This window comes from Sulfurimonas lacustris (genome assembly GCF_059705355.1).
In genome coordinates, this window is the sequence record NZ_AP046125.1 from 284430 (window position 1) to 745802 (window position 461373).

A 461373-nucleotide genomic window follows, 5' to 3' on the forward strand; every position below is an offset into this window, starting at 1 on the left:
TAAAAAAGAGCGTATTGGTCGTATCGTGAAGATGCATGCTATCAAACGTGAAGAGATTAAAGAAGTTTACGCTGGCGAAATCGCTGCGGTTGTTGGTCTAAAATACACTACTACAGGAGATACTCTTTGTTCAGAAGATGACAAAGTTATCCTAGAGCGTATGGTATTTCCTGAGCCGGTTATCTCTGTTGCAGTTGAGCCAAAAACAAAAGCTGACCAAGAAAAAATGGGTCTAGCACTTGCTAAACTTGCTGCTGAAGATCCATCTTTTAGAGTTCATACAGATGAAGAGACAGGACAGACAATTATCTCAGGAATGGGCGAATTGCACCTTGAAATCCTTGTTGACCGTATGAAAAGAGAGTTTAAAGTAGAAGCTGAAGTTGGCGCGCCACAAGTTTCTTACCGTGAAACTATCAGAAAAGAAGTTGAGCAAGAGTACAAGTATGCAAAACAGTCTGGTGGACGTGGTGCATTTGGTCACGTATATCTTAGAATTAAGCCAGGTGAAGCTGGTACAGGTTTTGTGTTCCACAATGAAATCAAGGGTGGGGTTGTTCCAAAAGAGTATATTCCTGCAGTTGAAAAAGGGTGTGCTGAAACTATGAGCAACGGTGTTCTTGCGGGTTACCCAATGGAAGATATGGACATCACTCTTTATGATGGTTCTTACCACGAAGTTGACTCAAACGAGATGGCATTTAAACTTGCTGCTTCAATGGGCTTTAAAGAGGGTTGTAGAAAAGCAAATCCTGCGATTTTAGAACCAATCATGAAAGTAGAAGTTGAAGTTCCTGAGGACTATATGGGTGACGTTATCGGTGACTTAAATCGTCGTCGCGGACAAATCAGTGCAATGGGTGATAGAGCTGGAAACAAAATTGTTGACGCTTTCGTTCCACTTGCTGAGATGTTTGGTTACTCAACTGACCTTCGTTCTGCAACACAAGGTAGAGCTACATACGCTATGGAATTTGATCACTATGAAGAAGTTCCAAGAAATGTCTCTGAAGAGATTATCAAAAAGAGAAATGGCTAAATTAGCTAGATAATACTTCATTTTTGAAGTATTATCTCCTCCCTCAAAATCAAAATTCCTTTCTAATTTTTCTTTCTATTTTTGAGATAAAGTGCATATTTTACTATCAATCGTACCAGACCAACTACCAAATAAACAGCAGATGTCCATAAAAATGGATGGATAAAATTCCCTTTTTCTGCCATCAGACTTACTCTCTCAAGAGGAGATGATAGTAAATCAGGATGTTGCATAAATGCGAGAATCAACAAGAGAACCATAAAGTAGAGTATTTCAGTTGCTATTTTTTTCATCATGGCGCAATTATACCAAATGCTAAAATTAAAACCAAATCGCCTCTTCATCCAAATTTGGTCGCCCATTAAGAGTGAGGTAGGGAGTATAAGAAGATTTATAGGAGAGTGAAGGACAATCTTGTACGTAGTAACCGAGGTAAATCCACCTCTTGTGCCAACGCTGTGCAAAAAGTATCTGGTTGTAGAGGGAGAGCCTTCCTAGCGAGTAGCTTGAGTAGTCTGGGTCATAGTAGAAGTAGATAGAGGAGATACCATCTTCTAAAATATCTATAAGATCTACTCCGATAAGTTTTTCATCCAAATAGTACAAAACTTCATATCCAAAGTCATAGTGAGCATCCACAAAAGAGCTATAGTAGGTTTGTGGACTTTTTGGTGTGGACTCCCACCCTTTTTTCTCTTGCATAAAAAGATGGTATTTGTCAAAGAGTTCCAGATGCTCTTTGCTAAGAGTTGGCTTGCGGATGTAGCTTTTGATGGAGGAGGCTTTGCGCAATACTCTTCTAGCAGATGCAGAGAAGTGAAAGTTTTGTACATCTATCTTGATGCTTTGACACTCACTACAAGCACTGCACTCAGGACGAAAAAAGATTTTGCCAAACCTTCTGTAGCCACGTTCGATAAGCTCTTGACAAAAAGAGGCAGAGCACTCTTCAATGGCTTTGTAGTGGGTTGTCTGATGTTTACCCTCAAGATAGGAGCATTTGTCCTCTAGTTGAAACTCTTTAAGTATATTCATAATAAAATTATAGGAAAAAAAGCAGAAGAATGAAAGAGATATTTCAGAAATATAAGTTACTTATCTTTAGGTCGTTGGGTGCATTGATGCTCATTGTAGGTGTAGTGGCATTTTTTTGGAGTGCGCCAAAAGAGGGCATCAGTGAAAATGAGATTGCCGCTGCAAATGTAGCGCGAATGGAAGCGAGTGTTCGTGGCGGCACATCAACGACAAAACAAGAACCATCAGCTTCTAAATTTGTAGAGGAGCTTAAAAATGCCCAAGAAGCGCAGATTCAATATTTTACAATTCTTACTATCGCATTTGGAGTTATTTTTTTAGGTTATAGCTTTTTATCTAAGAACGATTCTGAGATATAAGCACATCCTCTATCATCTTGTCGATATCTCCATCAAGAATAGCGGCGATGTTTGAGTAAGCGATGTTACTTCTGGTATCTTTTATCTGCTGATATGGCTGCATAACGTAGCTTCTGATTTGATGCCCCCAGCCTATCTCGCTCTTTGGCACGCCATCTGCTAACGCCTTTTGAGCCTCTAGCTCTAACTCATAAAGACGAGATTTGAGCATCTTCATAGCAGTTGCCTTGTTTTTGTGTTGGCTTCTGTCGTTTTGGCACTGCACAACCACGTTTGTCTTTATGTGCGTTATGCGGATTGCGGACTCTGTTTTGTTGACATGCTGCCCGCCTGCACCGCTTGAACGGTAGGTGTCGATGCGGATATCTTTATCTTCAATCTCTATGTTGATATCATCATCAACCTCAGGAGAGACCATAACAGAGGTAAAAGAGGTGTGTCTTTTGGCGTTGGAATCAAAAGGGGAGATACGCACAAGTCTGTGGATACCATTTTCTGTTTTGAGATAGCCATAGGCATTATCACCACTGATAAGCAAAGAGACATCTTTTATGCCCGCCTCATCGCCTGCTTGGTAGTCAAGCACCTCTACACTCCATCCACGTCTCTCTGCAAAGCGTTTGTACATACGAAGAAGCATCGAAGCCCAGTCTTGCGACTCAGTTCCGCCTGCTCCAGGGTGGATGGAAAGTATGGCATTGTTCCCATCTGTCTCGTTGCTTAAAAGTACCTCAATCTCCATGGTGCGAATCAAATCTTCAAGATGCGTAGCGCCATCATACGCTTCCTTGATAAGCTCCTCATCATTTTCCGCCTTTGCCATCTCGTAAAGCTCTTTTGCGTCATCTATGGCATTTTTGGCAAGGTTGTACTTTTTGAGTTTGCGCTCGCATTGGGTTTTCTCTTTTTGGATGATGGCAGCTTGTTCAGCATCATTCCAAAAATCTTGAGAGTTCTCAAGCGCATCTATCTCACTTAGTCTTGCTTCAAGTTTGCTAGGTTCAACAACACCCGTAATATTGCTCATTTTATTGGAAAGATTTTTTAAAAGTTCGGTGTATTCGTAGTTGTCCATAAATGTAATTCCATTGTTGTATAATTCCGCGATTATATTAAAATGAGGCTTAAAATGAAGATTATTTCTACTCCCTTTGAGTTAAAAGAGTACCTTAAAAACGAGAAGCGCACTGTTGGTTTCATCCCGACAATGGGCGCTTTGCATGAGGGACATAGAGCACTTATCTTAAGGGCAAAAGAGGAGAATGAAGTCGTCGTAGTCTCTATCTTTTTAAATCCTACCCAGTTTTTAAAGGGAGAGGATTTGGAGAAATATCCTAAAAAAGATGAAGCAGATAAGCTCATATGCAAACTCAGTGGAGTGGATGTGCTTTTTTTCCCGCAGGAAAGCGATATATACGGCGAGGATGAAGTCTCTCTTCTTGCGCCAAAAGTGCGAGGCTACATCTTAGAGGGAGAGAGCCGCCCTGGGCATTTTAACGGCGTTTTAACGGTGGTTATGAAACTCCTTAACATTGTCAACCCGACAAGAGCCTATTTTGGCAAAAAAGATGCACAGCAGCTCAATCTCATTATGCTCATGGTAAAGCAACTCTTTATGAACGTAACTATCGTTGCAGTCGATACGGTAAGAGAAAAAGATGGTTTAGCACTTAGTAGCCGCAACGCTTACTTGAGTACACAAGAGAGGCAAGAGTCGCTCAAAATCGCCACATCGCTGCGTAGTGCCACTGCAATGGTGATGCGCGGAGTTTTGGACGCAAACACCATAGTAGAAAATATGAGAGAGATTTTAGCGCCGCTTGAGATTTCCTATGTCGCTATTGTCAACCGTGAGTTTGTTCAAATCTCGCACGTAGAACTTGGCAATAGCATTATTTTAGTGGAGGTTGTTGTCGGCGGGACTCGGTTGCTCGACAATATTTGGCTTTAAGTACTCCTCTTCGACAAGCAAATCAATGATTTTTTTATAGACAGGCACTGCCGTTTGTGCGGCAAACTGGCTCTTTTTAGGTCGGATAACAATAACGCCGATAGTATATTTGCTTTGCGTGTCATTTGCAAAGCCTATGAAAGCAGTGTTGTACTCATTGACATATCTGCCACCCTCGACGATATGGGCTGTTCCCGTTTTACCGCCAACTTCAAGCCCCTCTGTTTTTGCCTTTGTCCCTGTTCCCTCATTGACCGTTTTGATAAGGATATCTTTTATGCGCTGCGCCGTTGCGGTGCTAATGACTTGAACTTGCTCTTCATAAGGCGTAGCTATCTCTTTTTTGCGCTTGTCTATAAAAGAGTCAACGAGTTTTGGTGTAACGATTCTTCCATTGTTGTTAAAGGCGCTATACGCACGGATAAGCTGCATCAGATTTGCACGCATACCATACCCATAAGAGCATGTCGCTTTATAGATTTCGTTGTTAAGCTGCATCGTACTTGGCACAGAACCCACTCTCTCATAAACCAAATCAGGCGTAGAAGCTTTGGAAAAACCAAAATCCATAAGACCTTGGTTAAACTCCCCGCCTGAGAGTTTTTGAGCAATCTGCGCGATACCTACGTTTGAGGAGTGGATGATAATCTCCTCTGCACTAAGTCTATCAAACCTATGCTCATCGGTAATCGTCTTCTTGCCTATAGTATAGCGTCCACCGTGCCCATTGACCATGTCATAAGGATTGATAAGCCCTTTGTCAAGCAATAGCGCAAAAGTAACCACTTTGATAACACTCCCCGGTTCAAAACTATACTCTATCATGGAGCTGTTAAGTGATTTATAGTCCTCGGTCTCGATATTTTTTGGCAAAAATCTATTGGAACTTGCCATTGCGAGCACTTTTCCAGTAGATGCTTCCATAACGCTTATCATAATCTCTTTGGCACGCAAATCCTCTTTCATGATATCAAGCATATTTTCCACACGCATCTGCAAAGAGATAGGGATGGTTAGTTTGACATCAAGCCCGTTTACCTCTTGCTTGGTAAAGCTGTTTTTGTTGAGGATAATGTAGCTGTTGACGTCTCTTAGTCCTTGGCTTAACTCATCTTCTTTTGCTTGAAGTTCATTTTCAAACCTTCTCTCTATCCCTTTTACCCCTTTGACATAGGTGTATCCATCCTCTTCTATTTTGTGGGGATAACCCAAAATTGGGGTGAGGAGTTTGCCATAAGCGTACTCTCGGCTCTCCCCACTCTCGATGATGCTTAGTCCATGGAGTGAGGTTCTCCCAGTTGAGGGGCTTTTAATCTCCATAAAAACTTTTAAGCGTCGCAACTCATACGCGAGTTGCTTGAGGTACTGTGCCTGTTTTTGCGGGATATTGTAGCTAAGAACCACTACTCCTTTTTGAGTGTTTAGCTTCTTCTCTATCTCTTTGGCATCTATCTCGGAGTAGATACTAAAGAGTTTTACAAAAAGATCTTTTTTAAGCGGGTCGATGTAGTGTGTGTTGACGATGGCTTTGTAGAGCTTTACGGTAGTTGCGATGTGGTAACCATCCGCACTGATGATAGAACCGCGTGTTGCTTTGGAGCTGTTTTTTGTGTAGAGAGACGGAAGATCACGTGATTTGAGCACGGTTGCGAGCATCGCTGCTAAAAAAAGCAAAAAACCAACAACGAGTAAGGCGTAAAGAATAGCTATTTTTTTGCTTTTATTTTGGTTAATCATACTTCTTACGCTATATCAATTTTTTTAAAACAGATTATAGCTGAGTTCTGCCCAATTCTTTATAAGCACTGAGTGCTTTGTTTCTTATCTCAAGCATAAGTTTCATGCTCGTCTCCGCTTTTCCTATGGCAAGGGCTGCTTGATGCAGGTCTTTTACCTGTCCGGTTGCCATGTCGCCAAGCGCTTTCTCGCTCTTTTTCTGCAAATCATTGACATCGTTGATAGCAGATTTGAGATGCTGTGCAAAATCTTCTCCGCCACCGCTGCTACTCTCAACCGCACTTTTTTGTTTTAACAGTTCGGCAGATGAAATACCCGAAATACCATCAATCACACTCATACTCTTCCTCTTTTACTTACTGCAACAGCGAAATTGCGCTGTTTGCTATGTTTTTTGAACTCTCAAAAGCCGCTACGTTTGCCTGATAGCTGCGTGTTGCTTCTACCAAATCGGCCATTTCGATAACGGGGTTAATGTTTGGGTAGGCAACATACCCGTTTGCGTCTGCATCAGGATGGTTTGGCTCAAACTTCATTTGAGGCTCTTTGTCATCTCTGGAGATTTTGTCAACTATAACGCTCATTATAGCAGGATTGACCTTCGCACCGTAAGCCCCTTCGTTTAGGGGGTCTTCATACTTTGCACTCTCACTTATGGCATCAAGAGCCTTGTTAAACTGCTCATTAAAGTCGATAGCTTTAAAAACTACCTCTTTGCGTCTGTAAGGTCCGCCCTCATCCGTTCTTGTTGTCTGTGCATTGGCGATGTTTTGTGAAATGGTGTTGACACGCACACGCTGTGCAGAGAGCCCATAACCGCTGATATCAAAGCTGTTTAAAAAATTTGACATATTTTAACCTTTAACTAACTTTTGAAGAGGCGTCGATAACGCTCTTGTAGATACCGCTATCTTTTCGCATCGCATTGACAAGAGCGTTGAACATAAGAGAGTTTTTGCTCATCTCTGTCGTCTCCACATCCAAATCAACACTGTTGCCATCATTACGAGCCATATGTCCATCACGAAAAAAAGTCTTTGCCTTAGATGCACTCTGCTCATCTTGAAGCGCAAAATGCGCCCCACTGGTCTGCGCTATCTCAAGTTTTGGACTACTCTGCCCAAGCACCTTCGCCTTTTCCTGTGCAAGCATATCTTCAAAACGGATGTCACGCGGTCTATAAAAAGGAGTATCTGCATTTGCGATGTTAGAAGATATCATATCTTGACGAATAGCTCTATAATCAAGCGCTTTAGCAGCAAGTGCATGGGTTGCTGAAACTTCTATACTCATAAATACTCCTCTTTTTTGGTTGTTATAAGCAAATAGAGTTCCAAATCAAATCTTTTTTATTTAATTTCTCTAAGAAGCTCTATTATTTCTAAATCGGTTATATTTTCTTGGTCTGATTTTGAGTAAATTGCAAGTAAGTAAATGTTTGAGTGTTCATCTATGAAGTACGTTATCACTCTAAATCCTTTACTTTTACCAGTAGGAACGCTTGAGTTTGCAAGCCTGATTTTATAACAGTTGTTAAAAAGATATGTGCCTGACTTTGGGTTGTTTTTGAGTTCTGAAGCTAGAGATGACAAATCATTTTTGATATTTTTGTATCTCTTTGCAAGTTTTTTAACATTTTTATCAAATTCTGGAAGTGTGACGATGCTATAAGGCATTGAGCAAATCTTCTATGGGCTTGGCGTTTAGTTTGCCATCTTTAGCCATGTTGAGTTCATTTACAGCTCGCTTTATGCTTGATTTGGCATCTTCTTGTGTGGGGTAAACATCCTCTTTTATGATTAAACCATCATTTTTAAAATGTTGCAACATCCAGATAACCTTTTCAAAGATTGTTTCATCTCTTATCTCAAGGGTAAGTGTTTTCATCTGCAGCCTCTCTTTATATTTTTTTTATTGTACCACAAAATCTTCTCACCTTAAATATATTTCTGCGTATGCATTCCACCTCGAAAGAGGTGGAACGAAAAGAAATATCACATTAAGCAACAATTAATCTTCTATGCTTCATAATGGTAGCTAAGGTTATGAGTGTAACCCAAATTTTTCTACAAAAGGAGTTCTTATGAAAAGAGCTGGTTTTACTATGATAGAGTTGATTTTCGTAATCGTTATTTTAGGTATTTTGGCTGCTGTTGCGCTTCCGAAATTTATTGGTGTTTCTGAGCAAGCACATGAGGGTAAGATGAAGGCGTTTGTTGGGACGTTAAACAGAACTGTTGGTCCTGCACTTTGGTCTAAGTCGTTAACACAAGGTGATAATGGTAGTATAAAAGGTACAAACTATGGTACAACTAACTATATAAAAGACCTTGTAACTCAGCTACCAATACCAGAAGAGTTTACTGGTTCGTATGTGGTCACTGCGTGCGGTGATACAAATGCGACTACTAATGCATTTCTAGCAGGTGCTACCAATTTCGCAACTTATAAAGTAACTTGTACTGATGGAAACTCAACTTCTTCACCTAGTTTTAATCTTTATAATGGTACTGATTTAATACAGTAGTTTTTTCTCGTTCCACCTCTCCCGAGGTGGAATGCATACTCTAAAGTAGTTATTTTCAAGTTATCTCTGGATAATTTTAAAATTATTATGCAAGGTTTTTTATGAAACGCTCTCATGCTTTTACTGTCATAGAACTTATCTTTGTTATCGTAGTGCTTGGCATACTCGCTTCCGTGGCACTTCCAAAGTTTGCAGGTGTGAGAGAACAAGCAGATATAGCCAAAGGCAAAGGCGATGTCGCAACCATAAGAGCGGCGATAGTCAATGAGCGTCAGACAAGGCTTATAAAAGGGGATGCAAGTTGGATAACTTCTGCGAATTTAAGTGGTGGTGGTAAACTTTTTGATGGTGTTCTTACGCAAGGTTTTACAAGTAGCTCTGCTTCAGGCAAATGGGATGACGGAGGAGACGGGACAAATAACGGCACATACCGCTATTATGTAGGCTCAACTCCAACATCGTTTGTGTACGAAGATACCAACGGCACATTCAAATGTACAACAGGAACTTACTGCAGCCAACTTATCGAATAATTGATAGTTCTCTCTCGTTCCCACGGTTTCTGTGGGAATGCAAACTATGACATCAGCCCACAAGAGACACTCCCACGCAGGAGCATGGGAGCGAGAAAAATCCATTTTGACATCCCAAACAAAATTGAATATAATGGTTCTTTGATATTGTGAGATAAAGAGAAGGAGATGTAGGTGCATACAATCAAGCTCAATGTAGGCGACAGCGCTTATGCACATTTGATGTTTTTGTTGAAAAATCTAAACACAAGTGAAATTCAAGTTGTAGAGGATAGAGCAGAAGAGAAAGAGTACTCTTTTATCGATATGTCTGCTTATAAAATCGAAGCATTTCAAGCTATCCAAGACCCTCTCAAATGGCAACAAGAGATACGAGCTGAGTGGAACTAGGTGTGAGTAAATATCTGCTTGACACAAACACTATCGTCTATGCCTTAAATCAGGGTTTAAAACTAAAAGACGGTAGATATTTGGTATCTGTTATTACAGAGATTGAGTTACTATCTTATGCCAATCTCACAAAGAGTGATGCAGAGGTTTTAAAAAGATTGCTAAGCCAATTTGAGTCCGTAGAGCTTACAAAAAGTGTCAAAGAAAAAACCATACAAATCAGAAAAGAGTCAAAACTTAAACTCCCCGATAGTATCATTGTAGCGAGTGCGTTGGATAATAATGCTATTTTGGTGACATCAGATAAGCAGCTTCTTAATGCTCAAATCGTTAAAACTATAGAGTTACATCAAATATGAAAAAATTTGGTAAATTTTGATTGATAGCTAGTGAACCACTATAACATCACACTTCTTAACTCACCACTAGAACCATTGACCTATAAAAGTCGGCATACCATCTCTGTTGGCACAAAAGTAACCGTTCCTATGCGCAGCAAAGAGGTTGAGGGCGTGGTTTTGGGGGTGTGTGATAAGCCTTCTTTTGAGTGTTTGGAGATTTTAGAGAGTGGTGGATGTTGCTATTCGTCTAAACAGCTTGAAATAGCGACTTTTATGGCTTCTTACTACTTTTGTTCGCTTGGCGAGGCGCTGGGGGCTATGACCCCTTTTGGAAGTGAGGCTTTAGCCTCGTCCTCTCTTAGTGCGGGACTAAAGTCCCACTTCCGTGTTGATGAGAGAGGTTTTGGAAGTGAGGCTTTAGCCTCGTCTTCTCTTGATGCGGGACTGAAGTCCCACTTCCGTGTTGATGAGGGAGGTTTTGGAAGTGAGGCTTTAGCCTCGCTCTCTTTTGCCCATATCACTCTCTCAGACAAACAAAACGAAGCGTTTGAATTTTTGCAAAAACATCCCGTCTCACTACTTTTTGGCGATACGGGGAGCGGTAAGACAGAGATTTATATGCGTTACTTTGAAGAGATGCTTTTACAAAAAAAGCGCTCTATCTTTCTTATGCCTGAAATCTCGCTGACACCTCAGATGAGTAAGCGACTAAAGCTTCATTTTGGAGAGAGTGTTGTTTTTTGGCACTCTAAACTCTCGCCGTCTCAGAAGAAAAAAGCACTCGCAGCTATCTATGACGGAAGTGCGATGATAGTAGCAGGTCCTCGTTCGGCTCTCTTTTTGCCAATAGAGGATTTGGGGCTTGTGGTGGTGGATGAGGAGCATGACGATAGCTACAAATCCTCCTCCCGCCCACGCTACAATGCACGAGACATCGCCATCTATATGGGAAAGGTACATAATGTGCCTGTTGTGCTTGGGAGTGCTACGCCGAGTTTGACTAGCTATGTTAAGTTTCCGCATTTTAGACTTAAAGGTGGCTATTTTAACGCTAAAAAAGAGTTTGTCTATGAGCGGAGTGTCGAGACGCTCTCACCGCTTGTAGTGCAGTATCTGCAAAAAAGTGTGGGGCAAAAAGAGCAGTCTATCCTTTTTCTTCCTACTCGTGCGAACTTTAAGTATCTTATTTGCGGGGATTGTGGCTATACATACAAGTGTGTTTTTTGCAGCGTTGGGATGAGCGTGCATCAAAAAACCCGCTCCCTAAAGTGCCACTACTGCAACTTTGCGCAAGCCATACCGCAAAAATGTTCAGAGTGCGGCAGTGAGCATCTGGTAAGTTCTAGGCTAGGAACGGCGGAAGCGCTTAAAGAGGTGCGAGAGCAGATAGGTGAAGCCAGAGTAGAGCAGTTTGACAGAGATACTATCACCACGGCAAAAAAGCTTGAGCAGATGCTGGAGCGGTTTAATGCCAAAGAGATAGATATCCTCATCGGTACGCAGATGCTTAGTAAGGGGCATGACTACCACGGTGTAGCGCTGGCAGTAGTACTAGGGATGGATAACATGCTGGGTATGCCAGACTATAGAGCCAGAGAAAAAGCGCTCTCCACGCTTATACAAGTAGCAGGGAGAAGCGGGCGTAAAGAGAGTGCAAAAGTGCTTGTGCAGAGTTTTAATGAGGAGTTTTTCAAAACTTTTGTGCAAGATTATAAGGCATTTTTAGAAGAAGAAAAAGAGTATCGCAAAGAGCTTTATCCGCCCTATAAAAAGCTTTGCAGGGTTCTTTTTTCTCATAAAAACGGAGTGAAGGCGCAAGAGGCGATGCACGAGATGGTGGAGCGCTTACGCTCGTTTGAGACTGTTGAAATTGTAGGTTTTGGGAAGTGTGGGATTGAAAGAGTGGCGGATAAGTACCGCTTTGAGATACTTTTGCGCTCAGACAAGAGCACGGATATCATCAAAGCGGTGAGTGCGTGTAAAAATGCTCTTGCTGAGATAGATATGGACCCAGTGGAATTTGGTTAGATAACTGGCATCGCACTCTTTTGCAAAAAATGAGGCTTTAGCCTCGTTTATGTGAATGAAACTTTTGGCGGGGCTAAAGCCCTACTTCCGATACAAAACGTACGTCTTGAAAGTTTAACTCGCTGGAGCAGACTGCTCATGTTTGGTTTCGTCTTTGTCAAAAAAGTAGCAGACGTTTTCTGGCATGGAGGCTCTTACAAATTTGGTCTCATTAGTGATATGGGAATCTATATCTTTGTTGTAGTTTTCTTTAAGTTTGAAAAAAGCTTCTTTCTCTTTAGCTGAGATCTTTTTGGTAGCGACTTGCACAACACGCAACGGGTCGATAGCTTCTCCATCTTTGTAGAGACCAAAGTGAAGATGCGGTCCCGTGGAGAGCCCTGTGCTTCCCACATAACCAATAACTTCTCCTTTTTTGACATTTGAGCCATTCCTTAGTCCCTTTTTGAAAGAGTTTTGGTGTGCATAGAGAGTGAGATATCCATCGCTATGTTGAATCTTGGTTACCTTTCCGTATCCTGCCGAATCTCCTATAAACGAAATTCTTCCATCTCCGGCTGAGTAGATAGGAGTGCCACGTCCTGCCGCATAGTCCACGCCTAGATGCGCACGGTACTTTTTAAGGATTGGGTGAAACCTTTTTTTTGTAAAGTGTGAGGAGATTCTTGCGTTTTTTACTGGAGTACCTAGAAAATAGCCTTGAAGGGAACTTCCATCTTGGTTGTAGTATTTCTCATCAGCACCTAAATAGACGTAATGTCTTTTGCCATGCACCTCTATCATGGAAGCTTTGAGTGTGGGCATGGAGAAGGGTTGTCCTAAACGGTACTTCTGCTCATAAAGCATCGCAAGAGTATCCCCTTTTTTAAGGTCTCTTTTGAAGTTCAGAGAGTTCTGAAACCCCTCGAGAAAAATGGTAGCGAGTTTTTTGGAGCCTGTCTCATCAAGGATGTCTTGGTAAGGGGAGTTTTGGATTTTGATGATAAAAGCTTCTGTTTTTGTTTCGCTTATGATGGGAATCGTCTCGAAAAAATAGTCCTCTTTGTGTTTGTAGATGTGGATTTGTAGCTCTTCGTTGAGGGGGATAAAGACTTGTAGAAGAGAGCCATCTTTCTCACGTGTCTCTTTGCAGCCAACACCCGATATGATCTCTTCTGTGAGCTGTTTTTCATCTTCATCTAGGTTGTAAAAAAGGGGTTTGAGGGGAAGTTTGTTTCTCTCTAAAAAAGAGAGATAGGTCTCGCCATTGCTCCATCGAAAGGTCTCAACGCGCGCCCCAAAGAGGGATGTTGCTAAAAATAAAAAGAGGAATAATCGTATCATACTAAAAAACCATAACATAAGAATTTTGAAAAATAATTTTAAAACTTTAACAAAATTTGCCTTAGTGTGAGGTTTGTTTGCTATAATCGCAGCATATTATTTGTAAAGTGGACAAAAATGAAGCATGTATTTTTATGGGTTCTTGCGGTGTTACAACTCTTTGGGGCTGTCGTACAATCTCCTGTAATTGGGGTGAATGAAGATGCAACCCAAGTAACGATTCAGGTAGATAAGATTGATGTGGGTGTGAGTGGGTTTGTAGTGCATACCATTGCGGATGGCAAAAGAAGCATCGTTGCAAGCGCACTAGTTGAGAGTTTTGACGCAAGTACAAAAAAAGCGAAACTCTCCATAAGTGAGTATGATGCACTAAGTAGCGGTGCATTGCCAAAAGGAAAGTGGGGTGTCAAGGTCGGCGATGAGGTTGTTTTGGCATTTGGCTACACCAGAGGGCTTTTAATAGCTCCAAGTGAGGAGATTTACTACAGAATCACAAAGAGTTCTGCTCTTCAGTGGGTTCATCCAGATCTTTTTGCAACACTGCTCTCTTTCAATGGTCACCCGACGCCGCTAAGAAGCGACTTTGCGCAAATGAGCATCGATAGCTCCGTAGGACTTGTTTTCCTCTTTTTGCAAAACAAAGTCTTTACGCTTGATGCAAAGAGTTTTAAGATTTTAGCTATTACAGATGCAAAAGTAGAGCAAAAAGAGACGAAACTGCCGTTTTACACGAGAGTTGAAGAGATTGAGGATAATTGGTGGGGAGAGGGAAGTGATGCGCTTGAGGAGTATGAGCCACACTACTACGAGTTGATGATAGAGGCGAATCCAAGCCATAAAGAGCTTTATGAGATAGTAAAGAGCGGTGGCGAGAAGTTTGAAGATTTGCTTGAAGAGTTTGATTTTGAAGGGAAAAAAGATGATAGAAAAAAGACATTTGGACTATTTTAGTCAAGTAGTAGGAAGCGAAAATATCTATAGCGACAAAGCACATCTTATCGCTTACTCGTATGATGCGACACGTGAGCGTTTTGAGCCTGATGCGGTCATCTTTCCTAGAAATGAAGAGGATGTCAGCCAGATTTTAAAATACTGTAACGAGCATCGTATCGTTATAGTTCCTCGTGGTGCGGGGAGTGGTTTTACGGGCGGCGCACTTCCAAGTAGCGGAGGCATCGTCCTTGCTATGGAAAAACATATGAACAAAATCCTAGAGATTGATATGAAAAACATGGTTGCGGTGGTTCAACCGGGGGTTATCAACATGGATTTGCAGCGTGCAGTTGAAGAGGTAGGACTTTTCTATCCGCCTGACCCTGCAAGTCAAGAGTACTCTAGTATCGGCGGCAATGTAAGCGAAAATGCGGGCGGTATGCGTGCGGCGAAATACGGCATCACAAAAGATTATGTGATGGCAACACGTGCAGTACTTCCAAACGGCGATATCATCAAAGCGGGCAAACGTACCATCAAAGATGTGGCTGGGTACAACATCAGCGGGATTTTGATAGCGTCTGAGGGGACTTTGGCGGTTTTGACCGAGATAACTTTGAAGCTTATCCCAAAACCAAAGATGACAAAAACAGCGATGGGAATCTTTGGAAGTGTTGGCGAGGCGATGAATGCGGTCTATAAAACGATGGCAAGCGGTATTACCCCTGTTGCTATGGAGTTTTTGGACAACCTTACCATACGAGCGGTGGAACAGACCTACAAAAAAGGACTGCCTGTGGATGCGGGCGCGCTTTTGGTAACGGATGTGGATGGGAACTTAGAAGAGGATTTGGACTTTCAGTTAGCACAAATCGAGAAGGTGTTTAAAGAGAATGGATGCAGTGAGTTTAAAATCGCAAAAGATAAGCAAGAGGCCTCTGACCTCTGGTTCGCAAGACGTAATGCTTCTCCTTCTCTGAGTGTTTATGGAAGTAAAAAACTTAACGAGGATGTCACAGTCCCACGCTCTGCACTTCCTGAACTTTTAGAGAAGTTTTATGCCATAGCCGACAAGTACAATGTCAAAATTCCATGTTTTGGACATACGGGCGATGGTAATGTGCATACAAACGTCATGGTGGATGGCAAAGACCCAGAGCAGGTAAAAATCGCATATCAAGCCATAGAAGAGGTGTTTCAGGCAACCATAGATTTGGGCGGAACGCTGAGCGGAGAACACGGCATAGGACTTGCAAAAGCACCTTACATGAAAATGGCATTTACCCCAGAAGAGATGGCACTTTTCAAATCCATCAAAATGGCATTTGACCCTAACAATATCTTGAATCCTTTTAAGATGGGATTGTCTTAAGGGCTAGCGATGTTAAGTAGAGAAAATATCCTAAAAACTTTAAAAAATTTCAATGAAGTGCATGAAGATGAGGGTTTTAGAGTAGTAAGTCTCTTTGGCTCTTATGCTCGTGGAAATGCGGATGATTTTAGTGATATCGACTTGACATACAAGATAGACCACGAGAGATTTTTTAAAGATAACGCTTTTGCAAAACTTCTAAAAATAGATGAATTTAAAGAAGAACTGCAAAAAGAGTTGAAAAAAAAGATAGATTTTATACCATCAAACGCTAAAAACACTCTGATGCAACAAAGCCTAAAGAATGAGGAGGTTTTGGTGTGAAAGAGAGAATAAAAGCAATTTTAAATAAAATCGACGATATAGAGTTTTTCATAGCACAAAAAGATGGAAAGATTGTTCAAGCGCTTGAAGATAGGATTCTCAAACCTGCTATAAGAATGCAAATCATAACGATAGCAGAGCAGTTCAATAAACTTAAAGATGAGAATGAGTTTGAACTCCTCTCACAAATAGACAAAAATGATCTCAAGGGTTTGAATGCCGTTCGAAATTTTATAGCACATGATTATGATAGCGTAGATGATGAAATTTTAGAGATAGTGCTTAGAGTTCATATGCCAAAGCTAAAAGAACAACTCTTAAAATTATGATGATAGAGAGTAGAAAACTCTACGAGAGGGCAAAGTTACTTTTTGCTCTTTTTTTAGACAAAGACCTAGCTTTTTATGCGGCGAGCCTTAGTTTTTATACTATCTTTACGCTTGTACCGCTTCTTTTGATTACGCTTACTCTTTTTACTTCTATGCCAAATTTTTCGCAGCAGTATGAGAGGCTTCAAGAGTTTATTTTCTCAAACATTATGCCCGTTAACTCTGAGGCGGTGATGGAGCATATCAATGGTTTTTTACAAAACTCTGTTGAGATGAGTACGGTAAGTTTTGCAGCGGTTGTTGTCTCATCGCTTCTCTTTTTTCAAAACTTTGAGTACATTGCAAACAAGATTTTTCATGCAAAGGTGCGTGGGATTTGGGAGAGTGTGACGACATTTTGGACGCTTCTGACGCTCACACCCATCGGGCTTGGAGTCTCTTTTTACATAACTGGGTATGTCGCAAATCTTATGGCACATAGCGAATATGTGGCTGATATAAACATCCTCCCATATGTACCATATCTCATTCTTTGGGCGCTCTTTTTTCTTGTATTTCAGATAGCACCAAATGTGAAAGTCAACGTAAAAGCTTCACTTATAAGCTCTTTTGTAGCTTCTGTTGTTTTTAGTGTCGCCAAAAACCTCTTTATCTACTATGTTTTTTATAACAAAGCGTACGAGACTATGTACGGCTCTTTTTCTATCCTTATGTTTCTTTTTTTATGGATTTATGCGTCGTGGATAATTTTTATCTATGGGTTAAAACTCTGCCACTTGATACATAGCGTATATAAAAATAAGGGCGCTAAAGAGGGTTAATCCCCACATCGCCTTTTTGTTGTAGATGGCGGCGAAAGAGAGTGCTATGTGGAGTAAAAAGAGCCAAAGATGCAACTCAACTTTTGCGCCATCTTCCCCTAATGCCATCAGCCAAAGTAAAAAAGGGTCGCAAAAATCGCCAAATCCTATAAAATGTGCCAATATGCTAAGCGGGTAAAATGGCGTAAAGAGCATGGAGAGGATGATGGAAAATGGGTGGTAGATGCTAAAGTTTTGAAAAATGTATAGTGCCACGGGAATCATATAGAGATACACGAGGACTGAAACTCCTACCATCTGCCAAAAAAGGTTAAGATTTTTAAAGTGAATCAAAAATAAAAAGATATAAAAGACCCCGCCAGCGGAGAGCCAAAAACCAAGAGAAAATGCAAGGCGTGGGAAAAATGCAAGCAGAAGTATGATGGTAACAAAAAGCGTCTGCATGGAAACTATCTTGATACCTCTATCGTAAAGAAAAAATCCTACCAAAAACATACCAAAAGAGCGCACAAGCGATGGTGGTGCATCCAAAAATAGCGTATAGGCAAAAAGAACAATCGCAACAATCACAAAAATGTCCAGTTTTGAGTTTCTGTATGGAAAAAACCGCCCTTGCGCAAAACCATAAAGAGGCTTAATTAAAAAGTAGAGTAATGCACTTAAGATGCTAAGGTGAAAGCCGCTGATAGCGACGATATGTGACACTCCAAGATTTGAAAAAGCGGTTTGTGTCTTTTGATCTACCTCTTCGGCTGTGTAGAGTGCTTGATATATATTGCCCATCAAGGCATTTTCATGTGCGGAGGCGATAAAGGCGTTTACCCTCTCTTTTGTAGTGTTGTTCTCCTCTGTGGAGAGGATTTTGCTAAAGGCATAAAAGGAGTTAAGGTAGCCAAAAAAGGTAAGATCCTTTGCCCAAATCTCCATTTTAAGGCGGCTGTTTTTCATATCCGGCAGTGATTTTTTAGCGGTAGTGTAAAATGTAATGCCCTCACTGCTTTTGAGCTTAAGTACCTGATATTTTCGTTTGCCCTTTTGTTTTTCGTACTGCTTGAGTACGGTTGCTTCAACGAGTGCCGAGTCAAAACGGATAAACTCTTTGTAGTTTTGGTACTCAAAAAGAAGCGATAGACTGAGGATTAAAAAGGAGGAAAAAAGAAAAAAGAAGAAATCCCGCCATGAGTTAAAAAGCGAGACTCTCTCTAGCATCTACAGAGGAGGCATTGAGATGGTGTCGTTGCCAAAGCCGATATTGGCGGAGCGGGTATCCACATTTTCAAAGACGGTTTCAACAGAGCGGAAGTGTGGTGTTGCATCGACAAAACGGGTGAGTTTTTTGTGGAAGATGAGTTTCACATGCCCAGTAGGACCGTTTCTCTGCTTGCCGATAATAATCTCTGCATCCTCTTCATCACGCTCAATGTAGGTCGGAGTAAACTCTTTGCCCTCTGATTTTGCCGCTTTTTCACGCTCTTTTTCCTCTTTGTAGAGGTAAACATCGTCACGGTAAACAAAAAGGATGATGTCTGCATCCTGCTCGATAGAGCCTGATTCACGGATATCGCTGAGCATCGGGCGTTTGTCGTTTCTGCTCTCAAGTCCACGGTTAAGCTGGGAGAGTGCTACGATAGGCATATTTAGCTCACGTGCTAACATCTTAAGCCCACGAGAGATATCTGATACTTGCAGGTGTCGCTCTTGGCTTCCAATCCCCTGCATAATCTGCAAATAGTCGATAACGGCTATCTCGATTTCAGGATGTTGGTTTTTGAGTTTGCGAAGTTTGGAGCGGAGCTGGTTGATGTTGATGCTTCCCGTATCATCGACATAGAGTTTCGCGCCGTTCATCCTGTCAATCGCCCCGTTTAGCGAACTCCACTGCTCATCGTTCATATCTCCCACACGCAATTTTTGAAGCGGTATGGAAGTTTGGATAGACAAAAGCCTAAGCATCAACTGCTCTGCCGGCATCTCAAGCGAGAAAAACGCCACTCCTTTGCCCTGAACGATGAGGTTGTTTACTGTGTTGAGGATAAAAGAGGTTTTACCCATAGCAGGACGTGCTGCTACAATAACCAAATCCCCTTTTCCAAAACCCGTCGTCATCTTGTTGAGTTCATGAAAACCTGTGTCCACGCCGACTAAGACGCTGTTGCCACGGGCTTTCATCTCTTTGATGTACTCCATGGTGTCAAACGTCATCTTTGGAGAGTCTTTGAAGTCGCTAGTTTGGCTGTTTTGAGTTATCTCATAGAGTTTTTTCTCAACGATGTCGATAACTTCCGCACTTGAGAGTTCTTCTTCGACCGTCACTCTTTTTATCTCTGTGGTGAGGGTTAGGAGGTGGCGTTTGAGGGATTTGTCTTTTATCTCATCGACATAGGCTTTTGTGTTGGAGATAGGGTTTGCAGAGAGGATTTCAAGCATCACGCTCTCATCAAACTTCTTTAAGCGGATAAGCTCTTTTTTGATAAACTCTTCATCTATAGGCTGATCTTTTTGCAAAAGAAGTGTCATAGCGTGGAAGATATCTTGATGGGCAGGGAGGTAAAAATCATCTTTTTTGAGTTGTGAACTTAGCTCGTCAAACTGACTTGGCTCAAAGATGATAGAGCTTAAGATGCTTCGCTCAAAGGCGAGGTTATAAAGATTTTCTTGCATTAGTTCAGCTCTCTCGCCATTTTTTCGACCTCTGCTACAAATCTATCGACAAGTTTGTCCTCATCAAGATTTGCGACCACTTCGCCTTTGACCATCACAAGCCCTTTTCCTTTGCCATAGGCAATAGCCACATCCGCATGTGCCGCCTCGCCGATGGCGTTTACGACACACCCCATCACCGAGACATTGAGCGGTGCTTTGATGTGTGCAGTTCTCTCTTCTATCTCGCCCACGGCACTTACCAAATCCGCCTCGATGCGTCCGCATGTGGGACATGAGATGATGTTAAGCCCGTCTTTTGCCGCACCGCTGTCTTTGAGGATGGCACGGGCAACTTTTATCTCCTCTTCAAGCTCTCCAGTGATGCTCACTCGCATCGTATCGCCGATGCCATCAAGCAGAAGTGTGCCAAGACCGATAGCACTTTTTACGGTTGCATGAAAGCGTGTTCCCGCCTCTGTAACGCCTAGATGAAACGGGTAGCTGTTTTTTGGACGTAACATTCGGTAAGCATCAACCGTTCTTTGAACGTCACTTGCTTTGAGGGAGATTTTGATGTCATCAAACCCCAAATCCTCTAAAAATTTGATGTTGTACTCAGCTGAAGCCACCATCCCCTCTGAAGTCTGTCCATATTTGTTTAAAAACTCTTTTTCCAAACTTCCTGCATTTACCCCGATACGGATGGGGATGTTGCGTGCTTGACACGCTTTGACTACCTCTTTGACACGCTCTTTTGAACCGATATTGCCGGGGTTTATGCGGATGCAGTCAACCACTTCCGCCGCCACAAGTGCTAAACGGTGGTTAAAGTGGATATCTGCTACAAGAGGAAGGGAGATTTGCTCTTTGATGGATTTAAGGGCTAGCGCATCTTCCATCTCAGGAACGGCAACACGCACAATGTCGCACCCTGCAAAGTGAAGGCGTTTTATCTGCTCTACCGTACTTGCCACATCAGCAGTTTTTGAAAATGTCATAGACTGCACACTGATAGGCGCATCACCGCCAACTGCAACACTGCCGACAAATATTTTTTTGGTTGGGTATCTTTTTATCATAGGGAGATTTTAGCCAGATTGGACTAAAAAAATGCTTTTATGGGGGCAAGGGGCAAAGACCCCTTGGCGTTACCTAAGTAACGGTGCGAAGATGCACATAAGCAAAATGGCGATTATCAGCTTATCCATAAAGAACCCCCTTATTAAGACTTTGGAGGGCAAAAAAAAAGGCCAGAGGCTCATGACTTCCTCTGACCTTATTTTTACCGCTCCATTGTCTTAATAGAAAAGTGATAATCGCACAAAAATTATAATCTTTTTCAATCAAAAAGTCAACCTGACACAAAGTCAGGCTGAAGCGTTTTTAAAACTTGAAAGTTAAGTTTGTGTAGAAATATCTTCCTGGTTCATTGAGAAGCATTGTTGCGCCACTTGAATTTAGTAAAATTAAGTCAACATAAGAGTTGCTCTCAATGTACGTTGTGTCAAAAATATTGTTAACCCCTACTGTAAGCGTTGTTGTTTTGTCGATAGCATGTTTGATTTTTGCATTGTAAATACTCCAACCACTTAGCTCTTGCTCTCCGCTATCACTATCGATATCATCCCATTTGTCGGATGCTTGCATCTCGAGTGTTGCCTGAGAATCTTTTTTGTACTCATAGTTTACTCCTACCTTACCTCTTAATGGAGCCATATCTGCGAGGTCTCTGTCTGGCTGTGTAGCAGTAGAAGCTTTTTTGCCTCGTTTGTAAGATGCACTTGCGTCAAGTGTGATATCGTCTGTCGCAAAGTAAGAGCCGCTTAGTTCTACACCATAGACTGTACCGTCGATATTTTCAAATGTGTAAGCCGTCGGTGATGTGTGTTTGAGATAGATGTAGTCCTCAAGCATCGAGTAGAATGTTTTTGCTTTAAATGTAAAACTCTCATACGCTGCTTCATACCCCAAGTCAAGCTCTCTGTTTTTTGTCTGTTTGAGGTTTTGATTTCCTGTAATATTGTCAACTGTTGGATAGAGTTCTCTAGCATCTGGAACACGTGCAGAAGAACCAAAACCTACAAAAACGCTATTTTTTGCATCAAGTTTATAAGTAGCTATGATATTTGCACTTAAGGCTGTGTACTCATTTTCATTTTTTGAGACATCGTCAGGATCTATCTCAGTGGCATCAAATCTTGAACCTGCTTCGATTTTTAGGTCTCCAAAGCTCTTCTCTGCTTTTGCGAAAATGGCTTTGTTTTCTGTTTTGGTTGGAGTAAGGCTCACACCCATTGGTGTTACAACACCTGTTGCCACGCTTGTAGCGTATTTTTCACCTTCCCAAGTTCTTCTACTTCCGTCAAGTCCAAGTAAAAATTTATAGCTCTCTAGTTCAAAACTATTTTTAAGTTTCACACCCTGCATAGAAGTTTTAAGATGGTTTGTGCTGTAGCTTGTAGCACCTGACATTCTATACATTGTATCCATCGGATGGTCAACATCAGAGTAGTAGTACTGAAGATTGATATTTTTGTACTCTTTGGTGATATCGTCGATGTTGTACTCCATGCTGTAGATGTTGGAGTCATCATACGCCGCGTCCATTTTGGAGTTTGCATAAATGACACCGTCGCTTCTGTTGCCTGTGTAGCTGAGGCGAAGCTCTTGATCTTCAAGCGTTTTAACAAAAAGTTTTGTCATGACACTCTTTTTTGTGTATGCCTCGATATTTTTGTATTGAGATTGAAATTTTGAGCCAGCAGGTGCTGAACCGTTGGCAACTGCTCTATCAATCTGCTCTGCTAGCGTGTCACCATCTCCATCTTCATACTGATCACCCGTCTCATACGATGCGCTGATAAGTGCGCGGATGCGCTCTGTACCGCCACTTGCACTTGCTCCTATCTTTTTATATCCCCAGCTTCCGATGCCAAAGTTAACCTCTGCTTGAGGTTTCATTGTCGGTTTTTTTGTAGTGATTTTAAGACCACCGCTGAGTGTACCAAAATTTTCAACATCGTAAGGTCCTTCAACTACCTCTACCGTCTCAATCTGGTTTGTGAGGATATGTGATGTAGGCGGATCCATTCTGTTGACACATGCGCCGCACACTTTTGTACCGTCGATATCAACAGAGATGTTGTCTCTTTTTTGTCCACGGATATAGATATCGTTTGCGATTCCGCTACGGCGGCTCATATCGATACTAGGCACGCTTGAACTGAGTGCTTGAGCCAAATCTGCTGACACTTGCGCATTTTGGCTTACCTCTGTAATCATGGTTGATTCAACATTGACATTTGGAAGCGTTACTTCGTTTGCCCCCAAAACAGCTACCGCTACTAACGATAATGGAATGATTTTTTTGCTTATCATATAACTAACCTTAATTTTTAAAATTAGTTAATTATATAAACATAGTGTTACAAATATGTTAATTTTTTGTTGTTTTCATGTTAAAATTGCGCTATGAGCAAAATAGAAAAAATAAAACGAATCATTTTAATACTTTTAGGTTTAAGCCTCTCGGCTTATTTGATGTACAGCGGATTTGAGATTTTAAATCAAGAAGAAAAAAAAGAGGTAGAGGCTAAATAAGCTATAAATTCTCTACCCAAAGTTCTAAACTTCTATCGGGTATAAAGTATTTGTCACCCTCTTTGTCAATAAACTCTTTTTTAAATAGAGCATCGATAGCTGACTGAAGCGTCTGCTTTTTTATGTTGTATTCGTTTAAAATAGGTGCTGCAAAAAAACCTCGTTTATATTTACCTACTATTTTTAGAGCTATTTTTTGATTATTATTTAGTGTGTCAAAGATGATTTTATAGCTTGAATCTTTTGAGCCTAGTATCTCATTTATGGCTTCATCGATAAGCTCTTTGGAGACTTTTTTTTCTCTGTTTATGTAAAGTAAGTGCAAGATGTTTTGCACCATCTTTGTCTCGCCGTCACTTTTTTCATAGATATAATCAACCATATCGGTATCTAAATCTAAAAACCTTTTTGCATAGTTGTAGATGTCATCAACTTTTAAAGGTTGGAGTTCATAGTGTGTTGCAAGTTCGTATAGCGGTGCTTTGTACTCAAAAAGCGATGTCAGCATATGCCTTTTTGAACCCAAAAATATATAGGAGATATTTTCTCTGTTTTGTATATATTTTCTAAGCAGTGCATCTAGTTTTACATCCGTGATGTTTGCAATCTGCTGAAACTCATCTATGGCTAAGACTATCTGCTTGCTTTTACTAAGCGTGGTCATGGAGTCAAAAAAATCATCCATCATCTCTTCAAAACTAAGTGTTGCCACTATTGGTTTTATGGAGTACTCAAGCGTGGCAGGGTCTATTGAGGGTTCTATGCGTACTCTTTTAAAGAGTGCGGTGAGATTTTTAATGGTTGTTTTTATATCTGATTTATGTGAGTTTGAAAATGCCCTAAGTAGCGAATGCGCAAAATGTTCTTTTGAAGTTATGTCAAAAATATCTACATAGATGCATAAATAATCCTCTTTGTGCTGCTCAAAAAAGTAGTTTATAAGCGAACTTTTTCCCATTCTTCTTTTGGAGTGGATAAGAAGATTGTTGGAGTACTTTACAGTATTTGCGAGCTTTTCAAGCTCCTCTTCCCTTCCAAAAAACTCTTCTAGAGTGCTTAGTCTGTCGTAGGGAAAAGGTGAGTGCATAAAATCCTCTTAGTATTTGTATTTAGATACCAAAAGTATAGTGTAAAGTGTTTGCCAAAGTCAAGACTAAAAGTATTTAATTTTAAATACTTATTTAAATAAGCTCTACTCCCTTTGCAAAGTTCATAGTAACGCAGTGAAGTGAGCCGTGCTGTTTAATGAGTGCAAAGCAGTTGATGCCCACTATCTCTCTCTCCGGGAAAGTTTCTCTAAAAATCTCTAACGCCTCTTCATCCTGTTTTACACCATAAGTCGGAACTAAAACCGCACCGTTTACAAACAAAAAGTTTGCATAGGTTGCAGGTAGTCTCTCATCCTCAAAGTAACATGCGTCACTCATCGGAAGTGCTATAAGTCTAAAGTCGTACTCTTTTGCAAAAGTCTGCAACTCCTCTTCCATCAGCTTCAACTCTTTGTAATGTTCGTCATTCTCATCATCGCATTTGACATACATGATGCTTTTCTCATCGACAAATCGTGCTAGCGTGTCGATGTGCGAGTCGGTGTCATCTCCTGCAAGATAGCCGTGGTCGAGGTAGAGGATGCGGCTCATGCCAAACTCCTCTTGGAGGATTTTTGTCATCTCCTCTTTTTCAAGGTGCGCATTTCTGTTTTTGTTGAGCATGCACTCCGAAGTGGTTAAGATAGTCTCCACGCCGTTGCTCTCCACGCCGCCACCCTCTAAAATGAGGTCGATTGTAGTGAGTTTTTTGCCGTAACGATGTGATATTGCTTGGCTCATGGCGTTGTCTTTGGATGCTTCAAACTTCCCGCCCCAGCCAGTAAAAGTAAAATCAAGCAACTTTATGTCGCTTCCATCTTCTACACACAAAACAGAGCAGTCTCTCGCCCATGTGTCGTTTGTCTCGTACTCTACAAAAAAGAGGTTTTCATGCGGTGTAAAGCGGCTTTTGACACTCTCGATATTATCGCAAACAACTAGACACTTTTGGTAGCGGATGATGGCGTTTATAATGTTGACAAATGTCTCCTCCGCCTCTTCTAGGTACGCCGCCCAGTCGCTCCTTGCGTGTGGAAAGATAATCTGCGTAAAACTCTGCTCTTGGAACTCTGCGATAAATCTTTTCATTTGGTATAATTCCCCTATGGCTTACATAATTTTAAATAAAAACAATTTTTTTAATAACCTCGACATTATTGCAAAACGTACCAAAAGCGTAGATAAAATCGCCCTTGTTCTAAAAGACAATGCGTATGGACACGGGCTTTTGGAGATGGCGTCAATGGCACGGGAATACGGTATCAAAAAAGCAGTGGTGCGCACGATGGATGAGGCGCAAAAGGTAGAAGGGTACTTTGAGTATATTTTGGTTTTGGGTGAGATACCTACAAGTGTTAGCCAAAAAGTACGCTACACCATTAACGACATCAAAAGTATAGAAAAATTCCCAAAAGAGACAAAAGTAGAGCTAAAAGTCGATACGGGGATGCACCGCAACGGCGTAGATATGCGTGAAATGGAAGAGGCATTTTTACGTATAAAAAAAGCAGAGCTGATTTTGGAGGGGCTTTTTACGCACCATAGAAGTGCCGATGAACTTACAAGTGAGTGGTTTTGGCAGAAAGAGAACTTTCAAAAGGCAAAAGCAGAGGCGCAAAGACTTGCACAAAAGTTTGGTTTTGGAGCGCTTCGATTTCACTCCTCAAACTCTGCTTCTCTCTTTAGATATGTAGATTTTGATGAAGATATGGCACGGGTGGGGATTGCAGCGTATGGCTGTTTGGAGCTTCCAGAGGCTTTTGGAACAGAGCATTTTAAGCCTGTTTTGTCTCTCTATGCAAAAAAACTCTCTCAAAGAGTACTTCAAGATGGGAGTAGAGTAGGGTACGGCGGTGATGGTGTGCTTACACAAGAGAGTGTTGTGGGCAACTATGATTTTGGATATGGAGATGGGTTTTTACGTATTTGTGCGCAAAATGGCTACAAAACTCCACACGGAGTAGAACTTGTCGGTCGTATCTCTATGGACAACAGCTCGTTTTTAAGCACACAAGAGAAGTTGCTGATTTTTGACGATGCGAGAGTTGCGGCATCTTATGCAAAAACTATCAGTTATGAGGTTTTGACATCGCTCAAAGCGCACCTCAAAAGAGAGGTTATCTAAAATCTTCACAAAGTGCGTTGCTTGGTTTTCCTATGTAGTACCCCTGCACAAAGTCCACGCCCATCTTCTCAAGCATCTCTAGTGCATCTTTGTCCTCTACAAACTCAGCGATAGTTTTAAGTCCTAAGTTGGAGGCAAAGTTAACGATGGTTTTGACGATAATCCTTGAGCTTTCATTGATTGTGATGAACTTTACGAGTGAACCATCGATTTTGAGGTAGTCAACATTGAGTTCAAAGATGTGTGAGAAGTTGGAGTAACCGCTTCCAAAATCATCGATAGCGATTTTACATCCATGTTTTTTTACCTCTTTGATAAAACTCTTCATCTCTTGATAGTTCTCTATCTTGTGGCTCTCAAGAATCTCAAAAACTATGTGCTGTGGCACATGAAATGCTTGGATTTGCGTTAGGATGAACTTGAGTATCTCTTGGTTTTGTATATCAAGGATAGAGAGATTGATAGAGAACTCATACTCTTTATCTTTGAAAAACGCAAAAGTTTTTACAATCATCGCTTTGGTAATCTCAGGATAGAGTTTTGACTTGATAGCGATATCTAAAAATGCAAACGGCATGATGATACTTCCATCCTCTTTGATGATGCGCGCAAGAGATTCGTACTTCTCTATACGTCTGTTTCGTGTGCTATAAATCGGCTGAAAAAATGGAGTGATACGGTTATGTGTAATCGCCTCTTTAAGCGTTAAAAGAGCATCCGCATTTTTAGTAATCTGCTCTTTTGCATCGAGTGAATCTTTGTAAACAACGATATTTTTCGCATTGTTTTTTGCGATTTGCAGTGCTGTGTTTGCTTTGATAAGGAGTGCCTCTTTATTTGAAGCGATACCACAACTAAAAGAGATAAAAATAGAGTGATTTTCTACTTCAAATTTTTTCTCGCTTATGGTGTCAAGCAGAAGCTTCATTCCAGAGAAAAACTCCTCTTCAGAGATGCCCATTCTTGTGTAAACGGCAAATTCATCATTTGGGAGTTTATAAACGGTGTTTTTGTTTGTGCAAAACTCTCGGATACGTTTGGAGACCTGCACTAAAATCGCATCACCTATATCATACCCGTAGAGGTCATTGATATCTTTAAATGCATCGATATTGATCAGCGCTAAGTGTGAAGCATCCTTAGATGTGCTGGTTTCTATATCTTCTATAAGTTTAAGTCTGTTTGGCAGGTTGGTTAGTCTGTCTTGAAAAAAGGAGTCTCGAAGCTCATCTGTTTTTGCTTTTATCTTACTTTCTAAGATGTCATTTATCTTTTTTGAGTACTTCAGAAGGTAAGTTATTCCCAAAAAGAGAAGCAAAAAGAGGACAAAATCATAAAAAGCAGATTTGAAAAAGTCTTTGAAAAAATAGCCGCTCAATGCACTTTTTGGGATTTGTATGCTGATGATACCGCGTACATCACCAAGTTTGTAGTCATAAGCAGCGTCATAGCGCTCTTGTATGTAAAGAGGCGCTTTCTCTTTTGCTCCGTGGCACTCAAGACAAACAGGTGTAACTCGAAGAGCACTTGCGTACTGGTAGAGGTTGTTGTTTTGCGCGTTGAAGTAAAACTCCTCTTTTGGGTTTTGCTTGAAAAAGGCTATCGCTTTTTGTTCCTCCGCATCTGCGAGATTTTTTGGATTTCTTGCTCTGTCTGAAACAGTCGCAAGGATGATTTGAAGCGGATTGTTTTGTGAAAATCTCTGAGATATAGGATGTGAACTGTAGGCTGGAAGAGCAGGAAGAGATTTTTCATCTAAGCGAATCGTTCCATCTAAGAAAAGTTGTTGGTAGTAGTTTCTGTTTTCAACGGCGTAACTGTTGAGAACCTCCGCCTCTTTTTTTGCAAAATCAGCTTCACGTTCTTTGGTCTCAAAATAGATGTAAGTGATTTTCGTTGCTCCAATAAGCAAGAAAAGCAGAGGGATAATTTTTAAAAAATTTCTATTTAAAGTACGCATTGTATGAAACCATTTTTAAAATCTTGTCTCCATTATAGCCTAAAACATTTGTAAAAGTACCTAAAATGTCTCTTGAAATCTCTTAAGAGTTGATTTTTACGATTGCATTGGGAAAGAGCACGCCATCAATCCCAAGAAGTGCAAGCTCTTCTATATCTTCCTCTTCTAAAATGAAAGCTAGGATTTTTGCATCCATAAGATACTCTTGTGCGATGTTTTGAGCAGTTTTTGCCAAATTTTTCTCTACAATGATGTAAGAAGCACCTAAAGCCGATGCGTAGAGAAGCTCCGTGATGTTTTGGATAGAGAGTGCAAAGGGGAGTTGATTGCGCTTCATATACTCTATAACATCAAGGTTGTTTTCGCTAAATTCAGCGTAGAGTGTGCAGGATGGAGGTGTGTTTTCTATCGCCTCTATACAGCAGATATGGTAAAAACTCTCACTCTCTATAAATCTATGTCCAAAAAATATCATTTTATCTTCTCCAAACACTCTTTGGAGCAGTAGTATTTGCCGTTACTGACGATGGTGTCATCAAGAGCGCAGTAGATACCGCATGTAGCACACTCAACCATATCACTGCTTTTTGGAGCATCTTTTTTTGTATCACTCTGCACTTGGGGTCTTTTTTTAATAAACATAAAATAGACAAGAGCAATCACACCTACAACAAGTAAAATTTTCCATATCATATCTCTTCTCCGATTAGCAGATAGTGTCTCTTTTGTGTTTTTATGATTTTGTAGTTTAGCTCATTTGGAGCTTCATCATAAACCCGCTCCCCTTTGTAAAAAAGAAGTTTTGAGTGTTCATCACGGAAGTTTTTGCTAAGTTCCAGAAGCATTTTTGTCTCTATAACGGCTCTTGAAGTAACAAGCTCAAAGATTTCGCTTGGCATCTCTTCTACTCTTTTTTGCATCACGGTGACGTTGCCAAGCCCCAAATCAGCCTTTATAAACTGTAAAAAACTCGCACGTTTTGCCAGAGGTTCTACAAGTGTTACTTTGGTATCGGGCAGACCCATAGCAAGGATAAGCCCTGGAAAACCTGCACCCGTTCCGATGTCTAAGAGGTTTTTGACTTTTGGCAAAAAAGTGATGGGATAGATGGAGTCGTAAATGAACGCATCAATGGTTTTTTCATCTCTTGCACCGGTGAGATTGTGGATTTTGTTCCACTGAGAGAGGCGTTCTTTGTACTTTTGGATATTGTAAAAAAAGTTTTCCGGCAGTGTGGCATCTAACTCTAAAAGTGCGGCTTTGAGGCTTGAGAAATTTTCCATCATATTAAAGCAGATGCCCCATACTATCTTTTTTTACAGCCAGATAGCCCTCGTTGTGCGGGTTTGACTTCATGATGATAGGAACTCTCTCTACTATCTCGATACCGCTGAGCGAATCAATCTTTTTTGGGTTGTTTGTAAGCAGTTTAATCTTTTTGATGCCAAAATGCGCAAGGATAAAAGGGACGATTTCGTAAGTTCGCTCATCCGCATCAAATCCTAATTGATGATTTGCTTCAATGGTGTTGAGACCTTTGTCTTGAAGTGCGTAAGCGTTTATCTTGTTTAAAAGCCCGATATTTCGCCCCTCTTGTCTGAGGTAGATGACCATGCCGTTAGTTTTTGACGCAAGTTTGAGTGCGTGTTCGAGTTGGTCTCTACAGTCGCACTTCAAACTTCCCATCGCATCGCCTGTTAAGCATTCAGAGTGAACTCTTACGATAGGAACTTCGTCTAGCGGCTCTTTGTAGAGTACCAAATGCTCTTTGCAACCCTCTTTAAAGACTTTGACTTTAAAGTCGCCAAATCTTGAGGGTAAATTTGCTATCTCTGAAATTTCAATATTCAATTACAATGCCTTGTTTTTTACTTTTAAAAGGGTAAAATTTTCAAAAATTATAGCTTAAAAGGTTTAATAATGTTTCAAAGATTTCGCAGAACACGCCTCAACAACCATCTTCGTTCACTTGTGCGTGAAACAAGTGTCGGCGTAAACGATTTTATCTATCCGCTTTTTGTAAGAGGCGGAGAGGGGATAAAAACAGAAGTTGCATCTATGCCAGGGGTGTTTCAAATGAGCATTGATGAGGTTTTAAAAGAGTGCGAGGAGCTTAAAAAACTTGGACTTTACGCCATCATACTCTTTGGGATACCCGATGTAAAAGACTCCATCGGTTCAGACTCTCTATGTGAACACGGTATCATCGCAAAAGCCATCCGCTCCATCAAAGAGGCGCATCCGGAGATGTTTGTCGTGACTGACTTATGTTTTTGCGAATACACAGACCATGGTCATTGCGGCATCATTGATGAAAAACACCAAACAGTAAACAACGACGCAACGCTTAGTATCTCCGCACAGCAGGCTATCGTTCATGCAAAAGCGGGGGCTGACATGATAGCACCTTCGGGCATGATGGACGGGATTATCCAGACTTTGCGTGAGGCACTGGACAAAGCGGGGTATGAAAATCTCCCTATCATGAGCTACTCCACAAAATTTGCATCAGGATACTACGGACCGTTTCGTGATGTGGCAGAATCCGCTCCGTCATTTGGCGATAGAGCGTCATACCAGATGGACCCTGCAAACAGAAGAGAGGCGATTGCGGAGAGTATAGCCGATGAGGCGCAAGGTGCGGACATCCTTATGGTAAAACCTGCTTTGGCGTACCTAGATATCGTGCGTGAGATAAAAGATGCAACCTCCCGTCCGATGGCAGTTTACAATGTAAGCGGCGAATATGCGATGATAAAGTTTGCAGGCATGAACGGCTTGATTGATTATGATAGAGTTGTCATGGAGACGATGGTTGCTTTTAAGAGAGCGGGAGCGGATATCATTATCTCTTACCACGCAAAAGAGGTCGCAAAGATGTTACAAAAGTAATCTTTTGCACTCTTTGTAATAAAAGCGTAACCACTTTAGTAGCAAGATTAAAGAAAATTGTTATAAACTAAACGCTTATTTTTTTTCAAAAGGGATGGCTTTGAGACATTTTTTAACACTTAGAAATTTTACAAAAGAGGAGATTTTAGAAATCATTGATTTGGGTCTGCAAATCAAGCAAAATCTCAAATCGGGTATCTACAACGGTGAGTTAAAAAACAAAACGCTTGCCATGATTTTTGAAAAAAGCTCCACAAGAACCCGCGTGAGTTTTGAAACGGGGATGTTTCAACTCGGCGGTCATGCACTCTTTTTGTCCAACCGTGACATCCACTTAGGACGAGGCGAACCTGTCAAAGACACTGCAAGAGTGATTTCAAGCATGTGTGACATGGTTATGATACGAACATTTGAACACTCCATGATAGAGGAGTTTGCCTCTTACTCAAAAGTCCCCGTTATCAACGGCTTAACCGACTCCTACCATCCCGTACAACTTTTAGCCGACTATATGACTTTGGTAGAACATGGCGCACATGAAAACATCGTTGCGGCGTATGTGGGCGATGGAAACAACATGACACACTCATGGATGATGCTTGCCGCAAAACTAGGTTTTGAGCTTAGAATTGCCACGCCAAAGGGCTATGAAGTAGATGCAAAGATACTTCAAGATGCGTTAGAGATTGCCAAGACAAGCGGTGCGGTTATAAAAACCATGAATGACCCAAAAGAGGCGATAAAAGGCGCAACGGTCGTCACAACAGATACATGGGTCTCCATGGGACAAGAGGACGAAAAAGAGCAGCGCATTCAAGCATTTAAAGGCTTTATGGTTGATGATGAGATGATGTCTTTGGCGCAAGAGAACGCAAAGTTCCTCCACTGTTTACCTGCCTACAGAGGCTATGAAGTAAGCGAGAGTGTTTTTGAAAAACACTCAAAAATCGTCTTTGATGAGGCAGAGAATAGGCTTCACGCCCAAAAAGGGTTGATGGTTTGGTTGGCTAATAGATAACTGAACGCATCTGTCTGATGATATAGTCTGCGTCCTCTGCGAGGTGCTGCTGTGCTAGTGTGTAGAGAAGTTGTTCCTCTTTCATATTGTGCTGTTGCATAAGTATCATTAGGGTTTCGGAGAGTGAAAAAAAGTTCTCTTTGTCCATCTCCTCTACTGCTTTGCGCATCTTTGAGAGAAGTGAGCGCATCTGTTCATGCTCCATTTCCATCGCTTTTGTTGCGCTGCTTGCCTCGCTGCTCACCTGCCCAAGCATAGGAAAAAGAACTATCTCTTCCATGCTAAAGTGATTTGCGAGGTCGTTGGAGAAGTTCTCATACAATTTCTCTGAATCACTGCTTTTTGCCGCAACGGCATCTTCCATCGCCGCAAATGCCTCATCGCATGCTCTGTGGTCGTTTGTCAAAAACTCTTTTATATCGGACATTAGTACTTTATCCCCGTTACACTTCTAATCTTTTCAATCGTAGGGAGTGCGGCTTCTCTTGCTTTTGCGGCTCCCGCTTGTAAAATTTCTCTGACTTCGTCTTGGTGGGTTTCGAAGTACTCTCTTTTTTGTCTGAAATCTTTAAAATACTCCCACATGACTTCCGCAAGATAGACTTTAAAGTGACCATGTCCTTCTCCGCCTCTTTTGTATCGCTCTTGAAGTGCTATGAGGTTTTCGCCCTCCAAAAAGAGTTTTGCCATGTTGTAAACATTGCATGTTTCAAACTCTTTTGGCTCTTCCATCGCTACATTTTGAGTTACGATTTTTTTGATGGTTTTGAGTTGTGATTTCTCTTCTCCAAAGATATTGACGATGTTGCCATAACTTTTAGACATCTTTTGTCCATCAATCCCAGGTACGGTTTGAACCTCTTCTTGAACTTTGAACTGCGGGATAGTTAGGATGTCTCCATACTGGTTGTTAAACTTTATGGCGATATCTCTTGCTATCTCGACATGCTGAATCTGGTCTTTTCCGACTGGAACGACTTCTGAACCAAAGAGCAGAATGTCCGCCGCCATCAAAACAGGGTAGGAGAAGAGCGAGTGGTTTGCGGCGATGCCTTTTGCCATTTTGTCTTTGTAGCTGTGCGCCCGCTCTAAAAGCCCCATAGGTGTAAAAGATGACAAAACCCAGTAGAGTTCAAGTACCTCTTTTACATCGGACTGCACCCAAAAAACAGACTTTTGCGGGTCGATACCAAGGGCTAAAAAGTCGGTTGCGCACTGCATGGTAAGCTCTGCTAGCCTTTTGCCATCGCTCACACTTGTTTGTGCGTGGTAGTTTGCTATGAATGCAAAAGTTTGGTTTTGTGCTTGTGCCTCTACCATCTGTTTGATAGAACCAAAATAGTTTCCAATATGCAAATCTCCAGATGGCTGAATCCCTGTTAAAACTCTCATACAATTACTCCAATAAAAAACTTCCTACAAAACTAAAAACTAAGCGAACGATTCTGCAACAAAGTGAAGCCTTAGTGAGCGTGTTTTTAGTTTTGTAGGAAGTTCATTCTCAATATTTAAGGCGGTATTATACTTTTTTTTAACTTTATTTCGCTACCATAAGGCTATCTTAGAGATACAAAGGATAGAAGATGAATGTACAGATTCACGCAAAAGATATTACACTTCATGCCAATACAAGGGCGCATATAGAGGCGGCGGTTGCGGCTTTTAAAAAATACTCACTAGATATAACGACGGTAAATGTCAATCTCAACAAAGAGAAAAAAGGGATTTTGGTGGAGTTTGATATCCATATAGCACATGCACAACCGGTGGTTATTAATCAGGCGGATGACAATTTGGATAGTGCGATTGATTTGGCGATAGACAGAGCATCAAAAGCACTCCGCAGACTTCATGACAAAGTGATTTCACATCATGCTACCTCTATAAAAGAGATAGAAGTGGTGAGCGAGTAGTATGTACGACTGGATTTTATGGTTTCATATACTTTCGTTTATCTCGTGGTACGCAGTACTTTTTTATATGCCGCGCCTCTTTGTCTATCATGCAGAAAATGCCGATAATGAGGGGTTTGTCAAGGTCGTAAAAGTGATGGAGATGAAAATTTATAAGTATATCGGGATGCCTGCTATGTGGGCAACTTTGCTTAGCGGTTTTTATCTCGCATTTGAGCTCGGGTTTAAAGGTAACGGCTGGTTGCATACAAAGATTTTGTTTGTTGCGATTTTGATGGCATACTTCTTCTCGCTTGGTCACTTTCGCATGAAGTTTTTAGAGGACAAATGCACAAAAAGCGGCAAATTTTTCAGAGCTTACAATGAAGTTCCGACGATTTTACTGCTAATAATTGTGGCAATGGTCATTATGAAACCGTTTTGATTGATGTTAAGCACCATTTGGAAGTGAGGCTTTAGCCTCGCTTAGAATTAGTATGAAATAGTGCTTTTTTTGGCGGGACTAAAGTCCCGCTTCCGATGAAGTATATACTATCATGATGCTCTTGAAGTTATGATAATCCCTGCAACGATAAGCGATAATCCTAAGAGTTTGTAAAAACTAAAACTCTCTCCCAAAAAAAATACCGAATATAAAAACACGATAACAAAAGTAAGCCCCATAAACGGATAGGCATAACTTAACTCAAACTTTGTCATAGCTGCCATCCAACACATGGAAGCCAAAAATGCGCTGATAAAGCCGCTAAAGATAAACGGGTCTAAAAAAAGCTTGAGTAAAAAAAATAACTTCTCCATCGTCTCGGCAGGCAGTGAGCCGTAGTTGCCGATGCGCATCTTGATGATAAGCTGTCCGTAAACCGTAAAAAAGATTGTTCCAAAAATATAGAAATATCCCATGATTATTTACCGTAAAAAGATTTTATGACATCGCATACTGCATCTCTCTCATCACTGCTTAACCCAAAGTACATCGGAAGTCGTACAAGTCTCTCGCTCTCTTTTGTCGTAAACGCATCAACGCCGTTAAATCTGCCGTATTTGATTCCAGCCGGTGCGGAGTGTAGAGGGACATAGTGGAAAACCGCTCCGATATCCTCTTTTTTAAACGCATCCAAAAGAGCTGTTCGCTCTTCTAAATCTTTTACTTTGAGGTAGAACATATGGGCGTTTTGAACACAACTATCAGGTACTATCGGCAACTCGATAAAGCCATTATTTTGTAAAAAACTTAGTTTTTCATAGTAGCTCTTCCATGAGTTAAGGCGGTTTTCGTTTATGGTGTCTGCCATCTCAAGTTCGCCCCAGAGGTAAGCGGCACTTATGTCATTTGGAAGATAGCTGCTGCCCACATCAACCCATGAGTATTTATCAACCATGCCACGGAAGAAGAGGCTTCTGTTTGTCCCTTTTTCTCGTATGATTTCGGCTCTTTGGACAAAACTTTCATCATTGATGATAAGAAGTCCTCCCTCTCCCGCACTTGTGTAGTTTTTTGTCTCATGAAAGCTAAATGCGCCAAAATGTCCGATAGTTCCGAGTGCTTTGCCCTTGTAACTGCTCATCATCCCTTGCGCCGCATCTTCAACAACAAACAGGTTATGTCGTGATGCGATATCCATGATAGTATCCATCTCGCACGCAACACCTGCATAATGAACAGGTACGATAACTTTTGTTTTTGCCGTTATGGCGTCTTCTATCTTTGTCTCATCTATATTGAGCGTGTCCGGGCGGATATCGACAAATACGATAGTCGCACCTCTTAACACAAAAGCGTTTGCGGTACTCACAAAAGTATAGGATGGCATGATAACCTCGTCGCCCTCTTTGATGTCAAGCAGAAGTGCCGCCATCTCAAGTGCATGGGTGCAACTAGTCGTGAGAAGTGCTTTTTTGCATCCAAGTCTCTCTTCGAACCATTTATGACATCTCTTCGTAAATGCGCCATCGCCTGAGATTTTGCTGCTTTTCATCGCTTCTAAAATATATCGCTCTTCATTGCCTGTAAGCGGTGGTTTATTAAAGTGTATCATCTGTTTTCCTTAAAACTATTCATATATTTTGGTGCATTGCTGCCCTCATTAAAAATCAAATCGATTATGCTTACGCCGTGAACAAAGGGTGCGAAGAGTTGTTCATATTCACCATAACCGCCATAACTCATCCACTCTACTTTTATGCCTGCATCTTCAAACAAGCTCTCATCGAGATAATCTTTGGCGGCAGGACCGCTTAGATAGTGTGTCGCACCCGCATCTTTGCAGATTTGAACCAACCTTGAAGTTTGCCCCTCTATAAGCGTAAAATCTTCACATTTTGAGATTTTTGTTTTGATGCCTAAAATCTCATTGATAGCTGCTAGAAACTTGTAATTTATGACGCTTAAAAGCTCTTCATCGGCTACCTCTTTGTAAAGATTTTCAATAAGTTCTTTGTACTCTTTAAAGTGTTTTGCTTTTGAGTAGTTTTGAACGATTGTCTTAAAATGTTTGCTCGCCCAGAGTTTGTTGCTTACTTTTGTTTCGTTTATCTTTTGGTTCATGGACTCAAAACGGCATGGGATGGTTAGCCACTGCACACCGTTAGGTGTTTTTATCTGATTTCTGTTGCGCCAGTCGTTTTTTGTGTATTGGACGCAGTCGTAAAGAACAAACTCATCCACCATATTTATCATGTCAAAATACCCTTTCCAAGGTATATAGTTTGATTGTAAAATCGCGACTTTTTTCAATTGATTATCTCATCTATAATGTAGAGCGGGCGGTCTTTTACCTGATCAAATATCTTGCCGATATAAAGCCCAACAATCCCCAGTATGCCAAAAAGCAATCCAAAGAGAAAAAACATGGAGACCATTAAACTTGTCCATCCCTCGACGCTAAAACCGTATGTAAAATGGGCAACACTAAGCCCAATAGCGATAAATAAAGAGAGCATAGAGACGAAAAGCCCCAACTGGATGATAAGTTTTAGCGGTTTGTTTGAGTGCGATACGATGGAGTCGATGGCAAGATTTATCATTTTTGAGAGTGTGTATGACGATGTTCCGTAAACTCTCTCGTCATGCTCTACATCAATCTCTATCTTTTTAAATCCTACTATCTTGACAAGCAGTAAAAAATCTCTGCTCTTCTCTTTAAACCCTCTTGCGGCTTCTACTACTTTTTTTGAGTAAACCCCAAAGTTTCCAATGGTATGGTCATGCTCCGTGTCTGTAAAATACTCCAAAGTTTTATAAAAAAGCTTTGATGTAAATGTTTTAAAGAAGCTGTCTTGTCTCTGGACTCTTCTTCCATGAACGACATCATAACCCTCTAGGGCTTTTTTGTAGAGTTTTTCTATCTCATAAGGTCTGTCTTGCAAGTCACAGTCCATAACGACGACATGCGCTCCATTGCAGTGGTCCAGTCCTGCCGTGATGGCATAGTGCTGTCCAAAATTTCTTGAGAGTTTGATGGCTTTTACATTTTTATCATTTTTTGCGATTTCTGAGACTACTTCCCAAGAGTTTTGAGGGCAATTGTCATTTACAAAGATGATTTCATAGCTGTTGCAGATTTTTTGTAGCACAGAAGTGAGTTGTTCATAGAGTTCTTGAATGGATTCTCTGCATCCATAAATAGGCGATATTACGCTTATTTGCATAATGTTTAAGTCCTTAGTTGGTAATAGGATCTGTATCAAAGAGATAGATTTTATATCTCTCAAGTGTAATTGTTTTGGTCGGCTCGCTTAGGTTGTACTCTTTTGTTGCTCTCTCAAATGGTTCTATCTTCTCGCTAGGCATAAGGATAAAAGAGCCGCCTTCGCCTGTTTTGTGATACCAAGAGGAGCTTGAGAGCCAAGTTCCTGCTTCTCTTTTATAGTTTTGGTCTTCAAGAGGTCTTATCTCTACTTTGTTATCGCTCAAAACCGTAAAAATATGAGAATGCCAGTATGGCGCATACCCTTTTGTAGCACCGTTATCAAGCAGTGTTTGTATAACCTCTTCTCTCTCATGGACTATCTTAGCCGCAACATCTCTTTGAAGTGTGTTTTGGATAGAGAGATAGGATAAAAGTATCGAAAACAGAAGTAAAAATTTCACTCTTTTTGAAAAAAACTTCCAAAGTATGCCGTTGGTTACGGAGATTAGCAACATAAATGGAATTATATATCTAATATTTTCTTTTGCGGCATAAAGTCCATCGACGTGCAAAGAAGTAAGAGAGTAAATCCCAAAAATGATAAAAAAACCGCTATATCCAAACGCGATGGTGTAGCGCTCAAACGGCGCAAGAGCGTCTCTGTTTTTGAGACCATAGAAAATTGGAGCAAAAAAGATGACAACCGCACAAAGAAGTTTAAGTAACGTAACTACGCCCTCAAAGGAGATAAAAGGGGTTTTGTCTTCCCATAGAGCTCCATAAAAATGAAGGAGTCCGCCAAAAGATCTCCAGATATGTTGCGGCAGCTCTTCAAATGGGATAAGAAAAGTTTTTTCAGCCCCCGTATGTATCTGAATATGCTGAAGTATAAAATATCTGTAAACAACCCCAAGTGCCAAACCTGCAAGAAGATAGAGCAGAAATTTTTTATATTTTATCTCTATATGCTCATAAAAAAGAACAAACGGTGCAAAGAGCGGTGCGAGAAAGTAGATAGCAAATCTGTTCGGGTTTTCCGCAACAAAAAAGAGGCTGATGGAGAGAATCAAAAAAGCAGCTAGAAGAGTTTTTTCTTTTTTTTGTAACAGAGCAAATGCATAAAGATATCCTAGCATAGCGCTAAAGTACCATATGTAGGCACTCTCTCCAAGTACTTCACGTAGATACATGGGGGAGGAGAGTGTTGAGATGCCAAGGAGTGCTATAAGGATACCCTCTGTAGCTACGCCGATTTTTGTGAGATAAACAGAGGTGAACCAGAGCGAAAAAAGGAAAAAGGAGATGACAGTAAACGTATGGACATCGTAGGCGTGTAATCCCAAAAGAGTGAAAATGATGGCGAGGGTATGTTTGAAAAAAGTCCAAATATCGCCGTTGACATACCACCAACTTTGTGGATAGTAGGAACCTTGCTCGATAATCTCTTGTGCTAAGATATTTGCGATGGCTGCATCGGAGTTGAAAAAAGCTCTATAAATAAAAGCTTGATAGTAAAAGAGAAACAGAAAGTTCAGAGCAAGAAACAGAAACAAAAGAGGCTTGAGTCTGCTCCCCATAAGCTTTTACTTCTCTCCGCGTTTTTTGGCTTTAAATAAAACAGGCGTTCCGCTAAAGTTGAAGGCTTCTCTTAGTTTGTTGGTGAGGTATCGTCTATAGGTAAAGTGAAGACCTCTTGGTTTGTTCATGATGATAGCGATTTTTGGCGGTCTGATATCGTACTGTGTTGCATAGTAGATACGGATAACCTGCCCACGCATACTTGGGAGCTGATGGCGGATAAGCGCACGCTCTAGCACAACATTGAGTTCGGATGTTTTGATATGCTGTGAGTAGTTGTCGTTAATCTCCAAAATCATATCAAAGAGCTTGTCAACACGTCTGTGCGACTTTGCAGAGAGGGTAATGATGGGTGCATAAGCTAAAAACTTAAATCTGTCACGCACCTCTTTGATGATGTTGTCATACTCTTCTCTTTTTGCGATATCCCATTTGTTGAGTACGATAATGCACGCAAGACGGTTGCTGTCAACCAAACCTGCGATTTTCTCGTCAAGGTCTAAAAAAGGCTCGCTTGCATCTAAAACAACAAGCGCCATGTTGGAGTTTTCAAGCATCTCTTTTGTACGCATAAGCGCAAATTTCTCGATTCCTACAATCTTGCCACGGCGTCTAAGACCTGCCGTGTCAACAAAAGTAAGCTGTTTGTCTTTGTACTCGATACTCTCGTCAATCGGGTCTATCGTCGTTCCTGCAACACTGCTTACAACAGAGCGTTCTTCGCCTAAAAGTGCGTTGAGAAGTGAGCTTTTGCCAACATTGGTACGCCCGATGATGGAGATTTTGATATGGTTGATATCTTCAGGGTTGTACTCTTTGATTTTGTCGTTTTGTGCAAAGATGGAGTCGTCTGTAAACTCCTCTTCCTCTTCATCCTCGTCTGTATAGAAAAAGTTGTCATCCTCTTCCTCTTCGTCAAACTCCGCTTCATCGTCAAAATCATACTCACTCACATCCTCTTGGATGATGTTGATATCGTCGTCCTCACTCTCTTCTTCTGCTTCTTCTTTGATGATATCTTCATCCGGCAATCTGTCGTAAATCCACTCTAAAAGAGCATTGACGCTTCTGTTGTGCGAGACGGAGATGCCAAAAATAGCATCAGTTCCAAACTCGTAAAAATCCCAAAGGTTCTCTTTCATCTTGTCGTTGTCGATTTTGTTGACGACAAGAGCAACCTCTTTGCCTAGTGTTTGGAGTTCATAAAAAAGTTTTTTATCTTCATCTTCGGGAATGCTTTTTCCATCAACCATGTAGAGAATGATGTCAGCTTTATGTGCGGCTTCAAGCGATTTTTCTTTGATTTTGTCGAAAAGTTCACACCCTTTGTCAAGACCGCCCGTATCTAAAAGAAGAGCCTCTTTGTCAACGATAACTACATGGCGTCTCTTGACATCCCTTGTTGTTCCGGCAATATCGGAGGTGATGGCATCTCTTTTTTTCATAAGCCTGTTAAAAAGTGAGCTTTTTCCGACATTTGGACGACCGATGATGGCGATTTTTTTCATGTATTACCTTAAATTATTTTAAATGGAGAAGTTTGTTATGTAATTGTATCTAAAAGTAAGCTAGTTTTGGCTTAGCGTTATGAGCTGGTTGAAGAGCGGTGTTGCAAAGGCACTAAAATAGTAGGCGCTTAAACACTTGTGCTTTGGCGTACTAGAGTCACATCTCTTAAGATAGCTGTTGACATTTTTCCCAGAGATAATAGGATGCTGAGAAAAGCGCATATTGAGCTGATCAACTCTGTTTTTTCCTTGGATGTTATGAATAAAATGGATGGTTCCATCCTCATCAAGTTGCGTCACAATCCCAATATGCGTGATATTATAAGAGCCAACTTTGCGTTTAGATTTTTGCAAAGTATCCTCGAAAAAAACCAAATCGCCGATTTTTGGGGCATCTTTGTCAAAAACTCTCTCTTGCGCCATCATAATGTTAAATATGGCTTTGGAGCGTCTAGCATTGTCATAGTGCTGTGAGAGATGGCTTGCTTTATAGTAAGGTTCATTGTTTTGAAAATTAACGAGCTCCACAAATCCTGAACAATCTTTGCCGCTTTTCCTCTCAAGATGCTGCAGTGCACTCGCAACTAAAGCTGTGCGTAAAACTGCCTCTTCATCGATTTTTTCAGTGGGAAGTATCTCTACTTTTACTTCTTGTTCGACTGGCTGCACATCGATGACAACAACCTCTTTTTGCGAGCATCCGCTAAGGAGGAAAAGAGCTACAAAGAAAAGAGAAAAGAGAGGGTACACGACCTGGTCTCTACTTATCTTCAAACTCTTTTTCAAGCTCTTCTAAGGCATTTTTTGCTTTGAACTGCTGCCAAAGAGCTTGGTCGTTGTTGAAACTCGTGCGGATATTGTTCTTAATCTGTTTATTTGTCTCGCTTTTAGAGACTGTAACAAGCATAAAGATAGCACCTGAGGGAGCAGTCCACATGTCAACCGCTTTTGAGTCTTTTAGATTTACTTTTGCTACCTGTTTTGTGACGCTCTCGGTAGTTTTGTCAACTGTCTCTGTAGCACTAACGCCTGTTGTGCCTGTGTAGAGGCTGACTTTGTCTTTTACCACAGTCTCTATCTGCTGTGCAAGATCAGAGCGCCCATTCGCCATCGCTACTCTTCTCATATGATCCATTCCGGCGGCACTCTTTTCGGCAATACCCACGCCGGCGTAGTACTCTTGCGATTGCGGTATGCATGTCCACTGTGGTGCTTTTACACCCTCTTGCTTGCATCCAAACTCTTCCACGCTTTTTGCTACTTCTACATCTTTGGAACAGCCACTCATTGCAAGCCCAAATAGACCGGCAAATACAATAGATAAAATAGTTTTAGTCATCATCTTGTTTCCTTTGTTTTTCTTGAGTGATTGTAGCAATTTTCGTCTTAATATTTATGTATAATACCTGCATGAAATACTACAGTTATGAATCTTTTAGAAATGATACAAACAAACTTCTTGTTAAGTTGAGAGAAGAGCACTTTGATGCCATAGTTGCCATAGCGCGTGGCGGGCTAACACTCTCTCACGTGGTTGCCGAGGGTTTACAGATAAGAGCGGTGCAGAGCATAAGAACAGAGCTTTACGATAAGAGCCAAAAAAGAGAGAAAATCGCACTCTTTGGCAGTTGTGCTTTTGAAAATGCAAAGCGTGTTTTGGTGCTTGATGATATCTCTGACAGCGGAGAGACGCTAAGAGCCGTGATGGAGCATTTTACAACTCAATTTACAGATATAGAGTTCAAATCAGCAACACTCTTTTATAAAAAAACCTCTATTTACGAACCCGATTTTTGGATTAATGAAGCGGATGACTGGATAGACTTTTTTTGGGAGAGAGACTATCTGCTCCAGTAGTCAAGTTCTCCCTTTTTTGTAAAGTCTGTATCGTAGATATAAGCAGCTATTTCTCTAAGCGTCTCCTCGTCAAATCCAAGCTCTGGCATAAGTCCATGTTTTTGGATAGCGTCATGCATAAGTGAGCCTCCTTCGGTGGGTTTTAAAACCCACTGTGACATATAAGTTACAAACTCTTTTTTGTCCGCAAATGCATTTTTGTAGCTCTTTTTAAACTCTACAACCGAGGGAGCGGAGATGGTTTTTGTGGGGTGGTGGCAAGTGATACAGTTACCGCTAAAGTAGAGTTCTCCTGCACTGCTGGCATGAAGAGAAGCAAGAGTAAAAAAGAGAAGCCAAAAGTATTTCACGACTCTCTCCTATGTGCTTTAATCATCTCATACGCTTGGTTAATCTCTTGTGTTTTTGCAGTTGCTTCTTGCATATAAACTTCATCTCTGCCCTGTGATTTGACGATATCTGGATGGTACTCTCTGATGAGTTTTCTATAAGCCTTTTTGATAGTCTCCATATCGTCACTCTCTTTAACTCCTAAAAGATTATAGGCATCGTTTATATTTGCTTTTGGTGTGATGTTGTGCATCATCTTCTCAAACTGATCAAACATAGCATGATAGATTTTTGGGTCAAGCGCAAAAGCCTCTGCAATGGCTGAGAGCATCTTCTCTTCGCTTTTGCTCACCGTACCGTCCACAAAGGCAAGCTGAATCAAAAATCCCATAAAATGGTGTTGTTGTGCTTGGTTTCTTTTTGTAAGTTGTGCAAGTGTTTGTGCGACCGCTTCAAGATTGTCGCTTCTCTCTTTCTCTTCGCTAAAAATCTCTTTTAAAAGCTCTTTAGTTTTTTGCGGTTCGGGAAAGAGTGCTGAGATATCATCAAACATAATCCCAACAAGCTGTGCTTCAAGCGCATCGACTCTTCCATCAGCCTTTGCAACCTTTGCCACGAGTGCTACAAAAAGCCCAAGCTCACTTTTTTGAAGAGACTCTTTGGAGAGAGAGAAGTTTTCAAACGCCTTTTTTGAGTAGGCGTCATACTTGGAGTAACTTTTAAAAATCCAGTAAAAAAAGAACCCTAAAAGCGCAAATAAAATAATGTTTCCCATGTTTTTCCTTTGATTAATTTACTATTTTATGACTGACTCGCACAGCCCGCATGCTGCCAACCCAGAAGATTTCATCCATCAACCCCTCTTGCAAAAGACCGTCTTTATCATAGACAAAAAGAGTATCAACCACTTTGTCGTCTTTGTCTAATGGCTCTACATGCAGGTTGTAAATGATGTGTGCATCACTTCCAAACTTCTGTTGTGCGGTTGCTTTTGTCTTGTCTGTAAGACACTCGTAGTAAATTTTGTTTTTGTCATTGTGCGCCCCGATGGCAAAAATCTCATGTTTCTTTTGTGCGCCATCGCATCCATATCTGCTGTTGAGGTAGATGCTAAGCGTGTCATCAGCCAAAAATGGGTCAAGAAGCTCCTCTTTACGGGATTTTTCTTCCACTTCTCTTGTAACAAACTTGAAATCTTGAGAGTCAAAACGTGTTTTGTTGACAATCTTTACCTTCTCTTCTACAAGCAAAACCTCTTTTTTTTCATGGTTAAATGTATAGGTTTGTACTCTCGTTCTTCTGGTTGTTTTTTTTGTTTTTATAAAAATATTTGGGATGTACTTGCCATTTTTGATGCTACCTCTGCTCTCAAACGTCTCCACTCTCTCTTTGAGAAGAAGTGCCGCAACATCTATGGTTTGTGCAGTGACTTTAACTTCATAGGTGCTACCATCCTCTTTGATAAGAACGTCACAATAGCCTACTTTCCCAAAGAGCGTTGCAAAAACATCATAACGCGTTATGCTCTCGCGCGCAAAAAAGGAGCTAGTCAAGAGAAAAAAAAGCAACACTGTTTTCATGTAGTCTCCATATGACACCATATCTACGAATTATATCAAAAATTTACTATAAATATAATATGGAATTATAACGAATCAATATTTCCAAAGTAAAAATCTACATAAAAATGCACGGCATAGTTTGGCTCATAGTCGTACTGTCTATGAAAACTAACCCCCGGTTGCACCTCATACGTTATCCATTTACGAAAGATATTTTGACGCCAAGAGAAAAATCCAGAGTAGTTGCTTATGCCATTATAGGGCTGGAGATGTTCTTCGCAAGAGTATTTTGAGTTTCCCCAAAATTGCTGTGTATAACTAAAACCTTTTCTTTTTGAGAGTGTAAGATAGTAGGAGAGTGCGAGGGCGTAGTCAAAACCATCAACATGGGACTGAGTTTTACGATGCAAGGTTGTACGAAAAAGAGCGTTTTTTTCGAGCTCTTTATCGAAATAGACATTTGTCTCCTCGCTCCAATCTGACTTTAGAGAGTATTTGAACTGCTGCGTAGGCTCAACGCGCCATGAACCAAGAGCAAAATCTGTTGCGTATCTTGCTCTTGCGTAGCCTGTTAGACTGCTCATTCCTATGGAGTAGTGAGATTTTATATCCTTATAAACAGGAGCAAAGTAACGCACACCAGCCTCATTTTTGCTCTTCTCTTTTGTGCGAAGGTCACCATCGTCAAAGTAGCTCTGCTCAACATCATCAATGTAGAGCTGAAAATCTCTTTTTGTTCTACTTAGCGGTATATGCGCTCTGATTTTGTAGTTAAAGTCAGCAGACTCTTTTGTTTGAAAAAGTGAGCCAAGGCGAATACGAAGAAAACCTCTCTGTGTTTCATCCATATACTTTTCATTTTTAAAGAAGAGATCTACTGATTCGCCTGCATTTAAAAAATCTTCATTGAGTTTTTTTTCAAGTGCATCAGATGAGAGAGGCTCTCTGGGCTCGTTTATCCAATCGCTGAGAGTTTCATCCACATCGCCAAAAAAATCAATAACGCTGTTTGAAAAAATCTCCTGTTTTTTATCTATATAATCGACAAAACCACCTTTAGATTCCTCATCTTGCGCATATAACGAAGCACAAAAGAGAAGAAGAGAACAGATAAATGCAGTGCGTAGCAACATGAAACCCTCCTGCTAGATAAGCTATTATAACAAATTTAAAAAGGTTGCTATACTTTTAGGGATGAAACAGATAAAAGAATTGAACAAAGGTGTGAAGTATATGCTTCTTGCCTCCTTTATTTTTGCCATAATGGGTGCATTTGCAAAACTTGCTTCAGAGCATATGAGTTCTCTTGAAGTGGTTTTTTTTAGAAATGTTTTCGGTGTCGTTTTTATAGGCTACGCACTTTATAAAACGCCTATGACAAGCAAGGGCGGCAAGCCTTTTTTGCTCTTTTTTAGAGGGCTGATGGGCTTTTTGGCACTTTTGGCATACTTTTACAATATTGCACACATCCCGCTTGGGGACGCTGTAACCTACTCAAAAACCGCTCCCATTTTTACCGCCGTTTTTGCATGGTTTTTTCTTCATGAAAAACTCTCTCCTAGCTCTTGGATTGCCATATTTATAGGTTTTTTAGGAATTATACTTATCGCCAAACCCACAGGAATCGGTTTTAGTAAATATGATATTTTAGGTGTTTTAAGCGGTATTGGTGCAGCACTCGCCTACACCTCCATCCGTGAACTTAAAAACTACTATGACACAAACATGATAGTTCTCTCTTTTACCCTTGTCGGCACGCTTGGACCGATTTTGCTCTTTATTTTTTCACACTATTTTTATGTAGAAGAGCTTGATTTTATGCTCGGCAAGTTTGTTATGCCTAGCGGAATCGTCTGGTTTTATGTTGTCTCTCTTGGGGTTTTGGGTACACTCTCCCAATACTATATGACAAAAGCATACGGCGAGACAAAAGCCGGAATCGTGGGAGCGGTAAGCTACTCAAACATCGTTTTTGCCATAGTTGTAGGTCTGTTTCTTGGCGATGCGCTTCCTAGTTTTATAACAACATGCGGTATAGTTTTGATAGTTGCGGCAGGGATTATGGTGGCAAAAGCGAAATGATTTTAGATTAAATTCATTATGCTATAATCACTTTCTATTTTTTATAAGGTAAACAGATGAAACTACTTGCAGGTCCTTGCGTTATTGAGAGTGAAGAGAACATTTTTAAAATCGCTAAAGCTTTAGAGGTTTATCAAAATGACCCCACGATCGATTTTTACTTTAAATCCTCTTTTGACAAAGCCAACCGTACATCACTTGATAGTTTTCGTGGTTTGGGCATGGAAGAGGGGCTTAGGATTTTAGAAAAAGTCAAAAATGATTTCGGCTACAAAGTAGTTACGGATGTGCATGAATCGCATCAAGTTTCTGCTGTTGCTGAAGTTGTCGATATGCTCCAAATCCCCGCATTTTTATGCCGTCAAACCGACCTGCTTGTAGCATGTGCAAAGACTACAAAAGAGGTAAATATTAAAAAAGGGCAGTTTATCAACCCGCCTGACATGAAGTATTCGGTAGCAAAAGTGCTTAAAACAAGAGGCTGTGATGAGGTAAGCTATGAGGCTTCTAAAAAACACGGAGTTTATCTCTGTGAGCGAGGAAGTTCTTTTGGGTATGGAAACATAGTCGTCGATATGCGTTCTCTCGTTATCATGAGAGAGTTTGCCCCGACTATCTTTGATGCAACCCACTCCGTTCAAATGCCCGGAGCATTAGGCGGAAAAACAGGCGGAGACAGAAGAATGGTGCCTTACCTTGCAAGTGCGGCGGCGGCAGTCGGTGTGGACGGCTTCTTTTTTGAGACCCATTTTGACCCAACTATCGCTCTAAGTGACGGTCCAAATATGATAAAGCTAGATGAGTTAGAAGCTCTTGTTGCTAAGATACAAAAAATAAGGGAGATTTAAAGATGATTACTTTGACTATCGAAGATAAGCAGATTGAACATATCTTTTTAGACGAGTTTCATAGCAACAAAGAGAAGTTTTTTGAGTTTATCAAGCTTAGTTTTGACGGCTTTAGAAGCCAGAGTGCGGACGAGGATTGGTCTTGTTTTGAGGCTGATTTTGATGAAGGAGTTGCCTCGGGAATGTGCGAACAGTCTCATGATGAAATCTGGGAAGAGCTTTTTAAAAAATATGCTTCAAGTTAGATACACTCAAAAAGCTAAAGGTGATTTGGATGCTATTTTTGCAAATATATTCCAAGATAAACAGAGTGTTGCTGTTGCATATATCTATAAAATAAAAGAGTTTATTACTCTTTTGCAAAGTAACCCATTTATCGGGATTGAATGCAGATACAAAGGGTTTAATAGAGATTGCAGAGTGCTAATTTTTGAAAACTATTTGATACAATATAAAGTTTTTGATGATTATGTTAGCATTATTAGAATTAGAAATTCAAAACAAAACTTAAGGAGAAAATAGATGAATTTAATCGAAGGCAAATTAAAAGTAGTAAACGGTAAGAGAGTTGCCATAGTTAGTACGAGATGGAATCACTTTATTGTTGATAGACTTGTCGAGGGTGCAAAAGATGCGTTTGCAAGACACGGCGGGGATGATGCGGATTTGACGCATGTTTTGGCTCCAGGAGCATTTGAACTTCCGATGGTAATTGATCAGCTTTTAAATAGCGGTAAATATGACGCAGTATGTGCTTTGGGTGCAGTTATCCGTGGCTCAACCCCACATTTTGACTATGTTAGCGCAGAGGCAACAAAGGGAATCGCAACTGTGAGTTTAAAACATAAAAAGCCTGTCTCTTTTGGACTTTTAACGACCGATACGATTGAACAAGCTATCGAGAGAGCAGGCACAAAAGCGGGCAACAAAGGGTTTGAAGCAATGACTGTCGTAATCGAACTTTTAGATCTTTACGAGAATTTATAATGGCAACAAGACATCAAGCCAGAATGGCAGTTGTAAGCTTATTGTACGCATTTGATTTGGGCAACGGAAACATAGCACAACATACAGATGAGATACTAGAAGAGAAAAAGATTCGCAACAAGCAAAAAGATTTCGCACTCACTCTTTATGAAGGCGTGATGCAAAATATCACTCCTGTCGATGAGGCTATCGTCAAACACTTAAAAGAGTGGGATTTTGAGAGATTAGGAGCTATCGAGAGAGCAACTCTTAGACTTGCAACTTATGAGATACTTTTTGGCGAACTTGACTCGGCAGTGGTTATCAACGAAGCGGTTGAAATCACAAAAGCGTTTGGAACTGAACAGTCTCCAAAGTTTATAAACGGTGTGTTAGACGCAATCTCTAAAGATAAGTAAAAAATGAAAAGATTAACAAAAGAAGAGGCTCTTTATCTCATAAAACATGCGGATTTAAAAGAGCTTGGACGGATGGCGACGGCTCGCAAAAAAGAGCTTCATCCTGATGGTATTACGACTTTTGTGGTGGACAGAAATATCAACTACACCAACATCTGTTGGGTTGATTGCAAATTTTGCGCATTTTATAGACATGAAAAAGATGCAGATGCTTATGTGCTTACATTTGATGAGATTGACGCAAAGATAGACGAATTGCTAGAAATCGGCGGAACGCAGATACTTTTTCAAGGCGGAGTGCATCCAAAACTAAAGATAGAGTGGTATGAGGAGTTGGTGGAGCATATCCATACGAAATATCCGACCATCACTATCCACGGATTCTCTTCCATTGAGATAGATTTTATCGCCAAAGTCTCCCATATAAGGGTGGAAGAGGTTTTGGAGAGGCTTCACGCAAAAGGTCTGGCTTCCATACCAGGGGCAGGGGCTGAGATACTCTCCGATAAAGTTCGTGATATCATCGCACCACGCAAGATAGATAGTGAAGTGTGGATTGATGTGCATCGCAAAGCGCATAAACTAGGCATCATGTCAACGGCTACCATGATGTACGGGACTATCGAGAGCGATGAAGATATCGTGGATCATTTTGAGATGATACGCAAACTTCAAGATGAAACACACGGTTTTAGAGCGTTCATTATGTGGAGTTTTCAGAGCGAAAATACCGAACTTTTACGCCTCTTTCCAGACATGGAAAAACCATCATCTAACCGCTACCTAAGACTTCTTGCCGTTGCGAGACTTTACTTAGATAATGTCCCAAATATCCAAAGTTCATGGGTAACGCAAGGTCCTTACATCGGGCAGATGGCTTTGATGTTCGGTGCAAACGATTTGGGTTCAACCATGATGGAAGAGAATGTCGTAAGTTCTGCCGGAGCGGCATACAAGATGGCAAAAGAGGAGATGGTACACCTCATACGAGATATAGGCGAGACTCCTGCCGTTCGCAATACCGCTTATGAGATTTTAGAGAAATTTGCATAGATGAAAAAAATAATTCTAACATTACTATTTTTAGGAAATATACTTATGGCAGCAACGATAGATGAGATACAAACAAAAAATGTGAGCGTTCCGCTTATTTTTGAACAAGACAAAAGATTGCCGCTTGTAACTATGCAGTTTATCTTTAAAAACAGCGGCAGTGTTACAGATACGACGAAAGCCGGCTTGGCAAAACTAAGCGCAAAAGTACTCAATGAAGGTACAAAAACATTAGGCTCAAGCGTATTTGCAGAGGCACTCGAGAGCAAAGCGATTCACATCTCCGCTTCTATAGGCAAAGAGACATTGGTTTTGGAGCTTGGGTGTCTTAAAGAGGAGTTGGATGAAGGACTTGGCTATTTTGAGATGCTCTTAAAAGAGCCAAACCTTACAAAAGATGTTATAGAAAAGGTAAAAACGACAACGCTTGGCTCGTTGGCAAACAAAGAGAGTGATTTTGACTATATCGCTTCAAATGAATTAAATGCTATTTTGTTTGAGGGCAGTGTGCTTGCAAATCCATCTTCGGGAACGACCCAGAGCGTAAAGAGCATAGAACTTAAGGATGTGGAAGCGTTTATAAAAGCAAATCTTGTCTCTTCAAAACTTATCGTTGCTTTTGGCGGTGATGCCGAGGTTGATGAGATAAAGCCAAAAGTAGCAAAAATCCTCAAGTCTATTCCACTCGGAGAAGACGGCGAAGTAAAACGCTATGAAGTTACTCGTGAGCCAAAAGAAAAAACTATCCAAAAAGAGACGCAACAAGCCTATGTTTACTTTGGTTCGCCATACAATGTAACCATCGGTTCTGATGATTACTACAAGGCAAAAGTTGCTACTTTTATCTTAGGAGCGGGCGGTTTTGGTTCAAGACTGATGGAAGAGGTGCGTGTCAAAAAAGGACTTGCTTACTCTGCATATGCAAGAATGGATGTCACAAAATCAAGCAGTTATCTTAGCGGACATCTGCAAACCAAACTCGAATCGCTTGAAGATGCGAAAAAAACAGTCAAAGAGGTTATGGCAGAGTTTGTAAAAAAGGGCGTAAAAAAAGAGGAGCTTGAGCAGACTAAAAAGTTTTTGCTTGGAAGCGAACCTTTAAGAGTAGAGACCATGAGCCAACGCCTTAACAGAACTTTTATGGAGTACTATAACGGACATAAGCTCGGCTATGCACAAGAGGAGTTAGAACGCATCAAAAACCTCAAGCTTGAGGAACTCAACGAGTTTATAAAAGCGCACAAAGAGATTTTAGAGATGAGTTTCGCGATAGTCACAAAGTAAATTATATGACAATTTGTCATATTTTTAAAGAAGTTTTTGGATTTTTTCTATAATGTTGTTGTCGCCACCCAAAAGGTGGGACAAATACCAAAAGGAGGTTAAGATGCAGTATCTTAACTACGTCCTGAGAGTTTTAACTATCATTTACATCATAGTAAAACTCATCAAGGAGTTGAGTTAGAGGTTCGCCCCTCTAGCTCTCCTTTGGTAATTATAACAAAAAAAGGAAAAAATGATGGAAAATTTAGCAGATATTTTACTTACTCTTATTATTGTTATACTGGTTTTTATGGTTGGCGGTCTGCATACAAGAGTAAAAAAACTAGAAGATAGTTCGGGCAAATAGCTATGAAACTCTCAAAAGAGCAAGAGCAAAAGTTTCAAAAGTTAGGCATCGGCAGTTGTGGCGAACTTGCTCTTTTTACACCATCATCCTATGAAGATTTGAGACTTTTCGACAAACTTCATCCGCACACCATGCAACTCATAGATGCGACGGTAGAGTCTGTTTATAAAGCTTCAAATTCGCTTCAAGTTACATTTTTCGCCCATAACTTTGGTCATAGCATCACAGGTGTGCTGTTTCGCCCAAAACCCTACATGTTGCATCAGTTTAGAGTTGGAGAGCGAGACTGTTACTATGGCATGATAGAGTGTAAAAGCGGTCAATGCACCATCAACATGCCCAAAAAAGTAACCAACATCGGAGCGATTACGCCAAAGTACAAATCGCCTCTTAGAAGCGATGTGATGCTCCGTCTTATCCAAACACTGCTCACCAAAGAAAATCTGCTTGAAGAGGGGCTAAAAGAGGAGGTGGCGGAGGCACTTTTAGCTCTTCATTTTCCAACATTAAAAGCTCCGGAACTCAAAAATCTAGACCCAAAAACTCTTCATGCACTCAAATATACAGAACTTTTTCTCTATATGAAACAGCTTGCAAAAACAAGAAGATATTTTCAAACACACTCATCCCCCACTCGTTGCTACAAAGAGTGGGCGCAGAGTTTGCCCTTTGTGTTGAGTGATGAACAGTCTAAATCCATAGACGATATAAAAGCAGATTTTGCCAAAGATGTTGCCGCAAGGCGCATGATAGTCGGCGATGTGGGAAGCGGCAAGACTATGGTTATCCTTGCATCGGCTTTTATGATGCACCAAGAACGCTCCATCCTTATGGCTCCCACTACCATTTTGGCAAACCAGCTCTTTGAAGAGGCGAAAAAATACCTGCCATCACTTAAAATCGCACTTGTGACCAATAAAACAAAAGCGATAGATTTGAGTGCGTATGATTTTCTCATCGGGACACATGCTCTGCTTTACAGAGAACTACCAAAAGCCTCTCTTGTGATGGTGGATGAACAGCATAGATTTGGAACAGCACAGAGAAATTTGCTGGAAAAGTTGGTAAGCAGCGGCGAAAAGAAGCCCCATTTTTTACAGTTCTCCGCTACCCCCATCCCACGAACACAGGCGATGATAGAGACAGCACACATAGATGTTTCGCTCATCACAACCACCCCTTTTAAAAAAGACATCACAAGCCAAGTGATACGCAAAAATGATTTTAAAGAGCTTTTAGAACACATAAAAAATGAAATAACGCAAGGCAATCAAGTTTTGCTTGTATATCCGCTAGTGGAGCAGAGTGAGGTTTTGGAGTATCAAAGCATAGAAGAGGCAAGAGGATTTTGGGAGAAGCGGTTTGAGCGTGTCTATGTGACACATGGCAAGGACAAAGAAAAAGAGGAGATTTTACAAGAGTTCAGCCACAAAGGCGACATCCTTATAGCAACCACAGTGGTAGAGGTCGGCATTTCACTCCCACGTCTTAGCACTGTTGTCATAGTCGGAGCCGAGAGGCTAGGTCTCTCCACCCTGCATCAGCTCCGTGGACGTGTCAGCCGCACAGGACTAAAAGGCTACTGTTTTTTATACACCAACCAAAATGCTTCACAGCGACTAGATATGTTTATCCAAACTAAGAGCGGATTTGACATCGCAAATCTTGACCTAAAGTTTAGAAAAAGCGGCGATTTGCTCAAAGGACACAACCAAAGCGGAAGCGAGTTTGAGTGGGTGGATTTGGCGGAAGATGAGGAGATAGTTAAAGAGGTGAAGATGGATTTGAAATAATAAGCATTTTTTTATTGTTCTATGATATACTTCTTTTGTCGATGTACGTATGACTTTCAGGTTCTCTTAATCACGGAACGAGGAAGCGAAATCAGGCTAAGGCTTTTTGGTCTTAGCCTTTTTTTTTGTCTTTTTTTTGGCAAGGTTGGGGTGGGCGGGAGCTTCCTTTTAAAGGAAAGTTATATGCTACATCGTGTAATAGTGATTTTACTCATACTTTGGTTTTGGTTTCCAACTCCATTGTGTTGAGCGTCAGGGGCTGATTACCCCTGATGAGTCACTATTACTTTTAAAATCCAAACTTCAAGTTTAGAAAAAGTGCGGAAGCAAATTTGCGTTTGTGGACTTGGCGGAAAATTAGGAGATAGTTAAAGAGGGATTTGTGCTATTAAAAATAATCAGCAATTTTCCAATGGTTTTTGTGTGCCAAATACCCAACTACAATTGCCGTAATAACTGTAAAGACAAAAATAGATACATTATCCATTTTTACACTCCTTTATCTCATTTTTTAATTTATTTAACTCAAAATAGTTTATTGCAATACCCAGTAAAAAAAAGCCAAAAATACCAAAGAGTGCAAAAGAAAAAAGTCCGCTTTGAGTGATGGCATAGCCACCAACTCCACCACTTGCCGCAAGTAGCAGAAATGACTTTTTATATACTAAATCTGCCTCTTTTGCAATGATGTCAGCTTTATCTTTGCGCTCTTGTAATGTCATGGGGTGATTATACCATAGTACATTTTAGTAAAGCCCAAACTTCCCGTCGTTTCTCTTGTAAAGAACCCTTGTTTTACCGTCGTTGTCTATGAAGATTTCAAAGAGTTTTTTGTTCTCTTTTAGGTCGTTTAGGACGTCTTCTACTTCTCGTGGTTTGTAGAGTTCTAGTGCTACTGGGACGATTTCATCTTCCATCGCTTCGCTTAGTTCGTGGAGGTCGATGCTCTCACTCGCTTGGATTTTTGCTTCGTTGATACCATCCTTATGGTGTTCGCTCTCTTTGTCGTGCATACGGCGCATCGCTTTTTGCGCTCTTGAAGTTGCTAGGTCTATGGCAGCATAGAGGTCTTGATCGCTTTGCTCTATGACGATAGAGTTTTTGTGTGCAAGGTTGATAACAAACTCTACTCTTGAGCTCTCTTTGCCCTTTTTGGTCTGTGCCGAAGCGATGATGCTCACCGAGATGATGTCCATATGGTATTTGCTAAGTGTTTCGATAGAGGCGTGCATATGTGCTTTGATAGCATCTGAAAGTTCTATATGACGTCCGGTTAATGATATATTCATGGGAAATCCTTTAGTTGTAGGTAGAAAATGATTATACCATTAAAAACTCAATAGTTAATATCTTGACAGAGAGCTCTTTTTGTAATACAATAGTATTATATAAAGGAGCATTTTATGAAACAAACTACAAGTATAAAACTAGATAAAGATATAAAACAAGAGGCACAAGAGATATTTGCTAGGCTGGGTCTTACTTTGGGTGAAGCTGTAAATCTTTTTTTAAATCAAGTTAAGCTCAACAAAGGACTACCTTTTGAGGTGAAGATACCAAATGATGAAACTTTAAAAGCTATGGATGAAGTAGAAAAGAAGCAGACTGAGCCTCTATCTGTAGAAGAGCATCTCTTGGAAATGAAACAATGTATAAAAAACTAGAGAGAAGTAAGGTATTTATAAAAGATTTACAAAAAATTAGTTTTTCAAATGAACACTACTCAAAATATGTAGTATATTTGGGGAAAATCCTCTCAAACCAATCGTTACCACCTGAAGCACTAGATCACGCTTTAAAGGGAGAGTATAGCAACTATAGGGAGTTTCACGTAAGTGGAGACTTGCTTGTTATTTATAAAACAACAGAGGAAATCATCTATCTAGTAAGGATAGGAACTCACTCTCAGTTGTTTAAGTAGCTCTTCACTTTTCTCTCGTTCCCATGGTTTCCGTGGGAATACAGACTATAGTAGCGGCACAAAGTACACACTCCCACGCAGGAGCATGGGAGCGAGAAAATGGTTTATATTTTTACAATTTAGAGTTTTTGGATACTTCTTCTAAAGTAACGGATTGGTTCTGTTGTTATGTCTGTTTTTGTGCTAACAACTACATCCATTAAAACTGAACCGTTTTGTTCAGGAGTGGCAATGTTGTTTATGTACATATCGCATCCAACCACAGCGTTGGTAAAAACATACTTGACAGTAACATTCACATTAAAAATATTAGTGATATTTGTGTCAAAAGGTGGTTGATATGGAGTTGTGCTTGTGTCTAAACAATTTGTTGTTGGGTTTTTTTGTGCAATTTCTAGCATAGTTAACTCTACCGCACTCTTGGCTACTAGTTCTGCTTGTTCATACAAGTATATATCTGTAGTTCTCTTGCTTGTTTCTGATGTTAGAGAGAGCGAAAGCGCCATAATGGTGGAGATAACTATGATAACTATTATCGCCATAATCATAGCAAACGCACCTCTGTTTTTATGAGGATTTATTTTTAAAATACTGTTTTTTCTTTGCATAGTGAGTACTCATCCATTAAATCTGTTTTGACACATACTTGTATCTTTACTATCGAGCCGATTCCTTTAAAGCGAAAGGTTTCTACATTATTCATAATAAGCTGATTTTTAACTCCGTTATCACTATATTTTTCTCCTAGCCACGGTTGGTAGTCATAGTAAAGCCTTAATTCTCCGTTGTTAGGGTTATGTACAACAGCATACGCAGTCCAAGCAAGTTGATAGTACTCGTAAATATCGGCACCGATAAAATTGCCTCCTACTCCCGATTGGAATTGAGTAGGTTCCCCTACAACTGAGTTGATACGGTGTATAGCTCCGCTTTGGTTCGCCAAAGCTCCACTCCAGCCATAACTTGCGTATATATCACTGTCCGAGCCTACAGAGTAGAGCGCTGCATCACTTATACCGTTTCCGCCTAATGCTGTAATCATTGCACCTATTTTTGTTGTATCTGTTGCAGGAGAAACTAGTGAAGTTGTATTTGTATCGGCGTGTTTAAGATCGATGATTCCACTCCAAAGTGGTGCAGTTTGCGTTCCATTGCCCCTTTGTCCATCTATATCGTAACCTATCCACTCTAAAACGGTAGCGGTATCCCCATAGGTAGAACTTGCCAATGCTTTAAAATCAGTATCAGTTTTTTTAGCGATAACAGAGTCTTTTATACGATACTGCAATCTTGCCGCTATAGTTTCTACAGCCGCTTCACTCTCTGACTGTAGGGCATTGTTTGTTTTAGAAAATATAAAATTATTGTATGCTTGAAAGAGCAATTCAATCCCATATTTACTGAGTATCCCCATGATAACGATAACAAATATAAGCTCTATAAGAGTAAAGGCTCTTTTACGCATTTAAAATCCCCTCTTATAGTATTCAACTTCACCTATGTTGGCACTATAAATTTTTAAAGAAGTTAGAAGAGTTGTTCCATCATCTTCATAGATGTTGGCAGTTAATATTTTTATATCGTTATCAGTTCCTTGAGCTATGCTCATAGCACTTGTATAGATTTGTTTGTATCCCGCAGCTTCGGCAGCAGGATTGTCAAACATTGCATCGCCAGTACCATGAGCACTTCTATTAAGACTTTCCCCAGTTGTTTCTGCTGTAGTATAGTTAACACCACCTGTTGCGGTACTATCTAAACATCTTCTATGATAAGGTTGCGCTATATGTCCAGGTCTTAGCCTATCGGCATTGCAGTTACCATCCACATCTATAACTCTTTCTCCGCCGCTTACATTGATATCTTCTATAGATCTTGTGTCCCAGTAATAGGCACTAGCCCCCATCAATTCAGCCGAAGCGGCAAATATAGCTTCTTGTACTATGTTGTCCTCTATAGCTTTTGATGTTGTCTGCATCATGATGGGCAGAGACATAACCACTATAGACATAACAACAATAGCAAAGATAAGCTCTATAAGAGTAAAAGCATGTTTTTTCAATCCTCTTACCACATTATTCTCCTATTTGTTCTTATGGCGTTATCACTTTTTGTCGTAGTGCTTGTGTTGTGTTCGCCCGTCCAAATTCCCTGTGAGTTGAACTCCACTTGAAACTCGTTTCTTGTGGCTGTTGGGTCACTTTCATTGTAAATCAACCAAGGGGATGCACCATTTTCCATTGTTGTTTTGTATGGATAGCCTTTAGTTCCATTGTAGTCGAGAATAGTAATTGATGGGTTACCTATAGGGTTGTCGGTAGCTGTTACTATATCTGCACCGTTTGTCCCGCCTCTTTGTAATACTATAGTCACATTCCCGTCGTTAGTTATGTCGTGATTTTGATTCCAGAACCATCTTGTGTCATCAACTCTTCTTGAGGCAAGACCGTTGGGTAAAAAGCTTTTATTGCAAGCATTACCACCTACTGTTCCAAAACAAAAAGATTCAAAATATATATTTGCAGGATTATTGTTACAAGCACCACCACCAGGGCAATTATATCTCTGTTTTGAAGCGTGAGTACGTCCATAAAGATGGGTTACGTTTAAATCTAGATTTCTTACGCCTTGCGTTGTTTTGGTTGTTAGGTCTGCTTTAAATGTACAATCTACTGTTGGATTACTACAGTTAGAATCATAGGTAGAAAATGTTAATCTTTCAGGGTTAACTGAAGCATTTACTTCTCTATCAAAATTAAGATTTAAAACAGTATTTACACTTCCGTTATTTGATTGGTTGAAGTCGTTTACTCCAAGAGTTAGAGTGCTTGCAGGATTATTCATTGTTCCATTTTGGTCATTTGCAGGCAAATCTGTATTGTGAAATCTATAGAGATAATCAACCGCACCAGAAATAGCAGATTTATTTACTGTTAAATTCACATCCTTTGCATAGCAGTTATCGACAAAGTTGCTTAATGCTAAGTTGTCATAACCGACAGCGCTAATTGGACCTGTTAGGTGAAATGACATGTTCTCATCCTGATTTATAATATCAGACATATAAATAAATGGGTTTGCCCCATTATTTAAACCATAAGAAGCTACTATACCACCCATTTCAAATTTGTATGGATGAAACTCAAAAGTGTAATCTCGATATAAAAGAGTATTTTCAATATTATTATGCGCACTGCTAATGTCACAACCTACTTTGTTATTAATGGTGGTTCCACTTAGTGATATAACCGTATTTTGAAGAGGCACATCAGTTGTGTTTAGAGCACATTCGCTTCCCGAGAGAAAATGAGAACCAGTTTGATGTGTTTGTTTTGATGCATCCCAATCTACAGCAGTCCATGTTTTATCAATAATATTAAGTCGATACTCTCCAACCTGTTCAAGGCTGTCTTCTGCAGCTACAGTTCCATTGATAAGGTTAATCGAGAGAGGCTTGTCTGCAGTGTCATTACATCCTGTTTTTGCTACGCTTGGCTCCCAAACAAGGGTAATGTTATAGTCACTTCCACCAGTTGCAAAGTAGCGCGTATAGCCTGGAGAAGCTTGGTTGTCTATGTGATTCGTTGCGTTAATATCAAAACGGTAATCATACCCACTTGCCATATTGACTCTATCTGTTTGAAGTGCTGCTGCGGATACTCCTGTATGATTAGGAGCAAAAAGCTGCACTTGTGTGTGGTTTGTTTGATTTACATCTCTTAACTCTACAGTGTAGCTTTCAGGACGAATGGCAAAATTGTCTCTCGAACAAAGCACTTGTGTTCTTGTCCCATACAAACATTCCATACATATTGCTACATCACGATATGTACTATTGTTTCCGTTGTCAGAACATGCAACCGATGTTATATTAGTCATATTGTTGTTATTTGGATTTGTTACATATTGACGACAATGTGGATACACCTGATGAATATCTGAGAAATTGTCAATTCTAATTCCATGAGCAGTTTGTTCAATATGAATTAATGAATCATTTTGATCTGCTAATGTATTGAAAGATACCCTAAAAGCGGCATTAGGCGTGGCAGTTTTGAAGAATTCAGCTGGTGAAGTAATGTTAGATGGATTGCCAGTAATTACATCAGAGACCATTCCTCCATCTATCGCATCTTGAATTGTTGTGGCATTAAAATTAATTTGAGAAACGTTATTTTCAAATGCCATCCATACTCTTGGGCTAACTGCACTTGATGGTTCGCGACATGCTGCATCAACATCGTGAAACTGACTTGCATCGATGAGTTCAACTGCTACAATGGTTGTAACTGGTTTGGGAGTATCAAGTGCTATTGGATCAAAAGAAGCTATACTGAGATTTGCTGGACGTTTTGTAACCTGAGTTGTTAAATCATAATATTTATTTGTACCACCTGCATCATAAAGGCCTGCATCTACGACACTGAAGATACCCCACTCTGGCGTATAGCTAAAATTATCAGAAGAACACATTTGAAGTCCTGTTCCACCAATTGTCGATGAATAAGGAAGAGTAAGTGTTGTGTTGTCAGGTAGTGGAATAACTAAATCATAAGAAAAAGTACCTTTTATGGGGATATGTATATCACCAATATTTTGTGGTGCTAAAGCATAGTAGATATAGGCATGCTGCTTTCCATCTATATCTCCAAGCGGAATATTGTGAATATAGCTATCGCTTACACTGAGCGGCCATCCACCATCCGTGTTGCTTGTTGGGGTAAAGTCAAGAGGATATGTTACTGCAGTACTATTGCGAATATAGATAGCTTCAGAAGTGTTAATATCTTCAATATTTAGCATCACATTATCAGCTCTAACGTCTGAATTTTCTTGATTTCTTATGTATAAACTAACATTTATATCTGCAGTATTTGGAAGAGTTCCTGTGATATACGGCATGGCAGTTCCATTGTTTTCTTCTGTAAAAGGAAGACCGTTTTGCTCATACCCATAATCGTAACAAAATTGAGGAGTGTATAAATCAGTAGAAAAAGCTATTACTCCTGGGGTTGACTGATCTCCGTTGCTATTGCTAAATACTGCCTCTAGTTTAAGTGAGGTAGAAGTTTGACTGTTTGCCATATAACTTGATACATCAAATATATCTAAATCCATTCCTGGATAATAACTCACTGAAGCATCTACGGCAACACCCTTATCGGAAACTGAACCGTTAAAAGGATTGTTTATAGGATTTAAAGCATTTGAAACCTTTTGATACAAATAACCTGCATTCGCGTTTTGAATATAAAAAGCATCACGTTCAATTTTTTTTTCACCACCTGAAGCATAAAACAGCATCTTTGCATTTACAGCATTTGATTTTGGAGTTAAAAATCCACTCATTGGTATCTCTACATCAAAAGTCCTATATCCATCAATAGGAAGTGGAAACATTGCGTCAAAGCCGTTAAATACATTAATGTTTTTAATTTTTGTTCCTGCAGGCATTGTGGCAGGATTGTGTTTATAAACAACGATTAATGACCAGTTGCCCCAAAATCCAACTCTTAACCCGTCATATTCAGCACCTTCACCTAAATAAAAATATGAATACCAATCTGCTCCGTTGTTCGCTTTAATATTGCCGACTGAAAATGTTTGTGCTGTTCCTCCTACTAAATGTGACTTAACAAGTGATGTTACATCTTTAAACCCTTGATAAAAAGATCTAAATCCACCGTCATTTCCGCCTCCATCTCCCCAAAAATCATGATACCATACATCATCGGCAGTAATATTTTGTGTAGTTCCATCTGGTAATCTAAAAGTTACATTTCCACGATTTTGCACCATTGAAGAAGTCGCATAGTTAGTTGCGTCAGGATTTGCTATATGACCTTGCCAATATAATCCAGCCCACTCAATTTCATCAATCCCAACATTTGCTGGTAGTGTTAAAATTGAAGACGCAGAGTTTAGAGTCATGCCTGCCTCGTTTTTATAAATAAGATTTGTATCATATAAATACCCAGCATAGGTGTTGTTACACCCACCCGCACCGTTATTTTGACAAAGAACTGAATCCCCTGTTGCAACAAAATCACCAAATAGCTTAAGTCCACCATTTGGGAAAACGGGTGTAAATGGGTTTTCATGAAGTACAGAATGCCCTTTTATAGGTTTATTGGCGCTCAAAGAGTATCTTGTATCTCCATTGGATTTGCTTCCAAGTAAATAAAGATAATAGGTAGTACCAGCCGTTACATTTGCTGTAGCAGAGACAGTTTGCAAATCTCCTATTTGACCAGATGCCCATACTTGCGTTGTACATGCGCTATCACTATATAAGGTGGCAAATAAATCATTATTAGTATCTGGAGTATTTTGAATGGTTAAATTAATTTGCCCACCAACTGGATTGGTAATTATATAATAATCAGCATCATCGCTTTGTACATAGCCAGTATGATTATTGTACGATGACCCAGCAGAAGCATTCCAGGTCCCAGCATTTGTTCCTGGTGTTGGGCATGCCCCCCAACTAAAAATGGCAAAACTACTTAAAAGCAGTAGAGATATAAAAATTTTTGAAAGTAAATTGAACGATTTCATAGAGTCCCCTTTTTCTGTGGTCTATTTTTTAGAGGTCCTGAATCAAGTTCAGGATGACAATATTTGTAATGACAAACCTTATGATAACAAAAAAAACTTGAAAGAGTTTCGTGACTTGCTTTTTTCATCTTAGGTTCCTTTAGGATTTTTTATAACTTCCACTCATTTTCGCTAAAAATACCGAGTACGACTATGCTCTCTTTTGCGTTATCTACAAGATAAGGGATGACATATCCCTCAAATATCAGTTCTCTGATAGCCACATCATCTGATTTTTGAGACTGTCGGCATTTATAGGGAAAATGAGGTAAATTATTGATTTTGGCTTCTAGTTTTCTTGCAAAATTCAAAGCATTTCTTGGATTGTTTTTACCGATAAAATCAAGAATTGTATTTAACTCCATTTCATAGCGACGAGATGTATTTATATACATTTCTCTTCCCATTTTGCATATACTCTACGCATAACCTCGGCGTGAGGTATAAGCTCAACTGTACCATCATCTATCTCTTGAATGCGTCTTTGAAGCTCTTGTGCCAAAGGGTCGTTTGTTAAGTCGCAACGGCTCTCTTTTTTTTGTACTTCAAAATTTTTCACCAAATCACTCTTGAGCGAATTTAAAATCGTCATAAACTGCTCAAACTTGCTATCTTCTATCTCTAATGTTACTGTTTTCATCTTAGGCTCCTAGGGGGTTTTAGTAAACTTCATCATGTGTTCCAATATCGACAAGAATCACTTGTTCATCAACAATTATCAAAACCAAAACTATGCGATACTCGTAAGTCAAACGAACCGCATGAAACTTCTCTAAACTTCCTTGGAGTTTATGCAGTTTCAGTGAAGGCTCAAACGGGTCGTTTTCGAGTTTTTGCACTGTTTGTTTAAACTTCTCAACTAAATCAGGATGTTTTTTTAAAAATTTTTTAGAAATTTTGAGAAATCTATCTTCTCGTACAATTTTAAACATAATTAAATACCCAACTCTTTAAATAATTCATCAGAGGAGAGTGTTTTCATCCCCGAAAAATCCCCTCTATTTACCTTGTCCAAAACTTCAAGACAATGCTTTTCGTCTATTTGAAATTCATCATCCGTTTTTTGTACTTGAAATCTTTTGACAACATCGCTTTTAAGCAAATCTAGCATCATCATAAACTGCTCAAACTTGTTATCTTCTATCTCTAATGTTACTGTTTTCATCTTAGGCTCCTTTGGGTTTTATGCTGCACTCTCATCATTTTGTGATGAGGAGATATTTTTGTTTTCATACAAATCAATGATGGGAAAACATAGGTCATAGTCATTCCACTCCAAATCGCCATCTGTAATCGAAAAAGCCTCAAAGAGTGTCAAATCTTTGTATTTTGCGATACTTGGGTTTTTAGATGAACAAAGAAACGGTTCAAAATCGATGGTATGAATTTTCCCGTCGTTGAACTCCAAAGAAATTTTATACTCTTTAAGATATTTGGCTTTTACTACTTTTAACACAGAGTTACGGCTCATCACTTAACCCTCCCTTCGATTTTGATACAGTGAATCTCTTTGTGAAGCACAAAATAATCAATCCATTTTTGAACAATCTCACTAATGCAACAAAACAAACCAACACTTTATTACATTATACACGCAGATGTGCTTAAAAGAAGATAAAAAGAAAAATCAGCATCAATAAAAATTATATTTGAAAGAGTGAAGAAGGCTTGCACACCCATTTTAAAAGGGCGTGGAGAGTGAGAAAAAAACTATTTTTTCAAATAATCAGAAATCTTCTCTGCAACAGCGTATTTTGTTGACTCTGAGAGGATGATTTGCGCGGCTTTTTGGTTGTCGGTGTTGAAAACCATTGGTCCTATGAAGTTGATGAGAGACTCTTCAACAGGGTTTTGGATAAGGAGGATGTTTAGGATGAGGATATTTGATTTTTCATCTACGCCAAGGAGTGCTTGTGTTGCGTCTGGAATCTCAAAATCGTACTCTCTAAGAGCAAAAGGGTTGATAAGTGTGAAAGAGATGTTTGCATCCTCTGCTGCAACCATTCTCATAAAGTTGTCGTCAATCTTCTCTAGTGTTACTTGCTTGACGTTCTCAAAGCCTAAGATCGGTACGCAGATGTCAAATTTCATAAATAATCCTTTTGTTCATTTTGTCAATTGTAACACTTTAAGCATAAAATGTACCTAGTTTAATGCGCGTTATATATCTTTTGGATAGAATAACACCTTATCTATGAATTAGGATTATGGGAAATGGCATTGAAAAACTACGCACTTATGGCTCTTGCAGGGCTTGTACTGCTTTTTACAGGTTGTTCTAAAGACACCATCGAAGAGTACAACAAGCCGGCGATGTACTGGTACACAAAAATAGTAGAGCAGGTCTCAAATGGGGATTTGGAAAAAGCGGATGGTTACTACAGCTCGCTTCAAGGGGAGCATATCGGCTCACCTTTGCTTCCTGAGGCGACGATGATTCTCGCACTAGCACACATGCAACATGAAGAGTATCTTTTAAGTGAGCACTTTTTGGATGAGTATATCAAGCGTTATGCAACGCCAAACGAGAAAGAGGATGCGGAGTTTTTAAAAATCAAAGCAAAATACAAAGCGCTTCCACATCCAAGACGCGATCAGGTGCTCATCGATGACGCCATAGCGCAAGGTGAGGCGTTTAAGCAGAACTATCCGAACTCTATGTACTATGAAGTTGTCAACACGATGTTAGTGCGTCTTTATCTCGCGCAGTTTGTTCTCAATAAGGAGATATCGGACCTCTACGACAGGCTTGATAAGCCAAAAAGTGCGCAGTTTTACAGAGAAGTGAACCCTCAGCCTTGGATTGCGCTTGATGAACTCGATAGAGCTGAAGCACCTTGGTACAGAGCGTGGTTTGAGGGAGATGGTACGCAGAGTTGGTATGGCTTCATAGTGCCAGATACGCAAAGTGTTGTTTCAAGAAACTCTATCAAGGAGGAAGATGCAAACGAGACGGTTGCGCCAAAAGTAGAGGCTGTTCAAGAAGAGGTAAAAGTGGATGAGAACGCTAGTTGGTACGATTTTTTAAATCCATTTTCAGAGACTCAAGAGATACAAGAGGAGCAAAAAGAAGAGGATGATGGCTCAAGCTGGTACGACATCCTCAATCCATTTGCGACAAAAGGGGAAAAATAGCTATGAAACTAAGCGATTATAGTAATTTTCCTGCTGATATACCTGTTATCGCAGAAGATGAAATTTTCTTATACCCTTTTATGATTGCGCCGCTTTTTTTAAGCGATGAGAGCAACATAAAAGCAGCCGCAAAAGCCATAGAAGAGGGTTCTTTGGTTATCGTATGTCCTACAAAACCATCGCATGAGGGTGAGAGAAGCTTTGAAGCACTCTATGATGCCGGTGTCGTAGGCTCTATCATGCGAAAAGTAGCACTTCCTGATGGAAGAGTGAAGGTTCTTTTTCAAGGTCTTGCACGCGCAAAGACTTTTGCAAAAGTGAGTGAAAATCCGCTTATTGCACGAGTTGATGTCATAGAAGCGACAAGTGTAAACTCTCTCAAAATTGATGCAATACTAGAAATATTGCGTGAAAAGGTGAGAAAACTCGCCGCAGTTAGTAACTACTTTCCTCCTGATTTGCTCCGCACCATAGAAGAAAATCATGACTATAACCGTATCATCGACCTTATCTGCTCTACCGTCAAGCTAAAAAAAGAGCAGGCATATGCACTTTTTGTCGAGTCAAACACAGAGAAGAGATTTTTAGAGCTTATTGAGCATATTATCGATGAGATAGAGGCAAACAAACTCCAAAAAGAGATTCGCTCCAAAGTACACACGCACATAGAAAAAGTCAACAAAGAGTATTTTTTAAAAGAGCAGCTCAAGCAGATACAAAAAGAGCTTGGAAGCGACACGTCAAGAGATGAAGAGCTTGAAGAGTATAGAAAAAAACTTGAAGCAAAAAAAGCAAAGATGAGTGCTGAAGCATACAAGGAGGTAGCAAAGCAGATAGAACGCTACTCACGTATGCATCCTGACTCATCTGACGCTTCTATGACGCAGACATATCTTGACTGGGCGCTTGAAGTTCCTTTTGGAGATGAGAGCAAAAAAGAGCTCAAAATCAGTGAAGTTGAAGCACAACTTGACAAAGACCACTACTCACTGGAGAAGCCAAAAGAGAGAATTGCAGAGTTTTTTGCGGTCAAAGAGCTGATGGAGTTAAGAGGTATAAAAAATAGCTCTGGGGCGATTTTGTGTTTTTGGGGACCTCCCGGAGTGGGTAAAACGTCTCTTGCTAACTCCATCGCTGAAGCGCTTAAACGCCCACTTGTGCGCATCGCACTTGGAGGGCTAGAGGATGTTAACGAACTAAGAGGACATAGAAGAACCTATGTCGGTGCGATGCCCGGGCGCATAGTGCAGGGGCTTATCAGTGCCAAAAAGATGAATCCAGTAGTTGTGCTCGATGAGATTGACAAGGTAGCAAAAAGCGGAAGAGGCGACCCGACTGCGGCTCTTTTAGAGATACTAGACCCTGAGCAAAACAGTGAGTTTAGAGACTACTATCTCAACTTCAACATTGACCTCTCAAAAGTTATCTTTATAGCAACGGCAAATGATGTAGGCAATATCCCTGCACCGTTGCGTGATAGGATGGAGTTCATAGGTATCAGCTCCTACACGCCGCAAGAGAAGTATGAGATAGCTTCAAGATATCTTCTGCCGCAAGAGCTTAAAAAACATGGTCTTAAAAAATCAGAAGTTACCATCTCCAAAGTGGCACTCAAAGAGCTTATCCATAGCTATACACGTGAGGCGGGTGTGCGTAACCTTCGCCGCCGTATCGCTAACATGGCAAGAAAAGTGGCACGGGAGATTTTAGAGCATCCGGAGGTGTCAAAGGTTTCTCTGACTGTAAAAAATCTCAAAGATTACTTTGATAAAACAGTTTTTGAGATAGAAAAAACAACAAAAATTCCTGTGGTTGGAGTTGTAAATGGTCTTGCGTGGACTGCTGTCGGGGGCGATGTGCTCAAAATCGAGAGTATCCGCATCAAAGGCAAAGGAAGTATGCAACTTACGGGAAGTTTGGGCGATGTGATGAAAGAGTCGGCACATATAGCATACAGTGTCGTCAAAACGCTTATCGATACCAAAAAACTCAAAATAGATGCCAAAAATATCCCGCTCTCGCCAAAAGAGATAGAAGAGAAGACAAAGATAGATGCCAGTGAAGTATATAAGCGTTATGACCTACACATCCACGTTCCCGATGGTGCAACGCCAAAAGATGGTCCAAGTGCCGGAATCGCTCTTGTAAGTGTTATCGCCTCTATACTAAGTGGCAGAAAAGTGCGTTCAGAAATCGCTATGACGGGAGAAGTTTCTCTTAGCGGTGATGTACTTCCAATCGGTGGTTTAAGAGAAAAGCTTATAGCGGCTCACAAAGCTGATATGAGCAAGGTGCTTATCCCGATAAAAAATTATGAGAGAGATTTGGAAGATATTCCAGATGAAGTCAAAGAGTCTTTAGAGATTATTGCAGTGAGTCGAATCGAAGAGGTTATAAGTCACATTCTTGTTTAAACAAGAAGTGACTCGATTTTTTCAGTAAGCTCTACACTTCTGATAGGTTTCATTAAGAAGCTGTTTGCCCCAAGTTCCAGAGCTTCTGTCTTTTTTGTCTCATCAGTTGTAAGTACGATGATAGGCGTTTGCTTGATGTTGTCATCCAAACGCACAACCCGAAGAACTTCCAAACCATTCATGATGGGCATAATGATGTCTAAGAGAACAAGATCGATATCGTTTCTTGATTTGATGAAGCCAATAGCATCGGCTCCATTTTTTGCTTCAATCACCTCTTTTACGTTTGGGTTTTTTGTAAGCATCGATTTTAAAAGTTTTAAGTTTATCAAATCATCATCGACGGCGAGTATAGTAAGTTCTTTTGACATTTAGTTTCCTTCTTGAACATGTTTTACGAAGAGAGATTTTAGCACATCTCTAGTAACAACATTGTTGATAATCTCATCTACCTCTGCGCTGTGTGCTTGGCTGTTTTTTTGCATTGAATCATCCACTAAAACAACATACGATTCAAGACCATTGGAGGCACTGAGTTTTCTGATACTCGTAGCAATAGCGACAACATCCAAGTCCGCATACTCTTTGTCAAAGAGAACCACTTTGTAGGAGTAGTTACTGATAAGCTCTTGAAAATCAACGAGTGAAGAGGCTACTTCATAGGTTAACCCCTCCATAGACTCTATCACTTTTGTGTAGAGTTTTGCCTCAAAGCTGCTTTTCTTTGCAATGAGGATATCTGCTCTATACTCTGTTGCTGTTGTGTGATGCTGCGCTGCTTCATCAATCTTTTCGATGAGAACCTCTTGCATATCTGGCTCATGAGGCGTTTGAGTGCTAGAGGGACGCTCTAAATCATCCTCTTCAACGATAAAGTCAAAAAGGAAAGTGTTAAGTACAGAGATAATCTCTGTTCTTACAAGAGGTTTTGTTGTATATTCATCAAGTCCTGCTGCTAAAAATCTCTCTCTGTCTCCTTTGAGCGCATTTGCTGTGAGTGCAACGATAGGGATATGTGGCTGGTTATAGTCTCTCTCCCACTCCAAAATCTCTGCAGTAGCCTCTACGCCATCTAAAAATGGCATCTGGATATCCATAAAGACGAGATCAAATTTTCCATCTTTTCTCTTCTGGAATGCATCAAGACCATTGTTTGCGATGGTTACGGTAAGACCCAAATCTTCGAGTGTTCTTTGGATAAGTTTCTGGTTGATGACATTGTCCTCAGCAACTAAAACATGCGCAATAAATTTTGATTTGTTAAGGTCAAACTTCTTACGAGATCTCTTTTTAGCAACTTGTACTACTGCATGTGATGCGACGTAATTTTCTAAAGTTTGTTTGATTTTAGAAGAGTGAATAGGCTCATAGAGTATTTTGAAGATATCTAGTCCAAGAGAGTCTATGCGCTTCATAAGATTTGATTTTGTTAGAACAATGAGATTTTGTGGAAGTTTTGCGAACTCGCGCAATGTCTCTTCATTTGTGTAGTCATAATCAACAAAGAGAAGATTATACGAAGTATCTTGTGAAAGTAGCTCTACTTTTGAGATATCAGTAAATGTTGTGTGCGCCACTCCATAGTAATCAAGGTACTCTCTTAAGTACTTGTCTTGCTTTTTGATCTTATACGAATCGCTAAGAATCAATGCTTTGAGTGTGTTAAAGTTACCCTGTGAACTCTCGCTAAGTGTCTCTACTTCATCAAAGTCAAGCGTAAAGAAGAAAGTTGTACCCTCTCCAACCTTGCTATCGAGATCGAGTTTGCCGCCCATAAGCTCAACAAAGTTGCTCGATATGGTAAGTCCAAGACCGGTTCCACCGTATTTACGTGTGATGGAAGTATCAGCCTGAGAAAATGCTTCAAATATTTTAGATTTTTGCTCACTCGTAACACCGATACCGCTATCTTGAATCTCAAACTTGACTCTTGTTTTTCCAACTTCTTGCGCTTCGAGTTTTCTGATGTTGACGTTGATAGAACCAGCGTTGTTTGTAAACTTGACGGCATTGGAGAGAAGGTTGATAATAACCTCTTTGAGTTTGGTCGGATCACCTTTGAGCGGAAACTCAAGACTAGGATCGATAAAACATCCAAGATTGATATGCTTCTCACTCGCGCGAACTGCATAAACTTCCACCGCGCTCTCAAACTCTAAGATAGGGTTAAATGCGATGTTTTCAATCTCAAGTTTGTTGCTCTCAATCTTAGAGAGGTCAAGAATGTTGTTGATAATCTCAAGAAGATTTTCTGAACTTTTTTCGATGATATCGACAAATTCACTCTGTTCTTCTTGAAGCCCTGAATCTTTAAGAAGTTCAGTAAATCCGACAATTCCATTAAGAGGTGTTCGAATCTCATGTGACATATTAGCCAAGAACATGGATTTTGCCTCACTCGCTTCTTGTGCAGAAATTTTATCTTTTTTGGTCTGCTCGATGATATCTTCAAGAAGTTGGTAAGCTAAGTTTGTACCTTCTGCCGTATGAAGGTTGATTTTTCTCTCTTTTGAGTCGTAGTCACCCGTAACTTTTTCTAAAACGTTTTCAAGGTTTTTGATGTTTTTTGCAATCTCATTGGATAAGATATAGCCCAAAATACCAAGAATAATCGCAATAAACCAAACGGTGAATGTTAAAATAAGAACACGAAGGGACTCATCTTGTACTGTCTGCGCTCTTGCGTTCATCGCATCTAAGAGGAGCTCTTCTGCTTGGGCTATAATGTTGATTTTTTCAGAGAGCATAGTAAACCAGATACCTGAAGTAATATCATACTCACCGCTCTCTGCAACGGAGATAATCGCTGTTCTCTCGCTGTTTATCTCTTCAAAGAGCTCTTTTGCATCTTCATTTTTAAAGAGTGTGTCTAAGCTCTTTACAAGTTCTTTGTTTTGAATCCCCTCATAGTTGAGTGCATCGGCTTTACCGATAAGAGAAATCCATTTGTTTAAGTCTTCACTTGTTAGTTCTGTAGAACGAGAGATGATATATGCCATATACCCTCTCTCAATACCCGATGCCTCTTTTGCGTTGACCATTGAGATATAAAGAGAGTAAAGTTGATTAATCTCTTTATCTATCTGGTTTTCGGTAATTTGTTCAAGCTGTTTGATAAAAGTTGCCTGTGCTGCAACATAGACATCCATAAACATCTCTTCAAACTCTATGGTGTGTGCATCAACAAGAGGCCTTACCGACTTGATTTTAGCAATAACCGCAATGACGTTATCTATGTTGCCACATGCGAGGCAATCACTTTTTTCACCGTTGTTTGCATCTGTATGGAGTCTTTTACTCTCTTGTGCAAATTGAAGGTAGCTCTCCACCTTTTGGTCAACAACTTTTCTTTGTTCATGAAGTGATTTGAGGATATTTTCTGTCTTGTTTCCAAGATACATCGCACTCATACCACGCTCACGCGCAACGTTACTGACTACTTCATTGAGTTTTCTGTTTTGCTCTAGTCTGTTTTGGAGCTGTTGCGCAGCATTGAACCCCAAAAATGAGTTGTAAACATAGTAACTCGTCATCGCAAAAAGTACGACAATCGGAAGAAGACTGATAAGTCTTAATCTATTTTTTAATCCAAACTGCATTATTTACCCTCTGTTTTTGATATAAGAGCCAAGATTGAAATGGTCTGTGCTACAAAATCTTTGATTTGCGCGTTTTGCGTTGCGTTGATAATACTCTCTAAAGATGCGTCAAACTCATGAATTCGCATGTTTTCACTCATCCCTTTAAGCTTGATAGCGAAGCTCTTGCAAGTAGCTAAATCGCTATTTTGCATCGCGCTATTCATATTTTGTGTAATCTCTTTAGCTTCTGCGAGGTAGTCTTCAAAGAGTTCGTTAAAGCTCTCTAAATCTAAGCCTATATCGTGTGCTATTTTCTTTTTGTCATAATGAAGGAGAACAAGAGGACTCTCCTGCTCTGGCAGAGACTCTTCATTCAGGAATAACTCTGCGCTCAAATCTTCTGCCACATGAGGAGTTGGGGTTGGTTTGAAAAAATCATCATCAGCAAGTTGAGGAACTTCTATGGTATCGGGAACATCTGCATCGCTTATCTCATTTTGTTTGATAGTAAGCGGCTCCTCTTTAAAAGATAAAACCAAATCATCTGTCTCTTTTGTCTCACTAGGAGTTTCTTTAGAAGCGATGCTAGGGGCTTCTTCTTTTGAGAGTTTAGTGATGATTTTGTAAAATCTATCAAGATTTATTTTTATCTCATAATCATCATGCGAGGTGTTGATGATTTTAAGTGCATCGAGTGCATCTTCGATTCTTAGGTTTGCTGCAACGCCTTTGAGTTTATGGGATTGAATCCTGAGATTGTCCATATTTCCGTTGGCAAGAGAGTTGTAGAGGTCGCCTTTAAAACTATTTGCTTGAGCTATAAAGTCTTGAACAAACTCTTCTACTAAATCAATAGGCAGCCCCAAATCATCTGATGCGACATGTGGATCAAAAACATAACTATCAAAAGGGGTCTCCTCCTCAAGAAGTGGCTGTTTTAATTCAGCTATAGGTTCCTTTTTGCTCTCTTGTTTTGCAATCTCTGGTTTTGGTGCAACAGGCTCTTCCGCGAGTAAATCATGTATCTCAATGTTGATTTCACGAGGTTTGCTTGGGACTTGAGGGACAAGCTCATGCGACTCCTCTTCATAAGGGTCTTTAATGACATTAGTACTGAGGTTCTCATAGCTAGGCTCTTTTTTGAGTGGAGCTACATCTTTGGGTGCTACTGTTTGCTCTGTTTTTTGTGTGGATGGTGCAGCAATGATTTGTGCTTCTTGTGCTCCAGAGAGTGTCCTAAGGTTTAAAAGCTCTACGATAAAGGCTTTTTGCGCAGGATTGTCAACAAGATAAATTGTCTTAATGGCAAGGTTTGTCGTGAATTTTTTATCTTTTACATTGAGAATCGCTTTTGCGTCCGTTCCGCTATCGTTACATGCTATATAGTCAATCCAATGAACATGCTTAAAGTTATGGATATAACCTGGTGTTTTGATGAAAAGATCTGCGAAATCTGGAGCCTCCGCACGCATATTTGCTATACTTAAAAACCCTAAAGCCTTCAAATCGGCTTCGTCTATCCCCACAAACTCTTTTTTATAGTTATAAATTAACATAGATACCCTTTGCTATTGGTTATTGCTATTGTGTTGCAATTTTTCATTTTCTTGAATGTTTTTTCTTGGAGAAGGTTTACTAACAGAGATATAGCCCGTCATTTGACCTTGTTTATTGAAAATAGGAGCAATTTCAATATCAATCCAGTAGTAGAGCCCATCTTTACGCAAGTTTTTGAGCATACTGTTATAAACCTGTCCACTCTTTAAAGTGTTCCACATCTTCTCAAAAGTAGATTCATGGGTTTGTGGGTGTTTAGTTATGCTGATGTTACTGCCTAGAAGTTCATCAAGTGTATAACCAGAGACTTCACAAAACTTTCTGTTGGCAAAAGTAATAGTTCCATTTAAATCAGTCTGAACAATGGCTACTTTTCCTTCAAAAAGATACTCTTCATTTTTTGGTACAACTTTATTCATAAAAACCTCTATTTATCGTAAAAAATCACAAAAGTCGCTAAATATAGCATTAATAGTTTAAAAAAAAACTTATATATAACTGTTTTTTATTATATTGGCATCTTTTATGTTTAAAACGCAACTTATCTCTTCAACAGTTGCTTTGCGGAGTGCTTCAAATGTCCCAAAATGGTTAAGTAGCTTGATGATTTTTGCTTGCGAAATCCCTTTGAGAGTTAAAAGATTGCTCTCTTGGTCGAGTTTTAGTTTTGTTTTTTTATGAAAGTTGATGGCACATCTATGCGCCTCATCTCTGAGTTTTTGTACAAAGTGAAGTCTTTTGTCGCTCTCTTGGAGTTTAAAGATGTTCTCTTTGGAGTGCATGATATCTTTAGCTTTGCCTTTTGCACGGTGTGCTTTGGCATCTACTTTCTCTTTTGAAATGGCGATAACGTCTAAAAAAACACCATTAGACTCTAGGATTTCAAGCGCAAGATGAAGCAGTGTTGCTCCTCCATCTAAAACCCACAAATCTGGAGGCGGATTTTTTTCAAAACTCTCACATCTTCTTGTGAGCATCTCCCGCATTTGTCCATACTCATCTCTGGCATGAAGGTGGTAGATGCGGTAGCTCTTTTTCTCAAATGCACCCTCTGCATAAACTGCCATAGCGCCCACCGTTGCCACGCCAGACATGTGAGAGTTGTCAAAAACCTCTATGCGCTGCGGTGCTCTTTGAAGTCCAAAAAGCTCCTGTATCTCATGGGTGATGTCGCTGTTTTTGGATGCACTCTCTTTTTTGAGCAGTTCGGCTGCATTGAGCAGTGCTAGGTCAACTAGCTGTTTTTTCTTGCCCACTTTGGGAACGTGAATGGCAGCTTTTTTCTCAAAAAGAGTAGTAAGATACTCCTCTAAAACCTCTCTACCCTCAAAATCTGCAGCTACTAAGATGGGTGCTATGATGGGCGGCTTGCCATGTGTGTAAAACTCCATCAAAACTCTTTGGTAGAGCTCGTCTGCATCGTACCCCTCATGCAGTGCGATGGTGTCGTGGGAGGAGGAGATGATTTTGCCATCACGCATAAAGATACGTACAACGGCGGCTTTTGTCTCGGTGTGTTCGATGGCGAAGATGTCGTAGTTCTCATTGGTGGCAAAGTCTATCTCGCTTTTTATTTCGGAGCGGCTTATGCGCTCGCATCTGTCACGAATCTCTTTCGCCTCTTCAAAGCGGAGGTTTTCGGCATAAAAATGCATCTTCTCTTCAAGTTTTTTGAGGAGTATTTTTTTGTTTTGGATGAGTTCTGTGGCGGTATCAAGCTCTTTTTTATAGCGTTCTTGCGGTATGTCAAGTTCGCAAGGACCGAGGCATTTGCCTATCTGGTAGTAGAGGCAGAGCTTTTTGGACGCCAGAGACCCTTTTTTTTGTACAAGAGCGCAGAGTTCGTAGATGGAGTCTAAGATGTCACGTGCGCCGACAGAGTATGGACCATAATACTTGATAGTGGATGATTTGATGATTTTTCTTGTAATCTCAAAGCGAGGATATTTTTGTCCATAATCGATGTAAATGTAGGGGTAGGTTTTATCGTCACGAAGCAAAATATTGTACTTTGGCATCAGCTGTTTGATAAGAGAGTTCTCAAGGATAAGCGCATCGTGTTCGGAGTTGACAACGATATAGTTAAGCGAGACGGTTTGCTCTATCATTTTAGTGATTCTGCTTGAGAGATTTGGATTTGCCCTGAGCTCTGGGGTGAAGTAAAAGTAGCTTTTTACCCTTTTTGCTAGACTTTTTGCTTTTCCCACATAAAGAAGTCGCCCCTCTATGTCAAAGTATTGGTAAATTCCTGCAGAATCAGGAAGCTGTTTGATGGTCTCTTCAAGCGTCATTTTTATGCATCTCTTTGATGATTTTTTGGATGCTAAGAACAAGCGAATGAAGTTTTTTATCTTGTATGGGTATTTCAAAGTCGCCACTAGCGCGCTCTGGATAGACCTCTTTTTGTTTTTCTTCCTCTTTGGCGATGTTTTTTGGTGTGTATGTTACAAAAGCTCTGATGTCATCAAAAAGAGGCACATCTTCCTCCATGCACTCTGGGGGCATATAGAATTTTAAAGCGCTTTTAATAGTTTGTATATTATTATCAAACTCTTGTTTCCCAACGGGATGATTAAATACAAAAAATAGTGTTCTGTTTTTAATGTAAGTAAAGTTGATCATTTTGCGCACTGGCGGTGTAAACATAGATTTGACTCTTTGCATGCATTTGTGCGAAGATAGTCTAGAAAATTGAGGTTTACTTTGAATAGAATCTATAATCTGAGCAGCGTTTTTCATGGAGTAATTATAGCAATCTTTTTGCTTAATCTAAGTGGATGCGGATATAAAGCTGATCCATACTATCAAGAGAGCGCACCAAAGGGTGATGATAATGTCAAGTTTATTATCAAACAGCCAAAGAGTGACAATAGCGAGAGCGGAACCGCACAAAAATGAAATATGATGTCATTATAGTAGGAGCAGGTGTAGCGGGGCTTTACGCTGCTATGCATCTTCCTCGTGATAAAAAAGTCCTTATCATTAACAAAAGAGAGACTTTTAAGTGCAACAGTTTTTATGCACAGGGTGGTATCGCTTTGGCAATCGATGCCGAAGATATTCCTCTGCATGTTCAAGATACACTTGATGCCGGAGCTGGGCTTTGTGATGAAGAGGCGGTTAGGGTTTTAAGTGAGAGTTCCAAGGGAATTATCGATGATTTGATAGCACGCGGTTTTGAGTTTGACAGAGATAAAGAGGGCAAACTTCTCTACACCAAAGAGGCAGCCCACTCCAAAGAGAGGATTCTTCATGCAGGAGGCGATGCAACGGGTCGCTATATGCACTACTTTTTGTTGCAGCAAAATCCTCATCCGATGTTAACTGATGCGAGAGTGGTTGATTTGCTTATCAAAGATGGCGAGTGTTATGGGGTGACTGTGCTTGACCATCGTGAGAGTAGAAATATCTATGCGGATAATGTCATCATCGCAAGTGGGGGCGTGGGCTCTTTGTATGCCTACCACACAAATGCACCGTGCATCAGTGCCGATATGCAGGGGCTTTGCGTCATGAAAAAGATAGAGCTTGCAGATATGGAGATGATGCAGTTTCATCCGACTGTTTTTGTAGATAACAACTCCGCACAAAAACTGCTTCTTACTGAGGCGCTTAGAGGTGAGGGCGCTACGGTTGAAGATGAGAATGGGAGAAGATTTCTTTTTGATTATGACGAACGGGGAGAGCTTGCTTCACGCGATATCGTAAGTAAAGCGATTTACGATCATCATAAAAAAACAGGGATGCAAACCTACCTCTCATTTCAAAACTTCGAGCATGTTTACTTTACAAAACGCTTTCCAAATCTCTATAAAAATCTCCAAGATTTAGGTTTTGATGTGCCAAAACAGCGTGTACCGATATCTCCGGCGTTTCACTACGCTATCGGCGGGATTAAGACAGATGTCAATGGCGCGGTCTCTGGCGTCAAATCTCTTTATGCTGTAGGAGAGGTTGCTTCGACAAAAGTGCATGGAGCAAACAGGCTTGCCTCGAACTCGCTCTTAGAGGGTCTTGTCTTTGGCAAAAGAGCGGTTGCGCATCTTTTGGGCAAAAAAGAGCACAAAAAGAGTGTTACGTTTGAAGTTGCCGATGAGGTAATGAGCTACAAAGAGGATAAAGAGAAAAAAAATCTTCTTCGCCGCATTATGTGGGAGAATGTCTCCATCGTTAGGACAAAAAGCGGTTTAAAGAGTGCGTTGGAGCAGATTAATGCTCTTTTGAATGAAAAAATTGGTAAACTTCTCAAATTTCGTTTGCTCAGTGCAAGAGAGATTGTTCTTGCTGCATTGGCGAGAGACGAGTCTATCGGGGTACATTTTATACAAAAGGATGAAAATGATTAGGTTGTTGATGCTCTTGTTTTTAGGGTTTGGTTTTGCGTACGGAAGTGCAGGTGGTGCAGAGGGGGGCTCTATACCGGATTTGACATTTACGTGGGTAGGTTTTGCCTCTCTTATTATCTTTGTTATCGGTTACTATTTTGTTGCCGCTGAGGAGAAGTACCATATAGACAAGGCTAAACCGGCACTCTTTACGGGTACTTTTTTGTTTATGCTTGTTGCTCTTTACTATGCCATCAACGGCATGGACATGAATATGGTGCATACGCAGGTTGAACATATCATCCTAGAGATTGCAGAGATTTTCTTCTTCTTGTTTGTTGCTATGACATTTATCGAGTCGATGATTCACATGGGCGTTTTTGACAGACTCAAATACAACCTTGTCTCCAAAGGGTACAGCTACAAAAAGCTCTTTTGGGCAACGGGAATCTTGGCGTTTTTCATCTCTCCGGTTGCAGACAACCTAACGACTGCTCTTATCCTCTCAACAGTTCTTATAACCATTGAGCGCAACAAGGTTTCGTTTTTGGTTCCAGGGGCGATAAACATCGTTGTTGCGGCAAATGCCGGCGGTGCGTGGAGTCCCTTTGGAGATATCACAACCCTTATGGCATGGGCGGCAGGAAAAGGAGAGTTTGTGGACTTCTTGTTCCTCTTCCCAGCTTCTATCGGAGGGTTTTTTGTAACGGGATATCTCTTAAGCAGATTTGTACCCGATGAGACACCGTTTTTTGATGCAACGACTGAGAAAAAACCTGAGATGATGCATGGCGCTCAAGTGGTTATCGGGCTTGGCGTATTTACCATCGTTTGTGCCGTACTTTCGCATCAAGTGCTGCATCTTCCAGCTATGTGGGGTATGCTCTTTGGTCTCTCTCTTCTTAAGCTTTATGCTTACAGACTTAAAAAAGTGCATAACTCTGAGTTTAACATCTTCCACTCTATCGCAAAGATTGAGAACAATACGCTTCTCTTTTTCTTCGGTATCTTAGCGGCGGTTGGAGCTCTCTACTTTGTCGGTTGGCTTGGACTTGCGGCGGTTGTTTATGACCCATCGGTTCTTGGACCTACATGGTCAAATATCGGTGTCGGTTTCCTCTCTGCTATCGTGGATAATGTTCCTGTTATGTCGGCAATCCTAAAAGCAAATCCAGAGATGGGCGTTGATCAGTGGTTGCTTGTTACTTTAACAGCGGGAATCGGCGGTTCGCTTATCTCGTTTGGCTCTGCGGCGGGTGTCGGTGTTATGGGTAAACTTCCGGGAATCTATACATTTGGCTCACATATGAAGTACTCTTGGACTATTTTTATAGGTTATGTCGTCTCAATCGCTATCTGGTATGTTCAGTTCGAAGTGCTAGGGCTCTACATCAAACATTAAACAAACTTTGTGTATCCTTTTGCTATCAAAAGGGTACATAACCCTCTTCAAACACTCTTTTCAAAGGTATTTATATGACAAATGTCAGCATTATAGTTTTAGATTTTGGGTCTCAATATACCCAGCTTATAGCTCGTCGCTTACGTGAAGATAAAATCTACTGTGAGATTCTTCCTTACCATACAAAAGTAGAAGATATCAAAGCAAAAAACCCACAAGGCGTTATCTTAAGCGGAGGTCCATCTTCTGTTTACAACAAAGATGCCTACGTTGTGGATCAAGGTGTTTATAGCATGGGGATTCCTGTGCTTGGTATCTGCTACGGTATGCAGAGAATTGCGGTTGACTTTGGCGGTAGCGTTATTCGCTCAAATCACCATGAGTATGGCAAAGCTGAACTAACGATTAACAACTATGAGAACAACTGTTCACCACTTTTAAAAGATTGTGATGATGGGCGCATTGTTTGGATGAGCCATAGCGATAAGGTAGATGTGCTTCCTGAAGGATTTACTCCTATTGCCACATCTGCAAACTCTCCTTATGCAGCTATCGCCGATGAGAAAAGACGTATCTATGCGATGCAGTATCACCCTGAAGTTCAGCACTCTGAAGAGGGCTATTTGATGCTTCGCAACTTCGCAAGAACTATCTGTGGCGTTACAGAGAAGTGGAAGATGGAACACTTCTTAAAAGAGCAGATAAAGAGTATCCGCCAAAAAGTAGGAACAGGCAAAGTTCTTTGCGGACTAAGCGGTGGAGTGGATAGCTCTGTTGTTGCTGCGATGCTTTATGAAGCTATCGGAGAGCAGTTAGTTCCTGTATTTGTTGACAATGGACTTTTACGCAAAGGCGAGAGAGAGCAGGTTGAAGAGGTTTTTAAGATTAACCTCAAAGTGCCTTTGGTCGTTGTGGATGCAAGAGAGAGTTTTTTAAGCAAACTTGCAGGCGTGAGTGACCCAGAGAAAAAACGCAAAATTATCGGACATACATTTATAGAAGAGTTTGAAAAAGAGGCTAAAAAACATGACGGTATCAAGTTTTTAGCGCAAGGCACGCTTTATCCTGACGTTATAGAGTCTATCTCTGTAAATGGTCCATCCGAGGTTATCAAGTCACACCATAATGTTGGTGGATTGCCTGATTGGATGGATTTTGAACTTATCGAGCCGCTAAGAGAGCTTTTTAAAGATGAAGTGCGCAAAATCGGTCTGGAGCTTGGACTTCCAGAGTCGATGATAAACCGCCATCCATTCCCTGGACCAGGACTTGCGATTCGTATCATGGGTGATGTCAATGAGGCAGATTTGACGCTGCTTCGAGAAGCGGATGTTATCTTACTTGATGAGCTAAAAGCAAGCGGCTACTATGCAAAAACTTGGCAAGCTTTTGCAGTACTGCTCAATGTAAAATCAGTCGGCGTTATGGGTGATAACCGTACGTATGACAACACGGTATGTGTGAGAGTTGTTGAAGCAGTAGATGGTATGACGGCAACATTTGCGCATCTTCCGCATGACCTCTTAGAGCGTATCAGCAGACGTATCATCAATGAAGTGGATGGTATCAACCGTGTTGTTTACGACATAAGCTCAAAGCCACCAGCAACAATCGAGTGGGAATAAATTATTCAAAATTTCAGCACACTTTGAAATGATTAGACTTCGACATAGTTCACTATGTCTGCAGTTTAAAACATTCCAAATTACACTAAATTTTTGATAATTTAAGAAGGAATAATTGTATGCCAAAAAAAATCTACCTCTTTGCCACTTCCAAAAGTGAGCATGCCATCAATGTTAAGTCTTTAGATGTCAGGTTTTTAAAGCCTGACATCAACTTTTCTCATTATGACTATCTTATCATTACATCCAAACAGACCGTAAAAGCACTAGAACAGTACGAGCGGGAGGATTTTATAGAGATACCCTCTTTGTGTGTCTCCATCAAAACAGCCAATGCGTACAGTGAGTTCGGTGGTAAAATTTTAGCTACCGGTGATGGATATGGCGATAGTCTTGCAAAATATATACAAGAGTACCCAAAAGAGACAAGATGGCTCTACCTCCGTGCAGAGCTTGTCGCATCTGATTTTGTGCAAAGAAGCAGAGATGAGGGCTATAGCATAGAGGAAGAGATTTTGTATGTGAGCGAGTGTTCACAAGAGATTTTAGATGTAAGAGTGAATGATGACTCCACGCTCATCTTTACCTCTCCCTCATCCATAGAGTGCTTTTTAAAAAACAACACTATCCACCCAAATGCCAAAGTAATCGTCATCGGCACGACAACAGCTAACTGTCTGCCAGAGGGAGTTGAGCATATAGTAAGTCAAAATACCTCCATAGAGAGCTGTATTGAGCTTGCTCTTAAGTAGTTTTGAACTCTCTTTAAAATGGGGCTTTAGCCCCGTTAAACATAACTGGGGCGGGGTTGAAACCTCATTTCTAAGAATATTTTGCAAAAGTGCGTAAAGAGAGTTTTATGAATAGTTTTGTATAATGTTTCTAGTAGTCTGGGGAGTTCGCCTTATCGCATTATGAGGGTTCTACATTTTCACATAGCGAACTAGTAGCGCTCTTGTGTGTTGGTGCTATCGTTTGAGATACGTTTACTCTGTCGAGATAATGCCGCCGTTAGAGAGCCTCGCTTCGCCCAAATACGGCTTTTTAGAACTAAGCCAAACGCGAAACGGCTGCTCGGGCTATTGATTGAAAAAATTTGTTGAAGATATTGAGAGGCGCTCTTTAGATATTTTGAACAGATTTTTGAACTAATTTTGGAGTTTTTATGAAGATTTTGATTATCGGCAATGGTGGCAGAGAGTACTCTATAGCACGCGCAATTTTAAATGAACAAGAGGCGCATGAACTCTTTTTTATGCCTGGAAATGGCGCGACTTCCTCTTTGGGGACAAATCTTAACATCAAAGATTATAACGCTTTGGCGGAGTTTGTCAAAGAAAACGGTGTTGGGCTTACTATCGTAGGACCAGAAGCTCCGCTTGTGGATGGCGTGGTAGATATCTTTAAAGCGCACGGACTTGTCATCTTTGGACCAAGCAAAGAGGCGGCACAACTTGAGGGCTCAAAAGTTTATATGAAAAACTTTTTGGCAAAGTACAACATCCCAACAGCACGTTACATTGAGACTGATTCTATCGAAAAAGCATTTAAGTTTACTGAGACGCTAAGCGCTCCTATCGTTGTAAAAGCGGATGGACTTTGCGGTGGCAAGGGCGTTATCATCGCACTCACACATGATGAGGCAAAAATCGCTATCTCCGAGATGCTAAGCGGGAAGAGTTTTGGAGATGCAGGGCGCAAGGTAATCGTGGAAGAGTATCTTGATGGGTACGAGCTCTCTATGTTTGCAGTTTGTGATGGTAAAGACTATATCCTTCTTCCAGCGGCACAAGACCACAAAAGGCTCAAAGACAACGATGAGGGACCAAACACGGGCGGTATGGGTGCTTATGCGCCAACGCCTTTGGTTGATGAGGAACTTTACCAAAAAGTAAGAGAGCGCATTATCCGCCCGACACTTGATGGGATGCAGCAAGAGGGTGCGCCATTTGAGGGCGTGCTTTTTATCGGAATTATGGTTGTTAAAGGTGAGCCGATTACTTTAGAATTTAATGTCCGTTTTGGCGATCCTGAGTGTGAGATACTTATGCCGCTTATGACTTCAAGCGTGAGCGATATGTTCTATAAAGCCGCTACAAAAAGACTAGGCGAGATAAAAGTAGAGTTTTCAAAGCAGTATGCAGTTGGCGTCGTTATGGCAAGTGCAAACTACCCTTATGGCAACTCAACTCCTGCTGAGATTATCGTGGATGATGTCTGCCATGAGGAGATTGAGGCATATACACACATCTCTTACGCGGGTGTGAGCAGAGTAGATGATAAGCTTTATGCAGATGGCGGAAGAGTGCTTGTGTGTGTAGGACTTGGCGATACCATCAAAGAGGCAAGAGACAGAGCCTATATGCGATGCGGACAGGTTCATTTTGCAGGTAAGAAACTGCGAACCGATATAGCGTACCAAGCACTCTAAAATGAACGAAGAGATTCAAGATAGAATGCACCGCGAGGGGATGCATCTCGCATCGATTAAAAAACGCTCTTTTGCTTTTTTTATCGATGAGATGCTACTCTCTCTTTTGCTTATTCTCTCACTCGGGGACTCCTTTTTTGAGGCAAAAACAGTCGAAGAGATGATTCTTCTCACCAACCAGTTTGTTTTAGAGTATATGGCGATAAAAGTTGTCTATCAAGCCTATTTTGTGATGCAGTATGGTGCGACGGTGGGAAAACTTCTTGTAAAAATTAGAGTTGTGGAGATGAAAACATTGCAAAAGCCAAATGTTGTTGTAGCGCTCAATCGCGGGGTTGTTCGAGTGTTGAGCGAGATGCTCTTCTATTTGGGATTTTTATGGGGAGTGCTAGACCCACTCAGACAAGCTTGGCATGACAAAAGTGCTAAAACAGTGGTTGTCGATGTCTAGGGTTGCTCTTTTTCTGCTCTTTTTTGCAGCAAGCGTATGGGCAGAGGATGCTAAGGTAGAGGTGTTTGCCACTACGATGGATACAAAAGAGAACATCGTTACAGCAGACGGTGATGTAGTAGTTATCTATCAAGATTATCAGCTAAGTGCAAAAAAAGCGCGCTATGACAGAAATAGCGGCGATTTAGAGCTTTTTGGAAATATTGCGGCAAGCCAAGGGGAGAACATCAAGCTTCTAGGCGAATACGCTAAGTTAAACATAGCAAACAAAGAGCGTACATTTCAGCCATTTTTTATGCTCGAAAAGACATCAGATGTTTGGCTCAGCGGTGATGAGGGGTATGCAAAAGATACGGATGTAGAAGTGACATCCGGAGTTATGAGCGGGTGTGACCCAAACAACCCTCTTTGGAAGATGGAGTTTACCTCCTCTGAGTATAACACCGACACGATGTGGCTAAATCTCTACAATACAAGAATCTATCTCTACGATATCCCTGTTTTTTACACCCCTTATTTTGGTTACTCGCTTGACACAACACGAAGAACGGGTGTGTTGCCTCCGATGGTTGGTTACTCAACAAAAGAGGGTCTTTACTATGAACAAGCGCTCTTTATAGCAGAACAGAACTGGTGGGATTTGGAACTAAAACCTCAAATCAGAACAAACAGAGGAGAGGGACTCTACTCAACCTTTCGCTTTGTCGATAGTAAAACATCCAAAGGCTCTCTGACTGCGGGTTACTTTAAAGAGAAACAGAGCTATTTTAGCGATAGCCAACTTGCCAACGATAAGCACTATGGTTTTAACTTCTTGTACCAAAACGATGATTTTATCAACCAATGGTTTGGGACAACGCTTGAGGGGCAGTCTGGCATCTATGCTGATATAGTAAACATGAACGACGTTGACTACATCAACCTCTCGACAAACGACACAACCCAAAATGCAACAACAACGCAACTTCTCTCAAGAATCAACGCTTTTTATAACAGAGATGATGACTATATGGGTGCTTACTTCAAGCACTACAAGGATTTGACGCTTGATAGTAATGAAAAGACTATCCAAAATCTTCCAGCACTCCACTACCATACCTATCTTGACACATGGTTAGAAAATCATCTCAGCTATAGTATGGATATCCAGAGCAACAACTACTACAGACAAGCAGGTGTTGGCGCGGTGCAAACAGATATGAACATCCCTGTAACACTTCAAGCATCACTTTTTGATGAGTTTTTAAATGTGGCATATACTTCTCATTTTTATGCACAGCATACTGACTTTAATGGTGAAAATAGCGTGCAAAACAACTCTTTAGAGTATGATAGCGGTCTTTTTGGCAGAAACTACCACCAGTTGAGCGCATCAACACAACTTACCCGTGCATTTGAGACTTTTACGCACGTTATTGAGGTTGGAACACAGTACCAAATGGATGGGTTAGAGTCGCAAAATGGGTACTATGATGAGCAAATGGAGCTTTTTACGCCGCAACAAAGAGATGACTACTGCTCTTACGCTAGCAACGCTACAGACCCAGAGTATGCGGCACGATGTGAGTTTTATAATATAGCTAGTGTAGAGAAAAGATTGCAACTCTATTTTGCGCACTATCTTTATGATGTTTTAGGAGAGCAGATTCTCTACCATAGAGTGAGCCAAAATATCTCTTATAATAGCAACGTCGCAGATGAGATAGAGAATGAACTTGACTATCAGATAACGGATAATTTGAATTTTTATAACAACATGGTTTATAACTATGATGAGAGTGATTTTTCTAAAAACTTCAATCAGGTCTCTTATAGAACTTCGAGTTTTGATTTGGGGCTTTCACATATGTACAAAGATAGCTTTTTGCCTGATACGCCAACTACAACACCCATCACAAGTTACTTGACTTCAAGTATTAACTATAGATACGACAAGCACTACTCTTATAGCTATAGACATAGTTATGATTTACAGAGAAGCCAAAAGAGAGGCTTTGAGATAGGATTTTTATATCAAAAAAGATGTTGGGATTTTGGACTTAGATATGTTGAAAACAACAGACCTATCTTAAACTTAAGCGGTATCTCCGACTCTGTTTATGATAGATATATCTACTTAACCCTACGACTTAAACCTATTATGTCGCCAAACAGCAATGCATCAGGATTTGCATATAGACTTCCTGATAAATCAGAGAACAATTAAGCGTATGGGAAAGTATAAAAATATCTTAAAAAATCGTGAGGACGCAGCAAAAAAGCTCTATGATGTTATCCCGATGCAAAAGCTCAAAGATGAGAACTGGAAGCTCATCGCGGTATCCAAGGGAGGTTTGGATCTTGCTTATCATGTCCGTGGCAAATACAAAAACAGTATAGATTTTCTCTTCTCAGAGGCGATTTTAGCTCCAAATAACCATGAGTGCGAGATAGCAAGGGTTTGCGAGGGAGAAGAGATAGTTATCAATGAAAACCTCGTTACCGCTTTTGGTATCAAGTACGACTATATCTACGGTGAAGCGCATAGAAAACATGAAGAGAAGATTTTAAGCTACATCTATCAGTATAGAAAAGGGCGCCCTTTTACATCGATGCAAAATCAGATAGTTATGCTCATCGATGAGGGAAGTGAAACTGGGCTTAAGTTTCTCACCGCATTAAAAGCCATTCTTGCCATGAAGCCAAAAGCCATCTACATAACAGCTCCTGTCATACCTACAGATGTGCTTGAGTTTTTGGAACCCTTTGCGGATAATGTGTTTTATCTGCACAAGATAGATGATTATGTTGAAACAGCTCTTTATTATGAAGAGTTAGAGAAGATAGATGAAGAACGAATAGAAAAAATATTAGGAGAAAAAAGTGAAATATGATGTAAAAGTAGATTTGAAAAATAGAGAAGAAGAGTACTCTTTTAGTGAAGTAGCAAAACAAGCAAATGGTGCAGCGTGGCTTAGAAGTGGCGATACAGTGCTCCTTGCAACGGTTGTTATCGATGAGACTGAGGTTGTCAAAGATGATTTTCTCCCACTTACTGTGCAGTACATCGAAAAAACATATGCAGCGGGCAAAATCCCTGGTGGATTTTTTAAACGCGAAACAAAACCGAGTGATTTTGAAACACTTACTTCACGCATCGTGGACAGATCTTTGCGCCCTCTTTTTCCAAAAGGGTTTGGGCATCCGACACAGATAACTATTTTAGCGCTTAGTGTTGACAAAGAGGCAGACCTTCAAGTGCTAGCTCTTAACGCGGCATCAGCGGCACTCTTTGTGAGTGATATCGCTATCAACACCTCTGTATCGGCTATCAGAGCAGTAAAAATAGATGGTGCGCTAGTTTTAAACCCAACACTCTCCCAGCTTGGAGACGCAACACTTGACCTCTTCCTCTCAGGTTCAAAAGAGGATCTTTTGATGATAGAGATGCGAAGTATCGGTTCAAATCAGGTAGATACTGATTTTATCATCGACCCACTCCTATACCCGACACTCAGCGCGCCGCTTATGACAAAACACGTCTCTAACGCTGTTGCAGAGGATGAGTTGGTCTCTATCTTGGAAAAAGCACAAGAGCTTCTTTTTGAGAACAACACAAAGTATGAGAGCTCTTTTGCCCCGTTTCAAAAAGAGGCAAATGAGATAGAGTATAAGGTGCATGTTGTCAATGAAGATATGGTAGCGTATGTGCGCACACACCATTTTGAAGATATCAAAGCCGCGATGAACCAGATGGCAAAGTCTGAACGCTCCACAGCGCTTAGAGCTCTTAGAAAAAAAATTCTGCTTAAGCAAGAGCATTGGGATGAGGTGACGCTCAAAGATGCGATAGAAAAAGTAAAGCGCATTCAGGTACGAAGCCAGATACTAAACGAAAGAGTTCGTGCTGATGGCAGAGCGCTCAATGAAATCAGACCGATTTCTATAAGCACAAATGTACTTCCAAAAGCACACGCGTCGTGCCTCTTTACCCGTGGGCAGACGCAAGCGCTCGTAGTTCTTACACTCGGTGGACCAAAAGATGCACAGATGTTTGAGATGCTTACAGACGATGGTGTGCAAAATGAGAACTTTATGGTTCACTACAACTTCCCTGGATTTAGCGTTGGTGAAGCATCGCCTATAACGGGGGTAAAGAGAAGAGAGCTAGGGCATGGAAATCTTGCAAAAAGAGCGCTAGAGCCAATAGTTGATTTTGAGGGAAGAACTATCCGATTGGTTTCAGAGATTTTAGAGTCTAACGGCTCTTCTTCTATGGCAACGGTTTGTGGCGGTTACATGGCACTACGCGCTGCGGAGATAGAGACTTGCGACGTGGTTGCGGGCATTGCTATGGGGATGGTAAGCGAGGGTGATAAATACGCTATCCTCTCTGACATCATGGGACTTGAAGACCATGATGGAGATTTGGACTTTAAAGTGACAGGTTCCAAAGAGGGCATTACTGCTATGCAGATGGATATCAAGCTCGGCGGTATCAGCCTTGCAGTTTTAAAAGAGGCACTTTATCAGGCAAAAGAGGGTAGAGCGCATATCATAGATATCATGATAGAAGCTGAAAAATCTATAGAGCTTAATGACGGTGTTTTACCAAGCAGTGACTTTTTCCACATCAACCCAAGTTTTATCGGCGACATCATAGGACAAGCTGGAAAGACTATCCGTGAGATAATCGAGAAGTTTGAAGTGGCTATCGATATAGATAAAAAAGATGGAAAAGTAAAAGTAACAGGCAAGAGCAAAAGCGGTGTCAAAGCTGCAAGAGAGCATATAGAGGGCATCGTCAACACGCCAAAAACTCCTAAAATAGAGTATAAAGTAGGCGATATCCATAAAGGAACTGTTAAAAAGATAGTTGACTTTGGAGCATTTATAGAGCTTCCAGATGGAACAGACGGACTTGCGCATATCTCTAAGATATCTGAGCAAAGAGTTGAGAAGGTAAGTGATGTCCTCAAAGAGGGGCAAGAGGTAAAAGTAGAGGTTTTAGAGTTCAAAGGGAACAAAATCTCTTTAGGAATCGTGTAAATTAAACTTACTTTTAGAAGTTTATGTGTATCATTCGCTATCAAATTTCAGTAGGGAAATCCTTGCATTTATGTATGGGTTGCTACACCAAAAGTGTGGTTACGTGAGCCGAGAAGATTTGTAAAACTTTATAACGGAGAAACTTATGAAAAAAATTATTTTCTTAATGGTTGCACTTGCTACTGCTGCTTTAGCAAACGATGGTGATGTTGCAAACCAAACACTTAAAGCGTACTCAATGATCGCTGCAGGTCTTGGTCTTGGTCTTGCTGCACTTGGTGGAGCTATCGGTATGGGTCATACTGCTGCTGCAACAATCGCTGGTACTGCTAGAAACCCAGGTTTAGGTGCAAAACTTATGACTACGATGTTTATCGCTCTTGCGATGATCGAAGCTCAGGTTATTTACGCACTTGTAATTGCTCTTATAGCACTTTACGCTAACCCATACTTAGGTTAATCAACTCTAAGTAACCCATAAAGCACCTCTTTGGTGCTTTAACCTCTAAATGCGACCGTGGTGGAACGGTAGACACACTACCTTGAGGTGGTAGCGCCCTACGGGTGTGGGAGTTCAAATCTCCCCGGTCGCACCATATATCTTTTTTCCCATTTTCTTTTTCACAATCAACCAACTGCGACACTTCCGCGACACTTTTTTTCTATAATTTTTCAAATCAACTATTTGGAGATACTATGAATGCTTTTGAAAAAGTTTTAAATTCCATCAAAAAACCCTCTACCTATGGACATAATGCGTGCAATACGCAAAATGTAAAAAATCTTAAAAAAGCAAAAGAGGAGATTGAGGGGATGTTGCTCAAGCAACTCAGCGAGGCTAAAGCCTCACTTCCAAAATAGCATTATGCTTTATGAAAACAAAAGAGTTTACGGTGCAAGTCTTGAGATTTCCCATTGGTTCTCTTCTTTCGTATAAAGAACTCTATCGTGGAGGCGGCTTTCTCTGCCTTGCCAGAACTCTATTTTGTTTGGAATGATTCTGTAGCCACCCCAGAAGTCAGGAAGAGGCACTTCGCCGTTTTTAAACTTCTCTTTCATCTTCTCTAGCGCCATGGAGAGGAGTTTTCTTGAGCTTATGATTTTGCTCTGCTCACTTACCCATGCGCCTATCTGACTGCCACGGGAGCGTTTCATAAAGTAGGCTAGAGACTCTGCACTGGAGATCTTCTCACATGTGCCGATGATACGGACTTGACGCTCTAGGTCTAGCCACAAAAACTCTACTGCTACATTTGGGTTCTCTTCTATCTCTTTTGCTTTGTCTGAGGTGTAGTTTGTAAAAAAAACAAAACCTCTCTCGTCAAATATCTTGAGTAAAACAGCGCGGATATTGGGGATGTTTTGCGCACTACTTGTCGCTAGGAGCATACTGTTTGGCTCTAAAACTTGTGCATTTTTGGCTTCAACAAACCACTTTTCAAACTGCACAAACGGGTTGGCATCTACACTGTGTTCATCAAGCTCGCTCTGTTTGTACTCTCTTCGCATATCATGTAGGTTTAACACTTTGTCTCCTTTGGCTAGTTAATGGCATTTGGTATTACTCTATTTCTGCCACTCTTTTTGGATATATAGAGTAGGTCATCAGCCTCTTTGTATATCTCGTCCATATCTTTTATACTCAAGACATTTTTACATACTAAACCCATTGAGGCAGTGATATATGGGCTTGCACTGTTGTGTGCATGTGGGATTTTCATAGCCTCAATGTTTTCTTTGACTCTATGAGCAAACTCAAGCGCTTTTGTGGTGTCGTCTGCTTTGTAGATAACACCAAACTCCTCTCCACCCAAACGAAAGACTGTGTCGCCTGCTCTTTTAAACGTCTCTTTAAGACAAGTAGCGAACGCTACAAGAACATTGTCTCCTTCTTGATGACCGTAGTTGTCGTTGTATTGTTTGAAGTGGTCTATATCCATAAGCAAGAAACAGATAAGAGAATTATCTCTTTTTGCACCATTGATAATCTTTGGAAAAAGTTCGTTGAAATGACGTCGGTTGTAGATGTGTGTAAGTCCATCGGTAATGCTTATCTCTTCTATAATTTTTTTATCCGTTATGTCTTGCCTGATAGCCGTGTATCCAATTTTTTTGTTTGTTTTTGCATCATAAATCGGATAAATTTTATTTTCAACCCAGTAAAAACCGCCTGATTTGGTTTTGTTTTTTATCTCACCTTCCCAAAATCCTCCATTTACTATCTTCTCCCACATAGTTTCAAGAATCTCTTTAGGGGTCTCTGGATGCCGTACTATCCTATGATTTTGTCCTATGAGTTCCTCTTTAGTGTACTCACTTATCTTACAAAAAGCTTCTGAAGCGTAGGTAATATTGCCCTGAAGGTCTGTTGTGGAAGTGATGATATTTTTGTTGATAAGTGCTATGTATTGGGCTATTTGCTTCTCTTTGATTTTGGATGCACTTAGGTCTTGCATGATTCCCAAATAACCACGCACCGTGCCCTCCAAATCGAGCAAAGAGGTGATATGCAACGCTACGACCAACTCTTGGTTTGCTTTGTTTACAACAATCCACTCATCATCATTTTGAAGCCCCAAATCTGTTTTTGCTACGAGGACTTCAAACGGTTTTTTCAGTGTGATGCCAAAGAGCTTTTGAAACTCTTTTTCCTTTCTTAAGAGCTCCTCTTTTTGGTGAAAAATATCTGGCGTATGTTTTGCGACTACTTCATCGCTTGCATAAAGGAGTATCGACTCAGCTTTTTTGTTAAAAAGAGTAATCACTCCATTTTTGTCAGTCGCTATAATACCATGTGCGCTATTTTGAACGATAGAATCCATAAAAAGTTTATTGTTCTCTAGCTCATAAACGCTCTTTACGAGTTTATCGTTGATGTTTTGAATCGTTTGGATAATCTTTGAAAACCCTTTGTGAATGACAAAGATGAGCACTGTCATAAGCCCTAAAAGCAAAAAGAGCAGCTTTTGTACAGTCTCTTTAAAGATATTTTTCATTTGTGTTATATCATGGAAATAGAGTGCTTTTGCGCTCACTTTGCCCTCATAATCAGAAATATCAAAAGGGTAGAGCACATACGTTTTGTCCTGAAAATAAACTTCTATCTTTGAGCTAAAATCATACTCTTTTGGGATTATTTGAAGAAGTGCTTCACTTTGAAGTGTGTTGTACTGAAGTCTATAATCCCCGATTTTTAGATTGCTCTTCTCTGCGTACTCAATGATTTTGTTCTCTTTGACAAAAAGCGCTCCTTTTAGATCAAAAAGGTAGTCCATCTGGGCTAAAATCTGATCGGGTCTGCTTCCAATCTCCAAAGAGCCTATATAGTTTTCTTGGTAAAACAGAGGCATAAACTCTCTGTATGCTAGCATATAGATACCAGACTCAAAGCCATTAAGTGGCTTTTTATGTTCATGCATCGCTTTTGCCATGGCTCTTTTTTGCGCTATGTTGTCTCCAAACTTCTCTTTCTCGTGAAGTCTTAAAAAGGAGTCTCCATTTGGCAAATGAAAATGCATGATTTTTAGATAGCTGTTTTCTTCTTTAAACATCTCAAAATGGGGTGTTACAAGTGTATAAAGAGCCTCTCTGTCTTGGTTATAAAAAGCCTCTCGAACACCTTTGATGTTGATAACATTGAGCAATCTAAATTTATAAAAATTTTGATGTTGTTCAAGAATTTTTTCATAGGTGCTTTTGATGTTTTCATGGTACTCACCTTCGAGATTTTGGAGCTTCTCTTTTTGGTTGAAATAGACAAAGATGAGGAGCACCGTTGAAAAAAGAAGCACACTTGCGATGACGAGAAAAAGCGTTTTGTTTTTTTGCAGAAATCGTTTGAAACATTTTTATCCTTATTTGTATAAAATTCTTGCCATGCCAAAGGCGAGGAGTGTTGCGGCGAGAACCTTGAGCTCTTTGTCGTAGAGAAGGGCAAAAATGCCCAAAAGCATGAGCGAAAAAGAGATGGCGGTTGCTTTTTGGCTCTCTTTGAAGTCGCGTTTTATCCACTCTAGCTGATCTAGGGAGAGCTCTACTTGGAGCTCATTTTGGCTTATTTTTTTGACTGCCGACTTGAGGTCTTTTGCAAGAAAAGGAATCTCTTTTATCTCCTCTATGAGTGTTTCTAGAATGCTCTCTTTTGCGCCTAAGGCTCGGGGGATGTTTTTTTGTAAGATGGGCAAGATATCTTTGATGCCATTAAAATTTTCTATGTAGGTTGTCCCTAAGCCCTCCACGATGGCACTGACACGTAGGATGTAGATGGCGTCGCTTGGGAGTTTAAAAGGGAGTCCTCTTGTGGACTCTAGTACTTCAAAGGCGAGTTGCTGCATGGATTCGCTGCTGAGATTTTCGTTGGAAAATATCTCAAACATTTTGGAGGTAAACTCGGCTAGTTCAGAGATGGGCGCTTCATAGGCGACTGTTCCTAGTTTTTTAGATGCAGCGATATAGCGTTCATAATCCTGCTCATTTGCAGCTTTGATGAGCTCTATGATGGCAACTCTGGAGTTGTTTGGTACTGTTTTGACCATGCCAAAGTCAAGTAAGATGAGTTCGCCCTCTTTGCTCACAAGGAGATTTCCTGGGTGTGGGTCGGCGTGGAAATAGCCATTTATGAGCATTTGCGTGGTGTAAAAATCGACAAGTTTGGCGATGATGGAGCGAAAATCTATCTTGTGTTTGAAGATACTCTCTTTGTCATCAAAACGAAAACCCTCTTCGTAACTCATCACAAGCGCATCATCGCTGCAAAGTTCTACAAATGGCGTGGGAAATCTAACGCCCACATCTTTATAGACAGATGCAAATTTTTGGAGATTTCTGAGCTCTTGAGTGAGGCTTACCTCTTGGAGTATCATCTTTGCAAACTCACTCACAACCGCCTCGATGGAGTTTTTGGTTGTGTTTGAAAAAAGCGGACGAAAGAGGGCGTTAAAGAGGGAGATGATAATGATATCGGCTCTAACTCTCCTCTCAATCCCCTCGCGTCGGAGTTTTACTGCCACTTTTTGCCCTGTATGTGTATGGGCGATATGTACCTGCCCGATGGACGCTGAGGCGATAGCCTCTTTTTCAAAATTTAAAAAAGCTCCTTCTCTAAAGGCTCTTGCATAGACTTTTTCAAACTCCGCCGCACTCATTGGCGGGAGTTGGTCGTGAAGCTCTTTTAACTCATGAAGGTACTCTTTGTCAAAAAAATCAGCTCTTGTTGCAAGGACTTGTGAGAGTTTTACAAAGCTCGCTCCAAGCGTAGTGATGGTCTCTTTGAGCTCTTTTGCGCCCATGGGTTTGAGAAGTAAAAAACTCTTTTTTTTCTTTATCACCAGATAGATGGTGAGTAAAAAAGAGAAGACTTTTACCACCCGCATGGGGGAGTAGAGCGCTGCATTTTTGAGCAAAGTTTCTATTTGAGACTCTCTTTGAGTTGTTCCAAATCTGCTTTTGTCGCAATGCCTAGCTCATCGATAACTTCTTTGAGCGCATTTTTGAACTGCTCTTTGATGCGCTGCTCTTCGTCTCTTCCTTTGGATTCGATGGAGTCTAAAAAGCTCTTTGCGTCATCTGTTTTTATCTTGCCCTCATCTTGAAGTTTTTTTACTTCAGCTTCTACTTTTTCTTTCAAAACAACTGCGGCACCGATACCTGTGTAGAGTAAATCTTTGAACATCACTTTTTCCTTATATGTTTTGTTTGAAGTTGTAGAGGAGTTCTACGACTTCGCTTGGGTTGGCAGCAAACTCATGAGGCTGCATCTTTTTATCTAAAAACTCGCTAAAACCTTCTAGCGACTTTTTGTCTTCTAGGGTGAGGTACTTAAATCCCATCGACCACTCGCCAAAAGTGCGCTCCTCTATCTCGCTTTGGTCTATCTCAAAACAGTTGCGATGTCGCTCGTCTTTGATGATTTTGTTGTAAAGCGCGATAACATCGCTCTGCTCCCCCTCTAAGACTTGAAAAAAGTTTCCATTGGCATAGAGCAACATTCCTGTGAGATTTTTCTCTTTGTTCTTCTCGCGGCTCTGTTTTAAGAGCTCAAGAAGCTCCTCTTGGTGCATCTCTTTGGTTGCACTACTTACATAAACTAAACGTATCATTGTTTTACCTCCTTTTTTTAAGATGGGATTTTGCACCCTAAAAGTATCTCTTTTGCTGTTTCAAACTCATACGCATTTATCGCTTCTAAAAGCGCTTGCGCCTCTTTGGCAAAGCCCAAATCTTCTAGAAGCGGTGCGATTTTCTCGATGCCACCTAGTGCCTCAGCGTCGTACTCATCTAAAAGCGTTACGACGTTTTTGATGTCATGTTTGAGCTCTTCTCTTTGGGCACCTACAAGCGTGTGGTGTTCTTGTTTTTCCTCTATGGTATCTGCAAAAAAATCAGTTATGTTTTTGATGACGCTGCTAAGCTCCTCTTTTGCCAGCGGGATGAGAAGCTTTGCGCTTTGTTCGTCTGCACTTTTGAGCTTCTCTTCTATCTCTTTGGTGAGGTTAAAGAGGGTCATTGCGCCGATATTTCCTGCCAATCCTTTGAGTGTGTGCGTCTCTCTGCGGGCATCTTCACGCTGCTCTTGTGCGAGGAGTTTGTCTATCTCCTCTATCCAGATGCCTTGTGTTTGGGCAAAACGCTTGAGCATCTTTTGTAAAAAAGCAACATCTCCGCCTGCACGCTCAAGAGCATTTTTAAGGTCTAAACCATTTATCTTAAAGTCGAGTTCATTTTCGACTTTTGCGCTACTCTCATACGTATCTTGTTGTGATGGTTTATGCTGTGGAGTGATCCATTTTGCCATCGTCTCAAAGAGAACTCTTACATCGATAGGTTTGGAGACATGGTCGTTCATACCACTCTCAAGGGAGAGTTTTCTGTCTGACTCCATCGCATTGGCGCTGAGTGCAAGGATGGGAACATCGGGGTAGCTAGAGCTTTGACGTATGAGTTTTGTCGCTTCGTAACCATCCATGATAGGCATTTGGCAATCCATCAAGATACCGTCATAGTTGATGTTTTTTGCCATCTCGTATGCCTCTTTGCCGTTGCTTGCAACATCGACTAAGATACCGATTTTCTCTAGTACCTCCATGGCAAACTCTTGGTTGAGCGCGTTATCCTCTACAAGAAGCACATACGCCCCCTTGAGAAGTGTTTGGGCGTCAGTGTGTGAGACGTTTTTGTACTCCTCTTGTTTTGGTGGCACTACGATTTGCGAGGTGTTAATGATGGTGTCAAAGAGAGAAGATGGGGTGACTGGTTTTGTGATGAAGCCTTCGATTTGGAGCCCTTTTGCTTTTTGCATCATCTCATCTTTGTCGTACGCCGTAACCATGATGAAAGTTGGGAGCGGGGTTAGGAGTGCATCCTCTTTTATCATTTTGATGGTATCGACGCCATCGAGTTTTGGCATCATCCAGTCGATAAGTACGAGCTCATACGGGCTTGCTTCTCTTTGTGCCACTTGGAGCATCTCTATCGCCTCTTCGCCTCCGCTTGCTGTTGCAACTTCAAACTTAAGAGAGCGAAGCATACTCTCCAAAATCTCACGTGCTGCATCGTTGTCATCTACTATCAACACTTTTGGAAGATGGTTGTTTTTGATGTGAAGAAACTCTTTTTGCTTCTCTTGGAGTTTGAGTCTTATCTTAAAGCCAAAGGTACTTCCTTTGCCATAAACACTCTTTACCCAGATATTTCCATCCATCTGCTCTACAAGATACTTCGAGATAGTAAGCCCCAGTCCTGTGCCGCCATACTGTCTTGTGGTAGAGGAGTCTGCTTGAGAGAAGGCTTGGAAGAGTTTTTGTTGCTGCTCTTGGCTAAGCCCGATACCCGTGTCGCTAACATCAAACTCTAAGACGCACTCCGTTGCATTTTTGGCGATAAGCTTAATCTGTATCTTAATCTCCCCTTTTTCAGTAAACTTAACAGCGTTGGAGACGAGGTTTGTCAAAATCTGCTCGATTCTAAGCGGGTCGCCAAGAAGAAGTGTCGGCAGTGCGGCGTCCATGTCAAAGAGAAGTTCAAGCCCTTTGTTTTGAATCTTTAAGATGTTGAGGCTAGAGACATTTTCAAGGACATCTTCAAGGTTAAAGGGTATCTCTTCAAAGTTCATCTTTCCTGATTCGATTTTAGAAAAATCCAAAATATCGTTGATGATGCCTAGAAGATTTTTAGCTGCCGTGTCTATCTTGTTGAGGTAGTTTTTCTGTTTAGCATCAATCGCATTGGAGAGGGCGAGGTGGGTCATACCGATGATGGCATTCATGGGTGTGCGTATCTCGTGGCTCATGTTTGCCAAAAAGGCACTCTTTGTTTTGGTTGCCTCTTCAGCTGCTCTTTTTGCTGCTTCAATCTGTAAAAAGCGCTCTTTTTCTAGTGAGATATCCTCGATGGTTGCGACGATACCCTCATCGACATTCTTTGGATTGATAAGCTTCATATGGGATTTGACCCAAAAAACTTCACCATTTTTTCTCTTAAACTCTACCTCCCATGTCGCTATATCTCCATTTGCAACAAGCGAGTACATAGAGCCTACATACGCATAGTCCTCATCACTGAGATACCAGTTTCTAGTTGCGTTGCCTAAAATCTCTGAGCGTGTGTAGCCAAGCATCGCACAAACGACATCGTTTGCTTTGATGACTTTTCTCTCTTTGAACAGGAGAATGCCGATGGTTGCCGCTTGAAAAATAGCTTCGTTTTGCGCGCTTAGAAGCGAGAGCTCATGTGTCCTTTTCTCTACGATGTTTTCGAGATTTCGCATCAGTTTTTGGAGCTCCACTTCAGCTGTTACATCATTACGGATAGAGATATAACCTACTTTGTTCCCTTTGTAGTCATACTCAGGTTCTATAGTGCTATCAACCCAGTAGTAGCCGCCATCGCGTTTTTTGTTGATAACTCTTCCTCTCCAGACTTTGCCAGATGCGATGGTTTTCCACATATCTTCATAGACTTTTGGGTCGTTGTCTGGGTGTTTGGAGATACGGTGGTTTTTGCCCATCAAGTACTCTTTGGTATTGCCGCTGATACGGCAAAATGCGTTACTCGCATCGGTGATGTTTCCATCCAAATCTGTTCGTGAACTGATAACGTGTTCATCAAAAAATCTCAAAATTTTCGAGAGTTCAAAAGTCTTTTTTTCAACCTCTTTTTTGAGTTGTTTGTTCCAGTAGAAAAACAGAAGCGGCAGAACAATCGCTAAAAAAAGAAGTGAAAAAAGAAGCAGATAGTTAGTAGGGGTTTTTTCTATCCTCAAATCAACCCACTCTTTGAGCATCTGCGAGTGTTCTAAGGGTGTCATAGAGGCGAGAACTTTGTTTATGATGCCAACAAAGGGTGCAAACTCCTCTTTAAGCTCAAAACCAAGCTCCATATAGTAGTGGGTTTCACCCACGATTTGAAGGTGGTGGTACCCATGTGTCGCTATCTCATACGAAGCGATGGTGATGGAGGCGAGTGCCGCATCGATTTTACCAGAGGAGAGAGCTTCAAAAAGCTCATGAAGATCTTTGTGGTAAACAAAGTTGAGATGTTTGTATCTTTTTATCAGCGGGTCAACAAAAGTGTAGCCTCGTACAACACCTATTTTCTCACCTACAAGCTCTCCTAAATCTGGAATATAGCTTGTTTTATTTTTTGTTTTTACGATGACAACAAGGCTTCTGTAAAACGGCTCACTCATGAGGTATCTGCTTTTTTCTCTGCCATCGTTGATGTAGTTGGTTATCATATCTACTTCGCCGCGATGGAGTTTCATAGTGGTGTCTTGCCATGAAGAAGCCATGGTTTTTTGAAACTTTACACCAGTTTTTTGTTCGATAAAAGCAAGATAGTTTGCTGCGATACCTGTGTAGTTGCCACTCGTATCATAGCCTTCATAGGGGAGATAGTCTGGGTCGCCTGCAAAACGGATGGTTGGATGTTTGGCAAGCCACTCCTTCTCCTCTTGCGTGAAAAAGAGCTCTTTTGGCTCTTGCGCGGCAGAGCAAGAGAGTGCAAAAAAGATGAGAAAAAGAAGCAAAAAAGAGATCTTTTTCATGGACTACTCCCTTGCAAAGAGACTGAGATGCTCTTTTTTCTTTTGGAGTTCATCTTCAGCATCGGCATATCTGAGTGCGACTTCTAAAAAGGTGTCTTGTATCTCTAAAAAGGCATCAAATATATCTGGATCAAAGTGCGTACCTCTGCCCTCTCGCATGATGGCAACGCCTTTTTCATGGCTTACGGGCTCTTTATAGACTCTTTTGCTAATGAGCGCATCATAAACATCTGCAACTGCCATGATTCTGGCACTAAAAGGAATCTGCTCCCCCTTTAGCCCCTTAGGATAACCGCTGCCATCGAACTTTTCTTGATGATAGAGTGCTATCTCTTTGGCGATTTTGAGAAACTTCACCTCAAAGCCCAAATCCTCTTCGGCACGCGCGATAGCCTCTGCGCCGAGTGTTGTATGTGTTTTCATAATCTCAAACTCTTCAGGAGTAAAACGCCCCGGTTTGAGGAGGATGCTATCGGGAATGCCTACTTTGCCGATGTCGTGGAGTGGTGCAGACATAAAGAGTGTTTTTATCATGGCATCATCAAGAAAGGGTGCAAATTTTGGATTTTTTTGGAGGTGTTGTGCTAGAAGTTTGACATAGTGCTGGGTACGTTTGATGTGGTTGCCCGTGTCGGAGTCGCGCGTCTCTGCCAAAGAAGCAAGTGCTGAGATGGTGACCTCTTGGATAGCGCTAATCTCCTCGGTTCTCTTTTGTACCTCTGCATCAAGAAAGCTGTTTTGGTTTTTCAAAAAATCCGCCGCCGCTTTGTTTTCAAGCTGTGTTTTGATGCGCGCCATCATGATGGCAGGAGAGATGGGTTTGGTGACATAGTCGGACGCACCTAACTCTAACCCGTGCTTTTCATCCTCTGCATCGCTGAGTGCTGTGAGAAAAATAATAGGGATATCTCTTGTCGCCTCATCTTCTTTGATACGGCGTAGTGTTTCGTAGCCATCCATGTGAGGCATCAAGATGTCAAGGAGGATAAGGTCTGGGCGTTGGTCACTTGAGATGACTTTGAGCGCTTTTTCGCCGCTGTTTGCCACTTTTACTTTGTACTTCTGCTTTAAGAGATTGGAGAGAAGCATAAGATTGTCAGGCGCGTCATCAACTACTAAAATCGTTTTTTGGTTCATTTTTTACCTCTTGTTTTACATAGCAACATTTTAAGCAAATCTTATAACAAAAGTGTCGCAGAAGTGTCGCACTTGAGAAGATTTTTTATATTTTTTTTGGAAGTGTGATTTCAAAACATGCTCCTTGCTCTTTGTTTGTGGCAACAATCGTACCTTTGAGACGTTTTGTGGCTAGGATGCGGCACATATACAGACCGATTCCAGACCCTTTTTTCTCCTCTTTGGTGGTGAAGTATTTGTCAAAAATCTTCTCTAAAAGCTCCTCTTTGATACCCCCTGCATTGTCGCAAAGAAGGAGTTTGACCTGTTCTTGTTCTTCTACAAAACGGATGGTTATCTCTTTTTTGCCCTCCTGCTTTGCAAGTGCATCGATGCTGTTGCTTAAGATATTTATCACTATTTGGATAAGGTCGTTTTTAAAGAGCGGCATCTCAAAGTCTGCAACATCCACATCAAGCGCAATATCAAAAAGATGCAACTTAGAGCCGATAAGCTCGATAGTTTGCTCTATGATTGTTTTGATGTTTTGTGGATGCGCTTGGCTCTCTTCGTGTAAAAAATCTCTAAAATCATCCATTGTTTGGGAGAGGTGCTCTACGGAAGACTCTATCCCCTCAAGTGCGCTATCAAGCTCTTTGAGGTTGAGATTGTCCAGCATCATATCTATGCGGATGTTCGCACTTGACATAGAGATCATAGAGATGGGCTGTTTCCACTGATGGACGATGTTTTCAAGCATTTCGCCCAAAATCGCCATTTTGGACTGTTGGAGTAAAAGCGTCTCTTTCTCATCGATAATCTCTTTGAGTGAATCTTGAAACTGTTTGAGTTTGACATGCGTACCCACGCGCGCTTTGAGTACGGGAGGGGAGACGGGCTTGATGACATAGTCCACCGCGCCGAGTTCAAGACCTTTGAGCATATCATCCTCTTGTTGGAGTGCTGTGAGGAAGATAACGGGTATCTCTTTGAGTGTATCCTCGGCTTTGAGAAGTGTGCAGAGTTCATACCCATCCATCTGCGGCATCAAGATATCAAGCAAGATAAGGTCTGGCTTTTTGCCGCTTTGTAGGTAAGAGAGTGCTTTATGTCCGCTGTTTGCTACTTTGACGCTGTACTCATTTTTGAGTATTTGTGCGATGATATCAAGGTTTTGAGCAGAGTCATCTACAAGAAGAATCGTTGGTTTCATAGGAGTTCCTTTTAGGTTGCGGGGAGGTCTATGTAGAAACAGACACCACCGTTTTTGTTCTCAAACCAGATTTTGCCTCTGAGATGTTTTTGAACAATAATCTTAGAGACATAAAGCCCCAGTCCCGTTCCTATAAGCGTCTCTTTGCTTGAGATGTAGGGGTCAAAGAGGCGCGTATGCATCTCTGCTGGAATCCCTCCTGCATTGTCGCAGATGGAGAGTAAAACAGAGCTCTCTTTGTCCTGTGCCATAAGGGTTATCTCTTTTTTTGAGCGCTCTTGCTTGTTAAAAGCCTCATCGGAATTGGTGAGAATGTTGAGTACGACTTGAAGAAGCTCTTTGGCATGAAGCGTGAGGTGCTTTTGGGAGTGGTCGATGATGTGTACCTCTATGCCATTTTTTTGCAAATCTGTCGCGAGGATACCGTGCGCTTCTTGCATGATTTGAACTACTTTTATCTTCTGTTTCTCTTTTTGGGGTTTAAAAAAATTGCTAAAGTCGTTGATGGTGTTGGAGAGATACTCAGACTGCTCTAAAATCTCTTGAAGGTGGGTTTGCGTGCTCTCTTTGTCAAAATCCCCCAACTCCAAATCAACAAGCATGTTGTTGACACCCATAGATATGACGCCAAGAGGCTGTCTCCAGTGGTGCGCAATCATGGCAATCATCTCACCGATGGCGGCATGGCGTGACTGGGCTATCATAACCTCTTGCGCATCTTTGTACTTCTCTTTTGCAAGCTCTATCTCAGAGATGTCGTTAAGCAAGATGACATAACCAAAAAGCTCTTTTTGCAAATCTTTGAGCGTTTTGATTTTGATGTTAAAGAGAAGCTCTTTGTGCTCCTGCGCGATGAGGTGCGTGAACTCATAGGGTGCATCATCTGTGGTATTTTGGATTTCATGCTCTATCCATGCGAGTTCAAATGGGAGGAGTTTGTTTGCATTTTTTCCAAAACTCATGCCATCAAAAAAGAGGTTTGCCGCACTCTGGTTATAGTCAACAAGCATGAGCTCTTTGGAGATGATGAGTGCCGCACATGTAAAGTGCTCAAATGCGACGAGGTAGGCGCTGCACTCATTGTAAATCTTCTCTTTGTGTTCTGCTCTCATGCTATGCTCCTCTGAGCTTTTTAAACTCTCGGATAAGCTCTAGTTGCCTTCTGGAGATATATTCAACGATTTTTTGCTCCTCCTCTTTTGTGGGCGAAAGTAAAAAAACGACATCATATGCATCCTCTCTCTCCTCAAACCTGAGCGGTTTTGCACTCCCTTTTATCTCAAAACTCTGCTCAGAAGCGGTAAGGCTGGTAGTAAGCGCAAACTCTGCAGCGCTTTTGGTGGGAGGCAAAGCGGGCATAGAGAGTTTTATGGAGTTGATGGAGATATCTAACACCTCACCGCTAAACTCTCTTTGATGCAAAGTAAGCGTTGCGTGCGTGCCACTGGCTGGGGAGAGTCTAGGAAACTTTCTTTGTGAGGGAGAACGCTCTATCTGCTCAAAGGTGTCAAGGACTAAAAGGTGCTCCTCTTCAAGAGAGTTGATGACTTTGCAGTTCAAATCTTTACTAAAAAGCGGGCTTCTTAGAACAACGTTTCTTTGCAATGAGGCTGCTTTTACTTGTGTGGCTTCGGTTTTGACAACAATGCTTTTGTCGTATATCTCATGGATGGTAGCGGGGTTGACGATGTTAAGACCCTTGTAAAAACTCAGAAGTTTGATCTCCTCGTTGTTCTCTTTGATGACTTTGAGAATCTGCATGATGCTCTTGAGGTCATGCTGTGGGTACTTAGGCTCACTGCTCTCTTGGATATCAAAACTAGCAAGTGAGAGCCCCGTAATGTCGCTCAGTGAGACGATAATCTCATCATGCGTGTCTGGAACTGCATTTGCACTGACTAAAAAGTGGTGTTTTTGGTCTGATACAGACAAAAGAGCGTTAAAAAACTTCGTCATCTCAGCAGTGATTTTGTCAAACCACGCACCCTTGGCATCGTCACACAAATACCCCTCTTTTTGCTCCATCAAAGAGCCTAACGAAGCGTACTTTTGAGTAAACTCTGCGATATCTTTTACCTTGAAAAACTCCAAAAAGAGGTGGTTGGCGATTTTGAGCTCCCCTTTTTTGAAGAAGAGTAAAAGAGAGTTTTGGGAGTGAAAAATCTTTTGCACATACTCTTCAAAACCCTCTTGTTTGTCCTCTACTTGGATGGAGGTAACACACTCGATGAGCGCATCGGTAAGCACTTGGATAGTGATGGGCTTTTTGAGATACTTAAAAACCCCAATCTCGATGGCTTGCATCAACTTCTCTTTGTCATCATAAGCGCTTGTGATGATAATCTTTACATCAGGGTTTATCGCTTTGATTTTGCGTGCCATCTCAAGCCCATTTAAGATAGGCATGGAGATGTCGGTGACGACGATATCGGGTTTGTGTTTTTCAAACATCTCTACTCCCTCACCGCCATCTTGCGCAGTGAGGGTATTTTCGAAAAACTTTCTAAAGAGTGTAGAAGCCTGCTCGCGCATCTTGTCGCTATCTTCTACATATAAAAGGGTGAGATTTTTTGCTAACTCTTTTAAAATATGTAACTTTTCCATCTTCAATGAACCTCTAAAATCTTTTTTGTGACGCTATGTCTAAACGCAAACATTTTAGCAAGTTCAAGCTGAATAATAAAATCAAACAGCGAACCAAAAATACCAAAAGGGAGTTCGTACTCGACTCTGTCTGTGAGTTCGCATACCCCATCTTCTAGTTGCGTGAAAATATGGGAATGCCTCCACACTTTAAAAGGGGATTTGAGCGCTACGTCAAAGAGTAGATTTGGTTTTTGGATGGTTCGTATCTCGACCTCCCATGTGGTTGTTATGAAGTTTTTTACCGTTTTGAGCCTCAAGATGTCCCCCTCTTTTGGGGTAAACATCGCACCTTGCATGGTTACTTTTGTATCTTTTGGCGTGATGGCTTTGAGGTTGTTGAAATCCAAATGAAAATCAAAAAGCTCCTCAAGACCACAAAATATCAGAGAAGTTTTTTCATATGTTTTCATCTTGTCTCATTTTCAGTGATTTGGTGTTTGCCAAATTGTAGCGTACTCTTGTTCACTTAGTTTCACGAGTTCAAGCGCTTCGAGCATCTCATAAAGCGCGCGCCACTTACTTGCATCGGCTTTGATATCTGTTTTGAGATGGACAAGTGTCTGCACGATGATGTTGTCCAAAAGTGTCGTTCTTGTCACACCTGAGTAGTCGTAAAAGATGTTTTGTGCCTCACGCGGATGGGTTTTGAGGTAAGACGCCATCTCTGAAGTCACCTCGATAAATGTGCAAAGCGCCTCTCCTTTTGCATCTATGGTTTTTTGCGTTGTCATAAACTCAAGCGCAGAGAAGTTAGGGTAGGGAGAGGCAAACTGGTCGATAAAGAGATGTTCAAACCCCTCCATACGCGCCTCAACCCCCTCAAAGTTCTCAAAACAGAGCCACGCGCCATCAAAAGAGGGGTCGTTTTTCATATTTTGAAGATGCCAAAAGTCAGTCTCGACAAACTCTACATTTTCTCTCTCGATAACAAAACCATTTTTTTGTGCGTAGCGCTTTAGGATCTCAAAACCAACTTTGTTAGTCACAGGATTTGCCGCGGGAGTTGTCAGCTTTATCTTTTGGTTGCTTCTAAGTTTCTCTACTCTATCTGCACGAATCATCACCCCTCCGCGTGTCTCAAAGAACCAACCCAAAGATTTAAGCCCATCAAAATAGTGCTCAAAAAGATGGATAGGCTCATTACAGTGAATGTCGATGTTGCCCGCGATGAGATCCTCAAACCCGTCATAATGCTCCCGTGGCTCGATAATCTCGACATCAAGCCCTTTTTCTTTGTACTTCCCAAGCACCACTCCCGCAACCATAGGCAAATGGTCAGGATTTAAAAACCACTCTAAAGAAATTTTGATAGTCACGTTTTGCTCCTTGTTGTTTTGTAAGCGTAGTTTAGTTTTTTTGAGCGTTCGTTTGTAGTGCAAATTTGTTCGTTGGTAGATTTGGCAGGAAAATCAAAGAGCTATCATCAAACGGAAATGGGACTTTAGTCCCGTTGTCTTTTTGGTTTTTAATATTGACAGATTTCTATTTTTGTACTACAATCTAAAAAATCAGACAAAGAGTTAAATATGACAACAAGATTTGGTGTGAGAGAGATTACAAGAAATTTTAATATTTTAGAAAACTATGATTATGTAGAGATTGAAGACAAAAAAACACATACGCTCAAAGGGCTGTTTGTATCTGCCGAACTCCTAGAAGATGTCAAAACTTTTCTCGACAAAAAGATAAAAGCCAAAAAGAGGCAAGAGCTAGATGAGATGATGCAGTTTGTCGGTATGGTAAATGGGGATTTTGGCGAACAAAAAGCACAAGATATAAAATCTGAAAAAATAGTATGAATAAGAGAATATTTCTAGATATAAACATCGTCATAGACATCATCGACGAAGCAAGAGCATCACACCAAAAAGCAAAACTTATGCTTATCAAAATAATCGAACAAGATTATGAAGTCTATATCAGCGAGGATGTAATCACTACGATTTACTATGTTTTAAAGGGAAATGTAAAAGTTTTGTATTTTTTCAAAAACATTATGAGCAGATGGAATGTCGTACCTTTTGGAAAAGATGTAATCGAAGATTCCATAGATTTTTCCATAAAATATAACAGTGATTTGGAAGATACTTTGCAGTGCATGTGTGCTAAAAAAAATGGCTGCAAGACATTTATAACAAGCGATAAAAAGTTTATTGACTGTGGAATTGAAGTTTTGGATTATGAGCAGTTTTTGAGGTAAAACTTAAAAGCACATAACGGAAATGGGACTTTAGTCCCGTAATGAGTTACCAACGCGATACATACGGGACTAAAGTCCCATTTCCATTTATGGTTATTCGTTCATAAACTCAGTCATGTAAGTGCGGTAAAGTAGCGGCACGGTGCGCTTTTGGAGTTTTTTGTTCTCTCTGCTTTTGATGGCGACACTCTCAAAAAAAGTCTTCCAAAGTTTGCTAAATTTTTGCTCTGCATCGGAGAGTTTTGGTGCTTCAAACTTCGCTACTTTTTGCACCCCTTTGAACTCTTGTGTATGCACAAACGCCAAAGATCTTTGGATATCATGGATGATGTAGTTTTGGTTGTTGAGACGTTTGGAGAAGTGGATGCCTAAAAAGTAGAGTACGCTGTATTTGGTCTCTAACTTGGCATAGAGCGTGCCCTCTTCAAGCTCCTCAAATCGCAAAAATCCGCTCATTTTATGACTGATGTGAAAAAGCTCTTTTTGCAGGGCGTGAAGCCTAAAAACGTAGGGAAGCGTGATGTTCTCTAGCTCCCTTTGACTCTTAAAGCCCGTGATGATGTAGCAGAGCAAATCCATCTCAAAATCGACCCCATCGCACATAAAAATATGCAAAATCCGCTCAAAATGCTCTTTGGCAAACCTCTTTTGCAGTGCTTCAAAAACGGCTAAGCTCTTGGTTTCATCGTAGCGCACTTCATGGAGTGCATCAAAGAGCAGCGTGTCGGGGGCTTTTTTCAAAATGGCATCGGGGTTGAGTTTTTCGTAGTACATCTTATGCACAAGTGTCAAAAATGTCTCAAACGATCCATCATAAAGAAGCGTCATCAAAGTTCTCCAAAGAGTGCGCTGCCATCAAAAAGGGTAGGTTGCTCTTTTTTTTCTTTAGGAGGGGCGAGAAGTGCGTGTCTGATATGCTCGGCGTAGTGCGGCAGCTCCTTTTGCATCCGTCCATCGCAGAGGATAAAGTAGCGCGCTCTTTTGGTAGAGATGCGAAGAGCCGCCAAATCTTCAAGTTTGAGTTTTTTAAAGCGTCTTGCTTTGAGAATCTTTTTTGCGCCGCGTATCCCGATGCCGGGGATGCGTAGAAGCTCTTCGTAGCTCGCTTTGTTGATCTCGATGGGAAAGAGGTGGAGATTGTTCAGTGCCCAAAAAGTCTTTGGGTCAAGCTCTTCATCAAGATTTGGCGTCCTTTCACTCACTATCTCATCATATCCAAAGCCATAAAAGCGCAGCAGCCAGTCGGCTTGGTAGAGTCTATGTTCACGCAAAAGCGGGGGTTTGGTGATGATGGAGGGGAGTTTTTTGTCATCATTGATGGGAATGTAGGCGCTGTAGTAAACCCGCTTCAAGAGCGCTTTGTCATAGAGTGCGCTACTGAGTCTTAAAATCTCCAAATCACTCTCAGGCGTTGCCCCGATGATGAGTTGCGTGCTCATGCTGATGGGCTTGTTGGTGCGCTCAAGTGAGAAGTTACGGGCAAGTTTGAGCGGTGCGAGTACTTTTTCTTTGGTTTTGTTGGGCGCTAAAAGGCGCAGCGATGCGTCGCTTGGCAGTTCGATATTGGAGCTGACACGCGAAGCTAGACGCACCACCTCTTCTATAAGTAAAGCATCACTTCCAGGGATAAGCTTGACATGGATATAGCCGTTGAACTTGTACTCATGGCGCAAAATCCGCAGTGTGCGTAGTATCAACTCCATCGTGTGGTCTTCACTCTCAATGATGCCCGAACTCAAAAAAAGCCCTTCGATGTAGTTGCGCTTGTAGAAGTTGATGGTGATGTCGGCAAGCTCTCTAGGACTAAATGCCGCACGCGCTATATCGTTGCTCACACGGTTGATACAGTAGCTGCAATCATAGATGCAAAAGTTGGTAAGAAGCACTTTGAGCAGCGAAACACACCGTCCATCGGCTGTAAAAGTGTGGCAAATCCCGCTGTTGTTTGTGGCTCCGAGCTCTCCTGTTTTGTAGTTGTTCTCACTTCCACTAGAGCTGCAACTCACATCGTACTTTGCGCTGTCGCTTAAAATTTGCATTTTGGTAAAGATATCTTTTTTCATGCGACTATTGTACTTCCTAATGGTTTAGAATGGTAAAAATATGACAAATTGCCATATTTTTACCACATGGATGGAATACTTTTTTCTCAATCTCCATAATTGCACGGTATAAACAATCCTTTTGATTTATCGCTTTATGCTACAATGGAGTGATAAAGTAAAACAAAGAGGTTGCATGGTACTTTCTATTTTAGGCATGATTGCCGGATTTGTGTTGTTGGTGTGGAGTGCGGATAAGTTTGTGGATGGGGCGGCTGCGACGGCGAAACATCTTGGTATGCCTGCACTTTTGATTGGTATTTTGGTTGTGGGTTTTGGGACGAGTGCGCCTGAGATGGTCGTCTCTGCCATTGCAGCCTATGAGGGCAACCCCTCTCTTGCCCTTGGAAATGCGCTTGGCTCCAACATAACCAATATTGCACTGATTTTAGGGGCGACTGCTCTTATTGCGCCCATTGCCGTGCACTCAAAAATCATCAAAAAAGAGCTCCCTCTTTTAATCGTCATCGTTCTTCTAAGCGGCTTTTTGCTTTTTGACAATAGTTTGACTTTTGTGGAGGGAGTTGTGCTCTTGGGCGGTTTTTTCGCCCTTGTGGGATGGTCTGTCTATGCAGCGCTACAGAGTAAAAGAGATACATTTGCCACGGAAGTAAACGCTGAGATCAAAGAAGAGGGTATGAGCCTCAAACAGGGAATCTTTTGGCTTGTGCTCGGGCTTGTTTTGCTCATTGTTAGCTCAAGAATCCTCGTGTGGGGCGCTGTAAATATCGCTGTGGAGTTTGGAGTGAGTGATCTTATCATCGGTCTTACCATCGTTGCTCTTGGAACCTCGCTGCCTGAACTTGCAGCTTCGACGATGGCGGCTAGAAAAGGGGAACACGATATAGCTATAGGCAATATCGTGGGATCCAATATGTTCAATATCCTCGCTGTCATTGGAATCGCAACAGTTATCCATCCCGTGGGGACACTAGCGCCCGAAATTTTGCAAAGAGATTGGAGCATCATGTTTCTTGTGACGCTGATGCTTTTTGCTATGGTGTATAGTTTTAGAGCAGAAGCAGGAAAAATTTCCAGAATCAAAGGGGCTATTTTGGTGCTTTGTTATGTTGCGTACAACACCTATTTGGGGATGAGCCTCGTTGCATAATAACACCAAACTCAATAATTAGACCTCTTTCACAAATAGAAGTTATGAAAGAGGTCTATTGAGTTTGGTATAAACCGACATAAAAAAGATACAAAAAGAGAGCGCGATGCACTAAAATGGTAAAAACCAAAAGGAGTTTTGGATGGTTTATACTAAAAATATAGAAGAGGCAGCTCTTTGGGCAAAGAGGGGTGAAGAGGTCTCTTTTGTGCTTACCAAAGAGAACAAATGGAGTCTCTTTACTTTTTGTTACTACCAGCTAAAGCACAAAACGCTCAAAGAATTTGACTGTATCATCTACAACAAACCAAAAGATCTGCTCTACTATCTTTTGCGCTTTGTCACTCTCATCAACTCCAAAAAATACACGCTTCGCTATGAGCCCGATGGGGAGTTTTAAACTCCCGCTTTGTGGTTGATGGGTCCTGCGCCGTGACCAATATTTGGGGCATGTGTGATGGCGTTAGCGATAAAGTTTTTCGAGATCTCTATGGACTCTTCAAGTGTGTGCCCAAGAGCGAGATTTGCGGCTATGGCGCTGGAGTAGGAACATCCCGTTCCGTGGGTGTTTGTACTCTTTATAAAAGGGGTTTGAAAAACTCTCTTTTGGTGTCTGAAAAAGAGTTGGTCGATGCTCACCATACCGCTTGGAAGCTCTAGGAGATGGTTTTTGACAAGCACGGGGCACTTTTGCTCTTGTATGGTTTTGAGCGAGGGTGTATCGCCAAATCTGTACCCAAAGAGCGCCTCTGCTTCGTGCGTGTTTGGTGTGAGAAGCGTTGCGTACTCAAAGAGTGTTTTCATCTCTTCTATGGCATCGTCTTTGAGAAGTTTGGAAGATGCTTTGGAGATAAAAACGGGGTCAAGCACCACGGGAATATCCAGCGTAGCGATGAACTCTCGTACCACTTGGATAATCTCTTTGGAGTAGAACATCCCGACCTTCACCGCCGCGACATCGAAGTCTTTTACTATCGCATCGATTTGTGCTTTGACAAAATCAGCCGAGAGCTCAAAAACCTCACTCACTCCCATTGTGTTTTGTGCCGTCATTACCGTCACAGCAGTTGTTCCAAAAACGCCAAACGCCTCAAATGTCTTCAAATCCGCCTGAATCCCAGCCCCACCGCTACTATCAGACCCCGCTATACTCATAACTACTTTCATAATCGCTCCTATTTCTAGTTTTGAAATTGTATGAAAAAAAGAGATGTATTCGTAGGTGCTTTATGTCGTTTGGTACTCTCCATTTCAACAGACAAAAAAACAATACAAAAATTTTTTTAAAAACGTTAAAGTTACACAATTTCAAAATGCAGGGACAAAAAATGAGAGAGAAACTACACGGTCTTTATGTGATTACGGATGATGTTTTGACACCGCCTCAAACGCTTCTGTTGCAAGTGGAGGAGGCTTTGCGCGGCGGGGCACAAATCGTGCAGTTGCGTGACAAAGTAAGTACGCAAGAGGTGGTGCGTAAAAACGCCCTCGCACTTCAAGAGCTTTGCCGTGCGCATGATGCGCTTTTTGTGCTCAATGATGATGTGGAGCTAGCGGTGGAGCTTGGCGTGGATGGTCTGCATGTGGGTAAGAGTGACTACCACCGCATAGAGCAGATACGAGAAAACTTTAGAGGTGTGCTTGGCGTCTCGTGCTATGGCGATGTGGAGTTCGCCTCTGAAATGGAGGAGTTAGGCGTGGAGTATGTCGCGTTTGGCTCTTTTTTTGCTTCGCCTACAAAACCATCCTCAAGCATCGTTGCACTCCAGACTTTGCGCCTTGCTAAAGAGAGGTTACGCATCCCCATTTGTGCTATTGGCGGGTTGCATACACAAAACATAGCAGAGGTTTTATGCCATAAACCTGATATGATTGCACTCGTTAGTGATATTTGGAAAAGTGATTTTATAGAAGAGAAGTGTCGTTGGTATAAAAAAGCATTGGAGTTTTAGATGAAGATAATCGTCGTCGATGATGAAGAACTGGCGCAAAAGAGGCTTGTAAGGATGCTCAAAGAGCTCGATTTGAAGCATGTCACAGTCGCAAAAGATGCTTACGAAGCGCTTGAGCTTATCAAAACCACGCACTTTGACCTTATCTTTTTAGATATCAACATGCCTCAGATGGATGGGTTGGAGCTAGGGCGCAAGATAAAGGCGCTCTTTAAAGATAAAGCGCTTATCTACCAAAGCGCGTATAGCCACTACGCACTCGAGGCTTTTGATGTCGGGGCGGTTGGCTACCTTGTCAAACCCTATAGCATGGAACAGCTCAAGCAGAGCGTGGAGCGTGTGGAGACTAAAGAGCAGGAGTATCTGGCAAAAGAGAAGATGGAGGCGGGTATCATCAACGATTTGCACCCCGATGCATGTGTGGTTTTTCATAAGGCAGCAGATGTTTTGAGTGGGGATTTTTACTCCATTTACAAACTTCAAAGTGGCGCGATATTTCTCTGTCTCATCGATGCGCAAGGGCATGGCATCTCCCCAGCACTTACCGTCTTTGCCGTCTCTTCTATGCTAAACAAATTTGTCTATGAAGTCTCCTCACTCGAGGAGCTCATCACAAAAGCCGCCCCAATGCTTCAAACCTTTTTAGCAGAAGAAGAGCAGCTCTCCTACACGATGATAATGCTTTGTGCCGATGGAAAAACTCTGGAGTATGCCTCAGGAGGAATGTACCCCTTGTTGGTGAAGGTGGGAGAGGAGATACGCAAAGTCAAAGCGAACAATCCCCCCTTTATGAACTTCTCCCAAGCCCCAAACATAGAGCGATTAGAGATAGTGGGATGGGAGAGTTTGCTGCTTTATAGCGATGGTATCGTAGAGCATGCAAACAGCGCTTTAGAGGAGTTTGCGCCCCATGTTTTGCTTCAAAACGTTAGCACACTCAGTGAAGCTTTCAAAACACTTCAAAAACAGGACTTCAAAGATGATGTCACGCTTCTTTATCTGCAAAATCTAAGTTGAGTTGACAAAAAAGAGCTACAAAACTTCTGCACTTTGCTATAAAATTTGACAAAATTAGGAGAGAGAGTATGCCACACATTGTTTTAGAAAATTCTAACCAAACACAAGACGCCTTTAACGTCATCACCCCTTTTGCAAAGGAGATAGAGGGTGGGATGCTCAAAGTGCTAGACAAGTACATCAACGCCAGCCTACAAACAGCACTTATCGAATCTTTGGCAATAGAAAATGGCAAAAATCAGAGCTTTTTTGTGCAAGTAACCCAAAAACCATCAAGCCTCACGGTGCGGCTTTTGCCACTCACCGACCCGCAGAAGACAGATGGTGTCAAAACCATTATGGCGCTTATCGCAAAACAGATTAAAGATGCAAATCCCGCTATAACTTACGGCAAAAATAATCTCGCTGATTTTTTGATAGATTAAAACGCACATGATGTCAGACTTTGCAGTAGTTGGTTCGGGTATAGGGGGCAGCGCTATCGCGGCACTTTTGAGTGCTAAAGGGTACGATGTCGTTTTGTTTGAAAAAGAGTCCTATCTTGGTGGGTGCAGCTCCTCGTTTCAAAGGGGTGATTACACCTACAATACGGGTGCTACGACTTTGGCGGGGTACGAAGAGGGGCATATCGTCAAAGAGGTTTTTGACACTTTGGGCATTGTGCCAAATCTCATAGAGACCGACCCCTCCATCGTCGTGCTTCATGGCGACAAAACAACCCCGCGTTATAGAGATTTTGAGCGTTTTTTTGACACACTGGATGCAAACTATCCCCATGCAAAAAACAGAGCTTTTTGGGAACTGATACATAAAATAAACGACGAATTTTACCGATTTGACGGACACTACTACGCTAACGCAAACCTCTTTGCAAAAACCAAATCACTCTTTAGTTTTGCACCACTTTTTTGGAAGTTCAAGAAGTATCTTCTTGCCAATGCACAGACGTTTATAGAGGATTTTTTTGGCACTCTTGAGCAGAAGTATAGGCAGTTTTTGGAGTCGCAAGTGCTTATCGTTGCGCAAGCACCGCTTAGAGAGATAAACTTTTTTACCGCAGCACTCGCACTTGCCTATACGTTTAACAAAAACTACTACGTGATGGGTGGATTTAGTACGCTTTTTGATACACTTGTCTCAGGTGTAAAAAATGTACGCAGATGCAGTGAGATTCGCTCTATCACGCGTCACGAAAACCACTTTGAACTCTTTACCAAAACGCAAATCCATAGCGCAAAAAAGGTTATCTTAAACTCCACCGTCTATGACAGCGGCAAACTTTTTCACGATGGCAATGTGCTTAGATACTACAAAAAACACGAGAAACTCGACAACCACCAAAGCTCTTTTATGCTCTATATGACCATCAAAAGCGAGAAAAGTTTTCATCACCATTACCAAATCATCCACGATGCGCCATTTCCTCATACGCTCTCACAGGCCCTTTTTGTCTCCTTCTCAGACAAAGAGGATATCCAAATCGCACCAAAGGGACACTACAGCATTACAGCATCCATCCATACCGATAGCAGATTTTGGGAGGATAAAGAGGGTTATAAAGCAAGAAAAAAAGAGCTAGAAGATATACTACGAAAAGTAATCATGGCTAATTTGGATATCAAAGAGGAGGAGATAGTGCAGTGTTTTGGGGCGACGTCAAGAACTTTTAACCGTTATATCAAAAGAGCGCAACTAGGCGGCAATGCGATGACATTTAAAAACTTCCTTCCTTTTTTACCAGGCAATGACACGCCCATCAAAAACCTCTACAATGTCGGTGATAGCGTCTATGCCGCGCAAGGTTGGCCAGGTGTGATGCTGGGTGTCAAAAACCTACAAAGGCTGCTTGATGCATGATATAGCACTCAATATAAAAAAACAAGATTGGTTTTACATCCTTATCATCGGTCTTTTTTTTGGGATGTTTCTCTCCTCTTTGGGTTACATGTTACTAGAATATCCATGGGTGGATGGGGCGCTATTTGGGGCGTTGCTTGGTTTTAGCATCACACTTTTTTCGCTCATCTTTATCTCACATCTCAACAAAAACATCTTGCCAAAAGTAGCGGAGATTTACTGGATACCCCTCTCTATGTTTTTCTCCTTTTTGTCGGGATTTTTAGGCACTTTTGCGGGTGTTTTTATGGCAAAGGTGCTTCATGTAGGGCTAATCCCCGCATTTGAGGGGCAGATAACGGCTGTCTCGCTCTCTATTGGAGTTTTAACCTATATCGTTGGGGCGTTGCTCTACCGATTTGTTAAGATGCGTAACCAAAAAGACCATCTCGACTATGAGTACGTTCAGAGTCGTTTGCGCTCTCTTGAAACCCAGCTCAACCCGCATTTTTTGTTCAACGCGCTCAACTCCATCGCCGAACTTATCCATCAAGACAAAGACAAAGCTGAAGAGGCGATTTTGAAAGTCTCCTCTTTTTTGCGCAACTCTATGAACGAAAAAGCGCTTCTTAGCCTCGAAGATGAGGTGCGCAATGTCAAAGATTATGTTGCACTTGAAAATATCCGCTTTAGCCAAAAGATACAACTCCACACTGCACCCCTGCCGCATCTGTGGGAAGTACCTAAATTTTCCATCCAGCTTCTTGTTGAAAATGCCATCAAACACGGCTTTACGCAAAACCACGAGGCGCTTCATATCTATCTTAGCTTTGATGAGGCACAAAAAAGCATCAGTGTAAGAAACGATGGCGAAAGCCTGAAGAGTGTGAAGTTTGGCGTGGGGCTCTCCAACCTCAAACAGCGCCTTGAACTGCTCTGCAACGGCTCATTAGAGGTAGAAGAGCAAAAAGAGCCGACATTTACCATTTACCTTGGGAGTTGTTATGAACATAGTCGTAGTTGATGATGAAGCGTTGGCGCGTGCGCGTCTTGTGCGGATGCTGCACACACTTGGGTATGATGCCATCACTGAGGCGCAAAACGCCGATGAAGCGATAACGGCGGTAAGAAAAGAGAGTGCCGACATCATCTTTTTAGATATCAATATGCCAAAAGTGAGTGGTTTAGAACTAGGGTATGAGCTCAAATATCTAAGCCCACAAAGCAGTATCATCTTTCAAACAGCCTATGAAGAACATGCGTTAAAAGCCTTTGATATCGGAGCAGTCGGCTACCTTGTAAAGCCCTATAGTTTGGAACAGGTCAAACAAACGCTAGAGCGTTTGGCTCCAACAAAACAAAAAGAGCAAGATGTCCGCATTCTTAGCAAAAGCGGCGATACCTATTTGCTTCTAAAACCAGAGGAGATTTACTACGTCAAAGCTGATTTAAGTGAGGTGATGCTTAGAAGTGCCAAAGGATTTTCCTACTATGCACAGAAGATTTCAGATTTGCAAAAGAAGCTAGAAGCGCACAACTTTGTGCGCATCCACCGTTCCTACCTTCTCAACCTCGATGCCATCAAAGAGATTGAGACCATAGAGCAGAGCAAACTACGTTTTCGTTTTAAAGCCATCTCTGAGAGCATCGAATCAAGCAAAGATGGCGCAAAAGCGTTTCGCGAAAGGTACGCGCTTTAGTTGATAAGCGTGATGCAATCCTCTTTTTTAGGCACTAAACATAAAAAGCTATACGCCTCATCGCCAAGGGTTTTGTAGCTATGTGCCACACCTGCGGGAATGAGAAAAACATCTCCCTCTTTTGCTTCAACCATCTTATCGCCGATTTGCACCGTTGCGCGTCCTGAGAGGACGTACTGTTCATGCTCCACGCTGTTTGTGTGTAGTGGCATATGCCCGCCCGCTTCTATGATAAAGTTGCGCATCGCAAAGTTTGGAGACTCTTCAGGAGAGAGAAGCATCTTCATCGAGACTCCTTTTCCCGCTTTTTGTGCCACTGCTTCTACAGAGTCGATCTCTTTGTGTAAGTACATCTTATACCCTTTTTCTTATAAATTTTTGGGTAGCATAACATAAAATTCTTTGGAGATTATTTATGAAAATTGCAAAAAACATTACTGAACTTATCGGAAATACTCCTTTAGTTAGACTTAACAAAGCTTCAGAGGCAACAGAGGCAAACATCATCGCCAAATGTGAGTTTATGAACCCGACAAGCTCTGTCAAAGATAGAATCGGTTTTAACATGATACGAAGAGCGATGGAAGCGGGAAAAATCACAAAAGAGACCACTATCATCGAGCCAACAAGTGGCAACACGGGCATAGCTTTAGCAGCGAATTGTGCGGCGCTTGATCTCAAACTCATTCTCACTATGCCAGAATCGATGAGCATCGAGAGAAGAAAACTCCTCAAAGCTTTTGGTGCCGAGCTAGTACTCACTCCTGCCGCACTTGGCATGAGCGGTGCGATAGAGAGAGCGGTGGAGCTAGAGAGCCAAATCCCAAACTCCATCGTTTTACAGCAGTTTAAAAACCCTCACAATCCTGAGATTCACGAACTCACAACCGCACAAGAGATACTCCGTGATACGGATGGGAAGATTGATGCATTTGTAGCAGCTGTTGGAACGGGTGGGACACTGAGCGGTACTGCAAAAGTGCTCAAAGAGTACATCCCACATATCGCCATCTTTGCGGTTGAGCCCGCAAGTTCGGCTGTTTTATCTGGTGGGAGCGCGGGTGCACATGCCATTCAAGGCATTGGTGCGGGGTTTGTCCCAGAGACGCTTGATGTCAGCATCTATGGCGAGGTCATAAAAGTGAGCAATGAAGATGCCATAGAGAGTGCAAAAAAGTTGGCACGTGAGGAGGGGCTACTTGTGGGTATATCTGCTGGAGCAAATGTCTATGCAGCGATGCAAATCGCCTCACGCGAGGAGTTTAGAGGCAAAACAATTTTGACTATCCTTTGCGACACGGGAGAGCGCTACCTTAGCACGGAACTCTTTAGTGAATAACACTTTTTTAGAGACTATAAAAGTACTTGAAGGCGAGATTTTTCATCTCTCTTACCATCAAGCAAGATATGAGAGCGTTTTAAAGCACTTTAACGTAGAGGCTGTGCAAGATTTGGGCGATTTTATCACGCCACCAGAAAATGGACTTTACAGATGCCGCTTTGTTTACGATACAAAAGGTTGTACCCAGACTACTTACCACCCTTACCAAAAAAGAGAGATAAATGCACTCAAAATGCTTCATGATGACACCATAGAGTATGCTATGAAGTACGCCAACCGAGAGAGGCTTGATGCGCTTTTTGCACAAAGAGGTGATGCGGATGATGTGCTTATCATCAAAAATGGTTTTGTAACAGACACAACCATCGCAAATATAGCTTTTTTTGATGGCAAACGATGGCTCACTCCCGCATCTCCGCTGCTTGAGGGAACAACAAGGCAGAGACTTTTAGATGAGGCAAAAATAGTTGAAGAGGAGATACGCATCCAAGACGTAGCACGATTTAAACAAGTTGCCCTGATGAATGCGATGGTAGATTTTGCTATAATTCCAAAAAATCCAAAGGAGCTCTTTTGCTAGACAGTATCATCGAAGATAAAAAATTTGCAGATGTTATGCAGAAAAATATAGAAAATTTGTTGCTCTATCTCTTTGAAAGAGAGCACTATTTTGGGATTCTTTGCAAGATAGAGCATGTTGTATTTGAACCCCCGCTTCCAAAAGAGATAAGCGCAGAGTTTCGCTCGATGACACTCTTTTTTTTAGCAGGATACACATTTGAGACGGCGAGTATTGTAGAGGATGATTTGGTTTTTGAAGCTGGATTTGGGGCTGAAAACTTCGGCAGCATCGTAACTGTTCCACTCAAAGCTATCGTGCAGATTATTGCCGATGAGACACCGCTGCTTATCAATTTGGCAAATTATAAAAAAGAGAAAAAAGTGGCAAAGTCGCTTGACAATGGAGGCGTGGAAAACTCCATGGCATCTTTTTTGTCAAACCCAGAAAACTCCAAGTTTTTCAAAAAATAGCCAAAAGCTACTTCTAAACTTTGGAGAGGGAGAGCAGATAGTTCACGACGTTATCAACAAACGCGTCATGCTTTCTATCTTTGAGATACGCTATGTAAAAATGGCGCTCTATTTTGTAGTTTTTGAGTCTTGCTTCAAAAAGTCTTCCCTGTGCAAGCTCAGCCGCGATAACGTGTCTTGACATAACAGAAACAACAGGTCTCTCTGAGTTTGGATCTGCATGCATAATCGACTCTTTAATCGCTGTCGGACTGCTTAAAATCCCCAAAACATTGAAACCAGTGCAGTGTACACCCATTTCATCAAAAGCCTCACTTGTAAGCCTGCGTGTGTGTGAGTGCTCATCACGACAAATCCAGTCAAATCCCATCAAATCTTCTGCACCAAGATGCTTTTTAAGCGGTTGGTTGGAAAAAACGACAAGCTCATCCAAAACCCACTCTCTATAGACGATACCATCTCTAAAAACAGGAGACTCTATAAGCGCAACGTCGATTTTTTTATCTTCAAGCTGATCGATGATTTCGCACGATAAGCCAACATTCATATAGACATTGTTGTTGATTCTGCTTTTGATATCGCCAAGGTAGTTTGGCAGGATGTAGTTTCCGATGGCATTGGAAGAACCCATAACAAACGTGAAATCTTTGTTGATAATCTTTAAAACCTCTTTTTCACTGTTAGCTATGGCTTTTTCAAGTCTTACCGCGATTCTAAAGAGCTCTTCTCCCTCTTTGGTAAGCAAGATGCCATTCTTTTTTCTATCTACTATTTTTGTATCAAGGTAGTCTTCGATAAATTTTATCTGTTGCGTAACAGCTGGTTGAGAGATGCCCAATTTTGCCGATGCTTTGGAAAAACTCTTCTCTTTGATGACCATGAGAAAAGTTTGTAATTTTGCAAAATCTTTTAACATAATAATTCCTATAAGTTTAGATAATAAGCGAAAGTATAACCCATTATTATAATTAAAGCAATAGTTTTGTAATAATTTATAAGTTTTTAGCTACAATATATAAAATCAACAAGAATAGCGATGAAGCATGGAAAAAATATTTGAAAAACTAAACGAATCTCAGGCAAGCGCAGTGAAGCAGAGCGAGGGTCCTGTTTTGATTTTGGCGGGTGCGGGGAGCGGAAAAACTACGACAATTGTCTCGCGCTTAGCCTATCTTGTCGGGGTTTTGGGTATTCCTGCTTCAAACACGCTCACACTTACCTTTACCAACAAAGCAGCAAAAGAGATGCGCGAGCGTGCTTTTCATCTTATGCAAAATCCCTCTTCTCCTCCACTTTTATGTACATTCCATAAGTTCGGACTTCTTTTTTTAAAGTTTAACATCCATCTTTTAAAGAGACAAAACAACTTTGTCGTTATCGACACTGATGACAAGAAACGCATCATCAAAAAGATAAACAGTGAGATTGCTACGCCACTTATCGCGAGTGAGATATCACGCTACAAAAACTCGCTTCTCTCTCCGGATGATGCCTACAAGCAAGCGGAGTTTTTCAACTATCAGCAGATTGCAAAGATTTATGAGGAGTATGAAACCTACCTTTTAGAGAACAATCTTGTCGATTTTGATGATTTGATTGCTTTAACTTTTAAACTCTTAGATGAAAACCCAGAACTTGCGCGCGCTACATCCCAAAAGTACCAGTATATTATGGTGGACGAGTATCAAGATACCAACGAGTTGCAGCTCAAACTTCTTCAAAAGCTCTGTACAACGCACAACAACATCTGTGTCGTGGGCGATGATGACCAGAGTATTTATGGGTGGCGTGGGGCGCACATAAGAAACATCATGGAGTTTGATCAGGATTTTAAAGATACTGCTGTTTTCAAGCTTGAAGAGAACTACCGCTCACGCGAACCCATCTTAAAAGTGGCAAATGCGCTTATCGAGCATAACCGTTCACGTCTTGGCAAAAAACTTATCTCTACTCGCGGCGGCGGAGAGGATATAACGATTTTAAACTCCAGTGACGAAAATGAAGAAGCAAGAAAAATAGCTCAAAAAATCACAAAACTTTTAGACTCTGGCATCAAGGCGCAAGATATCGCGGTGCTTTACCGTGTCAATGTTCTAAGCCGCTCCATCGAAGAGGGGCTCAACCGTGCCAAAATTGCCTATAAACTTGTCGGTGGACTTCGCTTTTACGACAGAGCAGAGGTCAAAGACCTCATAAGCTACATAAGAGTAATCACGAACTTTCATGATGATTTTTCCCTCAAACGTATTCTCAACAAACCAAAAAGAGGGCTTGGAAAAGCGAGTGTGGACAAACTCGAACTTGCCGCACACGCAGCCCAACTCTCTGTTTTTGAGTATATCAACAGCGCGCCACTCTCTGATTTGGAGGCTTTGGTCAAGGGCAAAAATGCCAAAACATTGAAAAAGTTTATACAAGATGTCCAAGATGTTGCAAAATCCGCTGAGCACTCCACATACAGCTTTATCGATACTCTTGAAGAGACCTTCCATCTCAAAGAGATTTACGCAGGGATGCCCGATGAGGCGGAGAGAGTTTTAAACATGGATGAGTTTTATGGACTCTTTCGAGAGTTTGTAAAAAATACACCCGAAGCCTCTTTGGATGAATTTTTAAACGAACTTACTCTGCAGAGCGAACAAGATCAAGTTGAGGGGGAGAGCATCTACATGATGAGTATCCACGCCTCAAAAGGGCTGGAGTTTAACCATATCTTTATCATCGGACTTGAAGAGGGATTTTTACCGCTCATCGGCGATGGAAGCGACCTTGAAGAGGAGCGACGTTTGGGGTACGTCTCCTTTACAAGAGCCAAAGAAACGCTCACGCTCTCGCATGTCGATAGCAGATTTTACAAAGGAAGAAGAAGCGATTTGCAAAAAAGCAGATTTTTCAATGAAGCAGGACTTTGTGAGGGTTCTTTGATAGTAGAGAAAAACACTGCTTTTAAAAAGGGCGATTTGGTACGTCATAAGGTTTTTGGAACAGGGCGTGTCAACGGTGTAAGCAAATCGGGGCAGGAGTTTAAGCTCAGTATCAATTTTGCGGGAACAAAAAAAGATATTTTGGCATCCTTTGTTGAGCGTCTATGAATCGGCTCTTTGTTGCTTATAAGCCCTCGGGCATAGGTTCAAATCTCTTTTTATCAAAACTCAAAAGAAAGTACCAAACGAAAAAAGCCGGTTTTTCAGGGACGCTTGACCCTTTTGCAAAAGGTGTTTTGATAGTGGGCATGGGAAGTTATACAAAACTATTTCGTTTTTTAGACAAAACACCAAAGCGTTACCGTGCAACACTTTGGCTGGGTGCTAAGTCAGATACGCTTGATAGCGAGATGATAGAAGAGGTCGTCATAGTTCCGGAGTTTGAAGAGATTGAGATTGCCAAAGTTGTCAAGTCGCTTGAGGGAGAGCTTGAGTATGAGCCGCCAATCTTCAGCGCAAAGCAGATAAACGGACAAAGAGCTTATGATTTGGCACGTGCGGGCAAAGAGTTTACCCTAGAGAAGATATACTCAACCATTTATGAGACCAAACTTATCCACTATGCACACCCTTTTGTAACTTTTGAAGCGACCGTCTCAGAGGGGACATATATCCGCTCTTTGGGGCTTATGGTGGCGAAAAAACTTGGTTTGTCCTATGGAAGCCTCAGTGCTTTGGAGAGGCTTAACGAGGGGCAATTTTTCTACGAAGATGAAAAAGCGCTTGATATAAGAACATCTTTAGCTATCCCGCAAAACTTTTATCATGGCGAGAGTGACAACCTAAAATATGGAAGAGTTCTTGCTTTGGAGGATTTAGAGATACACTCAGATGGGTACTACTGGCTTGATAATGGCACTTTTTTGTCGGTTATCCATATAGAAAATGAACAAGTAAATTATGAATTAGGCAGGGTTGAATGTTAGTTTTATCAAGAAAATTGGATGAGTCGATTGTAATCGGAGATGGCATAGTTGTCAAAGTGATATCAGTGGATAAAGGTGTCGTAAAACTCGGTATTGATGCGCCAAAAAACCTCTCCATCGTTAGAAGTGAACTCTTAGAAGATGTCAAAGAGTCAAACAGAGCAGCCTCAAAAGAGATAGAACTCTCAGACCTAACCTCTCTTGGCGCTATTTTTAAAAAATAGGCAACACCATGAAGCGCTACAAAGCCTATGCAAAGGTCAATATTTTTTTAAAAATCACGGGCAAGAGGGATGGTTATCATGAGATTATCTCCCGTTTTATGCATGTAAATTCGCTTTATGACGAACTCTCTTTTGTGCCAAAACAGAGCAACGATGCTTTTGAAATCATAGGCTCTTTCTCATGCGAGACAAAACAAAACACCATCTATAAAGCGTATGCGGCACTTTTGGCATCTTTAAAACCAGAACAAGCCCACTCCTTAGAACAGCTGATGCAAAAGTATGGCGTTGAGGTGGTAAAAAACATACCGGCTTTTGCAGGTCTTGGCGGCGGAAGCAGCGATGCAGCGACATTTCTAAAAATTTGCAACGAGGTTTTGCATCTGGGATTAAGCCAAAATGAACTCGCCATTATAGGCTTAAAAGTGGGAGCGGATGTTCCGTTTTTTGTTTATGGCTACAAAAGTGCTAATGTAAGCGGCATAGGTGAGATAGTAGAAAAATTTGAAGAAGAGATGCTTGATATTGAGACTTTTACACCAAAAATAGAGATAAGTACACCAAAAGTGTATGGAGTTTACAGAGAGAATTTTTACAATCCCATAGATGGCTTCGAGGTTGAACGCCTCAAAAAAACCCCATCCAAAGAGATACTAAAAACCATGAGCGCAGAGGAAGCCAACGACCTCTTCAAGCCCGCACTTTATGAGTATAAAGAGCTAAAAAACCACTACAAACATGGATACTACTTTAGCGGGAGCGGAAGTAGTTTTTTTAGAGTAAAGAAGGAAGAAACAGATAATGGGTGAAACAATAGCAAAAAATAAAAAAGCCTATTTTGATTACTTTTTGGAAGAGAAGTTTGAAGCAGGAATCGTTCTTAAAGGAAGCGAGATTAAAGCCATAAGAGCGGGGCGGGTGAACTTGAAAGATAGTTTTATCCGTTTTGTGCAGGGTGAAGCGTTTTTGTTCAACGCTCATATAGGGCGACTTGAGACGACGCATCACTTTTATGCGCATGAAGAGCGAGGTAGCAGAAAACTTCTTTTGCATAAAAAGCAGATAGTAAAAATGGTCAGAGCAGTGGAGAGAGATGGATATACGGTTGTGCCATTAGAGCTTTATTTTAATGACAGAAATATCGTGAAAATTCAGATTGCCATAGCAAAAGGCAAGCAGCTTCATGACAAGAGAAACGACCTCAAAGAGAAAGATATGAAACGCGATATGGAGCGTTCTATTAAGGATTATTGATGCGTTTTTTACTGCTTTTTAGCTTTTTACTCACGTACGTTTTCGCATTTGATGTTGTTACAATTGAGAAGACGATTGCCAATGGAAAAACAGCTCTTTTGGAGTTTGAAGAGCAAAAAGGGATAATATACGAGAGTGCGGCACTGGAGCAGAAAAAATATACCATCTTTAAGCACCCAAGCAAAAACGAGCGCTATTATGTTTTGATTCCCATAAGCTACGAAACAAAGCCGCAAAAAAAAGAGGTAGAGATTTTTTACAGAGAAAACGGTGTACAAAAAACCAAAACAGTTGTGTTGGATGTCCAAGATGGAAAATATGAAAAAGAGACGCTCCAAGTAGATGGCTCCAAAGTGACTTTAAGTCCAGAGGACAAAGCAAGAACCGAGAAAGAGTATGTCGAGGCGATGAAAATTTACAAAAAAGCGACCCCAAAAATTATGGTCTCTTCTGATTTTATTGTCCCATTAGAGAGTAAAATTACAAGTGATTTTGGAAAAGCACGGGTCTATAACGGTTCGCTAAAGAGTTATCATGGCGGGACAGACTTTCGAGCGGCAGTGGGTGTTCCCGTTATCGCCGCAAATGATGGAAAAGTTGTTTTGGTGCAAGATAGATTTTACTCAGGGCAAAGCGTCATCATAGACCATGGACATGGGGTTTACACATGTTATTTTCACATGAGCAAATTTCATGTTCAAGAGTTGCAAGATGTTAAAAAAGGCGATGTTATAGGACTTTCAGGGTCAAGCGGAAGAGTGAGCGGACCGCATCTGCACTTTGGTGTGCGCATCGGCGGTGAGCAGGTTGACCCGCTTCATTTTATAGCACTCGCAAATGAAAATTTAGTAAAAGGCAAACAATGACACTATTTCAAATACTTATGCTAGGAGCTTCGGCATTTTTTGCGTTTAAGGTGTATGAACATATCCAAACCCTAAAAGATGCAACGGCATCACCGCAGGGAGACTCTTCTTCATCACAGTTTGACCCTGAGGCTTTAGTGCAAAGAGCCGATGAAGAGTTTGAAGCGGGCAATATGCAAAAAGCCTTTGATCTCCTCAAAGAGGCAAATGCAAAGAGAGCGCAAGACGCTGACGTGCTTTTTAAAATGGGCTACATTTTACAGCAGCTTGATCAAAATGAAGAGGCGCTTGGTTACTACAAAGAGGCTCTTGAGAAAGATAAAGAGAATGAGTATATCCACAATGCTATTGCAAGTGTCTATAGAGCTAAAGGCGAATTTGTCTCCGCCAGAATGCATCTAAGCGCATCTTTGGCGATTGACAACCAAAATGCCGTTACTTACTATAATTACGGAAATCTTTTGGTTGATATGAAACACCTTGATGAGGCAAAAGAGATGTATAAAACAGCCTTAGAGATAAATCCGGACTTTAAAGAGGCTCAAGAGGAACTGGAGAAACTAGGCTGATGAAACTCTCTGAAATATATACATTTTTAGATAGTTTGTCGCCCTTTGAACTTCAAGAAAAATGGGACAATTCAGGTCTGCTGCTTGGCGACTTTAACCAAGATATCCAAAAAATTGTTCTTAGCATCGATGTAGATGAAGCACTTATCGACTCTATGGAGCCAAACTCACTTCTTATAACCCACCATCCGCTTATATTTGGCGGACTAAGACAACTCCAATTTAACCAATATCCGGCAAACTTGATTCAAAAAATGATACAAAAAAATATCTCAAATATCTCCATGCACACAAATTTTGACCAAACACATCTGAACGACTATGTTGCGACTCAAATTTTGGGGTATGAGATTGTACAAAAAGAGGGATTTGTAGCGTATTTGGATGTTGAGGAAGATTTTGATACTTTTGCCGCCAAAGTAGCATCCGCATTTTCGCTTCCCCATGCAAAATGTGTCAAGAGTGCCCAGTGGGTACATAGAGCAGCACTCACCACAGGTTCAGGAGGTTCTCTTTTAAAATCCATCAAGGCAGACTGTTTTTTAACAGGAGATATAAAATATCACGATGCCATGGAGGCAAAAAGCATAAATCTCTCCATGATTGATATAGGGCATTTTGAGAGTGAGAGGTATTTTGCAGAGATTTTGCTTAAACATTTGAAAAATTTAGGTTTAGAAGCTATAATTTCATCATCAAAAAACCCTTTTACTTATATTTAAGCAAATCGGTACAACTATTTAATCCAAAGGAGATTAATGAACTTACATCTAAAACAGCTAATTGACCTATCCCGTATAGATAAAGCTATCGATGCTTTTGAGCCACAGATTGAGGAAGCCAACTACAAACTTGAAGCGGCATTGGCAAAGAAAAAGAGTATCGACTCAGATATTGAAAACTTAACAAACGAAATCAGAGATGAAGAGATTAAAAAGAAAAAAAATGAAATTCATCTTGCAGAACTCTCTCAAAAACTTGTAGATAACTCAAAAAAGAGCGGTGATGTCAAAACTGAACGTGAGATGAAATCGCTTCAGCTTGAAGAAGAAATTGCAAAAGAGCAGGTTACTTTTGCAAATGAAGAGATTGAGAGACTTGAGAGAATTGTTGAGTTGAAAACTGCTCAAGTTCAAGCAGCAAAAAAAGTACTTGAAGAACTTGATGCAAACTTGGCATCCATCAAAGCTGAAGTAGATGAGAAACTTGAAGTGATTAACCAGTCACGCCAAGATGTTTTTCAAAAAAAAGAGAAACTTATCTCTGAAATGAACCAAAAAGGATTGGCGTTTTATCAAAAGATTCGCAGATGGGCTAAAAATTCAACGGTAGTACCTGTTGAAGACCAAGCTTGTATGGGTTGCCATATGCTTATCAGCGATAAGATTTACGCAGACGTTATCAAAGCTGAAGAGATTACGACTTGTCCTCACTGCGGGCGTATTCTCTATGTGGAAACTGACAAAGAATAGGCTTGAAGCCATTTACTCTTCTCTATTTTATCTTAAGCGCACTGCTCTATCTTGTAGCTTTGCCGCTTTTGGTTTTTCTCTCGTTTAAGCAAAAATACAAAGAGTCCATTCCCTCTCGTTTTTTTTTCTTCAACAATCCAAGATTTAAAAGTGATGGCGGTATTTGGTTTCATGTCTGCTCTTTGGGAGAAGCAAGAGCCTTAAAGCCGATTTCGGAACTCTTAAAAGACAAAGAGATAAAAATAACGACCATAACGCATACGGGACAAACAGAAGCGAAAAAGTACAGTGCTGAAGTCAGATATCTGCCTTATGAGATGTTTTTGCCGTTTTGGGCTAAAGAGCATGATGTTTTGGTTGTTTTAGAGGCGGAGTTTTGGTATATGTTGTTTTTGGTTGCAAAAGCAAAAGGGGCAAGAGTTATACTTTTAAACGCTCGCATCTCTGAGAGAAGTGTAAAAAAGTATCTTCAGTTTGCATGGTTTTATCAAAAAATCCTCTCCAATGTTGAGATAGTGTATGCACAAAGCGAAGCAGATAAGAACCGTTTTTTGGCACTCGGAGCTAAAAATATAGAGGTAATCGGAAATATAAAGCTTGCAGGCAAGATTTCCAAAACAAAAGAGTACCAAAAACCTCATGAAGAGCTTATCGTCGCAGGCTCTACGCATGAGGGCGAAGAAGAGAGCGTTTTAAAATCATTCGTAGAGTATAAAAAGCAGAGCGACGCAAAGTTAGCGGTTGTCCCAAGACATCCAGAGCGGTTTGAAGCCGTATATGAGCTTATGAAAAAGTATGCCCAGACAAACTCTTTATCACTAAGTCGCTTTTCTCAAGATAAAGAGTTTAATACGGATATGATTTTGGTCGATGTCATGGGAGAGCTAAACAACATCTATGCCATCAGCGACATAGCGATTTTGGGCGGTGCTTTTAGAGAAGATGTAGGCGGACACAACCCGCTTGAACCAGCCCATTTTGGGTGTAAAATCATTACGGGAAAGCACTTTTTTCATCAAAAAGAGCTTTTTCGTTATGTGCATCATGTCCAGTACGTTGAACCATCAGAGATTCATAAAGCGTTGATGAAATGTAAAGAGCTGCCGCCAAGCATGGTCGAAGAAAAAATCAACCTAGAACCTGTGATAGAGAGAATAAAAAATCCAAATCTACCCCTTTAGGGGTTAGCTTTAGTGCCAAAGCGGCTAGCGTAAATGTCGGAATTACTTCCGACATTGTTCAAAATAAATGGAGGGTTTCCTTCATTTTTTATAAAAAAATTAAGGAAATAAATATTATGGCACTAGAAAAAGCATATAAACTTTTAGCAGCACAAGAGGGAATCTCAAATTCGGAAGCAAAATCAATGATTGACCGTGGGTTAGTCTATGCTGCAAATAAAAAAGTGATGATTGCCCGCGGCGATATCGACACAAAGACAATTTTTAAAGTGGAGAAGATAGAAAAGATTAAGCCTCTTTTTGAAAATGATGATTTGATTGTTGTGGACAAACCAGCACACGTCAACTCTGATGAGATTGAGAGACAGTTCAAACCTGCCGTACTTTTGCACAGACTTGACCGTGAAACAAGCGGCGTTTTGATGCTTGTAAAAAATGAAGAGTTTAGAGAAAAAGCGATACAAGAGTTCAAAAGAGACAGGGTTTACAAAGAGTATATCGCATGGATAGAGGGGATTTTAAGTGAGCCAGTCGATATTGACAGACCGATACTCACTACAAAGAAAAACAACCGCGCATCTTCAAATGTATCTTCAAAAGGAAAACCAGCAAGAACAGAGGTTTTTCCAGATTTAGTGAGCGCAAACAAGACGAAAGTAAAGTGTATCATCCATCATGGAAGAACACACCAGATAAGAACGCATCTAAGATATATAGAACACCCGATTGTAGGTGATGAACAGTACGGCGGCAGACGAGCAAAACGTGTCATGCTTCACGCATATAAAGTCAGACTTTTTGATATGGAGTTTGTAGCACCTGAACCAAAAACTTTTATCCATTTTGAGTAGTAAAAAGCTATGTGGCACATCTACATGCTAAAATGCAGTGATGACACACTCTATACTGGAATCACAACAGATTTATCCAGAAGAGTTGGCGAACACAACAACTCTTCCAAAGGGGCAAAATACACACGCGTAAGAAGACCAGTAGAACTCATCTACTCTGAGTCTTGCCACGATAAGAGCAGTGCTTCAAAACGAGAGTACCAGATAAAGCAGCTCTCAAAAATCCAAAAACTCTCTCTTTTAAAATAATGCGTATGTTTGTTGATGGAGATGCTTTTCCAAATCTGCTCAAGCCGATTCTATTTCGCCAAATCGAGAGATTGCATATAGAAACATTCGTTATTTCAAACAAGCATATAACTATCGGCAAATCTAAACTTATCTCTTATATCGTGGTAGAACAGGGTGCAGACGAGGCAGACAACCGTATTGTTGCGCTAGTAAAAGAGGGTGATTTGGTCATAACAGCAGATATACCACTCGCAGATAGAGTGATTAGCAAAAATGCACATGCGATTGATCACAGGGGCGAGCTTTATAGCACTGATAACATTAAGCAGTATCTGGCTATGAGAAATCTAATGGAAAAGATAAGAGAGAGCGGAGAGATGACAAGAGGTCCAAAACCGTTTGACCAAAAAAATGCACACCAGTTTGCAAATCAGCTCCATAAGTTTTTGACGAAATATTGCAAAATTTAAAGCAAACTTAAAGTAACTTTCAGCTAAAATTCACAACTTTTTACATCCAATAGATAATTTAAAAGAGGAGGGCTCATGTTTGATATATTAACAGATTCGTTTACCAATGCTATTAAAAAGATTCGTTTTCATGATGATGACAAGGCTCTGACAAAAGCCCTTGACGAGCTAAAAAAATCTCTTTTAAAAGCGGATGTGAACCATAAAGTCGTAAGAGACTTGATAGCAAAAGTTCAGATAGAGACGAGAAAAAATGGCATCGGGAAAGACCAATTCCTGGCTGCTCTAAGAGATGCATTACACGAACTCTTAGAGATAGGCGGAAGCAGAGGCTTTGTTTTTTCTTCAAAACCTCCGACCGTTATCCTTATGACAGGACTTCAGGGTTCTGGAAAAACAACGACAACCGGTAAGTTGGCAAACTACCTAAAAAACAGACAAAAAAAGGTCATGGTTGTAGCAGCAGACCTTCAGCGTTTGGCAGCAGTAGAGCAGCTTCGTCAAATTACTGCTCAAGTTGGAGTTGAACTTTATGAGGATGAGAGCAGTAAAAATCCTGTAGAGGTTGTAAAAGCCGCACTTCAAAAAGCGCATAACGGCATTTATGATGTAGTCCTTATCGACACTGCAGGACGTTTGGCGATAGATAACGCACTTATGGATGAGCTTGAAGCAGTCAAAAAAGCGGCAAATCCAAGCGAAATCTTTTATGTCGCGGACTCTTTGACAGGACAAGATGCGATTAAGACAGCAACTACTTTTAAAGAGAAAATCGGAATTGACGGCGTTATTTTAAGCAAATACGACGGTGATTCCAAAGGCGGTGTTGCGCTAGGTCTCTCATCACAAGTACAAGTTCCATTACGCTTTATTGGTAGCGGTGAAAAGATGGAGGATTTGGAAGTTTTCCTTCCAGATCGCGTTGTCAACCGTCTTATGGGCTTTGGAGACATTGAGGGACTTGCAGAAAAAACAGCTTCTGCGATTGATGAAAAACAGGCTAAAAAGCTTACCTCAAAAATCAAAAAAGGTGAGTTTAACTTCAATGACTTCTTAGAGCAGATGGAGAGCATGAAGAAGATGGGAAGCATGAAATCCCTTCTTGGTATGATTCCGGGTATGGGTAATATGTCCAAAGCACTCAAAGACTTTGACCTTGAAAACTCAAGCGAGCTAAAAAACATCAAAGCGATGGTCTCTTCTATGACGATGAAAGAGAGAGAGAACCCTGATTTACTCAACAACTCTCGCAAGTTAAGAATTGCAAAAGGGTGCGGACTTACTCAGGTTGAGATTAACCGTATGATTAAGCAGTTCAAAAATGCCGGTAAAATGGCGAAGAGGTTTTCTGGAAAAAGCGGCATGAAAGAGCTTCAGTCGATGATGGGACAAATGGGTGGAGCAGGGGCGCTCAAAAGATAGCGCTTCTGTTGCCTTGAGCGTAAATCTATGAATTTTTAGAAGTTTATAGATTTGCATTCAAAATGCAAAATTTAACATATACAGCAAGTTGAAATATGACTTGTGCAGAGAAGGACAAAAACATGGCAACAGTAATTCGCCTCACTAGAATGGGAAGAAAAAAACAACCTTTTTACCGTATCGCGGTAACAGATTCACGCAAAAGAAGAGATGGTGGTTGGATTGAGTTAATTGGACATTATAATCCAATGGTAGCAGAGAAGACAATGGTTGTTGATAGCGAAAGATTAGATTACTGGTTAAGCGTTGGAGCTAAAATGAGTGATCGCGTTAAAAAGATAACAGGTCGTTAATATGATAGCTGATTTTGTCGCACAATTTGCAAGACTTATAGCATCCTACCCTGATGATGTAAGAGTTGAGGTAAAAGAGGGCGATGAAACGACTGAAATTTTGCTCTATGCCAATCAAGCCGATATCGGAAAATTGATTGGTAAAGAGGGCAAGATGATTGGTGCGATTAAAACCGTCATTTCTGGCTGTAAAGCAAAAGACGGCATGAGTTACCGCATAAATGTCGAAGCAACAAAATAAACTACTTCATATCGCCACAATCGGAAAGACTGTCGGTTTAAAGGGCGATACGAAGCTCCACATTAACAGTGATTTTCCCGAACAATTTAAAAAAGGCGCATCTTTTTTTCTCAATGAAAATCAGAGTCTGACTATCGGCGATATCAACCATGAGAGAGGCATTGTCAGATTTGTAGGTTACGCTTCACCTGAAGATGCTAAAAAACTTACAAACAAACACCTTTACACAACTATTGAAAGAACAAGAGCAGAGTGCCATTTAAAAGATGGCGAATATTTTTGGTTTGATATTGAGGGGTGCAAGGTAGTTGAAGAGGGCAAAGTTTTAGGTATTGTTGATGAAGTTGATAGAATCGGAATCACAAATTATCTTTGTGTTGTAACTGATGAAGAGTTGGTAAACAAAGGTTTTGCAAAAAGTTTTCTTCTGCCTTTCAACAAGCCTTTTACACTAATTACCGACATTCAAGCAAAAATCATAACCGTTAGCGGTGGTATGGATATTTTAGAAGCTTCCTAATGAAATTTACATTTGTGACGCTGTTTCAAAATATAGTTGAGGGATATTTTAAAGACTCTATTTTAAAAAGAGCAATCCAAAAAGAGATACTCCATATAGAGTATTTAAATCCCAGAGATTTTAGCAGTTCAAAACACAACAAAGTGGATGATACCGCCGTTGGTGGCGGTGCTGGGATGGTTATGAACCCACAATCGTTATTTGAATCACTGCGTAAATTAAAAAATACAGATGCGAATGTTCATATAGTTTTTTTAACTCCGGTTGCAAAGCCATTTAGACAAAATGATGCCAAAAGATTGGCGAAAAAATCCCATATAGCTTTTGTGAGTGGAAGATATGAGGGTATTGATGAGAGAGTTGTTGAAATGTATGCCGATGAAGTTTTTAGTATCGGAGACTATATTTTAACAGGAGGAGAGCTTGCCTCTTTGGTTCTTTGTGACGCAATTGCAAGAAACGTAGAAGGTGTTTTAGGAAATAGTGACTCCCTGAGTGTTGAGAGCTTTGAGACGAACCTTTTAGAAGCACCAGCTTTCTCGAAACCGGAAAATTATGAAAACATTTGTGTTCCATCAGAATACTTAAAGGGAAATCATAGTAAAATTCGCTCACTAAAATTAGCTCTATCTGAATGCAAGACTAAATTCTTCAGACCTGAGCAGCTTTTAAAGCATAGAACAAGGAAATCTTATGAGAAATAAGTACATAGAAAACTTTGAAAAAGCACAGACTGCTGGAAAAACTATTCCTGACTTTCGTGCTGGTGATACTGTTCGTTTAGCAGTAACAATTAAAGAAGGTGACAAAACCCGTGTACAAAATTACGAGGGTATTTGTATAGCAAAAAGAGGTCAAGGCACTGCTCAAACTATTACAGTTCGCAAAATAGGTGCTAATAGCATTGGTATTGAGAGAATCTTCCCAATGTACAGTGACTCTATTAATGAAATCACAGTAGTTCGTCGTGGTCGTGTACGTCGCGCAAAACTATTCTATCTACGTGATCTTGCTGGTAAAGCAGCTCGTATTAAAGAACTTAGAAGAAAATAATCTTCTAAGTCTCCCTCTTATCTCTTCCTTTTAAAACAACCACTTTTTTTAAAGCTAATCCATATAAGTACAAAATCTTCTCTTTGTCTAGTTGATAAAATTTTATGCGTTAACGATTCATTACTTTTCAAATTGTTCCATTTGAGATTATTGAAAAATGCTTGCAGGGCAATAATTGAGGATTGTCTCCATAAATTGAATTTCTTTTTGAAATCCCCAAATATTTAAGCCCCACCTAAGTCTCATTTCCCTATAATTCCCATCCACAAACACAAAGACCTAAAGTTTAGGTTTTAAGAGGCTTTGTAACGAAGTTTCAGGTAGTTTGAGATCATTGAAAACTAAGCAAGTAGATAGACTTTAATAACTAGAAATAGTTATCTTAGTCAAATAAGTTTACTTATAAAAACTAAATAACAATAACCGTCTATTCTATTTATACCCAACTGGGTATCTATAGCAATAGATACTTTACAAGTCTTTCTATATGTAACAGTATAGAGAGCAAACAAAGCCAATGAATTTTAATTCTTGGGCAAAGATTAAACTAACCTCAATTATGGAGAGTTTGATCCTGGCTCAGAGTGAACGCTGGCGGCGTGCTTAACACATGCAAGTCGAACGGTAACAGGAAATAGCTTGCTATTTTGCTGACGAGTGGCGCACGGGTGAGTAAACTATAGTTAATGTACCCCAAAGACTGGGATAGCCACTGGAAACGGTGATTAATACTAGATACACCTTCATATCATAAGGTATGAAGGGAAATGTCTTTTCGCTTTGGGATCAGACTATATCCTATCAGCTAGTTGGTGAGGTAATGGCTCACCAAGGCAATGACGGGTAGCGGTTCTGAGAGGATGATCCGCCACACTGGTACTGAGACACGGACCAGACTCCTACGGGAGGCAGCAGTGAGGAATATTGCACAATGGGGGGAACCCTGATGCAGCAACGCCGCGTGGAGGATGACGCATTTCGGTGTGTAAACTCCTTTTATATGTCAAGAAAATGACGGTAGCATATGAATAAGCACCGGCTAACTCCGTGCCAGCAGCCGCGGTAATACGGAGGGTGCAAGCGTTACTCGGAATCACTGGGCGTAAAGGACGCGTAGGCTGTTTAGCAAGTCAGATGTGAAATCCAATGGCTCAACCATTGAACTGCATTTGAAACTGCTAGACTAGAGTATGGGAGGGGGAGATGGAATTAGTGGTGTAGGGGTAAAATCCGTAGATATCACTAGGAATACCTAAAGCGAAGGCGATCTCCTGGAACATTACTGACGCTAAGGCGTGAAAGCGTGGGGAGCAAACAGGATTAGATACCCTGGTAGTCCACGCCCTAAACGATGAACACTAGTCGTCGCGATGCTTGTCATTGCGGTGATGCACTTAACAGATTAAGTGTTCCGCCTGGGGAGTACGGTCGCAAGATTAAAACTCAAAGGAATAGACGGGGACCCGCACAAGTGGTGGAGCATGTGGTTTAATTCGAAGATACGCGAAAAACCTTACCTAGCCTTGACATTGATAGAATACTGTAGAGATACGGTAGTGCCCTTCGGGGAGCTTGAAAACAGGTGCTGCACGGCTGTCGTCAGCTCGTGTCGTGAGATGTTGGGTTAAGTCCCGCAACGAGCGCAACCCTCGTCCTTAGTTGCCAGCAGTTCGGCTGGGCACTCTAGGGAGACTGCCTTCGCAAGGAGGAGGAAGGTGAGGACGACGTCAAGTCATCATGGCCCTTATGGCTAGGGCTACACACGTGCTACAATGGGGCGTACAGAGTGTTGCAATACCGCGAGGTGGAGCCAATCACTTAAAGCGTCTCTCAGTTCGGATTGTTCTCTGCAACTCGAGAACATGAAGCTGGAATCACTAGTAATCGTAGATCAGCATTGCTACGGTGAATACGTTCCCGGGTCTTGTACTCACCGCCCGTCACACCATGGGAGTTGATTTCACCCGAAATTGGGAAGCTAACCTTCGGGGGGCTACCACTTACGGTGGAATTAGCGACTGGGGTGAAGTCGTAACAAGGTAACCGTAGGAGAACCTGCGGTTGGATCACCTCCTTTCTAGAGTAAAGTCAATCATTCGTTTGAATTGACATACAAAGAAAATCTCACAAGGCTTAAAAGCCAGTACACGCGAGGCACTAAATGCCGAGTCGTACAAGAGAAAAATAGCTATTTTAGTCTTTTACTTGCTTAGTACTCAGTGATCTGGGTTATAAAAAAATGGGTTTGTAGCTCAGGTGGTTAGAGCACACCCCTGATAAGGGTGAGGTCGATGGTTCGAGTCCATTCAAACCCACCATTTTTTGCACTATTCGCACTTAAAAAAGAAACTCACATACTACAGTATGCTTCGCTTCTTTTTTAAGCACGACTAGCACAAAAAACCAAGCTTAAAAACTAAATATAAGTCTTTAAAAAAAGATTTATATTTGGTTTTATACCAAAATGTTCATTCAATTATCATTGTTAAAGTCAACATATAGTTATAAAGAGATAACTAGAGGTTAAAAAGAGAAATCTTATATACTTGCTAGAATCAAATTATAAATATATCAACTAAATAACTACAATTATTTACAAATACTGCCCTACATTAAGTAAGGTAGTGAACGCAAATTAGAATAGTTTGTATAGTTAGATGCTAAGTTACTTTTTATGCCAAAGCCGAAAGCTTTGGTGTACTTTAGTGACACAGCGTCTAGCGTAGGAGAGAGGAATTACTTCCTCTCGCCGTGCAAACCAAATAAAAAAGATATTAAGGGCCATAGGTGGATGCCTTGGCTAGTAGAGGCGATGAAAGACGTACTAGGCTGCGATAAGCCTCGGGGAGCTGCCAAGAAGCTTTGATCCGGGGATTTCTGAATGGGGCAACCCAGTATGGTGAGAATCATACTACTCCTACGGGAGAGCGAACTTGGGGAAGTGAAACATCTCAGTACCCAAAGGAAAAGAAATCAAACGAGATTCCCAAAGTAGCGGCGAGCGAAATGGGATTAGGGCACTTAGTGATACTATATTTGTTAGCCGAACACTTTGGAAAGAGTGAACACAGAGGGTGATATTCCCGTAAGCGAAAACATTTATAGAGTACTAGACTAAGGAAAGAGTAGGTCGGGACACGTGTTATCTTGACTGAATATGGGGGGACCACCCTCCAACCCTAAATACTACTACTAGACCGATAGCGAACAAGTACCGTGAGGGAAAGGTGAAAAGAACTGCGGTGAGCAGAGTGAAATAGAACCTGAAACCTATGGCTTACAATCATTCGGAGCACTATTATTTATAAGTGTGACGGACTGCCTTTTGCATAATGAGCCTGCGAGTTGTGGTGTCTGGCAAGGTTAATCGAACGAGAAGCCGTAGCGAAAGCGAGTCTTAATAGGGCGACATAGTCAGATGCTGCAGACCCGAAACTGAGTGATCTATCCATGAGCAGGTTGAAGCTGGTGTAAGAGCCAGTGGAGGACCGAACCCGCTGACGTTGAAAAGTCTTGGGATGACTTGTGGATAGGGGTGAAAGGCCAATCAAACTCAGTGATAGCTGGTTCTCTCCGAAATATATTTAGGTATAGCCTCGAGCAGTAGCATGAAGGGGTAGAGCACTGACAGGGCTAGGGCTGCTTACCGCGGTACCAAACCCTATCAAACTCCGAATACTTCATGTGTAACCTCGGGAGTCAGGCGGTGGGTGATAAAATCAATCGTCAAAAGGGGAACAACCCAGACTAGCAGCTAAGGTCCCAAAGTCTTGTCTAAGTGGAAAAGGATGTGGAGTTGCTGTGACAACCAGGAGGTTGGCTTAGAAGCAGCCATCTTTTAAAGAAAGCGTAACAGCTCACTGGTCTAGCGATTCTGCGCCGAAAATATAACGGGGCTAAGACAAGCACCGAAGCTCTAGATTCACATTTATGTGAGTGGTAGGAGAGCGTTCCAGTCAGCGTAGAAGCCATACCGGCAAGGAGTGGTGGAGCGGCTGGAAGTGAGCATGCAGGCATGAGTAGCGATAAAAGGGATGAGAATTCCCTTCGCCGTAAACCCAAGGTTTCCTACGCGATGCTCGTCATCGTAGGGTTAGTCGGGACCTAAGTCGAGTCCGAGAGGGGTAGACGATGGCAAATTGGTTAATATTCCAATACCGACTGTTGTTCGCTTGAGTGATGGGGGGACGCATAGAGTTAATTGAGCTCACTGATGGAATAGTGGGTCGAAGGACGTAGGTTGTTAAGCAGGCAAATCCGCTTAACATTAGACCGAGATCTTACAGGCAGAGCAATCTCTTCGGAGAGCGCTTTGAATCAATGATACTGTCGTGCCGAGAAAAGCCTCTAAACGAGAACAACGGTCGCCCGTACCGTAAACCGACACAGGTGGGTGAGATGAGTATTCTAAGGCGCGTGGATGAACCCTGGTTAAGGAACTCTGCAAACTAGCACCGTATCTTCGGTATAAGGTGTGCCCTATTTGTGAGTGGACTTGCTCCATAAAGCATTGACGGGTCGCAGCAAAGTGTCCCTCCCGACTGTTTACCAAAAACACAGCACTCTGCTAACTCGTAAGAGGATGTATAGGGTGTGACGCCTGCCCGGTGCTTGAATGTTAAATGGATTACTTAGCTCTGCGAAGGTTTGAAATGAAGCACAAGTAAACGGCGGCCGTAACTATAACGGTCCTAAGGTAGCGAAATTCCTTGTCGGTTAAATACCGACCTGCATGAATGGCGTAACGAGATGGGAGCTGTCTCAACCAGGGATCCAGTGAAATTGTAGTGGAGGTGAAAATTCCTCCTACCCGCGGAAAGACGGAAAGACCCCGTGCACCTTTACTATAGCTTGACATTGCTATTGGGATATTCATGTGCAGGATAGGTGGGAGCCATTGATTCTATGACGCCAGTTGTAGATGAGGCATCCTTGAGATACCACCCTTGAATATTCTGATAGCTAACTCGCAAGTGTGAACCACTTGGAGGACAATGTCTGGTGGGTAGTTTGACTGGGGCGGTCGCCTCCTAAAAAGTAACGGAGGCTTACAAAGGTTCGTTCAGATGGGTTGGAAATCCATCGTAGAGTATAATGGCATAAACGAGCCTGACTGTAAGAGATACAACTCAAACAGAGTCGAAAGACGGTCATAGTGATCCGGTGGTTCTGTGTGGAAGGGCCATCGCTCAAAGGATAAAAGGTACGCCGGGGATAACAGGCTGATCTCCCCCAAGAGCTCACATCGACGGGGAGGTTTGGCACCTCGATGTCGGCTCATCGCATCCTGGGGCTGGAGCAGGTCCCAAGGGTATGGCTGTTCGCCATTTAAAGCGGTACGCGAGCTGGGTTCAGAACGTCGTGAGACAGTTCGGTCCCTATCTTCCGTGGGCGTAGGAGAGTTGAGGAGAGCTGACCCTAGTACGAGAGGACCGGGTTGGACATGCCACTGGTGCACCAGTTGTTCTGCCAAGAGCATCGCTGGGTAGCTACGCATGGATGAGATAACCGCTGAAAGCATCTAAGCGGGAAGCCAACTCCAAGATGAACTCTCCCTGAAGTACGCTTGAAGACTACAAGCTTGATAGGCTGGATGTGTACGCAGAGTAATCTGTTTAGCTGACCAGTACTAATAGTACGTTCGTCTTTTTTTACAGTTCTTTTAATAGAACAAATTCGTTCACTACCTTACTTAGTGTATAGGTATCTTGTAGTAATAGTTATTTAGTAATTGATGTTGACTTTAACAATGGAAATCTTCTCTAACTTAAGAACAATCATCTTTAAGTACACACACAATAAAGTGTATTTAAATGTGATTGTCTAGGTGGCTATAGAGAGAGGGAAACGCCTGGCTCCATTCCGAACCCAGAAGCTAAGCCTCTCATCGCTGATAATACTGATCCTTACAGGGTTGGGAACGTAGGTCGCTGCCTAGTTGATCATTTTTACTCTTACTTCTTACAAATACAATCATTTAATCTATTTATAAATCAATCAAATTTTTTTATTTCCCATATATGTTCTAAGCGTAACATATTTGTTTTATGTAATCTACTTAAAAAATAGTCCCTGCTTACCTCTTTTGCTCCTAAGCTTTTGAGATGCTCTGTTGGTACTTGGCAATCTATAAAATCATATCCCCAGTATTTGAGATGTTTAACAAGTATGGCGTAAGCAGATTTTGAGGCATCGTTTACGTGTGCGAACATGGATTCTCCGCAAAATACTCCACCGACAACTACTCCGTAAAGTCCGCCAACAAGTTTGTCATCCAAATAGGTCTCTACGCTATGTGCGATTCCCATATCATAAAGTTCACAATAGGCTTCTATGACTTCGTCTTGTATCCATGTTCCGTTTTGATTTTCTCTTTTGACGCTACTGCATTGTTTGATGACATCTCTAAAGTTTGTATCGAACTTGTAAGAGAATTTTTTTATATTTTTTTTAAGAGAGCGACTGAGTTTGAAATCATCTAGTTCCATTATAAGCCTTGGATTTGTTGACCACCAGATAATGGGGTCTCCTTTTGAATACCATGGAAAAATGCCATTTTGATAGGCGCGAAGAACTCTTGATGGAGTTAAATCTCCTCCCCATGCAACGATGCCATCTTCGTTGGCATCGTTTGGATGGGGAAATGTAAGGCTGTATTTGCTCAGTTTAGGTATATTCAAACTAACTCTTTGCAGTTTAAAAGAAGCTCTTTTTTGTAGGAGACCTCCACGCTGCCGCCGTTTTTTAGTTTTCCAAAAAGTATCTCATCGCTAAGTTTGGTGCTGATGTTATCCTCAATATACCTCTTGATAGGTCTTGCTCCCATCTCAATGGAGTAGGCACTTTTTGCGATAAACTCCAAGGCTTCTTTGGAGAGGGTAAGCGTGATTTTTTTCTTCTTAAGGTCGCTGTTGAGTTCTTGGATAAATTTGTTAACTATGCCTTTGATAACATCAAAATCGAGTTGATTGAACGCTACAATGGCACTGAGTCTGTTTCTAAACTCAGGTGTAAAAAAGAGTTTTAACTCCTCATTTTTAGAGAGTGAACTGTCTTTGTTAAATCCCATGACACTTCTCGCATTTGCGCCAATGTTGGATGTCATGATAAGGATTACATTTTGAAAATTTGCTTTGTAGCCGTTGTTGTCTGTAAGAGTTGCATTGTCCATAATCTGAAGTAAAATATTTACCAAATCAGGGTGTGCCTTTTCTATCTCGTCTAGTAGTAAAACAGTGTAAGGGTGTTTTTTTATCGCTTCTGTGAGCAAACCGCCCTGCTCATACCCCACATACCCTGGAGGTGCGCCAACTAAGCGGCTAAGGGTGTGTTTTTCCATATATTCACTCATATCAAATCGCTCAAAATGGATACCTAAAATTTGGCTAAGCGAAGACGCAAGTTCTGTTTTTCCAACACCAGTTGGTCCCATAAATAAAAATGAGGCGATAGGCTTATTTGGAGGTGTGAGACCTGCTTTGGAGATTTTAATCGCTTTGACAACCTCTGCAACTGCACCCTCCTGCCCAATAACTTTTTTTTCTAACTTCTCTTGGAGGGTAAAGAGCAAATCAGTTTCATTTTTTGCTGCACTCGGAGTTGTAATGCCTACTATTTTTGCGATGGTCTCTTCGATGTCGTGCGCTCCAACTACTCTTTTTCTCTTGGTTTTGAGATGAAAAGAGGCAGCGGTCTCATCAAGAAGATCGATAGCTTTGTCTGGTAAAAATTTGTCAGTGATGTATCTATTAGAGAGTTCAATGGCACTTTTGAGCGCTTTGTCGCTAAAACTTACTCCGTGGTGCTCCTCGTATTTACCCTTGAGTCCTTTGAGAATCTTGTATGTTGTCTGGGGGGAGGGCTCATTGATATCTACTTTTGAAAATCTTCTGCTGAGTGCTTTGTCTTTTTCAAAACTGTTTCTATACTCTGCAAAGGTTGTGGCTCCCATGCATTTGAGTTCACCCGAAGCAAGTGCTGGTTTGAGCTGATTTGCCGCGTCCATGCTTCCGCTTGTAGAACCCGCACCGATAAGAGTATGAATCTCATCTATGAAAAATATGGCGTGAGGCATCGATTTGAGCTCATCCATAACGCCTTTTAGCCGCTTTTCAAAATCTCCTCTATATTTGGTTCCCGCAAGCATCGCACCTAAATCCAGAGCAAAAAGCTCACTTTTTTGAAGAATAGGAGGGATTTTCCCTGCAACGATATTAAGCGCCAATCCTTCTGCAATTGCGGTCTTTCCAACCCCTGCTTCTCCCACTAAGATAGGATTGTTTTTCTTTCTGCGGCATAAAATTTGTGTTACGCGCTCTATCTCATTTCCACGTCCGATGACAGGGTCAATTTTTCCCTCTTTTGCTTTTTGAAGAAGATTGATAGCATATTTTTGCAGATAAGACTCTCTTTCTTGCGTTGACGGGTTTGCTTCTTGATGGGAGATAGTCTCTAAAATATCAAGCTTTGAGATATGATACTCGTTTAAAAGCATGGAGGCAAAAGAGTTGACTTCATCATACATGGCTACAAGCAAATCCCCGATGTCGGCGCTTGGTTGTCCAGAGACTTGGGTGTGTTTTATCATTCTATCAATCATTCTTGAGAGTGCTACGCTCTCAAAAGGCTCTTCATGGACATCTTGTGGCAAAAGAGCAGAATTTGCATATATATGGCTTTTGACAAATTCTTTCATTTTTGTAATATCGCCGCCACATGAAGAGATGATTTTTGCCCCCTCTGTGGAGCTCAGAATCTGATAAAAAACATGCTCGATGGTTATGTACTCATGTCGGAGCTCTTTTGCGTAGAGGATGGATTTTTGAAAAACTTCATTAAGTGCATAGCTAATCATCACTCCTCCTCCATTTGTGCTCTTAGCGGGAAGCCGTTATCTCTTGCTCTTTGGTGGACTTGTGCTACTTTGGTTTCAGCAATTTCGTGTGTGTAGATGCCACACACTCCTTTGCCGCTCTCGTGTACTTGAAGCATAATTGCCTCCGCTTCTTCAAAATTTTTGTGAAAGATGCGCACTAACACATCAATAACAAATTCCATAGAGGTATAGTCGTCATTTAAAAGAAGCACTTTGTATTTTTTTGGGGATTTCAGCGATATCTCGCAGATAGCCTCTAATTCTGTATTCGTTGCCATAAATTTCCTATAATATTTATCTCTTATTGAAAAAAATTATAACGAAATAGAGATAATTATGACAAAACGAATTTTTGTGACTGCTACAAATACAAATATCGGTAAGACCTATGTAACAAAGCTATTATTGAGGGAGTTTGCCGCTCGTGGGTTGAGTATTGGGGTTATAAAGCCTATTGAAACTGGGGTTTTGGATGGGTATGCGGAGGATGGGGAGGAGCTTTTAGGGACTATAAAAGAGCTCAATCCAAAGCTGTGGCACTTGGAGGTTGAGGATATAGTCCCTATAATGTACGAGATGGCGGCGGCTCCGTTTGTGGCATCTAGTAATACTCCTTTTGATAGAAAAATTGTCCAAAAGAAGATAGAGGAGCTTGAGGCTTTTTGCGATATCATCATCATTGAGGGGGCAGGTGGGCTTTATGTGCCTATCGATGCAGACACTATGATGATAGATTTGATACAAAAGTTTGATGCGGTTGCACTTTTGGTTACGCACTGCTCTCTTGGTTGCATTAATGATACACTGCTTAGTAAAAAGGCTCTTGAAGACAGGAAGATAGCACACACTGTTGCGTTTAACTGCAAGGAGGATAGCGGTAGTTTTGCTACTCTCTCTAAGCCTTACTTTATGCAAACGGGTTTTGAGGTGCTTGAAGTGGAGCGTGATATTGAAAAAATATGTGATGTCTTGTATAATTTATAAAATATTTAAAAAAAGAGCATTATGAGACATTTAATTCGTACAGATGATTTTACGACCGAAGAGATAGAGTCGATTTTAGGGGATGCAAAGCTTTTTAGTGATGGCAGATTTGATAGGATTTTAAGGGATAAAATCATAATTACGCTCTTTTTTGAAAACTCGACAAGAACGAGAAGCTCTTTTGAGATAGCGGCTAAGAGGCTTGGGGCGGAGATAGTTCATCTTGATGTGGCAAACAGCTCTACAAAAAAGGGAGAGACGCTTGTCGATACGGCTATGAACCTTGATGCTATGGGTCCTCATGCCATCATCGTGCGACATCAAAACTCAGGTGTGCCAAAAATCCTCTCAAACCACACTAAAGCTTCCATCATAAATGCGGGGGACGGCGCACATGCGCACCCGACACAGGCACTTTTAGACCTTTTTACTCTTAAAAAACATTTCGGAGATGTTAAAGGAAAAAAGATAGCGATAGTCGGAGATATAAAAAACTCAAGGGTTGCAAACTCAAATATCGAACTGCTTACACGCTTTGGCATGGAGGTGGTTTTGGTCGCACCGCCGCAGTTTTTGCCAAAAACTAACCTAAGAACGACGCACTATATAAATGAGATTATTGATGAAGTGGATGCCATCATGAGCCTTAGAACTCAAACAGAGAGACACTCTTCACAAACTTACGCATCGCTTAAAGATTATGCGAGTGATTTTTGCATAACCTCAGAAGTTGTGGGAGAAAGAGATATTATCCTGCTTCACCCTGGACCTGTTCATAGAAATATAGATATTTGCGATGCGCTTTTGGCAGATAAAAGATGCAAGGTTTTAGAGCAGGTCTCAAACGGTGTGGCGATTAGAATGGCTGTGCTTAAAAAACTCATTAATGACATTTGATGATTTAAACTCTCTTGGTGCAAAAAGAGAGCCTTTTTTGTTTATAGTCGATTTTAAGGCTCAAAATATCATAGCTTCTGCTTTGTGTGAGTTAGAGGCAAACGATATCGAATTTTGCATAGATGAAAATTATGAAGTAAAAGAGCATGCGGATTTTTTGGAGAAAAAGCGTGCAGACTTTAGAGACTATAAAAAAAAGTTTGATTTTGTCATTGAGAAGATAAAAGCAGGCGAAACATACCTTTTAAATCTAACGCAACCCTCATTTATAAAAACTCCGCTCTCTCTCAAAGAGATATTTGGGTGTGCCAATGCCCACTATAAGCTCAGATATAAAGATGAGTTCGTCTGTTTCTCTCCTGAAAAATTTATCCAGATAGAGGGTTCTAAAATCTCCACTTTTCCCATGAAAGGGACGATTGACGCATCACTGCCAAATGCCAAAGAGAGCATCTTAGCCAACCAAAAAGAGATGGCAGAACATGTTATGGTTGTTGACCTCTTAAGAAACGACCTCTCCATCGTGGCAAAAGAGGTGAGAGTCGAGAAGTTTAGATATGTTCATGAGATAGAAGCGGGGGCGAAAAAACTTTTGCATGTAAGCTCTCACATAAGCGGAGATGTCGGGGATGGCTGGCATGAGAGAATCGGCGATATTTTGCGTTTGCTTTTGCCAGCAGGAAGTATCAGCGGTGCGCCAAAGAGGAGTACTTTGGAGATTATCGATGCGGTTGAGGGGTATGAGAGAGGGTTTTTTAGCGGTGTGTTTGGCGTGTATGACGGCAAAACACTTGATAGTGCGGTTATGATACGGTTTGTGCAGAAAGTAAAAGATGGCTATCTCTATAAAAGCGGCGGCGGCATAACTTTGGATAGTGATGCGCAAAGTGAGTATAATGAACTTTTAGATAAAGTTTATCTGCCATAAAAAGGGGAGCTATATGCTACTAAAAATAAAAGATTTTTTTACAAGCGGCTGGGCATTTGATGCATCAGAGCATGAGCTAAAAAATAGATACCAGATGGTAAATATCGGTATTTTACTCTCAACGGCAGGGCTTGTTTTTGGGATTATTGGCAACTATATACGGGATTTGCATGATTTTATTCCTCTGGAAATCACTCTGCTTTGTATAAACTTTGTAATGTTTTTTGCTCTTCGCAAATATCGCAATTTTTTCGAATTTTTTGCTATGGGCATGACGCTGCAATATACTTTTTTATTTCTTTTCCTTATTTATCTTAGCCATCCTTATGATTTAAAACATCTTTGGATATTTACGTATCCGATTATTTTACTCTATTTTCAAAAGACCATCCATTCCATCTACTGGCTTCTTTTTATTCTTGTAATGCTCTTGATTGCACCGTTGCAGAGTTTTATAGATGTTAAATACTCTTTGTATCAGATATTTTATATCTCCTTTGTTCTGGTTATCGTGAGCATTATTATCTACTTTTACAAGAAAAAGATTGACGAGGCAAAAACGACGATCTTGCAACAACAAGAGATGCTGAAAAATTTTAACTCTGAACTTGAAAAACAGGTCAAAGATAAAACCATGGAACTCATCAAGCTCAATGAGTCGCTTGAGGTGGTAGTAGAGCAAAAACTAGAGGAGCTTAGGAGAAAAGACCAAATCCTTGAGGTGCAGTCCAAACAGGCGGTAATGGGGGAGATGATAAGCATGATAGCGCATCAGTGGAGGCAGCCACTCTCGACCATAACACTACAAATCGCCAATTTGCAGCTTAAGCATATGCTCAATAATGAACGACGATGTAAGGATGTAGATGAAGCGCTGAGCAATATTAGTAACACTATCATCTATCTCTCCGAAACCGTGGATGATTTTCAAACTTACTTCCGCCCAAATAAAGAAGTCGTGAGTATTGAACTTCATGAATTGCTTCAAAGAGCGCTCAACTTTGCGATAACAAGAGTGCAAGACAGAGGTATAAAAATAAGCGTTAGTAAACATGCTGATTTGGTTTTAAGGACTTATGTCAACGAGTTTGTTCAGGTGATTCTCAATATTTTAAATAATGCGATTGATGCACACAATGAAGTAAAATCTCCAAACCCTTTTATTGCTATTGATACCGTGGTGGAAGGAGAATATATAGTAGTCTCCATAGCAGACAATGCTGGAGGAATCGTAAAAGAGCATCTTCCTCGTCTCTTTGAACCCTATTTTAGCACTAAGGGCAAAAATGGTACGGGGCTTGGGCTTTACATGAGTAAAATGATTATAGAAAAACAGTTCGGCGGTACCATAGAGGTGCAAACTACTTCCAATGAGACAACATTTACTATAAAAATACCAATGCATATGGGCTAAAAAAGTCGAAATAAGATATAATTTATCCAAGAAGAAAAGGGGTTTTGCGTGTATATAGAAGATTTAAAGTTCTCTTTGTGGGCTGATTTTATAGAGAGAGAGTATCTGGATAAAGAGTTTAGAGAGTTGATTGCACAGGGGATTGTCAATGGAGCGACCTCTAATCCGGCAATTTTTAAAAATGCGATACTAAGTTCAAGTGCTTATAAGGAGCAGCTAGCTACTTTAAGTGCTTTGGCTCCTAAGGAGAAGTATGAAGCGGTTGCTATTTATGATATTCAAAAAGCCGCAGATATCTTAGCACCGCTTTATGAAGCAGGTGATGATGGGTATGTGAGTATCGAAGTAGATCCTTATCTTTGTGATGATGCAGAGGCAACCATAGAAGAGGGCAAAAGGCTTTTCGCTCAAATAGGTCGCAAAAATGTGATGATAAAAATTCCCGCTACCCATGCAGGATATGTTGCTATGCGTACGCTTGTAGGTAGCGGCATTCCTGTGAATGCAACGCTTATTTTTCAAAAAGAACAAGCTCTCGCTTGTGCAAAAGCGTTTAAAGAAGGGATGCAAGAGCATGGCTCTAAGGTTGACACGGTTATCAGCGTTTTTGTAAGCCGTATCGATAGAGCGCTCGATGCACTCCTTGCAAAAAACGGTGTAGCAACAGGTTTAAGCGGTATCTACAACAGTGCAGCCATCTATGCAGAAGTTGAAAAGTTGGATGTTAATGGATGCAGAGTTCTTTTTGCAAGTACGGGTGTCAAGGATGATTCACTTCCTGCACACTACTATATAGAGAAACTTTTAGCGTATAATAGTGTCAACACGGCTCCAATTGAGACTATAAAGGCGTTTCATACAGATGGGCTTCGAGTAAAAGCGTTGCCGATTGAGCCAAAAATCATAGAAGAACACTTTGAAAAAATCAGGAGTTTAGGTGTCGATTTTGATGCTGTTTTAGCAAAACAGATAGCAGAGGGATTACAATCTTTTAAAGATGCATTTAAAGATATATTGGAGTCATTATGAGTGAAAATAGAAATGAAGTAGATATAAATCAGTTAACATTTGAGCAGATAAAAAAGGTAAGAGAGTATCTTAAAAAGCTCATCGAAAATGGCGGTAGTGACTTGCACGTCAAATCAAATGGGGTGATACGCGCTAGAATAAACGGAACAATAGTTCCCTTCTCTGGAAGCATATTGTCCTATGATGATGCTATGACTTTGGCAAAAGAGATGCTGCGAGGCAGATACGCTGAATTTGTTGAGAACAAAGAGATAGACTTTGTGTATCAGTTTGATGAGCGCAACCGTTTTCGTGTCAATATCTTTTTTCAAACCGATGGTCCCTCTTTTGTCTTTCGTGTAATCCCTATGAAAATCCCAACTATCGATGAGATGAAATATCCTGAAGCAGTACGAATGTTTACAAGAGAGTCTCGTGGTCTTGTACTTGTCACCGGAACAACAGGAAGTGGTAAATCAACAACACTTGCCGCGATGGTGCATGAGATTAACTTAGTGGATAAAAAGCATATTATAACGATTGAAGACCCTATTGAGTTCGTTCATAAAGATAGAGGTTGCATTATCAACCAGCGTTCACTGGGGCAAGATACCCTCTCTTTTGATAGAGCGCTAAGAGCTGCTTTACGTGAAGATCCAGACATCATTCTTGTCGGTGAGATGAGGGATAGGGAGACCATAGAGTTGGCACTTCATGCCGCAGACACAGGGCACCTTGTATTCTCAACACTCCACACAATTGATGCAAAAGAGACCATTAACCGTATTATAGCGATGTTCCCGTATGAGGAACAAAATCGTATTCGTCTCTCACTTGCAGGCGTACTTAAGGGCATTATTTCACAGCGCCTTATCCCTACCATCGAAAATAAGCGTGTTGCGGCGATGGAGATTCTTGTGAAAACGCCTATGATTGAAAAGTTAATTTTAGAAAATCGCGATATTGAGATTCGTGAAGCGATAGAAAAAGGGCGCGACCACTACAAATCACAAAGCTTTGATCAGCACATCTTTGATATCTATAACACTGGGGTTATTACAAGGGAGAGGGCAAAAGAGTATGCAACAAGCGCTTCAGACTTAGAGCTCAAAATAAATGGTTTCAACAGTGGTAAAGCTGCTGATGCTGCAAAAAAAGCAGAAACAGCAGACAAAACAGATAAAAATGGATTTGTCGAGGAAGATGTTTTTGATTTGAAGTAACCTTATTTAAGCTTCAGAGGGTATAATTCCAAACATTTTTTATGAAGGATTTACATATGTTAGAAGGAATTGTTAGAGAGAGTATTGGCAAAAAAAGCACGAAAGCGCTTCGCCGTGATGGTTATCTAATTGCAAATATTTACGGAAAAGGGCTTGAAAATATTCATGCTGCATTCAAAGATAATGAATATGTCCGTACTGTTCGCAATAAAGAGAACTTAGCATTCCCAGTAAAAATTGCTGGAAAAGAGATGCAAGTTGTTGTTCAAGCGTATGAAGCGCATCCTGTGACAGGTAAACTACTTCACGTGGACTTGATGGTTGCACAAACAGGTGTTGTAACACACTATCATCTTCCAGTACAAACAGTAGGTGATGCAATCGGTCTTAAAAACAAAGGTCTTGTGCATATTTCTAAACCACGTCTAAGAGTAAAAGCAGCTATTGAGAACGTTCCAAACAGCGTTATCGTTGATGTTGCTAAGATGGACGTAGGTGACGCTAAAATGGTGCGTGACTTAGATAGAATTCCAAACGTAACATTTACAGATGCTGATCGTGTATCAGTTTTAAGTGTTATCAAAGCTAAGTAATCATGTTAATAGTCGGACTGGGAAATCCTGGCCCGAACTATGAACATACCCGCCATAACATAGGTTTTATGGTAATTGATGAGCTTGTCAAAAGACAAAATGCTCAAAAACTCTCCTCCTCATCTTTCCAAGGCGAACTTTTCAAATTTTCAAATCATTTTTTATTAAAACCGCTTACTTTTATGAATCTCTCTGGCATCTCTATCGCAGCTGTGAAGAAATTTTATAAAATCGATGAGGTCGTTGTTATACATGATGATTTAGATTTGCCTTTTGGTACGCTTCGTTTTAAAAAAGGAGGCGGTCATGGCGGACATAATGGGCTTAAATCTGCCGATGAGCATATCTCTAAAGAGTATGTCCGTGTGCGTATGGGCATTGGCAAACCTGAGCATAAGGGAGAAGTTGCTTCTTATGTTTTAAGCGACTTCTCCAAAGAGGAGCAAGGATATCTCAAAGAGTGGATTGCTACTGCTTCAGAAGCGGTTATCGAGCTGCTTACAAAGAGTCTTGAAGATGTAAGTTCAAAATATACGATTAAGGACACCTCTAAAAACATTAAGCTACAATAGCGGCTTACTTTTTATCTGGATTGGTATGATGCTGGCTTTTAAATATATCTCTTTTCACTATACAAGATATTTTATTGTTATTTTATTGGCGCTTATCCTCTTTATGGTCGGATTTGACTATATGGGAAGCTCTGAAAAGCTTGATATCTCCGCAAACTTACTGCTTATCTATCTTGTTTACAAAACTTTTTACGCTATTGATATGCTTCTGCCACTCTCTCTTGTTTTTGCTATGATTGCAACAAAATTATTTTTGATTCGCTCCAATGCACTTGTCTCCTTTTACTCTTTGGGCTACTCAAGAATCGATATCTTAAAACCATTTGTCGTTGTCTCTACTTTGGTGATACTTCTTTTTATCTCTCTGCACTCCATATCCAACTTTGCACGTGCAGATGAGTTTGCAAAAAATATTCGTAAAAATGCCCAATATCTCAGCCCGACACGAGACCTTTTTTTTTCTTACAAAGAGAAGTTTGTCTATTTTTCAAAACTCCTTCCCCTGCAAGAGAGTGCCCAAAATATACGTGTTTTTAGTTTTGTTGACAACTCGCTCAAAGAGGTGTTGGTCGCCTCAAAGGCGGCTTATAGAAATGACGCATGGCTTATCAATGAAGCTGACATCATCACCAAACCAGACCATGCTGATTTTGAGTCATTGGGCATAAAAGTAACACAACAGAAAAATCTGGAGATACTTCAAGGGTTTCGTCCAAAAATGCTAGATCAGGTCTATGAGGGAAAGGTCAACTTCTCTATAGTCGATGCCATTGATGCTTACGTGCTTTTAAAGGCACAAAATATAAATACAAGTGCACTTAAAAGCGCTCTTTATAAGATATTTGTCTATCCATTTTTTGTGCCGAGCTTGATTGTAATAATCTTCTTTTTTGTTCCTGTGAGTGCAAGATTTTTGAATGTCTCTCTCTTTAGTTTTGGTGCAATTTTAGCTTCGCTTATGGTGTGGGCGTTTCTTTTTGCACTTGTTGAGCTCTCAAACCATAAAACGCTTCCAAGCGAGGTTGGTATTATTCTTCCAAATCTGCTACTCTTTTTGGTTGCGCTAAGACAATGGCGGAAATATCGCACAAATAACAAAAATATAAGTACTTTTTAGATAAAATCCATCAAAAAATATTTAGGATTTTTATGATAAATTTTAAAGAACTTGCATCTACCTACAAAACACCACTTTACATTTATGATTTAGACGCTATGAGAGCACAATACGAGGAACTAAAGAGCGCATTTAAGGGCAGAAAATCACTTTTGGCGTTTGCCATAAAATCAAACTCAAACCTTAGTGTTATCAAAAACTTTGCAGACCTTGGAAGCGGTGCTGATTGTGTCTCCATAGGCGAGGTGCGCCGTGCATTTTTGGCTGGAGTTCCAAACTATAAGATTATCTTCTCAGGGGTTGGAAAAAGTGATGATGAGATACGTGAAGCGATAGAGCGTGACATCCTCTACATCAACGTAGAGAGTGAAGCAGAGCTTGGACGTGTAGATCTTATCGCAAAAGAGCTTGGCGTGCAGTGCAGAATCAGCATCAGAGTTAACCCCAACATCGACCCAAAAACACACCCATATATCTCAACAGGGCTTCATGATAACAAATTTGGCGTTGAGATAGATGCGGCAAAGAGGATGTATATCCGTGCCAACAACTCCGAAAATCTTGACCCCGTTGGGATTCATTTTCATATCGGTTCACAACTTACAGAGCTAGACCCTATCTATGAGTCTGCCGTTATCGTTGCTGATTTGGTGCGTTCGCTTCAAAGTATCAAAATAGAGCTAAAATTCTTTGATATCGGCGGCGGTCTGGGTGTGTGCTACAGGGATGAGGAGACTATCAAACCTTATGATTATGCGCAGGCTATTTTGGCTGCACTTAAAGGGCTTGATTTGACTATCGTTTGTGAACCAGGGAGATTTCTAACGGCAAATGCGGGCTACTTTTTGACAAAAGTCCTTTACGAGAAGAAAAACGGCTCAAAGAGATTTGTTGTGGTTGATGGTGCTATGAATGACCTTTTACGTCCAAGCCTCTACAAAGCATACCATAGAATCGAAGCACTTACTCAGAGCCAAACAGAGCTAAGTGAAGCAGACGTAGTGGGTCCAGTTTGTGAGAGTGGGGACTTTTTTGCGAAAAACTATCCGCTTCCGATTTTAGAGCATAACGATTTGCTCTTGATTCACAGCGCCGGGGCATATGGGTTTGGAATGGGAAGCAACTATAACACAAGGGGCAGAAGTGCAGAGGTTGCCATAAGTGATGGCAAAGCAAAGCTTATCCGCAGACGAGAAGAGTTTGAGGATTTGATTGCTTTAGAAAAAGAGTATTTGGATAACTAAGATGTATTTTATTGATGTTCAAGGTACACTTATCAGCGATAGCGACAAATCTCCTATCCGTGGAAGCATAGAGTTTATCAATGCACTAAATGCCAAAAAAATCCCCTATATGGTTTTGACAAACAGCACAAAAAAAGCCTCTAGCGAGTTTTATAATTTTCTCTGCTCTTTGGGATTTGATTTTGATTTTTCGCACTATCTTGACCCTTTGATGCTGCTAGAATCTCGTGTCTCAAAAGAGGCGGTTGCTGCTTACGGGGCAGATGAATTTTTGGAAGTTTTGAGAAAAATGGGCTATGTGCTTGACTATAAAAACCCAAAAACAGTGCTTATCTCCATCAAGGAGAACTTTACATCAGATGAATTTGCGCAAATCATCGATTTTTTACTCGGCGGTGCTTCGCTTGTCGGGATGCATGAGACCTCCATCTATGCAAAAAACTCTAAGCGTTACCCAGGGGTTGGAGCGATTTTGAAGATGCTCTCTTTTGCAACGTCTTGCTCTTATGAGGTTGTAGGCAAGCCGAGTGTGGCTTTTTATGATGAGGCACTTCTTATGCTTCAAAAACAAAATCCTGATGCAAAATTTAGTGACATTACCATTATAAGCGACGATGTCAAAGGTGACCTTGGCGGCGCAAAAGAGATGGGGATGAAAACTGTTTTTGTCACAAGCGGCAAATATAAAAGTGCAGATGAGATAGTCCCTTTTTTAGAGCCGCATCTTAGACCTGATTATGTTTTTGCGGATATGCAAGAGATTTTGGAGCAGTTATGAATACATTAGAAGAGTGTCGCACTGCGATAGATTTGATTGATGATGAAGTTTTAGAACTTCTCAATAAGAGAATGCAGGTAGTCAAGCGTGTCGGAGAGATTAAAAAAAGCAGTGATACTGCCATTTACAGACCTGAGAGGGAAAAGGCAATTATTCAGCGTTTGACTCAAAAGAGCAGTAGTGAAGAGGGGCTTTTAAATGGGGGTGCTATTGAAGCGATATTTTTGGAGGTTTTTGCAGTTTCAAGAAACCTCGAACTCCCTGAGCGCATAGCCTATCTTGGACCTGAGGGAAGTTTTACACATCAAGCTGCAGAGAGCCGTTTTGGAGCGATGAGTGACTATCTTGCTATGCACTCCATTCCTGCTGTTTTTAAAGAGCTTGAAGCTAAAAGAGCAAAATTCGGTGTAGTGCCGATTGAAAACTCAAGAGACGGTATCGTTGGCGAAACGCTAGATTTGCTTGCAAACAGCTCTGTAAAAATCGTAGCGGAACTCTATATGCCTATCCATATGTCTTTTGTCAGCAAGGCAAGAAAGATAGCTGATATCACAAAGATTTATTCAAGAGACAAGGGTTTTGGGCAGTGCAGAGAGTTTTTGCAAGAACATAATCTCTCCGGCGTTGAACTTATCCCCGTAGAGTCCACGGCAAAAGCGGCAATTCTTGCCTCTAAAGACCCGAGTGCCGCAGCGATTTGCAGTCACATCGCAGCAAAGCTTTACGGTGTGCCGACTATGTTTGACCATGTAGAGGACAACATTGGTTCGCAGACAAGGTTTGTCATCTTAAGCGACTTCAAAAATGCACCGAGCGAGGATGACAAAACTTCTATTTTGGTACGTCTCAAAGACGCTGTCAAAGCAGGCTCACTTGTTCACTTTTTGCAAGATTTTGATAAAGAGAGCATAAATCTATCAAAAATAGAGTCTCGCCCATCCAAAGATAAAGGCGGATTTGACTACTGGTTCTTTATAGATTTTTATGGGCATGTCGATGATGAGAGGTTTCAAAAAGTGTTACAAAAACATACAGGAGAGGTAACTTGGCTAGGAAGTTACGTAAAAGGAGACGAGATTGAAGTTCAATAAACATTTAGAAGATATAAAAACGTATGAGGCTGGAAAGCCCATAGAGCTGGTAGTGCGAGAGTATGGCATAGAGCCAAAAGATATCATAAAGCTTGCGTCCAATGAAAATCCTTGCGGATGTTCGCCAAAAGTGGTTGATGCAGTGGGGGCTATTTTGTCCAAAATGGCACTCTATCCTGATGATTCGATGATTAACCTCAAAGCTTCACTTGCCGCAAGATATAGCGTTGAGAGCCAAAATGTCATCATCGGTTCGGGGAGCGATCAGGTTATAGAATTTTTGATTCATGCAAAAGCACATGCCGGCTCAAAGATACTCATGAACTCCATCACGTTTGCGATGTATGAGATTTACTCCAAACATGTAGGTGCGCAGGTGATTCGCACCTCTTCGCAAGAGCATAACATGGATGAGTTTTACAAACTCTACTTAGAAGAAAAACCTGAAATCATCTTTATCTGTACTCCAAACAACCCGACGGGAGATGCACTGGATGCTCAAAAGATTTATGACTTTTTGGCAAAGATAGATAACGACACCCTTGTGGTTGTGGATGCGGCGTACATGGAGTATGCGCTTTACAAAGATGCTAAAAAAGGCATAAACGTCAAAGAACTTATCCAAAAACATAGCAATGTCATCTATCTTGGCACATTCTCAAAAGCGTACGGACTTGGCGGTATGAGAGTAGGTTATGGCGTGGCAGATGCAAAAGTCATCAAAGAACTCTCTAAGCTTAGACCTCCGTTTAACATCACGACACTCTCACTTGAAGCCGCAACGGTAGCACTCAGTGATGAAGAGTTTGTGCAAAAGAGTGTTGCGCTTAATTTAGAGCAGATGAAACGCTATGAAGAGTTTGCAAAAGAGCAAAAAATCGATATAATAAACAGTTATACAAATTTTGTCACTTTTTGCTTTGATTCTAGGTTCAATTCCTCAAAAATAGCAACAGCGCTACTACAAAAAGGGATGATAGTGAGAGATTTGAGCAGCTATCAGAAAAATGCCATCAGAGTAACGGTTGGCACACATGAGCAAAATAGCCGCTTTTTTGAACTGTTTAAAATATTGTTACAATCATAAAATGGAACGTTGATGGATTTTAAGGTACTTTTTTCGCAACTCGTTGTTCTCTATGATAAGCTCACAAAGCAACAAAAATTTATCATAGGTTCTGCGGTTGTTGGTATTGTTGCATTTATCCTTTTTTTAGTTGTTTTTACAGCAAAAAATGAAAGTGCAAGCAAATATGAAGTGCTTTTTGACTCTCTTAGCGCAGAAGATGCTGCAAAAGTTGTTGAGCAGTTAGAAAAAGATAAAATTCCTTATGAAATCCATGATAACAATATCATCAAAGTTCCTAAAAATGTGGTCTATAAAGAGCGTATTGCCATTGCATCGCTTGGGATTCCAAAAAACAGCGGCGTTGGGTTTGAGCTTTTTGATAAGCAAGAGTTTGGCGCAACAAGTTTTGACCAAAATGTAAAATATCTCCGCGCGCTTGAAGGGGAACTCTCAAGAACTATCAATGCTCTTGCTCCTATCGAGAGCGCGAGTGTCAGCCTAGCACTCCCAAAAGAGACCCTTTTTGTTGAAAAACAGAGTCCGCCTACGGCTTCTGTTATGGTCAGGCTTGTGGATAGCGCAAAACTGACATCTAAGCAGATTCGGGGAATTAAAAATCTTGTTGCTGCTGCAGTACCAAATCTCACGCCACCCAATGTGATGCTTATCGATAGTGATGGTGAAACGCTCGGTGATGATGATGAGATGGCGCAAATGAGTGAACTCTCCGTAGTGCAGCAAAACTACAAAACAAAAGAGGAAAAAAAGAGACAAAAAAAGATTGTTGAAGTTGTCTCTCCTTTTGTTGGTGGCGAACAAAAAGTCGTTGCACAGGTGAGTGTAGAGTATGATTTTTCTATCCAAAGCTCTACTTCGGAGACGTTTGACCCAGAAAATGTAGTCAGAAGCGAGCAGATTAGTGAAGAAAAAAGAGATGGCTCTGCACCTCAAGAGGTAGGCGGTGTTCCCGGAACTGTAAGCAATATCGGACCGGTAGAGGGACTTGCAAATAACAAGAGTACGGAAAAGTATGAAAAAAACACGGGCACAACGAATTACGAGGTAGGTAAAACCGTCTCTACGACAAAGAGTGAGTTTGCACGTATTAAAAGAATTACGGCTGCAGTTGTAGTTGATGGAAAGTACAAATACAAAACAGATGCGGATGGAAAACCAACAAGCGAGATGGAGTATGAACCGCTCTCCGAGAGTGATTTGGAAGCACTTAACGCTTTGGTAAGTCGCTCTATTGGTATCAGTGAAGCAAGGGGAGATCAGATTAGTGTGCAAAACTTGCAGTTTAAAAGAGCTGATGTTGACCCTTCAAAAGCCAAAGTCAATGAGGTTATCGCATTTTCTCAAACATATCTGGCGCCATTTTCTGAACTCTTTAAGTATCTGTTTGTACTTATTTTACTCTTTGTCCTTTACAAAAAAGCTATTGCTCCATTTGCACAGAGAATGCTTGAGATATCCAAAGACGAGGATGATCTTGGGAAACCGATTTTATCTATCGAGAATGATGAAGATGAAGACTTGGTAGAAAAAGTTCAGTCAATGCGCAAGAAGGTGGAAGAGCAACTGGGCGTTGGAGATGCATATAGCGAAGATGAGCTCAAATATGAAGTGTTGCTTGAGAAAATAAAAGGGATGGCGGATGAGTCTCCAGAGGCAATGGCGCTTGTCCTTCAAGCACTCCTTACAGAAGAGCAGACACAACAGTAGAAAAAGGAGAAGCATATGAATTTAACTCCCACGCAGCAGGCTAAATTTGATGAGATGAGCATGGGGCAAAAAGTTGCTATTTTGCTTATGCAATTAGGTGAAGATGTAACAGCCGCTGTATTTACCAATATGAATGTTGAAGCAATTACTGAGGTTTCAAAGCACATTGCTACAAACAAAAGTGTTGAAAAAGCTGTTGCAACTGCAATCCTAGAGGAGTTCTATGCTATTTTTCAATCTGGTCAGTTTATTACGGCCGGTGGTTTGGAGTATGCACGAGAGCTTCTTTATAGAACTTTAGGACCCGAAGAGGCGAAAAAGATTTTAGAAAAACTCTCAAAGAGCATGCAAGAGACACAAAACTTCTCTTATCTCTCAAAAATCAAACCGCAGCAGCTCTCTGACTTTATCATTAACGAACATCCTCAGACGATTGCACTTATTTTGGCGCATATGGATCCTTCAGAAGCTGCAGATACGCTCCAGTATTTTCCGGATGATTTGCGAAGCGAGGTCTCTATGAGAATGGCAAAACTTGGCGATATCTCGCCGTCTGTTATCAAAAGAGTCTCAGCAGTCCTAGAGTCTAAACTTGAATCTCTTGCTTCGTATAAAGTCGAAGTGGGTGGACCGCGCGCTGTTGCAGATATCTTCAACCGCCTTGGTGCAAAAGCTTCTAAAGAGACGCTTGCGAAGATTGAAGAGAGAGATGAGGAGATGTCTAACCTCATCAAAGAGATGATGTTTACTTTTGAAGATATTGCAAAACTTGACAAAACTGCAATTACTGAGATACTTAAAGCTATTGAGAAGCCAGACTTGATGCTAGCGCTCAAAAGTGCACCTGAGGATCTCAAGCAGAAGTTCTTTGGTGCTATGAGTGAGAGAGCTAAAGAGGCATTTGAGGAAGAGATGCAGTTTATGGGTGCTGTGAAGATGAAAGAAGTTGAGGGCGCACAAAGAAAAATTGTTGAAGTTGTCAACTCTCTAGCAGAAGTAGGAACGATTCAGCTTGGAAGCTCCTCTGAAGAGATGGTAGGATAGTATGGCAAATATTATCAGCAATGAGGGGAGAAGTCAGCATAAAGTTGACAGATACAATTTTAAAGTATTGAACCTTGGAGAAGAGACAGATGATGCATTTGTTGCAACTTCATTTGCTCCAAAAGAAGATTTTACAGAAACAAAACCACCTTTTAAAGAGCGTGAGGTGGACTCAAGCGCGATGAGTCAAAGTTCTAAAGACTCTCTCATTGAGTCACTACTCAACAAAACAGACGAGATGTCATCTAACTTTATCAAGCTCCAGATGAAACTTGAGAGTATGAGTGAAGAGCATAAAGAGGAACTCAAAAAAGTTAAAGAGGAGTCCTTTGCAGCTGGGGCGGAGAGTGGCAAAGAGAGGGCTCTTAAGGAAGAGGAGAAAAAAATATCTGAAGCAATTCTCCAATACAGTGCGTCGATTGGGAAGCTTGATAAGAGTGCAGCCCTCTTTGAAGCAGCGCTAGAGCGTATCAAAGAGGAGCTTGTAGGTGCAGCGCTGGATATCTCTAAAGAGGTCATCAAAGTGGAGCTTAGTGAAAATTCTCATAAAGTTGCCACACTCTTAGCGCAAGAGCTTATCAAAGAGCTTCAAAGTGCTTCAAAAATTGTTCTTAGGGTAAGTCCAAATGATCACGGCGCTATCTCTCAAGCACTTGGTACATTAGCGCATGTGGAGATTGTCTCTGATGGTGCTGTAAGTTTAGGAGGCGTTATAGCCATGAGCGAAGCAGGAAATATAGATGCGCAGATAGCAAAAAGATTTGAACGTGTCAAAAGAGCAGCATTAAGTGAGTAGATAGAATTTATGAACATAAAACAAAACAGAATAAAAGAGTTAGAAAAAATTTGTAAAGAGATACGAGAAGAGATACTAAGAGTTGTAAGTAAAAATGGCGGACATCTTAGCTCTACGCTTGGGGCAACAGAGATTATCGTTGCGATGCATGAGGTTTTTAACTCAAAAAAAGACCCTTTTATCTTTGATGTTTCCCATCAAGCCTACGCGCATAAGCTCTTAACTGGTAGATGGGACGCTTTTGATACACTCAGACAATTTGGTGGTATGTCAGGTTACACAAAACCAAGCGAGAGCGAAGATGACTACTTTGTGGCAGGGCATAGTTCTACTTCGATTTCTTTAGGTGTTGGTGCTGCAAAGGCTATCGCACTCAAAGGAGAGCAGAGCGAGAGGGTGCCTGTTGTGATGATTGGGGATGGCTCCATGACGGCGGGGATGGTGTATGAAGCACTCAATGAGTTGGGTGAGAGAAAATACCCGATGGTTATCATCCTTAACGATAATGAGATGAGCATCGCCAAGCCTATCGGGGCGATAAGCAGAATGCTTAGTTCTGCTATGGCGTCTCCTTTTTATCAGAGTTTTAAAAAACATACTGAAAATTTTGTAGATAACTTTGGAGAGAGCGCACGCTATATCGCAAAAAGGATGGAGGAGTCTATCAAGCTCATTACACCTGGAATCATGTTTGAAGAGATGGGGATCGACTATATCGGTCCTGTTGATGGGCATAATCTCGCCTCTTTGATAGAGATTTTGCAAAAGGCAAAGGAGCTGGGCAAACCTGTTTTAGTTCATGTCCAAACACTTAAGGGTAAGGGCTATGAGATAGCAGAGGGCAAAGAGGAGAAGTGGCACGGGGTTGGACCATTTGATCTTAACAGTGGCGCATCTTCTAAAAAAAGTGAACAAAAGAGCGCAACGCAAATCTATACTGAAGCGCTTTTGCATTTGGCAAAACACAACGACAAAATTGTCGGAGTAACGGCTGCTATGCCAAGCGGAACGGGGCTTAGCGAACTTATGGAGCTTTATCCGACAAGATTTTGGGACGTGGCGATTGCAGAGCAGCATGCGGTCACTTCTATGGCAGCACTTGCCAAAGAGGGTTTTAAGCCGTTTTGTACCATCTACTCCACATTTTTACAGCGGGGTTATGACCAAATCATTCACGATACCTGTCTTATGAACCTTCCTGTTGTTTTTGCGCTTGACCGTGCGGGAATAGTCGGAGAGGACGGAGAGACACATCAAGGTGTTTTTGATATCAGTTTTTTAAGAGCCATCCCAAATATGACGCTTTTTGCTCCACGTGATGAGAAGAGTTTTCATCAGGCGATGGCATTTGCGGCGGGGTATGCTTACCCTTGTTCGTTGCGCTATCCACGAGGGTCATTTACGCATACCGATTTGCCAGAATCGCTCCCTTTTGCACTCGCTAAGTCACAGCTTTTGCGCTCAAATAGTAGCGATATCCTCTTTATCGGGTATGGAAATGGTGTTGGACGAGCGTATGAGACGGCAAAGTGCCTTGATTTTGAGGTTAGTATCTTAGATTTGCGTTTTGTCAAACCGCTTGACAAAGAGATGCTAAGAGAGATGGCACAAAAACATAAAAAGTGGTTTGTTTTTAGCGATAGTTCAAAAATGGGCGGTGTTGGAAGCGCACTTTTGGAGTTTTTATCGGATGAGAAAATTTTTGGTGTAGATGTTACAAGCTTTGAGTATGGCGATGCATTTATAACACATGGAAAAACAAAAGATGTAGAAGAGTCACTCGGACTTTTACCACAGCAACTTGCACTCAAAATGAATGCGAGTTTGTTATAATGAGAATAATTTTATAAAAGTGAGGCGAAAATGAAGAGAGTGATTGGCGCTATGTTATTGTTTTTTATGACATCTGCATATGCATTTGATTTTGATATTGGTGTTTCAGGCAGAGACGATGATGTGGATGGATTTTACTTTTCCATAGGAAATCACTACAACGCTCCAAGAGAGGAGATTTATGTAGTCGAGAGACGTATTCCGCGAGATGAGGTAAATATCGCATACTTTTTGGCAAGAGAATCAAGAAGAGATATAAAGTTTATCACTGATTTGCGTCTCAGGGGAAAGAGTTGGTGGGACATCAGTTTGGGTCTTGGGTTAAATCCTCGTAATCTTTATGTTGTGGAGACGTATAACCATTATGGTCCTCCGTATGGAAGAGCTTACGGGTACACTAGCAATAAACATAGACTAAGTGATAGAGAGATTAAAGAGCTAGTCAATGTCCGTTTTCTCTCACGTTATCACGGTATCAGCCCTGATGAGGTCATCGAGCGCAGACAAAGAGGAAGTCACTATTATCGCGACAGAGATGAACGCCGGGATAGAAGACACGAGATAGAGAGAGAACGAGAAAAAGTGGTAGAAAAAAGGTTTGAAAAAGAGAAAGAGAGAAGAAAAGAGAGAGAAAAATTTCAAGAAAAAATGGATAGACAACACTTTAAAGAAGAGAGAGGTAACGGCAGAGACCGAGGCGGCGATAGAAAAGGGGATGATAGAGGTAGAGAGTAGCCTCTACCCCAACATAATAATCCCTGCAAATCTCCCTGTTTTTTGCTCTGCTCTATAGGAGTAGAGCTTATGAGTATTACAACAGCTGCATTCATCTAAAAACTCTATATTTTTTTCATCAAGTCCACACGCAAGAAGCTGATTTTTTACTATTTTATTGATATCGAGATAAAATCTTGAGCCTTTTTTTGCAACCGCATACTCTAAGCCCAGCTCTTTTGCCTCTTGAAAAATCTCTTCGCCCACCTCATAGCAGCACACACCTATATTTGCACCGACAACCGCAACTATATCTCTTGGATTGCTTTGAAAATTTCTAAATGAATCAATAACATTTTTAACTATGTTTTTAAACGCCCCCGCTCTTCCTGCATGAGCTACAGCAATCACTTTGTGTACAGTGTCGTAAAAGAGTATAGGGGAGCAATCCGCTACCATAACCATAAGAGGAGTTCCTGTTTTGTTGGTTATAAGTGCATCACAAGTCGGCGGTCTGCTAAAATCTTCATCGGCAACAACATAAACCAAATCGGAGTGAATCTGCTTCATATAAACAAGTTTTTCTTTGTCATAACCGAGGTCATTGCTGAGGAGTTCATGATTTTTTTCGACTATTTGAGGGTCATCCCCGACATGAAAAGCCAAATTGCCGCTCTCTTTTGTGCTAAAAGCATGCAAAAGGTTAGGAAAGTGAGATAATTTTTGACTATAATAAAATTTCATAGAAAAATTATATCCAGATTTACCAGAGATTTTAATTTCTACTTAACTCACTAAGGCCCCGCGGGGGTACCCCACAACCGCTTCGCTTGTTGTGACCCTTCCGCTGCAGAATCGTTCGCTAAGTAGAAATTAAAATCTCTGGTAAAATCAAAATTTAAAAGGATTCATTTTGAGTAGATTGAGTTTTTACCCGCCGACACTTGATGGCACAGACATTGAGGCAAAACGTAAAGAGATTAGAGCCTATTTTCATAATACTTTTTCGCTTTTTGAGAAGATTTTTGAGATGTTAAAGGGTGAAGAGGTTTTTTACAAAAAGTCAGAGCCGACACGCCATCCGATGATATTTTATTTTGGACATACCGCTACTTTTTTTATCAATAAACTTGTGCTTATGAAGATTATCTCACAGCGAATCAACCCCGATTTTGAGTCTATTTTTGCCGTGGGTGTGGATGAGATGGAGTGGGACGATATGGAGGGCGCACACTATCAGTGGCCAAGAGTGCAGGAGGTTAGAGAGTATAGAGCAAAGGTAAGAGAGTTGGTCGATAGCCTTATCATGGAGCTTCCTTTGACACTGCCAATCACGCAGGATTCGCCTATGTGGATAGTTTTGATGGGAATCGAGCATGAGCGCATTCACATAGAGACTTCGCTTGTACTGCACCGCCAAATGCCACTGGAGTTCGTGCAAGAGGTGGCAGAGTTTACGCTTTGTCCCCACAGCACCATCGCACCAAAAAATGAGATGGTAGAGATGCAGGGCGGCAGGGTTGTTTTGGGTAAAGAGAGGTCACACCATCTTTATGGCTGGGATAATGAGTACGGCAGATACGAAGAGGATGTAGAGAACTTTTTGGTTGCAAAATATCTTGTAAGCAACGCTGAGTTTATGGAGTTTGTCAAAGATGGAGGGTATGAAAACAGAGCGTTTTGGGATGATGAGGGGCAGAAATTTTTAGCCATCAGCGGTGCAAAACATCCGCCGTTTTGGGTCTATGAAGATGGTACGTACAGATACAGAACGCTTTGCAAAGTTATTGATATGCCACTTGACTGGGCAGTTGATGTAAATGCACTTGAAGCGGAGGCGTTTTGCCGCTACAAAAGCCAAAAAGATGGTGTGACTTACACACTGCCAAGCGAAGCGGAGTATAGAGTTGTTTATGAATATGCGGGTTTGCAGGACATTCCGGAGTTTCATGAGAGCAGAGCAAACTTGAACTTTTACCACTATTTTAGCTCATGCCCCGTCAATGAATTCGGGTTTAACGGCATCTATGATGTCGTGGGAAATGTCTGGCAGTGGAGCAGAACGCCGATTTTTGGTTTTGAGGGCTTTGAGGTTCATGAAGCGTATGATGATTTTTCTACACCTACATTCGACGACAAACATGCGCTTATTTTAGGCTCTTCATGGGCAAGCAGCGGCAACCTTATCATGAAACACTCCCGTTACGCATTTCGCAGACACTTCTACCAAAACGCAGGGTTTCGCTATGTCATCTCCTCAGGCAAAACGCAAGAGCAAAAAGATTTTTACGAAGATGATGCGACAGTTGCGCAGTACTGTGCATTTCAATACGGCGATACTCATTTTGGAGTGAAAAACTTTGCCATAGAGTGCGCAAATATAGCCTCAAAATTTGCCAAAAACCATACAAAAGCCCTTGATTTAGGATGTGCAACAGGAAGAGCGAGTTTTGAACTTGCAAAGAGTTTTGAGAAAGTAGAGGGAGTTGACTTTTCGGCAAGATTTATCGGGGTGGGCGTAAAACTCAAAAATGAGGGCTATGTTGCCTATGCTTCAAAAACAGAGGGCGATTTGGCAGAGAAGAAAAAGGTAACCATAAAGGAGCTTGGCTATGAAGGCGTGAGAGAGAGGGTCTCATTTTGGCAAGGCGACGCATGCAACCTCAAACCAAATTTTACCTCTTACGATTTGGTAATGGCAACAAACCTCATAGACAGACTCTACAACCCAAAGCTATTTTTAGAGAGCATTCATGAGAGACTCAATCATGATGGCGTTTTGATACTAACTTCTCCATATACATGGCAAGAGAGTTCAACCAAAAAAGAGTTTTGGCTTGGCGGATATAAAGATAAGAGCGGCAAAGAGGTAAAAACGATTGATACACTAAAAGAGATTTTGGGCGATGAGTTTGAGCTTATACATCTACAGGATTTAGAGTTTGTCATAAAAGAGACGGCTAGAAAGTTTCAGCATAGCGTAGCAGAGGTAAGCGTGTGGAGAAAAAGGTGAGTTACGACTTCTCAACCTCTGCTAGTCGTGAAAACACAAACGCAGAGAAATATACCATGAGAAAAAAGCTCTTTGGAAGCGATGCCGTTATGCCTCTTTGGGTGGCAGATATGGATATCGACACTCCCGATTTTGTGCTAGAGGCGGTAAAAAAACGCTTAGAGCATCCCGTTATGGGTTATGAGGAGATGCCAAAGAGTGCATTTGAAGCTCAGTGTGAATGGATGAAAAAGATGCACAGTATAGAGTTTGAAGTGGGCGATATGTTTTACTCTCACTCCGTTGTGGCAAGTATGAGCGTTGCCATAGAGGCATTTAGCGAGATAGGCGATAAAATTATCGTCCAAACACCTGTTTATCCGCCGTTTTTTCATAGTATATTAGACCACGGCAGAGAGCTTTTAAAAAATCCCCTTAGACAAAAAGAGGATGGAAGCTACACTTTTGATATAGAAGACCTAAAATCAAAGATAGACGCTAAAACAAAACTTCTGCTTCTTTGCTCCCCTCATAATCCCGTCGGGCGAGTTTGGCTAAGAGAGGAGCTAGAAGAGATTTTAGAGCTATGTTTAGCGTACAATATCGTAGTTTTTAGTGATGAAATTCACTCCGATTTGGTTTATGCTCCAAATATACATATTCCCTTTGCATCGCTAAATGACAAAGCAAGAGATATAACCATAACCGCCATAGGAGTGGGAAAAACATTCAATATGGCTGGATTTGCCATAAGCAGTGTTGCCGTGCAAAATGGAGAGTTAAGAGAGAGGTTTAAAAAAGTGTATGACCTTAGCCATTTTGCCTTTGGCAGCTCTCTTTCTCACGTGGCATTTGAGGCAGCTTATAGGAATGGAGAAGAGTGGCTAGGTGAGCTAAAAAAACATCTCTATAACAACTATGAGATGTTAAGAGGGCTTTGTGATGGATTTGGTAAACTTATAAAACTCACTCCCATAGAGGGAACTTACCTCTGCTGGCTTGATTGCCGTGGTATGGGCTTAAAGGATAGAGAGCTTAGAGAGTTTTTCGTACATGAAGCGGGGCTTGGACTTAGTGCGGGAGTGAGTTTTGGCAGAGAGGGGAGCGGATTTATGAGGTTGAATTTTGCAGTGTCGTCTGCTAAAATGTCGCAAGTTATAGAAAAACTGCATAACGCATTGCAAAATTATAGGAAAAAAAGTGATAGAGATTAACTGGAATGATTTTAAATTTTTTAAGCAGTATAGTGAGAAAAAGGGCGACAATTTTGAAGTCCTGCTTGATTTTTTAAAAAGCCATTATAAGATGACATCACCAAAAGAGATGTTTGAAACAATGCAAAATGACGATACTGCACTGCTTATGCTTGACAAAAGAGAGATGCATAGTGTAGAGGATTTGGAAAAACATCTTTTTAAAGGTTTCAATGCAAAGTAATCTTCAAAAAATAGATACTTTTTTGCAAAAGCATCATGTCTTGACACTTGCCACGACAGATAAAGAGGGGTTGAGTGCTTGCAATCTTTTTTATGTGTTTGATGCCCAAAAAATCTCGTTTGTTGTAGCGAGCAGCGACGATACGACGCATATAAAGCATATCTTGCAAAACAAAAAAGTTGCAGGAACAGTTGTTTTGGAGACAAAAATAGTCGGTAAGATAGAGGGAGTTCAGTTTAGAGGTGAATTTTTCCCTTTAGAGGATGGTGAGTTAAAAAAGCTCTACCTTAAAAAGTTTCCCTATGCGCTTGCTATGAACCCAAAACTTTGGCAGATAAAAGTGGAGTACTTCAAGCTAACGGACAATACTTTGGGTTTTGGCAAAAAGATTATTTGGACGAATGCTTCTCTTTAAAAAGAGTACATTCGCTCCCGCTACTTTGAAACACTACCATTGATGGAATCTGCGGCGACTTAAACCCATACGCCTTGCACCCATGAGGTCGAGTGGCTTCCCATGTAACAAAATAGTATTCACATTTTCTACAGTTAATTCTTTTCATACGGCTCTCAATTTAAGTGCGCTATTTTAGCATATTCGGTACAATAGAGAAAAATTTTAATAGGTAAAAAATGGAAAAAATAGCACTTATGTTGCAACTACAAGCCGACTTGAACGAGGCTACAAACGGCGAAAAATGGACAAGTGGGATTACAAAAAATAATAAAGTTATCAACTGGAAGCGTTGCATATATATGGAATGCGCTGAGATGATAGACAGCTTTTCTTGGAAACACTGGAAAAATATCGATAAAGAGGCAGATTGGGCAAACCTGCAGATAGAAGTTGTCGATGTTTGGCACTTTATCATGAGTTTGGCTATAGAACAAGATGCGCAAAATGCACAAGGCGGCATCGGTGCAATCGCGTCTGCCATTGCTGCTGTTGAGAGTTTTGAGAAGATTCTTGCCAAAAATGGTCTCTTTGCAAATGAAAATGAGATTATGGAAAAAATCGAAGCTATCATGCTAGAGTCGCTCCTAAAAAAAGAGTTTCATTTAGAAAAATTGGTTAATGATTTCTTTGATTTGGTTGTAATGAGCGGACTTGACCTTGAGACACTTTATAAGCTCTATGTAGGCAAAAACATCCTCAACCAGTTCAGACAAGACCATGGATACAAAGACGGCTCTTACATAAAGGTTTGGGGTGGCGAAGAGGATAATGTGGTCATGCAAAGAGTTTTGGAGCAAAACAGCGATATCGCACCGGCAAAACTTTATGAAGAACTTGAAAAGTTTTATCCGGCACAAAAGAACTAAATAGTTATGGTTTTAGAGGTAAAAAATCTCTCCTTTGGGTATAAAAAAGAGTCTCTGCTTTTTGAAAATCTCTCTTTTTTACTCAAAAAAGGGGAGATAAAAGCGATAGTAGGCGAGAGCGGAGCAGGGAAGAGCACTATTTTTGAGCTCATCCTCGGCAACTTAAAACCTTTAAATGGAGAGATTAAACACTCTGGTTGCTCTGAGGTTTTTCAAGACCCATACAGCTCTTTTCATCCAAGCTACACACTTTTAAATCAGATAAGAGATGTAGCAAATCTTGATGATTTAGAGTTTTATCTCACAAGCGTCAAACTTGAGCGTGAGCTGCTATTGAAACTCCCCCATGAACTCTCAGGCGGACAGCTCCAGCGTGCCTCCATCTTGCGTGCTATGCTTATGAAGCCAGAACTTCTACTGCTTGATGAACCAACCTCTGCACTTGACAATGTTATTCAACTTGATGTAATGCAGATGCTTGTGCGCCATTTGGGCGACATAGGGATGCTACTTATCACGCACGATTTGGATTTGGCAAAGTGGTGTGCGGATGAGATTATTATGATTTGAAAAAGAGTTTTACTAAGTAAAAACCGCTTCCTGCCATCAAAACAGAGCCAAAAGCGTTTAGAGAGATGTTCGCAAGAGCTAGAGCAATTTGTCCGCTGTTGAGGAGTAAAAAACTCTCAATTGCAAAGGTAGAGTAGGTGGTGAGTCCGCCCAAGATGCCGGTTGTGAGAAAAGATTTTACATGGAGCGAAAAAAAGGTTGTGTGCATAAAGTAGGCTATAAGTACGCCCATCACAAAACTGCCGCCAAGGTTGACACTGAGTGTTCCAAAAGGGATGTCATGGGGCATTCTGTGAGAGATGATACCATTTAGATAGGCACGAAGCACCGCTCCGATAAAACCGCCGCTACCTATGGCTAGGATGGTTTGCCAACTCATCATTATATACCTTTTGCATTTTAATTCTTAAGTTACTCAACCACTGGCTATCGTTTTTGTCTGCTACAAATGAGTCCAGAAAGATAACTTTGATTTTTCCTGGTTTATAGAGAAATTTTTTGGTATTGTAGTGTTTTGCAGTCTCTATCAAAACGACAGGCTGCACACGAAGAGCATTCGCATCAGCTACCATTTTCGCACCTGATTTAAAAGGCAGCATCACTCCTGAGGTAGAACGTGTCCCCTCCGGAAACATTGCAATTGTTCTGTGCGAGGCGAGAACCTTTTTGGTATCTTTAAGCAGTTTGATAAGGGATGTTTTGCTCTCTCTCTCCACGGCGATATCTTTTGGAAGCTTAAGTGCCAAACCAAAAAAAGGGATATCAAAAAGCTCTTTTTTTGCAACCCATGCGATGTCTCTTTTAGAGAGCGTCTCCATGACAACAATATCCAAATCGCTTTGATGGTTCATCAAAAAGATTTGCGCTTCTGGATCCTCTTTGCCAACTACCTCTGTAGAGAAAAAAGTGCTAAGTCGGATAAGCCAAGCGGCTAGTTTTCTACTGTATGGTTTTGGGAGAATATAAAATGTAACAATCATCAAGCCAAGTGACGCTAGGATAATTATAGTCGCGTAGAGCCAACTAATTTGAGCAAAGATCTTCATTTTTTACCCAGCCTATCTTTTGGTCTTGTAGTTGGACTTTTGTCCATCCTTTGACCTCCGCCTCTTTTTGGAGATGGTACTCTTGTGGAGCTTGTTCAAAAATCGTTCCATTGGACATAGGAAGCAGATAGATAGCCGAGCCTTCTTTGATGCAGACCTCTTTTGATGGAAGAGCGATAGAGAGAATATAAGCAAGCGGAAGCAGTATAAAAACAAGGTAAATATACTTTCTTCTCCATAAAATAATAATAAATGCTATGAATGCAACTACTGCAGAAGCACCCATCTTGATAATCTCATTGGATTGGTCTTTTGGTTTGAGATCACTTTGTGTTGTAACACTATCATCATTGACAATAATTGGGATATTACTAAAAAGAAATTTATTTTTTACAAGATTAAAATAGGAGAAAGAGAGCGTTTGGATTTTTTTATCAATAATTGCATAATAGGTAATTTTTGCATCTGTAAAGGAGTTTGTGATAGACTCTATGCCTTGCTTATAAACGCCGTTAAGCTTAAGCACTGAAATGTCACAATTTTGTGCAGTTGCAACAAAAACGACAATATTGTGTGTTGCATCGTAGCTTGTTGTTTTGTACTCTACTATCTCAAAAGAGTTTGCAATGATATTGGAGAAATCATTTTTTGGGTTGAGCGAGATAACGTTTAATGCCTCTCCACTTAGTTGGGTGCTTTGGTAGCTTTTCTTATGTGTATGAATCAGTGTAGCTTCAAAATCTGGTATTTTAGCATTTTGTGAGGTTGCTATAAAATAAAAAGTATCGTAGTAGTATTTTGCATCTTTTACTCTTGTGGGAGTATCGCTGAGCATCTTAAGCCCTTGCATATTTGAGAGCTTGTATTGGATATCTTTGAAATCTTTAATAACACAAAGTGTTTTGATGGTAATGGGAAAAACTTCCCCTTTGAGCACCCTTTGAGGGATGTTTTCAAAGTTGAGATAGAGAACTTTAGATACCTCTTCGATGGGCTCTTCATAAGGCACATCAGCATCAGTTGCATCTCCTAAAGCATTAGGATTTGCGAATGCTAAGATAGAGAAAAAAAGCCATATAAAGAGGAGTTTAATCACGCTTGTAAAAATCCTTGAAGCATCTTTACGCCGTCATTGCTTCCAAGTAGTCTCTCCATTGCTCGCTCTGGGTGCGGCATAAGTCCAAAAACATTTTTCTCTTTATTGCAAACGCCCGCAATGGCATCAACGCTTCCATTTGGATTTTTCTCTTCGCCCTGTGCACCGCAATACTTCAGAAGAACTTGGTTATTTGCATAGAGCTCTTTTAACCCCTCTGCATCGATGTAGTAGTTTCCGTCATGGTGCGCGATAGGAACATTGAGTATGTCACCGTTATTTAACTCTTTTAGAAAAACGTTGTCGTTACTTACTACTTGAAGGTGGTGGTGCTTGGAGAGAAAATGCAGACTCTCATTTCTCTTAAGTGCGCCAGGGAGAAGTCCAGCTTCTGTAAGGACTTGAAAACCATTACAGATACCTAAAACTTTTCCACCATCGTTTGCATACTTTGTCACTGCTTGCATAACAGGACTAAACTTTGCAATAGCACCGCTTCTTAGGTAGTCGCCATAGCTAAAACCGCCTGCAACAACAAGTAAATCCGTGTCAGCTGGTACAGTCTCGGACTTATGCCATAAAATCTCTGTTTTTGCACCTAGCGATTTAAAAGCATGCTCTGTATCGTACTCGCAGTTCGTGCCCGGAAACTGTAAAATTGTTACTTTCATTTGACAAGCTCTATTTTGTAGTCTTCAATAACTGTATTTGCAAGAAGCTCTTCACACATTTTTGTAACATCTTCCATCGCTTTTTGCTCATTGTTCTCATCAAGATTAAATATAATCTGCTTTCCGACACGAACATTGCTAACATTGTTAAAGTGTAAAGACTCAAGTGCATGATGCACCGCTTTTCCTTGAGAGTCCAAAACGCCCGCTTTTAAAAATACATTTACAACTGCTTTCATATTACTATATCCTTATCTTTATTTATTGAGTATTCTGTTTAACACTTCTTCATAAGCCATCTTCAAGCCGCCTAAACCTTGACGAAATCTGTCTTTATCCATTTTTTCGCCGCTGACCATATCCCAAAAACGGCAGTTGTCAGGACTGATTTCATCGATAAGGATAATATTTCCGCTGCTATCTTTACCAAATTCAAGTTTAAAGTCAACAAGATTGAGACCTTTTGTTGCAAAGTATGGTTTTAAGATATCATTTATCTCTCTTGCCATGCGGCGAAGTTTATCAAGCTCATCTTGGTATTTTACAAGTCCTAAGATAAGTGCGTGTTGGTCGTTGAGTTTTGGATCGCCGAGTGCATCATTTTTGTAGTCAAACTCAACAAGCGTGAAAGGAAGAACTGTTCCATCTTGAATTCCCAGATTTTTGCTTAAGCTTCCTGTTGCGATGTTGCGAACGATAACCTCGATAAGGATAACATTTGTTCTTTTATGGAGCATGTGGTTGTCATCAAGCATCTTGATGAAATGCGATTGTATGCCATTGTCTGCTAAAAGTTTAAAAAGCTCTGTAGAGATTTTATTGTTGAGCGCGCCTTTTCCGGCTTCACTTGATTTTTTTTCTCCGTTAAACGCAGTTAAATCATCTTTAAACTCCGAGATTAGCAAATCTGCATCATCTGTCGTGAAAAGTCTTTTTGCTTTTCCTTCGTATATCAACTCTCTTTTTTCCATACTATACTCCTTTTGTAATGATTAATGCTTTGATAATATCAGTCGCGACTTTAAGTTGGATATCTTTGTTGAGTGTCTCGTTTGAGATAACATGCTTAGAATCAACCTTCTCTTCCTTCTCCTCTTTTGTACCATCAACTTTTTGGAGCTCCTCTTCTAGGTGCTTTTTAAGGTCCGCTTCTTTGAGTGCAAACTCATTTTTATTTGTCTTGACTTCACCTGGAAAGACTTCAATATCAGGCTTAACGCCTACGGCTTGAATCGTTCTTCCGCTTGGAAGATAGTATCTTGCCACGGTCAACTTTATCGCCTCTTCTTCTGTGATGGGTAGAACAACTTGAACACTCCCTTTTCCAAAAGTGTTTTGTCCAACAACGACAGCTCTTTTATGGTCTTGAAGTGCGCCACTAACGATTTCACTCGCACTTGCACTTCCGCCATTGACGAGAACTACAAGTGGTATATCGGTGAGTGTGTTGCTTGCTTTTGCGCTATAGACTTCATCATCTGCCTTGTTTTTGCCTTTTTGTGAGACGATATCCCCCTTATCGACAAATATATCTACAAGTCCAACAGCTTGATCAAGAAGTCCTCCCGGATTGTTTCGCAAATCAAGAACGATTCCCTTTGTTGTCGCCTTTTTTTGCTTGATTGCTTTAGAGACGTCACTTACGACTTTTTTATCAAAACTTGTAACACGGATATACTGGATGTTGTCTCCAATGGTTTTTGCATACACTGATTCGATAGTGATGATAGCTCTTGTAATGGAGATAGTAAGAGGTTTTGTCTCTCCCTCACGAACGATTGTCAGCTCAATCTTTGTGCCAACTTTTCCTCTCATGATAGAGACAGCCTCATCAATTGTCATGCTAAGTGTAGATTTTTCATTGATTTTTAGGATGATATCACCAGCTTTTATGCCAGCTTTGTCAGCAGGAGTTCCCTCGATGGGAGCAATAACCGTGAGCGCACCATCTTTGACACCAACTGTAATCCCAAGTCCGCCAAACTCACCATTTGTTTGGACTTTTAAATCTTTATAATCTTTTTGTGAAAGATAGTTGGAGTGCGCATCAAGGTTACTCATCATACCCTCCAGCGCCTTATCCATAAGCTCTTCAATGGTTACATTATCAACATTATACTGCTCAACAATACTGATAACTTTTGTGAATTTTGCCAATGCTTCAAGTCTTGATGCCTCTTTAGTTTGCTCTTTTTTTTCAGTAGCAGCAAAAAGATTTGTCGAAAAAAGAAGCGCAAGAGCGACAGCAACAGAGGCAAAACCAAGCGTGATGAGTTTTTTGTTTTTCATTATATATCCTACAAGAATTAAAGCGCGCATTATAGTAAAAAGCTCTTTAAATTAAGATAACGGCAATTATAATACCCAAATTTAAATAATTGAGGTAATTGGAAAAATGAGCACAATAAAAGGGTTTTTAACAGAGGATCATGGTCGTTGCGATGAGCTTTTTGCAAAGATGGAGGATGCTGTTACGCAATCAATAGAAAACGCAAAAGAGGCGTATGATGCTTTTGCTGAGGCAACAGAGAGGCATTTTCAGATGGAAGAGCGTGTTATGTTTTTGGAATTTGAGCAAAAAACAGGTATGACGCAAGGTCCTACTGCCATCATGAGGCATGAGCATGCACAAATGAGAAATCTTTTGGCAGAGATGGGTAAGGCGATAGAGGCAAAAGATAAAGATAAATTTTTTGGCAACAGTGAAACGCTTATGATTTTGATGCAGCAACACAATATGAAAGAGGAACAGATGCTCTATACTATGGCGCAACAACACCTAAGTGCCGAAGCAGACCGCATTGTAGATATGATGCGCTCAATGATAGTCGAGTAGGACAGAGGAGGCGGATATGGATTTTGACGGACTATCGGTTGACCAAGCACCGCCCATAACTGCACCGCTGAGGTTTTTTGCAACAGCACCACTTTTTGCACTTCTAGCAGGCTTTTTCATCCTCTTTAGCGATGCGGCTACACTTTCAAGCCGTTTTGCACCTCAAACAGTCGCTATCACTCACGCCATTACCATAGGTTTTTTTAGCTTCGTTATGTTTGGCGCACTTGTGCAGATGTTGCCAGTGTTAGCAGGGGTGAAAATTGCAAGAGTAGATAAAGTCTCTAAAATCTCCTACGCGCTTCTCGTTATGGGTACGCTTGGAATGATTTTTGGATTATGGTTTGAGCTCTCAAAGCTTCTTCTTGTGGCATCACTGCTTTTAGGAGGAGGATTTTTACTTCTTATCACTGCTATGCTTTTTGCATTCAGAACAGTTGTTCATGTTAATGCAAGTATAAGAGCGATGATTACAAGCCTTGTTTTTGCCCTTTTGATTACGCTTTTAGGTGCGCATCTTTTGGCATCGCATGGGATTGGAAAGTTTGGTGCATTACACCCTCTTTTTGCCAATATCCATAGCGTTTGGGCTATTTTTGGATTTGCTGGTATTTTGATTATTGGTGTCGCTTTTCACATCTTGCCTATGTTTTATGTCGCTCCAAGATTTGAACCCTCATTTCAGAGATTTGTCACACCTATGATTGGGGCTGCTTTGGCACTTTGGTTAGTTTTGAACCTCTTTGCTCCCTCGTACACGGTAGTTGCAAAATCCTTAATCGCACTTTTGTTTATAATATTCGCCCTAGCGGCTTTGTCAAAGCTCAATGCAAGACGTAGAAAAGTAAGTGATATTACGATTTGGTATTGGAAGAGTGCAACGCTTTTTATGGTGTTTGGTGCACTCACATGGGTGGCAAATGATTTTTTTGATGAGAAATATAGTGTAGTGGTTTCCGTTTTGATAGGCGGTGGTTTCATCTTCTCTGTTATGTCGGGTATGCTGTACAAAATAGTCCCGTTTTTAGTCTGGTTTCATCTCAATGCAAAAGGGTATATGTCCATTCCGACGATGAATGATATGATAAACAAAAAGGCGGCAAAATGGCAATTTGCTCTTTTTAGTATCTCTCTTGTTGGGTTTACTCTCTCGTTTTTCATGGTAGAGCTCTTGGGATTTTTTGCGCTTATCTTTATTATCAGTATGGTACTATTAGAGTTCAATATTATCTCAGCTGTTTTGATTTACTTTAAGACCATAAAGACAAAACCTGATTTTGATATGAGCATGTTTACAACGAAAGCGGAACAGTAAAAATGAAAAATATAATTTTGATAGGTTTTATGGGTGTTGGAAAAGGGAGTGTAGCGCGTGAGGTGATTAAAATCTCTGAGTATCTCTCCTTAGATACGGATGATTTGATTGAGAGTATGGAAAACAGAACCATAAAAAAGATATTTGAAGAAGAGGGTGAAGCGTACTTTAGAGCACTTGAAAAAAAAGTTGCGATGTGGCTTCAAGCAAGCGTTACAAACACCCTTATATCTACAGGAGGCGGTTTTTACAGACAGGAAAATCTTAAAGAGATTGGAACAGTTGTTTTTTTAGACTCTCCGTTTGATAAAATTATCAAGCGTATAAAAAACCATCCTAACGCAGAGAAAAAACTCAAAAAACGTCCGCTTTTAAACAATCTCAAAAAAGCAAAAGAGCTCTACAATGAGCGCTTACCACAATATATGGCAGTTGCAGATATTATCATAGATGTAACAGACAAAAGCGCACTTGAGTGCGCAAAAGAACTTCTACTAAAGGTAAAACAGGATGCGTAAATTTTTTCTTTTTCTTCTTTTTGGGATTTTAACAAATCTCATGGCTGCCGACATTAAGTGGGCAAAGGATTATCATGAGGGGATTAAGAGTGCGCAAGCAGTCTCAAAACCTGTACTCTTTGTCTCATCAAGACATTCATGCAAATATTGTGTTATTTTGGACGAAACGACTTTTAAAGATAAAAGAGTAGTTGAAGAACTCAACAAAAACTTTGTCACCATCATTTCCTACAGTGATGAAAATGACTATATGCCTAAAGAGTTGTGGCAACCGGGGACGCCTGCTATCTGGTTTTTATATCCAAGCGAAGAACCAATGTTTCAGCCGCTTATGGGAGCTATCGATGCGGAGAATTTTCTCAAAGCATTGGAAATAGTTAAAGAAGAGTTTAAGAAAGGGAAAAAATAGCGAATGATTTTTACAAATTCAAAAAGCAGTGGTTTTAAAGCCGAGTTTGAGGAGCTTTTAGGTCGTGGAAAAATGGATATGGCACATGTAAGTGCTATCGTTGGAAACATAATAAGCCAAATCAGAGAAAACAAAAATCAGGCTCTCAAAGAGCATATAGCAAAATTTGACAAGTGGGCTCCAGAGAGTGATGATGACCTTAAAATCACAACGGAGTCTATGCGTGAGGCTTACAACAATCTTGATGAAAAACTAAAAGCCGCTTTGCACTTGTCGTATGAGAGAATCAAAGTCTATCATGAAAAACAGAAGCCTAGATCTTGGTTTGATGACGAGCCAAACGGAACGATTTTAGGGCAAAGGGTAACTCCAGTTGATAGTGCAGGGCTCTATATCCCAGGCGGAAAGGCCGCTTACCCATCATCGCTTCTTATGAATGTCATCCCTGCTCAAGTTGCAGGGGTTGAGAAGATAGTTGTTTGTACTCCGACACCGGAGAATGAACCCAACGAGCTTCTTCTTGCGGCATGTCACTTGTGCGGTGTGAGCGAGGTTTATAAAGTCGGAGGAGCAAGTGCAATTGCGGCTATGGCATACGGTACACAGACTATCCCCAAAGTTGACGTGATTACCGGTCCGGGAAATATCTTTGTTGCAACTGCAAAAAAGATGGTTTTTGGCGATGTGAACATCGACATGATTGCAGGACCAAGCGAGATAGGCATCCTTGCAGACGAGAGCGCAAACCCATCACACATGGCGATAGATATGCTCTCTCAAGCAGAGCATGACGAGATGGCAAGTTCTATTTTGATAACTCCATCACAGGCATTGGCGGATGCAGTAAAAATGGAGCTTGAGGTTTGGCTTCAAAAACTTCCTCGCCAAGAGATAGCAAGAAAATCCATAGAAGAGCGTGGAGCAATAATCGTCACTGACACGATGCAAGAAGCGATTGATTTGATGAACCAAATCGCACCGGAGCATTTGGAAGTGGCAACGCTTTCGCCTTTTGAACTGCTTCCTTTTATCAAGCATGCCGGAGCTATTTTTCTAGGACATAACACACCTGAAGCCATAGGAGACTATATGGCAGGTCCAAACCACACACTTCCAACAGGTGGAACTGCCAAATTTTACTCGCCATTGGGAGTTGAAAATTTTATGAAAAAATCTTCTATCATCTCTTTTAGTAAAAAAGCTATTAATGAGATAGGTGAAGAGTGCGCACTGATTGCAAATATTGAGGGCTTAACCGCCCATGAACAGTCAGTCAGAGTAAGACTAGAGACATAAAAATTTCAAATATTCACACTATGGAAAATATTGCGAAATTATTATCAAAATGTGATAATTTTATAACTATTTTAAGGTTTATGTAGGTAGTATTGTCGCAGTAGAAGCCCCTATTTAGCACTATAATAAGGGCTTCTTTTCAAAAAGATTAACTGTTGTTATAAATCTTAACATTTGTCTAAAACAAAGGCTAAAACAAAGAAGGAGAGTATATGCAATTAGGCTTCCTAGTTGACTTACATTTATGTATGGGATGTAAGGGGTGTGAAATCGCATGTAAAGTGGAAAATGAAGTTCCACTAAGTACATGGAGACTTCGTGTAAAATATGTAGATGTGGGGACGTTTCCTGAAACAAAAAGAACGTTTACTCCACTAAGATGTAACCACTGTGAAAATGCACCGTGTGAGAGAATCTGTCCAGTGAGTGCACTTCACTATCTGGAAAACGGCATTGTTAACATTGACAAAGAGCGCTGTATTGGGTGTGCAGGATGTGTTATGGCATGTCCATACGGAGCGATTTATATCGACCCTCAAACGCAGACTGCAGATAAATGTACATATTGTGCGCATAGGGTTGCATCTTCTATGATGCCAGCGTGTGTTGTTGCATGTCCAGTTCAGGCAAATATTTTTGGAGACTTAGAAGATCCAACTTCCAATATTTCCAAATATATTCAAGTGCACCAAGGCGGTGTTCAAGTTCGTAAGCCAGAAAAAGGAACAAATCCTCACCATTACTATGTTGGAGGAGGAAATGTTACACTTAACCCTCTTGCTTCAGAGAGAGTAGATGGACACTCACTTTTTAACAATATCACAACACTTCCAGTAGGAGGGCACCACTAATGGCACATGAAATTTTAGCAGCAACACATGCTGTAGTTACTTTAGACGCAGCATTGCCGGGGATAGTGTGGCCTTGGTTGGTAACAGTTAATATGTGGGCAAAAAGTATTGGTACGGGTGTTATTTTTATGCTCTTTTTACTGCTTAGAATGTATCCGCAACAAGTTGAGAAGTTAAGACTTCCCGCAACAATAGCAGCTTTTGTATTTATCAATATTTTCTTGCTCTTTACATTGGCTGATTTACATCAACCATTTAGAATGTGGCATATATTTGTCTATTCACATTGGAACTCTGCTATTGCAGTAGGTTCTTTTATGGCTTCTGGCTTTTTGGGTCTTTTGACACTCCTTGGATATTTGGCATTTAAAAAGAACAATGAGACTTTTGACAAAGTTCTTCTTTGGACAACGATACTTGCTATACCAGTAACACTCTATACAGCTTCTTTGATGGCGCAGTGTACGGCACGTGAACTATGGCAAATGCCAGCTGAATCGGCACAAATGATTCTTGCGGCACTTCTTGCGGGTTCTGCATTTATGCTTTTGCTTGGCGGCAACAAGCTAAGTGATGAAGCTAAGAACACTTTAGGCGTTGTTTTAGGCTTAAGTGCTCTTATGGCATTTATTATCTATATGTCAGAGTATATTTTTGGACCGATGAAAGCAGAAGAGATTGCAGCAACTATTGGGTATATCAAAGGTGATGGACCGTATGCTGTTATGTTTTGGTTGGGTCAGTGGATGACATATATTTTACCAATGTTATTTGTAGTTCTAAGCAGAGTGAGCAAGTCGGATGCTATTTTAAAATTAGCAGCAATTCTGGCATTAGTTGGTTTAGCGATTGTTAAACATGTATGGCTAATGATTCCACAGTTATTACCAATGAGTTAGGGAGAATATTGAATGTATTTAGAAAGTAGAAGAACATTTTTAAAAGGCGCTGCATTTACTGTAGCGGGCGCAACAATAGCAAAGGGTGTATTTACAACTGATGTTCTTGCTGAATCAGTAAGCAACAGTAAGTTTACAAATACTCCAGATACTCTATCATTTTATCCACCGATGAGTGAATGGAATGATTTTAAAGAGTTAGATGGTGATGACTGGAAAAGAGGCGGTATTGATCGTCATGGTGTAAGAAGTGAATCAAACCCAGAGGGTATCGAAGTAAATGACTACATGATAGTGCCAACGGCATGTTCAAACTGTGAAGCTTCTTGTGGTTTGACTGCATGGATTGATAAAAAGACATTTACTGTTAAAAAGTATATGGGAAATCCGCTTCATCCAGCTTCTCGTGGTAGAAATTGTGCAAAAGGGTATGCTACTCAATCTCAAATGTACGATCCAGATCGTATTGCATTTCCATTAAAGCGTGCTCCAGGCTCTGCTCGTGGTGAGGGCAAATGGATTCGTACTACTTGGGACGAAGCAATGACTACTATCGGTAAAAAAATGAGTGATACTATCAAGATAGGCGATGAAGTATCTAAAAAATCTGTAATGTACCATGTTGGTCGTCCAAATGAGAATGGATTTGTTCCAGCTATTTGGCATACACTTGGTTTAGATTCTTACAACTCACATACAAATATATGTTCAGCAAATGGTCGTACACCAACTATTCAATGGGCTAATGATGATAGAACATCGCCAGATTGGGCAAATGCTAAGTTAATTTTTCTAAACTCTTCACATGCTGCTGATGCAGGACACTATTTTCAGCAATCTGCATCTTTTATAGCAGATGCAAGACAAAAGGGAGCTAAGCTTGTAGTTATGGATCCTCGTATGTCAAACTCTGCTGGTATGGCAGATCTTTGGATTGCTGCATGGCCAGGAACAGAACCAGCTGTTTATCTATACCTTACACAGAGAATTCTAAATGAAAATAAAGTCGATAAAGAATTTGTAAAGAAATGGATTAACTGGGAAGTATTTTTAGATAATAAAAAATATTTAGACTTTATGGTTAGTAAAGGATATATCTCTAAGCTTCCAAAAGGCGATCAATTTGAAGACTTTATTGAGGTGTTAAAAGAGTTATACTCTCCATATACACTTGATTTTGCAGTTAAAGAGACGCATGTCCCTGGATATAAACTTGAAGCACTTTACGATATGTTTATATGGGCTGGTACAGCAATATCTTCATATTTCTGGAGAGCTGCTGCTGCTGGAAATCGTGGAGGATGGATGAGTGGTCGTACAGGTTATTTACCACTTGCTCTTCGTGGTGCTATTGGACCAGAGGGTGGAACATTCTTCCATCACTGGCATGTTATTTCTGTTGCAGGTAAAGGCGGAAGCTCAACTATTGGACAAGGAAAGCGTGGGGCAGATGTTCCTATGGTAGATGTGTATAATGAACTCACATACCCACCAGAGTGGCCAATCTCTTCGTATGAGTTGTCATTCTTGCTACCGCATCTTTTAACAGATACTGAGTGGCAGAAAAAATGGATAGACAGAGGCTTTAGTGTTCCACAAAAATTATCTGTATATATTCCTCGTATGTATAATCCTGTCTGGATTAATCCAGATGGATTTAGATGGATAGAAGTACTCAAAAATGAGTCAATAATGGAACTTACTATGAATCTATCTCCTGTATGGAGTGAGACAAACTGGTATATGGATTATGTGCTTCCTGTGGGACTTGCAGGAGAGAGACATGACCAGCACTCAGAGGCTACTATGCCAGCTCGTTGGACATCTTTCCGTCAACCTGTTATGAGAGTTGCACTAGAGAAAATGGGATGGAAACCTAAAAATCCAGCTCGTGGCACATTAGAAGCTCATATTAAAGCAGGTCTTGGAGAAGTTTGGGAAGAGAATGAGTTCTGGTTTGAATTATGTGTAAATTATATAGATCCAACTGGTGAACTTGGTATTAAAAAGATGTGGGAATCAAAGAAAAATCCTGGTAAACCTGTAACTATCGCAGAGTGGTATGATGCAGCATTTGGAGATAACCTGCCAAATCTTAAAGCAGCAGCTACAACAGATGAAAGATATAAAAATTCTGAATTCCCAGTATATGAGTACATGAGAGATTATGGTGCTTGGATGGAAGAGAACCATATCTACTCTCCACAAGAGAGAGAGATAAAGGATGATGGAGAAAATTACATCTCACATGGTCATAAATATGATAAAAAACATGTTCATATAGACAAGAGAACAGGCGTAATGAGTGCTGAACACGATGGTAAAAAAACACCAATGGGCATTGAAATTGGCGGTAAAAAAATGGAAGGTTTTGCGACGTTAGACAAGAAACTTGACTTCTTCTGTGAATGGCTTGCTGATGATTGGAAATGGCCAGAATATGCTATTCCATTCTATCCAAGAAATGACCAAGAGAAAAAAGAGATGGTTCATATTGTATCACATGTAAATCACTCTTTTATGACAGAAAAAAACTCGTATGCGCTCAATACAGTTTTCCGTCTGCCATACAATATCCATACACGCTCTGCAAACTCTAAGCACTTGATGGAAATTTCACAAAATCATGACCCGATTTGGATATCAACTCCAGATGCTGCGCGTCAAGGCTTTAAACGTGGCGATGCAATACGTGTCAATATCGTAGATAGTTTAACAGGCTTAGCGTCAGGATACTTTGTTGCTATGGCAGTGCCTACTGAAGGGGTTCTTCCTGGCACACTTGCATGTTCACACCATGGTGGACGCTGGAAACTTGTTAATTCAGTCGCAGTTCCAAATGGTGTAACAGATGGTAAAGTTGATGCTCAACCAGTACTAAGAAATATGAATGACCCTAAATTTATAGCACACTCTCCTGAGAATGTAGGTAATGAAGGTGCGCAAATTAAGATTGAAGACTATAGCGGGAAAGCTGGCATAAATAGCTTTGGCGTACCAACTGCTGAAATCCAAATGGATGGAAAAGTAGGGAAATTAAAGTATGTAGAAGGAATTAAACCGTTTAAAGCTGAGAGATTTGCTGAATATAATAGAGACAGCGGAAATATCTGGTGGGATGGACTTAGTGGTTCATGGCAAAATGCTGTCGCTGCTCCGCATCCAGACCCTATTTCAGGGATGCATTGCTGGCATCAAAAAGTTATCTTAGAGCCTGCACAACCAGGAGATAAGATAGGTGATATTCAAGTTAATTATGATAATAACTTTAAAGTATATCAAGGCTGGAGAGATCAGTTGACACGTGGATTAGATAAAGATTCTACACTACGTCGTCCTGAGCATATTAAACGCCCTTGGGTACCGCTTTCTCACAAAGCGTACGTTGTTAAAATCAAAGACTAACTTCCTCTTCTCAATGCAAGGCGTATAAATTCGCTTTGTATTGAATCTTTTTTAATTTATCCACCACATTCTAAGCCATAATCCAATTGTACTTGTATAACCTACATCGCTATAGAAAAATTCTCTGTCCTTGTCATAGAGAAGAGTTGTGGGAAATACAGAGATACCAAACTTGTTTGCGATAGAACCATCATAGTCATTTATCACTTTAAAGTCTAAATTATGGCTTTTGAGATACTCTTGAATCTCTCTATCGCTTCCTGATTTGACTGCAACTGTTAGAACATTATAGTTCTTGGCAATCGTTTGAATATTTGGAGATTGCGCTTTGCAGATAGGACACCATGTCGCCCAAAAATAGAGTAGGGTTGGTTTGTCTTGCGAAAGTGCATATGTCTCTTGGTTGAGCAAAACTACGCTCTTAAATGGTAAAGGTTCGTTTACAAGATGACCGCTTCTATAGAAACTTAAAATATTTGCAAAGAGGATAAGAAGTATAAAAAAGTAGAAAATTTCTTTTATATATTTCATAATTTTATTTTTCATCTTAATTCCAGTTTTATAGTTTTTTAACACTATAGTAATCATTTCTAGCTAATATTTTACAAACAAAGGAGATTCTATGTATCAAAAAACTATTTTATCTTTAGTTGCCGCTTTTTTAGTTGGTTGTGGCGTTCAAACTGATGTTGCAACAAAATCAACAATGTTTCAAAGTGTTACTCAAAAAGAGGCAGTTTTGTTGCAAGAGGGCAAAGATAAAGAGTCTTGTCCTCGTTGTGGTATGAATTTGCCAAAATATTACAAGACAAACCATAGTGCATCATTAGATGGTAAAACATACCAGTACTGCTCCTTGCACTGTCTGCAAGAGCATCTCTATGATGGAGTTTCGTTGAAAAATCCTCAAGTCGTAGATGTGCAGACGCTTCAATTTATTGATGTAACAAAGGCGTATTATGTTGTAGGAAGCAGTGTGAGAGGAACCATGAGCAGAACTAGTAAGTATGCCTTTTCTACCAAAGAGGGTGCAGAGGCATTTCAAAAGCAAAATGGTGGAGAAATTGTAGATTTTTATAAAGCGCTAGAAGTTGCAAAAAAAGATTTTTAAGGCTAGACTAGATTAGGCATTTGATATGCTTAATCTATATCATAATACCTTTGATTGTAAAGTAGAGAACTCCAGCAAGAACCGCAGCTACAGGAACTGTAATGAGCCAAGCGGCAACAATTTTTTTGATAGCATCCCTACGAACATACTGAACTTTTTTTGCTTTTTTGATATTTTTTCTTGTTGATTTAATAATCTTTTTCTCATTTTCAATCATCTTATAAAGGGTAACAATTCTTACATAATCAGTTTGTGTCTTATCACTTTTCTCTTGCAGTGTTTTCAACTCAGATTTGTATGCATTTTTTGTAAGCTCTTCATCTTGAATTATGAGTATATCTTCCTCAACGCTATGATTGTTCTCATCTTTGATATGCAGCCACTCTCTTAAAAAACCTACACCAAATACACCACCGATAGCTATGTGTGTTGAGCTCACAGGAAGACCCATTTGTGATGCGATGATAACTGTAACAGAAGCTGACATTGCGATGGAAAAAGCTCGTATCTGGTCTAGTTCCGTGATTTCACTTCCAACTGTTTTTATCAGTTGAGGACCATAGAGCGCAAGTCCAAGAGCGATACCAAATGCGCCGACACCCATAACCCATAGGGGGATAGAAGCACTCGAAGCAACACCTTTGTTCACAATAGCGTCATTGATTGCAGCGAGTGGTCCAATGGCATTTGCAACATCATTAGCCCCATGTGCAAAACTAAGAAGGGCAGCCGCAAAAATGAGTGGGATGGTAAAGAGTGTATTGACAGATGCTTTCGTGTTTTCTAAAGTAGTTGTGTTGGAGCTAATTCTTTTCTTGACGAAAAAATAGACAAGAGCAGCAACTACTAAAGCGATAATAAAAGCAGTTAAAAAAGAAGGCTTTTTTGTAACCTCAAGTGAAACCAGAGGGAGAATGTTAAGCAATTCTATGGTCTTTGACCATATTTGCTTCATTCCTTTAAGAATAATATATGTAACAAACGCCAGTGCCATTAATGCAACAAAAATAGGAACATACTTTTTTGCGGCTTCAACTTTGTCTTTTTTAAATATAATGGATTTTTTGATGGCATAAAGAAAAGCAGCGGCGATAACACCGCCTAACACTGGTGAAATAACCCAAGAAGCGACAATTTCGCCCATTGTCCCCCAGTTGACGATGTTAAAACCGGCAGCGGCGATACCAGCTCCCATAACAGCCCCTACAATAGAGTGTGTTGTCGAAACTGGAGCCTTCATCATAGTTGCAAAATTAAGCCATAAAGCTGCTGCCAAAAGTGCTGCCATCATTGCCCAGATAAATTGGTCAGGATTTCCACCAAAAGCAGAGATGTCAATGATGCCGTTTTTGATGGTTTTAACAACCTCTCCGCCAGCAATAAGCGCCCCAGCAGCCTCAAATGTAGCGGCAATAATAATGGCAGCAGTAAGAGTAAGCGCCTTTGAACCAACAGCAGGACCAACGTTGTTAGCAACATCGTTTGCGCCGATGTTCATCGCCATATATGCGCCAATAAGAGCAGCGATAGCAAGGAACATATTGTTGGAAATACCACCATTACTTAAAAATGTGAAGGTTAAAACCCCAATCATAAAAAAGAGAGCAAACCCAAGCCTTGTAAAATCTGTCGAGCTTTTTTTTAAAGCTTTTTTTTGAAGTTTGTCAATCGTTTGAAATTCCATAAGATACCCTTATCTTGTTAATGATACTGCATGTAAAAAATATTTAAAAACTAATCAGAAATCTAATTTTTAGAACTGTTTTTTACAAAAGCATTGATAATTTTTTGTGTCTCAAGTGGTCTGTCTCCACCTCTTTGACCAGATGTAGCGACATTTTCAAGTTTTTTGACGATATGAAGTGTTTGGGGCGTGACTTGCCCGAAGATAGTATGTCTTCCATTGAGCCAAGGAGTAGGTGCTGTCGTGATGAAAAACTGGCTTCCATTGCTGTGTGGTCCAGCATTTGCCATAGCAAGAATGCCTGCGCGCTCAAAAAGCTTATCTGTAAACTCATCTTTAAATGGTTTATTCCAGATGCTCTCTCCCCCTCGTCCTGTTCCTGTTGGGTCTCCGCCTTGAATCATAAAATTTTTAATGATTCGGTGAAATGTAAGACCATTATAATACCCATTTTTGACATGTGTTAAAAAGTTTTCAACAGCAAGTGGCGCAGTTTGAGGAAAGAGCTCAACTTCAATCACTCCTTGATTGGTCTCTAAAACAACATGAGGATTGTTTTCACTTGCATGTATATTTATGAATAGCAACATTAAAAATGCAATAAACAGTTTTTTCATTTTTTCTCCAAGAAATGATTTGTAACCATATTGTAACTTTATTTTGCAAAATTTAAAATGTAAAAAGAGGAGAAAAGGTGCTTTTAAGTGGGATTTGTCGCAAAAAATGCGACAAATTTAGAGAGAATTACTTACCAGCTGCAACGCGGTCTTTTAGACCTTTGCCAGCTTTAAATTTTGGAACCATTTTATCTTTTGTAGTATAGTTCTTGCTTGTACCCGGAACTTTACCACTTTTGCCTTTTTGTAATGAAGCACCAAAGCTTCCAAATCCTACAAGAGAAACATCCTCTTTTTTTACTAGAGCAGTTGCAACCGCTTCTGTAAAAGCCTTGATAGCTGCCTCAGCCTCAACCTTAGTTTTGTAATTGCCACTTGCTTGTACTAGTTCAACGAATTGAGCTTTATTCATAAATCTACCCTTGAATTTATAAAGATTTTCCGAAACTACTAAAACTTCAAAAACAGAATTTTTTAGTCAAGTAATTCAGCTACAGACACTTTATAGTTTATTTGCTTAAAGATTTCTTCTTTTTGTTAAAAAATGAGAAAAAATATAAGTTTTTTCTCTTTTTAAGTCCGATTTTTGCACGTTTGAGCACTTTTGAAGCCACACTGCTTATGTTTGTAGCTATAAATAAAGACGATAATTCTTTTGCTTTTTTATATCTTTTTTCACCTGTAGTTTGTATAGATAAAAATACATCCTCTAAGCCATCTCTCTCTTGTTGTGTTAGTGCGCTCATCCGTCTAATCCTTCAACTTGTTGATTTTTCTAACCGCTCTAATAATCTCTTCATCCTCAAGCCTGCCAAGCATTTGCATAACAGTAATAGCGGCTTGTGGTTTTGCACGCCCAAGCTTCCAATCTTGATATGTTCTCATGGGAATCCCTAGTGAATCAGCCATCTCTTTAAGAGAAATTTTTTTTCCATTGTTACGAGACTCAATAGAGTTGTGAAGAATGTTAAAGAGATCATTAATTTGCATAACAAAAATAATACAGAATAAATACTTAAATATACATTTTATTTATTAATAAACACGTAATAAATTTTGATATATAAATAATAATTGGTATATTATAAATAAAAACGATTTATAAATAATTATAAATGTATATAAAATACGATAAACCGTATGTTATTCATATAAAAAAATACTTACAAGCAGGAAAAGAAAAAAAGAAATTGTAAAAAAGTAGATTTGTAAAAAGGAAAAAAAAGAGGTTATTCTATGGAGATTTTTTTGTTTGTCGGATGGAGTGTTACAGTGCTTTCTGAAGCGATAAGATAAAAAGGTTCATAAGCTATAGCTTCTGTTTTAAAGAGAAGCTCTTCATCGTTGTTGAGAGTAAAAACAATGGTGTTCATACCTCTAAAAGGCTCTCGTACTGCTATTTTTGCATGCATCGCACTGTTTAGAATGTTATCTTGTGCTGCTTTGAGTGTATCGATTTTCTCTTTGAAGAGTGGAATTTTTGCAGGCGAATGCTTTTTTGCGCCTTCGAGTTTGTATTTAAAATCTTCTATTTCTTGGGTGATAAAGTTGTATTTGCTATTGAGTGTAGGAATCTCTTTGTAGTTAATCTTAAAGAGGTTGTCCTCTCCACTTACAAGCCTGATGGTGATGGAATGAGATGCATATATTTTCAGGTTGTTTTTAACAAGCCCGATGGTGACATTTTCAGCATAGATAGTTCCGCCGAGAGAGTTTTCAATCTCTACGTTTGTGGCATGAACCTCTCCACCTTCAAGCAGTGAGATTTTGGCGCTGTGACATCGAAGTTTGCCTTTGTGTCTGTTGATAGAGGCAAATTTCGCCTCTTGCAGTGAGTCTTTGTGTGTTGCGCCATCTATGGTAAGGTTAAGCGCTTTTAAGCTTGATTTTGCACCTACATGCCCGTGAATATGGATAGTCTCAGAGGTAAGCTCTACTCCCTCTCCAAGAGAGTCAAGTGAAGTGTCATGCTGCGCGATTATGACCTCTATGTTGTTTGCTTCATCTTTTGCAACACGCTCTTGAACGCGCGAGAGTGACTGCATCTTTATCTTATTGTCAATATAAAAATGCTTTGTATCAAAATGAACGTAACCTTTTATTTTGCTTTTATAAATTTTTCGATCACTATTTTCGAGAATTTCTATACTTTTTGTATCTATCTGGCATTTGAGATCATCAACATTTTTTAAAGATGCATTGTCAATAATATCACCAAAGGCATTGAGTCCATTTTTTCCAAAAGCAGGTTTTATATACTCAACAAGTATTTCCTCTTCTAGAACTTCGATTACCTGAAGGTTGGACTCTTTTTCTAAAAAGCGCATGAGCAGTTTACTGCTTCTTCTTATCTCTGGTTCTATGCCATTAAAAAGTGGGATTTTTATTTTTTTGACAAATTTGCCGGCGTAGAGATATTTGACAAATGCTTTTAGTTTCTCTTTCATCTCGCTATCAAAAAGATTGATTAAAATCCCGTTTGCAGCTTTGATGTTGTTGAATTCTTTAAAAAGAAGAAGAAAAATCTCCTTTGGCTGGTACTTGGTGTATGGAATTTGAGATTCAGGATGCAAAATAAGAGCAGGATGCGCATTATTTGGCGAAAAATCGATAGAGTAGTTAAGTTTTATGATGCGTTTAGGCTCTTGTTTTAGGGTGATTGTATATATCTGCTTGATTCTTAGATGCTCATTTATCATCTTTTGTGGATCATCATAGTATCCAAGAGAGTCTTCGTTGTAAAGTTTAAAAGTATCATCAGATGTGGTTTTGATATAAGTTTCAACCTCATTGATAGCAAAAGAGAACTCCAACGGCGAACAGTTGTTTTCTAGCGCAAATTTTTCGATAGTAGCGACAATATTTTTTGTTTTAAATTTTTTAGTAAGCAAGCAAATCACTATAGTCGTATTTTGAAAAGTCAAGGTAGAGCTGTCCGTTTTTGTGGATAACCCTTGCGTCGTTGTCGTAGGCAGCTAAGAAGCGTTTTTTTATCGTTTTTCTTTGAGATGATCTAATGGGGAGTGTGCGAAGATACTCTTTGAGCTCAACAAAATCTGCATTACGATTTGCATCACAAACAACCTCTGCTTCACCTTGATGCTCATAACTCTCTATCGTATGTGTTTCATGCAACAGATCTTTTTCTTGCTCAAAGCGCATCTTTTTGTTGACAAGTGTTAGTATATTTTTGAGTTGTTCATCTTTGGAGCTGTATATCTGCTCTATCTTATCTCTCTCGTCACGCAGCATCTGCTCTTTGTCATCGATAAGCTTGTCGATTTTGCTCTCAAGTTGCACAATTCTATTTTTAAGGTAGTTGTTCTCTTTCTGAAAAAGCGCCAAAACAGTTGCAACTGTTGTTTTTGGTTTTACCGTCGGAGCGTTTTGTAGTTGAGTTTTTTCTGATATATCTGCTTTTTTCTCTTCTTGGGGATGTGTAGGGAGTATAATATAAGTTTGGGACTCTTCAACAATGCAGTCCAGTTTTTTCGCTTTTATCTTAGCGTGAACCATCTCTTTGGACATTTTAAAACGTTTGCAATACTCATCCACAGTTAGTCTCATAAAAAGCCCCAAATTTTTTGCGTTATTCTAGCATAAATAATTTTTCAAAAGGTCAGTTAAATAAACCCTGTACTATAATTTGAGACAAATTTTATAAAAAGAGTTTAAAAAATGGGCATTTTAGATATTGTAAAAGCAGGTGTGTTATTTGGTGATGATGTGCAAAAAGTTTATCAGTATGCAAAAGAGAACGGTTTTGCTCTTCCTGCCATAAATGTTGTCGGGACAGACTCTGTAAATGGTGTTTTAGAAGCTGCTGCAAAGGTAAAATCTCCCGTGATTATCCAGTTTAGCAACGGCGGAGCGGCGTACTATGCAGGAAAGGGACTTAGCAACGAGGGCGAGAGAGCTGCTGTTGCAGGTGCTATCTCCGGTTCTATCCATGTTCATATGATGGCAGAAGCGTATGGTATCCCTGTTATTTTGCATACAGATCATGCCGCTAAAAAGCTTCTTCCATGGATAGATGCACTGCTTGATGCAGGTGAGGCTCACTACAAAACGCATGGCAAGCCTCTTTTTTCTTCTCACATGCTAGATTTGTCAGAAGAGCCACTAGAAGAGAATGTGGCGATTTGTAAAAAATATTTAGAGAGAATGAGCAAAATCGGCATGAGCATAGAGATAGAGCTTGGTGTTACGGGCGGAGAAGAGGATGGCGTGGATAACTCAAGCGTTGACAACTCTCTTCTTTATACTCAGCCAGAGGATGTTGCATACGCATACAAAGAGTTAAGCGAAGTCTCTCCAAACTTTACTATTGCTGCATCTTTTGGAAATGTTCATGGGGTCTATAAACCTGGGAATGTTGTTCTTACTCCAAAGATACTCGACAACTCTCAAAAATATATTCAAGAAAAGTTCTCTACTGCAGATAAGCCTGTAAACTTTGTTTTCCACGGCGGTTCAGGTTCAACTCTTGAAGAGATTCGTGAGGCAATCAGTTACGGCGTAATCAAGATGAATATCGATACAGACACACAGTGGGCGACTTGGGTTGGCGTTAAGGACTATTATGAGAAAAACAGAGCTTATCTTCAAGGGCAAATCGGAAATCCAGAGGGCGAAGACAAACCTAATAAAAACTATTACGACCCTAGAAAATGGCTAAGAGATGGTCAAAAAACACTTGTAAAGAGAGTGGAAGAGGCGTTTAGCGATTTAAACGCAATCGGTAAAAACTAACCATCTATGAATGACAAGGTCTTTGCAAAACCTATAAAAAAACAGTTTGAATTTGATGCAGAAGTTGCGGCTGTTTTTGATGACATGCTGCAACGAAGCGTGCCGTTTTACAAAGAGTCGCAAAAGATTACACAGTTTTTTGCGCTCAAAGCACTCCAAAATGGTGGTATTGCCTATGATTTGGGTTGTTCAACCGCAACAATGCTTATAAGCATCAGCAAAAAGCTGCAATGCAAAGCAGAGCTTATAGGGCTAGACAACTCCGAAGCGATGTTAGAGCAAGCCAGAAAAAAGTGTGAAGCGTTTAATGCGGATATTTTGTTAGAATGCGCAGATATCCTTGAGTATGACTATAAAGAAGCAGAACTTTTTATAAGCAACTATACCTTGCAGTTTGTCCGCCCCCTTATCCGTGAAGAGCTTGTAAAAAAGATAGCAACTTCTTTGAAAAAAGAGGGGATTTTTATCTTTAGCGAAAAGGTTATAAGCCACCATCCCAAACTCAACAAAGATTTGATTGAATGTTACTATGATTTTAAAAAAGAACAGGGTTACTCGGAGTATGAGATAATGCAAAAAAGGGAAGCTTTGGAGAATGTTTTGGTGCCTTACAGTGAGGATGAAAACATAAAAATGGTCAAAAACTGCGGTTTTTCACACTCTGAAGTACTTTTTCGTTGGGCAAATTTCGCAACTTTCATAGCTATAAAATAAAATTACTTCATATTTCGTCGTTAATTTATCTCAATGTACTAGAGTACATTTTCGATAAATCGCCTAGAACTATTTTGTAATTTTAATTTATAGTGCCTTTTTTGAAAGAATTACTTTCTATTTCTTTACCAAACATTCCCTTTTGGTTTCTCTTCTTCTTTGCCGACAACAGTGTCAACAAGTTCTCCTGTTTTTGTGCGTATCTCTTCGTAGGTTACAATGTCATCTTTGCCGCACTCTTTGTGGTAGTAGCCTTGAAGGTCATAGTACTCTTTGCAATCGCTGTAATACTGGAGTGAAATGCCATGTTTGTTGAAGCATCCGGAGAGTAGAAAAAGTGCTGAGGAGATAAGTATATATTTTGTCATAAACTGCTTCAAGCAAAAATCAATCCAATTTTTATCAAAAGACTTCTTTAAATAATCTCTGTTTGTGAACGATTCTGCAACGGAAGGGTCAAATCTAGCTTGCTAGATTTGGGGTGCCCACCGTGAAGCCTTAGTGAACAAACAGAGGTTTTTTAAAGAAGTCTAAACTTTAAAACTCTCTTTTGTTTTGCAGTATGAAGTTAAAAAGCACTCGTCGCATTTTGGATTTTTTGCTTTGCAGATGTAGCGTCCAAAAAGAACCATACCCTGATGAAGTGTTCTGAGATTGTTTTTAAACTTCTTGACAAGTGTTGCCTCCGTAGCAATCGCTGTTTTGTCATCACTTAGTCCAAGTCTGTGTGAGACACGAAAAACATGTGTATCAACTGCCATGAGGTTGGCTCCGGTGTATTCTATCATCACCACATTTGCTGTTTTTTGTCCAACTCCTGCGAGAGTGACGAGCTCTTTTTCATCCATGGGTATCTCACCGCCATAAACTGTGACGACTCTTTTTGCCATTTCAATGATATTTTTTGCTTTATTGTTAAAAAAAGAGCAGCTGTTTATAAGAGATTTTACATCTTCGATATCTGCATCTGCCAGTGCTTTTGGGCTGGGGTATTTTTCAAAAAGTGCGGGGGTGATAAGATTGACTCTTTTGTCGGTGCACTGGGCAGAGAGGGTAACTGCAATGACTAGTTCGTAGGCATCTTTATATGAGAGTTCAGTGACTGCATCACTATAATTTTGGATAAAAAGTTGATGGATTTGTTTGATTTCTTCTTTGGTTGCTTTTTTCATAGGACAAATTATACAAAGAAAACTGTTTTGTTTAATAACCATTAGTATTAACTAACTAGAATTTTTTTAATTAATCAAGGAAGTGGAATGAAATCAGTAACAAAAATAGCAATGTCTTTAGCTCTTTTATCGACAATGTCAATGGCGCAAACACTAGTAACAGTCAATGGAACGGCTATCACACAGCAAGATGTAGATAAAGAACTTATGGCAGCAACGCAAGGCAGATTAAACCAAGTTCCAGCTGAAAAGCAGGCAGAATTTAGAAAGCAAGTGTTAGAGCAGTTAGTTGCTAAAGAGTTAGTGTATGATGATGCAAAAAAAAGTGGTGTTTTGAACTCAGCTGAGTATAAAGATAAATATAAAGAAGTAACACAAAGAATCGAAAAAGAGATAGCGATTCAAGTATGGCAAAAAAGAGAGATAGATAAAATTGCTATCTCTAATGAAGATTTGAAAAAATACTACGATACAAACAAAGAAGAGTTTGTTGAAAACGAAAGTGTAAATGCACGCCATATCCTTGTAGCAAAAGAGGAAGATGCAAAGAGTATTATCTCAGAGCTCAAACCACTTAAAGGTGATGCGCTTAAAAACAAGTTTGTAGAAATTGCAAAAGCAAAATCAACATGTGCGAGTGCTTCAGGTGGCGGTGATTTAGGCTACTTTATGGCTGGTCAAATGGTTCCAGAGTTTAACAACAAAGCCTTTGCAATGAAACCAAAAGAGATGACAATGGAGCCTGTAAAGACAGAGTTTGGATACCATGTTATCTATATAGAGGATAAAAAAGCAAAAACAACAAAAACTTTTGCTGAAGTAAAGCCATTTATCGAGCAGAGACTAAAGATGGAAAAAGCAAAAACTGTAATGCTTGCAAAAATGAAAGAACTAGAGCAAAAAGCACAAATCAAGTAATTTTCTATGTATAACACTCCCACCACTCAAATCTCTGTGGATGGGAGGGTTTTTTATGTCAAAAGGGATGATTTAGCAGACCCTTTTTTAGCAGGAAATAAATTCCGCAAACTACATGCACTTTTACAAACCCCACCTCAAAAACTAGATAAAATTATCTCTTACGGCGGTACACAATCCAATGCAATGCTTGCTATTGCAGCGATGTGTAGGAAGAAAAACTGGCACTTTGCTTACTACACAAAACCGCTTAGCAATACACAAAAAAATGAAAATTATGGAAACTTCTTCCATTCGAAAAAGCTAGGGATGGAGCATGTAGAGATAGAAGAGCCTTACTACAAAGATTTTGTTGCTTCTGTGCGTTTGCGTATGGATGAGAGAACATTTGTAGTCGATCAAGGCGGAGCGGTGGAAGAGGCAAGGTTAGGGCTTGAAGTTTTGGCTGAGGAGATAAAAGAGAGTGCTTTGGATGTGCCATCACTAGCTACACCATCGGGAACAGGAACAACTGCTCTTTTTTTGGCACTTAGCTTGCCAGAATGTAAAGTCTATACAACGCCATGTGTGGGCAATAGTGAATATCTTAAAAAACAGATGAGCGCCCTACATCCGCTTCCTCAAAATCTCATCATATTAGAGCCAAAAAAGAAGTACCACTTTGCAAAGCCTTATAAAGAATTTTTGCAGATACAGCAAAAACTTTTCTCCTCTGGGATAGAGTTTGACTTGATTTATGCGCCATCAATGTGGATGGCACTGCTAGAGCAGACACAAGAAGAGATTTTGTATATTCATAGCGGGGGTGTAAGCGGCAATGAGAGTATGCTTGCACGCTATAGGCAAAAAGGGTTTCTTTAGAGAAAAACTACACTCTCGCTTAGCGGGACTCTCTGGGGTCTGTAGGTGTTGACTTTGGCATCTTTGTCTTCATATCCGAGGACAATGCTATAAAGCAGGGCTAAGTTTTCCGGTACATCCAATACCTCTGCTATAACCTTTCCAAATTCCGTTGTTGAGCCTTGTGGACAGCTCTCTATGCCAAAGGCTCTTGCTGCGAGCATGATGTTTTGCATATATGCGCCACAGTCGATAAGTGCTCCTTGCGCTCCATCTATCATTGCTTTGTCGGTGAAGACGAAAAAAACATTCTGCGCTCCGAACCATCGAAAGTTCTCATGCCACATTTTTGTTCTTTTTTCTACATCTTTTCTCTCTACGCCCATAAGTTCATAAAGACCCACGCCTGTTTCTAATCTTCTTTTTTTATAGACAGGCTTCCAATTTAGTGGATAGTATTGGATAAACTGCTCATGCGCTACGCCGCTTTGCATCTTTGCAATTATGGCATCACCGATTTTTTTTAAAATCTCTTGATTACTTACCGCATAAGTTATCCAAGGCTGCATATTTGCTCCGCTTGGTGTCATGGCAGCGGCTTCTAAGATTTTTTCTTGAATCTCCAGCGGTATAGATTTCGTCAGAAAAGCTCTTTTTGATGAGCGGTTTATGATGGCATCAAGGATGTTTGACATAGAGATATCTCCTTGTTAAATTTTTTTGGAATTATAGTACAAATCAAATTAAAAGTAAGTTTAACACATAAAGACTAAAAAGACTTGACAAGAAGTCACTCAACTTGCTATAATTTTTTCATAAATAAACAAAAAAGGTAGAGAAGATGAATGGAATTTTTGAAAAATTAACAAACAATATGAGTGAATCTATAGAGTCGGCGGTATCGCTTGCACTTCATAACAAAAATCAAGAGGTTGAGCCGATACATTTTTTATGGGCGCAGCTTACAAACTCTAACTCTGTACTCAACCAGATATTTAACAAGATGAATATCAACAAGGTTGCGATTGAGCTTGATGTGAAAAGCCTAAGCGAGAAGCTTCCAAAGGCATCTTCTCTCTCAAAAGAGAACATCAGAATATCAAGAAACTTTGTTCAGACACTTGAAAATGGTATAGGTTTGATGACGAAAAATGGAGACTCTTTTTTGGCTGTAGATACCTACATGCTTGCAAATATCAAAAATGAGCCATTTGCGAGCCTCTTTAAAAAGTATCTTGATGTTTCAGAGTTTGCTAAAAATATCGAAGCAGCGCGCGGTGGAGCAAAGATAGAATCGCAAAGTTCTGATGAGACTTTAGAGTCTTTGAAAAAGTATGGGATTGATTTGACGGCAGAAGCAAGGGAGGGTAAGCTTGCTCCTGTAATAGGGCGTGATGAAGAGATAACACGCATGATGCAGATTTTGATTCGTAAAACTAAAAATAACCCGATGTTGCTCGGTGAACCGGGGGTTGGAAAAACAGCACTTGTTGAGGGACTTGCACAAAGAATCAGTGATGGCAAAGTACCGACATCGCTTCAAAACAAAAAAGTTATTGCGCTTGACATGAGCGCACTCATAGCGGGGGCAAAGTACAGAGGCGAGTTTGAAGACAGACTAAAATCTGTTGTGGATGAGGTCAAAAAGAGTGGTAATATCATCCTCTTTATCGACGAGATTCATACCATCGTCGGAGCGGGAGCGAGTGAGGGAAGTATGGATGCGGCAAATATCCTAAAGCCTGCACTTGCTCGTGGGGAGCTTCATACTATCGGGGCAACAACGCTTAAAGAGTATAGAAAGTATTTTGAAAAAGATATGGCATTGCAGAGACGTTTTTTGCCGATTAATCTTGATGAGCCGACAGTCAATCAGTCGCTACAGATTTTGCGTGGGATAAAAGAGAGACTTGAGACACACCATAATGTGACCATTACAGACAGTGCGCTTGTTGCGGCGGCAAAACTCTCGGATAGATACATTGCAGACAGATTTTTGCCGGACAAAGCTATCGACCTTATAGACGAGGCGGCGGCAGAACTCAAGATGCAGATAGAGTCAGAGCCTAATGCTCTAAGCGGTGCAAAGATTAAGCGCTCAGAGCTTCGTGTGGAACAAGAGGCACTAAAGATGGAAGAGTCTGCCGCTAACACAAAACGTCTTGGAGAGATAGTAAAAGAGCTTGCCGATGTTGAGGAGAAAGTTAGAAGCTTAGAGATGCAGTTTGCTCATGAAAAAGAGGTGTTTGAGCGAATATCTAATATCAAAAATGAGATTGAAGCAAAGAGAAGAGAGGCAAGTATCGCAAAAAATGCTTCTGAGTTCAACAAAGCCGCAGAGATAGAGTATGGACAAATCCCACAACTTCAAGCTGAAGAGAAGAGGGTGGCAGAAGATTGGGCAAGAATGCAAAAAGAGGGAACACTGCTTAAAAATAGTGTGGATGAGGAGTCTATCGCCTCTATCATCTCAAGATGGACGGGGATTCCTGTTAAAAAGATGCTTCAAGCGGATAAAGATAAGATTTTAAATGTCGAAGAGGAGCTTAACAAAGAGGTTGTGGGGCAGAGCAAGGCGACGCATGCGGTTGCCCGTGCCATAAAGAGAAACAAAGCAGGGCTCTCTAGCGGCAACTCTCCGATAGGAAGTTTTCTCTTTTTAGGTCCAACGGGAGTTGGAAAAACGCAGACCGCAAAAACTTTGGCGAAATTTTTGTTTGACAGCCCTGATGCGATGGTGCGAATAGATATGAGCGAGTATATGGAGAAACACTCTGTTTCACGCCTTGTCGGTGCGGCACCCGGATATGTTGGGTATGAAGAGGGCGGACAGCTCACGGAAGCGGTAAGAAGAAAGCCTTATAGTGTTATCTTGTTTGATGAGGTAGAAAAGGCACATCCTGATGTTTTCAATATCCTTTTGCAGGTGCTTGATGATGGAAGATTGACGGATAACAAAGGGGTGACGGTTGATTTTACAAATACTATCATCATTTTAACGTCAAATATCGCAAGCCAGAAGATTATAGAAAATCCAAATTCAGACGCTCTTCAAGAGATGGTGTTGGGGGAACTTAGAAAATCATTTAAGCCTGAATTTTTGAACCGTTTGGATGATATCGTTATCTTTAATGCTCTGGGACGTGAGCAGATAGTCGGAATCGTTGATATTTTCTTTGGTGAAATCGCTAAAAAAGTGGCAGGAAGAGATATTCATATAGCACTCAGTCCAAATGCAAAAGCTTATATTGCAGAGGCAGGGTTTGACCCTATCTATGGGGCAAGACCGCTTAAACGCGCTCTTTATGAGATTGTTGAAGATAGACTTGCAGAGCTTATTTTAGAGGGCAGAGTTGTTGAGGGTTCTTATGTAGAATTTGATTTTAAAGATGGTGAGATAGAGGTAAAAATCTCTTAAATTATGTGGTATTTGTTACGAAAAGGTGTTTTGGTTAAGCAGAAAAATTAATCTTAACCACGCTTTAAGTAACTTTCCTATATAGTTTCGGACTTAATTTTAAAGAAGGATATGTCATGAAAAGAACATACCAACCTCATGGTAAGCCGAGAAAATCAACTCACGGTTTCAGAGCAAGAATGGCAACGAAAAACGGTCGTCGTGTACTTAACCGCCGTCGTGCAAAAGGTCGTAAAAAATTGTCAGTTTAGGAAATTTCTATACGCTGAAGCTACATCGTGAGTTTCAGTATATCTATAGAAAAGGGAAAGATGCACATACAAGCAGTGTAGTACTGTTTTTTCTTCCTGCAACCAACACTAAAAAAGTTGGATTTACAGCTACCAAAAAAATTGGTAATGCTGTACAAAGAAACAGAGCAAAACGAAGACTTCGCGCTCTGTTTATCACTTACGCTTCAGCACTTCAAGAGGGCACATATATCTTCGTAGCCAAACAAGCAATTAACGAAACAACTCATGAAAAACTTACATCAGATTTTGAAAAAGTGTTAAACCGCTTGCAGACTTTTAAAAAGAGTTCGGATGGTTAGAACATTTTTACTAAAATTGTTATGGCTTTATCAGAAGTTTTTTACGCTCATTGGGTATGGCAGTTGCAGATATTACCCATCTTGTAGCCAATATGCAAGAATTCATTTCGAAAATAACTCCATTTCAAGTGCTTTTTACCACACTTTTACTAGAATAGCGCGTTGCAATCAACTCTTTGAGGGCGGCATTGAGTATCCATTGCTTGATAAACTCAAAGAAAAGCCCACAAAACTGAGGGTTGAAGCTATAAAATATTGGTTGGTTCCAAATAAAAAAAACCGTTTTTATATCATAAAAAATTTTTCATATAAAGGGTGACCGTGTTCGACAAAATGACACCAAATCAAAGATTAATAGTAGCCGTATTGCTATCGTTTGTGTTTTTCATAGCATATACAGCAATTTTTCCAGCAGAGCAGCCAGAAGTGGCACAAACAACGACTCAAAACGTAAAGAGTGCGCAAGCATCAACGCAAACGCCAACCCTTAAAACAGAAGATGCTGCAGGTCATGCAATCTCTACTAATGAAAAGATGGCGGCAAATGACTTAAGTACATTAGTAACGCTTAGTAACAGCAAGTTTGTTGTAAAGATGGATACACTTGGAAGAGTATCATCAAAAATATTGCTTCAAGATAAGTACAATGACAAAGATGATAAGCATGCTGAACTTATTCCAGCTAATGGAACAAAGCCTCTTTTTATCAGATTTTTGGATGAAACTCTCAATGAAGAAGCTCTTAAAACACCTTATACTGCGGATGTATCTGCAATAACTTTGGAAGGTCAACCTCAAAAGGTGACTCTTACACAAAAGCTCTCAACGCTTAGCGTGACAAAAGAGGTTACTTTTTATGAAGATGGGCATTATGATGTAAAAGTTGCACTCTCTGAGGATAAAAAATACTTTATCTATCTAGGGCAAAGACCGCAAATTACTGAGCAGATGATGACGGTTTCGGGTGCAATGGTTTATACGGATGATCAGATAGTTACTATCATTGAAGACGGTGATGCACAGGGACGTAAGACGTTTTCAGGCGTAGAGCTCATCTCTGCTTTTGATCAGTACTCTGCAAGCATCATGTATGGATTTGCAAAAGATACAAACATAATCGTTGAGAGAGACAAAGAGAGCAATCCGGTTCTTTACTTTGAAGCACTGCAAAATATGAGTTTTAGCGGCTACATAGGGCAAAAAGAGTATAAAACTCTCCATGCAATCAACCCTGTTTTAACAAATGCGATTGAGTACGGGTGGTTTACATTTGCTTCTAAGCCGTTGTTTCAGCTTCTTATGTGGCTGCACGGTATCTTTGGAAACTGGGGTTGGTCGATTATCGGGCTTACTATCATCATCAGAGTGATTCTTTACCCTTTGACTTACAAAGGGATGGTTTCGATGCAGAAGATGAAGGATATCGCACCGCAAATCAAAGCACTTCAAGCAAAATACAAAGGCGACCCTCAGCGAATGAACGCTGCTGTTATGGATATGTACAAAAAGCATGGAGCAAACCCTCTTGGCGGATGTCTCCCGATGCTTCTGCAGATTCCTGTCTTTTTTGCGATTTACCGCGTTCTTTTAAATGCAGTTGAGCTTCAGGGTGCGCCATGGATGTTCTGGGTAGATGACCTCTCAAGAATGGATGGAACTTTCATCTTGCCTATTTTGATGGGTGCTTCGATGTACTATCAGCAAAAACTCACGCCGAGCAACTTTACAGACCCTCTGCAAGAGAAGATTTTTAAATATTTACCAATAATTTTCACTTTCTTCTTTATAACTTTCCCGTCAGGTTTGGTTCTTTACTGGTTTGTGAACAACCTTTTCTCTATCGCGCAGCAGTTTATTGTCAATCAACAGTTTAAAAACGCGAAAGATGCTCAGATAGCGGCACACAAGCATGTAGAGAAAAATGCGGAGAAAGAGAATGATTAAAATAGAATCAACCACTCTGGAGCAGGCATGTAAAGATGCCGCTTTAGCTCTTGGATGTTCTGCAAGCGAGTTGGCGATAGAGATTGTTCAAGTTCCAAGCAAGGGAATTATGGGGCTTTTCAAAAAGAACGCTATCATCGTTGCGGCAAAAAAGAGCAAAGAGACTCTCCCCCCACAAACAGTTACGCCACCACAAAAAATTGAAGAAACAAAAATCCCATCAACTCCTCCGCCAGAAAAAACAAAAGAGCCTGAAGCGCCAGTCAAAAAAGAGTTTAAGCCTCAACCAAAAAGTGAGTATAAACCTAAAAAAGAGTTCACAGCGCCAAAACACAACATAGTCAACGATACGATTATGCCGCAGTCTTTTGTGAGTACACAGGAGGATGATGACTATGATATGGCAGGCATCAACTATACCGCTGATTATGAAGAAGAGGATGCGCTTTACGAGGAGGAACAAGATGGAAAAATCAGCGCTTATGATGTCGCTTCTGCTGTTTCTAAAGAGATAAATGAACTCTTTGCCCTAACATGCTTTAAGATTGATAAGATAGAGGTAAGTGCGTATGATGCAAACACGCTTCTTGTGGAGTTTAAAGGTGATGATGCAGCGCTTCTTATCGGAAAAGAAGGATATCGTTACAAGGCACTCTCTTATATGATTTTCAACTGGATTAACACCAAGTACCAACTGCAACTTCGCTTAGAGATTGCAGAGTTTTTGAAAAACCAAGAGGAGTCTATCACAAGATATCTTGTCACTGTTTGCGAAAATGTTGATAGGGATGGGCGTGCACAGACAAAGATTCTTGATGGCGTTTTAATCCAAATCGCACTCAAAGAGCTTCGCGAGAAGTATCCAAACAAATACGTGGCAGTCCGCTCTACGCGTGATGGACTCAAATTTATCATCATTAATGATTACCATAACTAAGAGATGAATGAAGATACCATCAGTGCCGTTGCAACCGCAAACGGCATAGGCTCTATCGCCATCATTCGCATCAGCGGTGATAGGGCTTTGGAAATCGCTAAAAAACTTACCCGCAAACAAACTTTTTCTCCAAGATATGCAACTTTAACAAATATATACAATCGTGACGATGAGCTTATAGATGAAGCCATCGTTATCTACTTTCAAGCACCCCTCTCTTTTACCGCCGAAGATGTAGTGGAAATCCAGTGCCACGGTGGGTTTATCGTTGCGCAGAGCATCTTGAAGGCAACACTTTTTTATGGCGCAAGGCTTGCAGAGGCAGGGGAGTTTTCCAAAAGAGCTTTTTTTAATGGTCGTATTGATTTGAGTGAAGCAGAGGCGATTGCGGGGCTTATCGAAGCAAAGAGCGAAGATGCGGCAAAAATCCTTGCAAAGCAGATGAAAGGCGAGCTTAAAGAGTTTGTAGAGGGTATTCGTGATGCGCTTATCCATATCCTTGCTTACTCGGAGGTAAGCATCGACTATGCGGAAGAGGATTTGCCAGAGGATTTGGTTTTGCAAATCAAGGCAAAACTAAGCGAGCTTCAAAGTTCACTTCAAAAAACACTTCTAGCAAGTAGAGCGAGAGAGGGATTGATGCAGGGGTTTCGCGTGGCAATCGTGGGCAAACCCAATGTCGGGAAAAGTTCGCTCTTAAACGCACTGCTCAACTATAATCGTGCGATTGTCAGTGATATTGCAGGAACAACGCGAGATACGATAGAAGAGCAGGTGAAAATCGGCACGCACCTTATCCGCATAGTCGATACAGCAGGCATACGAGAGGCAAACGATGAAATAGAACGTATCGGGATTGAGCGCTCACTTGAAGCTATCAAAGAGAGTGACATCGTCGTAGCGCTATTTGATGGCTCAAGAGTTGCAGATGCCGAAGATGAGCAGATAGTATCGCTTATCAAATCGGAGGCTGTCGATAAGCATGTTTTGTATGTAAAAAACAAGATAGATTTAGAGCCTAAGTTTTCGCATAGAGATATAAGATTTGATATGGAGCTCAACTCAAAAGAGAGTGTCGATATGCTCATCAAAGCCTTAGAAAGTATCATGAATGAGGCAAACAGCTCTGAAGAGACGATGCTTATCTCACAAAGACAAGTATCGGCAGTTGAAAATGCTCTAAAAAGCATAGAAGAGGCATTTGTGCCGCTGCAAGATCAGGAGCTGGAGATATTTTCATTTTGCTTAAACGAGGCGCTAAAAGAGGTGGCTTCCATCACAAGACCTTTTGAAAATGATGAGATGCTTGATAAGATGTTTGGCTCTTTTTGTTTGGGGAAATAGTGAAGTATATCGCTATTGATTTGGGGCTTAAACGAATAGGTTTGGCGTACAGTGCGCATAAAGATATGGCAACTCCTCTAAAAGCAGTAGAGAGAAAAAACAGAGACCAAGCCGCAAGAGATGTAAAAAAAGTTCTTGATGAGTGGGAAGTTGACGCCGTTGTTGTCGGCATACCTATGGGCGGGAGCTCTGAAGATGAGATGAGACGCCGTGTGGCGCATTTTATGAATCTTGTTGCTTTTGAGGGCGAGATTTTTTATCAGGATGAGAGTAACTCGTCTATAGAGGCAGAGTGCATGATGAAGGGCGAGATAAAATATATCCGTGATGGACGTATCGACTCTATTGCGGCTATGATTATCTTGCAGAGGTTTTTAGCAAAAACAAACTTCTAAAACTTGTTGATATTTAAGAGAACTTTTTTTAAAAGAGTTGCAAAGAGTTCTCTCTCCTCTTGCGTGAATGCTTCAAAATATTTGCTACACTCTTTGGAAATTGCGAAGAGTGACTCTTTTACTATCTCTTCTCCGCTCTTACTTAGGCAGACAAGCATACAGCGTTTGTCGTTTGCATCCTCTTTTCTATAGATAAAACCTCGCTCTTGAAGCCTCTTTAACACCTTGGTCATGCCGCCTGAGGAGAAGATGGTTAGGTCGTAAAGCTGGGTTGGGGAGAGGACTTTGTTGTTGGTGTAGAGCGAAGCCAAAACATCTACCTCGGAGTTTAAGAGGTCAAAACGCTCTTTTAAGAAGCTCTCCGCATGGGTGAAGACGGTTTTTTGGATAAGTGCGATGGGGAGGGTCATCGTAAAGACCTCTGGAAGCTCGCCATCCTCGATTTTACCGTAAAAATTTGCTATAAGATTGTTATTGACTCTATTTTTTTTCATAGTCGTATTATACCAAAAAAATATATCTTTCTAGCAAGATATATTTAAGAGTTGTTTAGATATTATTTTGAATCAATTGATTTTAAAGGAGTACTATTGAGAGTTGTTTTGTCCATACTTTGTTTAGAACTTTTTCTTCACGCATCATCGCTTCAAGAGCTTATTGATGTTTCGCAAAAAAACAGAGTAGTTGCTTCTGCTTCACATGTAGTAGCATCCAAAGAGAAGGCGTACGAGAGCAGTAAAAGCGGCTATTTGCCAACTCTTGACCTACTTGGAACGTACCAAAATGCTTATGATGAAACGCCTACACTTGCGCAAAACTCTTTGAGGGCTCAAGCGAGTTTAAAGTATGTTATCTATGACGGCGGTAAAAAAGAGAGTGTTTACGGGCAGCTTGAGTCCACTGTTGCTTCAAGCAAAAAAAGTGTTGAAGCTATCAAAAACAGTATCTCTTTGGATGTTGCAAGGCTCTATTTTGGGTATCTCTCGCTAGAAGCCGACAAAACTGCAACGCTTCAAGAGATTGAACAGCTCAAAGCAGAACTCAAAAGAGTGCAGTTTTTTTATGAGGCGGGAACTGTAACCAAAGATGAGGTTGCAAAGATTGATTCTCGCACAAAGAGCGCACTTGTCGCACTTCAAGAGATAGAGCTTGAGAGCCAAAAAATCCTCCACACATTAGAGTACTACACGACACAACAAGTCTCTTCTGTCCAAAAAGGTTCTCTCGTTCATCTGCCACAAGAGGAGACAACTCTTTTGCGTGCCGAGATTCAGGCACTTGAAGATGAAGCCTCATCCGTGCTTTTTAGCGCAAAAGCCCTTAAGAGCCAAAACAACCCAACACTCTATTTTGAGGATACTTTGAGCTACACTGACTACTATTTTGACCAAAAACCGACAAACTCTTTAGTAGATACGCAAAACATTGCCACGCTCAATGTCGCGTGGAATATTTTTGATTTTGGTTCACGCACACAGGCGTATGAGTCAAAGTTTCAGGAGTATTTGAGCAAGAAATCATCGATTGAACATGAAAAACACAAGGCAGATGTTGACTACAGACTTGCAAAAAAGTCGCTAGAGATTGCAACGGCAAAAGTTGAAGCGGCAAAAGCGACGCTGGAAGCGGCTTCTACGACTTACGAACTTATCAAGTTTAAGTACCAAAACGGAACAATCGACAATGTCGCTTACCTTTTAGCTCTTAGTGAAAAGTACGATGCAAAGAGGGGTTATGAGAGAGCGATAAATGATTTGGAGATTAAAAAAGCGGAGCTGATTTACTACAGCGGAAAAGATATAAAGGAGTTTTTATAGATGAAAAATTTAACATTACTGGTGGTTGTTTCTCTGCTTTTTATGGGTTGTAATGAACAAAAAAAAGAGCCTCAGGCGCAACAAGCGGCGCAAATGCCAGCTCTGCCTGTAAAAGCACATGATGTAAAGTTTGAGAGAGCGGATTTTTCTAAGAACTATTCGGCGGTACTAAAACCATTTGCCGAGGTTGCGGTGGTTGCTCGTGTGAGCGGCGTGCTTGAGAGAGAAAACTTCAAAGAGGGTGCGTTTGTCAAAAAGGGCGATGTACTTTACGAGATACAAAAAGGGGAGTATAAAGCCGCACTTGATGAGGCAAAAGCAACACTTCTAAAAGCAGAAGCGGATTTTAACAAAGCAGCCAGAGATTGGAAGAGGGCGGAGTATCTTTTTACAAACAATGCCATTAGCGAGCAGCAGCGAGATGGGCTTTTTTATGCGCATGACAACGCAAAAGCAGAGGTGCAAAAAGCAAAAGCCGCTCTTGCAAACAAAGAGTTGGATTACGGCTACGCAACTATCAAAGCCCCTTTTAACGGAGTTGTTGGTATGAGTAGCAGCGATGAGGGGACATACATAAATGCGGAATCGCAAAACGCACAACTTACCACCGTTACGGCATTGCACAAGGTTTATGCAGAGTTTTCGCTCCCAAGCAGCGATGCCATGAAGTACGCTTCAGAGATAAAGGGCGGTAAAAAAGTTTCACTTCAAATCGGGGCAAAAAAGTATGAGGGAGTTGTTGATTTTGTAGCACCGAAACTTGATTTGCAGACAGATACGCTCTTAGTAAGAGCAGTTTTTGACAACCAAGATAGAGGACTCTCTGTCGGGGCTTATGTGGAGGTAACACTGGGTGGCTTTAGCTATGAGAGCGTGGCAAAAATCCCGCAAAATGCACTTATAAAAACACCTGATGCTACTGTTGCTTATGTTGTCCAAGACGGTGTTGCCATGATGCGTCCGCTAAAAATCGCAACCGTTCAAGACGGCGTGGCGATGGTGGAGAGCGGCATCAAAGAGGGCGAAAAAGTCGTTATCGGCAACATAGCAAAACTGAGACCAAACAGCAAAGTTACCATCGTAGAGGGTAAGTAAAATGTTTAGCGCATTTTTTATAAAACGACCCGTTTTTGCTTCCGTTATCGCCATTATCATCGTTTTGGCGGGCGTTATCTCTATGCGTTCTTTGCCTATCAGCGAGTATCCAAGGGTTATCCCGCCGCAAATCGTCGTCTCAACCTCCTATCAAGGAGCAAGTGCCGAGACTATCTCAAAAACTGTAGCCGCTCCGCTTGAAGAGCAGATAAACGGCGCAAAAGATATGCTCTACATGAACTCCCTTGCCGCAGATAACGGCTCGCTGAGTATAAGCATCTTTTTTAAAGTCGGAACAAACCCAGACGATGCAAAGATAGATGTCAACAACCGTGTCCAAGCCGCACTTGCAAGACTTCCCGAACAGGTAAAACGTCAAGGCGTGCGGGTAAATGAAAAGTCGCCCGATATGCTTCAAGTCATCATCTTAAACTCGCCAAAACAGACAAGAGATGTCACATTTCTTTCCAACTATGCGCTTATGAATGTCGTGGATAGTCTAAAAAGGGTCAAAGGTATTGGCGATGTTGTGATATTTGGTGCAAAAGATTACTCCATGCGCATCTGGATAGACCCGCTAAAGCTAAAAAAATATTCGCTCACGGTAAGCGACCTTATAGATGCCGTGCGCAAACAAAATGAGCAATACGCCGCAGGAAAACTCGCTTCAGAGCCAGTTGCAGGCAATGAGATGTTTACCTACACCATAGAGACACCTGAGCGGTTTGCCGAACCTTCACAGTTCTCAAACATTATCATAAAAGCAAACGAGGACGGAAGCTCGCTCAAGCTTAAAGATGTAGCGACGGTGGAGCTAGGTTCACAGAGCTATGAGATGAAAAACAAGCTTAACAACGCTCCTGCCGTGCCTGTCGCACTCTTTTTGCAAAGCGGTGCAAATGCGCTTGAGACGGCAAAAGAGGTAAAAAAGGTTATCGCAACTATCAGTGAGAGTTTTGTGGATGATGTGAAGTATGTGATTCCTTATGATATTACCGATTTTGTCGAGATTTCAATCAATGAGGTTGTCAAAACTTTTGTCGAAGCTATCATTTTGGTTATCCTTATCATATTTCTATTTTTGCAAAACTGGCGTGCGACGCTTATCCCTGTTTTAGCCGTTCCCGTCTCCATCGTCGGAGCATTTGCGGGGATGTACATGCTCGGGTTTAGTATCAACCTGCTTACCCTTTTCGGGCTTGTTCTTGCCATCGGAATCGTGGTTGACGATGCGATTATCGTTATAGAAAATGTCGAGAGACACATCAAAGAGGGGCTTTCTCCGCTTGATGCTTCCCTTAAAGCAATGCAAGAGGTCTCGGGTGCGCTTGTGGCTATCGTTTTGGTACTCTCTGCCGTCTTTATCCCAGTTGCGTTTTTGGGCGGACTAAGCGGCGAGATGTACAGACAGTTTGCCGTAACCATCGTTATCTCTTTGGCTATTTCTGGGTTTGTGGCACTCACTCTCACACCATCTTTATGTGCCATGATGTTAAAACCGACGCACAATGAGCCAAAGTACTTTTTCAAATGGTTCAACAGCGCATTTGATTTTATGACCAAAGGCTACACGGGGGCGGTAAAACTTACCATCAGATACGCATTTTTGAGCCTCCTTCTTTTTGGCGGACTTATCTATGTCACTTACGATATGTTTATCCACCTCAAAACGGGACTTGTGCCATCAGAGGACAAAGGAACTGTTTTTGTCTTTAGCTACAATCCACCCGGATCGGCACTTAGCAGAACAGACGCTCTAACAGAGGAGATTTACAACATCGCTTCAAAAGATAAAGAGAGCATAAAAAACATTGTTCAGTTTGCGGGACTTGATTTTGTAACTTTTGCGCAGAGAACAAATGCGGCGGCTACCATCTTAAAACTCCAACCGTGGGATGAGCGAACAAAACCTGAGCAGCATGCGGGACAAATAGCCGCACAGATGAGCAAAAAACTCTTCTCTACAAGCGAGGGCTTCTCTTTTGGCGTTGTTCCTCCGCCTATCATGGGGATGGGAGTTGCAGGCGGATTTGAGCTTTATGTGCAGAATAAAAACGGCACAGACATGAAAGAGCTTCAAAAATATGTCAATGAAATCATCCAAAAAGCAAGCACAAGACCTGAACTTGCAGGCGTGAGAACGACGCTAAACACAAGCGTTCCAAAGTATAAGATGAGTGTCGATACCGCAAAAGCAAAAGCAAAAGGGATAGACATCGACCAGATTTACCAAACGCTCAACGCAACTTTTGGAAGCTTTTATGTCAATGACTTTAACCTCATGGGCAGAACTTATATGGTGAACATGCAAGCGGATACCTCTTTTAGAAAAACACCTGAGGATTTGGAGAAGATTTATGTCAGAAGCAACAAAGGCGAGATGCTCCCTCTTAGCTCTTTTGTCACGCTCAAGCAGATTGTAGGAGCGGATTTGGTAGAGAGATTTAACCTCTATAGTGCCGCAAAAGTGGCAGGAGCGGCAAATATGGGCTACAGCTCAGGCGATGCGCTAAGAGCCATGGAAGAGGTTGCCGCCGAGGTTTTACCGCAGGGATACGCTATCAGCTGGATTGGTACGGCGTTTCAGGAGAAGCAGATAAGCAGTGCAGGAAATATGGCGTTTCTCTTTGGAATTATCTTTTTGTATCTCATCTTGGCGGCACAATACGAGAGATGGTTGATGCCTATATCGGTCATCTTAGCCGTTCCGTTTGGCGTTTTTGGGGCAGTTGTGGCAAACAGCATGCGAGGACTTGAAAACGATATCTACTTTCAGGTAGGTATCCTTGTTTTAGCAGGGCTTAGTGCCAAAAATGCGATTCTTATCGTCGAGTTTGCTATGCAAAAAAGGGCTCAGGGCATGGAACTGGTCGAGGCGGTTTTAGAAGCCGCAAAGATTCGTTTGCGCCCTATCATCATGACCTCTCTTGCCTTTACGCTAGGAGTTATCCCTCTGGCTATCAGCAGCGGAGCAGGAGCGGCAAGCAGACACTCCATCGGCACGGGAGTTGTAGGCGGAATGCTCTCAGCCACCTTTTTGGCGATAGTTTTTATACCGCTTTTTTATATATTGGTTTCAAAACTGACGAAAGAGAAAAGGGTGTAGCACTTTATGGAAGTGGGGCTTCAGCCCCGTAAAAATCACATTTCCACGCTAACTAAGCGGGGTTAAAACCCCACCTCCAAGGGGTGTACAGAGCTAAAGAAGAACGCCAAAAAACTCCGCCGCCTCTTTTTCATCATCACTTAAACTCTCTTTTTGAAAGTCATCATCAGTTTCGATAAGCCTCTGGATCTCTTTTTTACAAAATGCAAACAACACATCTCTCGCCTCATCCAAATCATCCACAAACCCAAGCCCGCTAAATCTGTAAGGCTCTTCATACTCGATGCACAAAAGCGTACCGCTACACTCCTTTTCTAAAACCTCTACAAGCGTTCTGTAGCTGATGTTAAACTCCGTCGCATGCCAACCTATGACTTCCATCTCTTGGGTTCCAAGCTCATCCACGCCATCAGCGGTTGTGTCATCGTAGGTTGCTCTTGCTTTGTTAAACCCGATAATCTCCTGCCAGTTTGAAGCCGCTTTTATAAGCACACGCTCCTCATCTTCTACAATTTGGTAGTTTTTTCCAAGCGCCTCTTCAAGAGAGCTTTTTATCTCGGTAGAACCACTAAAGATAAGAACGTCATGCGCACCAAAAGGCTCATAGCAAATAGCGCCATCCACACGGATACCAAAGATTTTATCACTCTTAAGAGCTTCAAAAAGCTCCTCTTTGTCCGCAACGATAATTTCTTTAAAAAGATTAAATTTTTTCACAAATCCGCCTCTGTTTTTTAGCGGTATTATAAAAGTTTTTGCTTTATTTGAGTATAATGCCGAAAATTTTTTAAGCGTTTAAGGGTACTTTTAAGCTTAAAACCCAAGGAAAAAACAATGGCATTAACTGTTTACTACGATAAAGATTGTGATATCAATATAATTAAAAGCAAAAAAGTTGCGATGATTGGCTTTGGCTCTCAAGGTCACGCACATGCTGAAAACCTAAGAGACAGCGGTGTTGAAGTTGTTGTTGGTTTGAGACAAGGCGGCTCTAGCTGGGCAAAAGCTGAAGCAAAAGGATTTAAAGTTATGACAGTTGGCGAAGCTTCTGCTTACGCTGATGTTGTTATGATCCTTTTACCGGATGAAAATCAAGCTGAAATTTACAAAAACGAGATTGAACCAAACCTCAAAAACGGTGCAACTATTGCATTTGGACACGGCTTTAACATCCACTACGGAAGAATCCACCCAAGAGCTGACATCAATGTTACTATGATTGCTCCAAAAGCTCCGGGACACACTGTTCGTTCTGAGTTCGTTCGTGGCGGTGGTATTCCAGACCTTATCGCTGTTGGACAAAATCCAAGCGGAAAAACTAGAGAACTAGCACTCTCTTACGCATCAGCTATTGGCGGCGGAAGAACTGCAATCATCGAGACAACTTTCAAAGATGAGACAGAAACTGACCTTTTTGGAGAGCAAGCTGTTCTTTGTGGCGGTGCTGCATCTTTGGTTCAAGCTGGTTTTGAGACACTAACAGAAGCTGGATACGCTCCTGAACTTGCATACTTTGAATGTTTACATGAGCTAAAACTCATTGTTGACTTGATGTTCCAAGGCGGAATCGCAGATATGAGATACTCTATCTCTAACACAGCAGAGTACGGCGACTATGTTTCTGGCAAGCGCGTTATCAATGCAGAGAGTAAAGCTGCAATGAAAGAGATTTTAAAAGAGATTCAAGATGGAAGATTTGCAAAAGACTTCATCCTTGAAGGTCAAGCAGGCTACCCACGCATGAACGCTGAGAGAGCAAATGCAAGAGCATCTCTTATCGAGCAAACAGGCGTAAAACTAAGATCTATGATGCCATGGATTTCAGCAAACAAGATTATCGATACTTCTAAAAACTAAAATAGTGACGCATTTTTTGCGTTGCTAACCCATTTTCTCAAATATTTTAAGACTCTCTCATACTTTTAAAACACACTTACTAAAAGTTTACAATACCTGCTGCACCCTCAAAAGTGTAGAGAGCAAAATCGCATTTTTATCCACATGGGAGCTTTTCATCTTTAGTTCGGCTTCTAAAAGAAGCTCATGGAGTTTGTAGTAGAGTGGGGGTTTTATCTTGATGGAGGCGGCGGCTTTTTCATCGACTACAAACTTTGGGGCGTTGTAGCCTAGTATCTCTATGGCGTTTGGTGCGCCGTTTAGGCGGATGTAGATGTTAAACATGTAGAGTTGTGTTAGGTAGGATGTGAGTGCCGTGAGGATGCGAATCTCATCTTCTCCATGTCCCAAAAGGCTCTCCAAGTCATTTTTAAAATCTTTTTTACCCAAAACTTTTTTTATAAAATCATCAATGCTCACCTCTGCAAGTCCAAAGATAATGGCGTCGATATCTTTTGTGGTGATGGGTTTATCGTATATGCGCAACTTCTCTATCTCGTTGCATGAGAGGGCTATGTCGCCGCTGTGGATGTTTAAGAGGTGGTTGATACCCTCTTTGTCGATAGCTACATTTTTTTCACGGGCAATTTGTGCGACGGTTGCGAGAGCTTCTGTATGGTTTGGGTGAAAAAATCTTACACACATTGTTTTTGTATTGGCAGATGGCTTTGCATAGGAGGTGTAATCGCTTCCGTAGTAGGCATAGATAAAAGTGTTGTCAGAGTTTTTTTCGCATTGCTCAAAAAGTATGTCTAGCTCTTTTTTTGGGACTTTTTTCTCGCTTTTTATGATAAGTACGTTTTGGTCTCCAAAGAGTGAAGCTTGTGAGAGATGTGCTTTTGCCACGCTAAAGTCATACTCGTCAAAGTAGAGTTTGAGCATGGAAGCACCCTCATGGTTTGAGAGTATCTCGGTGTATCTGTCGATGAGAAAATTGCTCTCGCCAAAGAGGATAAAACTGTTGGAGAGCTTTTTATTTTGGATAAATTTGTCTAACTCGTTTTTATACACATCTAATCTTTTTCTATAATAGCAACGATGGAGCCGTAAATCTTAGCTTTTGCAATATCTACTTTGTCGATTCTAACTTTTACATCATCAAAAAGAGCGGCATCCATGGAGTGGGTAATAAGAAATCTTGCTCCTTGAAGCGTGTCATGAAGTTCTGCTTTGAAAAACGGGTCGGTTGCAGTCACTCTTGCTTTGAAAACCTCGTCTATGTGCTCATTTGCCCAGCGTGCAAATTTGCGTGCCATAAACTCCACCTCTACTGTTGCGGCTTCTCTCTCTTTTTCACTTACACTCATACAGAGGGATTCTATGTTTCTAAGTACATATGAACCCTGCTCAGTGTCATTGTTGGTGATGGCTTTTAAAAGTCTATGCACTATAAGGTCAGAGTAGCGTCTGATGGGTGACGTGAAGTGTGTGTACTCCTCAAATCCCAAACCAAAATGCCCTGCATTGAGCGGTGCATAGCGTGCCTGCATCTGAGATTGGATGATGAGCGTGTCCACTTCACTGGAGATTCCCATCTCGGTCGCCTGTTTTTGCATCTGTTCAATCGTCTCTTTGAGCGATTTTTTGATATCTATAAACATACCGATTCCTGCCAGCTCTTGATAGAGATTTTGCAGTTTCATTTGGCTCGGCGGTTCGTGGATACGAAAAATCCCTCTCTTAAATCTCTTTGCCGCCTCTTTGTTTGCCAGTAGCATACAATCCTCTATAAGCGCATGAGATGGGGTCTCCTCTGCATAGGTTGTGCTTACAATGTTGGTCTGCTCATCTATGAACATCTCAAGTTCGTGTGAGCGGAAGTTGTAGCCGACTTTAAGTCTCTTCTCTCTCAGTGCATCCGTGATAACTCTAAGTTTGTCTATGGAGGCAAATATAAGCTCTTCTGAGGAGTTTTTTGCCTCAAGTGTGCCTTCAAAATGGGCATCTATCTCTTCATAGTTAAATCTTCTTTGCGAATGGATAATGGCTTCATACACTTTTGAACTGCTTACTTCAAGCGTGCCAAGGTCGAGTTTCATCTCAAAAACATAAGCAAGTCTGTCTTTGTGCGGTTGCAGAGAGCAGAGCGTTTCGCTGAGTTCTCGTGGCAGCATCGGGATAGAACGGTGTGGAAGATAGATGGAAAAGCTTCTATAAATCGCTTCATTGTCGATAGCCCCAAAAGGTGTAACATACTCGCTTACATCGGCTATGGCGACATAAAGTGTTGTTGTCTCTTCAACATAACAGATAGCATCGTCAAAATCTTTTGCGGTAACGGGGTCGATGGTGCAAAACGGGAGTTCTCTTAAGTCAACTCTCTTTGGATAGAGTGAAGCATCAACCTCTTTAAATGAGCGTGAGAGTTCAAGCACCTCCTCGCTAAAAGCATCATGTTTGTTAAATTGTGCAAGAACAATCTTCTCATCCACTAGAGGGTCTTTTATGTTTCCCAAACACTCCATGATAGTGAAGTCTTGATTGTTAATCTTAAAAACATCGCCTTCGTTGTAGGAGTTTAGCTCTTGCGGGCTTATCTCAATGCCGATTGGAAAATCAGTTTTTATGTCAACTAAAGATTTTCGCCCCTCTTTTACCACTATGTAAGCGACACTGTAAGTTTGCGCACGTCCTACTACTTCGACAATTTTTCCACTCGGAGTACCACGTTTGCCAAGAAGCCTCTGCACGATAACAAGGTCACCCTCTATCGCTTTGGTACTCTCGACATCATCTATGAAGATATCATGAACATACTCGCCGATAACATTGAGGTACGCTGTGCCATTTTGGATAAGCCCAAGTGTTCCAGCACGGTACTTGGAGTTGAACTTGTAAACGCTCTCTTTTTTTGTAATGTACTCTTTTGCTAAAAAGTCCTTGACATACACCAGTTCATCTGCAGCGATATCCTGCTCATCTAGTCCGTGGGTAAGTCTAATAAGAAGAGATTTCATCACTACGCTTACATATTTTCGAGAGCTTTTTCAAAACTTTCCATATCAAGGTCGTATTTGAGAATAAGCTCTTTTGCCGCAGCCGCACTCTGCTCTGTTATGACGCCATTGATAGGCACTGCAGTGCGAACGACTTGCAAGATTTTTGCTGCTTTTTGTACATCTGCTTTGGCATTTTCTGGAGCGCCACAGTGACGGATGGTCTCCACAAGTCCTGATTCAAATCTCCAGTGTTCAAAGATGGTTCCGCTTACTTCAGGTGTGTCAACACCCACAACTTCTCTCTCTGCTGCTTCTACATCTTTAGTAGTTGCAAGTGCCTCTTTAAATTTCTCTTGTGTTTTGTCTGCCATAATCTGTTGCGCTATCAAAACCTTACCAATCTCAACTAAAAATGCAGCCGGAGAGAGGATGCCCAAAAGTTTCGCTTCTTTTCTTAGGCACCATGAAGTAACAAGTGCATGCTGCTTTTTTGAGAGTGCCGAGAACATATCATTGGTAATGCCATACGCAGAAAAATCAAGTATAAAGCTCTTCTTTACAATGCTGGCAAGTGCAAAACCGCGCACTGTTCCCATCCCAAAGAGACCAACTGCTTGGTTGATAGTGTTGATTTCACGGCTAAAACCATAAAGCGGGGAGTTAGCAGCTTTTAAGATATCGGCTGTTAAAAGAGGGTCTTTTTCTAAAATCTTTACCATATCGTTAAATGTGCTGTCTGGGTCTTGATAAACTGACTCTATCTGCATTGCAGACTCTGGAAGCGGGGGGAGTTGTTTGATTTTTTTGAGTATCTCTTCAGTCATATAATGCTCTCTTTTGTAGCTAAAAATTTGATTTGATGATACATCTATGTTTATAAAAAAGCACTGAATATTTACAAAACATCGTTACCATATGCCCACAAAATTGTAAAAAAGGAAAAATTTATGCAAAAAGAAGCAGTGCTTACGCAGTTGGGATACGCGCCAAACGAAGCGTTACTCAAACAGCTTGAAAAAATCGAAGAAAATACACAAGGGTATGAAAAGATACGCAAGCATATTATGGATTTGCATAACCACTTAAGAGTAGATGATGCCTATGTTGCCATGTCCAATTCAAACGACTACTTCAAAATAAAAATAGACACTCCATCCCCTGAAATGGCGCAAGAAGCGCATGAAAAAGTGAAACATTTTAGTGAAAAATATAAGGTAAAAGTTGAAAAACTAGACAATAAAAACACCTACTACATAGTAGGGTTTAGCGCATAGGTGGTAGGGTTTTGCAAGAACCTATGAGTGTTGAGGGGTATGATGTTTTAGTCAAAGAGTTCAAGTTTTTGCTTGAGGTTGAAAAGCCAAAAGTTGCGCATGAAAAACTTGTTGCGGCGGCTTTGGGAGATAGAAGCGAAAATGCGGACTATCAAGCGGCAAAAGAGAAACTCCGTCACATAGACAAGAGGCTTTTTTATCTCAACTCCATGATGCAAAAAGCCCAAATCATAGACCCATCACGCCTCTCTCATGAACGGGTTAGTTTTGGAAGCAGTGTACGCATCGTTAATCTTGAGACGGACGAGGAGGAGTGTTTTACAATTTGCGGTGTTTTAGAGTCTGAGCCTGAAAATGCTCTTATAAGCGTACACTCCCCGCTTGCCCGTGCGCTTCTTGGAAAAAAGGTCGATGAGCAGTTTAAGCTTCAGCTTCCAAACGGAAGAAAAGAGTATGAAATTTTAGAGATTTTCTACAAAAACATCTTCTCTCTCAAAAAAAACATTCGCACAAAAGAGCAGTTCGCTTTTCATTAAAATCAAACTCTTTGGAAATGGGACTTTAGTCCCGTTAAAAGTTATAATCTTCACTATAACGCATGGCGAGGCTAAAGCCTCACTTCCAAAAAAAATAACATTTCGCACGTAAGTTTTACAAAAATGCTTTGCATCAGTTACTCGTTGGTTAAAACTCTTTTTACCTCACATTAGATATAATCACCGCTTAAAAATCAAATTTTTAGGATTTCCCCGTGAGCCAACAACTAGAAAATATAGAAAAAGTACTCTCTTCACACAAGTTGTCAAATGAAGACTACACGCATATCAAGCAGATTTTGGGACGTGAGCCTAATCTTGTCGAAATCGGGATTTTTTCCGCAATGTGGAGCGAACACTGTAGCTATAAATCTTCAAAGGTTCACTTAAGCGGGTTTCCTACAAAAGCTCCATGGGTTATCCAAGGTCCTGGAGAAAATGCAGGTGTTATCGACATCGGGGATGGTTATGCGGCTGTTTTTAAGATGGAGTCACACAACCACCCAAGCTTTATAGAACCGTATCAAGGGGCTGCAACTGGTGTTGGCGGTATCATGCGTGATGTTTTTACAATGGGTGCTAGACCTATTGCAAACCTCAATGCTCTAAGATTTGGAAATGTTTTAAACGATGACAAGATTTCAGCTCATCAGAGATACCTTGTTCGTGGTGTTGTAGCAGGCATTGGCGGTTATGGAAACTGCATGGGGGTTCCGACTATCGGCGGCGAGACAAGTTTTGATGAGTGTTATAACGGCAATATCTTGGTAAATGCTTTTACTCTCGGACTTGCAAAATCGGATGAAATCTTCTACGGAAGAGCTGACGGTATCGGCAATCCTGTTATTTATGTGGGTGCGAAAACTGGGCGTGACGGTTTAGGCGGAGCGGTTATGTCGTCTGATAGCTTTACGGAAGAGTCAAAATCTCTGCGTCCTACCGTTCAAGTGGGCGACCCGTTTACAGAAAAACTTTTGCTTGAGGCTTGTTTAGAGCTTTTCAAGACTGATCATGTTGTGGGCATCCAAGATATGGGTGCGGCGGGTCTTACGAGTTCATCTTTTGAGATGGCGGGTAGAAGTGGTAGCGGTATGATAATGCACTTAGACAAAGTTCCTGCTCGTGAAGAGGGGATGACCCCATACGACTTTATGCTCTCAGAATCGCAAGAGCGTATGCTTCTTTGTGCAAAAAAGGGAAGTGAAGCCGAAATTATCAAGATATTTGAAAAGTGGGATTTGGATGCGGCAGTTATCGGCGAGGTAACAAACACTGGAAATATGGAGCTTTTCTGGCATGGAGACAAAGTTGCTGAAGTTCCTGTAAACCCTGTAAGTGAAGAAGCACCGGTTCTTAAACGCCCGATGGTTCGCCCTGCCTATTTGGACAAAATTGCAGATGTGACTATCAACGATTTTCCTCGTGTGTCAAATCAAGAGGCGTTTGAGAGACTGACAAAGTCTATGGAAGTAGTCGATAAATCATGGATTTATACGCAGTATGACTCAATGGTGCAGACAAATACCATCAAAAAAGGCGGTATGCTGGACGCTTCTGTTATCCGTGTAAAAGAGAACGGCAAAGCACTTGCAATGTCTGCTGACTGTAATGTTCGCTACTGTTACATAGACCCAAAAGGCGGAGCAGCGGCAGCGGTTATCGAGAGCGGTAGAAATGTTGCTATGAGCGGGGCTAGACCTTTGGCGATTACAGATTGTCTCAATTTTGGAAATCCTGAAAACCCTGAGGTGATGTGGCAGTTTGGCGAGAGCTGTTTGGGGATCAAAGAGGCTTGCGCGGCACTAACCACTCCGGTTATCGGGGGTAATGTTTCACTTTACAATGAGACAAACGGTGTATCGGTTTTCCCAACTCCATCTATCGCAACGGTCGGTGTTAATGATGACGCAAACAAAGTTTTGATGTCAAGTTTTCAAGAAGAGGGGAGCGCTCTTTATCTTATCGGGGAGAGTGAGAGCGAGTTTGGCGGATCTCTCTATATGAAAGAGATTTGTGGCACGGTTGCAGGAAAACTGCCTGAGATAGACTATGAAAAAGAGCTTTTCCTTTGGGATTTGGTTATCGAAGCAAACAAAAGAGGGTTGCTGAGATGTGCAAAAGATGCAAGCAGTGGCGGTGTGGCTATCGCTTTGGCAAAAATGGCGGCGGTAAGCGGTCTTGGATGTAGTGTGAGAATGCTTGTTGATGATGAGAGAGATATCTTTTCAGAAACTATGAGCCGCGCTATCGTTGAGGTAAGACAAGAAGATTGTGCTTCTTTTGAGTCATTGAGCGGTGGTCAGATGTTCTGCCAAAAAATCGGAACTGTAGGCGGAGATAGCATCAAAATCAACAATGTTGAGATGCGTATGAGTGAGCTTCAAGACAACTACTTTAACACATTTAAAAGAGTCATAGAGAGGGATATCTAGTCCACTCTCATATACTCAAGTGAAAACTCTCCAGCGATTCTCTTCTCTATGCTTGCTCTGTACGATGGGGCAAGAGAGGAGATACTCAAAATCTTCTCTAAAATATCTCTATGCATGATAGGATTGGCAAACGCCATATTTGCATCAAGGATAGAGACTTGCTCTGCTTCACGAGAGAGTAAAACCACTTCATCCCCTGCTCCTAAAAACCCCTCTTCAATCACTCTGTAGTACCAACCTGTAAGCCCTGTTGTGTAGATTTCGTGGGTGAATTTTTGGTTGTTCCATCGTTTTGCTATCTTCCAGCAAGGTTTTCTAGGTTGTGAGACTTGTAGTGTGGCATCACCTATTTTGTATATATCACCCAAACAGACGTTGCTCTCATGAAGTCCAGAGATAGTAAGATTTTCAGCGAGTGCGCCAAAAGGCACTTCTTCGCCTAAAAACTCACTCCACTCTTTGTAATTTTCGTAACTGTTGGCAAATATGGCTTTCTCTTCTCCGCCATGGTGGACTTTGTCAGCCACTTCATCGCCATTTAAACCCAGTTTGCCCGCCCAAACTCTTAAAGATGTAGCCTCTTTAAAAGAGCCGCTCTCCCAGTATTTGCCTAAAAAATCTCGGCTTTCTTTGTCTCCATAGCCTTTTACTTTGCCTAGTTGTACAGATAGAAGTTTGTATTGCATATCTTTCCCCTTTAAAAAAAGGCTATTTTAGCAAAAAATGAAAAAAATATTTTTGTCATTTTTAATTTTTTTTATAAGAATGAGTGATATAATAAAAAACAACGCCCTTAAAAAAAGGATGACAATGGATACTTTGAGAGTAATTTCCGTAGATGACACTTTGATGAACCTTATATTGATAGAGGAGATAGCAAGGGAAATCGGCATAGAAGTGGTCAGTTTTGAAAATCCGCTCGAATCTTTGCAATACCTCAAAAATAATAGAGTTGATTTGATGCTTGTGGACTATATGATGCCGCAAATGAATGGGGTAGAGCTTATACGAGAGGCGCTGAGGGTTCAAGAGGAGCTTATCCCTGTTATGGTAAGCGCGGTAGATGATGACTACTCTTTGCGACTGGAAGCTCTGCGTGCAGGAGCGGCGGACTTTTTGACGAAGCCTGTCGATATCGCGCAGTTTGAAGCAAAGATAAAAAACTTTAGAAAAATCATAGAGATGAAACTTCAACTGCAAGATTTTAACGCAAAACTTCAGCTTGAGGTGCAAAAAGCAACAGCAAACCTTGTGGCACGTGAGCATGAAGCCTTAGAGGTCATTTCACGCCTAGCGGAGTATAGAGACCCAGAGACGGGAAGCCACATCGCTCGTGTGGCGCACTACTCAAAGATGTTGGCATCTGCTTATGGACTTAGTGAGAGAGAACAAGACATCCTTTTTTACGCTTCACCGCTGCATGACATAGGTAAAGTCGGTATCAGTGATGCTATCTTGCTCAAACCTGCAAAGTTTAGTGATGCAGAGTATGAGACGATGAAAACACACTCTCAGCTTGGCTATGAGCTCCTCAAAGAGAGTAAAAACCCTTACCTGCAAGCGGGTGCGATTATTGCAAAATACCACCATGAAAAGTTCGATGGCAGCGGGTATTATCATGGTTATAGTGGGGAAGATATCCATATTTATGGGCGCATTACGGCTATTGCAGATGTTTTTGATGCTCTTACCTCGCAAAGACCCTACAAAAAACCGTGGAGCTTTGAAGAGGCGATAGCGTTTTTGGCGCAAGAGTCAGGAAAGCATTTTGACCCTAGATTGGTGTCACTTTTTAGAGAGAACATAGAAAAAGTGAGAGAAATTTATATGCAATTTGAGGAAGAACAGTGAAAATAGATAACGCAACAATGCAAAAAAATGGAGTGTGGGAGTATGTCTCAAAAGAGATAGAGAGTGCAGAGGATGCAGATATCGTTTTTGTTTTTGGTGATACTGAGGTTGTCAAAGAGGCGCAAACATACAAAGAGTTACGAGCAAAATTTCCAAATGCGCATATTTTGGGCTCTTCCTCTTCGGGCAATATTTTAGGTAAAGAGATATCCACGTCGCCGCTTGTTGCAACAGCTGTGAAGTTTGAGAGTTCGCATGTAGAGCTCTATAGTATGGACTTTAGGGAGGGGATGAGCCTAGAAGAGCTCTCTTCAGAGCTTGTCTCAAAACTGAGCAAAGAGGGATTAAAGCATGTTTTTGTTCTCTCCGATGGGCTGAAAGTAAATGGTTCTGAACTTGTGCGTGGTATCAATGCAGCGCTTCATGGCGTGAGTGTTACAGGCGGACTTGCGGGAGATGGTGCGAGGTTTGAAGAGACTTTTGTGCTTTGTGACGATGTTGCTAAAGAGGCACGCGTAGCGGTTTTGGGTTTTTATGGCGAAAATCTTACTATCAGTAGTGGGTGCTTTGGCGGATGGAGCGAGTTTGGAGTGCAGCGAGTTATCACTAAATCAAGCGCAAATATACTCTACGAGATAGACGGTGAACCAGCACTTGACCTCTACAAAAGATACCTTGGCGCGTATGCCTCTGAGCTTCCAAACAGTGGTTTACGTTTTCCCTTAAGTATCAAAAAAGATACGCAGGAGACGGAGGTTATCCGCACACTTTTGGGTATCGATGAAGATGCGAAGTCGATTATTTTTGCAGGGGATGTGCCTGAGGGGTATATAGCAAGGCTTATGAAGCCCGATATGGACAAGCTTATAGAAGGAGCCGGAAGTGCGGCACGAGAGATAGATGTTGCCAACCAAAAATCTGCACTCGCTCTTGTGGTGAGTTGCGTGGGTAGAAAGATAGTTTTAGGGCAAATCATCGATGAAGAGCTTGAAGAAGTTGGCGATATTTTGGGTGAAAATGTCCATCTTGTAGGTTTTTACTCTTATGGAGAAATCGCTCCTTTTTTCAAAGACAAACTCCACTGTGAACTTCATAACCAAACTATGACTCTTAGCGTAATTTTTGAAAATTAAGATGCATAGCCTTCTTCAAAGACAGATAAAAAGAGCTTTTGGTAAAGATTTTGATGCATCTATGCAAGATGACTCGCTTGTAAAATTGCTTGATGCTATCTCTGGGAGTTATGATGAACTCTACAAAGAAAAGCGTTTTTTAGAGCATACGCTTGAGATGAACTCCGAGGAGCTTACAAGAGCAAACATCAAGATTCAAGAGCAAAACGCAGAGCTGCAAAAAAATCTAGAGAAGACATCAGATGCCAATGAAGAGATGATTCATATGCTCAAGCAGTACAAAAGAGCCATTGACACCTCTTTGATAGTGAGCGTTACCTCTCCCGATGGGGTTATCAAGTACGTAAACGACAACTTTATCAAAATCAGCGGCTACAGCAGATATGAGCTTCTTGGCAAAAAACACAACATCATCAGACATCCCCAAAATCCTCAAGAACTTTTTACAGAGATTTGGAAAACTATTCTCGCCAAAGAGGTGTGGCAGGGCATCATCCCCAACCTTGCCAAAGATGGCTCTACGTACTATGTCAATGCCGCTATCGTGCCGCTTTTAAATAGGGAGGGCGAGATTGTCGAGTTTATGGCGCTTCGTAAAGATATCACTTCGACCATTGAGTACCAAAAAAAGGTGGAGACTCAAAAACAGAGAGTCTCAGATATTTTGGACAATCAAGAGAGCATTATCGTAGTGCTTGATCCAAAAGAGGGCATCAAAGAGGTCAATAAAAAGTTTTTTGAGCTCTTTGGTTTTGAGACACTAGAGAAGTTTTTGCAAAAACATAGATACGTTTGTGAGCTTTTTGAAACAAAAGAGGGCTTTTTAAGAGAGTCAAGCAGTGATGTACTCTGGCTTGAATCTATCCTCAAAGAGCCTCATAAAGTTCATCTTGCTTCGATTGATGGGCGCATTTACAGTGTCAAAATCGCAACAATAGACAAAGAGGAGGAGCTTCGCTATTTGGCGACTTTTACCGATATCACTCCCATAGAAGAGGCGCGGATAAAATCCCTCGAAGCAGAGCGCGAAAAAGCAAATTTCTTGGCAAATATGAGCCACGAGATACGCACCCCGATGAACGCTATACTGGGCTTTTCAGAGCTTTTGGCAAAAACAGAGTTGGATGCAAGGCAGAGTAAATTTATAGAGCTTATAAAAAACTCAAGTGCGACACTTATCCAAATCATCAACGATATTCTTGATTTTTCAAAACTTGAAAGTGGACACAACCCCATAGAGCTTACAAAAATCAACCCTTTTATGGAGTTCGAGAACACGCTTATGCTTTTAGCAGGCAAGGCTAGAGAAAAAGAGATATCTTATATGATAGAGATAGACCCCGCACTTGGCGAGTGTGTTGCGGTGGATAGTTTTCATATAAAGCAGATTTTGACGAACCTTATCGGTAATGCCATCAAGTTTACTCCCTCAGGTGGCACCGTGCATGTCAAGATACAAAAGCAGGGGCAAAAGATACGCTTTTGTGTGGAAGATAGTGGTATCGGGATTCCAAAAGAGAGACAGCAGAAGATTTTTGAGCCATTCTCTCAGGCTGATAGTTCAACAACACGAAAATTCGGCGGCACGGGGCTTGGTCTGAGTATCTCTAACACCCTTGTAACACTCATGCAGAGCAAGCTTGAGCTGGAGAGTAAAGAGGGTGTTGGTAGCAAGTTTTACTTTGATGTTGCCTATAGTGTTTGTGACTCAAAATCGACACTTAAAGAGCATTTGAGAGATTTTTCACTCTACCTTTTTGGCATGGACGCAAAGAGCCACGAAAACTTAGCTTCACAACTCAACGCTTATGGCATAGCTTGGAGTACGTTAGAGGCATATAGCAAAGAAGCAGACAAAAGCAACGCTATCATCATTGCCAAAAATGAGGAGATGACAGACGCCTTTTGTGAAGCAAAAATCCTCTTTCTTGGAACAGAGGGCAAAACAAAAGAGGATGTACGACACCACCATATAGAGGTTTTTGAGGAGTTTCCATCTATCCTCTATAATGAGCTTATGCGCCTAGAACTCATAAAAACAGAGATCAAAGAGATAAAAAAATCTCTTCAAATGCGAGTTTTGGCGGCAGAGGATTATGAGATAAACAGACTGCTTCTTTCTGAGCTTCTTATGAGTTTTGGGGTGACGTATGATTTTGCGCTTAACGGTCAAGAGGCGGTAGAAAAAGCAAAAGCAAATCACTATGACCTTATCCTCATGGATGTCAACATGCCCGTGATGAACGGCATAGAAGCAACACGCATCCTTATCCAAGAACTGCACATCAAAACCCCCATAGTCGCACTGACCGCCAATGCGTTAGAGGGCGATAGGGAGAAATTTCTCTCGCTTGGCATGGCAGACTATCTCACAAAACCCATCGATACAAAAGCGCTTGAAGCAGTTTTGAGCAGATATGCAGTTGCGCAACTCCAGAGCCAAAAGATGACTATAGACATTAAAGCATCGCTTGAGAAAAGCAGAGAGAAGATGCGCTTTTCTGAGGCAATCATGCAAAAAGTATTTATAAGTTTCGTCTCCTCTTTAGAGACGCTAGAACAAAATATGCGTGATGGATGGGAGCAAAGAGAGTTTTCAAAGATACATATGAGCGCACATAACCTCAAAAGTGGTGCAGCTTCACTCTGTTTTGACACCCTCTCAAAAATCAGCGCAGAGATTGAAGCAGCAGCAAAAAGAGAGGATGAAAATTTTGATTTTTTAGGAAAATTTCAAGAAATTTTGCCCTATTTAGATGCAATTAAAGAGTTCAAAGCAACCCTTGGATAAAATGACGCAATTTATTTTTTAGGAAATTTTGATGAAAAGAGCATTGGTTAGTGTAAGTGACAAAAGCGGTGTGGTTGCGTTTTGCAACGCTTTGGTAAAAAACGGATTTGAAATCATCTCAACAGGCGGAACATATAAGATTCTTGTTGAAAACGGCATCAAAGCCATTGAGATAGATGAGGTTACAAAATTTCCAGAGTGTTTTGAGGGGCGTGTTAAAACGCTCAATCCATTCGTACATGGTGGAATTTTGCATCGTCGTGACAAACAGTCGCACTTAGATCAAGCGGGGGAATTGGGCGTTGAGGCGATAGACCTTGTTTGTGTAAACCTATATCCATTCAAAGCGACGATTGAGAAAACAGATGATTTTGAAGAAATCATAGAAAACATCGACATCGGCGGACCTGCCATGGTGCGTTCTGCTTCTAAAAACTTTGACAGCGTTATGATTGTAACCGATGCAAGTGACTATGAAAAAGTGATAGACGCACTAGAAAATGAGAAAAACACGCTTGAGTTTCGTCGCAATCTTATGATAAAAGCATTTGAACATACAGCGGCGTATGACTCTATGATAGCAAACTATATGAACAAGCGTTTTAACGGCGGTTTTGGTGCGAAACAGTTTATAGTAGGAAGTAAAGTGATGGATACCCGTTACGGTGAAAATCCTCATCAAAAAGGTGCGCTTTATGAGTTTGACAAACATTACTCAAGCAACTTTAAAACCCTTAAAGGCGAAGCTAGTTTTAACAACCTAAATGACCTAAGCGGTGCGGTAAAAATTGCCTCTGCATTTGGAAGTGACAATGCAGTTTGTATAACCAAACACGGCAATCCTTGCGGGTTTGCCATAAAAGATACGCTTTTAGAGGCGTATGTTGAAGCTCTAAAATGTGACCCCGTTTCGGCGTTTGGCGGTGTTGTTGCAGTAAATGGCATAGTTACAAAAGAGCTTGCACTTAAGATGAATGAAATCTTCCTAGAAGTCATCATTGCGGGGCGTTTTACAGAGGAGGCGTTAGAAGTTTTTGAGAGCAAAAAACGCATTAAACTCTTTGAAATGGGAAGCGACAAACTTGTTCTTGCAAATGACGAGAAGGATTTTAAACATATAGACGGCGGTTTTGTCTATCAAGATGCCGACAAAGTAAACGATGATGAAGTCAAAAACGCAAAACTTATGACTACAAGAGAAGCAACAAGCCAAGAGAAAAAAGATATGGAGATAGCATACAAAGTAGCATCTCTTACAAAATCAAACTGCGTAGTTTATGTGAAAAACTCTGCTATGGTAGCCGTTGGAATGGGCATGACAAGCCGAGTTGACGCAAGCCAATGTGCGCTTAAAAAAGCTAAAGAGATGGGACTTGATGTAACGGGAGCAGCACTTGCAAGCGAAGCATTTTTCCCATTCCGTGACAGCATTGACGCTGCCGCTGCAGCTGGTGTAAAGAGCGTTATAGAACCAGGTGGAAGCATCCGTGATGATGAGGTCATCGCCGCTGCAAACGAGTACGGCATGAGCCTTTACTTCTCAGAAGTAAGACACTTTTTACACTAAGATTTTTCTACATGTCAGGCATTTTTTTGCTTGACATCGGAAATGAGTGTGTTGGTTTAAAAAATGTATAATTTAAAAAATCCATCAAGGAGCAAAAATATGCAAACGATACATTTGGAAGTAAAAGATAGTTATGTGGCAAATATTATGACGCTTTTACATAGCCTAAAAGATGGTATGATTGACAAGATAGAGATACAAAGCGACCCAAATCTCAAAGAAGATCCCTACTTTTATGAGAGAAGAGAAGATTTGCACAAGCTGCGAGATGATGTACGAAGCGGGAAAATGCAGATGTTTACACAAAACGAATATGATGAAGATATGGCTCTTTTTATGAAAAACCTAGAAGTCAAATATGCAAATAATTAGAACAACTTTTTATAGTAAAAAACTTAAAGAGATTCTTGAGTACATTGCTTATGACAAGCTCAGTGCTGCAAAAAAATTTAACAAAAAACTTGATGAACAGATAGGCGGCTTACTTGTTTTTCCACACAAATACAGAAAATCAAAATATTTTGAAGCCGAAAATATCAGAGATATGATTTTTAACGGCTACACAATCATCTATGAAATCTTTGAAGATAAAATCGAAATCTTAACCATCTTCAACCAAAATCTACCTCTTCAGAAATAGTCAAGCCCAAACTCTCCATTAACCCATCTTAATTATAATTTTTCAAAAATTCTAAGAGGAATAAAAATGTTCAAAAGAGTAGGGCTTTTTTTACTTACAAATATCGCTGTTATGGTAGTTATCGGCGTAATCGTCAATATTTTTGGGCTAAATAAATTTTTGCATTCTAACGGTTTAGATTTAGGGATGCTTTTTGTCTATTCGCTCGTGATTGGTTTTAGCGGTTCGCTTATCTCGCTTTTGATGTCAAAACAGATGGCAAAGATGTCTGTGGGCGCGAGAGTTATAGAAAATCCTACAAACTCTGAGGAATTTTGGCTGGTTGAAACAGTAGCAAGACTTTCGCAAAAAGCTGGTATCAAGATGCCAGAAGTGGCGATTTTTGAGGACATGAGTCCAAACGCTTTTGCGACCGGTGCTTTTAAAAACGATGCTTTGGTTGCGGTGAGCCGTGGGCTTTTGAGAAGCATGACACAAAAAGAGGTCGAAGCGGTTTTAGGACATGAGATAGGGCATGTCGCCAACGGAGACATGGTAACACTCACGCTTTTACAAGGAGTGGTAAATACTTTTGTGGTCTTTTTTGCCCGCATTATCGGTTATGTGGTCGATAGGGTAATACTTAAAAACAGAGGTGAAGGTGCGGGCGTGGGCTACATGATAGCAAGCGTTGCGGCGGAGATAGTTTTAGGTATTTTGGCATCTATGGTGGTTATGGCATTTTCAAGATACAGAGAGTACAGAGCCGATGAAGCAGGGGCAAGTCTCTCAGGTACACAAAATATGATAGCCGCCCTTCAAGCACTGCAACGCTCCAAAGAAGAGCCACACCTACCCGAAGCCATCAAGGCTTTTGGCATTAACGGCAAGGGGTTTGCGGCACTCTTTAGCACGCACCCATCGCTTGAAGATAGGATAGAAAAACTAAAAAATTTCCGTCAGAGTTGATTGACATCCACTCAACTCTTGTGATATAATCTCGCTTAATAGTATATTTTTTGTAGGATTAAACATGAGTAAATCTTTATATGAAACATTAGAGATAGCAGAAAACGCAAGCGAAGCGGAGATTAAAAAAGCGTATAGAAAGTTGGCAAGACAGTATCATCCAGACATCAACAAAGAAAAGGGTGCGGAGGATAAGTTCAAAGAGATTAACGCAGCTTATGAGATACTCAGCGACAAACAGAAAAAAGCGCAGTACGATGCGCATGGCGACAGCATGTTTGGCGGGCAAAATTTCCATGATTTCTCTCGTTCGCACGGTGGTGGTGGAGCAGATTTGGATGAGATTTTACGTAGTATGTTCTCAGGTGGCGGATTTGGCGGTTCATCATTTGGCGGCGGCGGATTTGGCGGTTTTTCACAGCAGAGACAACAGCCAAATCTTGACATAGAGACAAGTGTAACCATCCCCTTTAGCGTTGCCATCTTAGGTGGTTCTCACTCGGTAGCGGTAAACGGTGAACGTTTTGACATCAAGATTCCCGCAGGTGTTAACAGTGGCGAGAAGATGCGTGTCAAAGGTAAAGGGCATGCTCAGGGTGGACGTGCAGGAGACCTTTTTCTAAAGATAAATGTTGCCTCTAACCCAGAATACACCAGAGAAAATGATGACTTGGTAAAGCACTTTGATGTCCCACTTTATGCCGCACTTTTTGGCGATACGGTAACTATCCAAACGCTTGAAAAAGAGATAAAGCTTAAAATCCCGCAAAACACCAAAAATGGACAGAGATTTCGTGTCAAAGAGATGGGAGCGATGAATCGTAAGACAAAAGAGCGTGGCAATCTCTATCTTGAAGCAAATATAGTGTTGCCAAAAGTAGAGAGTTTGGACGAAAAACTAGCACAGCTCATGCAAGAAAAATTACCAAAGGAGTAGGAGATGATGCATCAGTATGATGAACCGGTTTACCTCATAAGTATCGTTGCAAAGATTTTAGATATCCATCCGCAAACACTTAGGCAGTATGAGAGAGAAAATCTTCTCACCCCTTCAAGATCAAGCGGCAAGATAAGACTCTACTCTCAAAGAGACATCGATAGAATCAAGCTTATTTTGCGCCTTACGCGTGAGCTTGGTGTAAACTTGGCAGGGGTAGATATTATCTTGCGTCTAAAAGAGAGTGTCGATACCATAGAAAAAGATATGCTTGAGCTAAGACAAGAGCTCTTAAGAGCAAAAAACTCTCAAACCGTCTCTCATGATAAAGCCTTAGTGACGAAAAAAAGTATCTATGAGATGATTATTTTTCAACAATAATCACTCTTTTAAACGGACGATGTCTGCCCCTACATTTTGTAGTTTTTTCTCCAGTGAGTCATACCCGCGGTCAAGGTGGTAGATACGGTGTACGGATGTTACACCGTCCGCTACAAGACCTGCTAAGACAAGTGCGCTTGATGCACGCAAATCCGTTGCCATAACGTCTGTTCCGCTTAATTTTGATTTGCCGTTGACGGTGGCGATATTTCCGTTGAGAGAGATATCTGCACCCATTCTTTGAAGCTCACTTACATGCATAAAACGGTTTTCAAAAAGTCTTTCTTCTATGATAGAAGTACCGTCTGCTTGTGTTGCAAGGGCTAAAAACTGTGCTTGCATGTCGGTTGGAAATGCGGGGTACTCCTGCGTGACTATTTTGACATGTTTTATGACTTCTGATGGGTGGATGGTGATGGAGTTCTCCGTGATGGTAAACTTGCTTCCCATCTCTTCAAGTTTGGAGAGTACTGCACCCAAATGTTTTGCGTTCGCATTTTTAAGAGTAAGTTCTGACCTTGTGATAGCACCCGCACAAAGGTATGTGCCAGCTTCGATGCGGTCTGGGATAACGCTAAATGGCTCTATCTCCAAAAGTGTACCACCTGTTCCATGGATGGTTAAAATAGCTGTTGCAATGCCTTCGATTTTTACGCCGCTTGCATTAAGAACTTCACAAAGCTGTACAACCTCCGGCTCTCTTGCGGCGTTTGTGATGGTTGTGACTCCCTTTGCAAGGGCTGCAGCCATGACTATATTGGCTGTTCCCGTAACAGTTATTTTATCAAAGATGATATTGCACCCATGAAGCCCCTCTGGTGCGGTAGCGTGGATATAACCGGCTTCTATGTTGATAACTGCTCCCATCTGCTCTAGCGCTTTGAGATGTAAGTCAACCGGTCGCTGTCCTATGGCACATCCCCCCGGTAAAGAGACTTCGCAATGCCCAAATCTCGCTAAAATTGGACCAAGTACAAGGATAGAAGCACGCATGGTTCTAACGATATCGTAGGTTGCTTTTGTTTGTGTGAGAGTTGAAGTATCTATGGTTGTACTTGCTTCTTCCCCCCACTCTGAGACACACTCTGCTCCTAGATTTGAGAGAAGTTTCAAGAGGGTTTTGATATCTGCAACATGCGGTAAATTTTTTACAACAACTCTGTTTTTAGCAAGTATAGCCATCGCGATAAGCGGAAGAGCGGCATTTTTTGCACCTGAAATTTTTATCTCTCCATCTAGGGGGAGGCTTTTTTTGATTTGTAAATAATCCATAATTGTCTTTTGTAGTGAAATGCGCAATTATACTCTGTTTTGGTATAATCCCTCAAGAAATAAAGAGGAAGATATGATGAGTTCAGCTTTAGATAGATTGAAAAATTTGACCAATAAAATCTCTAGTTACGAGCGTGCTAGAAAAGACAATTTAATTATCTTGCAAAACCTTTACAACGAGCTTGGTATCCATCAAAAAGTGGAAGATTTTGGTGAGCTTTTCAACTTTAAAGCCATAAACCTCTCTGGCGCATCACTTCAAAGCGAGAGTTTGGGCGAGATAAAAAAGGGAAAATACCTTCAAATACTCGCCATCGGCTATGACAAAGAGGCGGTTGTTAAGAGCAAAAATGTCTCTTTGGGTTATTTTGGCAAAGCTGAGAATGTTGATGTTACGCTTAAAAACAAGATAGTAGAGTTTATCATCCGTTTTCGTTTTGAGAAGAGTTTCATGACACTTGAACATTATCATGTAATGTTAGAATCTTTTCAAAGCAGTGAGTGATATTTGCTAATATTTTTGGATGTAGAGACAACAGGCTTGGAGAACAGCGATAAAATCTGCTCTATCGGCCTTATCGGTGTTGGCGAAAATGAGCTTTTTTCGGTGTATGAACTTCTAAATGAGGGCAAAAAGATTCCCCCAAAAGCCTCAAGCGTTAACCACGTTACCAACGAGATGCTTCAAGGCAAACCGCCCCTTAAAGAGAGCGTGGCATGGAAATTTTTGCAAGAGAACAACCATGAAGGTACTACACTTATAGCGCACAACGTCAACTTTGATATCAAAATGCTTCTTGCAAGTGGGTTTGTCTGGATGGGCAAGACCATCGACACGCTGAGAGTAACCAAACATCTCATCCCAGAGTGCGACTACTTTTCATTGCAGTTTTTGCGCTACGAACTAAAGCTTTATAAAGAGGAGAAAAAAGAGGCGTTGCGCTACGCTCAGCTTCAAAATGAGTGCGCTATTCTCCCGCACAATGCACTCAGTGACGCATTGCTTACAAAACTTCTTTATGAGTACCTTTTGGAGATAAAAGAGCATGATGCACTTGTAAAACTTACCAAAAAAAATGTGCTTATCCAAAAACTTGATTTTGGAAAATATAGCGGCAGTTACATCGAAGAGATAGCGATGTGCGATAGAGGCTATCTGGAGTGGGTACTCTCAAACATAGCGGATTTGGATGAAGATTTACGCTATAGCATAGAGAAGTCTTTGTAGAAACTTCTTGCAAAATTTTAAAAAATAGCGAACGATTCTGCAGTACAGCGAATCCTTAGTGAGCGTTTTTGAAAATTTTGCGAGAAGTTTAATGTTATACTTCCGCGTAAATAAAATCTGTAAGGGGTCTTTTTGAGAGTAGCTGTTGAGTGCAAATCACCGCTTTTGCAAAAATCACTGGAAGTTTTTTTGCAGAAGCATCTTAGCTCTTTAAAAAATTGCGATATCGTGATTCGGGATGTAAAAATGCCAAGCGATGAGAGAAATTTTTATATCTCAAGCGCAAAAGATGCAGATTTGATGAAACCTTTTTCAAAAGCGCAACTGATTTTGGCGTTAGAGAAGCGTTATGGAGGGCTTCATGGGGCGCATGAAATCTCCGCGGCAAAGTTACATCTGGCGTATGAAGAGGATGATGAGGAAAATCTGGACTTTAGTATTTTGCAAAGACGCATAGAGGCGTTGACAAAAGAGTATCAAGAAAATATTTTAAGAGCAGTGCGAGCGTTTTATGAAAAGTAGCCCAATAACCAAAAAGATAGTAGCGGGAAGATTTAAAAACAAGGTTTTAAAACTCCCCTCAAAAACAACTACAAGAAGCTCCAAAGCTATCGTTTTAGAGTCTTTTTTCAACACTGTTCAGTTTGATATTATCGATGCGACTTTTGTAGAACTTTTTTCTGGAAGTGGTTCGGTTGGGCTTGAAGCGCTTAGTCGTGGCGCTAAAAAAATCATTTTTATGGAACAAGATGGCGAGGCTCTTAAGGTTCTCAAAGCAAACATCGCACAAACAGACCCGTCCATGTGTGAAGTCTATAGTGGCAATACTTTTGCAAATATCACTTCTGTTGTTAAAATGCTTCAAAGAAAAGGTGAAGATGCCTACTTTTACATCGACCCGCCTTTTAGCATACGTGAGGGGATGGAAGATATCTATGACAAAACCATCGCACTTATCGCTTCCCTTCCAAAAGAATGCGTCAAACTCATCATCATAGAGCACATGAGTACGCTTGAGTTACCGCAAAATATCGGCATCTACACTATGAAAAAAACAAAAAAATTTGGAAATACCTCACTTACTTATTTTATAAGCGAGTGAATTGGAATAGTAGTTGCTTTTAATGTCCTAATTAAGGATTTATGATGCGAACGATTATTCTCTTTTTACTCACTATTGCAACGCTTTTTGGCGCAAAGATAAACGATGTTGCCAACATTGTAGGCGTGAGAGACAACCACCTTATCGGTTACTCTTTGGTTGTCGGTCTTGAAAAAACAGGTGATGGCACGACTTCAAAATTCACCCTCCAGTCCATAGCAAACATGTTAAAAGCGATGAATATCGACATGAAGCCCATAGATATCAAGTCAAAAAACGTTGCGGCAGTTGTCGTTACGGCGGAACTTGCCCCTTTTGCAAGACAGGGTGACAAGCTTAACATAACCGTCTCTTCCATAGGCGACGCAAAATCCCTCGAGGGTGGAACACTTTTAATGACACCGCTTAAAGGGGTGGATGGAAAGATTTATGCACTTGCGCAAGGTGCACTGAGTATCGGTGGGCGAAATGTCAAGGGTGCCGACAAATCTCACGCTACAACGGGTGTTATTTATGACGGTGCTTTGGTGGAGAGAGAAATTCCTATAGATTTGTATAACCAAGAGTATGTAACGCTCTCACTAAAAGAGGCAAATTTTAAAAATAGCGTATCCATTCAAAAAACGCTCAATAGCTTCTACAGTACAGAGGTTGCTGTAGCGATGGACTCAAGAACAGTGAAACTTAAAAAACCGCAAAACAAGACGATGATTGAGTTCTTGGCGGAGGTTCAAGGGCTGGATATGGAGTATGATGTTCAGGATAAGATAGTTATCAATGAGCGCACGGGAACGATTATTTCGGGAGTCGATATCTCCATCAAACCAATTATTATGACCCATGGTGATATTACCATCAAGATAACAGAACAAGAGAGCGTCGCTAAACCCGCAGGTTCGATGGTTGTAGATAACAATATGATTATAGGTTTAAATGAAAACGAGCTCTACACAAAGACGGGAACAACAACAGTGGCAAATCTGGTGCGCTCCTTGCAAAAACTCGGAGCAACGCCAAAAGACATCATCTCTATCTTAGAAGCGATGAAGAGTGCGGGAAGCATCTCTGCTGAATTGAAGCTAATCTGATGCAAAGTAGTAACTCTTTAAACCTACAATCTGCACTCATAGCACAAGGGCAGCAGATTCCAAAGATAGATACAAAAGTAGAAGATGCAAAGTTGCGTGAGCAGACTGATGCTTTTGAGTCCATTATCATCAAAATGCTTATGGACAGTGCGATGGAAGATGAGAAAAATATCTTCTCAGATGCAAACGACCCAGGGGATAAAATCTACAAGTCGATGTACCGAGATGAGCTTTCAAAAGCGAGTGCGGGCAGCTTTGGGTTTTCTCAGATGCTTTATGACTTTTTAAGTCAAAAACGTTCTTAATTTTTTCTCTTTTATGCCGATATGGTTTCATAAGAATTATCGTGACAAACGAAAGAAAAAAGGATAGAAGATGATTTCACAGTTAAATGGTGCAAACATACGTACCGCGTACGCAAATAGCTTTGGTGAAAGTAAAGAAGTAACACAAAAGGGAGCGCTTAGTGTTTCAAAGCAGGGTGATTTGAGCAAAGTCGAGCAAATCAAAGAGGCTTTGGCATTGGGCGAATACAAGATAAATCTACAAGCTCTTTCAGAGAAGATGGCGCAAGAGTTACTGTAGGTTTTTAGACCAAACAAAAGGATTAGATTATGCTTTCATATCATTTGCAAAGTGCTCTTAGCGATTTAAGAGACCTCATTACAATTACAGAATCTGACATAGAGGATATAAAAGTAGCAAATCATAATCCGCAGTTTGATAGACTCAAACTCAAAGAGGAGAAGCTCAAGAGTTTTGAAGCCAAAAAGGCGATGATTGATCATGAGATAGCTTCACTTATTGCTGCAAATCCAAAAACGGAGTTGCCGCAACTTTTAAATGAAGAGCAACACGCTTCTTTGGGTGAACTCAAAACAGAACTCCAAAACCTTCGTGATGCAAACAAACGTTATGCAAAGCTCGTCTTGGCAGTGAGCAATCTTTACAATACTTTTTTAGAGCGGGTCATGCCTACTGAGATGCAGGGTTATAACAAAGTCGCTTCCAAAGAAGCAACTTTTTTAAAAGTGAGAGTCTAAAATGGGTGCTTCAATCTTTAATGCACTTAGCATTGGTTACAGCGGTTTAAGTGCGGCTCAAGCGGGGGTAAACACAACAAGTCATAACATTACAAATGCCGAGAGTGAGGGCTACACACGACAAAGAGTGATGCAAGCTGCCGCAACACCTCTTCATTTGGCACCTGGCAATGTTGGCAACGGAACGCAAGTAACTGATATCGCAAGAATTTTTGATAATTTTGTTTATGATAGATACACAGGCATAGCTTCGGACAAGGAGTATTCTGATTTTACAAAAACAACGCTTGAAACACTCTCTACTTACTTTCCAGAGATTGATGGAGTGGGGATTAAAGCTGATTTGCAAGAGTACTACAACATGTGGCAGACATTTGCAGATAACCCTGACAATGACGCCATAAAATTGGCACTTGCAAAGCAGACAGAAGCACTCTCAAATGGTATCCTAGAAACACAAAACAAGATTATAGACCTTCAGTCAACCCTAAACGAACAGCTAAAAGTCAATGTCGATGAGGTAAATGTTCTTGCAAAACAGCTAGCAGATATCAACATCTCCATAGAGATTTCAGAAGCGACTGGTGCTTACACGGCAAATGATTTGAGAGACAAAAGAAATCTTATTGAGCTTGATTTGGCAAAGCTCATCGGCGCTGATTCTATCAACGGACAGATTGAGTCTAACATCGGAGTAAGCAGCTCTTCAAACGAAAACAGCGGAAGCTATACGCTTAATGTCAATGGTTTTAACATAGTCGATGGTGGTACGTACCACCCAATCCACATCTCAAGTGCCCAAAATCCAAATGGGTTTTATGAACTCTCCTACGAGAGACAAGACGGCGTTTTGATTCCTATGGGAGAGAAGATAGAGGGCGGGCGCATCGGTGCTATCCTTGATTTGAGAGGGGATAAAATCCAGAGCGACTCTTCTGGCATTCCATCCAATGGAACCCTTCAAAAAGTTGTCGATGAGATGAATGCATTTGCAACAGCACTCATAGAGTCAACAAATAACCTCTACGCCTCAAATGCAACAACAAGAATGAGCTCTAACGCCCTTGATATAAGTGAAACACAGGCTCTTTTGGATACTTCACTCAACATCAAGCAAGGCTCTTTTGATATCGTTATCTACGATATAGATGGAAACATAAGTGCGAGAAAAAGCATCAATATAGACAACCTTACAAGTATGACAGGCACAAACTCCATAGAGGGGCAGATAGCAGCGCAAAGTGATGACAATGCAGATGGCAACGCAAACAACGATGTTGATGATTTTATCCAGTTTCATTGGGCAACAAATGCCAGTGGAGAGAACTCTTTAGAGTTTGTTATGGATGGGGCTTCTGCAGCAAAGGGATATACATTTGCCATAGAGGACAACCTGCAAACATCAGGATTTGATTCAGGTTCAAACTTTGCGGGAGCGCTTGGTCTTAGCAGATTTTTTGATGGTAACAATGCTTCAAACATAAATCTCAATCATGAACTTAGAGAAAATCCGACAAATATAACAGCAGGAAAATCTCCAGTTTCAGGTGACAACACCTCGGCACTCAACATGGTACAACAGCAGTTTGAAGAGTACGCGTTTGACGTGGCGGGACTCTCGTACAAATCGACACTCTACGGTATGTTTGATGTTGTTGCAACGGAAGTGGGCGTAAGAACAAACGAGGCGATTTTAAACAACGAAACCATTACAGCACAGTTTAACGCTACAGAGCTTGAGTACTCTTCGGTTTCTAAAGTCAGCATCGATGAGGAACTTACAAACCTTATCAAGTACCAAACATCTTATGGAGCCGCGTCTAAAATCATCACAACCATTGATCAGATGATGCAAACACTTCTTGGAATCAAGCAGTAGCGCAAAAGATGCCAAAATTTAGTATCTTTGTTCTTTTTTTTATCGTTATTTTCTCTTTTTTTGGCTCTTTTGTTTATGGTGTTGATGCTTACGCACTAAGAGCTGATGCTATTTTGGTTGCACCATCTTTGGAACACCCCCTTGGCACAGATAGACTTGGCAGAGATATACTCGCAAGGCTGATAGAGGGTGGCAAAGTCTCTCTTATTATAGGTGTCGGAAGTGCTTTTATCGCCTCTATGATAGGGCTTCTACTCGGCTCTATGGCAGGCTATTTTCGCGGTGTTATCGATAAGGGTTTTGTTGTTTTGGTTGATTTGTTTTTGACCTTTCCCACTTTTTTTCTTCTTTTAGCACTTGTAAGCTATGTCAATGCCTCCTCATGGGTTCTCATAGTCATTATTTCTATCACGGGCTGGATGACAACGGCAAGACTTATTCGCTCTGAGAGTTTTCAAATCACCTCTAAGCCATACATCAAAATCCTCAATATCGCAAAAGTGAACAAGTTGAAGATTCTTTTTAAGTATTACGCCCCGCTTTTGGCTCCCATCTATTTTGTAAGCTTTACTTTTGGAGTAGGCGGTGCGATTTTGGCAGAGTCTGGACTTAGCTTTTTGGGGCTTGGCATCGTTGCACCGCAGATGAGCTGGGGGACAATTTTAAGTAGTGGGAAAGATGTTGTAGAGATTGCATGGTGGGTAAGTTTTTTCCCAGGACTTATGATTTTTTTGGTTACTTTTGCTCTCATAAACATATCCAACTATCTGCAAGGTTTAACGAACCAAAAACAGATACAGAGTTGAAATAGAGTATAATCCCATTATGAATTTATGAGGAAAAATAAACCATGATTTTAATGATAGACAACTATGACAGTTTTACCTACAACATCGTTCAGTACTGCAGAGAGCTTGGGGCAGACCTTAAAATCATCAGAAATGATGAGTTGAGTGTAGAAGAGATAGAAGCACTCCATCCAGAAAAAATCATCATCTCCCCAGGTCCAGCAACGCCAGATGATGCAGGCGTGACGCTTCAAGTTATTGAGTATTTTAAAGATAAACTCCCTATTTTAGGCATTTGCTTGGGACATCAAAGCATCGCTCAAGCTTTTGGCGCAAAAGTGGTTCGTGCAAAACATATGATGCATGGCAAAACTTCCGTAATGCACCGTACAGGTGCGTGCAGGATTTTTGATGACATACCAGAAGAGTTTGTAGCGACAAGATATCACTCGCTTATTGTGGAGAAAGATTCGCTTCCTCAAAGCATAGAACCAACAGCATACAGCACAGATGATAACGAAATCATGGCACTTAAAGTCAAAGACAGAGAGATATATGGCGTTCAATTTCACCCAGAATCCATTATGAGCCAGTACGGGCATGAAATGATAGGCAACTTTTTAAAGATATGAGTACCCCTTTTGTTTTGTCTCTTCTTTTAGTGATAGACGCACTGCTTTTGAGTTTTCAAATCAGTGAGCTCTCTATCTCCTACGATGAAACAACGCTTTTAAATGGCGCTTTATCTCCCTTACAGCTTCTCATCAAAGCCTCTTTTTTGATTTTTGGACAAAACGATTTTGCTCTTCGCTTCCCGATGATTTTTATGCACATATTGAGTGCGCTTTTACTCTACAACATCTCCAAAGAGTACCTCAAAATAGAGCGAAACAGACTCTGGCTGCTTCTTGTTTTTATCCTTTTGCCAGGGGTTATGAGTTCCGCCATTGTTGTCAACAAAGCAGGCTTTATCCTCTTTGGGCTTCTTCTTTTTGTCTATCTCTACAAACGCTTTTCACCACGCATTTACTATCCGATTTTGATTTTTTATATGCTCATTGAGGGCAATTTTGTCTATCTTTTTATGGCGCTCTCTCTCTTTGGACTCTACACAAAAAACAGAAATTTATTTTTACTCAATGTCATACTTACAGCACTCTCGCTTTTGCTTTACGGCATAGATATGCATGGCTCGCCAAAAGGCTATTTTCTCGACTCTTTAGGGCTTTACGCAGCGATTTTTACACCTATAGTCTTTGTCTATCTTTTTTATGTTCTCTACAGAAGATATCTCACAAAAGATTTAGATATATTGTGGTTTATTGCAACTACAGCCCTTTTGTTATCGCTTCTTTTATCCTTTAGACAAAAGATAGCCATAGAGTATTTTGCACCTTATGTTATCCTCTCACTCCCGCTTGTCGCACAGACATTTGAGCACTCCTATAGAGTACGCCTCAACCAGTTTAGAAAAACGTACAAGCTTATCTTCGCTCTCTCTTTAGCCTTTCTTGCACTCAACAGCTCCGTCGTCTTTTTAAACAAGTATCTCTACCTTGTACTAAAACAACCCAAAAAACACTTTACATACAAGATGCATGTTGCAAAAGAGCTCGCAGCAGAGCTTAAGGGCAGAGGAATTGGGTGTGTGAACACAAACAAAAAAATGGGACAAAGACTAGAGTTTTACGGTGTCACTAAATGCAACAATTATATCCTTCAAGAAAACTATCTCAATACTTCAGATGTGAACAATGTAACCATAAGTTACAAAAATAGAATCGTTTATTCTGCTAATGTTACAAATATAAACATAAATTGAATCTACAAAGCAGTTCACTCCCCTAAATGGTATCAGATTTGAAAACATGTGATACTATTTTGGAAATATTAAAAACAGGGAGTTGCAATGGCTCAAAAGGCGATTAGAGAATTTGACGCAAAGTCAATTTTGGCTAAGCATTGGGATAAATATTTTCCGAACTTTACATACGCATATGAAACGGTAATGGTTCAAAATGGATCAGAGCTTAAAAAAGCTACAAAAGAGAAGACATGGCTAGGTGAAAAGACGTTGGTTGCAAAACCAGACATGCTTTTTGGCAAAAGAGGTAAGAATGGTTTAGTTCTCTTTAGAGATAAAAAACCAGGAGATGTATCTTTAGCAAAAGCGGCATCATGGATTGATGAAAAATCAAGCGAAAAGCAGTCTGTTTACTTCTCTTTTGAAGGTGACACTCCGCATGGCGAAGCAAAAGTTGACATGCTTACACACTTCATCGTTGAGCCATTTACTCCACACTCTCAAGAAGAGGAGTATTACATCTCTGCTACATGCGTAGGGGACAACGATGTTCTTTACATGTCGGCTGAGGGCGGTATGGAAGTTGAAGAGAACTGGGATAAAGTTATCGAGGTTGCATTTCCTATCACTGCTACAGAAGAAGAGATAGCAACTGGCATTAGAGCAAGCATTCCAAAAGATGTAGCTGAAAAAGATAAAGAGGCGTTTGCAGATTTTGCAATCGGTTTTTTCAAGGCGTACAGAGAGCTTAACTTTGCCTATTTAGAGATTAACCCGTTTGTTATGCAAGGTAGCAAAATAGAGCTTTTAGATATGGTTGCAAAACTTGACGACACTGCAGGATTTATGATGAGAGAGCAGTGGGGAGATGTTGAGTACCCTACATCATTTGGTATGGAAGAGAAATCTCCTGAAGTTTTAGCTATCGAAGATGCAGATAGCAAGTCAGGCGCTTCACTTAAACTTACTATCCTAAAACCAGAAGCGAGAATCTGGACGATGGTAGCAGGTGGTGGTGCATCGGTTGTTTATGCCGATACTATTGCAGATTTAGCAGGTATCGAAGACCTTGCAAACTATGGTGAGTACAGCGGTGGACCAACAACAAGCGAGACAAAGTTTTATGCTGAGACTATCTTAGACCTTATGACAAGAAGCAAAGACGCAAAAGGCAGAGATAAAGTTCTTATCATTGGTGGCGCGATTGCAAACTTTACAGATGTTGCAAAAACATTTACAGGTATCATCCAAGCGTTCGAGAACTATGCAGACAAGATGAAAGCAGTCGGTATTAAGATTTATGTAAGACGTGGCGGACCAAACTATGAAAAAGGTCTCAAAGATATCAAAGAAGCGGCGGATAGACTAGGGCTTTATATTGAAGTTTACGGACCTGAAACGCATGTTACCGATATCGTGCGTATGGCATTAACAAAGTAAGGATTAGAGATGGCGCAATTATACACAAGAGACACACAAGCTATTTTTTGGAACAACAACGCAAGTGCTATTCAAAGAATGCTAGACTATGACTACACGATTAAAAGAACAAAACCTTCAGTTGCGGCAATCGTTGCACCTACAAGCGGTTCTAAGTTTGAGAAGTTTTTCTATGGTCCTGATGAGGTTATGATTCCTCTTTACAGAAACACAGCAGAAGCAAAAGCAGCACAGCCGCAAGCTGATGTTCTTTTGAACTTTGCATCTTTTAGAACTGCGTATGATGTAACTATGGAAGCGCTAGAACTTGGCGGTTTTTCTTCTATCATGGTAACGGCTGAAGGTATTCCTGAGAGACTAGCACGCAAGATGAACGCAACTGCTAAAGCTAAGAATGTTATCGTTATCGGACCGGCAACAGTTGGCGGTATCGCTCCGGGTGCATTCAAGATTGCAAATATCGGCGGAACTATTGAAAATATCGTTCAGTCAAAGCTCCACCGTGCAGGTTCATGCGGACTTGTCACTCGCTCAGGTGGTCTATTTAATGAGCTATCAAACATCATCGCTATCAATGCTGATGGTATCGCAGAGGGTGTAGCAATCGGCGGAGACAGATTTGTAGGTTCGGTTTTCATAGATAACCTTCTTAGAATGGAAGCAAACCCTGAAGTTAAGTATATGCTTCTTTTGGGTGAAGTTGGCGGAACAGAAGAGTACAAAGTTATCGAAGCGGTAAAAAATGGACAGATTAAAAAGCCAATCATTGCATGGTGCATCGGTACTATCGCTAAGTATTACGACAGCGGCGTGCAGTTTGGTCACGCAGGAGCATCTGCAAACGGTGACATGGAGACGGCTGAAGCAAAAAACAAGGCGATGAAAGAGGTAGGTATTCGTGTACCTGCATCATTTAACGACCTTCCTGAGATTATCAGTGCAGTTTATCATGAGCTTCATGCAAAAGGCATCATCAAAGATATCGCTGAGCCGGATATGAATGTTTGTCCAAAAGTAAGAAGAAGCAAGCAGTTTATCTGTACGATTTCTGATGACAGAGGAGACGAAGCACACTATTGCGGTTACCCAATCAGCTCAGTTGCAACACCGGACACTGGATTTACTATCGGTGATGTTATGAGTATCCTTTGGTTCAAAAAACGCTACCCAAGATGGGCAGTTGACTTTTTAGAGACAGTTCTTAAAACAGTTGCAGACCACGGTCCAGCGGTTTCAGGCGCACACAACGCAAAAGTAACGGCAAGAGCAGGCAAAGATGTTATCAGCTCACTTATCTCTGGACTTTTAACAATCGGACCAAGATTTGGCGGTGCAATTGACGATGCGGCAAAATACTTTAAGTATGCAAACGATAACAATCTTACGCCAAATGATTTCCTAAATCATATGAAAAAAGAGGGGATTCCAATTCCAGGTATCGGACACAGAATCAAGTCTTTAAAAAATCCAGACTTGCGTGTTGAGGGTCTAAAGAAATTTGCAGCAGCAAACTTCCCATCAACTCCACTTCTTGATTATGCACTAACAGTTGAACAGCTAACAACATCTAAAAAAGAGAACTTGATTCTCAATGTTGACGGTACTATCGGTATCTTGATGGTTGATATGTGGAGAGCACTCGGATATACTGATGAAGAAATTGATGTATTTATCAACGCAGGCGCACTAAACGCATTCTTTATCTTAGGAAGAAGCATCGGCTTTATCGGTCACATCCTAGATGAAAAACGCCTCGGAATGCCTATGTACAGACATCCGATGGATGATATCTTATACGATGTAAAAAAAGCAGAAAACCTCTAGTTTTCTCCTAAATTTCAGAGAGATTGTTTCTCTCTGAACCCCCTCAAACACTTCTTTTTACAGTTGCCGCATAAATATTTCATTATTTTCAAATCTTTTTGTTATACTTAGAACAAATGTATCGTATTGGATTAAAAATGAAAAAAGCATTTACAATGATTGAGCTTATTTTTGTTATCGTCGTTATAGGCATACTAGCAGCAGTAATCATGCCAAGAACCGGCTCCAATAAACTCCACGAAGCAGCCACGCAAGTCCTTTCACATATACGCTACACACAACATCTGGCGATGGTGGATGATAAGTTTGACCCTAATGATACAAACTATAATTTAAATGGCTGTGCTATTTTACACCCAGGTGAGTGGTATCTATCTTTTTGGCGCATTAGATTTTTCAACTTATTAACTGAATGGCAGTATGTAGTTTTTTCTGATAAAAATAGATGTAATAATATAGATGTAACTGGAGTTATTGAGCCAGCCCTAGATCCTTTAACAAAAAAAATGCTATATGATACTGGAGATGACAAAGGACTTGAAAGTGTGAATTTAACAAAAACATACGGAATTACAAATATAGTATCAACATGTGACAGTGGGGCATTAGACACATTTTTCGATTATTTAGGACGACCATATTTTCATTCTGTTGGAATAGGGGCAAATCCTCCATATTCTAATTTACTTCAAAACGATTGTAATATTACTCTGACAAGTTCTGAAGGAACGGTTGCAATTAAAATTCACCCAGAAACAGGCTACGCATGTATATTAAATGGAAATGTTTGTCAGTAGTATAAAATCATTCATTTTTTTATCTCCTTTTAAGAATCCTTTCCCTATAATTCCCATCCACAAACACAGAGACCTAAAGTTTAGGTTTTAAGAGGCTTTGTAACGAAGTTTCAGGTAGTTTGAGATCATTGAAAACTAAGCAAGTAGATAGACTTTAATAACTAGAAATAGTTATCTTAGTCAGAATAAGTTTACTTATAAAAACTAAATAACAACAACCGTCTATTCTATTTATACCCAACTGGGTATCTATAGCAATAGATACTTTACAAGTCTTTCTATATGTAACAGTATAGAGAGCAAACAAAGCCAATGAATTTTAATTCTTGGGCAAAGATTAAACTAACCTCAATTATGGAGAGTTTGATCCTGGCTCAGAGTGAACGCTGGCGGCGTGCTTAACACATGCAAGTCGAACGGTAACAGGAAATAGCTTGCTATTTTGCTGACGAGTGGCGCACGGGTGAGTAAACTATAGTTAATGTACCCCAAAGACTGGGATAGCCACTGGAAACGGTGATTAATACTAGATACACCTTCTTATCATAAGGTAAGAAGGGAAATGTCTTTTCGCTTTGGGATCAGACTATATCCTATCAGCTAGTTGGTGAGGTAATGGCTCACCAAGGCAATGACGGGTAGCGGTTCTGAGAGGATGATCCGCCACACTGGTACTGAGACACGGACCAGACTCCTACGGGAGGCAGCAGTGAGGAATATTGCACAATGGGGGGAACCCTGATGCAGCAACGCCGCGTGGAGGATGACGCATTTCGGTGTGTAAACTCCTTTTATATGTCAAGAAAATGACGGTAGCATATGAATAAGCACCGGCTAACTCCGTGCCAGCAGCCGCGGTAATACGGAGGGTGCAAGCGTTACTCGGAATCACTGGGCGTAAAGGACGCGTAGGCTGTTTAGCAAGTCAGATGTGAAATCCAATGGCTCAACCATTGAACTGCATTTGAAACTGCTAGACTAGAGTATGGGAGGGGGAGATGGAATTAGTGGTGTAGGGGTAAAATCCGTAGATATCACTAGGAATACCTAAAGCGAAGGCGATCTCCTGGAACATTACTGACGCTAAGGCGTGAAAGCGTGGGGAGCAAACAGGATTAGATACCCTGGTAGTCCACGCCCTAAACGATGAACACTAGTCGTCGCGATGCTTGTCATTGCGGTGATGCACTTAACAGATTAAGTGTTCCGCCTGGGGAGTACGGTCGCAAGATTAAAACTCAAAGGAATAGACGGGGACCCGCACAAGTGGTGGAGCATGTGGTTTAATTCGAAGATACGCGAAAAACCTTACCTAGCCTTGACATTGATAGAATACTGTAGAGATACGGTAGTGCCCTTCGGGGAGCTTGAAAACAGGTGCTGCACGGCTGTCGTCAGCTCGTGTCGTGAGATGTTGGGTTAAGTCCCGCAACGAGCGCAACCCTCGTCCTTAGTTGCCAGCAGTTCGGCTGGGCACTCTAGGGAGACTGCCTTCGCAAGGAGGAGGAAGGTGAGGACGACGTCAAGTCATCATGGCCCTTATGGCTAGGGCTACACACGTGCTACAATGGGGCGTACAGAGTGTTGCAATACCGCGAGGTGGAGCCAATCACTTAAAGCGTCTCTCAGTTCGGATTGTTCTCTGCAACTCGAGAACATGAAGCTGGAATCACTAGTAATCGTAGATCAGCATTGCTACGGTGAATACGTTCCCGGGTCTTGTACTCACCGCCCGTCACACCATGGGAGTTGATTTCACCCGAAATTGGGAAGCTAACCTTCGGGGGGCTACCACTTACGGTGGAATTAGCGACTGGGGTGAAGTCGTAACAAGGTAACCGTAGGAGAACCTGCGGTTGGATCACCTCCTTTCTAGAGTAAAGTCAATCATTCGTTTGAATTGACATACAAAGAAAATCTCACAAGGCTTAAAAGCCAGTACACGCGAGGCACTAAATGCCGAGTCGTACAAGAGAAAAATAGTTATTTTAGTCTTTTACTTGCTTAGTACTCAGTGATCTGGGTTATAAAAAATGGGGAATTAGCTCAGCTGGGAGAGCGCCTGCCTTGCACGCAGGAGGTCAGCGGTTCGATCCCGCTATTCTCCACCATTTTTTAGCAAAGTTTAATTCAAGTTCTTAAAAAAAAGAGTTTGAATTAGACTTTAAGTCTAATGTTCATTAAATTATCATTGTTAAAGTCAACATATAGTTATAAAGAGATAACTAGAGGTTAAAAAGAGAAATCTTATATACTTGCTAGAATCAAATTATAAATATATCAACTAAATAACTACAATTATTTACAAATACTGCTTTACATTAAGTAAGGTAGTGAACGCAAATTAGAATAAAAAAGATATTAAGGGCCATAGGTGGATGCCTTGGCTAGTAGAGGCGATGAAAGACGTACTAGGCTGCGATAAGCCTCGGGGAGCTGCCAAGAAGCTTTGATCCGGGGATTTCTGAATGGGGCAACCCAGTATGGTGAGAATCATACTACTCCTACGGGAGAGCGAACTTGGGGAAGTGAAACATCTCAGTACCCAAAGGAAAAGAAATCAAACGAGATTCCCAAAGTAGCGGCGAGCGAAATGGGATTAGGGCACTTAGTGATACTATATTTGTTAGCCGAACACTTTGGAAAGAGTGAACACAGAGGGTGATATTCCCGTAAGCGAAAACATTTATAGAGTACTAGACTAAGGAAAGAGTAGGTCGGGACACGTGTTATCTTGACTGAATATGGGGGGACCACCCTCCAACCCTAAATACTACTACTAGACCGATAGCGAACAAGTACCGTGAGGGAAAGGTGAAAAGAACTGCGGTGAGCAGAGTGAAATAGAACCTGAAACCTATGGCTTACAATCATTCGGAGCACTATTATTTATAAGTGTGACGGACTGCCTTTTGCATAATGAGCCTGCGAGTTGTGGTGTCTGGCAAGGTTAATCGAACGAGAAGCCGTAGCGAAAGCGAGTCTTAATAGGGCGACATAGTCAGATGCTGCAGACCCGAAACTGAGTGATCTATCCATGAGCAGGTTGAAGCTGGTGTAAGAGCCAGTGGAGGACCGAACCCGCTGACGTTGAAAAGTCTTGGGATGACTTGTGGATAGGGGTGAAAGGCCAATCAAACTCAGTGATAGCTGGTTCTCTCCGAAATATATTTAGGTATAGCCTCGAGCAGTAGCATGAAGGGGTAGAGCACTGACAGGGCTAGGGCTGCTTACCGCGGTACCAAACCCTATCAAACTCCGAATACTTCATGTGTAACCTCGGGAGTCAGGCGGTGGGTGATAAAATCAATCGTCAAAAGGGGAACAACCCAGACTAGCAGCTAAGGTCCCAAAGTCTTGTCTAAGTGGAAAAGGATGTGGAGTTGCTGTGACAACCAGGAGGTTGGCTTAGAAGCAGCCATCTTTTAAAGAAAGCGTAACAGCTCACTGGTCTAGCGATTCTGCGCCGAAAATATAACGGGGCTAAGACAAGCACCGAAGCTCTAGATTCACATTTATGTGAGTGGTAGGAGAGCGTTCCAGTCAGCGTAGAAGCCATACCGGCAAGGAGTGGTGGAGCGGCTGGAAGTGAGCATGCAGGCATGAGTAGCGATAAAAGGGATGAGAATTCCCTTCGCCGTAAACCCAAGGTTTCCTACGCGATGCTCGTCATCGTAGGGTTAGTCGGGACCTAAGTCGAGTCCGAGAGGGGTAGACGATGGCAAATTGGTTAATATTCCAATACCGACTGTTGTTCGCTTGAGTGATGGGGGGACGCATAGAGTTAATTGAGCTCACTGATGGAATAGTGGGTCGAAGGACGTAGGTTGTTAAGCAGGCAAATCCGCTTAACATTAGACCGAGATCTTACAGGCAGAGCAATCTCTTCGGAGAGCGCTTTGAATCAATGATACTGTCGTGCCGAGAAAAGCCTCTAAACGAGAACAACGGTCGCCCGTACCGTAAACCGACACAGGTGGGTGAGATGAGTATTCTAAGGCGCGTGGATGAACCCTGGTTAAGGAACTCTGCAAACTAGCACCGTATCTTCGGTATAAGGTGTGCCCTATTTGTGAGTGGACTTGCTCCATAAAGCATTGACGGGTCGCAGCAAAGTGTCCCTCCCGACTGTTTACCAAAAACACAGCACTCTGCTAACTCGTAAGAGGATGTATAGGGTGTGACGCCTGCCCGGTGCTTGAATGTTAAATGGATTACTTAGCTCTGCGAAGGTTTGAAATGAAGCACAAGTAAACGGCGGCCGTAACTATAACGGTCCTAAGGTAGCGAAATTCCTTGTCGGTTAAATACCGACCTGCATGAATGGCGTAACGAGATGGGAGCTGTCTCAACCAGGGATCCAGTGAAATTGTAGTGGAGGTGAAAATTCCTCCTACCCGCGGAAAGACGGAAAGACCCCGTGCACCTTTACTATAGCTTGACATTGCTATTGGGATATTCATGTGCAGGATAGGTGGGAGCCATTGATTCTATGACGCCAGTTGTAGATGAGGCATCCTTGAGATACCACCCTTGAATATTCTGATAGCTAACTCGCAAGTGTGAACCACTTGGAGGACAATGTCTGGTGGGTAGTTTGACTGGGGCGGTCGCCTCCTAAAAAGTAACGGAGGCTTACAAAGGTTCGTTCAGATGGGTTGGAAATCCATCGTAGAGTATAATGGCATAAACGAGCCTGACTGTAAGAGATACAACTCAAACAGAGTCGAAAGACGGTCATAGTGATCCGGTGGTTCTGTGTGGAAGGGCCATCGCTCAAAGGATAAAAGGTACGCCGGGGATAACAGGCTGATCTCCCCCAAGAGCTCACATCGACGGGGAGGTTTGGCACCTCGATGTCGGCTCATCGCATCCTGGGGCTGGAGCAGGTCCCAAGGGTATGGCTGTTCGCCATTTAAAGCGGTACGCGAGCTGGGTTCAGAACGTCGTGAGACAGTTCGGTCCCTATCTTCCGTGGGCGTAGGAGAGTTGAGGAGAGCTGACCCTAGTACGAGAGGACCGGGTTGGACATGCCACTGGTGCACCAGTTGTTCTGCCAAGAGCATCGCTGGGTAGCTACGCATGGATGAGATAACCGCTGAAAGCATCTAAGCGGGAAGCCAACTCCAAGATGAACTCTCCCTGAAGTACGCTTGAAGACTACAAGCTTGATAGGCTGGATGTGTACGCAGAGTAATCTGTTTAGCTGACCAGTACTAATAGTACGTTCGTCTTTTTTTACAGTTCTTTTAATAGAACAAATTCGTTCACTACCTTACTTAGTGTATAGGTATCTTGTAGTAATAGTTATTTAGTAATTGATGTTGACTTTAACAATGGAAATCTTCTCTAATCTTTACAGATTATATATGAGTATATAGGTTAACAAGAAGGACGGTTTAGCGTCCGTGAGCTCTCTGCTGAAGAGAACTTAGCGTTAGCGTAGCTTAAGGAATTACTTCCTTAAGCGTTATATCTTTATATATGGTCTGTCTAGGTGGCTATAGAGAGAGGGAAACGCCTGGCTCCATTCCGAACCCAGAAGCTAAGCCTCTCATCGCTGATAATACTGATCCTTACAGGGTTGGGAACGTAGGTCGCTGCCTAGTTGATCATTTTTACTCTTACTTCTTACAAATTAACTTCAAATTAAATCTTATTTTTTTTTACTCCATAATTTACTTTACTTTTTATTCATTAAATGAACTAATCAAATCAACATCCTTCATGCTTGTAATAGAGACTTTATTTACTAGGATGAAGATATTAATATGCTATTATTCTGTATATTTTATGAGGACAAAAGATGAAAAACTATATTAAAAATCAGATAAAAAAATCATACGAAACAAAACAAGCAATTTATAACAATGATATTTTATTGGAAAAAATAGTAGAAGTAGCACAGGCGTGTGTTGCCATCTATAAAAACAGTACAAACAAAACAATTTTAGCAGGAAATGGCGGGAGTGCAGCGGATGCACAACATATTGCGGCTGAGTTAGTTGGGAGATACGGCTTTGACAGACCTTCATTGCCATCCTTGTCACTGACTACTGATACTTCAAATTTGACTGCTATTGGTAATGATTATGGGTATGATAAGGTTTTTTCTCGTCAGTTAGAGGGCATGGGGCAGAGGGGAGATTTGTTTGTCGGTATTTCAACATCTGGTAACTCTAAAAATATCATCAATGCTTTTGAAGTTGCAAAGGAAAAAGGGATAACGACTGTTGCACTTGTCGGACGTGACGGTGGTGCGATGGCAAAGATGGCTGATATGGCGATTGTTGTTCCCTCAGAATCTACTCCTAGAATTCAAGAGTCACATATCCTTATTGGGCATATAATTTGTGATATTATAGAAAAAGAGATTTTTGCAGAGGGTGTGAACTAGCATTTTATGAAAAAGGCTCTTTTCTTAGACCGTGATGGCGTGGTAAATGTTGAGATAAACTATCTTTATAAAGTGGAAGATTTTAAGTTTATAGAGGGGATTTTTAAGCTTTGCAAAAAGTACCAGAGTCAAGGATATCTTCTTTTTGTGGTAACTAACCAATCGGGAATTGCGAGAGGTTATTATACACAAGAGGCATTTGATATTTTGTCATCATGGATGGTTGAAGAGTTTGCAAAACATGGTGTTAAGATACAAAAAGTCTATTTTTGTCCGCATCATCCTGAGATATCTGGAGTGTGTAGTTGTAGAAAGCCCGAGGCTGGGATGTTACTACAAGCGCAAAAAGAGTTTGATGTTGACCTGAAAAATTCCATCCTAGTCGGTGATAAAGAGAGCGATATCGAAGCAGCACTCTCTGCAGGGCTAAAAGAGAGTTATCTTTTTGATGAACATCATATACATACTAAATCAAAAGCGACAAAAATAGTTTCTAAACTAGAGGAGATATAAAAATGTTGATACTTAACAGTGGCGGTACTTTCAATAAAAAATATAACCCTTTAAATGGAGAACTTGAGATTCCATACAGTAATGAAGCGATAAAAGAGATACTTAAGAGTTCTGATGCAAAGTTTGATCTTGCGGGAGTAATATACAAAGATAGTTTAGATATGACGCTTGATGATAGAAAAATGCTTGCACGCATTATCGCAGAATCAACGGATGATACTTTTGTGATAGTTCATGGAACAGATACGATGCACTTAAGTGCCGAATTTTTAGCAGAGATATTTGAAAATAGAAAAATCATTTTTGTAGGTGCTATGCGTCCCTTTGAGATAGATAGCGTGGAAGCGAGTTTTAACTTGGGTATGGCGATAGGATTTGCAAAAGGTGTTGAGGAGTATGGCGTTTATATCTGTATGAGTGGTTATGTGGCACCATGGAACAAAATCCAAAAAAACACAAAATTCGGAAAGTTTGAAGTTGTCCTCTAAGATAGCGTGTTCCCACTGCCATTTGGAGTTTGAACCATCTGTTATGATACAAGAGGGTGAACGTTACTTTTGCTGTAATGGTTGTCAAGGAGTTTTTCATCTGCTTGAAGACGAGGGGCTGGGTAGCTTTTATGAAAAAAGTAAAAATACCCCTCTTTCTCCACCTATACAAGCTCTTCAAGACTCCGCTACTTTTGATTCTCAATCTTTTTATGACAGATATGTCAAAGTCAATAGTGATGGTTTTTGTGAAGTTTCACTTGTTATTGAGGGGATTCACTGCTCTGCATGTGTTTGGCTCAATGAAAAAGTTTTGCATAAAATGGATGGCGTGATAGAGGCAAATATCAACTTCACAAACAATAAAGCGACAATACTTTGGGCTGATGATGTTGTTAAACTCTCAAAAATTATAGATACCATTCGCTCTATCGGTTATGACGCATTTGCTTATGATGCTCTTGCACAAGAGTCGCATGCAAATAAGGAGAGAAAAGAGTATTACCTCAAGATGGCAGTTGCTATTTTTGCCTCCATGAACATTATGTGGATTGCGGTGGCGCAATATGCAGGATACTTTAGTGGGATAACGCAAGATGTCAAGACCATCCTCAACATAGCAGAGGGCATACTTGCAACACCTGTGCTTTTTTATAGCGGTTGGGTCTTTTTTAGGGGTGCATACTACGGGCTTAAAACAAAAGTGGTCAATATGGATTTGCTTGTGGCAACGGGGGCTACTTTAGCCTACTTCTATTCTCTTTATATTACCATTAGCCAAAACGGAGAAGCCTATTTTGACTCTGTAAGCATGATAATAACCTTTGTATTAATTGGAAAGTTTTTAGAGGTTTTAAGTAAGAAAAAGGCGGCCGATACGCTTGATAAGATAACAAGCGCAATACCGAGTGAAATAAAAATAGTCAAAGAAGAGAAGATAATCGCTATCAAACTTGATGATGTGCAGGTTGGGGATGTGGTTGTTGTCTCAAGCGGAGAGAGGGTTTTGCTCGATGGCGAGATTACTAAAGGAAGTGGTTCTTTTGATGAGTCAAGCTTAACAGGAGAGAGTGACCCCATCCATAAAAGTATCGGGATGAGCGTAATCAGCGGTAGTGTGAGCATTGATGCGGATGTGCATTTTAAAGTGCTTAAAGATTTTAGGCATTCAACGCTCTCAAATATCGTCAAGCTTTTAGAGAGTGCTATCAACAAAAAACCAAAGATTCAGCAGATGGCAAACAGACTCTCAGAACACTTTTCCTTAGTAATTTTGACGCTTTCACTTTTGACATTTTTTGGGTGGTGGTTGTGGCCTCATAGTTTTGAGACCTCTTTGATGGTGGCTATCTCTGTAATTATTATCGCTTGTCCATGTGCGCTTGCTCTTGCGACACCGGTTGCAACTTTGGTGGGGCTTGGGCTGGGTGCATCAAAAGGCATCCTCTTTAAGGAGGCGGCTGGGCTTGAGACGATGGCAAAAACAAATGTTCTTGTTTTGGATAAGACGGGAACAATTACGGCAGGAAAGCCAGAAGTTGTCAAAGAACATATTTTTGAACCATTTGACAAGACTTTGCTTTACTCTTTTGTAGCATCCTCAAACCACCCTATAGCTAAAGGGGTGGCAAGATTTATCAAACAAGAGAATGAAAATCTTCATGAATGCACTTTTGATCTCTTTGCGCAAATCCCTTCGCAGGGCATGATGGCAGAACTCGGAGATATAAGGCTGCTTGGAGGAAATAAAAAGCTTTTGGAGACAAATGGTATCGTTATGGGTTTTTCAAGCGATGCGACGCTCTTCTGCTTTGCCATAAACCAAAAAGTTGTCGCTGTTTATGAGCTGGAAGATAGAGTAAAAGAGGGTGTTTTAGAACTGGTTGTTGCTATGAAAAAGATGCACATTGATGTCGTTATGCTCACAGGAGACAATGAGAGTGCGGCGAGAAAAGTGGCTTTGAATGTTGGTATAGAGAGAGTTTTGTATGAGCAGACACCTCAAAGTAAAGCAGAGTTTATCAACAAGCTTCATGACGAAGCAAAAAACGTTGTCATGGTAGGAGATGGGGTAAATGATATATTAGCACTTGCATCTGCGGACATAGGTATCGCAATGGGCGGCGGGAGCGATATAGCTGTTGAAGTTGGGGATGTGGTGCTCTTAAATAACTCTATAAAATCACTTGAAGAGGCATTTAAGATAAGCACTACTACGTTTGGCTTGATAAAACAAAACCTCTTTATCTCTCTTGTTTATAATGCGCTCACCATTCCCTTAGCTATGGCTGGGTATGTTATACCGCTTGTTGCGGCTATCTCTATGTCGGCGAGTTCACTTTTGGTGGTTGGCAACTCTATGCGTATCCAAAACCAGTGGAAAAAGGGGTAAAGTATGGATAATTGGGTCATAGCTATGATGCTTGGTGCATCCCTGTTTTTGGGGGCGATTGCGCTTTTTGCTTTTTTGTGGGCAGTGAAAAATGGGCAGTTTGATGATGAAGAGAAGTTTTTAAATGCCGCAAAATTTGATGGCGAAGAGGAACTCAATGATGCTTTAAAACAAGAGCAGAAGAAAAAAAATTTGAAGGAAAATTATAGACCAGAATAGAGAGGAAAAAAGCCATCCCCGAGGGGGCGTGGCTTAGGTAGATTACTTACCGATAGTTTGAGCGAATGCGTCTAACTCTGCTTCAGAGTATTTTGCAACTTGACCAGCCATAAGACCTTTCATTGGTCCGCCGTATGTACCAGCTTTGTAACCTTTAAGTGCAGCAGCGATATCAGCGTGAGTCATCTCAGCAACGTTTTTAGACTTTCCAAGAGCAGCTTTGCTCCAGTCAGCACCATGACAACCAGTACAAGCTCCAGCGTTTACAGCAGCCATTAAAGCAGTTGATGCAGTTAATGCAACGATTGATAATACGATTTTTTTCATTTTTAACCCTTTTTTATGAATTTCGGGCAAATTATAGTGATTTTACTCTTAAATAGATGTTAATGGTTTATTGGTTAACATTTTATTAAATTTAGGAAGATACGGATGTGTAAATGAGATACATTGATAACGATTTAAAAGACAAAACAATCCTTATAACTGGGGGTGCAGGCTTCATAGGTTCGAGCTTGGCATTTTACTTTCAAGAGAATCATCCAGAAGCAAAAGTTATAGTTCTCGATTCATTTAGAAGCGGTGAAACCCTCTCTAATGGGAACTTAAGAAGTTTTGGACATTTTAAAAATCTCATAGGTTTCCGTGGCGAAGTGATAAGCGGCGATATCAATGACAAAGATGTGTTGCTTAACTTAGAATTAAATTATAAATTTGACACTATTTTTCATGAAGCTGCTATCTCTGACACTACCGCACTAGAGCAAGATTTGATGATAAAAACAAATGTAAATGCTTATAAAGATTTACTCGAACTTGCCATTAGCCATGGCGCAAATATGATTTACGCATCATCTGCCGCAACTTACGGAAATGCGCCATCTCCTCAGAGAGTAGGGCATGAAGTACCGCAAAATGTTTACGGTTTTTCAAAACTTTGCATGGACAATTTGAGCCGTGAATATATGGGTAAAAGCGATAGTAAAATAGTCGGGCTTAGATACTTTAATGTTTACGGTGCAAGAGAGTACTTTAAAAACACCACCGCATCTATGGTTTTGCAGTTTGGTCATCAGATACTTTCAGGTAAAAATCCTCGTCTTTTTGAAAACAGCGATAAGATTTTAAGGGATTTTATCTATATAGAAGATATCATTCAGGCAAACATAAAAGCGATGAGCGCAAAAGAGAGCGGGATTTTTAATGTCGGAACGGGCAGGGCTAGAAGTTTTCAAGATATAGTGGATATTTTGCAGCATGAGCTAGAAACTAGTTTGCCTTGCGAATATATCCCAAATCCGTTTGTCGGGAGTTACCAGTTTCATACGGAGGCGGATATCTCTACAACAAAAGAGGTGCTTGGGTATGAACCTCGTTTTGAGATGGAAGATGGTATAAAAGCTTATGTCGGTGAAATCAGAAGAATTTATGAACAAGAAGTGAAAAAATGAAAAATTTTAAAGGTTTGCATCCTCGTATTTTGGTTGTCGGTGATTTGATGATAGACCACTATCTGTGGGGAAGTTGTGAGAGAATTTCTCCAGAAGCTCCCGTGCAGGTTGTTGATATCGCAAAAGAGACAACCGTTCTTGGCGGTGCAGGAAATGTTATAAACAACCTTGTGACTTTGGGGGCGAAAGTCTCTGTTAGCAGTGTTATAGGCGATGATGATATCGGTGTCGAACTTGTAGGCATGCTTCGCTCTCTTGGTGTCGATACTTCAAACATAGTTACTCAAAAGGGTAGAAAAACATCAAAAAAAAGTCGAGTGATAGCAAGCTCGCAACAAATTTTACGATATGACAAAGAGAGTAAGGAGCAGATATCAAAAAGTATAGCAGATGATATCGTAAGTTCTTTGCAAGATGTGATGCATAACTATGATGCGGTAATACTTTCTGACTACGGCAAGGGTGTTTTAAGCGATGAGCTATGTCAAGGGATTGTAAAGCTTTGTTCAAAAAACAGCGTAAAAGTTTTGGTTGATCCAAAGGGGAGCGACTATAGCAAATACAAGGGTGCATATCTTCTTACGCCAAATAAAAAAGAGGCGATGATTGCTACTAAAATAGATATAAAAGATAGAGATACGCTTGAAGAGGCTCTTTTAAAACTTAAAAGTGAGTGTGAGTTAGGTATCTCTATGATTACCCTCTCAGAAGACGGTATAGCGACTTACGGGGATGAAATGAAGATTTTTCCTACGCTAGCAAAAGAGGTTTTTGATGTAACGGGTGCGGGAGATACTGTTATAGCTTCCATTGCATACGCTCTTAGTGCTGGTGCAAATATAGAAAAAGCTGCATCGTTTGCAAATCTTGCGGCAGGTGTGGTTGTAGGCAAAATTGGCTCTGCAACGGTTAGTCTTGACGAGATAGAAGAGTATGAGGCAACTCTGCATAAAAGTACCTCTGATGCACATATAAAGAGCTTTGACGAGATAAAAGCAGTGGTTGATAGATACCGCAAAAACGGTAAAAAAGTCGTCTTTACAAACGGCTGTTTTGACATCTTGCATGTCGGGCATGTGAAGTACCTTCAAGAGGCAAAGAGTTTTGGGGATGTACTTATAGTCGGACTTAACTCCGACGCATCGGTAAAAAGACTCAAAGGCGAATCAAGACCTGTAAATATAGCCGAGGATAGAGCGTACATCTTGGCGGCTCTTGAAGCGGTTGATTTTGTCGTGCCTTTTGAGGATGATACGCCATATGAACTCATAAAAATGGTCTCCCCCGATATACTTGTAAAAGGTGGCGACTATAAGGGTAAAGATGTTGTGGGAGCTGAATTTTCTGGGGAGTTGAGACTTGTCGATTTTGTGGATGGGAAGAGTACTACAAAGACCATAGAGAGGATACAGGGGAGTTAAAGGTTTAGCTCTCTTACTGCCTCTACAACCTCTGCGGCTTCTATGCTCTTCATGCACTCATGATGTCCCAGAGGACACTCTCTTCTCATGCATGGGGCGCAAGCCATCTCGTGTCTGACGATGATGCTCTTTTTATTCATCCATTGAGAAGTTTCTGTGTGTTTTGTCGGTCCGAAAATGGATACGGTCGGGACGCCATATGCGGCGGCTACATGCATCGGTCCGCTGTCGTTTGTCACAAACAAAGAGCATCCGCCGATAAGTGAACAAAGCTCTTTTATGGTTGTCTTTCCTGCTAAGTTTGTGTAGTTTGTCACATGTGATGCTTTGAGGTTTGTCTCAATCTCTTTTGCCATCTCCACCTCGTTTGGACCGCCAAAGATGATGATGTCGTAATGCTCGCTATACTCTTTTGCGACTGCCGCAAATCTCTCAGGATACCATCTTTTGGCACTCCCGTATGTTGCTCCTGCGTTTATGCCCATCATGGGTTTGTCAAACTTTTTTGGTTCGATGTAGAGCTTTAGCGGTGGCGTATTTTTGTCCCATGCGTCGGTATTTATCATGGCAAGCTCGGCGTACTGTTTGGCAAGGTGTTTGTCTGCTTTGATGGTAGGAGTGTGGGAGAGCAAAAACATAGAGTGCCACGACTTTTTGGCGATGCAAAGCACACTTCCCGTTAGTTTTAGGAGCAGTGAAGAGTGGATTTGGTTTCTAAAAGAGAGTGCCATGTCAAAACTGCCTAGTTTTTTGGCAAGTTCATAGGTGGCTTTTACTCTGTTTGGAGCTTTTTTTGTCTCATCGACTATGGCATTTTTGCAAAGAGGATGGTATTTGAGTGCTTCAATAGCTACAAAACTGCCTACAAAAGTAAACTCCGCTCTTGGATAGTAAGCAGATAAAAGTTCTATGGCAGGAGTTGCCATAACGGCGTCGCCTAGCCAGTTTGGTAAGATGATAAGTATTTTCATGTTTTGCCTACTCTATAAATATATAAATCGGCTCTGCGCCAATCTCTAAAAATTCGTCCTCTATCTCTGCACCGCTGCTTGAAAAAGGTCTAAAAATATCCTCATTTTTTATGCTTTTTGGTTGCAGTGACCAGTGGATTTGGAGCAGTTCGTCATTCTCTAACAAACATTGGAGTATATGATGTCCTCTTTTGATATCAAGGCGTAAAAACTCCGCATTTTTGAGTGTGTGAACCATGTACTTATAGACTTCATAAGCCTCTCTTTTGCGTAAACCCTCTCTGTTATCGACAAGCCCGTAACCCGCTGCAACAAGCTGATGCCACGAGAGAGAATCAACCTGTTGCGAGGCAAAAGCAAGGAGGTGGTAGCGTAACATGTAGGCGGCATAAAGCTCCTCGCTCACACACTCACATTCGCTTGTCGGAGCGTAGGGAGCAGTGCCGCTTATGGGCCAGTTGGTCTCTGTTATGTGGAGTTTGTGCGCACTTTTTGGGCTAAGCCAAACCATGGTTGTAAGAAGTGAGATTTTGTCTAGCAGAGTAAAGCCCATCTGCATATTTTCGGGTGCGCCCCGTCTATCAACATAGAGAAGCGACGATACCCCGTCATAACGGTAGTCGAAAAAATTAAAAAGCGTATGCGCCGTGAAGTGGTACTCAAAGTCTATAACGCCACTGCCGATAAGCTTGATATTTGGGTATTTTGAGATTTTTAAGTCATAAGCGACTTTATAAAAACTGCCGTACTCATCAACGCTGAAAAATCCCCATTTTGCCCTGTTTATGGTTGAGCCGATTTCAAAAATATCTACTATTTCGCCAAGTGTGCTAAAAATGTTCTCCAAATCTCTTTGTAAAAGTGCCAAATCCTCAACATGCTCTCTATCTTGCAGGATTTTGAGCGTCACTTTTTTATCATGACAAAGAAGCAGAAACTCTTTTAAAAGCGGAAGTTTCTCCATCTCCCAAAGCTTCAAGCGCACCAAAACTCTCTCTACTCCAAGCTCTTCAATCATCGCAAGCGTCGCTTCAGGCTCTCTCTCAAAGTCGATACCGATGCAAAAAAAGCCGTTTGAATCTATCTGTTTTCTTTTTACAAACGGCGTAAGTATGAGTGAGATAGGAAGTGCGACAAGAGCGATGAAAAAGGTCTTTAAAAGTGAGCCAAACTCCCTTTTGCGCATCTCTTTTTTGTAAGTTTTGTCTTTGAGCGGATAGGGCTGATCCGAATAGTTATCCCAGATATATGGCTGTTTCATAAGGCGAATTATAACCTTTTTGGGATAAAATCGCCTTAGAGTTTAAAAAGGAAACAGCATTGCGAAACCAGCCAAAATATAATTTTTTTAAAAACACCTCTTACGCACTCAAAGGGTTGCGGGATTTGATAAAGAACGAATCTTCTTTTAAGTTGGAGCTTCTGCTTTTTCTCGTTTTATTGCCTGCCATTTTTTTCATTGAAACAACGCTCTCAAACAAGCTTCTTATGTTTATCTCTCTTATGCTTATGCTTATTGCAGAGGCGGCAAATAGCGCAATTGAGAGGGTTGTTGACCTTGTTACCTTAGAGCATCATGAGATGGCGGGAAGAGCAAAGGATGTTGGAAGTACTGTAGTTTTTTTAAGTATCTCCCTTTTTGTTGTTGTGTGGGGAAGTATCATTTTTGATACTTTTTTGTAGAGGCAAATAATGAACATTTTAGTAGTGCGCACAGATAAACTCGGTGATTTTATAACGGCTCTTCCCACATTTTATGTGCTAAAACAGTACAATCCCCAAAATAGAATCATCGCTTGTGTCGCACCTCTTAACAGAGCATTAGCACAGAGTTGTGACTTTATAGATGAGGTTATAGTTGATGAGGGCGGAAGTTTTTGGGGGTTGGTTGCAAAGCTAAAAGAGGCAAAAATAGACGCTTCCATAACCCTTTTTTCAAATACGAGAGTTGCAATTGCCCAGTTTTTTGCACGCATCCCAAAACGCATAGCACCCGCTACAAAAATAGCTCAAATTTTTTATAACAAAAGAGTTGTGCAAAGAAGAAGCGAAGTTAAAATGGCGGAGTTTGAGTATAACTTAGAGCTAACAAAAGCTCTTTTTAGCGATATAAATTTAGAGTATAAAAAACCGCTTTTGGAGTTTGGAGATGCAAAAAATATCTATGATGATTTTTGCAAAAAGTATCAAATAACCAAAGATGTAGTTGCTTTTCATGTGGGTTTTGGAGGCTCAAGCGATGCAAACTGGAATCTTGATGAGTATGAAACTTTTATCCGTGAAGTTATAAAAGTCGGTAAATACCAAGTCGTACTGACATTTGGTCCTGATGAAAAAGCCCTTTATGAAGAGATGCAAAAGAGACTCTTTGATGTAAATGCAGTTTTTTATCTCTCGCTTGAGGGGCTTGTCTATTTTGCGAAACTTGTAAGTAATTTCAGGCTTTTTATCTCTACTTCAACTGGAACTTACCATATAGCTTCACTTGTGGGAATACCGACAATGACATTTTTTGCGGACAACCTTTTTGCAAGTGCTAGAAGGTGGAAGAGTGTCGGAGACGAAAAGTTGCAAAAGCATTTTAGTTTGCCGAGTGATAAAGAGAAGAGAGAAGAGCTTTTTGCTAAAGTAAAAGCAGAGCTGTCTGAAATCTGACAAGCTATTTTTTCTCTTGGTTTAGCTCATAAAGTTTTATATATTTGTAGAAATTCGTAGCCATATGGGAAAATGCTATCACCAATCCGGCATAGCCGTCCAAAAAGCCTCTTTTTAAAATATAGGTCTTAAAAAATGAGAAAAGTCCGTTAAAAAAGGCTTTGCTTGGAGAAGAGCTTTTTTTGCCTGCGTAGTCAACGGCAAATGCGCTTGAGTAGCGGTCAAGTTTTATTATGAAGTCGGTAATAGTTGCGTATGGATAGTGTTTTATGCTTCCTTCTATCGGTGCTGTATTAAAACTTTTTTCAATCACTTTTTCATGCACTTTTTCATCTGTAAAAGCTGTTTTAGTTCTGTTAAAGAGCCTCACTATTACGTCATCCCCCCAGCAGTGCTTTATCTGGGTGGTTTTATAGTAGTTTTCTCTTAAAATAGTGTATATATTTTTGTTGTTTAACTCGATGAGGGTTAGATTCTTTATAAACTCATCTGACAAAACTTCATCTGCATCTAGTGAGAGCACCCAATCATTTTTTGCAAAGGAACAAGCTAGGTTTTTTGTCGGACCAAATCCCAAGAATTCGCCTTGAAAGATGGTAACATTTGAGTATTTTTTTGCAATCTCAAGAGTTGCATCCGTTGAGCCGTTGTCGTACAAAACAACATCTTTAAAAGATATAAGAGAAGTGAGAGTGGCATCTATGGTAGAAGCGGCGTTTTTAACGATAATAACACAAGAGATATTTTTAATCGACAACTTCTACACCTCTTAGTCTTTTTTTCATATTCTTTCTATCTTTATGAGCCTGAGAGTATTTAAGCGCACTATCTATGCAGCTTTGTTCATCTTTGCCCATAAGGCTGGTGTACTCTTTGATTATTACTTCCAGATCATCATCTTTCGCCCAAAGTTTAGCAAAGTTTTTTAGTCTCTCATCTAAATCGAGAGGTTTAAATTCCATTCTGTTTATATCTACTATCTTAAATATATAGTCCTCATTTTCTTCTTTTATAAGGATATTGCCAGGTGAGTAATCAAGATGAAAGATACCTTGTTCGTGAAGTTTGTAAGTAAATCTTGCAAAGGCTTTAAATACTTCCTCTTTATCTTTAAAATCAGCTTGAAGTAGCGGTTCTCTTATGGTAAAATCATAGTCAAACTTTTCACTAATGAAGTAGCTTTCATTGATGAAACCAAATTTTTTAAACTCTATGTAACCAATGGGTTTTGGCACAAACTCTATGATTTTAACACTATTTTCATAAGATTTTTTCGCTTTTGAATCTCTAAAAAATGTATAGACTATTTTGTTGAAGATGTTTGGGATTTTAAAAGATTTTACTACAAATTCTTTGCCTTGAAAATCTATGATTTTTATCTCGTTTCTTGCTTTGTGGATAGAATGAGATGAGTTGGTAAAGTAGTTCTTGATGCGTATAATGAACTCTTCAGAAATCTTTGCGTCATTAATTAAGGTATATGTGTATTTTTTCAATTTAGTTCTTTAGCATAAAATTTTATCGGCAATTGAAGCCACTTCATGAATATCAAATCCTTCAATGGTATTATACCCATCCACAGAAGAGCGAACAACATAATGAATGCTACTTAATGGTTTCCATAAATTAATATGATCATCATTGTTTCTATAAATTCCAATGGTTGGTAAGTCTAACGCGGATGCAATATGGATTAAACTTGTATCAGGAGAAATTAAAAGATTGCATGACCGAAGAAGCTCTGCTGCATCAAAAATTGTTTTAGTTGGATAGCTTAATATACAATTTTTTAAATTATAATTTTGTATAATTTTTTTTATTTCTGTTTGTCTGGTAGGCAGAGATAAAATTATTATAGTATAGTTTTTTAGCGCATTTGCCAATTGAATAATTTGTTCTTTATATAAATTTCTTGTCAAACTTGATGAATCAACATTCAAAGCAATCTTTTTTCCTAGAGGAAGTTTTGAAATGAATTGCTGAGCATAAATATATTTTTTATCGTCTTTTGGAAATTCCATTTTTGTAGAATAGTTATAAATTCCAATCAATGGAAGCATGCCACATAAATATCTAACCATGTGTTGGTTGTTGTTTTTAGGCATTAATGCGTCATAGTATGTTAAATCATCACGACAAATATCTAGTTTTTGATCACCATCACTTACGCTTAAGCTGATAATCCACCTAGGTTTCATATACCAAACACTTAATTCTAATCCAAATTTCATTGGCATAGCTTCAATTATTAAATCATATTTTCTAGATTTCATTAATCGTATTTGTGACCATGTTTTATAAAAATCTTTTTTACGAAATTTTGTAAAAATATTTTTAACATAAGAAAGCTTCTTGAATAAAAAATCAGAATGGTGACTTGCATATACATCAATTTCTGCATCAGGAAATCCATTTTTGAGTTCTCTTAATAATGGAAAAGCACATATGGCATCTCCAATTCTTGCATTTCTGATAAGTAAGATTTTATGAATTTCTTTATGATTAATTGGTTCATGTATTTTTTTTTGCAATAAAACTTCTAGAATTTTACCTTTTAATGACACATTGATTCCTTTTGCTCATAATATAACACAATACCTAAATCGTCTCGATACAACTTTATTATTATTTAAAAATTAATTATACTGTAGTGTCATGCTATTGTATTTTTATATAATTGCTTTTGAATTATTTTTTGATTTTCGATATAAATTACAGAAAGAAGAATAAAAATAATTATAAAAACATTATTAAAAGGTTTGATAGTTAATATATCATCTCCTAGTCCAGTAAAAAACATTACAGAAAAAAATACAATCCCAATTAAAGCATATAATTTCTGATTACTTTTTAAAAATAAAAAAATTAATGACATAATACTGCTTATGAAGAGTAGATAGCCAAAAAAACCATATTTTAGTAATAAATCTAAATGAAGGTTATGAGTCGCTGTCAGGATTCCACTAAATTTTGAATGATTCTTTTTCTGAAATTTAAGCATTTCATCAGTATTGCCACCAGATCCAACACCAAAAAAAGGATTATTTCTGATGCCTTCAACTGCACCGTTCGACAGATATGCTCTTGCTCCCCAACTTCCTTCAAAATTCCCTTTTGTTAGATAAAGGTTTATTTCTTCAATTCCTTTTGAGAAACGTTCGTTTTTTTCAAGAATGAATATTGAAGTAATTGAGAGAACACCTAAGGATAAAGCAATAATAAAATTTTTAGGAATAAGTAATTTTTTAATATAGATAATAATAAATACAAAAGTAGTTCCAAAAAAAGCAACTTGACCTGCACGGCCGTTATGTATAAAAACTCCAATAAAACACACAAGTGCTATGAAATAAAATAAGTATTTTAGTCTATTATTTGTTTCGTTCATCGCAAGAAGTATAGACGAAAAAAAACCAACAACTAAAAACGGAGTTGCAACAGAATATGCAAGATTCCCAATAGGGTTCTCTGGCGTTTTACTGATAGTTATTATTTTTAAAAATGCCAAAATACTACTAACTGCATAAGAACCGAGACTAATAATAAAAAATTTAAAAGTATTTTTTGCCTCTTGAGCTGTTAATGTACTTGCAAGAACAGGTATTATGATGAAGTAGTACTTGAAATAATGTTGCATTTTCCAACCCTCTTTTAAATCTGATGACCAAAAGAGAGAAATATATGTGTATATAAAAAAAATAAAAAGAAGTAGAAATGGTTTAAAATTGAAAATTTCTTTGATTTTGGTTATATAATCGTTTTCTCTTAATGTTAATAGCCAACCTATAAGAAGAAGTGTGGTTGTGATAAAAAGTTGGCTTTTAAATAGATTTAGAGGTGTTATAAAGCTAAAAAAGTATATGTATAAAACAAGATGGTTTCTATTGATAGCCTTATTCATATTAATATTTCCAAATAGGACATAATTTCATTTTCAACGGAAAAAACATTTTGTATAATATCCCTGTTTGTAATGCTCTTTTTCAATTCATCTTCCATGTTATTAGCTATATTTAAAAGAGCTTGTTGTAGCTGTTGCATATTTTTATTCTCAACTTTGTGAAAATACAAACCCAAATCAGAAAACTCGAGAAAAGTAGTGTTATTGTAGCTTATCCCAACTAAGCCATTATTTAAAGCTTCTATAAAAGAATTGCCAAAACCTTCACCGTAGCTCGGAAAAAGAAAGATATTTGAAGAACTTAAGAATGAATTTACATCGCTAGTAAAGCCTATTAAGTTTATTTTATTTTTATATGCAAGACTGTTATAAATTTTCATAAATTCTTGTTTATATTTTTGGTTTTCAAAGTTACCTAATATATTTAAATTAAAATCTATTTTGTTTAAATATAAAATTTCGCAAGCCAGTATAGCATCTAATTGTCCTTTACCCGATGCTATTCTCCCTGTATGAACAATTCTTATTTCATTCGTATGTTCATTAGTCATATCAATAGCTTTAATGGAAGGATATATAACTTTAATTTTAGTATTTTTACCTATCGGGATGATTGTTTTAATATTTTTTTCTAAATAATGGCTTACAGCAATATGATAATTGACACTGCTATAAATCAGTTTGTGAAACAAGTCTTTTTTAGGTCTGGTTTTTGCTGTTCCATGCCTTATTATTAAATTTATATCTAAACCTAAAAAAGAAAAATAGAGTGATTTTAATTCGCTTGCACCGAAAAAAATAATATTTTTAATATTGTGCTTCTTTATAATTTGTTTTGTTTTTAAATATATTGATAAGCTTATAGAGGAATTAAAATCTATTGTTTCAATAATAAGACTGCTATCATTTGTGATATATTCTAAATAATTGTTTGCAATAAAGCTGTTTTTTTTAGCAATAGTAATTACATTTGTATGACAACTAAGCTTCTGTGATAGTTTTATAGCATCAATTTCCATTCCCCCAAAGTTTGGAGATAAGCAAATTATTGCTGTATTTTGTTTTGTCATTTTTGTTTTCCGCGTAAATAAATTTAAATTAATTTTTTAGTAATGATTCAAAAAAGTCAATATATTTTTTAACTGTTGTTTCATGTGACATTTTATCTTTAATTACGTCTTTTGCATGCAATTTTAATTTTTCTAAGGTCTGTGGCGAATCATGCAGTTCTCTAATTTTAAGGGCTATAGCTTTTGCGTCTTTTAGAGGAACTATAAAGCCGTTCACTCTGTTTTCTATTATCTCGAGTGAGCTTTCATTTGCTGAAGCAATGACGGGGGTGCCGCTCGCTAAAGATTCCAAAATTACTCTTGGAAGGCCCTCTTTTCTTGTTGAAGCGTGTATCAAAACATTGCATGCCGAAACTATGCTTGGAACATCGTCTCTATATCCACAAATATGTATGCGTTTGCTCATACCGCTTTTTTTTATATCGGAAATATATGGTTCTTGATCTATTTTACTTCCTATGAGAAGAATATGTAAATTTTTAATATCAGAAAGATAATTTGCGGCTTGTATAACATATGCAAGCCCCTTATGAGGTCTTATATTGCCAACGAATGCAATATTAAAGTTGTCTTTGTTTGTACCTAACTTCTCTAAATCTATCGGACTCTGATTATACCAATTTATGTCATGACCCTTATATATTGTAACGGCTTTTTGTTTATTGCTGAAGAGCTGTTTTTTTACATGCCGCTCTACTGATTCTGAAACACATATGACACCGTCAACTCTGGGATTTAGCGCATTAAGATATGCGCTTGGATCGTACCTATACAGCCCTCCTGTTGTGCCTCTGTAGGTTACGAGTTTTGTATCTGTACCCATACATGCAAAGATGGCATTTGAAATACCTCTTGATGATGTTGCATATACTATGTCTATTTTATTTTCTTTAATAATTTTTTTGGCTATTAAAATATTTTTTAAATCTATCTTTTTTTCATGTACAGCATCAATAACTTTAATTCCATATTCTGCTAGTCTTGGGGAGTATATACCATTTTCTTGCGCCATTAAAATTATCTTATGTCCAGCTTTTGCTAAAGATATATATATCTCTAGCTCGGGTCGTAAACTACCAAATGTTGATAAATTACCAGTTGCTGTAAATGCTAATATATTCATAATTTAATATCCTTGTTTAAATTTATCGCTATTTTAATAATTTTTTTTGACTCTATCTCTTGTATAGAAAAGTCGTTTTTGTTAAGCTTGTAGTGATTTACAACGCTTGAAGATTTTACCACTTTGTTTATGGGCGTGACATAGACACGATTTGTCGGTGTCGGTCCAAAGATAGTGATGGACGGCACATTGAGCCCCCATGCCATGTGTGTTGGTCCTGTGTCGTTTCCTATGAGCAATGAACATTGAGAGATAACATCTTTTAGTTCATCTAACGAGCCGCGAGGAAGCAGTTTCAAATACTCTGAGTGTTCCTGCATCCAAAGAGCCTTTTTATGCTCTTCATCACTTCCCCAGACTATAAGCGTGGGTATTTTGAGTGCCTCTGCAATCTGTGCAAACTTCTCTTTTGGGTAGTTTCTGCTCTCCCACGTCGAACCTATGACAAAAATATTGAATTTTTCGGGAAGATTTGACACATGCGAAGATGCAAACAAAAATTTCTCTTTTTTTACAATCTCTTCACTTGAGACTTTTATGCCAAGCGGTTCACAAAGCACGGCAACATTTCTGTCTATGGTGTTGGCATCGTAAGCAATGGAGACTTTTTTGTCATAAAAAAGAGAGGCGATACCCTCACGGATAGACTCTTTGTCAAAACCCGCAACCGCTTTTGCGCCGATGATTTTAGCCACGATGGCGGATTTGAGAAGCCCTTGCGCATCTATGATGATGTCATAGTCGTTTTTTGAGTAGGTTTTTAGGATTTTGTACTGAGTAAAAATCTCGCTCTTTCTCTTTTTGAGCGATTTGAGGTTTATGGATAAAATGTTATCAATATGGGGATTGTTTTTAAGTACATCCGCAAACGCCCTCTCAACAACCCAATCAATTTGCGAAGTTGGCAACGCTTTTTTAATAAATTGCAACGCGACCATTGCGTGGATGATATCGCCCATTGCTGAGAGCTTTACTATACAGATTTTCATTTAGAGGCTTTGCACTGCATCGTAGATTTTTTGCATCTGAGTGTCATAGTCAAACTCTCTCTTGGCTTTTTCATAGCCTGCTTGTGAAAGTGACTCTTTGATATGAGTATTTTTGTAGAGATACTCTATTTTCTCTGCCAAATCTTCAGTGGTTCTATCAAAAAGAAGCCCATCTATACCATCTTGAATAATTTCTAGCGGTCCGCCTCTGTCTGTCGCGATGGTGCATACTTTGTGCATCATTGACTCTATAACAACTAGCCCAAATGTCTCTTTTTGGCTTGCCAAAACTGTAACATCGCAAAGACTTATGTGTTCGCTTACATCTTTTGTAAAGCCGCTAAAGATAACTCTCTCTTGCATTCCCAAACTTTTCACTCTCTCTTCGAGCTCCGCAAGGTACGCTTCGCTCATAGTATGACCTACAATGAGTGCTTTAATGTTGTACTCTTTAAGTTTTGCTAGAGCCTCTATAACGATATACTGCCCTTTGTCCTCACAGATTCGACCAACTATGCCGACTACAAACGCATCTTTTAACTCATATTTGGTTCTTAAATCCTCAACTTTTTGCATATCAACCTGAGACTCTTTTGCACCAAGGTATATAGTCTTTACTGGTGGTCTGATCTCTTGAGGAATAAACTTTTGCATCTGCTCTTCTATTTGTTTGGTTACTGCATGGAGCAGGTCGATATTTTTATAGAGCCATCGATGGTAGAAATCATCCTTAAATCTCGTCATATTCATATGTCTCGAGTGGATGATTTTTGGCTTTTTTTTGCTGAATAACTTCGCTAAAACAACAGTTATTATGTCTTTGCCCCAGTGAAAATGAACGATGTCTATGTCATTGTTATCTATAAATTTTGCGAGTTGCAGTGCTGGGATAAATGGAAAAAATTTATTGCGCTTAATGGCGGTTTTTTTTTCGCTCTTTATAAAATCATCCAGTTTTGTATTTGGCGCAACAATGATATGGCATTCTGTTATGTTTTTAAAGTATTCAAAACAATTTACGGCAGAGAGTTCTAGTCCGCCAAGTCCATGGGCAAGGCAAACTTCAGCAATATTTTTTTTCATAAAAACCTATTCATTTTTTGTAAGAGAGGATTTTACACAAAAGAGAATGAAAAAAAGATTATTCAGCGCTTTTTAGATAAAATTCGCACAAAATAAGAGTTTTGGAACTGCTTTGAAAAAAATATTGAAACGTTATTTGCCATATATGAAAGAGTACAAATTTGAGTATTTTTTAGTGCTCATCGGTATGATTTTTACGGTGAGTGCGACGACGGCGACGGCGCATATCATGAAGCCGCTTATGGATGAGATGTTTATAGAGAAAAAAGAGGAGATGCTCTATCTCATCCCGTTTGGGCTTGTGGGTATCTACTTTTTTAAGTCGGTAGGCAGATATATGCAGTCAGTTTTTATGAGCTATGTTGGGCAGCATATCGTTACAAGATTTCGAGAGATACTTTTAGAAAAAATCATCAACTTTGATATGTCGTATCTTTACCAAAACCGAAGCGGCGAGCTTATCTCCCGTGTGACGAATGACATCGAGCGTATTCGCTATTTTGTCTCTAACATGCTCCCAGAATTGCTTCGCGAGAGTTTGACCACTGTCGCACTTGTTGGCTATGTTATCTATCTCAATCCAACTCTTGCTTTTTACTCCCTTGTACTTTTACCGTTGGCGATTTACCCTATTTTGCAAATTGGAAAAAAACTTAAAAAGTACTCGCGCCGCTCCCAAGAGAAAAACGCAGATGTTGTGAGCCGCCTTACCGAGGTGTTTAACAACAGCGAAATTATCAAGGCAAATGCAACCGCTAAGTTTGAGATGGGGCGTTTTAGTACGCAAAATTGGCAGTTTTTCAAGATAAATATGAAGTCGGTTTATGTCGGAGATATTGTCTCGCCGCTTATGGAGATAGTAGGAGCAGCCGGACTTGCGGCGGTTATCTTTGTAGGCGGCAAAGAGGTTTATGAGGGACGCATGAGTGTGGGTGAGTTTACCGCTTTTATCACCGCTGTGGGGCTTGTTTTTCAGCCTATTCGCCGCATCGGTTCCATCTACTCAAAAATCCAAGATGCCGTTGCCGCAAGTGCGCGTGTATTTGAGCTTTTAGATATACAAAACAAGATAACTGACGGTACAAAAGTTTTAAAAGAAGATATAGCGCATATAGAGTTTAGAGGTGTAAAACTTGCTTATGACGAGGGTTATGCACTTGATGGCGTAAATGTTGAGATAAAACAGGGACAAAATATAGCTCTTGTAGGAGATAGCGGCGGCGGTAAAAGTACATTTATAAACATGCTTTTACGCTTTTATGACCCAAACGAGGGCAAGATTCTCATAAATGGCACGAATATAAAAGAGTTTACGCAAGATTCTCTTAAACATCACATCTCTTTAGTGACACAAAGAATCTATATTTTTCAAGACACCTTAGCGGCAAATGTTGCGTACGGACAAGAGATTGATGAAGTGCGAGTGAAAAATGCGCTTGTTTTGGCAGATGCATGGGGATTTGTTGAGTTGCTTGAAGATGGCATATATACAAAAATGGAGGAGTTTGGCTCAAACCTCTCAGGCGGACAGAGACAACGCATCGCCATCGCCAGAGCCATCTATAAACACGCCTCGCTTCTGCTCTTTGATGAGGCGACATCCGCACTGGACAATGAGAGCGAAAAGCGCATACAAGATGCCCTCATCGCTTACTCAAAAGATAAAATCACCATAACGATAGCCCATAGACTTAGCACGATAGAGCATGCAGATATGATTTTGGTGATGCAAAAAGGGAAGATTATCGCAAGCGGAAAACACAATGAACTTCTACAGAGTTGTGAAGTCTATCAAAGATTAGCAGGGAAATTAAAAAACTAAATTAATTAGCCTTTCAACACTTTTTAGAGATAATCGCCAAATTATAAGAAATGGACTATTTATTATGCTAGATTTTACAAAATTTACAAAATACTCAAAACCGGGACCTCGCTATACAAGCTATCCGACGGCTTTGGAGTTTAGCGACTCTTTTGGTTATGATGAGTACATTCAAAAACTCAAATCTCAAGACTCTTCTCGTCCCCTAAGCCTCTACTTTCACCTGCCCTTTTGTAAAAATGCATGCTATTTTTGCGGTTGTAATGTTGTCTTTACCTCTAAAGAGGACAAGATGGTTCGCTACATCGACTACCTCAAAAGAGAGCTAAAGATACTCGCTTCTTATGTGGATTGTTCTCGTGAAGTGATTCAGATGCACTTTGGCGGCGGAACTCCTACTTTTTTCAATGCACCGCAACTAGAAGAGGTTATCAAAGAGATAAAATCATTTTTTCCAAATTTCGTAAAAGATGCAGAAATCAGCTGTGAGATTGACCCTCGTCACATAAATGAAGAGCAGATGAAAGTCCTAAGTGAGAACGGTTTTAACCGTGTGAGCTTCGGTTTGCAGGATTTTAACGAAAAAGTCCAACAAGCCGTTCACAGAATCCAGCCCTACGCTATCACAAAAGATGCGATGGATTTGGCTAGAAAATACGGTATGCACTCTGTAAATGTTGACCTTATTTACGGGCTTCCTTACCAAAATTTAGAGACTTTTAAAGAGACTCTTGAACTCTCCCTCACACTAAATCCAGACAGATTTGCGGTGTTTAACTACGCCCATGTGCCTTGGATGAAAAAGACTATGCGCAAAATTGATGAAACAACGCTTCCGTTGCCTGATGAGAAGCTCCGTATCATGCAACATACTATCAGTTTTTTAACCTCTCATGGCTACAAAATGATAGGAATGGATCACTTCGCAAAGCCTGAGGATGAGCTTTTCAAAGCGATAGAAAAAGGGGAATTGCATAGAAATTTCCAAGGTTATACTACCAAAGGCGGAGCTGATTTGGTGGGCGTGGGGCTTACTTCCATCGGCGAGGGTGTGGACTATTATGCACAAAACACTAAAGAGATGCATGAGTATGAAGAGGCTATCGATGCGGGACAACTTCCATTTGAGAGAGGAATCGTTCTAAACAGAGACGACCAAATCAGACAATTTGTCATTATGGAGCTTATGAGCAACTTCAAGCTTGATATAAAAAGATTTGAAAAGCTCTATGGCGTTGAGTTTAAATCCTATTTTGCGGATGCGATAGAGGCGTTAAAACCTTTTGAAGATGATGAACTACTGAGTATGAACGATGATTTTATAGAGTGCAGCCAAACGGGAACTCTGCTTATAAGAAATATTGCTATGCCTTTTGATGCTTACATGAAAAAACATGCCGCAAATGCAAAAACATTCTCTAAAACGGTTTAGCGATGAGTCATACACCACAAGATATATTTGATTTTAAATCTATAACAGATGATTGTATCAAGTGCGGAAAGTGTATCCCTGTTTGTACCATCCACAATGTCAATGCCGATGAAGTTACATCTCCACGGGGATTTTTAGACCTTTTGGGAGCATACCAAAGAGGCAATCTTGAGCTAGATGCAAACGCAAAAGCCATCTTTGAGAGTTGCTTTTTATGTACAGCGTGCGTTGAAGTCTGCCCAAAATCGCTTCCTACGGATATGGTTATAGAGCAGGTTCGTGCCGATATAGGCAAAAAATTCGGCATCGCTTGGTACAAAAAAGCTTTCTTCCTGCTTCTTCGCCACCGCTGGCTTAACGATATAGCATTTAAACTCGGCTGGGTGTTTCAGACATGCGGGTTTAAGATTCAAGCAGATATCGATTCTATGAGTTCTCGTTTCAACTTACCGATGCTAAGAGCGGACAGACTGCTTCCTAGCCTTAGAAAAACATCATTTTTGAACTCACATCCAGAAAATATCAGCAATGGCGGCAAAAGAAAAGTCGCCATCTTTATAGGGTGTTTGGGCAACTACAACTATGTAAATGTCGGAAACTCTCTTTTGGAGATATTGGAGCATTTGGGCATTGACGCATTTTTGGCAAAAGACCAAAAGTGCTGTTCTGCACCTGCCTATTTTACGGGAGATTTCGACACGGTTGACTATAACGCAAAGTTCAACATTGAGTATTTTGAGAGTTTTAGCAAGGATGTTGAGGCTATCATAGTTCCAGAGGCTACATGTTCGGCGATGCTGAAAATCGACTATGAACACTACTTTCACGACCAGCCGGAGTGGAAAGCAAGGGCTGTGGCTTTGAAAGATAAAATCTTTATGGCGACAGAGTGGCTTGAGAAACATACAGAGCTTAGCAAGATACTTGCATCAAAGAAAAAAGACCCAAAAATCGTTACTTATCATGACCCGTGTCACGCAAGAAAAATGCAAGGTATCCACAAAGAGCCACGCAATCTTATCTCGCAGAACTACACCATCAAAGAGATGAGTGACCCAAATACATGTTGCGGATTTGGCGGTGTGACGATGCAAAGCGAGAAGTACCATCTTGCTAAAGCGGCAGGACTTCCAAAGGCGGCTATGATAAAAGAGACAAAAGCTGACTTTGTCAGCTCTGAGTGCAGTGCATGCCGTATGCAGATAAACGCTTCCATGAACTATGTAGATGCACCACAAATCTTTAAAAACCCTATAGAGCTTATCGCCGAGGCATTAAGAGACTAATGTCGGCGTGGAACAACATATACGAGACATTTAATCCCGTAGCTTTTACGCTCTTCATACCCGTACATTGGTATGGGATTATGTATGTTTTGGCACTTCTCACGGCACTTTATATCGGGAAGTACTTTATCAAAAAAGAGAGCCTTGATTTTGGCGGCAAAGAGATAGATGCCTATTTTATCTATGTCGAGATAGGCGTTATCTTGGGTGCAAGGCTTGGCTATATCCTCTTTTACGACACGCACACGCTCTACTACCTCTCACACCCGTGGCAGATTTTCAACCCTTTTTCAAACGGTGAATTTGTAGGCATAAGAGGCATGAGTTATCACGGTGCTGTTTTGGGTTTTTTGCTAAGTACCTACATCTACTCCAAAAAACATAAAATCGCCTTTGGCAAGATTATGGATTTGGTCGCCATAAGCGTACCGCTTGCATTTGTTTTTGGGCGCATCGGCAACTTTTTAAATCAAGAGCTTATAGGGCGAGAGACGGATGTACCATGGGGTATCTTGGTTGATGGCATTTTGCGTCACCCCTCACAACTCTACGAGGCGGTTTTAGAGGGATTTGGGGTATTTTTAGTCGTCTATATCTACAAAAAATATCAAAAATTCAGTGGAGAGTTGATTTTGGTTTACGGTATCAGCTACGGGCTTCTCCGTGCCATAGCCGAAATCTGGCGCGCACCTGATGTTCAGATAGGGTATATTTGTTGTGATGCTATAACGCAAGGGCAGGTTATGAGTTTGGCGATGAGTGTAGTTGGGGTTGTCGCTTGGGTTTACTTTAAAAAGAGGGCGGTTTAGAGTTCCTCTTTCTTCTTTGATTCATACTTTCCATTTCCATTTTTACGATCTTCTTGATCTTTTCGAACAGAGTTTCTCCAGAGAAGATTGACAAGATAGTAGCCCAGAATCGAGCCAAAAACAGAGTAAAAAGCTGTTCCTACATAGAGGGGGATAAAAATATTGCCGATGTTGTCGCTAAACCACTCCAGTGTCAGCTTTACCGGTGTTGTCTCCATACCAAGTAAAAAACTCCCCGTCAAATACTCCATATAGTACATCGGAGGCATAGTAAAAGGGTTGCTGAGCCAGCACATGGAGAGCGCGATAGGCACATTAAAGCGCGTAAAAGGGATAACGGCTACAACAGCTAACATCTGCATCGGCATCGGGATAAAAGCGATAAAGAGTCCTATGAAAACCCCTTTAGAAACCATCCGCCTATTTGGAAAAAGATAGTCCGCAGGGATGTTGTACTTCTGTATAAAGCTTTTTAGTTTTTCGCTTGCACTAATTGTTTTAAAAGTTTTTCTTATCATAAATGCTCTTTGATTTTTGGGAATTATATCAAAACAGTTATAATAAGACTTTAAAGCATACAGCTTATAGAGATGTGGTTGGCTTCCTGTTTTGCTACCTTTTTTTGAAAAGAGAAAATCTCATTAAGCGTGTCCACATCCCTTTTTTTTGATGAACTTCTCACCATAAGCACCGATGCGCTCACACTTAGAAGCGGAAACTTTTTTTTGTTTCCTTCTCTGTCACTAGAGAGAATGTAGCCGTTTTCTTTGTCCTCTTTTGAGTAGAGTTCTCTTGTGTCATCGCAAAACTTTTTTACTATTTTCATGATAGCGTCTATCTGTTTTTGATCATCTTCGTAACTGCTCTGGATAGCTATAAAAAAGTCATCTCCGCCGATGTGTGCTTTAAAAAACTCTTGAGAGAGGTTTTTTTTGAGGATGTCCGCAAAGAGGATGATGGCTCTATCCCCGTTTCTAAAGCCGTAAGCATCGTTAAATGCCTTAAAATTATCCAAATCAAGATAGCAAAGGATGTAAAACTCCTGACTTGTGCTTACTTCGTAAAGATATTTTTCTATCATAGAGTTTCCAGGGAGTTTTGTAAGAGGATTTTGCTCTCTGGCATAGAGAAGATTTTGCTCATTCATGATAGTGATGATGGCTCTTGCCGATAAAAAACCATAGTACTTTGCGTTGTTGGTTAGGATGATACCTACAGACTCAGGGTTGTTGGAGAAAAGCTCAATGATGGTGGACATGTTGGCATTTACCTCTGTAACACCGCAAGGCTGTAGGAGATTTTTAAGCTTGAGTTTCATAGTTGTACTGTTTGTCATGAGCGATCTGCCATAAGGCGAGTAGATATACTCTTTGATTTTGCTCTCCAGTAAAATGCCCATAGGTTCATCGTTTGCGTTGACTATAACAGCCGTCTCGATATGTGGGTTTTTTTGAAAATGTTTGATAACTACACCCATCTCCGTGTCGATACAAAGAGAGGGATTTTTGTCAAGATAAGTTTCGGTTTGGTAGTTGCCAAGACTTACTCTCTTTTCGCTACTGAGAATTTGAGCTATATTTTCATACTCTTGTAAAATCTCTGATGCTTTTTTTGTGGGTTTTTGAATGAAATAGCCTTGGATGAAGTGACACCCGATATCTCTGCATGCAAAAAGCTCCTCTTTTGTCTCAATCCCCTCTGCGATAACTTTTATCCCAAGTTGAATAGCAAGATGCGTGATGCTGCGCGACATAATCTTTTTTTTGCTGTCGGTGTCGATATCGGTAAGGAAAAATCTATCTATCTTGATAATGTCGGGCTTTGTGTCATAGAGAAGTTTGTAGCCGGAGTGTCCCACACCAAAATCATCTATGGCGATGCAGTACTTCTCCTCTTTGTAGTGTGCAAGCACCTCTTGCATTTTTAGAGTATTTGAGATTTCATGCCGCTCTGATATCTCAAAACAGATACTTTTTTTACTCATACCGTAACGCTCAAGCAGTTTCATGGTATTTCCATGTGAAAAATCAGGCATCTCCAAAACCCTGTTGTCAAGGTTGTAAAAGAGCTTCATCTTTTCATGACCCTCAATTTCTACAAACTTCTTGATGGCTTTTTTTCTAAGTTTTAAATCAAAAGAGTAGAGAAGATTATCCTCATAAACTGCATCAAAGAGATCAAAAATGGAACTAAAACCGACCTCTTCATAGTTTCTCAAGAGTGCTTCAACGGCAAAAATTCTGCCTGTATGAATATTTAAAATCGGCTGTAGTGCGACATCTAAAATTTTTAAATTTTGTACCCATTTTTTTGGCAGATTCTTTTTCATGTTTTTTCTTTAGGTTCTAAAAATTTCAAGTTTGGAGCGCAATGTATCTGTCATGGCGTTGAGATGTTCTGCTGCGGCTGCAATCTCTTCTACACTTCTTGCGTTGTGTGATGAGATAGTGTTGACTTGAGTTATTTGTGAGACGATGTTTTGCACGTTGCTTCGTGTTTTTTCAAAGTCGCCGATAGTTTTATCGCTTATAGACACTGCTCTATTTACGGTTGTTACGCTCTCGTTTATCTTTGATTCTACTTCAGATGCGCTTTGTGCCAAAGTCTGAATCTCTTCTGAGTTGATATTCATATGAGCGCTTACGTCCATAATGGATTGAACGATGACATTTATGGTTGCATTGATCTCCGTGAGGCTTTTTTGTGTCCTCTCCGCAAGTTTGCGCACTTCGTCGGCAACCACGGCAAATCCTCTTCCATGCTCACCCGCGCGCGCTGCTTCTATGGCAGCGTTTAGAGCTAAAAGATTTGTCTGGTCGGCGATATCCGAGATGATTTCTAAAACAACCTTTACCTGATTTGCCTCATGAGAGAGTGTTTGCATTCTATGGGCAAGCTCACTCTCTATCTCTGCACTTTTTTGGACTTGGTTCGTTAAATGTGCTATTTTTTCTCTTGCCAAACTAAGATTTTTATTTGCGCTTGCTATCTCTTTTTTGCTCTCGTTTGCCTCATCGATAGCTCTGTCAATCTCACCTTTGATTACATCGGCCTCTTTACTTGCTCTATCGATGACGACAACGGACTTTTCAACATTCTCTCCAACTTTAAATGCAGTGGTTGAGAGTTCATGTGAGATAGAGGCGTTTTCATTTGAACTTGCTTTTGATGTCTGTATCAAATCTTTGAGCGTTACTATAAGTGTGTTAAAACTTGATGCCATTTTTGAGAGCTCAAGCGGTACGTTTTCATCTGCTTTGATAGTGAGGTTATGTGTCGTGCTGATGTTTAAGAGGCTGTTTTGGAAATTTTGTAGAGGTTTGATGACGCTGTGATTTACTAAAAACAGAGCAAGTGCGAGTATAACGCCCAGTATTGCCAAAGAGGATATAATGATGCTGCTTTGGATGCTATTTGGTGTCTCAAGCACCTCGGCCTCATCTATCTCACAAAGAATTGCCCAAGTAAAATCCTCTCCGATTTGCAGCGGAGCATAAGAGCTGAGCACCTTGTGCCCGTTGTAATCAACAACTATTTTGGTATCGCTCTTTGCTCCAAATGCCTCTTTAGTCGCCTCTGTATCTACTCTGCCCACAGACGGATTTGCAAAAGAGGCACTTAGAGAGTGTGTTGTGGGGCTAAGAAAACTATCGCTTCGCATCAGTTTGTCCGAACCCACCAGATAATCCTCTTGCGTTGCCCCGTACCCATTTCTATAGTTTGCTATCTTGCTTATCTGCGTGGTGTCTATCTTAAAAATAAGCACTGCTTGCATTTCAGCACCTACCTTAACCGGTGTTGCTATAAACATAGCTGGAGTGTTGCCATCAACAGAGTATTTTTGCATATCAAGAAATGTTGTGCGTTTGTTGGTGCGTGTTTGTTCATAGATTTGCGCAAGCGGAGAGTCTTTGAGAGATCCTTTGTGCAGGTTTGCGCCAAAATCCTCCTTTTTTGCACCGCTGTAAACGACATGCCCGCCCTTAGTCAAAACGATGTAGATGTCACTGTAACCATACTCTTTATAGTACTTTTGAAAGTAGGTCTCATGAGGAAGACGCTCCTCTAGTGCAGAAGAGTCTTTAACTGGAAATAGCTCCTCTTCTGTTACCTCAAGCTCATTAAAAACACTTAGCAAATCCCAAGTCAAATTTTGAAGATTGTCACTGTGTGCCAAAATCTCAATATCTTTGACACACTTGTTGAAAAAGTCTTCAATTTGATGTTTTTTGATATCTCTTGAAGCGGTAAGTTTTGCGTAGCTTTGCGCCATAAGCGCCTCTTTGCTTTTTGAACCGGAGAGAGAAGATGTTATGAGCGCCAAAAGAAACAAAGAGACACACACAAGAAGAAGAATTTGAATTTTAATAGAGAGTTTTGGCATAAGAGCAGACCCCTTAAAGTAGCGATACCAAAATTGTAATAGGTGTTTATTTCTTAATGATTACGAAAAAAAAGATTAGAGGTGCAGCCACTTTTTAGCGACATTTTTAAGTGCTTCTGGGTTTTCAGAGGCGAAAAATTCTAGTTTTGTTGTTGTGTATTTTGTATGAAAGTCAAAATCTTTCTCCAGCTGTTCTACTATTGCATCGCCTGAATGGATAAAAACTGTTTCATTTGAGAAGTAGTTTTGCAGAGCATCTGTGATAAGAGGGAAGTGTGTACACCCCAAGATAACAGCGTCTGGCTTTTTAAGAGCGTCAAAATAGTGTTTAAAAGTTGCTTCCAAAATTGCGCCCTCGTAAATCTCCTCTTCTACTATGGGTACAAAAAGCCCTGTCGCTTTTGCTTGAAGATTTGTAAATCCCTGCTCCCTAAGTCCTATCTCATACGCTTTTGAGTTGATAGTTGCTTTTGTTCCAAGGATAAGGATGTTGGACTCTTTGTCACGAAGTGCATTGGATGTTGCTAGGATTCCCGCTTCAACAACGCCTATGACTGGGCATGATGCAACCTCTCGCATCTCTGTGAGTGCGTGAGCGCTGACCGTGTTACATGCAACGATAATGAGGTCAAGTTCAAAATTTTTGAAAAACTCCACCGCTTCTATGGCGTAACGGATGATGGTTGTTTTGTCTTTGATGCCATAAGGCACACGCGCAGTGTCACCAAAATAGACAATCTCCTCAAGAAGCCTATGCTCTAAGAGAGATTTTACAACAGTTAAGCCGCCGATACCGCTGTCAAATACGCCTACTTTCATAGTTTACTGATTTGGGTTCATGCTTTCTAAAAATTCTGCATTCGTCGGTTTTTTGCCCATTGTCGAGTAAACAAAACGGAGTGCTTCCACCTCGTCATCTTGTTTGTGCATCATCTGACGGAGGATAAATACTTTTTGTAGAACTTCAGGAGAGACAAGAAGTTCATCTTTTCTAGTTCCGGATTTGAGGATATCGATAGCAGGGAAGATACGTCTGTCGGCTATCTTTCTATCAAGCACAACCTCAGAGTTACCAGTACCTTTGAACTCTTCAAAGATAACCTCGTCCATTCTGCTTCCCGTGTCGATAAGTGCGGTTGCGATGATGGTTAAACTGCCGCCGTTTTCGATGTTTCTTGCAGCCCCAAAAAATCTCTTTGGTTTATGAAGCGCATTTGCATCCACACCGCCGGAGAGAACCTTGCCGCTTGATGGCGTGACCGTGTTGTAGGCACGTGCGAGACGTGTGATAGAGTCAAGCAAGATAACAACATTGCGCCCAAGCTCAACACGTCTTTTTGCTTTTTCTATAACCATCTCCGCTACTTTGACATGGTTTTTTGCAGGCATGTCAAAAGTGGAGCTGTAAACCTCGCCCTTAACACTTCTCTCCATGTCGGTTACCTCTTCAGGACGCTCATCCACCAAAAGAACCATCAAGTCTATCTCGGGATGGTTGGCAGTGATACCGTGAGCGATCTCTTTTAAAAGCTCCGTCTTACCGCTTCTAGGAGGTGCAACGATAAGTCCTCGCTGCCCTTTTCCGATAGGTGCAAAAAGGTCCATCATACGACCTGTCAGCCCTTTTTCTCTGTACTCTAGTTTGATTTGTTCTGTTGCATAAAGCGGTGTGAGGTTTTCAAAGAGAGGTCTTTTTTTGCTCTCTTCAGGAGGAAGACCGTTGACTGCTTCTATCTTGATGAGGGCGTAGTAACGCTCTTGCTCTTTTGGAGGGCGCACTTGACCGGTAACAACGTCTCCGTTACGAAGAGCAAAGCGCTTGATTTGGGTATTTGACACGTATGCGTCGTTGATACTCTCATCAAAACTCTTGTCAATAGAGCGGATAAAACCATAACCATCCTGCATAATCTCCAAAATACCCATAAAGAGGATAAAACCACCCTGCTCAGTTTGTGCTTTTAAGATTTCAAAAATGAGGTCTTGTCGCTTTAGCTCATTTGGCTGCTCGATAGCTAGCTCATCCGCCATCGCCGTTAACTCTTCTATACTTTTGATACGAAGGTCTTCTACACTGACACCCTTGACTGGGTTGTGCGTTCTTGATTTTGGGTTTGCGTTGGTTTTAGGATTTTGGACTTTGCGAGGTTGTTGCGTGGTATTTTCGCTCATATATACGACTGCCTTAACGTTTTGGATTTTTGCCCTGCGGAATTTGGGAAATTGAGAAAGCGTAAAAATAAATTCATTACGATTTTGATGCCGTAATTTTACACTAATAGAAGTTGTTATGTCAAGTATGTGGTGGAGAGTTCTTGCAAAACTAAAAACACGCTCACTAAGGCTTCACGGTGGGTACCCCACAACCGCTTTGCTTGTTGTGACCCTTCCGTTGCAGAATCGTTCGCTTAGTTTTTAGTTTTGCAAGAACTCTTATGTTAGAATAGCAGTTATGAAAAATGAAAATAGATATAAAATTTTGGTAACAAATGATGATGGTTACGAGGCAAACGGTTTGTTGGCGCTTGTGGATGCTCTTAGAGAGCTTGAGGGCGTGGATGTGACTGTAGTTGCACCTGCAAATGAAAAATCAGCTTGCGGGCACTCTTTGACGCTTGTGCGACCTCTGCGTTTTGTGGGGGTTGGGGATAACTTTTTTAAGCTTGATGACGGTACGCCGAGTGACTGTGTCTATCTCTCGCTTAGTGCGATATTTGTGGATTCAAAGCCTGATTTGCTTATCAGCGGTATCAACCGTGGCTCAAATATGGGAGAAGATATCACTTACTCAGGAACGGCGGCGGGGGCGATGGAGGGGGTTTTGCATGATATCCCTTCCATCGCTATATCGCAAGTTATGGATTTTACGGATCCCCAAGGTGATTTTACTTTGGCACAAAAGACGATTAAAAAGCTCGTTACAAAGATACGAGAGGGTTCTTTTCCTCTTCCTGAGCGTGAGTTTTTAAATGTAAATATCCCGCCAAACATTGACGGAGCGGATAAAAAAGATGCAAAAATGGTATTGACATACTCTGGATACAGGATGTACGCCAACGATTCGCATCTACATAGAAACCCACGAGGCGAAGAGTTCTACTGGCTGGGTCTGCATCCGCTCAACTTCTCCGCACGTGCAGGCAATGAGGGCATAAGCGACTATGAAGCCATAGAGAGCGGCGATATCTCCATCACGCCCATTCAACTTGATATGAGCGCATACAAAAGTATGAACAGACTCAAAGAGTGGCTGGAACAGTGAAATACGAGCGCATAAAGCCCCTTTTCGGGGATGATTTTGCCAAACTTCAAAATGCGAAAGTTCTGCTTTTAGGTGTCGGCGGTGTCGGCGGACACTGTCTTGATTGTCTTTGCAGAAGCGGCGTTAGGCATATAACGATTGTTGATTTTGACACGTACGACATGAGCAACCAAAACCGTCAACTCCACTCAGAGCTTCATGAGGGAGAGGTAAAAGTCCACGCACTCCAAAAACACTACCCGCACATACAAATCATAAACGCAAAGATAGACGAGGCGTGGGTTTGGGCATTTGACTTTAGCGAGTATGACGTGGTTTTGGATGCCATAGACGACATCAAACCCAAACTCTCTCTTGCGCAAAAGTGCCACAAAAAACTCATCTCCTCCCTTGGAAGCGCAAAACGGCTAGACCCCACAAAAGTAGAAGTTGGCGATATCTGGAAGAGTTACGGCGACAAATTCGGCGCAAAAATCCGCTACGAACTCAAAAAAAGAGGCTTCAACAAAAAATATAAAGTCATCTTTAGCGCAGAAGAGGCAAAAACAAAAGAAAAAGCAAGTTTTATTGGGGTTACGGCAACTTTTGGACTTGTGATGTGTGCAGAGGCACTTGGAATGCTAAGGAGAAAAAAAATGGAAAACTTTAAGACAAACCCTCTTGCATGTGAGGGAATCATAGGCGATGGATGCGGCGGCGGACGGATTTTTTATGTTGAAGATGAGACACTCTATGCCCATGACCCAATCTCAAAAGAGAATATAATGCTGCTGCAAAACATTAAAAAAGCAAAAAAAATAAGCAAAGCAAAGTGCATCATTACCATAGAGTGCGAAGATGAGACGATAGAGTTTGACCTCTCGAAGATGAAAAAAGAGTGAATTTGCTATAATGGCGCAAAAAAAATCAACAACAGAGAAATAGAGATGGAAAAAATCGAACCGATGACACTTTTTGGGTACAACAAACTTCAAGCAGAGGTAAAGTACCTAAGAGACGTGAGAAGACCACAGATTGTCAAAGATATTGAAGAGGCACTCTCGCATGGCGACTTGAAAGAGAATGCCGAATATCATGCGGCAAAAGAGAACCAAAAACTCATCGATTTGCGGTTGGCGGAACTTGCAGAACTCTTAGGTTCATCCAAGATTGTTGACCCAAGCGAACTTGAACATGCAAAGGTAAGCTTTGGGTCAACCGTAGTTGTTTGCGATGTCAACACGGAGGAGGAGTTTACATACACAATTGTCGGTGGATGCGAATCCAACCCGGATATGGGACTTATCTCGTTTAACTCTCCCTTGGCAAGACAGCTTTTGGGGCGAGAAGAGGGGGACGATGTGAAGGTTCAGCTTCCAAACGGGCAAAAAGAGTTTGAGGTTGTTGAAGTAAAATATCAGGAGATTGTCTTTGAGTGTCATTAATGTAGGCGTTATAGGCGCGAGCGGTTATACGGGGCTTGAACTTGTCAAGATTCTTCTCAAACATCCAAAGTTTCATCTCTCTTATGTTGCCAACACAGAGGGCGGAACAACTTTGGAGAAGCTCCATCCATCTCTTGCAAAAGTTGCTTCTATGGATGTACAAAAGGCGGATTTCGATGCTTGTGCCGCTGCATGTGAGCTTGTATTTTTGGCACTTCCGCACCAAACGGCAATGGCGTATGTCAAACCGCTTCTTGAAAAAGGGTTGAGAGTTGTTGATCTCTCGGCTGATTATAGACTTCCTCAAGATATCTATGAAACGTTTTACTGCCCTCATACCGATACCAAAAACTTAGAGCATGCGGTTTATGGGCTTCCTGAACTTTTTGCTAAAGAGCTCAAAAGTGCAAAACTTGTCGCAAACCCAGGCTGTTTTCCAACCTCGGCGGTTTTGGGTGTTTTGCCGTTTTTAAGCAGAAGAGTAAAAGGCACTCCGATAATCGTTGATTCAAAAACAGGTGTGAGCGGTGCAGGTAAAAAACTTAGCGATGTGACGCACTTTGTAAACGTTAACGACAACCTCTTTGCCTACAATCCTCTCTCACACAGACATGCTCCGGAGATTGCTCACAAGCTAGGCGTAACGCTTGATGAGGTTCATTTTGTACCGCATCTCTGTCCGCTTACTCGTGGTATGTTAAGCTCTATTTATATACAGGTTGAGGGTGATTTTGATGCTTCTAGCGTACTTGAAGAGTTTTACAAAGATGCAAAGCATGTACGTGCAAGCAAAAATCCAGTCGATATGAAAAATGTCGCAGGAACAAATTTTTGCGATATTTATGTCAAGCGAAGGGGCAATCTTCTCTTTATCTCAAGTGCCATAGATAACCTTATGAGGGGTGCGTCATCGGCGGCAGTAGCCAACGCAAACTTGATGATGGGGCTTGATGAAGATTTGGGTATCCCAAACATAGCGTATGTCCCATAGTATCACGCTCAAAGAGGGTGCGCTTGTCGTAGCAGACGCGCACTACTCCCACAAACGTCCCGAACTTTTGACTTTTCTCAGAGAGATTTACGTTCAAAATATCCACGCAACACAGCTTTTTTTGATGGGCGACATCTTTGATGCGCTTTTTGGGGAAGTTCCTTACACTCACATACAAAACCAAGAGGCGATAGGGCTCATCAACGAGATAGCCCAGCGCATAGAGGTCTTCTACTTTGAGGGAAACCACGATTTTAACCTCGCTTCTATTTTTCCAAATGTCAAAATATTTCCCATCGAACAGCAGCCCGTGGCATGCAGCTACGAGAGCAAAAAAATCCTTCTTGCGCATGGCGATATAGAGGGCGATTTGGGATATAAAATCTATGCCAAAACGATTCGCAACAGCACTCTTTTACATCTGCTCTCCTTTTTGGACACTCTTTTTGGACATGCGATTTTAAAACGCTTAGATGCTTACTTGAGCAAAAAAGATGATTGCAGAAAGTTTGTCGGTTTGAAAAGATTTATGCAAAAGAGGCTAGGGGCAAAATATATTTGCGACTACTTCATAGAGGGGCATTTTCACCAAAACAAAACCATAGAGATGGACGGTTTCATCTATATCAATCTCGGTGCTTTTGCTTGCAATCAAAGATACTTTATAGTAAAATCGCCTCAAAATAGAGAGTTGTTAGAAGAAAAAAATTTCTCAAAAGGGATTTAGGATATGGATATAGACAATTCATTAAAAGTCGGCTCAAATGAGATGGAGCTTGTAGATTTCCGCATTTTCAAACAAGAAGAGGGCAGAGTTTATGAGGGGATTTACGGCATCAATGTCTCAAAAGTCCGCGAAATCATCAAACTGCCAAAATTGACTGATTTACCAGGAACACCAGAGTTTATCGAGGGGATTTTTGACCTTAGAAACGTAGTTATTCCTGTTGTCAATTTGGCAAAATGGATGAAAATCAAACAACCCGAAGATATGGAAAAAAGTTCACGTGTTATCATTACTGAATTTAACAACGTTCTTATCGGTTTTATCGTCCATGAAGCAAAGAGGATTCGACGCATCAGTTGGGCTGACATAGAGCCTGCCTCTTTTATGAGTAGCTCCTCCTCGTTAGAAGGAAACAAAATCACGGGTGTAACGAAAATAGAGGGTGATAACGTTCTGCTTATCTTAGACTTAGAGAGCGTTGTTCAAGACCTTGGTCTTTATGAACCGGACACACAGTTTGACAATACAGAGATAGAGAGTTTTTCAGGGCTCGCACTTGTACTAGATGATAGCTCAACAGCACGAAAAATTGTCAAAGAAGCACTGATGAATATGGGCTTTGATGTTCTTGAAGCCATAGATGGCGAAGAGGGGCTTCAAAAGCTTAATGAACTCCATGAAATTTATGGTGAAAAAATCGCAAAAACGCTCAAGATAATCATCTCTGACGTTGAGATGCCGAAGATGGATGGTTTTCACTTTGCGGCAAATGTGAAAGAGGATGGAAGATTTACAGATATTCCGATAGTCTTTAACTCCTCTATTAGCGACCATTTCAGTGAGGGACGAGGAGTTGAAGCTGGCGGTGAAGCTTACTTAGTGAAGTTTAAGGCGAGTTCATTTTATAAAGAAGTAGCGCGAATTGTTCGTGCTCATATGAAGTAGGAGTGTAAAGATGGATGAATTTCAAGAGATATTGCAAGATTTTTTAGTTGAATCTTTTGAGCTTATTGAGCAGTTAGATCAGGATTTGGTTGAGCTTGAGACGCGACCAGATGATTTGGAACTTTTAAACAGAATCTTTCGTGTTGCACACACAGTTAAGGGTGCTTCATCATTTTTAAATTTTGATGTTTTAACGCATCTTACGCACCATATGGAAGATGTTCTCAACAAAGCAAGACATGGTGAGTTGATTATTAGCCCAAATATTATGGATGTGATTTTGGAGTCTATCGACCTTATGAAAGCGCTTCTTGTTAGGATTCGTGATACAAGTTCAGATGATGGTATCGATGTCTCTGGTTGTGTTGTAAGACTTGATAAATGTGCAAAGGGTGAGGTGGATTTGGAAGTTCCTGCTGCAAAACCTGCTGCGGCAAAAAAAGTAGAAGAGGTAGTCCAAGAGGAGACGCCTCAAATAGCACCTCAAGATGAACCTGACTATGAAAATATGGACGCAGATGAGTTAGAAGCAGAAATTGAGAGACTACTACAACAAAGACAAGCAGAAGATAAAGTAAAAAGAGAGCAAAAAAACTCAGGCACAAACGCAAGTGCAAAATCAGAGGAAGAGGATGATGCAGAGGAGTATGAGCCTGTTGTCAAAGTTCCTGCCGTTGTAACTCCTGCACGTAAACCTGCCTCTTTTGGGGATGATTCAGAGGGAAGTGACGATGCAAGAGCGGGCTCTCCAGCGAAAAAGCAGTCAACAGTAGAGCAAACTATCCGTGTAGATGTGAAGAGACTTGACCATTTGATGAACCTCATAGGAGAGCTTGTTCTTGCGAAAAACAGACTGATCAAGATTAACGATGATGTGGAAGAGCGTTATGAGGGTGAGAGCTTTTTAGAGGAGCTTAACCAAGTTGTCTCCATCGTCTCTATCGTTACAACAGACCTTCAAATCGCGGTTATGAAGACAAGAATGCTTCCTATTGGTAAAGTATTTAACAAGTTTCCAAGAATGATTCGTGACCTTGGTCGTGAACTCAACAAAAAGATAGAACTTGAGATATCGGGTGAAGAGACAGAACTTGACAAATCTATCGTTGAAGAGATAGGCGATCCGCTCGTTCACATTATCCGAAACTCATGCGACCATGGCATCGAAGCACCGCATATCCGTGCAGAACAGGGCAAAAACGAGACAGGTACGATTAAGCTCAAAGCATACAATGAAGGAAACCAAATCGTTATCCAAATCGATGATGACGGAAAAGGACTTGACACAGAGATGCTCAAGAGAAAATCTCTTGAAAAAGGGCTCATTACCGAAAAAGAAGCGGATAATATGAGCGATAAAGAGGCGTTTGGTCTTATCTTTAAGCCAGGGTTCTCTACGGCAGCAGTTGTTACAAACGTTTCAGGTCGTGGTGTCGGTATGGACGTTGTAAAGACAAACATAGAAAAAGTTAACGGTATCATTGACATCGATAGTGAGATAGGTGTCGGTACGTCTATGAAGCTCAAAATTCCTCTGACATTGGCGATTATTCAAGCGCTTCTTGTCGGTGTTCAAGAGGAGCACTACGCTATCCCTCTTGCTTCTGTTTTAGAGACGGTGCGTATCTCAAAAGATGAAGTTTATACAGTAGAGGGACGCTCTGTTATGAGGCTGCGTGAGGATGTTTTATCACTTGTGCATATTGGTGATATTTTTGAAGTAGAGCGCATTTTAGACTCAAGCGAGTATGCTTATGTTGTTGTTCTTGGTCTTGGTGCAAGTAAACTTGGTCTTATTGTGGACACGCTTGTCGGGCAAGAGGAGATTGTTATCAAGTCTCTCGGAGAGTTTCTCAAGGGCATCAACGGTATTGCAGGAGCGACTATCCGTGGAGATGGCGGCGTAACGCTTATCGTTGACGTTGTTGCTATTATGGATATGGCAAAACATGTAAAAACATCAGCGATTGTAGATACGACGTCGGATGTTGCACTCCTTACACGTGACAAAACAAAAGCGAGTGACTACACCGTGATGATAGTAGATGACTCTAAAACAGATAGAACTATCATGAGAAAAGCATTAGAGCCACTAGGCGTTACATTGGTTGAAGCAGGTGATGGTCAAGAAGCACTGAGCATCTTAAAACAGGGTGACCATAACTTTGATGCGATGCTTGTGGATATTGAGATGCCGCGAATGGACGGCTACTCTTTGGCGACAGAGATTAAAAAGTATAACCGATATAAAAATCTCCCTCTCATCGCTGTTACGTCACGCACAGGCAAATCTGACCGTATGCGCGGTGTTGAATCTGGTATGGTTGAGTACATCACAAAGCCGTACTCTGCTGACTATCTTATGAGCGTGGTTCAAAGAAATATCAATTTTAAATCGGAGTTTTTAAAATGAGCGATAAATTAAAACAGATTATCAAAAAACAGAGCCAAAAAGAGAGCGAAAACTTAACGCATACAGATGATGTTGTACAGTTAGTTGGTTTTGTTATCGGGGATGAGGAGTATGCAGTGCCTATTCTCTCGATTCAGGAGATTATCAAACCATTTCCATGGACAAGAGTGCCGCAAGTTCCAAAGTATGTGATTGGGGTTTTTAATATGCGTGGCGCTGTTATACCTCTTATTGATTTGCGTACGAAATTTGGACTTAGTCCTAAAAAACATAACGAAGAGACGCGATTTATCGTTATGCGTGATGGAGACGATATCGCAGGATTTGTTATCGATAGACTTACAATGGCGATAAGAATTAAAAAATCAAACATAGGACCAGCCCCTGATACGGCAAGCGGCGATGATACGGCGATTGATGGCGTTGGAAAACAGGCAGATAAGATTATCACGATTTTAAAGGTTAAAAAACTTCTACAAAGAGATTTTTAACCCTCTTTTATGAACGCTTCATCTTTTAGATTTATCGATACAAAGGATGCGCTCTCTTTAAAGTTCACAGGAGAGCTCACCCTCTATAACCTCACAAGCTACCAAAAGCAGATAGAGAGGACATCTTTTTCTAAAGAGAAGAAAATCATTCTTGATTTGTCTGAACTTGAGTTTTTAGACACTGCGGGAGCTCTTTTTTTAAACCATCTTCAAAACCATTTTCATGCAAAAGAGTTAAGCGTAGAGATACAGAGCCAACATCAGAGTGTTCTCGCAATGCTACAACTCACCCAAAAACAGGAGAGTCAAAAAGAGACTATACCAAAGAAAAAAAAGAGGAGTATGGTTGAAAAACTAGGTGTGGGCGGCTATAAAAGCTACCTCAGTTTTCTCTCCTTTTTAGCATTTATGGGTGAGCTTTTTATGCATAAATTGCACTATCTTTTCTCTTATAAAAATATTCGCTTTAAAGAAATAGCTTTTGAAATCAACGAAAGTGCTCTTAAAGCGCTTGGTATCATCGCGCTGACAAGTTTTTTGATTGGTGTTGTTATTGCGTATCAGTCCTCTGTTCAGTTAAAGCTTTATGGAGCAAATATTTTTATCGTAGATATGCTTGGACTCTCTATCTTACGTGAGCTCTCTCCTCTCATTACCGCAATAGTTATTGCAGGCAGAAGCGGCTCGGCATTTACTGCGCAAATAGGCGCGATGAAGATAACACAAGAGCTAGAGGCGATGCAGACGATGGGTTTTGACCCCTACAGATTTTTAGTTGTTCCAAAGATAATCGCCCTTATGATAACAATGCCCATTATGATTTTTGTCTCCGATATAATGGCTATTATTGGCGGTATGGTTGTTGCAAATCTTGATATGAGCATCACTGTTGAGATGTTTTTAGAGAGATTTAGTGAAGTTATAGCGATAAAGCACTTTTTAGTGGGAATTTTTAAAGGTCCATTTTTTGCATTTTTGATTGCCTCTATAGCTATTTATAGGGGAATGTTGGTCAAAGACGATACGCAAAGCATCGGGTTTAACACGACAAAAAGCGTTGTTGAATCCATTTTTGCAGTCATTATCTGTGATGCGGTTTTCTCTATCGCTTTTACGAATTTGGGAATATAATGCAAAATGTCATTGAAGTCAGAGGACTAAAAACGCAGTTTGATGAGAGAATAATCCATGAAAACATCTCTCTTAGTGTTCCAAAAGGGAGTATCTACGGGCTTTTAGGTCCTAGCGGATGCGGTAAAACTACGCTTCTTAAAGAGATGGTTATGCTTCAGGAGTTTCATGGTGGTGCGATTGAGGTGTTGGGAAAAAAGCTTCAAGATATTGGCTACGATGATGCCATGAGCCTTCGTAGGGAGTGGGGAGTGCTGTTTCAAGCGGGTGCACTCTTCTCATCACTCAATATTCGCGATAACATAGCGCTCCCCTTAGTCGAATACAGTGATTTGTCTGAGGCAATGATTAGTGAAATAGTAGCATTTAAGATCAATATCGTGGGACTAAAAGCCTCAGATGCCTATCTTTACCCATCCCAAATAAGCGGTGGAATGAAGAAAAAAGCAGCTCTGGCACGTGCTCTTGCGATGGACCCTAAACTTCTCTTCTTGGATGAACCCACAAGTGGACTTGACCCCATTTCCGCTCGTGATTTTGACGCTTTGATTTTGAAATTGCGCGATCTTCTTGGGCTCACCATCGTTATGGTCTCGCATGATCTGCGCTCCATCTATGATACACTGGACTATGCGGCAGTTTTGGATGAGAAAAAAGTAGTCTATGAGGGGAATTTAGATAATATATTTGGCGTTGAAAATCATTTTATCAAAACTTTTTTTAGCGGTGTACAGAGGTAATATTTATGAATAATAGAGTCAATTACAGTTTAGTCGGTTTTTTAATGCTTTTGGGAGTTGGCTTGATGCTGGGATTTGGGTACTGGCTCTTAAAGCCATCCAAAGAGGTTGAGATGCGAACATACGCTATCTACTTTGAGGAGTCTGTTTTAGGGTTAAATCTCGATGCAGCTGTAAAGTACAGAGGTATAAGTGTGGGTAAAGTAACTGAACTCTCCATAAATCCTAAAAATTCTGAAGAGGTAAGAGTGCTTGTAAGCATACTCAAATCAACACCTATCAAATCTTCCACAAGGGCGCAACTCACATCACAAGGCATCACGGGTTTGAGCTACATCAACCTAAGTTTTGGTGATGATAGTGCAGAGCCACTCAAGCATACCGAGGGCGAAGAATTTGCAGTGATAAAAACTATTCCGTCTCTACTTATCAAGATTGAAAACAGTCTAGGCGACATTACACTACAACTCTCAGATACACTTAAAAATTTTAACTTGCTACTAAGAGATAAAAATCAAGAAGAGATAACGCTTCTTTTAAAAAACAGTGCGCTTTTTGTTTCAAAACTCAATGATATTTTAGACGATGAGACAGTAGGAAGCTTAAAGCAAACGATGAAAAATTTAGAGAGCTCTTCAGCAAAACTTGATGCAATGATGCCACGTATAGCAAAGTTAATTGATAACAGTATCGTCTGGGAAGACCGTGTAGCAGGCTCTTTTGGCTCTATTATGCAGAGCTATATCGGTATCCGCGGGGCCATGGACACAATCAACAATGCGGTTAAAAGCGGTGATTTTAACTTTAAAGAGATGACAAGCGAGCTTATACCGACGATGAATAACACGCTTTTAGAGATGCAAACTCTTATGATAAAGATAGAAGAGACGCTCCAAAAGCATGAAAGAAGTCCATCGGATATTTTGTTTTTGCAAGAGCAGATGAAAAAAGGACCAGGGGAGAAGTAGCATGAGATTTTTTGTATATATGGCAGTAGGGCTCTTTTTTTTAGGATGTACAACACTTAAGCCAACAGTGGCTGAGTATAGGATGACATTGCAAGAGAGTGTGGCAAAGAGCAACGCTCAAGGATGCAGGGCAAAATCACTCAAGGTGGCGCAAGCATTTAGTGCCGCTTCACTTCTCTCTTTGCAGATGGAATATACCGAGGCAAATGGTAAGGTTTTTGCCTACTCACAGTCACAGTGGCAGGAGTCTGTAAATAGTTTTATCACCTCAGAACTCTTTTCAAGCATAAGAGATTTTGAGCTCTTTGGAAGTGTCCACCCATTTGGCTCCAGAGTAAAGACAGATTTGGTCTTAGAGACAAATATAGAGGAGTTTACACAGCTTTATACTGCCGATATGAGCAGCTCTTATGTCAATCTCCTTATCTCGCTCACACTTGTTGATACAAAAACATCTACTGCTATCGCAACAAAAACCTTTCGCTCAAAAGTAAAAACAAAAACAGCGGATGCTTCTGGAGGGGTAGAAGCATATAAAAAGGCTCTTGGAGAGATTGTTGCAAACAAGAGAGCATGGCTTGAGGAGAGATGCAGATGATTTTGGAGAGTGAATACAAAAAGCGCAGAGATAAAGTTTTTAAAAAGTTAGCAAAAAGCTCTCTAGCGGTACTCTTTAGTGCAGAGGCAGTAACGCGTTCACACGACACAGAACACCCTTATAGACAAGATAGCAACTTCTACTATCTTACGGGCTTCAAAGAGGATAATGCTATCCTCCTTTTTGTAAAGAGCAGTACAAAGTGTAAGACGATTCTTTTTGTGCAAAAAAAAGAGAAGACCTTAGAGCTTTGGAACGGAAAACGCCTTGGCGAAAAAGAGGCAAAAAAGAGATTTTTAGTCGATGAGGTCTATGCAACGAAGGATTTTAAAAAAATCTTTTTAGAGTATAGAGGCAAGAAAAAAAATCTCTACTATGAGCAAAATGCCAAAAAAAGCGGTCTGAAAAAGATGATAAAAATCGCGAAATCATTTCAAGCAGAGCATGACATCCTCCCTCTCATTCAAAAGATGAGGCTCTACAAATCTGCCGCGGAGATAGAGCTTATCAGAGAGTCCATCGCCATCACTGCAAAAGCGCATCATAGGGTTATGAATATAGCGAAAAAAGGCAGATACGAGTACCATCTTCAAGCAGAGATAGAGCATGAGTTTAAGATGAATGCTGCCTATAGCGATGCATACACCTCTATCGTTGCGTGTGGGAATAATGCAAATACGCTTCACTACATAGAAAACTCCAAAGCACTTGAGAGTGGTGAGCTTATCCTCATCGATGCTGGGTGTGAGCATAACTACTACGCTAGCGACATCACAAGAACTATCCCCGTGAATGGTGCGTTTAGCGAGGCACAAAAGGAGCTCTACATGCTAGTTTTAGAGACACAACTCCAAATCATTCGCATGATTAAACCTTTTGTAAAGAGAAGCCATCTACAAGAGAGTGCTGAGAGACTTTTGACAAAGGGAATGGTAGAGCTTGGGATTTTAAGTGGAGATGTTAAAGAGCTTATCAAAAAACAGAAACATAAAAAGTATTATCCTCACGGAATAGGGCATTGGATGGGCATCGATGTACATGACCCAGCACCCTACAGAGATGCAAAAAACCAAGAGATACCGTTGCAAAAAGGGATGGTTTTAACCATAGAACCAGGTCTTTACATCGATGCGAACGACAAAAGCGTGCCAAAGAAATATCGCGGCATCGGAATCAGGATTGAGGATAATATCTTAGTAACAAAAGATGGGTGTGAAAATCTCTCCTCTGCGATTGCTAAGAGCATCGAAGAGGTAGAGGCGATGTGTGCTAAAGATTAGCTCTCATAAACGTAGCTCCATCCAGTGAGTTCGTTTGTTTTGGCTTCACTGAAGTTCTTAGAATCTGCTAAGAAGTCCATCACAAACATAGGTGTGTGAGGGATATTTTGCATATCCTCTTGTTTGACTAGAAGAAGAGGCATATGCGTTTCATGTGTGCCTTTACCAAATCCCACAGGCATCATCTGACTCATAATCTCTTGAGGATTTGTGATACTATGTTCCTCTAAAAACTTGCCAAAAACAGCTTCTTGAATCTCTTGTGGTAAATTCTCTTGCGTATTTAAAAAGAGGGTAAAGTGGATGGGAGTCTCTTGAAAATGTTTGGGAGCAGGGGCAGCCATAATGATATGTGAGACACCCTTAAGATGGTTTTGAATCTCATCGTACCCGAGATAACTGAGTGTTTGTATGGCTTTTGCTTCCAAATCTCTTAGTTCCCTTTGATGATTGGTTCGCCAAGTTCTTCTTCAAGCTCACGTTGAAGTTTTGACATCTCAAAGCGGATAGTGTCCATGACGTAGGGAGGAACGTTGAGGTCTTTTGTCCATCTTACCTCTATGTTGCCGCCATAAAGTGCGCCTAACTCCTCTATCTTTTTTGAGTACTCTTGCAAATCTGCACAAATTTCAATCTTGTTTTCAAAGAGATCTCTCAACTCTATATACCAATCTTCACGACTGTTTTGTACCATTTTTATCGTTGATTCAAATACTGCAGACAAAGCTTACCTTTCTGTTGCGTCAAATTTTTTTGTAAATGTTATCAAATCATCTTTGGTCTTTAAGTCTCCATTGTATTTCATGGAGGCGATATTGACATTTTCATCATCGAGCATTTTAGGAACAGCGTTACCACCCTCTATCACTTCCATGTGTGCATCAAGCTCATCTTCGCTATAAGACATCTGCATATCAGCAGTAACCACATGTGGAATTGCTTCAATAACTCTTAGTTTTTCAAGCTCCTCTGCAACATTTTCACCCTCGATAGTGATGATAATCCTTCCTTGACCATCATGCATATGATAATCACAAACTTCACAATCTTTTAGGCTTTGCACTACTTCATCTATATACTTTGGGGCAGTTTTAACTACTATACTTGATACATTCATCTCTCTATCCTTGTTGTTTAAAATTTATTGGTAGATAACTTTTCTTACTCTCTCGCCACTCTCTTGGCGCATTTTGTCATAGAGTTTTTGATGCGCTAACTTCTCATCATGCGTAATAGGTGCTCTTAGTGATTTGTACTCCACAAGCACTCCATCTTTATAGACACCAGAAACAATCGCCTTAACCCAGTAAAAACCTCTATCTTTTCTGAGATTTTTCACAACTCCAACCCACTGTTTTTGCTCTTTAAGCGTGTCCCACATCTCTTTATAAACCGCTTTTGGCATATCTGGGTGACGTACAATTTTATGCGGCTTTCCTAAAAGCTCATCGGGAGTATAGCCACTAATTTGGCAAAAAAGCTCATTTGCAAAGGTAAGATTACCCTTCAAATCTGTTCTTGAGACGATAACTTCATCATGCGGGACTTCTGTCTCTATCAAAAATTCACTCTCATTAAATTCCATAACTACTCTCCTTTTGGTAATTTTATTTTATACTATATAAATTAATGGTTTTATCATCACTACCAACCAAAAATCTATCTTCATCGATAAATATAATCTTAGTTAGTGTCATTTTATTGCCACCAAACTTTCCGAGCGTTGCTTTGGTGATGGTGTCAAAAACAGTAACGTTGTTGAGCTCATCAGATGCAAAAGCAGCAGTTTTGCCACTTGGAGAGAGACCTACACTATAGATAAGAAATCCAGACTCTACAAAGTAGGCAGAGTTGACTTTTGGAACGTAAATAACCGTTCTTCTATCTTGCCCTGCAGTTGCGATGACCCCTTTTTTGTAGTCAACCTGAAAAACATTGTCAAGATTTTGGTCTGCTAGAAGTTTGAGGTGTTTGCCGTTTTTTGTATCATGAATTTTAAGATCCCCGCTCTCATCAGCTACGACAGCTTCGCTCTTTTGCTCATTTAAAACAAAGTCAGAAAACTTCGCTCCAGAGACCTGTAGGGACCAGTTGTATGTTTTTTTGTTGATGTCATAGGAGATGAGTTCATTGCTTAAAAGCCCAAGAAGAATCGTATCTTTGTTTAAAAATTTTGCTTTTGCTACGGCAAGAGCTTCGTTGGTATCAAAGAGTAGTTCTGTTTTGTCATTTTTATGAATATGAATACGTCTAAATCCATCTTTGTCTTGCGAGAGAATAAGGATTTTATCCTCTATCACGTCAACTGAATAGACTTTGGAGTGAACTAAATCTCCAGCAAAGTCGATTATTTTTGGCACTTCTATCTTTTGCAAGAGTTTTTTTGTTTCAAAATCAAATATATCGACACTGCTAGCAGCCGTGGCACTGTAAATCTTGCCATTTTTGTAAACTATGTCCACAACAGAACCACTCCCTTCAAAACTACCCACTGGCTGTTTAAGAGGTACGGCAAAAAGTGAAGCACATAGAAGAGTGATACTTAAGAGAAGTTTCATGATAATACCTTTATTTCAATTGCATCTGTTGGACATCTGCTAATGCAAAAGCCACAAGCCGTGCATTTATCGTTTATTTGTGGCATAAACATCGCTTTAAAGTCAATCGCATTTTCAAGACATGGGTCTTTGCAAGAAAAACACATGGTGTGATCCCAGCTTAAACACTTCTCTTTGTTGATGCTTACTATTGCAGCTATTTGACTTTTTGCATCGAGTGTTAAAACGCCAAATTGACACGCCTCGGCACATTTGTCGCAGTAGGTGCAACCATTTTTTGTAAAGAGAAGATAAGGAGTTTTATCGCTAGCAATAGCAATTATATCTTCTTCACAAGCAGTGGCACAAGCAGCGTCACACTTGTTACACTCATTGTGAAAAAGAGATAGGTCACTGTAGTAAGGAGGACGGATAAACTCTTCTTGCTTTTTTTCTTCTTTGTGAAGAGAAGCAAGAGAGCTAAAGAGCTCTCTTCTTTGCATTAGTGTGCTGCATCACCTAGTGTGCCAGCTTTAGAGTTTTTGTTTGCTAAGTCATCCTCAGTAACAAAACTTGCTGCACCGACCGTGTTAAGAGAATTTGTATATTTTTTCTCATCCCATGTAGATTTGTCCGCACCGTCTTTTGATGTAAATACCGGTTCAAAAGTATTTTCAACAACTAACTTACCTTGTGATTGTGGAGCATGGCAAGCAGAACAGTTAAATCTGGCATTTTGAAGTGTATCATGTTTTGTGATAGAAACTTCATTTTTGTAGTTATTTACCGCTTCAACAAAAACGCCATTGACCAATTTTCCTCTTGGTCTGAAGTCTGTAAAGTGTGATACTGGAATCGGAGTTGCACCCATCGCTGGAGCTACTTCTGGCATGTGACATCCAACACAACTGTTATCACCAGCTTTGATTGGAAGCATACCTACTGTATCGTGTGGAATCATTGGAGGAGCATCTTGAAACGCTCTTTTGATTCTTGTACTTGTTGTAGCCTGAGCAGTACCATACGCAGTTTTATCTGCTACTGTATTGCTCTCAGTGTAGATATCTGTTTTTCTAAGACCTAAAGACTCTTCGCTAATTGAAGGCTTTACTACCTCTTTTTGTGCACTTTTACCGCTTTCTGCCATACAACTTACACTAAGGAGCGCAGCAGCTACTAAGCCGATTGTTATTTTCCCCATTGCTTTCATTTTATTCTCCCGATTTATTATTTTTTATGAGATCTCTGATTGAAAAATTAAGAGCATCATCATCACACACTTCTATACATCGTGCACAGTTTGTACACTCCCCTGAGAGGACTGGCATAGTCTCTTTTCCTATCATGTACAAAACCTGTTGCTCAGGACAAACAACTTTACATTTCATACAAAGTGTACAGTTCTCCTGTGTGTGGTGTACTCTTACTAAACTATACTTACCAACAAGTGAGTAAAATCCACCTAGTGGGCAGATATGTCCACACCAACCATTTTTTAAAACTAAAAGATCGAAATTAAAGATAATGAGCACTGCTGCCCATCCAAAACCCATCCCAAATATAATGCCTCTATGAAGCATAGATATCGGTGATATAAACTCAAAAGCAGCTACACCCATAGCAAATGAGATGATGAGACTTAAAGCTAAAACCCAGTAGCGAAGGTTACGTGTTGCTGGTTGCTTTTTTGCAAAATCATCTACTTTTATCTTTCTTCTCAAAAATGCAGCTGCATCCGTGACAAGATTGATAGGGCAGACCCAACTACAAAAAGCACGACCACCTACTACAAAGTAAAAGATGGTAATGATAAGCGCGCCAACAACCAAATCTACCGCTAAAACAGCACCTGCTGCAAGCATCTGAAGTACAGCATACGGGTCACTTAGTGGAATAATGCCCAAAATTGAGGAGGAGCTAAGATTTCCCATCAAAGCAGTCCAACCCCATGCATTTGCACCAAAGTAGAGAAAAAGCAAGCCTATTTGTGTGGTTCTTCTAAAAAAAAGATATCGATAATTATTCCAAAGTGTTCTCATTTGTATAAAACCTCTTCATCATTTAAAGAATCAACAGCACTTTCCTTGCTTAATTCAGTTTTTGTTTTAATCTCGGTCGCATCCTCGAGTCTCTTCTCATCGTTTTTATCCCAGCCCTTGATATAGTAGTTACCAGCTTTGCCCATTGCAACCTCTTTTGGAAGTACAAAAATAGCAGGCTTTTCAGTAACACACGCTTTCTCACAAAGTCCACAGCCGGTACATGCGTCAGCATGAACAACTGGGGTAAGAAATGCATGCTTTCCTGTTCTCTCATTTTTGTTGTACTCAACAGATATAGCTTCTCCTAAAATCGGACATGCTCTGTAACACGCATCGCACTGTATGCCCCAAAAGGCGATACAAGTCTCTCTGTCGATGACTGCTAGTCCCATTTCAGCTATGTTAATATCGAGTTTTCCATCTGTTGTGACACTCGCTTCATCAAGTGCACCTGTTGGGCACACAGGAACACAAGGAATATCAGGACACATATAACAAGGGATGTCTCTAGGGATAAAATAGGGTGTCCCTAAAGGTTTATGATCACCTGGTTTTGCCAACAATAGCGTATCGTATGGGCAAGCTTCAACACAAAGCCCACATTTGATACAAGTTTTTAGAAAATCCTCTTCTTTGATAGCTCCAGGTGGACGCAAAAGAAGTTGAGAAGCTGTTACTTCATCAACATACGCACTCCACACGAAACCGCCAAGAGCAGCTATTCCTGCACCTCTTGCCATTCTCAAAATAAACTTTCTTCTATCGCTTTCTTCTCTTGCTGTCATCTTTTGCAGGGAGTTTTGCTAAGCAGAACTCCCTCTCCTTTAATTTTTTTGTTGGTTTATGCTTTGTAAATTTTTACTGCACACTTTTTATAGTCTGTTTGTTTTGACATTGGACATGTCGCATCAAGACAAACTTTGTTGATAAACACTTTTTCATCAAACCATGGAACAAACACAAGTCCTCTTGGAGGTCTGTTTCTACCACGAGTCTCAACCCTTGCTTTTACCTTGCCACGGCGAGATTCAACCCAGCAAAGCTCACCCTGCTTGACGCCCTTTGTTTCAGCATCTTTTGGATGCATATAGCAGAGAGCTTCAGGAACAGCGCGGTAAAGTTCAGGAACACGCATAGTCATCGTTCCAGAGTGCCAGTGCTCAAGCACACGCCCTGTACATAACCAAGTGTCATATTTTGCATCTGGCATTTCTGGTGGATCCATATATGGACGTGCAAAGATTTTTGCTTTGTTTGCAAGTGACTTTTGTTCTGTCGCTTTATCCATACCTTTTAAGTCACCAAATTTAAGCGCTTTTGCAAGTGTTCCGTAGAATGCATGCGTATGATCTGTCCCTTTTGCAGCTTTTGCAGCATACGGGTCATACTTCACGTTAAATCTCCACTGTGTCTCTTTACCATCAACAACTGGCCACTTAAGACCACGAACTTTATGGTACATGTTAAATGGTGCAAGGTCGTGCCCATGTCCACGTGTAAATGCTGCATACTCTTCAAAAAGATATTTTTGAACGAAGAAGCCATAACCTTCAAATACTTTTCCGTCACTTCCAACAACTTTTCTGCTGTCTCCGTAACCCTCAGTATTGTCATACCCTTTTTGGATAGGGTCATTTTGGTCAAGTTTATATGATTTTGCAATATCGTTAGCAAAAAGAATCTCAAACATAGTTGTATCTTCTTTGTAACCCATCGCCTTTGCTTTTTCTATAACACTCGGAAGTGCTTCTTTTCTTGGACCGCTTGGTTTCCATTCACCCCACATGTCTTTTACTGTAAATCTCTTAGAGAGCTCTATCCACTGCCAAGTATCACTCATAGCTTGACCTACTGGAAGAACTTGTTGTCTCCAGAGTTGTGTACGACGCTCAGCGTTACCGTAACCACCCCACTTCTCATAAATCATAGCAGATGGAAGGATAAGGTCAGAGACTTTTGCAGAGATACCTGGGTAACCATCAGAAGTTACGATGAAGTTATCCATCTCACGTGCTGCTTTAATCCAGTGCTCAGCAGATGCTGTATCTTGGTAAGGGTTACAAACGTTTACCCATGCAAATTTGATAAGACCATCTTCGATATCACGGTGGATTTTCATAATGTGTTGTACGCCCACTGGGTTGATAACACCCTCAGGAATATTCCACTTGTTTTCAGTAATCTTTCTGTGTGCAGGATTTTCAATCATCATGTCCGCAGGAAGTCTGTGTGTAAATGTACCAACTTCACGAGCTGTACCACAAGCTGATGGTTGACCAGTAAGTGAGAATGCACCATCACCTGGTTTTGCTTGTTTGTTAAGCATAAAGTGAACGTTATAAGAGAGTGTATTTACCCATGTACCACGTGTGTGCTGGTTCATACCCATTGTCCAGAAAGAGACAACTTTTCTATTTTTTTCGATATAAAGGTTTGCAAGTTCTTGAAGTTTTGCTTTGAACTTTTCTATATCTTCATCAGGGTCACCTTTTACAATTTTTGCTGTGTAGTCAAGTGTGTAAGGTGCAAGAGATTTTTTATAATCCTCAAATGAGATCTCCCAGTGACCGAGTGTTCCTGCTTGGTGGTTCATAGTGTCACCAGCTTTGTAGCCGTATGGCTCAAGCGCAGGACCCTCTTTTTCTGAAACGATAGTCTTCATCTCTTTAGAGATAATTTCCATCTCAGCAGCGGTGTATTTACCATCTTTAAGAGATTTTTCACCCTCTCTTCTCAATCCATAACCGATGTTTACAGGTCCAACTGTGAAAATCATATGCTTTTTAACGAAATCCCAGTCGATGATTTTTTCAGCATCATCTCTGTAAACAATTTCTCTAGCTATATAGTTCCAAAGTGCCAAGTCAGTGTTTGGTGAGAAGATAATCTCGATATCAGCGATGTCAGAAGTTCTATGTGTATATGTTTGGATAGAGATAACTTTTACACGCTCAGGGTCAGATAACTTTCTATCAGTTACACGAGACCATAAAATCGGGTGCATCTCTGCCATGTTTGAACCCCAAGATACGATTGTATCAGTAAGCTCGATATCATCATAACAACCAGAAGGCTCATCCACACCAAATGTTTGGTAGAAACCAACAACAGCAGATGCCATACAGTGACGTGCATTCGGGTCAAATGCGTTTGAGCGGAAACCACCACGCATCATTTTTGATGCAGCATAACCTTCCATGATAGTGTATTGCCCTGAAGCAAATACACCAACACCCTCTGGACCACTTGCTTTGAGTGCTTTTTTGATATGGACTTCCATCTCATCAAAAGCTCTTTTCCATGATACAGGAGCAAACTTACCTTTTTTATCAAAGTTTCCATTTGCATCAACTCTAAGTAGTGGTTGCGTAAGTCTATCCGCACCGTACATAATCTTTGCATTAAAGTATCCCTTAATACAGTTAAGACCACGATTTACTGGAGCAGCTGGGTCTCCCTTAACAGCAACGATTTTACCGTTTTTTGTTGCCATCATAATACCACAACCAGTACCACAGAAACGACAAGCTGCCTTGTCCCATCTCCAGTCGCCTTCAGCCTCTGCTGCTGCTGCTTCTAGCTCCGCTGGTACACTCATACCAATCGCTGCTGCTGCAGACGCCGCCGCTGAACTTTTAAGAAATTCTCTTCTTGAAAGTGACATATTTTCTCCTTAAATAATTTTAGAAACACGAAAATTGTAAGTTAATAAACCTTACTTTTTGATAAGGTGCCCATTAACATGTTTTAATGATAGCAAGTAAAAGTAACAAATTCTTTGATTTAGGTCATAAGAGTAGTTTTTTAAGTTAAGACTAATTTAAAATTAGAGAGAGTGTAAATATAAGTAACACTTACAAAGAAGATAAGCTGCAAAAATAAAATTTATTGTATCCCTTGGCAGCTTTTGATGAGTTTGTCTAGCTCTTCTTTGAGATTTGCCAGCTTTTTTGTGGAGTTGATAAGCACCTCAGTGGATTCTATAACCATGTCTTCACTATTTGTCAAGTGTTTTGATGCTGAGGCATTGTCTTGGAGTTCGATGAGAATAGTATCAAACTCATCTGTGAGCTCTTCTAATTTAGAGGATGCTTTTTGCGATTGAAGGAGCGCTTCGTTGGAAAACTCCACTGCGGAGTTGATTTTGTTGATAAAGCAGTTGATGGTATCGCTTACCTCCAAAATCTCACTCTCGCTCTCTGCTTGGAGCTCTATGGGTGCGAGGTTAGAGATGTTTTCATTATCTACAAGCATTTTAGAGTACTGCATAAAAGAGTCAACGTGCGCTTCTATGGACTTGAGTTGTACTAAAGAGTATAAAAAGAGAAGGAAAAGAACGCCACCAGCGCTGTATTGGAAATTTTTGATAAAGTTTGTTTTCTCTTCGCTATAGTTAGTATAGAGAGTAACAAGGGTATCGACATCGTGTAGAAGCATCACATTTTGCGTATAGATGGAGGCAACTATTTTTTCAAGCGTCTCTTTATCTTGACTTTGTGAAGTTTCAAGTTTTTTAAAATTTTGGACATCGTTATGGAATTGGTGCCATAAGGTATCGATTTTTGAGAGTTGTACTGCTATCTCATGACTATGAAACGGTGCTATTTTTTTGGCAACATCTCCAACTTTAAGAGTGTTCAACCCTTTGATAAAAGTGTTACATGCTGCATCTAACTCAGCATAGTTGCCCGAAGAGTGATGGTTGATATAAAAGACATTTTTTGCAATTTGCTGCGTAAGCATTCTCTGTTTTCCAGCGATATTGATAACAAGTGCATCTTTTATGTTGTGTTGGTTAAGATAGATGGTTGTCCCTATAACGGAGGCGATAAGGAAGATAAGAAGTGCCCCGATAAACTTGATTTTAGTACTGATTTTATTAAACTTCATCATGATAAACCACCTTTATAGATGCTTGTTAGCATCTCTTTGTTTAAGATAACAATATTTGTATTTTCCGTCTCTATAATGGCACTTCTTTTGAGTTTGTTGAGTACTCTTGAGAGCGTCTCGGGTTGGATGTGAAGCATAAAAGAGACCTCATGTCTTTTGTGTGAGTTAAACATCTCTAGGTCATTTGCAAGAGCAAACGCAACTTTTGCTGTTGCGTCAAAGACAAGCTCTCTGTTGACAACACAATGAAGCTGATGTGTTTTTGAGAGAATCTCGTTGATAAACTCATTGTTGAGAATGTTTTTAGATAAAAATTCCTGTTTGAACTTTATAAAATCTACCTCCAAAACAACGCTCTCTTCCATAAACTCTGCATTTGAAAAGCAGTGGATAGTGTCACTGCTTACTGTGGTGAGTTCAGAAATCATTGTGTCTTTGTAGATGTAGTAGAGAAATATCTCATTTTCATATTTGTCGATTTTGTAAACTTTGATGAGACCTGAAATGAGGAAAAATATTTTATTGTTACGGTCGTTTTCGTAGTACAAAACAGAGTTTTTTGCGTAGTTGCTGACTTTTGAAATAGCGTCAACAATGTCCAGCTGATCATCGTTGAGAGAGTTAAAAAAGGATAGCTTTTTAATAAGATTTAATTTTTCACTCATACTTCTTCTTTGTGTTTATAATCTCTGAATTTTAGCATAAAAGAGCTCTTTTTAAAGAGCTATTGGCATAGGGTTTGCTTTGTTATATAAAAGATTTTTGGGGGCGTGATGGATTTTACAGAAACTTTAAAGTCAAGAAGTAAACTTTTTTCTATTTTTTTGATTCTCACGCTTAGTCTCTTAGGTATGGGTGCTATGGGGGCAACGAACCTAAAGGCTATGAAAAAAAATCTTGATGGACTTTACTTTGGTTCGCTTGTTCCCATTGTGGAGCTAAATACCATTCTTCAAACATACCATGACAACCTTGTGGGTACGCTTTATAGAGCAAAAGAGGGGCAAATCGCACCCAATGAGTTCAAGTCAGAGATAGAGTTTGCGATAGCACTTATCGACAAAGAGTGGAAGAGTTATGAAGCACATTTTAAAAGAGATGAGGAGCTGGAGTATGTTGCCTATGCAGCCGCTGAGCTCAAAGAGACAAATGCATATTTTGCAACAATTTTGAGAGCGTTTGAAGAGGGGCAAGATATGCGGCAGCTCTCTTTTGGGCAGCTTGAAAAAAAAGTAACGCACATCCATCAAGTGATAAAAAAGCTTATCAGCTATGAGATAGATATCGCAAAATACGAACGAAAAAACTTTCTCAGTATGCATGAGGCTCTTTTGCTCAAACTTGGTGTGCTTTTAGTGATGGTTATTTTGGGAGTAATGGTTGTTTCGTACTATGTTCTCAAAAGCATTCAGAGTGATCAGAGTGCACTTGAGATGAGTGCAAAAAAATTAAAAATTGCAAACAAAAAGCTTGAGAGTGCCTCATATACGGATTCTTTGACCTCTCTGCATAATAGGAGATATTTTAATCTTGTCTATGAACGAGAGCTAAAAAGAGCAAAAAGAAACAACGCGTATATCACTTTTATGATGCTTGATATTGACTTCTTTAAACAGTACAACGATACCTATGGGCATATCAAAGGGGACGCGGTTTTAAAAAAAGTAGCATCGGTTTTTCAAGATATCCTAAAGCGTCCGAGTGATTATGTCTTTAGGCTTGGCGGAGAGGAGTTTGGAGTTTTGCTTACAGATACATCTGAGACAAACAGTGCGAGTGTTGCACAAACTATTTGCGATGCAGTCCTAGCAAGTCAAATCACGCATGAGAGTTCAAAAATAGAGAAATATATAACAATTTCTATAGGTGTTGCATGTTGCATAGCCGATGGCGCGCTAGATGAAGAACTGTTGATGGCAAAGGCAGATGAAGCGCTCTATAGAGCAAAAGAGGGCGGAAGAAATAGATATGAGCTTACAACGGAGATTAGCACAGCTACTCCGCTAGAAGCGGAGGAACAGAGTGCTTAAACGAGTCCTTGCTCAATCATAGCATCCGCGACTTTTCTAAAGCCTGCTATGTTTGCGCCTAAAACTAAGTTAGTAGGTTGACCAAACTCCGCAGCAGTAGTGCTTGCGTTGAGGTAGATGTTTTTCATAATTTGTGCTAGTTTTGCATCGACCTCTTCAAACGTCCAGCTGCACATAGAAGCATTTTGTTGCATCTCCAACTGACTTGTTGCAACACCGCCTGCATTTGCCGCTTTTCCTGGACCGTAGCAGATTTTTGCATCAACAAAAGCATGAACAGCATCTAAAGTTGAAGGCATATTTGCCCCTTCACTTACGCAGATACAGCCATTTGCAAGAAGAATTTTTGCATCATTTAAGTTGAGTTCGTTTTGTGTAGCACTTGGGAATGCTGCAAAACATTCAACTCCATAAACTGCATTTGTCCCCTCAGGATACTCTTCTATTGGAGTATATTTTGCATTTGGTCTGCTGTTTAAATACTCAGTAAGTCTCGCTCTTCTTACTTCTTTTAAATCTTTTAAAAGGTCTAAGTCGATTCCATCTGGGTCATAAATCATACCGTTTGAATCGCTACATGTTACAGGAAGCGCTCCGAGGTGGTAGAGTTTTTCGATGGTGTAGATAGAGACGTTTCCGCTACCTGAGACAACACATCTTTTACCCTCAAGTGTTTCACCTCTATCTTCTAGCATATATTTTGCAAAGTAAACTGCGCCATAACCTGTTGCTTCTGTTCTTACAAGTGAACCACCCCATTTGAGTGATTTTCCAGTAAGGACACCCTCATATCTGTTGGCTAGTTTTTTGTACATACCAAACATATAGCCGATTTCTCTGCCTCCAACACCGATATCACCTGCAGGAACGTCTGTATTTGCGCCGATATGTCTGTAGAGTTCGCTCATAAATGCCTGGCAAAACCTCATGATTTCGTTGTCAGATTTACCTTTTGGATTGAAGTCGCTTCCGCCTTTTCCGCCACCGATTTGAAGACCTGTAAGCGCATTTTTAAAAATTTGCTCAAAACCTAAAAACTTGATAACACCAGCATTTACGCTTGGGTGAAAACGAAGACCCCCTTTGTATGGTCCAAGAGCAGAGTTAAACTCGATTCTAAATCCCTTGTTTACTTGGATTTCTCCATTGTCATCTACCCAGTTAACACGAAAAAGAATCTGACGCTCTGGCTCAACAATTCTCTCAATAATTTTATGTTTTCTGTATTTTGGATATTTTTCCATCAAAGGTCTAAGAGACTCTAAAACCTCTTCAGCCGCTTGATAAAATTCTGTTTGTGATGGACTTGTTCTTTTTAGGTATTCAAATACCTCTTTGACATATGGCATATAACTTCCTTAATTTAAATGGAAAAATATGCTATCTTAAAAAAGATTAAATTTTCTATAATTTTAGATGTTTTTTAACAAAATGATGAAAATTTCATCAATTTATCTCTTGACAAAAGAGTTTTTAATGTCCGTGTTTAAACCTAAAACCGCTCTCTATAAGTGAAGCTCTTAGTTTCTCTTTAAGTTCGCCCTGAAACTCCATCCATCCCTCTTTGAGCGTACCACCGCATCCAAGCTTTTTTTTGAGTGTTTTAAGAGTAGCTTCTGCATCGTTTTGAGTGAGGTGAAATTCGCCTATGAGAGTTACTGTTTTGCCGTTTCTTTTTTCTTTTTTAAAGAACAAAAAGTGTTTTTGCGGCTCTAAAATCTCGTCTGATATATCTGTTTTTCTAACAGAGGCAACCTCCGCCCATCCATCTTCTATCTCGGCACCGATGAAAATATCAAGTTTTTTGCCTCTGCTCATAAGCAAACCTTTTGTCTTAGGAGGCTTGTGTCTTGCGCAAGAGTGATATTTGCTTCAACCATTTCAAGAAGAGAGGATGTGTTTGTTGTTTTGTTGTTGTAGAGCATAATGATAACTTCATCGCCATCTTGCAAAAAAGTGTGTTCCCCGTAAGAAGTATATCTTGTTGCGCCTATGCTTATGATGGCTTTTGTCGGGTAGTTGCACGCAGTTATATAGCTGCTCAAATGCTCTAATGGTCCAAAATCTTCTTGCGTGTTTATCTGCTCTACTATCCAGCCAAGAAGTTTTTCATAAAAGTAGCTATACCCCTTAAGCCCCACATCTTCACCGTATGCGTGTATGCCCTCTCCCCTTTTTAAAAACGAGCAGATAGAGTAGTTGTCCATGATGCCGCCATCGCTGAATTTGTCAATCTTAATGAGATTTTGGCTAACTCCTTTTGAGTTTTCGCCCCAGTTTTTTTTATCGCTGATTTTGCTAGCTCCCGCAACTCTGATGGAGCAGTCGTTGTATGCGGCAAAATGGGTTGGGATAATCTTTGAGAGCTTGTTGTTTTCATAGACAAAATCACAAATAAGGGCAACTTCCGGTTCAGCTTGAACATTGACATTTTGAGGAGGTAATTTGATGGTTGAGCTTGAGAGAGGGTAGGTGCTTAAAATCTCTTTTGCTTCATTTACTTGTTTTGGAAGATAAAAAGGGAACATCCCTTTTGGAGCGGCTTCGTCAGCGGTGATAATCTCTTTAAAATCTTCCAGTTCGCCCGCTTGAGCTAAGTGCAGAGCAAAATTGCCTGCAATGCCTAGCCCTAAAAAATCTCTATATGCGTCCATTGTTTTTTGCTTCTGCAAACTCTTCATAAGAGCCTTTGAAGTCCACATACGTGCCGTCTGCTCTAAGCTCGATAACACGATTTGCAAATGCATCTAAGAGTTCACGGTCATGAGAGACACAGATAACATTGCCTTTGAAGTTGTAGAGTGCTTCGCCCAGAGCTACGATAGCCTCAAGGTCTAGGTGGTTTGATGGCTCATCGAGTACCAAGAAGTTTCCACCCTCAAGCATCATTTTACTTAGCATCATTCTATGTTTTTCACCGCCTGAGATGCTGACAACTGACTTTTCTTGCTGTTCACCAGAGAAGAGCATACGCCCCAAACAGTTTCTAATCTCTGCAATATCTCTCTTTGGATCAAATCCTCTTAACCAGTCATAAAGAGTTCCATCGCCTTTGATGATATCTGCCGTATCTTGCGGGAAGTAGCTGTTCTCGATAGTTGCACCCCAATGAATTTCGCCGCTTGTTGGCTTCATCTCTTCCATGATGATTTTGAGCAGGGTTGTTTTTCCCACACCGTTAGAACCTATGAGTGCAACTTTTTCATCCGGTTCAAACTTGAGGTTGATATCTTTTAAAACATCATTGTCGCCATAAGAGTGGCTGACATTTCTGACTTCAAGTGCCTCATCCCCCATAGTTCTTTTTGCTTTAAAGACGATGCTGGGGTCTCTTCTTGAAGATGGTTTGATGTCATCAATTACAAGTTTGTCAAGCTGCTTTTGTCTTGAAGTCGCCTGTTTTGCTTTGGAAGCGTTTGCGCTAAAGCGGCGAACGAACGCTTCTAGCTGCTCTTTTTCTTTCTCTTTTTTAGCGTTGTTTAGCTCTTGTTGTTTTGCTATGACATTTGCGGCGATGTACCAGTCGTCATAGTTGCCCGTAAATTCACGGATTTTTTGATAGTCAACATCCAGAATGTTTGTAACAACTGAGTTCAGGAAGTGTCTATCGTGAGAGATAACAACCATCGTTCCCTCATGGCGTTGCAACTCATGCTCCAGCCAGCTGATAGTCTGGATGTCAAGGTTGTTGGTAGGCTCATCAAGGAAAAGAACATCAGGTTTTGGAAAGAGAACCTGAGCAAGAAGAACTTTAAATTTGTCCGCACTGTCAAGTGTACTCATAAGTTCCCCATGTTGGCTTGCAGGAATCCCGACATTTTCTAAAACTTTTGCGATGTTTACATCATACTCATAAGTCGGATCTTCTTCAACACAGATAACTTCTAACTCCGCAAGACGGTCATTGACTGCATCGTCTTCAAAATCGCCGGTTGCATAAATCTCTTCTTTCTCTTTGATGGCATCATAAAGTCTTTTGTTGCCGCACAAAACTGCATCTGCAATCGTGTAGTTCTCATAAGCAAACTGATTTTGCCCTAAAACACCGACTTTAAGTCCGTTTTCGACGACGATATCGCCTTCGTATTCATTGATTTGTCCGCTTAAGATTTTTAAAAAAGTTGTTTTTCCAGCACCATTTGCACCGATAAGACCATATCTTTTGTGACGGTCAAGCTTAAGATTTATTTCATGAAAGAGGATTCTGCTTCCATAACGCATTGTCAAATTTTGTACTATTACCATGATTTTTCTCTTTAGTAGGCAGCTGCATAGCCTATGATTTTTCGCGATTATAGCCAATAGTTGTTTAAAAACTAATTACTACCTAAGCCCGTTTTGGTATGATATGTGCAAAAATTTGAGGCGATAAAATGCAGATAAGAGAGCTTGATTTAAAAGAACTTTTGATGGCTTATGAGGTGGTTTCACAGCTTCGAACTTCACTTTCTTATGATGAATTTGAAGATTTGGTTTATGAGATGCAGCCAATGTGCTATAAAATGCTTGGGATTATGGAGAGAGACAAACTTGTGACATATGCAGGCGTGGCGATACAGACAAATCTTTATGACAAAAGACATCTTTTTGTTTTTGATTTGGTAACGGATGAGGCTTGCAGAGGCAAAGGGTATGGGAAGATGATGCTTGCGTATCTGCACGACTATGCAAAAGTGGGAATGTGTACAAATATAGTTCTATCCTCTGGTTTTGCACGAGAAGAAGCGCACTGTTTTTACGAGAAAAATGGATTTGTAAAGAAAAGTTTTGTTTTTTTTAAGAGTGTTTGAGTGAAGTAAGTGTAGAAGTTTGCGGGCAAAAACCCGCAATGTAAAACCTTATAGAGGTGTTACGTTCTCAGCTTGAGGACCTTTTTGACCCTCGCCAAGTTCAAAAGTTACTCTTTGACCTTCAGTCAAAGAAACACGACCTGGTCCTGTTCTGTTTACTTGGCGAAAGTGTACGAATACATCTTTTCCACCATTTTCTTGTTGAATAAAACCATAACCTTTTTCTTCATTGAACCATTTAACTGATCCGTCTAGCAATTCTGCCATGTGTAGTACCTCTTTGGTAAAAATTCACTTCTATAAAAAAAGTGGAGTCAAAATAAAGGGAGAGTCGTTTGTCTAGCAGAATATACTATAGATGAGCTCGCACACAAAAATCTTTCATCGAGTAGAAGTATAACGAAAAATTTAAATTTTGCACAAAAAAATAAAAAGTTTAAAAAAAATGACGAATTGTCGATAGTTAAAGTAACAAAACGAAAAGGATTTTTCATGCAAGTTACATCAGACACATCTCTGCTTAGCAGAGCAAAAAGCAGTGTAGAGATTAAGCCGCTCTATACGGAGAAAATCTCCAAAGATGAAGCCAAAGAGATAAAAGAGCAGATACAAAAGGGTGCAAATGAGATGGCTTTTAAGTCTGCATCTTTTCAAAGTGCACTTTTTAGAAAAGATGATGCCTTCGCAAAAGAGTATGAGAATTTTCAGACATTTTTGCAAGATATAGGGTACGAGGGCAAACCCATAGCCAAACTCTCTAAAGAGGAAGCAGGTGCGCTAGTTGCTGAAGATGGCTTTTTCGGCGTTGCAAAAACATCGCAAAGAATCGCTGATTTTGTTATCAACGGGGCAGGCGGCGATGAGAAGATGCTTCGTGCAGGACGTGAGGGAATGCTTAGAGGATTTAAAGAGGCAGAGGAGATGTGGGGTGGAGAGTTGCCTGAAATCTCTCAAGAGACTATGAAAAAAGCATTGGAGATGGTCGATAAAGCGATGTACGACCTTGGTTACTCTGTGCTAGATACAGAGGTATAGTTGATGAAATACGAGCTAAAAGAGGAGTATATAGAGCTTTATAAGCTCTTTAAGCTCTTAGACCTTGTTGATAGCGGTGCGGAGGCGAAGCTTATTATTGCAGATGGACATGTTAAGAGAAACGGTGAGGTTGAACTGCGAAAGAGAGCAAAGATTCGCAGCGGAGATGTGATAGAAGTCGCTGATGTAACTGTTGAGGTTCTTTAGAACAAAAACGAGCTGAGCACACCTATAATTCCACCAAAGACACCACCCCAAACGACGAGCCATGAGAGGTGTTCTTGAATGATTTTTTGTACCATCTCTTTTACCATGGTTGGGGTGAGCTGATTGAGTCGTGTGTCGATGATACTCTCAATGGAGAGAAGCATATCGTCGTTTAAAGAGGATTTTTGCAGATGATACTGGAGTGTTTCGTTAAAACTTTGGGAATTGACGATTTTTACAACGGCATCTTTCATTTTTATGGAAAATGGTTCACGAAGCCCCTCTAGTATGGATGCTCCTCCAAACATCCCTAGCATCCCTCCAAAAGAGGATTCCATCACTGTTTTGCTTAGTGCATCAAAAGCAGGCGAGAAATCAGTCTCTTGAATGATGGGTGTGAGGTCTATCTTTCTCTCCTCTTTTTTAAAAAAATACTCTAACTGCTCTTTTGTAAAAAACTCCTGCATCATCAGCGCCTTTATGGACTCTTTAAACGCCTCAAATTTGGCAGGGATAACACCTGAACCATAGAGAAGCGGTACTTTTTCAAAGAGCATATGGATGGCAAGTTGATTAGTGATAGCACCTGAGAGCGCAAAAAGCCCAGTGTAGAGCAACAAAGAGGCGAAAGTACCCTCTGTGAGAAAAGAGAGAAGAACCAAAAGGGTAGCGATAGCGTTTGTGAGAAAAGTTTTAGAGAAATTCAATTGTAGTTCCTTTTGAAAAGCAAAATTATACTAAAAAGCGCTTATAATGGCACAAATAAAAAATGGATATTTATGATGAAACAAGAGAGCTATGAACTTTTTGAGAGTGCTACGGTTGAGACAATTTTAGAAGTTTTACAAAATGAGTTACAAAAACGCAATGAATCTCCTTTTTGGAGAGAAAAAGTCGTTCCTTTTAGCGAGGCGATTTTGAGTGTTTTGGTACCGCTAAGAGACAGAGGTATGCTCTTTGACCCCCAAGGAGCGAGTGTTTCTTTGCTCACACCTGAGCTCTTTTTCGCATGGAGTGATTTTTTGAGCCTTAAAACACTTGCCTTTACGCTTCAAAAATCAAATGAGGCAGGAATTCTACTTCGGACAAAACTTGAGCAGACATTGTGCGAAAAATATGTTCCTGTTGATTTGACGACTTTGGGTGCGTACCTCTCTAAAAACAGAGTAAATTTGGAAAATGAGTATCTCGATTTTCCGATTTCTAGCTACAACTTGCATCAAGGTGTAAGCAATGTTATCAAATCACTTCTCTAAGAGCCTCATTTGATAGGGTTTATAGAGTATTTTATAAAAAATAGCAGGCTTAACTACGCTATTTTATTTTTCTTGATTTTTATGGGGATTAACTCCTATGTTGCTATTCCCAAAGAGATTTTTCCAGATGCCCAGCTTGATCAGATAAGTGTTTTAGGCTCTTATGGTGGTACGAGTGCTTCTGTTATGGATAAAATGGCGGTTCGTGATATCGAGGATGAACTTAGCAACATAACGGGTATCAAAAAAACAGAAACCACCATTACTCCGGGTGCATTTGCCATTTTGCTTACGCTCGATGAGAGTAGCAACAAAGAGATAACGCTTGGGCGCGTCAAGGATGCTATTGCGTTAACACGGCAGTATCTTCCTTCTGACATGAATGAACCTGTTGCAAGGCTTTTAGACAAAACGCGCTCCCTCATCAAAGTGGCGGTCTCCTCAGCAACCCTACCCATAAGTCAACTAACGGTTATAGCGCAAGAAGTAAAGACAAAAATAGCGAAATTAGAGGGCATTAGTGAGGTCTTGATTCGAGGAGATTCTGATGAAGAGGTTATTATCAAAATCGATTCTGAAGCTATTTTGGCGTATGGTTTAGGGCATGAAGGGGTGCAAAAAGCTATCGCAAATCTCTCCTATATCTTCCCCATTGGTAACATTGAGCAAAAGGGAAAGTTTGCCTACATATCAACTTCTAACGGCAAGGCAGATGCAAAAGAGTATGAGGAGAGCATCTTGGAGGTGGATGGAAAATATATCCGCCTTGGAGATATCGCAACAGTAACCATAGAGTACCCACAAACCGATACGCTTGCCACTTTCAACAACAAACAGACGATTTCGCTTGTTGTCTCAAAAGGAACACAGGGAGATTCTATCGTTCTCTCTAAAAAGCTTCAAGAGTATGTACGCTCTATTGAGCCAAACTATAAAGATGTCAATTTTTACTTTTATGAAGACTCCTCGAAGCCTGTGCGACAGAGGCTTGACGTCATCATCTCCAACCTCATGTTTGGACTTATTTTGGTCTTTGTGTCGATGGCGATTTTGATCAATATCCGTATCGCAACTATTGTTGCGCTTGGGATACCTTTTTCGTTTATCATAGGGCTTTTAAGTATCTACTATTTGGGCTACTCTATCAATGTTGTTTCGCTTCTTGGAGCACTTATCGTTATAGGTATCGTTGTGGATGATGCCATTATCGTAGGTGAAAACATCCAGCGCTACATCGATGAGGGGATGAGTAATTATGATGCGGCAGTTGCAGGTGTAAAAGAGATGATGCTACCGGTAACACTTGCGACAGTGACGACAGTAGTGGCATTTTTACCTATCTTTATGCTTCAAGGTGAAATCGCCCTTTTTATCATGCTTATTCCTATTACGGTTATTATTATTTTGCTTGGTTCTCTTTTAGAGAGCTTCTTTTTTCTCCCTTTGCATGCGCAGGAGTTTTTACGCAAGAGCAACAACTCTATTAGTTGGGTTCCTTTTGAAAATCTCTACCAAAAAACTATAGTACGGTTTTTGAACTATAAAAAAATCACGCTTCTGCTCTTTCTCGTTCTTGTGCCGCTTGCAACTTTTTACACGATGAAATCTATGAAGTTTCAGTTTTTTCCAAATTTTGATGGAAACTATCTCTATATCTCTGGCAAACTTGACATTAACACGCCGCTTGAAAACAGTTATCAAGTCTCTAAAGAGATAGAAGCCGAGCTGATGAAGCACGCTGAGGAGTTTTCACTTAAAGCCATCTCCTCTGTTGTGGGATACAGACGCAGTCTCTCTGGCGATACACAAAGAAACAACGGCGTTTTTATGATAACGATGGAGCTCTATGACAGAGAAGAGACTAACTGGGTCGATAAGTACATCAATCCAGTGCTTAATTTTAGTTTTGCGTTTAATAATCCTGAAAATATCCGTAAAAAACAGACTTTTGAACTCTCCCCTCGTGCCAAAGAGATTATTGCGCCTTTTAAAGAGAAGTATAACATGGAGGATTTGGGTGTTATGGAGGATAAGTCAGGGCTTATCAAAAGTGATATTCAGATAAATCTCTCAGGAAGCAATGATGCAGCACTGCAAAAAGGGATCAAAAAGCTAGAAGAGCAGCTCTCTCAAATCAAAAATGTGCGAGATTTTAGCGATAACATCAAGTATGGAAAGATGGAGTATATCATTAAAATCAACTCTTATGGCGAGAGTTTGGGCTTAAGCGAGGGGGTTGTCGCTAAAACTTTAAGTGCTTACTTTTTAGAAAAAAAACAGGCGACTACTTTTAATGATTTGGGAGTTATGGATATCAAAACACAAGAGAGCGCAAAAGACAGTATCGCTACTTTTTTAGATTTTAGCATAGCTCTGCAAGATGGAAGGTATGTCAAACTCTCAGATATCGCAGAGATTTCGCAAGTGAGAGATTATGAGAAAATCGATAAACTCAATGGAAATATCATAAAAACTGTCTATGCAAATATCGATAAAAGAAAGATTACCTCACAAGAGGTGCTAGATATGCTTGAGCCCACACTGCAAGAGATAAGAGACTCAGGCGTGGATGTGGCGCTTCTTGGGGAAAAAGAGAAAAACCAACAGCTCAAAGCAGAGATGCAAACCGCGGTGTTACTTGCACTCTTTTTGATTTTTTTAACACTCTTGCTTATTTTTCCAAAAATAAAGTATGTCCTCATGGTCATGAGCGTTATCCCACTTTCGATTTTAGGTGCGCTTTTGGGACATAAACTGCTTGGTATCAACCTCACGATGCCCTCTATCATAGGTATTTTGGGCTTAGCGGGTGTTGTTATCAATGATGGGATTATTATGCTTGATTTTCTTCACGGAACGCATAAGCTAGAGGAGTTCTTACAAAGAGCAAAACTGAGACTTCGTCCGATTATGATTACCTCTATAACAACTTTTTTAGGGCTTTTTACGCTTATCTTTTATGCAAGCGGTCAAGCGGTGATTTTGCAGCCTATCGCCATTTCTATAGGCTTTGGACTTGTGTGGGGAACGTTGCTAAACCTTATCTATCTCCCAACGCTTTACGCGCTGGTCAATAAAATAGAGGTCAAGTAGATTACTTAGGAGAGTAGGGCAAGATAGGAAGTTTGAGGTGTTTAGCGTAAACAATCCCGCTTTTGATATTGACGACTTCGTATCCCATCTTCTGTGAAAGGAAGGCTGCTAAAATCCTTGTTCTACTGCCTGTACGGCAGATGATAGCAAAGCGTTTTTTTGTATCAACTGCTTGGTTGAGTTTGTTTAGAAAATCTTGAAGATCATAGTTGCCTCTTTCATCAAAAAGCATGATAGGAATAGAGCCTTGCAAAAGTCCTGTTTCCTTCCACTCCGCGGGTGTTCTTATGTCCACGATAGCCATTTTTGAGTCAAGAAGTTGCTGTGAAGCCTCTTCATTGATAACGGTTGCAAAAAGCGAGACACTAAGCAGTAAAAAAGATAGTATAATTTTTTTCAATACATCTCTCCATAATTTATGATTAAGTGTATAATTATATCAACAAATAAATAATAGGTTTAAGAGTGGCATCACAAAAAGCAATAGACAATGCAATGAGACTTCGTTACGTGCGCGCTATCGAGAGATTTCACAAGAGTATCACCTCTTATCTCACAAGCACGGCAGATCTTACAAAAGAGGGATATGTTAAAAAAATAGAGAGTGCTTTGAAGCTGCTTTTAAAAGTTGAAGAGATAGTGCTTTATAAAGGTGATTTGCAAGAGTTGCAAAAACTTGTTCAAAAGATGATTGCTTATAGAGAGAGTGAGAAGGAGATAGGGGAGATTAAGGAAGATATTTTATATCTCTCCAACCAACTTGAAAAAACAAAAAATGCAAGACGTTATAAAAAAGAGAAGCACTCCCGCTCCATCTATGAGGAGTGGGAATAGTAACCTACTTAGACTCTTGAAGCATTTTATCTAAGAGTTCAAAAAGTTCTTCAGAAGCTTTTTCCATATGGTCAAAGTTGTCAATAATATTTTGCGCATTGTTAAGGGTCGTCACCTCTGCATTATGCTCAAGATACGCTAAGTTTGCGTTTGCATTGCGGTGTACTATCTCATGCGGCGCTGCTAGTTTGCCAAACGATGTTGTTTGAGAAAATCTTCTCTTTCCCTCAGCATCATGCCACGCACCGAGTTCACACTCATGCGTGTTTTGCTGTTCGAACATTTTATGAAGCGAGATGATAGAGTTGTAAACACGTGATTTGTATAAGATATGTTCAAGTTTTGCAAGAACGACAAAGACGCTGTTTTCCATCGTGTAGGAGTAGTCAACCATCTTTGAAGAGTTGTCGCTGAGTGCGATGAGAGTATCTTCAAATCCATTCATCTTTTGTGTTGAGTCTTCAACTGTTACTTTCATACTTTCAGAACTTGTTTGAATCTCATTCATATCTTGTTGGAGAGATTTGATAGAGACAGAGATTTCGCCTGTTGCTTTATGGGTTCTCTCTGCAAGCTTACGTACTTCATCGGCAACAACTGCAAATCCTCTTCCATGCTCTCCAGCGCGTGCTGCTTCGATGGCTGCATTGAGCGCAAGAAGGTTCGTTTGGTCTGCGATGTCTGTGATGAGTTGGATAACTGAGGTAATCTCATTTGCTTGATTTGCTATCTCAGAGATGCTGTGGTTGTTACTGTTGACTTGCTCTGTGAGTGCGTTGAGCTCTCTTGTGATGTCTGAAATATCATTACGTGAGTTCATTGCAAGCTCAGAAGCACTTTTTGTTGCAGAAGTTATCGTTTTTAGGTCGTTGATATTTGAGCTCAAATCAGAGATAATAAGCGAGAGTGACTCTGAAACATTGACACTTTTTGTACTGATTTTTGAGTTGAAAACATCGCGCTGTGCTTTTGCATTTTGTGTCTTCATAAAATCGATGCTTTTTCTCACGCTCTCTATCGCATCGACAAATTCGCCACTCATGCCTTCTGAAGAGATATTGTGTGAAAAGACACCTTTAGATGCATCTGTAATGGTTGTGTTGATTTCACGGATAAGATCTTTTGTATGCCCGATAAGTTTAGAGAGTTCATACCCCATAATCCCGAGTTCCGTCTCTTTGTCTGTTGCCGCTGCTTTTTGGCTAAAATCACCTTTGGCAACATGGCTTATGATGGATGTGAAGTCGTTAATCCCTGAAGTTATCGATTTTCTAATGACAGTTGCCAAGATAAGTACAACAAGACCTACGATAATACCTGCGATGAGTGCGAGATACTTGAAAAAGTTTATCTCTTTGCCAAGAGCAAAAGAGTCCTCTTCAAGCTCTTTTGATTTTAAATCGACAAGCTTTTTAAAAGAGTCTCTTGAAGTGTTTGCATAAGGAGTGAGCTCTTTGGAGTAGTTTGCATAAATGCGAGTTTTATCTTCTTCTATGGTTGCCGGAGTCAATTTTTTCATCATCGCAAGCGTGTTGTTTAAAAAGAGCATCGTGGAGTTTTTTGCCTCTTGAACCATTCCTAAAGAGTTCTCTTTTTCCATTAGCTTCTCTAATGTTACAAAACCACTCTCCACTTCGTGAATCGTTTTTTCAAGATTTTCTATATTTTTGTCGTAACTGCCACCCAGCATAATGTCTCTTGAGAGTCTGCTGACGTAATTGAGATTTTTTTCAATCTTCAGTGTGGTCAAACCACCTATCATTGAGTTTTCATGCAAATGCTCATATTTTGAGTCAATATGCCCCATCGCTATAAAAATGGATACCGCAGCGGAGAAGACAGAGATTGTCACCATAGCGATGAAATAATTCATCTTCTTGTAAATACTTAGTTTTTGAAACATCCAAAACCTTTAATTCTTATTTGCTTGAATCATAGCATATTTTTTTCAAGAATATTATGAATTTATCTTATAAATTCAAATTTATAAATACATAAATTGCGAGAGAAGAATGATGATAACGACGAGGCTAAATGGAAAAAAATGGCTCTTAAATACCCAAGGATTTATTTTGAAAAGTTTTTGGTTGATGCCTCTTAAACCCAGCCATAATCCAAAAAATGCTTTGATAGAAAGAAGTGTCTGAAAGTAGGAGAGTGCGCCATTTTCTATCTTGCCAAAAGCTTGTGAAAAAAGGTAAAGCCCACTAGCAACAGCTACCATAAGAGCGTAAGGTACGACTTTTCTAACATGCATCATAATGGCTTCTCTTGCCTTTGTGTGCTCTGCATCGTTAAGTGTTTGGTTCATTTTAGAGAGAAAAAGAACATCGACAAATAAAAAACCGCCATAGATAAAGACTGAAAAGATATGAATAGTATGGATAAATGTGTACGTGATGGGAAATCCTTTTTTATGGAATTTTAACATATCCAAAAAACAATCAATTTGTTTTATGTCAAAATTATGTAGAATGACATCTTTTACAAAAAAACAGGATGCAAAAATGGGCATAGCAGAAGAAGAGATAAAAAAATTTGAACAAAACAGAGGGTCGAATGAGAGTGTTTTTTATCAGGCTATGGAGGAGATTGTTTACTCGATTGCTCCGCTTTTAGAGTCTGATGCGCGCTATCAAAAATACGCGATTTTAGAGAGACTTGTCATACCTGATAGGATCATCAAGTTTAAAGTGACATGGCTCAACGACAAAAATGAGATAGAGGTAAATACTGGCTACCGTGTGCAGTTTAACAACACACTCGGACCCTACAAAGGGGGACTTCGTTTTCACCCAAGTGTGAATGAGGGCGTTTTAAAATTTTTAGGTTTTGAGCAGATTTTTAAAAATGCGCTCACAGGACTTCCTATAGGCGGTGCTAAAGGAGGAAGTGATTTCAACCCTAAAGGCAGAAGCGAGTTTGAGATTATGCGTTTTTGTGCTGCATATATGCATGAACTTTACAAATACATAGGCGCTAGAATCGATGTTCCCGCGGGGGACATAGGGGTGGGTGGCAGAGAGATAGGGTATCTTTTTGGCGCATACAAAAAAATCACCACTACCTATGATGGCGTCTTAACAGGAAAGCCTTTTATGTTTGGTGGCTCTCTTATGAGACCAGAAGCTACAGGGTACGGTGTTGTTTACTTTACACAAGCAATGCTTGAGATGCAAAAAAAAGAGTCGTTAGTGGGAAAAATCTGTACAGTGAGCGGTGCGGGCAATGTAGCGCTGCATACTATAGAAAAACTGTATCAAGAGGGAGCTATCCCAGTGAGTTGTAGTGATTCTAATGGTATGATCTATGACCAACGTGGCGTAGATTTGGCACTGCTTAAAGAGCTGAAGATGAATCAGAGAAGCTCACTGCAGCGGTATGTTGAGGTACACCCAGAGGCAAAATATATCACTGCTTTAGAGTATCCACAAGGGCAGCATCCTGTATGGAACATCCCTTGTTATGGGGCATTTCCTTGTGCAACACAAAATGAACTTTCTGAGGCAGATGCACAAAATCTCATAGCCAATGGATGCGTTTGCGTAGCTGAGGGAGCAAATATGCCCTCTACGCCAGAAGCAATCGCACTCTTTTTAAGCCAGCAAATCTCTTTTGCTCCAGCCAAAGCTGCCAATGCGGGTGGCGTGGCTGTAAGTGAGTTTGAGATGAGCCAAAATGCTTCTATGCAGCGATGGAGTTTTGAAGATGTTGATGCAAAGCTTAAAGAGACGATGCAGCAAATCTGCAAAAGAGTTGCGCTTACGGCAAAAGAGTACGGTGTTGAGGGGAACTATGTTGATGGCGCAAATATAGCAGGATTTAAAAGAGTGGCTGATGCGATGATTGCGGAGGGGATATAAAAATACCAAATAATACTAGATTTATACTTTTTAGATAAAATCACACTAAAATCTGATAGTACGCACTAAAGCGGACGAGTTCGTTTTAGTGCGTAACATTAGTAAAATTACATATAAAGAAAATAAAAAAATGCAAAATACCAAAGCAAGAACCAATATTTATGCGCTTCTCTCTCGTGTGCTGTTGCAAGAACTCGATGAGGGGATGCTTCAAACAATCAGAAATGATGCAAATATTTTAGACTTCTTCCCAACACTTAAAGAGTGGAGTTTTTTTGTAGAGCTTGGCAATAAAGAGCTTTTAGAGGAGTACTTAAACCCAGATTTTGTCAATCTCTCTCTCTTGCACTTGATTCCTTACGAAACTTTTTATACGCGAGAAGACCAAAAAATCGAAACAGGCGGGGCAAACCCAGTTACAGATATCTACAGTGCTTACAATTTTATGGTGGATTATGAAGCGGCGCGTACGATTTCGGCGGATCATATCGGAGTTGAGTTGGAGTTTATGCACCACTTGGTTGAGGCTGAGATAAAAGCGCTTGAAGACAATGACATGGAAGCGGCAAAAGCGCTTAGAGGCATAGAGATGGAGTTTTTAAACAAACATCTTCTCAAATGGGCACCGATGTATCTTGTCAATGTAAAGTATGAAGCAAGAACCCCTCTGTACTATGACGCGGCAGATATGGCGTTGGAATTTTTACTGAGTGATAATGAATATCTTGCAAGTGAGCTTGACGTATAGATGATACAGCTTAAAGCTAGCCGTTGTGTACGTTCTCTTTCCAAAGAGAGTGAGTGCAACAAGTGTGAAGTTATCTGTCCAACGAGTGCTATTGTTGTAGCGAACAACCCGCTTCCTTCCATCAACTTTTCTGCGTGTGTGGGATGTGGCGCATGTGATGCGGTATGTCCCAACGAAGCGCTTTTTTTGGATGATTTTAGCGCTACGGAACTTTTTTTTGATTTTGTAGAAGATAAAGAAAATATTATCTCTTGTCACAAAAATGTTCCATGTATTGCCGCGCTCAACATTGAAAATATCATAGCTATGGTTCTTTTGAAAAAAGAGATACTTTTTGATATGGGACACTGTGAGGGGTGTGCAATTGCCCATAAGTGCGAGCCGCAAATCCGAAAAAACCATGAAGAGGCATCTTATATCCTAGAAGCGATGGAGAGTGATGCGATTATCAAACTTGAAAATATCAAGTATGAGAAAGAGGAGCAAGAAACAAGCACTTCAAGAAGAGAGTTTTTTTCTAAAGCCAACCTCAAGGGCGTTCTTAAGACAAAACATGCGTTTGAAAAAGAGATTCAAAAAGCAACCGATGAGCTTGTGGAGCATACACTGCAAAAAAGTGATATAGCACTTTTAAAGCAAAAACGCATTACCGAGAGACGTAAACTCTTCTTTACAGCGCTAAAGAGGGTGCAAAAGCCATCCGTTTATTATGTTATAGAGTCTGACGAGCTTACATTTACTTCTATGAAGATTCTTGATGGTGAAGCATGTACGGCATGTCAGATGTGTTATAGAGTTTGCCCAACAGGGGCGCTTAGTTCGGATATAAAAAACTCTAAGATAGATTTTGACCCATTTTTATGTATAAAGTGCCATATATGTCATGATGTTTGTGAACCAGATGCCATCAAGCTCTCCCCAAGCTATCGTATCAAAGAGTTTTTTGAGCCTGCTGTGCAAAATCTTATTACTTTTAGGGTGCGACGATGTGGCGAGTGCGATATGATTTTTAGTACAAACTCTAATGACAAACTCTGCTACAGATGCAAAGCAGAAGAGGAAGAGGCACGAGAACTTTGGGGAATAAGGAGTTATCATGATGAATAATGCAAACGAGATATCACATCACACGATGCTTTATGGGTTTATAGGCGAAAATGCGGGGCAAAGCAGCCTCTCTGCCACGCTCAACAAACTCTTTAAGGCAAATAACAAAAATGCGATGATGATTCCTATGAATATACGGGAAGATGATTTTTACTATACGCTTGTCAATATGAAAAAATCACACGTAAACGGCGCACTTCTTGCAAGAGAATATACAAAAAGTGTTGTAGAAATTTTGGATGATGCTTCGGAGATAGTCAAAAGTTCCGGTGTATGCGATATGGTAGTGCGAGATGGGCAAAAGCTTTTTGGAGACCTTGTTTTTCCATCTGCATTGGTAAGTGTTTTAAAAAAAAGAGAGGTAAAAAAGATAGCGCTCATAGGGATAAATGGCTATGCAAAAGCTTTTTCTCTGGCAGCCGATGGGTTGGAAGTGAGCTATTTTTACGATGATTTGGAAGCGTTAATGCAGTTTGTTTTGCAGATGCAGAGGCAAAATGCCGATGTCAACCGTATTGCAGAGGGTATGAGCGTGGAGTTTGGCGGTTACGATGCGGTGCTTGATTTTTCTGATTTTGAGAGTTTAGATATGGTGCGTTCTTTGGGCGGACTCAATCTTGACATGAAAGGCAAAAAAGAGCCCTCGGTACTTAAAGCAAGGGCAGAGGAACTTGGTGTTTCTTATATAGGGTTTGATGCGATGCTAGAAGAGATGACACAAGAGATTTTTAGGTTTTTGCAAGAAAAGAGACATCTTGAAGATGATAAAAGTGATATGAAATTTTAAGGAGAATGAGATGAATAGAGAAGATTTAGGGGATTTAAGAGCGGAGTTTGAAGCACTTGTAAAAGAGAACTGCTCCCTAGACCCACAGGAAGCTCAAAGAGACAGAGACGCGGGTGACAAAGAAGATGATGAGCCTGTACCACAGTTTGTCGATGCACTCACCCAAAAGCTACTTGCGCCTGCTATCAGTGGTGTCTATCTTTCAAGATTAGACATCAAAAGAATTGCAGAGGCGATTGATGAATCTTTGCCAATCAAAGAGCGCGTGAAAATGGTTCGAGCACTCTTTAGACACACTAACTCTAAAGAGTACCTAAGGAAGGCATTTGATGAGATAAACAGACATATCAATGGTCGTATCTTAATCTATCAAGAACTAAGTGAATCTTTCCCACACTCAAAGCCAATTTTTGATGAACATAGTGCAAAAGCAAAAAAGACGATGAAGATGTTTGAACAGATTATAGAAGATTTTGAAGAGATAGAGCCATCGGAAGATCCGCTGTTTATTTAGCGGCAGAATCTGGTTATAATTGCTTTACTAGTTGGCGGTTATGATTGGTTTGATTGTGTTGCGAGGAGGAAGGTGGGACAGGGTCAGCCTTTAACAAGGAGTAACAATGCGATCAACCGTCATAATTGTTATTATCTTGATGCTTTTGGCAACAAGATTGTATTAAAAAGCTTATAGAGAGTTCGCAGCTCTCTATTTGTCCCAACTAGGCAAAATTATAACACAGAAATCTAAATAAAGCTAGAGAGTTGCAAATACCCATGCCAAAGTAGCGCACTAACTATTCCCGCGGCAAAACCGGCAACTATATCATCCGCCATCACCCCGACACCGCCCTTAGCTTCACGGTCAAGCCTTCCAATGATAGAAGGTTTTTTGATGTCAAAATAGCGAAAGAGGGCAAAAGAGAGCAAGCTCTGAATCAAAAAACCATTTTGAAAGTCAGCTATTTCACCCATATTTACGCTCATCGCAGGTGCAACACTTAGCGCAAACCACATTCCTGTAAGCTCGTCTATCACAATGCGTTTGTCATCATGGATACCGCTTTGCGCTTCATATTTGTTAATCTCACGAATACCAACAACCGAGAAAAGCACTGCTGCTAAAAAAAGCGTTTGTACATCAAAAAAGAGAAGGACTGCTATGCCAAGTACAAGCGCCACCAAAGAGCCAACTGTTCCAGGGGCTTTTGGGGAGAGACCGCTGTACCCAAGTGTTATAAAAAACCAGTTCATTCTTCTCCTTATGTCAGCGATGATGTTTGATAGAGCTTCATAAGCTCTAAGTAAAAATCGTTTTCTGTATGCTCTTGTAAAAGCCCCTCTGTCGGGAGTATATCGTAGTAGAGTTTTTCAAGATTTTTAAATCTATTTGGATGGAGTTGTGAGAGAATAACCGCGGCAATCTCTTTGCGCATCAAGATAGTAGGCGGAAGAATGCCAAGCTCTAAAAGCTCTAAAATAGAGTTAGAGTGGTAGGATATTTGATGGTGCTGACCGTGTGGACATGTGTTTTTACTCACTAATGTTGTACATTTGTCGCAGTAAACATACTCACTTGCAACATTTATCTCTATATCTATCCCCACTACTTTATCGATAATGGATTTGTTAGAGTTGCAGTCGTAAAACATTCCAAGTCCTGCATGGTTACGTCCGATGGTAAGCTTATCACAACCGTAGTTTTTAGCGACAACTGCATCGATGATAATCTCATTGTAGCCTGCAAAAATATAGCTGTTTTCAAGAGGAACAACCACGACATGGTTTTTTGTCAAGAAGTTGTTGATAAAAAAGTCAAGCGCTTGCGCTCTTATCTCATAAGAGAGATTTGATTCTGTATAGGGTTTAAGCAGAAATATAACAAGCAAATCAGTATTTTCTAACGTTTGGCGAATCAGCTTTTCATGTGCGCGATGCAGAGGATTTGCCCCCATAACAAGTGCGGTTGTGTGCTTTGCGTCAATGAGTTTTTTTGCTTCTTCTATACTTTTTTTGTTTGTGTTGCTTGATTTGTTACAAAGTGTGTACTCTCCACATACAGCTAAAGAGCCGATACGTTTGAGAGTTGCTAAAACCCCAGGGTGCGATATATCGTCAGTGCCATAAATCTGCTTGATTCTATGGCTAGGGTCGATGTGAAAAACTCCATCCACGATAAGTGTCGCAAAAGGTTTGTTGTTAAATAAAATCGTGACCTCTTCACCGCTTTTAAGGGAAGAGAGGACTTGAGAGTTTACTTTGCCAGAGGGGGCTAAGATAAAGGGAAAAGGAAAGGATTTACCATTGAAAAGTCCTGTTTCAAGAACGCTCCTGCTCTGTTCTTCATTCATAAGCGATACAACAGGCGAGAGTAAACCATCTTTTAAAAGCTCTAGTGCAGAAGCAGCCTCTTTGTCGATAAGGATTGTTTTATTTTTTCTTGACGATGTCATATTTCTTTCGCTTTTCCCATAAACTTTTACGGCTGATTCCCAGTTTTTTTGATAGTTCCGTGTCTGGAAATTTATGTTGATAGTTTAAAACTATAAACTTGACATACTCTTCGATTGGGAGAATTTCACCCTGATCAAAGATGTTGCTCTCACTTTTTATCTCTAAAAGTGGGTAGTCATCATCCTCGATTTTATCAGTGCTTGAGAGGATGGCTTTTTTGTTCTCAAGCAGAGCATAAAGCGCTTTTCTCTCACTTTTTTTAAGCAACTGCAAGTCGATGATGTAGATAAGAGCATTTTCGGTAATCGACTCTATCTCATCAAGAGCTTTAGAATCACTCAGTGTAATAAAAAACAGGGGTAGATTTTTTCTTTTTGCATACTCAAAGGCAAAAGAGTCTGCATGTTTTTGGTATGCAGAGGAGATAAAAAGAGGAAGCTCCACATTTTCAAAGTTATGCCCAGAGATGAGTGATGCAAAGTTATGTGTGAGATATTTGTCATACGCTACATTTCTCTTTTTGAGTTTCTCGTAATCTTGGTAGTGGTTGATTTTTCTGATAAGCTCTTCAATCATAAAAGGTTTAAGGATATAGTCTTTTGCCCCAGCCGCAAGAGGTTTGGAAACAGTGTCGTTGCTGATGTAAGAGACCATTAAAATGATGATGGAGCGTTTGAATGTCTCTATAACTGGGTTAAAGTCTTGTCCATTGATGTTTGTTGAGAGTAAAACAACATCGTAATTATTGCTTTTGATGGCATCTCTTGTTGATGTGCACATTTCGCAAATATGCCCTAACTCGCTTAGTTTTGTAGCGATGCTCTGTGCGAGATAAACTTCGTTTTCTATAATTAGTATCTTCAAATTTTTGTCCAATCAAAATATTTTAAATTTGCATTTGCAATCACGCCAACGCCTTCACCTCTTCCTATAAAGCCGAGTTTTTCAGTTGTTGTTGCTTTGATGTTTACTCTCTGGCTCTGGATGTTTAAAAGTGAACTCAGTGTTTTTCTCATAGCCGTTTTATAGTTGCCTATGCGCGGTTTTTCTGCGGCGATGGTAATGTCAACATTAACGATAACAAATCCAAAACGGCGAAGTTTTGCAACAACGACGCTTAAGAGCTCTTTGGAGTCTATACCTTTGAATGTGGCATCGTTATCTGGAAACATCATCCCAATATCGCCCATCCCAGCAGCGCCCAAAAGTGCATCGATGAGCGCATGAATCGCTACATCACCGTCACTGTGCGCAAGAAAACCATACGCGGCATCTATCTTGATGCCACCAAGGTACATCTCGCCTTTGTCGTCAAAAGCGTGTACATCAAAACCGACACCGCTAAGAGTATCGTTTGATGGTGCCCCAAGACATGGGATTTTTTTTAAATCTTGCAGATGTGTTATCTTGTGTGCTGCCTCTTCTCCTAAGATAAACTCCCTTTTGCCCCCATTTGCAACGATGGCACTGCTCTCGTCCGTAAAATCAACTTCTTGCAAAAGAGCGTTGCGTAGCGCCGAGGTAAGTGAGAGTTGAGGTGTTTGTACTCTTTTTACACGCTCTCTGTCTATGGTAGTATCATCATAAACGATAGTGTCATTGATGGGAAGATAGGGAACTATACAGTCACTTTTGCCCATATGAGATACAATAGTGTGTAAAAAAGCATCACTTACGCAAGCGCGTGCAACATCGCTTACAAGAACATACTCTGTTGTGACATGTTCAAGTGAGTTTTTAAGTGATTGCTGTCTTGTTGCGCCACCCTCTACAAATGTGTAAGAGGCGCAATTTTGCATAAATTCTATATCATCAGCAGAGGATGTAACAATAATCTTGTTAAAGTAGCCTGTACCCTCAAATTTATCTGCTACAAATTGCCACAAAGGAGTATCTCCTACTCTAAGCCACTGCTTTTTTACGCCAGTTCCAAAGCGCGAAGAGCTACCCGCAGCGAGTAAAATAAGCGTTAAGTGAGACAAACAGACTCCTAAGATGTTAAGTGTTACGAAATTATACATAGCAAAAGCTTTTTTTTATCTTGAAGTTACACTTTTTTGTGACAAAAAGAGAGATAGATTAAATTTAGATTAACTTTATTTGACTATATTTCCAAAAGAACGAAAATGAAAAATTAGTATTGGAGAAATTTATGAGAAGCGAATGGGTAAAAAAACGCCAGAATGACCCTGTTAGAACGCAGATGTACTATGCAAAACAGGGCATTATAACCGAGGAGATGGAGTATGTCGCTAAGATAGAAGAGCTCTCTCCTGAACTTGTTCGCAGTGAAATCGCACGCGGGAGACTTATAATTCCTGCAAATGTAAACCACATAAATCTTGAACCAATGGCAATCGGAATAGCTTCAAAATGCAAGATAAACGCAAATATCGGCTCTTCCGCAATCGCATCGGATGTTCAAGGCGAGATAGAGAAGATTCAAGTATCGCAGCACTACAAAGCAGATACGGCGATGGACCTCTCAACAGGCGGAGATTTGGATGAGATACGAAAAGCGGTTATTGCGGCTTCAAAGATTCCTATCGGAACGGTGCCGATTTATCAGATACTTCATGATGTCGGCAACAAGATAGAGGATTTAAGCATCGATGTCATGCTTGAGGTTTTAGAGAGGCAGGCAAAGCAGGGGGTAAGTTACTTTACTATCCATGCAGGATTTTTGCTTGAAACTATGCCAAAAATCGCAAAGCGAAAGATGGGGATAGTAAGCCGTGGCGGAAGCTTGATGGCGGCATGGATGATGCACTACCATAGAGAAAATCCTTTTTATACGGCGTATGACGCTATCTTAGATATCTGTGCTAAGTACGATGTCGCACTCTCACTCGGTGATTCGCTTCGTCCAGGGTGTTTAGCGGATGCAAGTGATGATGCGCAACTTGGAGAGCTCAAAGTTTTAGGTGAATTGACGCTTCGTGCATGGGAGAAGAATGTTCAGGTTATGATCGAGGGACCGGGGCATGTACCTCTTAACCAGATTGAGCGCAATATGAAGCTACAGCGTGAACTTTGCCATGAAGCACCGTTTTATATCTTAGGACCTTTGGTTACAGACATAGCGGCGGGATATGACCATATAAGTTCAGCTATCGGTGCGGCGGTTGGCGGATGGCATGGGGCTAGTATGCTCTGTTATGTTACGCCAAAAGAGCATTTAGGTTTGCCTAACGCAAATGATGTTCGTGAGGGGATTATCGCTTACAAGATAGCCGCACATGCCGCAGATATCGCAAGAGGTCGCAAGGGTGCTAGAGATATCGACGATGAGATGAGTGATGCAAGATACCGCTTTGACTGGAAGAGACAATTTGAACTGGCACTTGATAGCGAAAGAGCGCAAGAGTACCACGATGAAACATTGCCTCAAGATGTCTTTAAAGAGGCGGAGTTTTGCTCTATGTGCGGACCAAAATTCTGCTCTTACAAGATAACGCAAAATCTTATGGACAACCCTGAAGCGATTGAGAAAATCATACAAGATGCAAAAGCCAAAGAGGCCGTGTGAGTAAAAAAGTTATAGTTTTTTAAAAAAATAATCTAATTGATATAGGATAATTTTTGTCTTATTTAATTATGGTAAAGTTACAAAAATAAAATTTATATAAAGGAAAGAAGTAGATATGACAAAAGAAGTTGTAAATTCGGCACTATCAAAAGTTCTTTATCCAGGGTTTACCAAGGATATCGTTACTTTTGGTTTTGTAAATAGTATAGAGATTAATGGAAATGATGTAAGTTTTAATGTTGAGATTACATCAAGCGCACCGGAAGTTGCACAACAAATCACAGATGATGCAACAAAAGAGCTAAAAGCTGTAGGTGCGAACAATGTAACAGTAAACATCAAAGCTCCAAAGATGCCAGAAGCTCCAAAGCCAAAGAGCAAAAACATCGCTCCGCAAATCAAAAACTTTTTGATGGTAAGCTCCGGAAAAGGTGGAGTTGGTAAGTCAACAACATCCGTAAATATCGCTATCGCACTTGCTCAACAGGGTAAAAAAGTAGGTCTTTTAGATGCGGATATCTATGGACCAAACATCCCAAGAATGTTAGGCGTTGCGGATGTTAAGCCTGAAGTTGTGGGCAACAAAGTTCTTCCTATCAAAGCGTATGGTTTAGAGATGATGTCGATGGGTTCGCTTATGGAAGAGGGACAATCCCTTATCTGGCGCGGTGCTATGATTATGAAAGCAATCGAGCAGTTTTTAAGAGACATCATGTGGAGTGATTTGGATGTTTTAGTTATCGATATGCCTCCAGGTACTGGTGATGCACAGCTTACACTTGCTCAAAGCGTACCTGTAACTGCAGGTTTAACGGTTACTACACCTCAAGCGGTCTCTCTTGATGACTCAAAAAGATCACTCGATATGTTCCAAAAGCTTAACATCCCAATAGCTGGAATTATTGAAAACATGAGCGGTTTTATCGCTCCGGATACGGGAGTAGAGTATGATATCTTTGGAAAAGGGACATCTCAACCAATGGCGGATGCGTTTAAGACAAAGATAATCGCTGAGATTCCAATCGAGCCTAGCATCAGAACAGGCGGAGATGAAGGAAAGCCTATCACTTTCGTAGCACCGACTAGCGAGAGTGCAAAACGCTATATGGCAGCAGCTGAGTCTATCTGGGCTACTATTGAGGCTGTAAATGCGCAAGGCGGAGCAAGCAACGAGGGTGTACAACCGACCACACCTCCAGGTGTAAGCGCTTGCAGCACTAAACACTAAAAATCAAAATAGCGACGCACTTGCTGCGTTGCTCACTCGTCACATACTTCAAGTATGCTTCTTCATTCACGCCTTGCGGTTATATCACTCTTTTAATTTTAATACACTTCTTTATGGTAAATGGGCGAGGCTAAAGCCTTACTTCCAAATAGTGACGCACTTGCCGTGTTATGTATGCGTCATATAGAGATAGCGAAATAAGGCTAAGAGCAGCGCGGTACCAGTCATTAAAAATCATCACCGCTTTTGTGCATATCTGCTCTAAACTCTACTATCTTATTTCTTCCTGTATCTTTTGCTTCATAGAGTGCTGTGTCTGCGTATTTGATACATTTCCAGATAGTGTCTCCATCAGTTGGAAATTTTGCTATACCGATACTTATAGTCTTTCTTAGAGGCTCACCGTTACCTACGTCAAAAGAGAGTTTTGCAAATTCGGAGTGGATTTTTGATGCGATACTTGTTGTTCCCTCATCAGTCGCATTGTGAAGCATCACTACAAACTCTTCCCCTCCGTAGCGGATGGCAAGGTCTGACTCACGGATAGAGGATTTGAGCACCTTAGAGAGGGCAACGATAACTCTGTCTCCCACATCATGTCCGTAGGTGTCATTTACCATTTTAAAGAAATCCACATCGAGCATTAAAACAGAGTAAGTGTCTTTGTTTCTTGCTGCTTGGCTCATTATTTTGTCGATAACTTCTTCTAAAAATCTTCTGTTATAAAGTCCCGTCATACCATCACGAAGCGAAGTGTCTCGTAGTTTTTCCATAAGAATCTGGCTCTCTATAACAGGTTTTGCTGCTTCGAGATAGTGTTTGATACTTGATATATTTTTCTTCATAAGTTCCACTTCATCTCTGAGTGTTGAGGTCATAGAGAGAACAAGACTGATGTCGTGGTTGATAGGAAAAGGGATACAGACATAATTCATATCTGAGGATACGCATGCTTGGCAGAGATTTGGAAACTCTGTCGAGATAGTAACGCTGTTTGTTCTGTACGCTCTGCACTGGATGGCATTTTTAGCTGTTTTCTCAAAGCAGATGCTGCTCTCTTCCGTTGAGTAGATGAGTTTTCTCTCGCTGCTGACATTGTTGACTTCATAAAGAGCAAAGTGCCCAACATGGTATTTGAGTTTTAAGATATCTATGATTCTCGTGTAAACTTCACTCTTTGAAGCATCAAGTTCAATGGTCTTTTTGAACTTATAGATATCGGAGAGTTCACTTATGATGGTTTTTGCTTCATGAAGCGGGTCGTTTGAAGAGACGCATCCTTGAGGGATAAAAGTGGCAAGGTTGTATTTTATATCGCCAAAGGTCTCTTGCATTTTGCGAAATAAGGAGTTCATCTGCTCCACAACATTTTTGGCATCGCCTCCTACTTTAGAAGCAAATTGGTGGGTGAAGTCACCACTGTATGCTTTTTTGATACCGTTTTGGAGGTTGGAGAAGAGATCCATATATGGAGTGACATAGTGGTTAATGAGTAAAAGTGCTACAACGATAAAGAGGAGGTTGATAAGAAGAATTTTAGCGATAGTCATGACACCGCTGTTGCGCATATCGCCGATGTCAAACTCCATACTGATAACGCCAAGAACTTCCCCTTTTGCAACATTATGGCAGTTAAGACAGCTTGCAACCGTGTTGTCCTGTGTCGCTTTGTAAGGGATACTTACTCTGAGTTTTGTGCTTTTTGCAGTCTCTGTGATTTTTTCTACACTGTTGCCGCTTTTGAGTACCTCTTCATCGATGGCATCACGCAAGCTCTCATGCTCAAAGCCCTTGCCATACTGCTTTATAACATTTTCTCCACGAACTAGTCGTAAAAATTCAACATCGTTACTGTTGGAAATTTGGTTGAGAAAGTAGGCTCTTTTGTCCATCATGCCATTGACCATATGTGCTGTAATGCCGTCTTTGACGACGTTTGCTGTCATCTGGGCTTTTTCGGTCGCACTTTTGATGCTGTAGTCTCGAAAGTTAAGCGAGACGTTAATAATGGTTGCAGTGGTAAGCCCAAGGAGCATAAAAGTGACGATGAGAAGAAGTCGTGATTTTGTTGTCATAGAAGATTCTCTTGTTCTTGGCTTTATGTATAGGAAAAATACATAAAGCCAATTTTAAATTTTAATGTAGATAGTATCTAAGAAAATATAAATTTAATTTTAAACACTCTCAAAATCACTCGACAGTTACGCTTTTTGCTAAGTTTCGCGGCATATCTACATCATTACCTAATCTTATAGATATCTCTAGAGAGAGAAGCTGTAGTGCTACCATCATTTCAAAAAACTCAAGCATGTAGTGGTCGCACGGTGAAATCTCTATAAAGTCATCTGCTTTCTCAAATGGAAGTTGGCTGATAGCGCAGATGGTAGAGTCTCTCGCACTCAGCTCCTCAACATTGCTTTTTGCTTTTTCGTAGTGCAGATGTTTTGGAAGCAGTGCTATTGTGAATAGTTCAGGGTCAGCGAGTGCAATAGGACCGTGTTTCATCTCTCCGGCAGGGTATCCCTCTGCATGAAGGTAGGAGATCTCTTTGAGTTTTAGGGCGCCTTCTAGTGCAAGTGGGTAGAAAATATCTCTGCCGATAAAGAAAAAACCATGTCCGTGGAGGTATCTCTTAGAGAGTCTTTTGATGCGTTCATGCATCTCATCGCTTACTTTGACATGTGATGGTACTTCACGAAGTGTAGCGATATGAGAAGCAATCTGCTCTTTATTTAAAGAGTCTCTGAGTTTTGCAACATACAGAGCCAACATCCAAAAAACAGTGATTTGTGTTGCAAACGCTTTTGTGGAAGCAACCCCTTTTTCGATGCCAGCACGAGTAAGAATGGAAGCATCGGCAAGGCGCACCATAGAGGAGTTGTCCACGTTACAGATAACCAAAGTTTTCAGTCCCGCCGCTTTTGCCATCTTAAGTGTTTCAAGTGTATCGGCAGTTTCCCCGCTTTGTGAGATGGCAACAAAGAGCGTATCTTTGGTCATAATTGGCTCTCTGTAGCGAAATTCGCTTGCGACTTCGATGGAAGTTTTTATTTTTGCATAACGCTCAAAGAGATAAGATGCACTCATGGCGGAGTGATAAGAAGTGCCGCATGCGCAAAGTTTTATCTCGTTTATGCCATCAAAAAGCGATGTGTCAAGTTCATCAAAAATGATTTCACTCTCACTCACTCTTCCCATTAAAGTATCAGAGATTACGACACTTTGTTCATAAATCTCTTTTTCCATAAAAAAGCGATACCCCTCTTTTTGAGCAAGGAGTTTATTTTGAGAGAGAGTAACAAACTTTGCCTCTTTTTTTATGCCGTTTTTATTAAAAAGCGCAATCTCTTTTGGCGTTACATACCCATAATCGCCATCTTCAAGGTAAGAAACATGGGTACAGTGCCCAATCAGCGGAGTATCAGAGGATGCGAAATACTTCTCGCTTACATCGTTGACGCCTATGAGCAGCGGTGAGCCGTGTTTTGCAAAGAAGAGCGTCTCCTCTTCTGCTTTGGTTGCAAGCAAGATAGCGTATGCACCGTGAAGCTCTTTAATGGTTTTTGCAAACGCTTCAAAAGAGTTTTTTGCTGTTTTTTGGTTTTTTTCAAATTGGTGGACGATGACTTCTGTATCTGTCTGGCTTAAAAAAGTTACGCCATTTGTTTGAAGCTCTTTTTTAAGCTCTGCATAGTTTTCGATGATTCCGTTGTGGACTACGTAGGAGTTTTCGCCAAGATGCGGGTGTGCGTTGAGCTCTGTTGGCTTGCCGTGTGTCGCCCAGCGTGTATGCCCGATGCCAAGAGCAAAGCCCTCTGTTGTAAACTCTTTGGTTTTCTCCTCAAGGTTTACAAGTTTGCCTACTGCTTTGTAGCTTGCAAAACTCCCTTCTTGCAAAACCGCAATGCCTGCCGAGTCATAACCACGGTATTCCAGCTCTTTAAGTCCTGAGAGGAGAATCTCTTTTGTATTTTTCTGACCTATATATCCGACAATTCCGCACATCTGTTTTTTCCCTTAATTTCATACCGATTTTTTTGTAAGCAGTTCATAAATTTTTGCGACATTATTGCATAGTTCGTTTTGTTTTTCGATTAAGAAGCTGTCTCTTACTTTGTGTTTGGTGCTGTGAATTTTTGCCGTGACGATATTTATGCCTAGCTCTTCAAAACACTCCATTATGTATGCCAAAAGTCCCTTTTGATTTTGGGTGTTGACTGTTACTTCCGCAAGAGTAAGTGAGTGTTCACAATCCACACTAATCTCCTCTTTATGTATCGTGACATCTTTAAGCTTGATATGGCGGCTCATATCAAAAGCGTTATGGATGATAGTTTTGATATGTTCTGCTTCGTCTGCTTCTACATGCTCTATAAATTCGATTTTGAAGTATTTTACCCCGTCAAAGAGTGTAAAAATCTCCATAGAAGCAACATCAAGATGGCTAAGCATTGCAAGAAGGTAGCCGATGTTAAGCGGAATCTTTCTGTAAATCTCAATGCTAAGTGAAGTGTCGGTGTTGATGGAGAAGTTATAGTTTTGTGTCTCTTTGGCGATTTTTGCGATTCTGATGTTGTCAAGCGGCGTGTGCTTAAAAAAGAAGAGGTTTGACTCTACCCGCAAAAGTTTGCTTTGCAGCAGTTTTGGAAGTTCGGTAAATTCAGGGAGTTTCTGCAACTTTTTCTCTATGTTGATTCTTTTTGTCGCCTCGTTGATTCTTCCAAAATCTTCAGCGGCTTCAAGTGCGCTGACATAGAGTTCATGAAGAAGATTTGAGTTAAAAGAGTTAAAAACTCCATCGCCGACACCGTTGATATCGGCATAGGTGAGGATGTAGAGGAGTTTTAGGTTGGTTACATCTTCTATGGTTGACATAAACTTGTAGAGCGTTTTTTCGTTGTGGATATTCTCTTTAAAGGCGATATTACTCATGCTTACATGCTGTTTGATGAGTGTGATGCATCTTTGAATCTGCTCTTCTGTGAACTTCATCTTTTTGACAAAAGGAACGATAAGCTTTGCTCCGACCTCGCTGTGGTCTTGAACTCTTCCTTTGCCGGTGTCATGAAAGAGTGTAACTATTTTGAGCAGAAGTCTTTCATCCGCATCAAGCGCATCATAAAGTTTTTTGATAAAAGGCTCTTGGATATTCTCCAATGCCTCAATGCACTTGATGGAGTGGATATCCACTGGGTAGTGGTGGTAGCCGTCAAACTGCGGGAGATGAAGCACTTTTTTAAACGCACCAAAGAGCTGATGTAGTACGCCTGCATCATAAAAGAGCTTTAAAGAGCTGTACATATTTTGTTTTTTAAAGAGTTCTTTTAGAAGAGTATATGTCCTTGCCTGAAGCGGATGAGAGATTTTTGTGTAGGTAAATTGGCGCAAAAATCCTGCATCAAAATGGTGCGGTCTATCTTCAAGCGAAACTAAAACCTCCAGAAGCTTGCTTAGCGGTTGAATCTCAAGGTTGTAAGAGGCATAAACTCTCCCATCCAGTGTGTAAATACCTCTGCTTAAGCGGTTTTTTTTGAACTTTGCCACATGTGACATGTCAACAATGTATGGTCGCACCATCTTTTTGACAAAGATTTGCGTAAAGTTGCTGATGCGCCACTGCGCTTCAAGAACTTTTGTTACCATCTTTTGAGGATTTTTAAATCCAAGCATCTGGCTAACATCGGGGATGAGTTCCAAAAGAAGTCTATCTTCTTGCTTTTTTGTGATGATGTGCAGTGCGCTGCGTACACGAAAGAGAAGCTCTAGTGCTACTCTATACTCTCTGTACTCCTCTTCTGAGAAAAGTTTTCCGATTAAATCTTTGAGCGAGTTTACCCCGTAGATGGTTTGCGCTATCCAAAAAAGAAGGTTAGAATCACGAAGCCCGCCCGCACTCTCTTTGATGTTTGGTTGCATCACATTTGGATATTTTTTGCGTCGCACTTGCGCCTCTTCTATCTTGGCGAGGATAAACTCTTTTTGGCTAAAGAGGCGGATTTTGCCTAGCTCTTTGGTTGTGCTGTGCCATGTGAGTGTAGAACCCGTAACAAATCTCGCCTCCATAAGTGCCGTGCGGATAGTGATATCGTTTTGACTTGCCGCAAAAAGCTCTTTTGTCTCATGGACTCTGTGTCCAAGCTTTAGCCCAGCATCAAGCGCAAGATAGAAAAATTTTTCGATGATAAGTTTGGTGTGAAATCCCTCTACATCTTCATAAGCGATAAGTAAATCGATATCGCTATGCACACACAACTGTTCTCGCCCATAACTCCCAAGCGCAACGATGGCGATGGGAACAGAGCTGCGCATAGGCATATAGTTTCCAAAAAGGCGTCTTAAGACAGTTTTGTACATCAACGAGATGATAGAATCAAGCCCTTTGGTGTGACGAACTAAAAAATCTTTCCCCTGATTTTTTTCAAATAACTCCCCCAAAGAGCTTTTATACTCTTTGATATAGGCTTTGAAAAGTTTGGAGAGTTCAAAATCACTGCCGTTTTTTTCAATAATATCTTCTATCTGCAGAGTTAAATCCAAAGCACACTTCCTAATTTTTTTACTATTATATGCTAATTCGATATAATCCTTAGATTAAAAATTAACCACTTTGGAGAGGAAAATATGACAATAACAAAGAAAGTGACATTTATAGCAAAAAAAGATGGTGTCGATAAAATGAAAGAGCTGCTCAGTGCGATGGTAGCACCCTCAAAGGCTGAAGATGGATGTCTGTTTTATGAGATTTTTCAATGCAAAGAGAGAGCTGAAAAGTTTTTTGCAGTAGAAACATGGAGAGATGAAGCCGCACTTGACGGGCATAAAGCGTCTGCACACTATAAAATCTATAAGTCGAGTTATGAGCAGTATTGTGAAGATAAGTATAGTGATGAACTGGAAGTTTTGGGATAAACTAAATCGTAATGTTCTTTACAAAAATATTAAATAATTATATAATAATGTAAAGACAAAAGGGCGAAAAATGAAAAGAGCGGTTAATTTAAGATTAGAAGAAAGTATCATAATTACTCTCAATCAGTTGAGTGATGAACTACATACTACTAAAACAGATGTTATAGAAAAAGCTATAGAGTTTTTTTCTAAAGAGAATCGCATCAAACAAAATGGACTGTTGCAATTTGCGGGCAAATTGAAAAGTGCTGATGCGGATGCCATGCTGGAGCGTATTTCAAGTGATAAAAACAGCAAAGATTTTGAGTTAGATTTATAAAGATGAAAAAATATTTAATCGACAGCGATGTGCTGATATATTTTTTAAAAGGCAAACAAGAAGCAGTAGCGACACTCTCTGGGATACCTCCAAGCGAACTTTACATCTCCAGAATTAACTTTTCAGAGCTTCTTTACGGTGCATATAACTCAGCAAGAGTCGAAGAAAATTTAAAAATCATCGTACCTTTTTTAAAAAACTTTCAAGTGTTGGAGTTCGATGAAGAAGCTGCCACGCTATTTGCAAAAGAGAAATCAAGGCTTAAAAAAAACGGAAATATCATAGCCGATATGGATTTGATGATCGCAAGCATCGCCATTAGAAACGAGTGTACTTTAATAACCAATAATCTAAAACACTTTGAGAGAATACGGGATTTGAATGTTGTATCTCTTAGATATTAGGAAAAAAACATGAACTATTTAATGGCAATAGACGCAGGAACAGGAAGCGTTAGAGCGGTAATATTTGACACATTGGGTAATCAGATAAGTGTGGCTCAAAAAGAGTGGACACACCTTGAGGAAGAGGGCGTGCCAAACTCTATGAGTTTTGATTTTGAAAAAAACTGGCTTTTGGTGTGCGAGTGTATAAAGGAGTCGCTCAAAGCGGCAAACCTGAGCGGCGAAGATATAGCTGCTCTTAGCGCTACAAGTATGCGTGAGGGAATCGTTCTTTATGACAAAGACGGCAATGAGCTTTGGGCAGTTGCTAATGTGGATGCGAGGGCGGATAAAGAAGTTCGGTTTTTAAAAGAGAATTTTAAGGGCATTGAAGAGGAGTTTTACAAAGAGTCTGGGCAGACTTTTGCGCTTGGGGCAATTCCTAGAATTTTATGGCTAAAAAATAATAGAGCAGAACTTTATGAGAGAGTGGCGAAAATCTCTATGATTGGGGATTGGATTTTGGCTCGACTTTGCGGAGTTATTGCAACAGATCCGAGTAACGGCGGGACAACTGGGATATTCTCTTTGAAAAAGCGTGATTGGGTCAGCGAAATGGCTGCAAAAGTCGGGCTTAAGGATGATATCTTTGTGCAAGTTTTGGAAGTGGGAACTCTTATGGGGAGTGTTACGGACAAGGCTTCAAAAGAGAGCGGCTTGTCGATAAACACTAAAGTAGTTATGGGCGGCGGTGATGTTCAGCTCGGTTCAGCAGGGCTTGGAGTTGTTGAGGTCGGACAAGTTGCGATTCTCGGCGGTTCTTTTTGGCAGCAGGTGGCAAATATAGACAAAAATACGCCTCCGCCGCTTGATAGGAACATAAGAGTAAATCCGCATGTAATCCCAAACCTCTCTCAGGCGGAGGGGATTACATTTTTTAGCGGGCTTGTCATGCGATGGTTTAGGGATGCTTTTTGCGATATGGAGAAGCTTCAAGCAAAAGAGCAAGGTGTAGATGTTTATGCGCTTATGGAAGAAAAAGCCGCAAAAGTTCCTGCTGGTTCATACGGGATTTTGCCCATCTTCTCAGACAGCATGAAGTACTTTAAATGGTACCACGCAGCTCCTAGTTTTTTAAACCTTAGCATAAACCCAGAGATTTGCAACCGTGCTTCAATGTTTAGAAGTTTGCAAGAAAATGCGGCTATAGTTTCGAGCATAAATCTTGATAAAATAAGAGAGTTTACGGACATAAAAATAGAGACAATAGTTTTTGCGGGCGGTGCAAGCAAGGGTAAGCTTTGGTCGCAGATAGTTGCCGATGTGACAGGATGCAGAGTTAAAATCCCTCGTGTTAGAGAAGCAACAGCGTTAGGTGCTGCTATGGCGGCAGGCGTGGGCGTGGGTATATATAGAGATATAGCTAGTGCGGCAAAAGAGTTGGTGTTTTGGGATAAAACTTATGAACCAAATATGGAAAATAAAAAAATTTACGATGAGATAAAAATAAAGTTCCAAAGCGCATATGAAGCACAGTTGAAGTTAGTTGATGATAACATCACGGCTTCAATGTGGAGAGCACCTGGTCTTTAAAAACCAAAATCAAAATGCGCCCTCTAAACTAGTCTGTTTTTGCATTCAGGCTGATAATAACTCAAGGAAAAATATGTATTTGTTTACAAGTGAAGTAGTTAGTCCAGGGCATCCTGATAAATGTGCGGATATTATCGCAGACAGCATAGTCGATAGACTTATAATCGGAGACCCAAAATCAAGAGTTGCATCAGAGGTTTTTGTTGCAGGAAAACATATCGTAATCGGTGGAGAGGTGACCTCAAAAACCAGAGTTACGACGGAAGATTATAAAAAAATCGTTCATGATGCGCTTGTGGGCATTGGCTATGACGGAAATCCCTACTTTACAAAAGAGGAGTGTCTGCATCCAGAAGATGTAGAACTTCAAGTGCTTTTAAATGCGCAGTCTCCCGATATCAACCAAGGTGTTGACCAAGAAGACGGCGAGACGGGTGCGGGTGATCAGGGGATAATGTTTGGTTATGCAGACATTGAGACACAAAATTTTATGCCAAGTGCCATCACATATGCCAGAGTTTTGATGGAAAAAGTTTATAACTTTGCAAAGGAAAACCCATCTAAGCTAGGTGTTGACATAAAAACGCAAGTTACTATGGACTACGGCAAAAAAGAGAACTTTGAGAAGTGCCAACCGCAGAAAATCCATACTATCGTCGTATCTGCTCCATGTGTAAATACGATGGACATAGTTGCCGTTAGAAAGCTTATCGGTGAACTTATAGACGATGCAGGGCTTCCAAGCGAGCTTTACAACAAAAACGACTGTATCATCCACATCAACCCGACGGGAAAATATGTATCTCACTCTTCACTGCACGATTCGGGATTAACGGGGAGAAAACTTATAGTTGACAGTTTTGGCGGTTACGCACCTATCGGGGGCGGAGCGCAGAGTTCTAAGGACTACACAAAAGTGGACAGAAGCGGACTTTATGCGGCACGATACATCGCAAAACATATCGTTGCGGCGGGACTTGCCAAAAAAGCGTTGGTTCAGATATCTTATGCCATCGGAGTTGCAAGACCGACATCTGTTGCGGTGGACACTTACGGAACGGTAATTAATGGTTTGGATGATGACAAACTCTCAACTTTTGTACAGGAGAGTTTCCCACTGACTCCAAACTGGATAACACGCAAATTTAACCTTGACCACCCTTCCAAAGAGACATTCTTGTACGCAGATGTTGCGGCTCGTGGGCAGGTTGGACAGAGTGATTACCCTTGGGAAAAGCTGGATGAGTTAGAGAAATTTGAGGCTCTAAAACAGTTATGAGCCTTAGAAAGAAGATAGAAGCGGGAGAGAGAGTTAGTTTTGATGAGGCTCTCTCGCTTTACGATATGGATTTGTTTGAACTCGGCTCACTTGCATCTGGCATAAGAGAGAAGCTTCACGGCAAAAAAACATACTACAACATCAACCGCCACATCAATCCGACCAATGTTTGTGCGGATGTTTGCAAATTTTGCGCTTACTCTGCCACAAGAAAAAATCCCAACCAATACACCATGACCCATGAACAAATCATGGAAATCGTAAAAGATGCCTCCGCAAGAGATATAAAAGAGGTTCATATCGTTTCGGCTCACAACCCAAATACGGGGCTTGAGTGGTACTTGGAGATTTTTAAAAAGATAAAAACTGCATATCCGCATCTGCATGTAAAAGCTCTTACCGCCGCTGAGATAGACTTTTTGGCGAGACATTACGGCAAAAGTTACGATGAGATACTTGATTTGATGGTAGAGTACGGTGTGGACTCTATGCCCGGTGGCGGAGCTGAAATCTTTGATGAAGAGGTGCGAGACTATATTTGCAAGGGTAAAGTATCGTCGCAAGGCTGGCTTGAAATCCATCAAAAATGGCATGAGAGAGGCAAAAAAAGCAATGTAACTATGCTCTTTGGACATGTGGAGAGTCGTGCAAACCGAATTGATCATATGATGCGCATAAGAGAACTTCAAGACATTACTGGCGGATTTAACTGCTTTATCCCGCTTGTTTACCAAAAAGAGAATAACTACTTAAATATTAAAGACCCAATAACTGCAAACGAGATTTTAAAAACTATGGCTATAAGCCGCATCGTTTTAGATAATGTACCAAACTTAAAAGCATACTGGGTTACTTCAACTGTCGGGCTGGCACTTGTGGCTCAAGAGTTTGGTGCAAACGACTTAGACGGAACGATAGAAAAAGAGTCTATAAACTCCGCAGCAGGTGCAAAGAGTGCAAACGGGGTGAAGCTTGGAGATTTTACTGCTCTTATCAAAAACAGCGGTTTTATCCCTGTGGAGAGAGACAGTCTTTATAATGAACTAGAGTAGGGAGCATCTTTATGAATGCCATGACACAAGAGACAAAGAGAACACTGATTTACATCGCACTGGCGTTTGCATTTTCTATCGCCCTAAGAATGATTTGGTTCTACCAATTTAGCGGTTATGAGCCTTTTTACCACAATGCTCAGTTTATGATAAACACAAATGACGGTTACTACTTTGCAGAGGGGGCAAGAGATCTCTTAAGTGGCGTGCATCAAGAAAACGACCTCTCTGCACTTGAGAGTGCTGCTTCACAACTTACCGCATTTTTTGCTTTTATACTCCCTTTCTCTTTTGAGAGCATTATCCTTTTTATGCCGGTCGTGCTTAGTTCGCTTATCGTTATACCCATCATCCTTATCGCAAAAAACCTTGATAACTTGGAGATGGGCTTTATAGCTGCACTTTTGGCAAGTGTTACGCATAGCTACTACAACCGTACGATGATAGGCTACTATGATACAGATATGCTTAATATTGTATTGCCGATGTTTCTGCTCTGGTCAATTATCTGGGCGATTAGAACCAATGAGGATAAGTATCTTCTTATTACGGCACTAGATATTTTGGTGTATCGATGGTGGTACCCTCAGAGCTACTCGTTAGAGTTTGCTTTCTTTGGGCTCATTCTCTTTTATGCACTTGTTTGGGATAGAAAAAATCTCTATAACTATAAGCTTCTAGCCATCATGATGTTTGCGATGGTTGGGCTTGAGGGGTATATAAGAGCTCTTTTGGTTTTGGGTGCATTTTTTATTTTTACAAAAGAGAAGTTTGATAGATACATATACTACATCTTAGGTGTATCGATAGTTCTCTTTTTTATCTCTGGTGGATTCAACCCTATTTGGAGTCAGCTCAAAGGGTATGTTTTTAAAGATGCAGTTACGGCGGCAGATACAGGCCTAAAACTCCACTTCTATTCTGTTATGCAGACAGTGCGAGAAGCTGGGCATATCCCTTTTGAAACTTTTGCAAATCGTATCAGCGGGCATGTCGTGACCTTTGTTCTCTCTGTTGGAGGATTTATCTATCTGGCATATAAGCACCGAGTGATGCTCTTTGCCCTTCCGCTCATAGGACTTGGTTTTTTAGCCTATGTCGGGGGGCTTCGTTTTACCATCTATGCCGTTCCTGTTTTAGCGTTTGGGGTTGCATTTCTCATCGTACAGAGTGCTCAGTTTATGCCAACACCGAGGCTTAAGTTTTTAGCACCACTGCTTCTTACGCTTCTGGCGTTGGTTCCAAATATTACCCATATCCAAAACTATAAAGTCCCGACTGTTTTTCAAGCCGATGAAGTAAAGGTTTTAGAGAAGCTTCATGCGGAGGCAAAAAGAGAGGATTATGTTGTTGCATGGTGGGATTATGGGTACCCGATTCGCTACTACAGCGATGTTAAGACGCTTATAGACGGTGGTAAACATAGTGGAGACGTCAATTTTCCAGTAAGTTTTATGCTTACAAATCCTCAAGATGTCGCTGCAAAAATGGCAAGACTCGATGTGGAATATACCGAGAAAACTTTTGCATTTGTAAAAGAGAACAAAGAGCGCATTAAAGATAAAAATTTAACTATCTTCTCCAACATAGAGCAGATGACAAAAGAGTATGGCTTTAACGATACAAACGATTTTTTGCTCTCGCTTCAAACAGAGGTAGAACTTCCTAAAAAAACAAGAGATATCTATTTCTATCTTCCTATGAGGATGACGGACATATATCCGACTGTAGAGATGTTTTCCAACATTGACCTCATAAGCGGTGAGATGAAAAAACGCTCTTTTTTCTATGTGACAAAGTCTTTTAAGCAAGAGGGAAATAACATCAACCTTGATCAAGGAGTCGTCTTTGATTTGCAAAATACAATCGTGTCGATTGGAAATCAGAAAGTACCTGTGAAGAGATTTGTTCAAACGGCGTACGATAAAAACAACAAGCTGACAAAAAGCATACAGATGGCAAATCCTGCGGGTGATGTAAATGTCGTTTATATGTCCAACTACAACACTTTTTTAGTTCTTGATGAAAAAGCTTACAATTCACTCTATATTCAGTTAGCAGTTTTAGAAGAGTATGATAAAATGCTATTTGAAGAGGTTCTTTTAACTCCTCAAGCAAAAGTATATAAGTTAAAAATTTAAAATAAAGAGGCTAAAGAATGCCAATAGATAAAACAAAAATCAGAAAATGCCTTTTCCCAGCAGCGGGCTACGGGACGAGATTTCTTCCAGCTACAAAAGCAATACCAAAAGAGATGCTTCCGATTTTAACAAAACCGCTTTTACAGTACGGCGTAGAAGAGGCTAGAGAAGCAGGCATAAGCACTATGGCGATAGTTACAGGTCGTGGAAAACGTGCGATTGAAGACCACTTTGACCGCTCTTATGAGCTTGAGCATCAGATAGATGGTACTTCTAAAGAGATACTCATGAAAGAGATACGTGACATTGTTAAAAATTGTACTATCAGCTACACAAGACAAGTAGAGATGAAAGGTTTGGGTCATGCTATTTTGACAGGACAAACGCTTATAGGGGATGAACCCTTTGCAGTTGTTTTGGCAGATGACTTGTGTGATAACAACGGCGAATCTGTTTTAACGCAAATGGTAAAACTTTTTGATACATATCAGTGCTCTATCGTGGCTGTTGAAGAAGTTCCTCTTGAAGATACAAATAAGTACGGCGTGGTAGCGGGTGAATTTATCGCAGATGATGTGATGCGTGTCACGCATATGGTTGAAAAGCCAGAATCTAAAGATGCACCTTCAAATCTTGCTATCATAGGACGTTACATTTTAACGCCAGATATTTTTGACATCATTAGAGAGACAAAGCCAGGAAAAGGCGGAGAGATTCAGATAACAGATGCTCTTTTAGAACAAGCAAAACAAGGCAAAGTCATCGCTTACAAGTTTAAGGGCAAGAGATTTGACTGTGGAAGCGTTGACGGTTTTGTCCAAGCGACAAACTTTTTTTATAACAAAAACAAAGAGTAGTCATGCACTATCAACATAACTTTATTCCGACAATTTCAGATGAAGATGTTTTCAATCACATAGCCGCGCAGAGGGATTCCATAGGTTACTACAACCTTGTCCATCAAGATACTTCTGCTTTTAAAGAGTATGCTTCAAAAGTTACGCAAAGCAACATCGTTGTTATTGGGATAGGTGGCAGTACGCTTGGTACATATGCTATTTATAAGTTTTTAAAGCACTCTAAAAATTTAAGTAAAAAGCTCTTTTTTCTTGAAACAACAGATCCCATAGATATAAAATCTAAACTCAAAAGAGTAGATGATTTACAAGATACGCTCTTTATCATCATCTCCAAATCTGGAACGACGATAGAGACGGTTTCGATTTTTAAATACATAAACTCTTTAGTAAAGTGTGACGAATGCAACACGGTGGTAGTAACAGAGGGTGATTCAAAACTAAACCAATATGCTGTTGCCAACGGACTTAGAAATTTTGAGATACCCAAAAATGTCGGCGGACGATTCTCTGTTTTTAGTGCTGTGGGACTCCTTCCTTTGGCAATTGTCGGTATAGATATTGATGAGCTTTTAGATGGTGCGAAAAAGGTTTATAACTCCTTTTTTGAACAAAAAGATGCCTATGAGAGGGTGCTTAAAAAAGCTCGTTTTTTTGTAGAGTGCAAAGATAGTTTCAATATCAATGTTGTTTTTTCCTACTCATCAAGACTTGAAGGGTTTAACAAGTGGTATATTCAGCTTTGGGGCGAGAGTTTAGGCAAGGTAGATCGCAACACTACAAGACAGGGACTTACGCCTATCGGCATCATCGGACCCATAGATCAGCACTCCTTTTTACAGCTTATAGTTGAAGGCAGACGTGATAAGACTGTTACTGTTATCAAAGTAGAGGATTTTGCGAGTAATTTAAAAATCCCAAAAATCGCTCTTCAAGGGCTTGAAGAGTTGGATTATATAGATGAGATAGAGTTTTCGGCACTTATCAACAAACAAGCAGACGCTACGATAGAATCTATACAAAATCTAGGCGATATTCCATGTGATGTAATGACGATAGACAGTGTAAATGAGCGAAGTATTGCATCGCTTATGTATGAGTATGAGCTTTTAACATCCGTATGTGCGGAGTTTATGTATATCAACGCTTACGACCAACCAGGGGTAGAAGCAGGCAAAATCATCCTCAAGCAAAAGCTTAAAGAGGGCAGATAGAGAGAAAAATCAAAAACTAGATTCCAAATCAAGTTTGGAATGACGGACTGTTCGTTGCCCTGAAGACAGACTGCTCGTCACCCTGAGCTTGATTCAGGGTCTAGTTCAATAATCATTTACGGTTATACCAAAACATGCCCTACAAATTTACTCATATTGTTCAAAATCTCTCCGCCTTTTCTAAAACCAAGACCGCACGCTTCATACGCAAAGAAAACTCCAGCTTGATATTTTGCTCCCTCTTTGTCTTTTGGAAGTTCGGCGTACTCTTGATATACTCTTTTGTGGTTGCCATAAACTCCCTCTTGCTCTTCTAAAAGCGCTCCATCGCTTCCAAAAATAGCAACATTTGCCCCCTCTCTGCCAAAAACAGTTTTTGCAACGTGTTTTTGCCCTTTGAGCGGCTCAAATGATGTCTTAAGCAGGTAAGGCGAATCAGGGAAAAGGTCATACAAAATCTTGAGCATCCCTTTTGATTGGAAGAGAAGAGTGTATGCAGGGTTTAAGATAATTGCATTTTGATTTTGCATGATGTTTGTAAGAGTTGTTGCAAGTTCTGGCTCATCTGTTGCTATATCTTCCCATGGATAGAGTTTAAACCAGTATTCATAGGCATTGTCGTCTCTATCGTAGATACCCTCTTCATCAAAGCGCACATCGCCTAGATACTCAAAAGCAGTGTTAAACCCCGCATCAGTCGCCATTTGACGCAAAAGTTTTGTTGTCGCCTCCTCTTCGTCATTGCCATGGATGCTTGAGAAGAGTATCTTCCACCCATCGTATCGCTCATCAAAAAGTTCTGTATCCTCAAAGAGTGTGATAAGACGTTTAAAGTTCTCTTTTATAGCTTCATATACGTTGTTGAACTGTTCATTTTCATCCATATTGTTGGCTTTTAGCAGCGCCCATTGAAGCAGGGCAGTCTCAAAAAGAGAGGTGGGTGTATCTGCGTTGAACTCCAAGAGTTTTATGGGTTTGCCATCAATCCCGCCCGCAAAATCAAATCTTCCATAGATATGCCAGTGAACGTCATTTTCCCAGCTTTTTTTGATGGTATCAACAAGATTAAAAGGGATGCCGAGTTCAAAAAAGAGGTTGTTTTCTATGACATATCCAGCGGCTTTGGCGTACATGTCGTAAATCTCATTTGCTGCTTCATAGTAGGCTTCTGCCTCCTTGTGCGTCACTTGAACCAATGAATCGCTTATATATCTGCTACTGTCGCTATCTGTATGCCAAGTAAATCCAAGCTCTTCAAGTTGTTCATTTTTGAGAGGTTTTATATGTTGTAGTTGAACCATTTGTTAACCTCCGTATGTTGAAGTGCTGGATGACGATGGAGAAGAAGTTGCGCTTGAACCGCCAAAATAGCTTTTTTTGGTTGATGACGCTGCGCTTGAAGTTCCTGAAGCAGAACGGTTATATGCGCTTTGGTTGACTGTTGAAGCTCTTTGAGAAAAGTTTTTGTTGTTCATCAGAGCATTACCTATCATATTGCCTAAAAGAGAGCCTGCGGCGACGGCTAAAATAGTCCCCGCAAGTCCCATTCCGGCACTTCCCTCAGAAGAACTCAGTGTTTCAGAGGTACCGTCTTGTACTTTTTTGTACTCTTGTTCTGCAAGTGCCTTCATCTCGGCTTCACTCATAATACGCTCAGTTTTATTGCCGTTTGCGTCAATTTCACGAATGATTGCTCTGCTTGGACCCTCTGTTGGGAGCTCTTCTACTACAACATATTTTCCATCAGAGAGCTGTTCAATAACTAAAAATTTATTTTGTTGCTGTTTTTGTTCTTGTTGCTGTTGGCTTGATTCGCATCCGCTAAGAATACTCATCATTGCTATGCCGGCACTTCCCAGTGCCACCCCGCTTGCAATAGAGTAGATATATTTCATTGCACTAAATCCTTTTTATTTAAAGTAATTATTTTTTTGAGATTGTAACTATAAAAGGTAATTTTCTCTCTTCCATCATAGATGATATCGCCGACATAGCTGAATTTTGCACTCTTAAGAGTTGTGTTTTTTGTCATAAACATCGCTTCTCCTGCCATATAGCCGATATCTTTAAAAAGTGTCAATAAAGAGAGCAGAGCAAGTAGTAGCAAAGGAATAAGAGAGATTTTTGTGTTTTTAACATAAACGGCGATGTACCCCAAAAGTAGAGAGAGCGAAAAGTAGATATACCAGTTTTGGTTGTCAGCAAAGAGGATGTTGTAGTAAACCCCAACTTCATAGTGCTCTGTATAGTGAAGAAAAATCCCCAAAAAGAGAAAAAAATCTAAAACAAATGTAATGAGCATCCCTGTTAGAAGTGCTTGAATCGCTTTACTCATCGCAATCTTCTCCATTTTTTAGCATTTATCTTGATAAGTCTTGATGAGACACTCTCTCTTAACCCATTGATATCTTCGATAATTATATCAGCTTTTGCTTCACAAAATGCTCTCTCAAACCGCTCGCCGCTTCTGTTGGCGGAAGTGGAGTAAAACCATGGAATCGCTCTTAATAACTCTGAATGTAAAGGCGGCTTGGCAACTCGAAATGAAAAATCACCTAAGATAAAAGTAGTTTTTGTAGAGCGTCGAACCAGTTTTTTTCTCTTTTTAGGAACTCTTTTGCCGTCATCCTTAAAACTTTTGAAATCTTTATAAACTTTGATAAAAGGTTTGGATGAGGGGCGAGATTTTATCTCGTAGAGTTTTTGTGCATCTTGAGACAAGAAACCGACAGTAGTGTCGGTTTGAGCAAGAATTACACTCATTTTATGCTAGAAAATCTTGAAGCGCTTTTGAGTTTGACCAAGAATCGTTTTTCATCGCATCAAGGGCAAGGATAAGCGCTCTTGCGGCACTTAGTGTGGTGAAATAAGGGATATTTCTCTTTAAAACTTCTTGTCTGATAACTACAGCATCTTTTTTTGAAGTGTTGTTGTCGGATGTGTTAATCGCCATATTTATAATATCATTTTTCATACTATCTTCGATATTTGGACGACCCTCGGAAATCTTTAAAACCACCTCACACGGTATGCCCGCCTCTTCTATAACGGCTTGCGTACCTTTTGTCGCAACGAGTTTAAAGCCGTGTCTATGAAGTCCGCTTGCTATTTCAGGAGCATGTTTTTTGTCTGTGTCAACAAAAGAGAGGAAACATGTACCCTCTGTTACGATTCTGTTTCCAGCGGCTATTTGTGCTTTTGCAAAACTGATGCCAAAATTTGAGCTGATACCCATAACTTCGCCAGTTGATTTCATCTCAGGTCCTAGAACCAAATCTGCACCATAGAGTTTATGGAATGGGAAAACAGCCTCTTTAATAGAGATATGACCTTTAAGGCGTGGTTTTAAAAGTCCGTTTTGCTCTTCGACAATGTTATATTTGTCATAGTAAGCAAGTGCGTCTCTTAGAGTCTCTCCGACCATCACACGAGTTGCAACTTTTGCTAAAGGCATACCTGTAGCCTTACTGACAAATGGAACGGTTCGGCTTGCTCTTGGGTTTACTTCGATGAGATAAATCTCATTTTCATAAATCGCATACTGTACATTCATAAGACCATGAACGCCAAGACCTAGAGCGATTGTTTTTGTCTGCTGCTCCACTTTGTCAATCATCTCTTTTGAGAGATTTACAGGAGGCAAAGAACATGCGCTATCACCTGAGTGGATTCCAGCCTCTTCGATATGCTGCATAACAGAACCGATGTAAACATCTTTACCGTCACAAATCGCATCAACATCAAGCTCTATCGCCTGATCCAAAAATTTGTCAACAAGAACTGGCGCATCGTTGCTGACTAATACCGCCAAATCCATATAATGACGAAGTTCATCTTGTGAGTAAACGATTCTCATGCCTCGTCCGCCGAGAACAAAAGATGGGCGCACTAAAACAGGAAAACCTAATCTCTGTGCTATGTCATGTGCCTCTTCTTTGGTTCTTGCCAATCCGTTTGCAGGCTGCTTCAACCCATGGCTGTTTACGAAGTTTGAAAACTGCTCTCTATCTTCTGCTAAGTCAATAACACGTGAAGGAGTTCCTGCAATTTTTGCTCCTATGTTGGTTAGGGCATTTGCAAGTTTAAGAGGCGTTTGTCCGCCAAAATGTACGATGATACCGTCTGGATTTTCATTTTCTATAACTTCTCTAACATGCTCAAAGTCAATAGGCTCAAAGTAGAGAACGTCTGATGTGTCGTAGTCTGTTGAAACTGTTTCAGGGTTACAGTTGTACATGATAGTCTCAATGCCCATCTCTTTAAGCGCAAATGCAGCATGAACACAGCAGTAGTCAAACTCGATACCCTGACCGATACGGTTTGGTCCTCCACCTAAAATAAGAACTTTTTTCTTGTCACTTACTCTGTTTTTGACATTTGGAAGTTTTGTAATGTTTGTCGTGGAGTAGAGGTAAGGCGTGAGTGCTTCAAACTCTGCTGCACATGTGTCCACTTCGTTATACTCCAAGTTTACGCCAAGTGCTTTTTTTGCTTTGTAAACATCCTCTTCAACTACTTTTTTGCCTGAATTTTTAGTGATAAGCTGTGCAATTCTCTTGTCTGAGAAACCATCAACCTTCACGCTTCTCATAAACTCTGCATCGCTTAAGATACTTTCGTTGATAGTGCCTTCACTCTTTATAATCTCTTCTATCTGGTATAAAAACCATGGGTCGATGTTACATGTATCAAACATCTCTTCTACGCTCATACCGCGTCTAAAACCCTCTGCAACATAAAGCGCTCTGTCTGCATTTGGACGGCGAATCTCGTGTTTGATAAAATCAAAATCAGCATCAAGAGGGTCAAATCCGCACAATCCTGTCTCAAGTGAGCAGAGTGCTTTTTGGATAGACTCTTTAAATGTGCGCCCGATAGCCATAACTTCACCGACACTTTTCATGCTTGTGCTGAGTGTGTTTTGTGCTTCAGGGAATTTTTCAAATGTAAAACGAGGGATTTTTGTCACAACGTAGTCGATTACCGGCTCAAAAGATGCAGGAGTTCCTGTAATGTCGTTTGTGATTTCATCAAGCGTAAAACCGACAGCCAAAAGAGTTGCAACTTTTGCGATAGGATAACCGGTTGCTTTAGAAGCCAAAGCCGATGAGCGAGAAACACGAGGGTTCATCTCGATAACTATCATACGCCCAGTTTTTGGGTCGATAGAGAACTGAACGTTACTTCCGCCAGTGTCAACGCCTATCTCTCTTAGGATATCAAAAGAAGCGTTACGCATTCTTTGGTACTCTTTGTCTGTAAGCGTAAGAGCCGGAGCAACTGTTATGGAGTCACCAGTATGAACGCCCATCGGGTCAAAGTTTTCGATGGAACAGACGATGATGCAGTTGTCCGCTTTGTCACGGATAACTTCCATCTCGTACTCTTTCCAGCCAAGCAAAGACTCTTCGATAAGGATTTCGGTAACCGGAGATTCGTCAAGACCGCGTTTTGCAAGCTCTTTAAACTCATCCATGTTGTACGCAACACCGCTTCCGCCTCCCGCAAGAGTAAATGATGCACGGATGATAATCGGAAAACCGATAGTCTCAGCCGCTCTAAGGGCATCGTCCATATTGTAGGCATACATAGAAAAAGGTAAATCCATACCGATTTTAATCATCGCTTCTTTAAACGCTGAACGGTCTTCTCCTTTATGGATTGCCGCAGGAGATGCACCTAAAAACTCTACTCCCTCTAGCATCCCTTTTTCATACATCTTTGTAGCGACGTTGAGTGCTGTTTGCCCACCCATAGTCGGAAGTACGGCATCTACTTTTTCATCTTTGATGATTTTAGCGATGATATCTTCTCGGATTGGTTCAATGTATGTTCTGTCTGCAAATTCAGGATCTGTCATGATGGTAGCAGGGTTTGAGTTGATAAGAACTACGCGGTAACCTAACTCTTTGAGAGTTTTAACGGCTTGCGTACCGGAGTAGTCAAATTCACAAGCTTGACCGATGATAATCGGACCTGAACCAATAAGTAAGATAGTGTGAATGTCGGTGCGTTTTGGCATTTTTTACCTTTAATAGTTGTACATAAAAATTTGGTTATTATAGGTAAAAAGCACTTAAGGTTTGATGAGTTAGCGTACTTTTTTTATGATATGGAAGTAGTTTGGATTGGTTGCTTTATAAAAAGGCTCAATTACAGCAGTTTGATACCCTTGCGATTTTGTAACAGAGATGACTTTTCCGACATTTAAACCCTCAAAAAATATCTCATCAAGTCCGGAAGTTACAACTCTGTCTCCCTCTTGAATAAAAAACCATGCAGGGATAAATTTTACAATGAGATGGTTGGAGTTGTTTCCATGTACGATGCCCGGAGCTTTGTTTTCGCCTATATAAACAGCATATGAACTTTTAACATCACTGTTGAGGAGTGCCAAAGGTCTTTGGTTGTGAGAAATGACGATACCTGCGACAAAGTTGTTATAAACAAGTCCGTAGATACGTGAAGTATTGTAATCCTCCATTTCAAGCCATACTCTGTTGTAATCGCCAAAAGCCTGATAAGAGATGGTTCTTACAAGCTCAACTTCAGGAAGTGCTTGAAGCTTTGAGCGGTTCTCTAAAAAAAGATTGTTGAGTTCAGAAGAGAGGTGTGATATAACAAGATGATTGTTTTCATAAAGTTTGAGCTTCTCTTCAAGCTCAGCGATATGTGTTGCTTGAAAAAAGTGTCTCTCAACTTGCTGTGCTAAGAATGCAACAGAGGTGTGGTAGTGAGACCTTATGCCATTGAGCAGGGATAAAAAAGGGGTCTGGATAGTGTTTGTGTAGTAGAGTGCACCCACTATGAGTGCAATCATAATAAAAAAAAAGCTAAAAAGCCCCTTATTCATTTTCAAAAAGTTCTTGGAGTAAATCTATCTCTTCTAGTGCGCGTCCCGTACCACGTGCAACGGCAAGAAGCGGCTCGTCTGCGACATAAACAGGAATTTTAATAATATCTGCAAGATATTTGTCAAGCTGGCGGATAAGCGCTCCACCACCCGTGAGGATAATGCCATGGTTGACAATGTCTCCTGCAAGGTCTGGCGGCATCTGCTCTAGTACATCACGAAGCGCTTCTGCAATCTCTTTAAGAGGCTCTTTCATCGCCTCTCTTGCATCTTCTGAGGTTAACTCAACGGAACTCAAGAGTCCCTCAACTTGGTCACGCCCTGTGATAACCATACGCAACTCTTCTTCAAGTGTCACTGCTGTACCGATTGCGATTTTTATCTCTTCAGCAATTCTCTCGCCGATAAGAAGGTTGTACTTTCGTCTGACATAGTTGACGATACCTTGGTCTATTTTGTCGCCTGCTGTTCGGATGGATTTTGAGAGAACAAGACCGCCTAAAGAGACAACCCCAATTTCTGTCGTACCGCCTCCTATGTCAACGACTAAATTTCCTTGTGGCTCACGGATATCAATCCCCGCTCCAATCGCCGCCGCCATAGGTTCTTCAATCAAAAATACCTCTCTTGCACCTGCACTAAGTGCAGATTCACGAACCGCTTTTCTCTCAACTTGTGTTAAACCATACGGAACACATATGATGATTCTAGGGCTGATAAGAGAGCTTCTACCGTGTGCTTTTTCGATGAATTTTCTTATCATCTTCTCCGTCATGTCAAAGTCCGCTATGACACCATCACGCATCGGACGGATTGCTTTTATGTTTCCGGGGGTTTTGCCAACCATCTCTTTTGCTTCATGCCCGACTGCTAAAACTCGCTGTTGTCCGAATTTGCCTGTTTTTACTGCGACGACCGATGGCTCGTTGATGATAATGCCGCGTCCTTTTGCTATGACGATAGTGTTTGCTGTTCCTAAATCTATGGATAAATCATTGGAAAAAAGACCGATTAATTTGTTAAATATCATTATCTTACCTTATGCACTCTGCTTGGAGTGTTTTTTAATATATACAGGAGCTTCTCCACCGTCAATAACTGCTTTTGTAACTAAAACTTCATATCCGCTGTACTCTGGAAGTTCGTACATGATATCAATCATATTTTCTTCCAAAATTGCGCGAAGTCCGCGAGCACCCGTTTTTCTTTTGATAGATTTTGCTGCTATAGCTCTGAGTGCATCATCTTCAAAATTAAGCTCAACATTGTCGATAGAGAAGAGTTTTTTGTACTGTTTAATGATGGAGTTTTTAGGCTCTGTTAGGATGCGCACCATGTCATCTTCTGTGATTTCATTGAGTGAAGCGATGATAGGAAGACGTCCTACGAGTTCAGGGATAAGACCGAAATTTACCAAATCATCGGGTTCAACCGCATCATAGCTCATTTTTTGCTCTTTTTTGCTCTTTTTTTCTTGACCAAAACCTAAAACATTTTCACCCTGTTTTTTCTTGAGTATCTCATCAAGCCCATCAAATGCGCCGCCGCAGATAAAAAGAATGCCTGTTGTGTCAATAGCTATAAACTCTTGGTTTGGGTGTTTGCGTCCACCTTTTGGCGGGATGTTGACAACAGCACCCTCGATAATCTTTAAAAGTGCCTGCTGCACACCTTCACCTGATACATCACGGGTAATGGAGCGGTTTTCGCTCATGCGGGAAATCTTGTCTATCTCATCGATAAAGACGATGCCTCTTTGCGCTTTTTGTACATCGCCATCGGCTGCTTGAAGCAGTTTGGTTAAGATATTTTCTACATCCTCGCCTACATATCCTGCTTCAGTAAGACTTGTCGCATCGGCGATAGCGATAGGAACATTAAGCACTCGGGCAATGGTTTGTGCCATAAGCGTTTTGCCGCTTCCTGTTGGTCCAATAAGCAAGACGTTTGATTTTGCTATCTCTGTATCATCATTTTTAACATCGTGTGTCTTAAAAATTCTTTTATAGTGGTTATAGACTGCAACGCTAAGGAGTTTTCTTGCACGCTCCTGCCCTATGATATAGTCTGCTAAAAAAATATTGAGCTCTTTTGGTGTCATCAGCTCACCGTTTGCTCCATCAAAATCACTCTCTTTTGAGGATGTGTGGAGTTTGTCATCACCAAACATTATCTTGTACGCTGAGATGACACAGTTTTTACATATATAAACGCCATTGCCTGCTATAAGAGGGTTTGTGTCACTCTCATGCGCATTACAAAAGCTGCATGTTCTAAAAATCATAAATGTTTCCTTTCGTATGGAATACCACGTTTTGTTTTAAGAACAAAGTTGCAAAGTGAGAGCACATGGTAGTTTGTTGTTGTATCAAGAAGTTCATTTGCTACATCTTTGAGAGGTTTTCCTGTTTCAAAAAGCTCTTTATAGGCATGTTTTATCTCGTCTATCTCTTCACGCTCTATGTTTCTTCTAAGACCTGTGAGATTGAGTCCTCTCAGCGTTGCACGGTTACCCTCAGCCATACAAAACGGCGGGACATCTTGCGCAAGTGCAGAAGCACCCGCTACCATCGCATATTCGCCGATGTGTACAAACTGATGGATAGGGGTCATACCGCCGATAACAGCGTAGTCTCCCATCTCCACATGTCCTGCAAGTGTCGCCGCATTTGCAAGGATGCAGTGGTTTCCGATGATAACGTCATGACCGATATGGACATATCCCATAAAAAGATTGTGTGAACCGATGATGGTTTTGCCGCCGCCGCCTTTTGTTCCAGGATTGAAGAGAGTAAACTCTCTGATTTTGTTGTTGTCACCTATGATAAGCTCTACATCTTCGCCCGCAAATTTCAAATCTTGGGGAGGCGAACCGATGACTGCATGCGAAAAGATATGGTTGTTTTTACCGATAGTTGTTTTGCCGTAGATACAGCTGCTTTGTTCTATCTTTGTGCCATCGCCGATGGTCGCATCTTTGGAGATAAAGCAGTAAGCTCCTATCTCGACATCATCGCCTAAAATCGCGCCATCTTCTATGATAGCTAGTGGGGAAATTTTGCTCATTATTTGTCCACTATCATAGCTTTTAGTTCAGCTTCTGAGACTAAAACATCATCAACGTATGCCTTGCCATCAAGTACCCAAATCTGACCTTTGTTCTTAAGTACGCTGATGCGGTACTCAAGTCTATCACCTGGTTTGACAGGAGCGCGGAATTTTGCTCTGTCGATGCTCATAAAATAGACAACTTTTTGCGCGGCTTCTTCCTCTGTCATATCGCCCATGCTCTTAAATGCCAAGATACCGCCTGCTTGCGCCATACCTTCGAGTATCATAACGCCTGGGTAGATTGGGTGACCTGGAAAATGTCCTTGAAACACGTTGTCGCCGATAGTAACATTTTTAAATCCAACAAGAGATTCTTTCTCTTTTATCTCAGTAACTCTGTCTAAAAGTAAAAAAGGGTAACGGTGGGGGATAATTTTTTGAATTTCAGTAACGTCCATAATCATAGAAAAAAGCCTTTATAAATTTTTTGGCTATTCTAGCTAAAAAAAGATTATATATCGATTAGTTTTTCTCTAGTGTCTTCATAGATTTTCGCATCAAGCTCCACAAAAAGCTTTGTCTCTGGGATAGTATCTACAACAATAATGGGGCTTAAATCATAAGATGAAGTTATCAGTTGACTTCTAAATTGAAGCTCTTTTTCTAATGTTGGAGGGTTGAAAAGAAGCTCTTTGACGCTTTTATAGTGTGTGTTGCATGTTGTATTCAAAAATTCTAGCGTTACAAATTTAATCTCTTCACGGTTGAAGTAGTGGATGTTGTTATGTGAAAATTCTATCTTTCCCTCTGCTTTTTTTCTAGGAAGTGTGGAGTAAAAAAGAGCATAGGCGGGGATGATTTCATTTTTGTTTATGGAGAGTTTGAAGCTAAATTGGCGATAGTTTAAAAACTTCTCTTTGATGATTTTGTAGGGTATGTTTTGCTCTTCAAGAGTATATCTCTGCTCGTACATTTCAAGGCGTTCTTCTATGGATGCTGGAAGTGTCTGATTGGAGAGCGGGGAGAACATTTCATCCATCAGTCGTTCTTGTTGCTCTCTTTGCATGGTAAGCCCATAGATGCAGCCGCAATAGTCTTGACGGTAGAGCTGCTCCTCTTTGCTTACACGGCTCTGCTCTTGCGTGCCGCCATCTGCACGGTAGTCAAAAGATATAAACTCTATGCCGTGCTTTTGAAAAAAGAGTTCTCCGCTTTTTTTGAGCTGCTCTTGTGATTTTAGGGGACTGACAAGCAGGGATGTGGTAAAGCTTTTCTCGCCTAACTCAAGTGCTTTTTGTGCCGTGACTTCAAAGCGTTTGTCAAAGCAGACTTCGCATCTTTTGCCCTTTTCCGGCTCATTTTCCAACCCTCGCACCGCCTGCATCCACGCTTCAAAATCATATGCGCCCTCAAGAAGTTCGATGCCAAGTCTTTTGCATGAGCGTTTTACATCCAACAGGCGTAGTTGATACTCGGAGTAGGGGTGGATATTTGGGTCGTAGAAGAAGCCTATAAGCTTCTCCTCTGGGTAGTCTCGTTGCAGTTTTTGCAAAAAAAAGTGTGAATCAACACTGCAACAGATATGTACTAGCATTTAGTGTGCGGTTTTATGAACGAGCTTCAAAAATCTCAATCGAATTGATACCGTCTTGCATTTTTATGCTATCAAGTGTTGCAAAACTCTCAGCGTCATCCTTCTCAATCGCTCCAAAAACAGTGTGAACGCCATCAAGGTGCGGTGTTGCAACAAATGTGATAAAAAATTGGCTTCCGCCTGTATTTGGACCTGCGTGCGCCATAGAGATAACGCCTCTTCTATGTTTTGTGACATTTGTTTTTGTCTCACATGGGATTGCCCAGTCCGGTCCGCCTGTTCCTGTTCCGTGCGGACAGCCGCCTTGAGCCATAAATCCGGGGATTACACGGTGAAAATTAAGACCGTTGTAAAAACCGGACTCTGCTAGGTGCGCAAAGTTTGCTACAGTATTTGGAGCTTCCTCAGGAAGAAGTTTTAGCCAGATATCACCCTTGCTTGTTGTTATCTTTGCCCATTGAAGTTTGCTAACCTCTGCATCTGTTAGTTCATATCGTCTTAGTTTTTTACCAAACATTTTTTGCCTTTAAAAAGATTTGGCAGAATTATAATATATAATCCCATATATGAAAATAAAGTCACTCTTTCAAAATATTACTATCAAGCGGGCAGATATCTTTACGATATTGGTCGTTTTTTTCTTCACCATGGTCTTTGTAGGCGTTTTGGTGGAGGAGATGTACAAGGATTATGAGAGAGCGCTTGAGCAGAGTTCTATCGTAAAAAGTTCTGAACTCTCAAACAGTGATATTTTAGAGCAAAATCAAAAAAAGCTCAAATCGCTTCTTATAAAAACCGTTTTGTCTATCATCACTCTCTCTTTCATTATCTTTGCCATCTTTTTGGGGCTCAATACACTCTTTAGCAAACTTTTGCAAAGAGATACGCAGACATTTTTGGATGCGCTCAAAAATGCTCTGGATATGGAAGAACCCATCAGTGCCAAAAATATATATTTTCAAGATTTTAGAGAGATGGCAGGGTATGCAAATGAGATGGTTGCCAAGATAAATGAGCAAAAAAAGAGCCTCAAAGAGCTCAACTTAGGGCTTGAAGAGAGGGTGAAAAAAAAGACTGCGGCTCTTTTGGAGATAAATAAAAATCTTGAAGCAGAGAAGACCTTTTCCCAAGAGCTTCTCAAGTCGCAAAAAGAGTTTCTGCGCTATACCGTCCATGAGACAAACACACCTTTGAGTGTGATACTTACGAGTATGGAACTCTATCTTATGAAACATCCAAAAGATAGGCAGCTCTCCAAGATTGAGGCAGCGACGAAAAATATATTTAGCATTTATGACGATTTGAGCTATCTGGTCAAAAAAGACCATATAGAGTACAAAAAAACGGTTGTAAATCTCAATAATTTTTTAAGCAGTAGGGTTGATTTTTTTCGTGATGTGGCGGCATTTTCACTTTTGGAATTCATCTATCATGCCCCAAGCGAGGAGCTGCATGTCCATTTTAATGAGACAAAACTCCAACGCATCATAGACAATACTTTGACAAATGCCATAAAATACACGCTTCCAAACGAAAAAGTGGATGTCTCGCTGCTCCAAGTCGGCGCTTTTGCAGAGTTTGTGGTGAGTAGCAAATCAAAGACGATTCAAGATACGGATAGAGTTTTTGATGCATACTATAGAGAAGCAAAAGCAAAAGACGGTTTTGGTTTGGGACTTAGACTTGTTAAGAGTATCTGCGAGGAGGAGGGCGTTGGCGTGAGTGTTACGTCGGATGCGTCTCTTACGACATTTCGCTACAGATTTAAAGTGATGGGTGAGTAATGAAGATACTTCTGCTAGAAGATGAAGTGATGCTCAATGAGTCCATCAGTGAGTATCTGGAGTCAGAGGGGCATCAGGTAGAGAGTTTTTTCAACGGACTTGATGCCCTTCATGCTATACAAGAGCGCTCCTACGACTTGCTCATCTTAGACATAACCGTTCCAGGGCTTGATGGGCTCTCTTTTTTGGAAAAGATTCATGAGCTTAAAATCCACGCAAGTGCTATCTATATAAGCGCATTGGTGGATATAGAAGATATCTCCCGTGCCTATGATTTGGGGTGTCATGACTACTTGAAAAAACCGTTTCATCTCAAAGAACTCTCCTTACGTGTAGATAGGGTAAAAATCGCACAAGAGACCCCAAGAGTGCATCTCAGACTCTCTAAAAACTACAGCTACGACCAAGAACACTCCACGCTTCTTTTCAACCAAGAACCTCAAATCCTTACCAAACGCCAATCCCAAATCATAGACCTTCTCTCAAGAAACCGCGGACGCATCGTCGATTTTGAGCAGTTTCAGGAGTATGTATGGAGTGACCAGATGGTGGACAACGCCACCATCCGAGCCGAGATAAACCGCCTCAAAAAAAGCCTTAAAGAGGATTTTATCATCAATGTGCGGGGGATGGGGTATATGGTGGATAAACCGTGATTACGCCTCGCTTCCACGGTCTTCGTGGGAATGCATATACGCCAAAGCAGAAAAAAAAGTATACACTCCCACGCTCTAGCGTGGGAGCGAGGAAAGCGGGAAAATTATTGCTCACGACAAACGTTAGACACACAAAAGGATTAAAATTGAAAAATAAATTTACTTTATATGCAAAAATATTTCTCTTCATGTTTTTTATATTTTCTAACGGATATGCAAAAAGCAATATAGATTCACCGAACAATGAACTTGAAATTTTTAAAGCAATCGATTCAAGAGATTATGAAAAAATCAATAACCTTTTAAAAAATGGGGTAAGTCCTTGTTTAAAAAGAGAAGAAAAATATGAAACATATACAAATGTAGATTTTGCTTTTAATCATGCAATTATCACAGGTGATATCAAAATTGTAAAATCTTTTTTACCATATATTGAAAATATCACAAAACCTTCTTGTTTATATAATCCTTCTCTCTTTTATGCAATCAAGAATGATGATGTCAAAATGATTCAATTTTTGATAGATAATGGAGCTGATGTTAATTTTCCAACTAAGCTATATAGAAAAGAGACACCTATTCAAGAAGCATTACTAGAAAGAAAAATACATTCTGCCAAGAAACTCATAGATAATGGTGCAAGTATAGATAAAAATATAGGTTTTCAATCTTTAGAACTTGCCGTAAAAAATTTAAATATTGAAGTTGTACAGTTTTTAATTGATAACAAATATAATGTAAACTTTCAAAATAAAGACGGAAATACTATCCTACATCTCATGGCGACGGGGATCGTAGAAAAAAATTTACAAAGTATTGAAACATATATTGAGAAAAAAGAACATATTAAACGATTTCCTGATACTTATGTAAAAGCACAAAAACAGGTAAAAAGACTAAAAGCTAATTTTAAAAATTATTCTAAAATAGCGAAACTTCTGTTACAAAACGGAGCAGATACTAAACTAAAAAATAATGCTGGTAAAACACCATTAATGATAGCCAATGAAAACAATACAGATACAATGCTTGAAGTTTTAAAAAATGCAAAACAATAAATACATAAAATGTCTAACAAATACGAGGAGACCAATACTAAACCGCAAGCGGATTAGTATTGCTCATGACAGGAGGAATTTACACACTTAATTCAAGTAATAAAATTCCTTCCTCGTTCCCACGGTCTCCGTGGGAATGCATATAAAATCAAAGCAGACAAAAAAGTACACACTCCCACGCTAGAGCGTGGTAGCGAGAAAAGTAGCCCGTCTCCATTTTAAGATATTGACAAATGAAATTTATTTATATAGAATGATAATAAGAATATATAAAAGGATATAGAAATGTTGAGTATTGGTATAGGCGAACTTCAAAAAAATATCTCTATTTTCCAAAATCTCACCGAGGTTTTAGAAGTAGTTGACAAAAGAACAAAACAATCTTTGGCTTTTGTTTATCCGATTCGTAAACAATCACAGACAGCTCTAATGGCTGGAAAATATAAAGATAAAGTAAATCCTTCATCTATGAATATAGAACAGATAAAACAAGAAGCGTTTCTTAAAGCTATGGAAGAAAAATATGGTTTATCTTCTTGATACCAATGTCATCATCCGATTTTTGATAGGAGACGATGAAAAGTTTTTAGCCCAGAGTATAGCAATCTTTGAGCAAATCGAATCTTCAAAAATCCAAGTAGAGATACTTGAGGGTGTTTTAATGGAAAGCTATTTTGTATTGACTAAATTTCACAAGTGCGACAAAAACAGTGTGATAAACGACCTTAAAACTATTTTGGCATTTGATGGAGTTGTGAGTCACAACAAAGCGATACTTTTTGAGACTCTTTCAATCATAGAAAATAAAAATATTGACTTTGTTGATGCACTTATTTGCGCGAAAAGTAAACTACAAGGGTATAAAAAACTGAGTTTTGACAAAGATGTGAAGAAGTGTTGAAGATAAAATGAACACTTCCCTCGTGCCCGCAGTCTCCGTGGGAATGCATATAAGTCAAAGCAAACAAAAAAGTGTACACTCCCACGCTGGAGCGTGGAGAATTTGGCAGAATTAAAAATTTCTGCAAAGGTGCGCAATGACGGCATCATATTCAACCGATGTGAGGGTGGCGATTTTCTCTTTGATTCTTGTTTTTGAAAGCGTTCGGATTTGATTGATGAGGATGTCTGAATCTTCTTTAAGACCCTCTCTCTTTGCGATTCTCATTCTGTATGGATTCATATTGTCGATGAGGTCGGTTGATAGGGGCATAAGGATGAGTGTATCTAAAATAGCATTTTCATCATCGCCTGAGATGATGACTGCGGGTCTGATTTTTCCCACTTCATCGCCTTTTTTTGGGTACAGGTTGACGATGACGATATCGCCGCGATTATATTCCATCATCCACTCCAAGCTCTGCAAATTCCAAGTCCTGATGATTTTTGAGTTTATGGAGTTTTGCAAGTTTTTCTTCTCTGTTGATTTTTTCAATAACAGGCAGGATAAAGCTCTCGTATTTTGAGGAGATAAAATAGCCAACTGTCGTATGAGCCCTGCGGTCGATAATTTCGGCTACATCCATAGCTTTCATCAATGAAGGTTTGTTTTGAATATCAGTTACACCGTATGTTACCATCCACTATCCTTTTTTATAGATTGATATATGTGTATTATATCTTATGTTTTATAAATCATATACTAAAAATTGAAATCAAAGCAGACAAAAAAGTACACACTCCCCCACGCTGGAGCATGGGAGTGAGAAGAGAAAGGATAGCCTTTTAAGCTAAAATAGCAAAATTAAAGTCTTATAACCAAACATATAGCTAAAAATTGGACTTTAAAATCCAATTATGATACAATCTAGCACAAAAGGATAAAAGATGCTAGATGAAATCAGAGATTTTCAGAGAAAAATCTTCTCAAAACATAACTTCACCTATAAGAGATATTTTTACGACAAGATAAATTTAAAACCCAAACTTATAGGCATCGTAGGTGCTAGAGGTGTGGGTAAAACCACATTTTTGGTGCAGTACCTCAAAGAGCTTGACTTGCCATTTAGCCAAAAGCTCTACATCAGTGCAGATGCTATTGCCATTCCCTCTCTTTTTGAAGTGGCGGAGGTTTTTGCAAAGGAGGATGGTAAAGTGCTCATCATTGATGAGATACACAAATACCAAAATTTTGAACTAGAGCTTAAAAAGATTTACGATATCTTAGACCTCAAAGTTATATTTAGTGGCTCAAGTGCGTTGCAGATAGATAACGCAAAAGCCGATTTGAGCAGACGAGCGATTGTTTATCATTTTGAAGGGTTATCTTTTCGTGAGTTTATCGAACTAAACAACGATATCAAACTTCCCTCTTTCTCGCTTGATGAGATACTCTCAGACCACATAGACATAGCGTATGATTTGCTAGAAAAATTTAACCTGCGACTCTCATATAAAGAGTATATACAAAGCGGGTACTATCCATTTTATTTTGAAGACAAAGAAAACTACCTTTTGCGACTGAGTGAGACCATAAATACAGTCATTGAGATAGATATTCCCTCCGTATTTCCCATAGAGTACAACAATGTTGTCAACCTCAAAAAACTAGTAAGACTTGTTTGTCAATCGCTCCCTTTTACTCCAAACATACAAGAGTTGCTTTTAAAAATGGATATGAAAGAGAACTACAAAGGGCTGTATAGATTTTTGGAATATCTGCATAAAGCAAAAGTACTTCATGTTATAAGAGCGAAAACAAAAGGGGATAGTATCTTTACTAAACCCGAAAAAATATATCTAGGCAATACAAACCTGCACTACGCCTACTGCCATGACTTTGAGCTAGGAACTATAAGAGAAACCTTTTTTGCAAGCATGTTAAGGGTGGCGCATGAAGTTCAGGTGGCTAAAAAAGGTGATTTTTTCATAGACGACAGATATACATTTGAGGTAGGTGGTAAAAACAAAAAATACAAGCAAATAAAAGACCTACCAGATAGCTTCATTGTATCTGATGATATAGAGATAGGCAGCGGCAACAAAATCCCGCTCTGGCTGTTTGGATTTTTGTATTGAAAGTTATGCAAATACTTAAAGATAACTTTGTTATTAATGTGCTTGGGATGGGGTATATGGTGGATAAACCGTGATATAATTACTAACTCACAATTAAAATTAATATCTGTGGAAAAAAATAAGATGCTTTATGAATAAAATAGCTTTTTTTGATATTGAAGTAAATACAACGAGTAAAAAAATAGAGACGCTTGGTTTGTTTATAGATGAACTCAAAATCTCTACTACTTCTGTGCAAAAAATAGTAGAAGATTTTAGTCAAAAAAAGCCGGATTTTATTTGTGGACATAATTTTATAGACCATGATAAAAAATATCTGTCGCAAACGAGCTTTAACCCAATTTTTAAAGATATTAAGATTATCGATACTCTCTTTTTATCTATGCTTTTATACCCAAATAAAAAAACCCATAAATTAGACAAGCCTTATAAAACTGAACTCAATATTGAAAATCAGCCCCTTGGAGATTCAGAACAAACTAAATGGTTGTTTAATCTACTTGATAAAAAATTTGATACTTTAGATGAAAGTTTGAAAAAAATATTTATAGCACTTTTGAGTGAAAATGAATATTTCAGTGCCTTCTTTAGTTATAAAAATTTATTGCCCAATAAAATAAATATTTATGAAATCATTCAAGATAAGATTAATTGTACAAAAAATGACTTTGATGAAATTTTCACAAGATATCCAATGGAACTGGCTTTTGCAATCTCTTTTATTTTTTCAGATAAAGAAGCATCTATATCATCGGTAATTTTAGTACGATATCCAAAGATTGTAGATGTTTTAAAAAAATTAACTTTTGATAAGAGTAGCGTTGATTTAAACTCTTTTGCATCAAAAGAGTTTGGTATCGCATCATTTAGAGAATTTGAAAAGGAGAACAGCTCTCTTTTTGACTTTAATAGCAAAATCTCTCAAAGAGATATTATAAAAAATTCACTGGATAGCGATTCAATTTTAGCTATTTTACCTACAGGCGGGGGTAAAACTTTTACATTTCAACTGCCTGCACTCATAAAAGCAAAAGCTTATAAAGGCTTAACGGTCGTAGTCTCGCCATTGCAGGCATTGATGAAAAACCATGTGGATAGTTTTAAAGATAAAAATCAAAATTTTAAAGTTGTTGCAATTAGCGGTTACTTAAGCCCTATTGAGAGGATGAATATTATTGCAGAGATTGAGAATGGTGTTGTTGATATACTTTATCTTGCACCTGAGGCACTAAGGTCTAACTCTATCTTTAAGGCTTTAAAAAAGAGAGTAATTGAGAGATTTGTTATAGATGAAGCGCACTGTTTTTCATCATGGGGACATGATTTTAGACATGATTACTATTTTGTTGCATCTTCCATTAAAGAGTTGGAGGATGCATCAGATTTTCAGCCAAAAATCCCAGTCTCATGCTTTACGGCAACGGCAAAACCTGAAGTGCTTCAAGATATTAAAAACTATTTTTATTCTAATTTAGGCATAACTTTAAAAGAGTTTATCGCTTCAAGTAAAAGATATAACCTAGATTACAGAGCGATTGAAGTTGCAACGAAAAAAGAGAAGTATGAATGTCTTATAAAAGAGTTGTTGCGAGTTGGGAAAAAGCCTACAATAATATATATACCGCAAAATGCCAGAGAGTGTAGAGAGTTAAGTGAGAAGTTAAATGGCGACGAAAGAGTTTTGGAGCTTGATTTAGTTATTGAGCCGTTTTATTCAAAAATTGACCAAGAGATAGAAGAGCGCAAAAGAGAAGGACGGAACAAGAGTCAAATATTAAATGATTTTATAGAGAACAAAATTGATATAGTTGTTGCAACAACGGCATTTGGTATGGGTATTGATAAGCCTGATATACAAGTAGTAATTCATTACGAACAATCAGATAGTCTTGAAGCTTATTTGCAAGAATCAGGTCGCGGTGCCAGAATAGAGTCTTTAAGAGCTGAGTGTATTGTGCTTTATTCTAAAAATGATTTTAATAAAACTTTTGCACAATTAAATAACTCTAAAATTGATTATCACGAAATAGAGAGGATAGTAAAAGAGCTTAAAAAAATGAAAAGAGATGAGATTTATATCTCTCCAAAAGAGTTAGCTCAAAAAATGGGGATTGACACACAAGATTCTAAAATAGATTATGAAGCCATTATAAAAACAGCTCTTTTAGAGTTGGAGCAGGCGAATGTTATAGCGCGTGGAAGGAATGGGTATAAAATATTTGCAACCTCTATAGACAAAGAGAAGCGAAGTATGGATTATGTTCATGAGATTTTAGACTCAAAAAAAGAAGAGTATGAAAAAATTTATGAGTACATGATAATGGTTATGCAAAATATCATCCAAAGAAGTAAAATAGACGCTATTGAGGTTGATGATTTGGCTGATATTGTAGGTATTGAGAGAAAAATAATATTTGATGTTTTATATGCATTGCAAAAAGAGAAACTTTTAGAGTTTAATAATGACATCAGTGTTTATGTAAAAAAATCAGTTTTAAATGATTTTAAGACACATTTTGAGCTGGAAAATAGCGTGTTAGAGTTCTTAAAAAATCTGCCTTTATTTGCAACAAGTATGAACTTAAGAGAAATAAACAGTGCCATTGATGAAAAAAATCATATGAAGACTATTAAAAAAATTATTCAAAGTTGGGTTCACCTTTCAAAATTGAGAGCAAACAGTTTTAATGCAAGTTTTCATAAAGATATTTGTAATTTTACGATTGATAGAATAAATATAGATAATTTAGAGAAAATGATTAAAACCAGAATGAAAACTTGTCAATTTATAATAGACAAGATGCTTGAAGCACTCGCTAATAGAGAAGAGGCAGAGATTGACATTTCTACAAATAGATTAAAGGTAGAGTTTGATGAGATACAAAAACTAACTCTTGAAGGGTTTCATCACTCAATAGTCTATCTTCACGAACTCATTGAAGGTTTTAAACTTAGACGAGGGAGACTTATTTACTATCAAACTTTTAAGATTGATAAAAAAGAGAATATTGAGCAAAACACACCATATAAAAAGCGTGACTATAATAAAAGCCTCAAGCCCTATTATGAAAGAAAAATAGAAGCTATCCATATTCAAATAGTTTTTTTAGAAAAGCTTATAAAAGATGGGTGGGAGAAAACAGCTACTTTTGTAAAAGATTATTTTGGAATGGAATATGAAAAATTTAAGAAAAAATATGGGTTTGATAACAAAAAAATTAAACTTCCAGTCACAGAAGCAAGATTAAAAGAGATAATTTACGATTTGAATGATGAACAAAAAAGAGTTTTTGAGGATAGACAAAGCAACTCAATAATGGTGTTAGCGGGTCCTGGAAGTGGTAAGACAAAAACACTGGTACATAAAATAGCGTCATTAGTTACAATTGAAAACAATAAAGTAGAATATTTTTTGATGTTAGCTCACTCACGCGTAGCCGTAGCAGAGTTTAAAGAACGACTGGAAAAGCTTATAGGCTCACAAGTTTATAACATGAAAATATATACATTTCACGCTTTTGCTATAAGTTTGTTAGGCAAAAAAGTAGATAACGATAAAATCAAATTACATGGTGTAATAAAAACAGCGACCAAAATGTTAAACGATAATGTAGTCGAGTTGCCTTACATTCAGATGCTTGTCTTAGATGAATATCAAGATGTAGGGAAAAATACTTATGAGTTTATAAAAGCAATTCACGCAAACATGTCAAAAGATAAAAAAATAATTGCTGTTGGCGATGATGACCAGTGTATAAATAATTTTGGAGAAGATAGAGCTGATATTTTTTATATAAACCAATTTAAAGAAGATTTTAAAGAGATACAAGAGGATGAAGTCCAAAATTTTTCTCAATACGAGTTGTTGTCAAACTATAGAAGTAAACAAAATATTGTGGAGTTTGCAAATGAGTTTAGTAAAATATTGACCGATAGGTTAAAGACAAAAAAACTGCTGTCTTTTTCAAAAAAACTTGGCAATATAGCCTTAACAAACTATACAAATACAAGCTATATTGAAAATATTGTTAATCAAGTTATGGGCGATGAATCAAAAAGTATAGCAGTTTTAGCAAGAAACAATGATGAAGTTTTGACAATTTACTCACAGCTTATTGCAAATGGCGTAAAAGCAAAATATATAACTTCAAAAGATGGGTTTTCGCTTGGTAATTTAGTGGAGCTAAGGGATTTTTTAAAGTTTTGGCAAGAGGCTGATTTTGAAAGTGCAAGAAGTAAACTTGAAAATATTTACAAAAATTCAAAAAATTATAACTTAGCATACAGTGTAATTGATAAATTTATAGATGAATATGATGAAGAGATTCAAAGCAGTCCGATTCATTTTCAAACAGTTTTTGAAGAGTATTTAAATGAGATAGAATTTGAAGAGTTTGAACAGAGTCGTGCCGGTGTAGTTGTATCTACTATGCATAAATCAAAAGGTAAAGAATTTGATTCGGTTTATCTATGTGTAGAAGAGAATTTTATTAAAAATGAGTATGATAAACGACTTTTATATGTTGCAATTACTAGAGCAAAAAATAGACTTGGCATCCACACAAAAGATGGGTTTTTTACTGCTTTTTCTGCTTACTGCGATGAGGTTTTTCAATATGACAAGAGAGTAGAAGAGCCCAATAGAATTGTTTTTATGATGGGGTTAGGAGACATTGCTCTTTCAGATAACAGCTCCAAAAAAGGCGTGCAAAGAGTAAATCCTGTTGCTTCGCAAAAAGCTCTTATCGTAGATGAAAATAATCAGTTTTTTATACGAAAAGACTCTTTTCAGATTGTAAAATTATCAAAATTTGATATAACAAAACAAGAGAGATTAAGCACTAAAATCATTCAAAAACAAAAACAAGGATATATTTTAGAGAGTGATGTTGAGATTGATTATGTTGTTACGTGGCACGACAAGACAAAGAACGAGTTTTATAGACAAGTTCTTTGTAAAGTGTTTATGCACAAACTCCCATAACCACGCCCTAACACTCATCTTTTGGGGTGGATTCTTGGACGGTTTTGTAGAAGTAGCCTAGTCCTACGAGCATGATGGTTGTGCCTATGAGTAGGTAGAAGGCTGAGAGCATTCTGGATGTGTCTTCTAGGGCGATTTTAAAGACGACCATAAGTGTTTCGATGGAGAGGGCTATGATGATGGCTATGAGAAACTTTCCGAGGACTTTGTACTGTTTGTTTTCGGATTGGTGGAAGGATTCGTAGATGACCTCATGCTCAAAAATCTGTTTTGCCAAGTCGTAGATGGCAAGACCGAGGGTAATGGAGATGATGGAACGGAAGATGTCGTGCAAAAAGTCTGAATTTTGGAGTGAAAACATAAGCGCAAAAAAGACAAATCCACCGTATGCCATAAGTGCTACGGCGACAAATGAGAGTAAAAGCGAACCAAAAAAATAAACCATCCTTTTGATTTTGTCGTGAAGTGTGTTGTACTCGATGAGTTTCAAATCTTCCAAAAGATAGATAAGGTTGATGTCAAATATATAGTAGGTGTTATCGACAAAATGAACAACTGAGAGACTTGCTTTTCCTGTTTTGTGGTGAATGTAGGGATTTGAAACATAGATGCTATCTTCATCAAGCTGTAGTTTGACAAAATAGTGCCCTTTGTCGCTTCCGATTTGCGTAATGTCTTGCTCTTTTTTTGAGATAACGGGCGTTATTTGTTGAAATGTTTCATCCACTCCATACATAAGCTGGATGTAGCGGTGTCTTTGCATAAGGAATGACGCACTCTTGATATACTCCTTTGGGAGGCTTTTGATGAATGTTTTTAAAAAAGAGTCCACATTGATTTTTTGTGTTCTGTATGCGTTTATGACCTCTTTCATAGGATTTCCTTTTTTTTGTTGATTATAATCTACTCTTATTAAGAGAAATTGCTTAAAAATGAGGGTTTACTTTTCTTTAAGCCAAAATTGAGACAAAATTTGTCTGTTACTTTTTTACACATATTGGTTCGAAAAGAAAAATTTCGTTTTATTTTAGCAACAATGCTACGTTCATGCTATTTTTCTCCTTTAGGATTAGAGTGTTTAAAAAAGAGAAAAGGGAAAAAGATGAAAAAGTATATCGCGCTTAGCGCAGTGGCAATGAGTTTTGTTGCAGCGGCTTCTTTAAATGCTGCTGATGATATCAACTCGATGTTTAGTGAAGGTAAGGTGAGTGGGCAGATACGAGAGTTTACTATCTCAAGAAGTGTAGAGTTATCAGCAGGAGCTGATTATACGAGACATGCAAACGCTATCGGTGGTTACTTGAAGTATGAAACTGCTTCACTTAGCGGTTTAAGCTTAGGAGCTGCATTTTATACTACATACGGTTTTTTAAATGAGAGTAAGAAAACGGATTACAATCAGGTAGATCCTACTCTTCTTGGAGAAAACAACGAAAACTACTCTATGCTTGGAGAGGCGTATATACAGTATAAAACTGGCAACACACTTTTCAAAGGCGGTCGCCAAAAGTTAGTAACTCCGATGCTTGCAGATGATGATGCAAGAATGTTGCCAAACCTTTTTGAGGCGTATGTGCTTACAAACAAAGATATAGCAAATACAACACTTACTCTTGGACATGTAACAAAGTTTGCACAAGGAACTTTTGGTAGAACTTATAATGCTGGGCTTTTAGCTGCAACGGCTGGTTACTCTCACGAAGACAGCAGAAATCAGGTTGGAAGTTTTACAAATGTGGGAACATACGCTTTTGATGAAAAAACAGACGGTATCACAATGGCGGCAGCTTCTTACACTGGGATAGCAAACTTAAAGCTTGACCTTTGGGACTACTACGCGCATGATATCATGAACATCATCTACGGTGAGGCAAACTTCTCTTGGAAATGTCTCATCACTGATGCGCTTAAGCCTTATGCAGCGGTACAAATCATCAAAGAGAATGCTGTAGGCGATGAGTTTGCAGGTGATATAGATAGTATGTATGTCGCGGGTAAATTTGGTGTGAAAGTACAAAACTTTGACCTCTCCTTTGCTTACTCAAAAACAGATAACAATGATGCTACAAACAACAATGGTTTCCTTCAAGATGCAGTTGTCTCTCCTTGGGGCGGTATGCCTGCTTATACGCAAGGAATGGTTACGCGTCACATGTTCTTAGCGGGAACGGATGCTGCAAAAGTGGCTGCAACGTATAACTTCAAAGATTTGGGCGCGAATGTTTTAGCTACGCTTTACTATGCAAACTTTAACATGGCTGCAAACAACGGCTACACATACGGTGATGCAAAAGAGAGTGGTTTTGACGTTATTTACAACCCAAGTATCGTTAAAAATTTACAGCTTCGTTTACGTGCAAACTATGCAGACGATTTCAATGTAGCCATATCAGGTGCAACAACAAGTTGGGATGAGTACAGATTTATCGCAAACTATAACTTTTAAAGGAAAAACAGATGCATAAAGATATCGTAGAAGTGGTCAAAAATGACCCGAATTATAAAGAGTTGGTGGCAAAGAGAACATCATTTTCAGTGATGCTCTCTATCATCATGCTTTTGGTCTATTTTGGATTTATCCTTATGATAGCCTACTTCCCACAAGTTTTGGGAACACCGCTCTCTGAGGGTTCAGTCACAACAGTAGGGATTCCAGTTGGGATGGGGGTTATCTTCTTCTCTTTCATTATTACGGGGATTTACACTAAAAGAGCAAACAGTGAGTTTGACGACTTAAACAACAAAATCAAAGAAAAAGTGAAGGGAATGTAGATGATAAATAGAATCTTTTTATTTTTAATCCTCGGTTCTATAGCGGTTTTTGCTTCCAATGCAGCAAACGCGCCAAAAGAGCTCAATGTCTCGGCAATCGTTATGTTTCTTATCTTTGTTGGTGCTACTTTGGGTATCACTTACTGGGCAGCAAAACGTACAAAGAGTGCGAAAGATTTCTACACGGCAGGTGGAGGAATCACAGGTTTTCAAAACGGTATGGCGATAGCGGGTGACTATATGTCAGCGGCATCTTTTCTTGGTATATCTGGACTAGTTTATGCAAGTGGATATGACGGGCTTATCTACTCTATCGGTTTCTTGGTTGGTTGGCCAGTTATCTTGTTTATGATCGCAGAGCCTCTTCGTAACTTAGGAAAATACACATTTGCAGACGTTGCTTCGTATAGACTTCGCCAAACTCCTGTTCGAATACTTGCGGCATTTGGTTCTATCACGACGGTTATTCTTTATCTTATCGCACAAATGGTAGGGAGTGGAAAACTTATCCAACTTCTTTTTGGTCTTGACTATGAAGTGGCGGTTTTCATCGTTGGTATTTTGATGATACTTTACGTAACTTTTGGCGGTATGCTTGCAACAACTTGGGTACAAATCATCAAGGCGTTCTTGCTTCTCTCAGGTGCGACATTTATGTCTGTTGCGGTTATGGCACACTATGATTTCAACTTTGGCAAACTTTTTGCACATGCGGTTGAGCTCAAAGACGTCTCCATCATGGCTCCAGGAAAGCTTGTAAGTGACCCGATTTCTGCTATTTCACTTGCTGTTGCACTTATCTTTGGTGTTGCGGGATTGCCTCACATCCTTATGAGATTTTTTACGGTAAGTGATGCAAAAGAGGCTCGTAAATCAGTTTTCTATGCGACTGGCTTTATCGGTTACTTCTATATCCTAACATTCATCATCGGTTTTGGTGCTATCGTTATGGTTCTTGGCAAACCTGAGTATCTAGACCTTGCAAAACAGGCAATTAGCGGTGGACAGCCGATACTGGGCGGCAACAACATGGCGGCTATTCACCTAAGCCACGCGGTAGGCGGCGACTTCTTCTTGGGCTTTATCTCGGCGGTTGCGTTTGCTACTATCTTAGCGGTTGTTTCAGGTCTTACACTTGCGGGTGCTTCGGCAATCAGCCATGACCTTTACTCTTCTGTTATCAAAAAAGGACAAGTTGACTCAGTTACTGAGATGAAAGTCTCAAAAATGGCAACAGTTGCTCTTGGAATCATCGCGATTTTACTAGGAATTGCATTTGAGAGCCAAAATATCGCGTTTGTTGTAGGTCTTGCGTTTGCTATCGCTGCATCTGCTAACTTCCCGATTTTATTCCTCTCAATGTACTGGAGAGGTTTAACAACTCGTGGTGCGGTTATCGGTGGAAGTCTGGGACTTGCTACGGCGGTTGTTCTTCTTATCCTTGGACCTGCGGTTTGGGTGGATGTGCTTAAAAATGCAGAAGCGATTTTCCCATACAAATACCCAGCACTCTTCTCTATGACAGTGGCGTTTATAGCAACGTACTTCTTCTCTGTAACAGATAATTCACAGAGCGCAAAAGAGGAGAAAGAGAAGTTTGAAGCTCAGTTCATCAGAGCGCAAACGGGTATCGGTGCAGAGGGCGCATCTAGTCATTAACCCCTTTGTGCAAGTTGGGGCATAGCTCGTGTCACTTGCTTAAGCAAAAAAGAGCCAAAAATGAATCTGCATGGAAGCGAGGCTTTAGCCTCGCCACAATGCGGGACTGAAGTCCCGCTTCCAATTTAGTTTCATCTATTTTTAGTCTCTAAAATAGTGTAAAAAGCTTGAATAAGTGCCATTGGAACATAGCTCTGATTGCATGTAAAATATGTAAAGGACGATTTTGTGAGCATACGAGATCAAAGAAAACTAATCGAATCTATCCATCCATTTGGGCTTTTGAGCAAAGAGAGCATGGATGCTCTGATGCAAAAAATCGACATCGCCTACTACCCAAGCAAGACCCTCCTTATCTCCCCATCCATCTCCTCTATCGCATTTTATATCATCATCAAAGGCTCTGTAACGGAGTACATAGAAGATGAAGTCCACGATGTTTATGGTGCAGGCGATAGTTTTGATGCGGATGCGCTTATCTATGGGGACACAAAAGCAAAGTTTGTTGTCGATGAAGACCTTATCTGCTACGAGATAAAAAAAGAGGATTTTTTAGATTTGATGCAGGACAAAAAAGTTCAAAGCTACTTTTTGCAAGATTTCATCTCACGCCATCAGCAGCTCAAAGAGTATGAACAGCAAAGCGAGCTCTCGCCGTTTCTTATCGCAAGAGTTTCTGACATCTTTTTGCATCCAGCATGTGTTGTGGATGCGCATATCAGCATCCTTGAAGCACTCCAAAGGCTCCAAGAGCTTCGCGCTAAAGTTATCATCGTCAAAGAGGAGGATGCGTACTCCATCGTAACAGACACCAACCTACGAGAACGTGTGCTTATGGGTGAGAATGACATAAGCAAACCCATAGCCTCCATCGCATCGAAAAACCTTATCACTATCGATAAAGAGGATTTTTTATTTAACGCTCTTTTGCTTATGACACACAACGGTATCAAACGCGTTGTTGTGCTTGAGCATGAGAAGATTGTTGGGGTGCTAGAGCAGATAGATTTGCTAAGCTATTTTGCAAGCCACTCACACCTCGTTGCCGTGCAGATAGACAAGGCCCAGACGCTTGAAGACCTCAAAGCGCTTGAGCAAGATTTTAGAAATCTCATTGTCACGCTCCGTGCAAAAGGGGTAAAAGTCCGCTACATCACAAAGCTCATCGCAACGCTCAACTTCAAAATCTATAAAAAAGTTTTCGAGATGTGCGTGAGTGAGGAGCTACAAGACAAATGTGCGCTTATTGTTATGGGAAGTGAGGGCAGAGAAGACCAGACACTCAGAAGCGATCAGGACAATGCACTCATTATCAAAAACGGTGTCGATAAAGAACTCTTTAGTGAGCCGATGATGCGATTAAACAGCTATTTGCTAGAGCTTGGTTTTCCAAAATGCAGCGGCAATGTGATGGTAAGTAACGAGTTTTGGCGAAGAGATGTGACTTCTTACAAAGAGCTTATCGAGAAGTGGACATACGATATGAATGAAGAGAGTGTGCAAAACCTCAGTATCTTTTTAGATGCGAAGTGTGTTGCGGGGGATTGTGAACTGCTTCATGAACTCACAGAGTATCTTCATGGCAAGTTTCATGCAAGAGACGATGTTTTGGCACACATCGCAAAAGCGGTTCTCAACTTTGAAACACCGCTCACGCTTTTCTCTGGTTTTGTGCTTGAGAAGGAGTACAACAACAAACTTGACCTCAAAAAAGGGGGCATTTTTGCCCTTGTGCATGGCGTAAGAACGCTTAGCCTGCAGTACGAGATAAAAGCGACCAACACGACAGAGCGCATCAAAGAGCTCAACAACCTTGGCGTGATAGATAAAACCTTTGCAACGGAGCTTATCGAGAGTTTTGACACGCTTAGTTCCGTACGCCTCAAAGCGATGCTTGAAGCAAAAACCATAGAGGAAGCAAACTTTATCAACCCCAGAACACTGGAGAAAAACCAGAGAGATTTGCTCAAAGACAGTTTTAAAATCATCAACAAGTTCAAAAAGTTTATGACCTTTCACTTTCACTTAAATATGGTCGTATGAAGATGTTTGGTTTTATCTCAAAGTTCAAGGCAAATGCAAACCGTAAAAGGCTCAAAGATGAGAAGTTTGCGTTTTTGTTTGATGCAGACACAAGCGGGGAAGTTGTTGTTTTTGACACCGAGACAACGGGGCTTGATGTGAGCAAAGATGAGATACTCTCCATCGGAGCGGTAAAGATAAAAGAGAACAAGATACTCACGTCGCAGACTTTTGAGGTTTTTTTGCAAAACTCCAAAGAGATAAGCAGTGCGAGTATCAAGATTCACGGGATTCGCCCCGTTGATTTGAAAAATGCTAAAACAACAAAGGAGGGGATTGAGGAGTTTTTACATTTTGTAGGTGCGAGACCACTTGTTGGCTACTACCTAGAGTTTGATGTGGGTGTGATAAACAGATACACAAAAGAGATGCTTGGCATCACACTACCAAACCAAATGATCGAAGTTTCTGAAATATACTTTGATAAAACGATTTCATTGATACCGCAAGGAAATATTGATTTGCGGTTTGATACAATTTTGAAAAATTGTGCAGTTCCAAATATGGGCGTGCACAATGCCGTCAATGATGCAATCATGACGGCTATGATATACTTAAAATTAACCAAAGGAATAAACAAATGAATAGAGAAGTTTTTAAACCAAATCCAGAGTTTAGCAAAAGCGCTAGAATCAAAAATATGTGTGAGTATCAGGAGTTGCAAGATTTTGCAGTGAGAGATTATGAAGGCTTTTGGGGCAGTTACGCAAAAGAGAAACTAGAGTGGATAGTTCCTTTTACCAATGTGCTTGATGAGAGCAATGCACCGTTTGTAAAGTGGTTTGAGGGTGGAAAACTTAATGTTTCCTCTCAGTGTATCGACCGTCACTTAAAGAGCCGTAAAAACAAAGCTGCGATTATTTTCGAGGGCGACAGAGGCGACAAGCAAATCATCACATACCTAGAGCTTTACTACAACGTAAACAAGTTCGCAAACCTGCTCAAAAATGAGTTTGGCGTACAAAAAGGTGACCGTGTTGTTATCTATATGCCGATGATTCCTGAAGCGGCGTATGCGATGCTTGCTTGTGCAAGAATCGGCGCTATCCACTCTATCGTATTTGGCGGTTTCTCTGCTGAGGCACTCAAAGACAGAATCATTGATGCTGAAGCAAGAGTAGTTATCACAGCGGATGGTGCATTTAGAAAAGACAAGCCTTATATGCTCAAACCCGTTGTTGATGAGGCTCTAAAGGGCGAAACTCCTGTTAAAAAAGTTTTGGTTGTTGAGAGAAACGGTGAAGATGTAACATGGGTTGCAGGACGTGACTACTCATACAACGAGCTTATCAAGCACCAAAACGTAAAATGTGAGCCAGAAGTTATGGATGCGGAAGACCCTCTTTTCCTTCTTTACACTTCAGGAAGTACAGGTAAGCCAAAAGGCGTGCAACATAATTCAGCAGGATATATCCTTTGGGCGCAAATGACGATGGAGTGGGTTTTTGATGTAAAAGAGAACGACACTTACTGGTGTACGGCGGATGTCGGCTGGATTACGGGACACACTTACATAGTTTACGGACCGCTTGCAATGGGTGCGACGACTATCATGTTTGAGGGCGTTCCAACTTACCCTGATGCGGGAAGACCGTGGAAAATGGTAGAAGAGTACAAAGTAAACCAGTTCTACACAGCACCGACTGCTATCCGTGTTCTACACAAAACAGGTGAACATGAACCTGCAAAATACGACCTCTCAAGCCTAAAAGTTCTAGGAACGGTAGGCGAGCCAATCGACCCACCGGCGTGGAAATGGTACTATGAAGCTATCGGCGGTGGCAAATGTGCTATAGTCGATACTTACTGGCAAACAGAAACTGGCGGACATATCGTCTCTCCACTCCCTGGGGCAACGCCTATCAAACCAGCATGCGCAACTTTCCCACTCCCGGGTATCATGGCAGAGATTTTAGATGAAAACGGCGTAAAATCAGAGGTAGGCGAAAAAGGGTTTATGTGTGTCACAAGACCATGGCCATCAATGATAAGAAACATCTGGGGAGATAACGAGAGATTTGTAAAATCATACTTTGGCGATGTCAAAAAAGATGGCAAACCTGTTTACTTCACGGGAGACGGCGCATTTTACGATGAGCAAGGTTACATTACTATCACGGGCAGAACAGACGATGTTATCAATGTAAGCGGTCACAGAATGGGAACGGCAGAGGTTGAAGCAGCTATCAAAAAACATCCAAATGTAGCAGAAGTTGCAGTCGTAGGAAAACCACACGAGATAAAAGGCGAGGGCATCTTTGCATACATCGTACTCAAATCAGACAGCGGTATAGCAGATGAGGTAGAAGAGGTAAAAGCTATCAACAAAGTTATCCAAAAAGAGATAGGAAACATCGCTTTATGTGATGATGTAGTCTTCGTAACAGGCTTACCAAAAACCCGTTCAGGCAAAATCATGAGACGCATCCTCCGCTCTATCGCAAAAGGAGAAGAGATAACACAAGACACGTCAACACTAGAAGACCCATCAGTTGTAGCAACCATCATCGCTGCGGTTCAGTCTTGTAAACTATAAAAACAGAGAGCAGATTTTCTGCTTTCAATGAAACCATTTGTTTTAATGGCACAATTTTGACTCAATAGCAAATGTGAATGGAGTGGTTAAGGCTAGAACTTCGGTTCTAGCCTTTTTTTTTGCTTTTTTTTAGCAAGGCTGCGATAGGCGTGGACAGACATGGAGACGACAAAAAGTGCATGTAGTCAAAAAGCAGGTAAGAATCATTTATGAAATCATTGACGATATTTTAGTGGTCCATGTTGTTGCTATCGGAAAAAGGGAAGATATGGAAGTTTATAGACAAGTAGAACAGAGAAATAGGTAAAATAATCATGTGAAATAATTTCACTACTTTTTAAATTTTGAGTAACAATTCAGTAGCACCTATTGCAGATACATATGTTTTTGATAAATAGACAATGTATCGTAATTAGTGATATAATTTTAAAAATAGAAAAAGGATTTATTATGGCTTATGTTATAAGAGATGGAAAACTTGAAAAAGCTCAACCCATAACTAATCTTACTCCTGAACAAAAAAAAGTGTTAAGAGTCAGTACTGCAAAACAATCCTCTAAGTTAAGAGAACTTAAGGCTCAAAAAGAAGCAAGTTGAAAAATATTTCAATAACTCCTTTATCTGCTCAAGAGTTAGAGTCATTTTTTAAAAAGCTTGATTTTTCAAAAGATTCTGAACATATCAAAAAATATATTGGTATTGTTAGAGAAACAGCTGCTTGTCAGCAAGTTGTCATATATGAAGCTTATGATTTAAGCAAAGATGATATTTTTGGATTTTTTGCACTCAAAACAACCCATGATGATATCGATAATGTTCCAGGCATTATCGTTGAGTTCTTGTATTTAAAAGTAGAGTATAGATCAAAAATTGAAGAGTTTTCAAATATAAAATATAGTTTTTTATTACTTGACCATATTATAAATATAGCCATAGATATTCAAAAGTTAGTAGCTATAAATCATGTTTATTTAGTTCCTATAAGCGATAAAATGAGAGCTATATATAATGAGTATGGTTTTGTAAATATTCCTGGTTCTGGCAGAAATGAATATGAAGATTATATGGTCTTTAATCTCTTAGATGAAGATCCTACGCTGCTATAGTTTTTTATAATGTACCAAATTTTAACACTTCGTTTCTAAATTCCTCCAAGACCATACCAACACATTCGTCGTCTGGCAATTCTTTTATAAGGGCATATATTTCCATAGCAATTTCAGGATAGATATGTTTAAGAGTTGCTATATACTTTTTAGGATCATTTTCTTTCGTGACCTCTATAAACTTAGCCGCATTAACGACATGTGCAGAAGTTAAAATAAGATTGTTATCTAAAATAGCCCCAGAACCCGTAGAGCCTTGTATCCTACTTGTTTGCCACGGATTTACATAGCTACCAAAAGCAGCTGCCGTATGGATTTTAACAACAGAGTTTAGAGGCAAATCCGAAGCTCCAAAAGTAAAAGTGGTAAGTGTAAAAAGCAGTGTAAATGTTTTTTTGAGCAATGGAAGTTCCTTTTTGTGAGTATAGAATATTTAGTATTATATGAAAAATGATTTGATTTTATGCTGCGCAAAGAAAAACTGTTTTAGAGGATATGCGCAAAGTACTCTTAAAGGTGCGTATCTACGGGATGTATGTTTACAAAATGAATAAGAAAGTAGTATATAATCCCAAAAAAATTAGCCTAAAGCAGTTCTGGTTTGAATGAAATAGTAGAAAAGATAGAGAGAGCTGAACATATCGTGCTTATCTCTCATGTGCATCCGGATGGTGATTCTCTTGGAAGTGCGAGTGCTATGTATAGCTATCTTCTGCAAAAGCACAAAAAAGTTTCGTGGTTTTGTGCGACCAAAGAGATACATCAGAGGTTTTCTTGCATTCCATGGATAGAAAATGTAAAAAACTCTTATCCTTTTGGTGCGGATTTGGCTATCTCGCTTGATTGTGCAAACAAAGAGCGTTTGGGTGTGGAAGTGGCGTGTACGCTTGTCAACATCGACCACCATTGCACCAACACCTCTTTTGGTTCACTCAACCTTGTACGCAGCAGTGCTTTGAGTACGACCGAGATTTTGTACTCTTTTTTTAAAGAAAACGGTGTCAAAATCAACAAAAAGATGGCAACAGCGCTCTATGTTGGGCTGCTTGAAGATAGTGAGGGTTTTTTAGGTGAGAGTGTGGATGGCACGACTTTTGCTATAGTTCAAGAACTAATAACCCAAGGTGCAGAGTTTCAACTTTGCAATAAAAAAATCATGAAAAGCACCTCTTTGGCGGCGTTGCGTCTCAGAGCAGCTATGCTTAAAGATATGGTGCTAGAGCATAGTGCAACCATTGCCTTTTTTGGTGTGAGTCATGAAGAGATGAAGCAAAGCGGAGCTGTGGCAGAGGATGCGGAGGGGGCGCTAGAAGAGTCCCTTTTTCTGCCTCATGTGCAAGTTGCGCTTTTGCTGCGACAAAGAAGCGATTTGAGCATTAAAGGCTCTTTGCGCTCTGATGGAAGTGTTGACTGTGCTTCCATTGCACTCCATTTTGGCGGTGGCGGGCATCTAAGTCGAGCAGGTTTTGTCCTCAAAGAGGGCTACTCTTTGCAAGAGGCAAAAGAGAAAGTATTAAGTTTAATAAAAAAGGAAATTATATTTTGAGAAGAAGAGAAAATAGTGCTTTATATGGGATGTTGTTTATTATCGCGATGATACTGGGTGGTGCTTTATATGTTTATACGTCTGCAACGTTTGAGAGAGAAGTTCCTGAGATTGCATTGCCTAATGATGGTTACTGGAACTTAAAAGATCCGCTAGAATTGTCTATTAGAGATAGAAGTGGACTTAAATCGTATAAAGTGACTCTTAAAACGTCTTCCGAAGAGAGCGCTTTGTCTCATGAACAGTTTTTGGAGCCAAAAGAGTCTGTTTCTCTTAAGATAGAGTCTCCAAAAAGTGTCTTTACCATGAAAGATAAAGCACTTACGATTATCGTAGAAGCGCAAGATGCAAGTAGATGGAACTTTTTTCAGGGAAATGCCCTTAAGCAAGAATATACTCTAAAAATTGACAAAAAAAAGCCAATCGTAAACATTATTTCAAATTCGTATAAAATCAGCAAAGGCGGTTCGGCACTTGTGATTTTTCAAGTAGAAGATGACAATCTCAAAGATTTTTACATCCAAACTAGCTTTGATAAAAAATTCGCAGCACAGCCATTTCATAAAGAGGGTTACTATGTTGCCCTTATCGCTTGGCCTATGACTGAGTCAGGTTTTAAAGCAACTGTTGTAGCGCAAGACCATGCAAAAAACACGACACAAGCTTATGTGCCGTTTTATCTCAATGAGAAGGTTTATAAAGTTTCCAATATCAAACTGAGTGACAACTTTTTGAAGGGCAAAATCGCAGAACTTGCAGAGGAATTTGAAGAGACGCAGGGTGTTTTTGACCCAATCGAGCAGTTTAAAATCATCAATGAAAAAGTGCGTATGAAAAACGAGGCATTAATCCATGAAATCACATCAAAAGTGCCTCAAAACATGGTAGATGACTTTCGTATAAATAAAATGTATCCACTTAAAAATGGAGCAGTTGTTGCTCACTTTGGGGATCATAGACTCTACTCTTATAACGAAAAAGATATCAGTGAATCTTACCATTTGGGGCTTGATTTGGCAAGCAACGCACAAGCAGAGATAAAGCCTCAAAATGGAGGTGAAGTTGTTTATGCTGATTATAATGGACTTTATGGAAATATGCCAATTATCAGTCATGGTCTTGGTTTATATACACTTTACGGACACTGTTCATCCATAAATGTGCATGTTGGCGATGTTGTTCAGCCAGGTACGCATATAGCAAATACAGGCAAAAGCGGCTATGCTATGGGTGATCATCTCCATTTTGGCATCCTTGTGCAGGGAGTTGAAGTGCATCCTGCGGAATGGATGGATGGTGACTGGATGCGACTTAACATCACAGACGTTATGAAAAGTGCTAAAGAGATTATTGATAAAAAAGTATAAAATAGAGAAAGCAAAAAAAGAATTGCAGGAGTAAAAAATGTATCAAACAACTATAAAAAAGAGTGTTGAACTCGTTGGTATAGGTCTTCATAAAGGCTCTGCAGTCAAGCTAAGACTTGAGCCGCTTGAGTCAAACAGCGGTCTTGTTTTTTATAGAAGCGATGTCGATGTTGCCATTCCGCTCATTCCTGCAAATGTTGTTGATACAAAAATGGCGACGGTTATCGGCAAGGATGGGTATGTTATCTCAACGATTGAACACATGCTCTCAGCCATCTACGCGTATGGCATTGATAACCTTAAGATTATAGTAGATGCGGACGAGATTCCCATTATGGATGGAAGCAGTGCGAGTTTTTGCATTCTTTTAGATGAAGCTGGAGTTGTACAGCTCGATGTTCCTAAAAAAATAATGCGTATTAAAAAAGAGATAATTGTTCAAGAGGGAGAGAAATACGTCAAACTCTCTCCATCCAAAGATTTGAAATATGGCTTTACGATTAAATTTCAACATCCTGTGATCCAAAAACAGGAGTATGTTATAACCTTTACAAAACAGAGCTACAAAGAGGAGATTGCACGCGCAAGAACATTTGGATTTTTGCATGAAGTACAGTATCTTCGCTCCAAAGGACTTGCTCTTGGCGGCTCGCTTGAAAATGCAATCGTTTTGGATGAGAAAAAGGTGCTTAATCCTGAGGGGTTGAGATATCCCGATGAGTTTGTACGTCATAAAATCTTGGACGCTATCGGTGATATGGCGCTTATCGGGATGAATTTTGTGGGTAATTATGAAGCGATGGCGGGAAGCCATGACTTAAACCATAAACTGACGCTTGAGCTTTTGAAAAATGCAGAGAACTATGAGGTTGTCGAGCTTGTCGGCGAGAAAACAAAAGAGTTAGAAAAAGCATATGCGTAAAAGGGTCGATGTCGTTTTTATCACGCTATCATCGCCTATTTTAGTTGGTGTTTATGAAGAGCAAAAACTTATAGAGACGATTGAGAGCGCTCAAAAAAGTTCAGATGTTTTGCCAGAGATTTTTGAAGAGCTTACAGAAAAATACGACATAAAAGCACTCTTTTACACCAATGGTCCGGGAAGTTTTATGGCTATTAAGATTGCTTATATCTTTTTAAAATCTATGAGCGTACTCAAAAACATACCACTTTTTGCAATAGACGCATTTTATTTTAACAAAAATCAGCCTATCAAAGCGATTGGAAAGCTATTTTTTGTTAAAGTTGCATCAGAAATAAAAACTCAAAAACTAGAAACTGCGCCAGAGATGTATTTTACGCTTCCTGATGTGCTTGAGTATAGTGAGTTTAACGCAGCTGCCGCTCCCCTTTATGGTATCGGAGCAGTTGGATAGGAAAAAAGTGACGATAAGTGTACCAGCAACCAGTGCAAATCTTGGACCAGGATTTGACTCTTTAGGTTTAGCAGTTGATTTGCGCAATGTAGTTGAGTTTCATCCCTCCAAATTTTTCAGTGTCAGCATTAAAGGTGAGGGTGAAAATAACCCAAAACTCAAAGGCAATAACCTTTTTATCAGTATCTTCAATGAGCACTACAACAGACTGACAAAGAAAAAACAGAATTTTAAGTTCAATTTTTTCAACGAGATTCCCATGTCAAGGGGTCTTGGAAGCTCTTCTGCTGTTATTGTGAGTGCTGTTGCCAGTGCGCATGAAGCAGCGGGCATCAAAGTCTCAAAAAGAAGAATCCTCAACCATGCTCTTGTCTATGAACCACATCCGGACAACATAACTCCTGCCGTGATGGGCGGTTTTAATGTTGCAACAGTTGAAAAAAGTAAGGTTTTTTCTCAAAAAAAGCATCTTCCGGATTATATTAAGGCAGTCGTCGTTATACCAAACAAGCAGATGAGTACAGCCAAATCAAGAACGCTTTTGCCAAAATCCTACTCAAAAGAGAGTGCTATCTACAACCTCTCTCATACTGCGCTAAGTGTTGCCGCTTTTTTTAACGAAGATTGGGAAATCTTAAAAATTGCATCACAAGACAGATTTCATCAAAGAGCAAGAATGAAAACACTCCCAGAGCTCTTTAATGTCCAAAAAATAGCCTATGAGAGCGGCGCGCTTATGAGTACGCTCTCGGGAAGCGGTTCTACATTTTTCTCTATGGTCTATGATGAGGATTCTGAGTCTATTGCGACGAAACTTGCTCAAAAGTTTCCAGAATTTGCGGTAAAGGTTCTTAATTTCGATAATGAGGGACTTATTGTTGATAAATAAGTTTTCTAAAGCAAATCAAGGAACTTTTGGATATAATGGCGAAAAAATTTAACCAACCTCTTAGGATGTGTATCTCTTGCAGACAAAGAGATGCACAGATTCATCTTTTTAGACTTCAGTGCATAGAATCACAACTTAGTCTTTTTAGAGGGAATGGCAGAAGTTTTTATCTATGTAAAATTTGTCTTGCAGATGAAAAAAAAGTACTCAAAGCGCTTATGCGGCAGTGTAAAAGCGGGGATAGAGACAAATTTTCGAACATACTAAAGGAGATCATCATTGATGACAGAAAAAGTTAGAGTACACGAAATCGCTAAAGAGCTAGGAATCACTTCTAAAGATGTAGTTAAAAAAGCTTCAGAGATGGGCATTGAGATAAAATCTGCAAGCAGTTCAGTCTCCATGGAAGAAGCGGAGAACTTGATGAACTACATCATGAATGGTGAAGTGGCTCAAGCAGCAGCGCCAGAGATAAAAAAAGATGTGAAATCATCAAGTAACACTCAAAAAGAAGAGATAACTTCCCCAAAAGAGACAAATGAGCTCCAAACAAATAGATCTCCAAAACATAGTGAAACTCCTTTAAAAGTCGAAACAAAAGAAGAGATTGCTCTTGAAGTCAAAGCCGAGCCTAAAGCTGAACCAAAGGCTGTTGTCCAAGAAACAAAAGTGTTGCAAGAAGAAGTTGAGGCTGAAGAGTCTGTAGATGCTATGAAAATGCAGATAAAAAAATCAGGACTTAAGATTGTCAAGAAAAAACAGCCTAAAGCTGAAGAGATACATCAAGAAAGCTTTACGCATTCTTCAAAGCAGACTTCAGCTGCAATCTCATCTTATGGGAAGATAAGTGCAGAAGTCTTAGAAGAACTTGCAAATAAGAAAAAAGCAAAACTCGGCTCTTCTGGAGCAGCAAAAAGACAAGAGCAAGGGATAAAAATAGATATTTTTGGTGCTTCACTGAGTGAAGTCTCTATGGATATGGATGACCAGATAGTGCTACTTGACCTCAATGCAACCGAGAGAAGAGAAATCATTGCAGAAGAGCCTAAAAAAGCAAAACTTCAAAAGCCAATGGGAAGAAACTCAAACAAAACCTCTGCTCCTAAGTCTAAAAACGTCTCTCGTGACAAGAGAAAAACATACAAAAAAGATAAACCAGAAGATATTGTTATAACTCATGTTGAGATTCCTGAAGACATCCGTGTTTATGAGTTTGCAGAAAAAGTAAATAAAACTCTTGCGGATGTTATCAAAGTTCTCTTTAGCTTCGGCGTTATGAAGATGAAAAATGACTTTTTGAGCAAAGATGAGATTGAGATTCTTTCTGAAGATTTTGGCATCGAAGTAACAACAATCGATCCAAAAGATGCGTTTAACTATGAAGATGATTTGGCAGAAGCGATTGATGACGATGCGACTGAGAGACCTCCTGTTATTACTATCATGGGACACGTTGACCACGGTAAAACATCACTTTTGGATGCTATACGAAATGCCAAAGTAACCCAAGGCGAAGCAGGCGGGATTACACAGCATATCGGAGCATACACTATTGAGCAACACGGTAAGCCTATTACTTTCTTAGATACTCCAGGTCACGCAGCGTTTTCTCAAATGCGCCAAAGAGGAACAGATGTAACCGATATCGTTATCATCGTTGTTGCAGCAGATGATGGTGTGAAGCCACAAACCGATGAAGTTATCAAACTTGCAAAAGAGTCTAAAGTACCTATTATCGTTGCTCTTAACAAGATGGATAAAGAGAGCGCAAATCCGGATATGGTCAAGGCTCAAATGGCAGAACGCGGCTTAAATCCAATTGACTGGGGCGGGGACATTGAGTTTATTCCTATCTCTGCAAAAACCGGAATGGGGATTGATGCTTTACTTGAAAATATTCTTATTACTGCAGAAGTTTTAGAACTCAAAGCAAATGAAAATGCGATGGCTAAAGCGGCAGTCGTTGAGTCTTCACTTGAAAAAGGACGTGGTCCTGTTGCGACAGTTATCGTTCAAAATGGAACACTTAGAGTGGGTGATTATGTTGTGTGCGGTAGCGCGTATGGTCGTGTAAAAGCGCTTGTTAATGAACACAAACAGCAGATAAATAACATTAAACCAAGCCATACAGCAGTGGTTGTCGGACTCAATGAAGTTCCATCTTCCGGTGAAGTTATGATGGCAATGGCTAGTGATAAAGAGGCTAGAGAGTATGCGATGAAGCGTCATGAGTATGACAGACACAAAGAGTTGTCTCTAAGTACTAAGTCAACGCTAGAAGATATGACGAGTATGATTGCAGAGGGAAGACTAAAATCACTTAAAGTCGTTCTCAAAACAGATGTTCACGGTTCTCTTGAAGCAATTAGAGGAGCACTCGGCGAGCTTAGAAATGATGAAGTTAAGATTAATATCATCTCTTCAGGCGTGGGTGGAATCACGGAAAATGACGTTGAACTCGTTGCAAACAGTGAAAACTGTGTTCTTCTTGGATTTAATGTGCGTCCTACTGGAAATGTAAAAGCACTTGCAAAGCAGAAAAATGTTGATATCAAGACATACTCTATCATCTATCAGCTTCTTGATGATATGACTGGTATGCTTACAGGTATGATGGCGCCTAAGTTCTCAGAGATTAATACCGGTCAAGCGGATGTTAGAAATGTATTTAAAGCACCTAAGGGGCTTGTTGCAGGATGTGTCGTTGTGGATGGCAAGCTTATCCGTGGCGGTCTTGTACGTGTTATCCGTAACGGTGTTGTTGTGCATGAGGGCGAACTTACGTCACTCAAACGTTTCAAAGATGACGTTGAAGAGGTAACAAATGGTTACGAGTGTGGTGTTATGATTAAAGGTTACGATGATGTTGTAGCTGGCGATGTTATCGAGACATTCAAAAAAGTTGAGCAAAAAGTATCACTGTGACAGAAGCACAAATTAAGGTAAAAAGAACAGAATCGGTTCTCTTGGAGCTGATTCCTGCGGCACTTAGTTCGCTTGGGGATGCGAGGCTTCATGCCCTTGATATCATAGATGTCAAGTGTTCAAAAGGCAGAAGCGATGCAAAAGTTTATATTCATCCATCATCATTTTCAGAACAAGAGAAAAATGAGTTTTTGAAACTTTTGAGAAATGCACGACCTATCATTGAGACATACTGCATGAAAAATCAGGGATGGTTTCGCTCTCCGAGATTAACATTTGAGTTTGATGAGCAGTTTGGGCAGTCGCAAACACTCGAAGAGTTATTTAAAAAAATTGCTAAAGAGTAGGTAGTTTATGAGTTTAGAAAAAGATATAGAGTCGTTTGCCCGCTCTTTGGGGCTAGAGATTTATGACATTGCAACAGTAAAAGAGAATGAAGAGATTATTTACAGAGTAAGTGTACTCTCTGGCACGCTTGAAGATGGCAAAAGAAAAGGAGTGAGTTTGGATGAGTGCGCTCATTTGAGCCGTCTTGTTTCTCCTCTTTTAGATGTCACGCCTCCTCTTGATGGAGAGTATAGACTTGAAGTAGGAAGTCCGGGGATTGAGAGAAAAGTGGCTACGCTTAAACAGTTTGCTCTTTCAGTTGGCGAGAGAGTTTCGCTTACTTTAAAGACAAAAGAAAAGTACAAGGGAATGCTTCTAAAAGTAGAAGATGCAATGATTACTCTTGATGTTGATGGCGAGGAAGTTTGTGTCGATTTTGCACAAATTTCAAAAGCTAGAACATATTTTGAATGGTAGTTGATAGCCACTTTTTTATGAATCTAGCCTTGAGAGAGGCTTGGAAATATCAGGGTTTAACTTACCCAAACCCAGCAGTGGGTTGTGCTGTGGTGGCACAAAACGGGGCTATTTTAGCCATAGAAGCCCATAGAAAAGCGGGTGCACCGCATGCTGAAGTCGAAGCACTCAAAGCGGCGTACCACAAACTGACTTGCGATGAAATAATTTTAAATCTTACAAACTCTGCAGATATCCACACCTATCTTTTACAAAATCACAACAATTGCTTTAACGGTGTAACAGTTTTTACGACACTAGAGCCTTGCTCACACATCGGCAAAACCCCCTCATGTGCAAATCTGCTCTCCAAACTTGGCATTAAAAAACTCTTTGTAGGCTCAAACGACAGCCATGTAGTCGCAAGCGGCGGAAGCCAAATAGTCAAAAATGCAGGCGTTGAAGTTCAAGAACATCTTATGGAAAAAGAGTGTGATGCTTTGCTGAAACCATTTAAACTCTCTCAAGAGAAGCAGTTTGTCTTTTTTAAATGGGCGCAGAGACTAGACGGTAGTGTTGATGGCGGTGTGATTAGCTCGCAAAGCTCAAGAAAACTCGTTCATGCCATGAGAGATGTATGCGATTTGCTTGTTATAGGGGGCAACACGGTACGCATAGACCGTCCCACACTTGACGCAAGGCTAGTGAGCGGCAAAGCACCTGATGTGCTGATACTCTCAAGGCGCAAAGAGTTTGACACAACTATCCCGCTTTTTAGCGTACCGGATAGAGAAGTGATGATAGCAGATAGTTTTGAGGCTATAAAAGGGTATAAAAATATCATGATTGAGGGTGGGCGTGAGATGTTTGAACTCTCAAAAGAGTTTGTTGATTATTATCTCTGTTTTGTATCCCCTCAAATGGGCGGAGAGGTCGGTTTTGGCGGAGTGCATGAGAGATTTGAAATCTTAAATATAGCACAAGATGAGCAAGATATAATTATGTGGATGAAAAGGGGCTAGGCTTATGGAAAAACAAGAAAAAATAGTATCGATGTTTGATGACATCGCACCGACTTACGACACCGCAAACCGTGTTATGAGTATGGGAGTGGACAAGAGCTGGAGACGCAAAGCGTGTGATTTGGCTTATGGTTTTTATGCAAAAGATAGCATTGACAAGATAGTTGATGTTGCATGCGGCACCGGCGATATGATGGACTTTTGGAAAAAAAGATCTGAAACAAACGGCATAGCAGTAGGCGAGATAGTAGGTGTTGACCCATCACAGGGCATGGTTGGCGTTGCACGGGAGAAATTTCCGAAATTTAACTACCACATAGCAAAAGCAACAGAGATTCCGCTTCAAGATAGCAGTGCCGACATCCTAAGCATCACATACGGCATACGCAATGTCGTCGAGAGAGAAGCTGCCCTCGGAGAGTTTAACAGAGTTTTAAAACAGGGCGGTCTTGTTGTAATCCTAGAGTTTATGAAAAATGAAAATCCATCGCTTCTTGGAAAAATCAGAGACTTTTACATGAACAAAATCCTCCCTAAAATCGGCGGTTTTATCTCCAATAACCTTGAAGCCTACGAGTACTTGCCAAACTCCATAGAGGACTTCTCCACGGTAGCAAATATGCAAAATGAACTAAGAGCGGCAGGCTTTGAGATAGTTTATACAAAGAGCTTCTCTATGGATATCTCAACACTTATTATTGCGAGAAAAAAGTAGTTATTTACACTGGCGCATAGCTGCTATTTTTAAAAAGGTCAAGAGATGGAATTTGTAAATATCATAGCAGCAGTAGTGCTTTTGGGTGTTGTTGTGGGTTCTGCCCTTTGGCTTAGAAGAGCTAGCTTAGTGGATGCGAAAGTGCTTGAAGAGCTTAATGATAAAAGGGAGTTAGTAGCGGCTATCCCTTTTTTAAAGCAGCAGATTGCAGAGCTTCAAAACAGAGAACTTTTGCTAAAAGAGGATTTTGAGGCAAAACTCTCAACGCATCTCTCTGCCATAGATACCCTTAGAGAAAATCTATCTCAGGCTCTTTTAAAAAATGCTGGGCTTGAAGCAAATTTAACTGCTCAACAAGAGAATAACCAGAAACTAAAAGCAGAGTTTGAAGAGCAGGGAAAAAAACTAGAACTCAAACTCAACGAAATCATGCAAAACAACTTAGATAGCAAGTTGAAAAAATTTGATGAAACTTCTCTCAAGTCGCTAGACACCATCCTCAAACCGTTTAAAGAAAACATTGATTCTTTCAAAAAAAAGGTAGAAGAGACGCAAGAGAGCAGCGTAAAAAAGTTTGCCGAACTCTCAAAAGAGATAGAGCAAGTGACAAAAGCGGGGATGAGCATAAGTCAAGAGGCGCAAAATCTCACAACCGCACTTAAAGGTAAAAAGCAGACGCAGGGGAGTTGGGGCGAGATGATTTTGGAGAGCGTTCTGGAGTATTCGGGACTGCTTAAAAATGTCCACTACTACACGCAACAGAGCTACAAAGATGAGCAAGGCGACACAAAACGCCCCGATGTTATCATCAAACTGCCGCAAGAGCGCACCATGATTATAGACTCTAAAGTCTCGCTCAATGATTATGATGCTTATATCAGAGCCGAGAGTGAAGAGGAGCGGGGCGTTGCCGTCTCAAACATGGTAGCTTCGTTTAAAAACCACATCGACACGCTTGATTCTAAGGATTATGCACACTACAAGATAGGCACTTTGCAGTATGTCTTTATGTTTGTTCCCATCGAGGGGGCGTTTGCGTTGGCTGTTCAAAGAGACCCCTCGCTTTATGAGTACGCTCTAAAAAAACATATAGCCATCGTAAATCCATCTACACTGACCGTCTCACTTCGCACCATCTACCTCTACTGGCAGAGTGAACAGTCCAACACTCTTGCGACAAAACTCTTTGACGAGGCAGGAAAACTTTATGATAAAGTCGTGGGGTACGCAGAGAGTTTTAACAAGGTCGGCAACCATATAAAGGCCCTTGCAAGCAGCTATGACACTGCACACAAACAACTCAGCGAGGGAAGTGGCAACATCTTAGGACGTGTGGAAAACCTCAAAAAACTAGGCGCAAAAGCGACAAAAACGCTCAAAGATTCCAAGATAGAGTTTCAAGATTTTGATAATGAGAGTGTAGAAGTGTCGGTCATAGAAGATATGCCGCTTTTAGAGGAGAAATAAGAGTGTATATCTTAAACGTCTCTTCACTAAACGAGCAGATAAAAGTCCTTATAGAGGAGAGTTTTAGCCGTGTTTTGGTGGAGGGAGAGCTTTCTCGCATTACACATCATAGCAGTGGACATGTCTATTTTACGCTCAAAGATGAAAACTCCACCATAAAAGCCGTGATTTTTAAGGCAAACGCCGCAAAGCTCAAGTTTCAGCTTCAAGAGGGGCTTAAGGTGGTTCTTGATGGGGCGGTGACGCTGTACAAACCTCGTGGCGAGTATCAGATAAACTGTTTTACCATTTCGCCATCTGGGCATGGGGCGTTGGCGTTGGCGTATGAGCAGCTTAAGGGCAGACTTGCGTCAAAGGGCTATTTTGAAGCTTCAAGAAAAAAACAACTACCAAAATTTCCAAAAAAAATCGCCCTTATCACCTCTGCAACTGGTGCGGCTTTGCAAGATATGCTTCGGGTTGCGCAACATAGATACAGACTTTTGGAGATAGATGTTTATGATGTTTTGGTGCAGGGGGAAAATGCAGCTCCAGCCATCGCAAAAGCACTCTCTTTGGCAGACACAAATGGGCATGACATTATCGTTATAGGGCGAGGCGGTGGAAGCATAGAGGATTTGTGGGCGTTTAATGAAGAGATAGTGGCGGATGCGATTTTTCAAGCCCAAACTCCCATCGTCTCGGCGGTTGGACATGAGATAGACTGGGTGATAAGTGATTTTGTAGCAGACCTAAGAGCACCCACGCCAAGTGCGGCGATGCAGATGATTTTGCCAGACACAAACGAACTCTACCTCTCTATCGATGCGCTTTTTACGAGTTTGACACAAAGAGTGGGACAAAAAATCTACAACTTCAAACAAGAACTCTCACACCTTACGGCTCTTTTCGCGCAGCACTCCATTGAGAGAAAAGTGACACATAAAATTGAAGAGATTAAACAGATACGAGAGCAGTTGCACCGAACTATCTCGTTTAAAATGCAAAATTTTTACAAAGAGCTGGAGCTTGTGCAAAGCAGATTTCCGGACGCAATAGATAAAAGGCTCAATATTGCTAAAAATCAAGTTGCACTATTAGAAAAAATGATAGAATCAAACAATCCGAAATTAAAGAGCAAAAAAGGGTTTGCGCAGATTTCAAAAAAGTCTAAAGTGGTGGAAATATCCTCTTTAGAGGTTGATGAGATATTTGATTTAATGAGTGATGAGATGATTGTAAGGGCAAAAGTCCTTCAAAAAAGCAAAATATAGGAGTAAAGTATGGGTTATCCAAAGTTTTTCGATAGTGTTGAGAGTATCAAGGTGGTAGATCCTTTGTCAAATGTTTTAGGTGCATTTGAAGACGGTATTTATGAGATTACTTTTTTAGAGGTAGTTAAAGCCGCAGGACATAGCTGTCCAACAGTTGCAGGTGCATACCTCATAACTTTAGAGGGTTTAAAAGCACTCTATCCAGACGCAAGAGCGGTAAGAGGTGAGATAAAAGCAGAGTTTAGAGACCCTATGGAAGAGGGCGTTGCAGGCGTCATCGGCAATGTTGTCTCTCAGATAACGGGTGCGACAGAAAAAAGCGGTTTCAAAGGCTTAGGCGGAAAATTTGCAAGACACTCTTTGATGAAGTTTAACGCAAACATCAACTCCTCCATAAGACTTACAAGAACAGACAACGGCAAAAGCGTAGATGTTTACTATGACCCATCTTCCATCGGCGGAAGCCCAAAAATGCAGATGCTTATGCAAAAAATGATGGGCGGCATGGCAAGCAAAGAGGAAGCAAAAGAGTTCGGCGCACTTTGGCAGGATAGAGTTGAGAGAATTATGGCAAACATACCGAGTGTTATCAGGGTTGTGAAAAACTAGCTAGTTTTTAGTAGCTATTCTGTAACGCTTAGAGAGTATAATTCGCTTTAAAAAAGGAGCGAACAATGGCATATTTTGACAACGCGAAAGTCGGAGATAGGGTTTATGGTCTGGTGTTTGGTGGGGGAGAGATAGAGCAAATTTTTGAAAATAGCCACTACAAACTCATGGTAAGTTTCAAAAATGGCTACGAGGTTCCCTATACCGAAGATGGCATTCCTGGATGGGGAAATTTTAAGAAGCAGACGCTTTATTATAAAAACGATATTGATTTGACGGATGTCGATTTTTCTCCTGTTTCCAAAGTGCTCTCTATCAAAAAAATCATCAAACTCAAAGAGAAAGACAAACTTCAAGTGAGACTTCCTTCAGGTGTATGGAAAAAGGTTAAAAAAGCAGAAGAGTCCTATATTGAGGATCTTTTAGAGAGAGAAAAGTACCATATGTTTCGCAAAAAACCTGAAAAAAAAGAGCTTGAGAAGTGATTATTGTTGGAATTTAGCCGTACAATCTCCACTCCCATCGGTGAGATGATTGCTGTAGCGGATGGAGTTGCTCTTACATATCTTGATTTTGTGGATGATGAAATACAAAGCGAGTGCTCTAACCATCCTCTTTTACTGCAACTTGAGCAAGAGCTAAACGAATACTTCTCCAAAAGGCGACAAATATTTACCGTGCCACTCTCCCCTTTTGGAACGCCATTTCAAAAAGGCGTCTGGGAAACACTCCAAAAAATCCCATACGCCACAACGCTCTCCTACTCACAAGAAGCAAAACTCTTTGGCAACCCAAAAGCCACAAGAGCAGTCGCCAACGCAAACTCTAAAAACCCCATCTCCATTATCATCCCCTGTCATCGGGTTGTCGCATCAAATGGAACAATTGGAGGATATAGCGGCGGCGTGTGGAGAAAAGAGTTTTTACTCTCGCTTGAGAGAGCAGGGTTAGCGCAACACTAACTCTGGAAAGTAAGTATGCAGCGTAACTGCCGTTTGGGCGGAGAGCTTTTTCATCAGTTTATCAAACTTATCCTCTTCATTCCAAAGTGGTTCGCTTACACCGCTGAGTTCAACCACTCTCTTTTTCGCATCATACGCAACCCCGATGCTATCGACTAAACCGACATCTTTTGCTTGATGTGCTGTGAAGATGTGTGCGTTTGCAAAGTTGTCTCTTTTGTTGATGTCAAGTCCTCTTGCAGTCGCAACATCTGATGTGAAGAGATCGTATGTGCCTTGAATCACTTTGTTAAGTTCGTTTTTCTCGTACTCTGTCCACTCTCTGTCGGTTGCACCCACTTTTTTGTACTTTCCTGCTTGCACGCTTTGGGATTTGATGCCGATTTTTTGCATGAGCGCACTTACGTCAGCACCCTGCATGATAACACCGATGCTTCCCACCATTGAACCGGGATTTGCGATGATTTCGTTTGCCCAGATGCTAGCATAGTAGCTTCCGCTTGCTATCGTGCCGCTTGCGTAAACGACAACGGGCTTTTGTTCTTTTGCTCTTTTGATGGCATACGCAACTTCTATGGATGGAGCAACGGCACCGCCGGGAGAGTCAACATTTAGCAAAATCCCTTTTACAAATGTGTTTGACGCTGCCTCATCTATCTGCTTGACGACCTCTGAGACCTCCATGATAGGACCTGCAAGATGTATCTCTTCAAGGTTGTTTGGTTTCAAATCCTCTTCGCTTTGTGGCGCAAAAAGAAGAAAAAGAAGAAGCAAAAAAAGCATCGCCTTAAAATGCTCTTGGATAAACTTCATAACCGCTAAGATAGGGGAGAATATATTTTTTATAAACTGCATTTTTGTACTTTTCCGTTGATGTAAATTTGATAGATATTATAGCGGTGGAGTATTAAATGGATGGCTAATTCATCGGTTGGCTCTTTATCTAAGTCCAAAACAAGCATATCGGCGTTTTTTCCCTCTTTTATCTCGCCCGTGTTGAGTCCAAGTGCTTCTGCCGCATCTTTTGTCACGCTTTTTAGAAGTTGTTTCGCCAAATCCAAAAGAGGCATATTTGAGTGCATAAAAAGGGCGCATTTCATCTCTTCAAAAAGGTCAAGTTTATAGTTGGAGCTAAGTCCGTCTGTCGCCAAAACCCAGTTGATGGAGTGCTTTTGAACTTTTACCAAATCAAGCGCACCGTTGCCCAAAAGTCTGTTTGAGATAGGGCAGTGGATGATTGTATGCCCGTTTGATGCAAGACTACCCAACTCCTCATCGCTTGCTTTTACTACATGGGTAAAGAGGGTTTTTTGCCCATGAAATGATGCCAAAAACTCCGCCGCACTGCTTGTTGCACTGCTCTGTTTGAGCAGATTTTCAAAAAAGCCCTTAAAATCTCCCTCGCTTTTGTCAAGCCACTCTCTCTCGGCATTGCTCTCCATAAAATGTGCGGTAAGTTTTAGACCTTCGTTTTTAACTATTTGGAGTGCTTTTTGGATTAAAATCGGATGGACGGAGTAGGGTGAGTGAATGGCAACGGCTGGGTAAAAACCATCTCTTTGGACACTTTTTGACGCATCAAGTCTGCTTCTAAAATCTCCAAAAAGTGCGTCTGCCATGGTTGCCTGTGAACCGATAAGCTCATTGAAAAAAACTACATTTTGCACAGCGGCGGCGCAAACTTCTAAGTCCATTCCATGCGAACTTATCGCACCAAAGGTTGTGATACCGCTCTCAAGCATCGCATCAACAGCCCTCTGCATACACTCTTTGCCGCAACCGCCTATAAGCTCTTCACGATTCTCTATAACACTGTAAAGCCATGAGATAAAATCCCCGTAAGAGAGGCTTGTTTTGTTAGCACTAAACTCAATGTGGACATGAGCATTTATGAGTCCAGGCATCAAAAGAGAGTTTTTTTTGAGTTTGATGACATCGGCATCTGGAAACTTTTTTTGCAGCTCTTCAAGCGGAGCGATTTTGTGTATGGTCGTATCAAAGGCAACAGCCACATCTTTTAAAAGCACATCGGGTGTTAAAATATAATCAGGAGTAATTATCTGCATTAGGTATCTTTTTGAAAAATTTAAACTAGATTATGCTTTATTTAGATAAAATAGCCGCTTAAAAAAACAATAGACTTCTTGCAAAACTTAAAACTAAGTGAACGATTCTGCAGCATAGCGAAGCCTTAGTGAACGTGTTTTTAGTTTTGCAAGAAGTCTAATAATCAAAAAGGTAAAGTATGAAAATAGTAGTTATTCAAGGACCAAATCTTAATATGCTAGGCATAAGAGAGCAACAAGTTTACGGTGCGATGAAGTTGGAGCAGATTCATGCGCAGATGAGAGATTTTGCAGAGCAAAGCGGGATAGAGATAGAGTTTTTTCAGAGCAATTTCGAGGGCGAAATCGTCGATAAAATCCAAGAGTGTTATGGCGATGCACAGGGTATCATCATCAATCCGGCGGCATATACACACACATCTATAGCTATTCGTGATGCCATTTCAGCGGTAAACCTCCCTACTATCGAAGTACACATCAGCAACATTCACCGCCGTGAAGAGTTTAGAAAGCAAAATATGGTTGCAGCGGTTTGTACCTCTTCTATCGTTGGGTTTGGTCCTTTTGGATACCATCTTGCTATGGTTGGAATGGTGCAGATTTTCAATGAAATCAGAGCGGTTCAAGAGATGCAAAAACAAGCTGCTCAAGCAGAGTAGTTATGTATATTCAGCGTAAATTGGATGAGAGGCTTACTACTTTTAAAAATTTACGCTTCTCTGGGCTAAGAAGTCCAAAGAGTTCGCACCGCTACAAAGTGACTCTCGGAGTGGGCGGAAATGTAGGCGATGTACTCAGACGATTTGAGCATCTTGAAGTCTATCTAAGACGTGACAAAAGAGTTGAACTATTGCAAAAGTCGTTGATTTTGAAAAATCCTCCCTTTGGGTTTAGAGAGCAGGATGATTTTTTTAACTCAATTATTGTCGTAAAAACGAGTATGCAGCCGATGGTTTTTTTAGATTATTTGATGCGTGTAGAGAAAAAATTTGCACGCAAAAGAAGTTTTGCCAATGCTCCAAGGACGCTTGATTTGGATATTATATTTTTTGACAAGAGAGTTGTTGCAACGCCCAAACTTCAAATCCCGCATGCTCATTGGGCTAAAAGAGAGAGCGTGCTTATTCCACTGGCGGATATAAAGAGATGAAAATACTTACTTTTACAGGCAAAACACCATCAGAAGCGCTTAAAAAAGCAAAAACACACCCTTTTTACAACCAAATGCTTCATATTGATACAAAAGAGATACAAAAAAAATCACTCGGTCGTGAGGCTCTCTATGAGATAGTGATGGGAGTGGAGGGTGACTTGCAAGAGAGTTATGAAAAGACAGCTCCGATTCCAAAAGATGGCAGACCGCTTACTCAAAAGAGTGCAGATGTTCTTTATGATATCTCATACGCCGCACAGCAGATATCTAAGATAGCAGATGTAAAAGACCCGCTTTATAGCTATACTGAGCAGACACCGCAGGCTGTATTTGAGCCAAAAGAGCTTAAAGAGATAAAATCGGAAATCGCAAAACTCGGCGACAAGGTCAAGATTATTCAAAATATGTTCTGGGAAGAAAAAGCGCCTGATTTAGAGAGTCATATCCCATCAGAATTTGCCGAAATCTACAGACTTGCATCGCAAAGCGGGATGAACAGAGAACATCTGGATGCTATCATGAGGATGACGTTAGAGCATATGCCCTTTAAAATGAGAGAAAATTCGGCAACAATCAAGAGATATTTTCAGACTGTTTTGCGAAAAATGGTGCCGATACGACTTGAGAGTACACCTTCTGTCGGCAACAAAAAAGTAGTGATGCTTGTGGGTCCAACCGGTGTAGGCAAAACAACATCTGTAGCAAAACTCGCTGCACGCTACTCCTACCTGATGGAAAAAAAGTACAAAGTCGGTTTGGTTGTGCTTGATACTTACCGCATCGGAGCGGTGGAGCAGCTGATGCAGTATGCACGAATGATGAAGCTAGGTATCGAGACGGTTGTTGACCCTGTGGATTTTGCAAGTGCGCTTGATTCGCTTAGATATTGTGATTATATACTTATCGATACGATGGGCTCTAGTCCTTATGACAGAAAAAAGATAGAGAAGATATATGAGTGTTTGGAGGGCAATGACGTCAAGTACAACATCGATGTTGTTTTGGTTGTGCCAAGTTCTATTAAGTATGAAGACCTCAAAGCAACATATGAAAATTTTTCAGCCCTTAACATCGACACGCTTATGTTTACAAAACTTGATGAAACGAGAGGCTTTGGCAATATATTTTCACTTGCATACGAGACAAAAAAGCCCATTAGCTACTTTTCTGTAGGTCAGGAAGTTCCGGAGGATTTGGTGTGTGCAAGCAGTGATTTTTTAGTAGAATGCTTACTTGAGGGTTTTAACAGGAGCAAAGCATGATAGGGCATCAGGCGAAAAAACTCGAAGAGCTGGTCTCTTCAAACGCTACAAAAAAATCGAAAAAAACCCGTTTTATTGCTATTACAAGCGGTAAAGGCGGCGTTGGAAAAAGTACGATAAGCTCAAATTTGGCGTATGTTCTCTCTCAAAGCGGTTTTAATGTAGGTATTTTTGATGCAGATATCGGTCTTGCAAATTTAGATGTGATGTTCAATGTCAAGATTAAGAAAAATATCCTCCACGTGCTCAAAGGCGAAGCAACGGTTGCGGACATCTTGATTCCAATTACAAGAAATCTCATACTTATTCCGGGTGAGAGCGGCGATGAGATACTCAAATACTCCGATAAAGCTCTCTTTGAGAGGTTTATGAATGAAGCTGAGGTTTTAGATAAACTTGATTTTATGATTATTGACACGGGTGCGGGGATTGGAGAGCATATACAGATGTTTTTGGATGCGGCGGATGATGTAATTGTCGTCACTGTTCCAGACCCTGCAGCCATTACCGATGCGTATGCGACTATCAAAACCATTGCAGCTCTAAGAAATGATATCGGATTGATTATGAACCAAGTCAAAGGCTCTAAAGAAGCGGTTGCCGTGTATGAAAAAATCAAAAAAGTAGCTCTTGCAAATATCGGGAGTGGCTTAAATCTCAAACTTATAGGAAAGATAGATAGCGACTTAAAAGTTTCAACTTCCGTGAAACAAAGAGCGCTCTTTAGTTCTGCTTATCCTAACTCTTCTGTTCATAAAGATATCGTCGCAATCGCAAACAGTATAGCCGGTAATTTGGAACGAAATGTGCTAGTTTCTCCAAGCGAGAGTGGATTATCTGGGCTTTTTAAACGTTTAGTAAAACATTTTTAAATTTAATTTGGGACTAAAGTAGATGGTTGGTGAGAATTTTGTCTATTTTTTTACTGTCCAAGGTTTTTTTGTAGGGATAGTGTTTGGTATATTAAAATCATTCAATGCAGAGGGGCTTCTTGCATATACGTTTCTCATCACCATATTTTTTTATCTCTTCTCTCATATTATTATTGCCTTTTACTACAGAACAACAGTGGCAAAAAACTACTTTTTCCCAAAAGAGCAGCATGAGAAAAAACTTGATTACTATGTAGTTGAGATAAACAAAAGAGAAAAACTTATCGATTCTGCTATTAAAATTACGGATGCCGCGATCAAAACAAATGCCGCAGATATGGGAAGTGTCCGATGATTGGCGCATATACTGAGGACTTGAAACATAAAAAAGATGAACTTGCACTTCAGTATCTCCCTGCAGTAAAAGCGATGGCATTTCGGCTAAAAGAGAGGCTTCCAAGCTCTGTGGATTATATGGATCTCTCAGCTATTGGAACGGAAGAGCTCATAAAACTAGCAAGAAGATATGACGAGGGACTTAACGACTCTTTTTGGGGATATGCTAAAAAGCGTGTTTATGGAGCGATGCTTGATTATCTAAGAAGTTTGGATGTTGTAAGCCGCTCAAGCAGAAAGCTTATCAAAGCGATAGACTACGCAGTAGAAGAGTATAGAGCTACGCATGATGAAGAACCAACCGATGCACAACTAGCTACGATGCTACATGAAGATATAGAGAAGATACATGAAGCACGTATAGCTTCTTCCATCTACACGGTTATGCCACTTGATGACCAACTCCAAATCGGCGATGAGGGAGCTTCTCTTGCAGCCATAGAGCGTGATGAGCTTATAAATGTTATCAAAACTGTTCTAAGCGGATATAGTCAACGAGAGCAGCTTGTCATTCAGCTCTACTACTTTGAAGAGCTCTCCCTAAAAGAGATAAGCGAAGTTTTGGATATTACAGAATCGAGAATTTCTCAGATTCATAAGTCCGTTATCCATAAAATTAAAGAGAGTGTAGGAGCTTAAGATGGCAGATATACTTTCACAAGAAGAGATAGACGCACTACTAGACGTCGTTGATGATGAAACCGACCTTTTTGAAGCAGGAGAAGAGTCTCCCGTCTCAAACAGACAGGTAACGCTTTATGACTTTAAGCGTCCAAATAGAGTCTCAAAAGAGCAGCTTCGTGCATTCCGTGGTATCCATGACAAGATGGCAAGAACTTTGGCATCCCAAATCTCATCTATCATGCGCTCCATCGTTGAGATTCAGCTTCACTCGGTAGATCAGATGACATACGGCGAGTTTTTGATGTCTCTGCCAAACCCGACAAGCTTCAACGTCTTCTCTATGAAGCCTTTGGAGGGAAGCGGTGTTATAGAGATAAACCCTTCCATCGCTTTTCCTATGTTAGACCGTCTCTTAGGCGGTAAGGGCGAGCCATTTGACGCAAGCAGAGAGTTTTCTGACATAGAACTCTCTCTATTTGAGACTATTTTGCGTGTTATGATGAGTACACTCAAAGAGGCTTGGGGTCCTGTTATGGATATCTTTCCAAACATCGAATCAAAAGAGTCAAGCCCCAATGTTGTGCAGATAGTTGCACAAAATGAGATTGTCGTGATGGTCGTTATGGAGATTATTATCGGACAAAGTTCTGGTATGATGAATATCTGTTATCCGGTTATCGCACTTGAGCCTGTCCTTCCAAAACTTGCAAGCAGAGATTTGATGCTCAATGAAACAAGTACAAAAAAGAGCCGCAATACAGAACTTCATGTACTTTTAGGCGGGGCAAAAGTTGGTATTGAAGCGATGCTTGGAAATGCTGAACTGACACTAAGAGATGTTTTAGAGCTTCAAGTTGGAGATATTATAAGGTTGACGAGTCCGGCAGATGATATCGTCACTGTGCGAGTGGATGGCAAAGATAGATTTCGAGGAAAAATTGGTCTAAGAAGATTTAGAAAATCTATACAAGTGAGTGAAATCATTGAAACAGAAAAAGATGCGGTTAAACGAGCTTTAGAAAATTTTGAACTTATGAGACGTGAAAAAATTTCAGGTGTTAAAGAGATTATGTTAAGTGAAGAAGATGGCTATGATGAGGAGTAAAAAATGAGCAATTTTATAAAACTGTTTGAAAATGAGACTGTAGGAACCATAGAAGCACTTGTTGGTCAAGCTCCCTCTTTAAGTCTTAAAGAAGAGCAGGAATTAAGCATTATTTCTAGTATTGTTCCACCTATTGTACTGCTTCGTATTGGTGTGAGTGGTGCTTTTAAAGCCTCTGCCATGGTAGCACTTACTCCAAATCTCGTAACGGCGCTCTCAGATATGATGTTAGGTGAAGAGGAGAGCGGCAGAGAGGATGTGAGTGATGATGATTTAGATGCAGCAAAAGAGATTGTCTCAAATATCTTTGGAGCTATCTCCAATAGTCTTGGCGCTCAAAAAGAACTTCCATCACTCTCTTTTAACATAGAAAATGTTGAATTTGTTGATGAAAACAAAGATGTTTCACTCGAAAATTATTCCAAAATGTATGTCTATCGCTTTGGCGTAGGAAGTGTACAGTCGCTTTTGATGTTTATCGTAGATGAGACACTTTATGATGAGCTATTTGAAACAAACAAAACTTCTAAAAAAGAAAAAGAGGGCGGCTTCAATAAGATGGAAGAAACTTTTTCTCATAGCGCACTCAATAGTGATGAACTAACCAATATCGCACTTATTATGGATGTAAAACTTCCTGTAAAAGTAAGAATCGGAAAGAAAAAAATGCTCCTTAAAGATGTCCTCAATATGGATATCGGCTCTGTTATAGAGCTCAATCAACTAGCAAATGACCCTCTTGACATACTTGTGGATGACCATGTTATAGCAGAGGGTGAAGTTGTTATCGTCGATGGAAATTTCGGTGTTCAGATAACTACGATTGGCACAAAAAGAGAGCGCTTAAATCAGCTCAAATCGTAGCTAGGGAGAGCATATATGCGTAAGCATCAAGCAGATTTGGCAAAAAAATATGTCAAAGAGATTAAATCAGCAGATATGTGGAGTGTATTTAGAATACTTGCTGACTTTGTAAAAGGTTTTGATGATCTTGGAGATCTTGGACCGACTATCACGATGTTTGGAAGTGCGAAAGCTAAGAGTGGCTCTAAGTACTATAAAATCGCGCAAGAGCTCTCCTCTATGTTAGCACAAAGAGGATTTAACATCATGACAGGCGGTGGACCAGGTATCATGGAAGCTGCAAATAAAGGTGCATTCAAATGCAAAGATATTGAGTCAATCGGTCTCAATATCGACCTGTCTTCAGAACAAGTTCCCAACAAATATACGACAACAGAACTCAATTTTGACTATTTTTTTTCAAGAAAGGTTATGCTTGTAAAGTACTCTATCGCTTATGTTATCTTTCCAGGCGGTTACGGAACTTTAGATGAACTTTTTGAGGCATTGACTCTCGTGCAAACAAAGAAAGTCACTGGCGTAAAGATATTTGTTGTCGGAGTTGCTTTTTATAAGCCTCTTATGAAGTTTTTAGAGAGCAAACTCTATAAAAATGGAATGATAACCCTTGATGATCTTCAACTTATAACTTTAAGCGATGATTTAGAGCAGATTATAAGAGAGATAGAGAGTTCTATTATTAATCAAGTTTCTATTCTTGAAGAATCAGGGCTTGGAGAGACAAAATATTGCAAAACCCTCTCAGAGTTTGTAAAAGATGAAAATAGAAAAAGTACGGAAGAAGAAAATGTATAGAAAAAGAGAGGATTGCTAACATGCCTAAAAAGGTTTTAGTCGGGATGAGCGGGGGAGTTGATTCCACTGTTACAGCCATGCTTTTAAAAGAAGATGGGTATGAAGTAGAGGGGCTCTATATGAAACTACACTCCAGCCCTGGTTATCATGAGATACATGAAGCAAGAGCAAAAAAGGCGGCTGATTTTGTCGGTGTAAAACTTCATGTGATTGATTTGCAGACTATTTTTGATGCAAAAGTTTTTCAGCCTTTTGTTGAGACTTACGCTAAAGGCAAAACCCCAAATCCATGTGCTCTGTGCAACAGAAGTCTTAAATTTGGCGAGATGGTAAAGTACGCAGATACCATTGGAGCAGATTTTATAGCAACTGGACACTACATCAAAACGGATGGAGAGTATTTTTACGAAGCAGATGATGATACAAAAGATCAGAGCTATTTTCTTTTTTATGTGCACAAAGAGATACTGCCAAGACTTCTATTTCCATTAGGAGAGAGAAAAAAAAGCGAGATAAAAGAGTTGGCAGCTTCCATCCATGGACTTGAAACATTTGCAACACAAAGAGAATCAACAGAGATATGTTTTGTTGAAACAACATATACGGATGTTCTTAAAGATTTTGTTGAGGTTGATAAAGTGGGAGAAGTCGTCGATAAAGATGGAAAGGTTGTAGGTGAACATAAAGGCTACATGCACTATACAATAGGCAAAAGAAGAGGCTTTAGTGTCAGAGGCGCGCATGACCCTCACTATGTTGTAAGTATAGATGTGCTGAACAATCGCATTGTTGTCGGCAAAAAAGAGGATTTGGCTTGCGATAGCGTTGTTTTAAAAAACCTAAACCTCTATACAGATGCTTCAAGTTTTGATACAACAGTAAAACTAAGATACAGAACTAAAGCCGTGCCGTGTCATGTAGAGATAAGAGATGAAAAAGCGTACGTAACACTTAAAGAGAGCGTTTTTGGTGTTGCCGCAGGACAAGCAGCTGTTTTTTATGATGGCAATAAGCTTCTGGGAGGCGGTTGGATAGAGGAAAATTGAGTAAAAATTGATAAATTTTACAATATCCGACTTTTTCCTAAAAATCCCCAAATATTTAAGCACTCATTAAGCTCCAATTCCCTATAATTCCCATCCACAAACACAGAGACCTAAAGTTTAGGTTTTAAGAGGCTTTGTAACGAAGTTTCAGGTAGTTTGAGATCATTGAAAACTAAGCAAGTAGATAGACTTTAATAACTAGAAATAGTTATCTTAGTCAGAATAAGTTTACTTATAAAAACTAAATAACAACAACCGTCTATTCTATTTATACCCAACTGGGTATCTATAGCAATAGATACTTTACAAGTCTTTCTATATGTAACAGTATAGAGAGCAAACAAAGCCAATGAATTTTAATTCTTGGGCAAAGATTAAACTAACCTCAATTATGGAGAGTTTGATCCTGGCTCAGAGTGAACGCTGGCGGCGTGCTTAACACATGCAAGTCGAACGGTAACAGGAAATAGCTTGCTATTTTGCTGACGAGTGGCGCACGGGTGAGTAAACTATAGTTAATGTACCCCAAAGACTGGGATAGCCACTGGAAACGGTGATTAATACTAGATACACCTTCTTATCATAAGGTAAGAAGGGAAATGTCTTTTCGCTTTGGGATCAGACTATATCCTATCAGCTAGTTGGTGAGGTAATGGCTCACCAAGGCAATGACGGGTAGCGGTTCTGAGAGGATGATCCGCCACACTGGTACTGAGACACGGACCAGACTCCTACGGGAGGCAGCAGTGAGGAATATTGCACAATGGGGGGAACCCTGATGCAGCAACGCCGCGTGGAGGATGACGCATTTCGGTGTGTAAACTCCTTTTATATGTCAAGAAAATGACGGTAGCATATGAATAAGCACCGGCTAACTCCGTGCCAGCAGCCGCGGTAATACGGAGGGTGCAAGCGTTACTCGGAATCACTGGGCGTAAAGGACGCGTAGGCTGTTTAGCAAGTCAGATGTGAAATCCAATGGCTCAACCATTGAACTGCATTTGAAACTGCTAGACTAGAGTATGGGAGGGGGAGATGGAATTAGTGGTGTAGGGGTAAAATCCGTAGATATCACTAGGAATACCTAAAGCGAAGGCGATCTCCTGGAACATTACTGACGCTAAGGCGTGAAAGCGTGGGGAGCAAACAGGATTAGATACCCTGGTAGTCCACGCCCTAAACGATGAACACTAGTCGTCGCGATGCTTGTCATTGCGGTGATGCACTTAACAGATTAAGTGTTCCGCCTGGGGAGTACGGTCGCAAGATTAAAACTCAAAGGAATAGACGGGGACCCGCACAAGTGGTGGAGCATGTGGTTTAATTCGAAGATACGCGAAAAACCTTACCTAGCCTTGACATTGATAGAATACTGTAGAGATACGGTAGTGCCCTTCGGGGAGCTTGAAAACAGGTGCTGCACGGCTGTCGTCAGCTCGTGTCGTGAGATGTTGGGTTAAGTCCCGCAACGAGCGCAACCCTCGTCCTTAGTTGCCAGCAGTTCGGCTGGGCACTCTAGGGAGACTGCCTTCGCAAGGAGGAGGAAGGTGAGGACGACGTCAAGTCATCATGGCCCTTATGGCTAGGGCTACACACGTGCTACAATGGGGCGTACAGAGTGTTGCAATACCGCGAGGTGGAGCCAATCACTTAAAGCGTCTCTCAGTTCGGATTGTTCTCTGCAACTCGAGAACATGAAGCTGGAATCACTAGTAATCGTAGATCAGCATTGCTACGGTGAATACGTTCCCGGGTCTTGTACTCACCGCCCGTCACACCATGGGAGTTGATTTCACCCGAAATTGGGAAGCTAACCTTCGGGGGGCTACCACTTACGGTGGAATTAGCGACTGGGGTGAAGTCGTAACAAGGTAACCGTAGGAGAACCTGCGGTTGGATCACCTCCTTTCTAGAGTAAAGTCAATCATTCGTTTGAATTGACATACAAAGAAAATCTCACAAGGCTTAAAAGCCAGTACACGCGAGGCACTAAATGCCGAGTCGTACAAGAGAAAAATAGTTATTTTAGTCTTTTACTTGCTTAGTACTCAGTGATCTGGGTTATAAAAAATGGGGAATTAGCTCAGCTGGGAGAGCGCCTGCCTTGCACGCAGGAGGTCAGCGGTTCGATCCCGCTATTCTCCACCATTTTTTAGCAAAGTTTAATTCAAGTTCTTAAAAAAAAGAGTTTGAATTAGACTTTAAGTCTAATGTTCATTAAATTATCATTGTTAAAGTCAACATATAGTTATAAAGAGATAACTAGAGGTTAAAAAGAGAAATCTTATATACTTGCTAGAATCAAATTATAAATATATCAACTAAATAACTACAATTATTTACAAATACTGCTTTACATTAAGTAAGGTAGTGAACGCAAATTAGAATAAAAAAGATATTAAGGGCCATAGGTGGATGCCTTGGCTAGTAGAGGCGATGAAAGACGTACTAGGCTGCGATAAGCCTCGGGGAGCTGCCAAGAAGCTTTGATCCGGGGATTTCTGAATGGGGCAACCCAGTATGGTGAGAATCATACTACTCCTACGGGAGAGCGAACTTGGGGAAGTGAAACATCTCAGTACCCAAAGGAAAAGAAATCAAACGAGATTCCCAAAGTAGCGGCGAGCGAAATGGGATTAGGGCACTTAGTGATACTATATTTGTTAGCCGAACACTTTGGAAAGAGTGAACACAGAGGGTGATATTCCCGTAAGCGAAAACATTTATAGAGTACTAGACTAAGGAAAGAGTAGGTCGGGACACGTGTTATCTTGACTGAATATGGGGGGACCACCCTCCAACCCTAAATACTACTACTAGACCGATAGCGAACAAGTACCGTGAGGGAAAGGTGAAAAGAACTGCGGTGAGCAGAGTGAAATAGAACCTGAAACCTATGGCTTACAATCATTCGGAGCACTATTATTTATAAGTGTGACGGACTGCCTTTTGCATAATGAGCCTGCGAGTTGTGGTGTCTGGCAAGGTTAATCGAACGAGAAGCCGTAGCGAAAGCGAGTCTTAATAGGGCGACATAGTCAGATGCTGCAGACCCGAAACTGAGTGATCTATCCATGAGCAGGTTGAAGCTGGTGTAAGAGCCAGTGGAGGACCGAACCCGCTGACGTTGAAAAGTCTTGGGATGACTTGTGGATAGGGGTGAAAGGCCAATCAAACTCAGTGATAGCTGGTTCTCTCCGAAATATATTTAGGTATAGCCTCGAGCAGTAGCATGAAGGGGTAGAGCACTGACAGGGCTAGGGCTGCTTACCGCGGTACCAAACCCTATCAAACTCCGAATACTTCATGTGTAACCTCGGGAGTCAGGCGGTGGGTGATAAAATCAATCGTCAAAAGGGGAACAACCCAGACTAGCAGCTAAGGTCCCAAAGTCTTGTCTAAGTGGAAAAGGATGTGGAGTTGCTGTGACAACCAGGAGGTTGGCTTAGAAGCAGCCATCTTTTAAAGAAAGCGTAACAGCTCACTGGTCTAGCGATTCTGCGCCGAAAATATAACGGGGCTAAGACAAGCACCGAAGCTCTAGATTCACATTTATGTGAGTGGTAGGAGAGCGTTCCAGTCAGCGTAGAAGCCATACCGGCAAGGAGTGGTGGAGCGGCTGGAAGTGAGCATGCAGGCATGAGTAGCGATAAAAGGGATGAGAATTCCCTTCGCCGTAAACCCAAGGTTTCCTACGCGATGCTCGTCATCGTAGGGTTAGTCGGGACCTAAGTCGAGTCCGAGAGGGGTAGACGATGGCAAATTGGTTAATATTCCAATACCGACTGTTGTTCGCTTGAGTGATGGGGGGACGCATAGAGTTAATTGAGCTCACTGATGGAATAGTGGGTCGAAGGACGTAGGTTGTTAAGCAGGCAAATCCGCTTAACATTAGACCGAGAGCTTACAGGCAGAGCAATCTCTTCGGAGAGCGCTTTGAATCAATGATACTGTCGTGCCGAGAAAAGCCTCTAAACGAGAACAACGGTCGCCCGTACCGTAAACCGACACAGGTGGGTGAGATGAGTATTCTAAGGCGCGTGGATGAACCCTGGTTAAGGAACTCTGCAAACTAGCACCGTATCTTCGGTATAAGGTGTGCCCTATTTGTGAGTGGACTTGCTCCATAAAGCATTGACGGGTCGCAGCAAAGTGTCCCTCCCGACTGTTTACCAAAAACACAGCACTCTGCTAACTCGTAAGAGGATGTATAGGGTGTGACGCCTGCCCGGTGCTTGAATGTTAAATGGATTACTTAGCTCTGCGAAGGTTTGAAATGAAGCACAAGTAAACGGCGGCCGTAACTATAACGGTCCTAAGGTAGCGAAATTCCTTGTCGGTTAAATACCGACCTGCATGAATGGCGTAACGAGATGGGAGCTGTCTCAACCAGGGATCCAGTGAAATTGTAGTGGAGGTGAAAATTCCTCCTACCCGCGGAAAGACGGAAAGACCCCGTGCACCTTTACTATAGCTTGACATTGCTATTGGGATATTCATGTGCAGGATAGGTGGGAGCCATTGATTCTATGACGCCAGTTGTAGATGAGGCATCCTTGAGATACCACCCTTGAATATTCTGATAGCTAACTCGCAAGTGTGAACCACTTGGAGGACAATGTCTGGTGGGTAGTTTGACTGGGGCGGTCGCCTCCTAAAAAGTAACGGAGGCTTACAAAGGTTCGTTCAGATGGGTTGGAAATCCATCGTAGAGTATAATGGCATAAACGAGCCTGACTGTAAGAGATACAACTCAAACAGAGTCGAAAGACGGTCATAGTGATCCGGTGGTTCTGTGTGGAAGGGCCATCGCTCAAAGGATAAAAGGTACGCCGGGGATAACAGGCTGATCTCCCCCAAGAGCTCACATCGACGGGGAGGTTTGGCACCTCGATGTCGGCTCATCGCATCCTGGGGCTGGAGCAGGTCCCAAGGGTATGGCTGTTCGCCATTTAAAGCGGTACGCGAGCTGGGTTCAGAACGTCGTGAGACAGTTCGGTCCCTATCTTCCGTGGGCGTAGGAGAGTTGAGGAGAGCTGACCCTAGTACGAGAGGACCGGGTTGGACATGCCACTGGTGCACCAGTTGTTCTGCCAAGAGCATCGCTGGGTAGCTACGCATGGATGAGATAACCGCTGAAAGCATCTAAGCGGGAAGCCAACTCCAAGATGAACTCTCCCTGAAGTACGCTTGAAGACTACAAGCTTGATAGGCTGGATGTGTACGCAGAGTAATCTGTTTAGCTGACCAGTACTAATAGTACGTTCGTCTTTTTTTACAGTTCTTTGAGTAGAACCAATTCGTTCACTACCTTACTTAGTGTATAGGTATCTTGTAATAATAGTTATTTAGTAATTGATGTTGACTTTAACAATGGAAATCTTCTCTAATCTTTACAGATTATATATGAGTATATAGGTTAACAAGAAGGACGGTTTAGCGTCCGTGAGCTCTCTGCTGAAGAGAACTCAGCGTTAGCGTAGCTTAAGGAATTACTTCCTTAAGCGTTATATCTTTATATATGGTCTGTCTAGGTGGCTATAGAGAGAGGGAAACGCCTGGCTCCATTCCGAACCCAGAAGCTAAGCCTCTCATCGCTGATAATACTGATCCTTACAGGGTTGGGAACGTAGGTCGCTGCCTAGTTGATCATTTTTACTCTTACTTCTTACAAATTAACTTCAAATTAAATCTTATTGTTTTTTTTATTTCGCCCATTCAATAGTCAAGTACAGCACAGTTGTTTTTATAGTGTAGCTTCGAGTCATCAATCCATTGTGCAATTTTTTCTTTTTACTCTAATAATCAAATTACTCAAAAATAAATATTGCTTTAGTTTTCGTTAGTTTTTATGGGGCTAAAATCCCACTTCTCAAAAGATTGAACTTCGATATTTAAACAACTGTTTTTGTATAGAGAGAGGCTATAGAAGTTACAAAACAGAAGAGGTAATACTCTTATCTTGTAACTTTAAATTTTGCTATCACTGCAAGATGGTCAGAGTATCCCTTTCCTTTATGCTTCTTTACTTTTCCTTGAGATATCTCCCATCTGTATGGTTTCTCTTTTTTTAGGAGGTACTCTTTCTCAAATGGAGTTATGCTTTTGTGGATATATGAGATATCCTGAGAGTTTAAGAGGGATTGGGAGATTAGGATATTGTCCAAAACCTCTTTTTTACCTTTATAGACGTAGGAGTATCTTTTCTCCTCTTCTGTGTCATACCAAAGGTTGTAAAAACTCTCTTTTGTGGCGGTTGCCTCTTTGGCTTCAACTCTTTGGTTGATTGTGCCCAGTATGTGGTTGATGCCTGTGATACCGTCGGTGTCGTTGTGGTTTCTCTTTCGCTTGAACTTGATAAACTCTTCATAATCGGAGTTGAAATCTCCTAGCACAATCATATTTTTATCAAAACCTATTTCTTTTGCTCTTTTCATAAGTGCTTTTGCGGAGATGATGCGCTCGCTCTCTGCTCCTGATTTTGATTTCCAGTGGTTGACAAATATGTAGAGTTCTTTGCCCTCTATCCTAAATTTGGTCTCAAGGATATTTCTGTGTTCCAGTGTTCTGGTGATGGACAACTCTTGTGTGTAAACAAATGGGAGTTTGCTCAAAATAGCCACTTTAACAGTTGTGTTTTTTTTATCGGCGATGGCGTAATGTTCATAGTAAAGTCCGTTTTGCTTGAGAGCAAATCGTAAATCAAGGAGTGCTTGGAGTGATTCTACCTCTTGGAGTGCGATGATGTCTGCATTGATATCTTTGATGACTTGTGCAATGTTTTTGAGTTTTACCTTGTAGGTTTGCTGATTCCACTCTGATGTGCCGTTTGGAATGTACTCCTCATACTCATTGCCGTTTTTTTCGAGGTCAAAGAGATTTTCGATATTGTAGGTTGCTATTTTCAAGGTGGTTTCTCCAAAAAGTTGTGCCAAAAAAAGGAGCGTTAAGAGTAAAAACTTCATCATAGGATTCCATTTAGTTGAAGCAAGGCATCTGGATTTGGCTCTCTACCCATAAGTTCTTGAAAAAGTGCGTCCATACTCTTTGCGCCACCGCCTCCCAAAACGCTCTCAAGGTATCTTTTGGCTGTTGTTGAGCCAAATATGCCCTCATTTACCACGCTAAAAAAGGCATCGGCACTTAGCACTTCCGCCCATTTGTAGCTGTAGTATCCTGCTGCATATCCGCCTGCAAAGATGTGTGAAAAACCGTGCTGAAACTTGTTGTACGCCGGTGGTTTTATAAGCGCACTCCCTTCTCTGATGGAGTCAAGAAGTGTTTGGATTTCACTTGCTTGATGTAGTTTTGTATGAAGCACAAAATCAAAGAGCGAAAATTCAAGCTGTCTTAGCATAGACATGGCTGAGAGAAAATTTTTGCTTCGTACGAGTTTTTCTATCATCTCTTGCGGCAGGATTTCGCCTGTTTTGTGGTGTTTTGCAAAGAGTTGGAGTACTTTTGGCTCATATGCAAAGTTTTCCAAAAACTGGGATGGAAACTCCACTGCATCCCACTCTACGCCATTGACACCGCTTACGCTGTTCTCATTGACATAGCTTAGCATGTGGTGCAGAGCGTGTCCCATCTCATGAAAGAGGGTAACGACATCATCGTGGCGTAAAAGTGAGGGGCTTTTGCCTTTAGACGGCGGGAAGTTGCAGACTATGACGGCAGAGGCTAACTGCTCTTTGCCTTTTGCGTCGATGTGATGTGACTGGAAGTTGTTCATCCACGCACCGCCCTGTTTGCCTTTTCTTGCCTCTAGGTCTAGGTAAAGTCTCGCTCTTAGCGTGCCATCCGTGAAAACATTATAAGAGAGTGCTTTTTTGTCCCACAACTCTTCCTCTTTTTTTTCAAATGTGATGCCAAATAGCTTTTCTAAAAAGACAAACATCCCCTCTAAAACGCTTTTTTGTTCAAAGTAGGGACGGTACTCTTCTTCGTCTATGTCGTATTTGGCTTTTTTAAGTATCTCGCTGTAGTAGGCGGTGTCAAAACTTTGTAGCTCTTTTTGTGCGATTTGCTGTAGCTCTTCAAGCTCTCCTTTTGCTTGGTTTTGAGAGTTGGTCATCAGCGTTTCTAAAAAAGAGAGAACGCTTTGCTCATCTTTTGCCATTTTGCTCGCCAGTGAGTAGGCGGCATAACTCTCAAATCCTAAAAGGCGGCTCATCTCATCTCTTAAACTTAGTATCTCATCTATGATAGCTTCATTTTGCGGCGCTCTGGTGACATAGGCACGGTAGAGTTCCTCTCGGATACGCTCATTTTTGCCATAAGTCATGTAGGCTAAATAGGATGGCATTTGGAGGGTAAATTTGTACTTTGTGATGCCGTCTTCTTTGAATTTTGCGCTCTCTAAATCGCTTGGCGGTATGCCCTCTACATCTTTTTCATCTGTGATGATGTACTTGTAGTCGTTGGTTGCGTTGAGCAGGTTTTGGCTAAAATCGTTGGAGAGAGTGCTTTTTTTGATGTTAATCTCTTGAAGCCTCTCTTTTGTTTTTTCATCCAGATGTGCGCCGCTTAGTTCAAAACCTAAGATACTTAGCTCCAAAACTCTTTTTTGCTCTTGGTTTAGCTCCTCGTGTGCCAAAATCTCCTTGTACGCCTTGTATATCTCTATGTTTTGTGAGAGTTTTGTGGAGTACTCCGTGATGATGGGAAGTGCTTTTGCATATACTTTTTGCGTTTTTGCGCTGTTTTTGACGGAGTTTAGGTGCGAGAGTTTGACAAAAAACTGCTCCAAATGTTCGTCCATCAGCTCTAGGGGTTTAACAAAGTTTGCAAAAGTTTTGCCTTTTGTTTTTAAAAGTTTCTTCACTTTTTTGTTGTTTTTCTCGATTGTCTTATTTAGCTCTTTTATGAAGCTATCCAAATCAACACTTAAATCTAAAAATTTACTCATTATTCATCCTCTTTGTCTCGTTTTTGTTTGGTGGCATTGAACTTTTTTATCAAAATATCATCATAGCTGTCTGCATACTTAAAAAGCCTCTCAAGCGCAATTTTACCCTCTTTAAGTGTCAACGACGAATCAGGGATAAGGTAGGAGAGGTAGATGAAGTTTTCATTGATGGAGAAGTGTAGATAGGAGAACTTTTGGTTTTCATCAAGCAAATAGTCATAGAGTTTTTCTATGTTCTCCTGCGGGATAACGCAAAGTTTGGAGTCCGCTATGATAATGCCGTTGTCATAGTAGTTTATCTCGATGCGTGCGGTGTTGTAGTCAACCCTCCATGAAGCCTGTGAGCGTCTGGCAAGGGTGACATTGACATCAAGAGAAGCCAAAATCTCTTCAAGCAGTTTTGTGCTTGCTGTGGGTTTATACCCTTTTCTTCTGAGTTTTGCGACCTCAAGTTTTATGCCGCATCTTGGGCAGTAGTCCTCTTTTATCTCTTTTTCGTCGATGAGATTTTTGCATGAGGGGCATTTGAGAACATTTTTGATGTTTAGATTTTTGTAGCTCTTGAGTGCCTCATCCACGTAGAAGTAGGGGAGCGCAAAGCCTAGATTGTTGGAGTCTTGGATGATAAAAGTGTTCACGCCCACCACCTCGCCATCTACACTTAGTAACGGTCCGCCGCTGTTTCCAGGGTTGATGGCGGCGTCAAGCTGTACATACTCAAGCTCTCCGTAAATCCTTGAAGCTTTGGAGACGATGCCCTCGGTAGCACTGTAGTTTAGTCCGTAAGGGTGTCCGATAGCGATAACCGTATCGCCGTTTTGAATCGTTTTTTGCGAGAGTTGCAGAGGATTTTGCGGTGTCTCAAATGAAGATGCGATAAATGCAAGGTCAAAATAGGCATCGTCGTAAACCACCTCCGCAATAGAGCGTTTGATGGTTTTTGAGCTTATAACAACCTCTTTGAGACCTGCGACGACATGGGAGTTAGTGACGATTAAATCACCTATGATAAACCCCGTGCCGCTTCCGTATGGGGTCATGATTTGGATGATATTTTCGATATAGCGTTCAAGTACGATTTGTGTGTTCACGGCTAAATCTCCTCGTAGTCGAGATTTTTGAGTTGGAGATAAAAGCTGTTGTTAAACTCGTTTAATGATGTAAAGTTTAGTTTGTCTCCAAAGGGTTTGAGCATTTTAAAGCGGCTCTGATATGGGGTGATAATGCTCTCTACTCTTGAGACGATAGCTCTTTTTGCAAAGGTTGCGTTTTGTGCGTCATAGAGCGTAGCGTAGCCCAGTGCTTTGAAAAAAGCGGGATTTTGAACCTCTACAAGAGTGTGCAGAAGCTCCCTTGTAACGGGATGCAGTCCGTAGTTGTAGAGCAGATACATAGCGATATATTTGTACATGGTCGGGATGATTTGGTTGTAGCGGTTGCTTTTGTACCACCGAACTTTTGCAAGAGACTCCGTTATGAAGATATCTATCTCTTCATGAGAGGCTCTGTCCGTCGGGTTAAAGGTGTATTTGGCATTGTAAAAATTTGTTTTAAAAACTTCATAAGGCATCTCTTGAAGCTCAGAGATATACTCTCTTAGCTCATCGTTTTTTGCCTCTACGGTAAGGTTTTCATCGCTAAAATAGTCTTGGATTTTTTTGGTTGATTTTTTGAAGATGGAAAATTTCGGCACCAAAAGATAATCAATTTTAAAAAGCAGATAGAGCAGTAAAAAGGACTGCATTCCTGCATTGTCGTTTGAGGGAAGCGAGGAGATTTTGGCGTTTACTTCCTCTATCCACTCGTGCATAAAACGGTACTTCAAGGAGAGTTCATCCTCATCCAAAGGGCGAATGTGGGCGATATCTTCAAGTGTGATGTCTGCAAACTCGCTTTTGACATACTCTTTGTCATAGTCGGCGTTGAGTGCAAGCTCTCTAAGAGGAAAAAAGAGTTTTTGCGGACTCATGGTGATGTTGTCCATGGAGAGTTTGAGCTTTATATGCTCCTCATCGCTAAAGTAGTAGCAGTAGGTAAACTGGTAGTTTCTCTCCAAAATCAGGCGTTTAAGTGCGACATGTGCGGAGCTTTTTTTGACAAGAATCGCTTCTGCATGGAGATTTTCTTTGGTTATCGTGCCTCTGATTTTAGCACTCCCTTGGTAGATCTCAAAGTAAAGTTTCTCATCCTCTTTTTGGATGATGATGTTTTCATTTGCATGCCCCGCTGAATAGTTTTGAAGCGATTGCAAAAAGTAGTCGTATGCAGCGATGGTATCTTTGGACTCAAACGCCTCATAGGATTTGTTGAAAAGATCCTCTTCATCTTCTGCAAGATTTGCATTCGTGCCTCGTCCAAAAGCGTGTTTTAACTCTGTTTTTGTCTCAAAAAAATCTAACCAGCCCATGTGTCCTCTTATAAAAAACAGTATTATAACCGAGCTTTACTTGCATTCGCTTTTCGAAAAAATAATCAAAAATATGTCAAAATTACGATAATATAAATTTTTTTTAAAAAAATGGCTATTGATTAAAATTTGAACAACTAATAGTTACTTTATTAGATTAAAAATCGTACAATTTCTCTATCACAACAGTGAAATACTTTTTTTTGAGGAGTGTACCATGTCTTACTTGGCACCTACGGAATTTGTTACTAAAATGGTGGATGCGGGCGAATCTAAAGTCCATATGTCCACAAAAGATACGCTTATCAGATCTTTTATGGCAGGAGCTATTTTAGCTCTCGCTGCGGCTTTTGCCATTACCGTGACAATGAAAACCGGCTCTCCGCTTTTGGGTGCAGTCTTTTTTCCTGTCGGTTTTATCATGCTCTATCTTATGGGCTTTGACCTTTTAACTGGTGTTTTTGTTCTTGTTCCGCTAGCACTCATCGACAAACGCCCCGGAGTTACTGTGAAGCAGGTTCTTAGAAACTGGGGGCTTGTTTTTGTGGGTAACTTTGCGGGTGCGTTGCTTGTGGCGTTTATGATTTCGTTTATCCTTACTTACGGGTATCAGATAGAGCCGGGGGAAGTCGGTAAAAAGATAGCGACTATCGGAGAGTCACGAACGCTTGGGTATCAAGAGCACGGTATTTGGGGATGGATGACGGTTTTTATCCGTGGAATGCTTTGTAACTGGATGGTCTCTATGGGTGTTGTGGGTGCAATGATTTCAACCACTGTAAGCGGAAAAGCTATCGCTATGTGGATGCCTGTTATGCTCTTTTTCTTTATGGGTTTTGAACACTCCATCGTTAACATGTTCTTGTTTCCATTCTCTATGATTATGGGCGGCGGCTTTACTGTTGGGGATTATCTTTTATGGAATGAGCTTCCCGTTGCTCTTGGAAACCTTGTGGGCGGACTTGCATTTACTGGGCTTACTCTTTATGCAACCCATATCAAAACGGGTGCAAAAAGAAAACTAAACTGATTTTATTATGAAAAGCCGCTTAGAACTCTCCATCTCCCAGTACTCAACTGGGGGGCGCAAAGAGATAAATCAAGATTTTCACGATATCTGCATTCCAAATGAGCCGCAGCTTACACTCAAAGGTGTTGCCATCGCCATCGCTGATGGCATCGGCAGCAGCAGTGTAAGCCAAATCGCCTCCAAAACAGCCGTTACCTCTTTTTTGATGGACTACTTAAGTACGCCTGATGCGTGGTCGGTCAAAAAATCAGCCCTTAGGGTTTTGGGTGCTACAAACTCTTGGCTACACTCCCAAACCATGCAAAGCAACTACTCCCATGACAAAAACAGAGGCTATGTCTGCACTTTTAGCGCAATGGTGCTTCGCTCAAGCAGTGCCTACATCTTTCATGCGGGCGATACGCGAATCTACCGTTTGCGTGAGGGTGTGATGGAACAGCTTACACAAGACCATCGTCTGTGGGTCTCAAGAGATGAGAGTTACCTAAGCCGTGCTTTGGGGATGGAGCCGCATGTACGGATGGACTATAGCAGTTTTAGCGTGGAAGTGGGGGATATTTTTCTCTTTATGAGTGATGGCGTTTATGAGTTTGTGAGTGATGCGGTGATGGCGGAGATAGTGCAAGGGCATCTTGGCTCTTTTGAAAACACCGCCCAAACTATCGGTGAGAGGGCATTTGAGATGGGGAGTGACGACAACATCACTATCCAGCTTGTACGTGTGGATGCGTTGCCAAAAAAAGAGGTCAAAGAGATTTACAAGCAGATTGAAGAGAAACCGTTTGCGCCTCTGCTTGAAGCAAGAGAGGAGTTTGAGGGTTACACCATTGTCCGTGAACTCAGTGCGAGCAGCAGAAGCCATGTCTATCTTGCAACGGACAAAGAGAGCGGCGCATCGGTGGCACTAAAAATCCCATCTATAGATATGCGTGGCGACAAGGCGTACTTGGAGCGGTTTTTGATGGAGGAGTGGGTGGCTAGACGTATCAGCAGTGCGAATGTTTTAAAAGCTTACATACCATCACGCAAGAAAAACTACCTCTACAACACTTTGGAGTATGTCGAGGGGCAGACACTTTCACAGTGGATTATAGACCATCCGCATCCATCGCTTGAGACGGTGCGCCAAATGGCGGAGCAGATAGCAAAAGGGCTTTTGGCACTGCATCGTCAAGAGATGGTGCATCAGGATTTGCGACCGCAAAATATCATGATAGAGAGTTCAGGCACGCTCAAAATCATAGACTTTGGCGCAACAAGAGTAGAGGGCATCATGGACATCAATATCCGCCTTGAACAAGAAAATCTCTTAGGTACGGCACTCTACAGCGCACCCGAATACTTTTTGGGCAAAGAGGGAACAACCCGCTCAGACCTTTTTTCACTCGGCGTAATCGTTTATGAGATGGTGTCTGGTCACTTTCCTTATGGTGTTGAGGTCGCAAGAGCCAAAAATGAGTCAGCCCAAAAGAAGCTGCGATACACCCCGCTTTACCACTATAACCAAGAGATTCCCGTATGGGTTGACGAGGCAGTAAAAAAAGCAGTAGCACTCAACCCAAATGAGCGTTACGAGGAACTAAGCGAGTTTTTGTACGACTTGCGCCACCCAAACGAGGAGTTTTTAAAGAAGAAAAAACCGCCTCTTGTGGAGAAAAACAGCGTAGTTTTTTGGCAGGGAGTTTCGTTTGTGTTAGCTTGTGCTTTGGCGGTTTTGTGCTTGAGGTAATGGTTTAAACTACCTCTTCACAGAGTACATACCCGTTTTTCCCTCTCTCTTTTGCTTTGTAGAGTGCCTTGTCCGCAAAGGCTAGAAGCTCCTCTTGTGTTATCTGGGAATCAAAATCTTTCCATGCTATACCGATGCTTGTGGTGATGTAGGGGAGGATTTTTGACTTTTCGTGGGGGATTTGAAGAAATTTGATGGCATAGAGAAGTTCGCTAGCCATAGTTACGGCTCCGCTGAGCGAGGTCTCTTTGAGTACGACAACAAACTCTTCTCCACCGTAACGTGCAACAAAATCAGTTGGGCGCTTGAGCGCTTTTTGGAGTGTTTGAGCGATTTGAACCAAAACTTCATCTCCTTTAAGGTGTCCATAAAAGTCATTATATGCTTTAAAACAGTCAATGTCTATCATAAAAACTGAGAGATTTGTGTTGTCTCTGAGATGCTCTTTGTAAAGTTTGGTGTAGATATCATCCAAAAATCTGCGGTTTGGAATCTGTGTGAGAGCGTCAAACATCGCAAGATTTTCATAGTGTGTATTCTTTTGAAGAAGCTTTTTTAGTTGCACATCAAGCTTACGATATTCTATAAAGCATAGAAGTGCAAAAAGTGCTGCAAGAAAAAGCAAGAAAAAATAGAGCATTTTTTTCCATTATCGGATTGATTTTACAAATATTTATTCCATATAAGATAAAAAACTAAATTTATTATGAAAAAATATTCTATATTTTGATTATAGAAAAAATTAACATAAAACAAACTGATTATTTTCTCATATTCGTAAAACTATAATCATTGGTAAATAAAAATACGGATATCGTAATGCTTACTATCAAAGAGATTTCTCAAAAGTTTAATATTTCAAAAAGCACGCTTTATGGCTGGGAAAAAGAGAGACCTGAGATTTTTGCCTATCTTCAAAGAGCCGATGATAAATATGAGGAGTTGCGAAATCTCACAATCATGTTAGAAAAATATGCTAAAACGATAACTCCTGCATTTGAATTCAAAGAGATTGAGTTTATTTTGGGGCTTGGGCTTCGTGTGGGAAGTGTGGACGCGATAGAAAACTTTCATTTTCTTTATAGTCAAGCTATTGTGAGCCATATCAAACAAAGGGCTGCTTTTGTAATGCCTATCTATATGAAACTAGAACAACTCAATCTTGTAGAAAGATATATTTTTATAAGCAGTTGCAAAGAGATGACACAAAAGCTCCCAAAGATGAAAAAAGAGGAGCATAAAGGGCTGATTGTCCACTATTTTAGGGCTTTTTTATTGCAGTAGAGTTTTTTCATACAAAACAGAGCAGTTTTTCCCTTTCGCTTTTGCTTGGTAGAGGGCTATGTCGGAGTTTTCTAAGAGCGTTTTTTTGTCTATGAGCGTCGTTGCATCTTTGTGGGAGATGCCTATGCTTATGGTGATATAAGGGAGTGTTTTTGACTTTTCGTGAGGGATTTGAAGGATTTTTATGGCGATGATGAGCTGCTCTGCAAGTGTTAAGACACCGCTAAGAGAGATCTCCTTAAGTACGACAACAAACTCTTCTCCGCCGTATCGTGCTATAAAATCAGTTGGGCGCTTGAGTGTTTTTTGGAGTGTTTGCGCGATTTGAATCAAGACTTCATCCCCTTTGGCATGACCGTAAAAATCATTATAGGTTTTAAAATCATCGACATCTATCATCAAAAGAGCGAGTGATACATCTTCTCGGCGGTGTTCATCAAAACGTTTTGCGTAAATTTCATCTAAAAATCTTCGATTTGGAATCTTGGTAAGGGCATCTAGCATCGCAAGTTCTTCAAGTTCTTGGTTTCTTAGCGTCAAGGCATCGTGGCTCTCTTGAAGCGCTTTTTGGTAGTGGTTTTTTTGTGTGACATCCACCGCAAAAGCGATATTGAAAAATTTTCCCTCATACTCAAAGACGTTGCCAAAAACTTCAACCTCAAAGAGCGTGCCGTCTTTGCGTTTGTGTTGTGTGAGAAAATCGGAAGTTTGCGCCATTTTGAGATGTTCGTTATGTTTTAGCCATGCTTCATGGGTGACGTTTGGATCGATGTTAAAAATAGTAAGAGATGTTAGTTCTTCGTACGTGTAGCCAAGTGCTTTGCATGCTGCTTTGTTGGCATAGAAAATCGCAGCACTTTTGGGATCGACGAAGTAGAGAGGATTTTGGGCATGATTCATCGCATACTCCATTACAAAGAGTTTGCTTAGCTGGTTTTTGATTTTTTGATATCGGAAAAAGTAAAAGAGAGCGACCAAAAGAGCAAGTGCAGCCAAAAGAAGAGAAAAAATCACCATCAACCCCCAAAAATAAAAAAAGAGTTTGTGATTTTAACTAAGAATAACATAAAAAACACTAAAGAGGAGTTTCACCCCTTCGTAGAGAGTTTGTTATGGGTTGCAAAAACGCAACATTAAGCTTTTGTAAGTAAAATAGCTGTTTTATTTTATGATGTGAATGTTACAGTTGCATTACAAAGAAGCAAAGAGGAGAAAAAAGGTGAAAAACCTAAGTATAAAAGTAAGGTTGATGGTGTTGGCGCTTGTGCCGATTTTGGTGATTGTAGCACTCTCCACCGGAAAGATAGTATTTGATATTGGTATCAAAAAAAATCTTGAGGAGACTAAAGAGCGCATCCATGAAGTAGAATCTTTGGCAAAAGCGATTCATTTTATGCAGATTGAGCGTGGTCTTAGTGTTGGCTTTGCTGCTTCAAATGGCACAAAAAATGGCGATAAACTCCCAGAGATGAGAGCAAAGGTAAACAACGCAATCGCTGAGATAAAAGATGTTTACGCTCAAACTAAGGGCGATAGTTCGGTGCTTGGCAACTTAAGCGAGCTTGAGACAAAAAGGGCTGCCATCGACGCACTCTCTCTAAGTGCGCCAGATACAGGGGCATACTTTTCGAAAACTATCGTAGCGCTTATCGATGGGGCAACGATTATCCCATCGCTGATGGACGATAAAGATGGAAGAAACACGATCCAAGCATATACCCATCTAGCTTCCGTCAAAGAGCAGTTGGGGCAGATACGCGCAAACCTCAATGGCGCTTTTACAAAAGATAGCTTCGCTGGGCATACTTACTTTACGTTTGGTGGCTCTTTAGGAGCATACAATGTCAACAGCCGTAAGTTTGTAACACTTGCTCCAAAAGAGCTGCAAGAGTTTTACAAAAACAACTTTCAAGGCGATGTGGTTGAAAAAACATTTGCAATGATAGAGATAGCAAAAGAAAAAGGTACTCAAGGCGGTTTTGGCATCGATGCGTCGGTTTGGTTTACAAACGTGACAGCGTCTATCGAGATTTTGAGAAATGTGGAGCTTGAACTTTATAAGTATGTTTACACAAATATAGACAAAGCCATAGCAGACACATCTTTTAACATCATGGCGCTTAGTATAGGTCTGGTAGTGGGTATTATTTTGTTTGCATTACTCATACTTTTCCTTATCAAATCATCCGTTAGCGACCCGATAGAGCGTTTTAAAGCTACCCTTGTGAACATCGGAGAGAGCCATAACCTCACTATAAAAGTAGATGAAAATGCACCACTTGAGCTTAGCCAAATGGCAAAGAGCTTCAATGGGCTTTTAGCAACACTAAGAGACCTTATCGAGACATCTAAGAGTAGTTCAAGCGAAAACGCTTCCATCTCTCATGAGCTCTCAACAACAGCGATGGGCGTTGGGGAAAATGTCGAGAAAAGTGTACTTGTGGTCGATGATGCAACGAAAAAAGCAAGAGAGATTAAGGGTGAGATAGAGCTTGCCATCAGTGAAGCATACGAGAGTAAAAAAGAGATACTCCGAGCAAATGAAAATCTAGGGCACGCAAGAGATGAAATCATCAACCTTACACACAAAGTGCAAAACTCTGCACAGCTTGAAGCTGATCTCTCTATGCGCATGGAGGCACTCTCTAAAGAGGCAGGCGAGGTAAAAAATATCTTAGATATCATCGCCGACATCGCTGATCAGACAAATCTTCTCGCGCTCAACGCTGCCATAGAAGCGGCTCGTGCGGGTGAGCATGGACGTGGGTTTGCCGTAGTTGCCGATGAGGTGCGCAAACTTGCAGAGCGCACGCAAAGAAGCCTCACGGAGATAAACGCAACCATCAATGTGATTGTGCAATCCATAAGCGATGTAAGTACACAAATGAGCGAAAATGCCGACGAGATTCAAGAACTCTCTAGCAGCGCAAGTGATGTAGAGTTTAAGATAAACGAGAGTGTTGCCATCGTCAAAGAGGCGGTTCGTGCGACAGATAAGACAGTGAATGATTTTGAAAAAACAGGTAAAAATGTAGAAATCATCGTGGACCAAGTAAGTCAAATCAACGCTATTTCAGCTACAAATGCAAGAAGTGTCGAAGAGATAGCAGCAGCAGCCGAGCATCTCAACTCTATGACAGATGAACTTCACGCAAAACTTGAACTCTTTAGAACGTAATTTTTAACCCTCACTCCTCACGCACTCAAAAAGTGCGTGCTACTATTTTCAAATGTATCTTATAATAGCCTTTTTACTAAGGAACAGTGATGAAAAACGCTAAAACACTCTCTTTTTTACACTTTTTGCTTTTTGTTTTGCCGCTAAGTGCGCAAGAGGCAGAACTTCTCTCGCCGCAGAAACGGGAGTTGTTGTTTCAAGAGCAAAACAGATACGAATCAGAGAATGAAAAACTAAGAAACAACTGGATAGCACCGCTAAATCTCGGTGCTTCATGGGGATACGACAAGAGTTATCTCGGGGATTACGGTTTTAGTAAAAACACTTCCGCTTCCATAACGCAAGATATTTTTCGCTCTGGAGGCATAGAGTACCAGATAGAGTACGCAGATGCCAAAAAAAGAGCGGATGCGATGGCTCTAAACTCCCAAAGAGCGGCGTTAAATGAGGAGATTTTCACCTATGTTTTAAACTACAAAAAGACGCTTTATCAAAAAGAGCAGAGCGAGCTGACGCTTAAAAACCAAGAGATTGAGATTTTTATAAAACAGCAGCTTTATGATGCAGGAAAAGCCGATATCACGGAGCTTAATAATGCACTTGTAGCGCAGAGCAGCCAGCTGAAAAATCTCGTTACTTATGACTACACACTTGCAAAACTTAAAGAGGATGTTGCAAAGATAAGCGACATAAACCCCTCTGAGTTCGCACTTCCAACGCTCTTCTTAGTAAAAAAGGAGAATTTTTTGCAGGAAAATATCTCGCTTAGTTATGAGAGGCTTCATTTAGAGAGCCTCAAAGGGCTTTACGGCGTGACAAAAAGCGGTTATCTTCCGTCACTCAGCGTAAACGCAGATGTCGGGTACAGAGAGTACGAATCCAAAAAATATACAAACAGAGATGATGGCGCATACTACGGCGTGGGAGTTGCGCTCAACATCCCTTTGGCTTACAACGCCAAAGCGACTATCCAAGAGGCACAGGCGACGCAGATGAAGCAGTCTGCACAAGTTGCCGATAAGCAAAGAGCCTTAAATGCTTCTTATGAGCAGTCCATTGCACTGATAGAGAGTTACCGCAGATATAACGAAGTAAGCACAAAAAACCTCTCTTTGTACGACGGTCTCATTGATGCCATCAAAGCAGGGGTGGACGCAGGTACAAAAACAGGGTACGATTTGCAAATCATAAAAAATACAAGAGCTATAGAAGAGCTAAACATAAAAATAAGCGAGATAGATATGCAGCTAGAGTTGGCAAAACTCCATTTTTCACAAAGAGTAGCAGATGGCAGATAAGATGATAGAGCAGACACTCGGTGTCGGTGGGCATAAAAAGAGAAGTTTTAAGATATATTTTATACTTTTGTCTATTTTGTTGCTTATGTCGGGAGCTTTTTTTTGGTACAAAACCGGCAAAAACAAAAATGAGATAGAGTACATAAGCGCACCGCTTGAGAGAAAAACCATCACCGTCATGGTTGACGCGAGCGGAAACATGGAGCCTACAAACAGTGTTGATGTCGGAATAGAGGTCTCCGGAACGATAAGCGAGGTTTTGGTTGATTATAACCAACATGTCAAAAAAGGGGAAGTGATGGCTCGTCTGGATACCGTCAAACTCTCCTCAAAAGTGACAAGCTACCAAGCCGCACTTGCAAAATATGAGGCAAATGTGGCAGAGGCAACGGCAACACTCACAAAGTCCAAAAACGAGTGGCTTCGAGTTGATAAGATGATAAAAGCGACAAACGGAGGCTACCCCTCAAGACAGGAGGTTGACAGCGCATACGCCGCTTACGAACTCTCTCTTGCCTCTTTGGAGGTTGCAAAAGCAGGGCGCAATCAGGCAAATGCAGAGCTAAAAGCCGCTCAGGATGACCTTAAAAAAGCCGTTGTTGTATCGCCTATCGAGGGTGTAGTTTTGGCAAAAAAAGTAGAAGCGGGACAGAGCGTGGTTGCGGCTATGACTGTTCCCGTTCTCTTTAGTTTGGCGGAGGATTTGACAAAGATGAAAGTGATAGTGAGTGTCGATGAAGCCGATATCGCCGATGTAAAAGAGGGGCAAAGCGTGGAGTTTAGCGTGGATGCGTACCCGCAAAAAACCTTTAAAGGGGTTGTGACACAGTTGCGCCTAAACTCACAGATAGTCAACGGCGTTGTCACTTACGATGCCGTTGTAAATGTGCAAAACCCTGAACTGCTACTTCGCCCAGGGATGACTGTTTTTGCGCATATCGTTACCGATGTCATAAAAGATGCTCTTGTCGTCCCAAATGCGGCACTTCGTTTTACTCCGCCGATGCAAAAAAGAGATGCTACTGGCGAGTATGTGTGGGTTTTGAGAGAGAACAAACCCTCTAAAGTTGCGCTTAAAGTCGGAAAAAGCGACGGAAGTTTTAGCGTTATAGATAGTGCGGAACTAAGCGAGAGAGATGCGGTTTTGGTGGGAATCAAAGAGCGATGAGAGAGCAAAAGTATGTTATAGAGCTTCAAAATGCCACAAAATCATACGGAGAGGCGGAAGCAAAAACATTTGCCATGCAAAGCGTAAATCTTCAAGTAGAGCATGGAGAGTTTTTGGCGGTCATGGGTCCCAGCGGTTCAGGAAAATCAACCACCATGAACATCATCGGCTGTTTGGATACGCTAAGCGGAGGGGAGTACCTTTTTGAGGGGGTTAATGTCGGTTTGCTCTCGCAAGACCAGCGTGCGCTTTTGCGCAGAAACTACATCGGGTTTATATTTCAGGGGTTCAATCTGCTAGGAAAAACAACCGCCGTTGAAAATGTCGAACTTCCGCTTCTTTACCGTGGCTATGGCATGCATGAAAGAAGAGAGATGGCGATGGAGGCACTCAAAAGCGTGGGGCTAGAACATGTCGCACATCACACACCGGGTGAACTCTCAGGTGGACAGCAGCAAAGAGTAGCCATCGCCAGAGCTATAGTGACAAATCCGCTTATTTTGCTCGCAGATGAACCGACAGGCAACTTAGATACCGCAAAAAGCATCGAGATTATGGAACTTTTGCGCTCTTTTAACAAAGAGAAAGGGATTACCGTTTTGATGGTAACGCATGAGATGGATATGGCAAAGTACGCCTCAAGAAGGGTTTTTTTCAGAGACGGAAGCATAGAGAAGACGGAGCAAAGTTTATGATTTGGAACGCTTTTTTACTAGCCCTTCGTGAGATTCGCAGAAGTGCTTTGCGCTCGGCACTTACCACGCTTGGCATCGTCATAGGCATAGCCTCTGTTATCGCTATGGTTATGCTAGGCGACGCTACGACGGCGTACATCACGCAAAGCATCTCAAAACTTGGAACAAATATGCTCATTCTTGTTCCAGGGCAAAAACAAAAAGGTCCTCCGGCAACAGACTCAACGGCGAGAAGATTTACGCACAGTGATGTAGAAGCCCTCAAAAAAGAGCTTGCAAATATCCGTGGTGTCGCACCAATCGGCTCAAGCCAGATGCAAGCCGTTTATGGAAACAAAAACTACCAAACAACGGTGGATGGGAGCGACAACGACTACTTTGTCGTCAAAGATTGGGTTTTTGCCTCTGGGAGAGAGTTTTCACCCATAGAGATTCAAAACGGAAAAGCGGTGTGCGTTATCGGCGAGACCATACGCAAAGAGCTTTTTGGTACGCTAAATCCAGTCGGTGAGTCCATCCGTCTTGAGAGTTTTTCATGCGAGGTTGTCGGTTTGCTTGAAGCCAAAGGTGCGGCAATGTTTGGGATGGATCAAGATGCCATCATCGTCACGCCCATCCGTATGTTTCAAAGACGCATCAGCGGAAACAAAGAGGTTGCAAGGATGATTATCTCGGCAAACTCCTCATCGCAGATAGAGAGTGTCAAAGAAGCCGCCACCTCTCTTATGCAGGAACGCCGCAAGGTAAGGGCGGGAGAAGAGAGTGATTTTAATCTCCACGATATGCGTGAAATGGTACAAACACTCTCCTCTACAACGCAGATGTTGACCATTTTGCTCGGAGCCGTTGCGGCGATTAGCCTGCTTGTCGGCGGCATAGGCATCATGAACATCATGCTAGTATCCGTCACGGAGCGAACCCGTGAAATAGGCATAAGGCTTGCCATCGGTGCGCTTGAGAGAGAAGTTTTGCTCCAGTTTTTGGTCGAAGCCATAGTCCTCTCATCCCTCGGCGGTGTTTTAGGCATCATCATCGGTGTAGGTGCGGGAGTCGGTATATCGTTCTTTTTCGATTTGCCGCTTATCTTTAACACTTTTATCGTCATCGTTGCTTTTTTGTTCTCAACGATGGTCGGAGTAGTCTTTGGCTATTTCCCCGCCAGAAAAGCCGCACGACTTAATCCTATCGAGGCTTTGAGGCATGAGTAGGGTGAAATTTTTGTAATTGCCTAAAAAATAATCATAAAATCGCCTATCTTTACCTATGTAACTGCTAAAATTTTGACATATTTGAGAGATTGGAGTGTCAATGGAAGCATTACAAAAAGCATACGACGCAAGAGCAAAAAAACTCAACAAAGTGGAAGAGACAAAAACGCTCAAAACCCCAAAAGAGGCGTTTGCGATGCTTGAACACTATGCAAAAGAGGGCTACGCATCCATTCCCGATGAAGACAAAAACTACTTCTTAAAATGCTTTGGCATCTATGACAAAAACGACCAGACACCGCAAAAGTTTATGATAAGAGTACGCATCAGCGGGGGTTACCTAAACGCTGCACAAGCCAGAGTTTTGGGAGAAATCGCACAGGAGTTTGGGGAGGATTACATCGACATCACAACCCGTGCGCAGATTGAGCTTCGCTACATCGACATCAAAGATATACCGACTATTTTTGAGCGTATGCGTGCGGTAGGGATAAGCTCCTACCAAACAGGCGTGGACAACTTTCGCAACATAGTTACCGATCCGCTTGATGCACGTGGGTTTGACACTGTTTTGCCATCTTACGAACTGCTCAAAAAACTGGAGAGTTCATTTTTGCACGACTGGAAGTGGATAAGCGCACTTCCTAGAAAGTTCAACACCTCCATCACGGGCGCAATTTCAAACCGCTGCAACGCTTTTAGCCATGACTGCTGTTTTGTTTTGGCGCAAAGGGAGGGATTTTGGGGTTATAACATGTTTCTTGGCGGAAAAGTGGGCAAAGTGGCAAAGAGTGTGGATATCTTTTTGCTGCCATGCGAAGTGCCTCTCGCGTACAACTCCATCATCGACATCTTTAAGCGATTTGGTTTTCGTGACAACAGAAACAAAAACCGCCTCTCTTTTTTAGTCGAAGCGGTGGGCATGGAGGAGATACGCTCTGCCATCTGCCAAAACGCAGGAGTTGACTTTGCACACGCTGGCGAGACGATGACAAAGCTTGATTTTAACGACCCAGACCACGGACGAGTGCAGTTAAGAGACGGGTCGTTTGGCGTGCATATGGTTGTGCCAGCAGGTATCTTTAGCGGAAGTGATTTGGTGCGTGTGGCGGATGTGAGCCAGATGTGGGGAGATGGAGAGATTCGTTTTGACATCGAACAGAGCATCTATATACTTGGCGTAAAAGAGATAGACGCACTAAAAAACGAGGCGATTTTTCAAAAATACAAAAGTGTGGATTCGCCCTACAAAAACCATCTAATCGCATGTGCAGGTTCACAGCACTGTCCATTTGGCGTCATTGAGAACAAAAGCGATGCCATCAAAATGGCGGAGTATCTGGAGAAAAAAGTGCCGCTTAGCGAGGGCAGGGTACGCATGTACTGGTCAGGATGTATAAAAGGGTGCGGACTAAATGGGCTTGGAGATATCGGTTTTGAGGGGTGCAAAGTCAAAGTAAACGGCGAAATGGAGGGCGGTGTCAACATCTCACTAGGCGGAAAAATCACAAGCGAGGGCTTAGAGGGCTACACCATACTAAAATCCGCTTCCTTGCGTTACGCACACTTTTATGTTGAGACGCTGATGCTTGAGTACAAAAGGCTCAAAAACCCATTTGAGAGTTTTGAGCAGTTCCATGAACGCATCTTAAAACTCTACACCCCCGCTTGCATCGGCTTTATGATGAAACTGGGAGCTTACCTTAGAGAAAATGGTATCGACATAGAGATAGGCTTTGGCGAGAGAGTAAACACAGGAAGAAACGAAGAATTTGAGCTTTTTGAACTGGGACGCAAACTCTACATGAAGCTAACAGGGCGTGAAGCATACAGCGCATACGACAGATTTACAAATGTGCTAAAGAGTGAAAAACTACAAAGTATCCGCTCTCTTGTAGCAAGCGCAGATGTAAACCTCTCCCTTTTATGCGAGAAGATTTTGGATACAAAAGAGCAAAACAGAGCAGTGGTCTTTTCAGAGGTGGAGGGGTTTATAAGTTTGGGGTAGTGGTAGCAATTTTTTTCTAGTTCCCACGGTCTCCGTGGGAATGTATATAAAGTTAAAGCGACAAAAAAGCACACACTCCCACGCAGAGCATGGGATCGAGGAAAGAAGGCTTCTTTTGCAAGCTCTAAAACCCATACTTTTTAAAAATCTCTTGTGATTTTTGTGAGAGTATAAAATCTGCAAACTCTTGTGCCAAAGGCTTTTCTTTGGCGTATTTTGTAAGTACAAACGAGTGTTCAAGGGGTTTGTATTTGGTTGTGTCTATAAGAAAATAGTGGCTCTTCTCTTTGCTTTTGACGAGAGAAAATGCCACGATTCCCACCTCTGCAGCGCCGCTCTCAACGAACTGTACGCTTTGTGCGATGTTGTCTCCAAGAACAAGTTTGCTTTTTATGTCGTCTAAAAGGTTGTAGTTTTTTAGAGTCTCCATCGCCGCAGCTCCATAGGGTGCCACTTTAGGGTTTGGGATGGAGATGTGTTTGACGCTTTTGTTTTTAAGGCTCTCTAAACCATCTTTGAGAAGATTTGCATCGTGCGCGTAAACTGCAAGCCTGCCAAGGGCATATACTTTTGCTTCACCTAGCGCATTGCCGTCCTCTGCTATTTTTTGTGGGTAGAGACTGTCTGCTGCCATAAAGATATCATAGCTAAGTCCGTTAAGGAGCTGTGCATACGCTTTTCCAGTAGCGCTGTAAGTGACCTCAATACTATCTTTTGGATGCTGTAGTTTGAACTCTTCTACTATCTCTTGCATCGCAAACTTTGTGCTTGAGGCTGCAAATACTTTAAGATTTTGAGCGGTAGAGTTACTCACAAGTGCGATGATTATAGCTGCTATTTTGATAAATTTTTTCATTTTTGCTCCTTTTTCATAGTGACTTTGATATCCGCAGGTTTTGCATGGTAGGGCGAAGATGTGACGATGGCATCTACACCACACGCCGCAAACTCGGCAACATTTGAAGCGTTGATGCCGCCTGTTGCAGAGACTTTGAGATGCGAAAACTCTTTTTTGAGTCCTACGCACTTGAGAAGCAGGGCAGGGCTCATTTTTTCGCACTGAAGAACATCCGCACCAAGCAGAGCAAAATACCTTGCCTGCTCATAACTCTCTACTTCAACGATAATTTTTTTCTCAACAAAATTTTTTTTCAATTTCTGAAAACTATTTATAAGCTCCTCCTCGTTTTGCAAAAAAACAAGATGCTGTTCAAAAATCAAAACCGAGTCAAAAAGACCAAGCCGATGCGCTACGCCGCCACCGTCCATAACTGCTTTTAGCATCAACTCCTTTGCTGTTGGAAAATTTTTGCGTGTTGTTGCGATGGTGATATCAGGGTTTATAAGTCGTGCTTTTTGCACCATTTCATGCGTATAGGTTGCGATACCGCTCATATATTCAAAGATATTTTGCGCTGTTTTCCAAGCACGGTGAAGCGATTTTGCATCGCCTTTGCACTCCGCTATTGTTTGACCTGCTTCAACAAAAGCGCCGTTTTTTTGAAAAAATGTGTACTCCAACTCACACTCTTGAAAAATCTTTTTAGTCTCATCACAGCCACTTAGAATGATGTCTGCTTTTGGAGCAAATGAGATACTACCTCTCTTCTCACCGATACCAAGCCCAAAAGTAGTCAAATCAAAATAACCGCTATCTTCACGTAATAAATCCATCTTAACTCCTTAAATATCATTGTATAATAAAATATATATCGCTTTGTAAATTTTTTTACCATAAACCAAGTATGATGCTCTTAGGTTTGCAAAAAGAGACAACTTCCATGCCCGTCTGCAAACCCAAATCATCAAAAAGTTCAACACCCATCGTTGCACAGAGGGTATGAGAACCTTTGAGTTCTATGATAACTTCACAGTTAAAGCTGTCACGGTTTATTCGGCTGATTTTGCCTAAAAAGCGGTTCATATCGCTTTTTTGAAGTTTCAAATCTCTGCTGATTGTCAGTGCATTTGCTTTAAAAAGAGCATATATTTCCATGCCTAAAGTGAGCTCTAGCTGCTCAAGCGAATCATTGGTGATAACCGCCATAAATGTCTCTTTGCTGCTCGGTTCTAAAAAAATTTCACTCTCAACAACCCCTTTTTGAATCCTTACAACCTTTGCTCGAAGCTGGTTTCTAGCACTGATGCGGACATCAAAACTCTTTAAAAGATGGATATGCCCATTTTTTTCACTGATGCGTTTGGAGAGGTTGTTCAAAAAAGCATCATGCTCTTCTTGCAAAATTTTGTATGTTTCAATCAGCTCTTTTGCATAGGTTGTAAGGTGTGTACCCCCGCCGCCTTTGCCGCCTTTTGCGCTTTGCACAAGGGGGTGCTCTGAGAGATTGTTCATCGCATCCACGGCGTCCCATGCAGCTTTGTAGCTCATCTTCATCTCTTTGGCTGCTTTAGTGATAGAGCCGCTTTTGCCGATGTTTATAAGCAGTTCAATCCGCCCCTCGCCAAGAAAGTTATGCTCCGATTTGTTAAGCCAAAACCGACCGTTGATACTGTTTTGCAAGAAATCCCTTTATTAGACTTCTTGTACAACCTCTGTTTGTTCACTAGGGCTTCACGGTGGGTACCCCAAATCTATCAAGCTAGATTTGACCCTTCCGTTGCAGAATCGTTCACAAACAGAGGTTGTACAAGAAGTCTATTTATTTATATGATGTGGTAATGGTAGCGAAGTATAATAAAATATATTACGAATGTCAAACTTTTACAAAATAGGGGATTGGCAAAAGCAATATCAAAGAGAAACTTAAGTATAATTCGCGGATTTGTACACAAAGGAATTGCATGGCTAACAAACGGGTATTGGTGAAGTTTTCAGGCGAAGCTCTTGCGGGTGAAGCTGGTTATGGAATTGACACAAAAATCCTCAACTATATCTCTCAGGAAATCAAATCTTTGGTAGAAGCGGGCATTGAAGTGGGCATCGTTATCGGTGGCGGAAACATCATTCGTGGGGTAACTGCGGCACAAGATGGCATCATCAAAAGAACTTCTGGCGATTATATGGGGATGCTTGCAACAGTTATCAACGGCATTGCTATGCAAGAGGCGTGTGAACATGCAGGGCTTCAGGTGCGTATGCAGACTGCCATCAAAATGGAGCAGATTGCCGAGCCTTACATCAACCGCCGTGCAGTGCGCCACTTAGAAAAAGGGCGTGTCGTTATATTTGCAGCAGGAACCGGAAACCCGTTTTTTACAACAGATACGGCTGCAACACTTAGAGCAGTTGAAATAGGCGCTGAAGTAATCATCAAAGCAACAAAAGTTGACGGTGTTTATGACAAAGACCCAAATAAATTTAGCGATGCGATTAAGCTTCAAGAGCTAACATACGAGCAGGCATTAAGCGATGACATTAAGGTGATGGATGACACATCTATCGCTCTGGCAAAAGACAACTCGCTTCCGATTTTAGTATGTGATATGTTTAAAAAAGGTAATCTTTTAGACATTTTACAAAACGGCAATATGCAAAACTGCTCAATAGTCAAATAATCTTAAGGAGATAAAATGAAAGTAGAAGTATTAACAGCAAAAATTTTAGACAATAACCCAAGTATGGATCGTTACCAACTTGCAATTGCTGTGGCAAAAAGAACAGATGAGCTCTTAAACGGCGCAACAAGCAAGTTGAATGTTTCCAAAAAAACAAAGACAGCCGATTTGGCACTGATGGAAATCGCACAGGGCCTTGTAACTATCAAAGGCTTTGCTGACATAGCAAAGTAATGGATGTAACTTGAATCAAGTAGATATCAAGCAGATAAAAGAGATAAACAGCGTTGTATCTGCTACAGAGTATCTTTACTCCCAAATTCCACCAAGCCTGACGCTCCAAAAAGCGTTAGACTACTCCATAACCGCACATGAAAATCAGTTTCGCAAAAGCGGAGAACCTTACGTTGTCCATCCTATCTTAGTCGCAAGCATCGTCTCTTCCATAACCAACGATGAGTCAATGGCGATAGCCGCACTTTTACACGATGTTGTGGAAGATACGATTATCAGTATTGAAGAGGTAAAAGAGCTTTTTGGTGCCGATGTAGCGCATCTTGTGGAGGGTCTTACCAAAATCGACACCATCCGTGATGCCGAACTTATCTCATCCAACTCCAACGAAAAACTTGTTGTCTCCGCACTCTCATTTCGCAAAATGCTTCTTGCAAGTATCAAGGATGTGCGGGTTTTGGTGGTCAAGCTATGCGACAGACTCCATAACATGCTCACGCTTGACTCACTAGCACCTCACAAACAAGAGCGAATCGCTGAAGAGACACTCGTTGTTTACGCTCCTATCGCACACCGTCTAGGTATCTCTTTTTTAAAAAATCTACTTGAAGATTTGAGTTTTTCCTATCTTTTTAAAGAAGAAAAAGAGCAGATTGATACTTTTTTAGAAAATCATTACCACGCTATCGAGATGAGACTCAATGAGTTTCGCGAGGCTATCCATAAGATTTTAGTGCAAAATGGCTTTGTTGAAGATGATTTTGAGATACTCTCTCGTGTAAAGCACAAATACTCCATCTACCTTAAGATGCAACGTAAAGGTGTTGGGATAGAGGAGATTTTAGACCTTTTAGCGCTTAGAGTTCTCACAGACGATCCTGTAAAGTGCTACAACATTTTAGGGCTTATCCATCTCCATTTTCAGCCGCTCTCTTCACGCTTTAAAGATTACATTGCCGTACCTAAAGATAACGGGTACAAAACCATTCATACAACCGTTTTTTACAAAACAGCTATCTTTGAAGTGCAAATCAGAACATACGATATGCACCAAACCGCTGAACTTGGCGTTGCCGCGCACTGGAAATACAAAAGCGGCGGCAATGACAATGTCAAACTTGACTGGCTACACAACCTTGGCTATCAAAATGAGTCGGTTGAAGATTTTTATGATCTCATCAAAAATGACCTCTACAGCGAGGATATCTCTGTTTTTTCTCCAAAAGGTGAGGTTTTTACCCTTCCACGTGGTGCGGTTGTGCTTGACTTTGCTTATGCCGTGCACACACACGTAGGTAACCATGCAAAAGCAGCTCTGGTGAACAAAGTCAAAACATCTCTCATTAACGAACTCCATAACGGCGACATTGTCAAAATCGAACTTGATGAAAACACCATCACGCGCTGTAGTTGGCTTGATGCAGTTAAGACTTCCAAAGCCAAAACAAATATCAAGTACAACTGTAACGCAAGAGTACGAGAAATCGATGCAAAATCAAGCATCAACATTGTTGCAGCAGCAATGAACTTGAGCTCTCTAAGTGTAGAGGAGTGGTTTGATAAAAACAACTGTGACAAAAGAGCGAGTGTCACGACCGATATAGAGCATTTGCGCGACGTGATGCATAAACTGATGAATGAAATCAGCCAAAATAGCCGTTTTAAAGGATTTTTATCCAGACATCGCTTTAAACTCAAACTTTATAGTATAAGAGGTTTAGAGATTTTTAGTACATCAAGTGTGAGCGATGTTGTGTTTGACTACTGCTGCCATCCAAAAAATGGCGATGAGGTCATGGCGTTTTTAGAAAAAGGAAAAGCGCATGTACATCATAAAATGTGTTCAAGTGCCATCAAAAAGCTTGATGCCAAAGAGCCTATGGTTTTTATAAGATGGGAAAAACTCACTATTTATAACTACAATATGATAGTCTCACTTCATAGTGGGGTAGGGACTTTAGCAGAGTTCTTAAACTTTTTGGCAAAACTCAAAATCGACATCAACCAGATAGAACTCGGAAAAAACAAAAGCGAGTCCACACGCTACTGTGAAATAGGGTTTGAGTCCAAAGAAGCAGATATTAACGCACTTCGTGCTAAAATCGAACAAAAGATAAAAGTGATACATTTTATCCGCACTGATGATGCGTATAGATAATTTATAATTATAATAGGAAGTTAGAGAGTATGTTACAAGAAGCCCTAAGAGAGATACAAAGAGGAAGTGCTGAGATTATCGACAGCCAGAGGATAGAGAAGCTTTTAAAAGCCTATTTTGAAGAGGGCAAGACCTATACGGTTAAAGCAGGTTTTGACCCGACTGCTCCGGATTTGCATCTTGGACACACGGTTCTTTTGCAAAAACTCGCCACTTTTCAGAAGTACGGTGCAAAGATTCAGTTTCTAATCGGTGACTTTACCGCACAAATCGGCGACCCGACAGGAAAAAGTGCTACAAGAAAAACTTTAAGTGCCGTAGAAATCTTGGAGAATGCAAAGAGCTATAAAGAGCAGGTTTTTAAGATTTTAGATGCTTCAAAAACAGAAGTTGTCTTTAACTCAGAGTGGATTAACCCGCTTGGAGCTTCTGGGATGCTTACACTTACAACCACTTTTAATGTTGCAAGAATGTTAGAGCGTGATGATTTTGACAAAAGATACAAAAGTCAAACACCTATCGCTATTAGCGAATTTATCTACCCTTTACTTCAAGGGTATGACAGCGTACATCTCAAAAGCGATATCGAGATAGGCGGAACTGACCAGAAGTTTAACCTTTTGATGGGGCGACATCTTCAAAGAGCTTATGAGATAGGAAAAGAGCAGGCTGTGCTTATGATGCCTATCTTAGAGGGGCTTGATGGTGTGCAGAAGATGAGCAAATCTTTGGGCAACTATATCGGTGTGGCAGAGGAGCCAAACGATATGTTTGCTAAGGTTCTTAGCGTCTCTGACGAGCTTATGTGGCGTTACTATGAGCTACTTAGCACAAAAACATTGAGCGAGATTGAGGCACTTAAAGAGGGTGTTTCAAACGGTTCACTGCATCCAAAGAGAGTAAAAGAGGAGTTGGCGTTAGAGATAACGGCGAGATTTCACTCTCTTGAAGCTGCAAATGCCGCAAAAGAGGAGTTTGAACGTGTCCATGCAAAAAATGAAATTCCGACCGAAATGGAGGAGTTTAGCGTGGATGGAGAGATAGCTATCACTAAAGCGCTTGTGGATTGCGGCTTGACACCTTCAACTTCTCAGGCAAGAAGAGATATCAAGCAGGGTGCCGTGAAGATAAATCAAGAAAAAATTGGTGATGAGCAGTTACAATTAGGAAGCGGAGAGTATATCCTTCAAATCGGAAAAAGAAAATTTGCAAAGTTAAAGGTCAGCGCATGAGCTATGAATCACTCAAAATCGGAAAATATAGTATAGAAAAACCTATAGTTCAAGGCGGAATGGGAGTTGGCGTTAGTTGGGATAGACTTGCCGGCAATGTCTCAAAAGAGGGTGGTTTAGGTGTCATCAGTGCTGTTGGAACAGGCTATTATGAAGATAAAAAGTACGCTTCAAAACTTGTTGCAGGCAGACCTCTTGAGGCACTTGGGTTTTACTCCAAAGAGGGTTTTGATGCGATTATCCAAAATGCAAGAAAGATTTGCGCAGACAAGCCTCTTGCGGCAAATATCCTCTATGCTATCAACGATTACGGGCGTGTTGTGCGTGATGCGTGTGAGAGCGGGATTGACATTATCATCACTGGCGCTGGTCTTCCTACAAATATGCCAGAGTTTACTGAGGGGTATCCGGACGTTGCTCTTGTTCCTATCGTCTCCTCTGCAAAAGCACTCAAAATCATCTGCAAAAGATGGAAGCAACGCTATAACCGTCTTCCTGACGCTGTTGTGCTTGAGGGTCCAAAGAGCGGCGGGCATCAAGGTTTTACCTATGAGCAGTGTTCTATGCCTGAGAATCAACTAGAAAATCTTGTCAGACCAGTTGTGGAAGAGGCGGCACTTTGGGGAGATATTCCTGTTATCGCAGCAGGTGGTATTTGGGATAAAAGTGACATCGAGCAGATGATGGCACTTGGTGCTAGAGGCGTGCAGATGGGGACTCGTTTCATTGCAACGCATGAGTGTGATGCGCATGAAAACTTTAAAAAAGTTCTCTTAGAGGCTAAAAAAGAGGATATCCAACTCTTTTCCTCTCCAGTTGGCTACCCTGCACAAGGGATACGAACAAATCTTACTCTTTTAGTAGAAAAGCGTGAGGGTCCTGCTATCAAATGTATCTCCAACTGTGTTGCACCTTGTAACCGTGGAGAAGAGGCAAAAGAGGTTGGTTACTGTATAGCGGATAGACTAAGCGATGCTTATCTTGGCAACACGGAAACGGGACTCTTCTTCTCAGGCACGAATGGGTACAGAGTAAATGAGATTATTTCCGTTAAAGAGCTTTTAAATAAACTGGTTGATGGCGAATAGTTTTTAGAGGATGATGCAATTTTTTTCGTGGTTGTTACCATTTTTTTTAGTTGTTGGACTTTGGGCGGATGATGAGACGCTCAAACGCGCAGAGACATATATGCAAAGTAACTCACAGAGCAATATTTTTCGTGCATATAACGACTACAAAAATCTCTATTTGCAATCTATGGTAAATGGGGATGATGCCTTAAAACTTGACGCTTTAAAAGGCATCGTAGCGAGTGGTACAAAACTTGAGATAGATGTTGCAAAGTATGCAGCAGAGCTCAAAACACTCTCTACAAAAAGCAGCACGCACTACAAGCAGCCAGAACCCAAACCGATGAAAAAAACGAAGCACATCGAAGAGGTGCAAGTAGGCACACTTGCAAAGTTGCAAACTGTAAAATGGAAAAACAATACACTTCTTTTAACTTTTGATCAGCCAATCGATGCAAATCGCATCAACTATTTTACGCTCCATGATAAGAAGAAAAAACGTTATCTCTATGCATTTGACATTAAAACATCTATGTTAACTAGTTCGCATAACATTACAAAAAAAGGCATCTCAAAGATAAGAATTGCACAGTTCAACCCAGAGACGCTCAGGTTTGCAGTAGAAAACAGTACTTCCATAGAGCTCTCGCATCGGGTAAATGAGAGAACTCTTGAGATTACTTTTGGTACAGAAGCAAGTAGGGCTACACAAAAGGCTTTAGAAGCTACTCAAAAATCTACACCTTTGCCAAAAACTGTAGGGGGCAAAAAGATAGTCATTGACCCAGGGCACGGCGGGACAGACCCTGGAGCTATCGGTCACAATGGGTACAGAGAAAAAATAGTTGTTTTTACTATCTCTCAAGAGCTTATCAGGATTCTCAAAAGCAGAGGACATACTGTTTATCTGACAAGAAATGATGATACTTTTGTGAAACTTAGCAAAAGAACAGAGTTTGCAAATGACAAAAAAGCAGATATATTTGTAAGTATTCACGCTAACGCAGTGCCAAATGGAAATGCGCATGAGGTGCATGGGATAGAGTGCTATTTTCTCTCGCCTTCACGCTCTGAGAGAGCCAAAAAAGCAGCAGCTCAAGAGAACTCAGCCGATATGAGCGATATGAATATCTATGGCAAAGATAGTTATCTTAACCTCTTGAACCATCATAATATCGTAGCGTCCAACAAACTTGCCATAGATTTACAAAGAGGAATGCTTGGCGCACTCAACCCAAAGTACAAAGATGTACGAGATAGTGGTGTCAAAGAGGGACCTTTTTGGGTTTTAGTCGGAGCACAAATGCCTTCTGTTTTAGTTGAAGTAGGCTTTCTCTCACATCCAAAAGAGGCAACGCGTCTTGTAGATAAAGAGTATGTAAAAACGATGGCAAAAGGAATGGCAGATGGCATTGAACGCTATTTTGTCAATAACCAGTAAAAAAAGAGGTTAACTCTCTTTTTTATACTCCAACTCTCCTGCAACAGCCTCTTTTTCATTGATGATTTTTTCTATTTGCTGCTTTACTAAGTCGTAGCGAAACTGCTCTTTAAAACCTACTATGCGACCTCCAGCAGCATTGGGATGTCCGCCGCCGCCGCACCACTCTTTGGAGATAGTAGCTACATTGACACCGTTGTTTGCTCGAATGCTGAGTGTCCCTTTAAAACTTACATCCACAATAAAGTCATACTCTGGATAGGTGAGTAAAAAACCGTTGCCGATGATAGAGGTGTTGCCAACAGCGTAGCTTAAGTAACCTCTGTACCCTTTGTAGTAAATCGTCTTTGTCTCTCTTGCATCGCCTAAGAGCTTGACGATGTAGGTTGTAGCCAAGTTGTCAAGTGTATCATTTTTCTCTGTTTTGAAAAAATCTTTTTTAAGAAGATGTATCTTTTCATCTAAAGCGATAGGCGCATCTTCGAGTTCCATATATTTTGTCGCTTCAAGGAGGAGTGAGAGTTTATAATGGTTGTCCTCTTGGGGGAACATAATCTTGTTAAGCTCGCGCATTTCACTTATAAGGCGCATGCAGACTTTGCCATACTCAAAGTTTGCATGCTCCTCCATCTTCCATAAATCCACCGCATTGACTATAGCGACATAGTGCTCCATCCATGCGGGGGCATCAAGCAAGAAGTGCTCTTTTGCGTAGTCATAGGTGATTTTTGTTGCAGATCTTGTGGTGTCAAGAAAATACCATGGGTACTTTTGCGCACTCTCTTCACCCGTTCCGTGGTGGTCAAGAAGCAGAAGCGTCACTCCTTTTTTGGAGTTATTCAGTTTTTCAACTTCGCCGTTGAGCCATTTGGACTCTTCTGCCGTCAAATTGAGGTCAGTAATCAAAAGCGTTGCGTCTTGGGCACTTGCCGTGATGTTTTGCAACATCAACTCTAATGTCTGCTTTACCTCTGCACCGTAATTGGCATTGTAGTTGAGGAGTTTGTGCGGAGTGTGGCGCATAACAAGCTGGCAGCTGTACCCATCTAGGTCAGTGTGTGAGAGATGGTGGATGGTTTGTGTATTCATTTCGTTCCTTAGATTTATTTAATAGAGATAGAACCCATAACTTCAAACGTTGCATTTGAGTCTATCTCGGCATGGGAGAGTGTCACGATATCAAGAGAGAAGCGCTCAAGTATCTCTGCAATCCCTCTGCGCAACTGCGGATCAACGATAACGACAACAGGAGAGATTCCTTTTTGTAGCATCTCAGCAGCTTTTGCACTTGTTGCTTGGATAAGCGCGTTTATCTCGGTGACATTTAAGAGCAGATGACGCATCCCATCACGCTCTTGAGATTTTTCAAGCATTAACTGCTCAGAAGCAGTGTCAAAAGTGAGCAGTCTGACTACCCCATCAGGACCAGAGTACATCTGTGTGATGATGCGGGAGAGTTTGGCGCGTACCTGCTCGGTAATAATCTCAACATTTTTAGTATATTCAGCGATATCGGCGATGGTCTCAAGGATGGTGAGCATATCTTTGAGAGGGATTTTTTCATGTAGCAAGGCTTTGAGAACCCTTTGTATAAGCCCGATAGAAGCCACTTTTTGTAGATCTTCGATGATAACTGGAAAGTCACCTTTAATTTTAGTGATGAGTGTTTGCACCTCTTGACGCGTGAGAAGGTCTTGGGCATTTTTTTTCACAAGCTCACTCATGTGAGTAGAAATAACAGTCGCAGGGTCAACGACAGTATATCCGTTGATGATGGCATCCTCTTTTTGACTAGGCTGTATCCACATCGCATCAAGCCCAAATGCAGGCTCTTTGGTTGCTTCTCCCTTGATGTCTCCCGTTGCCATGCCGCTGTCCATCGCTAAAAATTTATCTGGAACGATTTTGCCCTCGCCAATAGCGATACCCTTCAGTAAAATCTGGTACTGCTGAGGCTGAAGATGGAGGTTGTCTCTAATGCGCACTTGCGGCATTAAAAAACCAAAATCGGCTGCTATTTTTCTGCGCATAGAGCGGATGCGCTCAAGCAAATCGCCCCCTTGTGTGTTGTCTGCAAGACGGATAAGTTGGTAGCCAAGAGTAAGTTCAAGCATCTCGACTTTGAGGATGTCCTCAAGCGCACTCTCCTCCTCTTTGGCAATCTCCTCGTTAGTTTTTGCAGGGCGTGCAGCTGCGCGCTCTTTTGCTTGCGCCTCTTTCTCTTTTGGCGTGAGAACTCCCTCCACATTGAGGATTGTAAACTCTCCTTTTTGGTACTTGTAGAGCGACCAACCAAGAAGTGCAAAAAGTATGCCTACAAGCCCCATAGAAGCGGTAGGAAGCCCTGGAACAAGTGCAAAGAGAATCATGATAAAGCCCACAATCATCATGATTTTTGCATTTCCCATGATTTGGTTGATGGTGCCCTCTGCAAAGTTGTCTCCATCGCCAGAAGAGCGAGTAATCATGATGCCCGTTGCAGTAGAGATGATAAGGGCTGGTATCTGCCCAACAAGCCCATCACCGATAGTTAAGAGTGTAAAGACGCTAGCACTCTCTCCCACCGGCATATCGTGTTGGAAAACACCGATTAAAAAGCCGCCGATGATATTGATGAGCGTGATGATAATCCCCGCAACAGCGTCCCCTTTGACAAACTTGCTTGAACCGTCCATTGCTCCGTAAAAATTGGCATCTTGAAGGATTTCGGCTCTTCTTTTTTTCGCTTCAGCATCATCGATAAGCCCCGCGTTAAGGTCTGCATCAACCGCCATCTGTTTTCCGGGCATAGAATCAAGCGTAAAGCGCGCTGCAACCTCTGCAACCCTTGTGGAACCTTTGGTGATAACCATAAAGTTGATGATAACTAAGATGGAAAAAACAATGATACCGATGACATAGTTTCCACCGACAACAAAGTTGCCAAAACTGGTAATGATTGAGCTAACAGCATCGACGCCCTCGTGCCCATGACTCAAAATCATCCTCGTAGTTGCGATGTTGAGCGCAAGCCGAAAGAGTGTCAAGATAAGTATGAGTGTTGGAAAAGTGGTAAGGTCGGTTGGTTTTGGAACATAGAGCGAGATAAGCAAGATAAGTACTGCAAGCGCCATAGAGACGGTAAGGAGCACATCGAGCATGGCAGAAGGAAGTGGCACAATGATAATCGCCAAAATCGCCATAACAAAGATAACAACACTTAAATCTCTTTGCCCGATTAAAAAATTGAGTGTTGTGCCGACTTGTTGTCTAGTTGTGAGTTTTTTCGCCAATCTTCTACTCTAAAATATCTGCTAAAGTTAAATCCGCCAAAAAAGTGTCGATTCTTCCTTGAAGTTTATTTAAAAATGGCCAAAGTGAGCAGAGCTGCGCTTTGCCTGATGGACATGAGTACATCGAAGGAGAGCAGTCAAAAACTGCAGGAGCTTTTCCCTCAACGGAGGACATAACATGAAGCATCGTTATATCTTTTGGTTCATGCAAAAGTGCAAAACCGCCGTTAACGCCTTTGTAGGATTTTAAAATATCATGTTTCGCCATGGCTTGAAGGATTTTTGCTAGAAAACTTTTAGGAATAGAGAGCTGATTTGAGAGCGTTTCGCTATCCATGGGTGCAGAAGCTTTTGAGAGAACAATAAGAGAGAGTATCGCATACTCACTGGCACGTGTTATTAACATTGTATTACTTTATTTGATTTTTACTGATGTTACGCACTAAAACGAACTTGCCCGTTTTAGTGGCAGGGACTCAAGTCCCTACAACCCCCTAAAGCTACGAAAAACAAGTTTTTCGAGATTTACAAGGTATTTCATGCATTTTTTTATAAAAGTGCGTGCGTAAGGTCAGATTTTTAAAAAGATTATATCAAAAGAAGTTGAAATAAAAGGCAAAATCAGATATTATTTCGTTTCAACTTTATGCACTGATTTGTGTGACTGTTAGATTATATACCTTTTGGAGGCCACCATGGCTTTAGATTTGGCTAAAAAACGAGAAATCGTTGCAAAATTCGGTCGTACTGAGAATGACACTGGTTCAAGTGAAGTTCAAATTGCACTATTAACAAATAGAATCAGTGACTTAACTGAACACTTAAAAGTGTTTACAAAAGATCACGCATCAAGACTTGGTCTTTTAAAATTAGTAGGACAGCGCCGCCGTCTTATGAAGTATTTCAAAAAGACAAATAAAGATGCTTATCTCAAACTAGTTGCAGAACTAGGTATTAGAGATAATATCTAATTATTTGATGTTACGCACTAAAACGAACTCGTCCGTTTTAGTGGCAGGGACAAAATGTCCCTTGCAACCCCCTAAAGCTACGAAAAGTAAACTTTTCGAGAAAATTAGAAAAAATCCCCCAACCCCTACCAAATCTTAGAAAAATCAAAATCAATACTGCATTTCTCAAGTTCAAATTTTACGCTAGCGTCATGTGTGTCACAAAGTTTTATATAGCGTCCATCTTTAAGGTGGTAAATTTTGGCAACTTCACCATCAGGATTGATCGTGATATAGTAGTTTACGCCCTCTTTTTCGTAGATTTTGTGTTTTAGGTTTATATCTTTTGAAGCAGTAGATTTTAAGAGAACTTCAAAGATGATTTCGGGTGCTTGTTGGATGTAAGCTTCATTTTGCGGTATGTGGCAGATAACAAGATTGTCAGGCTGCACAACCGTATGTTCGTCTATCTTCCAGTCTATAGGAAGAAGTGCTTGACAAAATTCGCAACCCTCTAAAGCTTCATCTAAATATCTTGCAATTTTCGCACTGATACTCTGATGTTTTATCATAGGCGCAGGACTCATAGCGTAAGCTACGCCGTTGATAATCTCCCATTTTCCTTCCCAATTTTTATACTCTTCATAAGTATATGACGGCATAAAATCCAATTCTAAAGCACCCATCCTCACTCCTTCGTGATTTACGTTGATTATAACGGAATTTCTATAAAAAAATCTCCACCGCTCTTCTCAAATCTTCTTCGGTATCTATTCCAAACCCTGTACTTGCTACCTTGACCATGCTTATCTTTTTTTGATGATAAATCGCACGGAGTTGTTCTAGTTTTTCTATATCTTCTAACGGTGCATCCTCTAGGCTACAGAACTCTTGAAGGCTTTTTTTGTCAAAACCGTAAATTCCGATATGTCCGAAATAGTTTGCCTCTCCGCTTCTGTTAAAAGGGATGGGTGAGCGGGAGAAGTAGATAGCGTTGTGTGCGGCATCAAGGACTACTTTTACGAGATTTGGGTCAAGGGCTGATTCGGTGTTTATGGCATTGTAACAGCTTGCCATAACAAAAGGCTCGTTTTGTTCTTGTAAAAACTGCAATCTTTTTTGCAACGCCTCTACAACTCCGCTCTCTATGAATGGCTCATCTGCCTGTACGTTTATGACTATCTCATCATCTGCTAGGTTTAGGATGTTTGCGCATTCGTTGATACGGTCTGTACCGCTTTTGTGCGTGGTGGATGTAAGCATAGCTTCGATGCCGTGCGCCTTGCAAACAGAGATAATCTGCTCATCGTCCGCTGCCACCACAACTCTATCAAGATGCGCAACTCTTTTTGCCGTTCTAACCACCATCGGCAAACCACCGATATCAGCCAATACTTTTTGAGGAAACCTTGTTGAAGCAAGTCTTGCAGGAATAATTATCATTTAAAGCCTTTTATACTAAATATAGTTAATTATATTTGGTATGAGATATAATTGCATAATTATATCAGATAAGGTTTTTAATGCTTCTTTATCAGCCATCTTCGGGCTACTGTTACAACAGCGATTCTATCTTTTTATATGATTTTATCAGCTCATTTTGCCCAAAGGGAAGAGTTCTTGATGTCGGGGCAGGGTGTGGAGTTGTCGGGCTTTTGGTGGCAAAAGAGCATCCAAAAGTAGAACTTGAAGCGGTTGAGAAGCAGGATGTTTTTGTGGAGTATGCTACCATCAACGCAAGAGTAAACAAGATAGCTTACAAGATACATAAAAAAGATTTTTTGGAGCTTGAAGAGGATGTGAAGTATGACTACATCATCTCAAATCCTCCTTTTTATCATGACGGTGTGACTAAGAGCCAAAACGAGATATTATTTAACGCACGCTATAATATCAATTTACCGTTGGATAAATTTTTTAAAAAAGCCTCAAAGCTGCTCAAACCAAATGCACACTTTATCTTCTGTTATGATGCTTCACAGTTTGGGCTTATCTGTGCAGAGCTTGAGAGGGTCAAAATGAGAGCGGTGGATGTGCAGTTTGTGCATCCAAAAAACGACAGAGCTGCATCGCTTGTGATGGTGCATGCAAGAAACGGTTCAAAATCGCTTATGAAAGTTTGGGAGCCGTTTATCAGTTTTAATGGGGATGAGTTTTCGCAAAAGGCAAAAGAGATATATGCAAAAGCAAAGGCGCAGAGTATAAAATGTCAAATACAATAACACAAGAGGGATTTAGCTACTCTTTTGACCCTTCTGCATGCGCTGCTTGTCAGGCTAAATGTTGTACGGGAGAGAGCGGGTACATCTATGTCAACCCGCAAGAGATAGAAGCCATCGCCTCGTTTTTGGGGCTTGAGGCTGATACGTTTATGCAAAAATTTCTCTTCAAAAACGGCTACAAATACTCCATCAAGGAGCGCAAAGCGGAAGATAGCTATGAGTGTGCTTTTTATGACAGAGCGTCTAATGGTTGCATGATTTATGAGGTACGCCCTATGCAGTGCAGAACTTTTCCTTTTTGGGATTATTTTAAAACAAGAGTTGATGAGCTAAAACTTGAATGCCCAGGAGTTGTGGATGCTTCGTAATATAAAAGTGTGTATGGCACTGCTTCTTTTTGTTCTCTTTAGCGGTTGTGCTATGCATAGCCCGAGTGAGCCAAAAGGGTATGAAAAAAGCTTTGCGCATGAGGATATTTACATACTTACCGCACTTTATGCAGAAGAGTTGGGTGATTATGAGAGTGCATCGAAGATGTTTGAATCTCTTTACAAAGAGACGGATAAAAAAGAGTACTTCTACCGTGCGCTCAAAAATGATATGGCAGCACAGCAGTATGAGAAAATAGTCCAAAAAGCCGATGCAGCCGCGCTAACGATAGAAGATGTAGAGCTCAAGAGATTTAAAGTTGTAGCGCTTATGAGACAAAACCGACTAGAAGATGCAAAAGAAGCGGCTCTAAAACTTGCTACAAATTCTAAAAATGTTGATGATTATCTTTTGGTGGGTGATATTTATGTCAAACTCAAAGAGTATGAAGAGGCGCTCAAGTCGCTTGAGAGTGCCTACGCAATCGAACATAACGAGAAAATTATGGGTAAGATGGCGATTATTTTGTATATGAATCTTGAGAGAAAAAAAGATGCAATCGCACAGCTTGAAACCTACTCAAGAATCTACGGTTGTTCTGTTGACATCTGCAACATGCTAGCAGGATTTTATAGTAACGAAAATGATGTAGATGCACTCGTATCCACCTACTTGAGGATGTATAAGCTAGAGAACAACAGTGAGATAGCAAAAAAAATAGTGCAGATTTATGGATATAAACGAGAGTATCCAAAAATGAGAGAGTTTTTAGAAGAGAGCAAAAGCGATAATGAACTTTTATTGCAGCTTTATATCCAAGAAAAAGCGTATAAAAAAGCAGCTGCTATGGCAGGGGAGCTTTATGAAGAGAGCGGAGATGCTCTTTTTTTAGGGCAAAGTGCTATATTTGAGTATGAGAGCAGTGAAGATAAAAATGACAAAGCGATGCAAAAGAGCGTTATCGCAAAGCTAAAAGAGGTTATAGAGATAAAAAAAGATGCGATGTATCTCAACTATCTGGGTTATCTGCTTATAGACCATGATGTTGATGTAAAAAAAGGAATCGTCTATGTGCAAGAAGCACTCAAAATTGAGCCAAATTCTGCTTACTATCTTGATTCTCTTGCATGGGGATACTATAAACTTCAAAAATGCAGTGAAGCGGCAAAAATTATGAAAAAAATTCGTACGATGCAAGGCGGAGACAATGAAGAGGTTGTGAAGCATGCTAAGGCGATAGAAGAGTGCGAGAAAATTCAAAAAAGGAAAAAAGAACAAAAATGATTTTAGATGAGATAATCAAAAAAACAAGAGAAGATGTTATAAAAAGAGAGAAGGAGTTTTCACTTGACTGGTTGGGACGTTCACTTGCTTTTAACGCAAGAGCGCCACGTGATGTTTTTCCATACCTCACAGCTACACCTGAGGACCCTTATAGAATCATCGCTGAGGTAAAAAAAGCATCCCCATCAAGAGGCGTGATAAGAGAAAATTTCGACCCAATTGCAATAGCACAAAGCTATGAGCGTGGCGGTGCTAGTGCTATCTCGATTTTGACAGAACCTCACTTTTTTCAGGGAAATCTCGACTATCTGGGGCAGATTAGAAGATATGTGGGCATCCCGCTTCTTAGAAAAGATTTTATCGTTACAAAGTATCAGATACTTGAAGCGATGGTTCATGGTGCAGACTTTATACTACTTATTGCAGCGGCACTGAGCAAGAGCGAACTAAAAGAGCTTTTGGGCTATACACGACATCTCGGTATGGAAGCGTTGGTTGAGGTGCATGACAAGAGCGATTTGGTAAAAGCTATCTATGCAGGAAGTGACATCATCGGCATAAACCACAGAAACCTCCAAACTTTTGAGATGCACATGAACCTCTCTTATGAGCTTATCCCAATGATACCAAACGGAAAAGTTATCGTTGCAGAGAGCGGTATCTATGAGCATGGACAGCTGGAAGATTTAAGTAAAGCTGGTGTGGATGCTTTTTTAGTAGGCGAATCTCTTATGCGTCAAGACGATGAAGAGGCGGCACTTAGAAAACTGAAGTTTGGTTGATTTTTAATTTTTTTGTGGTACAATTTTTATGCGAATACAATTTTCTTCATGTGAGCGATGGAGTGACAATATAAGGTTAGTGGGAGTCATGAACCACTAGCCTTTTTTTTTGTCCTCCAAAGTTCACATTTAGAGGGGGTTCTTTATGGATAAGCTTGTATTCGCATTACTGCTTATGTGTGTATTTGCACCGTTACTTAGGTAATGCCAAGGGGTTTTTGCCCCTTGCCCCCAAATAATTTTTTTAGCCAATCAAACTTTTCGCACACTCGTTGATTCTTTTGCCATCAGCCTTGCCTGATAGCTCTTTGCTCGCTGCTCCCATCACTTTTCCAATATCTTTGATGCTTAAAGCACCTACTTTTGCTATTATCTCTTTGAGCGCCAAGGTTAGTTCATCGTCGCTTAGTTGGGCTGGGAGATATGTTTGATAGTAGGCGATTTCATCGAGTTCGTTTTGCATCAACTCTTCACGTCCTGCATTTTTGTACTGCTCGGCGGCATCGTCTCTTCTTTTGATCTGCTGTTGGATGATTTTGATGACATCATCGTCACTTAACTCTTTGCGCTCATCAACTTCTATCTGTTTAAAAGCACTCATAAGAAGTCTTAGCGCATCTCTTTTTTTTGCATCTTTGGCTTTCATAGCCTCTTTTACATCTTCACTGATTTTATCTCTTAAACGCATACTTTTGCCTTTTTCTTTGGAACTATTCTTGCTATGATTATAACGAAATAAAAAGATAAAATTTTAAGAGAGATATAATGAGAGAGAAGTTTTTACTGTTTTTACTACCTATTTATGCTATACTGTTTTTTTCTGGGTGTACTGCAAAGTTAACAGAGCCTGAGATTGATTTTGAGCCGCCTGCTTATGTGGAGCAGATGCCATCGCGTGAAGATAGAAAAGATTTTACTTCAGTTGGGAGCATTTTTGGGCAGGGTGATAATCCTCTCTTTTCTGATCACAAAGCGATGCATGTCAATGATATCGTGACCGTGGTTATCTCAGAGACGGCAAAGAGTTCAAATACAGGTTCAAAACAGCTTAGCGAGAGCGATTCGCTTGGTCTTGGCGGCGGTGCTTTTACTTCAACTGGAACAAACTCAGCGGTAAATTCTGCAGTAAACAAACTTAATGGCATTGCCAATATAGGCTTTAATGCAGGTTCTGAGAGTGCATACCAAGGGCAGGGAAGTGCAACTAAAGATGCCTCTTTTAAAACGACTGTTTCTGCGAGAATAGTCAAAGTTCTAGAAAATGGGAACTACTTTATCTCTGGAAGCAGAGAGATTCTCATAGATGACCAAAAGCAGATTATTCAGATAGGCGGTGTTATCCGTCCTTATGACATTGATCAGAGTAACACAATCAACTCTTCACAGATGAGTGAGGCGAAGATTCTTTATAAAACACAAGGGGATGTGGAACGTGCGACAGAGCAGGGGTGGGGATCAAAAATTGTTCAATCTGTGTGGCCGTTTTAGTCTCTGGTTTCTGCTGGCATTGACACCGCTTTATGCGCAGCAGAGTTTTAAGGATTTTAAAAAAGTTCAAGTCGAGTCTTTTAAAAGCTACAAAGATGAAAGAGATAGCGCCTTTGAAAAATATCTTAAAGGGGAGTGGAAAGCGTTTAGCGAGCAAAAGCCCACGCCTCTTTATGAAGAACCAAAACCCTTAGAAATTACTCCCGCAGCACCTCAAGCACAAAATCCTGTTGGTCCAAAAATATATCTTCAAATCAAAGAAGATACAAACAACTCTGTTGTCGCTGAGGTAAAACCTCAAATTATCAAACAAAAAGCACTCTCTTTTGATTTTTTTGGGACAAAAATGGCGTTTGACGTCTCTGAGAGTCTTAAAAAAAGCAACTTTTATCCGCAAAATCAGAGCGGGATAACTAACTTTTTTACAACCGCAGCTTCAAGCGAGTATGAGACGCTTATATCTGACATTCAAACTACAGCACAAGAGATGGAACTCAATGATTGGGGTCTTTATCTTTTAGTGACAAAAATCTCGCAAATGGCGACATCAAATCCAGATAATGCAAATCTCTTAAGTTGGTTTTTGCTAAACAAACTCGGCTATGCGGTTAAAATCGGCATAGCAAATGGGCACACAGTTTTGATGCACTATGCGCAAAAAACCATCTACGCTACGCCAAGATACAGTTTTGCAAACAAAAACTACTATGTTGTCGCCAACTATGCAAAAGGGAGTGCGGGGCGGGTTTTTTCTTATGAGCAAGAGTATCCAAATGCGACAAAAGAGCTTGACCTCTCTTTGGAAAAACTCCCAAATTTTGTGCTAAAGAGGCAACAAAAACTGCTTCAATTCTCTTTGCAAGGAAAGAGTTATAGCATCCCTTTTGCTTACAATAAAAATCTTATAGACTTTATGGCAACATACCCACAAGCAGATTATGAAACTTTTTTTAATACACCGCTTGAAAAAAGCACTTTAAGTGATTTGAGTATCGCTTTTAAAGAGCATATCAGCGGAAAAAAAGCGAGTGAAGCTATCAATTTTATGCTCCATTTTGTGCAGAATGCCTTTGTCTATCAGCAAGATAATGAGCAGTTTTCACGCGAAAAAGTGATGTTTGCGCAAGAGACGCTCTACTATGACAAATCCGATTGTGAAGATAGAGCGGTTCTTTTCTCTTCTCTCATCAAAGAGTTTTTCGGTATAAATGTTGTGGGAGTAAAATATAAAGACCACATGGCAACGGCACTTTATATCCCTCTTGAGGGAGATAGTGTGAGTGTAAAATCTAAAAGGTTTGTTGTTGCCGACCCGACTTATGTGAATGCAACTCTAGGGATGAGTATGCCAAAGTATAGAGCTATAAAACCAGTAGAATATATCGTTGTAAAGCAGGACTAAATGATGCAAACACCACACTATGACTCTTTAACCAATGTTGCAAACAGATTTGCTTTGATTGAGTATTTGCAAGATTTGAAACATGCAAATATTTTTTTGGTTGATATCGATAATTTTAACAATATTAATAACAACTACGGATTTGAGACGGGAGACAGGGTGCTTGTGCGTATAGCGGAGCTTCTCTCTTTGGCAAAACCATACACTTCTAAGCTTTTTCGCATCAACTCCGATGAGTTCGCGATTGTCTGTTTAGAGATGATGAGCGTGCAAAGACTCTCAGATGCGGCAAGTTCGATGATTTCCTTTTTTGACCAAACCGAGATAGAGATAGCCAAAAACCTAAACATCAAAGTCTCCATCAGTGTAGGTATCGCCATAGGAAGCGGATGTGAGATACTCAATCAAGCTAGAACGGCGATTGAAGAGCTTCGAGAGCATAAGCGCGCATCGTTTAAGATTTATGATGCAGGTTCTGCTTTTATCAAAAAACAGCAGGAAAATATCTACTGGATACATAAGATTAAAGAGGCTTTTGAAGAGGAGCGACTAGTTACTTACTACCAGCCGATACTCAACAATGCAACCAACAGAGTAGAAAAGTATGAGTGCCTTATCCGCATTTGTGAAAATGGCATCCTCACGCCTCCTATGAGATTTATGGAGGCTTCAAAGCTTACAGGAACGCTCTCTCTTGTGACCAAAACAGTTATTGCACAGAGTTTTAAGATGTTTAGTGCGAATGAGGATGAATTTTCTATCAACATCACCAATACAGATCTCTATCTCAACTTTTTAGAGGAGTTTTTGCTCAAAAATGCAAAGAAGTATGGTATTTTGCCATCAAGAGTGGTTTTAGAAATCCTCGAAGATATCGACACCCTCAACACCCCTGAGATACTAGAGCAGCTCAACTCCCTAAGACGCCATGGGTTTAAAATCGCTATCGATGATTTTGGAAGCCAGAGTTCAAACTTCTCGAGGCTTTTGGAATTTTCACCTGATTATCTCAAAATCGATGGCTCTTTTATCAAAAATATTCTAGAAGATAAAAAAAGTCTCATTATTGTAGAGGCAGTTATCTTATTATGTAAAAAAAGCAATATTAAAATCATCGCAGAGTTTGTCCATAGCGCAGAGGTTCAAGCCAAAGTGAAAGAACTTGGCATCGAATACTCACAAGGATACTATCTTGGAGAGCCATCTGCGGAGCTTGGTAAAAGCTCTTTTGCATAAAAAAGCGCCCTTGAGAAAGAGCTAAGGATATTTTCATCTCCTACAAGAGAGACAACGCCCCCTTTGTTAAGCTCTTTTAAAACACTCTCTTGAACTCCGGATAACACTATCTTTACTCCTGCATGCTGTAAGATTTTGATCATCTCTTCAAAGTTATGCAGAGCCGTTGCATCCACAAAAGGGACGTGGCGCATGCGGATGATGAGGATTTGGCTTTGAAAGCCTATGTTTTTGATAACCTCTGAGTACTGTTTTGCGGAGGCAAAAAAGAGTGGACCGCTTATCTCATAGATGCTAATGCCCTCCGGAACATTTGAGTAATCCTCCAAAACATCGCTATCCACACGAGATGGAGTGTTTATGCCGATGTCTGCCATACGTTTCATAAAAAGAAGCGAGGAGAGTACGACACCGATTTGGATAGCTACCGTTAAATCGACAAATACCGTGAGCAAAAAGGTACTCAGCAAAACGATGATATCAAAAGGAGAACCTCTTAAAATAGCAACGAAAGAACGCCATTCGCTCATGTTATAGGAGACGACTATCAAGATTCCTGCCAAACAAGCCATAGGGATAAGTTTTGCGTAACTTGCAAAAACAAGCATGATAAAAAGAAGTGTGAGTGCATGAACTATGCCCGCTATGGGTGTTCTCGCACCGTTTTTGACATTGGTTGCAGTTCTGGCGATTGCTCCCGTTGCGGCGATACCCCCAAAAAAGGGAGTGATGACATTTGCTATGCCTTGCGCTATAAGCTCTGTGTTTGAGCGGTGTTTTGCGCTTATCATACCATCCGCTACAACTGCCGAGAGAAGAGACTCAACGCCTCCAAGAAGAGCGATGGTAAGAGCAGGGGCGATGTACATGTGGAGCGTGCTAAACTCTACGGATGGGAGCGCAAAACTAAAACTGCTCGGAATCTCGCCAAAAAAAGACTCAATCGTAGTTACTGGAATTGCAAATATTTGCACGATAAGCGTTATAAGTATGATGGCGAGAAATGAACCGGGGATTTTTGTTGTGATATGTTTGGAGTAGAGTGTAATAAGTATGGTTGTAGCGGTAATTGCCACGGCATAAAGGTTGGCTTCATTTAGGTGTGAGAAGTAAACCATCCACTTTTCATAAAATTCCGACGGTAGTTTGTCGATAGGAAGCCCAAGCGCATCTTTTATCTGGGTGGAGAAGATAACGACCGCAATACCGCTTGTAAAGCCTACAATGAGCGGATGGGGAAAGTATTTGAGAAGATTGCCAAGGCGCAAAAGCCCAAAAACAATCAAAATAACCCCTGCCATCATGGTAGAGACCATCAAACCATCCACGCCGTACTGTTCAACTATAGCATAGAGGATGACGATAAAAGCTCCCGTCGGACCGCCGATTTGTACTCTGCTTCCGCCCAAAAACGAGATAAGAAAACCCGCAACAATAGCGGTAATTAGCCCTTTTTCAGGCGATACTCCCGAAGCCACCGCAAAAGCGATAGAGAGAGGAAGAGCAACGATGCCCACCACGATACCCGCAAAGATATCAGTGGTAAGCTGCTCTTTGCTAATGCCTGATTTGAGCAGAGTAAAAAGTTTGGGTTCGAAAAGTTTGCTCATTTTAGTTTTGCAGTGAGTGTAACTGCTCTCTTACTTTTGTCTGCTTATCTTGTGCATCTGCCAAAAGTTCACGGTTTTTTGCCAAAACATCTTCCGGCGCATTTGCGACAAAGCGTTCATTGTTTAACATACCGCCGATTTTGTCTATCTCTTTTTGAAGCTTCTCATCCTGCTTTGTGAGACGGCTGATGATAGGCGTGAGGTCGATGCTTTGTGTCGGGATAAATGTTTCGCACTTTTGAGAGATGTCGCTTATCGCATTTTCTACTTTTGTGTCCGTAAACTCTACAACTTCTACTTTTGCAAGTCTTGAGATAAACGGTCTCATCGACTCTTGCTCTTTCTCGGAGATGCCCTCCATCTTGACATAAGCTTTTTCTATCTTCTGGTTTGCCAAATCAACCAAAACTTTGGCACGGCGGATAGAGACGATAGCGTCCATGATAAGCTCAAATTTCGCCTCATCCCTCTCTCGTTTTTTAGTTTTAAACGGATACTTCATAAGCATAATCGACTCGCCGCTCTCTAAGCTCGTGCCTGAGAGTTCATGATAGAGATACTCTGTGATGAATGGCATAAACGGATGAAGAAGCTTCATAGCCTCTTTAAAAATCGCTCCAAGCTCTACGATAGCACCTTTGTCCGCCTTGCTAAGTTCAATCCCCCAGTCACAAAACTCATTCCATAAAAAGCGGTAAAGCACCGTTGCGGCATCGTTAAATCTGTACTCATCCATACATGTGCGAACTTCAAGTGTAGCCATGTTGAGGCGAGAGAGCATGTACCTTCCAAGGTCGCTCTCAACACAAAATCCTCTCAAGTCAGGGAATGTTTCAACATTCATTTGAAGGAATTTTGCCGCATTGTAGAGCTTGTTTGTAAAGTTGCGGTTCTGCTCCAGTTTGTCCGTACTCATACGGATATCACGCCCTTGCGCCGCAGAGATGGCAAGAGTAAAGCGGAGTATGTCGGCACTGTATTTTTCTACCATATCAAGCGGGTCGATAACATTGCCTTTTGATTTGCTCATCTTCTGTCCATGCTCATCACGAACAAGTGCGTGAAGATAGATGTGGTTAAACGGTAGTTCGCCCACAAAACTCTCTCCCATCATCATCATTCTAGCCACCCAGAAAAAGAGGATATCAAAACCTGTGATGAGAAGCGAGTTTGGATAAAAATCTTTCATATCTTGTGAAGTGAAAAGCTTGTCCATATCCACATCGCCATTCCCCCAGCCAAGTGTCGAAAACGGCCAGAGTGCGGAGCTGAACCAAGTATCAAGCACATCTGGGTCTTGAGAGATGTTTTTTGAAGCACACTTTGGACACGCATGCTCTGCATCCTTAAGGCTTGCCCACTCATGGTCGCAATCACCGCAGTAAAAAATAGGGATTTGATGCCCCCACCAAAGCTGACGAGAGATACACCAGTCACGCAAATCTCCCATCCAAGAGTTGTAGGAGTTTATCCAATGCGGCGGGAAAAATTTCGCTTCGCCGTTGTTAGTTTTTTCAATCGACTTCTTTGCCACTTCGCTTCTGACAAACCACTGTTTTGAGATGTAAGGTTCGACTACATTTTTACATCTGTAGCAGTGTCCGACTTGATGTTTGTGGTCTTCAATTTTTACTATAAAGCCCTCATCTTGAAGTTTTTTGACGATAATCTCACGAGCTGCAAGTCTCTCTAAACCTTGAAACTCCCCTGCATACTCGTTTAAAATTCCTTTTTCGTCAAAAACCGTGATGAACTCCAAGTCGTGTCTTTTGCCAACTTCATAGTCGTTTTGGTCGTGTGCGGGAGTGACTTTTACCACACCCGTTCCAAAGGACATATCTACATGCTCATCGGCGATGATGGCTACTTCTCTGCTTGTAAGCGGAAGTTTTACTTTTTTGCCTAAAAGATGCTTGTAGCGTTCATCTTGGGGATGCACCATAACGGCAGTATCGCCGAAGTAGGTTTCAGGTCTCGTTGTTGCAACTTCTACAAAGCCGCTTCCGTCCGCAAACGGGTAGCGGATATGGTAAAACTTGCCGTCATGGTCTTCATGCTCAACTTCTATGTCGCTAAGTGCGCCGTCATGCGTACACCAGTTTACCATGTAGTTTCCACGAACGATAAGCCCTTGGTTGTAGAGATGGACAAACGCCTCTTTCACGGACTTTTGAAGCCCCTCATCCATGGTAAATCGCTCTCTCTTCCAAGCGGGACTTACGCCCATTTTACGCAGCTGTGAAGTCATGATGCCTGCTGACTCCTCTTTCCATTCCCACGCTCTTTTTAAAAATGCCTCTCTGCCAATCTCCTCTTTAGTCGTTCCCTCTGCAAGAAGCTGTTTTTCAACGACATTTTGCGTCGCAATCCCCGCATGGTCAGTCCCTGGTTGCCAAAGAGTTTTGTAGCCGTCCATGCGTTTGTAACGGGTGATGATGTCTTGAAGCGTAAATGTAAGTGCGTGCCCTATGTGAAGTCTGCCCGTAACATTTGGTGGAGGCATCATGATGGAGAAGTTTTTTCCCTCTTCTTGAATGGCTTTGTTGCCATCTACTTCAAAGTAGCCTCTCTCTTCCCAAATTTTATAAAATTTATCTTCTGTAAGTTGCGGTTCGTAGCTGTTTGACATGGTTGTTTACCTTGATTTTTCTGGTTTAAAAGTTCGCGATTATAGCTAAAATCTAGTGAGTATTAACTTATCAAAGGTACAATCTATGCCCATAAAACAACAAAGGAAGCATCATGCCAAATACAAAAGAGAATTTAGAAGTAGCATTTAGCGGAGAGAGCGGAGCGTACCAAAAGTACAGCGCATTTGCGAAACAAGCGCAAAAAGACGGTTTTACAAATATCGCAAAGCTTTTCCGTACAACCGCAGAAGCTGAGAAAATCCACGCTGAGGGTCACTTAAAGGCGATGGACAAGATAGGTTCAACGCTAGAGAACCTCGAAGCGGCAATCAGCGGAGAGACTTACGAGTATGAAGATATGTACCCGCCTATGTATGAGCAAGCAGTTGCTGAGGGACATAAAGCAAAGAAAATGTTTGGCTGGGCGATGGAAGCTGAAAAAGTTCATGCCGAGCTTTACAAAAAAGCCCTTGAAGCAGTTCGTGAGGGAAGAGACCTTGATGAAGTAGGGATTTATCTCTGTCCGCTTTGTGGTTACATAGAGATAGGAGAGCCAACAGAAAATTGTCCGGTTTGTGGCGTAAAACCCTCTGGATTTGTGCAGATTTAAATACATTTGCCTTTGTTCGCAATGAGTGTTGTTGCGAACAAAATCACTTTGCATCTAGCTTCCAAAAGTAAAGCGTTCCCCCCTCATCAGCAGTGAGCAGTTCGCTATTTGAGATAAAATCTATTTTTACTATTTTCGTCGTATGTTTTTTGAGCAGATACAACTCTTTGAGCTTCTCTGTTTCTACCACCGCGATATCGTCATCCTCATTTTTGCTAAATGCTACTTGCGTTGCATCGGGGCTTAGCGCTACGCTGCTTATGAAAAAATCTGCGTTTGTCATCGCGAAGCTCTTTGGAGATTTGTAGAGCACAAGGCGTTTGTCTTTGCCACCTGTTGCAAGTATGCCACTTTTGTAGTCGATGGTAAAGATGTCGCGCTTGTTTGCCTCTTCGTAACTCTGTAAGATTTTTCCGCTTTGCACTTCTACCTTAAAAACGATGGGTACTTCGTTGGCGGTGAAGAGAGTTTTTTTGTCCTCACTTAACACAAAGTCTGAAAAACTTGCTTCGTTGAGAGGAGTTTTGTAGAGAAACTCTCTCTTTGGTATGTCAAAAAGGATGAGTTCATTTTCCATCGTGTTGATGATAATTTGGTTGGTGTTTGCAAACTTTATCTCTTTTGGGGCTATCTTTTGTGAAGCATCCAAGAGTTTAGTAAGCTTTTTTTGCTCATAAAGGTAGATGTCTCCCCATGAATCAACGTGTCTTGTCGAGAAGATAATCCTACCATCAAAACTATCTACACTTGCAATGATGATGCCGATTTCATCCCCCAAAATGCTTGTTTGCTTAGCAATAGTGATTTTTTCTACAAGAGCAGCGCTTGCAAGATTGTAAATGGCAAGGCTACTCTCTTTAGTCGCCACGATTAGCTTCCCATCCGCTCTTACAAAATCACTCATCGCATCACCTACTTTGATGCTTTTGTAGGGCGTTAGCTCTCTGGCAAAAAGAGCGTAAACCCCTAAAAATAGAAAAATTATAAATAACTTCATGCTCCCTCCTTTAACTGTTTTGCTATGCCCACGATAGAGACCTCAAATGCGCCGCTATCGCAAACTTCTATACATCTGGCACATTTTATGCACTCTTTTCCCGTGATGATGTAGCTCTTTTTGCCCACCGATGATAAAACTTGAACCTCTGGGCAGACTAAAAAACACTCTTGCGAGTGGATACATTTGTCCACGTCATGGCTGATTTTGATAAGTGAGTATTTGCCCACAAGCGCGTTAAACCCGCCAAGCGGGCAGATGTGTCCGCACCAACCGTATTTTTGGGAAAAAAGGTCAAAAAAGAAGAGTGCCAAAAGAAAAAACCACCCAATCCCAAAACCAAAGATGATGCCTCGATGCGCTATGCCTATGGGGCTGATAACTTCAAATGCCGAGATAGAGAAGACAAATGAGAGAAGAAGTGTCAGCACGATAACCCAGTAGCGGACTTGACGGCTTAAAAGAGATGGCGCATCTTTGCTTCCAAGACCAAGTTTTCTTCTAAGTGCGGCGGCGGTTTCGGTGATGATGTTGACGGGGCAGACCCATGAACAAAAAAATCTTCCCCCGACAACTCCGTAAAAAAAGAGTACGACAGCCACACCGATTAAAACATCCGCCGAGAGAACAGCCCCCGCAAGAAAGGTTTGAAGCGTTGCAAAGGGGTCGCTAAGCGGGATAAATCCAAACAAAAGAGATGAGCTTAGGTTTCCTTTGAGCATCTCCCACCCATAGAGATTTGCCAAAAAGTAGCTACCAAGCACAAGAAGTTGTGTGGTGCGGCGTGCGAGATAGTATCTGTATCTGAAAAGTTTGCTCATTTGTAGATCCCCTTTAAGATGCCATCGACATCGTTTACATTGTCAAGTGCGCTTTTTTCATTGCGTTTGGTCTTCTCCATCGTAACATCCGCCGTGTTTTTCTTTGCCCTTGCCTCATCCTCTCTATCCCATCCCACAACATAGTGTGACCCACGCTCATACGCCGATAAAAAGAGAGGAAGCACTTTGATAGATGGGGTGTTGGTAGGACAAGCGTGTTCGCACAGACCGCATCCCGTGCAGGCATCAGGGTTGACGACGGGCGTAAGGTAGGCGTGCATCCCCGTGCGTTCGTTGCGTTCGTTTTTTTGCATGATAGCGACATCTTCAAGCGGACAGGCACGGATGCACATGGTACATTGAAGCCCCAAATACGCTAAACATGATGCAGTGTTGATGGTGGCAAGTCCCATTCTGGCGTTGTTGATGGAGAAGTGCCCTTTTTTTGTAAGGCGTTCAAGGTTGAGCGCATCTGTCGGACATGCACTCGCACACGGAACATCGATGCAGAGGCGGCACGCATTTTCTCGTGGGGTAAAGTATGGCGTACCTGTCGGTACATCATCGGAAACGGTGGCGAGTTTAAGCACATCAAACGGACAAGCACTCACACACATCCCGCAATGCAGACAGGATGCTAGAAAATCCTTCTCGCTGAGAGCGGCAGGAGGGCGAAGAGCAAGCGTTTGCGCTTGGGACTTTGTAAGATACGCACTCCACACAACACCGCCCAAAAGAGTATAACCTATGCCATAAACGCTTTTTTGTAAAAAAGATCTTCTATTTAACTCTTTTTCTTGCATGTTCTACCCCTTTGAAACATTGCAGATAGAACCATTATAGTGATAGTTTTTTTAAATTCTATTGAAAGGTCGTATTATTTTTTGTTATAAAACATATTAGGTAAAATCTGGGTTTAAACCTTTCTAAGTATAATCACGCTTCAAAATTACCGTAGGAGCAGATGTGCCACTTTCCCGTCTCAATGCAGAGCAGTATCTTGCCGCTACATCCAAAGCAACACAAAATCTCATCATTGCTTCAGCGGGAACGGGCAAGACATCTACCATCGTGGGGCGCATTGCCCACTTGCTGGGCAGCGGTGCCAAACCTAGCGAGATTTTGCTTCTTACCTTTACCAACAAAGCCGCCGCCGAGATGGTTCAGAGGGTAGCGGACTATTTTGGCAAAGATGTGGCTTCAAAGATAGATGCGGGAACTTTTCATGCGGTGAGTTACAGATGGCTTAAAAAGGATGATAAAAAGGTCGTTTTAAAACAGCAGCGAGAGCTTAAAACGCTCTTTAGAAGTGTCTATGAAAAACGCTCTTTTGGGCATTTGGGAGCGGAGATTGCGCCTTATGGCGGAAACTATCTTTATGATGTTTACTCTTTTTACCAAAACACGGAGTTAAACGCCCATTTTGAAGATTGGATAAAGTCAAAATACCCGGAACATGAGCCTTTTGCGATGATTTACGCCGATATCGTGGATGAGTTTGAAGCACTTAAAAAAGAGTACGGCTTTGTCAATTTTAACGATTTGCTGCTCAACTTTCGCAAACTATGCGCCACCAAAGAGCTTGGATACAAAGAGGTGCTTGTGGATGAGTATCAAGATACCAACGCACTTCAAGGCACGCTCATAGATGCCATGAACCCACCATCTCTCTTTTGCGTTGGGGATTATGACCAGAGTATTTACGCATTTAACGGTGCGGATATCTCCATCATCGGCTCATTTTCCAAAAAATACCCAAATGCCACGGTTCATACCTTGACAAAAAACTACCGATCCACCGTCCCCATCCTCTCGCTTGCTTCAAAAGTCATAGAGTACAACGAGAGGATTTACCCAAAAAAACTCGAAGTGACAAGAGTACAGCACGCAGAACCTCCGAAACTTCTGGCGTATGATGAGCTTTTTGACCAGTACCACGACATCGCTCACAAGATAAGCAGAACACAAACAGTGCGTGATGAGATAGCCGTTATCTTTCGCAACAACTCCTCCGCCGATGGTATAGAGGTGGCTTTGCGTGAGCTTGGCATCAACTGTAGGAGAAAAGGTGGGACGAGTTTTTTTGATGCACGTGAAGTAAAAGCGGTTTTGGATTTTTACACACTGCTTGTCAATGAATCCGACATGATGGCGTTTATCCACCTTTTTGAGTTTGCAAAAGGGGTCGGGAGTGCGATGGCAAAAGAGATATACATTGCACTCAAACGCCTTGGACATGGGAGTATCTTTTATGGACTTTACGCTCCGGATGTCTCCATAACCAACCCTTTTGAGAAGAGAAAACTCAACCATCAGCTAGGGCTTTTTGATGATTTTTTGGAGCTTGGAAGTGTGGCAAAGTTTGCAAAATGCAACTTTGAAGAGAAGTTTATGAAAAATCCCATCTTAAAACACCCAAAACTCACAAAAGAGAGTGCGACATTTTTGCACGATTTTTATCTTCTTTTTCGTGACCTAAAAGGTGTAAAACAGCCTCGTACCATCGTCAAAAAAATCGCAGATTCCGCCATCTACACCTACATAGCAGAACAACTCTCAAGTAAAAGAGCGTTGCTTAAAGACGGGACGATTGACGAGAAGCAAAAAGCCGAATCGCTAGTGCGGATAAAGCGAAAGATGATTTTGCTTGAAGAACTCTCCGTGCCATACAGTGAGCATGAACGCTTCTTAAACGCTATGATTTTAGGCTCATCAGACCTTACGCAAGGCGAGGGGGTAAACCTGCTAAGCGTCCATGCTTCCAAAGGTCTGGAGTACAAAGAGGTTTATATCGTTGACTTGATGGACGGACGTTTTCCAAACCGCAAACTCATGCAGCGTGGCGGTTCACTTGACGAGGAACGCCGCCTCTTTTACGTCGCAGTTACCCGTGCCAAAGATATACTCTATCTTAGCTATGCCAAATTTGACAAAATCAAAAAGATGAACTTTTTGCCATCTCAGTTTCTCTATGAAGCGGGGCTTGTCCCAAAAGATGAGAGTTACAGAGCGATGGTTTTGAAAGGAGAGGGCGATGATTAGTCTAAATGGGGCTATAATGGATGCATCTAAAATAGAGGAACAAAAATGAAAAGAGTTTTTTTAGCAACCGCAGTGTTGTTTATGGTAGGGTGTAGTGATGAGAAAAAGCAGAGTGAGCAAGTGGCGCAAAAAGAGGTGGTAACGCCAAAAGAGCAGGTTGCTCAAGAGGTAAAAACAGCTCCTGTTGTGCAAGAGGCTCCAAAAGAGGTTGTACAAGAAACACCCAAAGAGGCAGTAGCAGTGGCGCCACAAGAGGTTTCTACAGAGGTCGCTGCAGTTGCGCAAGCTCCAGAGGCGAGTGTGGATGGTGCTGCACTTTATCAGGTTTGCTCAGGATGTCACGGCGTGGATGGTTCCAAACCTGCACTTGGCAAATCACAGCCGATAAAAGGGTGGAGTGTTCAAAAAACTGTAGATGCACTTCAAGGGTATAAAAACGGAACTTACGGCGGTGCGATGAAAGGTTTGATGGGCTCTCAGGTCTCAAAACTTAACGATGCGCAGATAACAGCACTTGGAGAGCATATTTCCAAATTATAATGAAAAAAGTTTTTTTGTTTCTTTTTGCACTTCTTTTTTTAGGATGTGACGGGAAGCTTTACACAAACATCCATGATAAAAGCAAAGTTGGCGTGCATATCCCTTCCATAGAGATTGCCGCTAACGATGCATTTTCAAAAAAGAGCGTAGAGAGTATCATGCAAAAAAGAGACTTTGTAGTTGCATCCTCTGCGTATAGACTCAGAGCCGAACACAGAGACTATAAAAAAGCCTGCACTAACCCACTCTCAAAAACATCCTCGGACTATAGTTTTGATGGACTTGTAGCCATAGAACTTTTTTATAAAGAGCAAAAAATCTACTCCGCATATATGGACTACAAAGGTGAACAAAAAGAGGCACTTTTTGCAAAACTCATTGACGCAATGATGGATGATTTGCAGATACAAAAGTAGTGTAAATCCATCTATTTATCTGCCTTTGCTACAATTTTTTTAAAAAAAGGAGAGTACGATGCAGTGTCCTGTTTGTAAAGATGTTTCTTTGGTGATGAGTGAGAGAAGCGGTGTGGAGATAGACTACTGCCCATCATGTAGAGGTGTGTGGCTTGATAGGGGAGAGCTTGACAAGATTATAGAGCGCTCAGCGACTCAAAGCCATAGTCAAAAAGAGCAACAGCCATCTTATGGGCAAAAAAGCCACTATGAGAAACCACGCTACGACGATGCGCCACGTTCTCATGATGGGTACTATAAAAAGAAAAAAGAGAGCTTTTTAGCTGATATTTTTGACTTTTAAGACTAGGGGAGTGTGACTATCCACTCCGCCAATGTCTCAAGCTCTTTTGCTTCTATCTGTTTGAAAGAGGGCATAGCCGCTCTTTTTTCCCACTTCCCCTGACTTCCATTTTGGATACTTTGCTTCATCGCCTCTTTATTTGCCGCAAATTTCTCTTGAATCTTCTTTAGTGATGGTCCTACGAGATCTTTTTCTTTTTTATGACATCCCATACAGTTGTATTTGAGCGCGATTTTCTCACCCTCAGGGAGTGCGTCATACTTTGCTTTTGCCTCCATTGACTCGGAGAGTTTTTTGGGTGTAAAGTGCGAGAACATATACTTTGCTATGGCTCTGCTCTCATCATCGCTCACACTTATTTTGAGCGAAGGCATAAGACCATACTTCTTGAGGCTCTCTTTATCGCAAAAAGCCTTCTCAAGGCTTGGCTCTTTGACGTAGTCAACGACAAAATCGATAGCCTTATAGAGCTTTTGTGACTCATCACTCGCCTCTATAAAATCATAAACATGAAAAGCAACCGCCATCATCGGTGGAGCCACCTCTTTTTCACGCAGAAGCGGAGGTACACTTAGATCATGGCAAGATGCGCATTTTTGCTCTAAAAGAGCTTTTCCATCAAGCTCTTTGGTCGATTGCGGTTTGTCACATGCACTTAAAAAGAGTAGCAAAAGAGGAAGAAAAATTTTCACTATCATAACAAATCCTTTTCAAAATTATAATGCGAATTTATAAAAAAAAGATTAATTTCTTATTTTTCTTACCTCTTGAAAATAGGTATGTCCTAAGTAAATCACAAAAAAGATCGCTGTAAAGAAGATAACAAAAGGAACAAGCGAGAGCAGATAAAGTCCCGCTGTTTTTGCTCTGAGTTTATTGCCGCTAAAGTAGCCGATTTGCTTGTTCTCCTCTTTGGTGCAGATGGTTGAAGCGACGTCATAGGTGAGCATTTTGTGGAAAAAGTAGTAAAGAGGGATGTTGAGTGCTATGATGTTTAGAAGCGGGATAAAGTAAAGGGGGATGAACAGAAAGAAGAGAAAAAGCATTACCGCTGCCCATTTAAGTGCTAAAAATAGAGCCATTATGGGGTTGGAATGTCCTGTCATCGTAACATCTTTATAGTGCCGTGCTTGCAACTCTTTTAAGACAAAAGGGGTCAAAAAACCAATAACGATAACTGCTATAAAAACAGAGAGGTAGATGGTTAAAAAACCTCCCACGGTATAGATAAGAAAGGTTGCCAGCCATGAGGTAAGTGTGTAGCTCATAAGAAACTTGATGATGGAAGAGCCCTCAAGTTGCGCACTCAGGCTCTCTGTGTGTGGTACGCCGTTTTGGATGGTGGTTTGCGAACTCTCAACTTGCAAAGTTCCAAGCTGCTCCACTCCCATCCCCGCCAAACCAAAAAAGAAGCCATACATAACCACAAGCGTTATGAGAAAAGGCAAGATGGAAAATTTGAGCATTTTTGGAGTAAGAAAATCTTTGATACTATGTAAAAATAGCTCTCTCTCGCTCATCTTTTGCTCCAAAGTTTTTGGTTGAGTTTGAGCTCTTCTACAACACCGATGGCTAAATGAAGCGTTTTTACATACTCCATTGCCACTTTGTACTCTAAGAGTGAGCGAAAAACAGAGGGTTCAAAGAGGTCTTTGTCATAGCTTATCGCCATGTAGATATGCGTTCCCACAAAAGAGATATATACGGGATGTGCTGATTTGTGCTTAAAATCTAGCAGTTTTTTCATAAGTGCGTGCGAGAGGATGTAGCGTGCCTCTATCTGGTCGTTGGAGTAAACCACAAACTCCTTCTCAAACTCTGGGTCGTCCATCTTGACAAGTTCATCTCTTGCGGCATTGTTTGACTGAAGCCATTGCCCTATAAGCTCTCCAAAAGTGCTTTGCGCGCTATCTGGCAGGACGATAGTCTCACCGCTAAAATGTTTGTTAAAATCCGCAACGATAAAAAGCCCTTGAAAAATGGTACTCCACGTATCTTTACCTTTTGAATTTTGATGTTTTTTTTGGGCGTGGAGGTCTGAAAACTGGATGTTGATACCGTCAATCTGACCTTTTACGTAGTCATTGCCGCTGAGTTTGTCAGGTGAGGAGAAGAGTTTGGAGTGTTCAAAAAGATACTCTGAGACATGCGTTGTGGAGGAGTAGAGCAGACTTGCATCGATGGAGTGAACAAGCGGTTTGATAACGCTCATCTTAAACTCATGCGTGTAGTCATGGAGTAGAAATTTATAAGCAATGCCCCCAAGTGCGATGTAAGCAAAGAGAACAAACTCATAAAAACCTTTGAGCGAGTATGCCGCAACGCCCGCAATTACCGTGAGAAAAACCCCAACCATAATGATGCGGTGACTGAGATTTTTTCTATCCTTTTCCAGTTTTTCAAGTGTGGGATAGAGGGTTTTGTAGTAAAAGTCTGTCAGCTCGCTTA

General features: G+C 40.7%; 454 protein-coding genes, 4 tRNA genes, 9 rRNA genes and 2 pseudogenes (2 of these 469 running past the window's edge). 285 read left to right on the forward strand and 184 right to left on the reverse strand.

Features of this window, described 5'->3' with window-relative positions; all coding sequences use genetic code 11:
• A protein-coding gene (gene fusA / locus AC6H4V_RS01590; RefSeq protein WP_497607199.1) for an elongation factor G crosses the window boundary here: on the forward strand, positions 1 to 1039 show its final stretch. The gene continues 1052 nt to the left of window position 1, outside the view; the window shows 1039 of its 2091 coding nt (coding positions 1053–2091); its start codon lies beyond the left edge, outside the window; the stop codon is at positions 1037 to 1039.
• A 62-nt stretch (positions 1040 to 1101) separates the two neighbouring features.
• Here fusA and AC6H4V_RS01595 read toward each other — a convergent pair whose 3' ends face one another.
• A complete protein-coding gene (locus AC6H4V_RS01595; RefSeq protein ID WP_497607200.1) occupies positions 1102 to 1335 on the reverse strand; it encodes a hypothetical protein in 234 nt (77 codons plus the stop codon).
• Positions 1336 to 1360: 25 nt separating this feature from the next.
• Positions 1361 to 2074 carry an arginyltransferase gene (locus tag AC6H4V_RS01600; RefSeq protein WP_497607201.1) on the reverse strand — a complete coding sequence of 238 codons (714 nt, stop codon included), beginning with the start codon at positions 2072 to 2074 and terminating at the stop codon, positions 1361 to 1363.
• A gap of 29 nt (positions 2075 to 2103) precedes the next feature.
• Here AC6H4V_RS01600 and AC6H4V_RS01605 point away from each other — a divergent pair, with 29 nt between their 5' ends.
• A complete protein-coding gene (locus AC6H4V_RS01605; protein WP_497607202.1) occupies positions 2104 to 2433 on the forward strand; it encodes a hypothetical protein in 330 nt (109 codons plus the stop codon).
• Here the strand turns inward: AC6H4V_RS01605 and prfB are convergent.
• Entirely contained in the window at positions 2411 to 3508 is a 1098-nt protein-coding gene (prfB, locus tag AC6H4V_RS01610) for a peptide chain release factor 2 (RefSeq protein ID WP_497607203.1), read from the reverse strand. The genes AC6H4V_RS01605 and prfB overlap by 23 nt on opposite strands.
• Positions 3509 to 3562: 54 nt before the next feature.
• On the opposite strand from prfB, the gene panC reads away from it, so the two are divergent.
• Complete coding sequence (panC, locus tag AC6H4V_RS01615; RefSeq protein WP_497607204.1) at positions 3563 to 4384, forward strand: pantoate--beta-alanine ligase; 822 nt, start codon at positions 3563 to 3565, stop codon at positions 4382 to 4384.
• On the opposite strand, the gene AC6H4V_RS01620 is transcribed toward panC, so the two are convergent.
• From AC6H4V_RS01620 to AC6H4V_RS01645, 6 genes are read right to left on the reverse strand one after another with little or no spacing between them, the layout of a single operon-like run.
• Positions 4331 to 6121: a peptidoglycan D,D-transpeptidase FtsI family protein gene (locus AC6H4V_RS01620; protein ID WP_497607205.1), complete on the reverse strand. Its 1791-nt coding sequence runs from the start codon at positions 6119 to 6121 to the stop codon at positions 4331 to 4333. The genes panC and AC6H4V_RS01620 overlap by 54 nt on opposite strands.
• Positions 6122 to 6155: 34 nt before the next feature.
• The gene (gene fliE, locus AC6H4V_RS01625; protein ID WP_497607206.1) at positions 6156 to 6461 is read right to left on the reverse strand and encodes a flagellar hook-basal body complex protein FliE; all 306 of its coding nucleotides are present in this window, start codon (positions 6459 to 6461) and stop codon (positions 6156 to 6158) included.
• Positions 6462 to 6477: 16 nt separating this feature from the next.
• Complete coding sequence (gene flgC / locus AC6H4V_RS01630) at positions 6478 to 6972, reverse strand: flagellar basal body rod protein FlgC (protein WP_497607207.1); 495 nt, start codon at positions 6970 to 6972, stop codon at positions 6478 to 6480.
• Positions 6973 to 6982: 10 nt separating this feature from the next.
• The gene (flgB, locus tag AC6H4V_RS01635) at positions 6983 to 7414 is read right to left on the reverse strand and encodes a flagellar basal body rod protein FlgB (RefSeq protein WP_497607208.1); all 432 of its coding nucleotides are present in this window, start codon (positions 7412 to 7414) and stop codon (positions 6983 to 6985) included.
• Positions 7415 to 7470: 56 nt separating this feature from the next.
• Positions 7471 to 7797 carry a type II toxin-antitoxin system RelE/ParE family toxin gene (locus AC6H4V_RS01640; RefSeq protein WP_428728928.1) on the reverse strand — a complete coding sequence of 109 codons (327 nt, stop codon included), beginning with the start codon at positions 7795 to 7797 and terminating at the stop codon, positions 7471 to 7473.
• Positions 7787 to 8008: a hypothetical protein gene (locus tag AC6H4V_RS01645; RefSeq protein WP_428728929.1), complete on the reverse strand. Its 222-nt coding sequence runs from the start codon at positions 8006 to 8008 to the stop codon at positions 7787 to 7789. The genes AC6H4V_RS01640 and AC6H4V_RS01645 overlap by 11 nt, the downstream gene beginning before the upstream one ends.
• A 196-nt stretch (positions 8009 to 8204) precedes the next feature.
• On the opposite strand from AC6H4V_RS01645, the gene AC6H4V_RS01650 reads away from it, so the two are divergent.
• From AC6H4V_RS01650 to AC6H4V_RS01670, 5 genes are all read left to right on the forward strand, one after another.
• The gene (locus AC6H4V_RS01650) at positions 8205 to 8648 is read left to right on the forward strand and encodes a prepilin-type N-terminal cleavage/methylation domain-containing protein (RefSeq protein WP_497607209.1); all 444 of its coding nucleotides are present in this window, start codon (positions 8205 to 8207) and stop codon (positions 8646 to 8648) included.
• Positions 8649 to 8749: 101 nt separating this feature from the next.
• On the forward strand, positions 8750 to 9181 hold the full coding sequence (locus tag AC6H4V_RS01655; protein WP_497607210.1) for a type II secretion system protein: 432 nt from the start codon (positions 8750 to 8752) through the stop codon (positions 9179 to 9181).
• A gap of 174 nt (positions 9182 to 9355) precedes the next feature.
• Positions 9356 to 9571: a hypothetical protein gene (locus tag AC6H4V_RS01660; RefSeq protein ID WP_497607211.1), complete on the forward strand. Its 216-nt coding sequence runs from the start codon at positions 9356 to 9358 to the stop codon at positions 9569 to 9571.
• A gap of 2 nt (positions 9572 to 9573) precedes the next feature.
• Positions 9574 to 9930 carry a type II toxin-antitoxin system VapC family toxin gene (locus AC6H4V_RS01665; RefSeq protein WP_497607212.1) on the forward strand — a complete coding sequence of 119 codons (357 nt, stop codon included), beginning with the start codon at positions 9574 to 9576 and terminating at the stop codon, positions 9928 to 9930.
• Positions 9931 to 9960: 30 nt separating this feature from the next.
• Entirely contained in the window at positions 9961 to 11940 is a 1980-nt protein-coding gene (locus tag AC6H4V_RS01670; RefSeq protein ID WP_497607213.1) for a primosomal protein N', read from the forward strand.
• 114 nt (positions 11941 to 12054) lie between these two features.
• Here the strand turns inward: AC6H4V_RS01670 and AC6H4V_RS01675 are convergent, their stop codons facing one another.
• Positions 12055 to 13263, reverse strand: a complete 1209-nt coding sequence (locus tag AC6H4V_RS01675) for a peptidoglycan DD-metalloendopeptidase family protein (RefSeq protein WP_497607214.1) — start codon at positions 13261 to 13263, stop codon at positions 12055 to 12057.
• A 117-nt stretch (positions 13264 to 13380) separates the two neighbouring features.
• Between AC6H4V_RS01675 and AC6H4V_RS01680 the strand changes: the two genes are divergently transcribed.
• From AC6H4V_RS01680 to AC6H4V_RS01700, 5 genes are read left to right on the forward strand one after another with little or no spacing between them, the layout of a single operon-like run.
• Positions 13381 to 14214, forward strand: a complete 834-nt coding sequence (locus AC6H4V_RS01680; RefSeq protein WP_497607215.1) for a plasminogen-binding N-terminal domain-containing protein — start codon at positions 13381 to 13383, stop codon at positions 14212 to 14214.
• Complete coding sequence (locus AC6H4V_RS01685; protein WP_497607216.1) at positions 14183 to 15568, forward strand: FAD-linked oxidase C-terminal domain-containing protein; 1386 nt, start codon at positions 14183 to 14185, stop codon at positions 15566 to 15568. Before AC6H4V_RS01680 ends, AC6H4V_RS01685 begins: the two co-directional genes overlap by 32 nt.
• A gap of 9 nt (positions 15569 to 15577) precedes the next feature.
• On the forward strand, positions 15578 to 15892 hold the full coding sequence (locus AC6H4V_RS01690; protein WP_428728940.1) for a nucleotidyltransferase family protein: 315 nt from the start codon (positions 15578 to 15580) through the stop codon (positions 15890 to 15892).
• Positions 15889 to 16221: a HepT-like ribonuclease domain-containing protein gene (locus AC6H4V_RS01695; RefSeq protein WP_497607217.1), complete on the forward strand. Its 333-nt coding sequence runs from the start codon at positions 15889 to 15891 to the stop codon at positions 16219 to 16221. Before AC6H4V_RS01690 ends, AC6H4V_RS01695 begins: the two co-directional genes overlap by 4 nt.
• Positions 16218 to 17042, forward strand: coding sequence for a YihY family inner membrane protein (locus AC6H4V_RS01700; protein ID WP_497607218.1), 825 nt, complete (start codon positions 16218 to 16220; stop codon positions 17040 to 17042). Before AC6H4V_RS01695 ends, AC6H4V_RS01700 begins: the two co-directional genes overlap by 4 nt.
• Here AC6H4V_RS01700 and AC6H4V_RS01705 read toward each other — a convergent pair.
• The 4 genes from AC6H4V_RS01705 to AC6H4V_RS01720 all read right to left on the reverse strand — a co-directional run bounded on the left by AC6H4V_RS01705 (position 16983) and on the right by AC6H4V_RS01720 (position 23063).
• A complete protein-coding gene (locus AC6H4V_RS01705) occupies positions 16983 to 18251 on the reverse strand; it encodes a ComEC/Rec2 family competence protein (RefSeq protein ID WP_497607219.1) in 1269 nt (422 codons plus the stop codon). The genes AC6H4V_RS01700 and AC6H4V_RS01705 overlap by 60 nt on opposite strands.
• Complete coding sequence (locus AC6H4V_RS01710; protein WP_497607220.1) at positions 18252 to 19703, reverse strand: replicative DNA helicase; 1452 nt, start codon at positions 19701 to 19703, stop codon at positions 18252 to 18254.
• Entirely contained in the window at positions 19703 to 20764 is a 1062-nt protein-coding gene (gene ispG / locus AC6H4V_RS01715; RefSeq protein WP_497607221.1) for a flavodoxin-dependent (E)-4-hydroxy-3-methylbut-2-enyl-diphosphate synthase, read from the reverse strand. Before ispG ends, AC6H4V_RS01710 begins: the two co-directional genes overlap by 1 nt.
• 304 nt (positions 20765 to 21068) lie before the next feature.
• Positions 21069 to 23063, reverse strand: coding sequence for a TonB-dependent receptor (locus AC6H4V_RS01720; RefSeq protein WP_428728946.1), 1995 nt, complete (start codon positions 23061 to 23063; stop codon positions 21069 to 21071).
• Positions 23064 to 23156: 93 nt separating this feature from the next.
• On the opposite strand from AC6H4V_RS01720, the gene AC6H4V_RS01725 reads away from it, so the two are divergent.
• Positions 23157 to 23285, forward strand: a complete 129-nt coding sequence (locus AC6H4V_RS01725; protein ID WP_428728947.1) for a hypothetical protein — start codon at positions 23157 to 23159, stop codon at positions 23283 to 23285.
• Between the two features lies 1 nt (position 23286).
• Here the strand turns inward: AC6H4V_RS01725 and AC6H4V_RS01730 are convergent, their stop codons facing one another.
• Positions 23287 to 24372: an AAA family ATPase gene (locus AC6H4V_RS01730; protein ID WP_497607222.1), complete on the reverse strand. Its 1086-nt coding sequence runs from the start codon at positions 24370 to 24372 to the stop codon at positions 23287 to 23289.
• A 94-nt stretch (positions 24373 to 24466) separates the two neighbouring features.
• Complete coding sequence (locus AC6H4V_RS01735) at positions 24467 to 25462, reverse strand: agmatine deiminase family protein (protein ID WP_497607223.1); 996 nt, start codon at positions 25460 to 25462, stop codon at positions 24467 to 24469.
• 16 nt (positions 25463 to 25478) lie between these two features.
• On the opposite strand from AC6H4V_RS01735, the gene AC6H4V_RS01740 reads away from it, so the two are divergent.
• On the forward strand, positions 25479 to 26498 hold the full coding sequence (locus tag AC6H4V_RS01740; protein WP_497607224.1) for an alanine racemase: 1020 nt from the start codon (positions 25479 to 25481) through the stop codon (positions 26496 to 26498).
• On the opposite strand, the gene AC6H4V_RS01745 is transcribed toward AC6H4V_RS01740, so the two are convergent.
• The 5 genes from AC6H4V_RS01745 to ribA all read right to left on the reverse strand — a co-directional run bounded on the left by AC6H4V_RS01745 (position 26491) and on the right by ribA (position 30309).
• A complete protein-coding gene (locus AC6H4V_RS01745) occupies positions 26491 to 28458 on the reverse strand; it encodes an EAL domain-containing protein (RefSeq protein ID WP_497607225.1) in 1968 nt (655 codons plus the stop codon). The two genes, AC6H4V_RS01740 and AC6H4V_RS01745, sit on opposite strands and share 8 nt — an antisense overlap.
• Positions 28459 to 28540: 82 nt before the next feature.
• Positions 28541 to 28933, reverse strand: coding sequence for a hypothetical protein (locus tag AC6H4V_RS01750; protein WP_497607226.1), 393 nt, complete (start codon positions 28931 to 28933; stop codon positions 28541 to 28543).
• Positions 28930 to 29151, reverse strand: a complete 222-nt coding sequence (locus AC6H4V_RS01755; protein ID WP_497607227.1) for a PP0621 family protein — start codon at positions 29149 to 29151, stop codon at positions 28930 to 28932. Before AC6H4V_RS01755 ends, AC6H4V_RS01750 begins: the two co-directional genes overlap by 4 nt.
• Complete coding sequence (gene rsmG, locus AC6H4V_RS01760) at positions 29148 to 29744, reverse strand: 16S rRNA (guanine(527)-N(7))-methyltransferase RsmG (RefSeq protein ID WP_497607228.1); 597 nt, start codon at positions 29742 to 29744, stop codon at positions 29148 to 29150. The genes AC6H4V_RS01755 and rsmG overlap by 4 nt, the downstream gene beginning before the upstream one ends.
• Before the next feature lies 1 nt (position 29745).
• Entirely contained in the window at positions 29746 to 30309 is a 564-nt protein-coding gene (gene ribA, locus AC6H4V_RS01765; RefSeq protein ID WP_497607229.1) for a GTP cyclohydrolase II, read from the reverse strand.
• Between the two features lie 69 nt (positions 30310 to 30378).
• Here ribA and hemB point away from each other — a divergent pair, with 69 nt between their 5' ends.
• Together hemB and argF are read left to right on the forward strand one after the other, a co-directional pair.
• Positions 30379 to 31350 carry a porphobilinogen synthase gene (hemB, locus tag AC6H4V_RS01770; protein WP_497607230.1) on the forward strand — a complete coding sequence of 324 codons (972 nt, stop codon included), beginning with the start codon at positions 30379 to 30381 and terminating at the stop codon, positions 31348 to 31350.
• 100 nt (positions 31351 to 31450) lie between these two features.
• On the forward strand, positions 31451 to 32368 hold the full coding sequence (gene argF, locus AC6H4V_RS01775; RefSeq protein ID WP_497607231.1) for an ornithine carbamoyltransferase: 918 nt from the start codon (positions 31451 to 31453) through the stop codon (positions 32366 to 32368).
• Here the strand turns inward: argF and AC6H4V_RS01780 are convergent.
• Entirely contained in the window at positions 32358 to 32795 is a 438-nt protein-coding gene (locus AC6H4V_RS01780) for a hemerythrin domain-containing protein (RefSeq protein WP_497607232.1), read from the reverse strand. The genes argF and AC6H4V_RS01780 overlap by 11 nt on opposite strands.
• A complete protein-coding gene (gene trpS / locus AC6H4V_RS01785; protein WP_497607233.1) occupies positions 32795 to 33760 on the reverse strand; it encodes a tryptophan--tRNA ligase in 966 nt (321 codons plus the stop codon). The genes AC6H4V_RS01780 and trpS overlap by 1 nt, the downstream gene beginning before the upstream one ends.
• Positions 33761 to 33951: 191 nt before the next feature.
• On the opposite strand from trpS, the gene hpf (AC6H4V_RS01790) reads away from it, so the two are divergent.
• A complete protein-coding gene (gene hpf / locus AC6H4V_RS01790; protein ID WP_497607234.1) occupies positions 33952 to 34281 on the forward strand; it encodes a ribosome hibernation-promoting factor, HPF/YfiA family in 330 nt (109 codons plus the stop codon).
• Position 34282: 1 nt separating this feature from the next.
• Positions 34283 to 34705 (forward strand): protoporphyrinogen oxidase HemJ, encoded by a 423-nt coding sequence (gene hemJ, locus AC6H4V_RS01795; protein ID WP_428729178.1) that lies wholly within the window; start codon positions 34283 to 34285, stop codon positions 34703 to 34705.
• Between the two features lie 110 nt (positions 34706 to 34815).
• Here hemJ and AC6H4V_RS01800 read toward each other — a convergent pair whose 3' ends face one another.
• Genes AC6H4V_RS01800 through AC6H4V_RS01835 form a run of 8 tightly spaced genes read right to left on the reverse strand, consistent with a single transcriptional unit; the run spans position 34816 to position 42338 of the window.
• Positions 34816 to 35181, reverse strand: coding sequence for an EamA family transporter (locus AC6H4V_RS01800; protein ID WP_497607235.1), 366 nt, complete (start codon positions 35179 to 35181; stop codon positions 34816 to 34818).
• Positions 35182 to 35183: 2 nt separating this feature from the next.
• The gene (rffA, locus tag AC6H4V_RS01805) at positions 35184 to 36317 is read right to left on the reverse strand and encodes a dTDP-4-amino-4,6-dideoxygalactose transaminase (RefSeq protein WP_497607236.1); all 1134 of its coding nucleotides are present in this window, start codon (positions 36315 to 36317) and stop codon (positions 35184 to 35186) included.
• The gene (locus tag AC6H4V_RS01810) at positions 36314 to 37015 is read right to left on the reverse strand and encodes a WbqC family protein (RefSeq protein WP_497607237.1); all 702 of its coding nucleotides are present in this window, start codon (positions 37013 to 37015) and stop codon (positions 36314 to 36316) included. Before AC6H4V_RS01810 ends, rffA begins: the two co-directional genes overlap by 4 nt.
• Positions 37012 to 37929 carry a glycosyltransferase family 2 protein gene (locus tag AC6H4V_RS01815; RefSeq protein WP_497607238.1) on the reverse strand — a complete coding sequence of 306 codons (918 nt, stop codon included), beginning with the start codon at positions 37927 to 37929 and terminating at the stop codon, positions 37012 to 37014. Before AC6H4V_RS01815 ends, AC6H4V_RS01810 begins: the two co-directional genes overlap by 4 nt.
• 13 nt (positions 37930 to 37942) lie before the next feature.
• On the reverse strand, positions 37943 to 39463 hold the full coding sequence (locus AC6H4V_RS01820) for a hypothetical protein (protein WP_497607239.1): 1521 nt from the start codon (positions 39461 to 39463) through the stop codon (positions 37943 to 37945).
• A gap of 30 nt (positions 39464 to 39493) precedes the next feature.
• Entirely contained in the window at positions 39494 to 40996 is a 1503-nt protein-coding gene (der, locus tag AC6H4V_RS01825; RefSeq protein WP_497607240.1) for a ribosome biogenesis GTPase Der, read from the reverse strand.
• 60 nt (positions 40997 to 41056) lie between these two features.
• Positions 41057 to 41770: an NlpC/P60 family protein gene (locus AC6H4V_RS01830; protein WP_497607241.1), complete on the reverse strand. Its 714-nt coding sequence runs from the start codon at positions 41768 to 41770 to the stop codon at positions 41057 to 41059.
• Positions 41757 to 42338 carry an LPP20 family lipoprotein gene (locus AC6H4V_RS01835; protein ID WP_497607242.1) on the reverse strand — a complete coding sequence of 194 codons (582 nt, stop codon included), beginning with the start codon at positions 42336 to 42338 and terminating at the stop codon, positions 41757 to 41759. Before AC6H4V_RS01835 ends, AC6H4V_RS01830 begins: the two co-directional genes overlap by 14 nt.
• Before the next feature lie 68 nt (positions 42339 to 42406).
• On the opposite strand from AC6H4V_RS01835, the gene AC6H4V_RS01840 reads away from it, so the two are divergent.
• Positions 42407 to 42853, forward strand: a complete 447-nt coding sequence (locus AC6H4V_RS01840) for a phosphoribosyltransferase (protein ID WP_497607243.1) — start codon at positions 42407 to 42409, stop codon at positions 42851 to 42853.
• On the opposite strand, the gene AC6H4V_RS01845 is transcribed toward AC6H4V_RS01840, so the two are convergent.
• From AC6H4V_RS01845 to AC6H4V_RS01860, 4 genes are all read right to left on the reverse strand, one after another.
• On the reverse strand, positions 42838 to 43203 hold the full coding sequence (locus AC6H4V_RS01845) for a cytochrome C (protein ID WP_428729188.1): 366 nt from the start codon (positions 43201 to 43203) through the stop codon (positions 42838 to 42840). The genes AC6H4V_RS01840 and AC6H4V_RS01845 overlap by 16 nt on opposite strands.
• On the reverse strand, positions 43200 to 43958 hold the full coding sequence (locus AC6H4V_RS01850; RefSeq protein ID WP_497607244.1) for a DnaJ domain-containing protein: 759 nt from the start codon (positions 43956 to 43958) through the stop codon (positions 43200 to 43202). Before AC6H4V_RS01850 ends, AC6H4V_RS01845 begins: the two co-directional genes overlap by 4 nt.
• A gap of 13 nt (positions 43959 to 43971) precedes the next feature.
• Positions 43972 to 44763: a hypothetical protein gene (locus tag AC6H4V_RS01855; RefSeq protein WP_497607245.1), complete on the reverse strand. Its 792-nt coding sequence runs from the start codon at positions 44761 to 44763 to the stop codon at positions 43972 to 43974.
• Positions 44764 to 44828: 65 nt separating this feature from the next.
• Positions 44829 to 45878, reverse strand: coding sequence for a hypothetical protein (locus tag AC6H4V_RS01860; protein WP_497607246.1), 1050 nt, complete (start codon positions 45876 to 45878; stop codon positions 44829 to 44831).
• Between the two features lie 61 nt (positions 45879 to 45939).
• Between AC6H4V_RS01860 and AC6H4V_RS01865 the strand changes: the two genes are divergently transcribed.
• From AC6H4V_RS01865 to recG, 9 genes are all read left to right on the forward strand, one after another.
• The gene (locus AC6H4V_RS01865) at positions 45940 to 46827 is read left to right on the forward strand and encodes a DMT family transporter (protein ID WP_497607247.1); all 888 of its coding nucleotides are present in this window, start codon (positions 45940 to 45942) and stop codon (positions 46825 to 46827) included.
• Positions 46828 to 46883: 56 nt separating this feature from the next.
• Positions 46884 to 47675: a 3-deoxy-8-phosphooctulonate synthase gene (kdsA, locus tag AC6H4V_RS01870; protein WP_497607248.1), complete on the forward strand. Its 792-nt coding sequence runs from the start codon at positions 46884 to 46886 to the stop codon at positions 47673 to 47675.
• A gap of 2 nt (positions 47676 to 47677) precedes the next feature.
• Complete coding sequence (locus tag AC6H4V_RS01875) at positions 47678 to 47920, forward strand: hypothetical protein (protein WP_497607249.1); 243 nt, start codon at positions 47678 to 47680, stop codon at positions 47918 to 47920.
• Complete coding sequence (locus tag AC6H4V_RS01880; protein WP_497607250.1) at positions 47907 to 48197, forward strand: type II toxin-antitoxin system RelE/ParE family toxin; 291 nt, start codon at positions 47907 to 47909, stop codon at positions 48195 to 48197. The genes AC6H4V_RS01875 and AC6H4V_RS01880 overlap by 14 nt, the downstream gene beginning before the upstream one ends.
• Positions 48198 to 48662 carry a 6,7-dimethyl-8-ribityllumazine synthase gene (gene ribH, locus AC6H4V_RS01885; RefSeq protein ID WP_428729196.1) on the forward strand — a complete coding sequence of 155 codons (465 nt, stop codon included), beginning with the start codon at positions 48198 to 48200 and terminating at the stop codon, positions 48660 to 48662.
• The gene (gene nusB / locus AC6H4V_RS01890) at positions 48662 to 49060 is read left to right on the forward strand and encodes a transcription antitermination factor NusB (protein WP_497607251.1); all 399 of its coding nucleotides are present in this window, start codon (positions 48662 to 48664) and stop codon (positions 49058 to 49060) included. The genes ribH and nusB overlap by 1 nt, the downstream gene beginning before the upstream one ends.
• Positions 49061 to 49063: 3 nt before the next feature.
• A complete protein-coding gene (locus AC6H4V_RS01895) occupies positions 49064 to 50113 on the forward strand; it encodes a dehypoxanthine futalosine cyclase (RefSeq protein ID WP_497607252.1) in 1050 nt (349 codons plus the stop codon).
• A gap of 45 nt (positions 50114 to 50158) precedes the next feature.
• Positions 50159 to 51397: a M16 family metallopeptidase gene (locus tag AC6H4V_RS01900; protein WP_497607253.1), complete on the forward strand. Its 1239-nt coding sequence runs from the start codon at positions 50159 to 50161 to the stop codon at positions 51395 to 51397.
• A 348-nt stretch (positions 51398 to 51745) separates the two neighbouring features.
• Complete coding sequence (gene recG / locus AC6H4V_RS01905) at positions 51746 to 53536, forward strand: ATP-dependent DNA helicase RecG (RefSeq protein ID WP_497607254.1); 1791 nt, start codon at positions 51746 to 51748, stop codon at positions 53534 to 53536.
• Between the two features lie 479 nt (positions 53537 to 54015).
• Here the strand turns inward: recG and AC6H4V_RS01910 are convergent, their stop codons facing one another.
• Both AC6H4V_RS01910 and hpf (AC6H4V_RS01915) read right to left on the reverse strand, forming a co-directional pair.
• On the reverse strand, positions 54016 to 54258 hold the full coding sequence (locus tag AC6H4V_RS01910; protein WP_300694266.1) for a hypothetical protein: 243 nt from the start codon (positions 54256 to 54258) through the stop codon (positions 54016 to 54018).
• Positions 54259 to 54282: 24 nt separating this feature from the next.
• A complete protein-coding gene (gene hpf, locus AC6H4V_RS01915; protein WP_497607255.1) occupies positions 54283 to 54825 on the reverse strand; it encodes a ribosome hibernation-promoting factor, HPF/YfiA family in 543 nt (180 codons plus the stop codon).
• A gap of 114 nt (positions 54826 to 54939) precedes the next feature.
• Here hpf (AC6H4V_RS01915) and AC6H4V_RS01920 point away from each other — a divergent pair, with 114 nt between their 5' ends.
• Positions 54940 to 55200, forward strand: a complete 261-nt coding sequence (locus AC6H4V_RS01920) for a type II toxin-antitoxin system RelB/DinJ family antitoxin (RefSeq protein ID WP_497607256.1) — start codon at positions 54940 to 54942, stop codon at positions 55198 to 55200.
• Positions 55185 to 55457, forward strand: coding sequence for a type II toxin-antitoxin system RelE/ParE family toxin (locus AC6H4V_RS01925; protein ID WP_497607257.1), 273 nt, complete (start codon positions 55185 to 55187; stop codon positions 55455 to 55457). The genes AC6H4V_RS01920 and AC6H4V_RS01925 overlap by 16 nt, the downstream gene beginning before the upstream one ends.
• Before the next feature lie 119 nt (positions 55458 to 55576).
• Here the strand turns inward: AC6H4V_RS01925 and AC6H4V_RS01930 are convergent, their stop codons facing one another.
• The 10 genes from AC6H4V_RS01930 to fliW form a co-directional block, all read right to left on the reverse strand.
• The gene (locus tag AC6H4V_RS01930; RefSeq protein ID WP_497607258.1) at positions 55577 to 56065 is read right to left on the reverse strand and encodes a hypothetical protein; all 489 of its coding nucleotides are present in this window, start codon (positions 56063 to 56065) and stop codon (positions 55577 to 55579) included.
• Positions 56041 to 56922, reverse strand: a complete 882-nt coding sequence (locus AC6H4V_RS01935; RefSeq protein ID WP_497607259.1) for a type II secretion system protein — start codon at positions 56920 to 56922, stop codon at positions 56041 to 56043. Before AC6H4V_RS01935 ends, AC6H4V_RS01930 begins: the two co-directional genes overlap by 25 nt.
• On the reverse strand, positions 56923 to 57531 hold the full coding sequence (locus AC6H4V_RS01940) for a type II secretion system protein (RefSeq protein WP_497607260.1): 609 nt from the start codon (positions 57529 to 57531) through the stop codon (positions 56923 to 56925).
• Positions 57525 to 62015 carry a hypothetical protein gene (locus AC6H4V_RS01945; protein WP_497607261.1) on the reverse strand — a complete coding sequence of 1497 codons (4491 nt, stop codon included), beginning with the start codon at positions 62013 to 62015 and terminating at the stop codon, positions 57525 to 57527. Before AC6H4V_RS01945 ends, AC6H4V_RS01940 begins: the two co-directional genes overlap by 7 nt.
• Before the next feature lie 149 nt (positions 62016 to 62164).
• Entirely contained in the window at positions 62165 to 62449 is a 285-nt protein-coding gene (locus tag AC6H4V_RS01950; protein WP_497607262.1) for a type II toxin-antitoxin system RelE/ParE family toxin, read from the reverse strand.
• Complete coding sequence (locus AC6H4V_RS01955; RefSeq protein ID WP_497607263.1) at positions 62440 to 62694, reverse strand: hypothetical protein; 255 nt, start codon at positions 62692 to 62694, stop codon at positions 62440 to 62442. The genes AC6H4V_RS01950 and AC6H4V_RS01955 overlap by 10 nt, the downstream gene beginning before the upstream one ends.
• Positions 62695 to 62713: 19 nt before the next feature.
• Positions 62714 to 62986: a type II toxin-antitoxin system RelE/ParE family toxin gene (locus AC6H4V_RS01960; RefSeq protein WP_497607264.1), complete on the reverse strand. Its 273-nt coding sequence runs from the start codon at positions 62984 to 62986 to the stop codon at positions 62714 to 62716.
• 2 nt (positions 62987 to 62988) lie between these two features.
• Positions 62989 to 63219: a hypothetical protein gene (locus AC6H4V_RS01965; RefSeq protein ID WP_497607265.1), complete on the reverse strand. Its 231-nt coding sequence runs from the start codon at positions 63217 to 63219 to the stop codon at positions 62989 to 62991.
• A gap of 18 nt (positions 63220 to 63237) precedes the next feature.
• Complete coding sequence (locus tag AC6H4V_RS01970; protein ID WP_497607897.1) at positions 63238 to 63525, reverse strand: DUF2442 domain-containing protein; 288 nt, start codon at positions 63523 to 63525, stop codon at positions 63238 to 63240.
• 239 nt (positions 63526 to 63764) lie between these two features.
• Positions 63765 to 64145, reverse strand: coding sequence for a flagellar assembly protein FliW (fliW, locus tag AC6H4V_RS01975; RefSeq protein WP_428729212.1), 381 nt, complete (start codon positions 64143 to 64145; stop codon positions 63765 to 63767).
• 123 nt (positions 64146 to 64268) lie between these two features.
• On the opposite strand from fliW, the gene AC6H4V_RS01980 reads away from it, so the two are divergent.
• On the forward strand, positions 64269 to 65189 hold the full coding sequence (locus AC6H4V_RS01980) for an outer membrane protein assembly factor BamD (RefSeq protein ID WP_497607266.1): 921 nt from the start codon (positions 64269 to 64271) through the stop codon (positions 65187 to 65189).
• Positions 65190 to 65191: 2 nt separating this feature from the next.
• Positions 65192 to 67603: an endopeptidase La gene (gene lon / locus AC6H4V_RS01985; RefSeq protein WP_497607267.1), complete on the forward strand. Its 2412-nt coding sequence runs from the start codon at positions 65192 to 65194 to the stop codon at positions 67601 to 67603.
• On the opposite strand, the gene AC6H4V_RS01990 is transcribed toward lon, so the two are convergent.
• The 6 genes from AC6H4V_RS01990 to AC6H4V_RS02015 all read right to left on the reverse strand — a co-directional run bounded on the left by AC6H4V_RS01990 (position 67600) and on the right by AC6H4V_RS02015 (position 75405).
• The gene (locus AC6H4V_RS01990; RefSeq protein ID WP_428729215.1) at positions 67600 to 67974 is read right to left on the reverse strand and encodes a response regulator; all 375 of its coding nucleotides are present in this window, start codon (positions 67972 to 67974) and stop codon (positions 67600 to 67602) included. The genes lon and AC6H4V_RS01990 overlap by 4 nt on opposite strands.
• Entirely contained in the window at positions 67975 to 71202 is a 3228-nt protein-coding gene (locus AC6H4V_RS01995; protein ID WP_497607268.1) for a nitrate- and nitrite sensing domain-containing protein, read from the reverse strand.
• Positions 71202 to 72740 carry an Hpt domain-containing protein gene (locus tag AC6H4V_RS02000; RefSeq protein WP_497607269.1) on the reverse strand — a complete coding sequence of 513 codons (1539 nt, stop codon included), beginning with the start codon at positions 72738 to 72740 and terminating at the stop codon, positions 71202 to 71204. Before AC6H4V_RS02000 ends, AC6H4V_RS01995 begins: the two co-directional genes overlap by 1 nt.
• Before the next feature lie 12 nt (positions 72741 to 72752).
• Positions 72753 to 73160: a PAS domain-containing protein gene (locus tag AC6H4V_RS02005; RefSeq protein ID WP_428729218.1), complete on the reverse strand. Its 408-nt coding sequence runs from the start codon at positions 73158 to 73160 to the stop codon at positions 72753 to 72755.
• Positions 73161 to 73229: 69 nt separating this feature from the next.
• On the reverse strand, positions 73230 to 75032 hold the full coding sequence (gene uvrC / locus AC6H4V_RS02010; RefSeq protein ID WP_497607270.1) for an excinuclease ABC subunit UvrC: 1803 nt from the start codon (positions 75030 to 75032) through the stop codon (positions 73230 to 73232).
• Positions 75022 to 75405 carry a hypothetical protein gene (locus AC6H4V_RS02015; protein ID WP_497607271.1) on the reverse strand — a complete coding sequence of 128 codons (384 nt, stop codon included), beginning with the start codon at positions 75403 to 75405 and terminating at the stop codon, positions 75022 to 75024. The genes uvrC and AC6H4V_RS02015 overlap by 11 nt, the downstream gene beginning before the upstream one ends.
• A 39-nt stretch (positions 75406 to 75444) precedes the next feature.
• Here AC6H4V_RS02015 and AC6H4V_RS02020 point away from each other — a divergent pair, with 39 nt between their 5' ends.
• The 13 genes from AC6H4V_RS02020 to AC6H4V_RS02080 all read left to right on the forward strand — a co-directional run bounded on the left by AC6H4V_RS02020 (position 75445) and on the right by AC6H4V_RS02080 (position 88864).
• Positions 75445 to 75639, forward strand: coding sequence for a hypothetical protein (locus AC6H4V_RS02020; RefSeq protein WP_428729221.1), 195 nt, complete (start codon positions 75445 to 75447; stop codon positions 75637 to 75639).
• On the forward strand, positions 75636 to 77087 hold the full coding sequence (gene nadB / locus AC6H4V_RS02025; protein WP_428729222.1) for an L-aspartate oxidase: 1452 nt from the start codon (positions 75636 to 75638) through the stop codon (positions 77085 to 77087). The genes AC6H4V_RS02020 and nadB overlap by 4 nt, the downstream gene beginning before the upstream one ends.
• Entirely contained in the window at positions 77080 to 78468 is a 1389-nt protein-coding gene (gene nhaD / locus AC6H4V_RS02030) for a sodium:proton antiporter NhaD (RefSeq protein ID WP_497607272.1), read from the forward strand. The genes nadB and nhaD overlap by 8 nt, the downstream gene beginning before the upstream one ends.
• A 74-nt stretch (positions 78469 to 78542) precedes the next feature.
• The gene (gene guaA / locus AC6H4V_RS02035) at positions 78543 to 80093 is read left to right on the forward strand and encodes a glutamine-hydrolyzing GMP synthase (protein WP_497607273.1); all 1551 of its coding nucleotides are present in this window, start codon (positions 78543 to 78545) and stop codon (positions 80091 to 80093) included.
• Positions 80094 to 80212: 119 nt separating this feature from the next.
• Positions 80213 to 80845, forward strand: coding sequence for a uroporphyrinogen-III synthase (locus AC6H4V_RS02040; RefSeq protein ID WP_428729225.1), 633 nt, complete (start codon positions 80213 to 80215; stop codon positions 80843 to 80845).
• A 413-nt stretch (positions 80846 to 81258) separates the two neighbouring features.
• Positions 81259 to 82524: a phosphoribosylamine--glycine ligase gene (purD, locus tag AC6H4V_RS02045; protein WP_497607274.1), complete on the forward strand. Its 1266-nt coding sequence runs from the start codon at positions 81259 to 81261 to the stop codon at positions 82522 to 82524.
• Position 82525: 1 nt separating this feature from the next.
• Positions 82526 to 82975, forward strand: coding sequence for an RDD family protein (locus AC6H4V_RS02050; protein ID WP_497607275.1), 450 nt, complete (start codon positions 82526 to 82528; stop codon positions 82973 to 82975).
• Positions 82938 to 85181, forward strand: coding sequence for an LPS-assembly protein LptD (locus AC6H4V_RS02055; RefSeq protein WP_497607276.1), 2244 nt, complete (start codon positions 82938 to 82940; stop codon positions 85179 to 85181). Before AC6H4V_RS02050 ends, AC6H4V_RS02055 begins: the two co-directional genes overlap by 38 nt.
• Before the next feature lie 4 nt (positions 85182 to 85185).
• On the forward strand, positions 85186 to 85848 hold the full coding sequence (locus tag AC6H4V_RS02060; protein ID WP_497607277.1) for a phosphoribosyltransferase: 663 nt from the start codon (positions 85186 to 85188) through the stop codon (positions 85846 to 85848).
• Positions 85838 to 88003 carry a polyribonucleotide nucleotidyltransferase gene (locus AC6H4V_RS02065; RefSeq protein ID WP_497607278.1) on the forward strand — a complete coding sequence of 722 codons (2166 nt, stop codon included), beginning with the start codon at positions 85838 to 85840 and terminating at the stop codon, positions 88001 to 88003. The genes AC6H4V_RS02060 and AC6H4V_RS02065 overlap by 11 nt, the downstream gene beginning before the upstream one ends.
• A 145-nt stretch (positions 88004 to 88148) precedes the next feature.
• Positions 88149 to 88463, forward strand: coding sequence for a F0F1 ATP synthase subunit C (locus AC6H4V_RS02070; RefSeq protein ID WP_428729231.1), 315 nt, complete (start codon positions 88149 to 88151; stop codon positions 88461 to 88463).
• A 51-nt stretch (positions 88464 to 88514) separates the two neighbouring features.
• Positions 88515 to 88599, forward strand: a tRNA-Leu gene (locus AC6H4V_RS02075).
• A 100-nt stretch (positions 88600 to 88699) separates the two neighbouring features.
• Positions 88700 to 88864 carry a hypothetical protein gene (locus AC6H4V_RS02080; protein ID WP_428729232.1) on the forward strand — a complete coding sequence of 55 codons (165 nt, stop codon included), beginning with the start codon at positions 88700 to 88702 and terminating at the stop codon, positions 88862 to 88864.
• A 27-nt stretch (positions 88865 to 88891) separates the two neighbouring features.
• Here the strand turns inward: AC6H4V_RS02080 and pdxH are convergent, their stop codons facing one another.
• From pdxH to AC6H4V_RS02140, 12 genes are all read right to left on the reverse strand, one after another.
• Positions 88892 to 89530, reverse strand: coding sequence for a pyridoxamine 5'-phosphate oxidase (gene pdxH, locus AC6H4V_RS02085; protein ID WP_497607279.1), 639 nt, complete (start codon positions 89528 to 89530; stop codon positions 88892 to 88894).
• Between the two features lie 14 nt (positions 89531 to 89544).
• Positions 89545 to 91794, reverse strand: coding sequence for a sensor domain-containing diguanylate cyclase (locus tag AC6H4V_RS02090; protein ID WP_497607280.1), 2250 nt, complete (start codon positions 91792 to 91794; stop codon positions 89545 to 89547).
• Positions 91795 to 91857: 63 nt separating this feature from the next.
• Complete coding sequence (locus tag AC6H4V_RS02095; protein WP_497607898.1) at positions 91858 to 93375, reverse strand: ABC1 kinase family protein; 1518 nt, start codon at positions 93373 to 93375, stop codon at positions 91858 to 91860.
• A gap of 35 nt (positions 93376 to 93410) precedes the next feature.
• Positions 93411 to 93674 (reverse strand): hypothetical protein, encoded by a 264-nt coding sequence (locus AC6H4V_RS02100; protein WP_428729234.1) that lies wholly within the window; start codon positions 93672 to 93674, stop codon positions 93411 to 93413.
• Positions 93675 to 93684: 10 nt separating this feature from the next.
• On the reverse strand, positions 93685 to 94101 hold the full coding sequence (locus tag AC6H4V_RS02105) for a BLUF domain-containing protein (RefSeq protein ID WP_428729235.1): 417 nt from the start codon (positions 94099 to 94101) through the stop codon (positions 93685 to 93687).
• A 17-nt stretch (positions 94102 to 94118) separates the two neighbouring features.
• Entirely contained in the window at positions 94119 to 98045 is a 3927-nt protein-coding gene (locus AC6H4V_RS02110; protein WP_497607281.1) for a response regulator, read from the reverse strand.
• A 3-nt stretch (positions 98046 to 98048) separates the two neighbouring features.
• The gene (locus AC6H4V_RS02115) at positions 98049 to 99182 is read right to left on the reverse strand and encodes an HD domain-containing phosphohydrolase (protein WP_497607282.1); all 1134 of its coding nucleotides are present in this window, start codon (positions 99180 to 99182) and stop codon (positions 98049 to 98051) included.
• An 85-nt stretch (positions 99183 to 99267) separates the two neighbouring features.
• Complete coding sequence (locus tag AC6H4V_RS02120) at positions 99268 to 100374, reverse strand: response regulator (protein ID WP_497607283.1); 1107 nt, start codon at positions 100372 to 100374, stop codon at positions 99268 to 99270.
• 11 nt (positions 100375 to 100385) lie between these two features.
• Entirely contained in the window at positions 100386 to 101486 is a 1101-nt protein-coding gene (locus tag AC6H4V_RS02125; RefSeq protein WP_497607284.1) for a sensor histidine kinase, read from the reverse strand.
• A 1-nt stretch (position 101487) separates the two neighbouring features.
• On the reverse strand, positions 101488 to 102978 hold the full coding sequence (locus tag AC6H4V_RS02130; RefSeq protein WP_497607285.1) for a response regulator transcription factor: 1491 nt from the start codon (positions 102976 to 102978) through the stop codon (positions 101488 to 101490).
• A gap of 2 nt (positions 102979 to 102980) precedes the next feature.
• Entirely contained in the window at positions 102981 to 103430 is a 450-nt protein-coding gene (locus AC6H4V_RS02135) for an SRPBCC family protein (RefSeq protein WP_497607286.1), read from the reverse strand.
• Positions 103431 to 103442: 12 nt separating this feature from the next.
• A complete protein-coding gene (locus AC6H4V_RS02140) occupies positions 103443 to 104336 on the reverse strand; it encodes an ABC transporter substrate-binding protein (RefSeq protein ID WP_497607287.1) in 894 nt (297 codons plus the stop codon).
• Between the two features lie 210 nt (positions 104337 to 104546).
• Here AC6H4V_RS02140 and AC6H4V_RS02145 point away from each other — a divergent pair, with 210 nt between their 5' ends.
• Positions 104547 to 104819 carry a hypothetical protein gene (locus tag AC6H4V_RS02145; RefSeq protein WP_428729243.1) on the forward strand — a complete coding sequence of 91 codons (273 nt, stop codon included), beginning with the start codon at positions 104547 to 104549 and terminating at the stop codon, positions 104817 to 104819.
• Positions 104816 to 105220: a type II toxin-antitoxin system VapC family toxin gene (locus AC6H4V_RS02150; protein WP_428729244.1), complete on the forward strand. Its 405-nt coding sequence runs from the start codon at positions 104816 to 104818 to the stop codon at positions 105218 to 105220. The genes AC6H4V_RS02145 and AC6H4V_RS02150 overlap by 4 nt, the downstream gene beginning before the upstream one ends.
• 93 nt (positions 105221 to 105313) lie before the next feature.
• Here AC6H4V_RS02150 and AC6H4V_RS02155 read toward each other — a convergent pair whose 3' ends face one another.
• Together AC6H4V_RS02155 and AC6H4V_RS02160 are read right to left on the reverse strand one after the other, a co-directional pair.
• On the reverse strand, positions 105314 to 106048 hold the full coding sequence (locus AC6H4V_RS02155) for a TIGR03915 family putative DNA repair protein (RefSeq protein WP_497607288.1): 735 nt from the start codon (positions 106046 to 106048) through the stop codon (positions 105314 to 105316).
• Positions 106048 to 107283, reverse strand: coding sequence for a putative DNA modification/repair radical SAM protein (locus AC6H4V_RS02160; RefSeq protein ID WP_497607289.1), 1236 nt, complete (start codon positions 107281 to 107283; stop codon positions 106048 to 106050). Before AC6H4V_RS02160 ends, AC6H4V_RS02155 begins: the two co-directional genes overlap by 1 nt.
• A gap of 175 nt (positions 107284 to 107458) precedes the next feature.
• On the opposite strand from AC6H4V_RS02160, the gene AC6H4V_RS02165 reads away from it, so the two are divergent.
• Positions 107459 to 108433: a calcium/sodium antiporter gene (locus tag AC6H4V_RS02165; RefSeq protein WP_497607290.1), complete on the forward strand. Its 975-nt coding sequence runs from the start codon at positions 107459 to 107461 to the stop codon at positions 108431 to 108433.
• Between the two features lie 142 nt (positions 108434 to 108575).
• Positions 108576 to 108833, forward strand: coding sequence for a hypothetical protein (locus AC6H4V_RS02170; protein WP_497607291.1), 258 nt, complete (start codon positions 108576 to 108578; stop codon positions 108831 to 108833).
• Here AC6H4V_RS02170 and thiD read toward each other — a convergent pair.
• Entirely contained in the window at positions 108830 to 109600 is a 771-nt protein-coding gene (gene thiD, locus AC6H4V_RS02175) for a bifunctional hydroxymethylpyrimidine kinase/phosphomethylpyrimidine kinase (protein ID WP_497607292.1), read from the reverse strand. The genes AC6H4V_RS02170 and thiD overlap by 4 nt on opposite strands.
• 161 nt (positions 109601 to 109761) lie before the next feature.
• On the opposite strand from thiD, the gene thiE reads away from it, so the two are divergent.
• From thiE to AC6H4V_RS02205, 6 genes are all read left to right on the forward strand, one after another.
• Positions 109762 to 110385, forward strand: coding sequence for a thiamine phosphate synthase (thiE, locus tag AC6H4V_RS02180; protein WP_497607293.1), 624 nt, complete (start codon positions 109762 to 109764; stop codon positions 110383 to 110385).
• The gene (locus AC6H4V_RS02185; protein WP_497607294.1) at positions 110386 to 111402 is read left to right on the forward strand and encodes a response regulator; all 1017 of its coding nucleotides are present in this window, start codon (positions 110386 to 110388) and stop codon (positions 111400 to 111402) included.
• 68 nt (positions 111403 to 111470) lie between these two features.
• On the forward strand, positions 111471 to 111827 hold the full coding sequence (locus AC6H4V_RS02190) for a hypothetical protein (protein WP_497607295.1): 357 nt from the start codon (positions 111471 to 111473) through the stop codon (positions 111825 to 111827).
• A gap of 7 nt (positions 111828 to 111834) precedes the next feature.
• Complete coding sequence (locus AC6H4V_RS02195) at positions 111835 to 113259, forward strand: phytoene desaturase family protein (protein WP_497607296.1); 1425 nt, start codon at positions 111835 to 111837, stop codon at positions 113257 to 113259.
• On the forward strand, positions 113252 to 114262 hold the full coding sequence (locus AC6H4V_RS02200) for a sensor histidine kinase (RefSeq protein ID WP_497607297.1): 1011 nt from the start codon (positions 113252 to 113254) through the stop codon (positions 114260 to 114262). The genes AC6H4V_RS02195 and AC6H4V_RS02200 overlap by 8 nt, the downstream gene beginning before the upstream one ends.
• A complete protein-coding gene (locus AC6H4V_RS02205; protein WP_497607298.1) occupies positions 114243 to 114938 on the forward strand; it encodes a LytR/AlgR family response regulator transcription factor in 696 nt (231 codons plus the stop codon). The genes AC6H4V_RS02200 and AC6H4V_RS02205 overlap by 20 nt, the downstream gene beginning before the upstream one ends.
• Here the strand turns inward: AC6H4V_RS02205 and AC6H4V_RS02210 are convergent.
• Positions 114935 to 115291: a cupin domain-containing protein gene (locus AC6H4V_RS02210; protein WP_428730576.1), complete on the reverse strand. Its 357-nt coding sequence runs from the start codon at positions 115289 to 115291 to the stop codon at positions 114935 to 114937. The two genes, AC6H4V_RS02205 and AC6H4V_RS02210, sit on opposite strands and share 4 nt — an antisense overlap.
• 62 nt (positions 115292 to 115353) lie before the next feature.
• Here AC6H4V_RS02210 and cysK point away from each other — a divergent pair, with 62 nt between their 5' ends.
• From cysK to AC6H4V_RS02225, 3 genes are read left to right on the forward strand one after another with little or no spacing between them, the layout of a single operon-like run.
• A complete protein-coding gene (cysK, locus tag AC6H4V_RS02215; RefSeq protein ID WP_497607299.1) occupies positions 115354 to 116277 on the forward strand; it encodes a cysteine synthase A in 924 nt (307 codons plus the stop codon).
• The gene (locus tag AC6H4V_RS02220) at positions 116270 to 116860 is read left to right on the forward strand and encodes an aminotransferase class IV family protein (RefSeq protein ID WP_497607300.1); all 591 of its coding nucleotides are present in this window, start codon (positions 116270 to 116272) and stop codon (positions 116858 to 116860) included. Before cysK ends, AC6H4V_RS02220 begins: the two co-directional genes overlap by 8 nt.
• Complete coding sequence (locus tag AC6H4V_RS02225) at positions 116854 to 117312, forward strand: hypothetical protein (RefSeq protein WP_497607301.1); 459 nt, start codon at positions 116854 to 116856, stop codon at positions 117310 to 117312. Before AC6H4V_RS02220 ends, AC6H4V_RS02225 begins: the two co-directional genes overlap by 7 nt.
• A 13-nt stretch (positions 117313 to 117325) precedes the next feature.
• Here the strand turns inward: AC6H4V_RS02225 and AC6H4V_RS02230 are convergent, their stop codons facing one another.
• Entirely contained in the window at positions 117326 to 118228 is a 903-nt protein-coding gene (locus AC6H4V_RS02230) for a LysR family transcriptional regulator (RefSeq protein ID WP_428730572.1), read from the reverse strand.
• A 127-nt stretch (positions 118229 to 118355) separates the two neighbouring features.
• Between AC6H4V_RS02230 and AC6H4V_RS02235 the strand changes: the two genes are divergently transcribed.
• From AC6H4V_RS02235 to rrf (AC6H4V_RS02345), 23 genes are all read left to right on the forward strand, one after another.
• Positions 118356 to 120404, forward strand: coding sequence for an ATP-dependent helicase (locus AC6H4V_RS02235; protein WP_497607302.1), 2049 nt, complete (start codon positions 118356 to 118358; stop codon positions 120402 to 120404).
• On the forward strand, positions 120401 to 121222 hold the full coding sequence (truB, locus tag AC6H4V_RS02240) for a tRNA pseudouridine(55) synthase TruB (RefSeq protein ID WP_497607303.1): 822 nt from the start codon (positions 120401 to 120403) through the stop codon (positions 121220 to 121222). The genes AC6H4V_RS02235 and truB overlap by 4 nt, the downstream gene beginning before the upstream one ends.
• Positions 121216 to 121446, forward strand: coding sequence for a carbon storage regulator CsrA (gene csrA, locus AC6H4V_RS02245; protein WP_497607304.1), 231 nt, complete (start codon positions 121216 to 121218; stop codon positions 121444 to 121446). Before truB ends, csrA begins: the two co-directional genes overlap by 7 nt.
• Positions 121447 to 121454: 8 nt before the next feature.
• Positions 121455 to 122255 (forward strand): 4-(cytidine 5'-diphospho)-2-C-methyl-D-erythritol kinase, encoded by an 801-nt coding sequence (locus tag AC6H4V_RS02250; RefSeq protein ID WP_497607305.1) that lies wholly within the window; start codon positions 121455 to 121457, stop codon positions 122253 to 122255.
• Positions 122248 to 122700: an SsrA-binding protein SmpB gene (gene smpB, locus AC6H4V_RS02255; RefSeq protein ID WP_428730567.1), complete on the forward strand. Its 453-nt coding sequence runs from the start codon at positions 122248 to 122250 to the stop codon at positions 122698 to 122700. The genes AC6H4V_RS02250 and smpB overlap by 8 nt, the downstream gene beginning before the upstream one ends.
• Positions 122700 to 123566, forward strand: coding sequence for a peptidoglycan metallopeptidase Pgp3 (gene pgp3 / locus AC6H4V_RS02260; RefSeq protein ID WP_497607306.1), 867 nt, complete (start codon positions 122700 to 122702; stop codon positions 123564 to 123566). Before smpB ends, pgp3 begins: the two co-directional genes overlap by 1 nt.
• Complete coding sequence (locus AC6H4V_RS02265; RefSeq protein ID WP_497607307.1) at positions 123563 to 124135, forward strand: tetratricopeptide repeat protein; 573 nt, start codon at positions 123563 to 123565, stop codon at positions 124133 to 124135. Before pgp3 ends, AC6H4V_RS02265 begins: the two co-directional genes overlap by 4 nt.
• On the forward strand, positions 124135 to 124857 hold the full coding sequence (locus AC6H4V_RS02270; RefSeq protein WP_497607308.1) for a Nif3-like dinuclear metal center hexameric protein: 723 nt from the start codon (positions 124135 to 124137) through the stop codon (positions 124855 to 124857). Before AC6H4V_RS02265 ends, AC6H4V_RS02270 begins: the two co-directional genes overlap by 1 nt.
• Positions 124858 to 124893: 36 nt before the next feature.
• Positions 124894 to 125607: a zinc ribbon domain-containing protein gene (locus AC6H4V_RS02275; protein WP_497607309.1), complete on the forward strand. Its 714-nt coding sequence runs from the start codon at positions 124894 to 124896 to the stop codon at positions 125605 to 125607.
• Positions 125608 to 125609: 2 nt separating this feature from the next.
• A complete protein-coding gene (waaA, locus tag AC6H4V_RS02280) occupies positions 125610 to 126788 on the forward strand; it encodes a lipid IV(A) 3-deoxy-D-manno-octulosonic acid transferase (RefSeq protein WP_497607310.1) in 1179 nt (392 codons plus the stop codon).
• Positions 126789 to 126904: 116 nt separating this feature from the next.
• Positions 126905 to 127639: a pseudouridine synthase family protein gene (locus AC6H4V_RS02285; protein ID WP_497607311.1), complete on the forward strand. Its 735-nt coding sequence runs from the start codon at positions 126905 to 126907 to the stop codon at positions 127637 to 127639.
• A 9-nt stretch (positions 127640 to 127648) separates the two neighbouring features.
• Complete coding sequence (locus tag AC6H4V_RS02290; protein ID WP_428730560.1) at positions 127649 to 127888, forward strand: GIY-YIG nuclease family protein; 240 nt, start codon at positions 127649 to 127651, stop codon at positions 127886 to 127888.
• Positions 127888 to 128340: a YaiI/YqxD family protein gene (locus AC6H4V_RS02295; protein ID WP_497607312.1), complete on the forward strand. Its 453-nt coding sequence runs from the start codon at positions 127888 to 127890 to the stop codon at positions 128338 to 128340. Before AC6H4V_RS02290 ends, AC6H4V_RS02295 begins: the two co-directional genes overlap by 1 nt.
• Positions 128341 to 128415: 75 nt before the next feature.
• A complete protein-coding gene (ffh, locus tag AC6H4V_RS02300; RefSeq protein ID WP_497607313.1) occupies positions 128416 to 129762 on the forward strand; it encodes a signal recognition particle protein in 1347 nt (448 codons plus the stop codon).
• 122 nt (positions 129763 to 129884) lie between these two features.
• A complete protein-coding gene (gene rpsP, locus AC6H4V_RS02305) occupies positions 129885 to 130115 on the forward strand; it encodes a 30S ribosomal protein S16 (protein ID WP_428730557.1) in 231 nt (76 codons plus the stop codon).
• A 1-nt stretch (position 130116) separates the two neighbouring features.
• Complete coding sequence (locus AC6H4V_RS02310) at positions 130117 to 130356, forward strand: KH domain-containing protein (protein ID WP_299858994.1); 240 nt, start codon at positions 130117 to 130119, stop codon at positions 130354 to 130356.
• Positions 130337 to 130876 carry a ribosome maturation factor RimM gene (gene rimM, locus AC6H4V_RS02315; RefSeq protein ID WP_497607314.1) on the forward strand — a complete coding sequence of 180 codons (540 nt, stop codon included), beginning with the start codon at positions 130337 to 130339 and terminating at the stop codon, positions 130874 to 130876. The genes AC6H4V_RS02310 and rimM overlap by 20 nt, the downstream gene beginning before the upstream one ends.
• A complete protein-coding gene (gene trmD / locus AC6H4V_RS02320) occupies positions 130876 to 131580 on the forward strand; it encodes a tRNA (guanosine(37)-N1)-methyltransferase TrmD (protein ID WP_497607315.1) in 705 nt (234 codons plus the stop codon). Before rimM ends, trmD begins: the two co-directional genes overlap by 1 nt.
• On the forward strand, positions 131570 to 131929 hold the full coding sequence (gene rplS, locus AC6H4V_RS02325) for a 50S ribosomal protein L19 (protein ID WP_428730554.1): 360 nt from the start codon (positions 131570 to 131572) through the stop codon (positions 131927 to 131929). Before trmD ends, rplS begins: the two co-directional genes overlap by 11 nt.
• A gap of 556 nt (positions 131930 to 132485) precedes the next feature.
• Positions 132486 to 134006 (forward strand): 16S ribosomal RNA (locus AC6H4V_RS02330).
• A 164-nt stretch (positions 134007 to 134170) separates the two neighbouring features.
• Positions 134171 to 134247: transfer RNA gene (locus tag AC6H4V_RS02335), tRNA-Ile, on the forward strand.
• Between the two features lie 446 nt (positions 134248 to 134693).
• Positions 134694 to 137583 (forward strand): 23S ribosomal RNA (locus tag AC6H4V_RS02340).
• Positions 137584 to 137752: 169 nt separating this feature from the next.
• Positions 137753 to 137868, forward strand: a 5S ribosomal RNA gene (gene rrf / locus AC6H4V_RS02345).
• Together the 16S, 23S and 5S rRNA genes with 1 tRNA gene alongside form the textbook arrangement of a ribosomal RNA operon.
• A 54-nt stretch (positions 137869 to 137922) precedes the next feature.
• Here the strand turns inward: rrf (AC6H4V_RS02345) and aat are convergent.
• The 3 genes from aat to clpS are packed head-to-tail and all read right to left on the reverse strand — an operon-like array spanning position 137923 to position 141082.
• Entirely contained in the window at positions 137923 to 138609 is a 687-nt protein-coding gene (aat, locus tag AC6H4V_RS02350) for a leucyl/phenylalanyl-tRNA--protein transferase (protein ID WP_497607316.1), read from the reverse strand.
• A complete protein-coding gene (locus AC6H4V_RS02355) occupies positions 138606 to 140783 on the reverse strand; it encodes an AAA family ATPase (protein ID WP_497607317.1) in 2178 nt (725 codons plus the stop codon). The genes aat and AC6H4V_RS02355 overlap by 4 nt, the downstream gene beginning before the upstream one ends.
• Positions 140783 to 141082, reverse strand: coding sequence for an ATP-dependent Clp protease adapter ClpS (gene clpS / locus AC6H4V_RS02360; protein WP_428730639.1), 300 nt, complete (start codon positions 141080 to 141082; stop codon positions 140783 to 140785). Before clpS ends, AC6H4V_RS02355 begins: the two co-directional genes overlap by 1 nt.
• A 58-nt stretch (positions 141083 to 141140) precedes the next feature.
• Here clpS and bioD point away from each other — a divergent pair, with 58 nt between their 5' ends.
• The 18 genes from bioD to AC6H4V_RS02450 are packed head-to-tail and all read left to right on the forward strand — an operon-like array spanning position 141141 to position 159855.
• Positions 141141 to 141788, forward strand: a complete 648-nt coding sequence (gene bioD, locus AC6H4V_RS02365; protein WP_497607318.1) for a dethiobiotin synthase — start codon at positions 141141 to 141143, stop codon at positions 141786 to 141788.
• Positions 141789 to 141809: 21 nt separating this feature from the next.
• Entirely contained in the window at positions 141810 to 142685 is an 876-nt protein-coding gene (locus AC6H4V_RS02370) for an aspartate carbamoyltransferase catalytic subunit (RefSeq protein WP_497607319.1), read from the forward strand.
• A complete protein-coding gene (locus AC6H4V_RS02375) occupies positions 142675 to 143613 on the forward strand; it encodes an aminodeoxychorismate synthase component I (protein ID WP_497607320.1) in 939 nt (312 codons plus the stop codon). Before AC6H4V_RS02370 ends, AC6H4V_RS02375 begins: the two co-directional genes overlap by 11 nt.
• A gap of 13 nt (positions 143614 to 143626) precedes the next feature.
• Positions 143627 to 145027, forward strand: a complete 1401-nt coding sequence (locus AC6H4V_RS02380; RefSeq protein WP_497607321.1) for a sensor histidine kinase — start codon at positions 143627 to 143629, stop codon at positions 145025 to 145027.
• A 48-nt stretch (positions 145028 to 145075) separates the two neighbouring features.
• Complete coding sequence (locus AC6H4V_RS02385; RefSeq protein ID WP_497607322.1) at positions 145076 to 146056, forward strand: transaldolase; 981 nt, start codon at positions 145076 to 145078, stop codon at positions 146054 to 146056.
• A complete protein-coding gene (locus AC6H4V_RS02390) occupies positions 146053 to 147258 on the forward strand; it encodes a type IV pilus twitching motility protein PilT (RefSeq protein WP_497607323.1) in 1206 nt (401 codons plus the stop codon). Before AC6H4V_RS02385 ends, AC6H4V_RS02390 begins: the two co-directional genes overlap by 4 nt.
• Before the next feature lie 56 nt (positions 147259 to 147314).
• Positions 147315 to 147851, forward strand: coding sequence for a 50S ribosomal protein L25/general stress protein Ctc (locus AC6H4V_RS02395; RefSeq protein WP_428730646.1), 537 nt, complete (start codon positions 147315 to 147317; stop codon positions 147849 to 147851).
• Positions 147851 to 148423 carry an aminoacyl-tRNA hydrolase gene (pth, locus tag AC6H4V_RS02400; RefSeq protein WP_428730650.1) on the forward strand — a complete coding sequence of 191 codons (573 nt, stop codon included), beginning with the start codon at positions 147851 to 147853 and terminating at the stop codon, positions 148421 to 148423. Before AC6H4V_RS02395 ends, pth begins: the two co-directional genes overlap by 1 nt.
• A gap of 25 nt (positions 148424 to 148448) precedes the next feature.
• Positions 148449 to 149540, forward strand: coding sequence for an LptF/LptG family permease (locus AC6H4V_RS02405; RefSeq protein WP_497607324.1), 1092 nt, complete (start codon positions 148449 to 148451; stop codon positions 149538 to 149540).
• A gap of 17 nt (positions 149541 to 149557) precedes the next feature.
• Positions 149558 to 150784 (forward strand): diaminopimelate decarboxylase, encoded by a 1227-nt coding sequence (gene lysA / locus AC6H4V_RS02410; RefSeq protein ID WP_497607899.1) that lies wholly within the window; start codon positions 149558 to 149560, stop codon positions 150782 to 150784.
• Between the two features lies 1 nt (position 150785).
• Positions 150786 to 151562: an HAD-IIA family hydrolase gene (locus AC6H4V_RS02415; protein WP_497607325.1), complete on the forward strand. Its 777-nt coding sequence runs from the start codon at positions 150786 to 150788 to the stop codon at positions 151560 to 151562.
• On the forward strand, positions 151559 to 152653 hold the full coding sequence (pheA, locus tag AC6H4V_RS02420) for a prephenate dehydratase (protein ID WP_497607326.1): 1095 nt from the start codon (positions 151559 to 151561) through the stop codon (positions 152651 to 152653). The genes AC6H4V_RS02415 and pheA overlap by 4 nt, the downstream gene beginning before the upstream one ends.
• Positions 152640 to 153740, forward strand: coding sequence for a histidinol-phosphate transaminase (gene hisC, locus AC6H4V_RS02425; protein WP_497607327.1), 1101 nt, complete (start codon positions 152640 to 152642; stop codon positions 153738 to 153740). Before pheA ends, hisC begins: the two co-directional genes overlap by 14 nt.
• 12 nt (positions 153741 to 153752) lie before the next feature.
• The gene (fliF, locus tag AC6H4V_RS02430; RefSeq protein WP_497607328.1) at positions 153753 to 155447 is read left to right on the forward strand and encodes a flagellar basal-body MS-ring/collar protein FliF; all 1695 of its coding nucleotides are present in this window, start codon (positions 153753 to 153755) and stop codon (positions 155445 to 155447) included.
• Between the two features lie 15 nt (positions 155448 to 155462).
• On the forward strand, positions 155463 to 156491 hold the full coding sequence (gene fliG, locus AC6H4V_RS02435; RefSeq protein ID WP_428729774.1) for a flagellar motor switch protein FliG: 1029 nt from the start codon (positions 155463 to 155465) through the stop codon (positions 156489 to 156491).
• A 1-nt stretch (position 156492) separates the two neighbouring features.
• Positions 156493 to 157287 (forward strand): flagellar assembly protein FliH, encoded by a 795-nt coding sequence (gene fliH / locus AC6H4V_RS02440; RefSeq protein WP_497607329.1) that lies wholly within the window; start codon positions 156493 to 156495, stop codon positions 157285 to 157287.
• 9 nt (positions 157288 to 157296) lie between these two features.
• Positions 157297 to 159120 carry a 1-deoxy-D-xylulose-5-phosphate synthase gene (gene dxs, locus AC6H4V_RS02445; protein ID WP_497607330.1) on the forward strand — a complete coding sequence of 608 codons (1824 nt, stop codon included), beginning with the start codon at positions 157297 to 157299 and terminating at the stop codon, positions 159118 to 159120.
• Between the two features lie 30 nt (positions 159121 to 159150).
• Positions 159151 to 159855 carry a hypothetical protein gene (locus tag AC6H4V_RS02450; protein ID WP_497607331.1) on the forward strand — a complete coding sequence of 235 codons (705 nt, stop codon included), beginning with the start codon at positions 159151 to 159153 and terminating at the stop codon, positions 159853 to 159855.
• Between the two features lie 3 nt (positions 159856 to 159858).
• On the opposite strand, the gene pgeF is transcribed toward AC6H4V_RS02450, so the two are convergent.
• Positions 159859 to 160578 (reverse strand): peptidoglycan editing factor PgeF, encoded by a 720-nt coding sequence (pgeF, locus tag AC6H4V_RS02455; protein ID WP_497607332.1) that lies wholly within the window; start codon positions 160576 to 160578, stop codon positions 159859 to 159861.
• Positions 160579 to 160747: 169 nt separating this feature from the next.
• Here pgeF and ovoA point away from each other — a divergent pair, with 169 nt between their 5' ends.
• The 6 genes from ovoA to AC6H4V_RS02485 all read left to right on the forward strand — a co-directional run bounded on the left by ovoA (position 160748) and on the right by AC6H4V_RS02485 (position 166156).
• Positions 160748 to 162847: a 5-histidylcysteine sulfoxide synthase gene (gene ovoA / locus AC6H4V_RS02460; RefSeq protein WP_497607333.1), complete on the forward strand. Its 2100-nt coding sequence runs from the start codon at positions 160748 to 160750 to the stop codon at positions 162845 to 162847.
• Complete coding sequence (locus AC6H4V_RS02465; RefSeq protein WP_497607334.1) at positions 162832 to 164040, forward strand: PatB family C-S lyase; 1209 nt, start codon at positions 162832 to 162834, stop codon at positions 164038 to 164040. The genes ovoA and AC6H4V_RS02465 overlap by 16 nt, the downstream gene beginning before the upstream one ends.
• Positions 164027 to 164263, forward strand: a complete 237-nt coding sequence (locus AC6H4V_RS02470) for a hypothetical protein (protein ID WP_497607335.1) — start codon at positions 164027 to 164029, stop codon at positions 164261 to 164263. Before AC6H4V_RS02465 ends, AC6H4V_RS02470 begins: the two co-directional genes overlap by 14 nt.
• Positions 164253 to 164678 carry a pyridoxamine 5'-phosphate oxidase family protein gene (locus tag AC6H4V_RS02475; protein ID WP_497607336.1) on the forward strand — a complete coding sequence of 142 codons (426 nt, stop codon included), beginning with the start codon at positions 164253 to 164255 and terminating at the stop codon, positions 164676 to 164678. Before AC6H4V_RS02470 ends, AC6H4V_RS02475 begins: the two co-directional genes overlap by 11 nt.
• Before the next feature lie 218 nt (positions 164679 to 164896).
• Positions 164897 to 165586, forward strand: coding sequence for a dUTP diphosphatase (locus AC6H4V_RS02480; protein ID WP_497607337.1), 690 nt, complete (start codon positions 164897 to 164899; stop codon positions 165584 to 165586).
• Complete coding sequence (locus AC6H4V_RS02485; protein WP_497607900.1) at positions 165587 to 166156, forward strand: ATP-binding cassette domain-containing protein; 570 nt, start codon at positions 165587 to 165589, stop codon at positions 166154 to 166156.
• Here AC6H4V_RS02485 and crcB read toward each other — a convergent pair.
• Genes crcB through AC6H4V_RS02520 form a run of 7 tightly spaced genes read right to left on the reverse strand, consistent with a single transcriptional unit; the run spans position 166146 to position 171258 of the window.
• Positions 166146 to 166535, reverse strand: coding sequence for a fluoride efflux transporter CrcB (gene crcB / locus AC6H4V_RS02490; protein ID WP_497607901.1), 390 nt, complete (start codon positions 166533 to 166535; stop codon positions 166146 to 166148). The two genes, AC6H4V_RS02485 and crcB, sit on opposite strands and share 11 nt — an antisense overlap.
• The gene (locus AC6H4V_RS02495) at positions 166504 to 167202 is read right to left on the reverse strand and encodes a lysophospholipid acyltransferase family protein (RefSeq protein WP_497607338.1); all 699 of its coding nucleotides are present in this window, start codon (positions 167200 to 167202) and stop codon (positions 166504 to 166506) included. Before AC6H4V_RS02495 ends, crcB begins: the two co-directional genes overlap by 32 nt.
• A complete protein-coding gene (locus AC6H4V_RS02500) occupies positions 167180 to 168298 on the reverse strand; it encodes a hypothetical protein (protein ID WP_497607339.1) in 1119 nt (372 codons plus the stop codon). The genes AC6H4V_RS02495 and AC6H4V_RS02500 overlap by 23 nt, the downstream gene beginning before the upstream one ends.
• The gene (purQ, locus tag AC6H4V_RS02505) at positions 168295 to 168969 is read right to left on the reverse strand and encodes a phosphoribosylformylglycinamidine synthase subunit PurQ (RefSeq protein ID WP_497607340.1); all 675 of its coding nucleotides are present in this window, start codon (positions 168967 to 168969) and stop codon (positions 168295 to 168297) included. Before purQ ends, AC6H4V_RS02500 begins: the two co-directional genes overlap by 4 nt.
• Positions 168966 to 169208, reverse strand: coding sequence for a phosphoribosylformylglycinamidine synthase subunit PurS (purS, locus tag AC6H4V_RS02510; protein WP_497607341.1), 243 nt, complete (start codon positions 169206 to 169208; stop codon positions 168966 to 168968). The genes purQ and purS overlap by 4 nt, the downstream gene beginning before the upstream one ends.
• 18 nt (positions 169209 to 169226) lie before the next feature.
• Positions 169227 to 169940, reverse strand: coding sequence for a phosphoribosylaminoimidazolesuccinocarboxamide synthase (purC, locus tag AC6H4V_RS02515; RefSeq protein ID WP_428729754.1), 714 nt, complete (start codon positions 169938 to 169940; stop codon positions 169227 to 169229).
• A 1-nt stretch (position 169941) separates the two neighbouring features.
• Positions 169942 to 171258: a S41 family peptidase gene (locus AC6H4V_RS02520; RefSeq protein WP_428729753.1), complete on the reverse strand. Its 1317-nt coding sequence runs from the start codon at positions 171256 to 171258 to the stop codon at positions 169942 to 169944.
• 106 nt (positions 171259 to 171364) lie between these two features.
• Here AC6H4V_RS02520 and AC6H4V_RS02525 point away from each other — a divergent pair, with 106 nt between their 5' ends.
• From AC6H4V_RS02525 to AC6H4V_RS02560, 8 genes are all read left to right on the forward strand, one after another.
• A complete protein-coding gene (locus tag AC6H4V_RS02525; protein WP_497607342.1) occupies positions 171365 to 171805 on the forward strand; it encodes a hemerythrin domain-containing protein in 441 nt (146 codons plus the stop codon).
• 16 nt (positions 171806 to 171821) lie between these two features.
• A complete protein-coding gene (locus tag AC6H4V_RS02530; protein WP_497607343.1) occupies positions 171822 to 173120 on the forward strand; it encodes a hypothetical protein in 1299 nt (432 codons plus the stop codon).
• 2 nt (positions 173121 to 173122) lie between these two features.
• Positions 173123 to 173638 carry a shikimate kinase gene (locus AC6H4V_RS02535; protein ID WP_497607344.1) on the forward strand — a complete coding sequence of 172 codons (516 nt, stop codon included), beginning with the start codon at positions 173123 to 173125 and terminating at the stop codon, positions 173636 to 173638.
• Positions 173631 to 174047 carry a DUF255 domain-containing protein gene (locus AC6H4V_RS02540; RefSeq protein ID WP_497607345.1) on the forward strand — a complete coding sequence of 139 codons (417 nt, stop codon included), beginning with the start codon at positions 173631 to 173633 and terminating at the stop codon, positions 174045 to 174047. The genes AC6H4V_RS02535 and AC6H4V_RS02540 overlap by 8 nt, the downstream gene beginning before the upstream one ends.
• A 3-nt stretch (positions 174048 to 174050) precedes the next feature.
• Entirely contained in the window at positions 174051 to 175343 is a 1293-nt protein-coding gene (hisD, locus tag AC6H4V_RS02545) for a histidinol dehydrogenase (RefSeq protein ID WP_497607346.1), read from the forward strand.
• Positions 175344 to 175555: 212 nt separating this feature from the next.
• Complete coding sequence (locus tag AC6H4V_RS02550) at positions 175556 to 176194, forward strand: 4Fe-4S dicluster domain-containing protein (protein WP_428729747.1); 639 nt, start codon at positions 175556 to 175558, stop codon at positions 176192 to 176194.
• Positions 176194 to 177093, forward strand: coding sequence for an NrfD/PsrC family molybdoenzyme membrane anchor subunit (gene nrfD / locus AC6H4V_RS02555; RefSeq protein WP_497607347.1), 900 nt, complete (start codon positions 176194 to 176196; stop codon positions 177091 to 177093). Before AC6H4V_RS02550 ends, nrfD begins: the two co-directional genes overlap by 1 nt.
• Before the next feature lie 12 nt (positions 177094 to 177105).
• Entirely contained in the window at positions 177106 to 180498 is a 3393-nt protein-coding gene (locus AC6H4V_RS02560; protein WP_497607348.1) for a molybdopterin-dependent oxidoreductase, read from the forward strand.
• 51 nt (positions 180499 to 180549) lie between these two features.
• Here AC6H4V_RS02560 and AC6H4V_RS02565 read toward each other — a convergent pair whose 3' ends face one another.
• The gene (locus AC6H4V_RS02565) at positions 180550 to 181029 is read right to left on the reverse strand and encodes a protein disulfide oxidoreductase (RefSeq protein WP_497607349.1); all 480 of its coding nucleotides are present in this window, start codon (positions 181027 to 181029) and stop codon (positions 180550 to 180552) included.
• A gap of 91 nt (positions 181030 to 181120) precedes the next feature.
• Between AC6H4V_RS02565 and AC6H4V_RS02570 the strand changes: the two genes are divergently transcribed.
• Positions 181121 to 181609 carry a nitrous oxide reductase accessory protein NosL gene (locus AC6H4V_RS02570; RefSeq protein ID WP_428729743.1) on the forward strand — a complete coding sequence of 163 codons (489 nt, stop codon included), beginning with the start codon at positions 181121 to 181123 and terminating at the stop codon, positions 181607 to 181609.
• Between the two features lie 34 nt (positions 181610 to 181643).
• On the opposite strand, the gene AC6H4V_RS02575 is transcribed toward AC6H4V_RS02570, so the two are convergent.
• From AC6H4V_RS02575 to AC6H4V_RS02605, 7 genes are all read right to left on the reverse strand, one after another.
• Entirely contained in the window at positions 181644 to 183293 is a 1650-nt protein-coding gene (locus AC6H4V_RS02575; RefSeq protein WP_497607350.1) for an inorganic phosphate transporter, read from the reverse strand.
• Positions 183294 to 183355: 62 nt separating this feature from the next.
• The gene (locus AC6H4V_RS02580; protein ID WP_428729741.1) at positions 183356 to 183910 is read right to left on the reverse strand and encodes a peptidylprolyl isomerase; all 555 of its coding nucleotides are present in this window, start codon (positions 183908 to 183910) and stop codon (positions 183356 to 183358) included.
• Between the two features lie 127 nt (positions 183911 to 184037).
• The gene (locus tag AC6H4V_RS02585; RefSeq protein ID WP_428729740.1) at positions 184038 to 184322 is read right to left on the reverse strand and encodes an HU family DNA-binding protein; all 285 of its coding nucleotides are present in this window, start codon (positions 184320 to 184322) and stop codon (positions 184038 to 184040) included.
• Between the two features lie 97 nt (positions 184323 to 184419).
• Positions 184420 to 184656, reverse strand: a complete 237-nt coding sequence (locus AC6H4V_RS02590; RefSeq protein ID WP_428729739.1) for a hypothetical protein — start codon at positions 184654 to 184656, stop codon at positions 184420 to 184422.
• A 4-nt stretch (positions 184657 to 184660) separates the two neighbouring features.
• Positions 184661 to 184900, reverse strand: coding sequence for a helix-turn-helix domain-containing protein (locus AC6H4V_RS02595; RefSeq protein ID WP_428729738.1), 240 nt, complete (start codon positions 184898 to 184900; stop codon positions 184661 to 184663).
• 239 nt (positions 184901 to 185139) lie between these two features.
• Positions 185140 to 186810 carry a flagellar assembly protein A gene (locus AC6H4V_RS02600; RefSeq protein ID WP_497607351.1) on the reverse strand — a complete coding sequence of 557 codons (1671 nt, stop codon included), beginning with the start codon at positions 186808 to 186810 and terminating at the stop codon, positions 185140 to 185142.
• A complete protein-coding gene (locus AC6H4V_RS02605; protein WP_497607352.1) occupies positions 186791 to 187477 on the reverse strand; it encodes a hypothetical protein in 687 nt (228 codons plus the stop codon). The genes AC6H4V_RS02600 and AC6H4V_RS02605 overlap by 20 nt, the downstream gene beginning before the upstream one ends.
• Positions 187478 to 187588: 111 nt before the next feature.
• Between AC6H4V_RS02605 and fbaA the strand changes: the two genes are divergently transcribed.
• Positions 187589 to 188662, forward strand: coding sequence for a class II fructose-bisphosphate aldolase (gene fbaA / locus AC6H4V_RS02610; RefSeq protein WP_497607353.1), 1074 nt, complete (start codon positions 187589 to 187591; stop codon positions 188660 to 188662).
• Positions 188663 to 188668: 6 nt separating this feature from the next.
• Positions 188669 to 189376 (forward strand): carboxy-S-adenosyl-L-methionine synthase CmoA, encoded by a 708-nt coding sequence (cmoA, locus tag AC6H4V_RS02615; protein WP_428729734.1) that lies wholly within the window; start codon positions 188669 to 188671, stop codon positions 189374 to 189376.
• Between the two features lie 125 nt (positions 189377 to 189501).
• Here cmoA and AC6H4V_RS02620 read toward each other — a convergent pair whose 3' ends face one another.
• Both AC6H4V_RS02620 and nth read right to left on the reverse strand, forming a co-directional pair.
• Positions 189502 to 189744: a hypothetical protein gene (locus tag AC6H4V_RS02620; RefSeq protein WP_497607354.1), complete on the reverse strand. Its 243-nt coding sequence runs from the start codon at positions 189742 to 189744 to the stop codon at positions 189502 to 189504.
• Between the two features lie 162 nt (positions 189745 to 189906).
• Positions 189907 to 190548 (reverse strand): endonuclease III, encoded by a 642-nt coding sequence (gene nth, locus AC6H4V_RS02625; RefSeq protein ID WP_497607355.1) that lies wholly within the window; start codon positions 190546 to 190548, stop codon positions 189907 to 189909.
• An 87-nt stretch (positions 190549 to 190635) separates the two neighbouring features.
• Here nth and AC6H4V_RS02630 point away from each other — a divergent pair, with 87 nt between their 5' ends.
• Both AC6H4V_RS02630 and AC6H4V_RS02635 read left to right on the forward strand, forming a co-directional pair.
• Positions 190636 to 191466, forward strand: a complete 831-nt coding sequence (locus AC6H4V_RS02630; RefSeq protein ID WP_428729731.1) for a peptidylprolyl isomerase — start codon at positions 190636 to 190638, stop codon at positions 191464 to 191466.
• 6 nt (positions 191467 to 191472) lie between these two features.
• Positions 191473 to 192327, forward strand: coding sequence for a 1-aminocyclopropane-1-carboxylate deaminase (locus AC6H4V_RS02635; RefSeq protein ID WP_497607356.1), 855 nt, complete (start codon positions 191473 to 191475; stop codon positions 192325 to 192327).
• Here the strand turns inward: AC6H4V_RS02635 and AC6H4V_RS02640 are convergent.
• Entirely contained in the window at positions 192324 to 193001 is a 678-nt protein-coding gene (locus tag AC6H4V_RS02640; protein ID WP_497607357.1) for a nitroreductase, read from the reverse strand. The genes AC6H4V_RS02635 and AC6H4V_RS02640 overlap by 4 nt on opposite strands.
• Positions 193002 to 193147: 146 nt before the next feature.
• On the opposite strand from AC6H4V_RS02640, the gene AC6H4V_RS02645 reads away from it, so the two are divergent.
• The 8 genes from AC6H4V_RS02645 (at position 193148) to ruvX (ending at position 200936) form a co-directional block, all read left to right on the forward strand.
• The gene (locus AC6H4V_RS02645; protein ID WP_497607358.1) at positions 193148 to 195724 is read left to right on the forward strand and encodes an ATP-dependent Clp protease ATP-binding subunit; all 2577 of its coding nucleotides are present in this window, start codon (positions 193148 to 193150) and stop codon (positions 195722 to 195724) included.
• A gap of 116 nt (positions 195725 to 195840) precedes the next feature.
• The gene (rpmH, locus tag AC6H4V_RS02650; RefSeq protein WP_299858927.1) at positions 195841 to 195975 is read left to right on the forward strand and encodes a 50S ribosomal protein L34; all 135 of its coding nucleotides are present in this window, start codon (positions 195841 to 195843) and stop codon (positions 195973 to 195975) included.
• 14 nt (positions 195976 to 195989) lie between these two features.
• The gene (gene rnpA, locus AC6H4V_RS02655; protein WP_497607902.1) at positions 195990 to 196316 is read left to right on the forward strand and encodes a ribonuclease P protein component; all 327 of its coding nucleotides are present in this window, start codon (positions 195990 to 195992) and stop codon (positions 196314 to 196316) included.
• Positions 196309 to 196635, forward strand: a complete 327-nt coding sequence (gene yidD / locus AC6H4V_RS02660) for a membrane protein insertion efficiency factor YidD (protein ID WP_428729727.1) — start codon at positions 196309 to 196311, stop codon at positions 196633 to 196635. Before rnpA ends, yidD begins: the two co-directional genes overlap by 8 nt.
• Positions 196636 to 196649: 14 nt before the next feature.
• Positions 196650 to 198260 (forward strand): membrane protein insertase YidC, encoded by a 1611-nt coding sequence (gene yidC / locus AC6H4V_RS02665; protein WP_497607903.1) that lies wholly within the window; start codon positions 196650 to 196652, stop codon positions 198258 to 198260.
• Positions 198253 to 199197, forward strand: coding sequence for a Jag N-terminal domain-containing protein (locus AC6H4V_RS02670; RefSeq protein WP_497607359.1), 945 nt, complete (start codon positions 198253 to 198255; stop codon positions 199195 to 199197). Before yidC ends, AC6H4V_RS02670 begins: the two co-directional genes overlap by 8 nt.
• 3 nt (positions 199198 to 199200) lie before the next feature.
• Positions 199201 to 200541 carry a tRNA uridine-5-carboxymethylaminomethyl(34) synthesis GTPase MnmE gene (gene mnmE, locus AC6H4V_RS02675; protein ID WP_497607360.1) on the forward strand — a complete coding sequence of 447 codons (1341 nt, stop codon included), beginning with the start codon at positions 199201 to 199203 and terminating at the stop codon, positions 200539 to 200541.
• The gene (gene ruvX / locus AC6H4V_RS02680) at positions 200541 to 200936 is read left to right on the forward strand and encodes a Holliday junction resolvase RuvX (protein WP_497607361.1); all 396 of its coding nucleotides are present in this window, start codon (positions 200541 to 200543) and stop codon (positions 200934 to 200936) included. The genes mnmE and ruvX overlap by 1 nt, the downstream gene beginning before the upstream one ends.
• Here ruvX and AC6H4V_RS02685 read toward each other — a convergent pair.
• Positions 200933 to 201430 carry a MarR family winged helix-turn-helix transcriptional regulator gene (locus AC6H4V_RS02685; protein ID WP_497607362.1) on the reverse strand — a complete coding sequence of 166 codons (498 nt, stop codon included), beginning with the start codon at positions 201428 to 201430 and terminating at the stop codon, positions 200933 to 200935. The two genes, ruvX and AC6H4V_RS02685, sit on opposite strands and share 4 nt — an antisense overlap.
• A 96-nt stretch (positions 201431 to 201526) precedes the next feature.
• Between AC6H4V_RS02685 and AC6H4V_RS02690 the strand changes: the two genes are divergently transcribed.
• The 3 genes from AC6H4V_RS02690 to AC6H4V_RS02700 are packed head-to-tail and all read left to right on the forward strand — an operon-like array spanning position 201527 to position 206954.
• Complete coding sequence (locus AC6H4V_RS02690; RefSeq protein WP_497607363.1) at positions 201527 to 202753, forward strand: TolC family protein; 1227 nt, start codon at positions 201527 to 201529, stop codon at positions 202751 to 202753.
• The gene (locus AC6H4V_RS02695; RefSeq protein WP_497607364.1) at positions 202754 to 203848 is read left to right on the forward strand and encodes an efflux RND transporter periplasmic adaptor subunit; all 1095 of its coding nucleotides are present in this window, start codon (positions 202754 to 202756) and stop codon (positions 203846 to 203848) included.
• Between the two features lies 1 nt (position 203849).
• Positions 203850 to 206954 carry an efflux RND transporter permease subunit gene (locus tag AC6H4V_RS02700; RefSeq protein ID WP_497607365.1) on the forward strand — a complete coding sequence of 1035 codons (3105 nt, stop codon included), beginning with the start codon at positions 203850 to 203852 and terminating at the stop codon, positions 206952 to 206954.
• 93 nt (positions 206955 to 207047) lie between these two features.
• On the opposite strand, the gene AC6H4V_RS02705 is transcribed toward AC6H4V_RS02700, so the two are convergent.
• Positions 207048 to 207671: a hypothetical protein gene (locus AC6H4V_RS02705; protein ID WP_497607366.1), complete on the reverse strand. Its 624-nt coding sequence runs from the start codon at positions 207669 to 207671 to the stop codon at positions 207048 to 207050.
• Between the two features lie 117 nt (positions 207672 to 207788).
• On the opposite strand from AC6H4V_RS02705, the gene ilvC reads away from it, so the two are divergent.
• Positions 207789 to 208811 carry a ketol-acid reductoisomerase gene (gene ilvC, locus AC6H4V_RS02710; RefSeq protein WP_497607367.1) on the forward strand — a complete coding sequence of 341 codons (1023 nt, stop codon included), beginning with the start codon at positions 207789 to 207791 and terminating at the stop codon, positions 208809 to 208811.
• An 87-nt stretch (positions 208812 to 208898) separates the two neighbouring features.
• Here ilvC and holA read toward each other — a convergent pair whose 3' ends face one another.
• The 3 genes from holA to AC6H4V_RS02725 are packed head-to-tail and all read right to left on the reverse strand — an operon-like array spanning position 208899 to position 212613.
• Positions 208899 to 209861 carry a DNA polymerase III subunit delta gene (gene holA, locus AC6H4V_RS02715; protein ID WP_497607368.1) on the reverse strand — a complete coding sequence of 321 codons (963 nt, stop codon included), beginning with the start codon at positions 209859 to 209861 and terminating at the stop codon, positions 208899 to 208901.
• Between the two features lie 2 nt (positions 209862 to 209863).
• Entirely contained in the window at positions 209864 to 211807 is a 1944-nt protein-coding gene (locus AC6H4V_RS02720) for an RNB domain-containing ribonuclease (protein WP_497607369.1), read from the reverse strand.
• 8 nt (positions 211808 to 211815) lie between these two features.
• On the reverse strand, positions 211816 to 212613 hold the full coding sequence (locus AC6H4V_RS02725) for an HDOD domain-containing protein (protein WP_497607370.1): 798 nt from the start codon (positions 212611 to 212613) through the stop codon (positions 211816 to 211818).
• 123 nt (positions 212614 to 212736) lie between these two features.
• On the opposite strand from AC6H4V_RS02725, the gene AC6H4V_RS02730 reads away from it, so the two are divergent.
• The 3 genes from AC6H4V_RS02730 to purL all read left to right on the forward strand — a co-directional run bounded on the left by AC6H4V_RS02730 (position 212737) and on the right by purL (position 216031).
• The gene (locus tag AC6H4V_RS02730) at positions 212737 to 213063 is read left to right on the forward strand and encodes a hypothetical protein (RefSeq protein WP_428730521.1); all 327 of its coding nucleotides are present in this window, start codon (positions 212737 to 212739) and stop codon (positions 213061 to 213063) included.
• Between the two features lie 11 nt (positions 213064 to 213074).
• A complete protein-coding gene (locus tag AC6H4V_RS02735) occupies positions 213075 to 213599 on the forward strand; it encodes a GreA/GreB family elongation factor (RefSeq protein WP_428730522.1) in 525 nt (174 codons plus the stop codon).
• A 215-nt stretch (positions 213600 to 213814) separates the two neighbouring features.
• The gene (gene purL / locus AC6H4V_RS02740) at positions 213815 to 216031 is read left to right on the forward strand and encodes a phosphoribosylformylglycinamidine synthase subunit PurL (protein ID WP_497607371.1); all 2217 of its coding nucleotides are present in this window, start codon (positions 213815 to 213817) and stop codon (positions 216029 to 216031) included.
• On the opposite strand, the gene AC6H4V_RS02745 is transcribed toward purL, so the two are convergent.
• A complete protein-coding gene (locus tag AC6H4V_RS02745; protein ID WP_428730524.1) occupies positions 216028 to 216717 on the reverse strand; it encodes an MOSC domain-containing protein in 690 nt (229 codons plus the stop codon). The two genes, purL and AC6H4V_RS02745, sit on opposite strands and share 4 nt — an antisense overlap.
• Before the next feature lie 124 nt (positions 216718 to 216841).
• Here AC6H4V_RS02745 and AC6H4V_RS02750 point away from each other — a divergent pair, with 124 nt between their 5' ends.
• From AC6H4V_RS02750 to AC6H4V_RS02790, 9 genes are all read left to right on the forward strand, one after another.
• Positions 216842 to 217882 (forward strand): HD domain-containing phosphohydrolase, encoded by a 1041-nt coding sequence (locus tag AC6H4V_RS02750; protein ID WP_497607372.1) that lies wholly within the window; start codon positions 216842 to 216844, stop codon positions 217880 to 217882.
• The gene (locus tag AC6H4V_RS02755) at positions 217879 to 219015 is read left to right on the forward strand and encodes an FIST signal transduction protein (RefSeq protein ID WP_497607373.1); all 1137 of its coding nucleotides are present in this window, start codon (positions 217879 to 217881) and stop codon (positions 219013 to 219015) included. The genes AC6H4V_RS02750 and AC6H4V_RS02755 overlap by 4 nt, the downstream gene beginning before the upstream one ends.
• Position 219016: 1 nt before the next feature.
• Positions 219017 to 221806 (forward strand): hybrid sensor histidine kinase/response regulator, encoded by a 2790-nt coding sequence (locus AC6H4V_RS02760; protein WP_497607374.1) that lies wholly within the window; start codon positions 219017 to 219019, stop codon positions 221804 to 221806.
• 31 nt (positions 221807 to 221837) lie between these two features.
• A complete protein-coding gene (purH, locus tag AC6H4V_RS02765; protein WP_497607375.1) occupies positions 221838 to 223373 on the forward strand; it encodes a bifunctional phosphoribosylaminoimidazolecarboxamide formyltransferase/IMP cyclohydrolase in 1536 nt (511 codons plus the stop codon).
• 99 nt (positions 223374 to 223472) lie between these two features.
• Entirely contained in the window at positions 223473 to 223745 is a 273-nt protein-coding gene (locus AC6H4V_RS02770; protein WP_497607376.1) for a hypothetical protein, read from the forward strand.
• Positions 223732 to 224013 carry a type II toxin-antitoxin system RelE/ParE family toxin gene (locus AC6H4V_RS02775; RefSeq protein ID WP_497607377.1) on the forward strand — a complete coding sequence of 94 codons (282 nt, stop codon included), beginning with the start codon at positions 223732 to 223734 and terminating at the stop codon, positions 224011 to 224013. Before AC6H4V_RS02770 ends, AC6H4V_RS02775 begins: the two co-directional genes overlap by 14 nt.
• A gap of 66 nt (positions 224014 to 224079) precedes the next feature.
• Positions 224080 to 224961 (forward strand): protease HtpX, encoded by an 882-nt coding sequence (gene htpX, locus AC6H4V_RS02780; RefSeq protein WP_497607378.1) that lies wholly within the window; start codon positions 224080 to 224082, stop codon positions 224959 to 224961.
• Between the two features lie 64 nt (positions 224962 to 225025).
• Positions 225026 to 225898, forward strand: coding sequence for a DnaJ C-terminal domain-containing protein (locus AC6H4V_RS02785; RefSeq protein WP_497607379.1), 873 nt, complete (start codon positions 225026 to 225028; stop codon positions 225896 to 225898).
• Positions 225899 to 225901: 3 nt separating this feature from the next.
• A complete protein-coding gene (locus AC6H4V_RS02790; RefSeq protein ID WP_428730787.1) occupies positions 225902 to 226279 on the forward strand; it encodes a heat shock protein transcriptional repressor HspR in 378 nt (125 codons plus the stop codon).
• Here AC6H4V_RS02790 and murA read toward each other — a convergent pair whose 3' ends face one another.
• Positions 226280 to 227551 (reverse strand): UDP-N-acetylglucosamine 1-carboxyvinyltransferase, encoded by a 1272-nt coding sequence (gene murA, locus AC6H4V_RS02795; RefSeq protein WP_497607380.1) that lies wholly within the window; start codon positions 227549 to 227551, stop codon positions 226280 to 226282. It abuts the gene before it with no gap.
• Positions 227552 to 227624: 73 nt separating this feature from the next.
• On the opposite strand from murA, the gene AC6H4V_RS02800 reads away from it, so the two are divergent.
• The 24 genes from AC6H4V_RS02800 (at position 227625) to ccoS (ending at position 250553) form a co-directional block, all read left to right on the forward strand.
• Positions 227625 to 228056, forward strand: a complete 432-nt coding sequence (locus AC6H4V_RS02800) for a hypothetical protein (RefSeq protein ID WP_497607381.1) — start codon at positions 227625 to 227627, stop codon at positions 228054 to 228056.
• Between the two features lie 3 nt (positions 228057 to 228059).
• Positions 228060 to 228779: an exonuclease domain-containing protein gene (locus tag AC6H4V_RS02805; RefSeq protein ID WP_497607382.1), complete on the forward strand. Its 720-nt coding sequence runs from the start codon at positions 228060 to 228062 to the stop codon at positions 228777 to 228779.
• Positions 228780 to 228911: 132 nt separating this feature from the next.
• Positions 228912 to 229301, forward strand: a complete 390-nt coding sequence (locus tag AC6H4V_RS02810; protein ID WP_428730671.1) for a hypothetical protein — start codon at positions 228912 to 228914, stop codon at positions 229299 to 229301.
• Entirely contained in the window at positions 229291 to 229881 is a 591-nt protein-coding gene (gene rsmD, locus AC6H4V_RS02815) for a 16S rRNA (guanine(966)-N(2))-methyltransferase RsmD (protein WP_497607383.1), read from the forward strand. Before AC6H4V_RS02810 ends, rsmD begins: the two co-directional genes overlap by 11 nt.
• A gap of 44 nt (positions 229882 to 229925) precedes the next feature.
• Positions 229926 to 230969, forward strand: coding sequence for a flagellar basal body P-ring protein FlgI (locus tag AC6H4V_RS02820; RefSeq protein ID WP_497607384.1), 1044 nt, complete (start codon positions 229926 to 229928; stop codon positions 230967 to 230969).
• Positions 230969 to 231274 (forward strand): rod-binding protein, encoded by a 306-nt coding sequence (locus tag AC6H4V_RS02825; RefSeq protein ID WP_497607385.1) that lies wholly within the window; start codon positions 230969 to 230971, stop codon positions 231272 to 231274. The genes AC6H4V_RS02820 and AC6H4V_RS02825 overlap by 1 nt, the downstream gene beginning before the upstream one ends.
• 70 nt (positions 231275 to 231344) lie before the next feature.
• Positions 231345 to 231554, forward strand: a complete 210-nt coding sequence (locus AC6H4V_RS02830) for a flagellar biosynthesis anti-sigma factor FlgM (protein ID WP_497607386.1) — start codon at positions 231345 to 231347, stop codon at positions 231552 to 231554.
• A gap of 29 nt (positions 231555 to 231583) precedes the next feature.
• Positions 231584 to 232012, forward strand: a complete 429-nt coding sequence (locus tag AC6H4V_RS02835) for a hypothetical protein (protein ID WP_428730676.1) — start codon at positions 231584 to 231586, stop codon at positions 232010 to 232012.
• Position 232013: 1 nt separating this feature from the next.
• Positions 232014 to 233891 (forward strand): flagellar hook-associated protein FlgK, encoded by a 1878-nt coding sequence (gene flgK / locus AC6H4V_RS02840; protein WP_497607387.1) that lies wholly within the window; start codon positions 232014 to 232016, stop codon positions 233889 to 233891.
• Positions 233892 to 233899: 8 nt separating this feature from the next.
• Entirely contained in the window at positions 233900 to 234697 is a 798-nt protein-coding gene (locus AC6H4V_RS02845) for an ABC transporter permease (RefSeq protein WP_497607388.1), read from the forward strand.
• A gap of 44 nt (positions 234698 to 234741) precedes the next feature.
• Positions 234742 to 235311 (forward strand): anthranilate synthase component II, encoded by a 570-nt coding sequence (locus tag AC6H4V_RS02850; protein ID WP_497607389.1) that lies wholly within the window; start codon positions 234742 to 234744, stop codon positions 235309 to 235311.
• A complete protein-coding gene (locus tag AC6H4V_RS02855) occupies positions 235308 to 236501 on the forward strand; it encodes a glycosyltransferase family protein (RefSeq protein ID WP_497607390.1) in 1194 nt (397 codons plus the stop codon). The genes AC6H4V_RS02850 and AC6H4V_RS02855 overlap by 4 nt, the downstream gene beginning before the upstream one ends.
• Positions 236502 to 236588: 87 nt before the next feature.
• Entirely contained in the window at positions 236589 to 237923 is a 1335-nt protein-coding gene (locus AC6H4V_RS02860; RefSeq protein ID WP_497607391.1) for an ATP citrate lyase citrate-binding domain-containing protein, read from the forward strand.
• A 9-nt stretch (positions 237924 to 237932) separates the two neighbouring features.
• Positions 237933 to 239747: a citrate/2-methylcitrate synthase gene (locus AC6H4V_RS02865; protein ID WP_428730682.1), complete on the forward strand. Its 1815-nt coding sequence runs from the start codon at positions 237933 to 237935 to the stop codon at positions 239745 to 239747.
• 137 nt (positions 239748 to 239884) lie between these two features.
• Positions 239885 to 240544 carry a pilus assembly FimT family protein gene (locus AC6H4V_RS02870; protein ID WP_497607392.1) on the forward strand — a complete coding sequence of 220 codons (660 nt, stop codon included), beginning with the start codon at positions 239885 to 239887 and terminating at the stop codon, positions 240542 to 240544.
• Positions 240545 to 240895: 351 nt separating this feature from the next.
• Positions 240896 to 242416: ribosomal RNA gene (locus AC6H4V_RS02875) — 16S ribosomal RNA — on the forward strand.
• Between the two features lie 163 nt (positions 242417 to 242579).
• A tRNA-Ala gene (locus AC6H4V_RS02880) sits at positions 242580 to 242655 on the forward strand.
• 240 nt (positions 242656 to 242895) lie between these two features.
• A 23S ribosomal RNA gene (locus AC6H4V_RS02885) occupies positions 242896 to 245785 on the forward strand.
• 252 nt (positions 245786 to 246037) lie between these two features.
• Positions 246038 to 246153: ribosomal RNA gene (gene rrf, locus AC6H4V_RS02890) — 5S ribosomal RNA — on the forward strand.
• A gap of 197 nt (positions 246154 to 246350) precedes the next feature.
• Positions 246351 to 246941, forward strand: coding sequence for a D-sedoheptulose 7-phosphate isomerase (gene gmhA, locus AC6H4V_RS02895; protein WP_497607393.1), 591 nt, complete (start codon positions 246351 to 246353; stop codon positions 246939 to 246941).
• Positions 246942 to 246947: 6 nt separating this feature from the next.
• Positions 246948 to 247454, forward strand: coding sequence for a D-glycero-beta-D-manno-heptose 1,7-bisphosphate 7-phosphatase (gene gmhB / locus AC6H4V_RS02900; protein ID WP_497607394.1), 507 nt, complete (start codon positions 246948 to 246950; stop codon positions 247452 to 247454).
• A gap of 2 nt (positions 247455 to 247456) precedes the next feature.
• Positions 247457 to 247942 (forward strand): asparaginase domain-containing protein, encoded by a 486-nt coding sequence (locus AC6H4V_RS02905; RefSeq protein WP_497607395.1) that lies wholly within the window; start codon positions 247457 to 247459, stop codon positions 247940 to 247942.
• Positions 247878 to 250334 (forward strand): heavy metal translocating P-type ATPase, encoded by a 2457-nt coding sequence (locus AC6H4V_RS02910; protein WP_497607396.1) that lies wholly within the window; start codon positions 247878 to 247880, stop codon positions 250332 to 250334. The genes AC6H4V_RS02905 and AC6H4V_RS02910 overlap by 65 nt, the downstream gene beginning before the upstream one ends.
• A 3-nt stretch (positions 250335 to 250337) precedes the next feature.
• Entirely contained in the window at positions 250338 to 250553 is a 216-nt protein-coding gene (gene ccoS / locus AC6H4V_RS02915) for a cbb3-type cytochrome oxidase assembly protein CcoS (protein ID WP_428731238.1), read from the forward strand.
• Between the two features lie 42 nt (positions 250554 to 250595).
• On the opposite strand, the gene AC6H4V_RS02920 is transcribed toward ccoS, so the two are convergent.
• Positions 250596 to 250880 (reverse strand): c-type cytochrome, encoded by a 285-nt coding sequence (locus AC6H4V_RS02920; RefSeq protein ID WP_497607397.1) that lies wholly within the window; start codon positions 250878 to 250880, stop codon positions 250596 to 250598.
• Between the two features lie 113 nt (positions 250881 to 250993).
• Between AC6H4V_RS02920 and rfaD the strand changes: the two genes are divergently transcribed.
• Both rfaD and rfaE1 read left to right on the forward strand, forming a co-directional pair.
• Positions 250994 to 252004 (forward strand): ADP-glyceromanno-heptose 6-epimerase, encoded by a 1011-nt coding sequence (gene rfaD / locus AC6H4V_RS02925; protein ID WP_497607398.1) that lies wholly within the window; start codon positions 250994 to 250996, stop codon positions 252002 to 252004.
• Complete coding sequence (gene rfaE1 / locus AC6H4V_RS02930) at positions 252001 to 253425, forward strand: D-glycero-beta-D-manno-heptose-7-phosphate kinase (RefSeq protein WP_497607399.1); 1425 nt, start codon at positions 252001 to 252003, stop codon at positions 253423 to 253425. The genes rfaD and rfaE1 overlap by 4 nt, the downstream gene beginning before the upstream one ends.
• Here rfaE1 and waaF read toward each other — a convergent pair.
• Positions 253422 to 254396 (reverse strand): lipopolysaccharide heptosyltransferase II, encoded by a 975-nt coding sequence (gene waaF, locus AC6H4V_RS02935; protein WP_497607400.1) that lies wholly within the window; start codon positions 254394 to 254396, stop codon positions 253422 to 253424. The genes rfaE1 and waaF overlap by 4 nt on opposite strands.
• Positions 254397 to 254403: 7 nt before the next feature.
• Positions 254404 to 255657: a glycosyl hydrolase gene (locus tag AC6H4V_RS02940; RefSeq protein WP_497607401.1), complete on the reverse strand. Its 1254-nt coding sequence runs from the start codon at positions 255655 to 255657 to the stop codon at positions 254404 to 254406.
• Between the two features lie 59 nt (positions 255658 to 255716).
• Between AC6H4V_RS02940 and AC6H4V_RS02945 the strand changes: the two genes are divergently transcribed.
• Positions 255717 to 256079: a diacylglycerol kinase gene (locus AC6H4V_RS02945; protein WP_497607402.1), complete on the forward strand. Its 363-nt coding sequence runs from the start codon at positions 255717 to 255719 to the stop codon at positions 256077 to 256079.
• A 9-nt stretch (positions 256080 to 256088) separates the two neighbouring features.
• Positions 256089 to 257051, forward strand: coding sequence for a glycosyltransferase family 9 protein (locus AC6H4V_RS02950; RefSeq protein WP_497607403.1), 963 nt, complete (start codon positions 256089 to 256091; stop codon positions 257049 to 257051).
• A 4-nt stretch (positions 257052 to 257055) separates the two neighbouring features.
• Here the strand turns inward: AC6H4V_RS02950 and AC6H4V_RS02955 are convergent, their stop codons facing one another.
• From AC6H4V_RS02955 to AC6H4V_RS02990, 8 genes are all read right to left on the reverse strand, one after another.
• Entirely contained in the window at positions 257056 to 257808 is a 753-nt protein-coding gene (locus AC6H4V_RS02955; protein ID WP_497607404.1) for a glycosyltransferase family 2 protein, read from the reverse strand.
• Positions 257798 to 258547 carry a lipopolysaccharide kinase InaA family protein gene (locus AC6H4V_RS02960; protein ID WP_497607405.1) on the reverse strand — a complete coding sequence of 250 codons (750 nt, stop codon included), beginning with the start codon at positions 258545 to 258547 and terminating at the stop codon, positions 257798 to 257800. Before AC6H4V_RS02960 ends, AC6H4V_RS02955 begins: the two co-directional genes overlap by 11 nt.
• A gap of 9 nt (positions 258548 to 258556) precedes the next feature.
• Complete coding sequence (locus AC6H4V_RS02965; protein ID WP_497607406.1) at positions 258557 to 259615, reverse strand: glycosyltransferase family 9 protein; 1059 nt, start codon at positions 259613 to 259615, stop codon at positions 258557 to 258559.
• An 89-nt stretch (positions 259616 to 259704) separates the two neighbouring features.
• Positions 259705 to 260952 (reverse strand): O-antigen ligase family protein, encoded by a 1248-nt coding sequence (locus AC6H4V_RS02970; RefSeq protein ID WP_497607407.1) that lies wholly within the window; start codon positions 260950 to 260952, stop codon positions 259705 to 259707.
• Positions 260949 to 262022 (reverse strand): glycosyltransferase, encoded by a 1074-nt coding sequence (locus tag AC6H4V_RS02975; protein ID WP_497607408.1) that lies wholly within the window; start codon positions 262020 to 262022, stop codon positions 260949 to 260951. Before AC6H4V_RS02975 ends, AC6H4V_RS02970 begins: the two co-directional genes overlap by 4 nt.
• A 28-nt stretch (positions 262023 to 262050) precedes the next feature.
• On the reverse strand, positions 262051 to 263145 hold the full coding sequence (locus AC6H4V_RS02980; RefSeq protein WP_497607409.1) for a glycosyltransferase family 4 protein: 1095 nt from the start codon (positions 263143 to 263145) through the stop codon (positions 262051 to 262053).
• Positions 263142 to 264134 carry a lipopolysaccharide heptosyltransferase I gene (gene waaC / locus AC6H4V_RS02985; protein ID WP_497607410.1) on the reverse strand — a complete coding sequence of 331 codons (993 nt, stop codon included), beginning with the start codon at positions 264132 to 264134 and terminating at the stop codon, positions 263142 to 263144. Before waaC ends, AC6H4V_RS02980 begins: the two co-directional genes overlap by 4 nt.
• Positions 264135 to 265217: a glycosyltransferase family 4 protein gene (locus AC6H4V_RS02990; RefSeq protein WP_497607411.1), complete on the reverse strand. Its 1083-nt coding sequence runs from the start codon at positions 265215 to 265217 to the stop codon at positions 264135 to 264137. It abuts the gene before it with no gap.
• A 145-nt stretch (positions 265218 to 265362) separates the two neighbouring features.
• On the opposite strand from AC6H4V_RS02990, the gene AC6H4V_RS02995 reads away from it, so the two are divergent.
• The 4 genes from AC6H4V_RS02995 to lgt all read left to right on the forward strand — a co-directional run bounded on the left by AC6H4V_RS02995 (position 265363) and on the right by lgt (position 270566).
• The gene (locus AC6H4V_RS02995; protein ID WP_497607412.1) at positions 265363 to 267039 is read left to right on the forward strand and encodes an ABC transporter ATP-binding protein; all 1677 of its coding nucleotides are present in this window, start codon (positions 265363 to 265365) and stop codon (positions 267037 to 267039) included.
• A gap of 64 nt (positions 267040 to 267103) precedes the next feature.
• Positions 267104 to 268471: an oxygen-independent coproporphyrinogen III oxidase gene (gene hemN, locus AC6H4V_RS03000; protein WP_497607413.1), complete on the forward strand. Its 1368-nt coding sequence runs from the start codon at positions 267104 to 267106 to the stop codon at positions 268469 to 268471.
• Between the two features lie 2 nt (positions 268472 to 268473).
• On the forward strand, positions 268474 to 269757 hold the full coding sequence (locus AC6H4V_RS03005; protein ID WP_497607414.1) for a (Fe-S)-binding protein: 1284 nt from the start codon (positions 268474 to 268476) through the stop codon (positions 269755 to 269757).
• Complete coding sequence (gene lgt, locus AC6H4V_RS03010; RefSeq protein ID WP_497607415.1) at positions 269757 to 270566, forward strand: prolipoprotein diacylglyceryl transferase; 810 nt, start codon at positions 269757 to 269759, stop codon at positions 270564 to 270566. The genes AC6H4V_RS03005 and lgt overlap by 1 nt, the downstream gene beginning before the upstream one ends.
• On the opposite strand, the gene AC6H4V_RS03015 is transcribed toward lgt, so the two are convergent.
• The 5 genes from AC6H4V_RS03015 to rho form a co-directional block, all read right to left on the reverse strand.
• The gene (locus AC6H4V_RS03015; RefSeq protein WP_497607416.1) at positions 270563 to 271084 is read right to left on the reverse strand and encodes a DUF2062 domain-containing protein; all 522 of its coding nucleotides are present in this window, start codon (positions 271082 to 271084) and stop codon (positions 270563 to 270565) included. The two genes, lgt and AC6H4V_RS03015, sit on opposite strands and share 4 nt — an antisense overlap.
• Positions 271085 to 271134: 50 nt before the next feature.
• Entirely contained in the window at positions 271135 to 272895 is a 1761-nt protein-coding gene (locus tag AC6H4V_RS03020; protein ID WP_497607417.1) for a GGDEF domain-containing protein, read from the reverse strand.
• 9 nt (positions 272896 to 272904) lie between these two features.
• A complete protein-coding gene (locus AC6H4V_RS03025) occupies positions 272905 to 274950 on the reverse strand; it encodes a methyl-accepting chemotaxis protein (RefSeq protein WP_497607418.1) in 2046 nt (681 codons plus the stop codon).
• Between the two features lie 75 nt (positions 274951 to 275025).
• A complete protein-coding gene (gene murI / locus AC6H4V_RS03030) occupies positions 275026 to 275769 on the reverse strand; it encodes a glutamate racemase (RefSeq protein WP_497607419.1) in 744 nt (247 codons plus the stop codon).
• Between the two features lie 3 nt (positions 275770 to 275772).
• Positions 275773 to 277122 carry a transcription termination factor Rho gene (rho, locus tag AC6H4V_RS03035; protein ID WP_497607420.1) on the reverse strand — a complete coding sequence of 450 codons (1350 nt, stop codon included), beginning with the start codon at positions 277120 to 277122 and terminating at the stop codon, positions 275773 to 275775.
• Between the two features lie 280 nt (positions 277123 to 277402).
• Here rho and surE point away from each other — a divergent pair, with 280 nt between their 5' ends.
• The 13 genes from surE to AC6H4V_RS03100 are packed head-to-tail and all read left to right on the forward strand — an operon-like array spanning position 277403 to position 289920.
• Entirely contained in the window at positions 277403 to 278212 is an 810-nt protein-coding gene (surE, locus tag AC6H4V_RS03040; protein ID WP_497607421.1) for a 5'/3'-nucleotidase SurE, read from the forward strand.
• A complete protein-coding gene (locus tag AC6H4V_RS03045; RefSeq protein WP_497607422.1) occupies positions 278197 to 279093 on the forward strand; it encodes a ThiF family adenylyltransferase in 897 nt (298 codons plus the stop codon). The genes surE and AC6H4V_RS03045 overlap by 16 nt, the downstream gene beginning before the upstream one ends.
• 45 nt (positions 279094 to 279138) lie before the next feature.
• Positions 279139 to 279636, forward strand: a complete 498-nt coding sequence (gene greA / locus AC6H4V_RS03050; protein ID WP_497607423.1) for a transcription elongation factor GreA — start codon at positions 279139 to 279141, stop codon at positions 279634 to 279636.
• Positions 279623 to 280627: an N-acetyl-gamma-glutamyl-phosphate reductase gene (gene argC / locus AC6H4V_RS03055; protein WP_497607424.1), complete on the forward strand. Its 1005-nt coding sequence runs from the start codon at positions 279623 to 279625 to the stop codon at positions 280625 to 280627. Before greA ends, argC begins: the two co-directional genes overlap by 14 nt.
• Entirely contained in the window at positions 280617 to 281354 is a 738-nt protein-coding gene (locus AC6H4V_RS03060) for a UDP-2,3-diacylglucosamine diphosphatase (protein WP_497607425.1), read from the forward strand. Before argC ends, AC6H4V_RS03060 begins: the two co-directional genes overlap by 11 nt.
• A 3-nt stretch (positions 281355 to 281357) precedes the next feature.
• Complete coding sequence (locus AC6H4V_RS03065; RefSeq protein ID WP_428730165.1) at positions 281358 to 282299, forward strand: chemotaxis protein; 942 nt, start codon at positions 281358 to 281360, stop codon at positions 282297 to 282299.
• A gap of 10 nt (positions 282300 to 282309) precedes the next feature.
• Complete coding sequence (locus tag AC6H4V_RS03070; protein ID WP_497607426.1) at positions 282310 to 284712, forward strand: hybrid sensor histidine kinase/response regulator; 2403 nt, start codon at positions 282310 to 282312, stop codon at positions 284710 to 284712.
• Positions 284709 to 285203 carry a chemotaxis protein CheW gene (locus AC6H4V_RS03075; RefSeq protein ID WP_428730163.1) on the forward strand — a complete coding sequence of 165 codons (495 nt, stop codon included), beginning with the start codon at positions 284709 to 284711 and terminating at the stop codon, positions 285201 to 285203. Before AC6H4V_RS03070 ends, AC6H4V_RS03075 begins: the two co-directional genes overlap by 4 nt.
• 9 nt (positions 285204 to 285212) lie before the next feature.
• A complete protein-coding gene (locus tag AC6H4V_RS03080) occupies positions 285213 to 286334 on the forward strand; it encodes an ABC transporter permease (protein ID WP_497607427.1) in 1122 nt (373 codons plus the stop codon).
• Positions 286334 to 287074: an ABC transporter ATP-binding protein gene (locus AC6H4V_RS03085; protein WP_428730161.1), complete on the forward strand. Its 741-nt coding sequence runs from the start codon at positions 286334 to 286336 to the stop codon at positions 287072 to 287074. The genes AC6H4V_RS03080 and AC6H4V_RS03085 overlap by 1 nt, the downstream gene beginning before the upstream one ends.
• Positions 287075 to 287079: 5 nt before the next feature.
• Positions 287080 to 288042 carry an MlaD family protein gene (locus AC6H4V_RS03090; protein WP_497607428.1) on the forward strand — a complete coding sequence of 321 codons (963 nt, stop codon included), beginning with the start codon at positions 287080 to 287082 and terminating at the stop codon, positions 288040 to 288042.
• Position 288043: 1 nt separating this feature from the next.
• On the forward strand, positions 288044 to 288640 hold the full coding sequence (locus AC6H4V_RS03095; RefSeq protein ID WP_497607429.1) for an ABC-type transport auxiliary lipoprotein family protein: 597 nt from the start codon (positions 288044 to 288046) through the stop codon (positions 288638 to 288640).
• Complete coding sequence (locus AC6H4V_RS03100; RefSeq protein ID WP_497607430.1) at positions 288631 to 289920, forward strand: aminopeptidase P N-terminal domain-containing protein; 1290 nt, start codon at positions 288631 to 288633, stop codon at positions 289918 to 289920. Before AC6H4V_RS03095 ends, AC6H4V_RS03100 begins: the two co-directional genes overlap by 10 nt.
• On the opposite strand, the gene AC6H4V_RS03105 is transcribed toward AC6H4V_RS03100, so the two are convergent.
• The 12 genes from AC6H4V_RS03105 to AC6H4V_RS03160 all read right to left on the reverse strand — a co-directional run bounded on the left by AC6H4V_RS03105 (position 289917) and on the right by AC6H4V_RS03160 (position 300057).
• Positions 289917 to 290348, reverse strand: coding sequence for a hypothetical protein (locus AC6H4V_RS03105; protein ID WP_497607431.1), 432 nt, complete (start codon positions 290346 to 290348; stop codon positions 289917 to 289919). The two genes, AC6H4V_RS03100 and AC6H4V_RS03105, sit on opposite strands and share 4 nt — an antisense overlap.
• Positions 290349 to 290353: 5 nt before the next feature.
• On the reverse strand, positions 290354 to 290644 hold the full coding sequence (locus AC6H4V_RS03110; RefSeq protein WP_428730156.1) for a hypothetical protein: 291 nt from the start codon (positions 290642 to 290644) through the stop codon (positions 290354 to 290356).
• Positions 290645 to 290647: 3 nt separating this feature from the next.
• Positions 290648 to 291037, reverse strand: a complete 390-nt coding sequence (locus AC6H4V_RS03115) for a chaperone NapD (RefSeq protein WP_428730155.1) — start codon at positions 291035 to 291037, stop codon at positions 290648 to 290650.
• 24 nt (positions 291038 to 291061) lie between these two features.
• Complete coding sequence (locus AC6H4V_RS03120) at positions 291062 to 291505, reverse strand: PAS domain-containing protein (RefSeq protein ID WP_428730154.1); 444 nt, start codon at positions 291503 to 291505, stop codon at positions 291062 to 291064.
• A gap of 22 nt (positions 291506 to 291527) precedes the next feature.
• Complete coding sequence (locus AC6H4V_RS03125) at positions 291528 to 292478, reverse strand: WD40 repeat domain-containing protein (protein ID WP_497607432.1); 951 nt, start codon at positions 292476 to 292478, stop codon at positions 291528 to 291530.
• Positions 292475 to 292960, reverse strand: coding sequence for a ferredoxin-type protein NapF (locus AC6H4V_RS03130; RefSeq protein WP_428730152.1), 486 nt, complete (start codon positions 292958 to 292960; stop codon positions 292475 to 292477). The genes AC6H4V_RS03125 and AC6H4V_RS03130 overlap by 4 nt, the downstream gene beginning before the upstream one ends.
• Positions 292960 to 293658 (reverse strand): nitrate reductase cytochrome c-type subunit, encoded by a 699-nt coding sequence (locus AC6H4V_RS03135; RefSeq protein ID WP_497607433.1) that lies wholly within the window; start codon positions 293656 to 293658, stop codon positions 292960 to 292962. Before AC6H4V_RS03135 ends, AC6H4V_RS03130 begins: the two co-directional genes overlap by 1 nt.
• A 10-nt stretch (positions 293659 to 293668) precedes the next feature.
• Positions 293669 to 294496, reverse strand: a complete 828-nt coding sequence (gene napH, locus AC6H4V_RS03140; RefSeq protein ID WP_428730150.1) for a quinol dehydrogenase ferredoxin subunit NapH — start codon at positions 294494 to 294496, stop codon at positions 293669 to 293671.
• Positions 294493 to 295284 carry a ferredoxin-type protein NapG gene (gene napG / locus AC6H4V_RS03145; protein WP_428730149.1) on the reverse strand — a complete coding sequence of 264 codons (792 nt, stop codon included), beginning with the start codon at positions 295282 to 295284 and terminating at the stop codon, positions 294493 to 294495. The genes napH (AC6H4V_RS03140) and napG (AC6H4V_RS03145) overlap by 4 nt, the downstream gene beginning before the upstream one ends.
• A gap of 56 nt (positions 295285 to 295340) precedes the next feature.
• Positions 295341 to 298163: a nitrate reductase catalytic subunit NapA gene (gene napA, locus AC6H4V_RS03150; RefSeq protein ID WP_497607434.1), complete on the reverse strand. Its 2823-nt coding sequence runs from the start codon at positions 298161 to 298163 to the stop codon at positions 295341 to 295343.
• A 221-nt stretch (positions 298164 to 298384) separates the two neighbouring features.
• Positions 298385 to 299392, reverse strand: a complete 1008-nt coding sequence (locus AC6H4V_RS03155; protein WP_497607435.1) for a type IV pili methyl-accepting chemotaxis transducer N-terminal domain-containing protein — start codon at positions 299390 to 299392, stop codon at positions 298385 to 298387.
• The gene (locus tag AC6H4V_RS03160) at positions 299389 to 300057 is read right to left on the reverse strand and encodes a Crp/Fnr family transcriptional regulator (protein ID WP_428730146.1); all 669 of its coding nucleotides are present in this window, start codon (positions 300055 to 300057) and stop codon (positions 299389 to 299391) included. Before AC6H4V_RS03160 ends, AC6H4V_RS03155 begins: the two co-directional genes overlap by 4 nt.
• Positions 300058 to 300165: 108 nt before the next feature.
• Here AC6H4V_RS03160 and AC6H4V_RS03165 point away from each other — a divergent pair, with 108 nt between their 5' ends.
• The gene (locus AC6H4V_RS03165; RefSeq protein WP_497607436.1) at positions 300166 to 301422 is read left to right on the forward strand and encodes a diguanylate cyclase; all 1257 of its coding nucleotides are present in this window, start codon (positions 300166 to 300168) and stop codon (positions 301420 to 301422) included.
• Here the strand turns inward: AC6H4V_RS03165 and gdhA (AC6H4V_RS03170) are convergent.
• The 4 genes from gdhA (AC6H4V_RS03170) to AC6H4V_RS03185 form a co-directional block, all read right to left on the reverse strand.
• A complete protein-coding gene (gene gdhA, locus AC6H4V_RS03170) occupies positions 301419 to 302771 on the reverse strand; it encodes an NADP-specific glutamate dehydrogenase (RefSeq protein WP_497607437.1) in 1353 nt (450 codons plus the stop codon). The two genes, AC6H4V_RS03165 and gdhA (AC6H4V_RS03170), sit on opposite strands and share 4 nt — an antisense overlap.
• A gap of 124 nt (positions 302772 to 302895) precedes the next feature.
• Positions 302896 to 303240, reverse strand: a complete 345-nt coding sequence (locus AC6H4V_RS03175; protein ID WP_497607438.1) for a translation initiation factor — start codon at positions 303238 to 303240, stop codon at positions 302896 to 302898.
• A complete protein-coding gene (locus AC6H4V_RS03180) occupies positions 303237 to 304076 on the reverse strand; it encodes a DUF5718 family protein (RefSeq protein ID WP_497607439.1) in 840 nt (279 codons plus the stop codon). The genes AC6H4V_RS03175 and AC6H4V_RS03180 overlap by 4 nt, the downstream gene beginning before the upstream one ends.
• Positions 304063 to 305667: an ABC-F family ATP-binding cassette domain-containing protein gene (locus AC6H4V_RS03185; protein ID WP_497607440.1), complete on the reverse strand. Its 1605-nt coding sequence runs from the start codon at positions 305665 to 305667 to the stop codon at positions 304063 to 304065. Before AC6H4V_RS03185 ends, AC6H4V_RS03180 begins: the two co-directional genes overlap by 14 nt.
• Before the next feature lie 128 nt (positions 305668 to 305795).
• On the opposite strand from AC6H4V_RS03185, the gene AC6H4V_RS03190 reads away from it, so the two are divergent.
• Entirely contained in the window at positions 305796 to 306212 is a 417-nt protein-coding gene (locus AC6H4V_RS03190) for a GNAT family N-acetyltransferase (protein ID WP_497607441.1), read from the forward strand.
• 48 nt (positions 306213 to 306260) lie between these two features.
• Here the strand turns inward: AC6H4V_RS03190 and AC6H4V_RS03195 are convergent, their stop codons facing one another.
• On the reverse strand, positions 306261 to 306479 hold the full coding sequence (locus AC6H4V_RS03195; protein ID WP_299857204.1) for a cold-shock protein: 219 nt from the start codon (positions 306477 to 306479) through the stop codon (positions 306261 to 306263).
• A gap of 225 nt (positions 306480 to 306704) precedes the next feature.
• Here AC6H4V_RS03195 and AC6H4V_RS03200 point away from each other — a divergent pair, with 225 nt between their 5' ends.
• Both AC6H4V_RS03200 and AC6H4V_RS03205 read left to right on the forward strand, forming a co-directional pair.
• Positions 306705 to 307247 (forward strand): hypothetical protein, encoded by a 543-nt coding sequence (locus AC6H4V_RS03200; RefSeq protein WP_497607442.1) that lies wholly within the window; start codon positions 306705 to 306707, stop codon positions 307245 to 307247.
• Between the two features lie 3 nt (positions 307248 to 307250).
• Positions 307251 to 307454 (forward strand): RNA-binding S4 domain-containing protein, encoded by a 204-nt coding sequence (locus AC6H4V_RS03205; RefSeq protein WP_497607443.1) that lies wholly within the window; start codon positions 307251 to 307253, stop codon positions 307452 to 307454.
• On the opposite strand, the gene AC6H4V_RS03210 is transcribed toward AC6H4V_RS03205, so the two are convergent.
• Complete coding sequence (locus AC6H4V_RS03210; protein ID WP_497607444.1) at positions 307451 to 308161, reverse strand: DUF445 domain-containing protein; 711 nt, start codon at positions 308159 to 308161, stop codon at positions 307451 to 307453. The two genes, AC6H4V_RS03205 and AC6H4V_RS03210, sit on opposite strands and share 4 nt — an antisense overlap.
• Positions 308162 to 308233: 72 nt before the next feature.
• Here AC6H4V_RS03210 and AC6H4V_RS03215 point away from each other — a divergent pair, with 72 nt between their 5' ends.
• Positions 308234 to 308710, forward strand: coding sequence for a hypothetical protein (locus AC6H4V_RS03215; protein ID WP_497607445.1), 477 nt, complete (start codon positions 308234 to 308236; stop codon positions 308708 to 308710).
• A gap of 9 nt (positions 308711 to 308719) precedes the next feature.
• A complete protein-coding gene (locus tag AC6H4V_RS03220) occupies positions 308720 to 311803 on the forward strand; it encodes an efflux RND transporter permease subunit (RefSeq protein WP_497607446.1) in 3084 nt (1027 codons plus the stop codon).
• 1 nt (position 311804) lies between these two features.
• Here the strand turns inward: AC6H4V_RS03220 and AC6H4V_RS03225 are convergent, their stop codons facing one another.
• On the reverse strand, positions 311805 to 312203 hold the full coding sequence (locus AC6H4V_RS03225) for a rhodanese-like domain-containing protein (RefSeq protein ID WP_428730685.1): 399 nt from the start codon (positions 312201 to 312203) through the stop codon (positions 311805 to 311807).
• A 65-nt stretch (positions 312204 to 312268) separates the two neighbouring features.
• Here AC6H4V_RS03225 and AC6H4V_RS03230 point away from each other — a divergent pair, with 65 nt between their 5' ends.
• Positions 312269 to 312637 carry a hypothetical protein gene (locus tag AC6H4V_RS03230; protein ID WP_428730686.1) on the forward strand — a complete coding sequence of 123 codons (369 nt, stop codon included), beginning with the start codon at positions 312269 to 312271 and terminating at the stop codon, positions 312635 to 312637.
• 4 nt (positions 312638 to 312641) lie between these two features.
• Here AC6H4V_RS03230 and AC6H4V_RS03235 read toward each other — a convergent pair whose 3' ends face one another.
• Entirely contained in the window at positions 312642 to 314540 is a 1899-nt protein-coding gene (locus AC6H4V_RS03235) for a methyl-accepting chemotaxis protein (protein WP_497607447.1), read from the reverse strand.
• Between the two features lie 81 nt (positions 314541 to 314621).
• Positions 314622 to 315068, reverse strand: coding sequence for a hypothetical protein (locus AC6H4V_RS03240; protein WP_497607448.1), 447 nt, complete (start codon positions 315066 to 315068; stop codon positions 314622 to 314624).
• Positions 315069 to 315144: 76 nt separating this feature from the next.
• Between AC6H4V_RS03240 and gdhA (AC6H4V_RS03245) the strand changes: the two genes are divergently transcribed.
• The 5 genes from gdhA (AC6H4V_RS03245) (at position 315145) to AC6H4V_RS03265 (ending at position 319656) form a co-directional block, all read left to right on the forward strand.
• Positions 315145 to 316500: an NADP-specific glutamate dehydrogenase gene (gene gdhA, locus AC6H4V_RS03245; protein WP_497607904.1), complete on the forward strand. Its 1356-nt coding sequence runs from the start codon at positions 315145 to 315147 to the stop codon at positions 316498 to 316500.
• Between the two features lie 130 nt (positions 316501 to 316630).
• Complete coding sequence (locus AC6H4V_RS03250; RefSeq protein WP_497607449.1) at positions 316631 to 317248, forward strand: TorD/DmsD family molecular chaperone; 618 nt, start codon at positions 316631 to 316633, stop codon at positions 317246 to 317248.
• The gene (locus AC6H4V_RS03255; protein WP_497607450.1) at positions 317249 to 318355 is read left to right on the forward strand and encodes a 4Fe-4S binding protein; all 1107 of its coding nucleotides are present in this window, start codon (positions 317249 to 317251) and stop codon (positions 318353 to 318355) included.
• Entirely contained in the window at positions 318345 to 319142 is a 798-nt protein-coding gene (locus AC6H4V_RS03260; RefSeq protein ID WP_497607451.1) for a hypothetical protein, read from the forward strand. Before AC6H4V_RS03255 ends, AC6H4V_RS03260 begins: the two co-directional genes overlap by 11 nt.
• Positions 319143 to 319152: 10 nt before the next feature.
• Entirely contained in the window at positions 319153 to 319656 is a 504-nt protein-coding gene (locus AC6H4V_RS03265) for a hypothetical protein (protein ID WP_497607452.1), read from the forward strand.
• Between the two features lie 230 nt (positions 319657 to 319886).
• Here the strand turns inward: AC6H4V_RS03265 and AC6H4V_RS03270 are convergent, their stop codons facing one another.
• The 4 genes from AC6H4V_RS03270 to AC6H4V_RS03285 are packed head-to-tail and all read right to left on the reverse strand — an operon-like array spanning position 319887 to position 323614.
• Positions 319887 to 320393, reverse strand: a complete 507-nt coding sequence (locus tag AC6H4V_RS03270; protein WP_497607453.1) for a phosphatidylglycerophosphatase A family protein — start codon at positions 320391 to 320393, stop codon at positions 319887 to 319889.
• Between the two features lie 8 nt (positions 320394 to 320401).
• A complete protein-coding gene (locus AC6H4V_RS03275; protein WP_497607454.1) occupies positions 320402 to 321592 on the reverse strand; it encodes a sulfate adenylyltransferase in 1191 nt (396 codons plus the stop codon).
• Positions 321570 to 322457 (reverse strand): response regulator, encoded by an 888-nt coding sequence (locus tag AC6H4V_RS03280; protein WP_497607455.1) that lies wholly within the window; start codon positions 322455 to 322457, stop codon positions 321570 to 321572. Before AC6H4V_RS03280 ends, AC6H4V_RS03275 begins: the two co-directional genes overlap by 23 nt.
• The gene (locus AC6H4V_RS03285) at positions 322454 to 323614 is read right to left on the reverse strand and encodes a bifunctional 2-C-methyl-D-erythritol 4-phosphate cytidylyltransferase/2-C-methyl-D-erythritol 2,4-cyclodiphosphate synthase (protein ID WP_497607456.1); all 1161 of its coding nucleotides are present in this window, start codon (positions 323612 to 323614) and stop codon (positions 322454 to 322456) included. Before AC6H4V_RS03285 ends, AC6H4V_RS03280 begins: the two co-directional genes overlap by 4 nt.
• A gap of 131 nt (positions 323615 to 323745) precedes the next feature.
• On the opposite strand from AC6H4V_RS03285, the gene thiC reads away from it, so the two are divergent.
• Both thiC and AC6H4V_RS03295 read left to right on the forward strand, forming a co-directional pair.
• The gene (thiC, locus tag AC6H4V_RS03290; protein WP_497607457.1) at positions 323746 to 325122 is read left to right on the forward strand and encodes a phosphomethylpyrimidine synthase ThiC; all 1377 of its coding nucleotides are present in this window, start codon (positions 323746 to 323748) and stop codon (positions 325120 to 325122) included.
• A 115-nt stretch (positions 325123 to 325237) separates the two neighbouring features.
• Complete coding sequence (locus AC6H4V_RS03295) at positions 325238 to 326350, forward strand: Mrp/NBP35 family ATP-binding protein (protein WP_497607458.1); 1113 nt, start codon at positions 325238 to 325240, stop codon at positions 326348 to 326350.
• Between the two features lie 227 nt (positions 326351 to 326577).
• Here AC6H4V_RS03295 and AC6H4V_RS03300 read toward each other — a convergent pair whose 3' ends face one another.
• The 3 genes from AC6H4V_RS03300 to AC6H4V_RS03310 all read right to left on the reverse strand — a co-directional run bounded on the left by AC6H4V_RS03300 (position 326578) and on the right by AC6H4V_RS03310 (position 332887).
• Positions 326578 to 328425 carry a GGDEF domain-containing protein gene (locus tag AC6H4V_RS03300; RefSeq protein WP_497607459.1) on the reverse strand — a complete coding sequence of 616 codons (1848 nt, stop codon included), beginning with the start codon at positions 328423 to 328425 and terminating at the stop codon, positions 326578 to 326580.
• 115 nt (positions 328426 to 328540) lie between these two features.
• Entirely contained in the window at positions 328541 to 330355 is a 1815-nt protein-coding gene (glmS, locus tag AC6H4V_RS03305) for a glutamine--fructose-6-phosphate transaminase (isomerizing) (protein WP_497607460.1), read from the reverse strand.
• A gap of 18 nt (positions 330356 to 330373) precedes the next feature.
• Positions 330374 to 332887, reverse strand: coding sequence for a [protein-PII] uridylyltransferase family protein (locus AC6H4V_RS03310; protein WP_497607461.1), 2514 nt, complete (start codon positions 332885 to 332887; stop codon positions 330374 to 330376).
• Positions 332888 to 332971: 84 nt separating this feature from the next.
• Here AC6H4V_RS03310 and AC6H4V_RS03315 point away from each other — a divergent pair, with 84 nt between their 5' ends.
• The 9 genes from AC6H4V_RS03315 to AC6H4V_RS03355 all read left to right on the forward strand — a co-directional run bounded on the left by AC6H4V_RS03315 (position 332972) and on the right by AC6H4V_RS03355 (position 342097).
• Positions 332972 to 333259, forward strand: coding sequence for a putative quinol monooxygenase (locus AC6H4V_RS03315; protein WP_497607462.1), 288 nt, complete (start codon positions 332972 to 332974; stop codon positions 333257 to 333259).
• A gap of 70 nt (positions 333260 to 333329) precedes the next feature.
• A complete protein-coding gene (locus AC6H4V_RS03320; RefSeq protein WP_497607463.1) occupies positions 333330 to 333578 on the forward strand; it encodes a hypothetical protein in 249 nt (82 codons plus the stop codon).
• Positions 333579 to 333580: 2 nt separating this feature from the next.
• Complete coding sequence (locus AC6H4V_RS03325) at positions 333581 to 333982, forward strand: PIN domain-containing protein (RefSeq protein WP_497607464.1); 402 nt, start codon at positions 333581 to 333583, stop codon at positions 333980 to 333982.
• 9 nt (positions 333983 to 333991) lie between these two features.
• Positions 333992 to 335554 carry an autoinducer-2 kinase gene (gene lsrK / locus AC6H4V_RS03330; protein WP_497607465.1) on the forward strand — a complete coding sequence of 521 codons (1563 nt, stop codon included), beginning with the start codon at positions 333992 to 333994 and terminating at the stop codon, positions 335552 to 335554.
• Positions 335555 to 335627: 73 nt separating this feature from the next.
• Positions 335628 to 336833 carry a methionine adenosyltransferase gene (metK, locus tag AC6H4V_RS03335; RefSeq protein WP_497607466.1) on the forward strand — a complete coding sequence of 402 codons (1206 nt, stop codon included), beginning with the start codon at positions 335628 to 335630 and terminating at the stop codon, positions 336831 to 336833.
• Positions 336830 to 337885 carry an aminofutalosine synthase MqnE gene (mqnE, locus tag AC6H4V_RS03340; protein ID WP_497607467.1) on the forward strand — a complete coding sequence of 352 codons (1056 nt, stop codon included), beginning with the start codon at positions 336830 to 336832 and terminating at the stop codon, positions 337883 to 337885. Before metK ends, mqnE begins: the two co-directional genes overlap by 4 nt.
• An 11-nt stretch (positions 337886 to 337896) precedes the next feature.
• The gene (locus AC6H4V_RS03345; protein WP_497607468.1) at positions 337897 to 340026 is read left to right on the forward strand and encodes an STT3 domain-containing protein; all 2130 of its coding nucleotides are present in this window, start codon (positions 337897 to 337899) and stop codon (positions 340024 to 340026) included.
• 17 nt (positions 340027 to 340043) lie between these two features.
• Positions 340044 to 340883 (forward strand): UTP--glucose-1-phosphate uridylyltransferase GalU, encoded by an 840-nt coding sequence (galU, locus tag AC6H4V_RS03350; protein ID WP_428730377.1) that lies wholly within the window; start codon positions 340044 to 340046, stop codon positions 340881 to 340883.
• A gap of 2 nt (positions 340884 to 340885) precedes the next feature.
• Positions 340886 to 342097, forward strand: a complete 1212-nt coding sequence (locus AC6H4V_RS03355; protein WP_497607469.1) for a glucose-6-phosphate isomerase — start codon at positions 340886 to 340888, stop codon at positions 342095 to 342097.
• Positions 342098 to 342219: 122 nt separating this feature from the next.
• Here AC6H4V_RS03355 and AC6H4V_RS03360 read toward each other — a convergent pair whose 3' ends face one another.
• From AC6H4V_RS03360 to AC6H4V_RS03415, 12 genes are all read right to left on the reverse strand, one after another.
• Positions 342220 to 343398, reverse strand: a complete 1179-nt coding sequence (locus AC6H4V_RS03360; RefSeq protein ID WP_497607470.1) for a glutathionylspermidine synthase family protein — start codon at positions 343396 to 343398, stop codon at positions 342220 to 342222.
• Positions 343399 to 343401: 3 nt separating this feature from the next.
• The gene (locus AC6H4V_RS03365) at positions 343402 to 343992 is read right to left on the reverse strand and encodes a Cj0371 family chemotaxis-regulating polar lipoprotein (protein ID WP_428730380.1); all 591 of its coding nucleotides are present in this window, start codon (positions 343990 to 343992) and stop codon (positions 343402 to 343404) included.
• Positions 343989 to 344432 carry a hypothetical protein gene (locus AC6H4V_RS03370; RefSeq protein WP_428730898.1) on the reverse strand — a complete coding sequence of 148 codons (444 nt, stop codon included), beginning with the start codon at positions 344430 to 344432 and terminating at the stop codon, positions 343989 to 343991. Before AC6H4V_RS03370 ends, AC6H4V_RS03365 begins: the two co-directional genes overlap by 4 nt.
• Positions 344429 to 344860, reverse strand: coding sequence for a Sua5/YciO/YrdC/YwlC family protein (locus AC6H4V_RS03375; RefSeq protein WP_428730382.1), 432 nt, complete (start codon positions 344858 to 344860; stop codon positions 344429 to 344431). The genes AC6H4V_RS03370 and AC6H4V_RS03375 overlap by 4 nt, the downstream gene beginning before the upstream one ends.
• Position 344861: 1 nt before the next feature.
• On the reverse strand, positions 344862 to 348119 hold the full coding sequence (gene carB / locus AC6H4V_RS03380) for a carbamoyl-phosphate synthase large subunit (RefSeq protein ID WP_497607471.1): 3258 nt from the start codon (positions 348117 to 348119) through the stop codon (positions 344862 to 344864).
• Between the two features lie 69 nt (positions 348120 to 348188).
• The gene (gene mreC / locus AC6H4V_RS03385) at positions 348189 to 348950 is read right to left on the reverse strand and encodes a rod shape-determining protein MreC (protein WP_428730900.1); all 762 of its coding nucleotides are present in this window, start codon (positions 348948 to 348950) and stop codon (positions 348189 to 348191) included.
• A complete protein-coding gene (locus AC6H4V_RS03390) occupies positions 348943 to 349980 on the reverse strand; it encodes a rod shape-determining protein (RefSeq protein WP_497607472.1) in 1038 nt (345 codons plus the stop codon). The genes mreC and AC6H4V_RS03390 overlap by 8 nt, the downstream gene beginning before the upstream one ends.
• A 9-nt stretch (positions 349981 to 349989) precedes the next feature.
• A complete protein-coding gene (gene clpX, locus AC6H4V_RS03395; protein WP_497607473.1) occupies positions 349990 to 351234 on the reverse strand; it encodes an ATP-dependent Clp protease ATP-binding subunit ClpX in 1245 nt (414 codons plus the stop codon).
• Positions 351231 to 352016, reverse strand: coding sequence for an acyl-ACP--UDP-N-acetylglucosamine O-acyltransferase (gene lpxA, locus AC6H4V_RS03400; RefSeq protein ID WP_497607474.1), 786 nt, complete (start codon positions 352014 to 352016; stop codon positions 351231 to 351233). The genes clpX and lpxA overlap by 4 nt, the downstream gene beginning before the upstream one ends.
• Positions 352016 to 352462: a 3-hydroxyacyl-ACP dehydratase FabZ gene (gene fabZ / locus AC6H4V_RS03405; protein WP_428730901.1), complete on the reverse strand. Its 447-nt coding sequence runs from the start codon at positions 352460 to 352462 to the stop codon at positions 352016 to 352018. Before fabZ ends, lpxA begins: the two co-directional genes overlap by 1 nt.
• Positions 352463 to 352512: 50 nt before the next feature.
• Entirely contained in the window at positions 352513 to 353595 is a 1083-nt protein-coding gene (locus tag AC6H4V_RS03410) for an epoxyqueuosine reductase QueH (protein WP_497607475.1), read from the reverse strand.
• Positions 353596 to 353608: 13 nt separating this feature from the next.
• Positions 353609 to 354112, reverse strand: a complete 504-nt coding sequence (locus tag AC6H4V_RS03415) for a peptidylprolyl isomerase (protein WP_428730507.1) — start codon at positions 354110 to 354112, stop codon at positions 353609 to 353611.
• Positions 354113 to 354161: 49 nt separating this feature from the next.
• Between AC6H4V_RS03415 and AC6H4V_RS03420 the strand changes: the two genes are divergently transcribed.
• The 5 genes from AC6H4V_RS03420 to AC6H4V_RS03440 all read left to right on the forward strand — a co-directional run bounded on the left by AC6H4V_RS03420 (position 354162) and on the right by AC6H4V_RS03440 (position 357994).
• On the forward strand, positions 354162 to 355379 hold the full coding sequence (locus tag AC6H4V_RS03420) for a sensor histidine kinase (RefSeq protein ID WP_497607476.1): 1218 nt from the start codon (positions 354162 to 354164) through the stop codon (positions 355377 to 355379).
• Positions 355379 to 356035, forward strand: coding sequence for a response regulator transcription factor (locus tag AC6H4V_RS03425; RefSeq protein ID WP_428730505.1), 657 nt, complete (start codon positions 355379 to 355381; stop codon positions 356033 to 356035). The genes AC6H4V_RS03420 and AC6H4V_RS03425 overlap by 1 nt, the downstream gene beginning before the upstream one ends.
• Positions 356036 to 356181: 146 nt before the next feature.
• Positions 356182 to 357093, forward strand: a complete 912-nt coding sequence (locus tag AC6H4V_RS03430; protein WP_497607477.1) for an ankyrin repeat domain-containing protein — start codon at positions 356182 to 356184, stop codon at positions 357091 to 357093.
• A 285-nt stretch (positions 357094 to 357378) separates the two neighbouring features.
• Positions 357379 to 357633 carry a hypothetical protein gene (locus AC6H4V_RS03435; protein ID WP_497604367.1) on the forward strand — a complete coding sequence of 85 codons (255 nt, stop codon included), beginning with the start codon at positions 357379 to 357381 and terminating at the stop codon, positions 357631 to 357633.
• Positions 357617 to 357994, forward strand: a complete 378-nt coding sequence (locus tag AC6H4V_RS03440) for a type II toxin-antitoxin system VapC family toxin (protein WP_497607478.1) — start codon at positions 357617 to 357619, stop codon at positions 357992 to 357994. The genes AC6H4V_RS03435 and AC6H4V_RS03440 overlap by 17 nt, the downstream gene beginning before the upstream one ends.
• A 111-nt stretch (positions 357995 to 358105) precedes the next feature.
• On the opposite strand, the gene AC6H4V_RS03445 is transcribed toward AC6H4V_RS03440, so the two are convergent.
• Positions 358106 to 358441: a type II toxin-antitoxin system PemK/MazF family toxin gene (locus tag AC6H4V_RS03445; protein WP_497607479.1), complete on the reverse strand. Its 336-nt coding sequence runs from the start codon at positions 358439 to 358441 to the stop codon at positions 358106 to 358108.
• A complete protein-coding gene (locus tag AC6H4V_RS03450) occupies positions 358428 to 358673 on the reverse strand; it encodes a hypothetical protein (protein ID WP_497607480.1) in 246 nt (81 codons plus the stop codon). Before AC6H4V_RS03450 ends, AC6H4V_RS03445 begins: the two co-directional genes overlap by 14 nt.
• 247 nt (positions 358674 to 358920) lie before the next feature.
• On the opposite strand from AC6H4V_RS03450, the gene AC6H4V_RS03455 reads away from it, so the two are divergent.
• Complete coding sequence (locus AC6H4V_RS03455) at positions 358921 to 360111, forward strand: AAA family ATPase (protein ID WP_497607481.1); 1191 nt, start codon at positions 358921 to 358923, stop codon at positions 360109 to 360111.
• A gap of 130 nt (positions 360112 to 360241) precedes the next feature.
• Positions 360242 to 365095 carry a RecQ family ATP-dependent DNA helicase gene (locus AC6H4V_RS03460; RefSeq protein WP_497607482.1) on the forward strand — a complete coding sequence of 1618 codons (4854 nt, stop codon included), beginning with the start codon at positions 360242 to 360244 and terminating at the stop codon, positions 365093 to 365095.
• Positions 365096 to 365102: 7 nt separating this feature from the next.
• Here AC6H4V_RS03460 and AC6H4V_RS03465 read toward each other — a convergent pair whose 3' ends face one another.
• Positions 365103 to 365969: a hypothetical protein gene (locus AC6H4V_RS03465; RefSeq protein WP_497607483.1), complete on the reverse strand. Its 867-nt coding sequence runs from the start codon at positions 365967 to 365969 to the stop codon at positions 365103 to 365105.
• Positions 365970 to 366197: 228 nt separating this feature from the next.
• Here AC6H4V_RS03465 and AC6H4V_RS03470 point away from each other — a divergent pair, with 228 nt between their 5' ends.
• From AC6H4V_RS03470 to AC6H4V_RS03510, 9 genes are all read left to right on the forward strand, one after another.
• A complete protein-coding gene (locus AC6H4V_RS03470; RefSeq protein WP_497607484.1) occupies positions 366198 to 367541 on the forward strand; it encodes an OprD family outer membrane porin in 1344 nt (447 codons plus the stop codon).
• Positions 367542 to 367552: 11 nt separating this feature from the next.
• Entirely contained in the window at positions 367553 to 367867 is a 315-nt protein-coding gene (locus AC6H4V_RS03475) for a DUF485 domain-containing protein (RefSeq protein WP_497607485.1), read from the forward strand.
• Positions 367868 to 369526, forward strand: a complete 1659-nt coding sequence (locus AC6H4V_RS03480; protein WP_497607486.1) for a cation acetate symporter — start codon at positions 367868 to 367870, stop codon at positions 369524 to 369526.
• Positions 369527 to 369754: 228 nt separating this feature from the next.
• Positions 369755 to 371569 carry a putative nucleotidyltransferase substrate binding domain-containing protein gene (locus AC6H4V_RS03485; protein WP_497607487.1) on the forward strand — a complete coding sequence of 605 codons (1815 nt, stop codon included), beginning with the start codon at positions 369755 to 369757 and terminating at the stop codon, positions 371567 to 371569.
• Positions 371570 to 371571: 2 nt separating this feature from the next.
• On the forward strand, positions 371572 to 372192 hold the full coding sequence (locus AC6H4V_RS03490; RefSeq protein WP_497607905.1) for a 3'-5' exonuclease: 621 nt from the start codon (positions 371572 to 371574) through the stop codon (positions 372190 to 372192).
• Positions 372189 to 374144, forward strand: coding sequence for an acetate--CoA ligase (gene acs, locus AC6H4V_RS03495; protein ID WP_497607488.1), 1956 nt, complete (start codon positions 372189 to 372191; stop codon positions 374142 to 374144). Before AC6H4V_RS03490 ends, acs begins: the two co-directional genes overlap by 4 nt.
• A 175-nt stretch (positions 374145 to 374319) precedes the next feature.
• Positions 374320 to 374451: a type II toxin-antitoxin system RelE family toxin gene (locus tag AC6H4V_RS03500; RefSeq protein ID WP_497607489.1), complete on the forward strand. Its 132-nt coding sequence runs from the start codon at positions 374320 to 374322 to the stop codon at positions 374449 to 374451.
• A 143-nt stretch (positions 374452 to 374594) separates the two neighbouring features.
• Positions 374595 to 374741 carry a hypothetical protein gene (locus tag AC6H4V_RS03505; RefSeq protein WP_294880859.1) on the forward strand — a complete coding sequence of 49 codons (147 nt, stop codon included), beginning with the start codon at positions 374595 to 374597 and terminating at the stop codon, positions 374739 to 374741.
• Entirely contained in the window at positions 374738 to 375250 is a 513-nt protein-coding gene (locus AC6H4V_RS03510; protein ID WP_497607490.1) for a hypothetical protein, read from the forward strand. The genes AC6H4V_RS03505 and AC6H4V_RS03510 overlap by 4 nt, the downstream gene beginning before the upstream one ends.
• A 4-nt stretch (positions 375251 to 375254) precedes the next feature.
• Here AC6H4V_RS03510 and AC6H4V_RS03515 read toward each other — a convergent pair whose 3' ends face one another.
• Positions 375255 to 375653, reverse strand: coding sequence for a hypothetical protein (locus tag AC6H4V_RS03515; protein ID WP_428730418.1), 399 nt, complete (start codon positions 375651 to 375653; stop codon positions 375255 to 375257).
• Positions 375654 to 375851: 198 nt separating this feature from the next.
• Here AC6H4V_RS03515 and AC6H4V_RS03520 point away from each other — a divergent pair, with 198 nt between their 5' ends.
• From AC6H4V_RS03520 to AC6H4V_RS03590, 15 genes are all read left to right on the forward strand, one after another.
• Positions 375852 to 376796 (forward strand): DHH family phosphoesterase, encoded by a 945-nt coding sequence (locus tag AC6H4V_RS03520; RefSeq protein WP_497607491.1) that lies wholly within the window; start codon positions 375852 to 375854, stop codon positions 376794 to 376796.
• The gene (gene pgp6, locus AC6H4V_RS03525) at positions 376793 to 378163 is read left to right on the forward strand and encodes a peptidoglycan metallopeptidase Pgp6 (RefSeq protein WP_497607492.1); all 1371 of its coding nucleotides are present in this window, start codon (positions 376793 to 376795) and stop codon (positions 378161 to 378163) included. The genes AC6H4V_RS03520 and pgp6 overlap by 4 nt, the downstream gene beginning before the upstream one ends.
• Positions 378164 to 378200: 37 nt before the next feature.
• Positions 378201 to 379085: a UDP-3-O-acyl-N-acetylglucosamine deacetylase gene (lpxC, locus tag AC6H4V_RS03530; RefSeq protein ID WP_428730421.1), complete on the forward strand. Its 885-nt coding sequence runs from the start codon at positions 378201 to 378203 to the stop codon at positions 379083 to 379085.
• Positions 379078 to 379539 (forward strand): hypothetical protein, encoded by a 462-nt coding sequence (locus AC6H4V_RS03535; RefSeq protein ID WP_497607493.1) that lies wholly within the window; start codon positions 379078 to 379080, stop codon positions 379537 to 379539. The genes lpxC and AC6H4V_RS03535 overlap by 8 nt, the downstream gene beginning before the upstream one ends.
• A 7-nt stretch (positions 379540 to 379546) precedes the next feature.
• Complete coding sequence (thrB, locus tag AC6H4V_RS03540) at positions 379547 to 380428, forward strand: homoserine kinase (RefSeq protein ID WP_497607494.1); 882 nt, start codon at positions 379547 to 379549, stop codon at positions 380426 to 380428.
• A gap of 282 nt (positions 380429 to 380710) precedes the next feature.
• A complete protein-coding gene (gene infB, locus AC6H4V_RS03545) occupies positions 380711 to 383353 on the forward strand; it encodes a translation initiation factor IF-2 (RefSeq protein WP_497607495.1) in 2643 nt (880 codons plus the stop codon).
• Positions 383350 to 383700 carry a 30S ribosome-binding factor RbfA gene (gene rbfA, locus AC6H4V_RS03550; protein WP_428730425.1) on the forward strand — a complete coding sequence of 117 codons (351 nt, stop codon included), beginning with the start codon at positions 383350 to 383352 and terminating at the stop codon, positions 383698 to 383700. The genes infB and rbfA overlap by 4 nt, the downstream gene beginning before the upstream one ends.
• 7 nt (positions 383701 to 383707) lie before the next feature.
• Positions 383708 to 384157 carry an LSm family protein gene (locus AC6H4V_RS03555; RefSeq protein WP_428730426.1) on the forward strand — a complete coding sequence of 150 codons (450 nt, stop codon included), beginning with the start codon at positions 383708 to 383710 and terminating at the stop codon, positions 384155 to 384157.
• A complete protein-coding gene (gene ribD / locus AC6H4V_RS03560; RefSeq protein ID WP_428730427.1) occupies positions 384151 to 385158 on the forward strand; it encodes a bifunctional diaminohydroxyphosphoribosylaminopyrimidine deaminase/5-amino-6-(5-phosphoribosylamino)uracil reductase RibD in 1008 nt (335 codons plus the stop codon). The genes AC6H4V_RS03555 and ribD overlap by 7 nt, the downstream gene beginning before the upstream one ends.
• Positions 385159 to 385162: 4 nt before the next feature.
• Positions 385163 to 385873, forward strand: coding sequence for a bifunctional demethylmenaquinone methyltransferase/2-methoxy-6-polyprenyl-1,4-benzoquinol methylase UbiE (gene ubiE, locus AC6H4V_RS03565; protein ID WP_497607496.1), 711 nt, complete (start codon positions 385163 to 385165; stop codon positions 385871 to 385873).
• A gap of 45 nt (positions 385874 to 385918) precedes the next feature.
• On the forward strand, positions 385919 to 387340 hold the full coding sequence (locus tag AC6H4V_RS03570; protein ID WP_497607497.1) for a DNA recombination protein RmuC: 1422 nt from the start codon (positions 385919 to 385921) through the stop codon (positions 387338 to 387340).
• A gap of 2 nt (positions 387341 to 387342) precedes the next feature.
• On the forward strand, positions 387343 to 388593 hold the full coding sequence (xseA, locus tag AC6H4V_RS03575) for an exodeoxyribonuclease VII large subunit (protein WP_497607498.1): 1251 nt from the start codon (positions 387343 to 387345) through the stop codon (positions 388591 to 388593).
• Positions 388594 to 388602: 9 nt separating this feature from the next.
• On the forward strand, positions 388603 to 389202 hold the full coding sequence (locus AC6H4V_RS03580; protein WP_428730431.1) for an FmdE family protein: 600 nt from the start codon (positions 388603 to 388605) through the stop codon (positions 389200 to 389202).
• A 65-nt stretch (positions 389203 to 389267) separates the two neighbouring features.
• Positions 389268 to 389687 (forward strand): hypothetical protein, encoded by a 420-nt coding sequence (locus AC6H4V_RS03585; RefSeq protein ID WP_428730432.1) that lies wholly within the window; start codon positions 389268 to 389270, stop codon positions 389685 to 389687.
• 3 nt (positions 389688 to 389690) lie between these two features.
• Positions 389691 to 390164 carry a methylated-DNA--[protein]-cysteine S-methyltransferase gene (locus tag AC6H4V_RS03590; RefSeq protein ID WP_497607499.1) on the forward strand — a complete coding sequence of 158 codons (474 nt, stop codon included), beginning with the start codon at positions 389691 to 389693 and terminating at the stop codon, positions 390162 to 390164.
• On the opposite strand, the gene sppA is transcribed toward AC6H4V_RS03590, so the two are convergent.
• Positions 390150 to 391019, reverse strand: a complete 870-nt coding sequence (sppA, locus tag AC6H4V_RS03595; RefSeq protein WP_497607500.1) for a signal peptide peptidase SppA — start codon at positions 391017 to 391019, stop codon at positions 390150 to 390152. The genes AC6H4V_RS03590 and sppA overlap by 15 nt on opposite strands.
• Positions 391007 to 392230, reverse strand: coding sequence for an aminofutalosine deaminase family hydrolase (gene mqnF, locus AC6H4V_RS03600; RefSeq protein ID WP_497607501.1), 1224 nt, complete (start codon positions 392228 to 392230; stop codon positions 391007 to 391009). The genes sppA and mqnF overlap by 13 nt, the downstream gene beginning before the upstream one ends.
• Before the next feature lie 179 nt (positions 392231 to 392409).
• Here mqnF and aroQ point away from each other — a divergent pair, with 179 nt between their 5' ends.
• From aroQ to rrf (AC6H4V_RS03670), 14 genes are all read left to right on the forward strand, one after another.
• The gene (gene aroQ / locus AC6H4V_RS03605) at positions 392410 to 392889 is read left to right on the forward strand and encodes a type II 3-dehydroquinate dehydratase (protein ID WP_299858187.1); all 480 of its coding nucleotides are present in this window, start codon (positions 392410 to 392412) and stop codon (positions 392887 to 392889) included.
• 2 nt (positions 392890 to 392891) lie between these two features.
• Entirely contained in the window at positions 392892 to 393380 is a 489-nt protein-coding gene (gene folK, locus AC6H4V_RS03610) for a 2-amino-4-hydroxy-6-hydroxymethyldihydropteridine diphosphokinase (protein ID WP_497607502.1), read from the forward strand.
• Positions 393377 to 394645 carry a flagellar biosynthesis GTPase FlhF gene (gene flhF / locus AC6H4V_RS03615; protein WP_497607503.1) on the forward strand — a complete coding sequence of 423 codons (1269 nt, stop codon included), beginning with the start codon at positions 393377 to 393379 and terminating at the stop codon, positions 394643 to 394645. The genes folK and flhF overlap by 4 nt, the downstream gene beginning before the upstream one ends.
• On the forward strand, positions 394642 to 395517 hold the full coding sequence (locus AC6H4V_RS03620) for a P-loop NTPase (protein ID WP_428730440.1): 876 nt from the start codon (positions 394642 to 394644) through the stop codon (positions 395515 to 395517). Before flhF ends, AC6H4V_RS03620 begins: the two co-directional genes overlap by 4 nt.
• A gap of 22 nt (positions 395518 to 395539) precedes the next feature.
• Entirely contained in the window at positions 395540 to 395872 is a 333-nt protein-coding gene (locus tag AC6H4V_RS03625) for a hypothetical protein (RefSeq protein ID WP_497607504.1), read from the forward strand.
• On the forward strand, positions 395869 to 396552 hold the full coding sequence (locus tag AC6H4V_RS03630; protein WP_497607505.1) for an RNA polymerase sigma factor FliA: 684 nt from the start codon (positions 395869 to 395871) through the stop codon (positions 396550 to 396552). The genes AC6H4V_RS03625 and AC6H4V_RS03630 overlap by 4 nt, the downstream gene beginning before the upstream one ends.
• A gap of 1 nt (position 396553) precedes the next feature.
• Positions 396554 to 397642, forward strand: coding sequence for a flagellar motor switch protein FliM (gene fliM, locus AC6H4V_RS03635; RefSeq protein WP_428730443.1), 1089 nt, complete (start codon positions 396554 to 396556; stop codon positions 397640 to 397642).
• A gap of 3 nt (positions 397643 to 397645) precedes the next feature.
• Positions 397646 to 398506: a flagellar motor switch protein FliY gene (gene fliY / locus AC6H4V_RS03640; RefSeq protein ID WP_428730444.1), complete on the forward strand. Its 861-nt coding sequence runs from the start codon at positions 397646 to 397648 to the stop codon at positions 398504 to 398506.
• Positions 398507 to 398521: 15 nt separating this feature from the next.
• Positions 398522 to 399301, forward strand: coding sequence for an LOG family protein (locus AC6H4V_RS03645; protein WP_497607506.1), 780 nt, complete (start codon positions 398522 to 398524; stop codon positions 399299 to 399301).
• Positions 399302 to 399321: 20 nt separating this feature from the next.
• Positions 399322 to 400347 carry a tRNA 2-thiouridine(34) synthase MnmA gene (gene mnmA / locus AC6H4V_RS03650; protein ID WP_497607507.1) on the forward strand — a complete coding sequence of 342 codons (1026 nt, stop codon included), beginning with the start codon at positions 399322 to 399324 and terminating at the stop codon, positions 400345 to 400347.
• 388 nt (positions 400348 to 400735) lie between these two features.
• A 16S ribosomal RNA gene (locus tag AC6H4V_RS03655) occupies positions 400736 to 402256 on the forward strand.
• A gap of 163 nt (positions 402257 to 402419) precedes the next feature.
• Positions 402420 to 402495: transfer RNA gene (locus AC6H4V_RS03660), tRNA-Ala, on the forward strand.
• A gap of 240 nt (positions 402496 to 402735) precedes the next feature.
• A 23S ribosomal RNA gene (locus tag AC6H4V_RS03665) occupies positions 402736 to 405625 on the forward strand.
• Positions 405626 to 405877: 252 nt separating this feature from the next.
• A 5S ribosomal RNA gene (gene rrf, locus AC6H4V_RS03670) occupies positions 405878 to 405993 on the forward strand.
• Positions 405994 to 406304: 311 nt separating this feature from the next.
• Here the strand turns inward: rrf (AC6H4V_RS03670) and AC6H4V_RS03675 are convergent.
• Genes AC6H4V_RS03675 through AC6H4V_RS03690 form a run of 4 tightly spaced genes read right to left on the reverse strand, consistent with a single transcriptional unit; the run spans position 406305 to position 411662 of the window.
• Complete coding sequence (locus tag AC6H4V_RS03675) at positions 406305 to 407315, reverse strand: endonuclease/exonuclease/phosphatase family protein (RefSeq protein WP_497607508.1); 1011 nt, start codon at positions 407313 to 407315, stop codon at positions 406305 to 406307.
• Complete coding sequence (locus AC6H4V_RS03680) at positions 407312 to 409255, reverse strand: M3 family metallopeptidase (protein ID WP_497607509.1); 1944 nt, start codon at positions 409253 to 409255, stop codon at positions 407312 to 407314. The genes AC6H4V_RS03675 and AC6H4V_RS03680 overlap by 4 nt, the downstream gene beginning before the upstream one ends.
• Entirely contained in the window at positions 409255 to 410346 is a 1092-nt protein-coding gene (locus AC6H4V_RS03685) for a trypsin-like peptidase domain-containing protein (protein ID WP_497607510.1), read from the reverse strand. The genes AC6H4V_RS03680 and AC6H4V_RS03685 overlap by 1 nt, the downstream gene beginning before the upstream one ends.
• Positions 410347 to 410348: 2 nt before the next feature.
• Positions 410349 to 411662 (reverse strand): hypothetical protein, encoded by a 1314-nt coding sequence (locus tag AC6H4V_RS03690; protein ID WP_497607511.1) that lies wholly within the window; start codon positions 411660 to 411662, stop codon positions 410349 to 410351.
• A 217-nt stretch (positions 411663 to 411879) separates the two neighbouring features.
• Between AC6H4V_RS03690 and AC6H4V_RS03695 the strand changes: the two genes are divergently transcribed.
• Together AC6H4V_RS03695 and AC6H4V_RS03700 are read left to right on the forward strand one after the other, a co-directional pair.
• Positions 411880 to 412692, forward strand: coding sequence for a formate/nitrite transporter family protein (locus AC6H4V_RS03695; protein WP_497607512.1), 813 nt, complete (start codon positions 411880 to 411882; stop codon positions 412690 to 412692).
• Positions 412693 to 412699: 7 nt separating this feature from the next.
• Entirely contained in the window at positions 412700 to 414421 is a 1722-nt protein-coding gene (locus AC6H4V_RS03700) for a bifunctional protein-serine/threonine kinase/phosphatase (protein ID WP_497607513.1), read from the forward strand.
• Between the two features lie 4 nt (positions 414422 to 414425).
• Here AC6H4V_RS03700 and AC6H4V_RS03705 read toward each other — a convergent pair whose 3' ends face one another.
• Complete coding sequence (locus AC6H4V_RS03705) at positions 414426 to 415061, reverse strand: GGDEF domain-containing protein (protein ID WP_497607514.1); 636 nt, start codon at positions 415059 to 415061, stop codon at positions 414426 to 414428.
• Between the two features lie 152 nt (positions 415062 to 415213).
• Here AC6H4V_RS03705 and AC6H4V_RS03710 point away from each other — a divergent pair, with 152 nt between their 5' ends.
• Complete coding sequence (locus AC6H4V_RS03710; RefSeq protein ID WP_497607515.1) at positions 415214 to 415705, forward strand: helix-turn-helix domain-containing protein; 492 nt, start codon at positions 415214 to 415216, stop codon at positions 415703 to 415705.
• Here AC6H4V_RS03710 and AC6H4V_RS03715 read toward each other — a convergent pair.
• Positions 415694 to 416722, reverse strand: a complete 1029-nt coding sequence (locus tag AC6H4V_RS03715) for a GGDEF domain-containing protein (RefSeq protein WP_497607516.1) — start codon at positions 416720 to 416722, stop codon at positions 415694 to 415696. The genes AC6H4V_RS03710 and AC6H4V_RS03715 overlap by 12 nt on opposite strands.
• 376 nt (positions 416723 to 417098) lie before the next feature.
• On the opposite strand from AC6H4V_RS03715, the pseudogene AC6H4V_RS03720 reads away from it, so the two are divergent.
• From AC6H4V_RS03720 to AC6H4V_RS03750, 7 genes and pseudogenes are all read left to right on the forward strand, one after another.
• Positions 417099 to 417752: pseudogene (locus AC6H4V_RS03720) on the forward strand (nitrate- and nitrite sensing domain-containing protein); the annotation flags it as partial.
• 144 nt (positions 417753 to 417896) lie between these two features.
• Positions 417897 to 418883, forward strand: a pseudogene (locus AC6H4V_RS03725) (methyl-accepting chemotaxis protein); the annotation flags it as partial.
• Between the two features lie 89 nt (positions 418884 to 418972).
• A complete protein-coding gene (locus tag AC6H4V_RS03730; protein WP_497607517.1) occupies positions 418973 to 420181 on the forward strand; it encodes a TolC family protein in 1209 nt (402 codons plus the stop codon).
• Positions 420171 to 421349 (forward strand): efflux RND transporter periplasmic adaptor subunit, encoded by a 1179-nt coding sequence (locus tag AC6H4V_RS03735; protein WP_497607518.1) that lies wholly within the window; start codon positions 420171 to 420173, stop codon positions 421347 to 421349. The genes AC6H4V_RS03730 and AC6H4V_RS03735 overlap by 11 nt, the downstream gene beginning before the upstream one ends.
• Entirely contained in the window at positions 421346 to 422044 is a 699-nt protein-coding gene (locus tag AC6H4V_RS03740; RefSeq protein WP_497607519.1) for an ABC transporter ATP-binding protein, read from the forward strand. Before AC6H4V_RS03735 ends, AC6H4V_RS03740 begins: the two co-directional genes overlap by 4 nt.
• Positions 422041 to 423252, forward strand: a complete 1212-nt coding sequence (locus AC6H4V_RS03745; protein ID WP_497607520.1) for an ABC transporter permease — start codon at positions 422041 to 422043, stop codon at positions 423250 to 423252. The genes AC6H4V_RS03740 and AC6H4V_RS03745 overlap by 4 nt, the downstream gene beginning before the upstream one ends.
• A gap of 100 nt (positions 423253 to 423352) precedes the next feature.
• Positions 423353 to 425260, forward strand: a complete 1908-nt coding sequence (locus tag AC6H4V_RS03750; RefSeq protein ID WP_497607521.1) for a ferredoxin-like domain-containing protein — start codon at positions 423353 to 423355, stop codon at positions 425258 to 425260.
• 124 nt (positions 425261 to 425384) lie between these two features.
• Here AC6H4V_RS03750 and modA read toward each other — a convergent pair whose 3' ends face one another.
• From modA to AC6H4V_RS03765, 3 genes are read right to left on the reverse strand one after another with little or no spacing between them, the layout of a single operon-like run.
• Complete coding sequence (gene modA, locus AC6H4V_RS03755; RefSeq protein WP_497607522.1) at positions 425385 to 426116, reverse strand: molybdate ABC transporter substrate-binding protein; 732 nt, start codon at positions 426114 to 426116, stop codon at positions 425385 to 425387.
• Positions 426113 to 426934 (reverse strand): ModD protein, encoded by an 822-nt coding sequence (gene modD, locus AC6H4V_RS03760; RefSeq protein ID WP_497607523.1) that lies wholly within the window; start codon positions 426932 to 426934, stop codon positions 426113 to 426115. The genes modA and modD overlap by 4 nt, the downstream gene beginning before the upstream one ends.
• A gap of 55 nt (positions 426935 to 426989) precedes the next feature.
• Entirely contained in the window at positions 426990 to 427781 is a 792-nt protein-coding gene (locus tag AC6H4V_RS03765; protein WP_428729701.1) for a TOBE domain-containing protein, read from the reverse strand.
• A 281-nt stretch (positions 427782 to 428062) separates the two neighbouring features.
• Between AC6H4V_RS03765 and pyrH the strand changes: the two genes are divergently transcribed.
• The 6 genes from pyrH to AC6H4V_RS03795 are packed head-to-tail and all read left to right on the forward strand — an operon-like array spanning position 428063 to position 434911.
• Entirely contained in the window at positions 428063 to 428776 is a 714-nt protein-coding gene (gene pyrH / locus AC6H4V_RS03770; protein ID WP_497607524.1) for a UMP kinase, read from the forward strand.
• Positions 428777 to 428791: 15 nt separating this feature from the next.
• Entirely contained in the window at positions 428792 to 429010 is a 219-nt protein-coding gene (locus AC6H4V_RS03775) for a DNA-directed RNA polymerase subunit omega (RefSeq protein WP_428729699.1), read from the forward strand.
• A 10-nt stretch (positions 429011 to 429020) separates the two neighbouring features.
• Positions 429021 to 431168: a RelA/SpoT family protein gene (locus AC6H4V_RS03780; RefSeq protein ID WP_428729698.1), complete on the forward strand. Its 2148-nt coding sequence runs from the start codon at positions 429021 to 429023 to the stop codon at positions 431166 to 431168.
• 29 nt (positions 431169 to 431197) lie between these two features.
• A complete protein-coding gene (tyrS, locus tag AC6H4V_RS03785; protein WP_428729697.1) occupies positions 431198 to 432400 on the forward strand; it encodes a tyrosine--tRNA ligase in 1203 nt (400 codons plus the stop codon).
• Positions 432397 to 433488, forward strand: a complete 1092-nt coding sequence (locus tag AC6H4V_RS03790; protein ID WP_497607525.1) for a nitronate monooxygenase — start codon at positions 432397 to 432399, stop codon at positions 433486 to 433488. The genes tyrS and AC6H4V_RS03790 overlap by 4 nt, the downstream gene beginning before the upstream one ends.
• Before the next feature lie 10 nt (positions 433489 to 433498).
• A complete protein-coding gene (locus AC6H4V_RS03795; RefSeq protein ID WP_497607526.1) occupies positions 433499 to 434911 on the forward strand; it encodes an N-acetylmuramoyl-L-alanine amidase family protein in 1413 nt (470 codons plus the stop codon).
• A 9-nt stretch (positions 434912 to 434920) separates the two neighbouring features.
• Here the strand turns inward: AC6H4V_RS03795 and AC6H4V_RS03800 are convergent, their stop codons facing one another.
• The 3 genes from AC6H4V_RS03800 to AC6H4V_RS03810 are packed head-to-tail and all read right to left on the reverse strand — an operon-like array spanning position 434921 to position 438589.
• Positions 434921 to 436000 carry a DHH family phosphoesterase gene (locus tag AC6H4V_RS03800; protein ID WP_428729694.1) on the reverse strand — a complete coding sequence of 360 codons (1080 nt, stop codon included), beginning with the start codon at positions 435998 to 436000 and terminating at the stop codon, positions 434921 to 434923.
• Between the two features lie 14 nt (positions 436001 to 436014).
• The gene (gene flhA / locus AC6H4V_RS03805) at positions 436015 to 438183 is read right to left on the reverse strand and encodes a flagellar biosynthesis protein FlhA (protein WP_428729693.1); all 2169 of its coding nucleotides are present in this window, start codon (positions 438181 to 438183) and stop codon (positions 436015 to 436017) included.
• Positions 438184 to 438187: 4 nt separating this feature from the next.
• Positions 438188 to 438589, reverse strand: coding sequence for an RrF2 family transcriptional regulator (locus tag AC6H4V_RS03810; RefSeq protein WP_428729692.1), 402 nt, complete (start codon positions 438587 to 438589; stop codon positions 438188 to 438190).
• A 289-nt stretch (positions 438590 to 438878) separates the two neighbouring features.
• Here AC6H4V_RS03810 and rpsO point away from each other — a divergent pair, with 289 nt between their 5' ends.
• Positions 438879 to 439154: a 30S ribosomal protein S15 gene (gene rpsO, locus AC6H4V_RS03815; protein WP_497607527.1), complete on the forward strand. Its 276-nt coding sequence runs from the start codon at positions 438879 to 438881 to the stop codon at positions 439152 to 439154.
• Between the two features lie 125 nt (positions 439155 to 439279).
• On the opposite strand, the gene AC6H4V_RS03820 is transcribed toward rpsO, so the two are convergent.
• The gene (locus tag AC6H4V_RS03820; RefSeq protein ID WP_497607528.1) at positions 439280 to 439819 is read right to left on the reverse strand and encodes a Uma2 family endonuclease; all 540 of its coding nucleotides are present in this window, start codon (positions 439817 to 439819) and stop codon (positions 439280 to 439282) included.
• Positions 439820 to 439859: 40 nt separating this feature from the next.
• Entirely contained in the window at positions 439860 to 440576 is a 717-nt protein-coding gene (kdsB, locus tag AC6H4V_RS03825) for a 3-deoxy-manno-octulosonate cytidylyltransferase (RefSeq protein WP_497607529.1), read from the reverse strand.
• An 80-nt stretch (positions 440577 to 440656) separates the two neighbouring features.
• On the opposite strand from kdsB, the gene AC6H4V_RS03830 reads away from it, so the two are divergent.
• The 4 genes from AC6H4V_RS03830 to trpC are packed head-to-tail and all read left to right on the forward strand — an operon-like array spanning position 440657 to position 443790.
• Entirely contained in the window at positions 440657 to 441355 is a 699-nt protein-coding gene (locus tag AC6H4V_RS03830; RefSeq protein ID WP_497607530.1) for a tRNA1(Val) (adenine(37)-N6)-methyltransferase, read from the forward strand.
• On the forward strand, positions 441340 to 441723 hold the full coding sequence (locus tag AC6H4V_RS03835; RefSeq protein ID WP_497607531.1) for a YkgJ family cysteine cluster protein: 384 nt from the start codon (positions 441340 to 441342) through the stop codon (positions 441721 to 441723). The genes AC6H4V_RS03830 and AC6H4V_RS03835 overlap by 16 nt, the downstream gene beginning before the upstream one ends.
• Positions 441713 to 443008 (forward strand): tetratricopeptide repeat protein, encoded by a 1296-nt coding sequence (locus tag AC6H4V_RS03840; RefSeq protein WP_497607532.1) that lies wholly within the window; start codon positions 441713 to 441715, stop codon positions 443006 to 443008. The genes AC6H4V_RS03835 and AC6H4V_RS03840 overlap by 11 nt, the downstream gene beginning before the upstream one ends.
• Entirely contained in the window at positions 443005 to 443790 is a 786-nt protein-coding gene (gene trpC, locus AC6H4V_RS03845) for an indole-3-glycerol phosphate synthase TrpC (RefSeq protein ID WP_497607533.1), read from the forward strand. Before AC6H4V_RS03840 ends, trpC begins: the two co-directional genes overlap by 4 nt.
• Positions 443791 to 444034: 244 nt before the next feature.
• Here the strand turns inward: trpC and AC6H4V_RS03850 are convergent, their stop codons facing one another.
• A complete protein-coding gene (locus AC6H4V_RS03850; protein ID WP_497607534.1) occupies positions 444035 to 444478 on the reverse strand; it encodes a GatB/YqeY domain-containing protein in 444 nt (147 codons plus the stop codon).
• Between the two features lie 77 nt (positions 444479 to 444555).
• On the opposite strand from AC6H4V_RS03850, the gene flgH reads away from it, so the two are divergent.
• The 3 genes from flgH to AC6H4V_RS03865 are packed head-to-tail and all read left to right on the forward strand — an operon-like array spanning position 444556 to position 447916.
• A complete protein-coding gene (gene flgH, locus AC6H4V_RS03855) occupies positions 444556 to 445278 on the forward strand; it encodes a flagellar basal body L-ring protein FlgH (RefSeq protein WP_497607535.1) in 723 nt (240 codons plus the stop codon).
• The gene (locus tag AC6H4V_RS03860; RefSeq protein ID WP_497607536.1) at positions 445253 to 446680 is read left to right on the forward strand and encodes a hypothetical protein; all 1428 of its coding nucleotides are present in this window, start codon (positions 445253 to 445255) and stop codon (positions 446678 to 446680) included. The genes flgH and AC6H4V_RS03860 overlap by 26 nt, the downstream gene beginning before the upstream one ends.
• Positions 446681 to 447916 carry an EAL domain-containing protein gene (locus tag AC6H4V_RS03865; protein WP_497607537.1) on the forward strand — a complete coding sequence of 412 codons (1236 nt, stop codon included), beginning with the start codon at positions 446681 to 446683 and terminating at the stop codon, positions 447914 to 447916.
• Here AC6H4V_RS03865 and AC6H4V_RS03870 read toward each other — a convergent pair.
• A complete protein-coding gene (locus AC6H4V_RS03870) occupies positions 447868 to 449526 on the reverse strand; it encodes a SulP family inorganic anion transporter (protein WP_497607538.1) in 1659 nt (552 codons plus the stop codon). The two genes, AC6H4V_RS03865 and AC6H4V_RS03870, sit on opposite strands and share 49 nt — an antisense overlap.
• Position 449527: 1 nt before the next feature.
• Positions 449528 to 452155, reverse strand: coding sequence for a valine--tRNA ligase (locus tag AC6H4V_RS03875; protein ID WP_497607539.1), 2628 nt, complete (start codon positions 452153 to 452155; stop codon positions 449528 to 449530).
• Between the two features lie 113 nt (positions 452156 to 452268).
• Between AC6H4V_RS03875 and AC6H4V_RS03880 the strand changes: the two genes are divergently transcribed.
• A complete protein-coding gene (locus AC6H4V_RS03880) occupies positions 452269 to 452766 on the forward strand; it encodes a rubrerythrin family protein (RefSeq protein WP_497607540.1) in 498 nt (165 codons plus the stop codon).
• 43 nt (positions 452767 to 452809) lie between these two features.
• Here AC6H4V_RS03880 and AC6H4V_RS03885 read toward each other — a convergent pair whose 3' ends face one another.
• From AC6H4V_RS03885 to napG (AC6H4V_RS03895), 3 genes are read right to left on the reverse strand one after another with little or no spacing between them, the layout of a single operon-like run.
• A complete protein-coding gene (locus tag AC6H4V_RS03885; protein WP_497607541.1) occupies positions 452810 to 453763 on the reverse strand; it encodes a WD40 repeat domain-containing protein in 954 nt (317 codons plus the stop codon).
• A complete protein-coding gene (gene napH / locus AC6H4V_RS03890) occupies positions 453760 to 454584 on the reverse strand; it encodes a quinol dehydrogenase ferredoxin subunit NapH (protein WP_497607542.1) in 825 nt (274 codons plus the stop codon). Before napH (AC6H4V_RS03890) ends, AC6H4V_RS03885 begins: the two co-directional genes overlap by 4 nt.
• Positions 454581 to 455387: a ferredoxin-type protein NapG gene (gene napG / locus AC6H4V_RS03895; protein WP_497607543.1), complete on the reverse strand. Its 807-nt coding sequence runs from the start codon at positions 455385 to 455387 to the stop codon at positions 454581 to 454583. The genes napH (AC6H4V_RS03890) and napG (AC6H4V_RS03895) overlap by 4 nt, the downstream gene beginning before the upstream one ends.
• Before the next feature lie 163 nt (positions 455388 to 455550).
• On the opposite strand from napG (AC6H4V_RS03895), the gene AC6H4V_RS03900 reads away from it, so the two are divergent.
• Genes AC6H4V_RS03900 through AC6H4V_RS03915 form a run of 4 tightly spaced genes read left to right on the forward strand, consistent with a single transcriptional unit; the run spans position 455551 to position 458925 of the window.
• Positions 455551 to 457626, forward strand: coding sequence for an ATP-dependent helicase (locus AC6H4V_RS03900; protein ID WP_497607544.1), 2076 nt, complete (start codon positions 455551 to 455553; stop codon positions 457624 to 457626).
• Positions 457627 to 457671: 45 nt separating this feature from the next.
• Positions 457672 to 458166 (forward strand): c-type cytochrome, encoded by a 495-nt coding sequence (locus tag AC6H4V_RS03905; RefSeq protein WP_497607545.1) that lies wholly within the window; start codon positions 457672 to 457674, stop codon positions 458164 to 458166.
• On the forward strand, positions 458166 to 458582 hold the full coding sequence (locus AC6H4V_RS03910; protein WP_497607546.1) for a hypothetical protein: 417 nt from the start codon (positions 458166 to 458168) through the stop codon (positions 458580 to 458582). The genes AC6H4V_RS03905 and AC6H4V_RS03910 overlap by 1 nt, the downstream gene beginning before the upstream one ends.
• Before the next feature lie 58 nt (positions 458583 to 458640).
• On the forward strand, positions 458641 to 458925 hold the full coding sequence (locus tag AC6H4V_RS03915) for a TFIIB-type zinc ribbon-containing protein (RefSeq protein WP_497607547.1): 285 nt from the start codon (positions 458641 to 458643) through the stop codon (positions 458923 to 458925).
• Positions 458926 to 458927: 2 nt separating this feature from the next.
• Here AC6H4V_RS03915 and AC6H4V_RS03920 read toward each other — a convergent pair whose 3' ends face one another.
• The 3 genes in view from AC6H4V_RS03920 to AC6H4V_RS03930 are tightly spaced (at most 45 nt apart) and all read right to left on the reverse strand, a layout consistent with a single transcriptional unit that may run on beyond the window.
• Positions 458928 to 459623, reverse strand: a complete 696-nt coding sequence (locus AC6H4V_RS03920) for a c-type cytochrome (RefSeq protein WP_497607548.1) — start codon at positions 459621 to 459623, stop codon at positions 458928 to 458930.
• Positions 459624 to 459668: 45 nt separating this feature from the next.
• Positions 459669 to 460445, reverse strand: coding sequence for an EI24 domain-containing protein (locus tag AC6H4V_RS03925; protein ID WP_497607549.1), 777 nt, complete (start codon positions 460443 to 460445; stop codon positions 459669 to 459671).
• Positions 460442 to 461373, reverse strand: the 3' portion of a protein-coding gene (locus AC6H4V_RS03930) for a DUF3137 domain-containing protein (protein ID WP_497607550.1). Its footprint extends 10 nt past the window's final position; only the last 932 of its 942 coding nucleotides appear in the window; the start codon falls outside the window, past its right edge — the gene reads right to left on this strand; its stop codon occupies positions 460442 to 460444. The genes AC6H4V_RS03925 and AC6H4V_RS03930 overlap by 4 nt, the downstream gene beginning before the upstream one ends.

Bases quoted from the DNA above. Each gene is read 5' to 3' on its own strand.
- AC6H4V_RS01595 (WP_497607200.1), bottom strand. From the start codon at position 1,335: ATGATGAAAAAAATAGCAACTGAAATACTCTACTTTATGGTTCTCTTG.
- AC6H4V_RS01600 (WP_497607201.1), bottom strand. From the start codon at position 2,074: ATGAATATACTTAAAGAGTTTCAACTAGAGGACAAATGCTCCTATCTT.
- AC6H4V_RS01605 (WP_497607202.1), top strand. From the start codon at position 2,104: ATGAAAGAGATATTTCAGAAATATAAGTTACTTATCTTTAGGTCGTTG.
- prfB (WP_497607203.1), bottom strand. From the start codon at position 3,508: ATGGACAACTACGAATACACCGAACTTTTAAAAAATCTTTCCAATAAA.
- panC (WP_497607204.1), top strand. From the start codon at position 3,563: ATGAAGATTATTTCTACTCCCTTTGAGTTAAAAGAGTACCTTAAAAAC.
- AC6H4V_RS01620 (WP_497607205.1), bottom strand. From the start codon at position 6,121: ATGATTAACCAAAATAAAAGCAAAAAAATAGCTATTCTTTACGCCTTA.
- fliE (WP_497607206.1), bottom strand. From the start codon at position 6,461: ATGAGTGTGATTGATGGTATTTCGGGTATTTCATCTGCCGAACTGTTA.
- flgC (WP_497607207.1), bottom strand. From the start codon at position 6,972: ATGTCAAATTTTTTAAACAGCTTTGATATCAGCGGTTATGGGCTCTCT.
- flgB (WP_497607208.1), bottom strand. From the start codon at position 7,414: ATGAGTATAGAAGTTTCAGCAACCCATGCACTTGCTGCTAAAGCGCTT.
- AC6H4V_RS01640 (WP_428728928.1), bottom strand. From the start codon at position 7,797: ATGCCTTATAGCATCGTCACACTTCCAGAATTTGATAAAAATGTTAAA.
- AC6H4V_RS01645 (WP_428728929.1), bottom strand. From the start codon at position 8,008: ATGAAAACACTTACCCTTGAGATAAGAGATGAAACAATCTTTGAAAAG.
- AC6H4V_RS01650 (WP_497607209.1), top strand. From the start codon at position 8,205: ATGAAAAGAGCTGGTTTTACTATGATAGAGTTGATTTTCGTAATCGTT.
- AC6H4V_RS01655 (WP_497607210.1), top strand. From the start codon at position 8,750: ATGAAACGCTCTCATGCTTTTACTGTCATAGAACTTATCTTTGTTATC.
- AC6H4V_RS01675 (WP_497607214.1), bottom strand. From the start codon at position 13,263: ATGATACGATTATTCCTCTTTTTATTTTTAGCAACATCCCTCTTTGGG.
- AC6H4V_RS01680 (WP_497607215.1), top strand. From the start codon at position 13,381: ATGAAGCATGTATTTTTATGGGTTCTTGCGGTGTTACAACTCTTTGGG.
- AC6H4V_RS01685 (WP_497607216.1), top strand. From the start codon at position 14,183: ATGATAGAAAAAAGACATTTGGACTATTTTAGTCAAGTAGTAGGAAGC.
- AC6H4V_RS01690 (WP_428728940.1), top strand. From the start codon at position 15,578: ATGTTAAGTAGAGAAAATATCCTAAAAACTTTAAAAAATTTCAATGAA.
- AC6H4V_RS01700 (WP_497607218.1), top strand. From the start codon at position 16,218: ATGATGATAGAGAGTAGAAAACTCTACGAGAGGGCAAAGTTACTTTTT.
- AC6H4V_RS01705 (WP_497607219.1), bottom strand. From the start codon at position 18,251: ATGCTAGAGAGAGTCTCGCTTTTTAACTCATGGCGGGATTTCTTCTTT.
- AC6H4V_RS01710 (WP_497607220.1), bottom strand. From the start codon at position 19,703: ATGCAAGAAAATCTTTATAACCTCGCCTTTGAGCGAAGCATCTTAAGC.
- ispG (WP_497607221.1), bottom strand. From the start codon at position 20,764: ATGATAAAAAGATACCCAACCAAAAAAATATTTGTCGGCAGTGTTGCA.
- AC6H4V_RS01720 (WP_428728946.1), bottom strand. From the start codon at position 23,063: ATGATAAGCAAAAAAATCATTCCATTATCGTTAGTAGCGGTAGCTGTT.
- AC6H4V_RS01725 (WP_428728947.1), top strand. From the start codon at position 23,157: ATGAGCAAAATAGAAAAAATAAAACGAATCATTTTAATACTTTTAGGT.
- AC6H4V_RS01730 (WP_497607222.1), bottom strand. From the start codon at position 24,372: ATGCACTCACCTTTTCCCTACGACAGACTAAGCACTCTAGAAGAGTTT.
- AC6H4V_RS01735 (WP_497607223.1), bottom strand. From the start codon at position 25,462: ATGAAAAGATTTATCGCAGAGTTCCAAGAGCAGAGTTTTACGCAGATT.
- AC6H4V_RS01740 (WP_497607224.1), top strand. From the start codon at position 25,479: ATGGCTTACATAATTTTAAATAAAAACAATTTTTTTAATAACCTCGAC.
- AC6H4V_RS01745 (WP_497607225.1), bottom strand. From the start codon at position 28,458: ATGCGTACTTTAAATAGAAATTTTTTAAAAATTATCCCTCTGCTTTTC.
- AC6H4V_RS01750 (WP_497607226.1), bottom strand. From the start codon at position 28,933: ATGATATTTTTTGGACATAGATTTATAGAGAGTGAGAGTTTTTACCAT.
- AC6H4V_RS01755 (WP_497607227.1), bottom strand. From the start codon at position 29,151: ATGATATGGAAAATTTTACTTGTTGTAGGTGTGATTGCTCTTGTCTAT.
- rsmG (WP_497607228.1), bottom strand. From the start codon at position 29,744: ATGATGGAAAATTTCTCAAGCCTCAAAGCCGCACTTTTAGAGTTAGAT.
- hemB (WP_497607230.1), top strand. From the start codon at position 30,379: ATGTTTCAAAGATTTCGCAGAACACGCCTCAACAACCATCTTCGTTCA.
- AC6H4V_RS01780 (WP_497607232.1), bottom strand. From the start codon at position 32,795: ATGTCCGATATAAAAGAGTTTTTGACAAACGACCACAGAGCATGCGAT.
- trpS (WP_497607233.1), bottom strand. From the start codon at position 33,760: ATGAGAGTTTTAACAGGGATTCAGCCATCTGGAGATTTGCATATTGGA.
- hpf (WP_497607234.1), top strand. From the start codon at position 33,952: ATGAATGTACAGATTCACGCAAAAGATATTACACTTCATGCCAATACA.
- hemJ (WP_428729178.1), top strand. From the start codon at position 34,283: ATGTACGACTGGATTTTATGGTTTCATATACTTTCGTTTATCTCGTGG.
- AC6H4V_RS01800 (WP_497607235.1), bottom strand. From the start codon at position 35,181: ATGGGATATTTCTATATTTTTGGAACAATCTTTTTTACGGTTTACGGA.
- rffA (WP_497607236.1), bottom strand. From the start codon at position 36,317: ATGATACACTTTAATAAACCACCGCTTACAGGCAATGAAGAGCGATAT.
- AC6H4V_RS01815 (WP_497607238.1), bottom strand. From the start codon at position 37,929: ATGCAAATAAGCGTAATATCGCCTATTTATGGATGCAGAGAATCCATT.
- der (WP_497607240.1), bottom strand. From the start codon at position 40,996: ATGAAAAAAATCGCCATCATCGGTCGTCCAAATGTCGGAAAAAGCTCA.
- AC6H4V_RS01835 (WP_497607242.1), bottom strand. From the start codon at position 42,338: ATGATGACTAAAACTATTTTATCTATTGTATTTGCCGGTCTATTTGGG.
- AC6H4V_RS01840 (WP_497607243.1), top strand. From the start codon at position 42,407: ATGAAATACTACAGTTATGAATCTTTTAGAAATGATACAAACAAACTT.
- AC6H4V_RS01850 (WP_497607244.1), bottom strand. From the start codon at position 43,958: ATGGGAAACATTATTTTATTTGCGCTTTTAGGGTTCTTTTTTTACTGG.
- AC6H4V_RS01855 (WP_497607245.1), bottom strand. From the start codon at position 44,763: ATGAAAACAGTGTTGCTTTTTTTTCTCTTGACTAGCTCCTTTTTTGCG.
- AC6H4V_RS01860 (WP_497607246.1), bottom strand. From the start codon at position 45,878: ATGTTGCTACGCACTGCATTTATCTGTTCTCTTCTTCTCTTTTGTGCT.
- AC6H4V_RS01865 (WP_497607247.1), top strand. From the start codon at position 45,940: ATGAAACAGATAAAAGAATTGAACAAAGGTGTGAAGTATATGCTTCTT.
- kdsA (WP_497607248.1), top strand. From the start codon at position 46,884: ATGAAACTACTTGCAGGTCCTTGCGTTATTGAGAGTGAAGAGAACATT.
- AC6H4V_RS01875 (WP_497607249.1), top strand. From the start codon at position 47,678: ATGATTACTTTGACTATCGAAGATAAGCAGATTGAACATATCTTTTTA.
- AC6H4V_RS01880 (WP_497607250.1), top strand. From the start codon at position 47,907: ATGCTTCAAGTTAGATACACTCAAAAAGCTAAAGGTGATTTGGATGCT.
- ribH (WP_428729196.1), top strand. From the start codon at position 48,198: ATGAATTTAATCGAAGGCAAATTAAAAGTAGTAAACGGTAAGAGAGTT.
- nusB (WP_497607251.1), top strand. From the start codon at position 48,662: ATGGCAACAAGACATCAAGCCAGAATGGCAGTTGTAAGCTTATTGTAC.
- AC6H4V_RS01895 (WP_497607252.1), top strand. From the start codon at position 49,064: ATGAAAAGATTAACAAAAGAAGAGGCTCTTTATCTCATAAAACATGCG.
- AC6H4V_RS01900 (WP_497607253.1), top strand. From the start codon at position 50,159: ATGGCAGCAACGATAGATGAGATACAAACAAAAAATGTGAGCGTTCCG.
- recG (WP_497607254.1), top strand. From the start codon at position 51,746: ATGAAACTCTCAAAAGAGCAAGAGCAAAAGTTTCAAAAGTTAGGCATC.
- AC6H4V_RS01910 (WP_300694266.1), bottom strand. From the start codon at position 54,258: ATGACATTACAAGAGCGCAAAGATAAAGCTGACATCATTGCAAAAGAG.
- hpf (WP_497607255.1), bottom strand. From the start codon at position 54,825: ATGAATATATCATTAACCGGACGTCATATAGAACTTTCAGATGCTATC.
- AC6H4V_RS01920 (WP_497607256.1), top strand. From the start codon at position 54,940: ATGAAACAAACTACAAGTATAAAACTAGATAAAGATATAAAACAAGAG.
- AC6H4V_RS01925 (WP_497607257.1), top strand. From the start codon at position 55,185: ATGTATAAAAAACTAGAGAGAAGTAAGGTATTTATAAAAGATTTACAA.
- AC6H4V_RS01930 (WP_497607258.1), bottom strand. From the start codon at position 56,065: ATGCAAAGAAAAAACAGTATTTTAAAAATAAATCCTCATAAAAACAGA.
- AC6H4V_RS01935 (WP_497607259.1), bottom strand. From the start codon at position 56,922: ATGCGTAAAAGAGCCTTTACTCTTATAGAGCTTATATTTGTTATCGTT.
- AC6H4V_RS01945 (WP_497607261.1), bottom strand. From the start codon at position 62,015: ATGAAATCGTTCAATTTACTTTCAAAAATTTTTATATCTCTACTGCTT.
- AC6H4V_RS01950 (WP_497607262.1), bottom strand. From the start codon at position 62,449: ATGTATATAAATACATCTCGTCGCTATGAAATGGAGTTAAATACAATT.
- AC6H4V_RS01955 (WP_497607263.1), bottom strand. From the start codon at position 62,694: ATGAAAACAGTAACATTAGAGATAGAAGATAGCAAGTTTGAGCAGTTT.
- AC6H4V_RS01960 (WP_497607264.1), bottom strand. From the start codon at position 62,986: ATGTTTAAAATTGTACGAGAAGATAGATTTCTCAAAATTTCTAAAAAA.
- AC6H4V_RS01965 (WP_497607265.1), bottom strand. From the start codon at position 63,219: ATGAAAACAGTAACATTAGAGATAGAAGATAACAAGTTTGAGCAGTTT.
- AC6H4V_RS01970 (WP_497607897.1), bottom strand. From the start codon at position 63,525: ATGAGCCGTAACTCTGTGTTAAAAGTAGTAAAAGCCAAATATCTTAAA.
- fliW (WP_428729212.1), bottom strand. From the start codon at position 64,145: ATGAAATTTGACATCTGCGTACCGATCTTAGGCTTTGAGAACGTCAAG.
- AC6H4V_RS01980 (WP_497607266.1), top strand. From the start codon at position 64,269: ATGGCATTGAAAAACTACGCACTTATGGCTCTTGCAGGGCTTGTACTG.
- lon (WP_497607267.1), top strand. From the start codon at position 65,192: ATGAAACTAAGCGATTATAGTAATTTTCCTGCTGATATACCTGTTATC.
- AC6H4V_RS01990 (WP_428729215.1), bottom strand. From the start codon at position 67,974: ATGTCAAAAGAACTTACTATACTCGCCGTCGATGATGATTTGATAAAC.
- AC6H4V_RS01995 (WP_497607268.1), bottom strand. From the start codon at position 71,202: ATGCAGTTTGGATTAAAAAATAGATTAAGACTTATCAGTCTTCTTCCG.
- AC6H4V_RS02000 (WP_497607269.1), bottom strand. From the start codon at position 72,740: ATGTTAATTTATAACTATAAAAAAGAGTTTGTGGGGATAGACGAAGCC.
- AC6H4V_RS02005 (WP_428729218.1), bottom strand. From the start codon at position 73,160: ATGAATAAAGTTGTACCAAAAAATGAAGAGTATCTTTTTGAAGGAAAA.
- uvrC (WP_497607270.1), bottom strand. From the start codon at position 75,032: ATGACGCTTGAAGAGACCATCAAACAGCTTCCTGATTCTGCAGGAATT.
- AC6H4V_RS02015 (WP_497607271.1), bottom strand. From the start codon at position 75,405: ATGCAAAGAGTCAAATCTATGTTTACACCGCCAGTGCGCAAAATGATC.
- nadB (WP_428729222.1), top strand. From the start codon at position 75,636: ATGAAATATGATGTCATTATAGTAGGAGCAGGTGTAGCGGGGCTTTAC.
- nhaD (WP_497607272.1), top strand. From the start codon at position 77,080: ATGATTAGGTTGTTGATGCTCTTGTTTTTAGGGTTTGGTTTTGCGTAC.
- guaA (WP_497607273.1), top strand. From the start codon at position 78,543: ATGACAAATGTCAGCATTATAGTTTTAGATTTTGGGTCTCAATATACC.
- AC6H4V_RS02040 (WP_428729225.1), top strand. From the start codon at position 80,213: ATGCCAAAAAAAATCTACCTCTTTGCCACTTCCAAAAGTGAGCATGCC.
- purD (WP_497607274.1), top strand. From the start codon at position 81,259: ATGAAGATTTTGATTATCGGCAATGGTGGCAGAGAGTACTCTATAGCA.
- AC6H4V_RS02050 (WP_497607275.1), top strand. From the start codon at position 82,526: ATGAACGAAGAGATTCAAGATAGAATGCACCGCGAGGGGATGCATCTC.
- AC6H4V_RS02055 (WP_497607276.1), top strand. From the start codon at position 82,938: ATGACAAAAGTGCTAAAACAGTGGTTGTCGATGTCTAGGGTTGCTCTT.
- AC6H4V_RS02060 (WP_497607277.1), top strand. From the start codon at position 85,186: ATGGGAAAGTATAAAAATATCTTAAAAAATCGTGAGGACGCAGCAAAA.
- AC6H4V_RS02070 (WP_428729231.1), top strand. From the start codon at position 88,149: ATGAAAAAAATTATTTTCTTAATGGTTGCACTTGCTACTGCTGCTTTA.
- AC6H4V_RS02080 (WP_428729232.1), top strand. From the start codon at position 88,700: ATGAATGCTTTTGAAAAAGTTTTAAATTCCATCAAAAAACCCTCTACC.
- AC6H4V_RS02095 (WP_497607898.1), bottom strand. From the start codon at position 93,375: ATGCGGGTGGTAAAAGTCTTCTCTTTTTTACTCACCATCTATCTGGTG.
- AC6H4V_RS02100 (WP_428729234.1), bottom strand. From the start codon at position 93,674: ATGTTCAAAGATTTACTCTACACAGGTATCGGTGCCGCAGTTGTTTTG.
- AC6H4V_RS02105 (WP_428729235.1), bottom strand. From the start codon at position 94,101: ATGATACGTTTAGTTTATGTAAGTAGTGCAACCAAAGAGATGCACCAA.
- AC6H4V_RS02110 (WP_497607281.1), bottom strand. From the start codon at position 98,045: ATGAAAAAGATCTCTTTTTTGCTTCTTTTTCTCATCTTTTTTGCACTC.
- AC6H4V_RS02115 (WP_497607282.1), bottom strand. From the start codon at position 99,182: ATGAACCAAAAAACGATTTTAGTAGTTGATGACGCGCCTGACAATCTT.
- AC6H4V_RS02120 (WP_497607283.1), bottom strand. From the start codon at position 100,374: ATGAAACCAACGATTCTTCTTGTAGATGACTCTGCTCAAAACCTTGAT.
- AC6H4V_RS02125 (WP_497607284.1), bottom strand. From the start codon at position 101,486: ATGAGAGCAGAACACAAAGAGAAGATTTACAATGAGTGCAGCGCCTAC.
- AC6H4V_RS02130 (WP_497607285.1), bottom strand. From the start codon at position 102,978: ATGGAAAAGTTACATATTTTAAAAGAGTTAGCAAAAAATCTCACCCTT.
- AC6H4V_RS02135 (WP_497607286.1), bottom strand. From the start codon at position 103,430: ATGAAAACATATGAAAAAACTTCTCTGATATTTTGTGGTCTTGAGGAG.
- AC6H4V_RS02145 (WP_428729243.1), top strand. From the start codon at position 104,547: ATGACAACAAGATTTGGTGTGAGAGAGATTACAAGAAATTTTAATATT.
- AC6H4V_RS02150 (WP_428729244.1), top strand. From the start codon at position 104,816: ATGAATAAGAGAATATTTCTAGATATAAACATCGTCATAGACATCATC.
- AC6H4V_RS02155 (WP_497607288.1), bottom strand. From the start codon at position 106,048: ATGACGCTTCTTTATGATGGATCGTTTGAGACATTTTTGACACTTGTG.
- AC6H4V_RS02160 (WP_497607289.1), bottom strand. From the start codon at position 107,283: ATGAAAAAAGATATCTTTACCAAAATGCAAATTTTAAGCGACAGCGCA.
- AC6H4V_RS02165 (WP_497607290.1), top strand. From the start codon at position 107,459: ATGGTACTTTCTATTTTAGGCATGATTGCCGGATTTGTGTTGTTGGTG.
- AC6H4V_RS02170 (WP_497607291.1), top strand. From the start codon at position 108,576: ATGGTTTATACTAAAAATATAGAAGAGGCAGCTCTTTGGGCAAAGAGG.
- thiD (WP_497607292.1), bottom strand. From the start codon at position 109,600: ATGAAAGTAGTTATGAGTATAGCGGGGTCTGATAGTAGCGGTGGGGCT.
- thiE (WP_497607293.1), top strand. From the start codon at position 109,762: ATGAGAGAGAAACTACACGGTCTTTATGTGATTACGGATGATGTTTTG.
- AC6H4V_RS02185 (WP_497607294.1), top strand. From the start codon at position 110,386: ATGAAGATAATCGTCGTCGATGATGAAGAACTGGCGCAAAAGAGGCTT.
- AC6H4V_RS02190 (WP_497607295.1), top strand. From the start codon at position 111,471: ATGCCACACATTGTTTTAGAAAATTCTAACCAAACACAAGACGCCTTT.
- AC6H4V_RS02195 (WP_497607296.1), top strand. From the start codon at position 111,835: ATGATGTCAGACTTTGCAGTAGTTGGTTCGGGTATAGGGGGCAGCGCT.
- AC6H4V_RS02200 (WP_497607297.1), top strand. From the start codon at position 113,252: ATGCATGATATAGCACTCAATATAAAAAAACAAGATTGGTTTTACATC.
- AC6H4V_RS02205 (WP_497607298.1), top strand. From the start codon at position 114,243: ATGAACATAGTCGTAGTTGATGATGAAGCGTTGGCGCGTGCGCGTCTT.
- AC6H4V_RS02210 (WP_428730576.1), bottom strand. From the start codon at position 115,291: ATGTACTTACACAAAGAGATCGACTCTGTAGAAGCAGTGGCACAAAAA.
- cysK (WP_497607299.1), top strand. From the start codon at position 115,354: ATGAAAATTGCAAAAAACATTACTGAACTTATCGGAAATACTCCTTTA.
- AC6H4V_RS02230 (WP_428730572.1), bottom strand. From the start codon at position 118,228: ATGTTAAAAGATTTTGCAAAATTACAAACTTTTCTCATGGTCATCAAA.
- AC6H4V_RS02235 (WP_497607302.1), top strand. From the start codon at position 118,356: ATGGAAAAAATATTTGAAAAACTAAACGAATCTCAGGCAAGCGCAGTG.
- truB (WP_497607303.1), top strand. From the start codon at position 120,401: ATGAATCGGCTCTTTGTTGCTTATAAGCCCTCGGGCATAGGTTCAAAT.
- csrA (WP_497607304.1), top strand. From the start codon at position 121,216: ATGTTAGTTTTATCAAGAAAATTGGATGAGTCGATTGTAATCGGAGAT.
- AC6H4V_RS02250 (WP_497607305.1), top strand. From the start codon at position 121,455: ATGAAGCGCTACAAAGCCTATGCAAAGGTCAATATTTTTTTAAAAATC.
- smpB (WP_428730567.1), top strand. From the start codon at position 122,248: ATGGGTGAAACAATAGCAAAAAATAAAAAAGCCTATTTTGATTACTTT.
- pgp3 (WP_497607306.1), top strand. From the start codon at position 122,700: ATGCGTTTTTTACTGCTTTTTAGCTTTTTACTCACGTACGTTTTCGCA.
- AC6H4V_RS02265 (WP_497607307.1), top strand. From the start codon at position 123,563: ATGACACTATTTCAAATACTTATGCTAGGAGCTTCGGCATTTTTTGCG.
- AC6H4V_RS02270 (WP_497607308.1), top strand. From the start codon at position 124,135: ATGAAACTCTCTGAAATATATACATTTTTAGATAGTTTGTCGCCCTTT.
- AC6H4V_RS02275 (WP_497607309.1), top strand. From the start codon at position 124,894: ATGAACTTACATCTAAAACAGCTAATTGACCTATCCCGTATAGATAAA.
- AC6H4V_RS02285 (WP_497607311.1), top strand. From the start codon at position 126,905: ATGGCACTAGAAAAAGCATATAAACTTTTAGCAGCACAAGAGGGAATC.
- AC6H4V_RS02290 (WP_428730560.1), top strand. From the start codon at position 127,649: ATGTGGCACATCTACATGCTAAAATGCAGTGATGACACACTCTATACT.
- AC6H4V_RS02295 (WP_497607312.1), top strand. From the start codon at position 127,888: ATGCGTATGTTTGTTGATGGAGATGCTTTTCCAAATCTGCTCAAGCCG.
- ffh (WP_497607313.1), top strand. From the start codon at position 128,416: ATGTTTGATATATTAACAGATTCGTTTACCAATGCTATTAAAAAGATT.
- rpsP (WP_428730557.1), top strand. From the start codon at position 129,885: ATGGCAACAGTAATTCGCCTCACTAGAATGGGAAGAAAAAAACAACCT.
- AC6H4V_RS02310 (WP_299858994.1), top strand. From the start codon at position 130,117: ATGATAGCTGATTTTGTCGCACAATTTGCAAGACTTATAGCATCCTAC.
- rimM (WP_497607314.1), top strand. From the start codon at position 130,337: ATGTCGAAGCAACAAAATAAACTACTTCATATCGCCACAATCGGAAAG.
- trmD (WP_497607315.1), top strand. From the start codon at position 130,876: ATGAAATTTACATTTGTGACGCTGTTTCAAAATATAGTTGAGGGATAT.
- rplS (WP_428730554.1), top strand. From the start codon at position 131,570: ATGAGAAATAAGTACATAGAAAACTTTGAAAAAGCACAGACTGCTGGA.
- AC6H4V_RS02355 (WP_497607317.1), bottom strand. From the start codon at position 140,783: ATGATTAGCTATGCACTTAATGAAGTTTTTCAAAAATCCATCCTCTAC.
- clpS (WP_428730639.1), bottom strand. From the start codon at position 141,082: ATGGCAACGAATACAGAATTAGAGGCTATCTGCGAGATATCGCTGAAA.
- bioD (WP_497607318.1), top strand. From the start codon at position 141,141: ATGACAAAACGAATTTTTGTGACTGCTACAAATACAAATATCGGTAAG.
- AC6H4V_RS02370 (WP_497607319.1), top strand. From the start codon at position 141,810: ATGAGACATTTAATTCGTACAGATGATTTTACGACCGAAGAGATAGAG.
- AC6H4V_RS02375 (WP_497607320.1), top strand. From the start codon at position 142,675: ATGACATTTGATGATTTAAACTCTCTTGGTGCAAAAAGAGAGCCTTTT.
- AC6H4V_RS02380 (WP_497607321.1), top strand. From the start codon at position 143,627: ATGCTACTAAAAATAAAAGATTTTTTTACAAGCGGCTGGGCATTTGAT.
- AC6H4V_RS02390 (WP_497607323.1), top strand. From the start codon at position 146,053: ATGAGTGAAAATAGAAATGAAGTAGATATAAATCAGTTAACATTTGAG.
- AC6H4V_RS02395 (WP_428730646.1), top strand. From the start codon at position 147,315: ATGTTAGAAGGAATTGTTAGAGAGAGTATTGGCAAAAAAAGCACGAAA.
- AC6H4V_RS02405 (WP_497607324.1), top strand. From the start codon at position 148,449: ATGATGCTGGCTTTTAAATATATCTCTTTTCACTATACAAGATATTTT.
- AC6H4V_RS02415 (WP_497607325.1), top strand. From the start codon at position 150,786: ATGTATTTTATTGATGTTCAAGGTACACTTATCAGCGATAGCGACAAA.
- pheA (WP_497607326.1), top strand. From the start codon at position 151,559: ATGAATACATTAGAAGAGTGTCGCACTGCGATAGATTTGATTGATGAT.
- fliF (WP_497607328.1), top strand. From the start codon at position 153,753: ATGGATTTTAAGGTACTTTTTTCGCAACTCGTTGTTCTCTATGATAAG.
- fliG (WP_428729774.1), top strand. From the start codon at position 155,463: ATGAATTTAACTCCCACGCAGCAGGCTAAATTTGATGAGATGAGCATG.
- fliH (WP_497607329.1), top strand. From the start codon at position 156,493: ATGGCAAATATTATCAGCAATGAGGGGAGAAGTCAGCATAAAGTTGAC.
- dxs (WP_497607330.1), top strand. From the start codon at position 157,297: ATGAACATAAAACAAAACAGAATAAAAGAGTTAGAAAAAATTTGTAAA.
- AC6H4V_RS02450 (WP_497607331.1), top strand. From the start codon at position 159,151: ATGAAGAGAGTGATTGGCGCTATGTTATTGTTTTTTATGACATCTGCA.
- pgeF (WP_497607332.1), bottom strand. From the start codon at position 160,578: ATGAAATTTTATTATAGTCAAAAATTATCTCACTTTCCTAACCTTTTG.
- AC6H4V_RS02475 (WP_497607336.1), top strand. From the start codon at position 164,253: ATGCAAAGTAATCTTCAAAAAATAGATACTTTTTTGCAAAAGCATCAT.
- AC6H4V_RS02480 (WP_497607337.1), top strand. From the start codon at position 164,897: ATGGAAAAAATAGCACTTATGTTGCAACTACAAGCCGACTTGAACGAG.
- crcB (WP_497607901.1), bottom strand. From the start codon at position 166,535: ATGAGTTGGCAAACCATCCTAGCCATAGGTAGCGGCGGTTTTATCGGA.
- AC6H4V_RS02495 (WP_497607338.1), bottom strand. From the start codon at position 167,202: ATGAAGATCTTTGCTCAAATTAGTTGGCTCTACGCGACTATAATTATC.
- purQ (WP_497607340.1), bottom strand. From the start codon at position 168,969: ATGAAAGTAACAATTTTACAGTTTCCGGGCACGAACTGCGAGTACGAT.
- purS (WP_497607341.1), bottom strand. From the start codon at position 169,208: ATGAAAGCAGTTGTAAATGTATTTTTAAAAGCGGGCGTTTTGGACTCT.
- purC (WP_428729754.1), bottom strand. From the start codon at position 169,940: ATGGAAAAAAGAGAGTTGATATACGAAGGAAAAGCAAAAAGACTTTTC.
- AC6H4V_RS02520 (WP_428729753.1), bottom strand. From the start codon at position 171,258: ATGAAAAACAAAAAACTCATCACGCTTGGTTTTGCCTCTGTTGCTGTC.
- AC6H4V_RS02525 (WP_497607342.1), top strand. From the start codon at position 171,365: ATGAGCACAATAAAAGGGTTTTTAACAGAGGATCATGGTCGTTGCGAT.
- AC6H4V_RS02530 (WP_497607343.1), top strand. From the start codon at position 171,822: ATGGATTTTGACGGACTATCGGTTGACCAAGCACCGCCCATAACTGCA.
- AC6H4V_RS02535 (WP_497607344.1), top strand. From the start codon at position 173,123: ATGAAAAATATAATTTTGATAGGTTTTATGGGTGTTGGAAAAGGGAGT.
- AC6H4V_RS02540 (WP_497607345.1), top strand. From the start codon at position 173,631: ATGCGTAAATTTTTTCTTTTTCTTCTTTTTGGGATTTTAACAAATCTC.
- hisD (WP_497607346.1), top strand. From the start codon at position 174,051: ATGATTTTTACAAATTCAAAAAGCAGTGGTTTTAAAGCCGAGTTTGAG.
- AC6H4V_RS02550 (WP_428729747.1), top strand. From the start codon at position 175,556: ATGCAATTAGGCTTCCTAGTTGACTTACATTTATGTATGGGATGTAAG.
- nrfD (WP_497607347.1), top strand. From the start codon at position 176,194: ATGGCACATGAAATTTTAGCAGCAACACATGCTGTAGTTACTTTAGAC.
- AC6H4V_RS02560 (WP_497607348.1), top strand. From the start codon at position 177,106: ATGTATTTAGAAAGTAGAAGAACATTTTTAAAAGGCGCTGCATTTACT.
- AC6H4V_RS02565 (WP_497607349.1), bottom strand. From the start codon at position 181,029: ATGAAATATATAAAAGAAATTTTCTACTTTTTTATACTTCTTATCCTC.
- AC6H4V_RS02570 (WP_428729743.1), top strand. From the start codon at position 181,121: ATGTATCAAAAAACTATTTTATCTTTAGTTGCCGCTTTTTTAGTTGGT.
- AC6H4V_RS02575 (WP_497607350.1), bottom strand. From the start codon at position 183,293: ATGGAATTTCAAACGATTGACAAACTTCAAAAAAAAGCTTTAAAAAAA.
- AC6H4V_RS02580 (WP_428729741.1), bottom strand. From the start codon at position 183,910: ATGAAAAAACTGTTTATTGCATTTTTAATGTTGCTATTCATAAATATA.
- AC6H4V_RS02585 (WP_428729740.1), bottom strand. From the start codon at position 184,322: ATGAATAAAGCTCAATTCGTTGAACTAGTACAAGCAAGTGGCAATTAC.
- AC6H4V_RS02590 (WP_428729739.1), bottom strand. From the start codon at position 184,656: ATGAGCGCACTAACACAACAAGAGAGAGATGGCTTAGAGGATGTATTT.
- AC6H4V_RS02595 (WP_428729738.1), bottom strand. From the start codon at position 184,900: ATGCAAATTAATGATCTCTTTAACATTCTTCACAACTCTATTGAGTCT.
- AC6H4V_RS02605 (WP_497607352.1), bottom strand. From the start codon at position 187,477: ATGAGACTAACTGTGGATGAGTATTGCAAACGTTTTAAAATGTCCAAA.
- fbaA (WP_497607353.1), top strand. From the start codon at position 187,589: ATGGGCATTTTAGATATTGTAAAAGCAGGTGTGTTATTTGGTGATGAT.
- cmoA (WP_428729734.1), top strand. From the start codon at position 188,669: ATGAATGACAAGGTCTTTGCAAAACCTATAAAAAAACAGTTTGAATTT.
- AC6H4V_RS02620 (WP_497607354.1), bottom strand. From the start codon at position 189,744: ATGACAAAATATATACTTATCTCCTCAGCACTTTTTCTACTCTCCGGA.
- nth (WP_497607355.1), bottom strand. From the start codon at position 190,548: ATGAAAAAAGCAACCAAAGAAGAAATCAAACAAATCCATCAACTTTTT.
- AC6H4V_RS02630 (WP_428729731.1), top strand. From the start codon at position 190,636: ATGAAATCAGTAACAAAAATAGCAATGTCTTTAGCTCTTTTATCGACA.
- AC6H4V_RS02635 (WP_497607356.1), top strand. From the start codon at position 191,473: ATGTATAACACTCCCACCACTCAAATCTCTGTGGATGGGAGGGTTTTT.
- AC6H4V_RS02640 (WP_497607357.1), bottom strand. From the start codon at position 193,001: ATGTCAAACATCCTTGATGCCATCATAAACCGCTCATCAAAAAGAGCT.
- AC6H4V_RS02645 (WP_497607358.1), top strand. From the start codon at position 193,148: ATGAATGGAATTTTTGAAAAATTAACAAACAATATGAGTGAATCTATA.
- rpmH (WP_299858927.1), top strand. From the start codon at position 195,841: ATGAAAAGAACATACCAACCTCATGGTAAGCCGAGAAAATCAACTCAC.
- yidD (WP_428729727.1), top strand. From the start codon at position 196,309: ATGGTTAGAACATTTTTACTAAAATTGTTATGGCTTTATCAGAAGTTT.
- yidC (WP_497607903.1), top strand. From the start codon at position 196,650: ATGACACCAAATCAAAGATTAATAGTAGCCGTATTGCTATCGTTTGTG.
- AC6H4V_RS02670 (WP_497607359.1), top strand. From the start codon at position 198,253: ATGATTAAAATAGAATCAACCACTCTGGAGCAGGCATGTAAAGATGCC.
- mnmE (WP_497607360.1), top strand. From the start codon at position 199,201: ATGAATGAAGATACCATCAGTGCCGTTGCAACCGCAAACGGCATAGGC.
- AC6H4V_RS02685 (WP_497607362.1), bottom strand. From the start codon at position 201,430: ATGAAAAAAAATAGAGTCAATAACAATCTTATAGCAAATTTTTACGGT.
- AC6H4V_RS02695 (WP_497607364.1), top strand. From the start codon at position 202,754: ATGAAAAATTTAACATTACTGGTGGTTGTTTCTCTGCTTTTTATGGGT.
- AC6H4V_RS02700 (WP_497607365.1), top strand. From the start codon at position 203,850: ATGTTTAGCGCATTTTTTATAAAACGACCCGTTTTTGCTTCCGTTATC.
- ilvC (WP_497607367.1), top strand. From the start codon at position 207,789: ATGGCATTAACTGTTTACTACGATAAAGATTGTGATATCAATATAATT.
- AC6H4V_RS02720 (WP_497607369.1), bottom strand. From the start codon at position 211,807: ATGAAATCTCTTCTTATTAGACTTACCCACGGACTAGATGAGCAGGAT.
- AC6H4V_RS02725 (WP_497607370.1), bottom strand. From the start codon at position 212,613: ATGACTGAAGAGATACTCAAAAAAATCAAACAACTCCCCCCGCTTCCA.
- AC6H4V_RS02730 (WP_428730521.1), top strand. From the start codon at position 212,737: ATGCAAAAAGAAGCAGTGCTTACGCAGTTGGGATACGCGCCAAACGAA.
- AC6H4V_RS02745 (WP_428730524.1), bottom strand. From the start codon at position 216,717: ATGCAATACAAACTTCTATCTGTACAACTAGGCAAAGTAAAAGGCTAT.
- AC6H4V_RS02750 (WP_497607372.1), top strand. From the start codon at position 216,842: ATGGATACTTTGAGAGTAATTTCCGTAGATGACACTTTGATGAACCTT.
- AC6H4V_RS02760 (WP_497607374.1), top strand. From the start codon at position 219,017: ATGCATAGCCTTCTTCAAAGACAGATAAAAAGAGCTTTTGGTAAAGAT.
- purH (WP_497607375.1), top strand. From the start codon at position 221,838: ATGAAAAGAGCATTGGTTAGTGTAAGTGACAAAAGCGGTGTGGTTGCG.
- AC6H4V_RS02770 (WP_497607376.1), top strand. From the start codon at position 223,473: ATGCAAACGATACATTTGGAAGTAAAAGATAGTTATGTGGCAAATATT.
- AC6H4V_RS02775 (WP_497607377.1), top strand. From the start codon at position 223,732: ATGCAAATAATTAGAACAACTTTTTATAGTAAAAAACTTAAAGAGATT.
- htpX (WP_497607378.1), top strand. From the start codon at position 224,080: ATGTTCAAAAGAGTAGGGCTTTTTTTACTTACAAATATCGCTGTTATG.
- AC6H4V_RS02785 (WP_497607379.1), top strand. From the start codon at position 225,026: ATGAGTAAATCTTTATATGAAACATTAGAGATAGCAGAAAACGCAAGC.
- AC6H4V_RS02790 (WP_428730787.1), top strand. From the start codon at position 225,902: ATGATGCATCAGTATGATGAACCGGTTTACCTCATAAGTATCGTTGCA.
- murA (WP_497607380.1), bottom strand. From the start codon at position 227,551: ATGGATTATTTACAAATCAAAAAAAGCCTCCCCCTAGATGGAGAGATA.
- AC6H4V_RS02800 (WP_497607381.1), top strand. From the start codon at position 227,625: ATGATGAGTTCAGCTTTAGATAGATTGAAAAATTTGACCAATAAAATC.
- rsmD (WP_497607383.1), top strand. From the start codon at position 229,291: ATGAAAAGTAGCCCAATAACCAAAAAGATAGTAGCGGGAAGATTTAAA.
- AC6H4V_RS02820 (WP_497607384.1), top strand. From the start codon at position 229,926: ATGCGAACGATTATTCTCTTTTTACTCACTATTGCAACGCTTTTTGGC.
- AC6H4V_RS02825 (WP_497607385.1), top strand. From the start codon at position 230,969: ATGCAAAGTAGTAACTCTTTAAACCTACAATCTGCACTCATAGCACAA.
- AC6H4V_RS02830 (WP_497607386.1), top strand. From the start codon at position 231,345: ATGATTTCACAGTTAAATGGTGCAAACATACGTACCGCGTACGCAAAT.
- AC6H4V_RS02835 (WP_428730676.1), top strand. From the start codon at position 231,584: ATGCTTTCATATCATTTGCAAAGTGCTCTTAGCGATTTAAGAGACCTC.
- flgK (WP_497607387.1), top strand. From the start codon at position 232,014: ATGGGTGCTTCAATCTTTAATGCACTTAGCATTGGTTACAGCGGTTTA.
- AC6H4V_RS02845 (WP_497607388.1), top strand. From the start codon at position 233,900: ATGCCAAAATTTAGTATCTTTGTTCTTTTTTTTATCGTTATTTTCTCT.
- AC6H4V_RS02850 (WP_497607389.1), top strand. From the start codon at position 234,742: ATGATTTTAATGATAGACAACTATGACAGTTTTACCTACAACATCGTT.
- AC6H4V_RS02855 (WP_497607390.1), top strand. From the start codon at position 235,308: ATGAGTACCCCTTTTGTTTTGTCTCTTCTTTTAGTGATAGACGCACTG.
- AC6H4V_RS02860 (WP_497607391.1), top strand. From the start codon at position 236,589: ATGGCTCAAAAGGCGATTAGAGAATTTGACGCAAAGTCAATTTTGGCT.
- AC6H4V_RS02865 (WP_428730682.1), top strand. From the start codon at position 237,933: ATGGCGCAATTATACACAAGAGACACACAAGCTATTTTTTGGAACAAC.
- AC6H4V_RS02870 (WP_497607392.1), top strand. From the start codon at position 239,885: ATGAAAAAAGCATTTACAATGATTGAGCTTATTTTTGTTATCGTCGTT.
- gmhA (WP_497607393.1), top strand. From the start codon at position 246,351: ATGAAAAACTATATTAAAAATCAGATAAAAAAATCATACGAAACAAAA.
- gmhB (WP_497607394.1), top strand. From the start codon at position 246,948: ATGAAAAAGGCTCTTTTCTTAGACCGTGATGGCGTGGTAAATGTTGAG.
- AC6H4V_RS02905 (WP_497607395.1), top strand. From the start codon at position 247,457: ATGTTGATACTTAACAGTGGCGGTACTTTCAATAAAAAATATAACCCT.
- AC6H4V_RS02910 (WP_497607396.1), top strand. From the start codon at position 247,878: ATGTGGCACCATGGAACAAAATCCAAAAAAACACAAAATTCGGAAAGT.
- ccoS (WP_428731238.1), top strand. From the start codon at position 250,338: ATGGATAATTGGGTCATAGCTATGATGCTTGGTGCATCCCTGTTTTTG.
- AC6H4V_RS02920 (WP_497607397.1), bottom strand. From the start codon at position 250,880: ATGAAAAAAATCGTATTATCAATCGTTGCATTAACTGCATCAACTGCT.
- rfaD (WP_497607398.1), top strand. From the start codon at position 250,994: ATGAGATACATTGATAACGATTTAAAAGACAAAACAATCCTTATAACT.
- rfaE1 (WP_497607399.1), top strand. From the start codon at position 252,001: ATGAAAAATTTTAAAGGTTTGCATCCTCGTATTTTGGTTGTCGGTGAT.
- waaF (WP_497607400.1), bottom strand. From the start codon at position 254,396: ATGAAAATACTTATCATCTTACCAAACTGGCTAGGCGACGCCGTTATG.
- AC6H4V_RS02940 (WP_497607401.1), bottom strand. From the start codon at position 255,657: ATGAAACAGCCATATATCTGGGATAACTATTCGGATCAGCCCTATCCG.
- AC6H4V_RS02950 (WP_497607403.1), top strand. From the start codon at position 256,089: ATGAACATTTTAGTAGTGCGCACAGATAAACTCGGTGATTTTATAACG.
- AC6H4V_RS02970 (WP_497607407.1), bottom strand. From the start codon at position 260,952: ATGAATAAGGCTATCAATAGAAACCATCTTGTTTTATACATATACTTT.
- AC6H4V_RS02975 (WP_497607408.1), bottom strand. From the start codon at position 262,022: ATGACAAAACAAAATACAGCAATAATTTGCTTATCTCCAAACTTTGGG.
- AC6H4V_RS02980 (WP_497607409.1), bottom strand. From the start codon at position 263,145: ATGAATATATTAGCATTTACAGCAACTGGTAATTTATCAACATTTGGT.
- waaC (WP_497607410.1), bottom strand. From the start codon at position 264,134: ATGAAAATCTGTATAGTAAAGCTCTCAGCAATGGGCGATATCATCCAC.
- AC6H4V_RS02990 (WP_497607411.1), bottom strand. From the start codon at position 265,217: ATGAAAAAAAATATTGCTGAAGTTTGCCTTGCCCATGGACTTGGCGGA.
- AC6H4V_RS02995 (WP_497607412.1), top strand. From the start codon at position 265,363: ATGAAAGAGTACAAATTTGAGTATTTTTTAGTGCTCATCGGTATGATT.
- hemN (WP_497607413.1), top strand. From the start codon at position 267,104: ATGCTAGATTTTACAAAATTTACAAAATACTCAAAACCGGGACCTCGC.
- AC6H4V_RS03005 (WP_497607414.1), top strand. From the start codon at position 268,474: ATGAGTCATACACCACAAGATATATTTGATTTTAAATCTATAACAGAT.
- lgt (WP_497607415.1), top strand. From the start codon at position 269,757: ATGTCGGCGTGGAACAACATATACGAGACATTTAATCCCGTAGCTTTT.
- AC6H4V_RS03015 (WP_497607416.1), bottom strand. From the start codon at position 271,084: ATGATAAGAAAAACTTTTAAAACAATTAGTGCAAGCGAAAAACTAAAA.
- AC6H4V_RS03020 (WP_497607417.1), bottom strand. From the start codon at position 272,895: ATGAAAAAGAATCTGCCAAAAAAATGGGTACAAAATTTAAAAATTTTA.
- AC6H4V_RS03025 (WP_497607418.1), bottom strand. From the start codon at position 274,950: ATGCCAAAACTCTCTATTAAAATTCAAATTCTTCTTCTTGTGTGTGTC.
- murI (WP_497607419.1), bottom strand. From the start codon at position 275,769: ATGAAAGTAGGCGTATTTGACAGCGGTATCGGCGGCTTAACTGTTGTA.
- rho (WP_497607420.1), bottom strand. From the start codon at position 277,122: ATGAGCGAAAATACCACGCAACAACCTCGCAAAGTCCAAAATCCTAAA.
- surE (WP_497607421.1), top strand. From the start codon at position 277,403: ATGAAAAATGAAAATAGATATAAAATTTTGGTAACAAATGATGATGGT.
- greA (WP_497607423.1), top strand. From the start codon at position 279,139: ATGGAAAAAATCGAACCGATGACACTTTTTGGGTACAACAAACTTCAA.
- AC6H4V_RS03060 (WP_497607425.1), top strand. From the start codon at position 280,617: ATGTCCCATAGTATCACGCTCAAAGAGGGTGCGCTTGTCGTAGCAGAC.
- AC6H4V_RS03065 (WP_428730165.1), top strand. From the start codon at position 281,358: ATGGATATAGACAATTCATTAAAAGTCGGCTCAAATGAGATGGAGCTT.
- AC6H4V_RS03070 (WP_497607426.1), top strand. From the start codon at position 282,310: ATGGATGAATTTCAAGAGATATTGCAAGATTTTTTAGTTGAATCTTTT.
- AC6H4V_RS03075 (WP_428730163.1), top strand. From the start codon at position 284,709: ATGAGCGATAAATTAAAACAGATTATCAAAAAACAGAGCCAAAAAGAG.
- AC6H4V_RS03080 (WP_497607427.1), top strand. From the start codon at position 285,213: ATGAACGCTTCATCTTTTAGATTTATCGATACAAAGGATGCGCTCTCT.
- AC6H4V_RS03085 (WP_428730161.1), top strand. From the start codon at position 286,334: ATGCAAAATGTCATTGAAGTCAGAGGACTAAAAACGCAGTTTGATGAG.
- AC6H4V_RS03090 (WP_497607428.1), top strand. From the start codon at position 287,080: ATGAATAATAGAGTCAATTACAGTTTAGTCGGTTTTTTAATGCTTTTG.
- AC6H4V_RS03095 (WP_497607429.1), top strand. From the start codon at position 288,044: ATGAGATTTTTTGTATATATGGCAGTAGGGCTCTTTTTTTTAGGATGT.
- AC6H4V_RS03100 (WP_497607430.1), top strand. From the start codon at position 288,631: ATGCAGATGATTTTGGAGAGTGAATACAAAAAGCGCAGAGATAAAGTT.
- AC6H4V_RS03115 (WP_428730155.1), bottom strand. From the start codon at position 291,037: ATGAATGTATCAAGTATAGTAGTTAAAACTGCCCCAAAGTATATAGAT.
- AC6H4V_RS03120 (WP_428730154.1), bottom strand. From the start codon at position 291,505: ATGGAATTTAATGAGAGTGAATTTTTGATAGAGACAGAAGTCCCGCAT.
- AC6H4V_RS03125 (WP_497607432.1), bottom strand. From the start codon at position 292,478: ATGAAACTTCTCTTAAGTATCACTCTTCTATGTGCTTCACTTTTTGCC.
- AC6H4V_RS03130 (WP_428730152.1), bottom strand. From the start codon at position 292,960: ATGCAAAGAAGAGAGCTCTTTAGCTCTCTTGCTTCTCTTCACAAAGAA.
- AC6H4V_RS03135 (WP_497607433.1), bottom strand. From the start codon at position 293,658: ATGGGGAAAATAACAATCGGCTTAGTAGCTGCTGCGCTCCTTAGTGTA.
- napH (WP_428730150.1), bottom strand. From the start codon at position 294,496: ATGAGAACACTTTGGAATAATTATCGATATCTTTTTTTTAGAAGAACC.
- napG (WP_428730149.1), bottom strand. From the start codon at position 295,284: ATGACAGCAAGAGAAGAAAGCGATAGAAGAAAGTTTATTTTGAGAATG.
- napA (WP_497607434.1), bottom strand. From the start codon at position 298,163: ATGTCACTTTCAAGAAGAGAATTTCTTAAAAGTTCAGCGGCGGCGTCT.
- AC6H4V_RS03155 (WP_497607435.1), bottom strand. From the start codon at position 299,392: ATGATGAAGTTTAATAAAATCAGTACTAAAATCAAGTTTATCGGGGCA.
- AC6H4V_RS03160 (WP_428730146.1), bottom strand. From the start codon at position 300,057: ATGAGTGAAAAATTAAATCTTATTAAAAAGCTATCCTTTTTTAACTCT.
- AC6H4V_RS03165 (WP_497607436.1), top strand. From the start codon at position 300,166: ATGGATTTTACAGAAACTTTAAAGTCAAGAAGTAAACTTTTTTCTATT.
- gdhA (WP_497607437.1), bottom strand. From the start codon at position 302,771: ATGCCATATGTCAAAGAGGTATTTGAATACCTAAAAAGAACAAGTCCA.
- AC6H4V_RS03175 (WP_497607438.1), bottom strand. From the start codon at position 303,240: ATGAGCAGAGGCAAAAAACTTGATATTTTCATCGGTGCCGAGATAGAA.
- AC6H4V_RS03180 (WP_497607439.1), bottom strand. From the start codon at position 304,076: ATGGACGCATATAGAGATTTTTTAGGGCTAGGCATTGCAGGCAATTTT.
- AC6H4V_RS03185 (WP_497607440.1), bottom strand. From the start codon at position 305,667: ATGGTAATAGTACAAAATTTGACAATGCGTTATGGAAGCAGAATCCTC.
- AC6H4V_RS03190 (WP_497607441.1), top strand. From the start codon at position 305,796: ATGCAGATAAGAGAGCTTGATTTAAAAGAACTTTTGATGGCTTATGAG.
- AC6H4V_RS03195 (WP_299857204.1), bottom strand. From the start codon at position 306,479: ATGGCAGAATTGCTAGACGGATCAGTTAAATGGTTCAATGAAGAAAAA.
- AC6H4V_RS03200 (WP_497607442.1), top strand. From the start codon at position 306,705: ATGCAAGTTACATCAGACACATCTCTGCTTAGCAGAGCAAAAAGCAGT.
- AC6H4V_RS03205 (WP_497607443.1), top strand. From the start codon at position 307,251: ATGAAATACGAGCTAAAAGAGGAGTATATAGAGCTTTATAAGCTCTTT.
- AC6H4V_RS03215 (WP_497607445.1), top strand. From the start codon at position 308,234: ATGATGAAACAAGAGAGCTATGAACTTTTTGAGAGTGCTACGGTTGAG.
- AC6H4V_RS03235 (WP_497607447.1), bottom strand. From the start codon at position 314,540: ATGTTTCAAAAACTAAGTATTTACAAGAAGATGAATTATTTCATCGCT.
- AC6H4V_RS03240 (WP_497607448.1), bottom strand. From the start codon at position 315,068: ATGTTAAAATTCCATAAAAAAGGATTTCCCATCACGTACACATTTATC.
- gdhA (WP_497607904.1), top strand. From the start codon at position 315,145: ATGGGCATAGCAGAAGAAGAGATAAAAAAATTTGAACAAAACAGAGGG.
- AC6H4V_RS03250 (WP_497607449.1), top strand. From the start codon at position 316,631: ATGCAAAATACCAAAGCAAGAACCAATATTTATGCGCTTCTCTCTCGT.
- AC6H4V_RS03255 (WP_497607450.1), top strand. From the start codon at position 317,249: ATGATACAGCTTAAAGCTAGCCGTTGTGTACGTTCTCTTTCCAAAGAG.
- AC6H4V_RS03260 (WP_497607451.1), top strand. From the start codon at position 318,345: ATGATGAATAATGCAAACGAGATATCACATCACACGATGCTTTATGGG.
- AC6H4V_RS03265 (WP_497607452.1), top strand. From the start codon at position 319,153: ATGAATAGAGAAGATTTAGGGGATTTAAGAGCGGAGTTTGAAGCACTT.
- AC6H4V_RS03270 (WP_497607453.1), bottom strand. From the start codon at position 320,393: ATGAACTGGTTTTTTATAACACTTGGGTACAGCGGTCTCTCCCCAAAA.
- AC6H4V_RS03275 (WP_497607454.1), bottom strand. From the start codon at position 321,592: ATGACATCGTCAAGAAAAAATAAAACAATCCTTATCGACAAAGAGGCT.
- AC6H4V_RS03285 (WP_497607456.1), bottom strand. From the start codon at position 323,614: ATGTATAATTTCGTAACACTTAACATCTTAGGAGTCTGTTTGTCTCAC.
- thiC (WP_497607457.1), top strand. From the start codon at position 323,746: ATGAGAAGCGAATGGGTAAAAAAACGCCAGAATGACCCTGTTAGAACG.
- AC6H4V_RS03295 (WP_497607458.1), top strand. From the start codon at position 325,238: ATGACAAAAGAAGTTGTAAATTCGGCACTATCAAAAGTTCTTTATCCA.
- AC6H4V_RS03300 (WP_497607459.1), bottom strand. From the start codon at position 328,425: ATGACAACAAAATCACGACTTCTTCTCATCGTCACTTTTATGCTCCTT.
- glmS (WP_497607460.1), bottom strand. From the start codon at position 330,355: ATGTGCGGAATTGTCGGATATATAGGTCAGAAAAATACAAAAGAGATT.
- AC6H4V_RS03315 (WP_497607462.1), top strand. From the start codon at position 332,972: ATGACAATAACAAAGAAAGTGACATTTATAGCAAAAAAAGATGGTGTC.
- AC6H4V_RS03320 (WP_497607463.1), top strand. From the start codon at position 333,330: ATGAAAAGAGCGGTTAATTTAAGATTAGAAGAAAGTATCATAATTACT.
- AC6H4V_RS03325 (WP_497607464.1), top strand. From the start codon at position 333,581: ATGAAAAAATATTTAATCGACAGCGATGTGCTGATATATTTTTTAAAA.
- lsrK (WP_497607465.1), top strand. From the start codon at position 333,992: ATGAACTATTTAATGGCAATAGACGCAGGAACAGGAAGCGTTAGAGCG.
- metK (WP_497607466.1), top strand. From the start codon at position 335,628: ATGTATTTGTTTACAAGTGAAGTAGTTAGTCCAGGGCATCCTGATAAA.
- mqnE (WP_497607467.1), top strand. From the start codon at position 336,830: ATGAGCCTTAGAAAGAAGATAGAAGCGGGAGAGAGAGTTAGTTTTGAT.
- AC6H4V_RS03345 (WP_497607468.1), top strand. From the start codon at position 337,897: ATGAATGCCATGACACAAGAGACAAAGAGAACACTGATTTACATCGCA.
- galU (WP_428730377.1), top strand. From the start codon at position 340,044: ATGCCAATAGATAAAACAAAAATCAGAAAATGCCTTTTCCCAGCAGCG.
- AC6H4V_RS03355 (WP_497607469.1), top strand. From the start codon at position 340,886: ATGCACTATCAACATAACTTTATTCCGACAATTTCAGATGAAGATGTT.
- AC6H4V_RS03360 (WP_497607470.1), bottom strand. From the start codon at position 343,398: ATGGTTCAACTACAACATATAAAACCTCTCAAAAATGAACAACTTGAA.
- AC6H4V_RS03365 (WP_428730380.1), bottom strand. From the start codon at position 343,992: ATGAAATATATCTACTCTATTGCAAGCGGGGTGGCACTGGGAAGTGCC.
- AC6H4V_RS03370 (WP_428730898.1), bottom strand. From the start codon at position 344,432: ATGAGTAAAGCGATTCAAGCACTTCTAACAGGGATGCTCATTACATTT.
- AC6H4V_RS03375 (WP_428730382.1), bottom strand. From the start codon at position 344,860: ATGAGTGTAATTCTTGCTCAAACCGACACTACTGTCGGTTTCTTGTCT.
- carB (WP_497607471.1), bottom strand. From the start codon at position 348,119: ATGCCAAAACGCACCGACATTCACACTATCTTACTTATTGGTTCAGGT.
- mreC (WP_428730900.1), bottom strand. From the start codon at position 348,950: ATGAATAAGGGGCTTTTTAGCTTTTTTTTTATTATGATTGCACTCATA.
- AC6H4V_RS03390 (WP_497607472.1), bottom strand. From the start codon at position 349,980: ATGATATTTAACAAATTAATCGGTCTTTTTTCCAATGATTTATCCATA.
- clpX (WP_497607473.1), bottom strand. From the start codon at position 351,234: ATGATTTTTAGAACATGCAGCTTTTGTAATGCGCATGAGAGTGACACA.
- lpxA (WP_497607474.1), bottom strand. From the start codon at position 352,016: ATGAGCAAAATTTCCCCACTAGCTATCATAGAAGATGGCGCGATTTTA.
- AC6H4V_RS03410 (WP_497607475.1), bottom strand. From the start codon at position 353,595: ATGCTAGTACATATCTGTTGCAGTGTTGATTCACACTTTTTTTTGCAA.
- AC6H4V_RS03415 (WP_428730507.1), bottom strand. From the start codon at position 354,112: ATGTTTGGTAAAAAACTAAGACGATATGAACTAACAGATGCAGAGGTT.
- AC6H4V_RS03420 (WP_497607476.1), top strand. From the start codon at position 354,162: ATGAAAATAAAGTCACTCTTTCAAAATATTACTATCAAGCGGGCAGAT.
- AC6H4V_RS03425 (WP_428730505.1), top strand. From the start codon at position 355,379: ATGAAGATACTTCTGCTAGAAGATGAAGTGATGCTCAATGAGTCCATC.
- AC6H4V_RS03435 (WP_497604367.1), top strand. From the start codon at position 357,379: ATGTTGAGTATTGGTATAGGCGAACTTCAAAAAAATATCTCTATTTTC.
- AC6H4V_RS03440 (WP_497607478.1), top strand. From the start codon at position 357,617: ATGGTTTATCTTCTTGATACCAATGTCATCATCCGATTTTTGATAGGA.
- AC6H4V_RS03445 (WP_497607479.1), bottom strand. From the start codon at position 358,441: ATGATGGAATATAATCGCGGCGATATCGTCATCGTCAACCTGTACCCA.
- AC6H4V_RS03450 (WP_497607480.1), bottom strand. From the start codon at position 358,673: ATGGTAACATACGGTGTAACTGATATTCAAAACAAACCTTCATTGATG.
- AC6H4V_RS03455 (WP_497607481.1), top strand. From the start codon at position 358,921: ATGCTAGATGAAATCAGAGATTTTCAGAGAAAAATCTTCTCAAAACAT.
- AC6H4V_RS03460 (WP_497607482.1), top strand. From the start codon at position 360,242: ATGAATAAAATAGCTTTTTTTGATATTGAAGTAAATACAACGAGTAAA.
- AC6H4V_RS03465 (WP_497607483.1), bottom strand. From the start codon at position 365,969: ATGAAAGAGGTCATAAACGCATACAGAACACAAAAAATCAATGTGGAC.
- AC6H4V_RS03470 (WP_497607484.1), top strand. From the start codon at position 366,198: ATGAAAAAGTATATCGCGCTTAGCGCAGTGGCAATGAGTTTTGTTGCA.
- AC6H4V_RS03475 (WP_497607485.1), top strand. From the start codon at position 367,553: ATGCATAAAGATATCGTAGAAGTGGTCAAAAATGACCCGAATTATAAA.
- AC6H4V_RS03480 (WP_497607486.1), top strand. From the start codon at position 367,868: ATGATAAATAGAATCTTTTTATTTTTAATCCTCGGTTCTATAGCGGTT.
- AC6H4V_RS03490 (WP_497607905.1), top strand. From the start codon at position 371,572: ATGTTTGGTTTTATCTCAAAGTTCAAGGCAAATGCAAACCGTAAAAGG.
- acs (WP_497607488.1), top strand. From the start codon at position 372,189: ATGAATAGAGAAGTTTTTAAACCAAATCCAGAGTTTAGCAAAAGCGCT.
- AC6H4V_RS03505 (WP_294880859.1), top strand. From the start codon at position 374,595: ATGGCTTATGTTATAAGAGATGGAAAACTTGAAAAAGCTCAACCCATA.
- lpxC (WP_428730421.1), top strand. From the start codon at position 378,201: ATGTATCAAACAACTATAAAAAAGAGTGTTGAACTCGTTGGTATAGGT.
- AC6H4V_RS03535 (WP_497607493.1), top strand. From the start codon at position 379,078: ATGCGTAAAAGGGTCGATGTCGTTTTTATCACGCTATCATCGCCTATT.
- infB (WP_497607495.1), top strand. From the start codon at position 380,711: ATGACAGAAAAAGTTAGAGTACACGAAATCGCTAAAGAGCTAGGAATC.
- AC6H4V_RS03555 (WP_428730426.1), top strand. From the start codon at position 383,708: ATGAGTTTAGAAAAAGATATAGAGTCGTTTGCCCGCTCTTTGGGGCTA.
- ribD (WP_428730427.1), top strand. From the start codon at position 384,151: ATGGTAGTTGATAGCCACTTTTTTATGAATCTAGCCTTGAGAGAGGCT.
- ubiE (WP_497607496.1), top strand. From the start codon at position 385,163: ATGGAAAAACAAGAAAAAATAGTATCGATGTTTGATGACATCGCACCG.
- AC6H4V_RS03570 (WP_497607497.1), top strand. From the start codon at position 385,919: ATGGAATTTGTAAATATCATAGCAGCAGTAGTGCTTTTGGGTGTTGTT.
- AC6H4V_RS03580 (WP_428730431.1), top strand. From the start codon at position 388,603: ATGGGTTATCCAAAGTTTTTCGATAGTGTTGAGAGTATCAAGGTGGTA.
- AC6H4V_RS03585 (WP_428730432.1), top strand. From the start codon at position 389,268: ATGGCATATTTTGACAACGCGAAAGTCGGAGATAGGGTTTATGGTCTG.
- sppA (WP_497607500.1), bottom strand. From the start codon at position 391,019: ATGCAGTTTATAAAAAATATATTCTCCCCTATCTTAGCGGTTATGAAG.
- mqnF (WP_497607501.1), bottom strand. From the start codon at position 392,230: ATGCAGATAATTACTCCTGATTATATTTTAACACCCGATGTGCTTTTA.
- aroQ (WP_299858187.1), top strand. From the start codon at position 392,410: ATGAAAATAGTAGTTATTCAAGGACCAAATCTTAATATGCTAGGCATA.
- folK (WP_497607502.1), top strand. From the start codon at position 392,892: ATGTATATTCAGCGTAAATTGGATGAGAGGCTTACTACTTTTAAAAAT.
- flhF (WP_497607503.1), top strand. From the start codon at position 393,377: ATGAAAATACTTACTTTTACAGGCAAAACACCATCAGAAGCGCTTAAA.
- AC6H4V_RS03620 (WP_428730440.1), top strand. From the start codon at position 394,642: ATGATAGGGCATCAGGCGAAAAAACTCGAAGAGCTGGTCTCTTCAAAC.
- AC6H4V_RS03625 (WP_497607504.1), top strand. From the start codon at position 395,540: ATGGTTGGTGAGAATTTTGTCTATTTTTTTACTGTCCAAGGTTTTTTT.
- AC6H4V_RS03630 (WP_497607505.1), top strand. From the start codon at position 395,869: ATGATTGGCGCATATACTGAGGACTTGAAACATAAAAAAGATGAACTT.
- fliM (WP_428730443.1), top strand. From the start codon at position 396,554: ATGGCAGATATACTTTCACAAGAAGAGATAGACGCACTACTAGACGTC.
- fliY (WP_428730444.1), top strand. From the start codon at position 397,646: ATGAGCAATTTTATAAAACTGTTTGAAAATGAGACTGTAGGAACCATA.
- AC6H4V_RS03645 (WP_497607506.1), top strand. From the start codon at position 398,522: ATGCGTAAGCATCAAGCAGATTTGGCAAAAAAATATGTCAAAGAGATT.
- mnmA (WP_497607507.1), top strand. From the start codon at position 399,322: ATGCCTAAAAAGGTTTTAGTCGGGATGAGCGGGGGAGTTGATTCCACT.
- AC6H4V_RS03675 (WP_497607508.1), bottom strand. From the start codon at position 407,315: ATGATGAAGTTTTTACTCTTAACGCTCCTTTTTTTGGCACAACTTTTT.
- AC6H4V_RS03680 (WP_497607509.1), bottom strand. From the start codon at position 409,255: ATGAGTAAATTTTTAGATTTAAGTGTTGATTTGGATAGCTTCATAAAA.
- AC6H4V_RS03690 (WP_497607511.1), bottom strand. From the start codon at position 411,662: ATGGGCTGGTTAGATTTTTTTGAGACAAAAACAGAGTTAAAACACGCT.
- AC6H4V_RS03695 (WP_497607512.1), top strand. From the start codon at position 411,880: ATGTCTTACTTGGCACCTACGGAATTTGTTACTAAAATGGTGGATGCG.
- AC6H4V_RS03700 (WP_497607513.1), top strand. From the start codon at position 412,700: ATGAAAAGCCGCTTAGAACTCTCCATCTCCCAGTACTCAACTGGGGGG.
- AC6H4V_RS03705 (WP_497607514.1), bottom strand. From the start codon at position 415,061: ATGCTCTATTTTTTCTTGCTTTTTCTTGCAGCACTTTTTGCACTTCTA.
- AC6H4V_RS03715 (WP_497607516.1), bottom strand. From the start codon at position 416,722: ATGGTGATTTTTTCTCTTCTTTTGGCTGCACTTGCTCTTTTGGTCGCT.
- AC6H4V_RS03730 (WP_497607517.1), top strand. From the start codon at position 418,973: ATGAAAAACGCTAAAACACTCTCTTTTTTACACTTTTTGCTTTTTGTT.
- AC6H4V_RS03735 (WP_497607518.1), top strand. From the start codon at position 420,171: ATGGCAGATAAGATGATAGAGCAGACACTCGGTGTCGGTGGGCATAAA.
- AC6H4V_RS03740 (WP_497607519.1), top strand. From the start codon at position 421,346: ATGAGAGAGCAAAAGTATGTTATAGAGCTTCAAAATGCCACAAAATCA.
- AC6H4V_RS03745 (WP_497607520.1), top strand. From the start codon at position 422,041: ATGATTTGGAACGCTTTTTTACTAGCCCTTCGTGAGATTCGCAGAAGT.
- AC6H4V_RS03750 (WP_497607521.1), top strand. From the start codon at position 423,353: ATGGAAGCATTACAAAAAGCATACGACGCAAGAGCAAAAAAACTCAAC.
- modA (WP_497607522.1), bottom strand. From the start codon at position 426,116: ATGAAAAAATTTATCAAAATAGCAGCTATAATCATCGCACTTGTGAGT.
- modD (WP_497607523.1), bottom strand. From the start codon at position 426,934: ATGGATTTATTACGTGAAGATAGCGGTTATTTTGATTTGACTACTTTT.
- pyrH (WP_497607524.1), top strand. From the start codon at position 428,063: ATGGCTAACAAACGGGTATTGGTGAAGTTTTCAGGCGAAGCTCTTGCG.
- AC6H4V_RS03775 (WP_428729699.1), top strand. From the start codon at position 428,792: ATGAAAGTAGAAGTATTAACAGCAAAAATTTTAGACAATAACCCAAGT.
- tyrS (WP_428729697.1), top strand. From the start codon at position 431,198: ATGTTACAAGAAGCCCTAAGAGAGATACAAAGAGGAAGTGCTGAGATT.
- AC6H4V_RS03790 (WP_497607525.1), top strand. From the start codon at position 432,397: ATGAGCTATGAATCACTCAAAATCGGAAAATATAGTATAGAAAAACCT.
- AC6H4V_RS03795 (WP_497607526.1), top strand. From the start codon at position 433,499: ATGATGCAATTTTTTTCGTGGTTGTTACCATTTTTTTTAGTTGTTGGA.
- AC6H4V_RS03800 (WP_428729694.1), bottom strand. From the start codon at position 436,000: ATGAATACACAAACCATCCACCATCTCTCACACACTGACCTAGATGGG.
- AC6H4V_RS03810 (WP_428729692.1), bottom strand. From the start codon at position 438,589: ATGTTAATAACACGTGCCAGTGAGTATGCGATACTCTCTCTTATTGTT.
- rpsO (WP_497607527.1), top strand. From the start codon at position 438,879: ATGGCTTTAGATTTGGCTAAAAAACGAGAAATCGTTGCAAAATTCGGT.
- AC6H4V_RS03820 (WP_497607528.1), bottom strand. From the start codon at position 439,819: ATGGGTGCTTTAGAATTGGATTTTATGCCGTCATATACTTATGAAGAG.
- kdsB (WP_497607529.1), bottom strand. From the start codon at position 440,576: ATGATAATTATTCCTGCAAGACTTGCTTCAACAAGGTTTCCTCAAAAA.
- AC6H4V_RS03830 (WP_497607530.1), top strand. From the start codon at position 440,657: ATGCTTCTTTATCAGCCATCTTCGGGCTACTGTTACAACAGCGATTCT.
- AC6H4V_RS03835 (WP_497607531.1), top strand. From the start codon at position 441,340: ATGTCAAATACAATAACACAAGAGGGATTTAGCTACTCTTTTGACCCT.
- AC6H4V_RS03840 (WP_497607532.1), top strand. From the start codon at position 441,713: ATGCTTCGTAATATAAAAGTGTGTATGGCACTGCTTCTTTTTGTTCTC.
- trpC (WP_497607533.1), top strand. From the start codon at position 443,005: ATGATTTTAGATGAGATAATCAAAAAAACAAGAGAAGATGTTATAAAA.
- AC6H4V_RS03850 (WP_497607534.1), bottom strand. From the start codon at position 444,478: ATGCGTTTAAGAGATAAAATCAGTGAAGATGTAAAAGAGGCTATGAAA.
- flgH (WP_497607535.1), top strand. From the start codon at position 444,556: ATGAGAGAGAAGTTTTTACTGTTTTTACTACCTATTTATGCTATACTG.
- AC6H4V_RS03865 (WP_497607537.1), top strand. From the start codon at position 446,681: ATGATGCAAACACCACACTATGACTCTTTAACCAATGTTGCAAACAGA.
- AC6H4V_RS03870 (WP_497607538.1), bottom strand. From the start codon at position 449,526: ATGAGCAAACTTTTCGAACCCAAACTTTTTACTCTGCTCAAATCAGGC.
- AC6H4V_RS03875 (WP_497607539.1), bottom strand. From the start codon at position 452,155: ATGTCAAACAGCTACGAACCGCAACTTACAGAAGATAAATTTTATAAA.
- AC6H4V_RS03880 (WP_497607540.1), top strand. From the start codon at position 452,269: ATGCCAAATACAAAAGAGAATTTAGAAGTAGCATTTAGCGGAGAGAGC.
- AC6H4V_RS03885 (WP_497607541.1), bottom strand. From the start codon at position 453,763: ATGAAGTTATTTATAATTTTTCTATTTTTAGGGGTTTACGCTCTTTTT.
- napH (WP_497607542.1), bottom strand. From the start codon at position 454,584: ATGAGCAAACTTTTCAGATACAGATACTATCTCGCACGCCGCACCACA.
- napG (WP_497607543.1), bottom strand. From the start codon at position 455,387: ATGCAAGAAAAAGAGTTAAATAGAAGATCTTTTTTACAAAAAAGCGTT.
- AC6H4V_RS03905 (WP_497607545.1), top strand. From the start codon at position 457,672: ATGAAAAGAGTTTTTTTAGCAACCGCAGTGTTGTTTATGGTAGGGTGT.
- AC6H4V_RS03910 (WP_497607546.1), top strand. From the start codon at position 458,166: ATGAAAAAAGTTTTTTTGTTTCTTTTTGCACTTCTTTTTTTAGGATGT.
- AC6H4V_RS03915 (WP_497607547.1), top strand. From the start codon at position 458,641: ATGCAGTGTCCTGTTTGTAAAGATGTTTCTTTGGTGATGAGTGAGAGA.
- AC6H4V_RS03920 (WP_497607548.1), bottom strand. From the start codon at position 459,623: ATGATAGTGAAAATTTTTCTTCCTCTTTTGCTACTCTTTTTAAGTGCA.
- AC6H4V_RS03925 (WP_497607549.1), bottom strand. From the start codon at position 460,445: ATGAGCGAGAGAGAGCTATTTTTACATAGTATCAAAGATTTTCTTACT.